General features: G+C 70.1%; 338 protein-coding genes, 9 tRNA genes, 1 other RNA gene, 3 pseudogenes and 3 riboswitches (1 of these 354 cut by a window edge). Of the genes and pseudogenes, 161 read left to right on the forward strand and 190 right to left on the reverse strand.

Annotation, left to right across the window (positions count from 1 at the left end; all coding sequences use genetic code 11):
- Window positions 1-433 carry the 5' portion of a flagellin N-terminal helical domain-containing protein gene (locus ACX80N_RS06890; RefSeq protein ID WP_459338806.1) on the reverse strand. It extends 398 nt beyond the left edge of the window, so only the first 433 of its 831 coding nucleotides appear in the window; it begins with the start codon at window positions 431-433; its stop codon lies beyond the left edge, outside the window.
- A 310-nt stretch (window positions 434-743) separates the two neighbouring features.
- Here ACX80N_RS06890 and ACX80N_RS06895 point away from each other — a divergent pair, with 310 nt between their 5' ends.
- The 6 genes from ACX80N_RS06895 (at window position 744) to ACX80N_RS06920 (ending at window position 7519) form a co-directional block, all read left to right on the forward strand.
- Window positions 744-3014, forward strand: coding sequence for a putative bifunctional diguanylate cyclase/phosphodiesterase (locus ACX80N_RS06895; RefSeq protein ID WP_459338807.1), 2271 nt, complete (start codon window positions 744-746; stop codon window positions 3012-3014).
- A 178-nt stretch (window positions 3015-3192) separates the two neighbouring features.
- A complete protein-coding gene (locus ACX80N_RS06900; protein WP_105032588.1) occupies window positions 3193-4215 on the forward strand; it encodes a DUF808 domain-containing protein in 1023 nt (340 codons plus the stop codon).
- 171 nt (window positions 4216-4386) lie between these two features.
- Complete coding sequence (locus ACX80N_RS06905; RefSeq protein WP_105032587.1) at window positions 4387-4872, forward strand: flagellar protein FlgN; 486 nt, start codon at window positions 4387-4389, stop codon at window positions 4870-4872.
- Between the two features lie 7 nt (window positions 4873-4879).
- On the forward strand, window positions 4880-6265 hold the full coding sequence (gene flgK, locus ACX80N_RS06910) for a flagellar hook-associated protein FlgK (RefSeq protein ID WP_105032586.1): 1386 nt from the start codon (window positions 4880-4882) through the stop codon (window positions 6263-6265).
- 10 nt (window positions 6266-6275) lie between these two features.
- Window positions 6276-7151: a flagellar hook-associated protein FlgL gene (gene flgL / locus ACX80N_RS06915; RefSeq protein ID WP_459338808.1), complete on the forward strand. Its 876-nt coding sequence runs from the start codon at window positions 6276-6278 to the stop codon at window positions 7149-7151.
- Entirely contained in the window at window positions 7148-7519 is a 372-nt protein-coding gene (locus tag ACX80N_RS06920) for a flagellar assembly protein FliW (RefSeq protein ID WP_459338809.1), read from the forward strand. The genes flgL and ACX80N_RS06920 overlap by 4 nt, the downstream gene beginning before the upstream one ends.
- A gap of 117 nt (window positions 7520-7636) precedes the next feature.
- Here ACX80N_RS06920 and ACX80N_RS06925 read toward each other — a convergent pair whose 3' ends face one another.
- A complete protein-coding gene (locus tag ACX80N_RS06925) occupies window positions 7637-8476 on the reverse strand; it encodes an aldo/keto reductase (RefSeq protein WP_459338810.1) in 840 nt (279 codons plus the stop codon).
- A gap of 129 nt (window positions 8477-8605) precedes the next feature.
- On the opposite strand from ACX80N_RS06925, the gene ACX80N_RS06930 reads away from it, so the two are divergent.
- Entirely contained in the window at window positions 8606-10222 is a 1617-nt protein-coding gene (locus tag ACX80N_RS06930) for a hypothetical protein (RefSeq protein WP_459338811.1), read from the forward strand.
- On the opposite strand, the gene ACX80N_RS06935 is transcribed toward ACX80N_RS06930, so the two are convergent.
- The 4 genes from ACX80N_RS06935 to ACX80N_RS06950 are packed head-to-tail and all read right to left on the reverse strand — an operon-like array spanning window position 10216 to window position 13262.
- The gene (locus tag ACX80N_RS06935) at window positions 10216-10683 is read right to left on the reverse strand and encodes a hypothetical protein (protein WP_105032581.1); all 468 of its coding nucleotides are present in this window, start codon (window positions 10681-10683) and stop codon (window positions 10216-10218) included. The genes ACX80N_RS06930 and ACX80N_RS06935 overlap by 7 nt on opposite strands.
- 8 nt (window positions 10684-10691) lie before the next feature.
- Window positions 10692-11288 carry a bacterial proteasome activator family protein gene (locus ACX80N_RS06940; protein ID WP_459338812.1) on the reverse strand — a complete coding sequence of 199 codons (597 nt, stop codon included), beginning with the start codon at window positions 11286-11288 and terminating at the stop codon, window positions 10692-10694.
- Between the two features lie 37 nt (window positions 11289-11325).
- Entirely contained in the window at window positions 11326-11928 is a 603-nt protein-coding gene (locus ACX80N_RS06945) for a response regulator transcription factor (RefSeq protein ID WP_459338813.1), read from the reverse strand.
- Window positions 11925-13262 carry a sensor histidine kinase gene (locus tag ACX80N_RS06950; protein ID WP_459338814.1) on the reverse strand — a complete coding sequence of 446 codons (1338 nt, stop codon included), beginning with the start codon at window positions 13260-13262 and terminating at the stop codon, window positions 11925-11927. The genes ACX80N_RS06945 and ACX80N_RS06950 overlap by 4 nt, the downstream gene beginning before the upstream one ends.
- A 113-nt stretch (window positions 13263-13375) precedes the next feature.
- Here ACX80N_RS06950 and ACX80N_RS06955 point away from each other — a divergent pair, with 113 nt between their 5' ends.
- A complete protein-coding gene (locus ACX80N_RS06955; RefSeq protein ID WP_459338815.1) occupies window positions 13376-14368 on the forward strand; it encodes an ABC transporter ATP-binding protein in 993 nt (330 codons plus the stop codon).
- Between the two features lie 34 nt (window positions 14369-14402).
- The gene (locus ACX80N_RS06960; protein ID WP_459338816.1) at window positions 14403-15179 is read left to right on the forward strand and encodes a hypothetical protein; all 777 of its coding nucleotides are present in this window, start codon (window positions 14403-14405) and stop codon (window positions 15177-15179) included.
- 94 nt (window positions 15180-15273) lie between these two features.
- Here the strand turns inward: ACX80N_RS06960 and ACX80N_RS06965 are convergent, their stop codons facing one another.
- The 3 genes from ACX80N_RS06965 to ACX80N_RS06975 form a co-directional block, all read right to left on the reverse strand.
- Window positions 15274-15483 carry a YbdD/YjiX family protein gene (locus ACX80N_RS06965; protein WP_105032701.1) on the reverse strand — a complete coding sequence of 70 codons (210 nt, stop codon included), beginning with the start codon at window positions 15481-15483 and terminating at the stop codon, window positions 15274-15276.
- Window positions 15483-17759 carry a carbon starvation CstA family protein gene (locus ACX80N_RS06970; protein WP_459338817.1) on the reverse strand — a complete coding sequence of 759 codons (2277 nt, stop codon included), beginning with the start codon at window positions 17757-17759 and terminating at the stop codon, window positions 15483-15485. Before ACX80N_RS06970 ends, ACX80N_RS06965 begins: the two co-directional genes overlap by 1 nt.
- 244 nt (window positions 17760-18003) lie before the next feature.
- On the reverse strand, window positions 18004-18249 hold the full coding sequence (locus tag ACX80N_RS06975; RefSeq protein WP_105032574.1) for a hypothetical protein: 246 nt from the start codon (window positions 18247-18249) through the stop codon (window positions 18004-18006).
- Between the two features lie 208 nt (window positions 18250-18457).
- Here ACX80N_RS06975 and ACX80N_RS06980 point away from each other — a divergent pair, with 208 nt between their 5' ends.
- Window positions 18458-19459 (forward strand): FUSC family protein, encoded by a 1002-nt coding sequence (locus tag ACX80N_RS06980; RefSeq protein WP_459338818.1) that lies wholly within the window; start codon window positions 18458-18460, stop codon window positions 19457-19459.
- Here ACX80N_RS06980 and ACX80N_RS06985 read toward each other — a convergent pair.
- Window positions 19456-20430 (reverse strand): NAD(P)H-quinone oxidoreductase, encoded by a 975-nt coding sequence (locus ACX80N_RS06985; RefSeq protein WP_459338819.1) that lies wholly within the window; start codon window positions 20428-20430, stop codon window positions 19456-19458. The two genes, ACX80N_RS06980 and ACX80N_RS06985, sit on opposite strands and share 4 nt — an antisense overlap.
- Window positions 20431-20488: 58 nt before the next feature.
- Between ACX80N_RS06985 and ACX80N_RS06990 the strand changes: the two genes are divergently transcribed.
- The 3 genes from ACX80N_RS06990 (at window position 20489) to ACX80N_RS07000 (ending at window position 26020) form a co-directional block, all read left to right on the forward strand.
- Window positions 20489-20576, forward strand: a tRNA-Ser gene (locus tag ACX80N_RS06990).
- Window positions 20577-20757: 181 nt separating this feature from the next.
- Window positions 20758-21231 (forward strand): septum formation family protein, encoded by a 474-nt coding sequence (locus tag ACX80N_RS06995; protein WP_459338820.1) that lies wholly within the window; start codon window positions 20758-20760, stop codon window positions 21229-21231.
- 220 nt (window positions 21232-21451) lie between these two features.
- Window positions 21452-26020: an ExeM/NucH family extracellular endonuclease gene (locus ACX80N_RS07000; protein ID WP_459339043.1), complete on the forward strand. Its 4569-nt coding sequence runs from the start codon at window positions 21452-21454 to the stop codon at window positions 26018-26020.
- Between the two features lie 237 nt (window positions 26021-26257).
- On the opposite strand, the gene ACX80N_RS07005 is transcribed toward ACX80N_RS07000, so the two are convergent.
- Entirely contained in the window at window positions 26258-28210 is a 1953-nt protein-coding gene (locus ACX80N_RS07005) for an FAD/NAD(P)-binding protein (RefSeq protein WP_459338821.1), read from the reverse strand.
- 92 nt (window positions 28211-28302) lie between these two features.
- Between ACX80N_RS07005 and ACX80N_RS07010 the strand changes: the two genes are divergently transcribed.
- Together ACX80N_RS07010 and ACX80N_RS07015 are read left to right on the forward strand one after the other, a co-directional pair.
- Window positions 28303-30390, forward strand: a complete 2088-nt coding sequence (locus ACX80N_RS07010; RefSeq protein ID WP_459338822.1) for a prolyl oligopeptidase family serine peptidase — start codon at window positions 28303-28305, stop codon at window positions 30388-30390.
- A gap of 107 nt (window positions 30391-30497) precedes the next feature.
- Window positions 30498-30585: transfer RNA gene (locus tag ACX80N_RS07015), tRNA-Ser, on the forward strand.
- A gap of 126 nt (window positions 30586-30711) precedes the next feature.
- Here the strand turns inward: ACX80N_RS07015 and ACX80N_RS07020 are convergent.
- Window positions 30712-32826 (reverse strand): RecQ family ATP-dependent DNA helicase, encoded by a 2115-nt coding sequence (locus tag ACX80N_RS07020; RefSeq protein ID WP_459338823.1) that lies wholly within the window; start codon window positions 32824-32826, stop codon window positions 30712-30714.
- A gap of 93 nt (window positions 32827-32919) precedes the next feature.
- Here ACX80N_RS07020 and ACX80N_RS07025 point away from each other — a divergent pair, with 93 nt between their 5' ends.
- The gene (locus tag ACX80N_RS07025) at window positions 32920-34326 is read left to right on the forward strand and encodes a phosphomannomutase/phosphoglucomutase (RefSeq protein ID WP_459338824.1); all 1407 of its coding nucleotides are present in this window, start codon (window positions 32920-32922) and stop codon (window positions 34324-34326) included.
- A gap of 64 nt (window positions 34327-34390) precedes the next feature.
- Here the strand turns inward: ACX80N_RS07025 and ACX80N_RS07030 are convergent, their stop codons facing one another.
- Complete coding sequence (locus ACX80N_RS07030) at window positions 34391-36271, reverse strand: phosphoenolpyruvate carboxykinase (GTP) (protein WP_459338825.1); 1881 nt, start codon at window positions 36269-36271, stop codon at window positions 34391-34393.
- A 290-nt stretch (window positions 36272-36561) separates the two neighbouring features.
- Here ACX80N_RS07030 and ACX80N_RS07035 point away from each other — a divergent pair.
- The 3 genes from ACX80N_RS07035 to ACX80N_RS07045 all read left to right on the forward strand — a co-directional run bounded on the left by ACX80N_RS07035 (window position 36562) and on the right by ACX80N_RS07045 (window position 39026).
- Window positions 36562-36637: transfer RNA gene (locus ACX80N_RS07035), tRNA-Arg, on the forward strand.
- A 91-nt stretch (window positions 36638-36728) separates the two neighbouring features.
- The gene (locus ACX80N_RS07040; protein WP_105032565.1) at window positions 36729-38147 is read left to right on the forward strand and encodes a dihydrolipoyl dehydrogenase family protein; all 1419 of its coding nucleotides are present in this window, start codon (window positions 36729-36731) and stop codon (window positions 38145-38147) included.
- Between the two features lie 48 nt (window positions 38148-38195).
- Complete coding sequence (locus tag ACX80N_RS07045) at window positions 38196-39026, forward strand: MBL fold metallo-hydrolase (RefSeq protein WP_459338826.1); 831 nt, start codon at window positions 38196-38198, stop codon at window positions 39024-39026.
- A gap of 39 nt (window positions 39027-39065) precedes the next feature.
- Here the strand turns inward: ACX80N_RS07045 and ACX80N_RS07050 are convergent, their stop codons facing one another.
- The 4 genes from ACX80N_RS07050 to upp all read right to left on the reverse strand — a co-directional run bounded on the left by ACX80N_RS07050 (window position 39066) and on the right by upp (window position 42823).
- Window positions 39066-39602: a SixA phosphatase family protein gene (locus tag ACX80N_RS07050; protein ID WP_105032563.1), complete on the reverse strand. Its 537-nt coding sequence runs from the start codon at window positions 39600-39602 to the stop codon at window positions 39066-39068.
- Between the two features lie 38 nt (window positions 39603-39640).
- Complete coding sequence (locus tag ACX80N_RS07055; RefSeq protein ID WP_459338827.1) at window positions 39641-40450, reverse strand: winged helix-turn-helix domain-containing protein; 810 nt, start codon at window positions 40448-40450, stop codon at window positions 39641-39643.
- Window positions 40451-40763: 313 nt separating this feature from the next.
- The gene (locus ACX80N_RS07060; protein ID WP_105032562.1) at window positions 40764-42101 is read right to left on the reverse strand and encodes an APC family permease; all 1338 of its coding nucleotides are present in this window, start codon (window positions 42099-42101) and stop codon (window positions 40764-40766) included.
- Between the two features lie 86 nt (window positions 42102-42187).
- Window positions 42188-42823, reverse strand: a complete 636-nt coding sequence (upp, locus tag ACX80N_RS07065; RefSeq protein ID WP_104048935.1) for a uracil phosphoribosyltransferase — start codon at window positions 42821-42823, stop codon at window positions 42188-42190.
- A gap of 23 nt (window positions 42824-42846) precedes the next feature.
- Between upp and tadA the strand changes: the two genes are divergently transcribed.
- From tadA to ACX80N_RS07090, 5 genes are all read left to right on the forward strand, one after another.
- Window positions 42847-43341, forward strand: coding sequence for a tRNA adenosine(34) deaminase TadA (gene tadA / locus ACX80N_RS07070; protein WP_459338828.1), 495 nt, complete (start codon window positions 42847-42849; stop codon window positions 43339-43341).
- 49 nt (window positions 43342-43390) lie between these two features.
- Window positions 43391-43879 carry a pyridoxamine 5'-phosphate oxidase family protein gene (locus ACX80N_RS07075; RefSeq protein ID WP_105032560.1) on the forward strand — a complete coding sequence of 163 codons (489 nt, stop codon included), beginning with the start codon at window positions 43391-43393 and terminating at the stop codon, window positions 43877-43879.
- 57 nt (window positions 43880-43936) lie between these two features.
- Window positions 43937-44026 (forward strand) — tRNA-Ser (locus ACX80N_RS07080).
- Between the two features lie 617 nt (window positions 44027-44643).
- A complete protein-coding gene (locus ACX80N_RS07085; protein ID WP_105032559.1) occupies window positions 44644-45165 on the forward strand; it encodes a small multidrug efflux protein in 522 nt (173 codons plus the stop codon).
- A gap of 124 nt (window positions 45166-45289) precedes the next feature.
- Window positions 45290-46045, forward strand: a complete 756-nt coding sequence (locus ACX80N_RS07090) for a MerR family transcriptional regulator (RefSeq protein WP_459338829.1) — start codon at window positions 45290-45292, stop codon at window positions 46043-46045.
- A 140-nt stretch (window positions 46046-46185) separates the two neighbouring features.
- Here the strand turns inward: ACX80N_RS07090 and ACX80N_RS07095 are convergent, their stop codons facing one another.
- From ACX80N_RS07095 to ACX80N_RS07130, 8 genes are all read right to left on the reverse strand, one after another.
- Window positions 46186-46953: a type 1 glutamine amidotransferase domain-containing protein gene (locus ACX80N_RS07095; RefSeq protein ID WP_459338830.1), complete on the reverse strand. Its 768-nt coding sequence runs from the start codon at window positions 46951-46953 to the stop codon at window positions 46186-46188.
- 74 nt (window positions 46954-47027) lie between these two features.
- Entirely contained in the window at window positions 47028-47321 is a 294-nt protein-coding gene (locus tag ACX80N_RS07100; protein ID WP_459338831.1) for a hypothetical protein, read from the reverse strand.
- Window positions 47322-47344: 23 nt separating this feature from the next.
- Window positions 47345-48256 carry a phosphodiesterase gene (locus ACX80N_RS07105; RefSeq protein WP_459338832.1) on the reverse strand — a complete coding sequence of 304 codons (912 nt, stop codon included), beginning with the start codon at window positions 48254-48256 and terminating at the stop codon, window positions 47345-47347.
- A gap of 5 nt (window positions 48257-48261) precedes the next feature.
- Window positions 48262-49398, reverse strand: coding sequence for a glycosyltransferase (locus tag ACX80N_RS07110; RefSeq protein WP_459338833.1), 1137 nt, complete (start codon window positions 49396-49398; stop codon window positions 48262-48264).
- A complete protein-coding gene (locus tag ACX80N_RS07115; RefSeq protein WP_459338834.1) occupies window positions 49388-50725 on the reverse strand; it encodes a family 1 glycosylhydrolase in 1338 nt (445 codons plus the stop codon). The genes ACX80N_RS07110 and ACX80N_RS07115 overlap by 11 nt, the downstream gene beginning before the upstream one ends.
- Entirely contained in the window at window positions 50722-51003 is a 282-nt protein-coding gene (locus ACX80N_RS07120; protein WP_459338835.1) for a DUF6752 domain-containing protein, read from the reverse strand. Before ACX80N_RS07120 ends, ACX80N_RS07115 begins: the two co-directional genes overlap by 4 nt.
- Entirely contained in the window at window positions 51000-52493 is a 1494-nt protein-coding gene (locus ACX80N_RS07125; RefSeq protein WP_459338836.1) for a class I SAM-dependent methyltransferase, read from the reverse strand. The genes ACX80N_RS07120 and ACX80N_RS07125 overlap by 4 nt, the downstream gene beginning before the upstream one ends.
- A 35-nt stretch (window positions 52494-52528) precedes the next feature.
- Entirely contained in the window at window positions 52529-53992 is a 1464-nt protein-coding gene (locus ACX80N_RS07130) for an SDR family NAD(P)-dependent oxidoreductase (protein WP_459338837.1), read from the reverse strand.
- 232 nt (window positions 53993-54224) lie between these two features.
- Here ACX80N_RS07130 and ACX80N_RS07135 point away from each other — a divergent pair, with 232 nt between their 5' ends.
- Window positions 54225-54680, forward strand: coding sequence for a 23S rRNA (pseudouridine(1915)-N(3))-methyltransferase RlmH (locus tag ACX80N_RS07135; RefSeq protein WP_205753630.1), 456 nt, complete (start codon window positions 54225-54227; stop codon window positions 54678-54680).
- Between the two features lie 163 nt (window positions 54681-54843).
- Entirely contained in the window at window positions 54844-55596 is a 753-nt protein-coding gene (locus ACX80N_RS07140) for a DUF4232 domain-containing protein (RefSeq protein WP_459338838.1), read from the forward strand.
- Window positions 55597-55689: 93 nt separating this feature from the next.
- On the opposite strand, the gene ACX80N_RS07145 is transcribed toward ACX80N_RS07140, so the two are convergent.
- The 3 genes from ACX80N_RS07145 to ACX80N_RS07155 all read right to left on the reverse strand — a co-directional run bounded on the left by ACX80N_RS07145 (window position 55690) and on the right by ACX80N_RS07155 (window position 58214).
- Window positions 55690-56619, reverse strand: coding sequence for an SDR family oxidoreductase (locus ACX80N_RS07145; protein ID WP_459338839.1), 930 nt, complete (start codon window positions 56617-56619; stop codon window positions 55690-55692).
- A gap of 123 nt (window positions 56620-56742) precedes the next feature.
- Window positions 56743-57582: a helix-turn-helix transcriptional regulator gene (locus ACX80N_RS07150; RefSeq protein WP_459338840.1), complete on the reverse strand. Its 840-nt coding sequence runs from the start codon at window positions 57580-57582 to the stop codon at window positions 56743-56745.
- Window positions 57579-58214: a hypothetical protein gene (locus ACX80N_RS07155; RefSeq protein WP_459338841.1), complete on the reverse strand. Its 636-nt coding sequence runs from the start codon at window positions 58212-58214 to the stop codon at window positions 57579-57581. Before ACX80N_RS07155 ends, ACX80N_RS07150 begins: the two co-directional genes overlap by 4 nt.
- Between ACX80N_RS07155 and ACX80N_RS07160 the strand changes: the two genes are divergently transcribed.
- The 5 genes from ACX80N_RS07160 to ACX80N_RS07180 all read left to right on the forward strand — a co-directional run bounded on the left by ACX80N_RS07160 (window position 58213) and on the right by ACX80N_RS07180 (window position 67051).
- On the forward strand, window positions 58213-63363 hold the full coding sequence (locus tag ACX80N_RS07160) for an Lhr family ATP-dependent helicase (protein WP_459338842.1): 5151 nt from the start codon (window positions 58213-58215) through the stop codon (window positions 63361-63363). The genes ACX80N_RS07155 and ACX80N_RS07160 overlap by 2 nt on opposite strands.
- Complete coding sequence (locus ACX80N_RS07165) at window positions 63356-64174, forward strand: Fpg/Nei family DNA glycosylase (protein WP_459338843.1); 819 nt, start codon at window positions 63356-63358, stop codon at window positions 64172-64174. Before ACX80N_RS07160 ends, ACX80N_RS07165 begins: the two co-directional genes overlap by 8 nt.
- 39 nt (window positions 64175-64213) lie before the next feature.
- Complete coding sequence (locus ACX80N_RS07170) at window positions 64214-65122, forward strand: RluA family pseudouridine synthase (protein ID WP_459338844.1); 909 nt, start codon at window positions 64214-64216, stop codon at window positions 65120-65122.
- Between the two features lie 62 nt (window positions 65123-65184).
- Window positions 65185-65820, forward strand: a complete 636-nt coding sequence (locus ACX80N_RS07175) for a DedA family protein (RefSeq protein WP_459338845.1) — start codon at window positions 65185-65187, stop codon at window positions 65818-65820.
- Window positions 65783-67051 carry a TspO/MBR family protein gene (locus ACX80N_RS07180; protein WP_459338846.1) on the forward strand — a complete coding sequence of 423 codons (1269 nt, stop codon included), beginning with the start codon at window positions 65783-65785 and terminating at the stop codon, window positions 67049-67051. Before ACX80N_RS07175 ends, ACX80N_RS07180 begins: the two co-directional genes overlap by 38 nt.
- A gap of 145 nt (window positions 67052-67196) precedes the next feature.
- Here the strand turns inward: ACX80N_RS07180 and ACX80N_RS07185 are convergent.
- The 8 genes and pseudogenes from ACX80N_RS07185 to ACX80N_RS07220 form a co-directional block, all read right to left on the reverse strand.
- Window positions 67197-68128, reverse strand: a pseudogene (locus ACX80N_RS07185) (NADP-dependent oxidoreductase).
- Window positions 68129-68283: 155 nt separating this feature from the next.
- Window positions 68284-69498 carry a low temperature requirement protein A gene (locus ACX80N_RS07190; protein ID WP_459338847.1) on the reverse strand — a complete coding sequence of 405 codons (1215 nt, stop codon included), beginning with the start codon at window positions 69496-69498 and terminating at the stop codon, window positions 68284-68286.
- Between the two features lie 142 nt (window positions 69499-69640).
- Window positions 69641-70351 carry an ANTAR domain-containing protein gene (locus ACX80N_RS07195; protein WP_459338848.1) on the reverse strand — a complete coding sequence of 237 codons (711 nt, stop codon included), beginning with the start codon at window positions 70349-70351 and terminating at the stop codon, window positions 69641-69643.
- A 64-nt stretch (window positions 70352-70415) separates the two neighbouring features.
- Window positions 70416-71114: a GAF domain-containing protein gene (locus tag ACX80N_RS07200; protein ID WP_459338849.1), complete on the reverse strand. Its 699-nt coding sequence runs from the start codon at window positions 71112-71114 to the stop codon at window positions 70416-70418.
- A 413-nt stretch (window positions 71115-71527) separates the two neighbouring features.
- Entirely contained in the window at window positions 71528-71800 is a 273-nt protein-coding gene (locus ACX80N_RS07205) for a hypothetical protein (RefSeq protein ID WP_459338850.1), read from the reverse strand.
- Window positions 71801-72141: 341 nt separating this feature from the next.
- Complete coding sequence (ppc, locus tag ACX80N_RS07210; protein WP_459339044.1) at window positions 72142-74976, reverse strand: phosphoenolpyruvate carboxylase; 2835 nt, start codon at window positions 74974-74976, stop codon at window positions 72142-72144.
- Between the two features lie 146 nt (window positions 74977-75122).
- On the reverse strand, window positions 75123-76286 hold the full coding sequence (locus ACX80N_RS07215; protein ID WP_459338851.1) for an acyl-CoA dehydrogenase family protein: 1164 nt from the start codon (window positions 76284-76286) through the stop codon (window positions 75123-75125).
- A gap of 68 nt (window positions 76287-76354) precedes the next feature.
- Window positions 76355-77140 carry an SDR family NAD(P)-dependent oxidoreductase gene (locus ACX80N_RS07220; RefSeq protein ID WP_459338852.1) on the reverse strand — a complete coding sequence of 262 codons (786 nt, stop codon included), beginning with the start codon at window positions 77138-77140 and terminating at the stop codon, window positions 76355-76357.
- 143 nt (window positions 77141-77283) lie between these two features.
- Here ACX80N_RS07220 and ACX80N_RS07225 point away from each other — a divergent pair, with 143 nt between their 5' ends.
- Entirely contained in the window at window positions 77284-78375 is a 1092-nt protein-coding gene (locus ACX80N_RS07225) for a glycoside hydrolase family 76 protein (protein ID WP_459338853.1), read from the forward strand.
- Window positions 78376-78434: 59 nt separating this feature from the next.
- Here the strand turns inward: ACX80N_RS07225 and ACX80N_RS07230 are convergent, their stop codons facing one another.
- From ACX80N_RS07230 to ACX80N_RS07245, 4 genes are all read right to left on the reverse strand, one after another.
- Window positions 78435-79337, reverse strand: a complete 903-nt coding sequence (locus ACX80N_RS07230) for a class C sortase (protein ID WP_459338854.1) — start codon at window positions 79335-79337, stop codon at window positions 78435-78437.
- Between the two features lie 147 nt (window positions 79338-79484).
- Window positions 79485-80978, reverse strand: a complete 1494-nt coding sequence (locus tag ACX80N_RS07235; RefSeq protein ID WP_105032537.1) for a SpaH/EbpB family LPXTG-anchored major pilin — start codon at window positions 80976-80978, stop codon at window positions 79485-79487.
- A 92-nt stretch (window positions 80979-81070) separates the two neighbouring features.
- Window positions 81071-84694 carry a DUF7933 domain-containing protein gene (locus tag ACX80N_RS07240; protein WP_459338855.1) on the reverse strand — a complete coding sequence of 1208 codons (3624 nt, stop codon included), beginning with the start codon at window positions 84692-84694 and terminating at the stop codon, window positions 81071-81073.
- A gap of 1051 nt (window positions 84695-85745) precedes the next feature.
- On the reverse strand, window positions 85746-86351 hold the full coding sequence (locus tag ACX80N_RS07245) for a YdeI/OmpD-associated family protein (RefSeq protein ID WP_459338856.1): 606 nt from the start codon (window positions 86349-86351) through the stop codon (window positions 85746-85748).
- A gap of 48 nt (window positions 86352-86399) precedes the next feature.
- Here ACX80N_RS07245 and ACX80N_RS07250 point away from each other — a divergent pair, with 48 nt between their 5' ends.
- The 6 genes from ACX80N_RS07250 (at window position 86400) to ACX80N_RS07275 (ending at window position 91755) form a co-directional block, all read left to right on the forward strand.
- A complete protein-coding gene (locus ACX80N_RS07250) occupies window positions 86400-87293 on the forward strand; it encodes a VOC family protein (RefSeq protein WP_459338857.1) in 894 nt (297 codons plus the stop codon).
- A gap of 8 nt (window positions 87294-87301) precedes the next feature.
- On the forward strand, window positions 87302-87841 hold the full coding sequence (locus ACX80N_RS07255) for an NUDIX hydrolase family protein (protein ID WP_105032533.1): 540 nt from the start codon (window positions 87302-87304) through the stop codon (window positions 87839-87841).
- 112 nt (window positions 87842-87953) lie between these two features.
- Entirely contained in the window at window positions 87954-88820 is an 867-nt protein-coding gene (locus ACX80N_RS07260) for a DUF6707 family protein (RefSeq protein WP_459338858.1), read from the forward strand.
- Window positions 88821-88887: 67 nt separating this feature from the next.
- Window positions 88888-90165, forward strand: a complete 1278-nt coding sequence (gene tgt / locus ACX80N_RS07265; RefSeq protein ID WP_459338859.1) for a tRNA guanosine(34) transglycosylase Tgt — start codon at window positions 88888-88890, stop codon at window positions 90163-90165.
- A 123-nt stretch (window positions 90166-90288) separates the two neighbouring features.
- Entirely contained in the window at window positions 90289-91110 is an 822-nt protein-coding gene (gene thiD, locus ACX80N_RS07270) for a bifunctional hydroxymethylpyrimidine kinase/phosphomethylpyrimidine kinase (protein ID WP_459338860.1), read from the forward strand.
- Window positions 91111-91125: 15 nt separating this feature from the next.
- Complete coding sequence (locus tag ACX80N_RS07275) at window positions 91126-91755, forward strand: DUF6328 family protein (protein WP_459338861.1); 630 nt, start codon at window positions 91126-91128, stop codon at window positions 91753-91755.
- Window positions 91756-91869: 114 nt separating this feature from the next.
- On the opposite strand, the gene ACX80N_RS07280 is transcribed toward ACX80N_RS07275, so the two are convergent.
- From ACX80N_RS07280 to ACX80N_RS07290, 3 genes are all read right to left on the reverse strand, one after another.
- Window positions 91870-92598, reverse strand: a complete 729-nt coding sequence (locus tag ACX80N_RS07280) for a LytR C-terminal domain-containing protein (protein WP_459338862.1) — start codon at window positions 92596-92598, stop codon at window positions 91870-91872.
- Window positions 92591-92890, reverse strand: a complete 300-nt coding sequence (locus tag ACX80N_RS07285; RefSeq protein WP_105032531.1) for a type II toxin-antitoxin system VapB family antitoxin — start codon at window positions 92888-92890, stop codon at window positions 92591-92593. Before ACX80N_RS07285 ends, ACX80N_RS07280 begins: the two co-directional genes overlap by 8 nt.
- A 73-nt stretch (window positions 92891-92963) precedes the next feature.
- Window positions 92964-93881 carry a ribokinase gene (locus ACX80N_RS07290; RefSeq protein ID WP_459338863.1) on the reverse strand — a complete coding sequence of 306 codons (918 nt, stop codon included), beginning with the start codon at window positions 93879-93881 and terminating at the stop codon, window positions 92964-92966.
- 75 nt (window positions 93882-93956) lie between these two features.
- Between ACX80N_RS07290 and ACX80N_RS07295 the strand changes: the two genes are divergently transcribed.
- The gene (locus ACX80N_RS07295; protein ID WP_459338864.1) at window positions 93957-94877 is read left to right on the forward strand and encodes a Cof-type HAD-IIB family hydrolase; all 921 of its coding nucleotides are present in this window, start codon (window positions 93957-93959) and stop codon (window positions 94875-94877) included.
- 19 nt (window positions 94878-94896) lie between these two features.
- Here ACX80N_RS07295 and ACX80N_RS07300 read toward each other — a convergent pair whose 3' ends face one another.
- Window positions 94897-95400 carry a glutathione peroxidase gene (locus ACX80N_RS07300; protein ID WP_459338865.1) on the reverse strand — a complete coding sequence of 168 codons (504 nt, stop codon included), beginning with the start codon at window positions 95398-95400 and terminating at the stop codon, window positions 94897-94899.
- 182 nt (window positions 95401-95582) lie between these two features.
- On the opposite strand from ACX80N_RS07300, the gene ACX80N_RS07305 reads away from it, so the two are divergent.
- A complete protein-coding gene (locus tag ACX80N_RS07305; RefSeq protein WP_459338866.1) occupies window positions 95583-96485 on the forward strand; it encodes an oxygenase MpaB family protein in 903 nt (300 codons plus the stop codon).
- 44 nt (window positions 96486-96529) lie between these two features.
- Here ACX80N_RS07305 and ACX80N_RS07310 read toward each other — a convergent pair.
- Window positions 96530-96614: transfer RNA gene (locus tag ACX80N_RS07310), tRNA-Ser, on the reverse strand.
- Between the two features lie 124 nt (window positions 96615-96738).
- Between ACX80N_RS07310 and ffs the strand changes: the two genes are divergently transcribed.
- From ffs to recR, 4 genes are all read left to right on the forward strand, one after another.
- Window positions 96739-96834, forward strand: an RNA gene (gene ffs / locus ACX80N_RS07315) — signal recognition particle sRNA small type.
- 26 nt (window positions 96835-96860) lie between these two features.
- Window positions 96861-97814, forward strand: a complete 954-nt coding sequence (gluQRS, locus tag ACX80N_RS07320) for a tRNA glutamyl-Q(34) synthetase GluQRS (protein WP_105032527.1) — start codon at window positions 96861-96863, stop codon at window positions 97812-97814.
- A complete protein-coding gene (locus ACX80N_RS07325) occupies window positions 97811-101713 on the forward strand; it encodes a DNA polymerase III subunit gamma and tau (RefSeq protein ID WP_459338867.1) in 3903 nt (1300 codons plus the stop codon). The genes gluQRS and ACX80N_RS07325 overlap by 4 nt, the downstream gene beginning before the upstream one ends.
- A 185-nt stretch (window positions 101714-101898) precedes the next feature.
- Window positions 101899-102495 carry a recombination mediator RecR gene (recR, locus tag ACX80N_RS07330; RefSeq protein ID WP_459338868.1) on the forward strand — a complete coding sequence of 199 codons (597 nt, stop codon included), beginning with the start codon at window positions 101899-101901 and terminating at the stop codon, window positions 102493-102495.
- 63 nt (window positions 102496-102558) lie between these two features.
- Here the strand turns inward: recR and ACX80N_RS07335 are convergent, their stop codons facing one another.
- The gene (locus tag ACX80N_RS07335; RefSeq protein ID WP_459338869.1) at window positions 102559-103692 is read right to left on the reverse strand and encodes an ABC transporter permease; all 1134 of its coding nucleotides are present in this window, start codon (window positions 103690-103692) and stop codon (window positions 102559-102561) included.
- On the reverse strand, window positions 103689-104621 hold the full coding sequence (locus tag ACX80N_RS07340; RefSeq protein WP_105032686.1) for an ABC transporter ATP-binding protein: 933 nt from the start codon (window positions 104619-104621) through the stop codon (window positions 103689-103691). The genes ACX80N_RS07335 and ACX80N_RS07340 overlap by 4 nt, the downstream gene beginning before the upstream one ends.
- Window positions 104622-104850: 229 nt before the next feature.
- On the opposite strand from ACX80N_RS07340, the gene ACX80N_RS07345 reads away from it, so the two are divergent.
- Window positions 104851-106137, forward strand: coding sequence for an aspartate kinase (locus ACX80N_RS07345; RefSeq protein ID WP_105032524.1), 1287 nt, complete (start codon window positions 104851-104853; stop codon window positions 106135-106137).
- A gap of 209 nt (window positions 106138-106346) precedes the next feature.
- Here ACX80N_RS07345 and ACX80N_RS07350 read toward each other — a convergent pair whose 3' ends face one another.
- On the reverse strand, window positions 106347-109520 hold the full coding sequence (locus ACX80N_RS07350; RefSeq protein ID WP_459338870.1) for a S8 family serine peptidase: 3174 nt from the start codon (window positions 109518-109520) through the stop codon (window positions 106347-106349).
- Between the two features lie 217 nt (window positions 109521-109737).
- Here ACX80N_RS07350 and ACX80N_RS07355 point away from each other — a divergent pair, with 217 nt between their 5' ends.
- The 5 genes from ACX80N_RS07355 (at window position 109738) to purL (ending at window position 114820) form a co-directional block, all read left to right on the forward strand.
- Window positions 109738-110619, forward strand: coding sequence for a 3-methyladenine DNA glycosylase (locus ACX80N_RS07355; RefSeq protein WP_105032522.1), 882 nt, complete (start codon window positions 109738-109740; stop codon window positions 110617-110619).
- 94 nt (window positions 110620-110713) lie between these two features.
- Window positions 110714-111301 carry an SSI family serine proteinase inhibitor gene (locus ACX80N_RS07360; RefSeq protein ID WP_459338871.1) on the forward strand — a complete coding sequence of 196 codons (588 nt, stop codon included), beginning with the start codon at window positions 110714-110716 and terminating at the stop codon, window positions 111299-111301.
- Window positions 111302-111461: 160 nt separating this feature from the next.
- On the forward strand, window positions 111462-111722 hold the full coding sequence (gene purS, locus ACX80N_RS07365; RefSeq protein ID WP_105032520.1) for a phosphoribosylformylglycinamidine synthase subunit PurS: 261 nt from the start codon (window positions 111462-111464) through the stop codon (window positions 111720-111722).
- Window positions 111719-112516 carry a phosphoribosylformylglycinamidine synthase subunit PurQ gene (gene purQ / locus ACX80N_RS07370; protein ID WP_459338872.1) on the forward strand — a complete coding sequence of 266 codons (798 nt, stop codon included), beginning with the start codon at window positions 111719-111721 and terminating at the stop codon, window positions 112514-112516. Before purS ends, purQ begins: the two co-directional genes overlap by 4 nt.
- On the forward strand, window positions 112517-114820 hold the full coding sequence (purL, locus tag ACX80N_RS07375; protein ID WP_459338873.1) for a phosphoribosylformylglycinamidine synthase subunit PurL: 2304 nt from the start codon (window positions 112517-112519) through the stop codon (window positions 114818-114820).
- Between the two features lie 98 nt (window positions 114821-114918).
- Here the strand turns inward: purL and ACX80N_RS07380 are convergent, their stop codons facing one another.
- The 6 genes from ACX80N_RS07380 to kdpF are packed head-to-tail and all read right to left on the reverse strand — an operon-like array spanning window position 114919 to window position 122828.
- Entirely contained in the window at window positions 114919-115599 is a 681-nt protein-coding gene (locus ACX80N_RS07380; RefSeq protein WP_105032518.1) for a response regulator, read from the reverse strand.
- Window positions 115596-118256, reverse strand: a complete 2661-nt coding sequence (locus ACX80N_RS07385) for a DUF4118 domain-containing protein (protein ID WP_459338874.1) — start codon at window positions 118254-118256, stop codon at window positions 115596-115598. The genes ACX80N_RS07380 and ACX80N_RS07385 overlap by 4 nt, the downstream gene beginning before the upstream one ends.
- A gap of 3 nt (window positions 118257-118259) precedes the next feature.
- A complete protein-coding gene (gene kdpC, locus ACX80N_RS07390; RefSeq protein ID WP_459338875.1) occupies window positions 118260-118868 on the reverse strand; it encodes a potassium-transporting ATPase subunit KdpC in 609 nt (202 codons plus the stop codon).
- Window positions 118869-118902: 34 nt separating this feature from the next.
- Window positions 118903-121062: a potassium-transporting ATPase subunit KdpB gene (gene kdpB / locus ACX80N_RS07395; protein ID WP_459338876.1), complete on the reverse strand. Its 2160-nt coding sequence runs from the start codon at window positions 121060-121062 to the stop codon at window positions 118903-118905.
- Between the two features lie 3 nt (window positions 121063-121065).
- On the reverse strand, window positions 121066-122739 hold the full coding sequence (gene kdpA / locus ACX80N_RS07400) for a potassium-transporting ATPase subunit KdpA (RefSeq protein ID WP_459338877.1): 1674 nt from the start codon (window positions 122737-122739) through the stop codon (window positions 121066-121068).
- The gene (gene kdpF, locus ACX80N_RS07405; protein ID WP_055770995.1) at window positions 122739-122828 is read right to left on the reverse strand and encodes a K(+)-transporting ATPase subunit F; all 90 of its coding nucleotides are present in this window, start codon (window positions 122826-122828) and stop codon (window positions 122739-122741) included. The genes kdpA and kdpF overlap by 1 nt, the downstream gene beginning before the upstream one ends.
- A gap of 317 nt (window positions 122829-123145) precedes the next feature.
- Between kdpF and ACX80N_RS07410 the strand changes: the two genes are divergently transcribed.
- A complete protein-coding gene (locus ACX80N_RS07410; protein ID WP_459338878.1) occupies window positions 123146-123328 on the forward strand; it encodes a hypothetical protein in 183 nt (60 codons plus the stop codon).
- Here ACX80N_RS07410 and ACX80N_RS07415 read toward each other — a convergent pair.
- A complete protein-coding gene (locus ACX80N_RS07415; RefSeq protein ID WP_459338879.1) occupies window positions 123292-123855 on the reverse strand; it encodes a DUF1990 family protein in 564 nt (187 codons plus the stop codon). The genes ACX80N_RS07410 and ACX80N_RS07415 overlap by 37 nt on opposite strands.
- Window positions 123856-123980: 125 nt before the next feature.
- Between ACX80N_RS07415 and ACX80N_RS07420 the strand changes: the two genes are divergently transcribed.
- Window positions 123981-124844 carry a DUF1206 domain-containing protein gene (locus ACX80N_RS07420; RefSeq protein ID WP_105032684.1) on the forward strand — a complete coding sequence of 288 codons (864 nt, stop codon included), beginning with the start codon at window positions 123981-123983 and terminating at the stop codon, window positions 124842-124844.
- 3 nt (window positions 124845-124847) lie between these two features.
- Here the strand turns inward: ACX80N_RS07420 and ACX80N_RS07425 are convergent, their stop codons facing one another.
- Window positions 124848-125264, reverse strand: coding sequence for a CoA-binding protein (locus ACX80N_RS07425; RefSeq protein WP_105032512.1), 417 nt, complete (start codon window positions 125262-125264; stop codon window positions 124848-124850).
- 272 nt (window positions 125265-125536) lie between these two features.
- On the opposite strand from ACX80N_RS07425, the gene ACX80N_RS07430 reads away from it, so the two are divergent.
- The 4 genes from ACX80N_RS07430 to acs all read left to right on the forward strand — a co-directional run bounded on the left by ACX80N_RS07430 (window position 125537) and on the right by acs (window position 130283).
- On the forward strand, window positions 125537-126346 hold the full coding sequence (locus ACX80N_RS07430) for an ABC transporter ATP-binding protein (protein WP_105032511.1): 810 nt from the start codon (window positions 125537-125539) through the stop codon (window positions 126344-126346).
- Window positions 126347-126433: 87 nt separating this feature from the next.
- Complete coding sequence (locus ACX80N_RS07435) at window positions 126434-127477, forward strand: aliphatic sulfonate ABC transporter substrate-binding protein (protein WP_105032510.1); 1044 nt, start codon at window positions 126434-126436, stop codon at window positions 127475-127477.
- Window positions 127474-128343 carry an ABC transporter permease gene (locus ACX80N_RS07440; RefSeq protein WP_459338880.1) on the forward strand — a complete coding sequence of 290 codons (870 nt, stop codon included), beginning with the start codon at window positions 127474-127476 and terminating at the stop codon, window positions 128341-128343. The genes ACX80N_RS07435 and ACX80N_RS07440 overlap by 4 nt, the downstream gene beginning before the upstream one ends.
- On the forward strand, window positions 128334-130283 hold the full coding sequence (gene acs / locus ACX80N_RS07445; RefSeq protein WP_459338881.1) for an acetate--CoA ligase: 1950 nt from the start codon (window positions 128334-128336) through the stop codon (window positions 130281-130283). The genes ACX80N_RS07440 and acs overlap by 10 nt, the downstream gene beginning before the upstream one ends.
- A 78-nt stretch (window positions 130284-130361) precedes the next feature.
- Here the strand turns inward: acs and ACX80N_RS07450 are convergent, their stop codons facing one another.
- The 3 genes from ACX80N_RS07450 to ACX80N_RS07460 form a co-directional block, all read right to left on the reverse strand.
- Window positions 130362-131309, reverse strand: coding sequence for a LysM peptidoglycan-binding domain-containing protein (locus ACX80N_RS07450; RefSeq protein ID WP_459338882.1), 948 nt, complete (start codon window positions 131307-131309; stop codon window positions 130362-130364).
- 5 nt (window positions 131310-131314) lie between these two features.
- Window positions 131315-131495: riboswitch (cyclic di-AMP (ydaO/yuaA leader) on the reverse strand.
- Between the two features lie 108 nt (window positions 131496-131603).
- Window positions 131604-131840 (reverse strand): hypothetical protein, encoded by a 237-nt coding sequence (locus ACX80N_RS07455; RefSeq protein ID WP_105032506.1) that lies wholly within the window; start codon window positions 131838-131840, stop codon window positions 131604-131606.
- 62 nt (window positions 131841-131902) lie between these two features.
- Window positions 131903-133189: a glycoside hydrolase family 6 protein gene (locus ACX80N_RS07460; RefSeq protein ID WP_459338883.1), complete on the reverse strand. Its 1287-nt coding sequence runs from the start codon at window positions 133187-133189 to the stop codon at window positions 131903-131905.
- 192 nt (window positions 133190-133381) lie between these two features.
- Window positions 133382-133486: riboswitch (SAM riboswitch) on the forward strand.
- A 5-nt stretch (window positions 133487-133491) separates the two neighbouring features.
- On the opposite strand from ACX80N_RS07460, the gene ACX80N_RS07465 reads away from it, so the two are divergent.
- From ACX80N_RS07465 to ACX80N_RS07475, 3 genes are read left to right on the forward strand one after another with little or no spacing between them, the layout of a single operon-like run.
- The gene (locus tag ACX80N_RS07465; protein ID WP_459338884.1) at window positions 133492-133614 is read left to right on the forward strand and encodes a hypothetical protein; all 123 of its coding nucleotides are present in this window, start codon (window positions 133492-133494) and stop codon (window positions 133612-133614) included.
- The gene (locus ACX80N_RS07470) at window positions 133614-134993 is read left to right on the forward strand and encodes an O-acetylhomoserine aminocarboxypropyltransferase/cysteine synthase family protein (RefSeq protein WP_105032504.1); all 1380 of its coding nucleotides are present in this window, start codon (window positions 133614-133616) and stop codon (window positions 134991-134993) included. Before ACX80N_RS07465 ends, ACX80N_RS07470 begins: the two co-directional genes overlap by 1 nt.
- Window positions 134990-135493 carry a CoA-binding protein gene (locus ACX80N_RS07475; protein WP_105032503.1) on the forward strand — a complete coding sequence of 168 codons (504 nt, stop codon included), beginning with the start codon at window positions 134990-134992 and terminating at the stop codon, window positions 135491-135493. Before ACX80N_RS07470 ends, ACX80N_RS07475 begins: the two co-directional genes overlap by 4 nt.
- 65 nt (window positions 135494-135558) lie before the next feature.
- On the opposite strand, the gene ACX80N_RS07480 is transcribed toward ACX80N_RS07475, so the two are convergent.
- The 10 genes from ACX80N_RS07480 to ACX80N_RS07525 all read right to left on the reverse strand — a co-directional run bounded on the left by ACX80N_RS07480 (window position 135559) and on the right by ACX80N_RS07525 (window position 147796).
- Complete coding sequence (locus ACX80N_RS07480; protein ID WP_459338885.1) at window positions 135559-137019, reverse strand: hypothetical protein; 1461 nt, start codon at window positions 137017-137019, stop codon at window positions 135559-135561.
- Window positions 137016-137570 carry an RNA polymerase sigma factor gene (locus tag ACX80N_RS07485; protein WP_240615187.1) on the reverse strand — a complete coding sequence of 185 codons (555 nt, stop codon included), beginning with the start codon at window positions 137568-137570 and terminating at the stop codon, window positions 137016-137018. The genes ACX80N_RS07480 and ACX80N_RS07485 overlap by 4 nt, the downstream gene beginning before the upstream one ends.
- 201 nt (window positions 137571-137771) lie before the next feature.
- Complete coding sequence (mmsB, locus tag ACX80N_RS07490) at window positions 137772-139007, reverse strand: multiple monosaccharide ABC transporter permease (protein ID WP_105032500.1); 1236 nt, start codon at window positions 139005-139007, stop codon at window positions 137772-137774.
- A gap of 4 nt (window positions 139008-139011) precedes the next feature.
- Window positions 139012-140541, reverse strand: coding sequence for a multiple monosaccharide ABC transporter ATP-binding protein (gene mmsA, locus ACX80N_RS07495; RefSeq protein WP_105032683.1), 1530 nt, complete (start codon window positions 140539-140541; stop codon window positions 139012-139014).
- Window positions 140542-140653: 112 nt separating this feature from the next.
- On the reverse strand, window positions 140654-141769 hold the full coding sequence (gene chvE / locus ACX80N_RS07500) for a multiple monosaccharide ABC transporter substrate-binding protein (protein WP_459338886.1): 1116 nt from the start codon (window positions 141767-141769) through the stop codon (window positions 140654-140656).
- Window positions 141770-141827: 58 nt separating this feature from the next.
- Window positions 141828-143342, reverse strand: coding sequence for an L-arabinose isomerase (araA, locus tag ACX80N_RS07505; RefSeq protein ID WP_459338887.1), 1515 nt, complete (start codon window positions 143340-143342; stop codon window positions 141828-141830).
- Complete coding sequence (locus tag ACX80N_RS07510) at window positions 143339-144052, reverse strand: L-ribulose-5-phosphate 4-epimerase (protein ID WP_105032497.1); 714 nt, start codon at window positions 144050-144052, stop codon at window positions 143339-143341. Before ACX80N_RS07510 ends, araA begins: the two co-directional genes overlap by 4 nt.
- Window positions 144049-145776, reverse strand: coding sequence for a ribulokinase (gene araB, locus ACX80N_RS07515; protein WP_459338888.1), 1728 nt, complete (start codon window positions 145774-145776; stop codon window positions 144049-144051). The genes ACX80N_RS07510 and araB overlap by 4 nt, the downstream gene beginning before the upstream one ends.
- 150 nt (window positions 145777-145926) lie before the next feature.
- A complete protein-coding gene (locus tag ACX80N_RS07520; protein ID WP_240615205.1) occupies window positions 145927-146919 on the reverse strand; it encodes a LacI family DNA-binding transcriptional regulator in 993 nt (330 codons plus the stop codon).
- Between the two features lie 70 nt (window positions 146920-146989).
- A complete protein-coding gene (locus ACX80N_RS07525; protein ID WP_459338889.1) occupies window positions 146990-147796 on the reverse strand; it encodes a carbon-nitrogen hydrolase family protein in 807 nt (268 codons plus the stop codon).
- An 81-nt stretch (window positions 147797-147877) separates the two neighbouring features.
- Here ACX80N_RS07525 and ACX80N_RS07530 point away from each other — a divergent pair, with 81 nt between their 5' ends.
- Window positions 147878-148384, forward strand: a complete 507-nt coding sequence (locus ACX80N_RS07530; protein WP_459338890.1) for a DUF427 domain-containing protein — start codon at window positions 147878-147880, stop codon at window positions 148382-148384.
- Window positions 148385-148419: 35 nt separating this feature from the next.
- Here ACX80N_RS07530 and ACX80N_RS07535 read toward each other — a convergent pair whose 3' ends face one another.
- A complete protein-coding gene (locus ACX80N_RS07535; RefSeq protein WP_105032682.1) occupies window positions 148420-149709 on the reverse strand; it encodes an adenylosuccinate synthase in 1290 nt (429 codons plus the stop codon).
- A 223-nt stretch (window positions 149710-149932) separates the two neighbouring features.
- Here ACX80N_RS07535 and ACX80N_RS07540 point away from each other — a divergent pair, with 223 nt between their 5' ends.
- Window positions 149933-150535: a hypothetical protein gene (locus tag ACX80N_RS07540; RefSeq protein WP_459338891.1), complete on the forward strand. Its 603-nt coding sequence runs from the start codon at window positions 149933-149935 to the stop codon at window positions 150533-150535.
- A gap of 152 nt (window positions 150536-150687) precedes the next feature.
- On the opposite strand, the gene ACX80N_RS07545 is transcribed toward ACX80N_RS07540, so the two are convergent.
- The 7 genes and pseudogenes from ACX80N_RS07545 to ACX80N_RS07575 all read right to left on the reverse strand — a co-directional run bounded on the left by ACX80N_RS07545 (window position 150688) and on the right by ACX80N_RS07575 (window position 155271).
- Window positions 150688-151557 (reverse strand): oxygenase MpaB family protein, encoded by an 870-nt coding sequence (locus ACX80N_RS07545; protein ID WP_459338892.1) that lies wholly within the window; start codon window positions 151555-151557, stop codon window positions 150688-150690.
- Between the two features lie 131 nt (window positions 151558-151688).
- A pseudogene (locus tag ACX80N_RS07550) lies at window positions 151689-151907 on the reverse strand (helix-turn-helix domain-containing protein); the annotation flags it as partial.
- Entirely contained in the window at window positions 151907-152404 is a 498-nt protein-coding gene (locus ACX80N_RS07555) for a DUF2975 domain-containing protein (protein ID WP_459338893.1), read from the reverse strand. The gene ACX80N_RS07555 and the pseudogene ACX80N_RS07550, both read right to left, overlap by 1 nt.
- 168 nt (window positions 152405-152572) lie before the next feature.
- Window positions 152573-152776: a helix-turn-helix domain-containing protein gene (locus tag ACX80N_RS07560; RefSeq protein WP_105032489.1), complete on the reverse strand. Its 204-nt coding sequence runs from the start codon at window positions 152774-152776 to the stop codon at window positions 152573-152575.
- Window positions 152777-153020: 244 nt separating this feature from the next.
- The gene (locus tag ACX80N_RS07565; RefSeq protein WP_104048786.1) at window positions 153021-153440 is read right to left on the reverse strand and encodes a DUF3151 domain-containing protein; all 420 of its coding nucleotides are present in this window, start codon (window positions 153438-153440) and stop codon (window positions 153021-153023) included.
- A 4-nt stretch (window positions 153441-153444) separates the two neighbouring features.
- Window positions 153445-154464 (reverse strand): class II fructose-bisphosphate aldolase, encoded by a 1020-nt coding sequence (fbaA, locus tag ACX80N_RS07570; protein ID WP_105032488.1) that lies wholly within the window; start codon window positions 154462-154464, stop codon window positions 153445-153447.
- A gap of 132 nt (window positions 154465-154596) precedes the next feature.
- Window positions 154597-155271, reverse strand: a complete 675-nt coding sequence (locus ACX80N_RS07575; RefSeq protein WP_459338894.1) for a TrmH family RNA methyltransferase — start codon at window positions 155269-155271, stop codon at window positions 154597-154599.
- Between the two features lie 70 nt (window positions 155272-155341).
- Between ACX80N_RS07575 and ACX80N_RS07580 the strand changes: the two genes are divergently transcribed.
- Window positions 155342-156121, forward strand: a complete 780-nt coding sequence (locus ACX80N_RS07580; protein ID WP_459338895.1) for an HAD-IIA family hydrolase — start codon at window positions 155342-155344, stop codon at window positions 156119-156121.
- Between the two features lie 34 nt (window positions 156122-156155).
- Here the strand turns inward: ACX80N_RS07580 and ACX80N_RS07585 are convergent, their stop codons facing one another.
- The 3 genes from ACX80N_RS07585 to ACX80N_RS07595 all read right to left on the reverse strand — a co-directional run bounded on the left by ACX80N_RS07585 (window position 156156) and on the right by ACX80N_RS07595 (window position 159189).
- The gene (locus tag ACX80N_RS07585) at window positions 156156-157196 is read right to left on the reverse strand and encodes an alpha/beta fold hydrolase (protein ID WP_459338896.1); all 1041 of its coding nucleotides are present in this window, start codon (window positions 157194-157196) and stop codon (window positions 156156-156158) included.
- A 31-nt stretch (window positions 157197-157227) separates the two neighbouring features.
- Window positions 157228-157803: an orotate phosphoribosyltransferase gene (gene pyrE, locus ACX80N_RS07590; protein ID WP_105032484.1), complete on the reverse strand. Its 576-nt coding sequence runs from the start codon at window positions 157801-157803 to the stop codon at window positions 157228-157230.
- A gap of 147 nt (window positions 157804-157950) precedes the next feature.
- A complete protein-coding gene (locus ACX80N_RS07595; protein ID WP_420808241.1) occupies window positions 157951-159189 on the reverse strand; it encodes an ROK family transcriptional regulator in 1239 nt (412 codons plus the stop codon).
- Between the two features lie 114 nt (window positions 159190-159303).
- On the opposite strand from ACX80N_RS07595, the gene ACX80N_RS07600 reads away from it, so the two are divergent.
- From ACX80N_RS07600 to ACX80N_RS07670, 15 genes are all read left to right on the forward strand, one after another.
- On the forward strand, window positions 159304-160821 hold the full coding sequence (locus ACX80N_RS07600; RefSeq protein WP_459338897.1) for a sugar ABC transporter ATP-binding protein: 1518 nt from the start codon (window positions 159304-159306) through the stop codon (window positions 160819-160821).
- A complete protein-coding gene (locus ACX80N_RS07605; RefSeq protein ID WP_459338898.1) occupies window positions 160818-161891 on the forward strand; it encodes an ABC transporter permease in 1074 nt (357 codons plus the stop codon). The genes ACX80N_RS07600 and ACX80N_RS07605 overlap by 4 nt, the downstream gene beginning before the upstream one ends.
- A complete protein-coding gene (locus tag ACX80N_RS07610; protein WP_459338899.1) occupies window positions 161888-162982 on the forward strand; it encodes an ABC transporter permease in 1095 nt (364 codons plus the stop codon). Before ACX80N_RS07605 ends, ACX80N_RS07610 begins: the two co-directional genes overlap by 4 nt.
- Window positions 162979-164229 carry a substrate-binding domain-containing protein gene (locus tag ACX80N_RS07615; protein WP_459338900.1) on the forward strand — a complete coding sequence of 417 codons (1251 nt, stop codon included), beginning with the start codon at window positions 162979-162981 and terminating at the stop codon, window positions 164227-164229. Before ACX80N_RS07610 ends, ACX80N_RS07615 begins: the two co-directional genes overlap by 4 nt.
- Before the next feature lie 53 nt (window positions 164230-164282).
- Window positions 164283-165257, forward strand: a complete 975-nt coding sequence (locus tag ACX80N_RS07620; RefSeq protein WP_459338901.1) for a sugar phosphate isomerase/epimerase family protein — start codon at window positions 164283-164285, stop codon at window positions 165255-165257.
- Window positions 165258-165438: 181 nt separating this feature from the next.
- A complete protein-coding gene (locus ACX80N_RS07625) occupies window positions 165439-166656 on the forward strand; it encodes a Gfo/Idh/MocA family protein (RefSeq protein ID WP_105032477.1) in 1218 nt (405 codons plus the stop codon).
- Window positions 166653-167651, forward strand: a complete 999-nt coding sequence (locus tag ACX80N_RS07630; protein ID WP_459338902.1) for a sugar phosphate isomerase/epimerase family protein — start codon at window positions 166653-166655, stop codon at window positions 167649-167651. The genes ACX80N_RS07625 and ACX80N_RS07630 overlap by 4 nt, the downstream gene beginning before the upstream one ends.
- Window positions 167652-167853: 202 nt before the next feature.
- Window positions 167854-169176 carry an ABC transporter substrate-binding protein gene (locus ACX80N_RS07635; protein WP_459338903.1) on the forward strand — a complete coding sequence of 441 codons (1323 nt, stop codon included), beginning with the start codon at window positions 167854-167856 and terminating at the stop codon, window positions 169174-169176.
- A gap of 59 nt (window positions 169177-169235) precedes the next feature.
- Window positions 169236-170351 carry a carbohydrate ABC transporter permease gene (locus ACX80N_RS07640; RefSeq protein ID WP_459338904.1) on the forward strand — a complete coding sequence of 372 codons (1116 nt, stop codon included), beginning with the start codon at window positions 169236-169238 and terminating at the stop codon, window positions 170349-170351.
- Entirely contained in the window at window positions 170348-171247 is a 900-nt protein-coding gene (locus ACX80N_RS07645; RefSeq protein WP_459338905.1) for a carbohydrate ABC transporter permease, read from the forward strand. The genes ACX80N_RS07640 and ACX80N_RS07645 overlap by 4 nt, the downstream gene beginning before the upstream one ends.
- Entirely contained in the window at window positions 171247-172701 is a 1455-nt protein-coding gene (locus ACX80N_RS07650) for a GH1 family beta-glucosidase (protein WP_459338906.1), read from the forward strand. The genes ACX80N_RS07645 and ACX80N_RS07650 overlap by 1 nt, the downstream gene beginning before the upstream one ends.
- A 40-nt stretch (window positions 172702-172741) precedes the next feature.
- Window positions 172742-173767 (forward strand): LacI family DNA-binding transcriptional regulator, encoded by a 1026-nt coding sequence (locus ACX80N_RS07655; protein WP_105032681.1) that lies wholly within the window; start codon window positions 172742-172744, stop codon window positions 173765-173767.
- 64 nt (window positions 173768-173831) lie between these two features.
- Window positions 173832-174656, forward strand: coding sequence for an ammonia-dependent NAD(+) synthetase (gene nadE, locus ACX80N_RS07660; RefSeq protein ID WP_459338907.1), 825 nt, complete (start codon window positions 173832-173834; stop codon window positions 174654-174656).
- A gap of 26 nt (window positions 174657-174682) precedes the next feature.
- A complete protein-coding gene (locus tag ACX80N_RS07665) occupies window positions 174683-175492 on the forward strand; it encodes an exodeoxyribonuclease III (RefSeq protein WP_105032470.1) in 810 nt (269 codons plus the stop codon).
- Between the two features lie 5 nt (window positions 175493-175497).
- Window positions 175498-176340, forward strand: a complete 843-nt coding sequence (locus tag ACX80N_RS07670) for a hypothetical protein (protein ID WP_105032469.1) — start codon at window positions 175498-175500, stop codon at window positions 176338-176340.
- Between the two features lie 73 nt (window positions 176341-176413).
- On the opposite strand, the gene ACX80N_RS07675 is transcribed toward ACX80N_RS07670, so the two are convergent.
- The 13 genes from ACX80N_RS07675 to ACX80N_RS07735 all read right to left on the reverse strand — a co-directional run bounded on the left by ACX80N_RS07675 (window position 176414) and on the right by ACX80N_RS07735 (window position 184692).
- A complete protein-coding gene (locus tag ACX80N_RS07675) occupies window positions 176414-177424 on the reverse strand; it encodes a LacI family DNA-binding transcriptional regulator (protein WP_459338908.1) in 1011 nt (336 codons plus the stop codon).
- Between the two features lie 3 nt (window positions 177425-177427).
- The gene (locus ACX80N_RS07680; protein ID WP_105032467.1) at window positions 177428-178393 is read right to left on the reverse strand and encodes a carbohydrate ABC transporter permease; all 966 of its coding nucleotides are present in this window, start codon (window positions 178391-178393) and stop codon (window positions 177428-177430) included.
- Window positions 178390-179355 carry a carbohydrate ABC transporter permease gene (locus tag ACX80N_RS07685; RefSeq protein WP_459338909.1) on the reverse strand — a complete coding sequence of 322 codons (966 nt, stop codon included), beginning with the start codon at window positions 179353-179355 and terminating at the stop codon, window positions 178390-178392. The genes ACX80N_RS07680 and ACX80N_RS07685 overlap by 4 nt, the downstream gene beginning before the upstream one ends.
- A 140-nt stretch (window positions 179356-179495) precedes the next feature.
- The gene (locus ACX80N_RS07690) at window positions 179496-180842 is read right to left on the reverse strand and encodes an ABC transporter substrate-binding protein (RefSeq protein ID WP_459338910.1); all 1347 of its coding nucleotides are present in this window, start codon (window positions 180840-180842) and stop codon (window positions 179496-179498) included.
- Between the two features lie 183 nt (window positions 180843-181025).
- Window positions 181026-181682 carry a hypothetical protein gene (locus ACX80N_RS07695; RefSeq protein ID WP_459338911.1) on the reverse strand — a complete coding sequence of 219 codons (657 nt, stop codon included), beginning with the start codon at window positions 181680-181682 and terminating at the stop codon, window positions 181026-181028.
- Entirely contained in the window at window positions 181679-182281 is a 603-nt protein-coding gene (locus tag ACX80N_RS07700) for a DUF6286 domain-containing protein (protein WP_459338912.1), read from the reverse strand. Before ACX80N_RS07700 ends, ACX80N_RS07695 begins: the two co-directional genes overlap by 4 nt.
- Window positions 182278-182652, reverse strand: a complete 375-nt coding sequence (locus tag ACX80N_RS07705; RefSeq protein ID WP_105032679.1) for a hypothetical protein — start codon at window positions 182650-182652, stop codon at window positions 182278-182280. The genes ACX80N_RS07700 and ACX80N_RS07705 overlap by 4 nt, the downstream gene beginning before the upstream one ends.
- A gap of 63 nt (window positions 182653-182715) precedes the next feature.
- Window positions 182716-182907 carry a DUF2273 domain-containing protein gene (locus ACX80N_RS07710; protein WP_105032463.1) on the reverse strand — a complete coding sequence of 64 codons (192 nt, stop codon included), beginning with the start codon at window positions 182905-182907 and terminating at the stop codon, window positions 182716-182718.
- A gap of 7 nt (window positions 182908-182914) precedes the next feature.
- Window positions 182915-183382, reverse strand: coding sequence for an Asp23/Gls24 family envelope stress response protein (locus ACX80N_RS07715; protein ID WP_105032462.1), 468 nt, complete (start codon window positions 183380-183382; stop codon window positions 182915-182917).
- Between the two features lie 99 nt (window positions 183383-183481).
- Complete coding sequence (locus ACX80N_RS07720; RefSeq protein ID WP_459338913.1) at window positions 183482-183886, reverse strand: hypothetical protein; 405 nt, start codon at window positions 183884-183886, stop codon at window positions 183482-183484.
- Between the two features lie 429 nt (window positions 183887-184315).
- Window positions 184316-184388: transfer RNA gene (locus ACX80N_RS07725), tRNA-Phe, on the reverse strand.
- A 70-nt stretch (window positions 184389-184458) separates the two neighbouring features.
- Window positions 184459-184532 (reverse strand) — tRNA-Asp (locus ACX80N_RS07730).
- A gap of 87 nt (window positions 184533-184619) precedes the next feature.
- Window positions 184620-184692: transfer RNA gene (locus tag ACX80N_RS07735), tRNA-Glu, on the reverse strand.
- Window positions 184693-184851: 159 nt separating this feature from the next.
- Between ACX80N_RS07735 and ACX80N_RS07740 the strand changes: the two genes are divergently transcribed.
- A complete protein-coding gene (locus ACX80N_RS07740) occupies window positions 184852-185256 on the forward strand; it encodes a metallopeptidase family protein (RefSeq protein ID WP_105032460.1) in 405 nt (134 codons plus the stop codon).
- Window positions 185257-185443: 187 nt separating this feature from the next.
- Here the strand turns inward: ACX80N_RS07740 and ACX80N_RS07745 are convergent, their stop codons facing one another.
- On the reverse strand, window positions 185444-186463 hold the full coding sequence (locus ACX80N_RS07745) for a universal stress protein (protein ID WP_459338914.1): 1020 nt from the start codon (window positions 186461-186463) through the stop codon (window positions 185444-185446).
- Window positions 186464-186793: 330 nt separating this feature from the next.
- Between ACX80N_RS07745 and ACX80N_RS07750 the strand changes: the two genes are divergently transcribed.
- Window positions 186794-187375, forward strand: a complete 582-nt coding sequence (locus ACX80N_RS07750) for an FAD-dependent monooxygenase (RefSeq protein ID WP_459338915.1) — start codon at window positions 186794-186796, stop codon at window positions 187373-187375.
- A gap of 95 nt (window positions 187376-187470) precedes the next feature.
- Here ACX80N_RS07750 and ACX80N_RS07755 read toward each other — a convergent pair whose 3' ends face one another.
- Window positions 187471-188079, reverse strand: a complete 609-nt coding sequence (locus tag ACX80N_RS07755; protein WP_105032457.1) for a copper resistance CopC family protein — start codon at window positions 188077-188079, stop codon at window positions 187471-187473.
- Between the two features lie 122 nt (window positions 188080-188201).
- On the opposite strand from ACX80N_RS07755, the gene ACX80N_RS07760 reads away from it, so the two are divergent.
- Window positions 188202-189653 carry an NCS2 family permease gene (locus ACX80N_RS07760; RefSeq protein ID WP_459338916.1) on the forward strand — a complete coding sequence of 484 codons (1452 nt, stop codon included), beginning with the start codon at window positions 188202-188204 and terminating at the stop codon, window positions 189651-189653.
- A 99-nt stretch (window positions 189654-189752) separates the two neighbouring features.
- Here the strand turns inward: ACX80N_RS07760 and ACX80N_RS07765 are convergent, their stop codons facing one another.
- Window positions 189753-190538, reverse strand: coding sequence for a 3-hydroxybutyrate dehydrogenase (locus ACX80N_RS07765; RefSeq protein ID WP_459338917.1), 786 nt, complete (start codon window positions 190536-190538; stop codon window positions 189753-189755).
- Window positions 190539-190668: 130 nt separating this feature from the next.
- On the opposite strand from ACX80N_RS07765, the gene ACX80N_RS07770 reads away from it, so the two are divergent.
- The gene (locus ACX80N_RS07770) at window positions 190669-191562 is read left to right on the forward strand and encodes a LysR family transcriptional regulator (RefSeq protein ID WP_459338918.1); all 894 of its coding nucleotides are present in this window, start codon (window positions 190669-190671) and stop codon (window positions 191560-191562) included.
- Window positions 191563-191698: 136 nt separating this feature from the next.
- On the opposite strand, the gene ACX80N_RS07775 is transcribed toward ACX80N_RS07770, so the two are convergent.
- The 5 genes from ACX80N_RS07775 to ACX80N_RS07795 all read right to left on the reverse strand — a co-directional run bounded on the left by ACX80N_RS07775 (window position 191699) and on the right by ACX80N_RS07795 (window position 200571).
- Window positions 191699-193426, reverse strand: coding sequence for a cation:proton antiporter (locus ACX80N_RS07775; protein ID WP_459338919.1), 1728 nt, complete (start codon window positions 193424-193426; stop codon window positions 191699-191701).
- 102 nt (window positions 193427-193528) lie between these two features.
- Window positions 193529-194341 (reverse strand): spermidine synthase, encoded by an 813-nt coding sequence (locus ACX80N_RS07780; RefSeq protein ID WP_105032452.1) that lies wholly within the window; start codon window positions 194339-194341, stop codon window positions 193529-193531.
- Between the two features lie 82 nt (window positions 194342-194423).
- On the reverse strand, window positions 194424-194960 hold the full coding sequence (locus tag ACX80N_RS07785; RefSeq protein WP_240615183.1) for a GNAT family N-acetyltransferase: 537 nt from the start codon (window positions 194958-194960) through the stop codon (window positions 194424-194426).
- Between the two features lie 46 nt (window positions 194961-195006).
- A complete protein-coding gene (locus tag ACX80N_RS07790) occupies window positions 195007-195348 on the reverse strand; it encodes a thiamine-binding protein (protein WP_105032451.1) in 342 nt (113 codons plus the stop codon).
- Window positions 195349-195549: 201 nt separating this feature from the next.
- Complete coding sequence (locus tag ACX80N_RS07795; RefSeq protein ID WP_459338920.1) at window positions 195550-200571, reverse strand: rhamnogalacturonan lyase family protein; 5022 nt, start codon at window positions 200569-200571, stop codon at window positions 195550-195552.
- 240 nt (window positions 200572-200811) lie between these two features.
- Between ACX80N_RS07795 and ACX80N_RS07800 the strand changes: the two genes are divergently transcribed.
- The 4 genes from ACX80N_RS07800 (at window position 200812) to ACX80N_RS07815 (ending at window position 206279) form a co-directional block, all read left to right on the forward strand.
- Complete coding sequence (locus ACX80N_RS07800) at window positions 200812-201732, forward strand: AEC family transporter (RefSeq protein ID WP_459338921.1); 921 nt, start codon at window positions 200812-200814, stop codon at window positions 201730-201732.
- 286 nt (window positions 201733-202018) lie between these two features.
- The gene (locus ACX80N_RS07805; RefSeq protein WP_459338922.1) at window positions 202019-203221 is read left to right on the forward strand and encodes an MFS transporter; all 1203 of its coding nucleotides are present in this window, start codon (window positions 202019-202021) and stop codon (window positions 203219-203221) included.
- A gap of 335 nt (window positions 203222-203556) precedes the next feature.
- On the forward strand, window positions 203557-205182 hold the full coding sequence (locus ACX80N_RS07810; RefSeq protein ID WP_459338923.1) for a BCCT family transporter: 1626 nt from the start codon (window positions 203557-203559) through the stop codon (window positions 205180-205182).
- 53 nt (window positions 205183-205235) lie between these two features.
- Window positions 205236-206279: an alcohol dehydrogenase catalytic domain-containing protein gene (locus tag ACX80N_RS07815; protein WP_459338924.1), complete on the forward strand. Its 1044-nt coding sequence runs from the start codon at window positions 205236-205238 to the stop codon at window positions 206277-206279.
- A 1-nt stretch (window position 206280) separates the two neighbouring features.
- Here ACX80N_RS07815 and ACX80N_RS07820 read toward each other — a convergent pair whose 3' ends face one another.
- Window positions 206281-207315, reverse strand: coding sequence for an NAD(P)-dependent alcohol dehydrogenase (locus tag ACX80N_RS07820; protein WP_459338925.1), 1035 nt, complete (start codon window positions 207313-207315; stop codon window positions 206281-206283).
- Window positions 207316-207409: 94 nt separating this feature from the next.
- Between ACX80N_RS07820 and ACX80N_RS07825 the strand changes: the two genes are divergently transcribed.
- Complete coding sequence (locus tag ACX80N_RS07825; protein WP_459338926.1) at window positions 207410-207985, forward strand: TetR family transcriptional regulator; 576 nt, start codon at window positions 207410-207412, stop codon at window positions 207983-207985.
- Window positions 207986-208026: 41 nt separating this feature from the next.
- Entirely contained in the window at window positions 208027-208998 is a 972-nt protein-coding gene (locus ACX80N_RS07830) for an acyl-CoA thioesterase (protein WP_459338927.1), read from the forward strand.
- A gap of 18 nt (window positions 208999-209016) precedes the next feature.
- On the opposite strand, the gene ACX80N_RS07835 is transcribed toward ACX80N_RS07830, so the two are convergent.
- From ACX80N_RS07835 to ACX80N_RS07855, 5 genes are all read right to left on the reverse strand, one after another.
- Window positions 209017-210471, reverse strand: coding sequence for a hypothetical protein (locus tag ACX80N_RS07835; RefSeq protein WP_459338928.1), 1455 nt, complete (start codon window positions 210469-210471; stop codon window positions 209017-209019).
- 115 nt (window positions 210472-210586) lie between these two features.
- Window positions 210587-211660 carry a putative glycoside hydrolase gene (locus ACX80N_RS07840; RefSeq protein WP_459338929.1) on the reverse strand — a complete coding sequence of 358 codons (1074 nt, stop codon included), beginning with the start codon at window positions 211658-211660 and terminating at the stop codon, window positions 210587-210589.
- Complete coding sequence (pelF, locus tag ACX80N_RS07845; protein WP_105032441.1) at window positions 211657-213351, reverse strand: GT4 family glycosyltransferase PelF; 1695 nt, start codon at window positions 213349-213351, stop codon at window positions 211657-211659. The genes ACX80N_RS07840 and pelF overlap by 4 nt, the downstream gene beginning before the upstream one ends.
- 49 nt (window positions 213352-213400) lie before the next feature.
- A complete protein-coding gene (locus ACX80N_RS07850) occupies window positions 213401-214861 on the reverse strand; it encodes a hypothetical protein (protein WP_459338930.1) in 1461 nt (486 codons plus the stop codon).
- Between the two features lie 414 nt (window positions 214862-215275).
- Complete coding sequence (locus ACX80N_RS07855; protein WP_105032440.1) at window positions 215276-215590, reverse strand: MmcQ/YjbR family DNA-binding protein; 315 nt, start codon at window positions 215588-215590, stop codon at window positions 215276-215278.
- Between the two features lie 214 nt (window positions 215591-215804).
- Here ACX80N_RS07855 and ACX80N_RS07860 point away from each other — a divergent pair, with 214 nt between their 5' ends.
- Window positions 215805-216551: a hypothetical protein gene (locus ACX80N_RS07860; RefSeq protein WP_459338931.1), complete on the forward strand. Its 747-nt coding sequence runs from the start codon at window positions 215805-215807 to the stop codon at window positions 216549-216551.
- Window positions 216552-216620: 69 nt separating this feature from the next.
- On the opposite strand, the gene ACX80N_RS07865 is transcribed toward ACX80N_RS07860, so the two are convergent.
- Entirely contained in the window at window positions 216621-217271 is a 651-nt protein-coding gene (locus tag ACX80N_RS07865) for an SGNH/GDSL hydrolase family protein (RefSeq protein WP_459338932.1), read from the reverse strand.
- Window positions 217272-217451: 180 nt separating this feature from the next.
- On the opposite strand from ACX80N_RS07865, the gene ACX80N_RS07870 reads away from it, so the two are divergent.
- A complete protein-coding gene (locus tag ACX80N_RS07870) occupies window positions 217452-218096 on the forward strand; it encodes a nucleoside/nucleotide kinase family protein (protein WP_459338933.1) in 645 nt (214 codons plus the stop codon).
- Window positions 218097-218284: 188 nt separating this feature from the next.
- Here the strand turns inward: ACX80N_RS07870 and ACX80N_RS07875 are convergent, their stop codons facing one another.
- Together ACX80N_RS07875 and ACX80N_RS07880 are read right to left on the reverse strand one after the other, a co-directional pair.
- On the reverse strand, window positions 218285-219067 hold the full coding sequence (locus ACX80N_RS07875) for a ThuA domain-containing protein (RefSeq protein WP_459338934.1): 783 nt from the start codon (window positions 219065-219067) through the stop codon (window positions 218285-218287).
- Complete coding sequence (locus ACX80N_RS07880) at window positions 219067-220158, reverse strand: Gfo/Idh/MocA family protein (RefSeq protein ID WP_459338935.1); 1092 nt, start codon at window positions 220156-220158, stop codon at window positions 219067-219069. Before ACX80N_RS07880 ends, ACX80N_RS07875 begins: the two co-directional genes overlap by 1 nt.
- Window positions 220159-220310: 152 nt before the next feature.
- On the opposite strand from ACX80N_RS07880, the gene ACX80N_RS07885 reads away from it, so the two are divergent.
- From ACX80N_RS07885 to ACX80N_RS07895, 3 genes are all read left to right on the forward strand, one after another.
- On the forward strand, window positions 220311-221168 hold the full coding sequence (locus ACX80N_RS07885; RefSeq protein WP_459338936.1) for an SDR family oxidoreductase: 858 nt from the start codon (window positions 220311-220313) through the stop codon (window positions 221166-221168).
- A gap of 115 nt (window positions 221169-221283) precedes the next feature.
- The gene (soxR, locus tag ACX80N_RS07890; protein WP_459338937.1) at window positions 221284-221724 is read left to right on the forward strand and encodes a redox-sensitive transcriptional activator SoxR; all 441 of its coding nucleotides are present in this window, start codon (window positions 221284-221286) and stop codon (window positions 221722-221724) included.
- A gap of 62 nt (window positions 221725-221786) precedes the next feature.
- Complete coding sequence (locus ACX80N_RS07895) at window positions 221787-222305, forward strand: flavin reductase family protein (protein WP_459338938.1); 519 nt, start codon at window positions 221787-221789, stop codon at window positions 222303-222305.
- A 42-nt stretch (window positions 222306-222347) separates the two neighbouring features.
- Here ACX80N_RS07895 and ACX80N_RS07900 read toward each other — a convergent pair whose 3' ends face one another.
- Window positions 222348-223361 carry a zinc-binding dehydrogenase gene (locus ACX80N_RS07900; RefSeq protein ID WP_459338939.1) on the reverse strand — a complete coding sequence of 338 codons (1014 nt, stop codon included), beginning with the start codon at window positions 223359-223361 and terminating at the stop codon, window positions 222348-222350.
- Between the two features lie 157 nt (window positions 223362-223518).
- On the opposite strand from ACX80N_RS07900, the gene ACX80N_RS07905 reads away from it, so the two are divergent.
- Together ACX80N_RS07905 and ACX80N_RS07910 are read left to right on the forward strand one after the other, a co-directional pair.
- Window positions 223519-223938 (forward strand): GtrA family protein, encoded by a 420-nt coding sequence (locus tag ACX80N_RS07905; RefSeq protein ID WP_459338940.1) that lies wholly within the window; start codon window positions 223519-223521, stop codon window positions 223936-223938.
- A 181-nt stretch (window positions 223939-224119) separates the two neighbouring features.
- Window positions 224120-224905, forward strand: a complete 786-nt coding sequence (locus ACX80N_RS07910; protein WP_459338941.1) for a hypothetical protein — start codon at window positions 224120-224122, stop codon at window positions 224903-224905.
- A gap of 212 nt (window positions 224906-225117) precedes the next feature.
- On the opposite strand, the gene ACX80N_RS07915 is transcribed toward ACX80N_RS07910, so the two are convergent.
- From ACX80N_RS07915 to ACX80N_RS07935, 5 genes are all read right to left on the reverse strand, one after another.
- On the reverse strand, window positions 225118-226947 hold the full coding sequence (locus ACX80N_RS07915) for an immune inhibitor A domain-containing protein (protein ID WP_459338942.1): 1830 nt from the start codon (window positions 226945-226947) through the stop codon (window positions 225118-225120).
- A gap of 183 nt (window positions 226948-227130) precedes the next feature.
- Complete coding sequence (locus ACX80N_RS07920; protein ID WP_459338943.1) at window positions 227131-228270, reverse strand: aminotransferase class V-fold PLP-dependent enzyme; 1140 nt, start codon at window positions 228268-228270, stop codon at window positions 227131-227133.
- Window positions 228267-229244, reverse strand: a complete 978-nt coding sequence (locus tag ACX80N_RS07925) for a D-cysteine desulfhydrase family protein (RefSeq protein WP_459338944.1) — start codon at window positions 229242-229244, stop codon at window positions 228267-228269. The genes ACX80N_RS07920 and ACX80N_RS07925 overlap by 4 nt, the downstream gene beginning before the upstream one ends.
- 133 nt (window positions 229245-229377) lie before the next feature.
- Complete coding sequence (locus tag ACX80N_RS07930; protein WP_459338945.1) at window positions 229378-230607, reverse strand: DUF2382 domain-containing protein; 1230 nt, start codon at window positions 230605-230607, stop codon at window positions 229378-229380.
- A gap of 129 nt (window positions 230608-230736) precedes the next feature.
- Complete coding sequence (locus tag ACX80N_RS07935) at window positions 230737-231714, reverse strand: MsnO8 family LLM class oxidoreductase (protein ID WP_459338946.1); 978 nt, start codon at window positions 231712-231714, stop codon at window positions 230737-230739.
- A 148-nt stretch (window positions 231715-231862) separates the two neighbouring features.
- Between ACX80N_RS07935 and ACX80N_RS07940 the strand changes: the two genes are divergently transcribed.
- On the forward strand, window positions 231863-232708 hold the full coding sequence (locus ACX80N_RS07940) for a metal-dependent hydrolase (protein ID WP_459338947.1): 846 nt from the start codon (window positions 231863-231865) through the stop codon (window positions 232706-232708).
- A 76-nt stretch (window positions 232709-232784) separates the two neighbouring features.
- On the forward strand, window positions 232785-233009 hold the full coding sequence (locus ACX80N_RS07945) for a hypothetical protein (protein WP_459338948.1): 225 nt from the start codon (window positions 232785-232787) through the stop codon (window positions 233007-233009).
- A 44-nt stretch (window positions 233010-233053) separates the two neighbouring features.
- Here ACX80N_RS07945 and ACX80N_RS07950 read toward each other — a convergent pair whose 3' ends face one another.
- Together ACX80N_RS07950 and ACX80N_RS07955 are read right to left on the reverse strand one after the other, a co-directional pair.
- The gene (locus ACX80N_RS07950) at window positions 233054-233749 is read right to left on the reverse strand and encodes a DsbA family oxidoreductase (RefSeq protein WP_459338949.1); all 696 of its coding nucleotides are present in this window, start codon (window positions 233747-233749) and stop codon (window positions 233054-233056) included.
- Window positions 233750-233813: 64 nt separating this feature from the next.
- On the reverse strand, window positions 233814-233978 hold the full coding sequence (locus ACX80N_RS07955) for a hypothetical protein (RefSeq protein ID WP_157940264.1): 165 nt from the start codon (window positions 233976-233978) through the stop codon (window positions 233814-233816).
- Between the two features lie 132 nt (window positions 233979-234110).
- Here ACX80N_RS07955 and ACX80N_RS07960 point away from each other — a divergent pair, with 132 nt between their 5' ends.
- On the forward strand, window positions 234111-235574 hold the full coding sequence (locus ACX80N_RS07960) for a protein adenylyltransferase SelO (protein WP_459338950.1): 1464 nt from the start codon (window positions 234111-234113) through the stop codon (window positions 235572-235574).
- 148 nt (window positions 235575-235722) lie between these two features.
- Window positions 235723-238056 carry a coiled-coil domain-containing protein gene (locus tag ACX80N_RS07965; RefSeq protein ID WP_459338951.1) on the forward strand — a complete coding sequence of 778 codons (2334 nt, stop codon included), beginning with the start codon at window positions 235723-235725 and terminating at the stop codon, window positions 238054-238056.
- Window positions 238057-238138: 82 nt separating this feature from the next.
- Here the strand turns inward: ACX80N_RS07965 and ACX80N_RS07970 are convergent, their stop codons facing one another.
- Together ACX80N_RS07970 and ACX80N_RS07975 are read right to left on the reverse strand one after the other, a co-directional pair.
- Entirely contained in the window at window positions 238139-238657 is a 519-nt protein-coding gene (locus ACX80N_RS07970) for a gamma carbonic anhydrase family protein (RefSeq protein WP_105032422.1), read from the reverse strand.
- Window positions 238658-238755: 98 nt separating this feature from the next.
- Window positions 238756-241203 carry a glycosyltransferase family 2 protein gene (locus tag ACX80N_RS07975; protein WP_459338952.1) on the reverse strand — a complete coding sequence of 816 codons (2448 nt, stop codon included), beginning with the start codon at window positions 241201-241203 and terminating at the stop codon, window positions 238756-238758.
- Between the two features lie 201 nt (window positions 241204-241404).
- Between ACX80N_RS07975 and ACX80N_RS07980 the strand changes: the two genes are divergently transcribed.
- Window positions 241405-242967 (forward strand): chitinase, encoded by a 1563-nt coding sequence (locus ACX80N_RS07980; protein ID WP_459338953.1) that lies wholly within the window; start codon window positions 241405-241407, stop codon window positions 242965-242967.
- Between the two features lie 121 nt (window positions 242968-243088).
- Here ACX80N_RS07980 and ACX80N_RS07985 read toward each other — a convergent pair whose 3' ends face one another.
- The 6 genes from ACX80N_RS07985 to ACX80N_RS08010 all read right to left on the reverse strand — a co-directional run bounded on the left by ACX80N_RS07985 (window position 243089) and on the right by ACX80N_RS08010 (window position 247601).
- Window positions 243089-243799, reverse strand: a complete 711-nt coding sequence (locus ACX80N_RS07985) for a hypothetical protein (RefSeq protein ID WP_459338954.1) — start codon at window positions 243797-243799, stop codon at window positions 243089-243091.
- A gap of 429 nt (window positions 243800-244228) precedes the next feature.
- Window positions 244229-244804, reverse strand: coding sequence for a DUF7010 family protein (locus ACX80N_RS07990; protein WP_459338955.1), 576 nt, complete (start codon window positions 244802-244804; stop codon window positions 244229-244231).
- Window positions 244805-244973: 169 nt separating this feature from the next.
- Window positions 244974-245858 (reverse strand): NAD-dependent epimerase/dehydratase family protein, encoded by an 885-nt coding sequence (locus ACX80N_RS07995; RefSeq protein WP_105032418.1) that lies wholly within the window; start codon window positions 245856-245858, stop codon window positions 244974-244976.
- Complete coding sequence (locus tag ACX80N_RS08000; protein WP_459338956.1) at window positions 245855-246706, reverse strand: oxidoreductase; 852 nt, start codon at window positions 246704-246706, stop codon at window positions 245855-245857. Before ACX80N_RS08000 ends, ACX80N_RS07995 begins: the two co-directional genes overlap by 4 nt.
- Before the next feature lie 93 nt (window positions 246707-246799).
- Entirely contained in the window at window positions 246800-247030 is a 231-nt protein-coding gene (locus ACX80N_RS08005; RefSeq protein WP_105032416.1) for a hypothetical protein, read from the reverse strand.
- Window positions 247031-247139: 109 nt separating this feature from the next.
- Window positions 247140-247601, reverse strand: coding sequence for a Fur family transcriptional regulator (locus ACX80N_RS08010; RefSeq protein WP_459338957.1), 462 nt, complete (start codon window positions 247599-247601; stop codon window positions 247140-247142).
- Window positions 247602-247675: 74 nt separating this feature from the next.
- Here ACX80N_RS08010 and ACX80N_RS08015 point away from each other — a divergent pair, with 74 nt between their 5' ends.
- The 5 genes from ACX80N_RS08015 to ACX80N_RS08035 all read left to right on the forward strand — a co-directional run bounded on the left by ACX80N_RS08015 (window position 247676) and on the right by ACX80N_RS08035 (window position 253501).
- Window positions 247676-249337: a catalase gene (locus ACX80N_RS08015; protein ID WP_459338958.1), complete on the forward strand. Its 1662-nt coding sequence runs from the start codon at window positions 247676-247678 to the stop codon at window positions 249335-249337.
- A gap of 100 nt (window positions 249338-249437) precedes the next feature.
- A complete protein-coding gene (locus ACX80N_RS08020) occupies window positions 249438-250544 on the forward strand; it encodes a spore photoproduct lyase family protein (protein WP_459338959.1) in 1107 nt (368 codons plus the stop codon).
- Window positions 250545-250643: 99 nt separating this feature from the next.
- Complete coding sequence (locus ACX80N_RS08025; RefSeq protein ID WP_459338960.1) at window positions 250644-251345, forward strand: TetR/AcrR family transcriptional regulator; 702 nt, start codon at window positions 250644-250646, stop codon at window positions 251343-251345.
- A 163-nt stretch (window positions 251346-251508) separates the two neighbouring features.
- The gene (locus tag ACX80N_RS08030; RefSeq protein WP_459338961.1) at window positions 251509-251976 is read left to right on the forward strand and encodes a carboxymuconolactone decarboxylase family protein; all 468 of its coding nucleotides are present in this window, start codon (window positions 251509-251511) and stop codon (window positions 251974-251976) included.
- 121 nt (window positions 251977-252097) lie between these two features.
- Window positions 252098-253501 (forward strand): NAD(P)/FAD-dependent oxidoreductase, encoded by a 1404-nt coding sequence (locus ACX80N_RS08035; protein WP_459338962.1) that lies wholly within the window; start codon window positions 252098-252100, stop codon window positions 253499-253501.
- 53 nt (window positions 253502-253554) lie between these two features.
- Here the strand turns inward: ACX80N_RS08035 and ACX80N_RS08040 are convergent, their stop codons facing one another.
- Window positions 253555-254637, reverse strand: coding sequence for a TerC family protein (locus ACX80N_RS08040; RefSeq protein WP_459338963.1), 1083 nt, complete (start codon window positions 254635-254637; stop codon window positions 253555-253557).
- Window positions 254638-254842: 205 nt separating this feature from the next.
- Here ACX80N_RS08040 and ACX80N_RS08045 point away from each other — a divergent pair, with 205 nt between their 5' ends.
- From ACX80N_RS08045 to ACX80N_RS08080, 8 genes are all read left to right on the forward strand, one after another.
- Window positions 254843-255544 carry a histidine phosphatase family protein gene (locus ACX80N_RS08045; RefSeq protein WP_459338964.1) on the forward strand — a complete coding sequence of 234 codons (702 nt, stop codon included), beginning with the start codon at window positions 254843-254845 and terminating at the stop codon, window positions 255542-255544.
- A 15-nt stretch (window positions 255545-255559) separates the two neighbouring features.
- Complete coding sequence (locus ACX80N_RS08050) at window positions 255560-256114, forward strand: DUF3090 domain-containing protein (RefSeq protein ID WP_459338965.1); 555 nt, start codon at window positions 255560-255562, stop codon at window positions 256112-256114.
- Entirely contained in the window at window positions 256114-256881 is a 768-nt protein-coding gene (locus ACX80N_RS08055; RefSeq protein ID WP_459338966.1) for an SCO1664 family protein, read from the forward strand. The genes ACX80N_RS08050 and ACX80N_RS08055 overlap by 1 nt, the downstream gene beginning before the upstream one ends.
- A 215-nt stretch (window positions 256882-257096) precedes the next feature.
- Window positions 257097-257267: a DUF5808 domain-containing protein gene (locus ACX80N_RS08060; RefSeq protein WP_459339045.1), complete on the forward strand. Its 171-nt coding sequence runs from the start codon at window positions 257097-257099 to the stop codon at window positions 257265-257267.
- A gap of 345 nt (window positions 257268-257612) precedes the next feature.
- Entirely contained in the window at window positions 257613-258053 is a 441-nt protein-coding gene (locus tag ACX80N_RS08065) for a hypothetical protein (protein ID WP_459338967.1), read from the forward strand.
- A 96-nt stretch (window positions 258054-258149) separates the two neighbouring features.
- Window positions 258150-258707: a hypothetical protein gene (locus tag ACX80N_RS08070; protein WP_459338968.1), complete on the forward strand. Its 558-nt coding sequence runs from the start codon at window positions 258150-258152 to the stop codon at window positions 258705-258707.
- Window positions 258708-258936: 229 nt separating this feature from the next.
- The gene (locus ACX80N_RS08075) at window positions 258937-259179 is read left to right on the forward strand and encodes a hypothetical protein (RefSeq protein WP_459338969.1); all 243 of its coding nucleotides are present in this window, start codon (window positions 258937-258939) and stop codon (window positions 259177-259179) included.
- Window positions 259180-259817: 638 nt separating this feature from the next.
- The gene (locus ACX80N_RS08080) at window positions 259818-260039 is read left to right on the forward strand and encodes a hypothetical protein (RefSeq protein ID WP_459338970.1); all 222 of its coding nucleotides are present in this window, start codon (window positions 259818-259820) and stop codon (window positions 260037-260039) included.
- Between the two features lie 1259 nt (window positions 260040-261298).
- Here the strand turns inward: ACX80N_RS08080 and ACX80N_RS08085 are convergent.
- A pseudogene (locus ACX80N_RS08085) lies at window positions 261299-262039 on the reverse strand (SOS response-associated peptidase).
- A 567-nt stretch (window positions 262040-262606) separates the two neighbouring features.
- Here ACX80N_RS08085 and ACX80N_RS08090 point away from each other — a divergent pair.
- The gene (locus ACX80N_RS08090) at window positions 262607-263362 is read left to right on the forward strand and encodes a hypothetical protein (RefSeq protein WP_459338971.1); all 756 of its coding nucleotides are present in this window, start codon (window positions 262607-262609) and stop codon (window positions 263360-263362) included.
- 423 nt (window positions 263363-263785) lie between these two features.
- On the opposite strand, the gene ribH is transcribed toward ACX80N_RS08090, so the two are convergent.
- The 4 genes from ribH to ribD are packed head-to-tail and all read right to left on the reverse strand — an operon-like array spanning window position 263786 to window position 266698.
- Window positions 263786-264268, reverse strand: a complete 483-nt coding sequence (ribH, locus tag ACX80N_RS08095) for a 6,7-dimethyl-8-ribityllumazine synthase (protein WP_105032379.1) — start codon at window positions 264266-264268, stop codon at window positions 263786-263788.
- A gap of 51 nt (window positions 264269-264319) precedes the next feature.
- Window positions 264320-264946 carry a 3,4-dihydroxy-2-butanone-4-phosphate synthase gene (ribB, locus tag ACX80N_RS08100; RefSeq protein ID WP_459339046.1) on the reverse strand — a complete coding sequence of 209 codons (627 nt, stop codon included), beginning with the start codon at window positions 264944-264946 and terminating at the stop codon, window positions 264320-264322.
- Window positions 264946-265605 (reverse strand): riboflavin synthase, encoded by a 660-nt coding sequence (locus ACX80N_RS08105; RefSeq protein WP_459338972.1) that lies wholly within the window; start codon window positions 265603-265605, stop codon window positions 264946-264948. Before ACX80N_RS08105 ends, ribB begins: the two co-directional genes overlap by 1 nt.
- Window positions 265606-265657: 52 nt before the next feature.
- Window positions 265658-266698: a bifunctional diaminohydroxyphosphoribosylaminopyrimidine deaminase/5-amino-6-(5-phosphoribosylamino)uracil reductase RibD gene (gene ribD / locus ACX80N_RS08110; RefSeq protein WP_459338973.1), complete on the reverse strand. Its 1041-nt coding sequence runs from the start codon at window positions 266696-266698 to the stop codon at window positions 265658-265660.
- Window positions 266699-266891: 193 nt separating this feature from the next.
- A riboswitch (FMN riboswitch) is annotated at window positions 266892-267033 on the reverse strand.
- Between the two features lie 143 nt (window positions 267034-267176).
- Here ribD and ribA point away from each other — a divergent pair.
- The 14 genes from ribA (at window position 267177) to ACX80N_RS08180 (ending at window position 281996) form a co-directional block, all read left to right on the forward strand.
- Complete coding sequence (ribA, locus tag ACX80N_RS08115) at window positions 267177-267815, forward strand: GTP cyclohydrolase II (RefSeq protein ID WP_205753624.1); 639 nt, start codon at window positions 267177-267179, stop codon at window positions 267813-267815.
- 118 nt (window positions 267816-267933) lie between these two features.
- On the forward strand, window positions 267934-268623 hold the full coding sequence (locus ACX80N_RS08120; protein ID WP_459338974.1) for a GntR family transcriptional regulator: 690 nt from the start codon (window positions 267934-267936) through the stop codon (window positions 268621-268623).
- 178 nt (window positions 268624-268801) lie between these two features.
- A complete protein-coding gene (locus ACX80N_RS08125; protein ID WP_459338975.1) occupies window positions 268802-269506 on the forward strand; it encodes an SDR family NAD(P)-dependent oxidoreductase in 705 nt (234 codons plus the stop codon).
- A complete protein-coding gene (locus tag ACX80N_RS08130; RefSeq protein ID WP_459338976.1) occupies window positions 269499-270104 on the forward strand; it encodes a carboxymuconolactone decarboxylase family protein in 606 nt (201 codons plus the stop codon). The genes ACX80N_RS08125 and ACX80N_RS08130 overlap by 8 nt, the downstream gene beginning before the upstream one ends.
- Before the next feature lie 65 nt (window positions 270105-270169).
- Window positions 270170-271177 (forward strand): TAXI family TRAP transporter solute-binding subunit, encoded by a 1008-nt coding sequence (locus ACX80N_RS08135; RefSeq protein ID WP_459338977.1) that lies wholly within the window; start codon window positions 270170-270172, stop codon window positions 271175-271177.
- A gap of 3 nt (window positions 271178-271180) precedes the next feature.
- Window positions 271181-271684: a hypothetical protein gene (locus ACX80N_RS08140; protein WP_459338978.1), complete on the forward strand. Its 504-nt coding sequence runs from the start codon at window positions 271181-271183 to the stop codon at window positions 271682-271684.
- Window positions 271681-273912 carry a TRAP transporter permease gene (locus tag ACX80N_RS08145; RefSeq protein ID WP_459338979.1) on the forward strand — a complete coding sequence of 744 codons (2232 nt, stop codon included), beginning with the start codon at window positions 271681-271683 and terminating at the stop codon, window positions 273910-273912. Before ACX80N_RS08140 ends, ACX80N_RS08145 begins: the two co-directional genes overlap by 4 nt.
- On the forward strand, window positions 273909-275195 hold the full coding sequence (locus ACX80N_RS08150) for an MFS transporter (RefSeq protein ID WP_459338980.1): 1287 nt from the start codon (window positions 273909-273911) through the stop codon (window positions 275193-275195). The genes ACX80N_RS08145 and ACX80N_RS08150 overlap by 4 nt, the downstream gene beginning before the upstream one ends.
- Window positions 275192-276097 carry a dihydrodipicolinate synthase family protein gene (locus tag ACX80N_RS08155; RefSeq protein ID WP_459338981.1) on the forward strand — a complete coding sequence of 302 codons (906 nt, stop codon included), beginning with the start codon at window positions 275192-275194 and terminating at the stop codon, window positions 276095-276097. The genes ACX80N_RS08150 and ACX80N_RS08155 overlap by 4 nt, the downstream gene beginning before the upstream one ends.
- Complete coding sequence (locus ACX80N_RS08160) at window positions 276097-276870, forward strand: SDR family oxidoreductase (RefSeq protein ID WP_459338982.1); 774 nt, start codon at window positions 276097-276099, stop codon at window positions 276868-276870. Before ACX80N_RS08155 ends, ACX80N_RS08160 begins: the two co-directional genes overlap by 1 nt.
- A 32-nt stretch (window positions 276871-276902) precedes the next feature.
- Window positions 276903-277814: a fumarylacetoacetate hydrolase family protein gene (locus ACX80N_RS08165; protein WP_459338983.1), complete on the forward strand. Its 912-nt coding sequence runs from the start codon at window positions 276903-276905 to the stop codon at window positions 277812-277814.
- Window positions 277815-277839: 25 nt separating this feature from the next.
- Complete coding sequence (locus ACX80N_RS08170) at window positions 277840-279057, forward strand: CaiB/BaiF CoA transferase family protein (RefSeq protein ID WP_459338984.1); 1218 nt, start codon at window positions 277840-277842, stop codon at window positions 279055-279057.
- Window positions 279058-279061: 4 nt separating this feature from the next.
- A complete protein-coding gene (locus tag ACX80N_RS08175) occupies window positions 279062-280222 on the forward strand; it encodes an acyl-CoA dehydrogenase family protein (protein WP_459338985.1) in 1161 nt (386 codons plus the stop codon).
- A gap of 7 nt (window positions 280223-280229) precedes the next feature.
- Entirely contained in the window at window positions 280230-281996 is a 1767-nt protein-coding gene (locus tag ACX80N_RS08180; RefSeq protein WP_459338986.1) for an IlvD/Edd family dehydratase, read from the forward strand.
- Window positions 281997-282027: 31 nt separating this feature from the next.
- Here the strand turns inward: ACX80N_RS08180 and ACX80N_RS08185 are convergent, their stop codons facing one another.
- A complete protein-coding gene (locus ACX80N_RS08185; protein ID WP_459338987.1) occupies window positions 282028-284907 on the reverse strand; it encodes an FAD-binding and (Fe-S)-binding domain-containing protein in 2880 nt (959 codons plus the stop codon).
- A 68-nt stretch (window positions 284908-284975) separates the two neighbouring features.
- Between ACX80N_RS08185 and ACX80N_RS08190 the strand changes: the two genes are divergently transcribed.
- Complete coding sequence (locus ACX80N_RS08190) at window positions 284976-285680, forward strand: fumarylacetoacetate hydrolase family protein (protein WP_459338988.1); 705 nt, start codon at window positions 284976-284978, stop codon at window positions 285678-285680.
- Window positions 285677-286366, forward strand: a complete 690-nt coding sequence (locus ACX80N_RS08195) for a GntR family transcriptional regulator (protein ID WP_459338989.1) — start codon at window positions 285677-285679, stop codon at window positions 286364-286366. Before ACX80N_RS08190 ends, ACX80N_RS08195 begins: the two co-directional genes overlap by 4 nt.
- Window positions 286367-286399: 33 nt before the next feature.
- Here the strand turns inward: ACX80N_RS08195 and ACX80N_RS08200 are convergent, their stop codons facing one another.
- The gene (locus ACX80N_RS08200; RefSeq protein WP_459338990.1) at window positions 286400-287476 is read right to left on the reverse strand and encodes an Ldh family oxidoreductase; all 1077 of its coding nucleotides are present in this window, start codon (window positions 287474-287476) and stop codon (window positions 286400-286402) included.
- The gene (gene lhgO, locus ACX80N_RS08205; protein ID WP_459338991.1) at window positions 287473-288663 is read right to left on the reverse strand and encodes an L-2-hydroxyglutarate oxidase; all 1191 of its coding nucleotides are present in this window, start codon (window positions 288661-288663) and stop codon (window positions 287473-287475) included. Before lhgO ends, ACX80N_RS08200 begins: the two co-directional genes overlap by 4 nt.
- A gap of 150 nt (window positions 288664-288813) precedes the next feature.
- Between lhgO and ACX80N_RS08210 the strand changes: the two genes are divergently transcribed.
- A complete protein-coding gene (locus tag ACX80N_RS08210) occupies window positions 288814-289527 on the forward strand; it encodes a substrate-binding domain-containing protein (RefSeq protein ID WP_459338992.1) in 714 nt (237 codons plus the stop codon).
- A gap of 204 nt (window positions 289528-289731) precedes the next feature.
- Here ACX80N_RS08210 and ACX80N_RS08215 read toward each other — a convergent pair whose 3' ends face one another.
- From ACX80N_RS08215 to ACX80N_RS08225, 3 genes are all read right to left on the reverse strand, one after another.
- On the reverse strand, window positions 289732-290553 hold the full coding sequence (locus ACX80N_RS08215; protein ID WP_459338993.1) for an SRPBCC family protein: 822 nt from the start codon (window positions 290551-290553) through the stop codon (window positions 289732-289734).
- A 140-nt stretch (window positions 290554-290693) separates the two neighbouring features.
- The gene (locus ACX80N_RS08220; RefSeq protein ID WP_459338994.1) at window positions 290694-291134 is read right to left on the reverse strand and encodes an iron chaperone; all 441 of its coding nucleotides are present in this window, start codon (window positions 291132-291134) and stop codon (window positions 290694-290696) included.
- Window positions 291135-291189: 55 nt separating this feature from the next.
- A complete protein-coding gene (locus ACX80N_RS08225; RefSeq protein ID WP_459338995.1) occupies window positions 291190-291426 on the reverse strand; it encodes a hypothetical protein in 237 nt (78 codons plus the stop codon).
- 212 nt (window positions 291427-291638) lie between these two features.
- On the opposite strand from ACX80N_RS08225, the gene ACX80N_RS08230 reads away from it, so the two are divergent.
- From ACX80N_RS08230 to ACX80N_RS08250, 5 genes are all read left to right on the forward strand, one after another.
- Entirely contained in the window at window positions 291639-292097 is a 459-nt protein-coding gene (locus tag ACX80N_RS08230) for a DUF4383 domain-containing protein (RefSeq protein WP_459338996.1), read from the forward strand.
- A gap of 183 nt (window positions 292098-292280) precedes the next feature.
- Complete coding sequence (locus tag ACX80N_RS08235; RefSeq protein ID WP_459338997.1) at window positions 292281-293111, forward strand: ABC transporter ATP-binding protein; 831 nt, start codon at window positions 292281-292283, stop codon at window positions 293109-293111.
- Window positions 293112-293151: 40 nt separating this feature from the next.
- Window positions 293152-294150, forward strand: coding sequence for an ABC transporter substrate-binding protein (locus tag ACX80N_RS08240; RefSeq protein WP_459338998.1), 999 nt, complete (start codon window positions 293152-293154; stop codon window positions 294148-294150).
- A gap of 4 nt (window positions 294151-294154) precedes the next feature.
- Window positions 294155-296248, forward strand: a complete 2094-nt coding sequence (locus tag ACX80N_RS08245; RefSeq protein ID WP_459338999.1) for an iron ABC transporter permease — start codon at window positions 294155-294157, stop codon at window positions 296246-296248.
- Window positions 296249-296330: 82 nt separating this feature from the next.
- Window positions 296331-296729: a VOC family protein gene (locus ACX80N_RS08250; RefSeq protein WP_459339000.1), complete on the forward strand. Its 399-nt coding sequence runs from the start codon at window positions 296331-296333 to the stop codon at window positions 296727-296729.
- Window positions 296730-296843: 114 nt separating this feature from the next.
- Here ACX80N_RS08250 and ACX80N_RS08255 read toward each other — a convergent pair whose 3' ends face one another.
- The gene (locus tag ACX80N_RS08255) at window positions 296844-297686 is read right to left on the reverse strand and encodes a YsnF/AvaK domain-containing protein (RefSeq protein WP_459339001.1); all 843 of its coding nucleotides are present in this window, start codon (window positions 297684-297686) and stop codon (window positions 296844-296846) included.
- A gap of 211 nt (window positions 297687-297897) precedes the next feature.
- Window positions 297898-298065 (reverse strand): hypothetical protein, encoded by a 168-nt coding sequence (locus tag ACX80N_RS08260; RefSeq protein WP_157940250.1) that lies wholly within the window; start codon window positions 298063-298065, stop codon window positions 297898-297900.
- Window positions 298066-298146: 81 nt separating this feature from the next.
- Here ACX80N_RS08260 and ACX80N_RS08265 point away from each other — a divergent pair, with 81 nt between their 5' ends.
- Window positions 298147-299166 (forward strand): helix-turn-helix domain-containing protein, encoded by a 1020-nt coding sequence (locus tag ACX80N_RS08265; RefSeq protein WP_459339002.1) that lies wholly within the window; start codon window positions 298147-298149, stop codon window positions 299164-299166.
- Here the strand turns inward: ACX80N_RS08265 and ACX80N_RS08270 are convergent.
- From ACX80N_RS08270 to ACX80N_RS08280, 3 genes are all read right to left on the reverse strand, one after another.
- Window positions 299156-300082 carry an AEC family transporter gene (locus ACX80N_RS08270; RefSeq protein ID WP_459339003.1) on the reverse strand — a complete coding sequence of 309 codons (927 nt, stop codon included), beginning with the start codon at window positions 300080-300082 and terminating at the stop codon, window positions 299156-299158. The genes ACX80N_RS08265 and ACX80N_RS08270 overlap by 11 nt on opposite strands.
- Before the next feature lie 31 nt (window positions 300083-300113).
- The gene (locus ACX80N_RS08275; RefSeq protein WP_459339004.1) at window positions 300114-300755 is read right to left on the reverse strand and encodes an alpha/beta hydrolase; all 642 of its coding nucleotides are present in this window, start codon (window positions 300753-300755) and stop codon (window positions 300114-300116) included.
- 177 nt (window positions 300756-300932) lie between these two features.
- Window positions 300933-301238 carry a DUF4193 domain-containing protein gene (locus tag ACX80N_RS08280; RefSeq protein WP_104048589.1) on the reverse strand — a complete coding sequence of 102 codons (306 nt, stop codon included), beginning with the start codon at window positions 301236-301238 and terminating at the stop codon, window positions 300933-300935.
- Window positions 301239-301491: 253 nt separating this feature from the next.
- Here ACX80N_RS08280 and ACX80N_RS08285 point away from each other — a divergent pair, with 253 nt between their 5' ends.
- Both ACX80N_RS08285 and ACX80N_RS08290 read left to right on the forward strand, forming a co-directional pair.
- Entirely contained in the window at window positions 301492-302286 is a 795-nt protein-coding gene (locus tag ACX80N_RS08285; protein ID WP_105032666.1) for an SDR family NAD(P)-dependent oxidoreductase, read from the forward strand.
- Window positions 302283-303158, forward strand: a complete 876-nt coding sequence (locus tag ACX80N_RS08290; protein ID WP_459339005.1) for a DNA-3-methyladenine glycosylase family protein — start codon at window positions 302283-302285, stop codon at window positions 303156-303158. The genes ACX80N_RS08285 and ACX80N_RS08290 overlap by 4 nt, the downstream gene beginning before the upstream one ends.
- Window positions 303159-303168: 10 nt before the next feature.
- On the opposite strand, the gene ACX80N_RS08295 is transcribed toward ACX80N_RS08290, so the two are convergent.
- The gene (locus ACX80N_RS08295) at window positions 303169-304371 is read right to left on the reverse strand and encodes a PucR family transcriptional regulator (RefSeq protein ID WP_459339006.1); all 1203 of its coding nucleotides are present in this window, start codon (window positions 304369-304371) and stop codon (window positions 303169-303171) included.
- 98 nt (window positions 304372-304469) lie between these two features.
- On the opposite strand from ACX80N_RS08295, the gene ACX80N_RS08300 reads away from it, so the two are divergent.
- Both ACX80N_RS08300 and ACX80N_RS08305 read left to right on the forward strand, forming a co-directional pair.
- Window positions 304470-305582: a ferredoxin reductase gene (locus ACX80N_RS08300; RefSeq protein ID WP_105032344.1), complete on the forward strand. Its 1113-nt coding sequence runs from the start codon at window positions 304470-304472 to the stop codon at window positions 305580-305582.
- Between the two features lie 23 nt (window positions 305583-305605).
- Entirely contained in the window at window positions 305606-306751 is a 1146-nt protein-coding gene (locus ACX80N_RS08305; protein ID WP_105032343.1) for a fatty acid desaturase family protein, read from the forward strand.
- A 144-nt stretch (window positions 306752-306895) separates the two neighbouring features.
- Here the strand turns inward: ACX80N_RS08305 and ACX80N_RS08310 are convergent, their stop codons facing one another.
- Window positions 306896-307396 (reverse strand): SRPBCC family protein, encoded by a 501-nt coding sequence (locus tag ACX80N_RS08310; RefSeq protein WP_459339007.1) that lies wholly within the window; start codon window positions 307394-307396, stop codon window positions 306896-306898.
- A 12-nt stretch (window positions 307397-307408) separates the two neighbouring features.
- A complete protein-coding gene (locus ACX80N_RS08315; protein WP_105032341.1) occupies window positions 307409-307753 on the reverse strand; it encodes an ArsR/SmtB family transcription factor in 345 nt (114 codons plus the stop codon).
- A gap of 199 nt (window positions 307754-307952) precedes the next feature.
- Here ACX80N_RS08315 and pta point away from each other — a divergent pair, with 199 nt between their 5' ends.
- Together pta and ACX80N_RS08325 are read left to right on the forward strand one after the other, a co-directional pair.
- A complete protein-coding gene (pta, locus tag ACX80N_RS08320; RefSeq protein WP_459339008.1) occupies window positions 307953-310031 on the forward strand; it encodes a phosphate acetyltransferase in 2079 nt (692 codons plus the stop codon).
- 31 nt (window positions 310032-310062) lie between these two features.
- The gene (locus ACX80N_RS08325) at window positions 310063-311178 is read left to right on the forward strand and encodes an acetate/propionate family kinase (protein ID WP_105032339.1); all 1116 of its coding nucleotides are present in this window, start codon (window positions 310063-310065) and stop codon (window positions 311176-311178) included.
- A 79-nt stretch (window positions 311179-311257) separates the two neighbouring features.
- On the opposite strand, the gene ACX80N_RS08330 is transcribed toward ACX80N_RS08325, so the two are convergent.
- Window positions 311258-312091 carry a polysaccharide deacetylase family protein gene (locus ACX80N_RS08330; RefSeq protein ID WP_459339009.1) on the reverse strand — a complete coding sequence of 278 codons (834 nt, stop codon included), beginning with the start codon at window positions 312089-312091 and terminating at the stop codon, window positions 311258-311260.
- Between the two features lie 31 nt (window positions 312092-312122).
- Window positions 312123-313682, reverse strand: a complete 1560-nt coding sequence (locus ACX80N_RS08335; RefSeq protein ID WP_459339010.1) for a YcaO-like family protein — start codon at window positions 313680-313682, stop codon at window positions 312123-312125.
- Between the two features lie 107 nt (window positions 313683-313789).
- Between ACX80N_RS08335 and ACX80N_RS08340 the strand changes: the two genes are divergently transcribed.
- A complete protein-coding gene (locus ACX80N_RS08340) occupies window positions 313790-314128 on the forward strand; it encodes a YnfA family protein (protein ID WP_105032336.1) in 339 nt (112 codons plus the stop codon).
- An 11-nt stretch (window positions 314129-314139) separates the two neighbouring features.
- Here the strand turns inward: ACX80N_RS08340 and ACX80N_RS08345 are convergent, their stop codons facing one another.
- Entirely contained in the window at window positions 314140-314451 is a 312-nt protein-coding gene (locus ACX80N_RS08345) for an AzlD domain-containing protein (RefSeq protein ID WP_459339011.1), read from the reverse strand.
- On the reverse strand, window positions 314448-315185 hold the full coding sequence (locus tag ACX80N_RS08350) for an AzlC family ABC transporter permease (protein ID WP_459339012.1): 738 nt from the start codon (window positions 315183-315185) through the stop codon (window positions 314448-314450). Before ACX80N_RS08350 ends, ACX80N_RS08345 begins: the two co-directional genes overlap by 4 nt.
- A gap of 97 nt (window positions 315186-315282) precedes the next feature.
- Here ACX80N_RS08350 and ACX80N_RS08355 point away from each other — a divergent pair, with 97 nt between their 5' ends.
- A complete protein-coding gene (locus ACX80N_RS08355) occupies window positions 315283-316473 on the forward strand; it encodes a zinc-dependent alcohol dehydrogenase (protein ID WP_459339013.1) in 1191 nt (396 codons plus the stop codon).
- Between the two features lie 64 nt (window positions 316474-316537).
- Here the strand turns inward: ACX80N_RS08355 and ACX80N_RS08360 are convergent, their stop codons facing one another.
- A complete protein-coding gene (locus ACX80N_RS08360; RefSeq protein WP_276308031.1) occupies window positions 316538-318349 on the reverse strand; it encodes a glycoside hydrolase family 15 protein in 1812 nt (603 codons plus the stop codon).
- Between the two features lie 21 nt (window positions 318350-318370).
- A complete protein-coding gene (locus tag ACX80N_RS08365) occupies window positions 318371-319234 on the reverse strand; it encodes a glycerophosphodiester phosphodiesterase (protein WP_459339014.1) in 864 nt (287 codons plus the stop codon).
- A 130-nt stretch (window positions 319235-319364) separates the two neighbouring features.
- Between ACX80N_RS08365 and ACX80N_RS08370 the strand changes: the two genes are divergently transcribed.
- Window positions 319365-320612, forward strand: a complete 1248-nt coding sequence (locus ACX80N_RS08370; protein ID WP_105032331.1) for a DUF445 domain-containing protein — start codon at window positions 319365-319367, stop codon at window positions 320610-320612.
- Here the strand turns inward: ACX80N_RS08370 and ACX80N_RS08375 are convergent.
- Complete coding sequence (locus tag ACX80N_RS08375; protein ID WP_459339015.1) at window positions 320609-321364, reverse strand: hypothetical protein; 756 nt, start codon at window positions 321362-321364, stop codon at window positions 320609-320611. The two genes, ACX80N_RS08370 and ACX80N_RS08375, sit on opposite strands and share 4 nt — an antisense overlap.
- Window positions 321365-321580: 216 nt before the next feature.
- A complete protein-coding gene (locus ACX80N_RS08380; RefSeq protein ID WP_459339016.1) occupies window positions 321581-321850 on the reverse strand; it encodes a GlsB/YeaQ/YmgE family stress response membrane protein in 270 nt (89 codons plus the stop codon).
- Between the two features lie 346 nt (window positions 321851-322196).
- On the opposite strand from ACX80N_RS08380, the gene ACX80N_RS08385 reads away from it, so the two are divergent.
- The 5 genes from ACX80N_RS08385 (at window position 322197) to ACX80N_RS08405 (ending at window position 326869) form a co-directional block, all read left to right on the forward strand.
- Entirely contained in the window at window positions 322197-322454 is a 258-nt protein-coding gene (locus ACX80N_RS08385) for a DUF6458 family protein (RefSeq protein WP_105032328.1), read from the forward strand.
- Window positions 322455-322633: 179 nt separating this feature from the next.
- Window positions 322634-323401, forward strand: a complete 768-nt coding sequence (locus tag ACX80N_RS08390) for a DeoR/GlpR family DNA-binding transcription regulator (RefSeq protein WP_459339017.1) — start codon at window positions 322634-322636, stop codon at window positions 323399-323401.
- Window positions 323398-324420, forward strand: coding sequence for a 1-phosphofructokinase family hexose kinase (locus tag ACX80N_RS08395; protein ID WP_459339018.1), 1023 nt, complete (start codon window positions 323398-323400; stop codon window positions 324418-324420). Before ACX80N_RS08390 ends, ACX80N_RS08395 begins: the two co-directional genes overlap by 4 nt.
- Window positions 324420-326537: a PTS fructose transporter subunit IIABC gene (locus ACX80N_RS08400; RefSeq protein WP_459339019.1), complete on the forward strand. Its 2118-nt coding sequence runs from the start codon at window positions 324420-324422 to the stop codon at window positions 326535-326537. The genes ACX80N_RS08395 and ACX80N_RS08400 overlap by 1 nt, the downstream gene beginning before the upstream one ends.
- Before the next feature lie 53 nt (window positions 326538-326590).
- Window positions 326591-326869 (forward strand): HPr family phosphocarrier protein, encoded by a 279-nt coding sequence (locus ACX80N_RS08405; protein WP_105032324.1) that lies wholly within the window; start codon window positions 326591-326593, stop codon window positions 326867-326869.
- A gap of 295 nt (window positions 326870-327164) precedes the next feature.
- Here the strand turns inward: ACX80N_RS08405 and ACX80N_RS08410 are convergent, their stop codons facing one another.
- The 5 genes from ACX80N_RS08410 to ACX80N_RS08430 form a co-directional block, all read right to left on the reverse strand.
- The gene (locus ACX80N_RS08410; RefSeq protein WP_459339020.1) at window positions 327165-327887 is read right to left on the reverse strand and encodes a hypothetical protein; all 723 of its coding nucleotides are present in this window, start codon (window positions 327885-327887) and stop codon (window positions 327165-327167) included.
- Window positions 327884-328618: a hypothetical protein gene (locus ACX80N_RS08415; protein WP_105032662.1), complete on the reverse strand. Its 735-nt coding sequence runs from the start codon at window positions 328616-328618 to the stop codon at window positions 327884-327886. Before ACX80N_RS08415 ends, ACX80N_RS08410 begins: the two co-directional genes overlap by 4 nt.
- 185 nt (window positions 328619-328803) lie before the next feature.
- A complete protein-coding gene (locus ACX80N_RS08420) occupies window positions 328804-329040 on the reverse strand; it encodes a hypothetical protein (RefSeq protein ID WP_105032322.1) in 237 nt (78 codons plus the stop codon).
- A gap of 259 nt (window positions 329041-329299) precedes the next feature.
- Window positions 329300-330571 (reverse strand): endonuclease/exonuclease/phosphatase family protein, encoded by a 1272-nt coding sequence (locus ACX80N_RS08425; protein WP_459339021.1) that lies wholly within the window; start codon window positions 330569-330571, stop codon window positions 329300-329302.
- 125 nt (window positions 330572-330696) lie between these two features.
- On the reverse strand, window positions 330697-331302 hold the full coding sequence (locus tag ACX80N_RS08430; protein ID WP_459339022.1) for a hypothetical protein: 606 nt from the start codon (window positions 331300-331302) through the stop codon (window positions 330697-330699).
- 234 nt (window positions 331303-331536) lie between these two features.
- Between ACX80N_RS08430 and ACX80N_RS08435 the strand changes: the two genes are divergently transcribed.
- Window positions 331537-332292 carry a ZIP family metal transporter gene (locus ACX80N_RS08435; RefSeq protein ID WP_105032320.1) on the forward strand — a complete coding sequence of 252 codons (756 nt, stop codon included), beginning with the start codon at window positions 331537-331539 and terminating at the stop codon, window positions 332290-332292.
- A 58-nt stretch (window positions 332293-332350) separates the two neighbouring features.
- On the opposite strand, the gene ACX80N_RS08440 is transcribed toward ACX80N_RS08435, so the two are convergent.
- Window positions 332351-332424 (reverse strand) — tRNA-Lys (locus ACX80N_RS08440).
- 114 nt (window positions 332425-332538) lie between these two features.
- On the opposite strand from ACX80N_RS08440, the gene ACX80N_RS08445 reads away from it, so the two are divergent.
- The 3 genes from ACX80N_RS08445 (at window position 332539) to ACX80N_RS08455 (ending at window position 335010) form a co-directional block, all read left to right on the forward strand.
- Window positions 332539-333186, forward strand: coding sequence for a hypothetical protein (locus ACX80N_RS08445; RefSeq protein WP_105032319.1), 648 nt, complete (start codon window positions 332539-332541; stop codon window positions 333184-333186).
- Between the two features lie 195 nt (window positions 333187-333381).
- Entirely contained in the window at window positions 333382-333999 is a 618-nt protein-coding gene (locus tag ACX80N_RS08450; RefSeq protein ID WP_105032318.1) for a DUF47 domain-containing protein, read from the forward strand.
- Entirely contained in the window at window positions 334000-335010 is a 1011-nt protein-coding gene (locus ACX80N_RS08455; protein WP_105032317.1) for an inorganic phosphate transporter, read from the forward strand.
- A gap of 100 nt (window positions 335011-335110) precedes the next feature.
- Here ACX80N_RS08455 and pstB read toward each other — a convergent pair whose 3' ends face one another.
- From pstB to ACX80N_RS08475, 4 genes are all read right to left on the reverse strand, one after another.
- Window positions 335111-335890 (reverse strand): phosphate ABC transporter ATP-binding protein PstB, encoded by a 780-nt coding sequence (pstB, locus tag ACX80N_RS08460; RefSeq protein ID WP_459339023.1) that lies wholly within the window; start codon window positions 335888-335890, stop codon window positions 335111-335113.
- 30 nt (window positions 335891-335920) lie between these two features.
- Complete coding sequence (gene pstA / locus ACX80N_RS08465; protein ID WP_105032315.1) at window positions 335921-337027, reverse strand: phosphate ABC transporter permease PstA; 1107 nt, start codon at window positions 337025-337027, stop codon at window positions 335921-335923.
- Entirely contained in the window at window positions 337027-337959 is a 933-nt protein-coding gene (gene pstC / locus ACX80N_RS08470; protein WP_105032314.1) for a phosphate ABC transporter permease subunit PstC, read from the reverse strand. Before pstC ends, pstA begins: the two co-directional genes overlap by 1 nt.
- A 144-nt stretch (window positions 337960-338103) precedes the next feature.
- Window positions 338104-339225, reverse strand: coding sequence for a phosphate ABC transporter substrate-binding protein PstS (locus ACX80N_RS08475; protein ID WP_105032313.1), 1122 nt, complete (start codon window positions 339223-339225; stop codon window positions 338104-338106).
- Between the two features lie 222 nt (window positions 339226-339447).
- Between ACX80N_RS08475 and ACX80N_RS08480 the strand changes: the two genes are divergently transcribed.
- The 3 genes from ACX80N_RS08480 to disA all read left to right on the forward strand — a co-directional run bounded on the left by ACX80N_RS08480 (window position 339448) and on the right by disA (window position 343326).
- Complete coding sequence (locus ACX80N_RS08480) at window positions 339448-340575, forward strand: FUSC family protein (RefSeq protein WP_105032312.1); 1128 nt, start codon at window positions 339448-339450, stop codon at window positions 340573-340575.
- A 61-nt stretch (window positions 340576-340636) separates the two neighbouring features.
- A complete protein-coding gene (radA, locus tag ACX80N_RS08485; protein WP_459339024.1) occupies window positions 340637-342022 on the forward strand; it encodes a DNA repair protein RadA in 1386 nt (461 codons plus the stop codon).
- Between the two features lie 227 nt (window positions 342023-342249).
- Window positions 342250-343326, forward strand: a complete 1077-nt coding sequence (gene disA / locus ACX80N_RS08490; RefSeq protein WP_459339025.1) for a DNA integrity scanning diadenylate cyclase DisA — start codon at window positions 342250-342252, stop codon at window positions 343324-343326.
- Between the two features lie 12 nt (window positions 343327-343338).
- Here disA and ACX80N_RS08495 read toward each other — a convergent pair whose 3' ends face one another.
- Complete coding sequence (locus ACX80N_RS08495; protein ID WP_459339026.1) at window positions 343339-344094, reverse strand: hypothetical protein; 756 nt, start codon at window positions 344092-344094, stop codon at window positions 343339-343341.
- Window positions 344095-344180: 86 nt separating this feature from the next.
- Here ACX80N_RS08495 and ACX80N_RS08500 point away from each other — a divergent pair, with 86 nt between their 5' ends.
- Entirely contained in the window at window positions 344181-345221 is a 1041-nt protein-coding gene (locus ACX80N_RS08500; RefSeq protein ID WP_459339027.1) for an HhH-GPD family protein, read from the forward strand.
- Window positions 345222-345259: 38 nt separating this feature from the next.
- Here the strand turns inward: ACX80N_RS08500 and dhaM are convergent, their stop codons facing one another.
- The 23 genes from dhaM to dacB all read right to left on the reverse strand — a co-directional run bounded on the left by dhaM (window position 345260) and on the right by dacB (window position 367516).
- Window positions 345260-346021: a dihydroxyacetone kinase phosphoryl donor subunit DhaM gene (gene dhaM, locus ACX80N_RS08505; protein ID WP_459339028.1), complete on the reverse strand. Its 762-nt coding sequence runs from the start codon at window positions 346019-346021 to the stop codon at window positions 345260-345262.
- Window positions 346018-346674 carry a dihydroxyacetone kinase subunit DhaL gene (dhaL, locus tag ACX80N_RS08510; protein ID WP_459339029.1) on the reverse strand — a complete coding sequence of 219 codons (657 nt, stop codon included), beginning with the start codon at window positions 346672-346674 and terminating at the stop codon, window positions 346018-346020. Before dhaL ends, dhaM begins: the two co-directional genes overlap by 4 nt.
- Window positions 346671-347672, reverse strand: coding sequence for a dihydroxyacetone kinase subunit DhaK (gene dhaK / locus ACX80N_RS08515; RefSeq protein ID WP_105032305.1), 1002 nt, complete (start codon window positions 347670-347672; stop codon window positions 346671-346673). The genes dhaL and dhaK overlap by 4 nt, the downstream gene beginning before the upstream one ends.
- Window positions 347673-347881: 209 nt before the next feature.
- The gene (locus ACX80N_RS08520) at window positions 347882-348058 is read right to left on the reverse strand and encodes a CsbD family protein (RefSeq protein ID WP_105032660.1); all 177 of its coding nucleotides are present in this window, start codon (window positions 348056-348058) and stop codon (window positions 347882-347884) included.
- Window positions 348059-348181: 123 nt separating this feature from the next.
- Window positions 348182-348688, reverse strand: coding sequence for an amino-acid N-acetyltransferase (locus tag ACX80N_RS08525; RefSeq protein ID WP_105032304.1), 507 nt, complete (start codon window positions 348686-348688; stop codon window positions 348182-348184).
- 145 nt (window positions 348689-348833) lie between these two features.
- A complete protein-coding gene (locus tag ACX80N_RS08530) occupies window positions 348834-351341 on the reverse strand; it encodes an ATP-dependent Clp protease ATP-binding subunit (protein WP_459339030.1) in 2508 nt (835 codons plus the stop codon).
- A 123-nt stretch (window positions 351342-351464) separates the two neighbouring features.
- Window positions 351465-351800, reverse strand: a complete 336-nt coding sequence (locus tag ACX80N_RS08535; protein WP_459339031.1) for a histone-like nucleoid-structuring protein Lsr2 — start codon at window positions 351798-351800, stop codon at window positions 351465-351467.
- A gap of 82 nt (window positions 351801-351882) precedes the next feature.
- Entirely contained in the window at window positions 351883-352080 is a 198-nt protein-coding gene (locus ACX80N_RS08540; protein WP_105032301.1) for a hypothetical protein, read from the reverse strand.
- 2 nt (window positions 352081-352082) lie between these two features.
- On the reverse strand, window positions 352083-353540 hold the full coding sequence (gene lysS, locus ACX80N_RS08545; RefSeq protein ID WP_459339047.1) for a lysine--tRNA ligase: 1458 nt from the start codon (window positions 353538-353540) through the stop codon (window positions 352083-352085).
- A 98-nt stretch (window positions 353541-353638) separates the two neighbouring features.
- Complete coding sequence (gene panC / locus ACX80N_RS08550) at window positions 353639-354580, reverse strand: pantoate--beta-alanine ligase (RefSeq protein ID WP_459339032.1); 942 nt, start codon at window positions 354578-354580, stop codon at window positions 353639-353641.
- A 68-nt stretch (window positions 354581-354648) separates the two neighbouring features.
- Complete coding sequence (locus tag ACX80N_RS08555) at window positions 354649-355599, reverse strand: Rossmann-like and DUF2520 domain-containing protein (RefSeq protein ID WP_459339033.1); 951 nt, start codon at window positions 355597-355599, stop codon at window positions 354649-354651.
- On the reverse strand, window positions 355586-357262 hold the full coding sequence (locus ACX80N_RS08560) for a PH domain-containing protein (RefSeq protein ID WP_459339048.1): 1677 nt from the start codon (window positions 357260-357262) through the stop codon (window positions 355586-355588). The genes ACX80N_RS08555 and ACX80N_RS08560 overlap by 14 nt, the downstream gene beginning before the upstream one ends.
- 5 nt (window positions 357263-357267) lie before the next feature.
- Complete coding sequence (locus ACX80N_RS08565) at window positions 357268-357783, reverse strand: PH domain-containing protein (RefSeq protein WP_105032298.1); 516 nt, start codon at window positions 357781-357783, stop codon at window positions 357268-357270.
- Window positions 357776-358261, reverse strand: coding sequence for a DUF3180 domain-containing protein (locus tag ACX80N_RS08570; protein WP_105032297.1), 486 nt, complete (start codon window positions 358259-358261; stop codon window positions 357776-357778). The genes ACX80N_RS08565 and ACX80N_RS08570 overlap by 8 nt, the downstream gene beginning before the upstream one ends.
- Window positions 358262-358267: 6 nt before the next feature.
- Complete coding sequence (gene folK / locus ACX80N_RS08575) at window positions 358268-358762, reverse strand: 2-amino-4-hydroxy-6-hydroxymethyldihydropteridine diphosphokinase (protein ID WP_459339034.1); 495 nt, start codon at window positions 358760-358762, stop codon at window positions 358268-358270.
- Complete coding sequence (folB, locus tag ACX80N_RS08580) at window positions 358759-359166, reverse strand: dihydroneopterin aldolase (RefSeq protein WP_105032295.1); 408 nt, start codon at window positions 359164-359166, stop codon at window positions 358759-358761. The genes folK and folB overlap by 4 nt, the downstream gene beginning before the upstream one ends.
- Window positions 359163-360074, reverse strand: a complete 912-nt coding sequence (gene folP / locus ACX80N_RS08585) for a dihydropteroate synthase (RefSeq protein ID WP_459339035.1) — start codon at window positions 360072-360074, stop codon at window positions 359163-359165. Before folP ends, folB begins: the two co-directional genes overlap by 4 nt.
- Before the next feature lie 10 nt (window positions 360075-360084).
- On the reverse strand, window positions 360085-360702 hold the full coding sequence (gene folE / locus ACX80N_RS08590; protein ID WP_205753620.1) for a GTP cyclohydrolase I FolE: 618 nt from the start codon (window positions 360700-360702) through the stop codon (window positions 360085-360087).
- Window positions 360703-360766: 64 nt separating this feature from the next.
- Window positions 360767-362821: an ATP-dependent zinc metalloprotease FtsH gene (gene ftsH, locus ACX80N_RS08595; protein ID WP_105032292.1), complete on the reverse strand. Its 2055-nt coding sequence runs from the start codon at window positions 362819-362821 to the stop codon at window positions 360767-360769.
- 176 nt (window positions 362822-362997) lie between these two features.
- Window positions 362998-363549, reverse strand: coding sequence for a hypoxanthine phosphoribosyltransferase (gene hpt, locus ACX80N_RS08600; protein WP_105032291.1), 552 nt, complete (start codon window positions 363547-363549; stop codon window positions 362998-363000).
- Window positions 363550-363552: 3 nt separating this feature from the next.
- A complete protein-coding gene (gene tilS / locus ACX80N_RS08605) occupies window positions 363553-364773 on the reverse strand; it encodes a tRNA lysidine(34) synthetase TilS (RefSeq protein ID WP_459339036.1) in 1221 nt (406 codons plus the stop codon).
- On the reverse strand, window positions 364766-365905 hold the full coding sequence (locus ACX80N_RS08610) for a zinc-dependent metalloprotease (protein ID WP_459339037.1): 1140 nt from the start codon (window positions 365903-365905) through the stop codon (window positions 364766-364768). The genes tilS and ACX80N_RS08610 overlap by 8 nt, the downstream gene beginning before the upstream one ends.
- A 174-nt stretch (window positions 365906-366079) precedes the next feature.
- On the reverse strand, window positions 366080-367516 hold the full coding sequence (dacB, locus tag ACX80N_RS08615; protein ID WP_459339038.1) for a D-alanyl-D-alanine carboxypeptidase/D-alanyl-D-alanine endopeptidase: 1437 nt from the start codon (window positions 367514-367516) through the stop codon (window positions 366080-366082).
- Between the two features lie 176 nt (window positions 367517-367692).
- On the opposite strand from dacB, the gene ACX80N_RS08620 reads away from it, so the two are divergent.
- Both ACX80N_RS08620 and ACX80N_RS08625 read left to right on the forward strand, forming a co-directional pair.
- The gene (locus ACX80N_RS08620) at window positions 367693-368259 is read left to right on the forward strand and encodes an inorganic diphosphatase (RefSeq protein ID WP_459339039.1); all 567 of its coding nucleotides are present in this window, start codon (window positions 367693-367695) and stop codon (window positions 368257-368259) included.
- Between the two features lie 173 nt (window positions 368260-368432).
- The gene (locus tag ACX80N_RS08625; protein ID WP_459339040.1) at window positions 368433-369062 is read left to right on the forward strand and encodes a hypothetical protein; all 630 of its coding nucleotides are present in this window, start codon (window positions 368433-368435) and stop codon (window positions 369060-369062) included.
- A 54-nt stretch (window positions 369063-369116) separates the two neighbouring features.
- Here ACX80N_RS08625 and ACX80N_RS08630 read toward each other — a convergent pair whose 3' ends face one another.
- A complete protein-coding gene (locus tag ACX80N_RS08630) occupies window positions 369117-369953 on the reverse strand; it encodes an HAD family hydrolase (RefSeq protein WP_105032286.1) in 837 nt (278 codons plus the stop codon).
- Between the two features lie 32 nt (window positions 369954-369985).
- Complete coding sequence (serS, locus tag ACX80N_RS08635) at window positions 369986-371275, reverse strand: serine--tRNA ligase (protein ID WP_459339041.1); 1290 nt, start codon at window positions 371273-371275, stop codon at window positions 369986-369988.
- 68 nt (window positions 371276-371343) lie between these two features.
- On the opposite strand from serS, the gene ACX80N_RS08640 reads away from it, so the two are divergent.
- Window positions 371344-372563, forward strand: a 1220-nt coding sequence (locus ACX80N_RS08640; protein ID WP_459339042.1) for a diacylglycerol/lipid kinase family protein, incomplete at its 3' end; no start/stop codon positions are given.

The following is a 372563-nucleotide window of genomic DNA, read 5'->3' on the forward strand; positions in this document are numbered from 1 at the left end:
TGAGGTCAGCGCTACCGTCGAGAAGCTTGGTGCCGTTGAAGTTCGTCGAGTTGCCGATTCGCGTCAGCTCTTCGGACAGCGCGGTGACCTCGGCCTTGATCGCGTCGCGTGCATCTGCGTTGTTCGAGTCGTTGCCCGACTGCACCGCCAGGTCACGGACACGCTGCAGGATGCTGTGGACCTCGGTCAGCGCACCTTCAGCGGTCTGGACCACGCTGATGCCGTCCTGGGCGTTGCGGGCTGCAACTCCCAGACCACCGATCTGCGAGCGCAGGCCCTCGGAGATCGCCAGGCCGGCGGCGTCGTCGGCTGCGCGGTTGATGCGGAGACCGCTGGACAGCTTCTCGAGCGACTTGGACATATCGCCCTGGGTGCTGGAGAGGTTGCGGTATGCGGTGTTGGCTGCGGTGTTGGTGTTGATCTGGAAACCCATGATGTATTCCTCCGTGAAAGGGCTGCTACCGCAGGCCCATCCATGGGCCTGCAACCGTAGCTATCGGAGGTCCTGCAGCCGATGTTAGGACTCGAAGCAACTTTCTTTCCCGGCCTGCCCGAAAAGCTGCGAACACACGCAAGGTAGCCCAAGGTTTCGTCGTGGGTTGGGGTGCAGCAGGGCGGATCGGGGATGGGGCCCGTGCAGCCGCCCTAGGCTTTTTCCCTGGTCAGGGTCCTGATCTTTCGAGGGAAGGAAGTGCAGGGTGCCTGCTGTTACCCGTAGTGCCAGTGGTGATGGCTCAGCTCCCGTGCGAGCGCGGGTCGATGCCTCCCGCGTCCTCGTCGTCGGAACGGTCGTCGCCTTGCTGGCCTACCTCGTCGCCGTCCTGTTCGGCGACCTGTTCGGTGTCCTGTTCGGCGACCGGGTCCGGTCCGACCTGCTCGGCGCGTGGCTGGGCATCGTCGTGGAACTCGCTGCCGTGGCCGTGTGCGTCGGCGCGGTGTACAGGACGCGACGCCGGTGGCAGATCCTGCTCGGCACGGCGGCCGTCGTCGTCTACACCGCAGGGGATCTCATCTACCTCGCGTCGCTGGACGGACAGCAGGCCCTCGCCGTGGTGTCGGTCGCGGATGTGGCGTATCTCGCCTTCTACCCCTTGATGCTCGGGACGCTCGCGATGACGGTGCGCAAACTGAAGGGCGTGGCCTGGCCGTTGCTGCTGGACAGCGTGGTGGGTGCATTCGCCGCCGCCGCCGTCATGGCTCTGGTCCTCGCGCCGCTCCTGCGTTCCGGGGCAGGGGGCGGCACGACGTTCGAAGTAGTCGTCGCTGTGGTCTACCCGCTCCTGGATCTCCTGCTGATCACGGCCGTCGGTGGCCTGCTGGCCTCCCGCGGGCTCGATCTCGGGCCGCGTTGGCCACTGCTGATCATCGGCCTGATCCTCTTCTCCGCCGCGGACGTCGCCTTCGCCCTGGGGATGCCGGACTACGCTGTCGGGTCGGTCGTCGACGCCGGCTGGATCATCGGGGTCGTCGGCATCGCCCTCTGGATCGACGGCGTCGCACGAGCCGGCACGGACTCCCGCCAGCGTGACCGCGGGCTGCCCACCCACACCATCCTGATGGTGTCCACCCTGTCGGCGCTCGCAGTCCTGATCATCGGGTGCCAGGTACCCATCCCGCTCCTCGCCCAGATCCTCGCCGCTCTCACCCTGCTCCTGGCAGCGGTACCTCTCGTCTTCCGGAACCGCGTGCTGGGGATCCTCGCCACCACGGACGACCTCACAGGGCTCCCGAACCGCCGGGGGCTGGTCGCCGACCTTCCTGGACGGGTGGGCGGGGACCGCTTCGGTGCCCTGCTCTTCCTGGACCTCGACCGCTTCAAGGACGTCAACGATGCGCTGGGACACGACGTCGGGGACGCCCTCCTCGTCCTGGTCGGCGAACGCTTCGCCCGGCAGGTGCGACCCGGCGACCTCTTCGCCCGCCTGGGCGGGGACGAGTTCGCGGTGTTCCTCGACAGCGTGTCCCGGGAGGAAGCCCTCGCCGTGGCCCGCCGACTTGAAGCGGAGCTCGACCAGCCGATCCAGGTCGGCACGGCCTCGCTGAAGGTCAGCGTCAGTATCGGTATCGCGCTCACCCCGGACAACGGCACCGATATCACCCTGCTGATGCGCAAGGCGGACATCGCCATGTTCCGGGCCAAGTCGGACCGCAGCGGGCACCACCTCTACAGCTCCGTGGACGACGACGGCGGCGCACGGAAGCTGAGGACCCTGCAGGAACTGCGACTGGGACTCGCCGAGGGCCAGTTCGAGTTGCACTACCAGCCCAAGGTGCACCTGGCGGACGACTCCGTGACCAGCGTCGAGGCCCTGATCCGGTGGAACCATCCCCTCCTCGGGCAACTTCCGCCGACGTCGTTCCTGCCCCTCGCGGAAGAAGCGGGCCTGATGCCCGCGATCTCCGCGCTCGTGCTCGAGGAGGCGGTGGCGCAGGTGGCCCGGTGGCGTGCCGACGGGATGGCGATCAGCGTTGCCGTGAACCTGTCCGGATCCTGCATCCAGGAAGGGCTGCCCCGGCAGATCCGCATCCTCCTCGAACAGCACGGCCTCCCACCGGAGTGCCTCGTGCTGGAGATCACGGAGGACATGCTCATGCGGAACCCGACCGATGCGGCGAAGATCTTCGCGCGGCTCCGCGCGAAGGGCATCCAGATCTCGATCGACGACTTCGGCACCGGATACAGCTCCCTGGCGTACCTGCGCGAGCTCCCTGCCGACGAACTCAAACTGGACCGATCCTTCATCACCGCCATGCGCTCGGATCGTCGCGCCCATGGCCTCGTGGGCTCGATCATCGACCTGGCACACAGCCTGGACCTCCGGGTGGTCGCCGAAGGAGTGGACAACGGGGAGACTCAGGTGGAATTGCGGGCCCTGGGATGTGATGTCGCCCAGGGCTTCCACTTCTCCAGACCACTGCCGGCGGCTGCGGTGATGCCGTGGATCATCGCTTACCCCGCGGCCACGAGCAAGGAACAGGGGCCCGCCGGCCAGGTACTGCAGCTGCCGGTCTGACCCGCACGGTCGGGTCGGCTGCTGCAGCGCCCGAATGCAAGGGCCGCCGCACCCGGGCAGATCCCGGGTCTCCCCGTCGGCGGAATGTCCCGCCGTATACTTCGACCATGCCGAATCCGCGCCCCGACCGTTGGGTCCACGCTCTGAAGTCCGCTCCCGCACAGCTCGGAGGCGAGCTGTGAGCGGCGGCCTCGTCGCCCTGCTCGACGACGTCGCAGCCATCGCCCGTATAGCTGCCGCCTCGGCGGACGACGTCGCTGCCGGGGCCGCGAGGGCGGGGGTCAAGGCCGCCGGTGTGGTGATCGACGACGCCGCCGTCACCCCGCAGTACGTCTCCGGGGCGGATCCGTCCCGCGAACTGCCGATGATCAAGCGGATCTTCTGGGGCTCGCTGCGCAACAAGCTGCTGATCATCCTGCCGGCGCTGCTGCTCATCAGCGCCTTCGTCCCGGGCATCATCCCGTTCATCCTCATGCTGGGCGGTACCTACCTGTGCTACGAGGGTGCCGAGAAGGTGTGGCACAAGCTCCGCGGCCACCACGCGGCCGAGAAGGCCCCGGCGGTCGAACGCGGACCGGAGGCCGAGGCGAAGGTCACCAAGGGTGCCATCACCACAGACTTCATCCTCTCCTGCGAGATCATGGTCATCTCGATGAACGAGGTGGCCGACGAGTCCCTGTGGGCCAAGGCCCTCATCCTGGTCGTCGTCGCACTGGCGATCACGGTGCTCGTGTACGGCGCCGTCGGACTGATCGTCAAGATGGACGACATCGGTCTGCACCTGACCACCAAGGACTCCGCCGGCGCGCAGCGCCTCGGCGGGCTGCTCGTGCGGGGAATGCCTTCCGTGCTGACCGTGATCACCGTCGTCGGCACGGTCGCCATGCTGTGGGTCGGTGGCCACATCATGCTGCAGGGCGTCTACGACCTCGGGTGGCATGCGCCGTACGACCTCGTCCATGTCCTCGAGCACCCCTTCGCAGGCGTCGCGGTGGTGGGCGGCTTCCTGGCCTGGCTCGTGAACACCCTGTGCTCCGCGATCCTCGGCTTCGCCTGGGGCTCCGTCGTCATGGCCGTGGTGCACCCGCTGCTGAAGGCGCTCCCGTTCGGGAAGAAGGGAGAGCACGAGGGAGGCGATATCCGCGCTGCGGTCGCCGGACACCGGCCGGGGAAGGACCACGCGGACCCGGCTTCCCACTGATCCGCGCGCAGGTTCTCCTGCGACGCCTCCTGGTCGACGCGCGGCCCGCATCCGGGCTTCGGTGCGAGCGATCGAGCCGACGCGCTCAGGGACATCGCTAACGCCACAGCGGCCGATGCCGATAGTTCTTCCTGTTCCACAAGTCTGTGACACCGGGAAGGAGGTGGGACGGTGAGTCCCCAGGATCTGTCCGCCCTGCTGTGGCAGGAACGTGAACTGCTCGAACTCCTCGTCTTCAAGCTCGAGGAGGAGCAGCTGCTGCTCACTTCCGGCAAGACCCGCTGGCTGCAGCACGCCACCCGCGAGGTGGAGCAGGTGCTCGAGCGCCTGCGCGACATCGGGCTGGCCCGGGCGGTGCACGCCTCCGGCGTCGCCGCCGCGTGGGGCCTCGATGACGGCGCGACGCTCCGCGAACTGGCCGCGGTGGCCCCCGAGGGACCCTGGCAGGAACTGCTCTCCGCGCACCTGCAGGCCATGACCGTCCTGGTCGCCCAGATCGGCGCGCTGCGCGACACCAACCAGCAGTTCCTGAGGGCGGCCAGCCGGTCCACCCAGGAGACCCTCGCCGGGATCGGCACCGGGACGGGCACGTACGCCGCCGACGGCGCCGCCCTGCAGGGAGCCGGACAACCCACCCTCCTCGACAAGGATCTGTGACGGGACGATGAGCACATTCAGCGGACTGACCACGGCCTACTCCGGGCTCGCCGCCGCCCGCGCCGGCCTCGACGTCACCGGGCAGAACATCGCCAACGCGACCACGCAGGGGTACACGCGCCAGCGCCTCGAGACCTCCGCCGCCGCGCCGGTGCGTCCGACACTCTTCAGCACCGGCACGCGCTCGGGCGAGGGCGTGCTCGTCCAGGGCATCGCCCGCCTCGGTGATGCGCACCTCGAAGCACGTGTCCGCATCACCGCCGGGGCCGCCGGTTACACGAGCGTGCGCGCCCAGGCCTACTCCGCGCTCGAGGACGGCCTGAAGGAGCCCGGCACCACCGGTGTGTCAGACTCCCTGCAGAAGTTCTGGGCGGGCTGGCAGGGCGTCTCCAACCAGCCCGAGAAGGACGCCCCGGCGTCGGCGCTCCTCGCGGCGGCAGGGCAGCTCACCTCCCGGATCGCCGCGGGCTACCGCGAGGTCGAGCAGCAATGGGCGACGGTCCGCTCCTCGGCGACCGGCCTCGTCGCGGAGGTCAACGACGCCGCTGCCCAGGTCGCCGACCTGAACCGGCAGATCCGCTCCAGCGTCGCCGCCGGCGCCCCGGCCAACGAGCTCGTGGACCGCCGCACCACCCTGACGGCGACGCTCGCCGGACTGACCGGGGCCACGGTCCGTGACAATCCCGACGGCACAGCCGACGTCCTGCTGGCCGGCAACCCGCTCGTCGCGGGCACCACCGCGCGCGCCCTGCAGGTCACCGGGCCCATCCAGCTCGGCGGTGCCGGCGCCGTCCAGGTGGAATGGACCCACCGGCCCGGCGCCCCGGCCGGCGTGGAGAGCGGCGAACTCGCGGCCACGCTCTCGCTCCTCGCCCCCGCCGAGGCGGGCGGCGCCCTCGCCCAGGCGGCCGACGGGTACGACGCCTTCGCGGCGACACTCGCCGACCAGGTGAACGCCCTCCACAGCGGCACGGGCAAGGGCCCGTTCTTCGCCCACCAGCCGGGCCGCCCCGCGGCCTCGCTCACCGTCCTGCCGACCCGCCGCGAGGACCTCGCCGCGGGCGCTCCCGGATCGGGCGCCCATGACGGCTCGGTGGCCGACGCGATCTCGGGGATCGGCACCGGGGCGGGATCGCCCGACGCCGTCTGGTCCGCCTTCGTCACGGGTCTCGGCGCCGCCGCGCGCGCCGAACTGCAGGGAAACGCCCTCGCCGAGGTGTCCGCGACCACCGCACTGCAGCAGCAGCTCGGCGCCACATCGGTCAGCATGGACGAGGAGCAGGTCAACCTGCTGCAGTACCAGCACGCATACCAGGGCGCAGCACGCGTGATGACGGCCGTCGACGAGATGCTCGACGTCCTCATCAACCGCATGGGAATCGTAGGACGGTAGAAGAGCCATCATGATCACACGTGTCACCAACCAGACCATGCTCCACGGGGCGCAGCGTTCCCTGCAGGCGAACCTCGCGCGTCTTGCGGACCTGCAGGAGAAGGCGTCCAGCCAGAAGGCCATCGCCCGCCCGTCGGATGATCCTGCCGCGGCCGCCGAGGCCCTGCGCGTCCGCGCCGAGATGAGCGCCACCACCCAGTACGGCCGCAACATCTCCAACGGCGAAGGCTGGCTGACCCAACTCGAGAATGCCATGACGACGTCGAAGCGGGCGCTGGACCGCGTGAACGACCTCACGCTGCAGGGCTCCAACTCCTCCCTGCCACCCGCCGCGCGCGAGGCCCTCGCCCTCGAGGTCGAGTCGCTGCGCTCCGAGCTCACCACGCAGGCCAACGCGACCTACGCGGGCCGTTTCCTCTTCGCGGGGAACGCCGACACGGCCGCCGCCCTCGCGCCGGACCTCACGTTCGCGGCCGGAGGGACGGTCGAGCGCAGGGTAGGACCCCATGAGACCGTCCGCGTCGACGCGGACGGGGCGGCCGTCTTCGGGAGCGGCAGCGCCTCGGCCTTCGCCCTGCTGGACGGCATCGTCGCGGACCTGCGCGCCGGCAAGGACGTGTCGGCCCACCTCGCGCCACTGCAGCAGCGCATCCAGGACCTCACAGCCCACCACAGCGAGATCGGCACACGGCACGCGCGCCTGCTCGAAGCGAAGGATGCCGTCGCCGACGCATCGCTGGCACTCGAAGGAGAACGCGCCGCCGTGGAAGACGTAGACCTCGCGTCCATCATCCTGGACCTCAGGCTGCAGGAGACCGCCTACCAGGGTGCGCTCGCCGTCTCGGCCCGCGTGCTGCAGCCCTCCCTCATGGACTTCCTGCGATGAGGGCCGCGTTCGTCACGCCCCCACCGGGCCTCGCACCGCTCACGGACTTCCACCTCGAGGAGGTCACGGGCGCCCAAGGACTCTTCACCCTCACCGCCGCCGAGGAGCCTGCCGTGCGTCTGTTCCTCCTCGACGCCGCGACGTACGTGCCCCACTACAGCCCGCGCCTGTCCGAGGCTCAGCGCGAGGTCCTAGGACCCGACGTGCCCGAGGCCCATCTGTTCGTCGTCGCCAATCCCGGTCCGGGCGGCACCAGCGTGAACCTGGCTGCGCCGATCGTCGTCGACCTCGGGACGGGACGCTGCGCCCAGCTGATCCTCGAGGGGACCGACTACCCCCTCCGGGCTGCGCTGGCCCAGGCCGCCTGAGGCCCGGCACCACCACGAGAAGAGCCGCCCGGCAGTGCCGGGCGGCTCTTCTGGTCGATGACGCGTATCCACGCACCCGCCGCAAGCACCCAGGGGGCGCGAGCGGGCCGGGAATGGTTAGGCGAAGTCCGACGTGGCGGGATCGGCACCGATACGGCCGGCAGCACCCTTGTCCAGGCCGTTGATCGCCTCGACGTCCTCGTCCTCAAGCTTCACGTCGAGCGATTCCCAGTTCTCGATGATGCGCGACTCCGTGACGGACTTGGGGATGACCACGTTGCCGAGCGCGAGGTGCCAGGCGAGGACCACCTGGGCGGGGGTGGCGTTGCGCTTGCCGGCGATGTCCTGCAGCACGGCGTCGTCGAGCAGTCCCTTACCGGACCCGAGGGGCGACCACGACTCGTGCAGGATGCCCTTCTCCGCCTCGAAGGCGCGCAGTTCGGCCTGGTTCAGGTAGGGGTGGGTCTCCACCTGGTTGATGACCGGGACCACGCCGGTCTCGTCGATGATCTCCTTGAGCGCTTCGGTGGTGAAGTTCGAGACGCCGATGCTCTTCACGCGCCCCTGCTTCTGCAGCTCGATGAACGCCTTCCACGTGTCCACGTACTTGCCCTGCTTGGGCTGGAGCCAGTGGATGAGGTAGAGGTCGAGCGTCTCCAGTCCGAGCCGCTCCATGGACTCGTCGAACGCCTTGAGCGTGCTCTCGTAGCCCTGGTCAGCGTTCCACAGCTTGGTGGTGATGAACATCTCGTCACGGCTCAGGCCCGACGACGCGATCGCGCGTCCCACGCCCGCTTCGTTCCCGTAGATCTTGGCGGTGTCGATGTGGCGGTAGCCGGCCTTGAAGGCCTTGCCCACGACGTCCTCGGCGACATTGTCCTCAACCTGCCACACGCCGTACCCGAGCTGGGGGATCGTGAGGCCGTCAGTGAACGTAAGGTTTGGTGATGTAGTCATATAGGCGGGAACTAACGGGGAGACCTGTTTATTTCTGTTTCCGCCGACAACTATCAGCCCGCGAGGTATCCGCTCCGGGAGCGGACCCCACGGACCAGCCTGCGATGACGGAGGTGTGGGATGGGCGCGATGGACGAACCGGTGCGGGTCGCCCTGCACGACGACGCCTACCTCTACGCCTTCCGGCGCTCGAGGTCCGTACGGCTCGCCGTGGACGTGGCGGTCGACGCGGTCGAAGCCGTCGAAGCAGTCGCCCCTCGGGCCACCCCTGCTGCCGTGCGCATCCTCCTCGTCACCGAGGCCCGGGCGTCCCTGCAACGATTCCTGCCGCCGTCGCTCCCTCCCCGCGTCGAGGGCAACAGGGACCTGCAGGCCGCCCTCGCCGCCCTCTCGCCCGGGGAGAGGGAGTTCCTCCTGCTGCGTCACTGGGACGGCCTCGACACCGAGGCCGCGGCGAGGGCGTCGGGGCAGGATCCCGGCCGCCTCACCGCGGTCGAGGCCACGTGCGGGCACCTGTCGGCAGGACCGGGACAGGCCACCCTCGCCGCCGTCCTGACCGCCGCCGATCCCGCCCGCTCCGTCACCGAGGACGACCTCGGACGCAGCCGCCGTGCACTGCGCGCCCTGCCGGATGCTCCTGCAGCGTCGGGCGCCGATCCCCCGGACGGGACCTTCGATCACATCTTCGAGGGTCCGCCTCCCAACGCCCCGCCGAACGCCCGGGCACCATCCGGTGCCGATCCTCCGGACAGCCCCTTCACTCCGGCACCCGTCCCGGCGCGGATGATCACCGGGACCCCGCCCGACGACGTCGGTGCCGCTCCGAACCGGAGGGTCCGGACGGTCATCGGCTCCACCTGCCTCCTGCTGATCGCGGCGGTCGTCGCAGCCTTCCTCGCACGCCAGGCGACCGGTCCCGCGAGCGGGACCGCCCACCTGTTCGAGTCGGCCGACGTCGTCGCCGTCGTGGCCGCCGCGGAGGTCCAGGCATCGGTGATCGACGGCGAGGTGCGGATCCTGCGGAACGCCTCCGTGGTGCAGACACTGAAGGGCGAATCGGCGGAGCGGGTCCTCACCGTCGATGTCACGGGCCGGAGCACCCTCGAGCGCCCGTACAGCAGGACCTTCCATCCGCCCAACCAGCTCATGTTCCTCGTCCACGGCGAGCACGGCGTCCTCACGCCGATCGAGGGCGAGGGCTCCGTGCTCACTCTCGTGAACCGGCGGGCACCGGAGGCGGCCACGCCCGCCGGCGAGCCAGTGCCCCTGCCGGAGGATCTGCGCAACACCATCCGGGCCATGCCGCCGGGTGAACTCGTGCTCGACACGAGCGGGGAACCTCCCGGGGCGCTGGACCCCGCGGTCGTCGTCGGCGTGCGCCCCGACCGGGACCGCGACCCATCGGATCAGCCGGAGAACCTCCAGGGGACGTTCCGCATGGGCGTCAAGGGCACGAGGGCCTGCGTGATGTTCACGTACGACGGCCGCCTGGTCCTCCTGCGCTGGCCGGAGGGCTTCTCCGCCTACGAACGCGAGCAGGTGGGCACCTCCACGGACGGCGATCCGCCCGTCCGTCACCGCATCCTGACCGTCCTCAACGAACGCGGCTACCCCTATGTGGACGACGACCGGTCCACGCCGTTCATCCGGGGGGTGCCGACCGGTGGACGCGGTGAGTGCGGCGGGCAGGAACTCGAGGTCTGGGACATCGCCGTGGACCCGGGGAGCACCCTGCTGTTCTACTGAGTCCGCTCCCCGGCGCCCGGCATGGACCGTTCGGCTTCCTCGATGTCCTCCGCCACCAGCTGGGCGCGGCGCCGCACGTTGTCGAGCCCGGAGGACGCGATGCCCCACCGCTCGCCGTCGAGCCGGGTCATCGCGGCCGCCTCGGCCGTCGTCGCCAGCGTGTTGCCTGCACGGGACAGCGCACGGTGCACCTGCAGGAGCGCCCCGGGGATGTCGAGGCCCGTGCTCGGTGACGAGGCCTGGGCACGGACGCAGATCGCGCGGACCCGCGGGAGCATGGCGCCCAGGTCGTCGGCGACCTGCACGAGTTCGTTGTAGACGTCGTCGTCCTCGATGCCTTCGAGGATCTGGTGATAGCGGTCGAGTCCGCGGCGGAAGCGGTCGTGCGCACGCCGCCACACCCCGGTGCCCAGCTCGGCGTCATCCTTCCGCCCCTGCCGCGCCGCAGCGAAGAATGCCACCTACGCTCTCAGAGGTACTGGCCGGGTCCGTGGCTGTCCGCGGGGGACGCCTGGGACTGCCGCACGGGCGGGGTGCGCCGGGGTTCGCCGTCCTCGCCGATGACGACGCCGGGCGCGATCACCGTGCCGGGCGGCAGCTCACGGAGTTGAAGCCGGGCCGCGAGCTGCTGGTTGGCCATCTGCTGCGCGGCGAGCGCGGCCTGGATGCCGTGGAAGAGGCCCTCGAGCCAGCCCACGAGCTGGGCCTGGGCCACACGCAGCTCCGCGTCGGTGGGCACCGTGTCGTCGTCGAAGGGCAGGTTGATGCGGTGCAGTTCCTCGACGAGCTCGGGGGCGAGGCCGTCCTCGAGCTCCTGGACGGAGCGCTCGTGGATGGAGGCGAGGCGCGTGCGGCCGGCGTCGTCGAGCGGCGCGGACCGGACCTCCTCCAGCAGTTGCTTGAGCATGGTCCCGATCCGCATGACCTTCGCGGGCTCGTCCACGAGCTCCGCGAGCGTCGCGGTACGGTTGTCCGCCTGCCCGGGGACGGCGGGTGCGCCGCCCTGCGGGGTCTCGGGGGTGCCGGGAGCGGGGACCACGGGACCGGCAGGCTGCTGTTCAGTCATGACGCAATGCTCCCACACCCCCTGAGGGCCGGGCACGTCAGATCCAGCCTTGTTCCCACGCCCTCGCGGCGGCGTCGTGGCGTGACGGTGCGCCGAGCTTCGCCATCGCCGAGGACACGTAGTTCCGGACCGTCCCCGGCGCCAGGTGCAGTTCACGGGCGATCGCCTGGACGCTGGCGCCCTGCCGGCCATGGCGCAGGACATCCAGTTCCCGGGCCGTCAGGGGGCAGGACTCGCCGGTCAGCGCGCTCGCGGCGATGTCCGGGTCCACGTACCGGCGCCCGGCGGCGACGTCCCGGATGACGTTCGCGAGCTGGTCGGCGGGGGTCAACTTGGGCACGAATCCGGCGACCCTGCTTGCCAGCGCGCGGCGGAGCACGCCCGGCCGGGCGTGCCGCGTGACGATCACCACGCGCGTCGCGACGCTCCGGAGGATCTCCTCCGCGGCATAGATGCCGTCCGTGGGGGGCATCTCGAGATCCAGGACGCAGACATCCGGTACGTGCTCCTTCGCGAGGCGCACGGCGTCCGTCCCGTTGTCGGTGCTGGCCACGATCTCGAGGTCGGGTTCGAGCCCCAGCAGGGCTTCGAGGGCTCCTCGGATCAGGTGTTCGTCGTCGGCGAGGACCAGGCGGATCATGACCGTCCTCCCCGCGGGTGCGCCGCATCCACCCACGAGCGGCCAGCGGTGGCAGGAGGAGATCCCGGGGCCGCCCGCCCGTGGTCGATGCCCGTCGAAGGATCAGGGGTCCCGGGGGCGGAGGCCGTGAGGACGAACCGGCCGTCGGCGATGCCGGCCCCGACAGCTCCTCCGACGGCCTCGAACCTCTGGCGCAGGCCGTCGATGCCCGATCCTCCGCTTTCCGGCGCGGTGCCGCCGACGCCGTCGTTCGAGACCGCCAGGATCCAACCCGGGCCGGAGCGTGCCAGCTGGAAGGTCACGGTGGTGGCGTCGCTGTGGCGGAGGATGTTGGTGGTGGCCTCCCGGATGACGAGACCGAACAGGGTCCTCTCCTCCGGTGGCAGCCCCTCCGCTTCCATCTCCACGGAGGTATCGATACCGGCGGCCCGCAGGACCTCCGCCGCGTTGGCGGCCTCGGCGGTGAGGGAGACCGTGCGGTAGCCGTGCACCAGGGCTCGCGTCTCCTCCAGCGCCGTGCGTGCCAGTTGCTGGGCCTCGCCGATCTGGATCCGTGCGGCTTCCGGATCGGCGTCGAGCAGGCGCCCCGCAAGTTCGGTCTTGAGTGCGATGACCTGCAGGTGGTGGCCCTGGATGTCGTGGAGGTCCGCGGCGAAGCGCAGCCGCTCCTGCGCCACGGCGAGTTCGCCGGAGGTGCGGCGGCTGTCGTCGAGGCGCACCACGATCTCCCACCACCAGATACTGGCCACGAAGAGCAGGGGTGTCATGACCGCCCACAGGCCCATGGCGAAGAAGCTCCCGTCGTCCGCGAAGCCGCCCACGCCGGTGCCGAGCAGGGCCCCGAGCAGCCCGTGCAGGACGAGGGCGGCGAGCGCTGCGGCCAGGACGTACCAGCGGGCGCGGCGGCCCACGACGACGGCGAGGGCGTTCGCCGCGAACCACAGCGGCATGCCGGCGACCCAGAGGGTGTGGGGCTGGGCGAGTCCCAGGAACCAGAGCCCGGCCGGTGGAAGCAGGAGCCACAGCGTGTATTTCCGCTCCGGCAGGCCACCACCGAGTCCGCCGCGGAAGAACCAGCAGTACCGGGTCAGGGCGGTAACCGAGGCGACGGCGAGCGCGATGATGACGATGTCCAGGGCCTGCAGGCCGTAGTCGCCCCCGCCGAGCATGAAGAGCGTGCCCATGATGCTGATGAAGATGCTGTAGAAGACGATCGACCCGACGGTGTACCGCCAGGTCGCGCGGACGCCGCGGCCGGTCTCGGCACCCGGTGCCGCGTCGGCCGCCGTCGCCGCCCTCTCCCGGGACAGGGCAGGAGCCTTGAAGAACGCCATGGCTCCCATCGTAGGACCATGACACATGTCATGGTCCCGGCGTGGGAACGGACACGGGAAGAGGTGACGCCCCGCCACTGATGCGCCCCGGTGATCCTCGGGAGGATGGAGCCATGACCAGCTCACCCAGCACCCCGACCACCCTGCACCCCGCCGGCCGCTCCGACGAGCCCGCGGACACCATCGCCGTCGCCGCACGGGACCTGCGGTGCTCGTACGGCTCCTACGAGGCCGTGCGCGGCATCGACCTGACCATCCGCAACGGAGAGTTCTTCGCCCTGCTCGGCACCAACGGGGCAGGCAAGACCACCACGATGGAGACCCTCGAGGGTCACCGGGCAGCGACGTCGGGCACGGTGTCCGTGCTCGGCGGCAACCCCTACCGGGACAAGTCCTCGATCCGCCCCCGCCTCGGCATCATGCTGCAGGAGGCCGGGTTCGCCGACGACCTCACGGTCGCGGAGACCTGCCGTCTCTGGCTCCGGCTCTCCTCGCCGGACCCGCGGTCCAGGTCCCGCGAGGACGTCATCGGGACGGGGCTGGAGACGCTGGACCTCGCCGGGAAGGCATCGACCCGCGTCAAGATGCTCTCCGGCGGGCAGCGCCGCCGCCTCGATCTCCTCCTCGCTACCGCCAACGAACCGGACCTCCTCTTCCTCGACGAACCGACCACGGGCCTCGACCCCGAATCGCGCGAGCGCACCTGGGACCTGGTGCGTGGACTGAACGACGCCGGCACCACGGTGGTCCTCACCACCCACTACCTCGAGGAGGCGGAGGCCTACGCGGACCGGCTCGCGATCATGCACGACGGCGTCATCGCCGTCGAAGGCACCCTCCCGGACGTCCTGGGGCGTGAACCGTCGGCCATCTCCTTCGAGGTGGACGCCGCCGTCGACGTCCTGCAGCTCACGCGCCTCGGCCTCTCCCCGGACTTCACTCCGACGCCGGCCAGCACGCGGGTGGCCGTGCCGTCCCTGGACCTGCAGCAGGACCTGTGGACGGTGCTGTCCTGGGCCGACGAGCACCGGATCCGACTCGACCGGCTGTCCGCGTCCGAGGCCTCCCTCGCCGCCGTGTTCCGCCGGGTCAGCCTCGCCGCCTAGTCCCCGACCTCGCACCCCTGAACCGGAGAGAACCATGACAACCCTGACCAAGACCCCCTCGGACGCCCTGCACGGCCCCTCGTCCGCGAGCCGCATCCTCGCCATCGCGCTCATGGAACTGCGCATCATCTTCCGCAACAAGACGGTGCTCACCGGCGCCGTGCTCATGCCCGTCGCCATGGCCGTCTACATGTACTACGTCGGCGCGGACCAGATGACCGGCCCCTCCGGCGTGGCCGTCCTGGTGGGCCTGACCCTCATGGTGGTGGCCCTGCTCGGCGTCTACCTCACCGCCACGACCACCCTCGCGACACGGCGGCAGGAGCTGTTCCTCAAGCGGCTCCGCAGCGGGGAGTCATCGGACACCGTGATCTGGCTCGGGATGCTCACACCCATCGTGGCGCTCGTCGCCGCGCAGCTGGCCCTCGTGGGCGTCGGCTTCGCGGTCGCGGGTGTGGAGGCCCCCACCCGGCCGCTGGTGGTGCTCGGCGCGGTACTCGGCTTCCTCGCCCTGTGCGCGACCGCCGGCATGCTGACCAGTGTCTTCACCCCCTCAGCCGCTGCGGCCCAGATCACCACGCTCCCGTTCTTCTTCGTGGTCATCGGCACCTTCTTCTGGACCGCGTTCGACGACGGCTTCGAGATGCTCTCCCGCCTGACCCCGGGTGGGGCACTGCAGAACCTCCTCATGGCGGGCTGGGGCGCCGGGGCCCTCGACGCCTCCGTGGCCGGGGCCGCCGTCGTGATCCTGGCCTGGATCGTGCTGCCCTACCTGGTCGCCGCCAGGCGCTTCCGGTGGGAGAAGCGCTGACGGTACGGAACGGATCCGCCCGAGCGGGCGCAGCTCGAACACGAGGAAGCCGGGCACTCCGTACGGAGTGCCCGGCTTCCTCGCTGGGAGCCCGCTAGCAGCAGCGGCCCTCGGGGTTCGCGTCCTGGCGGTCGGTCTTGTCCCGCCAGAACTCGCGTTCCGTCATCGGGAGCTCGCCCGCGTGGGTGCGCTCGTGGTGGTCCAGGTACGCCTGGTACGCGTTCTCCCCCATGACCCCCTTGAAGAGCCACGCGAGTTCACGCGCGGTGTCGCGTGCGCGGGAGAGGACCTGCGGCACGGTCATCAGTGCCCCGTCCTCGCGGGCCGCCTGCCCGGCTCCAGAGCCGCCCACTGCGTCTCCAGTTCCTTCTCGGCCGGTGACGCGATGAGGCCGGCTGGTGCGAAGATGCGTGAGGCCACCGGGGCGTCCTCGGTCTCCTCGCCGCCGCCGTGCCGGTAGGCCCGGATGGTGGCGAGGATCGCCGTCAGGATGACGATGATGGAGAGCACCACGAAGATGATCGACAGCGTGCCCTGGATGAAGGTGTTACGCACCACCGCCTCCATGGCGGCGACCGTCTTGGCCGTGCCGAAGCTCTCCTCACCGGCGTCCAGGGCGTTCCTGAACGCCGTGTGCTGCGCCCAGTAACCGATGGCCGGGACGGGCGAGAAGATCTTCAGGAACGACGCCGTGATGGTCACCACCGCGGCGAAGGCGAGCGGCAGGGCCGGGATCCACAGGAAGCGGAACAGGCCCCGCTTGGCGCAGATCGCCATGCACACCGCGAGCGCGATGGCCGCCAGCAGCTGATTGGCGATACCGAACAGCGGGAACAGCGTGTTGATACCGCCGAGGGGGTCGGTGACGCCCATGATGAGAATCGCTCCCCAGCCGGCCACCATGATCGCGGTGCAGATCCACGCCCCGGCACGCCAGGAGGTGTCGCGGAAGCGGGGCACGAAGTTGCCGATGCTGTCCTGCAGCATGAACCGGGCAACCCGGGTTCCGGCGTCGACCGCGGTGAGGATGAACAGCGCCTCGAACATGATGGCGAAGTGGTACCAGAAAGCCATCATGCCCGCGCCGCCGAACACACCCTGCATGATCTGCGCGATACCGACGGCAAGGGTAGGAGCGCCACCCGTACGGGAGACGATCGATTCCTCGCCCACGTTCGAGGCCATCGTGCTCAGAGCCTCCTGGGTGAGGTTCACGCCGGTGAGGCCGAGGCCGTTGACGAAGGTCACCGCGCCCTCGATGGTGCCGCCGGTCGCCGCCGCGGAGGAGTTCATCGCGAAGTAGATCCCGCGGTCGATCGAGAGGGCTGCGACGAGCGCCATGATGGCCACGAAGGACTCCATGAGCATCCCGCCGTAGCCGATGAAGCGGGTCTGGCGTTCCTTCTCGATCATCTTCGGCGTGGTGCCCGAGGAGATCAGGGCGTGGAACCCGGAGAGCGCACCGCAGGCGATGGTCACGAAGAGGAACGGGAACAGTGTGCCTGCGACGACGGGGCCGGTCCCCGAGGTCGCGAAGGGCGTGATGGCGGGGACGCTGATCTCCGGGCGCGTGATGACGATCGCGACCGCGAGCATGATGATCGTGCCGATCTTCATGAACGTGGACAGGTAGTCGCGGGGTGCCAGCAGGAGCCAGACGGGCAGCACGGCGGCGATGAAGCCGTAGATGATGATGCCCCACGCGATCGTGATGCGGTCGAGGGTGAAGATCTCGACGCCCCAGGCCGTCTCGGAGATCCAGCCGCCACCGACGATGGCGAGCAGCAGCAGCGCGAAGCCGATGAGGGACACCTCGGTGACCTTGCCGGGTCGGAGGTAGCGCAGGTAGACGCCCATGAAGAGTGCGATGGGGATGGTCATGGAGACGGAGAAGACGCCCCAGGGGCTCTCTCCGAGCGCGTTCACGACCACGAGCGCGAGGATGGCCACGATGATGATCATGATGGTCAGGGTGGCGATGAGGGCCGCGGTACCGCCGATGACCCCGAGCTCCTCGCGCGCCATCTGGCCGAGGGAACGGCCGCCGCGGCGCATCGAGAAGAACATGACGAGGTAGTCCTGGACAGCACCCGCGAAGATGACGCCGATGATGATCCAGAGCGTGCCGGGAAGGTAGCCCATCTGTGCTGCGAGGACCGGACCCACCAGCGGGCCGGCTCCGGCGATGGCGGCGAAGTGGTGGCCGTAGAGGACCCTGCGGTCGGTGGCGGCGTAGTCCTTGCCGTCCGCCTTGTACTCCGCGGGGGTGGCGCGCCGGTCGTCGGGCTTGAGCAGGTTGCGCTCGATGAACTTCGAGTAGAACCGGTAGGCGATGAGGTAGGTGCAGACGGCCGCGAAGACGAACCAGATGGCATTGACGGTCTCACCGCGGACGATGGCGAGCATCGTCCACGCGATACCGCCGAGGAGTGCGATGCCCACCCAGAGGGCGATCTTCGCCGGCGTCCACCGGCGGTCTTCTGCTTCGGCCTGCTGCGGGTCGACGGCGACCGGCGGCAGGTCCGGATCCGTCACCAGCACGTCGGCGTGCCGGTGGGATCCGTTCTGCTTCTTACTCATGATGCTCCTCGAGTGCGAGAGTGTGGTGCACACGAAGGTAGCAACCTAGTGAGGTCTGCGTCACAGGACAAGCAGGGCAACCTGAGCATTGCGCCGAACACACCTCCCGGTGCGGCGAGCGACCGCCCTCCTGCCGGCGGCGGACCGCCCGCGCCGGCAGCCCTGTCCCCGCGGACCGTGCCCGGCCGGCGGCGTCGGGACGAGCTCGGCGCGAGCGGCGTCAGGAGGAGCCGCGTGGGGCCCGTCAGGACGAGCCGCGCGAGCCCCCGTCGGGTCCGTCATCGAGCACGGCGGGCGGCTCGTCGTCGTCGTTCGCGTTCATGCCCTCGCTGATGCTCGAGTGCGTCCTGGTGCGGTCGTCCGCGGCGCCGTCCGCGCGATCCTCCGGTCCGTTGTCCGCGCCATCGGGTACCTGGTCACCGAGGTTCTCGGCGAAGCTGTCGGCTGCCTGCGAGAGGCCGCCCTCGTCGTCGTGATGCGTGCTGCCCACGGTGGTGCTCCTTCCGGTTGCTGTCCTGCCAGCCTCGCACAGCCTCCGGACATCCGAAAGCATGCTGACGGTCCCGGAACGGCGGTGCGCGGCACGGTGACGGGAGTAGTGTTGATCGGTGGCATTCCGCCACCCGATGCCAGCGGCGCCGTCGATCCCTCCGACCGGAAGCCAGCAGTCCGTGCCCCTCCTCCGTGACCTCGTACACATGGCACCGCCCTCCTCCGACCACCATCCCGCCCTCCGGTGCGCCATCGGTGTGGGCGTCCCCCTGTTCGCGCTCCTGCTGCTCGGCCGGCTCGATCTGGCCGTGTTCGCGACCTTCGGGGCCTTCGCGGGTATCTACGGCCGCAACGAACCCCACCGTCCGCGCCTCGCCACCCAGCTGCGTGGCGGCGGCCTTATGCTCGCGGTGATCCTCGCGGCGGCGCTGACCGCACGCGCCGACGTCGGCGCGTGGGGCCTGATCCTGCTCACCAGTGCGGTCGCCGGGCTCGGGACCTTCTGCGCGGGCCTGTTCCGACTCCGTCCGGGGGGATCGCTGTTCCACATCTTCGCGTTCGCGGCCATCGCGTCCGTGCCGGCACAGCCGCCGCTGGAGCAGGGGCTCGCCACGGCTGCGGCCACCGTCGCCTTCGCCGTACTCCTGGGGCTGGCGGGCACCCTCTGGCCCAGCCACCGCACGCCCTGGCGCCGGGCACCGGCGGACCGGCCGACGGCGCGCCATCTGGCGGGCCTCGCGCGGGAGTCGGTCCTGTACGTGGTGGCGGCGCTGCTGGCGGGCGGCGCGGCGACGCTGCTCGGGATCGGCCACACCTACTGGGCCATGGTCGCGGCGACCGTCCCGCTGGTCGGTCAGACCGCTCGGGCCCGCGTGACCCGCGGCCTCCAGCGGGTCCTCGGCACGGTCGCCGGGCTCGCCCTGACCGCGCTCATCCTGCTGCCGGGGCTGCCGGCGTGGCAGCTCGTCCTCGTGATCGCCGTCGCCCAGTTCGCCGCGGAGATGTTCATCCTGCGCCAGTACGCCCTCGCGCAGGCCTTCGTCACGCCCCTCGCCCTGGTCTCGACCCGACTGGCACACCCCGCCGACCCGTCGGGGCTGCTCGTGGACCGGGCCGTCGAGACGGCCATCGGGGCGTTCGTCGGGATCGCCCTGGTGCTGGCGCTGCACCTGCGTCGGCGCATGCGGACTCCTGCCCGGACGGCCTAGTCCATGACCAGCAGGATCTTGCCGGTGTGCTCCCCGGCGTCGAAGAAGGTGTGGGCCTCGGCCACCTGTGCGAGCGGGTAGGTCCGGCCGACGAACGGCTTCACGGCCCCCGAGGCGACGAGCGGCCAGACCTGGTCGCGGACCGCCGCCATGATGGCCGTCTTCTCCCCGACGGGCCGGGCCCGCAGCGTGGTCCCGGCGACGCTCGCCCGCTTGCCCATGAGCATCCCGAGGTCGAGTTCCGCCGTCGCACCACCCTGCAGGCCGATGACCACGAGCCGTCCGCCGGGAGCGAGGGATTCGACGTTCCGCGCAAGGTACTTCGCGCCGACGACGTCGAGGATGACGTCCATGCCCCGGCCACCCGTGGCAGACCTGAGTTCCTCGACGAAGTCCTGCTCGCGATAGTTGATGAGGGTCCGCACCCCGAGGGACCGGGCGATCCCCAGCTTCGCCGCCGATCCCGCGGTCACGTGGGGTACCGCGCCGAGGGCGAGGCTCACCTGCACGGCCATCACGCCGATGCCGCCGGACGCCCCGTGGATCAGGACGTCCTCGCCCGCTGCCAGACCGGCCTGCAGCACGAGGTTCGACCACACGGTCGCCGCCGTCTCGGGAAGACCCGCGGCCTCCACGAGATCCACGCCGTCGGGCGCACGGACCACCTGCCCGGCCGGCACGGCGACCTTCTCGGCGTACCCGCCGCCGGCCAGGAGGGCGACGACGGCGTCCCCCACCGCGAACGCGGAGTCGCCGGCGTCCGCGATCCGGCCGGACACCTCCAGTCCCGGCAGGGACGACGCACCCTCGGGCGGCGGGTAGAGACCGCGACGCTGCTGCACGTCGGCCCGGTTCAGCCCGGCGGCGACCACGTCGATGAGCACCTCGCCCGGTCGCACCACGGGTTCGGGGACGTCCCGCACCGCGAGGACGTCCGGCCCGCCGGCACCCTCGATCACCACTGCACGCATGCCTGCCTCCACTCCCGGGTATTTGGGCGCCGCCCGCCCTTCGTGAAACACTAGCGGCGGAAGGTTGTCCGAGCGGCCGAAGGAGCTGGTCTTGAAAACCAGTGGGCGGTCACCCCGTCTCAAGGGTTCGAATCCCTTACCTTCCGCTTCCAGGGAGGCCCCGCACCGCGGGGCCTCCCTTCCTGCTTCCGGCTGACCCGCTCCCCCGCCCGTGGTGCCCCGCGCCGTCCGTGCGGTACTGTCCCGAGGAGCAACAGCCGCGCCACGCTCACCGTGGCCGACGACAGGGTCTCGATGCGCACTGGGCACCACAGCAGGATCCGGCGGGTGATCTCCGCCGCGGCGGCGACGGGCGCACTCGCCCTGGTGGCGGGCTGCACCGCCTTCCCGCCCACCGGCCCCGACCGGGACGCCGACGGTGCCGTGACCGCCGAGGGCCGCACGGACGCCTTCTCCATCGAGGTGGGCGACTGCATCGACGACCCCGGTACGGAGAAGACCTCCGACATCACGGTGCTGCCGTGCGGCGAGCCGCACGTCTTCGAGGCGTTCGCCCGTACCGAGATGCCCGGCGGGGACTACCCAGGGGTGCCTGCCGCCAGCACCGCCGCCGGCGATTTCTGCGCGGAGGAGTTCGCCGCGTACGTCGGACTCGAGTACGACGCCTCGGTCCTGGAACTGCTCTACTTCTATCCCGTCGAGGAGAGCTGGAACGCGGCGGACGACCGCGAGATCCTCTGCTTCGTCGGGGACCAGGGCGAGGAATCCGTGACCGGAACGCTCCGAAACGCCCGTCGATAATGCGGGTCGTCCACGAATAACGGTCAGGACTCCCGGATCTTCCGGAACCACTGGTGTTTTGGTTACCCAATGTTAATGATGATCTGGTTGGCTTCTCCCCGGGGATGGAATGTCACCTGCGTCACATACGGTGCTCATGCCAACGCGCCCACCCATCGACGGGTCGGCGGGCTTCACTCACGGCCGCTCGACGGCCATCGTCAAGGAGAAGAAAGAACGAATGATCAATTCGTCATGGAAGGGAGCGCTCGGTGCGGCGCTGTCGGTAGGGCTGCTCGCCTCGCCGATGATCGCACTACCGGCCGCCGCGGTGGAGACACCACCGGCGACGGCGTCCGTCACAGGAGACGGCGTCATCATCAACGAGGCTTTCATCTCGGGCGGTTCCGCAGGGACCCCCTTCACCAACAAGTACGTGGAGCTCTACAACCCCACCGATGCGCCGGTCAGCCTGGACGGTTGGTCGCTGCAGTACCGGGCGCCGGGTTCGACGTCCGCGCCGACCCCGACCGCGCTCCGCGGGACCATCCCGGCCAAGGGCTACTTCCTGATCCAGGGCGGTAGCAACGGCACCGCCGGATCCGCGCTGCCCACCCCGGACCTCGCCACGGGCTTCAACCCGGGTGCCGGGGGCGGCGTGATCGTGCTGTCCAGCCAGTCCGCCAGCGTCGGCGCGCTGCCCGTCGGCAGCATCGTCGGCACGCCCGCCGTCGTGGACGCCCTGGGCTATGGCACCGCCAACGCGTTCGAGGGCACTGTGGCCACCACCCCCGGCGCCGGAAGCACGAAGTCCGCCAACCGCACGGACTTCGCCGACACCGATGACAACGGTGCGGACTTCAGCCTGCAGGACACGACGCCGACGAACGCCACGGCGACGCCCGGCGGGCCCACGCCGACCCCCACACCGACGCCGACCCCGCCGGCTCCGACGCCGGGGGTGGTCGTCCCCATCCGCGACATCCAGGGAACGGGCGCGGCGACACCGCTGTCCGGCCAGACGGTCACCACGCGGGGCAAGGTCACGGCGGCCTACCCCACGGGTGGCTTCGCGGGCTTCTACCTCCAGACCCCGGGGAGCTCGGCGGCAGCCGACCAGACCGCCTCGGACGCCATCTTCGTCTACTCCCCCGACACGGTCGCATCCGTGGCCGTGGGCGACTACGTGGAGGTCACCGGTACCGCCGGTGAGTTCTTCAACCTGACGCAGCTCACCGTCGCCGCCGGTGGCACCACGAAGCTCACCGAGGCAGCCGAGGAGCCCAAGGCCTCCGCGATCGCACTGCCCGCCACGGAGGCCGCCCGTGAAGCGACCGAGGGCATGCTCTTCCAGCCCTCCGGCGCCTTCACCGTCGCCGACAACTACGCCCTGAACCAGTACGGCGAGGTCACCCTGGCCGCCGGGACCGGGCGTCTCCGCCAGCCGACCGACGTCGCCCGCCCCGGCACCGCCGAGAACGCCGCGGTCATCGCCGACAACGCGGCCCGCACCATCCGCCTGGACGACGGCGCGTCGACCAATTTCGCCTCGCAGCCCAACCGCGGCAAGGTCCTCCCGTACCTCACGCCGTCCCAGCCCGTCCGGGTCGGTTACAGCGCGGCGTTCACCTCCCCGGTGGTCCTCGACTACCGCAACAGCACCTGGAAGTTCCAGCCGCTCGCCGAGCTCAACGGCGCGAACCCGGCGGGCGTGCAGCCCGTGCAGTTCGCCGGCGAGCGTCCCGCAGCCCCCGAGGAGGTCGGCGGAAACCTCAAGATCGCGTCCTTCAACGTGCTGAACTACTTCCCCACCACCGGTGAGGACCTCGTCGGCTGCAGGTACTTCACGGACCGCGCGGGCAACCCGATCACCGTCGACGGTGGCTGCGACTCCCGCGGTGCCGCGAACAAGGAGAACTTCGAGCGCCAGGAAGCAAAGATCGTGGCCGCGATCAACGGCCTCGACGCCGACGTCGTCACCCTCATGGAGGTCGAGAACTCCGTCCGCTTCGGCAAGGACCGCGACGCCGCACTCGCCACGCTCGTCGAGGCGCTGAACGAGAAGGCTCCCGGCACCTGGGACTACGTCCGCTCCCCCGCGGCCGTCCCGGCTCCCGCCGATGAGGACTTCATCCGCACCGCCCTGATCTACAAGAAGGCCGTGGCCGAGCCCGTGGGCGAGTCCGTGATCCTCAACGACAAGGTGGCGTTCTCCAACGCCCGCAAGCCCCTCGCACAGGCGTTCAAGCCGGTGGGCGGCACGGAGTCGGAGACCTTCCTCGCGATCGTCAACCACTTCAAGTCCAAGGGTTCCGGTCCCAGCTCGGGCGGCAACGCCGATACGGGTGACGGCCAGGGCGCCTGGAATGCCGCGCGCGTCACGCAGGCCCAGGCCCTCGTGGCCTTCGCCGATTCCCTGAAGGCGACGGCGAAGACCGACAAGGTCTTCCTGACCGGCGACTTCAACTCGTACACGCACGAGGACCCCATGGAGGTCATGTACGAGGCCGGGTACGTCAACCAGGGCGAGAAGGACGGCGACTACTCGTACGTCTTCTCCGGCCTGAGCGGCTCGCTCGACCACATCCTGGCCTCGCCTGCGGCGGACGCCACCGTGACCGGCGTGGACACGTGGAACATCAACTCCGTCGAGTCGGTGGCCTTCGAGTACAGCCGTTTCAACAACAACATCACCGACTACTACGCGGCGGACCAGTACCGCGCCAGCGACCACGACCCCGTGATCGTGGGCCTCGACCTGACGCCCGCCGACACGACCGCGGAACTCAACCTGCTGAACATCAACGACTTCCACGGCCGGATCGACGCCAACACGGTGCGTTTCGCCGGGACCGTCGAGAAGCTGCGAGCCGAGTTCGGCGAGGACAAGACAGCGTTCCTGTCCGCCGGCGACAACATCGGCGCGTCCCTCTTCGCGTCCTCGCTGCAGGACGACAAGCCGACCCTGGACGTCCTCGACGCCCTGGGCCTCGAGGCCTCCGCCGTGGGCAACCACGAGTTCGACAAGGGCCTCGCGGACCTGACCGGTCGCGTCGCGGACGAGGCGGACTTCCCGTACCTCGGTGCAAACGTCTACACCAAGGGCACCACGGAGCCCGCGCTCGAGGAGTACTCCATCATCGAGGTCGACGGCGTCGACGTCGCCGTGATCGGCGTCGTCACCGAGGAGACGGCGACGCTCGTCAGCCCCGGTGGCATCGCGAACGTCGACTTCGGCGATCCCGTCGAGGCCGTCAACCGCGTCGCAAAGGAGATCGAGGACCAGGACCTCGCCGACGTCATCGTCGCCGAGTACCACGAGGGCGCCGGCGACGGCGTCGTCGAGAAGTCCACGATCGAGCAGGAGGTCGCCGCGGGCGGCACGTTCGCGCGCATCGTCACCGAGACCACGCCCCTCGTGGACGCGATCTTCACCGGCCACACGCACAAGCAGTACGCGTGGGACGCCCCCGTCCCGGGTGCCGCAGGCAAGACCCGGCCGATCCTCCAGACCGGGTCCTACGGCGAGTTCGTCGGCCAGATCACACTGACCGTCGACACCGCCACCGGCGACGTCGCGTCCTACACCGCACGCAACGTCGCCCGCACCACCGACGCCGACGCCACCCTGGTCAGCACCTTCCCGCGGGTCGCCCAGGTCAAGACCATCGTCGACGCGGCGCTCGCGCAGGCGGCGGTCATCGGCAACCAGCCGGTCGGGTCGGTCACGCAGGACATCACCACGGCCTTCGTCGGCACTGCGCGTGATGACCGCGCCTCGGAGTCGACGCTGGGCAACCTCGTGGCCGACTCCCTGCGCACCAGCCTCTCCTCCGCGGAGCGCGGCGGAGCCCAGATCGGCGTCGTCAACCCGGGCGGGCTCCGCAACGAGCTCTACTACGGTCCCGACGGCGTCATCACCTTCGCCGAGGCCAACGCGGTGCTGCCCTTCGTGAACGACCTCTGGACCACCACCCTGACCGGTGCGCAGTTCAAGGCCGTCCTTGAGCAGCAGTGGCAGCCCGAGGGCAGCTCACGGTCCTTCCTGGCCCTCGGCCTCTCGGACAACGTGAGCGTCACCTACGATCCCGCCCTCGCGCGGGGTTCGAGGATCACCTCCGTCATGATCGACGGCGCACCGCTGGACCCGGCGAAGAACTACCGGATCGGCACGTTCAGCTTCCTGGCTCAGGGTGGCGACAACTTCACGGCGTTCCGTGAGGGCACCGACACCCGCGAGTCGGGTCTCGTGGACCGCGACGCGTGGATCGACTACATCCGGGCCAACAGCCCGCTGTCGCCGTCGTTCGACCGCCGCAGCGTCCAGGTGCAGGGTGCTCCGACCGCGGTGAAGGCCGGCGCAGCCGTCTCCTTCACGGTGTCGAAGCTGGACCTCACCTCGCTCGGCAGCCCGGCGAACACCTCGCTGGCCGTGAGCTTCGTGGCCGCGGACGGCACCGCCACGCAGCTCGGGTCCGTCCCGGTCTCGGGCGGCAGCGCGACGGTGGACCTCACCGTCCCGGCAACCGCGAGCGGACAGGGGCGGATCGTCCTGACGGCCGCTCCGAGCGGGACGACGGTGACCCTGCCGGTCACCGTGGAAGCGGCACCGGTACCGGAGACGCCCGTCGAGCCGGAGAAGCCGGTCAAGCCCGTCAAGCCCGAGAAGCCGGTCAAGCCCGTCAAGCCGGTCAAGCCGGGTAAGCCGGGCTGCACCGAGCCGACTCCTCCGGCCGAGGGCGCGAACAACGGCAGCTGGGTGAGCTACCGTGCTCACCTCGCGAACTACGAGCGCTGCATCAGCCGCTAGGTAGCCGGTTCCGGGAGCGCCTGGGCGCTCCCGGAACCAACGACAGGAGGGACCCCCACCGACCGGTGGGGGTCCCTCCTGTCGTTGGCGCACCCGGCCTCCGACGCCATCGCATCCGCTCCATCCCGGCTGCGGCCGTGCGTCCCGGTGCGTCGGTGCGTCCCGGTGCGTCCGGTGCGTCCTGGTAAGTCCTGGTGCGTCCGGCCCTGTCCTGCCGGGCGACGCCGGCCCGTCGGGTCAGGAGCCGGACGGGCGCGCCGCGTGCTCGAGGATCGCGCCGGCGATGGCATCGGCGTCGAGCAGTGTCCTGCTGCCGGCATCCAGGGGCGCGCCGGCCTCGGCGGCGATGGCCGTCCCCCACTGCACCGACGCGAGCTGGAGGCCGATCACGAACAGGGTGTCGTGTGCCTTGCCCGTCCGGTCGACGGCGCGGTAGGGCGGCGCCGTGACGTCCAGCCCTGCGGACGTCACGGGCACGCCGTCCTCGCCCATGAGGGTCCGGGGCCTGACGGTGCCGTCCTCCAGGAGGGTGCGCATCAGAGGGGACAGGTTCGTGGTCACCCGGTTCGCGGGAGTCATGGCCTCCACGAGGTAGCGCGCGGTGAAGGTCTCGCCCTGCACCCACGGCGAGGTGGCCCGGAAGATCTCCTCGTCCGGGTCGAAGCCGAAGCTCGGATTCGGTCCCACGAACCGGACGATCCCCGCCCGCACGAGCGCCGCGAGCTGTGCGATCCGCACCGGCGGCGGACCGCTGGCGAGGCCTTCGACGAGCGGCTCGAACCAGCCGCGGAGCTCGGTGTTCCAGGACGAGTCTGAGATCCCGCCGTCGGCCACGGCCTGCTTGATGACGGACCTCCCGGCGTTCATGGCGCCGATCGCCATCTTCAGCGGGTCGTCCTCACCCTCCGCGGAACCGGCGGCGTCGGCATCGAGATAGGCGAGGACAGCCGCTGCGAATTCCCCACCGTCGGCGAAACGTCGCCGGGCGAAAGGCTGGCCGAGGGCTTCGACGTCCAGCCGGAGGTCGGCGGGGATCGCACGTGCGACGGCGTCCCCCGCCGCGGCTTCCCAGGCGGGCCCCTCCGTCCCCAGCGCGGCGTCCAGTTCGGCGAGGAAGTCCGCAGGCGACGCAGCGAGGGCGTGGCTCGTGGTGCGGCAAAGGGTCGCGTAGTAGGCCCAGAGCACGTCACGGTGCAGCAGCGGCCAGAGGTCGTGGTCGAAGCCGGGCTGGACACCGGTCTGCCGGAAGGCGAGGACCCGGGCCGACGTGCAGAAGCGCAGGGTGACGCCGCGTGGGATGTACGCGTCGAGGGACGCCTTAGCGCGGTAGGGCACACCCCGCCGGGAGGCCGCGACGAGCCGGGGCTCCCGGCCGGAGGGCTCGTACGCGAGCCGCCCGTCCTCGGCCGGGAGGAACCGCCCGCCGCGGCCCTCGGTCAGCTGGATCATGGCGTCGAAGAAGTTGAGGCCGAGCCCGCGGACCAGGACGGTCTTGCGCGCAGGCAGGCGGTCCCAGGCGACGTCGGCGGGGACGGAGGGCGGCCAGTACTGCAGGCCGTGGCGTGCCGCAGCGTCCTGCAGCCTCCCCTGCTCGGGGGTGAGGGTCGCCGCGAGATGTCCCAGTGCCAGGACGACGTCGTCGGCCGGGAGCTCCGTGCCGTCGTCGAGGAGGATGCTCCACCGGCGGTCGGGGTCGTCGACCCGTTCGAGCCCTACCGCCTCCTTGCGGTGGTGGATGACGGCGACGCCGGGCGGCGCCTGCCGCACGACCTCCGCGAAGATCCAGGCGAGGTACCGGCCGTAGAGCGGCCGGCTCGGGAAGTCCCGTGAGGTGAGCCGCGCGCATTCGGCGACGTCGTCGTGGCCCAGCCCGCTGATCCGCCCGTCGTTCACGCGCGTCCGCCAGGCGTCGAAGGAGAGGCCCGCGGGCGAGGCTGCGACGCCCGCGGCGGTCCCCCCGACGGGGACGACCGTGGGGTAGAGGCAGGGCGTGTTCATGAGGAAGAGCCGCGACTGGCCCGTCTGCCAGACGTGGCCCGGGCCCGGTTCGAAGGGCTCGATCACGTGGATGGACAGGCACGGCGCCCCGGCACCGAGGGTCCGGTAGCGGGCGATCAGCCGCTCGACCACGGAGGTGCCGCGGGGTCCGCCTCCGATGACGGCCACGCGCCTCGCCTCCTGGTTCTCCACGCGTCAAGCCTATCCAACCAGGCTCCTGGTCCCTGCCGCCGTCGGGCATCCCGTGATGGCTGTGCCTTCGGCGCCCTGCATAGGATGGGCGGATGACGCACCCCACGGAGACCACCGCGACCGCGGACGACCCCTTCCTCTGGCTCGAGGACATCTACGCGGAGAAGGGCCTCGAGTGGGTTCGCGCCGAGAACGCGCTGACCGAGGACGCCCTCCTGACGCCGGGTTTCGAAGCACGGGAGCGCGGCATCCTCGAGGTGCTCGACTCCACGGACCGCATCCCCATGGTGGGCAAGCACGGCGACTTCTACTACAACTTCTGGCGTGACGCCGAGCACCGCCAGGGCATCTGGCGCCGCACGACCTGGGACAGCTACGCCTCCGACGCCCCGGACTGGGAACTGCTGCTCGACGTCGACGCGCTGAGCGCCGCCGAAGGCACGGAGTGGGTCTGGGGCGGGACCCTCTTCCTCCGCCCGGCCGAGGGCGCACCGCACGAGCGGGTCCTCGTGGTCCTCTCCCCGGACGGCGGCGACGCGGCGCGCTACCGCGAGTTCAGCCTTGCCACCCTCGACTTCGTGGACGGCGGCTTCGACATACCGACGGCGAAGAGCCGCATCGGCTGGGCCGGCCCCGATGCCCTCCACGTCGGCACCGACTTCGGTCCCGGCTCGATGACGTCGAGCTCCTACCCACGCACCGTGCGGACCCTGCGGCGCGGGGGAGATCTCGCGTCCGCCGAGCAGTACTTCGAGGTGGACGCGGACCACATGATGGCGCTCGTGGCGCACGACTCCACGCCGGGGTTCGAGCGCGACATCGCCGTCGACACCATCGACTTCTACACGCGTCGCACCTACCTCCGACAGGACGGCGGGTGGCACCTGATCGAGGTGCCCGAGGACGCCAGTATCTCGCTGCACCGGGAGTGGCTGATCGTCCGGCCGCGCACGGACTGGACCACGGAGGGGACCACGTACCCGGCGGGATCCCTGCTGGTCATCGGCCTCGAATCCTTCCTCGCCGGCGGGCGCTCCTTTACCACCGTCTTCTCCCCCGATCCGTCGACGTCCCTCCAGTCCTGGAGCTGGACCCGCGACTACCTGCTGCTGAACCTGCTGCGCGACGTGTCCTCCGAGATCCGCATCCTCGATCCGGGCAAGGGCTGGAGTGCGGAACTGCTCGACGCCTGCCCGCCGCTCCACTCCGTGGACGCCTACGCGGTCGACGACGAGGACGACGCCGCCGGCAACGACTACTGGCTCATCGCCACCGGTTTCCTGACGCCGTCGACGCTCCACCGCGGCACGATCGGTGGCGAGCACACGTCCGTCAAGTCCTCGCCGTCCTACTTCGACGAGGACCGTTTCACCGTGGAGCAGCACTTCGCGGTCTCGGACGACGGCACGCGCGTGCCCTACTTCCAGCTCGCACCGAAGGACCTGGTGCTCGACGGCGGCAACCCCACCCTGCTCTCCGGGTACGGCGGGTTCGAGCACTCCATGACGCCCGCCTACAGCGGCGTGATCGGGCGCGGATGGCTCGAGCGGACCACGGAGGACGGCCGGCAGGGGGTCTACGTGCTGGCCAACATCCGAGGCGGCGGCGAGTACGGGCCTCAGTGGCACCACGCGGCCCTCCACGCCAACCGCCACCGCGCCTACGAGGACTTCGCGGCCATCGCCGAGGACCTGGTGCAGCGCGGCGTCACATCGCCGGCGTTCCTGGGCTGCACGGGCCGGAGCAACGGCGGCCTGCTCGTGGGCAACATGCTGACCACGTACCCGCACCTGTTCGGCGCCATCTCGTGCGGGGTGCCCCTGCTCGACATGCGCAGGTACACGAAGCTCTCGGCCGGGTACTCGTGGATCGCCGAGTACGGCGACCCGGACAAGCCCGAGGAATGGGAGTACGTGCAGACCTTCTCGCCGTACCACCTGCTCCGGGACGACGTCGCCTACCCGAAGACGCTTCTCTGGACGGCGACCAGCGATGACCGGGTGGGCCCGGTGCAGGCCCGCAAGATGGCCGCGAAGATGAAGGACCTCGGCATCGGTGACGTCTGGTTCCACGAGGCGCTCGAGGGCGGGCATGCCGGTGCGGCGGACAACCGGCAGGCCGCCAGGATGCACGCGATGAGCTTCGAGTTCCTCTGGCGGGCGCTCACCGGGTCGCTCTGACCCCACGGCCTGTGAGCGGCCGCACGGCAGCGCGGGAAGGCGGGCCGGTGTGGTTTTGCTCTTGCCGTCCCCTTCTGGGTAACCTTGGGAGGCTAGAGATAGCCGATGGAGACGTGCCAGAGCGGCCGAATGGGCTTCACTGCTAATGAAGTGTGGGCCTAAAGCCTACCGGGGGTTCAAATCCCCCCGTCTCCGCGCGAAGGCCCCCGTGAAAACGGGGGCCTTTCTGTTGGCCTTTCCAAGCGCCGGCGGGACTTTCCCATCCGCCCGGCAGCCGCTCAGGGGCCACGCTGTCCAGGTCGGCCGAAGAACCGGCCGCCGCTACGCCTTCAGCGCCAGCGCGAACGGCAGGACGCCCGAGGCGCCGGCCAGACGCAGCGCCCGCCCTGCCTCCGTGATGGTCCAGCGGCTGTCCGCGAAGTCGTCGACGAGCAGCACCGGCCCGGGGTTCGCCGCGAACCAGGCGGCCCCTCCCTCGGGGACGGCGAAGTGGTCCCACACGGATGCCAGCCGGAACGCACTGTTGCCTCCCGGCTGGCCCTGCGGGAAGCCGTGCGGGGTGGCCAGCTGCCCGAGATACGGGATGCGCCCCACCTGGGCGAGCGCCTGGGCGAGGGACCCGATGAGCTCCGGGCGCCGCCGGGAGGGGACGCTCACCACGGCGACCGGGCGCTCGTCCCAGCCCCACTGCGCCAGCACGCGGACCACGGCCTCGACGACGGCCGGATCCAGCGGGGCGTCCGGGGTCGAGTCCGCCATGAGCTCGCGCAGCCTGTTGCCCCACCCGAGGTCGGTGAGGCGTGCGAGCGCCCGGCCCGGAAGGCTGACCTCGCCCGGCTTCAGCTTCCCCTTCAGAGGCACGCCCAGCTTGTCCATGCCGGAGGGCCACTGGCCCCGCGGCTCGAGCTCCACCCCGACCCGGCTCAGGGCCTGGCTGGCGGAGTCGGACGCCTCGTGCGCCACCTCGTCCGAGTACCAGGGGGCGGCGCAGTTGTCGCAGCGTCCGCAGGGAGTGGCCGCAGGGTCATCGAGGGACTTCGAGAGGAACTCCATGCGGCAGCCGGCGGTGTTCTCGTAGTCGAGCATGGCCTTCTGCTCCACCACGCGGGCCTCGCTGATGCGCCGGTACCGCTCGGCGTCGTAGGTCCACGGTGTCCCCGTGCTCTCCCAGCCACCGGTCACCTTGCGGACGGCGCCGTCCACGTCGAGCACCTTCAGGAGCAGTTCCAGGGGTGAGCGCTTCAGGTTGACCCGTGTCTCGAGGGCCGGCGTGGACAGGACGACGCCGGGCTCCAGGGCGTCGAGCACACGGAGGGCGGCGTCCTGCGAGGGCATGGACGCCGTGGCGAAGTACTCCCAGATGTCGCGGTCCTCGGCGCCGGGCAGCAGCAGGACGTCGGCGTTCGGCGTCCCGCGACCGGCGCGCCCCACCTGCTGGTAGTACGCGACGGGCGAGGACGGAGCCCCGAGGTGCACCACGAAGCCGAGGTCGGGCTTGTCGAAGCCCATCCCGAGAGCACTCGTGGCGACGAGCGCCTTGACCTCGTTGTTCTTCAGGGCGGCCTCCGCGGCCTCACGGTCGGCCGGATCGGTGCGGCCCGTGTAGGCGCGGACGGCGTGCCCGTTCTCCCGCAGGAGGCGGGCGGTGTCCTCCGCCGCGGACACGGTCAGGGCGTAGATGATGCCGCTGCCCGGGAGGTCGGACAGGTGCGTGAGGAGCCAGGCGAGGCGCGAGCGGGGACTCGGCAGGCGCAGTACCCCGAGCCGCAGGGACTTCCGCGCCAGCTCGCCGCGCAGGGTGAAGACGTCGGTACCTCCTGCGCCGAGCTGCTCCTCGACGTCCTTCACCACGCGGGAGTTCGCCGTGGCCGTGGTGGCCAGCACGGGTACGCCCTGCGGGAGGCCCAGGATCAGTTCGCGCAGGCGCCGGTAGTCGGGCCGGAAGTCGTGGCCCCAGTCGGAGATGCAGTGGGCCTCGTCGATCACGAGCAGACCGGTCCTCCGCATGAGCTCCGGCAGGTACAGCTCCCGGAAGGACGGGTTGTTCAGGCGTTCGGGCGAGACGAGGAGGACGTCCACCTCGTTGGCCTTCAGCTTCGCCTCGATGTCCTGCCACTCGGTCTGGTTCGCCGAGTTGATGGCCTCGGCCCGCACGCCGGCGCGGGCGGCAGCGGCCACCTGGTCCCGCATGAGCGCGAGCAGGGGCGAGACGATCAGCGTGGGCCCGGCCCCGCGGGCGCGCAGGAGCAGGCTCGCCACGAAGTAGACGGCGGACTTCCCCCACCCGGTCCTCTGGACCACGAGCGCGCGCCGGCCGCCCTCGACGAGGGCCTCGATGGCCTCGAACTGCCCCTCGTGGAACTGCGCATCCTGTGACCCGACGAGGGTGTGCAGGATCTCGGTTGCTTGGTCGTTCAGCGTGGCGGTCGGCGACATCTTCCCAGTATCCCAGCCGCCTCCCCCAGTCGGAGCGGGAGGATCCGCCATGTGCGCAACCGGCACCGGGGTCCCACCGATACACTTCCAAGCGTGAATAGAACCTTCGATCTCTCAGCATCCTTCAAGGCCTACGACGTCCGCGGCATCGTCGGCGAGACGATCACGGTGGACTCGGTCCGCGCGGTAGGGGCGGCCTTCGTGGACTCCCTGGACCTCGCGGGCGAGACCATCCTCGTCGGCGGTGACATGCGTCCGTCGTCCCCCGAGTTCTCGAAGGCGTTCTCCGAGGGTGCCACGCTGCGTGGTGCGAACGTGACGTTCCTCGACCTCATCTCCACCGACGAGCTGTACTACGCGAGCGGCACCCTGGACGCGGCCGGCGTGACCTTCACCGCCAGCCACAACCCCGCCCAGTACAACGGCATGAAGATGACGCGTCCGGGAGCCGTCCCCGTGTCCTCCGAGACCGGCCTCAAGGACGTCCAGGAGCGGGCCGAGCGCTACCTCGCGGATGGCACCATCCCCGCAGCCGACGTCCAGGGCACCACCGGTGTCCGCGACATCCTCGACGAGTACTCGCGGTTCCTCCGCTCGCAGGTTGACCTCTCGTCGTCGCGCCCGCTGAAGATCGTCGTCGATGCCGGCAACGGCATGGCAGGCCTGACCACCCCCGCCGTCCTCGGCGACCGGATCCTCCCCGCCCTGCCGTTCGACATCGTGCCCCTCTACTTCGAGCTCGACGGCTCGTTCCCCAATCACCCGGCCAACCCGCTGGAGCCGGAGAACCTACTCGACCTGCAGGCCGCCGTCGTCCAGCACGGCGCGGACATCGGGATCGCGTTCGACGGCGACGCCGACCGCTGCTTCATCATCGACGAGAAAGGCGAGCCCGTCTCGCCCAGCGCCATCACCGCGATGGTCGCCCGCCGCGAGATCGCCCGCGCCCAGGCCGCCGGTGAGGCCGAGCCGGTCATCATCCACAACCTCATCACCTCCCGCGCGGTACCCGAACTGATCCGTCACGACGGCGGCCGCCCGGTCCGCACCCGGGTGGGCCACTCCTTCATCAAGGCCGTCATGGCCGAGGAGGGTGCGGTGTTCGGCGGCGAGCACTCGGCGCACTACTACTTCCGCGACTTCTGGAACGCCGATACCGGCATGCTCGCGGCCATGCACGTCCTCGCCGCACTCGGTGAGCAGGACGGTCCGCTGTCGGACCTCGGGCGCGAGTACGAGCCCTACTTCTCCTCCGGTGAGGTCAACTCGAAGGTGGCGGACGTCGACGCGTCGATCGCCCGGGCACGCTCCGAGTTCGAGCAGGAGGGTGTCGTGGTCGACGACCTGGACGGCCTCACGTTCACCCCGGAGCACGGCAACTGGTGGTTCAACCTCCGCCCCTCGAACACCGAGCCGTACCTGCGGCTCAACGCCGAGGCCGTGGACCCGCAGACGCTCGAGGACCTCGTGCAGCGCGTCCTCGCCGTCATCCGCGACTGACGCGGAGCACTGCGAGCACGACAGAGGCCCCTTCCCTGCCGGAAGGGGCCTCTGTCATGTCCGGTCAGGCGAGGCTGAAGCGCTGCTTCAGTTCGTCGAGCTGTCCCTTGAGTTCCTCGGGCAGCGACTCCCCGAAGCGGCCGTACCACTGCTCGATGCCCTCGAGCTCCTCCGCCCACTCCACGGCGTCGACGTGCACCGCTGCCTCGACCTCCGCGGGAGTCATGTCCAGTCCGGTCAGGTCCAGGGCGTCACCGGTGGGCACGAACCCGATGGGCGTCTCGACGGCATCGGCCGTGCCCTCGAGCCGCTCGACGACCCATTTGAGGACACGCGAGTTGTCACCGAAGCCCGGCCAGGCGAAGCTGCCCGAGGCCGTGCGGCGGAACCAGTTCACGAGGAAGATCTTCGGCAGCCGTGACTGGTCCGCCCCGGCGCTGAGGGTGAGCCAGTGGCGGAGGTAGTCGCCGGCGTCGTAGCCGATGAACGGCAGCATCGCCATCGGGTCGCGGCGCACCCGGCCCACCTGGCCGGCGGCGGCGGCCGTCGTCTCGGAGGAGAGCGTGGAGCCCATGAAGATGCCGTTGGCCCAGTTGCGGGACTGCGTGACGAGCGGGACGGTCGTCTTGCGGCGCCCCCCGAAGAGGATCGCTGAGAGTTCCACGCCGTCGGGCCGGTTGTACTCCTCGGCCAGCATGTCGATCTGGTCGATGGGCGTGCAGAACCGGGCATTGGGGTGCGCGGCCGGGTGGTCCATGTCCGGCGTCCAGTCCCGGCCCTGCCAATCGGTGAGGTGCGCGGGCGCCTCGTCGGTCATGCCCTCCCACCACACGCCGCCGTCGTCGGTGAGCGCGACATTGGTGAAGACCGAGTTGCCCTTGGCGATCGCGCGCATGGCGTTCGGGTTGGTCCCCCAACCCGTGCCGGGAGCCACCCCGAACAGGCCCGCTTCGGGATTGACGGCGCGGAGCTCGCCTTTCGTGCCGAAGCGCATCCACGTGATGTCATCGCCCAGGGTCTCCACCTTCCAGCCCTCGATCGTGGGATCGAGCAGGGCGAGGTTCGTCTTCCCGCACGCCGACGGGAACGCTGCGGACAGGTAGTAGGTCTTGTCCTGGGGGGAGGTGAGCTTCAGGATCAGCATGTGCTCGGCCAGCCAGCCCTCGTCGCGGGCCATGACCGAGGCGATCCTCAGGGCGTAGCACTTCTTGCCGAGCAGGGCGTTGCCGCCGTACCCGGAGCCGTAGGACCAGATGGAGCGCTCCTCCGGGAAGTGCACGATCCACTTGTCGTCGTTGCACGGCCACGGGACGTCGGCCTGTCCCTCTGCCAGGGGAGCTCCGAGGGAGTGGAGCGCGGGCACGAACGGGGCGCCGAGCTCGGTCATCCGGTCCAGCACGGCCGAGCCGATGGTCGCCATGATGCGCATGGACGTCACCACATAGGCGCTGTCCGTGATCTCGACGCCGAACTTCGGGTCCTCCGCGTCGAGATGGCCCATGACGAACGGGATGACGTACATGGTGCGCCCGCGCATGGCGCCGGTGAACAGACCCGTGAGCTTCGCCTTCATCTCGTCGGGGTCCATCCAGTTGTTGGTGAAACCGGCCTCGCGCTCGTCCTTCGAGCAGATGAAGGTCTGCTCCTCCACCCGGGCCACGTCCTTGGGGTCCGAGAACGCCGCGAAGGAGTTGGGGAAGGTGTCGGGGTTCAGTCGGACGAAGGTCCCGCTGTCCACGAGCAGCTCGGTGAGGCGCGTGTTCTCCGCCTCCGAGCCGTCGATCCAGACGACGTCGGCCGGCTGCGTGAGCTCCTGCACGCTCCTGACCCAGTCGAGGAGCGCCGGGTGGGTGGTCGGCGCAGCGCCGGAGGCATCCGGCAGCGTACTGCCGGGATCTGTGGGGGTGGTGCCGGCCTCGTCCAGCTGATGCGCAGTATCGCCCATTACTCTTCCCTTCGGTTGGGTGCTCGGTGTATCGATGCTAGGGGCGGGATATTTCGCGCAAGGGTCCCGACCGCGGGACACGTCCAGGCATCCTCCGGTGATCCGCGTCATAACAGCGATGTCATGCGCTTACATGAGGCCAAGCTGTGACGAAGGTCACGTAGACCGGTCTAGTCACAGAGGGAGGGAGCGCCTGATTAGGCGCCCCGCTGATTTCACGCTAAAGTTGTCTACGGCCAAACGGCCCGCTTGTAGGACGGATTCGCACTGCGGATCGACGGACTACGGATGCGTGCGTAGCTCAACGGATAGAGCATCTGACTACGGATCAGAAGGTTGGGGGTTCGAATCCCTTCGCGCGCACCACGGTTCTCCGGAACCATTGAAAGGCCCCGGCTTCGGCCGGGGCCTTTTGCGTGGGGTTGCCCCCGTGCAGCGTCGGTGGAAGGCTCAGCCCATGAGTGAACCCCGGAGCATCGACGTCATCGTGATCGGAGCCGGCGCAGTCGGCGAGAATGTCGCAGGGCGGGTGGTCCAGAAGGGCCTCTCGGCCGTCCTCGTCGAATCCGATCTCGTGGGCGGTGAATGCTCCTACTGGGCGTGCATGCCCTCCAAGGCTCTCCTCCGTCCCGGAACCGTCCTCAACGCGGCACGGGGCGTGGCCGGTGTCCGCGAAGCGGTCACCGGGTCGCTCGACACCCGGCAGGTGCTGGAGCGCCGCACGTCCTTCACCTCCGACTGGGACGACTCCTCGCAGGAGGAATGGGTGGCCTCGGCGGGGATCACCCTCGAACGCGGGTGGGCGACGCTGACCGGTGAGCGGGAGGTGTCCATCAGCCACGATGACGGATCCGAGTCGCACTACCGGGCCAGCCACGCCGTCGTCCTCGCCACGGGCTCGACGCCGACCGTGCCGCCCATCGACGGCCTCCAGGACCTCGACTACTGGACCACCCGCGAAGCCACCTCGGCCAGGGAGGTCCCGGCGAGCCTCGCGGTCCTCGGTGGCGGGGTGGCCGGCGTCGAACTGGCGCAGGCCTATGCGCGGCTCGGCGCGGAGGTCACCGTCGTCGCGCGCAGCGGTATCCTCGGCAACTACCCGAAGGAGGCGTCCGACCTCGTGCTCGAGGCGCTACGGGGAGAGGGAATCACGATCCTGACGGACACGGCCACGAACGCGATCCGCAAGGAGGACGGCCTGTTCGTGCTCGACGTCGGCGACGGCCGGCGCGTCACCGCGGAACGGCTGCTCCTTTCCACCGGCCGCCATCCGCACACCACCGGACTCGGCCTCGAGGACCTGGGACTCGACCCGAAGAACATCCACCCGGACGACACCGGGCGCGTGCCCGACGCCGGAGGCTGGCTGTACGCGGTCGGCGACGCCGGTGGCAGGGTGCAGCTCACGCACCAGGGGAAGTACGAGGCGCGCATGACCGGCGACGCCATCGCCGCCCGCGCCGCGGGCACTCTCGGGGACTCCGCGGTGGACTGGAGCCCCTACACGGCCACCGCGGACCGCGGGGCCGTACCCCAGGTGGTCTTCACCGACCCGGAGATCGCGATGGTGGGGCGCAGCCTCGACCAGGCTCGGGAGGACGGCATCAACGCGTCCGAGACATCGCTGCCGATCGCCGTGGCCGGCTCGTCGCTCCACTCGGACGACTACAAGGGCTGGGCGCAGATGGTGGTGGACGAGGACCGCAAGGTGCTCGTCGGCGTGACGTTCGCCGGACCGGAGGTGTCCGAGCTGCTGCACGCCGCCACCATCGCCGTCGTCGGGGAGGTGCCCCTGGACCGCCTGTGGCATGCGGTGCCCGCCTACCCCACCGTCAGCGAGGTCTGGCTGCGGCTGCTCGAGCAGTACGGGCTGTAGCGGGCGAGCGCCCATGTCTCCGGGGATGCCACGGACGCGAGGAATCACATGCTGACGCAGGTCGCGGAGGGCGTGCTCGTCCACCAGAGCGAACTGATCCGGAACAACGCCGTCGTCATCGACGGCTCCACCGGCGTGCTGCTCGTCGATCCCGGGATCCGGGACGCAGAGATGGCGTGCCTTGCGGGCGACCTCCGCGCCTCGGGTCGGAGCGTTGCGGCCGGCTTCTCGACGCACCCCGACTGGGACCACGTGCTCTGGCACACCGGACTCGGCACGGCTCCACGGTACGGTACGGCCCGCTGCGCGGAGTTCATGCAAGACCTGCTGTCCGACGCTGACTGGAAGGCCCGCGTGGCGGAGGGGCTACCACCGGAGATCGCAGACGAGATCCCGCTGGACCTTTTCGGCCTCATCACCGGCCTGCCCGCCGGGACCGCGCGGATCCCCTGGGACGGCCCGGCAGTCCGGATCATCGAGCATCCCGCGCACGCACAGGGACACGCGGCACTGCTGGTCGAGGAGCCTGGCGTCCTCGTGGCCGGCGACATGCTCTCCGACATCCTGATGCCGTTCCCCGACCTGGACACCGCCCGTCCGCTCGAGGACTACCTCGAAGGTCTGCGGCTGCTCGAGGCCGTGGCGGGCGACGTCGCCGTCGTCATCCCGGGACATGGATCCGTCGGCGGAGCCGGTGAGGCACGCCGACGGATCGACCTGGACCGCACGTACGTCGAGGCCCTGCGCGACGGCCGCGCCCCTGCCGACCCGCGCATCGGCCCGTCGGCGACCTACGGCAGGGAGTGGTTGCCCGGCGTGTACGAATGGCAACGCCGGCAGCTCGCCGGACGACGGAAGCCCGGCGGAACACCGTTCTAGCGGTCGGCGGCGTCCCCGGGATGGCACACCGGCCCGGGGTCAGCGGAGGGTGGACGCCCGGCGCACCACGAAGTCGGTGACCTCGGCGTCGCGCCCGTCGAGCTCGGCCCAGTCGCCGTCGAAGGTCAGGACCGTGAGTCCCGCCGTCGGATAGTCGGTGGCGAGGTCCATGACGGCTCTCTCGTCCGACCGCACGGAGGCCAGGCGCATGGCCAGTTCCTGGACCCCGGGGTTGTGCGCGATCACGAGGAGGCTGGTCACGGTGGGCGGCACGCGGTTGATGAGCGAGAGCATCTCCGTGGGCCGTGCCGCGTAGAGGTCGTCCTCGAGCTTGGGGGTGGGCGCCTTGTCCCCGAGCTCCTTGCACACCCACGTGCACGTCTGCCGGGTGCGCAGGGCCGTGGAGACGAGGATGAAATCGGGGACGGCGTCGTGCTCCACCATCCACCGGCCCACGAGCGGGGCGTCCGCGTGACCCCGCGAACTGAGCGAGCGCTCGTGGTCGGAGACGCCCTCCTGGAACTCGGCCTTCGCATGCCGCAGCAGCATGAGCTTCTTCAGATGGTCGGAGGACATGCTCCGCAGTCTATGGCGTCCCGGCAATGGGCAGGAGCCTAGATGGAGTACTCCGGAGCGGCCCAGACCACCACTTCGGGGTGGTCGTAGAAGCGGTAGCCCTGGCCGCGCACGGTGCGCACCGTGTTGGCCAGCCGCCCGAGCTTCGACCGGAGGCGCCGGATGTGGACGTCGATGGTGCGCTCGTTCGGCACCTCGTCCGCGTTGCGCCAGAGTCCCCCGAGGAGCTCCTCGCGACCCACCGTGCGGGTCGCATTCTCCACGAGGTAGTTCAGCAGCTCGAACTCCTTGAACGTCAGATTCAGCGTCTCACCGTCGAGGTGCACCTCACGCCGCGACAGGTCGATGAGCACGCCGGTCGGGCGCACAGACTGGGCCTGCGACGGGGCCGGCGCTGCGGCCGGCCGCGGACGCCGGGCCACCGTGGGATCGCCGAGGGCCGCACGGACGACGTCGATATCGGATCCCGGGGCGTCGGCCGGTGCCAGCGCCACGGCCGCGTGGCTCTCGGCCGTCGGCACGAGCGAACGCACGTAGGATCGGACGTCCTGCGCGAGCTTCGACAGGGTGGTTCCGGCCGCGGCGGCGGTCGCCTCGTCGAGCGCGACGTACAGCACGAAGCCGCGTGCCGTGGTGTCGCCCGTGACGGCCTGCGGACCGGGCACGCCGTTGGGCGTGACGACGGGGACCGGGGCGCTCAGGTGCTGGGTGTCGCTCCCGGGGATCGCCTGGAGACGCGAGTGCGGGCGGGGCACCTGCTGCGTATGGGCGGGTAAAGAGGGCGCGAACGACGCGCGGTTCTGCGGGGAGCGCTGGGAGATATGGACGTAGCCCGGATTGACTGACATGGAAACCACCTCGGAGAAATGTGCCGTCATCACGGCTCGAATGCGGGACGCGCCCGGTCGGGATGTTGAGAAATGCCCGCCGTTGGGCTCGGAGTGCGTAAGAAGAGGTTGGGTGTAACCGTTACGCGTGCATTCGAAGACAGCTGGAAGCCGCCACGGACACGGTGTCCGGGGAGGAAGCTGCGGATGCGGGTGAGTTGGTGATCACGCTGGAAATTATTGCACGTAACATTCGCCTACGCGCAAGTAACAAAGGAACTTGTCCGCGATGCGGACGGCGGGCGCCGATGGCCGGGCCCCGGTTGGGACGGCATTACTGCGGGACACGCGCCTCGCGCCTGCGCCCGGCGCGGGCGATGAGGAACAGCACCGACCCGACCACCATGTAGGCGAGGGCCCCGAGCCAGACGACGCCGGACTGCTGCGCCAGCAGCACGATGCTGGCGATGATGGCGAGGATGGGCACGATCCGCGGGGCCGAGAAGTGGGAGTGTTCCACCCTGTCCTTCTTGAGCGCGAGGACGCTGATGTTGGCCGAGATGAACACCAGCAGGAGCAGGAGCACGGTGGTCTCGGCGAGGGTGGCGAGGTCCCCGAAGAGGGTCAGGACGATGGTCAGCCCGGCGACGACGATGATGGAGACCCACGGCGTGCGCCGCCTGGGCAGCACGCGGGCGAACGCGCTCGGCAGGAGCTCGGCTTCCGCGAGCCCGTAGCCCACGCGGCTGGCCATCACCATGAACAGCAGCGCGCCGTTGGCGATCGCGATCAGCGCGATGATGCTGAACAGCCAGGGCGGGATCCCCGCACCGCTGGCATTCACGACGTCGAGCAGGGGGCCGGTGGACTGCGCGAGTTCCGTCGGGGGGAGGACGATGACCGCGCCGACGGCGATGAGGAGGTAGACGACCGCGGCGGTGCCGATCGCGCCGAAGAGGGCCTTGGGGTAGGCCCTCGAGGGATCCCGGACCTCCTCTGCCATGTTCGCGGCCGCCTCGAACCCGAGGAACGAGAAGAACGCGACGACGGAGGCCGCGAAGGCTCCCTCCAGCGGGGGCACGTCGGGGGCGAACTCGAGGAGCCGCGCAGGCTCGCCGTTGCCGCTGCCGAGCACGAGGGCGGCGAGCACGATGACGAGCACGAGGCCGGTGACCTCGATGACGGACGCGACGAGGTTCGCGGTCAGGGATTCGCGGACGCCCCGGAGGTTGATCAGCGTCAGCAGGATGATGAAGACCACCGCGGCAGGGGCGGCGGGCACGTCGATGAGGGCGGACAGATAGTCACCCGCGAACGCGTTCGCGAGGGCGGCCGCCGTGGTGATGCCGGACGCCATCATCAGGAACCCGACGAGGAAGGACAGGTACGGGATGCCGAAGGCCCGGTCCACGTACCGTGCAGCGCCGCCGGCGTGCGGGTACTTGGTGATGAGCTCCGCGTAGGTGCCCGCGGTGAGGAGCGCCACCACCAGCGCGATGAGCAGCGGTAACCAGATGACGCCCCCGACGTCGTCGGCCATGGTACCGACGAGCGTGTAGATCCCGGCGCCGAGGGTGTCTCCGACGATGAACGCGAAGAGTAGCGGCGCACCGATCGCGCGCTTCAGTCCGCCATGCGTGCTCGCTTCGGTGGTGCCGCTGTCCGTCGCCATCGCACTATTGCAGTCCTTCGCACGCGCCGACGCAACCCCCACCGAGCGGCAGGGTGCTGCCCGGTTCCCGGAGGGAAGTGTCCGACCTAGCCGACGACGCCGTAGAGGCGGTCTCCCGCGTCCCCGAGACCGGGGACGATGTACGACTTCTCGTTCAGCTTCTCGTCGATCGAGGCGAGGACGATCGTGACGTTACGGCCCTCGAGCTCCTCCTGCAGGGTGGCAAGTCCCTCGGGTGCTGCGAGGAGGCAGATGCAGGTGATGTCGGCGGCGCCGCGGGCGAAGAGGAACTTGATGGCCTCACGGAGGGTCCCGCCCGTGGCGAGCATGGGATCGAGCACGAAGACCTGCCGGCCCGTGAGGTCGTCCGGCAGCCGCTCGGCGTAGGTGATGGCCTCGAGCGTCTCCTCGTTGCGGGCCATGCCGAGGAAACCGACCTCCGCTGTCGGCACGAGGCGCGTCATGCCCTCGAGCATGCCGAGGCCTGCGCGGAGGATGGGGACCACGAGGGGGGTGGGCTTCACGAGCCCGGTGCCCTGGGTGGCGGTGACGGGTGTCTCGATGGACACGGTCTCCACGCGGACGTCGCGCGTGGCCTCGTAGGCCAGCAGGGTGACGAGCTCCTCGGTCAGGAGCCGGAACACCGGCGACGACGTGTCCTTGTCCCGGAGAACCGTGAGTTTGTGGGCTACCAGGGGGTGGTCGACTACCAGTACGCGCATGCCTCAAAAGTACCATTGAGCCCATGAGACCCGCCCTGCAGCCCGTGGATCCCGAGCACCGGGCGTGGATGGGGCGGGCCCTGGACGCCGCCGAACGGACCCGCGCGAGTGCCGACGTGCCGATCGGTGCGGTCGTCGTCGGCCCTGCGGGTGAGGTGCTCGGGACGGGCTGGAACCAGCGCGAGGAGCTCGGGGATCCGACCGCGCACGCCGAGGTGCAGGCCATCCGTGCTGCCGCTCTCCGGTTGGGCGCGTGGCGGCTCGAGGGATGCACGCTCGTGGTGACGCTGGAGCCGTGCGCCATGTGTGCGGGGGCGTCGGTCCTGGCGCGCATCCCCCGCGTGGTGTTCGGGGCGTGGGACGAGAAGGCCGGGGCCTCCGGCTCGGTGTTCGACGTGTTGCGCGAGCGGCGGCTGAACCACTGGACCGAGGTGGTGGCCGGGGTCCGGGAGGACGAGTGCGCCGCGCTGCTCCGGGAGTTCTTCGCAGCCCAGCGGTCCGGTTCCGGCGCTCCCTGATACTGCGTAGGCTGATGAAATACGCAGCACCCTTCGACAAGGAGTAGACGTGGCAGACCAGCAGGACGGTTTGAAGGAAGTACAGGACATCCTCGGCAAGGCCGACATCGCGATCCTCACCACGGTGAGCCTCGACGGGCAGCTCGTGAGCCGGCCGCTCGCCCTGCAGGCGAAGGACTTCGACGGCGACCTCTGGTTCTTCACCGAGGACCCCTCCCCCAAGGCCGACGAGATCCGGGCGAACCCGCAGGTGAACGTCTCGGCGAGCACGGGCAAGGGCTACGTCTCGATCGCCGGGACCGCGACGCTCACGAAGGACCAGGCGAAGATCGACGAACTGTGGGGCCCTTCGGTGTCCGCGTGGTTCGAGGACGGGCGCGACGATCCCGCCGTCGCCCTCATCCACGTCGACGCCGACACGGCCGAGTACTGGTCCATGGACGCGCCGCGCGTGGTCTCGGCCGTGAAGATGGTCAAGGGCCTCGTGACGGGCACCAAGCCGGACTCCGGCAAGAACGAGGTCATCGACCTGCCGTAGGTCCACACCGGACCCGTTTTGGGTTCGGGGCGGTGGAACCGGTAACGTAGTGGCGTTGGTGACGTGTCCGAGCGGCCGAAGGTGCAACACTCGAAATGTTGTTTGGTGTAAAAGCCAACGTGGGTTCAAATCCCACCGTCACCGCCACGGAGAAGGCCCCGCAGCCCTTGTGAACACAGGGATGCGGGGCCTTTCGCTTTGCCTGGTGGACGGGGGCGTCGGGCGACCGGGTCCGCTGGTGCCTCTTCGCCGCGGAGCCCCGGCGGCTCACCTCAGGACAGCAGTGGCTTCGATCTCGACGGGAAGAGCGGGAACCCACAGCGCCTGGACTCCGATGACGGTAATGGGCGGCAGGGGCGACCGGCGCGTAGTCGGTCTGCTGCAGCAGACCGTGGGGATGGCTGAGGTGCACGGTCACCGGGTGTCCTTCGCTGAGGGTTCGGTGGATGTGCCGGCGGGAGGCTGCAACGCCGGGCTCCCACGCCGCCGTGCCGGTGCATCACAGGAAACACCCTGTTCCCACCACAGGGTCAACACGGGTGGATGCCCCTGTCTGGGCGACGGTGAGATCGGATCGCGGCTCAGCCGGGTATGTGTCCAACGTCTCGCTTCCTCGCCTTGACCCTGTGGCTGGAACAGGCCTTTCACTGGTTGACGTACACCCCACCACGCCACGACAGAGCGCAACCAGCGCCGTCGCGGAAGCGTGGTGGACGACGGCGGCGCGACCCGTGCCCGCCGTCGAGACCACGGAGGAAAACGCAATGTCCAACCCCTACGAAGGCATCCAGGAATGGGTGCAACAACTACCCGAATTCGTCCAGCCCATCGGTGTCGCCGTCGCCGGCATGATCCCCTACGTCGAGGGCGAGGGGGCGTCCGGCATCGGGATCATCCTCGGGATCAATCCGTTCGTGGCGGCGATCGCAGCCATGGTGGGCAACTTCCTGAGCGTGCTCGCCGTCGTCGTCGTCAGTTCCCGCGTCCGCGAGAGAGTCGTCGCCCACCGAGGAGGCGGTGCTGAGGCGGCAGATCCTGCGCCCGCCCCCTCGGCCAGGCGGGCGAAGGGGCAGCGGCGCCTGCAGGGCTGGCTCTCGCGGTTCGGGGTGCCGGGCGCGAGCCTGCTCGCCCCTCTCGCTCTTCCCACGCAGCTCACTGCCGCATTCTTCGCGGCGTCCGGCGTCGACAGGAAGCGGGTTCTGCTCTGGCAGGGGGTCGCGATCGCGCTGTGGACCGTCGTCGTCTCCCTCGTCGCGACCTGGCTCGTCGGCGTCCTGGGCTGGTGACGGACACCCTGTGACCCCTTGACCCTTCGGTGGGACCATGAGGTTCTCTTCCGGAAGGCCGATCGACCGACAGCAGGTACGTGACGAGCGGACCGGTGGAGCAGAACGAGGAAGGACTGCGGACATGGCGTGGAGCACCCAGGGAATCGCCGAGCTGGCCGGGACGACGGTGAACACCGTCCGTCATTATCATCGGGTCGGGCTCCTCGAGCAGCCGGACAGGATGCCCAACGGCTACAAGCAGTACCAGGTCAGGCACCTCGTCCGTCTCCTGAAGATACGGCGCCTGCGGGATCTCGGCGTCCCGCTCGATCAGATCGACGAGGTGGCCCTCGAGGGCGATTCGTCGTTCGAGGCGTTGAGAGCCATCGACGCGGACCTCGCGGTGAGCATCGAGAGGTTGCAGCGCGCCAGGGCGGAGATCCAGGCGATCCTCCAGGGAGCCTCGGTGACCGGCGTCCCGGCAGGGTTCGAGGACGTGGCACCCCAGTTGTCCAAGCCGGATCAGTCGCTGATGCTGATCTACTCCCAGCTGTACGACGACGACGCGATGCAGGATCTGCGGGACATGGTCCGGGCGGATCCCGAGTCGGCGAGCAAGGAGTTCGACGCGCTGCCCCCTGACGCCGACGAGACAGCACGCGCCGAACTCGCGGAACGCTATGCGCCGGTCATTGCACGCGCCATCAGGGACTACCCGTGGGTCATGGATCCGGGGAAGCACCTGTCGAAGAGCCTCGAGACGACGCAGAACACGGTCGTCGAATCGATCATGGCCCTCTACAACCCGGCGCAGCGTGACGTCCTTGCACGCGCGAGCGTCATTGCCGGCGGCATCATCCGGGAGGAACAGACGACGGAGGACGACCCCGAGCCCTGAGGCCGAACCTCCGGCGGCCCTGGTGGTGGCCAAGAAGCGGGACGTCTGACCACCCCTCCGGCCCGGCCGGAGCCTGAACCCTCGTCGGGGGAGGCGCGGAGCGGACGCCGCGCCTCCCCCGACGAGTCCATCAGTCCCTGTTACTCCTCGCCGCCGGCCGCAGCGGCCTTGAGAGCGTCCTTCTCGGCACGCAGCGCTTCCGTCTCCTGCTGCTCGTCGGCCTTCTCCTGGTGGATGACCACCGCGAAGAGCTTCTCCATCTCCTTGGCCACCCCGGCCGCCGACGCCGGGTTCTGACCGGTCACCAGCCGGTCGTCGACCACTACCTGTTCCTCGAAGACATCGGCAGGGACGTGGGTGGCGCCCTGCTCCTCGAGCCGATCCGCCAGGAAGAACGGGATGACCCCGTCCTTCCCCGCCGCGACCTCCTCGTCGTTGGTGAAGGCGGCCACCCTCCGGCCCTCCACGAGGCGGAACCCGTTCTCCAGTTCCACGTTCAGCAGCCCGGCCGGTCCGTGGCAGACCGCGCCCACCAGGCCGCCGGCATCGTAGACGCTCGCCACGAGTCTCTGCAGGCCCTCGCTGTCCGGGAAGTCCCACATGGTGCCGTGACCGCCCACGAGGTAGACGGCGTCGTACTGGGCGGCATCGACGACATCCACCCGGGCCGTGTTGTAGAGCCCGGCACGCGTGGTCTCGTCCTCGGTGAAGGCGACCTGGACAGGGTCCGTGGTGTCCACCTCGTCGCGCGGGGGCTGTCCTCCCTGGATGGAGGCGAAGTCGACGAAGTGCCCGGAGTCCTTGAACACCTTCCAGGGGTGCGCGGCCTCGGCCACGTTGTAGCCGGTCCTCTCCCCTGTATCGCCGATCTCTGAAACGCTGGTCAGAACCATGAGGATCTTCTTCATGGAGTGCTCCTTTCGTCCGGCTTCCACCCTACGCTCGGCCCGGATCGCCGAGTGCGATCACGAAGGCTCCGGAGCTACGTGAGCTCGATGAGGAAGCGGTTGTGATCGGCGGGATTGAATCTCGCGGTGATCATGCTGGAAGTGTTCGCGTGTTCCACCCGAATCTGCATGATCACCTGTTCGGTGACGGTGAATCCCTTTCCCGCGGGAGGCGCCGTCGTCTCGTTCTCCGTCATGGTGGAGACGTTGTTGAAGGTGCTGACGTACTCATTGTCGAGATCGTCCACGTCCTTCCAGTCCTCGTTCACCATCGAGAACCGGGCACCTCCCTCCGCGGGCTCGGTGCCTTCGTAGGTCCAGGTGGCCATCAACGTCACCCACGTCTTGCCGCTCAGCGCCGCACCGGGCCCACCGCCCCGTGCACCGCCGCCAGGCGCCGTCGTACCTCCTCCGGGGGAATGTACTCCCCCACGGTCGGGTAGGACCCGATCGTGACCACCGACGAGACGATCGTATGCGGATAGACGTGCACGAGGTTGAAGCCCTGCGCACCGTCCCTGCCCCGCACGCCGCCCACGGCCACGGTGAGGTCCTGCGTGTAGCAGGTGGACGACGCCACCGACACCGGGATCCCCGCGAACATCGCGGACGACGGGAAGTGCGCGTGGCCGGCGATGATCAGGCGGACGTCCGACCCCGCCACGACCTCCGCGAGCCGGTCCTGCCGGCGCAGCTCGGTGAGCACGGCGAGGTCCTGCACCGTCGGGATGGGCGGATGGTGCAGGGCGAGGATGCTGCCCTCGGGCGCGGGCCGGGCCAGCTCCGCCCCGAGCCAGGCCAGCTGCGCGTCGTCGAGCTCCCCGTGGTGGTAGCCGGGCACCGAGGTGTCGGGCGCGATGACGCGCAGCCCGCCCAATCGGTAGCTGCGGTACAGCGGCGTGTCCTCCGGCGGCTCCCCGAGTAGCGCCGCGCGCAGGGCGGGCCGCTTGTCGTGGTTGCCCATGAGCCAGATCACCGGAGTGCCCAACTCCTCGGCGACGGGCTCCACGACCTCCCGGAGGGACGCATAGGCGTCGGGTGCGCCCTTGTCCGTGAGGTCGCCCGTGAAGACGAGCGCATCGGGACGGACGCCTGAGCGCCCCACCTCCTCCAGCAGCTGGGCGAGCCGTTCGCGGGCGTCGACCCCGCCGTACAGCGGGCCGTCGGCCACGAAGTGGGTGTCGCTGAAGTGGAGGAGGAGATGGTCGGCGGGAGGGTGCTCCCCCGAGAGGGCTGCACCCTCGGGTCTACTGGGAGTCGGCATGGGCGCTAGGCGGTGGCCTCGGCCGTGGCGCGCTCCGGCGCCGACCGCTCCTGGTCGAACACCAGTTTGTCCATCAGCTCCGCGATCCTGTCCCAGTCGTGGCGCCTCAGCAGCTTGCGCAGCTCGGCGGACGGCGGTTCACCGGCCCGACCCCGCAGGGCTTCGCAGGCCGCGGCGAAGCCCTCGGCGTCGTCCTGCAGCTCGACGACGCCCGGGAAGTCCGCGACGACGTCGGGCACCCGGGTGGAGACCACCGGCAGCCGGGACGCCAGGTACTCCAGCGTCTTGGTGGGGCTGATGGACTTCGTGGCCTCATTGAGGGCGAACGGCATCAGGGCGACGTCGAAGTCGGCCATGTGCCCCGGCAGGTCCTTGTAGTCCTGCTGTCCGTAGTAGGTGATGTTCGGCGCCTGCGGCAGGTCCGATTCCTCGATCTTGCAGATGGGACCGATCATCCGGATCTCCCACTCGGGCAGGCGCTCGGCAAGGCCCGCGACGAGGCCGAGGTCGAGCCGTTCGTCGAGCACGCCGACGTAGCCGGCCACCGGCTTGCTGCGGTCCGGGTCCGCCGCCCGCGCGGCGGCCGCGTAGTGCGCCACGGAGACACCACTCGGTACCAGGTGCGCGTCCTCCCTGCCCTGCTTGACCACCGACCGGTGCAGCGAGCGCCCGCCCGCGAACACGACGTCGGCCCGCTTCAGCGCCTGGCGTTGCCGCACGAGCAGCTCGGGAGCCGCGTTCCGGAAGGCCGCGAGGTCGTCCATGACGTCGAACACGAGCGTGGTCGGCTCCAGGGCGAGGGCGGCTTCCAGCACCAGGGGCGTGTAGATCCAAACGACGCGCTCGCCCGTGGGCGGGCCGAGGAGCTGGGGCAGCTGCGCGACGTAGTCGGGCATGACCTCGTCGAAGAAGCCCACGTGCCGGCCCTGCTCCGGGATCTCCAGGTAGACGCGCGTCAGGCCGTCGATGTCCGTGGTGCCCAGCCGGTTCTCCGTCAGCTCGACGTCGGGCGGCGTGAGGGGTTCCTCGACGAAGTAGGTCGTGCGCCCCGGGACACGGTTCAGGCGCGACACGAGCTGCTGAGGCCGCTGCCAGACCCATTCCCACCGCAGGTGGGACAAGACAATGAGTTCACTTTGCATCGACGATCCTCAATTCCATTCGAGTGGTTGTACGGGGAAGGCGGGAACCGAGATCGGTCCCGGGAGGCTGCTGCCAGTCCCAGTGGGCCATCTGCTGTCGGTAGCCCTGCAGCCAGGTGGCCACGGGTTCACCGAGCACGTAGGCGGGGAGGTCCGCGGCGCGCGCTCCTCCGGCCGCGAGCGCGTACGACGTCGACATCACGGACGTCCGCCGCTCGAGGTCCTCATCGAGCCAGTAGGCCCCCACGGGGTCCACGTGGCCCTCGCAGCGGAAGAGCAGGGAGTTCCAGTCGGTGGAGTCGACGACGGGGAACCAGCAGACACCCTCCAGTGCCACGCCGCGCGCCTGGGCGTCCTCGCATTGCTCGAGCACGTACTTGAGCCAGGTGGCGCGGTCCGAGGTGCGGCCGCGGACATTGGTCTCGGTGAGCATGCACGGCACCGCGTACCGCTCCCAGTACTGCTGGATCTGGTCGGCCAGTGGCAGCGGGGTGGGCGTGGGCGCCGTGCCGCCCTGCTCGGAGAAGTTCCACTGGCAGTGCGCGTAGTAGTCCAGGCCGAGCACGTCGATGGTCCCCGTGGGGAGGCCGAGCAGGCGCTCGCCACCCACGGGGGCGAGATCGCGGCCGAGCTGGCTGTCGACGTCGTACCCGCGGCCCAGGAAGGCGTCGAGGGCGAGGAAACGGCGGTCGTTGGCCATGTCTGCGTACCGCTGCCCGGATTCGTCGGAGCCGGTGTGGAACTCGCAGGTGTCCACCCAGACGTGCCGGGCGGCCGGCAGCAGCTCCCGGTACAGGGTGCTCGCCTCCGCGACCGCCGGGAGCACGTTGACCAGGAGGTCCACGAATCCCTGCAACCCCGAGTGGTAGGGCGGCCAGATGGCCTCGTGTCCGCACAGGAACAGGGTGGAGAAGGGCTCGTTGAAGAGGGTGTACTCCTCCACCCACGGGTAGCGGCGGGCGAAGGCCTCCGCGTAGCGCAGGTAGGCCGGGCCGAACCGCGTGTCGGCGAAGCCCTCGGCGAGCCATGCCGGGTAGCTCGTGTGGTGCACGAGGTCCACGATGGGCCGGAAGCCGTGCTCGTGCAGGTAGCCCAGCACCTCGTCCGTGGAGGACCAGTCGAAGACGCCCTCGACCTCCTCGATGCGGTGCCAGCGGACGGGGTAGCGCAGCCGGGTGATGCCCGACTTCGAGAGCAGGGCGAGGTCCTCGCGCCAGCGGATGTCGTGCTCCGTGGTCTCGACGATGTCGCGGTCGTGCGCGGGCATGAAGGTGCTCTCGAAACCACCGATGATCTCCAGCGGAGGTCCGACCTCCCGGGGGCTCACGGTGCCTCCTCCGATGGGGTGCGGCGCGTGCCGAGTTCCTCGTAGACGACGTCGAGCAGTTCGGCGGCCCGCAGGTTGAGCCGGCGCGACTCGTCGAGGTCGGCGTCGAGCCGGACAACCTCGGCGCGCAGCTGCTCCACCTCGCCGCGGAGTGCCAGCAATTCCTGCATCTCCCCCTGGAGCGCCAAAACCTGCTCCGCGAGGTCCTCCGGTCCGGTGAACTGCAGCTTCATGTCCTGGGTCGTCGCCCGGGGTGTGGCCTGGGTCGTGTCGGTCATGCCCTCTCCCTCCTCACGAGCACGCGGCGGCTTGTCGCCTCGCCTGCTCCGTCGTCGTCCTGCTCCTCGGCACTCAGCGAGTACCGGTGCAACTGCTCCTGGAATCTCGTCCAGTCCACGGGCTGGTACTCCATCCAGCTCGCCGACCCTTCCGCGCCGGCCACCCCCACCTCGAGGAACGCGGTGCTCCCCGGCGCCGCCAGCAGGTGCTTGACGAGCATCAGCGTGGTGTCCCACCCCAGCGGGTTGAGCGCGTTGAAGAGGTGGTTCGCGTGGACGTGCACGGTGGTGTCGAGCTCGGCGCACCGCTTCCGCAGGTGCAGCGCGTGGCGGGCCATGGTCAGGTTCGCGCGTTCAAAGCGGACGCCGTCGTCGTGCGCGAGGTGCTCCTTCGCCCACGCGAGCGCGGGCCGGCTGTAGTCGACCGCCAGGACGCGGTGGCCGCGGTCGGCCAGGTACCGGGCGTCGGCTCCGAGGCCGCACCCGAGGTCCAGGACGGTCGACGACGGCGGCAGCTGCTGCGCGGCGGAGACGGCGAGGTCCGAGGGCGTGCTGCCCGGGCCGGCCTCGATCTCGGCGCGATGGTGGTCCTCCCAGTTCTCACGGTCCACGTCGAAGTGGTTGAGCCACCAGTAGTAGCGGCGGAACGCGGCGGGCGGCGTGGCGAACGTGAACGTGGGGTCCGGCACCGCCCAGGACGGCCCGTAGATGGCGGTGAGGAGCTGCGCGGGTTCGGCGGGGCCCGGCAGCATCCTGCCGTTCACGGACAGCGGCTTCAGCGGGTGGAGGGTGACCGTGTCCGCGCGCTCGCGGGCATGGAAGGTTCCGTAGAACCAGCCGTCGCACTCGAAGTAGGTGAAGATGTCGAGGTAGAAGCTGTCCGTCACCGTGCCGCCGGGGAACAGCAGCTGCAGGTGCCCGCTCGAGTGCCGGACCGTCTCGTACCCCTGCTCCGCGAGCGTCCGCTCGATGCGGAAGCTCTCGAGGGCGATGTCGGACGGGTTGGTGTGCCCGCTGAGGTAGGCGAGGTCGGCGTCGTCGTCGTGGGCCAGGATCCGGCCGTCCCGGACCGGGCCGAGGAGCGTGCCGCCCGTGACGAACAGCTCGATCCCGAGCGTACGGTGCAGCACCTCGATGAGGCGCTCGGCCTCGTCGAGGACCTGCTCGAGGAGGGAGGCGTCACGGCCCTCGAAGGACCGGGCGATGCGCCCCCACTTGTTGACGACCAGCGGGATCCCCGTGCCCGGCTCGTTCAGGCCGAAGTCGGTCGGGTGGTCGTCGAACGCCACGGTGGCTGCTGCCACCTCTCGGCCCGCGTGCTCGACGGCGAGCCGTGCCCGGCCCGTGAGCCGCTCGGCCAGCGAGGCCGGCCAGGGCAGGGTGAGGGCACCGTCGTCGTCCGCCCCCGGGGCGCGGACCGTCCAGATGCGGCGCCCGCCGAGCAGGACGGACAGGGCGTCACCGGCGGGGATGCGGGCGTCGGGAATCACCAGCCGCTGTGCGTCGGCTGTGAGGGACCCCGCCCTCACCGGACACTCTCCAGCTGGGTCGGCAGTGGATCGACCTGCGCCAGGCGGACGTCGAAGACCTGTCCCGTGGTGTCCGAGGCGAGGACCTGCGCACACACCCGGGCGACGTCGGCGGCCTGCACGAGCGTGGCCTCGTCCTCGTGGCCGAACGCCTTCTCCCGCATGGGCGTGGCGGTGCGGCTCGGGCTGATGCAGTTGACCCGGATCGAGTCGCAGCTCCACTCGTCCGCGAGCGCCTGCGTGAGGTTCACGAGCGCCGCCTTCGTGGCCGAGTACACCGTGTACTTGGCGCGGCCGCGCGTGTAGGAGCTCGAGGAGAACAGCAGCAGGGACCCGCGGGAGGCCGCCAGGTAGGAGTGGGACTCCTGCGCGACGACGAACGCGGCCATGAGGTTCACGCCGACGTCGTGCTGGAGCTGCTCGTCGGAGAGACCCACGAGGTCGCCGATCGTCAGGACCCCGGCGGTGAGCACCACGTGGTCGATCCGCCCGAACCGGTCGGCGGCGTCGGCCAGGGCGCGCGCGACGGAGGCGCGGTCCTCCACGAAGGTGCCGCTGCCGGTCCTGCTGTGGCACAGCACGTGTGCGCCCTCGTCCGAGAGCTGCCGGCCGAGCTCGCTGCCGATGCCCGAGCTGCCACCGAACACGACGACGACGGCGCCACGGAGCGAGGCGGCCCGGAACGGCAGGGCGGGGGCGTTCTGGTGCTTGAGCTGGAACAGCTTGTCGGCCAGGTGGATGTCGATGGGGTGCGTGATCTTGATGTTGGCCTCGTGGCCCGGCACCACGATGATCGGGACGTCCGGGCAGTACTTCAGCACCACCGAGCAGTCGTCCGTGGCGGCGAAGTCCGGGTCCTGGTGCGCGGAACCGTAGGCCTCCATCAGCGTGTCCCACCGGAAGGCCTGGGGCGTCTGCCCGCGGCGGAGGGATGCCCGCGGCGGCACCGCGCGGATGATGTCGTGCTCGTCCACCTCGATGATGGTGTCGGCCGAGGGGATGCCGGTGTCGACGGCGTCGTAGGTGTCCAGCGCATCGACGCACGCGCGGATGATCGCGGGGTCCAGGAGCGGACGGACGGCGTCGTGGAAGACCACCTTGGAGCCCGGCGTCGCGATCTCCCGCAGCGCCAGGTAGGAGGTCTCGTTGCGGTCGCGGCCGCCGGGCAGCAGCCCGGCCAGCTTCGGGAAGCGCTCCCGCGTCACGAGCTTCTCCGCGCGGTCCATGGAGCCCGGATCCATCATCACGATGATCTCGTCGATGACGGGGCACTGCTGGAAGATCTCGACGGTGTGCTCGAGGCTCGTGCGGCCCGCCACGGGTACCAGCTGCTTGGGGATCTCGAGGCCCATCCGCGTGCCGATGCCACCGGCGAGGATCACGCCGACCGTTCGTCGTCGGGAGCGCGCCTCATCGTCCGCTGCGCGTGGTGCGTCCATTCCATCGGTGATGGTCGACATTGCCGCCTCCTTCGTACGATTCGTTCCCTGCCCGGGATTCCGTCAGCGTACTGACGGTCCACGGGATCGGACAGGAGAAGTTCGGCCGGTGAAGCCCTTGTGCGGACGCCTGTTCTTTGCCTCGTGTTCGCCGGGCGTTCACTTCCGGGGGTCCTCCGGGGGCAGTTCCCGTGCCTCCCGGGACCCCTCCGGCGCCACGCGGGCCCCTGGTCCGGGGCGATAACCTGAGGCCATGGCAATCCGGGTGCTCGCAGTGGGCCGCAAGCACGAGAGCTGGGTCTCCGAGGGCATCGAGCGCTACGCGAAGCGCCTGAAGAAGCCGTTCGACCTGTCCTGGCAGCTCATCAACCACTCCGCCCGCGAGCACGACGCAGCCCGCAGGGAGGAGTCCGAGCGGCTCCTCGCCCGGCTCGGTACCGACTACGTGGTGCTCCTGGACGAGCGCGGCAAGGCCATCGACTCGCCGACGCTCTCCCGCACCCTCCTGCGGCCGCTCGAGGCGTCCCGCAGCGTCACGGTGATCATCGGCGGCGCCTACGGCGTGGACCCGCAGGTGCACCAGCGCGCCGACTTCGTGTGGTCCCTCTCCCCGCTGGTCTTCCCTCACCAGCTCGTGCGCCTCATCCTCGCCGAGCAGGTCTACCGCGCGCAGGAGATCGCCGGAGGGCGCTCCTACCACCACGAATAGGCGCCACCCGGCTCCGGCCGGCATCCTGCAGCACGGCGCGAACCCGGCGTGAGCCCTGCGCGGGTCTGCGCGGGCAGGGGCCCGGATGGTGGCGCAGATAACGATCACGGCACGGCGTTCTCCGCCTACTGGCGCTCCGGGATCCCGCACGTAGGGTGAGGACATGACTAGTCTGCTGGGGAGCAAGCGTTGGATCATGGCCGCTGCGGCCGCCGGAACCCTGATGGTGGCGAGCGGTTGCGCGTCGTCCGGGACGGACGGCGGCGGGGCGGCGGCACCGTCGTCGTCGTCGGCGTCGCCGTCGGTATCGTCGTCGGCTTCGCCATCGTCGTCGGCATCGTCGTCGGCATCGGGCTCGGCCACCGGCACCACGGAGCCGTCGGCATCGCCGTCGTCGGGCCCGTCCGGGCCCGCCGAGCCGTCTGCCTCGGCTTCTACCTCCGCCTCCGCTTCCGCGGATCCGACGCCGAGCGCGGCGCCGACGCCCGCGGCGGGTGGGACCTGCACGGCGGCGCAGCTGACCGGGAGCGTCGAGGACCAGCTCGGCGGCGCCGGGGCGGGCAGCGTGTCCCGCACCATCGTGCTGACCAACGCCTCGGACCAGGAATGCACCGTGGACGGCTTCCCGGGGGTGTCCTTCGTGGACGCATCGGGTGCCCAGATCGGCGCTCCCGCGGACCGCGACGGGTCGGCGTCGGTCCCGGTCACCCTCGCGCCGGGGGCGTCGTCCACCACCACGGTGCGGCAGACGAACGCCCAGAACTACGGTGCCGACTGCGGGCTCACCCCCGCCGTCGGGCTCCGCGTGTACCCGCCCGGCGCCACCGACTCGCTCGTGCTGCCGCAGCAGCTGCCCGCGTGCTCCGCGACCTCCGTGGTGCTGATGACGGTCGGGACGCTGCAGCCCGCCTCCTAGCCGGCTCGGGCCGTCGGGTGATCCTCGATCGGTGTGGATACCCTTCCGGACGGTGCTGCTGCGTCCGGCGTCGCGATCGAGGGACCGTTCGCATCACCTCACGAAGCGTGCCCCTACGAGGCGTTCGGAGTGCTCCCAGATCCTGTCGGCGTCGTCCGTGCTCGTGAGCGGCGCCCAGAGGTCCCGTCGGGCGGGTGGGCCACCGAGCACGCGTCGGGGGCCGTAGAACTCATCGCCTCGTGCCGTCGGGTCGGTCGCCGCCATCAGTGCAGGGCCCGCTGCGCTGTCGACCGTTCCCGTGATTCCCACGCGGGACAGGAGGCGGATCAATCGGCGGCTGCCGGTCTCCTTCGGGCGGCCCATGGCCGGCTGCGCGGCGAGCAGATTGGTGGGCGAGATCCCGGGGTGTGACAGATTGCTGGTCAGTCCCCAGCCCTCGGCTCGGCTTCGGGCGTCGAGGGCGCGGGCGAAGAGTCCTACGGCGATCTTCGACTGGGAGTACGCCTTCATGCCGTCGTAGTCCTTCTCCCAGTTCAGGTCGTCCCAGTTGATTCCGCCCTGTCGAGCGGCGACACTCGTCTGGTGGGTCACACGGGCGCCGCCGTCCCGGAGCAGCGGGAGGAGGCCGAGCGTGAGTGCGAAGTGCCCGAGGTGGTTGGTACCGAACTGCAGCTCGAACCCGTCCTTCGTGGTCAGGCGGTTCGGTGGGGTCATGACACCGGCGTTGTTGATCAGGATGTCGATGGGGCGACCCTCGGCGGTGAGTGTCCCTACCAGTGACGCCACCGAATCCAGGGAGGAGAGGTCCAGCGCCCGCGTGGTGACGTCGGCCCCCGGCACCCGGGTGCGGATCCGTTCGGCCGCCGCCTGCCCCTTGGCCGCGTTCCGTACGGGCAGGACGACGTCGGCACCCGCCCGTGCAAGGCGAGTTGCGATGACGTAGCCGATGCCGTCGCTGGCTCCGGTCACGAGGGCGTACGTGCCGTGGAGGTCGGGGACCTGGAAGTCGGAAGTGCGAGTCATGAGCGTGACACCTTCGGGTGGGGGATGATCTTTTCTGCTACCAGCTCATGGTCACGGTCCGCTACGGGCACATCCAGTGCGCGTCCATCCACTGATCGGGAATCCACCCCTGGAACGGGAGGATCACGGAGGAGTGGATGCACCGATCGCCGCAAGGACCTGCAGCTTGTCGTAGCTGTCACTTCCGGGGGCGGCCGTGTAGACCAGGAGGCGATGGGACTGCTCCGGATCGAGCAGTGTCTGGCATGCCAGTTCGAGCGGCCCGACTCCCGGATGGTGGAAGCGCTTCACCTCCGGGGGCCGTACGCCCACCTCCTGGGCGGCCCAGACGTCGTGGAAGGTCCCGCTCTGCTCGAGAAGCAGGGTGGCGAGCTGCGCAGCCCGCGACCGGGGGCCGCGCAGCGCGGTCAGTTCCCGCAGCCCGGCGGCATACACGCGGGACAACACCTCCTGCTCCTCGGGCGGGTAGTGCGCCCGGACCGACGGATCGGTGAACCACCGGTAACCGATACACCGGTCCACGCCCCTGCGATGAGACGCATCGCCCATGATCGCCGCCGCCGGCGGGGTCTGGCGAAGAGTCTCACCGAGTTCGGTGACGATCTCCGCAGGAGTGTCCTGCAGGCGATCGAAGACACGGAGCAGACCAGGGCTGATGTGCTCGCTCGAGGTCCCGCGAGGAGGTGGCTGGTGCCCGGCGAGACGGAAGACATGGTCACGCTCGTCCAGCGACAGACGGAAGCCCTGCGTGATGGCACCGACCATCTGCTCCGACGGTGCCGGTCCCGTGGCGCGCTCCAACCGGGCGTAGTAGTCGGTGGACATGCTGCACAGCGCTGCCACTTCCTCCCGGCGCAGGCCCTCCGTCCGCCGGCGGGAACCCCGGACCAGTCCGACGTCCTCCGGCTGCAGCGCCTCGCGCCGGTGGCGCAGGAACGCAGCCAGTCCCTCCCGATCGATCATCGCCGTCGTCCTCCCGTCCCGTACCACCATCGAGCCTCTGATTCACTCCCTGCATCCCCGACGGCACGTCCAACGCCCGGGACGCCGGGCAACCCGGGTGCCCCGGCCGTCTGCAGCCCGAGCAGCCGCAGCCGCCAGGCCGCGAACACGAGCAGCGCGGCGGTGGCCAGTGCGAGCACCAGGGTCAGCCAGGGCAGCGCCGCGACGATGGCGACGACGCCCAGGAGCGCGGCGCCCACTCCGGCCGTGACCATCACGCGGCCCCGCTCCAGGTGCCCGTACACCGCGAGGCCGATCCCGAGCACCACCCACGCACCGAGTCCGCGGAACGCCTCCACGGCCCCGCCGAGGAGTGCACCGAGTTCCACGACGACGGCGAGGACCAGGTAGGCACCGGGGCCGGCGCGCATCGCGGGCGGGTGGCGGACGAGCCACGGCGCGGTCAGGAGGATGAGCACCAGCGTGCCGACCACGAAGTAGACGGCCGTGCGGCCCGTGTCGCCGTCGAAGACCAGCGCCGCCACGGCCCCGCCGACGAAGAGGGACCCGATCCCCGCCACCGGCAGCCAGTTGTGGGACACGTGCCCGCGGGGGACGCGAGGCTGAGCGGCCCCTGCTTCTCGTGCCGCCATGACCGCTCCTCCCCCGGCCGCGCGGCGCGGCTCTCCCCTGAAACCTACTCCCCCCGCCCCTGTGGCGGGAGTAGGACGGAGGTGCGCCGCACCTCCGTCGAGTGTCGGTGCGCTGGGGCATGATGAAGTGGTGACGACGCAGGTACTGACGAGGTTCACCCCGGCCACGCACGAGTGGTTCGCCGGGGCCTTCTCCGAGCCCACGCCCGCCCAGGAGGGCGCGTGGTCCGCCATCTCGGCCGGGTCCAACGCCCTCGTCGTCGCACCCACCGGCTCCGGCAAGACCCTCGCTGCGTTCCTCTGGGCGCTGGACCGCCTGATCGCCTCGGGCGAGGGGAACGGCGATCTCGAACCGGAGGCCCCTGCTCCGGCGAAGGGCCGGAAGACTCCCCCGAAACCGAAGCGCAGCACCCGCGTGCTCTACATCTCGCCGCTGAAGGCGCTCGGTGTGGACGTGGAGCGGAACCTGCGCGCACCGCTGATCGGGATCACCCAGACGGCCAAGCGCCTGGGACTGCCGGCGCCCGGCATCACGGTGGGCGTCCGCTCCGGTGACACCCCGCAGGCCGAGCGGCGTGCCATGCTCACGCGGCCGCCGGACATCCTCATCACCACGCCCGAGTCGCTGTTCCTCATGCTCACCTCCAAGGCGCGGGAGACCCTCATGGAGGTGGACACCGTCATCATCGACGAGGTCCACGCCGTCGCGGGCACCAAGCGCGGGGCGCACCTCGCGGTGTCCCTGGCCCGCCTCGACGCCCTGCTCGACAAGCCCGTGCAGCGCATCGGCCTCTCGGCCACGGTGGAGCCCAAGGAGACCGTCGCCCGCTTCCTCGCGGGCAACGCCCCGGTGGAGATCGTCGCCCCGCCGTCCGAGAAGAAGTGGGACCTGACCGTCACCGTGCCCGTGGAGGACATGACGGAACTCGGAGGGGCCGCGGCGAACACCGACGACGACGGCGACGCCGTGCCGCAGGCGAGCATCTGGCCGCATGTCGAGGAGAAGATCGTCGACCTGATCGAGCAGAACCGGTCGACGATCGTGTTCGCGAACTCCCGCCGGCTCGCCGAACGCCTGACCGCACGCCTCAACGAGATCCACGCCGAGCGCCTCGAGCGCGACGCCGTGTGGGCCGCGGGCGGCAACCCTGCCGCCGTCGAGCCCGCGGCGCCGTCCTTCGCGCACACCACGGCCACGCCGGCCGAGATGATGGCCCAGGCGGGGCAGAGCAACGGCGCCGAGCCGCTGCTGGCCCGCGCACACCACGGCTCGGTGTCCAAGGACCAGCGCGCGCTCATCGAGGACGACCTCAAGTCCGGGCGGCTGCGCTGCGTCGTCGCCACCAGCTCCCTCGAGCTGGGCATCGACATGGGCGCGGTGGACCTCGTGGTGCAGGTGGAGTCCCCCCACTCGGTGGCCAGCGGGCTGCAGCGCGTGGGCCGCGCCGGCCACCAGGTGGGAGAGGTCTCCCAGGGCGTCCTGTTCCCCAAGCACCGCGGGGATCTCGTCAACACCACGGTCACCGTGGAGCGCATGCTCGCCGGGCAGATCGAACCCCTCTACATCCCCACCAACCCGCTGGACATCCTGGCGCAGCAGACCGTCGCCGCCGCGGCGCTTGGCACCATCGACGTCGAGGAGTGGTTCGACGTCGTCCGTGCCTCCGCGCCGTTCGCCACCCTGCCGCGGTCCGCGTTCGACGCGACCCTCGACCTCCTCGCCGGCCTGTACCCGTCCGACGAGTTCGCCGAACTGCGCCCGCGCATCATCTGGGACCGCGTGGAGGGCACCATCACGGGCCGGCCCGGGGCCCAGCGCCTCGCCGTCACCTCCGGCGGCACCATCCCCGACCGCGGCTTGTTCGGGGTGTTCCTCGTCGGATCCGAGGGCGAGGGGCCCCGTGCGGGAGGCCGCCGCGTGGGGGAGCTCGACGAGGAGATGGTGTACGAGTCACGCGTGGGCGACGTCTTCGCGCTCGGCGCCACCAGCTGGCGCATCGAGGAGATCACGCACGACCGCGTGCTGGTCTCCCCCGCCTTCGGGCAGCCCGGCAAGCTCCCCTTCTGGAAGGGCGACTCCCTCGGCCGGCCCGTGGAGCTCGGCCGCGCCCTGGGCGCCTTCAACCGGGAGATGTCCGGATCCACGCCGGACAAGGCCCAGGAGCGGTGCGCAAGGATCGGCCTCGACGCGTGGGCGTCAGGGAACCTCATCACCTACCTGACGGAGCAGCGCGAGGCCACCGAGGTGGTTCCCAGCGACCGGACGCTCGTCGTCGAGCGGTTCCACGACGAGCTCGGCGACTGGCGCGTGGTGCTCCACAGCCCCTTCGGGATGCCCGTCCACGCGCCCTGGGCGCTCGCCGTCGGCGCGCGACTGGAACAGCGGTACGGCATGGACGGTGCGGCGATGGCATCCGACGACGGCATCGTGCTGCGCGTGCCGCTCATGGACGACGAACCGCCCGGTGCCGACCTCTTCCTGTTCGATGCCGAGGAGCTCGACGGCATCGTCACCGCCGAGGTGGGCGGTTCCGCGCTCTTCGCCTCCCGGTTCCGGGAGTGCGCCGCCCGCGCCCTGCTGCTGCCGCGGCAGAACCCCAGCAAGCGCACGCCCCTGTGGCAGCAGCGGCAGCGCTCGGCGCAGCTGCTCGACGTCGCCAAGAAGTACCCCACCTTCCCGATCGTCCTCGAGACGGTGCGCGAATGCCTGCAGGACGTCTACGACCTGCCCGCCCTCAAGGACCTCGCCGCATCGATCGAGCGCCGGGAGCTGCGCATCGTCGAGGTCACCACGCAGCAGCCCTCGCCCTTCGCGCGGTCCATGCTGTTCGGCTACGTGGCGTCCTTCCTCTACGAGGGTGACTCGCCCCTGGCCGAACGCCGGGCCGCTGCGCTCTCCCTCGATCCCACGCTCCTCAACGAGCTGCTCGGGCGGGCGGAGCTGCGGGAACTGCTCGACGCGCGGGTCATCGCCGAGACGGAACTCGAGCTGCAGCGTCTCCGGCCGGACCGCCTGGCGCGCGGACTCGAGGGCGTCGCGGACCTGCTGCGCCTGCTGGGGCCGCTCACCGTCGGGGAGATCGCCGAGCGGCTCGAGGCTCCGGCGGATGCGCAGCCCGCCCTCCCTGCCGCCGGGTCGGGTAGCGCCCAGGCGCCCGGCGTCCTCCACGGGATCGACCTTCGGGCCGGGGACGAGGACCCGGACGAGGACCTGTCGGACGAGGACCTGTCGGACGAGGACCTGTCGGACGAGGCGCTCGCCGCTGCCGCAGCCTCCCCTGCCCCGACGCCCGGCCGTGCCTCACCCGACCTGGTCCGGGAGCACGTCGCGGCCCTGGTGAAGGCCAACCGGGCGCTGACCGTGCACATCGCCGGCGTCGAGCGCATCGCGGCCGTGGAGGACGCGGCCCGGCTGCGTGATGCCATCGGCGTGCCGCTGCCCATGGGCATCCCGCTGGCGTTCATCGAGCCCGTCGCCGATCCGCTCGGGGACCTCATCGGGCGCTACGCGCGCACACACGGTCCGTTCACCGCCGCCGAGGCCGCCGCCCGCCTGGGGCTCGGCGTCGCCGTGGTCACGGGATCCCTCCAGCGCCTCGCCGGCGCCGGCCGGGTGGTGGAGGGTGAGTTCCGGCCCGCCGAGTCGGTGCCCGTCCTCGACATCTCGGCGGCCTCGGGCGCTGCTCCGGGCACCATCACCGTGCACACCCCGGCCGCCAGCGAGTGGTGCGACGCCGAGGTGCTCCGCCGCCTGCGCCGCCGCTCGCTGGCCGCGCTGCGCCAGGAGGTCGAGCCGGTGGACCCGGCGGCCTACGCCCGGTTCCTGCCGGCATGGCAGCACGTGGGCTCCAGCCTGCGCGGGCTCGACGGCGTGGTGACCGTGATCGACCAGCTCTCCGGCGTGCCCATCCCGGCGTCCGCCTGGGAGCCGCTCATCCTGGCGCAGCGCGTCGCCAACTACGCGCCGGCCATGCTCGACGAGCTGACCGCCACCGGCGAGGTGCTATGGTCCGGTGCGGGATCCCTCGCCGGCAACGACGGCTGGATCGCCCTGCACCTGGCCGAGAACGCCCCCCTGACGCTCCGCCCCGACCCCGCCTTCGAGCCCTCCTCGCTGCACACCGCACTGCTGGACCTGCTGGCCGGCGGCGGCGGCTTCTTCCTGCGGCAGCTCACCAATCTGCTCGACGTGCAGGAGGCGACGACGGACACCGCCGTCGTCACGGCCCTGTGGGACCTGGTGTGGGCGGGCCGGATCAGCAACGACACGTTCACGCCGGTACGCGCGCTCCTCGCCCACGGCAAGACGGCACACAAGCAGAAGCCCGTCCCGGCCCGGGCACGGACCTCCCGGGCGGGACGCCTCGGCCGGGCGCCGGGCAAGTCCCTCACCGGCGCTTCCATGCGCCTGACCGCGGGAGCGGACGACGGCGGCGCCTACCAGCGGCCCACACCGCCCCTTGCCGGCGGGCGGTGGAACCTGCTGCCCGGGGTGGAGGCGGAGACGACGCTGCACGCCCACGCCACGGCGGAGCTGCTGCTGGACCGGTACGGCGTGGTCACCCGGGGAGCCGTGGGCAACGAGGGCATCCCGGGCGGGTTCGGCCTCATGTACAAGGTGCTGGCGCGTCTGGAGGAGATGGGCCGGTGCCGGCGCGGCTACTTCATCGAACACCTCGGTGCCGCCCAGTTCGCTGTGCCCGCCACGGTGGACCGTCTGCGCTCCTTCAGCGCGGACAACCAGCTGCCCACCGCGCAGGACGTGCTCGGCGGGGAAGCGGCCCCCCTGAAGGCCGTCGCGCTCGCCGCGACCGATCCCGCCAACCCCTACGGCGCGGCGCTGAGCTGGCCGCAGGCCGACGGCGGACACCGTGCCGGACGGAAGGCGGGCGCCCTCGTGGTCCTCGTGGACGGAGCGCTCGCCCTCTACGTGGAGCGCGGCGGGAAGACCCTGCTGACCTTCACCGAGGACCCGGACGTGCTGCGCGCGGCCGCCCTGTCGCTGGTCACCATCATCCGCCGCGGCGCCGCGGACAAGATGGCCCTCGAGAAGGTGAACGGCGGCGAGATCCTGGACACGGACATCGGCCGCGCCCTGGCCGACGCCGGCTTCCACTCCACGCCGAAGGGGCTGAGGATCCGTGCCTGAGGGCGATACCGTCTGGCGGGCCGCCCGCGAGCTGCATCGCGCCCTCGCGGGGAAGGTGCTCACACGCTGCGACATCCGCGTGCCCCGCTTCGCCACCGTGGACTTCACCGGGGACACCGTGCAGGAGGCCGTGGCCCGCGGCAAGCACCTGCTGATCCGCGGCGGGGGCGAGGACGGCTGGGACATCCACTCCCACCTCAAGATGGAAGGCCTCTGGCACGTCTACGCCCGCGGGGAGAAGTGGCGCCGGCCCGCCTTCAAGGCCCGGTGCATCCTGGAGACGGACGACGCCGTCGTCGTCGGGTTCGAACTCGGATTCCTCCGCGTGATCGCGCGCGCCGAGGAGGAGGAGGCGGTGGGGTACCTGGGACCGGACCTGCTGGGGCCGGACTGGGATCCGGACGAGGCGCTCCGCCGCCTGCTCGAGCAGCCCGGACGTCCCATCGGCCTGGCCCTGCTCGACCAGCGCAACCTCGCCGGGATCGGCAACGTGTACCGGTGCGAGCTCTGTTTCCTCGCCGGCGTCCACCCGCTCACGCCGACCGGCGAGGTGCCCAACCTGCCGCGCATGGTGGAGCTGTCGAAGAAGCTCCTCGAGGCGAACAAGGCGCGCAGCACCCGGGCCACCACCGGGCAGCTGCGCGGCAACACGCTCTGGGTCTACGGGCGGTCGCGGCGGGGGTGCCTGCGCTGCGGGACGCCCGTGGCGCTCGAGCAGCTCGGGGACAAGGAGACCGAGCTGCGCGAGCTCTACTACTGCCCGCACTGCCAGCCGCGATTGGAAGCCGCAGCAGGAACGGCACTACCCTGACGGGATGGACGGCGACGTGCGGGTGATGCGGTGATGGCGATGCGTTCCCCCCTGCCCGTACGCAACGGCGTGAACGCGACCCGGCTCCGGCTGCCCGCCGAGGGGCCCTGGGAGACGGCGCTGGAGTACATCCTCGACCGCTTCGACCACGTCGACCCCGACGGCATCGGCCGGCGATTCGACCGCGGGGAGGTGGTGGCGCTGGGCGGCGAGGTCCTCACGCGGACCACGCCGCTGGGCGAGCACACCTTCGTCTGGTACTACCGGGAGCTGCCGGTCGAGGAGCGGCTGCCGGTGGAGCTGTCGGTGCTGCACCGCGACGAGCACCTGCTCGTCGTCGACAAGCCGCACTTCCTGCCCACCACCCCGGGCGGGATGTACGTGGCGGAGTCGGCCCTGGTCCGGCTGCGTGTGGAGCTCGACCTCCCCGACCTCATCCCGATGCACCGACTGGACCGCATGACCGCGGGCATCCTGATGTTCTCCGTCGACCCGCAGACCCGCGGCGCGTACCAGCTGCTCTTCGAGAACCGGCGCATCAGCAAGGAGTACCGCGCGGTCGCGCCGGTGCGGCACGAGCTGCACCTGGACACCGAGCCGCGGGACGTCAGGAGCCGGATCGTGAAGTCGCGGACGTACCTGCTCGCCCAGGAGGTCGAGGGACCGCCGAACACGCACACCACGGTCAGCCTGCTCGAGCAGCGCGGGGACCGGGGCCTGTACCGGCTGCAGCCGCACACCGGCAAGACGCACCAGCTCAGGCTGCACATGGCGTCGCTGGGACTCGGGATCGTCAACGACCCGTTCTACCCGGTGCTGCACCCCCAGGCACCCGACGACTACGCCCGGCCACTGCAGCTCCTGGCCCACAGCATCGCCTTCACGGATCCCGTGAACGGCGAGGAGCGTCGGTTCGAGTCCGGCCTCGTGCTGGGCGAGTCCGCCTGAGGCGTCGGAGATCCGGTGACGACCGTGGACCCCTGCCGCCCGGCGGACGGTAGATTTGCAGGGTGGACCTGCCCGGCACGGACATCCCAGCACCGCTCTACCTCCTCGTCATGCTCGCCGTCGTGGTCGTGGACGTCGTCCTTCCCGTGGTGCCCTCCGAGCTCCTCGTGATCGGTGCCGGCACCATGTCGGCACACAGCACGCTGCTGCTCCCTTTCGCGATCGTCACGGCCTTCGCCGGCAGCTGGCTCGGCGACGTCGCGCTCTTCCTGCTGTTCCGGCGCCGCCTCACGCATTTCCTGGACCGCTTCCGGTGGGGACGCTCCATCCACCGCGGACTGCGCAACGCGATCGACAAGGCGGGCACCTCGCCCACCTACGCCGCCGTCGTCGCCGTCCGCTTCCTTCCCGGCGGCCGGACCGCGAGCGTGGCCGCCGCGGGTATCGCCGAACTCCCGCTGCGCCCGTTCATGCTCGCGGCCGCGGGCGGTGGCGTGCTGTGGACCGCCTGGCTGCTGGGCCTCGGTTTCGTGGCGGGGGCGTCCACGGGCCTCCCCGCCGGCGTCAGCGCCCTGCTCGGAATGGCGGTCGGTACGCTGGTGGGAGCCATCACGGCGGCAGTCCTCGCCGTGAGGAAACACCGGAAGGCTACGAACGCGCATGAGCACCCCGAAGACCCCGGGACCCAGGCTTCCTGACAAGCCCGTCCGGCCGCCGACGATCGCGCCGTCGACGCCCGCGGCCGAGCCGCCCTCCGACACGGCGAGCGTCCTCGAACGCCTGCGGGCCGCGCAGCCACGCGCGGTGTCCACGCACGACGACGACCAGGACCGCCGGACGGACCAGTCGCAGGGCACCGGGACCCTGCCGAGCGCCACCGCGTCAGCCGGCGCGCAGGGACCCGGCGGCGGATCCGGCACCTCGGACCGGCACCGCACCGCCTCGGGGAAGGCGAGGATCGCCTTTGACCGGGCGAGGGTCGCGGCCGGGAGGACGAGGGTCGCTGCGGACGCGACGTACAGGGCCGCCCGTCGGGGCAGCACTGCTGCAGTCCGCACCATGGGTTCCTGGGATCGGGACCTCGTGCGGCAGACCGCCGTCACCGTGTGCGCCATCGCGTGCATCCTCGGTTCGGCCGCGGGAGTCGGCGCCTTCGGCGGTCCGTCGATCAGGGACGCCGCCGGCGGACTGTTCGCTCCTGACGCGACCCTGCTCGCGCCGTCGTCGTCGGCGTTCGCCATCTGGAGTGTCATCTATGCGGGTCTCGTCGCGTACACGGTGTTCCAGTGGCTGCCGTCGCAGCGCCGGTCGGAGCGCCAGCGGCACCTGGGCTGGACCGTCGCGGCCTCGATGCTCCTGAACCTCGCCTGGATCCTGAGCGCGCAGGCGGACCTGCTGGTGCTGAGCCTCGTGGTGATCATGCTGCTCTTCTTCACGCTGCTCGCGGCCGTCCGGGCCATGAACGACCATCCCAGCGAGACCCGGCTCGAGGGGGCGCTCGTCGGCACGCCGATCGGCCTGTACCTCGGGTGGGTGCTGGTCGCTGCTGCGGCGAATGCGGCGGCGCTCCTCACCGCAGGGGGCGTGGACCTGTTCGGCTGGGGCGGCGCCCTGTGGGCGGGTATCGGCGTCATCGCCGTCATGATGACCGCCGCCGTGATCTGCTCCACCGACCGCGGACGCCTCGCCGTCGCGGCCGCCACCTCGTGGGGCCTGCTGTGGATCGCCGTCGAGCGCGTGCTGGGGCAGCCGGTCGCCTTGAGCGTCGCGTTCGTCGCGGCCCTCGCCATCTTCCTGCTGCTCATCACGGCCGGATCGCGCCGTCACCGCGTGGACCACGCCTACCGCCGCTGGCTCCGCGCGCAGGAGGACGCGCAGCGCGAGCCGCTCGATCTCCTCGGCGACGACTACGAGGACTCGCGCTCCTGAGCATCCCGGCCTAGGTGGGTCGGGAGCCCACCCGCGGCTGCATCCCGGTTCTCAGGACGGTGAAGTGCGAAGGGGTGAACATTCCCGCTTCACCGCTTCGAGAGCCGGCACCGAGTGGGTGGACGCATCGTGGCTGGTGCCAGGATCAGTCCTGCTCGCCCACCGTGACGGCGATCTTGCCCCACACGTGGCCCTCGATGCTGCTGCGGAAGGCGTCGGCGGCGCGCTCCAGCGGGAAGGTCTCCGCGAGGACCGGCTTCACGCGCCCCGCCTCGACGAGTTCCGTGAGCGCGAGCAGGTCTGCGGGCTCGGCCCGCACGAAGATGTAACGCCCGCCCGTGTCCTTCGCCACGACGTCGGCCACCGATGCCGCGCGCTTCTGGTCCTTGAGGTGCTCGAGGGATGCGACCCTGTCATCGCCGCCCACGAAGTCGACGACGGCGTCGAGCCCGTCGGGTGCCGCCTCGCGGAGGCGCTCCGCCAGGCCCTCCCCGTAGGTCAGCGGTTCGGCGCCGAGCGAGCGCAGGAGCCCATGGTTCTTCTCCGACGCGGTGGCCAGCACACGGGCTCCCCAGGCCTTCGCGATCTGGATGGCATAGGTACCCACGCCGCCCGCGCCGTTGTGCACGAGGACGGTGTCGCCCTCCCCCGCGCCGACCGCCTGCAGGGACTGGTACGCGGTGAGCCCCGCCAGCGGCATCGTGGCCGCTTCGGCCCAGGACACGTTCCGTGGCTTCCGGGCGAGCGTCCGGACGGGGGCGGCCACCTGCTCGGCGAACGTCCCGAGCCCCACGGTGTCCATGCGGACATAGCCGATGACCTCGTCGCCGGCCTCGAACTCCGTCACGGAGGGGCCGGGCTGCACGACGACGCCGGCGACGTCCCATCCCGGGATCACCGGGAAGTAGGTGGGCAGCGCGCCGTCGAGGTAGCCCGCGGTGATCTTCCAGCCCACGGGATTGACCGACGCTGCGCGCACGTCGACCAGCACGGAGTCCGGTCCCACCTTCGGGTCGGCCGCTGCCCGTACTGCAGGACGTCAGGGCTGCCGTACTGCTCGTAGAACACTGCCTTCACGCGGTTCTCCTCCTGGGATGCCGGTGCGGCAGCTGCCGTTCTGCTGCCGGAGGCGGCAACCGGCGCCGCCCTGCACGTATTCCGGTCGGACGGACCGCCGCCTTCCGGCCAGGACGACAGCCCGACACCGGCCCGATGTCCCTGCGCCCTCCTGGTCAGCCCTTCGTGAGTTCGTCATGGTGGGAGCGCACCGCCCGACGATCAGCACGATCCACCAGACTCTCGATGGCGACGAGGGCGGCTGCTGCCGCCGCTATCAGGGCCAGCGCGCCCAGCGGTGCGAGGTGGGCGGCAACGGGCATGAGCAGCAGCAGGACGGCGCTGCCTCCGAGCCGCCACTTCTTCCAGCCTCCACCCATCCGGCGCCAGAACGCTGCGCTCCCCAGCAGATACAGTGCCGTCCCGCCGAAGAGGGCGAATGCACCGAGGGTTCCGAGGGCCTTGGTCTCGTCGACGTGTGCCAGGACGTCCTCGACGCCCAGGGCCGAGAGGACGATGCCCGCGACGAGCGGGAGGTGGAGGTAGGTGTAGGCGTCGACCGCGGCGGCGGCGCGCACCCTACCGCGCAGGGCAGCGAAGAGGTGTTCGGCGGCGAGGGCGGTGACGTCGAAGTGCAGCCACCACATGCAGACGGACAGCATGACCCCGAATGCGGCGCCGAGCAGGATCGGGACGCTGACCGGCTCCTGGGACGCGCCGACGCCGATCGCGACGATCGACTCGCCGAGCGCGAGGATGACCACGAGACCGTACCGCTCGGTCCAGTGGGCGGCAGAATGCACTCGCCAGTTGCCACGTGTGGAGGTGAGGTAGGTGATACCCGCGTCCACGCCCACTCCGGCGAGCCAGAACCAGAGCTGTGCTGTTCCTCCCACCACGGCGCCGGTGACGATGAGCGCCGACCCGAGGATCATCCCGCCGGCGGTCTTGGCGACCTGGCGGCGGAGCGGTGAGTCGTCGCCTGCGGCGTAGGCGTAGAGGGTCACGTGCAGCAGGCGGACGATGACGTAGGACAGGGCGAGGACGAGCGGACCGCTGAGGCCGCCCTCGAGGTCGTGGAACGCCTCGGGGATGGCGAGGGACGCTATGAACATGGCGACCATGACCGCGGACAGCCCGAAGCGCATGATGCCCTCGTCGACGTGCGTCTGGTTGGAGAGCCAGGAGAAGGACACCCATGACCACCAGAGCAGGGTGAGGATGATCAACCCCTGCAGGACCCCGACGAACGAGTGCTCATGAGCCATGAGTCCGGTCACTTGGGTGAAAGCGAACACGAACACCAGGTCGAAGAACAGCTCGAACGTGGTGACGCGGTGCGATTCGTCCGAGACGCGCGCAGCAGGAAGTCTTCTTCGCAGTTGTGGCATGGTCTCAAGGATAGGAGCGACGACCGCCGTCGACCCCGATCACCAGGGCCGGGTAGCCGGTGGCGTGGCGGCAGGGGCCACGCCACCGGCATCCCGGGTCCGCCGTGTTCGGCCGGAGGAGTCCGAGGTGGTGGACGCGCCCCTAGAGGATCAGCGTGCGGTCGATGACGTGCTGCGCGGTGTCGTTGAGGGTCCGGTGCGTCGATCGGGCATGACCCCTCAAGCGGTTGAAGGCTTCATCCATGGTGACCGTGGAGGTCTGCGCGATGACACCCTTGGCTTGCTCGATCATGATCCTGCTGTTCAGCGCCCGCTGGAGCTGGTCGTTGACGACCTGCTTCTCCCGGATGGTGCGCTCCTGGAGGAGACTGATCGTGGCTACGGAGGCCAGAGCCTGGGCGATGACCGCATCCTCATGGGCGAGCTCCCCGGCCGTCGACCCGAAGAGGCCCATGGCTCCGATGATCCGGTCGTGAATGCGCAGAGGCACGACATGCACGGAGACGAAACCCTGCTGCAGGCAGGCGCGCTGGAAGCCCTCCCACCTGTCGAGCGCGGTGATGTCGGCGATGGTGACCACCTCACCCGAGTGGTAACACTCGATGCACGGGCCCTCGCCGGCCTGCAGCTGCAGGATCTCGACGAGCTCGGCTTCTTCGCTGCTCGACGCCACGACCTGCAGATCACCGCGGGGGCTGGCGAGTAGCAGCCCCACCTGATCTATCTGCAGGAGGTCGACACATTCCTCGACCAGCGTGTGCAGCAGATCCAGGACGTCGTAGTCGACGACCAGTGTGTCGGCGAGTTTGACGAACGCGGCGCTGACTTTCTCGGGTCGTGATCGGGTCACCATTTCTCTGCCCTCCGGCACCGCTTCGTATCAGCGCCCTGGTGGCGGGGATCAAGAAGTACTTCCACTAGTGTTCCCCACCCGTCTGCTCCGACACCACATCAGGGTCGGGAGCAGGGTCGGGGGCGAAACTGAGCTTCCGGCCGATGACCGCTTCTGCTGCCTCCTGCAGGGACTGGCCATGGGCGAAGGCGCGGGCGCGTAGCAGGAGGAGGGCATCGGCGGCGGACACGTCCGCCTGGACGAGGATCATGCCGGTCGCCTGATGGATTTCTCTCCGGTCGAGGGGATCGGGTCCAGGCGCATCCTCGTCCGGGGCGTGACGGTGCTGCTCGAGGATCATGCGCATCAACGTCCACGACGTCCTGCCGGCCAGGAGTTGTGCCTGAACGAGCATCAGCTCGTTCAGCTCCCCGGGGACCGTCCGGTGCAGCTCGACGACGCCGACGTCGACGGCCCCGACGGTCAGCGGCAGAGCGAAGAGGGCTGCTGCTCCCGTATCCGCCAGGGACATGCCCAGGGCCGGCCACTTCAGATGCGTGGCGCGGGTGTCGGGAACGAGGACCGGCCTCCGGGTGCGCACGGCGTCCCACCGCGGCCCTTCCCCGACGGAGAACTGGGCTTCATCCAGTGCGACAGCGCGAGCGTCCGTCGCACTGATCCGGGTCTCGTTACCTGTCCCCACGAAGATCGAGATCGCAGCCCCGCTGATGGGCAGGTGTGTCAGATACTCGCTGCACAGGTCGTCGTTCCCGCCGGCACTCATGACGCGCACTCGCAGCGGGGGGAGGACGCCGGGCCCGGTGGACGTGCGGGACGCCGCGAGCAGGCGGTGCCGTGGAGCGAGCGGGGGTGGCGGGATAGCGGGGTGACGCTCATCGTCGGTCTCGGATCGCTGGCTGTGGCCCTACGGCCGCAGGCGCTGATACTCGAACAGTCCCTCAGGAACCCGCCGACGGTTCCTGGATATCACATGGTCCTTGTCCCCACCATAGTCCCGCCCCCCGCCTCGAAGGGCGATACGGGCATGTTCACCACCGTGTCCGGTGATGAGTGCGCCGTGCGGGCCTGCTGGTCCGACCGCAGGGCTGCCGTGGTCGTGCACAAGGCCCGGTGGAGGCCGACCGGCGCCCGCGGACGGATCGGCGACTGCCGGCCCGGGTGGCGTCCGCGGCCCTCTCAGGGGCGCGTCGGTCCATCCGGCCACGGGGCGTGGACGAACTCCGCCTTCGGTCCCGGGCGCGGAAGATCGTCGATGAGCTCGTTGAGGGCCAGTGCCACCGTGTTCCGCTCAGCCTGCGCGAGCGGGTACAGGCCATGAAGGTATGCATCGAGCTGCAGGATGTCCAGGGTCCCGCCGACGCTGTAGTAGTAGGACCAGGAGTTCTCGGCCGTCAGGCCGGCGCTGCGGGCCGCGCACCGCGCGCTTCGCTGTTGGGACTCACGGCTCATGCGACATGCCGGCTCGGCCCCGGACCGGGGCAGGTGCACGCGACCGTCGACCCGATGGGACGGGGATCAACCCTTGGTCGACGTCCCCGGGAAGGGGTGCCACGTGCAACCACCGACGCTGGAGGGCGGTGAAACGGAACTGTCGTGTGCTGCACTGATGGACCCCCTGCACGGCGCGGCTGCATGAACTCTTCACCGGGGTCTGGGGCTGTCCTCCCAGCTTGATCGGGTGCCACCGGGGTGTCAGAACACGGCAGGTCGTTGTGCCGTCGAGCCGGAACGGGTAGAGGAATCCGGCACACGGAGGAGGCCGGCGGCCACGCCCTCGGTACCGACCTCGATCAGCCCGTGTTGCGCATGCCCGCGGCGACGCCGTTGACGGTGATGAGCATGGCGCGCTGGAGCTGTCCGTCGGGCTGCCCGCCGTCGGCCTCCGCGCGCACACGGCGCAGCAGCTCGACCTGCAGGTAGGAGATCGGGTCGAGGTACTGGTCGCGGACCGCCAGCGAGCGCTTGAGGACGGGCTGGTTGTCGAGCAGTTCGTGCTCGCCGGTGAGGTGCCGGATCTCGGCCAGGGTCAGCTCGTACTCCTCGCGGATCACGGCGAAGAGGTGCTGCAGCTCGCCCGGCACCAGGGCGTCGACGTAGTGCGCAGCGATTTCGAGGTCGGTCTTGGCGAGCGTCATCTCGACGTTGGAGACGACGGAGCGGAAGAAGTGCCAGCGGTCGAGCATCTCGGCGAGCATCCCCTCGTGCCCCGCCTCGCGGGCGGCCCGCAGTCCGGAGCCGACACCGAACCAGCCGGGGACGATCTGCCGTGACTGCGTCCAGCCGAAGACCCACGGGATGGCCCGGAGCCCGCCGAGTCCGCTGCCGGAGTCGGGACGCTTGGACGGGCGCGAACCGATGTTGAGCGAACCGAGCTGCTCCACCGGCGTCGAGGCGAGGAAGTACGCCGGCAGGTCCTCGTGATCGATCAGTGAGCGGTACCGGGCGAAGGCGGCGTCGGACACGGTCTCCATGACCTCGGCCCAGCGTCCGCGGTCGTCGTCGGACGTACGGGGTGTGCGGTGCAGTGCCGACCCCTGCATGACGGCGGCGAGGGAGAGTTCCAGGTTCTCGCGGGCCAGTGCCGGCAGGGAGTACTTGTCGCTGATGACCTCGCCCTGCTCGGTGAACTTGATCTCGCCCTCGAGCACGCCGTTGGGCTGGGCGAGGATGGCGTCGTACGTCGGGCCGCCGCCGCGGCCCACCGAACCGCCGCGTCCGTGGAACAGGCGGAGCCGGACTCCGTGCTTGGCGGCGACGTCGCGCAGGCGGCGCTGGGTCTTGTGGATCTCCCACAGGCTCGTCAGCACGCCCGACTCCTTGTTCGAGTCCGAGTACCCGAGCATGACCTCCTGCAGGTCACCGCGCAGGCGCACCACCTCGCGGTAGGTCGGGTCCGAGAGCAGGGTGTCCACGATCTCGGCGGAGACGCGGAGCTCGTCGACCGTCTCGAGGAGGGGCGCGAAGCCGATCTTCGCGAAGGCCCCCGAGTCCGGGCCGCCGGAGCCGTCACCGACGACGTCGACGAGTCCCGCCTCACGCGCCAGGACCACGGGCGCGAGGACGTCGTCCGCCCCTCGGGTCATGGACACGATGTAGGTCTCGATGACATCGGGGCCGTAGGTTCCCAGCGCCGAGGCGATCTCACGGAAGACGTCGAAGGTGCGCCGTGCGCCGTCGTCGAGCGGTGGGTTGACCGCGGCGAGCGGGCGCCGGGACGCGAGCTCGCGGGACAGCGCCCGGAGGCGGTCCTCGCGGGCCAGCTCGAGGTAGGGCACGTCCAACTCCCCGAGGCGGTCGGTGAGCTGGGCGACGACATCGTGGTGCATGTCGGCGTGCTCGCGGACGTCGAGGGTGGCCAGGTGCAGGCCGAAGGACGAGATGACGCGCGACGCCGTGGCGAGGGCGCCGTCGGCGGCGAGGCCCGCCTCGTGCTGCCGGAGCGAGTCGCCGACGAGCTGGAGGTCCGCGAGCACCTGCGCGGTGGTGTTGTAGTCGCGGCCGGGCTCGTGCGCGGTCTGGTTCTGCACGCGGGCCGCGGTGTTGAGCAGCTTCGCCTTCACACACGTGAGCTTGAGCCGGTAGGGTTCCTGGGCGTTGAGCTCGAGGACGCGCCGGTCGAGGCGGGGCAGGTTCGCGAGGTCCCGCTCGATGGACGCGGTCAGTTCCTCCGACACCCCGACGATCGCCGTCGACGACGACAGGGAGGAGATCAGCCGGTCGAGGAAGTGGATGGCGATCCGGACGGCCTGCTGGTTCTGGATCTGCAGGATCTCGCGCGTCACCGCCGCGGTGACATTCGGGTTGCCGTCGCGGTCGCCGCCGATCCAGGACCCGAACTTCAGCGGGGCTCCTGTGGCCGGCAGGGCCGTGCCGTGCTCGGCCAGGAGGTCCGAGAGGTCCTCGAGCAGCTCGGGCAGGGTGGTGGTGAGGATGTCACCGAGGTAGTAGATGGCGTTCCGGGCCTCGTCGATCGGCGTGGGCCGCACCTGCCGCAGCTCGTCGGTCTGCCAGATCAGGTCGATCACCTCGGCCAGCCGCCGGTCCTGCCGCCGTCGCTGCTGCGAGCCTTCCGCCGTCGTCTCGGCGAGGATGTCGGAGAGCCGGCGGAGCTTGTCCAGGACGGAGCGGCGTGAGGCCTCCGTGGGGTGCGCGGTGAACACCGGGCGGACGTCGAGCGCCCGCACGACGTCGGCGAGCGCCTCGGGACCGGCGTCTGCTGCGATCCGGGTGACGGTCTGGGCGAGCCAGCCGTCCTCCTCGGAGCGGGTCCTCAGCCCGCGCACCCGGTGCACCTGCTCCGCGGCGTTCGCGAGGTGGAAGTAGGCCGCGAAGGCGCGCACGAGCTCGGTGGCCCGGTCGATGGGCAGGGCGGCGAGCAGTTCGCGCACCTGCTCCGCGAGGGCGGCCCGCTCGGCGTCCGTGCCGCTGCCGGACTCCTTGGACTGCTTGGTGAGCAGACGGACGCGCTCCACGAGGTCGAGCAGCCCCGGGCCGTGCTGCCGTACGAGCGATTCACCGAGCAGCGTGCTCACGCGCCGCACGTCGGCGCGGAGGTCGGAGCTGATGTCGTCGGGAGCACTGGCGAACGGGTCGGCGGCCTGCAGAGGAGACACTTCGAGGGGCACTGTCACAACGGCCTGCTTTCAGGGCATGGAAAACGGGGCGTATGCGGCACTGGATACGACGGATTGCTGTTGGGATACTACCCAGTAATGTGGCGGGCGCCTCACGCCGTCCGTCATGTGACCGGGCGCCCGCCCCGACCGGCCGATCAGGCGAAGGCCGAGATGCCTGTCAGCGCCCTGCCGACGATGAGGCTGTTGATCTCGTAGGAGCCCTCGTAGGTGTAGACCGCCTCGGCGTCCGCGAAGATCTTCGCCATCCCGAAGTCCGTCACGATCCCGTTCCCGCCGAGGATGGAGCGGCCGAGGGCGACGGTCTCCCGCATCCGCGCGGTGGTGAAGGACTTCGCGAAAGCGGCCTGTGGCATGTCGGACGCGCCCTGTCCCTGGAGCTGGGCCACCCGCACCATGACGCCCAGGCTCGCCGTCGTGTTGCCCATCATCGTGACGAGCTGGTCCTGGACGAGCTGGAAGCCTGCGATCGGCCGCCCGAACTGGTGGCGTTCCACGGCGTACTGCCGGGCGACGTCGAACGCGGCCAGCTGCTGTCCGACGGCCTGCCAGCCGACCAGGATGCGGGAGCCGAGCAGGAGTTGCCGGGTGTCGTCGAAGGACTCGATGCCGGCGAAGCGGTCGGCTTCCGGTATCCGGACGTCGGTCAGGGTGATGTCGGCGTTCTGGACCGTGCGGAGCGCCGTCTTGTTCCCGATGACGGTGCGGGTCACGCCGGGCAGGGTGGCGTCGAGGATGAAGCCGCGCATGCCTCCCGTGCCGGTGTCCCGTGCCCATAGGAGCATGTAGTCGCAGAAGGTCCCGTTGCCGATCCACCGCTTGGTGCCGTTGATGATCCAGGTGTCGCCGTCGCGCGTGGCGGTGGTGGCCATGCCGCCGGCGACATCGGACCCGTGCAGCGGCTCCGTGAGCGCGAAGGCACCGGTGATCCTCAGGTCCATGGCGTCCTGCAGGAGACGGGCCTTCTGGTCCTCGCTGCCGAAGGTGTGGAGGGCTTCGACGAAGAGGTCGTGGTGGACCATGAAGAACGTGGCGATCGAGGTGTCGGCACGGGTCAGCTCGGCGATCACGAGCCCGCTGAACAGGTGGCTGTAGCCCTGCTGCACGGGCGTGCTGAGGTTCAACCCGGCGAGCTTGGGAAGGATCTCGTGGGGGAACTCGGCGCGGTTCCACCATTCGACGGCGCGCGGTGAGACCTCCTTGGCGAGGAAGTCGCGCACGTCCTGCAGTTTCTCCCGCTCATGGGCGGCGAGGAGCGATTCGAAGCCGAGGAAGTCGGCGCTTGGCAAGTGGCTCTCCATCGAGCCGTCCTTTCGATCGAGCTGAGACCGGGCGGTGAGACCGGGCGGTGAAGCCGGAGTGGCGCGTCCTACTTCGGTGCCATGCGGATGGCGCCGTCGAGGCGGATCGTCTCGCCGTTGAGCATCTGGTTCTCGACGATGTGGGCGACGAGCGCCGCGTACTCGACGGGTCTGCCGAGGCGGGACGGGTGCGGCACCTGGGCGCCGAGGGAGTCCTGGGCCTCCTGCGGCAGTCCCGCCATCATGGGCGTCTCGAAGATGCCCGGGGCGATCGTGACGACGCGGATCAGGGATCGTGCGAGCTCACGGGCGATGGGAAGCGTCATGGCCGCGACGCCGCCCTTCGACGCCGAGTACGCGGGTTGCCCGATCTGGCCGTCGAAGGCCGCGACGGATGCCGTGGTGATGATGACGCCGCGCTCGTCAGAGCCGCCGAGGCCGGTCACGGTGGGGGTGGCGGCCATGGCCTCTGCGGCGAGGCGGATGACGTTGAACGTGCCTACCAGGTTGACGTTGATGACACGGGCGAACTGCTCGAGCGGCAGGACACCCTCGCGCCCGAGGACCTTGCCAGGCGTGGCGATACCGGCGCAGTTGACCACGATGCGCAGCGGTCCGAGCTCGGAGGCAGCGGCGACCGCCGCCTGCACCTGCACGGGATCGGCGACGTCGGCTGCGACGAACCGCACGCGGGTACCGGACGGGTCGAGCTCCGTCGCGGCCCCGGTGCCGGCGGACTGCGGGAGATCGACGAGCACCACCGAGGCGCCGTCGTCGACCAGTCTGCGGGCAGTGGCGAATCCGAGTCCGGACGCACCTCCGGTGACGAGCGCCACCGATCCCCTGATGTCCATGCTGATCCTTCCGCGCCGGGAGGACCGCCGTTGGTCCGTCCCCACGCCCAGCGTACTGTGACGTGGCCCACTGCGCACCCGGACGGGGTTCGACTGCGCATCGTGCCCAATCTCCGGTCGGGCCGCGTGGTTAGGGTGGTCATATGCCCATCCCCGACGACGCCGCCGCCATGGCGGCGAGCACTGTCCGCCGCCTCTTCGCACGGCGCAGCCTGCGCCTCCCGGGAACGAGGCTGGGCGCCGTCGCCTATCCGTCACCGACCAGTCCCCGCAGCCACTGGCACTACTGGTGGCAGGCGCACTACCTCGACTGCCTCCTGGACGAGCACCTGCGGAATCCCGACGGTGATGCGCTGGCGGACGCCCGCAGGCTCGCCCGCGGGATCTGGGTGCGCAACGGCGGCCGCTGGCGCAACGCCTACTACGACGACATGGCCTGGCTGGCACTCGCCCTGCAGCGCCTCGACGGCGTGGAGGGACGACGGCGGCCGCGACGCCGGGTGCGGGTCCTCGGGCTCGCCCTGGAGTCCGCGCAGACACCGGACCTCGGCGGCGGCGTCTACTGGAACACCACACGGGACTACAAGAACACCCCGAGCACGGCGCCCGCAGCGCTCTTCTTCGCGCGCGCCGGGGACACCGTCCGCGCCCAGGAGCTCCTCGACTGGCTCCGGGCCCGCCTGTTCGACACGGAGACCGGGCTGTACCTCGACGGGGTGAAGGCCGGCGGACAGGTGGAGCGCACCATCCACACCTACAACCAGGGCACCGTGCTCGGGGCGCTCGTCGCGACCGGCGGGAAGGAGAACCTGGCGCGGGCGGACGCACTGATCCGTGCCGTCGCGGACCACGTGGCCGACGACGACGGCGCACTGCCGCTGTCCGCGGAGGGCGACGGCGGTCTCTTCACCGGGATCCTGGGGCGTTATCTGGCGCTCGCCGCGGTGACCCCGGGCATCGACGCAGACGCTGCGGTGACCGCCCGGACGCTCCTGGATGCCACGGCGGGGCGGCTCTGGGCCGGCCGCACGGAGGTTGGCGTCCCCGGTGCCATCGGTGCCCGCGTGGACCGCCCCGGCCCGGCCGGTACGCGCGCCGCCCGTGCCGGGTCGGACACGACGGCTTTCCTGTTCCCCCCACGGCAGGACGGACCCGTGAGCCTGTCCTCGCAGCTCCAGGCGTGGACGGTCCTGGAAGCGGCACGGGCGTGCCGGCACCGGTTGCCCCGGTACTGACACGCCCTCCGTCGATCAGCGGACAGGTCGTCCGCCGCACCGGAGCGAGAGATGACCTCTCACTGCGCTCGTTCCATCAGCTGATCCAGCGTGAGCGCCTGGCGCTCCCGGGCGAGCTCCCGCCGGACAGCCCGCGGCGGCCGTCCCGAAAGCCACACGTACGTGCCGGCGCCCGCGATCACGCCGCCGGCGATGACCATCCACCACGGGTAGCCAGGCACGTCGGGGGCATCACCGGCTGCGTCGATGTCGGCCTGGGGGGTGGGGATCACGCGCTCGCCCGTGACGAGGATGCGGTGACTGTTGATGCCGAGGGGCGTGCAGGTGACGAGGGTGATGAGATCCTTGCCGGGTTGGATGAGCAGGGTCTCGGTGTCCTCGGGCTCGACGACGAGCGTCTCGGTGACACGGTAGGCGAGAGTCTCACCGAAGACCTCGATGGTGAAGGCGTCCCCGACCGTGACCTTGTCGAGTTTGGTGAAGAGCTCGGACGTCGCGAGGCCTCGATGGCCGGTGACCACGGAGTGGGTCGACGGCCCGCCGACGGGGAGCGCTGTGCCCTCGAGATGGCCGATGCCGCGTTCGAGGACCGCTTCGCTCGTGCCGTGGTAGATCGGCAGGTCGAGTCCGATCGAGGCGATCCTGATCCGCGCCATCAGGCCCTCGGAATCACCCCGGAGCATCGAGAGGTACTGCTGCTCGTCATCGGAGCCGGGTTCGTCCGCGAGGGGAAGCCGTTCGTTGGCCGCGACGGCCGCTCCACCGCCGCTCAAGGACTGGTTGTACTCGCGCGCCTCCCCCAGCTTCTCGCGTAAGGTCTCGGCGCCGAGGTCGTTGATGCCCTCGGTGAGTTTGTCGATCTCGCGCGACTGCTCCACCGAGCTGAACCACGCGGCCGCGGCCGGGTAGAGCAGGAGTGCTGCCCCGGTGACCACTGCGAACGCGACCAGCAGTGGCAGCACCGGGAGCCGCCATCGAAGGTGTCGGTCCCGCCCGCGCCGGGCCGACTCCGAGGGCGGAGCGGCGGCGGATGATCCGGGCGTTTCCCCCGGGACGCGCGAAGGCGGGGCGCCTTCCTGACGCCCCGCCTCCGCATTCACAGTGCTACGTTACGCGTCGGCGAGCGCCGACGTGGCACGACGACGCGCCGCGACGACCCCGGTCCCGAGGGCGATCGCGATGAGCCCGGTACCACCGACGGTGAACCACAGGGCCCCGTCACCACCGGTGAGGGGGAGCGCGAAGGCGGGAACCTGGTCATGCAGGAACTCGACGTAGTTCTGCACCGGCGCGACGGTCGAGCTAGCTCCGGGCACAACCCGGACCTGCGCCTGGCTCGGCCGCGGCAGCTGGAATCCGGCTGGAGGGGTGATCTCGCGCACGTAGTAGGTGCCCGGCGTGATGATCGGGATCGCGACGCGGCCATCCGCGCCGGTCGTCCAGTTCTGGACGCCGTCGATGAAGACGGCGTTCTGGCCGAGGTTGGCGTCGTTCTCGTTGAGGAACACCTGGTACACGGCGCCGGCGAGGGGGTTCCGTCCGCCGTTCTGGAAGGCGGCTACGGTGAGCTGGCCGATCGGGGTCCTGCCTTCGACCGTCGTGGTGCTGCCGTTGACGACGCCCGTCGCCGTGTTGGTGATGAAGCCATTGGCGGGGATCGTCAGTGCACGACTCAGCACGGTGAGCGTCACCTTGCCTCCGGGCAGGGCTGACAGTCGGGTGAGACCAGCAGGGGTGAAGGTGGCGGTGAGGTTACTCGTGGCGGCGGCGTACACGAGGGTGTAGTCCGTACCTTCGACGAAGTTCTGGGTGACGCCGGCCGCGTTCGTGACCCGCACACTCGTCGGGGCGACGCCGTCCGGGCCGTTCGCGAGGTACTCGAGCTCCGCGGGCAGCGAGTCGGTGAGCGCGAACGTGTCGAGGGTGGTGCCACCGGCGAGCGTCGGCACGCTCTGGGTGATCGCCCAGCGGATCAGGTCGGGATTGCGGGCCTCGACCGAGTTGGCCGGCGCCGGGACGCGGGTCTTCGTCAGATCGGTGACCGCGTTCTTGGGGTAGGCATGCACGTCGTAGATCCACTGGTTGGACGGGGCACCGTCCGAACCCGTCGGGAACGGCAGCGTGACGAGGAACGGCGCGGCCGGGTTGGTCGCCCCGGCCGGCAGTGCGGTCTCGGTCACGAGATACAGACCGAGCGGGAGGGTGTCACCGGCATTGAACCGTGCCACACCGTCGGTGCCGGTGGTCGCCGTGTAGGTGTCGGCCGCAGTGACACGCGATGCCGCCGTCGCAGGAGTCAGGGTGGAGACCGCGGTCCAGCCTGCCGGCGTGGTGAGGTCGACACCCTGGACCAGGGCGGCGGTGAAGGTCGCGCCTGCCAGCGGCGTGCCGGGGACGTTGACTTCCTGGCCGGTACCGACCTGTTGACCGTTCTCGGGGCCCAGCGCGAACTTGTGGATGGTCAGGGTGCGGGGGATCGACGGGTCGATGTTGCCCGGTTGGGTGACGGCTGTCGCCGGTGCGACGGCGACGAACGTCGCCGCTGCGCTCAGCGCCAGCACGCCGGCAGCGGCGGACAGCCGCCGGAGGATGGAGGTGGACACGTGTTATCTCCTAGTGAGTGAGAGTTGCAAGGGTGAGACCGAAGGGAACGAGTGGAAAGAGCAGGAACGTGGGACGGAAGGGTGGATACACCTCACCGGAAGGCGCCTCGCCCTCGTTGACGCCCGTGCCACACGGAGAAGGCGAGCGCCAGAACGAGCAGCGATCCCCCTCCGATGTAGTACGCGTCGGCGCTCGTGCCGCCGGTGAGCGGCAGTGTGGTGGGCTCCACGGGGGCGTTGACGAAGCGGTAGACCGCCGTCTGACCCGCCGCCGGAGCGGAGATGGTTCGTGACGACACAGGGGTCCACGTCGACCCGGTCAGCTGTTCGAGACGAAGTTCCTGGTACGCGAGGGGGCGTGCAGGATCGGTGGCCGCTTCCGACAGCGTGTAGCTGTGGCCCGGTCTCACGAAGAAGGTGTTCGCCGGGTTGCCCGAGGCGACGTACTCGGCACCGAGCCGGCTCTCCGTCGGCAGGACCCCGCCTGCGATCGCTGCCGGTGTCGCGGTGACCCGCCAGTCCGGGGCCTGGAAGCCCGTCCGGGGGTTCAGCACCTGCTTGAGCAGCGTGATGGACGCTGTCGAGTTCGTCACCGTGCAGGTGATCCGGGCGCCGGCGGTCGGGGTGACATCTCCCGCGGCAGTGACGGCGACAGGCTCGTCGGTTGCCGTGCGGCACTGCCATGCGCCGGTCTGCACGTAGGTGAGCGGACCGCCGGCTTCCGCCAGGCGGTAGGCGACGCCGGGGGTGACGGGAACGCCCGAAGCCGCTGCCGAACCCGAACGGCCGGAGGGCCCGGGCAGGGCCCCGCTGGGGCCGGTGGCGCTCAGGGTCCAGTCTGTGGGCAGTGCAGACCCGGAGGTCACTTCCTTCACGAGTGTGAGGGATGCCGTAGGCCGGTTGATCAGAGTGCAGTCGATGGCGGAAGCGGGGGGTATGTCCGTCAGACTGGCACTGATGATCGCCCCGGCCTGCGTGAAGGTGACCGGACGCGCCGCGCCGTTCGCCGTGCACGAGCCGCTGACGAACTCGAACCCTGCCTGCTGGACCTCCGAGACGACGACCGTTGCCCGCGACGCCCCCGAACCGAACAGCACCTGCCAGCTGGCCTGGCCCACCGCATCGGTCTGCTGCCTGGGAGCCTCGCTCGGCAGGGCCGTCGCGGTTCCCGTGGTCGCCGTCGCCGTCACCCCCACGGTCCAGTCGACGCCGGGGCGAGTGAGACCCGAGGCCTCTCGGATGGTCTTCGTGATCCGCACGCTCGAATCAGCAACAGGGCCCGGGGAGTTGACGAACGTGCAGTTCACATTGACACCGAGACCATTGGGCATGGTGACGGTACCTGTTGTGGTGTTACCCGCACTCAATCGCACTCCGTTTGCCCAGCAGTCGTAGGAGGTCCTGTAGCTACTGAGTGCGGAGGCGGAGCTGGCGGCCATGGTCTCCGAGATGGTGATCGTGCTGCCTGCCGCGGCGGGGAAGGGACCCAACTGCTCAGCCTGGCGCCCGGTAGCAGCTCCGGAGGTCGTTGCCGTGGCGATTGTTGCCGGTGGCGATCCTGTCGCTGCCGTCAGGGTGAACTGGTCGCTCGGGGCCTGCCGTGCCACCACGTTCTTCTGCACGGTGATGGTCGAGGGCGTCGTGCAACTCGCGAGGTCGGTGGAGTTGACGGACACGCGGGGCGTACCCGGCACACGGCGCCCGGTGTTGGCATCGAACTCGTAGGCGCTTCCCACATTGCCGAGGTAGAGGGTACCGCGTGGCGAGAACGCGACGCCGTTCGGATTGGCGAAGGCAGCATCGGTGCCGGTCAACGGCTTCGCCGTGGACGTGCTCACCGCCAACGAGCCGCCGTTCGCTGCGGTGAGCGTCGCCCTGGCGATCGTGTAGATCGTGATGGTGCTCGTGGTGCTCGTGGAGTCGCCCGAAGGCGCACCGACCACATACAGGTTCCCGTTGGCGTCGAGTGCCATGTCCCCGTTCGCGGATACGGTGCCTGCGGCGAACGAACCCACGTAAGCGAACCGCGACGCGAGTGGGTTCGTCTCGGTGAAGCTCCAGATGTGGAACTGCCCACCGTTGAACTTGCCGAAGAGATAGCGACCGTTCGACAGGTCCACGGCGCCGGCAACGATGGTGCCCGCGACCTCGACACCGTTATTGGTCGTGGTCGTGTAGGCCGAGCTGGGCAGCTTCACGAAACCGCCGCCCGGGGTCCACTTGAGAATCGACAGCACGTCGCTTCCGTCGCTCGACCGGTCGAGCGCGTACGCGACGTTCCCGCCCGATCCGATGCCGAGGGCGTTCGCTGATGACACGCTCGTCCAGCTTCCGACTGCAGCGGGAAGGCCTCCCGCGACGATGTCCGCCTGCTCCAGCGCACCGGTGGCCTGGATCGAGTAGAAGTGGTTGGTGTCGCAGAACAGGCGCGGCGTCTGCGCGGTGTTCGTGAAGGTGCAGGTGATCTCCGCCCCCGCCTCGTCGGGGATGGTGATGGTGCCCGACGCTCCAGATCCGGAGGCGATCACCGTGCCGGCCCGGGCACACTCGTAGCCGTTCGAGTAACCGAGACCGGCGTTGTTCGTCGGTGCCTCGGAGATCGTGTAGGTGGCGCCTGGTCGCACCGTGGAGCCGGTGATCTGCGCGGCCTGGATGCCGGTGGCGGTGCCGGAGGTCGTGGCCGACGCCAGCACGGTGGTGCCCTCGCGTAGCGAAAGGGTGAACTGGTCGGCCGATGCCGTGCGCGTGGGGAGGTTCTTGCGCACCGTGATCGTGGTCCGGGGGTCGACCGTGAGGTCGATCGGCGCCGATGCGATGAGTCCGTTGGCGGTCACGGTGCCGCTGGAGTACGTTCCTGCCTGTGCTGCCACCACGTTGACCGAGATCGTGCACGAGGCTGCGCCCGCAGGGAGGTCTCCACCGGTGACCGAGATGCTACCCGTACCCGCCGCGGCGGTGACGGCGAAGGCGGCGCCGACGGAGTTCACGCAGGTGCCGCCGAGGGTGGGGTTCGGCGCCACGGTGAGCCCCTGCGGAAGCGTGTTCGTGAACCCCCAGTCGGCCTTTGCAGAGAGCTCCGAGGTGTTGGTGATCGTGTAGGTCAAGGTCGTGGGCACGGTAGCCGTGGCCGGTGCAGGATCGAAGGCGGCGTCCAGAGCGGGCGTGACGTCGAGTACCCGGATCTGGTCCACGCCGAACCCGCCACCCGCGCCCGCCTGAGCGTTCGTGATCTGCACCCGGGCAGCGGAGATCTGCGCGGGTGTGAGGAGGGCGGTGTTCGTACCGTTGAAGGTCTCCGCCCGCACGGAGGTCGGGAACGCCGGTTCGGTGAGGCCGGGGACGGTGCTGAGAGCGGGGGACGTGTAGTAGACGTTGCCCGTTCGCGTACAGGGAACGATCGGGGCCGCGAATCCCGTCAGGAGGGTTACCGGAGTGGTGGCACCCGTGACCAGGTTCAGCGAGAGCGCCGCGTTGTTCGTGCCGCACCGCGCGCCCACGGCGTCCATCGCGAGTGCGTAGTACCGCGGGTTCGGGGCGCTGATTCCGATCCCTGCAGCGGACTGAAGGACCGTGGTGCTGCCCGCCGGGAGTGCGGCGTAGGGAAGCGAGACGAGCGCGTGATTGCTCCGAGTCGTGGCGTTGGAACCGTTGGCCGGCGCGTTGGCGGCCGTACCGCCGACCACGGGCACCTGGACCTGGCCGAGTACGTCCGCCATGCGTCGGGCCTCGCGCGCAGCGGACGATCCTCCTGAGGCCTGCGAGGGACAGAACGCAGTGTTCGGGTACGGGGCAACGTAGTTCAGAAGGACGCCCGTGCAGTTCGCTCCTGTCGCCCAGCCCGGCGACGCCGTGTACCGGTTCGTGGCGTAGGTGGGAAGTCCGCTGGCGGTGTTCGTCAGTCCCTGCTCGAAGGACTCGCCCCACACCTGGCGGGGCCCCTCGGGAGCACCTATGGCAGCGGAACCGACCTGGGCGAACGTTCTGAATTCGTCCGCGCTATCGGCCTCCGCAGGTGGCGAACGACCGCTTTCGGCCGCAGGGTCATCACCAGGCACCACGAGGTCCGGGGTTGCAGCGGGCGCGGGAGAGGGAACGGGCTTCGGGGTGGGGGGCAGAACGGAGATGTGAGGCTCAGGCTCGTCCGGGCTCGGCTCCTGAGTAGGTGCTGCAACTGACGGGGCAGGCCCGGGATTCTCAGGGTTCAACTCCTGAGGAGGGGCCGGTTGGGTGGACACCTCGACAGGAGTAGGCGTCGACGTCGCGATGGAAGGGGAGGGCTCGGTTTTCTTGTCGGGAACGTTCGCGACGCTCGGAGCCGCGACAGCGCCCGGGCCAGTGGAGACGGACAGCGCGACGACCGAACCCGCGCCGAGGACGACCGCGAGGCACATCGCCATGACGCGGTGCAGAAGAGACCAAGAGACCGTGCGCCGGTGAGACCGCCGGCCCCCACGAAGTGGAGACAAAAAATACCCCTGTACAGGATCGCCGCGACCGGTCGGGCCGTGCGATGAGTGCGAATGACGTTGTGCCGGCTCAGCCTCTGCTCCCCAGCAGTACTGACAGCTGAGCCGGATGGTGCTGCGGTCGAGGGCGCGGACGCCGGTCGACCAGTGATGCGGTCCTGGTTCGTAGCAGTCAGCGCTCCGGATGGGAGCTTCCACGGACTTTCTTCTAACCAGGTGCCCTTCCGACCATAGCGAATGAAACCGTGTCAGAACTACCCGTCAGTCCTTAAGCTCTGGTAAAGAAACGGCGAAGGGCGTACTATCCCGCGGCCCCGCCCCGCGCCTTGCCCTGGGGGTGGACCGTCTCGCCGCGGGCGAGCATCGCGACGAAGTTCGTGATGTTGCGCTGCTTCGCCGCCTCGGTCTTCAACTGGGAGAGTCGGAAGATCATCGCGTACCGGTTCTGGGAGGAGAGGGTGCGGAAGGTGGCCAGGGCGGCCTCGTCGGCCTCGATCGCCGCCATGAGTTCGGGCTGCACCTGGGCCGTCGCCGGACCGGCATAGGCCCGCTCCCACCGGCCGTCGGCCTGCGCCGCCGCGACCGCCCGCTCCCCCGCCTCGCGCATCCGTCCCTCGGCGCGCAGCCGGTCCACATGGGTGCGGTTGCGGACCGACCAGATGCTCCGCGGACCGCGCGGCGTGAAGCGCTGCAGGTAGCTGCCTTGGTCGCGGGACTTCGCCTGGCCGTCGATCCAGCCGAAGCACAGCGCCTCGTCGAGCGCCTGCGCGTAGGTCAGCGCCGTCGTCGTCCCGCCCTTCTTGTGCTCGATGAGCCAGACGCCCGGCGAGGACGCGTGATTCTCCCCGAGCCAGTGGCGCCAGGCCGGCGCATCGGGCAGCAGGAGTTCGGGGAGTTCGGCCTTCATGCCAACACCCTAGGACTCCCGTGGCCATTCGTGAACCGGAATACTGGCATGCTGGCCATGGCCGGTGAACTGGAGGTGCAGCTCACCGTGTACCTGCCCCCGCACCTCGTGCGCGAGGTCAAGCACCGCAGTGTCGACGAGACACTCAGCCTGTCCGCGGTCGTGGACCAGGCCCTCCGCGCCTACCAGGGAGAACCGATGCTCCGCGTCCGCCCCATCGTCAACACGCCGGATCTTCCGGGCGCGTCCCGCTTCCTGCAGGCGCTCGGGCTCCGCCCGGCCGCGGACCCCGCACCCAGCGGCTCCTACGCCGTGTTCGACGCAGGCAGCGGTCGTGTGGCACTCCATGCCTGTGAGCCGGGCAGCCCGGAGGACGGCACCACCTCGCTCGCGTTCGACGTCTCCGATGTGCGCGAGTTCGCCCGCCGGACCGCCGAGGGCGGTGCCCGCTTGACCGTCGAGCTCTCCCGTGAAGGCCACGGACTCGCGGCCCGCGTCACCGCACCGGACGGGATGTCCTTCCTCGCGGACGCAGGGCCGCGCGAGACGGGCGCTCCGCCGTCGCCCCTGGCGGTGCTGGTCCTCTGGTACACCCCCGACGTCGGCCCTGCCATCGGGGTCCTGCAGGACATCGGGGCGAGGCCGAGGATCAGTTCGGATGCCGGCACGTGGCACGACTTCCGCGCGAAGAACGGCGGCCTCGTGGCGGCGCACACGGGACACCGGACGGCGGCGGAACTGGCGTTCGAGTACGACGGTGATGTGCAGGACCTGCTCGGCGGCCTCACCGGTGCCGGGTTCGAGCCCGCCGTCGTCGACGGGAGCTACGGGCGGTCGCTGCGCGTACGCGCTCCCTGGGGCGCCGAGGTCCGGATCAACGAGTGCCGGCGGGAGTTCCTCGGGCGGTCCACTGACAGGATTCAGGGGCGGGTGTCTGCTTAACTGGGGGTATGAACGTACGCACCCCTGATCCCAACCCGGGCTGGCTCTCCGAAGATGACCTGTACGAGGCCCGCCGCCGCCTCCCGATGGTGTACGTGGAGGCGATCCCCGTGCGGTGCGACGCCCTCGGGTACGTCAACGAGGTGGGGCTGCTCCTGCAGGCCAACGAGCAGGGCGAGATGCTGCGGACCTTCGTGTCCGGCCGCGTGATGTACCGCGAGACCATCCGCGCGGCGCTGCTGCGCCACCTCGAGAAGGACCTCGGGCCGCTCGCCCTGCCGCAGCTGGCGCCGTCGCCCCTGCCCTTCACGATCGCGGAATACTTCCCGTCCCCCTCGGAGACCGGCCTGACCGACGACCGCCAGCACGCGGTCGCCCTCGCGTACATCATCCCCGTGACCGGGGAATGCGCTCCCCGCCAGGACGCGCTCGAACTGTCCTGGCTCACCCCCTCCGAGGCCCTGAGCCCCACCATCCAGGCCGAGCTCTCCGGCGGTCGCGGGGATCTGCTGCGCCAGGCGCTCGCGCATGCCGGGTGGGGCCGCTAGCCGTAGGACGCAGCACTCGTCGGCAGCCGCGTTACCGTATCGTGAAACGGGCGCGCTGGGGCGCCGCAGAACATCCAGGGGGCTACTGGCAGAGGTTGGCACGACGTACATGATGGTGAACAGAGCAGACAGGACAGGACTGCGCGCGGTCCCGGCGGAGGCGCTGGTGACGGGCAACGTCCTGGCACTGCCCGACGGCGGTGCCCCGGCGGAGGTCTCCGCCGTCGCGGTCGAGAACGACGATTTCGGAGTCCCCGCGCTCGTCGTCGCGACGGTTGCCGGTGGGCGCCGGGTCACGATCGCGACGGGCTCGATGGTCTACGTGGAGCCCGCCGACGCCGAGATCGGCGTCTCCGCCGTCGCCGCGGACCACGGCTCCCCCGAGGCGCTCGTGGCGCAGATCGCGCAGGGACATCCGGACAGCACCGCCGTCCAGGAGGTGGCAGGGCGGCTGGCGCGGGGCATCAACCTCAAGTCCGGCAGCAACCTGCAGGACCTCCACCAGCTCGCGCTCGCACTGCTGATCGACGAGGCCGACACGGCGTCCGCCCTGATGGTCGCCGACCTGCTCGCGGAGCTGCCCTTCGACGGGAACTTCGGGCGGTGGAAGTGGATCGAGGGCGGCCTGGCGATCGCCGCCTACCTCACCCGGCACGACGACGCCCGCTCGGCCCGGTACTCCGAGGCCATCCGCGCGGCCGACGACGCCGAGACGGACCCGCTGCGCGCCAAGACCGCCGCGATGTACCGTCAGCGCCAGCTCAACGAACCGAACGTCTACGACCCGGAGATCCTGCGCGCCTCCTCGGCGGGGAAGACCGACGTGGAGCGTGACTGGCGCGTGCTGCGCATCGGCGTGCTGCTGTACCTGCGGGCACACGGCGGTTCCGAGACGCTGAGCCGCGACGTGCTGGAGCGGCGGATCGCCGCCGAGCTCGCCGCGGTCGGGGCGCTCGACGAGCAGCTCGCCGCGGAGTAGCCGGCCCACCGGGCCCGCCCGGTCCGGCACGGCCGGCGGGGCGCCCGGGGGCTGGCAAAATAGGGTGGTGCATCCACAGTCCCAGCAGTCCTCGTTCGCCTTCTCCGTCTCCCACCGGCTGGAGGACACGACGCCGGGGGCCGGGGACGATGGGCGCCGGCACGGCCGGACCGGCACGATCACCACCCCCCACGGTGAGATCCGGACGCCCGCGTTCATCCCCGTGGGCACCAAGGCGACGGTGAAGGCGGTCCTGCCCGGCGCGATGGCGGACCTCGGGGCACAGGCGCTCCTGGCGAACGCGTACCACCTGTACCTGCAGCCCGGCGCGGACATCCTCGACGAGGCCGGCGGGCTCGGCGCCTTCATGAACTGGCCGGGTCCCACGTTCACGGACTCGGGCGGATTCCAGGTGATGAGCCTCGGCTCGGGCTTCAAGAAGGTCATCACCATGGACGTCCCCGTGGACGCGGACAAGGCCGGTGCGGATGACCGCGTGGCCGTCGGCAAGGAGCGCCTCGCGCACATCGACGACGACGGCGTCTGGTTCAAGAGCCACCTCAACGGCGACCGGCACCGCTTCACGCCCGAGATCTCGATGCAGGTGCAGCACCAGCTCGGCGCCGACGTCATGTTCGCGTTCGACGAGCTCACCACGCTCATGAACTCGCGCGGCTACCAGGAGGAGTCCCTCGAACGCACGCGCCTCTGGGCCCTGCGCTGCATCGCGGAGCACGAGCGGCTCACCGCCGAGCGCAGCCACCGCCCGTACCAGGCCCTCTTCGGCGTCATCCAGGGCGCGCAGTACGAGGACCTGCGGCGGAAGGCGTCGTCCGACCTGGGCGGCATGGACTTCGACGGCTTCGGCATCGGCGGCGCACTCGAGAAGGAGAACCTCGGGACGATCCTCGGCTGGTGCAGCGACGAGCTGCCCGAGGACAAGCCCCGCCACCTGCTCGGCATCTCCGAACCGGACGACCTCTTCACGGGCATCGAGAACGGAGCCGACACCTTCGACTGCGTCTCCCCCACGCGGGTGGCACGGAACTCCGCGTTCTACACGCCGGACGGGCGGTGGAACCTCTCGAACGCCCGGTTCCGGCGGGACTTCACCCCGCTGGTCGAGGGCTGCGACTGCTACACGTGCACCCACTACACCCGCGCCTACATCCACCACCTGTTCAAGGCCAAGGAGATGGTGTCCGCGACGCTGATATCCATCCACAACGAGCGCTTCGTGGTCCGTATGGTCGACGACGCGAGGGCGGCGATTGAGGACGGCTCGTTCTACGAGCTGAAGGCGGAGGTGCTGGGGAGGTACTACACGAGGACATCGTCCAGCTGATCCGGGCGACGCGCGCGTGGGAGCCGCAGGCTTCGCCCTACCCTCCACTCGCCCCTGCGCTCGACGAGATCCCGGTGGAGGGCCGGGTGGCCGCCCCGGAGCCGGTTCGGGCAGACTAGGGAGATGTCCGAGACCCAGACTTCCGCAACCCCCGCCGTCACCCTGACCATCGCCGGCTCCGAGGCGACGGGCGGCGCCGGCGCCCAGGCCGACCTCAAGACGTTCCAGGAACTCGACGTCTACGGCATCGTGGCGCTGACCTGCATCGTCTCCTTCGACCCGAAGAACGACTGGCAGCACCGCTTCGTACCCGTGGACCAGCAGGTGATCGCCGACCAGCTGGAGGCCATCCAGTCCTGCTACCCGCTCCGTACGGTCAAGCTCGGGATGCTCGGCACCCCCGACACCATCGACACCGTGGCCACGGCGCTGAAGAGCCAGGAGTGGGACAACGTGGTCCTCGATCCGGTCCTGATCTGCAAGGGACAGGAACCCGGTGCCGCGCTCGACACCGACCAGGCCCTGAAGGCGAACATCCTGCCGCTGGCCACCTTCGTCACCCCGAACCACTTCGAGGCGGAGTCCCTCTCCGGGATCACCATCGGGACGCTCGACGACCTGAAGGAAGCCGCCCGCATCATCCACCGGCAGAGCGGTGCCGTGGTCCTCGCCAAGGGCGGGGTGCGCATCGATGGACCCGACGCCGTGGACGTCTACTTCGACGGGGAGACCCTCGAGGTGCTGTCCGCACCGAAGGTCGGCGAGGTCGCCGTGAGTGGCGCGGGCTGCACCCTGGCAGCGGCCGTCGCCGCCGAACTCGCCAAGGGCGCGGCACCGCTCGACGCCGCCCGCACCGCCAAGGCCTTCGTCACCGAGGGCATCCGCAACCGCGTGGCGTCGAACGCCCCCTTCGACGCCGTATGGCAGGGTGGCGCGCGCGCGTAACGGGAGGGAGTCCAGGTGAGCACCGCGGCGGATCCGGCCGGAGAGAGCGGCGCAGCCATGTCCCGTCCGGGTCCTGGGCATTCGACGCCGTCGGACCGGGACGGCGCCCCGTCCGGCGCCACGGGCGCCGTCGTCCAGGCGTCCGGCACCGACCTGTCCCCGGACGACGACGGGCGGGGCGAGAGCAGCAACCAGCGCCTCGACCGCAACTGGCAGGAGATGCTGCAGGAGCTGCGGGTGATGCAGACGGGCATCCAGATCCTCACCGGATTCCTGCTGACCCTGCCGTTCCAGAGCCGGTTCACCGAGCTCGACGACGTGCAGGTGATCGTCTACCTGTGCCTCGTCTGCCTGTCGGCGCTGATCACCGCCCTGGTGCTGTCCTCGGTGAACCTGCACCGCGTGCTGTTCGGCCTGCGCGTGAAGGCGACGCTCGTGCGGCACACCGCGGTCATCATCCGGACCACGATCGCCCTCGTGGGACTCGTGCTCGCGGGCACCGCATGGCTGATCTTCGACCTCGTAGTGGGCCGGGCCGCGGGCCTCGTCGTGGCCGGATCGATCCTGCTCGTGGTGCTGCTGCTGTGGGTCGTCTATCCGCTGGCGCTCCGGCGTCGTGCCGTGGCGGGCCGATCGGCCTCCTGACCGCCGACACCGAACGCACCGCGCCGACGTCGAGCCCCCGGACATGACCACGAGACCGGTCTCCGGTCATCCGCGCCCTCCCCGCATCCGGGACCGACGGACGTCCGCAGGCGCCTAGGGTGCGACGGGGGTGGGCGTCGCTCCCGGCTCGGGTGCGCAGCTGAGCCCCGCCGGCGTGATGTCCACCCCCTCGGGCGGCACCAGGCCGGCGAAGGAGGACCCGACGATGACGTCGACCGACCTGTCCTCGCGCTCGTCGGCCCTGTAGACCGATCCGGGCAGGGTGCGCTGCAGGGTGAAGGCGTTGGCGCGTCCGCCCTCCCCCGAGACGATGACCGCCGTCACGGCCGCGGCGTCGACCTGGCGATTGCCGATGTCCCGTACCGCGAAGGCGCGGCCCCGGAGCTGGTCCGCCGCGGCGCCGGCAAGACCGTCGATGCTCGTGCTGTTGTAGACGTTGACGGTGATGGCGCTCGGGTCCTGGTAGTCGAAGGGCCCCGCCGGGCAGGTCGACGTGGGCGTCGGGGTCGGCTCGGAGGCCCCGATGCTGATGTCGCCGCGTGCGAGGCCGACGGCCAGGAAGACGCCGGCTGCCAGCAGTCCCACGAGCAGCACCAGCACGACGCCGTGGCGGATGCGGCGCCGCGACAGACGGCGACGCCGCTCGGCGTCGTCCTCCTCGAAGACGGCGCCGAGGTCGGTCTCGGTGACGATCCGGTGGCCGTGCCACTCGGTGGGATCACGTTTCGCCTGGGCCCGCAGCTGGCGCGGCGACTCCTGTGTCCGCTGGTGGCGCATCGCGCCCTGCGCCCCGTGCCGTGCTGTCGACTCCCGGTCAGTCATCGAGCACGAGGACTCTCGCGTGCAGGATGGTCCGCTGGTGGAGGGCGGTCCGGACGGCGCGGTGCAGGCCGTCCTCGAGGTACAGCACGTCCTTCCACTGCACCACGTGCGGGAAGAGGTCCCCGAAGAAGGTGGAGTCCTCGGCGAGCAACGCCTCGAGGTCGAGGGTGGTCTTGGTGGTCACGAGGTCGTCGAGCCGTACCTGCCGGGGAGGTACCTCCGCCCAGTCCTTGGGGGTCACGTGTCCGTGGTCCGGGTAGGGCCGTCCGTCACGTACTGCTTTGAAGATCACTGCTACAGCCTAGGTAATTGCTTCAGTGAATGGAACGCGGAGGGCTCGGCACCGTCATCTCGTGGCTCAATGGTTACACCCCGTGTCCGGCGGGGAGCTCGTCGGCCTGCGTCGGGTAGGAGGGCTGCGCACCCGGGCGTTGGACGGCGTAGGAGCCCACCCGGACGGCGACCCGGACGGCGTCGTCGAGCGATCCGCCCGCGGCGAGGCGGACGGCGAGCGCTCCCACGAAGGCGTCACCTGCGCCGGTCGTGTCCACGGCGTGCACCTGCGGGGCGGGTACTGCCCGGACCGCCCCGCCGTCGGACAGCAGCGCGCCGGCGGCACCGAGGGTCATGACCACCGACGTGAAGCCGCAGGCGAGGAGGCCGGCGACGACGACGGCGTGGTCCCCGGCCTCGGCGCCGCCCAGCTGCGTGAGGAGCAGGGCGCCCTCGTGCTCGTTGACGATCAGCGGGTCGGCCCGCAGGAGTACCTCGCGGTCGACGGCGATGACGGGGGCCAGGTTGATGATCGCCCGTCCGGACGCGAGGCGGACGGCCTCCGCGGTGGCGTCGGCCGGCAGCTCGCCCTGCACGACGACGACGGCGGCGGCCCTGATGGCTGCCTCCGACGCCGCGACCAGGGCGGGTGTCACGGCGGCGTTCGCGCCCGGCAGCACGACGATGGTGTTCTCGCCGTCGTCGGACACCTCCACGATCGCTACGCCCGTGCCGCCGTCGATCCGCTGCACCGCCTGCAGATCGACGCCGGCGGAGTCCAGCGCCGAGAGGGCGGTCACCGCATGGGAGTCGGTGCCCACCGCGCCGATCATCATGACGTCCGCGCCGAGCAGCGCCGCGGCCACGGCCTGGTTGGCACCCTTGCCGCCGGGCAGCACCGTCATGGTGCGGCCCAGCACGGTCTCGCCCGGCTGCGGGTGGCGCTCGAGGGTGACCAGGAGGTCCGCGTTGATCGATCCGACGACTGCGATGCCCCGCATGCTGTCCATGCCCAGCAGTCTCCCACGCAGCCGTCGACCGGGTGCGAATGGAAGGCGGGAGCGGCTCGGGAACATAATGGGGTCATGCCTACGGACGCCCCGATCGACCTGCTCCCCGATGCCCCCACCGCTCCCGCGTCTGCCGACGGCCGGCCCGTCCAGGGGCTGCTGCTCGACGTCGACGGCCCGGTGGCGAGCCCCGTCACGCGCACCGTGCCGGCCGGGATCATCGACGATCTGCTGACGCTCGCCTCCGCGGGGTGGCCGGTCGTCTTCAACACGGGTCGCTCGGATGCCTTCATCAGGGAGCAGGTCATGGAGCCCATGCTCGCGCGGGGCATACCGGCCGGGGTCACCTTCCACGCCGTCTGCGAGAAGGGCAGCACGTGGTTCTCGTTCACGGCCGACGGCGCGGGCCAGGTGTTCGTCGACCGCGCGCTCGCGCTGCCGAGCAGCTTCGCCGACGATGTCCGGGACCTCGTGGAGGAGAAGTACGCCGACCTGATGTTCTTCGACGAGACGAAACTCGCCATGGTGTCCGTGGAGCAGTCCCTCGAGGCGACGAACGCCGACTATCTCGCGGCTCAGGGCTCCTTCGACAGCGATGCCCTGGACATCATGCACAGCCACGACATGGGTGCGTGCCGGCTGGAGCGCGAGGAACCGAACAGCAACGGGGACATCGAGTACCGGGTGGACCCGACCATCATCTCCACCGACATCGAGTCGGTGCGCGTGGGCAAGGATGTCGGCGCTGAACGCGCCCTCACGCTCATCGCCCCGTTCATGGAGATCCCGCGGACCTGGCGGACGGTCGGGGATTCCCGCACCGACTACGCCATGGCCGACTACCTGCACGAGCAGGGGTTCGACGTCGCGCACGTGGATGTGCGGCCCGCGGACGGGATCCCCGCGAAGCCCTACGAGATCCTCACCGAGGGCTCGCTGATCCACGAGGAGGCCGGAGCGGCCTTCCTCACGCGGTGCGTCGCCTCACTGGGCTGACGCTCGAGCCCCGGGGCGCTCAGGCGGCGGGCCGTGCCAGGACGTCCTCGATCGCCGCGACGAGCTCGGGTGCGTCGGGTTCCACCGTGGGCGCGAACCGCGCGACGACCGACCCCTCGCGGTTGACGAGGAACTTCTCGAAGTTCCACTTCACGAGCCCCGGCAGCACGCCGTTCCGGAACTTCGTCAGCTCCCCGTACAGCGGGTGCTGGTCCTTGCCGCGGACATCGCCCTTCGACATCAGCGGGAACGTCACGCCGAACGTCGTGGAGCAGAACTCGGCGATCTCGTCGTCGTTCCCCGGCTCCTGGCCCATGAACTGGTTGCAGGGCATGCCGAGAACCACCAGGCCCTCCTCGGCGTACGTCCCGTACAGCTTCTCGAGGCCCGCGTACTGCGGCGTGAAGCCGCACTTGGAGGCCACGTTCACCACCAGGACGGGATGCCCGCGGAAGTCGCCGAAGGACTTCCGGGTACCGTCGTTCATGGTGAGGTCGATCCCGTACAGCTCTGACGAGGACATTGAGGCTCCCTGGTAGTGGTGTTGCTCGTGCTTCGTCCCGCCCCGACCCCCGGATGGTCCGCGGACCGGCGAACCGGCCGGAGCAAACGGGTGCGGAGATACGTTGGAGGAGACGGCGGCCGGGACGGTCGCGCACGCCGACCCCCGAGAGGTGGCCGGTCACCCTCAACGATAGGTCTTGCATGGGAATCATCGACACCTGGAAGACGCAGCTCAGGACCACCTTCACGGACGGCGATCCCACCATCCCCCAGTGGCAGTTCGAGTTCGAGAAGGGCGACGACGCCGGCTACTTCCCCGTCGGTTCGGCCGTCTGGACGGTGCACAGCTCCATGACGCCCACCGTGGCAGGCATCCGCGCGCTGCTGCTGCAGACCCTGCATCCCGGTGCCATGGCGGGCGTCCACGCCCACTCGAGTTTCCGCGAGGAGCCGCTCGGGCGCCTCGCCAACACGATCCGCTGGATCTTCACCGTGACGTACGGTTCGAAGGTCGCCGCCCAGGAGGGGTCCGCGTTCGTGCAGCGGCTGCACACCCGCGTGCACGGTACGTACACCGACAGTCGGGGCGCGGAGCAGCCCTACTCCGCAGCCGATCCCGATCTCACACGCTGGGTGCACCTGGCGTTCACCGACGCCTTCGTGTCCGCCCATGCCGCCTACGGCGGGCCGATCCCGGGCGGCGCGGACCGCTACGTGGAGGAGTGGGCCCAGGCGGGGCGGCTGATGGGGCTCGAGGACCCGCCCCGGTCGGAGGAGGAGCTCCGCTCCCAGCTCGCGGCGTTCGACGGTGACCTCACGAACAGCGAGCAGGTTCAGGAGGCTCTGACCTACATCCGCCGTCCTCCGCTGCCGCGCTCGCAGCGCCTCGGGTACCGGATTCTTTTCGCCGGGGCGGTGGCCACCCTCGATCCCCGACACCGCGAGATGCTGGGCCTGCGGGTGCCGTCGCTCGGACAGGTTCCGCTGCCCGTCCGCACCGGGGTCCGCCTGGTGCTCGGCGTGATCCGTCTCGGACTCGGCCCGGAGGGCCCTGCGGAGGCAGCGGCGAAAACCCGCATCCGCCGTGTGACAGGGTCCGCTTAAGCAGCTGGACCCCGGCCGTGTGGCCGGGGTTCAGCTGCTTCGAGCGGAGGATGGGGGATTTGAACCCCCGAGGGCGTTAACCCAACACGCGTTCCAGGCGTGCGCCATAGGCCGCTAGGCGAATCCTCCTCATTTGGAGCAGATACCAGAATACCCATACAAGCCGATCCTGCCGAATCGTGCGCGGCAGGCGCCATCCGGCGGCCCTGCCCGGCCGATTCGGAAGCCGTCCATCCTCATGTGTAGACTATTTCCCGGCCCCTCATGTGGTGTCATCCTGTGAACTCCCCCAGGACCGGAAGGTAGCAAGGGTAAGCGGGCTCTGGCAGGTGCATGGGGGGTCTCTACTTTAAGCAAGCAGCGGGAGGTCGGACGGTGGCAGAGCAGGGCGCCGGCCGGTTCGCTCCCAGCCCCTCCGGACAGCTGCACATCGGCAACCTCCGCACCGCCGTCCTCGCCTGGCTCTTCGCCCGTTCGACCGGCAGGAGGTTCCTGGTCCGCGTCGAGGACCTCGACCGCGTCCGCGCGGGAGCCGAGACCGAGCAGCTGGCCGAACTGGCCGCGCTGGGGCTCGTCCCCGACGCACCCGTCATCCGCCAGAGCGAGCAGACAGGACGCTACGAGCGCGCACTGGACCGGCTGATGGTCCAGGGACGGGTCTACGAGTGCTTCTGCACGCGCCGGGACATCGCCGAGGCCGCGAGCGCGCCGCACGGTCGGCCCGGCTTCTACCCGGGGACCTGCCGCGGGCTCAGCGAGGACGAGCGGGGACGACGGCGGACGCAGCGGCGTCCTGCGCTCCGGCTCGCCTCCGCGGCGGGGACATGGAGCATCGACGACCTGATGGCCGGCCGCGTCACGGCACCGGTGGATGATTTCGTGCTCCGCAGGAACGACGGCGTGATCGCCTACAACCTCGCGGTCGTCGTCGACGACGCCGCCCAGGGCATCGACCAGGTGGTGCGTGGGGACGACCTGCTCGATTCCGCTCCCCGGCAGGCCTACCTGGCCTCGCTGCTCGGGCTGCCGGTCCCGGTCTACGCCCATGTGCCCCTCGCCGTCTCGCCGGAGGGCCGCCGCTTGGCAAAACGGGACGGCGCTGTGACACTGGAGGACCTTGCCCGGCGAGGCTGGCCGGCGCGTGCGGTGCTGGGCGTCATCCTGGCTTCGCTGGACCTTCCCGACGGGTCGCCCGAGGCCGCCCTCGCGGTGTTCGACCCCCCTCGGCTGCCGCGCGATCCCTGGGTCGTGGATCCCGCGCAGCTGTTCCCCGCGTCCACCGGCCCGGCATGCAAACCGTCAGCACCAACCGATAAGGTTCATCCGTGAGTACAGCCCTCTACCGCCGCTACCGTCCCGAGACCTTCGCGGACGTCATCGGCCAGGAGCATGTCACCGAACCCCTGATGGCGGCCATCGACAAGAACCGCATCAATCACGCCTACCTGTTCTCGGGCCCACGCGGCTGCGGCAAGACCACCTCCGCCCGCATCCTGGCCCGCTGCCTCAACTGCGCCCAGGGGCCCACCTCCACACCGTGCGGCACGTGTGACAGCTGCGTCGAACTGGCGCGTAACGGCTCCGGCAGCCTCGACGTCATCGAGATCGACGCCGCCAGTCACGGTGGCGTCGACGATGCCCGCGACCTCCGCGAGCGTGCCACCTTCGCGCCCGTCCGCGACCGCTTCAAGATCTTCATCATCGACGAGGCCCACATGGTCACGTCGGCGGGCTTCAACGCCCTGCTGAAGATCGTCGAGGAGCCGCCGGAGCACATCCTCTTCATCTTCGCCACCACGGAGCCCGACAAGGTCATCGGCACCATCCGGTCCCGCACCCACCACTACCCGTTCCGGCTCGTTCCGCCGGAGCCCCTCATGGCGTACCTCGAGCTTCTCTGCCGCCAGGAGAACGTGCCCGTGGCGCCCGGGGTGCTTTCGCTGGTGATCCGCGCAGGCGGGGGTTCCGTCCGCGATTCCCTCTCCGTCCTCGACCAGCTGATGGCCGGTGCCGGTGAGAACGGCCTCGACTACGAACTCGCCGTCTCGCTCCTCGGGTACACCCATGCGACGCTCCTCGACGACGTCGTCGAATCCGTGGCGGCCGGTGACGCCGGCACCGTCTTCGATGCCGTGGACCGCGTCATCCAGACCGGGCACGATCCGCGCCGCTTCGTCGAGGACCTGCTCGAGCGCTTCCGCGACCTGATCGTCATCAACGCCGTGCCCGAGGGAGCGGCGTCGATCCTCCGCGGGGTCCCCGACGACCAGCTCAACCGAATGCGCTCCCAGGCCAACCAGCTCGGGGCCGGCGAGCTGTCCCGCTCGGCGGACGTCACCAACACCGCGCTGACCGAGATGACGGGCGCCACCTCGCCCCGCCTGCACCTCGAGCTCCTGTGCGCCCGGCTGCTGCTTCCCGCGGCCGACGCCACGGTCCGGGGCACGCTCGCCCGCGTGGACCGCATCGAGCGTCGCCTGGAGTACGCCGGCGGTACGCCTGCTCCGGAAGCCGAGGAAACGCCGAAGGCGCCCGCCCGCCCCCGCCTCGATGTCCCCAGGACCGCCGAGGAGGCTGCGGCCCGCTGGTCGCTGCCCGCAGCCGATCCGGCAGCTCCCGCCGTCGCGGTCGCCGATCCCGGCACCGCTCCGGGCGCCGCTCCGGATCCCTCCTCCCCCGCCGTCCCCGTCGCAGCCCGCGTGCCCGGTCCGGGTGGCGGACCCGTACCCGCCGACTCGTCCCCCGACTGGGGTGGCAGCTGGGGTGTGTCCACCGACTCCGCCTTCGCGGGTCCCGGGGCCACGAAGGGTGGGGCGCCGCAGGAGCCGGCCGCAGGCGGTCCCCCGCGTGCCTCGAACCAGTCCGACGCGGTACCTGCGGTCCCGTCGGCTGCCGCGCCCGCCGCACCCGCCTTCTCCGCCCCGACGGGTCAGCCCGGTCGGGCGGCGGACACGGAGGACGACGCCGACGCCGACACTGCCGCACCGGGGGTGCCGGACGCTGCTGCCGACCGCCGGAAACAGCCGTCAGCGCCGGCTCCGCTCGGTGGGCCTGAGCACGACGGCGGGCGTGCGCCGGCAGCCGATGCCGCCCGCGACCGGCAGCCTTCGGGTGCTGGGCAGGCGGCTCCCGACCGTACCCGGCGCCCGGGTGCCACGGGCGGACCGGCGGGCGACGCCCCGGTTCGCGGCAGCCAGGACGCGCCGTCCTGGGGTGCGCCCTCCCGCCCCCAGGGAACGCCGCAGCAGACACCGCAGCAGGGCCGGCCGCAGCAGGCACCGCAGGACGTTCCCCAGACCGGTCGGCCGCAGGTGGACCCGGCGCAGACCGGCGAGGGGCGGCCCCAGCAGGAGGCCCGCCGCGCGGACCAGGGGCAGGGTCAGCCCCCGGCTCCCGGTGCTTCCGGCGGCAACGTCGAGATGATCCGCCGCGCCTGGCCCGAGATCATGGACGAGGTCGCCCGGATCAAGCGGGCCACCTGGCTGATCGTCAACGTCTCCGCGAAGCCGCGCTCGTTCGAGGGCAACCAGCTCGTCCTGGCCTTCGCGAACCAGGGGACCGCCATCGGCTTCCAGCGCGGCCCCCACGTGGACAACGTGAAGCAGGCCATCCACAAGGTGCTCGGTCTCACCTGTTCCATCGAGGCGGTCCACGACGCCGGCGGGGCGGGTGAGTCGGGCCCAAAAGTACCGGCCAGTCAGGCGGCCCCGGGCAGTAACCCGGGCCTCGCTCCTGCTGTGCCCCCACCCGGGCGCGGAGGTCCTGACGGGAGGCCGAACAGTTCATCACAGTCCCCCGCGCCCCCGGCTGTCGGCCTGCCCGCCCACCGATCAGCGGTCGTCGCCGACGAGGACGCTCCGTCCCCCGGTACCCGGACCTCGTTGAGCCGGGACGATGCTCAGGCTGCCGCCCCGTCAGCAGTCGGCAGATCGGGACATGGGACGAGTCCAGCCGCCTCCGCGCCCGCTCCCACGGACGGGCCTGCGGCGTCCGGGCCCGTGCCCGGGCAGGCTGCGCCCCCAGCTGCGCCGTCATCCAGCAGTCCTGGCACCGCCGGAGGGCGGGCGCCGTCGACCACGGGAGCACCGTCCCGCTCGGGCAGCCACCCCGCCGCGCGGTCCGACGCCCTGCGGTCCGATGTGCGGTCCTATGTGCGGTCAGATGCAGCGCCGACGCCTGACGCCGAGCAGGGAACGCGCCCCGATGCCGCCGTGCGCCGTGACGACGCGCGACCTACCGGCACCCGCACCACGGGCGGTACCGGCCGGCCCGCTGCTTCCACCGGTCCGGCAGTGCCGGAGGCCGTCGGCGCCTGGGATCCTTCGATGTCGGACGACTCGTGGGCGCTCGTCGAACCCCCGGAAGACGCCTTCGATCCCGGATCCGACGTCGGCTCGGTGCCTGAGGACCCCTACGACCACCGGCCGCGGCAACAGCGGGGGGCCGCGGGTGCCCACCCCGCAGGCACCCCGTCCGTAGCACGGGGGAACGGGCCGGGCACGGTAGCGCCGGCATCCGCGGGCGGTTCGGCGTCCGCTCCGCAGCGCGCCCGCTCCACCGTACCCGGGGCACATGCCGCAGGCAATGCACAAGCCGGCAATGCACAGGCCGGCGAGGTACAGGCCGGCGCGGCACCCGCTGCGGGCCCGGCACATGCCGGCGCGCCGCACGCCGGTGCGGCAGGGGCCACGGCACCCGCCGGGGGCCCGGCGCAGGCCGACGCGGCACGGCCGGCCGAGCCGCAGCGATCCCGATCCGTGGTGTGGAGCCCGCCGGTGGCCGAAGCGCCTCCTGCCTCTCCCGGGACACCCTTGTCGCCGGCCCCTGCGCAGCCGCGCGGCCTGACCGGCTCCGCCGGGATGCCCGATCAGGCATCATCACGCGGAACGGCCGGCTCCATCACGGACGGGTCCGTGGCGACCACCGGCCCCATCGTGCCCGCCGCACCCGCCCGGGGCGGTAGCAGTCCCGCCCCGGATCCCTCGGCATCCGCCGGGAACGTGCGTCAGAAGCCGATCAGCCGCTACCAGCAGCTCCTCGATGAAGCCGAGCGGAAACGGGCCGAGGAGGCTGCGGCGGCCAGGGGTGCCGTCGACCTCCGCTTCGTGGAGGACGAGCCGAGCGCGGACGACGAGACGATCGAGGAATCGGGCCTCGTGGGCCGCACGGCGATCGAGCGCATCCTCAACGGCCGTCTGGTCGAGGAACGCAGCATCGACGGCCAGTGACGCCCTTCCCGGCGTCCATCGACGTGAAGCGCAGGCCGACGGCGTAATCGCCCCGCGTCGCCGCCCTGCATCGCGGCGCAGGGCGGACAATGGAGGGGCACCCCCGTGCCGTCGGCAGGGGAGATGAAGAGCATGCCGCCCGACGCAACCGGGCCGGCGGACCACACAGCAGAAGAGGGACCATCGTGTACGAAGGCGCAGTGCAAGAGCTGATCGATGAGCTCGGACGCCTGCCCGGGGTAGGGCCGAAGTCGGCCCAGCGCCTCGCGTTCCACATCCTCGAGGCCGACGGTGAGGACATGAAGCGCCTCGTCACGGCGATCACCACGGTCAAGGAACGCGTGAAGTTCTGCACCATCTGCGGCAACGTGGCGGAGCAGGAGCAGTGCGCCATCTGCCGCGATCCGCGCCGCGACCCGTCCATGATCTGCGTGGTCGAGGAGTCCAAGGACGTCATCGCCGTCGAACGCACACGGTCCTTCCGCGGCAGGTACCACGTCCTCGGCGGCGCGATCAACCCGATCGCCGGGGTGGGACCGGACCAGCTGCGCATCCGCGAACTGCTGGCGCGCCTCTCGGACGAGAAGGTCCAGGAGATCATCATCGCCACCGACCCCAACCTGGAGGGCGAGGCGACGGCCACCTACCTGGTGCGCATGCTCAAGACGATCGGGATCCCGGTGACCCGCCTGGCCTCCGGCCTGCCCGTCGGCGGGGACCTCGAGTACGCGGACGAGGTGACCCTCGGCCGCGCCTTCGAGGGCCGCCGCGCCATGTCCTGACGGTCGGCCCCCGAGGGTCGACGGCGAGCCGGGTCCGCGCCTGCCCGGGCTCGCCTACACCGATCAGGCGATGCGCGTCCCCTGCGCGAGACGCCTGGCGGGCATGGTCAGCTTCCGGCGGCCGATGAGCAGGAGCGCGCCGGCCAGCAGGAGCTGGAGGCCGAGGCCGAGGGGCCAGATCGGCACGCCCTGCGGGAGCGGCCGGCGCCCACTCATCGACTCCTCGCACGTGACCTCGAGGTCCGGCCCCGCCTGGGCCGAGCGCACCCCCTGGCTGACCGTCTCCATGACACCCGGCGCGTAGTAGCCGCCCGGGACCATCCCACCCGGCGCCGGGTCGGCCTCCATGTCCGGGAGGCTGTAGGGCACGGCGTCGGCGACCACCACGAACGGGTTCGCCGCGAGCAGCCACGCGATGTACTGCGTGTCGGGGAGGTCCGCGGTGTAGGTCTGGGACTGGCACACCGCCTCGGCGCCCTCCTCCGGCACGCCCATGCTGTCGAGGCTGCTCTCGGGATAGGTGTAGTAGGAGGACCGCACGGTCCTCTCCTCCATGACGAGCGTGGTGCTCAACCCGAAGACGATCACCGTGCCGATCGCCAGCAGGGCCACCAGCATGTACGTGCTGACGATCGAGAACAGGGGCCGGTTGGCCAGTGCCGAGACACCGACGCCGATGGCGCAGACGACGCCGAGTTCCACCGCGAGCATGACGAGCGAGACCAGCGCTTCCGCGGCGTTCACCCCTCCCAGCGCCAGGGCCCAGAAGATGAAGGGGCTGCTGAGGACGAGGAAGGCGAGCGACGCGACCCAGGAGGCCAGCCATTTGCCCGCGAGAAGCTGTCCCGGCGTCAGCAGGGTCACCTGGAGGATCGCGAGGGTGCCACCCGCCCGGTCGCCGTTGACGGCGTTCGCGGACAGCCCGGGTGCCACGAGCAGGCCGAACAGCAGGATGAAGCCCACCACCAGGTCGAAGAGGACCCCGCCCTCGTTGTCGGTGGCGCCGAGGAACGCCGTCCCGAGCACGAAGATGAGGGCGATCACGGTGAACCAGATGCCGAGCATCCAGTACCAGCCCCTGCCACGCAGCCGCTGCCTCATCTCGAGCGAGAAGACGGTGCGGACGGCGGACCGGAGCGGCAGCCGCGTAGCCTGCCCGAGGGGCTGCCTGGTCGGGTGTTCGGTTCCTGCGCTCATAGTCGGTCCGTATCCAGGCTCATGTAGGTCTCTTCGAGGGCGCCGCCGGCGGGCGCGAAGGCGGTGACGACGACGTCGGCCATCACCAGGGTGCGCAGCAGCCAGGAGGCCTCCGCCGTGCTGCCGAGCTGGATCTGGAACTCCTCGCGTCGGGAGTCGGCGCGCATCTCGTAGCGGACCCCGTGGCTCCGCAGGGCATCGGCGAGCGCCTGCATCGGCTCGGCCTGGACGTAGTAGCGGCGTGCCTGGCTGCCGGCCTCGTGGAGCGTCTGGCTCTTGACCGACTGTCCGCGGCTCACGAAGACCGCGCGATCGGCGATCTCGTCGAGTTCGGACAGGACATGGCTCGATACGACGACGGTCTTGCCCGCGGCGGCCAGGGAGCGCAGGAGGGACCTCAGATCCACCCGGGAGCCGGGATCGAGCCCTGATGCGGGTTCGTCCAGGAGCAGGACCTGCGGATCGTGGATCAGCGCCCGGGCGAGGCTCAGCCGCTGCTGCTGTCCGCGGGAGAGCACGCGGGCCGGGGCACGGCCGAACTCGGTGAGCTTCACGGCGACGAGCAGTTCGTCGGCACGCCGTGCGCTGTCCGCGACGCTCATGCCGTAGAGCGTGCCGAGGGTCCTCAGCACCTCGAAGGCGGTGAGCGACTCCCACACCCCGAGGGTGTCGGGCATCCAGCCCACACGGCTCCTCACCTCCGCGGGCTGTGTCACGGGGTCGAAGCCCGCCACACGCACGGTGCCATGATCGGGAGCCAGCAGGCTCGCCATCATGAGCATCAAGGTGGTCTTGCCGGAGCCGTTGGGACCGATCAGAGCGGTCACTTCCCCGGGCGGAGCCTCGAAATCGATGTCGCGGATCGCCTGTACCGGGCCGAAGCTCCTGGCAACCCCCTCGACAACGATTCCCCCACATTCGTCGGTCATGGTACGAGAGTAGGCCACGCCCCGGTGCCAGGACCGCAGGATCGGCGCGGGGAGCACGTTCCGGCGGCTGTTCTTAAACGGACGCGGACTTTGGGCCGGGGATCAGCCCGTCGCTAGACTGGCACGGGCGCAGGGTTTCGAACTGCCGCCCCGAGGCGCCGGTGCTGCCGCCCCTGAAGTCCCAGCCAGCACGGCGAGGTCCACCGCCGTCGTCCCAGTGAGCGAGTGCATGAGCCTCATAGTCCAGAAATTCGGCGGGTCCTCGGTCGCCGACGCCGAGGGCATCAAGCGGGTCGCCCGGCGCGTCGTCGACACGCAGGCCGCGGGCCACCAGGTGGTGGTGGTCGTGTCCGCCATGGGCGACAGCACGGACGAGCTGCTCGACCTCGCCGCCCAGGTGAGCGCGACGTCGGACGCCCGCGAGATGGACATGCTGCTCAGCGCGGGCGAGCGCATCTCGATGGCCCTGCTGGCCATGGCGATCCACGGAATCGGTGCCTCCGCGCAGTCCTTCACCGGCAGCCAGGCCGGCATGATCACGGACGCGATCCACGGCAAGGCACGGATCATCGACGTCTCCCCTCACCGCATCCTGACCGCCATCGAGAAGGGCGACGTCGCGATCGTGGCCGGCTTCCAGGGCATGAGCCGGGAGAGCAACGACATCACGACCCTCGGCCGCGGCGGGTCGGACACCACCGCCGTCGCCCTCGCGGCAGCGCTCGGGGCCGACGTCTGCGAGATCTACACCGACGTCGACGGCGTCTACACCGCCGACCCCCGCGTGGTCCCGTCCGCGCAGAAGATCGACACGATCTCGAGCGAGGAGATGCTCGAGATGGCAGCCTCGGGCGCCAAGATCCTGCATCTGCGCTGCGTCGAGTACGCGCGGCGTTTCGGGGTCCCCCTGCACGTCCGCTCCTCCTTCAGCCACAACGAGGGCACCTGGGTGCTGCCCAGCCCCGACGACCAGATCAAGATTCAGGAGGGAGAACCCTTGGAACAGCCCATCATCTCCGGAGTGGCCCACGACCGGTCCGAAGCGAAGGTCACCGTGGTCGGGGTTCCCGACATCCCCGGCAAGGCGGCGGAGATCTTCGGGATCGTCGCGGGTGCCAACACGAACATCGACATGATCGTCCAGAACGTCTCGACGCACGGCTCGGGCCGCACGGACATCTCGTTCACCCTGCCGATCGTCGACGGCGTCGAGGCGCTCGCCGCCCTCGGCGAGGCGCAGGACCGCGTGGGCTTCGAGACGGTGGAGTACAACGAGAAGATCGGCAAGCTCTCACTGATCGGTGCGGGCATGCGCTCCAACCCGGGCGTCTCCTACCGCTTCTTCCGTGCCCTGTCCGACGCCGGCGTGAACATCGACATGATCTCGACGTCGGAGATCCGCATCTCCGTGGTCACGGGAGCGGACCTGCTCGACGACGCCGTCCGCGCCGTCCACGCTGCGTTCGAGCTCGACGGCGACGCCACGGCCACCGTCTACGCCGGCTCGGGGCGCTAGGACCTCCGCTCCGCCCGTCGCCTGCGCGACGGCCGGTCCCGCCGTCGTTCCCGGTTCCTGATGCCCGCGGGTACGAGGAGCGGCGCGCTGGGGCACATCGGGCCCGGGATGCCGCGGGAAGCAGGAACGACGAACGGCACCGACAGCATGAGAAAGGCCGGTGGATCGATGATCCACCGGCCTTTCTCATGTCCCCGTGGGGTGTGCTGCTACTTGTCGCCGGTCGGGGTGGTCGACTCGCGAGGACCGGTCATGAGCTTGTCCGCCGGGTTGACGGTGGGGAGCTCCGCCGTCGGCTGCGCCGCGACATTGCCCGCTCCGCCGACGACGACCGTCACGTAGGTCACGGCCGAGGACCCCTCGTAGGTCACGCGTCCCACGTGTGAGCCGGCAGCGAGGCCGGTCCAGTTGAGGGTCACGGCGCCCTTGCTGCCGTTCGCCAGGGCGAGCGGGTTGGGCGTCAGTGTCGCGTTCTTCTCCGTGCCGGTCAGCACTGCCGCATCGATCGTGCCGGCGGTCGGCGCGTTGTCGGTGCTGGCGTACAGGTTGGCGATGATCCGGTAGGTGCCGGGCGCCGGCTTCTCGAGCGTGATGGTCTCGCTCGCGTCCGACGTCGCCACCTGGGTGACGGTGCCGGCCGGCGTGACGAGGAACATGTCGAAGTCGGCGGCAGGGTCGCTGGACAGGACGGAGAACTTCGCGACCGGGGCGCCGGCGGGGACGGTGACGTCCTTGACGGCGTTGGAGGCGTTGTTGCCGTTGGTCAGGCCACCGGGCACCAGGTTGATCGCCGAGGAGTCAGCCTTGGCGAGGCCCAGGAGCGTCATCTTGATGGGGGTGTTCGTCCCCGAGGTGACGTCGAAGGTGCCGCTGCCGTTGGAACCGGCCGAGGTGAGGGTCACGTCGGCCGGCGCGTTGACGGCCTGCGGGCGGACGGCCACCGGTGAGGTGACCTTCTTGCCCTGGCCCTCCCAGGTGAGCGAGCCGCCGGCGAACTTGCCGAACGGAGCGCTCTGGTTCTCGAAGGAGACCTTGAACGTGCGGGTCTCCCCCGCGGCGCTGAAGTTGAGGATCGACGGCGTGATTGTGACCTTCACGCCGGGGACGTTGGCGGTGGCACGGTAGATGCCCGGGGTGAGGGCGGTGACCGTGCGGGTCACCTCCGTGCGACCCGTCAGGTTGCCGAGCGCGAAGGACGGGACGTTGGTGTCCTTGGCCGCGACGGGCTCGATGTCCCCGATCCCGAGGTCGAAGCCGGTCCCCGCGATGAAGCGGAGATAGTCGTCCTCGTTCTGGTCGTAGACCAGGCCGGGGCTGAGGACGGTGGCCGGGTTGATGTGGCCCGCACCCACGGCGAGGACGTCGGTCTCGACGCCGCCGGTGGCGGTCTTCAGGGGGGTGGCCGTGGTCATCATGGCCGACTTCACCGTGGCGGGTGACCAGCCGGGGTTCTTGCTGAGTACCAGTGCGCCCAGGCCTGCCACGTGGGGCGAGGCCATGGAGGTCCCGGAGAGGAAGCCGAACTGCGCGCCGTTGGATCCGACGGTGGAGACGCCCGCGAGGACGGCCACACCGGGAGCCGTGATGTCCGGCTTCAGGAGATCGGAATCGGTGGCGAGCAGCGGGCCGCGCGAGGAGAACCCGGCGATCTGCGGTGCGGGCGGCAGGGGCTTGCCCGTGGTGTCCGTGGGCTGCAGGGCGACCTTGATGGCGGGGTTGGCCGCGACCTTCGCCTTGAGCTCGAGGGCCTCGGGGGCGTTGACGTGCACCGTGGGGATCACGTGCTGGTCGGTGTCCGTCGAGGAGTCGACGAGGTTCACGAGGATCATGCCCACACCGCCACCGCGCTTGACCTCGGCGCTCTTGGCGGTGCGGTCGACGACGCCGCGGTCGCAGACCACGATCTTGCCGGCCACCTTCGCAGGGTCGAGGGTGTTGGGACCGCAGAGGTTCGGGGTGACGGCACCGGCTGCCGCGGCATCGGCCGCGAGGACCACCGGGCTGGCGGGGACGCCCGTGCGCATGATCGATGCGCCCCGGTACTTGGTGCCGTCGGAGAACTCGGCGGTGCCCTGCAGTTCGTAGTTGAAGGTGCTGGCGGCGACCGTCGTCATCCAGGGCCCGCCGTGGTTCACGGTGCTGGCGGTGGGGCCGGAGTTGCCGGCCGAGGCGGCCACGAAGATGCCCGCGGACGTGGCGGAGAGGAAGGCCAGGGACACGGGGTCCGTCGTCGTCGTCGTGCTGCCCGAGATCGAGTAGTTGAGGACGTCGACGCCGTCGAGGATGGCCTGGTTGATGGCCGCGATCGCCGCGGAGGAGTAGCAGCCACCGGTGGCGGGGTCGTTGTCCTCCCAGCAGGTCTTGTAGACGGAGACCTTGGCGGCCGGGGCCACACCCGAGGAGACGCCGAAGTTGCGGCCGTCCACGGTCTGCGTCACACCGGCGTTGCCGGCGGCCGTGCTGGCCGTGTGCGTTCCGTGGTTGTCGATGTCCACGGGGGAGAGGACTTCCTGGGGCGCGCGGTCGGCCTCGGGCACGCTGGCCACGAAGGTGTCCGCGAAGTACTGGGCCGAGAGGACCTTCGAGTTGCAGAGGCTTCCGTCGAAGTCCTCGCCGACCTGGCATTCACCCACGAAGGTGCTGCCGTCGGACTTCAGCATGGCGATGTTGCCGCTCGCGTCGCGGTAGGGCTCGCCCACCTTGGGCTTGGCGTTGCCCTTGAGCGGCTTGACGGGGCTGCCCGCGAAGAAGGGGTTGTCCGGCGCGTAGCCGGTGTCGATGACACCGACGACCGTGCCGGCGCCGGCGTTCTTCTCGCCGCCGAACTGGCTCTTCCACGTCCCCTTGTTGCCGTTCAGGCCGAGGAAGTCGATGCTCGAGTAGTCCGGCGCGTTCTCGACGTCCGGTGCCACGAGCAGGACGTCGTCGCTCTTGGCGAGCTCCACGGCCTGATCGGTGCTGAGGTCCGCGGCGAAGCCGTTCAGCGCTGCCGTGTAGGTGCGCTTGATGTCGACGTTCTTCTCGCCGGCGACCTCCTGCTGCTTGGTCTCGAGGAACTGCGAGTACTGCTGCACGTTCTCCGCGGCGGCGTCGAGCTTCTCGCCCTTCTGCGGCTTGGTCGGTGCGATGCCGTCCACGCCACCCTCGTAGGTGGCGACCGGCTTGTCGGCGAGCACGACGATGTACCTGCCATCCGGGTACTGCGCGGGGTCCAGCTCCTTGGTCGGAGCCTTCTGGGGCGTGATCGAAGTGCCCTGCGCGGGCGCTGCGAAAGCAGCGGGCGCGACGGCCGTCGACGTCACCAGCAGTGGCAGACCCAGGACGATCGCCGTGGCAGCGCGCAGTGTGCTGCGCCCCTGTCCGGCTGTTCTCCGTTGTGTCATTGGAAGGTAGTGCCTCTCGTGGAAGTGCGGGCCGGCCGGAACCGTTCCCCCTGCGCCGTGACTCCTGGAGAGGACCCCCACCCTGTGATGACGATCACAAGCGCCACAGCAGTCACAACTTACCTGAGGCAACTCAAGGTGACCAGCGCGCCACGGCCCGAATTCCCTCTCTTTTCACAGAGGATTTACCTCTGGGGGTCGGGGTGATAATGGAACAATGCCCGCCGTTGTCCCCACCCGCCTCCCCGAGGCCGACTGGCAGGACCGCGAACGGCGGCACCGGGACCGCGTGACCCGCTTCAGCGAGCCGTACCTGGAGCGGCGGTCACGGGGGGCCAAGCACCCGGTGGAGGACTTCCTCTTCACCTACTACAACCAGAAGCCGGGGCAGCTCCTGCGCTGGCACCCCGGGGCGGCAGTCGTGCTGACCGGCCCCGCCGCCGCGGAGCGCGCCGGCTGGAAGTACTACGCCGCCGGTGACGGCGTGCGCGTGGACGTCGGCCGGTTCGTCGAGGAACGGCGTGACGCCATCGACTTCGCACGCCTGATCCTCGGCCGCACCGCGGCCCGCCCGGCGCAGTTCGGCTGCTTCGGGCTCCATGAATGGGCCATGGCCTACCGCTCGGCGGTCAACGGCGTGCGCCACGAGTACCTCGACCTGCGCCTGGGCGCGGACGGGACGGACGACGTCGTCGACTCCTCCCGCATCCGCTGCACGCACTTCGACGCCTTCCGTTTCTACACCCCGGAAGCCGTGCCCCTCAACGAACACGCGCCCACCCGCGCGACGCAGCGGGACCTCGAACAGCCCGGGTGCCTCCACGCGAACATGGACCTGTACAAGTGGGCCTACAAGCTCACGCCCCTGCTCCCGAGTGAGCTCGTCATGGACTGCTTCGAGCTGTCCTGGCGCATCCGCGTCATGGACATGCGGGCCTCCCCGTACGATCTCGCAGCCTGGGGCTACACGCCGATCGCCATCGAGACGGCCGAGGGCAAGGCGGAGTACGTCCGCCTGCAACGCGGCTTCGCCGAGGAGTCGCAGGCCCTCCGGGTGCGGCTCCTCGAGGACCTCGAACGGGCCCTCGCCGCGGACTGACGACGACGGCGGCACCGGCACGCGACCGGGCGCCGCGGTGCTTCGCTGTGCCCCCACCAGCCGTTACGCTGGGAAACCACTCGAAGGGGACCCCGTGACCAGTACCGACCCGATGCCGAGACGCCGACCGCGCGGCACCGTCCTGCGCCTCGCCCTGCCCCTCGCCACCCTGTGCCTCACCCTCGCCGCCTGCGCCCCGGGTGGGCCGGCGGCCGAACCGACCGATCAGGAGACCGCCGTGCAGTCCGCCACCCCCCGACCGTCCGCGAGCGATTCCCCGACGGCATCCCCCACGGCGTCCACCCCGCCTACCCCGACGTCTGCTGCTCCTCCCGCCGGCGCGACCAACGCCCTCCTGACCATCTCGGTCAGCCAGGACGCCGCGGCCGAACCCGTGCAGTACGTCCTCGAGTGCGTCGACGGCGCGCCCGGACCCGCCTCCACCCTCCCCGGGGCCGAGGCCGCGTGCGCCGCGCTCGGCCGGCTCGGCACGGAGTTCTTCACGGCCCGGCCGAACAAGGACGTGATCTGCACGCAGCAGTACGGCGGGCCGCAGACCGCGAGCATCACCGGCGACCTCGACGGCACGTCCGTGCTGGCCTCCTTCTCCCTCACGGACGGCTGCGAGATCTCGCGCTGGGACAAGGTCAGGGACCTCCTGGGGACGCCCGGAGGGCAGTAGAGGGGCCCGCGCGGGCGGTGCAGGTACGGGACGGGTGCGCGGCGAAACCCCGGTAGACTGGACCCGCAAGCTCGCGGAGCGCCGGTATCGACCCTGATGCGGCGTGAGACGGCACTCCCGGGCGGCCGCATACCCACTGCTCACCCACAGGAGTTGCCGGATGCCCCGGATCGTTGTCGACGTCATGCCCAAGCCCGAGATCCTCGACCCGCAGGGTAAGGCGATCGCAGGCGCACTCCCCCGGATCGGCCTCACCGGTTTCACCGCTGTCCGCCAGGGCAAGCGGTTCGAGCTGACCGTGGACGGTGACGTCACGGACGAGGTCCTCGAGCAGGCCCGCCATGCCGCCACCACGCTGCTGTCCAACCCCGTCATCGAGGATGTCACGCGCGTGGAGGTTCTCGAGGAGGACGCCCAGTGACCTCCTCCCCTGTCGAGACCCCCCTCATCGGCGGCCCGCAGCCCCTCGCACCGGCCGACGCGGTCAGTCCGCTCGACGGCGTAAGCGTGGGTGTCGTGACCTTTCCCGGCACCCTGGACGACCGCGACGCCGCCCGCGCCGTGCGGCTCGCCGGGGGCAGCGCCGTCCAGCTCTGGCACGGTGACCACGACCTGCAGGGCGTGGACGCCGTGATCATCCCCGGCGGCTTCTCCTACGGCGACTACCTGCGCGCCGGCGCCATCTCCCGCTTCGCCCCGCTCATGGAGCAGATCACAGCGGCCGCCTCGGGTGGCGCCGACGCGCTCCCCGTGCTCGGCATCTGCAACGGCTTCCAGGTCCTGACCGAGGCGCACCTGCTGCCCGGGTCCATGATCAAGAACGAGTCCCTGCACTTCCTCTGCCGCGACCAGCGCCTGCGCGTGGAGAACGCCGGGACCTTCTGGACCTCGGAGTACGCGGAGGGCGAGGAACTCGTCATCCCGCTCAAGAACCAGGACGGGCAGTTCGTGGCCGACAACCGGACCCTCGACGAGCTCGAGGGCGAGGGCCGCGTGGTCTTCCGCTACGTCGGCGGCAACCCCAACGGATCGCGCCGCGACATCGCCGGCATCTCCAACGCGGCGGGCAACGTCGTCGGGCTCATGCCGCACCCCGAACACGCCGTCGAGGCGGGCTTCGGCCCCGACTCCTCCGCGCGCGGCGCCGTGGACCTCCGCGGCGGCACCGACGGACTCGGCATCTTCACCTCGGTACTCAAGAAACTGGTGGGCTAAGTGACTGCAGAGACGACGTCCCGGAAGTTCAACATCGACACCGTCGCCCACGCCGAGGCCACCCCGGATCAGGCGCTCCCCTGGGCCGAGCTCGGCCTCAGGGAGAACGAGTACCGGCGTGTCGAGGAGATCCTCGGCCGCCGGCCCACCGGCGCCGAACTCGCCATGTACTCGGTGATGTGGAGTGAGCACTGCTCCTACAAGTCCTCCAAGGTGCACCTGCGCCAGTTCGGCGAGAAAGTCACCGACTCCATGAAGGAGCACCTGCTCGTCGGCATCGGCGAGAACGCCGGCGTGGTGGACATCGGTGACGGCTGGGCCGTGACGTTCAAGGTGGAGAGCCACAACCACCCCTCCTTCGTGGAGCCCTACCAGGGCGCGGCCACCGGCGTCGGCGGGATCGTCCGTGACATCATCTCGATGGGCGCCCGCCCCGTGGCCGTCATGGATCCGCTGCGCTTCGGGGCTATCGACCACCCCGACACCGCGCGCCTGGTGCACGGGATCGTCGCGGGCATCGGCGGCTACGGCAACTCCCTCGGCCTGCCGAACATCGGCGGCGAAGTGGTGTTCGACTCCGTGTACCAGGGCAACCCGCTGGTCAACGCCCTCGCTGTCGGCGTGCTGCGGCACGAGGACATCCGCCTCGCCAACGCCTCCGGCGCGGGCAACAGGGTGGTCCTCTTCGGTGCCCGCACCGGCGGCGACGGCATCGGCGGCGCCTCGGTGCTCGCCTCGGAGTCCTTCGACTCCACGAAGCCCTCCAAGCGCCCGGCCGTGCAGGTGGGCGACCCCTTCGCCGAGAAGGTGCTCATCGAGTGCTGCCTCGAGCTGTTCAAGGCCTCCGTGGTGGAGGGCATCCAGGACCTCGGCGCCGCGGGCATCTCCTGCGCCACGTCCGAGCTGGCCTCCAACGGCGACGGCGGCATGCATGTGGAACTCACCAACGTGCTGCTGCGCGACCCGTCCCTCACCCCGGGTGAGATCCTCATGTCCGAGTCGCAGGAACGCATGATGGCCGTGGTGACACCCGAGAACGTCGCGGCATTCGAGGCGATCATGAACAAGTGGGCCGTGGAGTACTCGTGGCTCGGCGAGGTCACCGACACCGGGCGCCTCATCATCGAATGGGCCGGCGAGAAGATCGTCGACGTCGATCCCCGCACCGTGGCGCACGAGGGCCCCGTCTACGAGCGCCCCTACCACCGCCCTGCCTGGCTGGACGGCGTCCAGGCGGATGCCTTCACCACCTCCTCGGCGGGCGACGAGCGGCCGGCGGACCTGCGCGAGGCCGTCCTGGAACTGATGGCCTCGCCCAACATGTGCGCGAAGGACTGGGTGACCGACCAGTACGACCGCTACGTCCAGGGCAACACGGCCCTCGCCATGCCCGACGACGCCGGAGTGGTCCGCGTGGACGAGGAGACCGGCCTCGGCGTCGCGATCTCCACGGACGCCAACGGCCGGTACTCCTACCTCGACCCGTACGAGGGCGCACGCCTGGCCCTCGCCGAGGCCTACCGCAACGTGGCGACGTCGGGCGCCGCGCCCCTCGCCGTCACCGACTGCCTGAACTTCGGCTCCCCCGAGGACCCCGAGGTCATGTGGCAGTTCGCCGAGACCGTCCGGGGCCTCGCGGACGCCTGCCAGGAGCTCGGCGTGCCCGTGACCGGCGGCAACGTCTCGCTGTACAACCAGACCGGCGGCGTGGCCATCCACCCCACCCCGGTGGTCGGTGTCCTGGGCGTGTTCGACGACGTCGCCCGCCGCACGCCCTCGGGCTGGCGGGAGGACGGCCAGGCCGTCTACCTGCTGGGCACGACGGCGGACGAGCTGGACGGCTCCGAGTGGGCCAATCTGCGCGGTCACCTCGGCGGACGGCCCCCGGCCCTGGACCTCGCCGCCGAGAAGACGCTCGCCGCGATCCTCGTCAACTGCTCGCGCGACGGCATGATCGACGCGGCGCACGACCTCTCCGAGGGCGGGCTCGCCGCCGGCCTGAGCGAGATGGCGCTGCGCTTCGACGTCGGCGCGCGGATCGGCCTCGACGAGCTGTGCGAGCGGGACGGCATCGACGCCTTCACCGCCCTGTTCAGCGAGAGCCAGGCACGCGCCGTCGTGAGCGTCCCCCGCTCGGAGGAGGTGCGCTTCAACGACATGTGCACGGCGCGGAACTTCCCCACCATGCGCATCGGCGTGGTGGACACCGAGAACCGGGCGCTCGACGTGCAGGGCTACTTCACCCTGCCGCTGGACGTCCTGCGCGAGGCCCACGAGGGGACGCTGCCGAAGCACTTCGGCTGACGCCGGGCCTGCCGGCACCGCCGCGGCGGGTGTCCTGCCCCCGGAGCCGAGGTCCCCGGACGCGGGGGCCTCGGCTCCCGGGGACGGCGGCGCACCCGTCATCCTGGTACGAACCGGTAGCCCATCCCCGCCTCGGTCAGCAGGTGCCGGGGCGAGCCGGGGTCCCGCTCGAGCTTCTTGCGCAGCTGCCGGATGTACAGGCGGAGGTAGCCGGAGTCGTTGACGTGCTGCGGCCCCCACACCTCCGTCAGCAGGATCTCCTGCGGTACGAGCCGCCCGGGATTGAGCATGAGTGTCTCGAGCAGCCGCCATTCGGTCCGGGTCAGGTGGATGTCCGCGCCGTCGGTCGTCCGGACCACGGACCTCGCCACGAGATCCACCCGCACGTCCCCGAAGGCCGCCCCGGCCTCCTCACGGACCGGGAGCCGGCGCCGGGTGAGGGCTCGCACGCGGGCGAGCAGCTCGTCGGTGAGGAACGGCTTCGTGACGTAGTCGTCAGCGCCGGCATCGAGAGCCTGGACCTTGTCGATCGAGTCCATCCGCCCCGAGATCACGAGGATCGGAACCGTACTCCAGCCGCGCAGCCCGTGGATGACGTCGATGCCGCCGAGGTGGGGCATACCGAGATCCAGCACCACGATGTCCGGATGGTGCTCCGCGGCCCGGCGGAGGGCGGCCCCGCCGTCGCCCGCCGTGACCACGTCGTAGTCGGACGCCGTGAACGTGATGCTGAGCGCGCGCAGGATCTGCGGATCGTCGTCGGCGATGAGGACCTTCATGCGGCACCCACGCTGTCCCCGCTGAGCAGCGCGGTCCCGGACCGCGGCGCATGCGGCAGGGACACCACCGACGTGAGCCCGCCGCCCGGTGTGTCCTCGAGGGTCAGGCTCCCGCCCATGCCCTCCACGAACCCGCTGGCCAGTGCCATCCCGAGGCCGAGTCCGGCGTCGTTGTCCGTGTCCCCGAGCCGCTGGAAGGGCAGGAGCACCTGGCCCTTCCGGTCGTCGGGGATGCCCGGACCGCGGTCGATGATGCGAAGCTCCGCCCGCCCGCCGAAATCGCTCACGGACAGCACCGGCGGCTCCGCACCGCCCGCATGGCGGGCCGCGTTGGAGAGCAGGTTCACGAGGACGCGCTGCAGCAGCACGGCGTCGGCCAGGAGCAGCGGCGATTCGGCGGGCAGTTCCAGTTCGACGTCACCCGGGCCCAGGTCCAGCTCCTCCAGCGCGGGCAGGATGACGTCCTCCGGCCGCAGTGGTTCCAGCACGACACCCAGCACCCCGGCCTGGATGCGGCTTGCATCGAGCAGGTCGGTGACGAGGGTCGAGAGGGTGCCGAGGCTCTGCTCGGCGGTCTCCAGCAGGGCTGCCTGCTCCTCCGCTGAGAACGTGATCTCTGCGGACCTCAGGCTCGTGACGGCGGTCGTCGCGGCGGTGAGCGGCCGGCGGAGGTCGTGCCCGACGGCCGCGAGCAGCGCCGTGCGGACGCGGTCCGCCTCGGCGAGCGGTCCCACCTCGCTCGCTGTGCGCGAGAGGTCGCGGTACTCGAGGGCGGCGTCGATCTGGGCCGTGATCACCGCGAGCAGGCGGCGATCGGCGGCCTCGAGGGTGCGGCCCTCGAGCTGGAGCACCGCCCGCTCCCCCACGGGGATGGTGACCGGAACCGGTCCGGCGCCGTCCCCGTTCCTGCCGTCCCCGTCGCTGCTATCCCCGTCATTGCCGTCCCCTCCGGACGTCGCCGACGGCACGCCCGGCCCCGGCGGAGACGTCCCGGACAGGACCGATGTCGGGCCCCGGCGCCCGGCCCGTGACACCGCGGGTACGTCTTCGCACAGCAGTGAGCCGTCGGGGGCGCGCAGCCGCGCGGCGTCCAGCCCGAAGGCCTCCCGCGTGCGCGCCACGAGCGCCTGCAGCGTGTCCTGGCCGCGGAGCACCCCGCCCGCGACGGTCGCGAGCAGCTCGGATTCGGCCGCAGACCGTGACGCCGCGCGCGTCCGCCGGGCGGCCTGGTCCACCACGTAGCTGACCAGCACGGCGTTGACGATGTAGAGGCCCAGCGCCGTGAGGTGAGCGGGTTCGCCGATGGTGAGGGTGCGGATCGGGTCGATGAAGAAGAAGTCGAGCGTCAGCCCGGACAGGACGGCGGCGAACAGCGCCGGCCAGATGCCGCCGATCAGCGCGGCCACGATCACGAGCAGCTGGTAGCTGAGGACGTCCCCGGTGATGGACTCCTCGGAGCGCAGCGCCATGAGCAGCAGCGTCAGCAGCGGCCCGCCGATCAGGGCTACGAGGGCCCCGAGCAGGCGTCGGCGCCAGGACAGTGCTCCGCCGGCGTGCGGCAGCGCGAACCTGCGACCGGCCGAGGCGTGGTTGACGATGTGCACGTCGATCTCGCCGGACTCGCGGATCACGGTGGCACCGATGCCCGGGCCGGTGAGGAGGGCGGCGAGCCGCGAGCGGCGGCTCACACCGATGACGAGCTGGCTGGCGTTGGCCCCCTTGGCGAAGTCGACGAGGGCCCTGGACGTCTGGTCGCCCACCACCTCGTGGTAGGTGCCGCCCAGCTTCTGCAGGAGGGACCGCTGAGCCGCGAGCTCGGCGGGGTCGGCGTCGCGCAGGCCGTCCTGGTTGGTGACGTGCACGGCCAGCAGCTGCCCTCCCGCGGAGCGCGAGGCGATCCGGGCACCACGGCGGAGCAGGGTGCGGCCCTCGGGCCCGCCGGTCAGCGCGACGACGACACGCTCGCGCGCCTCCCACTTGTCGTCGATCCCCTGTTCAGCGCGATACCGCTGGAGGGCGCTGTCGACCTCGTCGGCGAGCCAGAGGAGCGTGAGCTCGCGCAGCGCGGTGAGGTTGCCCACCCGGAAGTAGTTGGACATCGCTGCGTCGATACGACCCGAGGGGTAGATGCACCCCTCGGCGAGTCGGACGCGCAGCGCCTCGGGGGCGAGGTCCACCACCTCCACCTGATCTGCCCGGCGCAGCACCTCGTCAGGCACGGTCTCGTGGTGCGGCACCCCGGTGATGCGTTCCACGACGTCGTTCAGGGACTCGATGTGCTGCACGTTGACGGTGGACATGACGTCGATCCCGGCGTCGAGCAGCGCCTCGACGTCCTGCCACCGCTTCTCGTGCCCGGTGCCCGGCGCGTTGGTGTGAGCCAGTTCGTCCACCAGCGCCACCCCGGGCCCCCGGGTCAGGACGGCCTCGAGATCGAGGTCCGTGAGGCGGACTCCCCGGTGGTCCTGGCTGCGCCTCGGCAGCACCTCGAGGCCCTCGGTCATGGCCTCGGTGGCGGTGCGGCCGTGCGTCTCGACGAGGGCGACGACGACGTCGCGCCCCTCGGAGCGGAGCCGACGGCCCTCCTCGAGCATCGCGTAGGTCTTCCCCACACCCGGGGCCGCTCCCAGGAACACCCTCAACCGGCCTCGCGTCATGGCCTAAGTCTCCAGCGCGGCGAGGGCGATGTTCAACTGCAGCACGTCGACCCGCTGTTCCCCGAGGTAGCCGAGGTCGGGACCCTGCGTGTTCTCCTCCACGAGGGCTTCGACGTCGGTCTCGTCCAGACCGCGTTCGGCTGCGACGCGTGGCACCTGCAGCAGCGCGTACTCGGGGCTGATGTGGGGGTCGAGACCGGAGGCCGACGCTGTCAGCGCGTCCGCGGGTACCGCGGAAAGGTTCGCCCCCTCGAGCTCCGCGATGGTAGCGCGCCGTTCCTCGATGGCCGCGACCAGGTCGGGGTTCTCGGGGCCGAGATTGCTGCCGCCGGAGGCGCCGCCGTCGTACCCGTTCCCGGCCGCGAACGGACGGGACTGGAACCATTGCGGGAGCGCCGCGCCCTCGGCGTCGGTGAAGCCCTGACCGATGATCGCGGAGCCGACGGTCTCGCCGTCGAGCGTGACGGGCTGCCCGTCGGCCCGGTCTCCGAACGCCGCCTGCCCCAGGGCGGTGATGACGAGCGGGTAGCCGACGCCGAGGACGAGGGTGAGGACGACGAGGGCTCGGACGGCGGTGCCGAGCTGTCGGACGGTGCTGCGGGAGGAGCTCATGGGATGCCTTTTCGTGGACGTCGGCGGACGGGGATCAGAAACCGGGGATGAGGGAGAGCACGAGGTCGATGGCCTTGATGCCGATGAACGGCGCGATGATCCCACCGAGCCCATAGACGAGCAGGTTCCGGTCGAGGGTGCTCGATGCCGATGCGGCGCGGTACTTCACGCCGCGCAGCGAGAGCGGGATCAGGGCGATGATGATCAGCGCGTTGAAGATGACGGCGGCGAGGATCGCCGAGGACGGCGAGTTCAGCTGCATCACATTCAGGGCGGCGAGGCCCGGGAAGGCGCCGATGAACATGGCGGGGATGATCGCGAAGTACTTGGCGACGTCGTTCGCGATGGAGAAGGTGGTCAGTGCACCGCGCGTGATGAGCAGCTGTTTGCCGATCCGCACGATCTCGATGAGCTTGGTCGGATCGGAGTCCAGGTCCACCATGTTCCCGGCCTCCTTCGCCGCCGAGGTGCCGGTGTTCATCGCGACGCCGACGTCCGCGAGCGCGAGGGCCGGGGCGTCGTTGGTGCCGTCGCCGGTCATGGCCACGAGCGCGCCTCCCTCCTGCTCCCTGCGGATGAGGCGCATCTTGTCCTCGGGCGTCGCTTCGGCCAGGTAGTCGTCCACGCCGGCCTCCGCGGCGATGGCCTTGGCCGTCAGTGGGTTGTCCCCCGTGATCATGACGGTGCGGATGCCCATGGTGCGTAGTTCGGCGAACCGTTCGGGCAGCCCGTCCTTCACGACGTCCTTGAGGTGGACCACCCCGAGCACCCGGGCACGGCCGGAGGCGCCCCGGACGGCGACCACGAGCGGGGTACCGCCGAGCTGGGAGATGCGTGTGACGGCGTCGTCGAGCTCCGCCGTGACGATGCCGGAGGCGGCGGCGACCCATTCGCGGACCGCGCTGCCGGCACCCTTCCGGACGGCCGAGCCGTCGGGGAAGTCCACACCGCTCATGCGGGTCAGGGCCGAGAACGGGACCACCGTTCCCTCGACCGCGGAGCGGATGAATCCCTCGGTGACGGCGAGTTCCACGACGGACGTGCCCTCGGGCGTCGGGTCGCTCAGGGACGACTGCGCGGCGGCGGTCACGAGTTCACGCCGGTCCGCGCCGCCCACGGTGACGAACTCGCTGGCCCGCCGGTTGCCGTAGGTGATGGTGCCGGTCTTGTCGAGCAGCAGGGTGGTCACGTCACCGGCGGCCTCCACCGCGCGGCCGGACATGGCGAGGACGTTGCGCTGCACGAGCCGGTCCATACCGGCGATACCGATCGCGGAGAGCAGGGCACCGATGGTGGTGGGGATCAGGCAGACGAGCAGCGCGACGAGGACGGGCACGCTGACGGAGACGCCGGAGGAGCTCGCGATCGGGTTGATGGTCAGCACCACCACGGTGAAGACGATGGAGAGCGTGGCCAGCAGGATGTCGAGGGCCACCTCGTTGGGCGTCTTCTGCCGTTCGGCGCCTTCCACGAGGCGGATCATGCGGTCCACGAAGGTGTCGCCGGGCCGGCTGGTGATGCGGACGACGATGCGGTCGGACAGCACGCGCGTACCGCCCGTCACGGCGGACCGGTCTCCGCCGGATTCCCGGACCACGGGGGCGGATTCGCCGGTGATGGCCGACTCGTCCACCGAAGCGATGCCCCAGACGATCTCACCGTCACCCGGGATCAGTCCGTTGGCCTCGATCACCACGATGTCGCCGAGGGTCAGGTCCGACGACGGCACCTCCGCGATCGACGCCCGGAGAGCGCCCGGGTCGGTGTCCGCCGCGTAGTCGCGGATCACGCGCGCCGTCGTGCCGGTCCTCGCCTGCCGCAGACTGGATGCCTGTGCCTTGCCGCGGCCCTCGGCCACCGACTCCGCAAGGTTCGCGAAGAGCACCGTGAGCCAGAGCCAGACGGCGATGAGCCACGCGAACGACGCCGGGACCTCGCTGCCGCCCGAGGCCTCGGGACCGCCGAGGAAGGGTTCGGCGATGGCGATGGCGGTGATCAGGACCGCGCCCACCTCGACGATGAACATGACGGGTGTGTGGAACATCTGCCGCGGGTCGAGCTTGCGGAAGGCGCCGGGCAGGGCCTCGGCGAGCTGGGCGGCGGAGAAAGCTCCACCGGGTGTCCTCGCGGGCCGGTTCCCCTCCGGTGCCGGGCTGTTACTGCTGTCGGCTGCCGGTTCTGTGATGGTGGACATGATCTAGAGCAATCCTTCCGCAAGCGGACCCAGTGCGAGCACGGGGAAGAAGGTGAGGGCGGTGACGATGACGGTGACGCCGACGAGCAGCGTGGCGGACTGCACGCGGTCCGTGGGCAGGGTCCCGGCGGTCGCGGGCACCCTGTCCTGGGCGGCGAAGGCGCCCGCGAGGGCGAGGACGAAGACGATGGGCAGGAAGCGCCCCAGCAGCATCACCACGCCGAGCGCCGTGTTGAGCCAGGGAGTGTTGGCGGTGAGACCCGCGAAGGCGGAGCCGTTGTTGTTGGCGGCCGAGGTGAACGCGTACAGCACCTCGGACATGCCGTGGAGACCGGGGTTGAGGATCGAGGTCCCGTCGATGTCGGCGCGGAGGACGGGAACAGCGAAGCTCAGGGCCGTCCCGGCGAGCACGAGGGCGGGCATGGTGAGGATGTAGAGGCTGGCGAGCTTGATCTCGCGGGCGCCGATCCTCTTGCCCAGGTATTCGGGAGTGCGGCCGACGAGGAGTCCGGAGACGAAGACGGTGACGACGGCGAGGACGAGCATGCCGTACAGCCCCGAGCCCACACCGCCGGGTGCCACCTCGCCGAGCATCATGTTGATCAGGGGGAGCATGCCGCCTATCGCCGTGTAGCTGTCATGCATCGAGTTCACGGCGCCCGTGGAGGTGAGCGTACTGACCGAGCCGAACAGGACGGACCCGACGATGCCGAAGCGCTGCTCCTTGCCCTCGGAGGCGGAGCCCGCGGCCTGGGCTGCGGCGCCGTGGGCGGACAGCTCCGCGAGGGTGGCGGCCGTGAACGAGACCAGGGAGATCACGGCCATGGCGCCCAGGATCGCGTAGCCCTGCCGGCGCTGCCCGATCATGGTGCCGAAGGTGCGCGGCAGACTGAACGGGATCGCGAGCATGAGGAGAACCTGGAACACGCTGGTCCACGGCGAGGGGTTCTCGAAGGGGTGCGCCGAGTTGGCGTTGAAGAAGCCTCCGCCGTTGGTGCCGAGCATCTTGATGGCCTCCTGCGAGGCGACGGGGCCTCCGGGGATGACCTGTTCGCCGCCGGTGAGGGTGGCGACGGTCGTGAACCCGTTGAAGTTCTGGATCACACCGCCGGAGAGGAGGATCAGGGCCGCGATGACAGCGCCGGGGAGCAGGATGCGCAGCACCGCGCGGGTGAGGTCCACCCAGAAGTTGCCGAGCGTCGCGCTGCGGCGTGCCACGAAGGCACGCACGAACGCGACGGCGACGGCCAGGCCGACGGCGGCGGAGACGAAGTTCTGCACGGCCAGGCCCACCATCTGCACGGTGTAGCCCAGGGTCACCTCAGGTGAGTAGGACTGCCAGTTGGTGTTGGTCACGAACGAGACGGCTGTGTTGAACCCCAGGCCCTCGGGGACGGCCGGCAGTCCGAGGGAGTAGGGCAGGAGGGCCTGCGTGCGCTGCAACAGGTAGACGAGGAGCACGCTCACGGCGGAGAAGGCGAGCACCCCGGTGAGGTAGGAGCGCCACGACTGGGAGGACGCCGGGTCGACGCCGAGCACACGGTAGAACCCCCGCTCCACGCGGAGATCGTTCGTGCCGGTGAAGGTCCGCGCCATGTGGTCGCCGAGCGGACGGTGGATCAGGGCGAGCACGACGACGACGGTCAGCAGCGGCAGGACGGCCGCGGCGAGGGTCATCAGAAACGCTCCGGACGTACGAGGGCGTACACGAGGTAGCCCAGGGCGGCGATGCCGAGGACCAGCGCGATCAGGTTGAAGACGATCACAGCTTCTCCACCGCCCGGGCGATCAGGGCGACCAGGGCGAACAGGGCCACGACACCCACGAGATACACGACGTCAAGCACGAGGAACTCCATCGGACTGCGGTCCGCCGGGCTTCCTGCCGGGCGGGTGCCCGCACGGGGCACGGGCTCGATTACACACCCCGTGCCGGATCGAAAAGCCGATCCTCACGATTTCCTCATGGCCCTCGATGAAACCCCTACGCGTTCTTGATGGCGGGGTACGTCGGGATGGTCCGGGGACGGTCCGCCGTACCGGATGCCGGGCTTCGAACGGCCGACGGGTGCTCAGGCGGCGCGGTGGACACCGAGAACCGGGCCCTCGACGTGCAGGGCTACTTCACCCTGCCGCTGGACGTGCTGCGCGAAGCCCCCGAGGGGACGCTGCCGAAGCACTTCGGCCAGAGGGCCGGCGCAGCCCGCCGCCCGAGGACGGGCGACGCGGGCTATACTCCCGCCAGCTCCCGCGCCGCCTTCACGTAGCGCGACAGCACGTACCTCTGGGTCAGCCGGGTGACGGGCGAGGCGAGCCGGAACAGGAGGGTGGCCGGCACGCTGTACGCGGAGCAGATGAACAGCAGCCGGTCGTCCGCCGTCAGCTCGGCGTAGAACCCCTCCTCCCCCTTCACGGGGTGGCCGGGCAGCGTCCCGTAGCCGAATCCGCCGCGCTGCCCCGGTGCCGCCCGTCCGGCCCCGTCGAGCTGCGGCTCGCGGGACCAGATGACGCGGCAGGGCGCCTTGATCCGGGCGGGCCCGATGCCGAAGCCGGCCACCACGCGGACACCGGGATGGGCCCGGGCGGCGTCGGACTGCATGGTCAGCCCGGCCCGCCGGTGCAGGTCCCAGCCCAGGATCCCCTCCGTGAGGCTGATGAAGGCTGCGGAGGGGTCTTCGGTCGCGATCTCGTGGGACTCCACCATCACGGTGTATCCGGGGGGCCAGCCGTCGTCGAGGGCCTCCGGGTAGGGCCTGTCCGTGGCGCCTTGCTCCTCGTACGTGAACCGGTCCATGCCTGCCTCTTCCCCTCCCGGTGGAGCCGATGTCCTCGCTCCAACCTAGCGGACCCGGAACCGCCCGAAGCAGGGGGAGCAGTGGCAGGATGGAGGTCCGGACCGGCGACGAAGGCGGGACTCCCATGGCATCAGGAACGGCCTCGAACAGGCACAACGGACACGGCGGACCCAGAGACACGGCGGACAGGGCGTCCGACGCCGCCGAGGAGGCCGTCAACTCCCGGGGGTTCGAACTCGCCGCCCGCGCGGGCTACGTGGCCGCGGGCATCCTGCACCTGCTGATCGGAGTCATCGCGTTCGGCCTCGCACGCGGCGGCTCGGGCAGCGCCGACCAGAGCGGGGCGATCGGGCGACTCGCAGGCAGCCCCGGCGGGACCCTGCTCCTGTGGTTCTGCTTCATCGGCTGCCTCGCCCTCGCCCTCTTCCAGCTCGCCACCACGGTCTTCGGCACGAAGACCCTCCGCGACCGGGAGAAGCTCAAGGCCCGCCTGAAGAGCGGCGGGCAGGCCGCGGTCTACGCCGCCATCGGCGTGACCTTCGGGCGGTACGCGCTGGGCGGTTCGAGCAACAGCAGCAGCAGTACCCGCTCCCTCAGCGCCACCCTGATGTCGAACCCGGCCGGCTCGGCCCTCCTCCTCGCGGTCGGTACGGGCATCCTGATGGTGGGCGGCTACTTCGTCTACAGCGGGGCCACCCGCAGGTTCCGCCGGAATCTCTCGGGTCTGCCCGCGGGCAGACCCGGCACGGCCGTGGTGGTGCTCGGGACCGTGGGGTACATCGCCAAGGGCTTCGCGCTCGGCGTCCTCGGCGTGCTCGTGGTCGTCGCCACCGTGACGAACAACCCGGAACAGTCCACCGGCCTCGACGGCGCCCTGAAGACCCTGCGCGACCAGCCCTTCGGTGCCTGGCTGCTCGGTGCCGTCGCGGTGGGCCTCATGGCCTACGGCGTCTTCATGATCATCCGTTCGAGATACCAGCGCATGTAGCCGCTACTGACGGAGCGCCGGTGCCTCCATCACGGGACACGTGTCCATCACGACGTCGAGCCCTGCCTCGGTCGCCCTGCGGGCGGCGTCCTCGTCGATCACGCCCAGCTGCAGCCATACGGCCCGGGCGCCGACCGCGATCGCCTGGTCCACCACGGCTCCCACGCGGGACGAGTTCACGAAACAGTCCACGACGTCGATGCTCCCGGGGATGTCCGCGAGCCGGGTGTAGCCCTTCTGCCCGTGGACGTCGTCGCCCTTGAGGCTCACCGGGATGATCTCCATGCCGAGGTTCTCCTGCAGGAAGCGCGAGACACCCACAGCCGCCCGGCGCGGATTGTCCGACAGCCCCACCACGGCCCAGCGTCCGCGCTCGGTCAGGAGCCTCCTGATGACCTGCGGATCGTTCTCGTGCGCCACGGCGCCTCCTGCTCCTCGTGCCGGGTGTCCCGACGGATTTGTTACAGCATTTGTTACACGCCCTATTTTGCTCCCGACACGGCGCGGGCGTTTCATGGGAGTGACCATCCCGAGCGGCCGAGAGACCTGGATCAGTGAAGCCGCAGCAACCCTGGTTGTCCGACGTCCCCCTGACGTCGGGCGATAACGAGGTCCGAGCCACGGGCACCACCGCACGACGGTGGCGAAGGCTCTGTCCGTAGGGTGCTACCGCCAGGACCGATGGAGACACCATGACCGTTGTTCTGGCACCCGGCAGCACCCAGCCCTCCACCAAGCAGGCCCTCGGCGTCCACTTCGCCGGGCTCGGCCGCAGCTTCGGCTCGCCCACGGACCGGCGCACCGTCCTGCGCGACGTCACCGTGGAGGTGAAGCCGGGAGAGATCCTGGCCATCCTCGGCACGAGCGGCTGCGGCAAGTCCACGCTCCTGCGCGCGGCCGCCGGCCTCGACATCCCCGACAGCGGCGAGGTCCTGATCGACGGGACGCCCGTCACCGGCATCGACGAACGTTGCGCCGTCGCGTTCCAGGAGCCCCGGCTGCTGCCGTGGCACACGCTGCAGGCCAATGTGGCGATCGGGCTGCCGAAGTCCTCCAGCGCCAGTGCCGGCAAGGCCAGGGTCCTCGAACTCCTGAAGCTCGTGGGGCTCGACACGTTCGCCAAGCACCGGCCTCGCGAGGTCTCCGGCGGCATGGCGCAGCGCACGTCGCTGGCCCGCGCGCTGGCCCGCAACCCGGGTGTGCTCCTGCTCGACGAGCCCTTCGGCGCCCTCGACGCCCTGACGCGCATCAAGATGCAGGACCTCCTGCTCGACATCCACCGCGCGCAGCCCACCACGGTGCTGCTCGTCACGCACGACGTCGACGAGGCCCTCCAGCTCGCGGACCGGGTCCTCGTCCTCGGACGGGGCGAGGGCGGAGACGGCTCGACCGTCGCGGAGCTCGTCACCGTCCCCGGATCCCGGCCACGGGATCGCAACGCCTCGGACCTTGGAGCGCTCCGGAGCTCCCTGCTCTCCCTGCTCGGTGTGACCGGGCACTAGCCCGGGCATTCCCACCCCGTTCCGCCGTCGTCGTACGGCCGGAGCCCCCTGCCTTCCTCTTCCCGCTCCATCCAGCAAAGGACCACCATGAACCGCCGCGCCCTCCTGCCGACCCTCGCCCTCGCCACCGCCCTCCCGCTGAGCCTCAGCGGCTGCCTGGCCGGCGAGAACGCCGCCGACACGCAGGCAGTGGCCGACGGCGCCGCCGCCACGGAAGGCGGCGCCCTGAACATCGACTTCGCCACCTACAACCCCCTGAGCCTGATCATCAAGGACCAGGGCTGGCTGGAGGAGGAGCTCGCCGCCCAGGACATCACCGTCAACTGGGTGCAGTCCGCCGGGTCGAACAAGGCCAACGAGGCGCTCCGCGCCGGTGCCATCGACGTCGGCTCGACGGCGGGTTCGGCCGCGCTGCTCGCCCGCTCCAACGGCTCGCCCATCAAGGCCATCGACATCTACTCGCAGCCCGAGTGGGCGGCGCTCGTGACCCTGCCGGACTCGGGCATCACGAGCGTGGAGGACCTGCGCGGCAGGTCGGTCGCGGCGACCCGCGGCACCGACCCCTACTTCTTCCTGCTGCAGGCCCTCGAGGCCGCCGGCGTGGACCAGTCCGAGGTCACCATCGAGAACCTGCAGCACGCCGACGGCCGCGCGGCCCTCGCCAGCGGCGCCGTCGACGCGTGGTCCGGCCTCGATCCGATCATGGCCGCCGCCGAGCAGGACGGCGCCCAGCTGTTCTTCCGCGACATCGACTACAACACCTACGGCTTCCTCAATGCCACGGAGGACTTCCTCGCGGAGAAGCCCGACGTCGCGCAGACCGTGGTCGACGCCTACGAGAAGGCCCGCGAGTGGGCCAAGGAGAACCCCGAGGAGACCGCCGCCATCCTCGCCGAGGTCGCCGCGATCGACCCGGCCGTCGCCACCGCGGTGATCATCGACCGGACCAACCTCGAGGTCGATCCGGCGCCGGGTGACGCGCAGCGCAGCGTGCTCGAGAAGATCGGCCCCGTGTTCGTGGAGACCGGCGACGTGCAGACCCAGCAGCAGATCGACGACGCCCTCGGGTCCCTGTTCGACGCCTCGCTCGTCGAGAAGGCCGACCCGGCGTCCATCGGCTCCGATTCATGAGTGCCGAGCACCTCACGGGCAGCAGCGCGACACCCATCAGCGAAGAGGGCCACGGGGCCGTCGGCTCCCCGGTGGCCGGGCCTGCGGCCAGGGGCGGGCGGACGCGCGTACCGGGTCGGCACATCGGCGTCGTCCTGCTCGGACTCGTCGTCCCGGTGCTGATCCTGCTCGCCTGGCACCTCAGCACGGCCTCGGGATTCTTCCGGCCCTCGCAGCTGCCGTCGCCGGCGTCGGTCCTCGCCGCCGCCGTCGATCTGGCCGAGCGCGGCCAGCTCGCCACGCACATTCTCATCTCCACCCAGCGCGTGCTCCTCGGATTCCTCATCGGCTCCGCGCTCGGCGTGCTGGCCGGTGCGCTGCTGGGACTCTCCCGCATCGCCGACGTCCTGCTCACCCCCACCGTCGGAGCCCTCCGGGCGGTCCCGTCACTGGCATGGGTCCCGCTGCTGGTCCTGTGGATCGGCATCAACGAGGACTCCAAGGTCACGCTGATCAGCATCGGCGCGTTCTTCCCCGTGTTCACCACGCTGTACCTCGGGCTGCGGCACGTGGACCGCAACCTCGTCGAGGCGGCGCGGGCCTTCGGACTGAACGGCGTCCGCCTGCTGACCACGGTGCAGCTCCCCGCCGTCGTCCCCGCCCTGTTCTCCGGCCTCCGGCTGGCCCTCGCGCAGTCCTGGCTGTTCCTCGTGGCGGCCGAACTGATCGCGTCGTCGATGGGACTCGGCTTCCTGCTCACCGACTCGCAGTACTCGGGCCGCGTGGACCGCATCATCCTGGCGATCATCCTGCTGGCGGTCCTGGGCAAGACGACGGACGCGCTCCTCGGCATCGCCGAGCGCTGGGCGGTGCGCCGGTGGGCGTAGGTACGGCGCCGGCAGGCACGACGGCGGACGACCCGGCGGCCCTGCAGGACGAGGCCGGACGGCTCGCGTTCTGGGCCGAACAGGCCGGCCGGCTCGACTGGGACACGCCGTGGGACACGGTCCACACGTTCCGGAAGGCCGCTCCGCAGGAGGACGGGACGCTCAGCGTCCCCGTCATCGAGTGGTTCGCCGGCGGCACGCTCAACGTCGCCGCGAACTGCGTGGACCGGCACGTGCGCGCCGGGAACGGTGACCGCGTGGCCCTCCACTTCGAGGGTGAGCCGGGCGACCGCCGGACCATCACCTACGCCCGGCTGCAGGACGAGGTGTCCCGCGCCGCGAACGCCCTGCTGGGCCTGGGCATCGGCCCGGGCGACCGCGTGGTCGTCTATCTTCCCGTACTCGTGGAGACGGTGGTCGTCACCCTCGCCTGCGCCCGGATCGGGGCCGTGCACTCCCTCGTGTTCGGCGGGTTCTCGGCCGAGGCGCTGCGCTTCCGCGTCGAGGACACCGGGGCGAAGCTGCTCGTCACCACCGACGGACAGTACCGCCGCGGTACGGCCGTGGCCGTGAAGGATAACGCCGATGCCGCCGTCGCGGGCGTGGGAAGCGTCGAGCACGTCCTGGTGGTCCGGCGGACGGGGTCCGCGGTCAGCTGGACCGAGGGCCGCGACGTGTGGTGGCACGACGTCGTCGACACCGCCTCACCGCGCCACGACCCGGAGGCGTTCGACGCCGAGACTCCGCTGTTCATCATGTACACCTCGGGGACCACCGGTAAGCCGAAGGGCCTCGTGCACACCTCCGGCGGCTACCTGACCCAGGCGTCCTGGAGCTTCAAGCATCTCTTCGGCCATCCTGATCCGTCGCAGCGCGACCGCGACGTGCACTGGTGCACCGCCGACCTCGCATGGGTCACCGCGCACACCTACGAGCTGTACGGGCCGCTGTCCAGCGGCGCCACGCAGGTCCTCTTCGAGGGCACTCCCGACACGCCGCACCCGGGCCGCCACTTCGAGATCATCGAACGCTACGGCGTCACGAGCTACTACACCGCGCCCACCCTGGTCCGCTCGCTCATGGGCTGGTTCCCCGACGGCGTCCCGGCCTCCTACGATCTCTCGAGCATCCGCGTGCTCGGCACCGTGGGCGAGGCCGTGAACCCCGAGGCGTGGCGCTGGTTCCGCAGGAACCTGGGCCGCGACGAGGTGCCCGTCGTCGACACCTGGTGGCAGTCCGAGACCGGGGCCACCGTGCTCTCCCCCAGCCCCACCGACGCCGATTTCAAGCCCGGCTGCGCGGCACGTGCCCTGCCCGGGGTCGGCACGCGCATCGTCGACGAGGACGGCCGGACCGTTCCGCCGGGCGTGCAGGGGCTGATCGTCGTCGACCGCCACGGCCCGGCCATGGCCCGGACGGTGTGGGGGAACCCCCAGCGCTACCTCGACTCCTACTGGCGGAAGTTCGCAGTCCACGGCTGGTTCCTCGCCGGCGACGGCGCGCGGTACGACGACGACGGCGACATCTGGATCCTGGGGCGTGTGGACGACGTCATCAACGTCTCCGGCCACCGCCTGTCGACGATCGAGATCGAGTCGGCGCTCGTGGCCCACCCGCTCGTCACGGAGGCCGGCGTATGTCCGATCTCCGACCCGCTGACGGGTCATGCCATCGCCGCGTTCGTGGTGCTCGGCGCGGGATCCGGCCCGGGCGGGGACGTCACGGCCACGCTGCGCGCCCACGTGGCCGAGGTGATCGGGCCGATCGCTCGACCGTCGGCCGTCGTCGTGGTGCCCGATGTGCCCAAGACGCGCTCGGGGAAGATCATGCGGCGCCTGCTCACGCAGCTCTACGAGGGGGCCCCGCTCGGGGACACCACCTCCCTCCAGAACGAGGCCTGCATCCCGGGGATCCAGGGCGTCCTGGCAGCACGCCGCTGAGGACCACCCGTTAAAGAAGGAAGCGGCAGGCGCCCCGTCCAAGCACCTGCCGCTTCCCGTGTGTGGTCCGTTCAGGTACTAGACCCGGACGAAGGATGCTCCCGCGAGATCCGAGAGGGGGTGCTGCATGGTGAGGTTCGACCCGTTCATGCCGCTGCTGATGACTTGGCCACCGCCGGCGTAGATGGCCACGTGGCCACCGGTGATGACGATGTCGCCGGGGGCGGGAGTGGACACGCGCGTTCCGAACTGGAAGAACTGCGAGGGGCCGAGATCGCCCACGGAGATGCCGGCCGCACGCAGTGCGTTCTCGACCAGGACGGTGCAGTCCTGCACCGCTCCGGCTGCGAGCTGCGCCTGGGCGGAGGCCAGGAGGGTTCCGCCGACGCCGCTGGGGGTCGCGGCCGGGGTGATCTCCGCCGAGGCGAGGTAGACGCTCGAGCCCGGCGCTGCGGACACGGCCGGTGCGGGTGCGACGGCTGCCGCCTGGTGCACGACCGGCGCCGGGGCGACGGCTGCTGCCTGCTGCATGGGGGCTGCGGGAGCGACGGCGACAGGTACGGACACCGTCTGCGCGGGTGCCTGGACGGCTCCACCCGTGGGGATCACGATGGAGTCGCCCGGGAAGATGATCGAGGCGAGGGACAGCCCGTTCACTGCGAGGACCGCGTTGAGGTCAGCGCCGTGGCGGGCGGAGATGGCACCGAGGGTGTCGCCGGCGACGACGGTGTGGGTCGCTGCGGTCGGAGCAGCAGCGACGGCGGGGGCTGCAGCCGGAGCGGCTACAGGTGCTGCGGCCACGGGCGCTGCGACGGCCGCCGGGGCGGTCGTCGTGCCCTGCTCGGTGTACGAGCTGGCGTTGGCGGTGCCGACGGCGCTGAGCGCGAGGCCCGACGTGACGGCCACGACGGCAACGGGACGGCCGACGGTGGTTGCGTGGGCCTTCGCGGCGCGGGACAGGCCCTGCAGTGCGAGGTTGCCGTCGATGTCGGCACGGTGGCGCGCCGGTGAAGTCTTAACTGACATGGTTGTATACCTCTCCCATGCCTGCGGGGTGAGCTGTCGGGTTCGGATGGGAGTCACCCGGGCGCGGGCATCGGCCGGTAGGGCGATGCGATGCGACTTAACCCCAAGGACGATGGCAGCTGGTGCTGCACGTCCGCTGGAACTGTGGTTCCCCCGTCCCCGCCGTGATGTTTGCGAACGTGTCCAGGACGACGGCAGGGCTCGGCATTCCGTCCGGGAGAGCCTCACTGAGACGGAGGCACTCGACGACGATAGCCACTGCTCGAACGGTTTGTCACATTCGCATAACGCCGGTTACCCTGCCCTTCCGGCACTGGCGAAGCGGCGGAACGCGAGCGCCGTTCCTGCGGCGCCGAGCGTGAGCAGGACGGACTGCTGGAGGTAGAACCACCCTCCTGGGATCGGTGTCGGGCTGACCGCCGCCCCCACGATGCTGCTCGCGACGGCCACCGTCAGGGCCACGCCGACGCAGCACAGCGTGCCCCAGAGCCTGCGTTCCGGGGCACGCTGTGCCGACCGCCAATCCTCCATGGGTCCAGCCTAGGCGGCCGGGGTGTGCGCGGGCTGTGGTACCGCGCACACTCCGGACTGCGCTACGGCCGGACGGGCGCGCTGGCGTTCTTGATCAGGTCGAGTGCCTGCTCGGGGAACCATGCACCGGCCGAGGGGTCCACCCGGCCCCACGCGGAATCCACCCCGCCGTTGTTCGTCAGGCCGCGGCTGCACTCGCCGTCGGACTCGCCGGGTACCTTGATCCAGAGGAAGGCGTCCGCCAGCTCGTGGCCCGTGTCCGAGGTGGGCAGGTAGCCGAGCCCGCGAGCGGGAGGATTGCACCACACCTGGGGGTCCGGGTAGGTGGTGGCGGGGACCCAGGGCCCGCGGCCGTTGCGGCTGGTGTCGATCACGAAGTGTGCGAGATCGTCCGAGGTCGGGGCGTTGCGCGCACCGGCGACGTTCTGGGCGTACCAGGCGTCCGTCAGGCCCCAGGTCGAGAAGTCCGTGGGCGAGGCGGGGTAGAACTGGCCGGCGCAGGAACCGTAGGCGCCCGGCTCGATCTCCGTGGCGTAGTAGATGCACTGCGACACCCAGGAGCCGTACTTCAGTTGCCGCTCGGTCAGCTCGTAGTTGGAGACGTTGAGGAAGAATCCGTCCGCCTTCTGCACGCCGGCCTTCACGAGGCGGTTGGCGATCTCCCCCGTACCCAGCCAGGCACTGTGCGTCCCGTCGAGGTAGACCTTCGTGTTCGGCAGCGCCTTCAGCTCGTCCACCGCGTAGGTGAGCATCTCGTAGCGCTCCGCGGCCGCGGTCGCGCTCTTCGCCTCCGCGGGCTGGCACCATTCGAGGTTGCCGTCGATCGTGCGGTGCCAGGGGATGATGCCGAGTCCGTCCGGCTCCAGCACGATCATCGCGGCCCGATCCTGGATACCTGCCGCGAGGGCGTCGATCCAGGCCTTGTATCCCGCGACATCGGTGGCGCCACCGGCCGAGTACTGTGCGCAATCCCTGAACGGGAGGTTGTAGGCGGCGAGCACGGGCATCTGGCCCTTGCCGGCTGCACGGTGGGTGGTATTGCGCACTTCTTGCGTCACCGTTGCGGGATCATCGCCCGTGACCCACACGGCCTGCGGCGTGGAGACCATGGCGCTGAGTTTCTCGGCGGTCGCTTTGTCACCCGAGGACCTGAGGTCCGCGATCTGGCGCTGGGCCTCGTGGTAGTGGTTCTTCATCGGGACGTAGAACTCGGTGGGCGATGATCCGGCCCCCTGCAGGGGCCCGCCCTTGGGCCCCTGGGCCGCAGCCGGAAGGGCCGCGAAGGCGGTGGAAGCGAGGACCCCTGCGAGCGCAAGAGTCATGGCACATCTACTGGCGATGCTGAGCATCATTGCTCCTCATGGTGCTGGTCGTTTGGCGTGAGAGCCCGAGCAGGACGCGCTCCGTATCCCCGTGGAAGCGCTCCCATGGCAAAGTCTTTGGTGCAGATGTGAATATTGTCAAGACGCCGGAATCGGTCGTCCGCCTCATCCGATGACACATGGTTTGGTTCCGCCGCGGGGCGGTGTCACACTCGTTTCTGACCATCCCGAGCGGCTGAGAGATCTGGCTCCCTGACGCCGCAGCAACCCTGGCCTCCGCCGTCCGGCGGCGACAGAAGGGTGCTACTGCCAGACCGATGGAGGACACGATGAGCGCCACCGACCCCGCAGACTTCCCGCAGCCCTCCGGAGGCGCACACTCCCCGCGCGACAGGGACCCGGGGCCCTCCGGGTACGGCGCGACCAACGGACCCACCAAGGCAGGTATCTGATGGCAGAACGTTCCTTCGGCTTCCGCACGCGCGCACTCCACGCCGGCGGCACCCCCGACGCCACGCACGGCGCGCGCGCTGTGCCGATCTACCAGACGACGTCGTTCGTGTTCAAGGACACCAACGACGCCGCCAACCTCTTCGCGCTGCAGAAGTACGGCAACATCTACTCACGCATCGGCAATCCCACCGTCGCCGCGTTCGAGGAGCGCATCGCCTCCCTCGAGGGCGGCATCGGCGCGGTGGCGACGGCGTCGGGCATGAGCGCGGAGTTCATCACGTTCGCGGCGCTGTGCCAGGCGGGCGACCACATCGTCGCCGCGTCCCAGCTGTACGGCGGGACGGTCACGCAGCTGGACGTCACGCTGCGCCGCTTCGGCATCGAGACCACCTTCGTGCCCGGCACCGACCCCGCCGACTACGCGGCCGCCATCCGGGAGAACACCAAGGCCGTTTACGCCGAGGTCATCGCCAACCCCTCGGGGGAGATCGCGGACCTCGCGGGACTGGCGAAGGTGGCGCACGACGCCGGCGTGCCGTTCATCGTCGACTCCACCCTGAGCACGCCCTATCTCGTGCGGCCCATTGAGCACGGCGCGGACATCGTGATCCACTCGGCCACCAAGTTCATCGGCGGCCACGGCACCACCCTGGGCGGTGTGGTCGTGGAGAGCGGCCGGTTCGACTGGGGCAACGGCAAGTTCCCCACCATGACCGAGCCCGTGCCCTCGTACGGCAACATCCAGTGGTGGGCCAATTTCGGGGAGTACGGCTTCCTGACCAAGCTGCGGACCGAGCAGCTCCGCGACATCGGTCCGTCGCTCTCGCCGTCGTCGGCCTTCCAGCTCCTGCAGGGCGTGGAGACGCTCGCCCAGCGCCTCGACGAGCACCTCGAGAACGCCCAGGCCGTGGCCGAGTGGCTGCAGGCCGATCCCCGGGTCGAGTACGTCAACTACGCGGGACTCCCCACGCACGTGCACCACGAGCGCGCCAGGACGTACCTGCCGCAGGGCCCCGGATCGGTGTTCAGCTTCGGGATCAGGGGCGGACGCAAGGCGGGCCAGAAGTTCATCGAATCGCTGCAGCTCGCCTCGCACCTGGCGAACGTGGGCGACGCGCGCACACTCGTGATTCATCCCGGCTCGACGACGCACCAGCAGCTCTCGGCCGAGCAGCTCGTGGCGGCGGGCGTGCCCGAGGACCTGGTCCGCATCTCGGTGGGGCTCGAGGACCTGGACGACATCCTGTGGGATCTCGACCAGGCGCTCGAGACCGCGACCGGCTCGTCGGACGAGGCATTCGACGACCTCCCGCAGGAAGCGGCCGGGGAGAACGACGACGACGCCTCGGCAACGCGGGCAGTGGGAGTGGGAGCATGAGCGGCACGACAGCACCGGAGCGCACGTGGGAAGGGCCATCGGCGCCCGAACGCCTGGCCCTGCTGAGGAATGCGCGGTCTGTGGCGATCGTCGGGGCCTCGGACAAGCCCTCCCGGGCGTCCTACTTCGTGGCCACGTACCTGCAGTCCTCCTCCCCCTACCGCCTGTACTTCGTGAACCCGGTGGCGAAGGAGATCCTGGGGCAGCCCGCGTACGGCTCGCTGAAGGACCTGCCCGAGGTGCCCGACGTGGTCGACGTGTTCCGCAGGCACGACGACCTGCCCTCGGTGCTGCAGGAGACCCTCGACGTCGGAGCCAGGACGCTGTGGCTGCAGCTGGGCTCGTGGCACGAGGACGTCGCGCGGGACGCGGAGGCTGCGGGCCTGGACGTCGTCATGGACCGGTGCATCAAGATCGAGCACGCGCGCTTCCACGGTGGGCTCAACCTCGCCGGGTTCAACACCGGAGTCATCTCCTCGAAGCGCCAGATCACCTCGTAGCGCTTCGGCCCCGGGCCGCCACCACGCAGCGTCGATCGCCGCACCGGTGGACGCGATCGGCGCGATCAGCGGCCTGCGGGCAGGCCGTTCCCCGCTTCGATGACGCCGGCGGCCGGGGCGCCCGGCACCGCAGGATCAGGCACGTCACCCGGTGACGGCAGGACGTCCGCAGCAGGCGCGTCCGGCACCTCCGGCACCGCCCCAGGAGCAGGTTCGCCCGGCACCTCCGGGACGATGCCGCCCGCGGGCGCGTCCGATACCTCCGGCACGACGCCGGCAGCCGACGTATCCGGCACTTCGGGTACGGCGGGTCCCTCGGGGACGACATCTCCGGCCCAGGGATCCGGCACCGGGTACTCCTCCGGTGGTACGGCCGCCGGGTCGACGAACGTCTCCGCCAGGAACAGCTCCATCGAGTCGGCTTCCCGTGCCACGGGAGCGTCGCCGTGGAAGGTCACGGGGTTCGACGGTGCGGCAGGTGTACGGAGCCACGAGATACCCGGACGCTGCGGCGCCGGCAGTGACTGGACCTCATCCGCTGCGGGACCGACGTCGAGGCGCTTCATCCCGATCTTCCGGTCATGGCCCGTCTCGTCCCGATTCTTCCCGGCAGGACCCGTCGTGTCCTGACCAGCCTTCACCGGTCCCACTGTGTCCTGACCAGCCCTGCCCGGACCCGTCGTGTCCTGACCAGCCCTCACCGGACCGACCTTGCGCTGCTCCACCCTGTCCGGGCCCGGCTCGGCGATATCAGTATCAGTGCCCTTCTTCGGGACAGGGACCGCCACGGGTGCGGGTGGACCAGCAGGAGCCGTGGTGATGCGGGTGTCACGGGCAGGCGGCAGCGGCGGGGCAGGAGCAGGTGGGACAGGTCCGGCAGGTTCCTGGGCGCTCGGTGCGACAAGGGGCACGGCCGGGGATACGGCGAAGACACCGCTCACGGCGGAGGACGAGTGCGCCCCGGACGCCGGGAGGACATCCGGACCGACGGAGGTCCCGGTCCCCGGGGCTGCGGGATCCGACGTCGATGGAGCCGAACCGGACGCCGCGGGAGCTCCGGGAGGCTTGTCGCCGGGAGGGCCGGCAGTTCGGTGCTCGTCGGCAGCGCCTGCAGCCCCACGGCCGGAGGGTGCACGGACCTCCGATGCGCCGGTCTGCGGGTGTGCAGGGCGCTCCGTGCGACCGGCGCCATCGCGGGCCGTGAAGTGGACGATCGAGTCGACGGCGTCGCCCAGACCGGAGGGCAGGTGGAGTGTTCCTGCCGCGACCCCTGACATCCCGGCGCCCATCGACACCGCGAGCGCACCACCGATAAAGGTGATGCGGCGTCTGTTCCGACGGCTCCTCGGTGCCCGGCCGCCGTCGGCCATCAGTTGTCCGAGCTCGGCGGAAGCGTCGGGTGCCGGTCCTTCGCCGAGCGCACCGATGTGCCGGACGGCGTCGAGGAGCAGTGGCTCCTCGGGCAGGCCGCTCTCCCCGAGGAGACGCAGCACGGGCTCCGGCGACGGGGTGTCACGTGCAGTCATGGCGCGTCCGATCCATTGGGTTGTACCAGTTCCCTCAGCTTGAGCAGCCCCCGCCGCTGCAGTTGTTTGACCGACCCTGCGGACTTCCCGAGGATCTCTGCGACCTGCTCGATCGGCAGCTCCGCCACGATCCGCAGCAGGAGCACGTCGCGCTGCTCGGCATTGAGCTGCGCCAGCATCCCACCCGTCCCCGCGGAGTCGAGATTGCCCAGCGCCACCGTCTCCGCCGACTCGGTGACCCGCGTGTCGCCCTCGGCCTCGTAGCCCACGAGGACCGGCGCACGCACCCTCTTCCGCACCTCGTCCACGTGCCGTGCGTGGGCCACCGAGAAGGTGAACGTGCGCAGGCCCTGCACCCCGCCGGAGACGGAGTCCAGTTTCGAGAAGACCGTGAGGAAGACGTCCTGCGTCAGCGCCTCGGGATCCTCCGAGCCGCGTCCCCGGAAATAGCCCAGCACGCGCGGACCGAGGGTCTCGTAGATCTCGGTGAACGCCGCGGGGTCGCCCGCCTGTGCGCGGACCAGCGCATCATCAGGCAGCGGTGTGACCACGGTCTCTTCCTTGTCCGGGGGGAGGGCGACACCCATCGTAACCGCTGGCCCCTCCCCCGAAGCGCCCGGCCGCGCGGGCCGGATCAATGAAAAGGCCGCACCGAGGTCTGTTGGGGGAAAGACCTCGGTGCGGCTTACATACCGGTAATCGACGCGGAGGACGTGAAAGTTACGCCCGCCCGGAAACTTTTCTCGTCGGCCCTATTTCAGCGCGTTCGAGGCGCGCCGCTTGTTGAAGACGTCGAACCCGACCGCGAGCAGGAGCACCATGCCCTTGATGAACTGCTGGTAGTCGATGCCGACGCCGAGCAGCGACATCCCGTTGTTGAGCACGCCCATGATGAGCCCTCCGGTGATGGCGCCGATCACGGTTCCCACACCGCCCGTCACCGCCGCACCTCCGATGAACGCCGCCGCGATGGCGTCGAGCTCGAACAGGTTGCCGGCACCCGGCCCCGCGGAGTTGAGGCGGCCCGTGAAGATGAGGCCGGCCAGCGCTGCGAGGACGCCCATGTTGACGAAGAGCATGAAGTCGATGCGCTTGGTGTTGATGCCCGACAGCTGTGCCGCCTGCAGGTTGCCGCCGACGGCGTAGATGTGGCGGCCGAAGACGCTGTTGCTCATCACCGCGCTGTAGCCGACGATCAGCACGCCGAGGACCACGAGCACGATCGGCGTCCCGCTGCGCGAGCTGGCGAGCAGGTAGGTCAGGCCGAGGATGATGGCCGCGATGAACCCGAGCTTCGTGAAGAACCACGACGCCGGCTCGTCCTCGAGCTTCAGGCGGGCGCGGGTCGCCCGGCCGCGCAGCTGCGTGGCCACCAGCAGGGCGACGGCGATGACGCCGAGGCCCACGGTGGTCCAGTCGAGGAGGTTGGTCTCCGCCGGGAAGAGTCCCGGGAACAGGAAGCCGCCGCCGAGCTGGCGGTACTCCTCGGGGAAGCCGGTGATGCGCTGGTTCTCGAGCACGATCTGCGTCAGGCCGCGGAACACGAGCATGCCGGCCAGCGTGACGATGAAGGCCGGGATGCCCACGTAGGCCACCCAGAAACCCTGCCAGGCGCCCACGAGTCCGCCGATGACCAGCGATGCGAGGAAGGCCGCCCACCAGGGGAAGCTCCAGTCCTGCACCATGATGCCGGACATCGCGCCGACGAAGGCCGCCACCGACCCGACCGACAGGTCGATGTGCCCGGCGACGATGATCATGACCATGCCGATGGCCAGCAGGAGGATGTAGCTGTTCTGCACGATGATGTTCGAGACGTTGTCCGGCTGCAGCAGCGCTCCGCCGGTCAGTACCTGGAACAGGGTCACGATCGCGATGAGGGCTACGAAGATGCCGATCTGCCGCAGCCTGCTGGTCAGGAAGGAGAACCCGTTCTTCACGGGAGGCGGCGTCGTCGCGACGTGGGGGTCCTTGACGGTGGTTGCCATGGAGTCAGTCCTTTTCCTTGGTCATGTACTGCATGAGGAGTTCGGGGGTCGCCTGCCCGATGGGCACTTCCGCGGTGATGCGGCCTTCGGCGAGGGTGTAGATGCGGTCGCAGATGCCGAGGAGCTCGGGGAGCTCGGAGGAGATGACGATCACGGCCTTCCCCTCGGCCGCGAGCCGGTTGATGATCGTGTAGATCTCGTACTTGGCGCCGACGTCGATCCCCCGCGTGGGTTCGTCGAGGATCAGGACGTCGGGGTCCGAGAACATCCACTTGGAGAGCACGACCTTCTGCTGGTTCCCGCCGGAGAGCTTGCCCGTGATGGAGGTGACGGAGGGCGCCTTGATGTTCATGGACCTGCGGTAGTCACCGGCGACGACGGCCTCCCGGCCGCTGTCCACCCAGCCGCGCTTCGCGAGCTTGCCGAGGGCGGCGCCGGAGACGTTGCGCTTGATGTCGTCGATCAGGTTGAGCCCGTAGCGCTTGCGGTCCTCGGTGGCGTACGCGATGCCGTGCCCGATGGCCTCACTGACGGTGCGCGGCGCGATCGCGGTCCCGTTCTTGTACAGGGTCCCGGTGATGCGGGAGCCGTAGCTCCGCCCGAACACGCTCATGGCGAGCTCGGTGCGCCCGGCTCCCATGAGGCCTGCGATCCCCACCACCTCGCCCGCGCGGACGGAGAGGTTCGCCGAGTCCACGACCACCCGGGAGGTCTCCTGGGGGTGGTGCACGGTCCAGTCCTCCACCCGGAGGACCTCCTCGCCGATGACGGGCGTGCGCTCGGGGTAGCGGCTCTCCATGTCGCGCCCCACCATGCCCCGGATGATGCGTTCCTCGGTGACGGAGCCGTCATGCAGGCTGAGCGTCTCGATGGTGCGCCCGTCCCGGAGGATGGTCACCGAGTCGGCGATCTCCCGGATCTCGTTGAGCTTGTGGCTGATGATGATGCACGTGATGCCCTCGGAGCGGAGTCCCTTGACGAGCCCCAGGAGGTGCGCGGAGTCCTCGTCGTTCAGCGCCGCGGTGGGTTCGTCGAGGATGAGCAGCCGGACGTTCTTGGACAGCGCCTTGGCGATCTCGACGAGTTGCTGCTTGCCCACGCCGATGTCACCGGCCCGTACCACCGGGTTAAGGTCGAGACCCACGCGGCGCAGGAGCTTCCCCGCCTCCACATTGGTCTCGTTCCAGTCGATGAAGCCGCGCTTCTCGCGTTCGTTCCCGAGGAAGATGTTCTCGGCCACGGACAGGAACGGCGAGAGGGCGAGCTCCTGGTGGATGATGACGATCCCGTCGCGCTCGCTGTCGCGGATGTCCTTGAACTCCACGACGGAGCCGTCGAACTCGATGTCGCCGTCGTACGTGCCGTGCGGGTACACGCCCGACAGCACCTTCATGAGGGTCGATTTCCCGGCCCCGTTCTCCCCGCAGATCGCGTGGACTTCTCCACGCTCGACGTCGAGGGTGACGTCCTGCAGTGCCTTCACGCCTGGGAAGGTCTTGGTGATGCGGCGCATCCGAAGGATGTTCTCCGCCATGGTCATGCCTCGCTTACTCGAGTGGAAGTCCCGGCAGCCGCCGGGCGAGGGCGCCTGTGGCTCCGGACCAGGAACGGTCCGGAGCCACAGGCATCATGGAACTACGGGAGGGCTACTTGAGCTCGTCCTCGGTGTAGTAACCGGTCTCCACGAGGGATTCCTCGTAGTTGTCGACCGTGACGATCTCGGACTCGAGCAGGTAGGACGGGACCACCTTCACGCCGTTGTCGTACGTCTCGGTGTCGTTGACCTCGGGCTCCTCGCCCTTCATGAGCGCGTCCACCATGGTGACGGCCTGCTTGCCGAGTTCCCGGACGTCCTTGAAGATCGTCGAGTACTGCTCGCCGGCGATGATCGACTTCACCGATCCCACCTCGGCGTCCTGGCCCGTGACCACGGGCAGCTCGTCGGCGGAGTAGCCGCCCGAGGTCAGGGCCGAGATGATGCCGATCGACAGTCCGTCGTACGGGGAGAGGACGCCCTCGAGGCGCTCTCCGCCGCCGACGGTGAGCAGGTCCTCCATGCGGTCCTGCGCGGTGTCGGGCAGCCAGCGGAGGATCGCCGCCTGCTCGAAGTCGGTCTGGCCGCTGGGGACGCGGAGCACCCCGCTGTCCAGGTAGGGCTTCAGCGTCTTCATGGCGCCGTCCCAGAAGAACGTGGCGTTGTTGTCGTCCGGGCTGCCGGCGAAGAGCTCGACGTCGAAGGGACCCGCCGCGCCGGTCTCCTTGCCCTCGGCGTCGAGGATCCCGAGGCCCGTGAGCAGCGAGGTGGCCTGCTGGACGCCGACCTCCTCGTTGTCGAAGGTGGTGTAGTAGTCCACGGTGTCCGAGCCGTTGATGAGGCGGTCGTAGGCGATGACCGGGATGTCCTGCGATTCGGCCTGGTCGAGCACGCTCGTGAGGGTGGTGCCGTCGATCGACGCGACGACGAGGGCCTTCACGCCACCGTTGATCATGTTCTCGATCTGCGAGACCTGCGTGGGGATGTCGTCGTTGGCGTACTGGAGGTCCACCTCGTAGCCGAGGTCCTCGAGCTGGCTCTTGACGTTCTCGCCGTCGGCGATCCAGCGCTCGGACTGCTGCGTGGGCATGGCCACACCGATCTTGGCGCCCTCGTTGGACCCGCCCTCGGCGGCGGCGTCGCCGCCGCCCCTGCTGCCACCGCAGGCGGTGAGGCTGAGGGTCAGGATGCTGGCGGCCGCGATGCCGGCCAGATAGTTCCGATTCATGGTGGGACTTTCTTGTGAGTGGTTTCCGGCAGCGGTGCCGGCTTTCTGGAGAAAGTTCTTAGAGTTTCTGCGCGAGCCGGTAGTAGGCCGCGTTCCAGCGCAGTTCGCGCTGGAAGTCCCGCAGCTTCGTGTCGGCGTCGATCCGCAGCAGTTCGACCTCGGCGATGTCCGCAAAGTCCTCGAAGACCTCGAGGCCCACGGCGGTGGTGAGGACGGTGTGGTGCGCCGCCCCGGCACTGAGCCAGGCGGCAGCGGACGTCTCGAGGTTCGGCTCCGGCTTCCACACTGCGCGCGCGACCGGCAGGTTGGGGAGCGGGGCGTCGGGCGGGACGATCTCGACGGCGTTGGCCGTGAGGCGGAAGCGGTCGCGCATGTCGGACATCGCCACGACGACGCCAGCGCCGGCGTCCGTGTCGAACACCAGCCGCACCGGGTCCTCCTTGCCGCCGATCCCCAGCGGGTGCACCTCCAGGGAGGGCTTCGACGTGGTCAGGGTGGGGCAGATCTCGAGCATGTGCGCCCCGAGGATCTTCTCCTCCCCGGGCACCAGGTGGTACGTGTAGTCCTCCATGAGGGAGGCGCCACCGGGCAGCCCCGCACCCATCACCTTCGCGGCGCGCACCAGGACGGCGGTCTTCCAGTCGCCCTCGGCGCCGAAGCCGTAGCCGCGGGCCATGAGCCGCTGGACGGCGAGGCCGGGCAGTTGCCGGAGCGCGCCGAGGTCCTCGAAGTTGGTGGTGAAGGCGCCGAACCCGCCGTCCTCGAGGAAGGACAGCAGCCCGAGCTCCTGCCGGGCACCGTACCGCAGGGACTCGTGGCGCTCCCCGCCGCGGCGCAGCTCGGGGGCGACGTCGTAGGTCTCCTCGTACTCGGTCACGAGGGCGTCCACAGCGGCGTCGGACTGGGCCTCGACGGCGGCGACGAGGTCGTTGACGCCCCAGGTGTTGATCGAGACACCGAAGCGCAGCTCGGCCTCCGTCTTGTCACCCTCGGTGACGGCGACGTTGCGCATGTTGTCGCCGAAGCGGGCGACCTTCAGCTCGTGCACGGCGGCCCAGCCCGCGGCGGCGCGCTGCCAGGTGGCGACCTTGGCGCAGACCTCGGGGCTGGAGACGTGTCCCACGACGGTCTTCCGCGGCACGCCGAGGCGCGACTGGATGTACCCGAACTCGCGGTCGCCGTGGGCGGCCTGGTTGAGGTTCATGAAGTCGAAGTCGATCTCGCCCCAGGGCAGGGCCACGTTGATCTGGGTGTGCAGGTGCAGCAGCGGCTTGCGCAGGGCGTCGAGTCCGGCGATCCACATCTTGGCCGGGCTGAAGGTGTGCATCCAGGCGATCACGCCGATCGCGGCGTCGTCGGCGTTGACCTCGAGCGCCATGCGCCGGATGGAGGCGGAGTCCTTGAGCGTCGGCTTCCAGACCACCTTCACGGGCAGGCCGGCATCGCCGAGCATGCGCACGATCTCCTGGGACTGCTCCGCGACCTGCTGCAGCGTCTCCTCGCCGTAGAGGTCCTGGCTGCCGGTGACGAACCAGACTTCGTAGGGGTCGAGGGTGGTGCTGAGGGGGCTCATGCGTGGGCTCCTGGGGTCGAGGGCTGACCGTACACGTTCTGGTACCGGTCGAAGAGGGAGTCGATGTGCTCGGACCCGATGGGCGCGGGGTCACCGAGCTGGCGGGAGATGTGGACGGTGCGGGCCACGTCCTCGAGCATGACGGCGGCCTTCACGGCGTCCCTGGCATCCCGGCCGATGGTGAAGGGCCCGTGGTTCTTCATGAGCACGCCGCGCGAGCGGTGGCCGGTCAGGGTCTCCACGATGCCGCGGCCGATCGAGTCGTCGCCGATGATGGCGAAGGGACCGACGGGGATCTCGCCGCCGAACTCGTCCGCCATGGCGGTGATCACGCAGGGGATCGGCTCGCCGCGCGCGGCCCAGGCCACCGCGTAGGTGGAGTGGGTGTGCACCACGCCGCCGACGTCGGGCATGTGCCGGTACACATAGGCGTGCGCCGCGGTGTCGCTCGACGGCGACCGCTCGGATCCGGGGGTACCCGCGATGACGTTGCCGTCGAGGTCGCACAGGATCTGGTTCTCCGGCGTCAGCTCGTCATAGCCGACACCGGAGGGCTTGATGACGAAGAGGTCCGCGCCGGGCACCCGGCCGGAGACGTTCCCGCCGGTCCACACCACCAGGCCGTAGCGCACGAGTTCGGCGTGGAGGGCGGCGACGTCCTGGCGCACGGCGTCGATGGCGGCCTCGACCCCAGGGGTGAACCGGCTCATGCGGACACCGCCTGCTGCATCGGGGCCTGCTGGGTGCGGGCCGAGCGGCGGAGGGCCTTGAGCCGGTGCATGACGTCGTTGGTGCCGCGGCCGAAGTAGTCGTGCAGTTCGGTGTACTCGCGGTACAGGGCGTCGTAGGCGGCGGCGCGGTCCGCGTCGGGGGTGTACGCGGCGCGGTTCAGGCGGCCCATCGCGGCGGCGGCCGCGTGGATGTCCTCGTAGGCACCGGCGGCGACGGCGGCATGGATGGCGGAGCCGAGGGCCGGCCCCTGGGAACTGCCGATGACGGAGATGGGCATATTCAGCACGTCGGCGTAGACCTGCATGAGGAACGGGTTGCGGATGAGGCCGCCTGCGGCGACGAACTCGGTGACGGGCACGCCGGCGGCGTTGAAGGTCTCGACGATCTTGCGTGTCCCGAAGGCCGTCGATTCCAGGAGTGCGCGGTAGACCTCGTGGGGCTTGGTGGCGAGCGTCAGGCCCACGATGGTGCCCGACAGCTCGTGGTCCACGAGGACGGAGCGGTTGCCGGAGTGCCAGTCGAGGGCGACGAGTCCGTGCGCACCCACGGGTTCGTCCTGCGCCTGCTCCGTCAGGTACTCGTGCACGCTCTGGCCCTGCGCGGTGGCCGCGTCCCGGATCTCGCCGGGCACCTGGTTCGCGACGAACCAGGCGAAGATGTCACCGACGCCGGACTGACCGGCCTCGTAGCCGTAGAACCCCTCGACGATCCCGCCGTCGACGACGCCGCACATGCCCGGCACCTCGCTCAGGCGGTCCGAGTTCATGACGTGGCACGTCGAGGTGCCCATGATGGCCACCATCTGGCCGGGGTCCGTGGCCTGCGCGGCAGGAGCCGTGACGTGGGCGTCCACGTTCCCGACCGCGACGGCGATGCCCGCCGGCAGGCCGGTCCACCCCGAGGCCTGCTCCGAGAGGGTGCCGGCCTTCGACGCGAGCGCACCGATGGTGTGTTCCACCTTCTCGCGGGCGAACCCTGCGAAGTCGGGGTTGAGCGCGGCGAGGAACTCCTCGGACGGGTAGGCGCCGTCCTGGTAGATGCCCTTGTAGCCGGCGGTGCAGGCGTTGCGGACGTACTGCCCGGTGAGCTGCCAGACGATCCAGTCGGCGGCCTCGACCCAGTGGTCCATGCGGTCGTACAGCTCGCGGTCCTCCTCGAGCAGCTGGAGGCCCTTCGCGAACTCCCATTCGCTGGAGATCAGTCCGCCGTAGCGCGGCAGCCACGCCTCGCCGCGCTCGGCGGCGAGTGCGTTGATGCGGTTGGCCTGGCCCTGGGCGGCGTGGTGCTTCCACAGCTTCACGTAGGCGTGCGGGCGGCCCTCGTAGCCCGGCACCTCGTTGAGCGGTGTCCCGTCGGCGAGGGTGGGGACCATGGTGCAGGCCGTGAAGTCGGTGGCGACGCCGACGACGTCCTGCGGGTCGATCCCCGCCTCCCGGACGGCGGCGGGAACGGCCGTGCGGAGCACGTCGACGTAGTCGGAGGGCACCTGCAGGGCCCACTCGGGCGGGAGCTGCTCCCCCGTGGCCGCGAGCGTGGCATCCATGACGGCGTGCGGGTACTCGAGCGTCGAGGCGCCGAGTTCGGCGCCGTCGGAGACACGGACGACGACGGCACGCCCGGACAGGGTCCCGTAGTCGACGCCGATGACGTAGGTGGGGCGGCCGCTCTGCTCGGCCGGGGCGCCAGGGGTGGAGTCACTCAAGGGAAGGACCTCTTTGTTCTTCTCGAGACCGCGAAGCAGTGCTCTGGTGGATCGGAGTGCGGATGCGCGGTCTATGTGACCGTTCACATTCGCGGACACCAGTGTAGGCGTGCGGCGGTGTGATGTGTCAATGCGCAGGGCGGGCCGGCATCAGGTCCGAGCGACCGTGGAGGCCCGGACCACGAGTTCCGGGACGACGTCGGGCGCGGCGATCGAGAGGTTACCGGCCCCCTCCTCGCCGATCAGGCCGAGCAGCCTCGCCACACAGCGCCGGCCCAGTTCCGGGAAGTCCTGCCGGACGGTGGTCAGCGGCGGCCAGTAGTGCGCGGCCTCCGGGACGTCGTCGAACCCCACCACGCTGACGTCCTCCGGCACCCGGCGCCCCTGCTCGCGGAACGCATGGAGCATCCCGAGCGCCATCTGGTCGTTCGAGGAGAACACCGCGGTGACGCCCGGATCGGCCGCCAGGGCGAGCCCCGCGCGGTACCCCGACTCCGCCGTCCAGTCGCCGGACAGCAGGGCCTGCGGTTCCTGCCCCCAGGCCTCGAGCTCGCCGCGGTACCCCCGTATGCGTGCCTCCGTCTCGAACCAGCCCTCGGGTCCGGCGATGTGCGCGATCCTCCGGTGGCCGAGCTGCAGCAGGTGGCGGGTCGCGAGCGCGGCCCCGCCCGACTGGTCCACGGACAGTCGGTGGTCGTCGTGGGCCCGCGCCGAGTGGACCGTCACGAACGGCAGGGAGATGGAGAGGCGCTCGATCTCCGCGAAGGTCTGCGTCTGCGGGGCCAGGATGATCAGGCCGTCCACGTTGTGGGCCAGGAGACGGTCCAGGGCTGCGCGGATCGACCCGCCCTCGGCGTCGTCGAGGTGCGCGACGTCGACGGCATAGCCCGCCTCGCGCGTGGCGCTGTCGATGGCCTGCAGGCTGGCGGCGGGCCCGTACTCGAAGCCCTTGCTCACGAGGACGCCGATGGTGGTGGACCGGCTGGTCACGAGGGCTCGGGCGGCGCGGTTGGGACGGAAGCTGAGCTCGTCCATGGCCGCCAGCACGCGGTCGCGCGTCTCGGGCCGGAGGCTCGGATGACCGTTGATCACGCGGGAGACGGTCTGGTGGGAGACGCCCGCCCGGCGTGCCACGTCCCGGATATTGGCGGCGCGCGCGGTCTCGGCGGGCCGGTCACGCCTCCCGGCGGTACCGACGACCGGACCCGCGGCCTCAGTGGGCGTCGACAATGGTGTCATTCCGGGTGAAGCGCCGGTTCCGCAGCACCGGCAGGAACTCCCGGACGTCGTCGACCCTGCGGCGGGAGACCTGCGTGGTCACGACGCCGCGCTCCTCCTCCTCGAGGTGCACCTGCGGGATCCCCATCGGGTCGAAGATGGCCGAATGGCCGATCGTGTGGTCGCTGGAGGTCCCGGCGGCAGCCACCCACAGGGTGTTCTCGATGGCCCGGGCCTTCAGCAGCGTCTCCCAGTGCTCGATCTTGTGATCGCCCTTGAACCAGGACGCCGGCACGCAGAGGAGGTCCGCCCCGGCGTCCGCGAGCGCGCGTGCCTGCTCCGGGAACCGGATGTCGTAGCACGTCATGAGTCCCACCCGCACGTCGCCGATCTCGGCGACCGTGATCCCGCCGTCGCCCGGCTTGATGCGGGTGGACTCCTGGTAGCTGAAGGCGTCGTAGAGGTGGAGTTTGCGGTACGTGTCGACGATCCGGCCGGTCGCGTCGATGAGGACGAGGGTGTTGAAGGGTCGCTGCTCACCGCTGGGCTCGTACCCGCCCGCGACGATCCCGAGGGAGTACTCGGCGGCGATGAAGGACAGCTGCTGGACGAAGGAGGTCCAGGTGGCCTCCACGGCCTGCTGCAGCGAACCCTCGACCTCGCCGATCGCGAGCATCGACTCCTCGGGGAAGACGATCAGCTCCGATCCCTCGGAGCGGGCGGTGGCGGCGAGCTCCCGCATGACCGCCAGGTTGGCCGGGGTGTCCCCACCCGGCCGGAACTGACCAACGCTGACCAACATGTTCCCGCCCTCACGTGTGTGCCGTGCCTTGCGTCCAGCGTACAGACTCCCCGTCGGGCACGCCCGGGTAGCCTTTCTCCCATGAGGAACCCGATGCAGAGCAGGCGGACGCCGCCCGGGCCGGGCCAGGAGTCCGTGTGGGACTACCCGAGGCCACCGCGGGTGGAGCGGATTACGATGGTGATCGAGGTGCGGTTCGGCGGGCAGGTGATCGTCTCCACGGACAGCGCGGTGCGGGTGCTCGAGACGAGCCACCCGCCGGTCTACTACCTGCCGCTCGCCGACTTCGCGCCGGGCGTCCTGGTCCCGGTCGAGGGCACCACGCACTGCGAGTTCAAGGGCGCCGCGAGCTATTTCGACGTCGTCGCCGGCAGTGCCCGGAGTCCGCGCGGCGCATGGACCTACCCCTCCCCGGTGCGGGGGTACGAGGACCTGGCCTCGCGCGCCGCGATCTATCCCTCGCGGATGGAGCGCTGCACGGTCGACGGCGAGACGGTGCAGGCGCAGGAGGGCGACTTCTACGGAGGGTGGGTCACCGGGGCGATCGTCGGGCCGTTCAAGGGCGGCGCGGGAACCTGGGGCTGGTAGCCCCAGGACCCCCGCACAGCCGACGACAGGCGGTGTCAGCCGCCGATCAGGTCGTTGACCACGATGGTCTGGTCGCGGTCCGGGCCCACGCCGATGGCGGAGAACCGCGTGCCGGACAGCTTCTCGAGCGCCCGCACGTAGGTCTGCGCGTTGTCCGGCAGGTCCTCGATGGTCCTGGCCCCGGTGATGTCCTCGGTCCAGCCGTCGAAGTACTCGAAGATCGGCTTGGCGTGGTGGAAGTCGGTCTGCGTCATGGGCATCTCGTCGTACCGCACGCCGTCGACGTCGTACGCCACGCACACCGGGATGCTCTCGATCCCCGTGAGGACGTCGAGCTTGGTGACGAAGTAGTCGGTGAAGCCGTTGACGCGTGAGGCGTGGCGCGCCAGGACGGCGTCGTACCAGCCGCAGCGGCGCGGGCGGCCGGTGTTGACGCCGTACTCGCCGCCGGTCTTCTGCAGGTACAGGCCCATGTCGTCGAACAGTTCCGTGGGGAACGGTCCGGCGCCCACGCGCGTGGTGTACGCCTTGATGATGCCGATCGAGCGGGAGATGCGGGTGGGGCCGATGCCCGAGCCCACGGACGCGCCGCCCGCGGTGGGGTTCGACGACGTCACGAACGGGTAGGTGCCGTGGTCCACGTCGAGGAACGTGGCCTGGCCGCCCTCCATGAGGACCACCTTGCCGGCGTCGAGCGCCTCGTTGAGCACGAAGGTGGAGTCGATGACGAGGGGCTTGAGGCGTTCGGCGAAGGACAGGAAGTACTCCACCACCTCCTCGACCTGGACGTCGCGCCGGTTGTAGACCTTCACGAGCAGTTCGTTCTTCTGCTTGAGGGAGCCCTCGACCTTCTGGCGGAGGATGGACTCGTCGAACACGTCCTGCACGCGCAGGCCGAGACGGGCCACCTTGTCCATGTACGCGGGACCGATGCCGCGGCCCGTGGTGCCGATGGCGCGCTTGCCGAGGAAGCGCTCGGTGACCTTGTCCAGCACCTGGTGGTAGGGCGCCACGAGGTGGGCGTTCGCGGACACGCGCAGCTTGGAGGTGTCGGCTCCGCGCGCCTCGAGTCCGTCGATCTCCTCGAAGAGCGCCTCGAGGTTGATGACGCAGCCGTTGCCGATGATCGGGACGGCGTTGGGGCTGAGGATGCCGGCGGGGAGGAGCTTCAGCTCGTACTTCTCGCCGTTGACGACGACGGTGTGCCCGGCGTTGTTGCCGCCGTTGGGCTTCACGACGTAGTCGACCCGGCCGCCCAGCAGGTCGGTGGCCTTGCCCTTACCCTCGTCGCCCCATTGGGCTCCGACGATGACGATTGCTGGCATGGGATCCTCCCCCATTCGGTACGGGTCCTCGCCGCGCAACCGCGGCAGGCACGCCGTGCATCAGAACGCCCCAACCGGCCGCACGGGAAGTGCGCCCACTGGGGCTCTTACCGTCCGAGTTTAGCCGAGCCGCCCTGCCGGCGCCGAAAAACGCCGGGCGTGACCGGCACGGGGGCCGGCACCGACCCCCACGGCGCCCGCTCGGCCCGTGCAGAATGGGGTCATGGACCGCTTCGAAGGACACATCGCCGGGATCGGGACCACGTCGGGGACGCGGCTGGTGATCGGCCGCTGGGACACCTCGCCGTTCGGGTCCTTCACCGACGTGATGCTGGAGGACGCCGCGGGCCGGCGGATGCTGCTCGCCCCCGGCCAGGAGATCGCCGACTACGTCCGGGCCACCTACACGTTCGACGACGTGGTGCTCACCCCGGTCACGTCCACCCTCACGAGCGACCGGCTCGTGGTGGAGGCCGGGGAGCTGCACGTACGGGCCGGGATCGGCGGTGTCACCCTCCTCGGGCGGTTGCTGGGCCTGGTCCCCACCGGCCTGGCCACGCATCCCCGCTGGCTGGCGCTCGTCAATCCGGTGGCGTCACGGCTCGTGAAGGGCGTGGCGACGGCCGGCTCGGCCGGGCACGGGCGCACCGAGTACTACGGCGCCACCTCCGCCCGCGCCATCAGCGGTGCGACGGCGACCTGGCGCGGGGTGGACCTCGGCACCCTGGCGCCGGTGAGCCCGCCGGTCCGGTTCGGCTTCAGCTCGGCCCCGCCACGTCCGCAGCTGGTCGCGGTGACCACGACGATCCGCCGTCCGGAGCAGTAGGCGGGCGCCTCCGGCCGACCGACGCCGTGCCCGAGGCTTCGTGCACGCGCTCCCGCCCCGACACCGTGTGCCAGGGGGCGACACGCCTCTCCCCGACGACCGGTGCTTCAGAAGGCGTGCACGACGCCGCACCGGTCTCGCCCGGCGGGCCGTCAGGATTCGGCGCGCATCCGGTCCCGCGCCACGAGGTAGTGCGGCCAGTAGCGGATGCGGGCGGGCAGCAGGGGCACGGCGAGGCGCGCGGCCCGGCGGACGACGGCGAACACCGCGCGCTCGCGCCGCCTCCACGGCAGTCCGTAGGCGTCGCGCAGGACGGGTGGCAGGACGCCCGCCGCCAGGACGGCGGGAACGGACCGGAGCGGCCGGGGTACGAGCGGCGGCTCCGGGGCGAGGACCTGCCGGGCGATCTGCTTCGCGGCGGCACCGACGTCGAGCGTGGTGCGGACCTGGCGGGCCACGTACCTGTCGAGCGCTGCGTAGTCCTCCGGCAGGACCTCGTCCGGGACGGCGAAGAGGCGGGCGAGCCGCCTCATGTCCCGGTAGTAGGCATCCCGTTCCTCGGCGGGCGCCGGCCGGTGGAAGGCGTCCGTGACCTCCAGCGCCGTCCAGACGAGCGTCGAGAACACCCACAGCGTCAGGTCCGGGTCGGTCGCGCTGTAGGGCGTGCCCGCAGGGATCCCGCCGCCCTCGACGGGGAGGGTTCCCCGGACGGGACGGTGCCTGCGCTCCACGTACCCGGCGGCCGCCTGCACCTGCGTGCGGTCGCCGAAGGTGACGGTCAGGACGGCGTCGAGGGTGCCGCGCAGGCGGCGCAGGGGGTCGTCGGCGAATCCGCTGTGGGCACGCACCCCCTCGGCCACGAGCGGGTGCGCCACCTGCAGCAGGAGCGCCGCCGGCCCCCCGGCCACGATCAACCGTTCGCGGGCGATGCGCCAGGCGGTCGAGTGCGGGCCGAAGAGACCCGCGTCCCCGGCGGTACCGGGTGCCGGGGACGCGGGAAAGAACCGGGCGAGGCCCTTCACCTGCCGCCCCCGGAGCGCCGGGCAGCACCACCGCCGACCGACGCCCCGTCGACCGGCGCTGGAGCACCCGGTCCGGCCCCAGGACCGGCGACCTCTGCAGCACCGGTCTGCACGGCGTCGTCACCGTCGTCGTCGTCGTCGTCGTCGTCGTCGGTCCATTCCAGCAGGTCACCGGGCTGGCAGCGGAGGACCCTGCACATGGCCTCGAGAGTGCTGAAGCGGACGGCCTTGGCGCGGCCGTTCTTGAGGACCGCCACATTGGCGGGCGTCAGCCCCACCCGCTCCGCGAACTCCCCCACGCTCATCTTCCGCTTCGCCAGTTCGACGTCGATCCGCACCACGATCGGCATCAGATCACCTCGTCCAGCTCGGTGCGCAGCTGACGGGCCTCGGCGTCCCGGTCCACCGCCTGCACCAGCAGCGCCCTGAGCACCAGCACGATCAGCGCCACGGCCGCGATGCACACGGCCATGCCGCCGATCAGCAGCACCACTCCCGGCGCCACGGCCTCGCCCGGAGCCAGCGCGACGCCCAGCCCGAAGGTCAGCAGGCTGGCTGCGGTGAACGCCCCGATCACGATGTTCACCAGCCGGAAGGCCGCACCCGAGAAGACCGTCCCCTGCCGCACCATGGTCAGCAGTCCCCAGACGCAGACCATCGCGACCTGCAGGGCGAGGATCGTCAGCACGGTGAGCACCACCAGCGGCGTGCGGATGAGCGCCACGTCGGGGTCGGCCTGCTCCAGGTCGACCCCCAGAAGTGGCACCATGACCACCTGGATGAAGACGGAGCCCGCGAACATCATGCACAGCACGATCCGCAGGGCGAGGACGGTAGATTTTCCCATGACAGCTCCTTCTGCTGATTCTCAGCACAAAGCTATCGTTAATCAACACATGCTTCAAGGAAAACGGTATCGACCCGCCCTGAATGGGCGTGCGGCATCGCCTTCGTTCGGAGGTGCCGGCCATCCCTGCAGCGGGCCCCGCGGACGTCCGGGGCCCGCGTGCAGCGATCAGATCGAGTAGTCCGATCCGCGGTTGGCCGCCTCGAGGTAGTCCCGCACTGCGCTCTGTGGCACGCGGTAGGATCGCCCGAACCGGATGCTCTGGATGGTGCCCGACTGCACCATCCGGTAGACGGTCATCTTCGAGACCCTCATCATGGCCGCAACTTCCGCCACCGTGTACAACTGCCCCGCATTGATGTTCGTGGACATTCCAGCCCCACTTCCGTTCGCCTCACCACCGTCTGTGGAGCTTTTAACTCTGGTCGCGTTGGTCACATCGGCACAAGAATGGGGACTACTCGTTTATGGCAGCGCAGCCGAGTACCGGACCCCGTAGTCGAGTAGTGGGACGCCGGGCGCAGAGAGCAGAGATGACGGGCCCACCGGAGCGGATCCCGTCATCTCTGCTCTCCCTCCGCCGGAGCGGCGCACGCCGCGGCGGCCAGGGAGTGGGTCAGCCCGCGAGCTGCGCACTCGCCTCGGGGTCCGACTCCCTGAGGAACACGGCGATCCGCTCCGCTTCCTCGATCTCGCCGATCGACGCGGCGGCGCGGCCGAGTGCGTAGAGCGCGCGGAGGAAGCCGCGGTTGGGCTCGTGCGAGTACGGGATGGGACCGGCGCCGCGCCACCCGCTGCGACGGAGCGCATCGAGGCCGCGGTGGTAGCCGGTGCGGGCGTAGGCGTAGGACTCGATGGTCCGGCCCTCGGCGTACGCCTCGTCCGCCAGGATCGCCCAGACGAGCGACGACGTCGGGTGTTTCGCCGCGAGGTCCACGGCCTCGTCACCGGCCGCGAGGCGGTCGACGACGTCGGGCTCCTCGGGCAGGAGGGTGGGCTCGGGGCCCAGCAGGTTCTTCCGGAACTCGTCGGACATCGGGCTAGAGCTTCTTTCCGGCGGACCCGAGGGACGCGGCGGCCTCGACGACGCGGGCGGCGAGGCCGGCTTCGGCCGAGGCGCCCCACACGCGGGGGTCGTAGGTCTTCTTGTTGCCCACCTCGCCGTCGACCTTCAGGACGCCGTCGTAGTTGCGCAGCATGTGGTCGGCGACGGGGCGCGTGAACGCGTACTGGGTGTCCGTGTCGATGTTCATCTTGATGACGCCGTAGGAGACGGCGTCGGCGATCTCCTGCTCGGAGGAGCCGGAACCGCCGTGGAACACGAGGTCGAAGGGCTTGTCCTTGCCGATCTTCTGGCCCACCTGGTCCTGGATGTCCTTGAGGATCTCGGGGCGGAGCTTCACACCCCCGGGCTTGTACACGCCGTGGACGTTGCCGAAGGTGAGCGCGGTGATGTAGCGGCCGTGCTCGCCGGCGCCGAGGGCGTCGATGGTCGCGAGGGCATCCTCGACCGTGGTGTAGAGCTTGTCGTTGATGGCGTTCTCCACGCCGTCCTCCTCGCCGCCCACGGTGCCGATCTCGACCTCGAGGATGATCTTGGCGGCTGCGGCGCGGGGCAGGATCTCACGGGCGATCCGCAGGTTCTCCTCGAGGGTCTCGGCGGAGCCGTCCCACATGTGCGAGTTGAAGACGGGGTCACGGCCGTTCTTCACGGCGTCCTCGGACGCGGCGAGCAGCGGCAGCACGAAGTCGTCGAGCTTGTCCTTGGGGCAGTGGTCGGTGTGCAGCGCGATGTTGACGTCGTACTTCTTCGCGACCTCCTTCGCGAACGCGGCGAAGCCCAGCGAACCGGCAACCATGTCCTTGACGCTCGCGCCCGACCAGTAGGCTGCGCCGCCCGTGGAGACCTGCACGATCCCGTCGGAACCGGCCTCGGCGAAACCGCGCATCGCCGCGTTGAGGGTCTGGGAGGAAGTCACGTTCACGGCCGGGAATGCGAAGCCGCCCGCCTTCGCGCGGTCGATCATCTCGGCGTAAACATCAGGGGTTGCAATAGGCATGCTGAGGACTCCTTAGTGGTGGGAAGTGCTTGCATCATCCTAGCGAGCAGGCCTGCCGGGCGCAGGAGGGACGGCGGCCGGACGCCGGGCAGGGCCACGGTGGAACGGCGGGTGCGACCACGCCGGGACCCGTCAGACGTGCTGGCCGAACACGTGCTGGCCGAACACGTGCTGGCGGATCCAGCCGTGCATGGCGATCGCGGCCGCCGCGGAGGCGTTGATGGAGCGCGTGGACCCGAACTGCGCGATCGAGAGCGTGGCCTCGGCGGCCTCGTGCACCTCGGGGGAAAGACCGGGCCCCTCCTGCCCGAACACGAGCACGCACTTCTCGGGCAGGTCGTATGTCTCCAGCGGCACCGAGTCGGGGAAGTTGTCGATCCCGATCACCGCCAGCCCCTCGGCGTCCGCCCAGGCCGTGAAGTCGGCGACCGTGGGGTGGTGGCGGACGTGCTGGTAGCGGTCCGTGACCATGGCGCCGCGCCGGTTCCACCGCCGTCGTCCGATGATGTGGACCTCCTTGGCGAGGAACGCGTTGGCCGTGCGCACCACGGACCCGATGTTGAGGTCGTGCTGCCAGTTCTCGATGGCGACGTGGAAGCCGTGCCGCCGCTCGTCGAGGTCCGCCACGATCGCCTCGTGCGTCCAGTACCGGTAGCCGTCGGTGACGTTCCGGGTGTCACCGGCCGCCAGCAGCTCGCGGTCCCAGTGGTCGCCGTCGGGCCACTCGCCCTCCCAGGGTCCGACGCCGACAGGCGGCCCCTCGGGGACGGGCAGGGGGGAGCCGGAGTTCGGGAGGGATTGGTTCACCGTTCAAGCGTAGACGGCACAGGAGGTGGGAGACTGGCGGCGGACGGTCAACTCCCCTGGAAGGACACCCATGCGCGAGAACGAACACATCGAGTGCTGGCTCACCGACATGGACGGCGTACTGGTGCACGAGAACCACGCCATCCCCGGCGCCGCCGAGCTGATCGAGCGGTGGGTCACCACCTCCAAGCGGTTCCTGGTCCTGACCAACAACTCCATCTACACGCCACGCGATCTTGCCGCGCGCCTGAAGGCCTCGGGACTGGAGATCCCCGAGGAGAACCTCTGGACCTCCGCGCTGGCCACGGCGCAGTTCCTGAGCGACCAGTTGCCGGGCGGCAGGGCCTACGTGATCGGTGAGGCTGGACTCACGACGGCGCTGCACGAGGCGGGGTTCGTCCTCACGGACACGAACCCCGACTACGTGGTGCTCGGCGAGACCCGCACGTACTCGTTCGAGGCGATCACGAAAGCCGTCCGCCTGATCCTGGAGGGCGCCCGGTTCATCGCTACGAACCCCGACGTGACCGGTCCGTCGAAGGAGGGGCCGCTGCCGGCGACGGGCGCGATCGCGGCCATGATCACGGCGGCGACCAGCCGGGTTCCGTACATCGTGGGCAAGCCGAATCCCATGATGTTCCGCTCGGCCATGAACCGGATCGACGCGCACTCCGAGACGACGGCGATGATCGGCGACCGCATGGACACGGACATCATCGCGGGCATGGAAGCCGGGCTGCACACGGTCCTCGTGCTCAGCGGTATCACGCAGCCCGAGGACATCGACGCCTATCCGTTCCGGCCGGCGCAGACGTGCAACTCCGTGGCGGACCTGATCGACCAGGTCTGACCGGTCGGCCTCGGGCCGGTCGGATTCGGGCCGGTCAGACCTGGGCCGGCCCGCCGTCGGGCGCACCGCCGGCCACGACGGCGCGCTGCACGCCGCCGCCGCGCGGGAAGGGGACGTACCTGCGCTGGACGGCGGCGACGATGTCCTGGTAGACACCCGGGTTCCACTGCGGGCTGGCGTGCGCGGGCAACGCACCCTCCGTCACGTGATCCACCGACACCACGTTGAGGGGCAGCTCCCGCGCCCAGCCGGCGCGGGCCGTCGCGTAGTCCACGACGCGGTCGTGCGGGTTCCCCACGAAGACCACCTTCGTGTCGCCGAGGGACCCCCGGAACGGGAGGACGTCGAAATGGTAGATGTACGAGGACTGCGACTGGATGAGTCTGCTGCTGGGCGCCAGCGGGGAGACCTGCTCGAGCGTCTGGTCCACGATCTGGCTCCAGGTCCGCTCGTTCTTGTGGGCGATCCGCTCGCCCAGTTCGTAGGTCCCACGCAGGCTGATGGGCACCCCCACCCCCGCCTCGTAGAGGCGCACCACCCCCTCGAACATGCGCTTGTCCCGGACGTCGAACCTGCTGGACGGTGAGGAGTCGAGCAGGATCAGCTCCACGGGGATCCCCCGGGTACGCAGCCGGGCGGCGACCTCCACGGCCACCATCCCGCCGAAACTGTGCCCGTAGAAGTAGAGCTTGCGGAGGCGGAAGTTCTCCACGTACCGGTACATCGTGGCCACGACGTTGTCGATGTCCAGGCCCCGGTTGGAGTAGCCCATGACGGCCGACTGAGCCCGCCTGGACAGCACGGGTTGCAGGGAACCGAAGATCCAGAGCCCCTCCTCCCAGCTGGTCTTGTACCCGGGGAAGAGGATCCAGCGGTCGTCGGGGAACCGGGCGCGCGCGGACTCGTCGTCGAGCGGCAGGATCCGCGTGCGGTTCCGCTGGGACTGGATGAACCGCGTGCATGCCAGATCCGTGGTCACCAGCGCGGCCGCCGCCGAGCCGATCAGGAAGGACCGCCGCGAGGACTTCCGGAAGTCCCACGCCCGCTGCACCGCCGCGGCGTCCTCGTTCGTCACGTACCGATCCTCGCGCCGACCCGCCCCGCGATCAGGCGAGGCCGAGTTCGTCCTTGCCGAACGCGAAGAGATACGGCACTCCGGCTTCGGTCTCGATGCGCTCCTTCGATCCCGTGCTGCGGTCCACGATCACCGCGACTGCCCGCACGTCGCCCCCTGCCCGGCGCACGCCCTCGACGGCGGTGAGCGCGGAGCCGCCCGTGGTCGAGGTGTCCTCGAGCACGACGACGGGGCGCCCGGAGACCTCGGGCCCCTCGACCTGACGACCCATGCCGTGCGTCTTCTGGGTCTTGCGCACCACGAACGCGTCGATCGGACGGCCGGCCTGCGCGGCGGCGTGCATCACGGCGGTCCCCACCGGGTCTGCGCCCATCGTGAGGCCGCCGGCCGCCTCGAAGGCGATCCCGGCGTCGTCGAGCAGCTGCAGCATGACGCGGCCCACGAGGACCGAGGCCTCGTGGTGGAGCGTGATGCGGCGGAGGTCGATGTAGTAGTCGGCCTCGACGCCGCTGGAGAGGGTGACGCGCTCGTGCACCACGGCGAGTTCCTTGATGAGCTCCAGGAGCCGGGAGCGGTCGGTGGTCTGCGCGGAGGTCTCGGCGGTCATGCGGCCAGTCTATCGACGGGCCCGACGGCGTCGGACACGGCCCGACGGCGTCGGACACGGCCCGGGCCGGTCCGGCCGCACCCGCTCCCGTCGTCGTAGGACCCGGACCCAGGGACCCAGGGACGCCGGGCGCAGGGCGCCGGGCGGTCAACCGACCAGGCGCGCGCTCGCGGCGTCGATCGCCTCGGGCGAGAGCACGTGCGAGATGGCGAGCACGGCTGCCCCGGCCACACCGGCGTTCTGCCCCGTGACCGAGGGGACGATGCGCAGGTGCTCGGTGGCCAGGGGCAGCGAGCGCGTGTACACGACCTCGCGGACGCCCGCGAGGAGGTGCTCCCCCGCCTGCGCCAGCGCCCCGCCGACCACGATCACCGACGGATTGACGAGGTTGACGCAGGTCGCGAGGACGTCGCCGATGTCCCGGCCGGCCTGCCGCACCGCCTGGAGTGCCAGGACGTCGCCGGAGCGCACGAGCTCGACGACGTCCTGGCTGCCGGACAGGGCCCTCCCGCCGGGCCCGCTCAGCGCCGCGGCCAGGGCGGGACCGCCGGCGATCGCCTCCAGGCACCCCACGTTCCCGCAGCGGCAGACGGTCTCCCCGCCCCGGGGCACTCGCACATGGCCGAGGTCGCCGGCTGTGCCCTGCGCTCCGCGCTGCAGGACTCCGCCCAGGATGATCCCCGCTCCGATCCCCGTGGCGACCTTGATGAACATGAGGTCCTCCACCCCGGGCCAGCTCGCGTTCAGCTCGCCCAGCGCCATGATGTTCACGTCGTTGTCCACGAGGACGGGGACGGGGAAGTCGCGCTGGATCAGGCCAGGGACGTCGAACCGGTCCCAGCCGGGCATGATCGGCGGGTTGATCGGGCGCCCCGTGTCGTGTTCGACAGGTCCCGGCAGGCCGATGCCGACGGCGGCGAGCTCGCCCGCCGTGCGGCCGTCCCGCTCGAGGAGCCCCGTGATGGCCGTCGCCAGCCAGCCCAGGACGGCCTCGGGGCCGTCGCCGATGCTCATCTGCTGCTGTTCGCGTCCCAGCTCCTTCCCGGAGAGGTCCGCGAGGATCACGATCGCGTGCGTGGCACCGAGGTCCGCACCGATCACCACCCGGGCCCCCGGATTCAGGGCGAACAACGACGGCGGACGCCCGCCCGTGGATGCCGCGCCGCCGAAGGGCGCCACGAACCCCAACGACATGAGCGCGTCGATCCGCACCGCGACGGTGGACCGGGCGAGGCCGGTGAGCTCCGCCAGTTCCGCCCGGGTGCGGGGCCTCCCGTCCCGGAGCACCTGGAAGATCTCACTCGCGCCTGACCCGGCGACGGCGGAGGGCCGCCGGGGAGGTCCAGCGTCGCTGGTGGAAGCCCGTATCGACGAGGGAGTGAGCACCCTTTCAGTAAAGCACTCGGCAGTTCCGATGGCTCCCCCCTCCATCGATAACGTTCGGGAAGCATCTTTTGACAGTCCCTCGACAAAAGTGGGAGGTCGTGTCACAGTGGCCGCGTGGACGATGAAGTCAACACCAGCGGGGCCGTAGCCCCCATCCTGCGCGTCACCGGGCTCTCGAAGAGCTTCTTCGGAGTGCCCGTCCTCCAGGACGCCGCCCTGGAGCTGTTCCCGGGCGAGGTCCACGGCCTCGTGGGCGAGAACGGCGCCGGCAAGTCGACGCTGATGAAGCTTCTCGCCGGCGTCTACGTGCGCGACGCGGGGCGCATCGAGCTCGACGGCGAACCGGTGGATTTCACGCACCCCGTGCAGGCGCACCAGGCCGGCCTGTCCACGGTCTTCCAGGAGTTCAACCTGCTGCCCGAGCGCACGGTCGCCCAGAACATCTATCTCGGCCGGGAACCCCGGAAGGGCCTGCTCGTCGACCGCAGGGCCATGAACCAGGCCACCGCGGACCTGCTGGAGGAGCTCGGCATCACGAGCATCCGGCCCACGGCGTCGGTCAGCTCCCTCTCGGTGGCCCAGCAGCAGATCGTCGAGATCGCCAAGGCCGTGAGCTACGACGCCAGGATCATCTCCATGGACGAGCCCACCGCGGCGCTGGCGGGACCGGAGGTCGAGCTGCTCTACGGCATCATCGACCGCCTCAGGAGGCGCGGGACCGCCATCCTCTACGTGTCCCACCGGCTGAAGGAGATCTTCGACCTGTGCGACACCATCACGGTGCTCAAGGACGGGCGGATCGTCACCTCGTCCCCCGCGGCCGGGCTCGACGACGCCTCGCTGGTCCGCGCCATGGTGGGGCGGCCCATCTCGGCCTACTTCCCGGACGCCCTCCCCGGCACAGCCACCGGGGGGCCCCTGCTGCAGATCAGCGGCGGCGGCAATAGCCAGCTCGACGACGTCGACCTGACCCTCCACGCCGGCGAGATCGTCGGGGTCGCCGGACTCCAGGGCTCGGGGCGGACGGAGCTGGTCGAGGCGATCTTCGGAGCGGCCGGCTTCACGCGCGGCACCATGACGCTCGAGGGCCGGCCGTACCGGCCGCACTCCCCCCGCGACGCCATCCGGCACCGGATCGCGCTCATCACCGAGGACCGCAAGGCGCAGGGCCTCAGCCTGAACCAGTCCATCCTCGACAACGCACTGGCCGTGGTGCGCTCGGTGACCCCCCGGCGCACCGCCGTCGCCCGCCGTCAGGCACCGGGCGTCTTCTCGTCCCTGGAGGTCGTGGCACGCGACCTCGACCAGGAGGTGCAGTTCCTCTCGGGCGGGAACCAGCAGAAGGTGGTCCTCGCGAAATGGCTGGCGATCGACCCGCAGGTGGTCCTGCTCGACGAGCCCACCCGTGGCATCGACGTCGGCGCGAAGGTCGCCGTCTACTCGCTGATGCGCCAGCTGGCGCAGGAAGGCAAGGCCATCCTCATGGTCTCGAGTGAATTGCCCGAGGTCCTCGGGATGTCCGACCGCGTGATCGTGATGCGGGACGGGCGGATCGCCGGGGAGATGCCGCCGTCGGCATCGGAGGAGCAGGTGCTGCAGCTGGCCACGGGCGCCCGGGGGGTGCTGCCGTGAACCGCCTGAGCTCGACGCACATCGTCTACCTCGTGGCCCTCGCGACCATCATCGCGGGCACGGTCCTCGTGGGCTCCGCGGGCCGCAACTTCTTCAGCCCCGGCAACGTCTCCGACATCCTGACCGGCACGAGCATCCTCGGGTTCATCGCCATCGGCCAGACACTCGTGATCCTCGTCGGGAGCCTCGATCTCTCCGTCCCCTACGTGATCAGCCTCTCGAGCCTCATCGGCGCCGGGATCATGGCGAACCAGCCCGGGAACATCCTGCCGGCCGTGCTCGCGGCACTCCTCGTCTCCGCCCTGATCGGCCTGGCCAACGGCGCCGTCGTGGCGGGACTGCAGGTGCACGGCTTCATCGCGACCCTCGGCATGGGGCTGATCGTGAGCGGCTACCTCGGATCCAACTACCAGGGCAGCGCGGGGCAGGCGCCGCTCGCGTTCCGCCTCATCGGGGCCACGGGGATCGGACCCGTCCCCGTCTCGACCCTGATCATGCTCGCGTGCGCCGCCGTCGTGCTCCTCATGCTGAACACCACACGTCTGGGTCACGCGATGTACGCCGTGGGGGGCGACGCCTCGGTGGCGAGGATGTCCGGCGTCCGGACGCGGGCCCCGGTCATCGCGGCGCACGTGATCTGCTCCACCATGGCGGGGCTCGCCGGCCTGCTGCTGGCGGCCCGCCTGGGCGTCGGCAGCCCGACCATCGGTTCCCAGGGCGGGTACGACCTCCTGTCGATCGCCGCCGTCGTCCTCGGCGGGACGCTCCTCGCGGGTGGCAAGGGCTCGCTCATCGGCACGCTCGGCGGCGTCCTCATCTTCGCGATGCTGGACAACATCATGAGCGTCCTGCAGGTCAACCCCTTCCTCAAGGACGTCGTCCGGGGCATCGTGATCGTGGTCGCCGTGGCCGTGTACGCACGGCGCAAGGTGGTGCACAGGCCCGCACGCTTCGGCCGGGGGCCGGCCCATGATGGCGACGACGCCCCACCGCCGGCACCCGGCACCTCCCGGCAAGGGGGACCGTCGCGCGGCGACGGCACCGGCGCACGGGACGAGGTGTCGGCATGAGCGTGGCCACCGACCGAGCGGTCCTGCAGCAGAACCGCTCTCCCCGCGGCGAACGCGTCCTCCGTGCACTGCGCACCCCGAGCGGTGCGATCTTCGTCCTCGTCGCCCTCCTCTTCCTCGCCGTCCTCGCCGCGAACCCCTCCTTCGGGGAGCCCGGCTCCCTGATCCGCTTCATCGGGCGCACGGCGCCGATCGCGATCGCCGCGATCGGGCAGTACTTCGTCATCGTCTCGGGCGAGTTCGACCTCTCGATGGGATCGGTGGTGACCGCGCAGGTCATCATCGCCGGGAACCTGATCGGCCAGGACGAGTCCCGGACCATCCCGGTCCTGGCCCTGATGATCGTGTTCGGCGCCTTCGTGGGCCTCGTGAACGGCCTCGTGACGACACTCCTGAAGGTGCCGAGCTTCATCGTGACCCTCGGGACCATGCTGGCGCTGCTCGGCCTCGTGCTGTTCTGGACGGGCGGCGCGGCCACCGGCAACCCGGCGGACAGCTTCCGGCAGATCGGCCGCGGCGGCATCCAGGACGTCCCCGTCCTCGAGGTGCTGCCCTACCCCGTGATCATCCTCGTCGCCACCGCGGCCGCGGCCTTCTGGCTGATGCGCAGGCCCTACGGCCGCACGCTCGTGGCCGTGGGGGACAACTCCCGGGCCGCGGCCCTGACCGGCGCCTCCGTCTGGTGGGTGCGGACGCGGGCGTTCATGCTGTCCTCCCTCGCAGCGACCGCGGCCGGCGTGATCCTCGTGGGATACGCCGGGGTCCACCCGTCCGTGGGCCAGGGCTACGAGTTCACGGCGATCACCGCCGTCGTCCTCGGCGGTGTGGTGATCGGGGGTGGACGTGGCTGGGTCCTCTCCGCCGCGGCGGGCGCCTTCGCCCTCGAACTGCTGTTCACCCTCCTCAATTTCCTCGGCGTCGAATCCACCTGGCGTGACAGCGTCCAGGGCGCGATCATCATCGTCGCCGTGGCCGCAGCGTCCCGGAACTGGCAGCGCAAACGGCGCGGCGCCAGCTCCCGGGCCCATGACGAACACCGTCCTATAGCAGCACCCACGCCCGCACCGGGCACCAATGAGGGAGGAACATGATGCGTGGAAGCATCCTGGGCAAGGTCACGGTGATCGCAGCGACGTCGCTGCTCGCCCTGACGGCCTGCACCACCGATTCGTCCATCGAGGACCCGCCTGCCGCCGAAGGCACCGCGAGTTCCGAGACCACCGAGACCACAGGGGCCGCGCAGCCCAGCGAGGACAGCACGGAGTGGTTCGACCAGGCCGTCTACGACGAGCAGGACGCGCAGCGTTCGGCCACCTTCGAGGGTGACCCCGAGCAGCCGTACCTGCAGTACATCGACGGCGAGATGAAGGACACCTCGGCCTTCGCCTCCACGGGACCGAAGAAGGCGTGCTTCTCCAACGCCTCGATCTCCAACCCGTGGCGCCAGACGGGCTGGATCACCATGAACCAGCAGCTCCAGGTGCTGCAGGAGGCCGGCGTCATCTCCGAGATGGAGACACGTGACGCGCAGGACGACGACAACACGCAGATCGCCGACATCGACTACTTCATCGCCGAGGGCAACTGCGACGCCTTCATCATCTCCCCGAACTCCACGGCGGCCATGACGCCTGCCGTCGAACGCGCCTGCGAGACCGGCAAGCCCGTGGTCGTCTTCGACCGCGGCGTCCAGACCGACTGCGCCGTCACGTTCATCCACCCGATCGGCGGCTTCGCCTGGGGCATCGACACCGCCGAGTTCCTCAGCGAGCGGCTGAACGAGGGCGACAAGGTGGTGGCGCTGCGCATCCTCCCCGGCGTCGACGTGCTGGAGCAGCGCTGGGCCGCGGCCGAGCGCATCTTCGAGGAGAACGGCATCGAGGCCGTGGACTACTTCACCGGCGCCGACCCCGTGGAGATCAAGTCCATCATCTCCGACGAGCTCGCCACCGGCGACGTGCAGGGCGTGTGGATGGACGCGGGCGACGGCGCCGTCGCCGCCATCGAGGCGTTCGAGGACGCCGGAGCCGACCTGCCCGTCATGACGGGTGAGGACGAGATGAGCTTCCTGCGCAAGTGGGAGGAGACGGGCATCGACGGCCTGGCACCGGTGTACTCGAACTTCCAGTGGCGCACCCCGCTGCTCGCGCTGCAGAAGATCTTCGCGGGTGAGGAGGTCCCGGCCGAGTGGGTCCTCCCCCAGTCCCCGATCACCGAGGAGGAGCGCGGCGAGTTCCTGACCGCGAACGAGGGCATGCCGGACGGGCACTACGCCAAGTTCGGTGGCGAGGACCTGCCCGGGTACCCGACGGTGTGGCAGGAGCGGCAGATCCCCTGACGCGTCGTCCTGATGCGTCGTCCTGATGCACGGACGAGGAAGGAGGCAGGACCATGACCGACGGCACAGCCCGCCCGATCGGCATCAACACATGGGTGTGGACATCACCCCTGACCGATGCGGACCTGCCTCCCCTCCTCCGCAGGATCGCCGGGCTGGGCTTCGACGGCGTGGAACTCCCCCTCGAGAACGCAGGGGACCTCACGCCGAGCGTCGTGCGGGACGCCCTCGCCGAGACCGGGCTGGCACCCACCGTCGTCGGGGCGATGGCTCCGGGCAGGGACCTGGTGGGCGCCTCCGACGGCGCGGTCCGCGAGACCCGGCGCTACCTGCTCGCGTGCATCGACCTGGCGGCGGCGATCGGCGCCACGAGCGTGTGCGGCCCCTTCTACACCGCCACCGGGCGGGTGTGGAGGATGGACGACGACGAGCGCACCGCGGCCTACGCGGAGCTGCGGGAGAACCTCGCGCCCGTCGCCGAGCACGCGCTCGCGGCAGGCGTGGTCCTCGGTATCGAGCCCCTGAACCGCTACGAGACATCCCTCATCAACACCGTCGGACAGGCCCTCGAGGCGCTGGGGCCGCTGCTCGGCGGGGGCGTGGGTCTGGCGTTGGACACCTACCACCTGAACATCGAGGAACGCTCGTCCGCCGAGGCGATCAGGGCGGCCGGCGACCATCTGGTCCACCTCCAGGTCTGTGGCAACGACCGCGGGGCGCCGGGCGGCGACCAGACGGACTGGCCAGGGATCTTCGCGGCTCTCGACGACGTGCAGTACCGCGGGCCGCTGACCATCGAGAGCTTCACGGCGCACAACGCCAGCATCGCCGTCGCGGCGTCGATCTGGCGCCCCCTAGCCACGAGCCAGGACCGCTTGGCCGGCGACGGACTGGCGTTCCTCACCCGGGCCGATCCGAGCCGGACCGGCCCGAACCAGACGGACCCGAGCCGGACCGGCCCGAACCGGAGCGATCCGGGCCCCGTCGACTCCTCCGGGGGCGGAGGCCCGGTCGTCCGGGCGCCCTAGCGTTCCCGGCCCGGCACGGGCCCGCCCATGGCTGCTTATGCCATCCGGCGGGAAGGAATCTACAGATCGTCTCCCTGCTTTTGACTGATGATCGGCAAAAGTCGGAGATACTGATGTGAAGCAGCGCACACCGACCAGCCGCTCAGTGGCAGTCCTCCCTCCCATTCACCTGGAGAAGCCCATGACATCCCCTCTTTCCGGCCAGGTACCGGACGATTCCGCCGCCGGGCCCCTCGGCGTCGCCATGATCGGCTACGCGTTCATGGGCAAGGCGCACTCGGCGGCCTGGCGCACGGTCGGCAGCCACTTCGACGTCCCCGCGGTCGCCAGGCGCGTCGTCGTCGGGCGGAACGCCGAGCGGACCGCCGAGGCTGCAGCGCGCTACGGCTGGGAGGATTCCTCCACGGACTGGCGCGAGGCGATCCACCGCGACGACGTCGACATCGTGGACATCTGCACGCCGGGCTACCTGCATGCGGAGATCGCCATCGAGGCGCTGAAGGCGGGCAAGCACGTCCTCGTGGAGAAACCGCTCGCCAACAGCATCGCCGAGAGCACCGAGATGGTCTCCGCGGCGGTGGAGGCGCGGGAGCGCGGCGTCCAGTCGATGGTGGGGTTCAACTACCGGCGCGTCCCCGCCCTCGCCCACGCACGGAACCTCATCGCGGACGGCCGGCTCGGCGCCATCCGCCAGCTGCGCGTCGCCTACCTGCAGGACTGGCTGGTCGACGCCGAATCGCCCATGACCTGGCGGCTGCGCCGGGAGACCGCCGGCTCGGGAGCCCTCGGGGACATCGCCTCGCACGCCCTGGACCAGGTGCAGTTCCTCACCGGGCAGACCGTCACCGAGGTCTCGGGCCGCCTGCACACCTTCGTCGACGAGCGTCCCGGCCCCGAGGGACGGGAGCCCGTCACCGTCGACGACGCGGCGTGGATCACCGCCGGGCTCACCGGCGGGGCCGTGGCCACGGTCGAGGTCTCGCGCATGGCGACCGGCGTGAAGAACGGACTGCGTATCGAGGTGTTCGGCGAGCGCGGGGCGCTCCGCTTCGACCTCGAGAACCTCAACGAACTGTGGCTGATGGAGGCGACCGGTCCGGCGACCGAGCAGGGCTTCCGCCGCATCCTCGTGACCGAGCCGGAACACCCCTACCTCGATGCCTGGTGGCCCCAGGGGCACATCATCGGGTGGGAGCACACGTTCACGCACCAGGTGCGCGACTTCCTCACCTCGATCCGGGACGGCCGGCCCACCCAGCCCTCCTTCGAGGCCGGCCTGCAGATCCAGCGCGTCCTCGCCGCGGTCGAGGAGAGCGCGGCGGCCAGGAGCGCCGTCGTCCAGGTGGCTCCCGCCACTGCCGCACAGCATCAGCCCATCCGATCCGAGGAGACTGCATGACCCGCAACTTCACCCTGTTCACCGGCCAGTGGGCCGACCTCCCCTTCGAGAAGGTCGCCGAGCTCGCCGGCCAGTGGGGCTACGACGGACTGGAGATCGCCGTATCGGGCGACCACCTGGACGCCTGGCGCTGGGACGACGACGCCTACATCCAGGACCGGCTGGACATCCTCGAGCGCAACGGCCTGAAGGTCTGGGCCATCTCGAACCATCTGAAGGGCCAGGCCGTCTGCGACGACCCGATCGACTTCCGCCATCAGGCGATCGTGGGGCCCAGGGTCTGGGGCGACGGCGACCCGGAAGGTGTGCGCCGGCGTGCCGCGGAGGAGATGAAGCTGACTGCACGGCTCGCGAAGAAGCTCGGCGTGGACACCGTCGTCGGCTTCACCGGGTCCTCGATCTGGCAGTACGTGGCGATGTTCCCGCCCGTGCCCGCGAGCATGATCGATGCCGGCTACCAGGACTTCGCGGACCGCTGGAACCCGATCCTCGACGTCTTCGACGAGTGCGGGGTCCGCTTCGCCCACGAGGTCCACCCTTCCGAGATCGCCTACGACTACTGGTCCACGCAGCGCACCCTCGAGGCGATCGGCCACCGGCCCGCCTTCGGCCTCAACTGGGACCCGAGCCACTTCCTGTGGCAGCAGATCGATCCGGTGGCGTTCATCTCCGATTTCAAGGACCGCATCTACCACGTGGACTGCAAGGACACGAAGATGCGCATGGGCGGAGGCCGCAACGGCATCCTCTCCTCACACCTGCCCTGGGGCGACCCCCGGCGTGGCTGGGACTTCGTCTCCACAGGCCGCGGGGACGTGCCCTGGGAGGACAGCTTCCGGGCGCTGACGGCCATCGGCTACACGGGGCCCATCTCGGTGGAGTGGGAGGACGCCGGCATGGATCGCCTGCAGGGCGCGCCCGAGGCCCTCGCCTTCCTCAAGGGCTTCGACTTCGCGCCCTCGGAGACCTCGTTCGACGCCGCGTTCAGCCAGTAGGCGCCTCCCGCGTCACCCCGACCCGGCTCTGCCCACCCTGAAGCATTCCAGGGTGGGCAGAGCCGTTTCACCAGCCTTTCTCGCATCTGAGAGAGCGCTCTCTTGACCTCTGTGACGTGCAACACATACAGTGTTCCCACAACCCAGAGAGCGCTCTCTCGCCGTCGGCGTCCGTCGCTCACACAGACACAAAGGAGTGATCGTGGAATTCTCGCGACTCAGGAAAATCACCGCCCTCGCCGGCGTCGCATCCCTGGCCATCGTGGCGTCGGGCTGCAGCGGCGGAGGGGGGAACGACGAGCCGGCCAGCGCCGACAATCCGGTCAATCTGACCGTCACCACCTTCGGACAGTTCGGCTACGACGATCTGTACGCCGAGTACGAGCAGCAGAACCCGGGTGTGACCATCGAGGCCAACAACATCGACGGCAGCGCGAACGCCCGCACTGACGCCTTCACGAAGCTCGCAGCCGGTTCCGGCCTGAGCGACGTCGTGGCGGTCGAGGAGGGCTGGCTCGGCTCCATCATGGAGGTGTCCGACCAGTTCGTGGACCTCAACGAGTACGGTGCCGGGGACGTCAAGGACAACTGGGTGGACTGGAAGTTCGAGCAGGGCACCGACCCGGACGGCCGGGTGATCGGCCTCGGTACGGACATCGGCCCGCAGGCCCTGTGCTTCAACCGCGAGCTGTTCGAGGCAGCAGGCCTCCCCACGGACCGCGAGGAGGTCGCCGAGCTCTTCGGCGGCGACGACGCGACGTGGGAGACCTATTTCGATCTCGGCCGCCAGTACAAGGAAGCAACCGGCAAGGCCTGGTACGACCAGTCGGCGTTCGTCTGGAACTCCATGGTCAACCAGATGGACGAGGGCTACTACACCGCTGACGGCGAGCTGAACGTCGAAGGCAACGAGGCGATGCGCGCCCAGTTCGACCTCCTCGCGGCCGGCACCGCCGACGGACTGTCCGCCAACCAGAAGCAGTTCGACTGGGGCAAGGGCAAGGCCTTCGTCGACGGATCCTTCGCCGTCCACGTATGCCCCGCCTGGATGCTCGGCACCATCAAGGAGCAGCTCGAGTCCGCAGGCGGCGGAACGGAGACGGGCTGGGACGTCGCGGACGTCTTCCCGGGCGGTGCGTCCAACTGGGGTGGCGCCTTCCTCTCCGTCCCCGAGAGCTCCGAGCATCCCGCTGAAGCCGCGAAGCTGGCCACCTGGTTGACGGCTCCCGAGCAGCAGGTGAAGCAGTCCGCTGCCGCCAACAACTTCCCGAGCACGCTCGAGGCCCAGCAGAAGATCGTCGAGGACGCCGTTCCCAACAAACTCTTCAACGACGCGCCCTACGGCGAGATCTTCGCATCGCGCGCCGAGGGTGTCGTGGCCCAGTTCAAGGGTCCGCAGGACTCGGAGATCCAGGAGGACGTCTTCGCGCCCGCGCTGAAGATCCTGGACAACGGCACAGGGACGGCCGATGAGGCCTGGGAGGAAGCGATCTCGCTTCTCAACGACCGCGTCGTGAACAACTAGCAGCACCGGCCACGGGGCCTCCGGCACCGCCGGAGGCCCCCATGGAGTCTGGAACCCACATGACCACGACACTGAACCGCCCGGCAGCCAGTAGTCCTGCCCCCACGAAACCCGCCCTCACCTTCCGTCAGCGACTGAACGTCCTCGACATGAAGGCCTCGCCGTACCTGTACATCGCCCCGTTCTTCGTCCTCTTCGCCCTGGTGGGCCTGTTCCCCCTCGGCTACACCTTCTTCGTCTCGCTCTTCGACTGGCACCTGCTCAAGGGGCAGGGCGACTTCGTTGGCCTGCGGAATTTCCAGGAGGTACTCCAGGACCGCTTCTTCTGGAACTCGCTGTTCAACACGCTGAGTATCTTCCTGCTCTCGACCATCCCGCAGCTGATCGTCGCCACCGCCATAGCGGCACTGCTGGACCAGAACCTCCGCGCCAGGACGTTCTGGCGCATGAGCATCCTGCTCCCCTACATCGTGACCCCGGTCGCCGTCGCCCTGATCTTCGCGAACCTGTTCGGCGAGCAGTACGGGCTGATCAACAACATCCTCGAGAGCTTCGGGATCGACCGGATCCTCTGGACGAACGAGACGCTGCCGAGCCACATAGCGATCGCCACCATGGTGAACTGGCGCTGGACGGGATACAACGCCCTGATCCTGCTGGCGGCCATGCAGTCGGTGCCCCGCGACATCTATGAATCCGCGGCGATCGACGGTGCCGGGACCTTCCGCCGCTTCTTCAGCATCACGCTGCCGAGCATCCGGCCCACCATGATCTTCGTGGTGATCACCGCCACCATCGGCGGACTGCAGATCTTCACCGAGCCCCGCCTCTTCGACCCGAGGACGTCCGGGGGAACCGCGGCGCAGTTCCAGACGACCGTCCTCTACCTCTGGGAGATGGCCTTCGACCGGTCGAACTTCGGCAAGGCAGCCACCATCGCATGGCTTCTGTTCCTCATCATCGTCCTGTTCGGCCTCGTGAACTACCTGATCTCACAGCGGATCGCCACGACCGGCGAGGGCCGCGCCCCGGGCAGGGGAGCCGGCCGTCGTCGCCGGAAGCGCTCCACCGCCCCCGCCGTCGTGCTCCCCGCCGCCGGTCCCCAGCCGCCGGCCCCCGGGTCTGCGGAACCGGCAGCCACCCCAGCAGGCACCACCCCGAGGAGCACGCGATGACCGCCATCGAGACACGGCCACGGCCCACCCCCACCCGGGACGCCCGGGGACGTGCCCTGCGGCGCAGCCTGCTCGGCAACGGCCGACGGCCGGGATTCCTGACCTACGGACTGCTGATGGCCTTCTTCCTGGCCTCCGCCTATCCCCTCTGGTGGTCGGTGATCATCGGCAGCCGGTCCAACGAGGCCCTCGGGCAGACCTGGCCGCCCCTGTTCCCCGGAGGCAACTTCTGGGCGAACGTCGGCGAGGTGTTCGACACCATCCCGTTCTGGCTCGCGCTCGGCAACAGTGTGCTGATCTCGGGGATCATCACGGTGTCGGTCGTCATCTTCTCGACCCTCGCCGGATACTCGTTCGCGAAACTCCGCTTCCGCGGCCGCAACGGGCTCATGGTCGCCGTGATCGCGACCATGGCGATCCCCACGCAGCTCGGCATCATCCCTCTGTTCATGATGATGCGCACGCTGGGCTGGACCGGTGAGATCGGTGCCGTCATCATCCCCACGCTCGTCACGGCGTTCGGCGTGTTCTTCATGCGCCAGTACCTCGTGGACGTGATCCCCGACGAGCTCATCGAGTCCGCCCGTATGGACGGCGCCTCCATGATCTCCACCTTCTGGCACGTCGCCCTCCCGGCGGCCCGCCCGGCGATGGCGATCCTGGGCCTGTTCACGTTCATGACCGCGTGGACCGACTTCCTCTGGCCCCTGCTGGTGCTCGGTCCCGGCAACCCCACCCTGCAGACGGCGCTCAGTCAACTGCAGTCGGCACGGTACGTGGACTACTCGATCGTCCTCGCCGGCGCCGTCCTGGCAACCCTCCCGCTGCTGGTGCTGTTCGTTCTCGCGGGACGCCAACTCATTTCCGGAATCATGCAAGGAGCAGTGAAGGGCTGATGACATCTGACATGACACGCCACCTCGACACCACCAACGCCAGGACCTGGCCCGCCGGCTTCCTCTGGGGCTCCGCGACGGCCGCCGCCCAGGTCGAGGGAGCCGGCCACGAGGGAGGCAAGGAGGACTCGGTCTGGGACGCGTTCGCCCGCGTACCCGGGGCCATCGCGGCGGGCGACACCCCCGAGGACGCCGTGCAGCACTACCGCCGCATGCCCGAGGACGTCGCGATCATGAAGGAGCTCGGCCTCGGCTCCTACCGTTTCTCGACGAGCTGGGCACGGGTGCGGCCCGGGGACCGCGGACCCAACGCGGAGGGCCTCGACTTCTACTCGCGCCTCGTGGACGAACTCCTCGAAGCCGGCATCCTCCCCTGGCTCACCCTGTACCACTGGGACCTGCCGCAGGCCCTCGAGGAGCAGGGCGGCTGGGCCAACCGGGACACCGCCTATCGCTTCGTGGACTACGCCAACGACGTCCATGACGCACTCGGCGACCGCGTGGAGCACTGGACCACGTTCAACGAACCGTTCTGCTCGTCGCTCCTCGGCTACGCCGCCGGGGTGCACGCCCCGGGCCGCCAGGATCCGACGGCGGCCGTCGCGGCGATCCATCACCAGCACCTCGCGCACGGACTGGCGGTCCGCGAACTGCGGGCCCGGGGCGCGCAGCAGCTCGGCATCACGCTCAACCTGAGCAACTCCATCCCCCGGGATCCGAGCGACCCGGTGGATCTGGACGCGGCGCGCCGGTTCGACTCGCTGCAGAACCGTATCTTCCTCGATCCCGTCCTGCGGGGCGCGTACCCCGAGGACACCCTCGCGGACCTGGAGCGGTTCGGCATCCGGGACGTCATCCGCCCCGGCGACCTCGACGTCATCGGGACCCCGATCGACTTCCTCGGCGTGAACCACTACCACGACGACCTCATCAGCGGCCACCCCGACACCGACGGGGGCGACGGCCACTCCGGCGGCGCCAGCCGCCCGACGTCCTCGTGCTGGATCGGCTCGGAGGACCTCGCGTTCCCGAGCCGCGGCCTGCCGCGCACCGCGATGGGCTGGGAGGTCAACCCGGACGGGCTGCGCAGGCTCCTCGTGCGGCTCGGACAGGAGTACCCCGGCCTGCCGCCGCTGTACGTCACCGAGAACGGCGCGGCGTACGACGACGTCGTCAGCGACGACGGCGCGGTGCACGACGTGGAGCGCACGCGGTTCATCCTCGATCACATCGCGGCGGTCGGCGACGCCATCGACGAGGGTGCCGATGTGCGCGGGTACTTCGTGTGGTCGCTGCTCGACAACTTCGAATGGTCCTGGGGGTACGGGAAGCGGTTCGGGATCGTCAGGGTGGACTACACCTCGTTCGAGCGGACGGTGAAGGACAGCGCACTGGCCTACCAGGCCGTCATCTCCGCCACGGGCGCCGCGCGCCTCGCGAGGTCGAGTGCCTGACGTAGGCTTCAGCCATACGTGAGGAACCTCGGAGAAGATGATGACGACGACGCAGGACGCAGGCGCCCCCCGGCCGGTGGCCACGCTGGAGATGGTGGCGGCCCTGGCCGGGGTGTCGCGGGCCACCGTGTCCCGCGTGGTCAACGATTCGCCGAGCGTGGATCCCGAACTCGCACTGTCGGTGAAGAAGGCCATCCTCGCGCTCGACTACACGCCCAACCGCGCGGCGCGGTCGCTCGCCAAGCGCCGGGCGCAGGCCGTCACTCTGATCGTCCCCGAGTCCACGTCGAAGGTCTTCGCCGATCCGTTCTTCGCCTCGGTGGTGCAGGGCATCGCGCTGTTCCTCACGGACACCGAGTACACGCTCAACATGGTGATCTCCTCGGAGTCCAAGCCGGAGAAGACGCGCAGCTTCCTGCTCGGCGGCAACGTGGACGGCGTGCTGGTGGTGTCCCACCACAGCAGCGACCACTCCTGGACGCACCTCTCCGGATCGCTGCCCATGGTGTTCGCCGGCCGCCCCCTCGTGGGCAGCAGGGAGAGCTACTACGTCGAGGTCGACAACGAGCGGGCGGCCTACAGCGTCACCCGGCAGCTGACCGACAGCGGGCGGAGGCATGTGGCGACCATCGCCGGCCCGCAGGACATGCCGCCGGGCATCGACCGGCTGGCGGGGTGGCGCACGGCCGTGGTGGAGGCGGGACTGTCGGACGGGCTCGTGGAGGTGGGGGACTTCACCCTCGCCTCCGGCGCCCGTGCCATGCATCGCCTCCTGGACCGCGGCACGCCCCTCGACGCCGTCTTCGCGGGCAACGACCAGATGGCGGCCGGTGCGTACACCGCCATCCAGGGCCGCGGCCTGCGCATCCCGGAGGACATCGCCGTCGTCGGGTTCGACGACGACTCCTTCGCCACCTCGGTGACCCCGGCCCTGACCACGGTGCACCATCCGATCATCGAGCTCGGGAAGAAGATGGCCGAGATCCTGGTGGACCTGATCGAGGGGAGACCCGCACAGCGGGCCACGATGCTCCCCACCTCGCTCGTGATCCGCGATTCCGCCTGATCCGGCCGGAGTTCCCCCCGATTTCGTAACGTCGTAGAAATCGAAGCGGGGTAGCGTTGGGGTCATGCGTGAACTACAGGCACAGATCATCGAGGAGATGGGCGTCCGGCCCGTCATCGACCCGGCTGCGGAGGTCCGGAGCCGCGTCGGCTTCCTCAAGGACTACCTCAGGTCCACAGGCACCCGCGGGTTCGTCCTCGGCATCAGCGGCGGTCTGGACTCGACCCTCGCCGGCAAGCTCGCCCAGCTGGCCGTGGACGACCTGCGGTCCGAGGGCGTCGACGCCGACTTCATCGCGATGCGCCTCCCCTACAACGTCCAGAAGGACGAGGAGGACGCCCAGGCGGCGCTCGCCTTCATCCAGCCCCGCACCTCGACGGTGTTCAACGTGGCCCCCGCCGTCGACGGCTTCCAGCAGGAGTACGCGGAGACGACCGGCGAGCGCATCTCCGACTTCACCAAGGGCAACACGAAGGCCCGGGCCCGCATGGTGGCGCAGTACGCGGTCGCCGGCCAGCACAACCTCCTCGTGATCGGCACGGACCACGGCGCCGAGTCCGTGACGGGCTTCTTCACGAAGTTCGGCGACGGCGGCGCGGACATCCTGCCGCTGTTCGGGCTGAACAAGCGCCAGAACCGCGCCCTGCTCAAGGAGCTCGGGGCACCGGCCGCGCTCTACGACAAGATCCCCACGGCGGACCTCCTGGACGAGCTCCCGGGCCGGGCCGACGAGAACGAGCTCGGGCTGACCTACGAGCAGATCGACGACTACCTCGAGGGACGCGAGGTGGACACCGACGCCGCGACGGCGATCGAGCACCGCTACTGGATCACACGGCACAAGCGCACGGTGCCCGTGAGCATCTTCGATTCGTGGTGGCGGGAGTAAACACCGCCGTTGGTAACGTAGGGTCCGTGAAGATCGCCACCTGGAACGTCAACTCCCTCCGTGCCCGCGCCGACCGCGTCGAAGCCTGGCTGAACCGGTCCGACGTCGATGTCCTCGCCATCCAGGAGACCAAGTGTAAGGACGACAACTTCCCCTGGGAGCTGTTCGAGAACAGCGGCTTCGAGGTGGCGCACTTCGGCCTGAGCCAGTGGAACGGCGTCGCCATCGCCTCCCGGGTGGGGCTCGACGACGTCGAGCGGACCTTCCCCGGCCAGCCCGCCTTCGGCAAGCCCGGGACCGAGCCCGTCCAGGAGGCACGCGCCATCGCCGCGACCTGCGGCGGTGTGCGCGTGTGGAGCCTGTACGTGCCGAACGGCCGCGCGCTCGATGACCCGCACATGCCGTACAAGATCGAGTGGCTCGACGTCCTCCGGGGCCATGCCCAGCGCTGGATCGAGGAGGACCCCGCGGCGCAGATCGCCCTGATGGGCGACTGGAACATCGCGCCGCAGGACGAGGACGTGTGGGACATCGACCTCTTCGTCAATGGCGGCTACACGCACGTCAGCCCGCCCGAGCGTGCCGCGTTCCAGGCGTTCCTGGACTCCGGGTTCGCCGACGTCGCGCGCCCGTTCACGCCGGGTCCCGGGCTCTACACCTACTGGGACTACACGCAGCTGAGGTTCCCGAAGAAGGAGGGCATGCGCATCGACTTCGTCCTCGGCTCGCCCGCCCTGGCCGGACGGGCCACCAACGCGTTCGTGGACCGCGAGGAGCGCAAGGGCAAGGGCGCCTCCGACCACGCTCCCGTCGTCGTGGAACTCAGCGGACCGTGAGCGCGATGGGTGCGCGCATCCTGCAGCCGTTCCCCTACGTCTCGTACCTCCGCGTCTACGAGCCCCTCGACGCGTTCTCCGACGCCCAGCAACTCGCCATGCTCGAGCAGCGCGTCCGCGAGCGCACGCTGACCGAGGCCATCGAGCACGAGCAGTCGCTGCGGCGCATCCTGCGCAGCGTCTCGGATCCCTTCCCGCACCACGAGCCGGACCTCGTACGGGTCACGCACTTCCCCGGTGCGAGCGGGACGACGGCGCCCTACTACTGCCCCAACCAGCTGGCCGTCCGCACCACCCTCGCCGCCGAGTCGCTGGACCAGAGCCTGCGCGGCCCGTTGATCGACGTCCTGGTGCCCGAGGCCGCCCGGGAGGCGCACCAGGCGAGGCTCGACCCCGACACCTTCGCGGACACCGTCGCCCGGCTGCACACGCGGTCGGCGACGTGGGGCGTGCCGTTCGCCTGGTTCGCCCTGATCCACGAGGACGACCTCACGGAGGTGGTCGAGGACGACGGGCGCGTGTCCACGGTCCGGATCCTCGCGCGGATCGGCGACTGCATCGACCGCGGGAGGCGCTCCGTCGCCCAGCTCGCCATCGGCGCCCCGGAGATGGACCTGCTCGACGAGCTCACCGAGATCGTCGAGTGGCTCGAGATCTTCCGGCGTGACGCCGTGGTCGAGGTGGACTACGGCTCGGTGGCAGACCGTGTGTTCCCCGACGACTCCCCCATGGACGTGCGCCTCGGCATCGAGAGCCTGGCCGAGGCGGACATGATGGGCGCCGCCGCCTCCTACCGGCGCCTCGCCTCGCGGTGGATCCCGATCCGCCAGCTCGCCCGCGCCTCCTGAGCCGGTCGTCGGGGCGTAGGTCCGCCGGGCCGTCGCCGTCGCGGATCGGTGCGCGCGACGGCCGGGCCGGCGCTCAGGCCGGGGCGGGCCCCGTCGATGCCCGCTCGACGAGCAGGTGCGGGCGCGCCGGGGGGTACTCGGCCGGCTCGTTGCGCAGCAGTTCCCCGAGCAGGATGTCCGCGGCGTAGGCGCCCTGGTCCCCGGGGTCCTGGCGGATGGTCGTCAGCCCCATGGGCTCGGCGAACTCGTGGTCGTCGATCCCGATCACGGACAGCTCGCTCGGCACGTCGATGCCCAGTTCGGCCGCCGCCTTCAGCACGCCGAACGCCATCTCGTCCGAGGAACAGAACACCGCGGTCGGGCGGTTGGCCGGATCGTCGAGCAGCGCGAGGGCGGAGACCCGCGAGGTGGAGAACGTGAAGTCGCCGAAGGCGGACCACTCCTCGCGCAGGGGCAGCCCGCGCTCGGTCATGACCTGCTTGAAGGCCTCCTCGCGGATGCGCGGCACCTCGAAGTCGATGTCGAAGGACCTGCCGCCCCGCATGTGCGCGATCCTCGTGTGTCCGAGGCCGATCAGGTGCTCCACGGCGTCGCGTGCCGCCCGGGTGTCGTCGATCCCCACGTGGCGGACGCCCTCGATGGCTCCTCCCACGACGATGTGCGGGTACTCGAGCTGCTGGACCGCCTGCCGTTCCTCCGCCGTGAGGCGCATGCACATGACCAGGAGGGCGTCGATGCGCTTGCGCAGGATGGAGCGGTGGAACACGCGGTCGCGGTTCACGCCGTCGCCGCCGAGGCTGAACACGATGAGGTCGTAGCCGGCGGCGCGCAGCTGCCGGTCGACGCCCTCGAGGACCGCGGAGAAGTACCAGCGGTCGATCGCCGGGACGAGCACGCCCATCGCCATGGTGCGCCCCGATGCCAGGCCGGAGGCGGACGAGGACGGCACGTATCCGAGCCGGTCGGCGGTCGAGGTGACCCGGGCACGCGTCTCCTCGGCGACCCCCGGCAGCCCGCGCAGTGCGCGGGACACCGTGGCGGTCGACACACCGAGGGCTGCTGCGACGTCGTCGATGCTCGTCATGACTCAGCCCTTCAGGCCGCCTGCGAGCAGTCCCCGGACGAAGTACCGCTGGAGCCCGAAGAACACGGCGAGGGGGATGATGATCGAGACGAAGGCCCCCGCGGTGAGCCGTTGCCATTCGCCGCCCCTGGAGCCCTGGAGCTCGGCGAGGCGCTGCGTGATCGGCGCGACGTCGGCCCCTCCGCCCGAGAAGACCAGGGCCACCAGCAGATCGTTCCACAGCCACAGGAACTGGAAGATGCCGAACGAGGCCAGGGCGGGGGTGGCCAGCGGGATGATGATGCGCCAGAAGATGGTGCTGTGGCCGGCGCCGTCGACCCGCGCGGCCTCGATGACCTCGCCGGGGATCTCCGAGATGAAGTTGTGCAGGAGGAAGATCGCCAGCGGCAGGCCGAAGATGGTGTGAGCCACCCAGAGCTGCGCATACGTACCGCTCGGCAGCAGCTGGAAGTCCCCGACCTTCAGGACCTGCGTGAACAGCTGCAGGAGCGGGATCAGCGCCATCTGCAGGGGCACGATCTGCAGGGCGAAGACGACGATGAAGAGGTTGTCCCTGCCCTTGAACCGGCCCCAGGCGAACATGTAGGCCGCCATGGCGCCGAGGACCAGCGTGAAGATGGTGCCCGGGATGACGATGGCCAGCGAGTTGACGAAGTACGAGAGCAGGTTCGGCGACTGGCTTCCACCGGGGCTGAGGACGTCGACGTAGTTCTCGATGGTGAACTGGCGGTCGGTGAGGACGTTCCACCAGCCGTTGCCCTTGATGTTGTCCTCGGGCCGGAAGGACGAGACGAGCAGGCCGAAGGTCGGGATGGTCCAGATCACGGCGATGACGACGGCGGCCGCCGTCGCGGTCCGTGAGGTCAGGCGCTGCCGGACCCGCTTCTGCAGGGCGGGACGTCCCGGCGGAGTGCTCGCGCCGGCGCTCGGCAGGAGGCTCTTCTCGTTCTCCAGGGGCACAGTGCTCATCGGATTTCCTTCTGCTTGCGGAGCAGCCGGGCGTTGTACAGGACCACGGGCAGCACCATCAGGAACAGGATCAGGGCCAGCGCGGCCCCCCGTCCAGGCTCCCCCGCCCGGAAGGCCTGGGTGTACATCTCGTTGGCCACGACGGAGGTCTCGTACTGGCCCGCCGTCATCGTCCGGACGATGTCGAACACCTTCAGGGTGCCGATCGTGATGGTGGTGACGACCACGATCAGTGAGCCGCGGATGGTCGGGATGGTGACGTTGAGGAACTGCTGCCACGGGCTGGCGCCGTCCAGCCGGGCCGCCTCCACGATCTCCGTCGGGATGCCCTTGATGGCGGCCGAGAGGACCACCATGGCGAAGCCGGTCTGGATCCAGATCATGACCGCGATCAGGAACAGGGTGTTCTCGGGGGCATCGAGCAGGAACTGCTTCGGTTCCCGGCCGAACCAGACCAGGATCTGGTTGAGCAGCCCGATCTGGTCCTGCTCGGGCCCCTTGTAGGCGTAGACGAAGCGCCAGATCACGCCGGCGCCCACGAAGGAGATCGCCATGGGCATGAAGACGAGGGCCTTGAGCGCCTTCTCGCCCCACGCGCGGTCGATGAACACCGCGTAGGCGAGGCCGATCGACGTAGCCAGCAGCGGGACGAGGACCACCCAGATGACCGTGTTCCGCAGGGTCACCAGTGCCTCGGGCTGCGTGAACATCCAGACGAAGTTGTCGAGTCCGACGAACTCGCCGTTGCGGTCGGTCAGGGAGAGGTACGAGGTCTGCAGTGCGGGGAACACGAGGCCGACGGCGAGCAGCACGAGGGCCGGAGCCAGGAACCCTGCGATCTGGACCTTCTCCCGGCCGCTCTTCGGGGCCCGATCGACGAGCACCATGATGAGGCCGATGACGGCGGCGAAGACGGCGAGCCCCACCACCACCTGTAGCCCTTTTTCTGCAATGTCTTCCACAGCACGGCCTCCTGGGTGCACCTGAGCGAAGTAGGGATGGTCGACGGAGGCAGGATGCGCCGCGTGGAGCGGCGCGTCCTGCCCCGTCGAGGGCGGCTGGTGCCTCGCCCGGCGACAGGCGGGCTACCAGCCGCGGTGCATCAGGAAGCAGGCCAGCTGTCCTCGACGGACGTGGTGACTTCCTCGGTGGAGGAGCCGTTCAGCCAGTTCACGATGCCGCTCCAGAAGGAGTTGGCACCCACGGCGCCGGGCATCAGGTCCGAGCCGTCGAACCGGAACACGGTGTTCGGGTCCTGCAGGAGCTCGATCGACTGACGGTCGAGGTCCGACTGCGCCACCTCGGGATCAAGTCCCTTGTTGGCGCTGATGGCGCCGCCCTGGGACACGCGGGCGTTGGCGAACTCGGCACTGGCGAGGTACGTCTGCAGGGCCTGGACCTCGGGGCGGTCGGCGTACGCGCCGATCAGCTCACCACCACCGGTGATGGCGGTGCCCTGCGAGGCGTCGATCGGCGGCGTCATGAAGGCCCAGACGTCGCCGTCCTCGGCGACGGTGGTCCCCTCGGGCCAGTTGGCGGCCTGGAAGGATGCCTGATGGTGCATGGCGCACTCGCCGTCGAGCACGGGCTGGCCCGCCTCGGAGAACGGCGTCGAGAGGATGGAGCGGACATCACCGAAGCCGCCGTTGACGTTCTCGTCGTTCTTCAGGATCTCCCCGACGCGGTCGAAGGACGCGACGATCCTGGGGTCGTCGAACGGGATCTCGTGGGTGACCCACTGGTCGTAGACCTCGGGACCGTGCTCGCGCAGGACGGCGTCCTCGACCCAGTCCGTACCCGGCCAGCCGGTGGCCTCGCCCGACTCGAAGCCTGCGCACCAGGGCTTCATCTCCCCTTCCCCGGCGATCTTCTCCGTCAGCGCGGTCATCTCGTCCCAGGTCGTGGGGACGTCCCAGCCCTTCTCCTCGAAGGTGGCGGGGTCGTACCAGACGTAGCCCTTGACGTTCGCGAGCATGGGCGCCGCATAGAAGGTGCCGTCCACCGTGCCGTACTTCTTCCAGTCCGCGGACCAGCCCTCGTCGACGAGGTCGGAGACGGCCTGCGGCGCGGGCTTGAGGTTCGGAGCCTGGTCGGCCAGCAGGCCGGGCTGCGGGAAGATGGCCAGGTCGGGAGCCGTGCCGCCCTGCGCGCGGACGCCGATCTGGGTCTCGAACTCCTTGGACCCCTCGTACGCCACCTCGATGCCGGTGCAGTCCGCGAAGTCGGCCCATGAGTTCTCGAGCAGTTCCGCCTCGACGTCGACGATGGTCGAGTAGACGCTCACCTCGGCGTCCTCGAAGGTCCCGTAGGACTCGTAGGCCGAGCAGTCGGCGTCGCGGGGACCGCCGGCGCTGTCGGATCCTTCGGACCCGCAGCCGGACAGGGCGAGAAGGGAAACACTGAGTGCTGCAGTGGGCAGCAGGAACTTCCGTGAGCGAGTGGTCGCCATTGAAACAGACTCCTTTGTCCTGGGATACGTTCTGCGCTGGTCACGAGGTCGAGGCCTGGTACCGGCGCCGGCCCGCCTCCCTGAATGATGAACCGAGCGTAAGCGCTTACAAAAGTTCCGGCCAACCCGACGCCGGTCCACGGCGGGTTCGATACAGAATTGTTACCTGAGTTACGCGTGGTTCTAGGCGACGCGGTCCGCCCGGGTGAAACGGGCCCTCGCGCCCGAGCTGACGCTGATGAGCACCGGCGTCCTGGAACCGGTCACCGCGTCGAGGGCCTCCACGAGGCGCGAGACCTCGACCGCTATGTCGTAGGGAGGCACGCCCTTCCGGGGAAGGACGCGGACCCGGATCCCCGGCACGCCCCGGATCCGCCAGGTGCTCACGGATGCGCCCACGAGATCGGGCCGCTCCAGCAGCGCTGCCTTCAACGCCTGCTCGGCCGCCGCTGCCGTGATCGTCACGGATCCCGCCGTACCGCCACCGCTGGAATCGCCTCTGCCTGTCGCCCCGCCACCACCCCTGCCGGTCACCGTGCCGGTGGCGAACAGTCCCGTGCGGCCCCTCCCCTGGGCGGCGATCCAGACGATGAGCATCACGATCAGGAACACCAGGACCAGCGCGAGCGCGATCCACAGCCAGGTGTCCGCCTGGCCCTCGAGCGTGGTCCGGCTCCGGAGGTCCTCCACGGCCTGCCCGGCCCGCGGCGCCGCCGACCGCCACCAGCCGGCCGCGGCGGGCAGCGTCAGGAGGGCGAGGCCACCGGCCCCGAGGGCGAGCGCGATCAACCCGACGACGGCGAGGACGAACCGGTTCAGCAGCCGCGGCGTGGTGTTCACTGTCCGATCACCCCGGACTCGGCCACGACGACGGCGATCCTCGGCTCGGGTTCGATGCTGGAGCGGCGGAGGTCGTCCGCGACGGCAGCGCGGACGGCGTCGGCGTCGACGGGGGTGCCGGAGGTCGGCCTGATCTGGACCGTGACGGAACCCCGGCCCACCGTGACGAGGACCTGCTCGGGTGCCACGCCCGCGGCGACGCGCGCCCTGCGGGCGAGCGACGACGCCACCACCTCGGCGTCCACGACGACGGCGGCGCGCTCGTTCGGGATGGTGTAGCGGGCCCGCCGTCCGGGAAGGAGCGCGAGCAGGAGCAGCAGCGCCCCGAGGACCACCAGCAGCACCGACCCCGCGCCGAGCAGCGAAGCGGGGACGCCACCCGGGAGCGTGCCGAGCCGGGCCGCCACCGCCTCGACGTCGAGCAGGAACGGCCTGTCGCCCACCGCCTTGAGCACCGCTTCGAACAGGAGGACCAGGCATCCCACGATCAGGACGGCGGCGGTGACCACGGAGGGGAGAGCCCGCGAGGAGTAGAGCTCCCGGCGCACCAGACGGGCGGTGGACGCCGACGTCGCCCGGTCCAGCGGATCGGCCTTCACTGGACCCTCGCCCCCTTGGTGACGGTGCTGCCGATGATGCGGATATCCACCCGGCTCAACCGGGCCCCGCTGAGCTCCTCGATCCGCCGGAGGATCGGGGTCCTGGCCGCTTCCGCGCGGACGAGGATCGGGCCGCCGAACGTGTCGACGATCCCGGGGTCGTCGAGCACGCGGGCCAGGGGCGGCACGGGAAGGGGCAGCGCGAGGAGGAGCGCGAGGAGACCGCGTTCGTCGGAGAACGTGGCCCTGATCTGGCCCGGCTCGACGTCGAGTTCGGCGGCGGCCGCCGCGCAGGCGAGGCTCGTGAGCGCCTGCGTGGTGATGCGGTTGTGCCCGGCGAGGGACGCCCGGTCCGGGCGCGCCAGGACCAGGGTCGGCGGGCGGGTGGGGGCAGCGGGAACGGTATCGGGCGTCACGGGCTGATCACGCAGGGGTCACGAGGACGAGCGCCGGCCGGACAGGGCGTCGAAGACGCCGCGGAGGTCGAGCTTGCCCTCGGCGATCCGGCCGAGGACGGCGCCGCACAGGACGAGCACCAGGGTGAGGAGGAAGCCCCAGAACCCGAAGATCAGCGCGGCGAAGGCGAGGACGGCTCCGGCCGCCATGCCGATGGTGGTGGGTGTCATGGTGTCCTCATTCGACCGGGGGCTTGACCTGCGTGGCGCCCGTCGGGCTCGTGGCGCGGACCCGCTCCACGGCTTTGGAGTCGGCCGGCTGCGGCACGTGGACGTCGAGGACCTCCACGTTGACCTCGATGACCTCGAGGCCCACCAGGTCGGTGAGGGCGTCGTAGACGGCAGCACGCACCGCGTCGGCGAGCGCGTTGAGCGCGTAGCCGTACTCCGCGACGAGGCTGACGTCCACGGCCAGCTGGGTCTGCCCCACCTCGACCTTCACGCCGTGCGAGGCATCGTTGGCTCCGACGGCGTCGCGGATGGCTCCGAGCGCACGCCCGGCGCCGGGGCCGAGCGCATGCACCCCGGGCACGGTGCGCGCGGCGATGGCCGCGATCTTCACTGCGGCGGGGTCGCCGATGACGGTCCGGCCGGCCGGTGCGGCCTGCAGGACGGGCAGCGGTCGTCCCGTGGGTTGTTCGATCATCGACTGGGGCCCCTTTCGCTTGTGCCCAGCCTAAGCCACGCCGTCACGGGCGGCAGGGGCGGCTCCGCCGTCGTCCTGGACGGTGTGTCGGCCCGGGCATCAGGAGTCGGCGCAGTGCCGTCCGAGCCAGTCCTGCACCGGCACCATGGCACGCCGGAACGCCTTCTCGTCGAAGGTGCCCGAGCCCTCGGGGGGCGCCTCGACCGAGTGGGCAAGGGCAGTGAAGTCGTCGTGCAGCTCCGGAGGCACCCTGTCCCGCAGGGCGAGGATCTGCTGCTCGAGGGCATGCAGCTCGTCCGGGTCGGACTGCGAGCGCAGGCTCAGCGGTGCCAGCATCGCCGTGGTGACCCCGCCCGCCACCATCACGCAGTGGTCGGAGGGACCGGCCGTCGACCCGGGGGCCGTGCTGCCACCGGCATCCGGCTCGGCGGGCGTGGCCCGGCCCGGCTGGTCGGACGGCGACCCGGGCAGCGGACCAGGACTCGCGGACGGGCTGGCCGGCATCGTGAGTGCCGTTTCCTCGGGGACACCACCCCCCTGGCTGCACCCTGCAAGGGCCACTGCGAGAGCGCAGAGCGCGGCAGCGGAATGCAGGAGTCTCACGGGTACCCTCTCGTCTCGGTGCGGTGCCGGGGGTTCAACGCTCGGAAGCCCCACTACTATCCCAGGTAGTTCTCCTGAGCAACCGGACGGGCGGCAGGCCCGGCGGGAGGCGTCCGCTGGAATGCTACGGCGCGAACCACGGCATTGTCTGGGAGGACGGCGGGGCCCCTGGTACGTGCTGAAGGAGCAGTCGCGGTCGCACCGGGACCGTCCGGATCCACCGGGACCCTCCACGGACGCCGACCCCGCCATGCGCCCCGGGGGCGGCCTGCCCGCACCCGGGCACGAAAAAACCCCGCGTTCCAGGGGGGGAACTGCGGGGTTCTGCGGTGGCTCCGACCGGCGTCGATCCGGTGACCTTTCGATTTTCAGTCGAACGCTCTACCAACTGAGCTACAGAGCCTTGCAACCATCTGACGATGATCACCGTATCCAGCCCGACCGGGCTCCCCGAAGGGATCCGGCCGCCTGAGCGACCCTGACGGGACTTGAACCCGCGACCTCCGCCGTGACAGGGCGGCGCGCTAACCAACTGCGCTACAGGGCCTTGCTAACTTCACTTGCTCGTTTGCAAGAGTTCCAGCCTACCAGCACTTTTCGTCCTGGTTGACCGCCCGCGAGGGCAGCTCCTGCGTACCCCCAACGGGATTCGAACCCGTGTCGCCGCCGTGAAAGGGCGGTGTCCTAGGCCACTAGACGATGGGGGCCAGAACCACAGTTCGGGCTCCTGCGACCTTCCGGAAGGGCAAGCATTTCCGGCGGATCATTCCCTGTCGTGGACCTATAAAACTATAGGGGCAGTTTCCCGATTCCACAAAATCACCCGGGACGGACCGCCCTGCCGATTGCGGAAGCCGTCCGGGCCGATGCACCGCGGGGGATCTCTGTACGATCGGGGCGTGCCGTTCGAGATCACGCGTGAAGAGTTCGAGGAAGCCGTCGACGATGCGATCGACCTGATCCCCGACGACCTCGCCCGCGCCATGGACAACGTGGCCATCCTCGTCGTCGAGGAGTACGAGCCCGGGCCCGGCGAGCCCGCCGATGCCGAACTGCTCGGACTCTACGAGGGGACACCCCTGACGGAGCGGGACGGGTGGTGGGACGCCGGATCCCTGCCGGATCGCATCAGCATCTTCCGGGGACCCCTCATGCGCCTGTGCGGATCCCGCGAGGAACTCGTCGAGGAGATCCTCGTGACGGTGGTCCACGAGGTCGCCCACCACTTCGGGATCGACGACGAGCGGCTCCACGAACTCGGCTGGGGGTGACGCGACACACGACCGCGCGCCCTCGTGTCCCGGGGCAGCGGCGCGGACATCCGGCACGTGGCGATCTCCATCGGCGGCAACCGGGTGGTCGACGCCCTCGACCCGGAGCAGGGCATCCCCGTCACGGATCCCGCCTCCATGGGCGGCATGGGACCGCTCGATCCCTCGGCGGGACGCGTCCAGGTCCCTAGCGGACCGGAGCGATCATCGGCCCGAACGAGCTCCGGTCCTCGAGGCGCGGATCGGCCTTGTCCGGCACGATCAGCACGGGCCCACGGGCGTGGTGCAGCACGCCCTGGCTCGTGGACCCCATCAGCATGCCCGTGAAGCCGCCACGGCCGCGCGTGCCGACGACGAGCAGCTCCGAGCTGGCCGAGGCCTCGATGAGCACTTCGGCCGGCGGCCCGTCGACGAGGTCCACGCGGATGTCGACGTCGGGGAAGTGGCTCTTGAGCCAGTCGCGCCCGGCGGCGAGCTGGACGGCGAGGTCCGCATGCAGTGCCTCCCGGTCCACGGGTGCCGGCACCCAGGCGAGTGATCCGTTGAAGGGTGCGACCGAGCAGATGACGCGCAGCGCCAGCCCCCGCGACCGGGCCTCCTCGGCGGCGGCGAGCGAGGCCATGCGGGCCTGCTCCGAACCGTCGACGCCGACCACCACCACCGGCTGCACCTCGGGGGCCGGCCGGTCCTTGTCCCTGCGCGGCTTCCTGTCGAGTTCCGGGTGCCCGAGGCGCGCGCCAGTGCATACGGGGATGACCGCCGTCGGGCACTTGGCGTGGGCCGGCAGGGCGCTGCTGACGGAACCGAGGAGCCGTCCCACGAACCCGCCGCGGCCCCGGGAGCCCACCACCATGAGCTCGGCCTCCTCGGAGAGATCCAGGAGCACACCGGCGGCGTCGCCGGTCTCGATCCTGGGATGCACGTCCACGGCGATGCCCTCGAGGTGGGTCAGGGAGTCGTTGAGGACGGCCTGCGCGCTCTCGCGGATGACGTCGTCGTCCACCGTCGCGTAGCCGGCGTCCATGCTCGACGCCGCGAAGACGGGCACGGTGTAGGCCGTCACCACGTACAGCGGGGATGCGCGCCGTTCCGCCTCGCGTGCGGCCCAGAGCAGGGCACACGTGCTCTGGTCGGAGCCGTCGACACCCACGACGATGCCGTGCTGCGCCGGCCCCTGCGACAAGCCTTCTGCGTGCTCGCTGACCATGGCAATCCTCCTCCGTCGCGGGTCCCCACCGCCGGTGGCAACCCGGTCCACCATTTGTAACCCACACGCCCGGCCCCGGTCTATTCAGCGTCTGAAAAGTTATATAGGCTGCGGGAGACCCGTTGCGGGGGCTGGGCCCGTGGGCCGGACGCCCCTGCGCGTACCGCTCCTGGCTGACCCGTTCGCAGCCAGGAGTCCGTACGGTCCGGAAGAGGCGCCGGACCGTACGGGACCCCTACGTCGTGTGGAGGTAACCCGGTGGATTCCTTGCCGCTTGACCCGGTCCGCTCTGCGTCCGTGCCGCCGGTACGCGCGGAGCATACGAGCACCGTGGTCATCGGCTCAGGACTGTCGGGACTCGCCGTCGCCAGTGAGCTCAGCCGACGCGGCATCAGCTCGATCGTCGTCGAGAGCGTCGAATGCTTCGATTCCGGGGCCATGCGCACCATCATGACGGACTCCGTGTCCCTGTCGGAGCGCACCGAACTGATGCGGCTCCTGCGGGCCTACGCCGCGTCCCACCGGCTCGACGTCCGCCAGAGCACCGTGGCCGAGCAACTCAGCGTCATCGGGCACCCGAAGCTCCTCAGGGCTCCCGTGGGACGCAAGAAATGGGCCGTCCAGACGGCCGACGGCGTCCTCCTCGCAGATCACGTGGTCCTGACCAAGTACCCGCAGAACGAGCTGAGGAGGTTCCTGCGGTCCATGGGCATCGCGATCGGCCGGGACTTCAAGGACGCCCTGCGCGCGATCGGCCTGCACCTCGTCGGCGTCGGCGAGTTGCTCACGCCGACCACGCGCGAGATCGTGCGGCAGGCGAAGCTCGTGAGCGACGCCATCGGGGCCCAGGGGCCCGCCGCGCTCAGCCGGATCGTCCCGCCGCGTGCAGCCCTCTCACCGCTGGGCGCCTGACGCCTACCGCCACCTTCCGCCGCCGGCGAGCTACGGCCGGGTCCTCCCTGCGGGCGCCCGGTGCCGGCGCGCCCCGAAGGGTGTCCTGACCGCCCCTACTTCCCGGCGCCGAGCCGCTTGCGCGCGGTCACGGCGAGCGCGACGGCGATGGCCACGAGGGCCGCGATCATCAGCACGATGCTCCACGGGAAGTCGCTCACACCGGCCGTCTGCGTCTCGTTGGCCGGGGCATCCTGCGCGTCCACGGGACCGGCGGTGGTCGCGGCGTCCGGCACCGTCGTCGAACCCTGCTGTGTCCGGAAGGCGAACGTGCCCTCGATCGGGTGCGAGTCCGAGCTCACCACGCGCCAGTTGACGGTGTACCCGCCGGCAGGGGCGCCCGGGCGCAACGGCTGGGTGGCCGTCCGGTCCACGATCTCGACCGGCCCGTCGGCCCAGTCCGTGCCGGATTCGTCGAGCACCTGCACCTGCGCGCCGATGCCGGACGGGACGTTGGAGAAGTTCAGCTCCAGGGCCGGTGGGAGCACCTCCACGGTGGCGCCCTCGGCCGGGTTCGTGCCGGTGAGTTCGTCGTGGGCGGTCGCGGCGCCGGCGGGACCGAACAGCATCGCGAGGGCGAGCAGGACGGCGGGGATCACCGCGGCGGCCACGCGGGGACGACGCCGGGGGGTCACGGGAGGGTGGACAGGCAGGAGGGCTGACATGCCCCAACCCTACGCGGCGTCCCTGACCGGGTGCTGGGTCCGGCCGTCACGAACGAGGCCGCTGCGGGGGCGCGGGATAGACTTCCTCCCGAGTCCCCGCCCCTGCCGCCCTAGGATCCCCCATGCTCAAAACTGGTTCCGTGCTGGACCGCTACTTCGACATCACGCAGCGGGGGTCCACGTTCTCCCGCGAGATCCGCGGCGGTCTCGCCACCTTCTTCGCCATGAGCTACATCGTGGTGCTCAACCCCCTCATCCTCGCCGGCGCCGACTCCTCGGGCGGTGAGCTCGGCTTCGAGCGCGTCGCCGCCGTGACGGCACTCGTGGCGGGCGTCCTGACGATCGTCATGGGCGCCTGGGCCAAGTACCCCTTCGCCCTGGCCACGGGCCTCGGCGTCAACGCCTTCGTAGCCATCACCGTGGCCACCAACGCGGGCCTGACCTGGCCGGACATCATGGGACTGGTCATGCTCGCGGGCCTCATGATGCTCGTGCTGGTCCTGACGGGCTTCCGGACAGCGGTCTTCAACGCGGTGCCGGAGAGCCTGAAGACGGCGATCGTGGTGGGTATCGGCCTGTTCATCGCCCTGATCGGACTCGTCAACGCGGGCTTCGTGCGCCGCGTCCCCGACGTCGCCAACACCACCGTGCCCGTGGGCCTCGGTTTCGGCGGCGTCCTGATCGGTTGGCCCACCCTGGTCTTCGTCTTCGGCCTGATCCTGACCATCGCGCTCGTGGTCCGCAAGGTGCGCGGCGCCATCCTGATCGGCGTGCTGGCCGCGACGGCCCTCGCCGTGATGCTCGAGGCCGTCGTCGACGTGGGCCCCAGCGTCAGCCCCGATCAGGATCCGAACCCCGCGGGCTGGTCCCTCGTGGTCCCCGAACTCCCCAGCGGCTCGTGGGTGGGCGTGCCCGACCTCAGCCTGGTGGGCAACGTCAGCCTGTTCGGCGCCTTCGGCCACCTCGGTGCCACCGCGGCGATCCTGCTGACCTTCACGATCCTGCTCAGCATCTTCTTCGACGCGATGGGCACCATGGTGGGGCTGGCGAACGAGGCGAAGCTCGTCGACGCCAGGGGCAACATCCCCGGCGTGAACCGGGTACTGGTGATCGACGCGCTCGGCGCGGTGGCCGGCGGCGCCGGGTCCGTGTCGTCCAACCAGATCTACGTGGAGTCCGGTGCCGGCATCGGCGAAGGTGCACGCACCGGCCTCGCGAACGTGGTGACGGGCCTGCTGTTCCTCCTCGCGATGTTCTTCACGCCGCTCATCAGCCTCGTGCCGTTCGAGGCCGTGGCGCCGGCCCTCGTGGTCGTGGGCTTCATGATGGTGTCCCAGGTGGGCCGCATCGACTTCGACGACTGGGGCGTGGCCCTTCCCGCCTTCCTCACCTTCACCCTCATGCCGTTCACCTACTCGATCGCCAACGGCCTGGGCGCCGGGTTCATCGCGTTCGTGCTGATCCGCGCCATCCAGGGCCGCGGACGCGAGGTGCACCCGCTGATGTGGGCCGTGGCCGCCGCGTTCGTCGTGTTCTTCGGGATCGGACCCATCGAGGAACTGCTCGGCATCTGATCCCGGGGCGGCATCCAGGGACGGCGCCCCAGCAGCCGGCAAGCGACGACGGCGGGTGGGGGACCGCCGTCGTCGCCGGTCTGTGGGGGACGTCCCGCTTCAGCGGGCGGACCAGCCGCCGTCCATGACGTAGGAGGACCCCGTCACCATGCCGGCGTCCCCGCCGGCCAGCCAGGCCACGAGCGAGGCGACCTCCTCGGGCTCCACGAGTCGCTTGATCGCGGACTCGGTGAGCATGATCTGCTCGAGGACCTCCTCCTCGCTGATGCCGTGCACGCGGGCCTGGTCCGTCAGCTGGTTCTCCACGAGGGGCGTGCGGACATAGCCCGGGTTGACGCAGTTGCTGGTGACGCCGTGGGCGCCGCCCTCGAGAGCCGTCACCTTGGAGAGTCCCTCCAGGCCGTGCTTGGCGGTGACGTACGCGGCCTTGAACGGCGAGGCCCGCAGCCCGTGCACGGAGGAGATGTTGATGATCCGGCCGAAGCCCCGCGCGTACATCCCGGGGAGGGCGGCGCGGATCAGCAGGAACGGCACCTCGACCATGAGCCGCTGGATGCGGCGGAAGTCCTCGGGATCGAACTCCTCGAGCGGGCTGACCCGCTGGATCCCCGCGTTGTTGACGAGGATGTCCGCCTCGAGGGTCAGCGTCTCGAGTGCCGCGGTGTCCAGCAGGTCCACCGCCCACGCCTCACCGCCGAGCTCGGAGGCAAGGGATCCGGCGCCCGCTTCATCCCGGTCCGCGACCACCACGTGGGCTCCCCGCGCGGCCAGCGCCCGCGCGCACGCGGCACCGATCCCGCTCGCGCCACCGGTGACCAGTGCCCGCCGTCCGGCCAGGGACCCGGGGTTCAGGGCCGCCGCGGGCTGGGACGCCGTCGTGCTCATGGATCTCCTTCGTCGACGCTGACACGGATGCCGGCCCCTGCAGGGTCCCGGGTGATGCCTACGAGTATCGCTGCAGGATCCGGCCCAGCCAATGACCAGAACGGCAGGAATGCTCTGCAATACTGCAGATATGAGCGTGCCCAACGCGCAGGATCTCGTGGTCCTGCTCGCCGTCGCCCAGAGCGGGCGCTTCACCACGGCCGGTGATGTGCTGGGGCTGAATCACACGACCGTGTCCCGGCGGATCGCGGCCCTCGAGAAGGCGCTCGGCGGGCGTGTGGTCTCGCGCGGCAGCGGCGGCTGGGAGCTGACCGAACTGGGCCGGCGGGCAGCGGACGCGGCGGCCGTCGTCACGGACGCGATCGCGCAGTTGGGGGGCGACGACGGCGGCGGCCTCTCCGGCGTGGTGCGGATGAGTGCCACGGACGGCTTCAGCGCCTTCGTCGCCGCACCCGCTTTCGCCCGGCTCCGCGCCGGCAACCCCCGGCTGAGGATCGAGATCATCACGGCCACGCGCCGGGCCTCACAGACCCGGACGGGCCTCGACTTCGAGGTGGTGGTCGGGGAGCCCCAGCTGCACCGCGCGGAGGCGGAGCGGCTGGGCACCTACGTCCTGGGGCTCTACGCGTCCAAGGGCTACCTCGCCGGCCACGGCGCGCCCGCCACGCTCCAGGAGGCCATGCGGCACCAGCTCGTGTACTTCATCGATTCGATGCTGCAGGTGGACAGCCTCGATGCGCCCCGGCGGCTCCTGCCGGCCATGCGCGACGCCCTGAGCTCGACCAACGTCTTCGTCCACGTCGAGGCCACCCGGGCGGGCGCCGGCCTCGGCCTCCTGCCGTGCTTCATGGCCGACCGGCATCCCGATCTCGTGCGACTCCTCCCCACCGACGTCGCCGAGGAGCTCGACTACTGGCTCGTGGTGCGGGCGGACGCGCTGCGCCAGCCGGCCGTGGCGGCCGTCGTCGACGCCCTGCGGCGGGCGACCGCGGCCCTGGAGCCGCAACTGCTGGGCCGCGGCTGACGCCCCCGCCCCTAGGATCCGGCCCAACTCCGGCCCGACTCCGGCCGGGCCCCGGTGCCTGCGGCGCGGTGCCGTCCATGGGGCGCGGGCGATCGGCCCCACTCGTCGTGCACGTCCGGAGGGAGCCGACGTCGGCTCAGGAACCGCTCCGCGGGCGCAGGCGCGTCTCCTCGACGTCGAGCACGCGCTGGGCCCGGGCCAGCACGCGCGACGAGTACGTCCCGCGGGCCCTGGCCGCGAGCAGCGCCTCCCGCTCCGCCGCGAGCACCGCCAGCCGCAGGTCGCGGTACTGGCGGTGCGGCGAGCGCACCAGTTTCTGCTCGGGCAGCCGCGCCCTCTCCCACTCGAACTCGGACCGCCTCCCGGTGTCCGTGCGGACGCGGTCCAGCACCTCCTCATCCACCCGGACGTCCTCGCCCATGATGGCCTGCGGGTCGTCGAGCACGCGCAGGCCCTCGGTGCGCAGCTCGTCGAAGAGGGTGGCGGACTCCTCACGGTCGGACCCGATGTCGATGCCCTCGATCCTCAGCACCCGGATGAGCGCCGGCAGGGTGCCGCCCTGCACCAGCAGGGTGGTGACCGCGACGGTGAAGGCGATCAGCACGAGCTGCTCCCGGTAGGCGAAGGACTCCGGCAGGGACTGCGCCGCAGCCAGCGTCACCACCCCGCGCATGCCGGACCAGCCCAGCACCGTGGCACCCTTCCAGCCGGGCCCCTCGCGCCGCTCCAGGTCCAGGTCCGCCTTGCGGCGCTGGTACAGCCTCGTCAGGACCCGCTTGCGCCGCTTCTGCCTCGCGTCGAGCGTGGGCTGCTGCTTGAGCCGGCCGAGTCCGCGCCGCAGCTGCAGCGTCCGGCGTTCCGCGCGGCTCGGCAGCCGTCGCATGAGCAGGACGAGGGGGAACACCCAGAGGAAGCGCAGCACGATCAGGGTGAGGGTCGCGAGGAGACCGATCAGCACGGTCTGCCCCACGGTCAGCAGTGACTGGTCGATGTCCTGCAGCAGGCCCCGGACCTCCAGGCCGATCAGCAGGAAGACACCGTTCTCCAGGAGGAACTGGACGGTGCGCCAGTTCACGTTGTCGCTGATGCGTGCGCGGGCATCGAGCCGGCTGGCACTGTGGTGCCCGGTGTAGATCCCGGCGATCACGACGGCCAGCACCCCGGAGGCGTGCAGCTCCTCGGCCGGGATGAAGGCGATGAAGGGCACGGCGAGGGACAGCGCGGTGTCCAGCACGGGGTCGTCGAGCCGGGAGCGGACGAACACGGTCACCGCCCCGACCGCGTAGCCCACGATCAGTGCCACGACGACGGCGAAGGCGAAATCGGCAACGGCCGCGCCGACACCGGCCAGGGCTCCCGCGGACGCGGCGATGGCGCTGCGCAGGAGCACCAGCGCCGTCGCGTCGTTGACCAGCCCCTCGCCCTCGAGCACCGTGAGCAGCCGCGGAGGCAGGCCGAGGCGCCGGCCGATCGAGGTGGCGGCGACGGCGTCAGGCGGGCTGATGACGGCGCCGAGCGCGACCGCCGCGGCGAGCCCGAGCCCGGGCAGCAGGGCGTGGAGGAGCAGCCCGGTGACGAAGGCCGAGACGACAACGAGGGCCACGGACAGGCTCGCGATGGGGGTGAGGTTCCGGCGGAAGTCGGTCACGGGCGTCTTGATCGCCGCCGCGTACAGCAGGGGCGGCAGGATGCCGGTCAGGATCCACTCGTCGGGGATGGTGAAGCGCGGCACGCCGGGCACGAAGGAGAACCCGATCCCCACGACCACGAGGAGGAGCGGCGCCGCGACCCCCACGCGCTTCGAGAGCACGGCCACCCCTACCAGGACGGCGATTCCGATGATGCCCAGCAGTCCCAGTTCCACGCGGTAAGCCTAGTGGGGGGCGCAGGCCCGGTGCCTCGGAGGGACTGTGCGTGCTGCGCTTGACGATCCCCTCAGGAGCCCTCGACGGGCTCGGCGGCGTCGTCAGTCGGTGAGGATCTGCGCCCCGGCGGCGAAGGTCCTCACGCGGGCGTCCTGCCACAGGTGGGCCGGCACTCCCCCACCGAGCAGTTCGCGGGCCAGGCCAGGATCCTCACCGAACGGTGCGTCGCTCCCGGCGATGATCACGTTGCCGTAGCGCCGGCCCTTGAGCATCGCGGGGTCGGCGATGATCGCGGTGTGGGCGAACTCGGCACCGATCGTCGCGGCCTCCCGTTTCGCCGTGCCGAGGTCGGGGCCGTCGCCGCAGTTGACCACGTAGAGGCCGTCGGGTGCGAGCACGCGCTTGGCGGCCCGCGTGAACTCCCGCGTGGTGAGGGGGAGCGGCGTCAGGGCCCCGGCGAAGACGTCCCGGATCACGAGGTCGCGGCTGCCCTCGCTCAGGGATTCCGTGACGGTCCGCGCCTCGCCGACGCGGATGCGGACGAGGGGTGCGCGGGGCAGGTCGAACCACGCGCGCACCAGCTCGGCCAGGCGTCCGTCGAGTTCGACGACGACCTGGCGTGCCTGCGCATGGGAGGCCGCGAAGCGCCGGGCGAGCGAGCACGCACCCCCGCCGAGGTGCAGGGCTCGGAGCCTGTCCGACGGCGCCCAGCGGGAGTCGACGAGGGAGGCGATCCAGCGCATGTACTCGAAGTCGAGCTGCAGCGGGTCCGCGAGGTCGATGTGCGAGCTCGGCACGCCGTTGATGCGCAGCACCCACCCGTTCGAGTTGTACGGATCGGGTTCGAGCTCGCAGGTCCCGGTGTCGATGGGGAACTCGCCGATCTCCGGGCGCGGCCCCGTGGGTTTCGCCATCAGGGCGGTCTCCTCTGGTCAGGTTCGAGCGGGTGCAGTGCTGGTCGGGCTCGGTGCTGGTCGGGCTCGGTGCTGGTCGGGCTCAGTGCTGGTCGGGGCGGTGCATGCGGAACATCGGCCTGTAGTGCCAGGTCGGGCCGCAGAGCATGGACGTGCCGTCGGGCGTGAAGCCGTTGCGGACGTAGAAGCGCTCGGCGCGCGGGTTGTCGTTCAGGATCCACAGGTAGGCGGCCCGTGTGCCGATCGCGGTGTCCAGCAGGCGCTGGCCGAGGCCCGAACCGTGGGTGGAGCGCAGCGTGTAGATGTGGTGCAGCTCGAAGTCGGGCCGGTCCTCGTCGCGTCCCGGTCCCGACGTCGCGATGGCGACGGGTGCGCCGTCGTCGTCGAACGCCAGCCAGCTGCGCGCACTGCCCGGTGCGCGCTCGGCGTCCTCGAACGCCGCCCGCCGGCGCTCGATGATCGCGGGCAGCTCGGCGTCGTAGTACTCGTGGTACTCCGGCGGCATGATGTGCTCGTAGGTCTCGTGCAGCCCCGCGACGTGGGTGCGCGCGTACGTCTCGGCGTCGTCGACCGTGGCCGGCCGGATCACGTAGGGCAGCGTCAGCAGGGGCGGTGTCACGGTGCCAGCTTAGTGGCCTGAAGCCACCGGTTGGGGTCGGGCGGGGTCAGGAGTGGCCCTCGAACTGCTCCTGCTCGGCGAGCGCCGCTTCCAGTCGTTCCACCTTGCCGGTCAGCTCGCCCGTGCGTCCGGGGCGGATGTCCGCCTTCAGGACGAGCGACACGCGGCTGCCGTAGCGGCCCACCGCCTCCGTGGCGTTCTTGACCACGGCCATCACCTCGTCCCACTCCCCCTCGATGGTGGTGAACATGGAGTCGGTGGAGTTCGGGAGCCCCGATTCACGCACGACGGCGACCGCAGCGGCGACGGCGTCGTGCACGGACCCGTCGGGGTTCTCGCGGGAGAGGTCGGAGGAACCGGACGGGGCGACGCTGAAGGCTACGAGCATGGTCCCAGTCTGGCACGCGGGGACGCGCGGCGGGCGGTCGGCCTCCCATGACCGCCGCGACCGGTTCGCCGACGCCGAGCACCGGAACACGATCGCCAGCCACCTCTTCCGCTCCTGCTGCGCGAGCCCCGCCGATGGGCGGACAGGCGGAAGGCCCGGACGGCCGGGCCGTCCGGGCCGTCCGGGCCTTCCGTCGGCCGCTCAGGGACCGGTGACCCGCAGGGCCTCCCAGCCGTGAAGCGTCCCCTCACGGTCGAACACCACGATCTTGTTGTTGCCCGGACGGGTGTCCTTCGGCGTGGTCACCGTGACCTCGCCGTCGTCGTCCGCCTGGCGCCAGCCGAGACCGGTCGCGTCGAGGTAGACGTAGTACCACTGGCGCGGCTCGAGGTTCTCGAGCGTCACGTCACTGGCGCCGCGCCCGAACTTCTCACCCGCGAGGCCGAGGTCCACGCGCGTGGACTCCTTGAGGTCCTTCGCCCCGGCGGGACCCGGCACGAACGACGGCTCCGGGTCGACCAGCTCGCCCGGCCCCGCATCCTCACCCGTGTAGGTGATGCTCGGCGCCGCAGGTGCCTGCATGTCCTGACCCAGGAAGTACGAGGTGTGCGGGGGCTGGTTGTACGCGGTGTTCTGCCAGGCGACCCCGAGCCGGTACACCGGATCGGACTGCAGGGTGCGGAGCCGGTGGTCGGTGACGTCGACCGTCGTGGAGATCCTGAGCGCCGAGGAGTCCTCCGTACGGGTGACGATCTCCTCACGCCAGTCACCGAACAGGTCCGCCTGCAACGCAGGATTCGCCTTGGTCGTGTTGTTGCTCAGCGTCCCCTCCGCCCGGTAGATCTCGTCGGCTTCCTGCGTCGCGGGGTTCCACTTGGAGACGGTCGGGACCCCGGCCGCCGCTGCGGCGTCGTAGTCGTTGTCCGTGATCTCGCGGAGCAGGTCCCCGTCCCACCAGGTGAGGAAGTTGGCCGCCGGGATCTTCTCCGAGATCAGCTCGCCCGCGGACGAGCGGAGCTGTCCGACCGGCGAGTTGTAGGCCGCGTCCCCACCGATCGCCCAGCCCTCCGCGCCGGGGTGGCTCGGATCGATGTCGGCCATGGCGGCGCGGCCGGTGTCACGGGCCGCAGGGATGGACCAGAGGATCTCGCCCGTCGCGGCGTCGCGGAAGGTGGCGCCCCGGTTCCCGGAGGACGCCATGTCCTCGTGCGCCGCGAAGACCTCGAGCCCTTCGTTGGTCGGGTCGAAATCCGAGACGTGCAGCGCGTCGCCGTGGCCGAGACCCGTGGTGTACAGGGCCTCGCCGTCGTCGTCGATGGTCATGGAGCCGAAGACGATCTCGTCCTTCTGATCGCCGTCCACGTCCGCCACGGAGAACCCGTGGTTGCCCTGGCCGCGGTACTGGCTGCCGGAGCGGTCGGAGTCGAAGGTCCAGCGGGAGGTGAGTTCGCTGCCGTCGAAGTCGAAGGCTGCGACGACCGCGCGGGTGTAGTACCCGCGGCTGAAGACCACGCTCGGCTTCTCGCCGTCGAGGTAGGCCACGCCCGCGAGGAAGCGGTCCACCCGGTTGCCGTAGGCGTCACCCCAGGCACCGACGTCACCGCGGGCCGGGAGGTAGTCGATCGTGTCGATCGCCGCTCCCGTCGCGCCGTCGAACACCGTGAGGTACTCGGGTCCGCTCAGGACGTACCCGGTGGAGTTCCGATGATCGGCGGCGGCGTCACCGATCACGGTGCCCGCGCCGTCCACGGTGCCGTCCGCGGTCTTCATGGTCACCTCGGCCCTGCCGTCCCCGTCGAGGTCGAAGACCTGGAACTGCGTGTAGTGCGCACCGGCACGGATGTTCCTCCCGAGGTCGATCCGCCACAGGCGCGTCCCGTCGAGCTTGTACGCGTCCACGTAGACGGTGCCCGTGTAGCCGGCCTGCGAGTTGTCCCGGCTGTTGGTGGGATCCCACTTCAGGATGATCTCGTACTCGCCGTCGCCGTCGACGTCGCCTACGGAGGCGTCGCCGGCCTTGTAGGAGTAGGGCTGGCCGTCCTTGGTGACGGCGTCGGCCGGCTTCTCGATCGGTACGTCGAGGTACTGCTGGCCCCAGACGGTGAAGTCCTCGGTGGCCCAGCGCTCCACGCCGTCGACGACCGAGCTCACGCGGTACACCGATGCCGCCGAGCCGCCGGCATCGAGCAGGTTGGTGCTCGCCGTGACGGGCGCGTCGGTCACCCGCTCGCCGTCGCGGTAGACGTGGAAGGCGATGCCGTCGTCATCGAGGCCCAGCATGCGCCAGCCGACGTAGACGCCGCTGCCGCCCTGCACCGCGACCGGCGCGCGGTCGAGTCGCTCGGCCTGCCGCTGCAGGGTGGTGGCCGCCGGGGAGGTGATGGTCGAGGACCGCTCCGACGCCCCGCCGGCGTTCACCGCGGTGACGGCGTAGGTGTACTCGATCGTCGTCAGGACACCGTCGTCCGTGTAGGTCGCGCCGTCGGCGCGTCCCACCAGCTCGAACTCGCCGAGCGAACCGTCGGCCTTCGGCTCGGCGCGATACACCTGGTAGAACAGGGCGCCCTCCGACGGCGTCCAGCTGATGGTGACATCGTTCTTGTTGACCGCCCCGAGGACCAGGCCCGCAGGTACCGGCGCCTTCGGGACGTCGGGATCCACGGTGGTGAGGACGAGCGCGTTCGAGGCGATGGACTCACTGCCGCCGGCATCGAGCGCGACGACGGTGTAGGTGTATTCGAGACCGACGTCGGCCGAGGTATCCGTGAAGGCCGCTCCCGTCACATCGCCGACGGCGACGCGCCCGGTGGAGCCCGTCGCGGTGCGGTACACCCGGTAACCCGTGGCACCCTCGGCCGGCTGCCAGGCGAGGGACACGGCCACGCCGGATCCGTCGATGGTGAGGTCCCGCAGCTCGAGCCCGGAGGGCGCGAGTTGCAGCGGCGTGATCTCGATGCCGTTCAGGCGCGACGACGTCCCCGTCATCACGAGGTTCAGCTGGCCGTCGGTCACGGTGACGGGTTCGCTGGTCTTCCGGGCCACGGCCCCGGCTCCGGCGTTGGCCGACCCGAAGTCCTTGCCCTCGAGCTGGACGTTGGAGCGGCTGGTGCCGATCCAGTCGCCGTTGTAGGTGCGGACCGAATAGGCGCCGTTGGGAACGTCGACGGCGAAGGCGTGTGCGGGTGTCGGCAACAGGAAGTCACGTTCGAGATCCGTGGGGCGCGGCGTGAAGGCGACACCCCGGTCCCGCCCGCCGAGCCCCGTGGTGTTCAGGAACCCCCAGCCGCGCTCCGCGGAGTACGCGCTCGTCTGGTTCACCTCCGTGTAGCCGGGCATGACGGGCGATCCGGCGAGTTGCACGTCGAACCGGTAGAGCGGCGACCTGGTGGCTACCCGGACCGCGGCGGACGGTGCGGAGTCGCCCCGGCCGTTGACCGCGACGACACGCACGTCGTACTCCCTGCCCTCGGCGAGGCCGGGCACCGCGGCCTGGGGCAGCGTCGAGGTGGTGACCAGCGCGTAGGCGGCATCGTCAGCACCGGCGTCCTTCCGGAACACGCGGTAGATGTCCGCGCCCTCGACGGCGCGCCAGGTGAGCTGGGCACTCGCGTTCGAGACACTGGTGACGACGACCCCGGACGGGGCGGCGGGTACGGCCGCCGGGGGCTCCGCCTCCTCCACCTCCGCCGCGAGCGGGATGTCGAGGGCGGCCACGCCTCCGGCGACGAGCCGTGCCATCTGGATGGCGCCGTACTCCTGGAAGTGGGTGTCGTCGACGGTGCCGGTGGGCCTGCTCGGGTAGACCCCGGCCGGCACGTGGAGGAAGACGGACTTCGCCGTCTCGGCTCCGATCTCGTCGAGGTACTCGCGGCTGGACGCGGCGAGGTCCACGAGTGGCGTGCCCGTCTCCGCCGCGAGCTTCCGCACCGCTTCGACGTAGGCCGGGAAGGACACCACCGCCTTGCCGTCCGCCCCGAACGCACGGCGGGAGACGGGGGTGACGAGGACCGGGGTGGCACCACGCTGCCTCGCCCCGTCCACGTAGGTGCGGAGGTATTCGTAGTAGTCGGCGGGGGCTGCGAAGCGGTCGTCGACGCCGTAGCTGTTGTCGTTGTGCCCGAACTGGACGAAGAGGTAGTCCCCGGGCTTGATGCCGCGCAGAACCTCGTCGAGGCGTCCCTGGCTGATGAAGTTCTTGGAGCTGCGTCCGCCGATCGCCCTGTTGTCCACGGTGACGTCGTCGTCGAGGAAGCGGTCGATCATCTGGCCCCAGCCGGCCTGCGGCGCCACATCCGAGCGGTAGGTCTGCACCGTCGAGTCGCCCGTGAGCCAGACGGTGGGCGAGGGGGCCTGTGCACGGTCGGGCAGTCGGGTGATGGTCAGGGCATTGAGATTCGCGGCCGTGCCTGCGAGGTCGAGGTTGAGCTGCCCGTCCACGACCGCGATGTCGAAGGACATCTCGAGGTACTGACCGGCCACCTGGGTGGTCGGTTGCACCTTCGTCATCTGTTCGGCGACCAGTGCGATGTCGGTGGGTCCGGCCGCGTCACCCGCGATGAGGGTGACCGTGTAGTCCCCGTTCGGCAGATCCACCACCAGTTCGGTGTCCCCGACCCTCACGAAGTCGGACCGGAGGGCGTCGGGTGTCCCGCGGTCGCTCGCCGTGACCTTCGAGGGATCGACGAAACCCGCGCGGGTGCCGGGACCGTAGGCGGTGGTGGCGCTGATCGCCGTCGCACCGGGAGCCACGGCGCCCGACCCGAGGTCGAAGCTGAATTCGCCGCCCTCGGGCAGTGCCGGCGGATTGTTGTAGAAGCTGGACGCCGTGGCCGCTGACGGCGCGGTGACTCCGTCAGCACCGCGTGCCCGGACCCGGTAGAAGCGGGGCGCCGAGGTGTCGGCGGTGGTGTCCGTCGCGAAGACGTCGCCCGTCGTCTCCGCCACGCGCACATAGTCCCCGTCGATCGTGTCCGCGCGGAGCACGATGTATCCGGTTGCACCCGGCACCTCGTTCCAGCGGAGCATCACGCTCGAGTCCGTCAGGCGTGCGAGCCGGACGTTGGTGGGCACGGGAAGCGACGACGACGGCTCCTCCGCGGCGGCGGGTGGGGGCGGAGGGTCGACGGCGAGAGCGGGTACCCCCGAGAGTGAGACGCCGAGGACGGTCACTCCTGCCAGGAGCGGTGACCGGAAAAGGGCGCGTTTGAGACCGGATGATGACATGAGGAGGTACCTTCTCGCTTCGTCATTGAAAACGGGGTGGGGATCCACCGCAGTACCGGGACGCCGGATGGGCGGCGTCGAGGTGGAGACCGGCGGTGACGTGCAGTCAGCCTAACGGCGGTCCATTCCGCGATCAAGGGATTTGGGAAAACGCTTCCCAGTAAAAGTTCGGCGGTCGACGCGGAACGCACTAGGTTCGTGGAGGGTGGCCGGACCGCCCGTGGCGTGGAGGGAGGACCGATGCTGGGAGTGCTGGGCGGATTCGCCGTCGTGGGAGCCGTGATCCTCGTCGGCTATCTCGCCGGGCGGCTCGCGATCGGCGGGCCCCAGGCCGGGTTCACCCTCAACCAGGTGGCCTTCTTCGTGACCAACCCGGCCCTCCTGTTCACCGTGCTGGCCGATGCCGACCTCGGGGCGGTGTTCTCCGAGTACGTGCCGATCGCGCTCCTGTCCTCCCTCGCCGTCGCGGCGCTCTACGTGGCGCTGAGCCGGGTCCTGTTCCGCCGACCCGCGGCGGAGACCGCGATCGGCGCCATGGCCAGCTCCTTCGTCAACGCGAACAACATCGGCATCCCCATCACCGTGTACGCGCTCGGAGACCCGACGCTGATCGCCCCGGTGCTGCTCGTCCAGCTCCTGCTGCTGGCGCCGCTCTACCTGACGATCCTGGACCTGACCTCCAGCCGGAAGCCGTCCGTGGGGGCCGTCCTGACCCAGCCGTTCCGCAATCCCATGATCATCGCGTCACTGCTCGGCGTCGCCGTGTCGGGGACCGGGTTCCGCCCGCCCGCGCCCCTGTGGGACTCCCTGGCGCTGCTCGGCGGCGCCGCCGTGCCCATGGTGCTTCTCTCGTTCGGCATGTCCCTGCCGGGAAGCCGCCCGCTCCGGCCCGGGCCGGACCGGCTGCAGGTGCTCACCGCCACCGCGCTCAAGACCGCCTGCATGCCGATTGCGGCATATCTGATCGCCCATCATCTTTTCGGGCTCGACGGCGAGAGGCTGCTCGGCGCCGTGGTCGTGTCGGCCCTGCCCACCGCGCAGAACGTCTTCATGTTCGCGAGCCGCTACGGCCGGGGCATCCCCCCCGCCCGCGACACCGTCCTGCTGTCCTCGGCGCTCGCCATCCCGGCGCTCGTCGTCGTCGCGGCCATCCTTGCGTGAGCGCCACCGGCGCCCCGACCCGCAACCGGGCCGGAGACCCCGCCGCACCCCCGCGGCGCCGTCGCGGATCCGCGGGTGCGCACCGGCACCTCCGGCCGTTCGACGCGGTGGCCTGTCCGCGGAGGTACGGCAGGAATGTCCCGGGACCTTCCGGTGTTGCCACCAGAGAAGTCAAGGCTCTCCGTGGTGTTGGCTCGAGTACGCCCCACGGTTCCCAACGGCGCAACCGAGGCAACGACCGCCGGCAGTTCCCACGATTGGTACCCCCTTGTCTGTCTCCTCCCCGGTGAAAACCACCGCGTCGTTCCCCTATATCGGCCTGCTGTCGCTCGCGGGCGCGATCTTCGTCTCCGTCACCAGCGAGTTCCTGCCCACCGGGCTCCTGCCCGCCATGGCCCGCGACCTCGACGTCGGGATCTCGACGGCCGGCTACCTCGTGACCGTCTTCGCGGGCACCGTCGTCGTGGCCACCACGCCGCTGGCCGCCGTCACCCAGCGGTTCTCGCGGAAGTCGCTGGTCGTCACGGTGCTGCTCGTGATCGCCGTGGCGAACGTCCTCGCGGCCATCGCCCCCACCTACGGCGTCCTGGTTGCCGCGCGCATCCTCGGCGGACTGGCACACGGACTCTTCTGGGCCGTGGTGGCCGCCTACGCCGCGCACCTCGTCCCGGCTCAGCAGCTCGGCAAGGCCGTGGCCATCACAGCCGGCGGCGGCACGGCCGCCTTCGTGCTCGGCGTCCCGGTGGGCACCGCGATCGGCAACGCGCTCGGCTGGCGCGCGGCCTTCACCATCATCGGTGTGGTCGTGGCGATCCTGGCCCTCGTGATCGTGAAGTTCCTCCCACCCGTGAACCATCGGCAGGAGCGCGCCGCCGGCGAGGAGCCCGTCCCGCTGCGCCGCGACCCGAGCTTCCGCGGCGTGCTCCTCCTGTGCACCGTCATCCTGATCCTGATCACCGGCCAGAACGTGTTCTACACGTACATCGCCCCCTGGCTGACGGACGTCTCGTCCTTCGAGCCGGAATCCGTGGCCCTGGTCCTGTTCCTCTACGGCGGGGCCGGCATCATCGGTCTCGTCGGGGCCGGATACGCGGCCGACCGCTTCCCGCGCAAGGCCTTCGCCGGCGTCGTCCTGGTGGTCATGGCCGCCGTCCTCACCCTCGCCCTCGCGACCACCAACACGGTGGTGGTGCTGATCGCCGTGATCGTCTGGGGTGCCGCGTTCGGTGGCATCCCCGCGATGCTGCAGACCCGCATGCTGCGCACCGCCTCCTTCCGCACGCGCGACCTCTCGGCCGCCCTGCAGACGACGGCGTTCAACATCGGCATCGGTGGGGGTGCACTGCTCGGCGGGCTCCTGCTCGACGGGATCGGCCTCGATGTCCTGCCCTTCGTCATGATCCTGCTCGTCGCCGTGGGTCTCGGGCTGAGCCTGACCACCGACACCGCCACGACCCGCCGGGAGCGTCGCCGCCTCCGGGCTGGCTGACCCGGGCGAGGGTCTCCTGCAGGCCGGTGCCGCGAGAGCCCTCGGAATGGGTGCTTCGTCACACTCGAAGCGCCTGCCAGGTCGCTCCTGCCGGCGTCGGCGCAGCCCCTCCGGGAGTGACGCACGGTGACGGAGGACGAGGGAGGGCATGGCGGCAGGAACAGTCCGCGATCCCCGCGCACCCAAGGAAGCAGGCCCGGTGGGCCGGCGCCGGGGTCGGCGCCCGAGGGGCGACTCCGGCTGCGCCTGACGCACCAGGAGGGGGTTCCGGCAAGGGTTTTCGGGGCTCCGATCCGCCCGGACCCGGTGCCGGCCGCCCACGTACCCTAAGCCCTATGTCTAATTCCACCGAGCACATCCAAGGATCACCGCCCAGCGAGGACACGCCTTTCGAGGCCCCTCCGGGAGAGGCTCCTGCCAAGGCTCGGCTGGATCGGCCCGTCCTGTTCGTCTCGCTCACGATCGTCATCCTGCTGATGCTCACGGCGGTCGTCTTCCCCACCGGCTTCTCGGATTTCACCACCTCCGTACTCAACGGACTGGTGGCGAACTTCGGGTGGGCGTTCGTGCTCACGGCCACCGGCTTCGTGGTGTTCGCCCTCTTCCTCGCCTTCAGCAAGTACGGCCGGATCCCGCTCGGGAAGGACGGCGAGAAGCCCGAGCACTCGCGGGCGTCCTGGATCGCGATGATGTTCAGCGCCGGCATGGGCATCGGCCTCATGTTCTACGGCGTCACCGAGCCCATCTCCCACTACCTCGCCCCGCCGGTCGAGGGCATCGCGCCCGGCAGCTCCGAGGCGGCCCAGCAGGCCATGAGCTACACGCTCTTCCACTGGGCCATCCACCCCTGGTCCATCTACGCCGTCGTCGGCCTGGCCCTCGCCTACTCCGCCTTCCGCAAGGGACGCGGCGCAGGTTTCAGCGGTGCCTTCACGGCCCTGTTCCGCGGACGTCCTACTCCCGCCGGGATGCGGGCCATCGACGTGTTCGCGATCTTCGCGACCCTCTTCGGCTCGGCCACGTCCCTCGGGCTCGGTGTCCTGCAGATCAACGGCGGGCTCACGAAGGTCTTCGGCATGGGCAGCAGTCTCGCCCTCCAGATCACGCTGATCGCGATCCTGACGGTCTGCTTCGTCGTCTCCGCGGTGTCCGGCGTGAGCCGCGGCATCAAGTGGCTGTCGAACGGCAACATGATCCTGGCGCTGGCCCTGCTGTTCTTCCTGTTCGTCGTGGGGCCCACGGTCTTCATCCTCGAACTCATCCCGGCCTCGGCGGGCAACTACCTCATCGGCCTCCCCCAGATGTCCTCCCGCACGGGCGCGTTCGGCGGGCACGAATGGCTCGCGGCGTGGACCATCTTCTACTGGGCCTGGTGGGTCTCGTGGACGCCCTTCGTGGGCTCCTTCCTCGCCAAGATCTCGCGCGGCCGCACCATCCGCGAGTTCGTCATCGGCGTCGTGGCCGTACCCAGCATCATCAGCGTGATCTGGTTCGGCGTGTGGGGCGGTTCGGCCCTCAGCCTGCAGAACACCGGCGTGGACATCGCGGCGGCGAACGCCGAGAGCCAGGAGTCGGCGATGTTCGCGCTGCTCGCCGAATACCCGCTGGCCTCCGTCACCTCGATCCTCGTGGTGATCCTCGTGGCCGTCTTCTTCATCTCGGGTGCTGACGCCTCCTCGATCGTGCTGGGGTCGCTCTCCTCCTTCGGTGCCGCCGTGCCCCGCAAGTGGCTGACCATCCTCTGGGGCGTCCTGACCGGTGGCGTCGCCGCCGTCCTGCTCTCCGTCGGCAGCCTCGAAGCCCTGCAGACGCTGACCATCATCGCCGCCGCCCCGTTCCTGCTCGTGATGATCGGCCTGTGCGTGGCGCTCATGATGGACCTGGCGAAGGATCCGCTGATCACCGGGGGGCGCCGCACGGGGTCGCGTGCAGCGCGCAGGACCGTGCAGCCCAGGGTCTGACGGCAGCGGCGGGCGATGCACCGGGCGGAGACTCCCCGGGGCAGAATGGTGCGATGCGCGCTGTCTGCTTCGACGGGTTCTCCGCCCGCCCCGTCCTCCGGGACGTCCCCGCCCCCACCCCCTCGCCGCGCGGCGTCGTGGTCCGCGTCGAGGCCACGGGCCTGTGCCGCAGCGACGTGCACGGCTGGCTCGGGCACGACGACGGCATCACCCTCCCGCACGTCCCCGGCCACGAACTGGTGGGCACCATCGAGGCCGTCGGCGACGACGTACGGCTCTTCTCCGTGGGGGACCGCGTGACGACACCGTTCGTCTGCGCCTGCGGGCACTGCCCGGAGTGCGCGTCCGGCAACGGCCAGGTGTGCCGCAACCAGACCCAGCCGGGCTTCACGCACTGGGGCTCGTTCGCGGACCTCGTGGCCCTGCACGACGCCGACACGAACCTCATCGCCGTCCCCGCCTCCCTCGATGCCGGCGCGGCGGCGCTCCTCGGCTGCCGTTTCGCGACGTCGTACCGCGGCCTCGTGCACCAGGCCCGCCTCGGGGCCGGGGAGTCGCTCGTGGTGGTCGGGTGCGGCGGCGTGGGCCTGAGCGCCGTGATGATCGGCGTGGCCCTGGGCGCACGGGTGGTGGCGGTGGACATCGATGCCGCCGCACTGGAGCGCGCCGCGCGCTTCGGCGCCGACCGTACTATCGACTCCTCCGGCCTGTCCCGCGCCGAGGTGCTGGCCGGGCTCGCCGAAGCGGCGCCGCAGGGCTTCGACGTCGCGGTGGACGCCCTCGGCCGGGAGGAGACCGCCGCCGTGGGGATCCTCGCGCTGCGCCCACGCGGCCGGCACGTGCAGATCGGCCTCTTCCCCTCCGATCCCGTGATCCCCATGGGCGCCGTGATCGGCCGGGAGCTGTCCGTCCTCGGCAGCCATGGCATGCCCGCGCGCGACTACCCCGGGCTGCTGGACCTCGTGGCCGCGGACCGGCTGCGCCCGCAGGACCTCATCGAACGTCGCATCCCACTCGAGGACGTCCCGGACGCCCTGGTGGCGATGGCCGGCGACCGGTCCGCGGGCGGTGTGACCGTCATCGACGTCGGCGCCTGAACTACGCGGTCAGGTCGAGGACGAAGCGGTAGCGGACGTCGTTGCGCCGAAGCCGGTCCAGCGCCTGGTCGACCTCGCCCACGGGCAGCACCTCGACGTCGGCCGTGATGCCGTGCTCGCCGCAGAAGTCCAGCAACTCCTGCGTGGCCCTGGTGCCGCCGCTGCCGGCCGACGCGAGGCTCTTGCGGCCGATCAGCAGGGCCATCGGGTCGAAGTCAAGGCGCTCGGTGATGCCCAGGGTGCACAGCGTGCCGTCCAGGGCCAGCGCCCGTAGGTAGGGGGTCATGTCGTGGGCGGCAGATGCCGTGTCCAGGATCAGATGGTGCGTGTCGAACTGTGCGGCCATGGCGGCGTCGTCGCTGGAGAGCACGACGTCGTCCGCGCCGAGCAGGTACGCCGCATCGGCCTTGGCGGGTGACGTGGTGAAGACGGTGACGCGTGCGCCGAGCGCCTTGGCGAGCTTGACGGCGAGGTGCCCGAGGCCACCGAGCCCGACGACGCCCACGGAACTGCCCGGTCCCACCTGCCAGCGCCGCAGCGGCTCCCACACCGTGACCCCCGCGCACATCAGGGGCGCGACGGCAGCGGGGTCCAGCTGCGGAGGGATGCGGTAGGCGAAGTCCTCACGGACCACGTACTCGTCGGAGTAGCCGCCCTGCGTGGTCAGGCCGTCCTGGCGGTCCACGCCTCCGTAGGTGAGGGTCGGGAAGGCATGGCAGTAGTTCTCCTGGCGGGCCAGGCAGGCCGGGCACGTGCCGCAGGAATCGACGATGTTGCCCACGGCGACGGCGTCCCCGACGGCGAACCGCGTGACGTCCGCGCCGACCTCCGTGACCGTCCCGGTGAACTCGTGGCCGGGTACCAGCCGGGCCGATCCCCGGGCGGCCGACGCGAGGGCATCGAGGTCGCTGTGGCAGACGCCGCAATAGCCGATGCCGACGGCGATGTCATCGGGGCGGAGGTCCCGCCGCTCGAAGGTCCAGGGCGTCACGCCGGTGCCGCCCGGGATCGATGCGAATCCATTGGTGTATCTCATCTGCACTCCTTAGAAACCAACTGTTTGGTTATACGGGGAGACTGTACCTGCCGCTGAGCCGGAAATAAACCAAACGGTTGGATAGACTGATCGGATGGGAAACAGCGATGCCACCAAGCAGCGGATCCTCGAGGCGGCCACCGAGGAGTTCGCCGAGCGCGGGATCGCCGGGGCGCGCATCGACCGCATCGCCCGCGCCGCGGAGGCCAACAAGGCCCAGTTGTACGCCTACTTCGGCAACAAGGAGCAGCTCTTCAGCGCGGTGCTCGCCGAGCGCCTCCGCGCGATCGTCGACGCCGTGCCGATCGACGGCCGGGACCTGCCCGGCTACGCGGTGCGGCTGTACGACGACTACCTCGCGCACCCCCTCGTGGTGAAGCTCGCGGTCTGGACGCGGCTCGAGCGCGCACCCTTCGGCGGACTCGGTCCGGAGATCGGCACCCTCGACCAGCCCAAGTTCGCAGCCATCGCGGCCGCCCAGGCCGAGGGGCTCGTGGACCCGAGCATCCCGCCGTCGGACCTCTTCTCGATGGTCATCGCGCTCTCCCTGACCTGGTCGCCCGTGAGCACCACGATCGCCGCGTCGCCCGACGACGACGACGCGGAGCACGAGCACCGTCGCCGCCTGATCCGCACGGCCGTGCGCCGCCTGGTCACCCCCGACGCGTAGCGCTGCTTCCGGATGCGTCCGGAACGTGGTGATACTGGGTCATGAACCCCTCGAACTCCATCACCCTGAGGTTCCTCGCCTCCCCCACCGACCTCGGCCACAGCGGGTCCGTGGACGCCGGCACGGTGCTCGAGTGGGTGGACAAGGCGGCCTACGCGGCCGCCGTCGGCTGGGCGAAGACGTACTGCGTGACCGCGTACGTGGGGAACATCCAGTTCGCGGATCCGGTGGTGGTCGGTGACCTCGTGGAGGTCGAGGCCACGATCGTGCACACCGGCACCTCGTCGATGCACATCCGCACCATCGTCTCCTCCGGATCCGTCTCGGGGGGCGACGGCGGCAGGCGCAGCGAGTGCCTCGTGATCTTCGTGGCCGTGGGCCCCGACGGCCGGCCCGTCGCCGTCCCGCCCTTCGAACCGCGCTCGGATGCCGAGCGCCTCGAGAGCGAGCACGCGGTGGCCCGGATCGGGGTCCGCAAGGAGATCACCGCGGAGATGCGCCGCCAGGCGTACACGGACGCCGGCACCGCGGAGCGGACCGTCCTTCGGTTCCTCGCCGCGCCCACCGACGTCAACTGGGGCGGGAAGGTGCACGGCGGCACGGTCATGGACTGGATCGACGAGGCCGCCTACGTCTGCTCCACGCGCTACTGCGGACTGGACACCGTCGCCGTCTTCTCGGGCGGCGTCCGGTTCCTCAAGCCGCTGCACATCGGGGACGTCGTCGAGGTGGAGGCACGCCTCGTCTACACCGGGCGCAAGGGCATGCACGTCGCGGTCCATGTGCGCTCCGGCAGCCCGACGTCGCGGGAACTGGACCTGACCACCGAGTGCCTCACCGTCATGGTGGCGCGCGACGCCGAGGGCACGGCCGTCCCGGTGCCGCCGTGGGTGCCGCGCTCCGAGGAGGACCGGCGTCTGCACGAGCACGCCCGCGACCTCGCGCTCATCCGCAGCCGCGCCCCGGGCAGCGTCCTGCCCACCCACCTGCGGGCCGTCGTCGACCGAGCGTAGGTGCGGGCCCGCGGTGGGTCAGCCGATGGTCGCGGACCGTCCGGGGACGGTGAGCGTCTTCCCGTAGGCGGACACCGAGCGCGTCAGGTTGGTGGTGTTGACCGCGACGACGCTCCCGTTCGAGAGTTTCACCACGTTCACGCCGCTGAGTGTCACGGGGCCGACGGTCGCGTACGCTCCGCCGGTCACGGCCTTCGTGAGCGCCGTGACCTGCGGGTCCGAGGCGGCGACGGACACCGTGGTGACGGTCTCGAAGTTCGCGTCGTCGTCCCACGCGTTGTCCTGGCAGGTGGGCTCCGCCTGGGAGAGCGTGGCGGTCATCTGCCGGGCCGAGGCCGTGCGGGTCTGCAGCAGGTGCCCGAGCGTCATCCGGTGGTCCAGCACGCGGCGCGTCTTGCCCGCGGCCACCACGGAAGCCCTCGCGCCGAAGCCGTCGCGCAGGCACGGGGCCGAGGAGCCGATGTCGCCGCCCTGGCGGTAGGCCGTCGCCGGGAGTTCACGCAGGGGCACGGAGTAGTCGTGTTCCACCACCGGCATCCCGGCGGCCGTGATGGCCCTGTAGGCGGCGGTGGCCTGCTCCAGGTCCACGAGCGGCGCTGGGCGCCCCGTACCGTTGGAGACGACGTGCTCGCGGAGGGCGAAGTCCACGCTGCCCGTGGCCGCCAGTTCTGTAGCGAGGTCCACCTGATTGCTCCAGGCCGGGTAGACGCCGAGGTTGACGGCGACGGGGACGTCCCGGCCCAGGGTGCGGGTGAGCGTCGCGTCGAAGCGCTGCACCGCGGCGATGAGGGCCTCCCCGTAGGCGTCGTCGCTCGCCCAGGGGCCCCACTGCCCCACGTCGACCATGTCCTGGCCGTGTGAGGGCGACATCGAGGCGTCGTCGAGGAAGATGCCGTCGAACCGGGCGGCAGGAGCGTTCGTCGTGCCCCGCTGCGCGTCCGTGGTGAGGATGGTGCGCGCCGTCGCGGCGCAGGCATCGGCGTAGGCCGGGGACAGGTCGGCGACGGTCAGGTAGGAGTAGCCCGGGTAGGAGGCGAAGCCGTCCTCGTTCACGGCCACCTTCGGGTTCGGCGTGGTGACGGCGAACTGCTTCCCCTCCGACGTCGCCGTGTCCGCGCAGGAGTTCCGGAAGACGCCGTTCCACGGTTCGGCATCCCGCATGGCACCGATGTTCAGGTACGCGAGGAACGTGGTGCCGGGATTGGCGGCCTTCATGTCGGAGAGCGTGCAGTCACCCGGTGCGTCCGTGGTGGCCGTCATGGGGTCGACGATCGCCACCGAGACCTTGCCCGTGAGCGCTGCTCCCGGGCAGAGCAGCTGGCCCTGCCGGTACCCCTGCAGGTAGGCCGGCAGCTGCTGGCCGCTCCCCTTGGGCGCACTGCCGGCGCTCGCAGGCGTGACGAGGGTACCGACGGCGAAGGCGAGGGCCAGCGCGGTGGAAACAGCCGTGACCCCGGCGGCTTTGAGTCTCATACGCACATCATGGATGTGCCCGTTCCGTCAGGACAGGTGAAGAGCCCGACCGTCGGTAATCCTGAGCAGAACCTGCGCAAGGACCTGCCCGCCCGTCAGCGGGGGGAGGCGGTGGTCAGGAGGGGCGGCGGAACAGGACGCCGCGCTGCGGCTGCAGGACCACGGACGACGGCGCGGAGCGCCCCTCCGCGTCCACGAGGCCGGCCGGCACCCGCACCCTGCGGCGGCGGCGGCCGTCCCGGTTGAAGTTCACGGCGGCGAACCCGTCCTCGAACTCCCGCCACCAGGCATGCCTCCCACCCTGCGGTGCGGTCCGTGGGGCCCCGAGCTGCCAGTCGAGTTCGGGTGCGTGGTGGAGGCGGCTGTAGTCGTCGTGAGCCGTGGCACTGTATGCACCGCGGCCCTCGCCGAAGATCCAGAACGCCGCGAGCCCGTAGACGAAGTTGGGGTGGCGGTCGTCGCCGTCGGTGGGGACGCGGAGGATGGAGAGTCCGGGCCCGGCGGCCTGGGACAACTGTGCCTCGGCCGTCACCGGATCGAACAGGTCCACGGGGCTGTAGCCGAGCCAGACCTCCTCGAAGCCCCCGCCGTAGGCGGCGTGTGCGGCCCACCGCCCCGGTTCGCGGCGCGACTCGGCGATGTTCGGCACGAGGATCTTGCCGGCGGCGTTGAGCGCCGTCCCGGCCGCCTGTACGAGGTCGCCGAGGGCCGTCCGCAGTGCCGCCATCTCCGTGGCGCCCTCGATGGGCAGCCGGAGGCCGTAGTAGTCGTCGAACACGTCGTTGTCCGCCATGACGCCGTCGAACGGCGAATCCCGCAGTTCCTCGACGACGTTGCCCACCCAGCGGCGCTGGTAGTCGGGATCCCACACCCGCATCTGCCAGTGCCCCGGATAGCGCTCCCACTCGATGCGGGAGCCGTCCAGGCGCGTGGCGAACCAGGCGCCGTCCGCGTCCGCCTCCCCGTAGGAGACGCCGGAGGTGAAGACCGGTCCGGGCTCGTAGCTCCGCACGGACGACAGGCACTTGTAGCAGAGCACCGTCATGTCCGGGCGGAGCCGCTTGAGCTCCTCGGCGGCGTCGACCTCCCACGGCTGGAGGATCGCCGCACGGTAGTGCTCGGCCGCGAACTCGAGCTGGCCCGGCAGGAGGGGATCGCCGTACCGGATCCAGGCACCGACGCCGGTCACAGGCCGGACCGCGTGAGGTCCCCGAGGCCCGTCGTCGTGAGCTCACCGAGATCCGTGATGTCACCGACCGTCCGGTAGATCTCGTTGTAGGAGGACATGATCTCGTGCATCTGGAAGAACTCCTGGACGCGGGTGCGCGCGTTCGCCGCGTAGGTCCGGTAGAGCTCCGCGTTGCCGATGACCGCGCGAATGTTCTCCGCCATCTCCTCCACGTCGCCCGCGATCACGAGTTCACCGCACGGCCCGACCGTGCGGCCGTCCCTGGCGTGGAGCTCGTCGCCGATCAGCTGGCGCATGCCGCCCACGTCGGTGCCGACGGTGGGGATGCCGGCGGCCATGGCCTCGAGCACCACGATGGGCTGGCCCTCGTTGTAGCTCGGGAGCACGAGGAGGTCGAACTGGTCGAGCATGTCCCTCACGTTGACCGTGCCGTGGACGGTGACGTGGTCGTGCAGCCCGAGGCTCTCGATCTTCGCGAGGCACGCCTCGTAGTACTCGGGCACGTGCTCGGTGGGCCCGAGGACGTCGAGGTGGAGGTTCGGGAAACCGTGGCGGCGCAGGATGTCCATGCTCGACAGCAGGTCCAGCAGTCCCTTGATGGGAACCACCCGGGCGATGTAGACGAGCTTCCAGACGTGGTCGTCGCCCCGCTGCGCCAGCAACTCCTGCGCGGCGCGCCGGGCCCGGTACTTGTCGTCGAACTCCTCGATCACCATCGCGTTGGGCACGACGACGGACTTGTCGATGTCCGTGCCGAGACGTGCCGCCTCAGTGATGGCACTGGGGTACAGATAGGTGATGAGGGTGGCGCTGGGGTAGCAGAAGTGACCCATCTCGGTCCACCACGCCATCCACGCCCGCTGCTCCGGTGTGACGTCGAACGTCCGGTAGTCCTCCGAGGTGATGGACAGCGCCATGTTGCGGTCCAGCAGCGTGTTCACCGTGTCGCGCACGTACAGGTTGTGTTCCGTGAGCAGGAATGACGTGCCGTGGTCCCGCGCGGCTGCGGCCCCCAGCAGGGAGGCGTAGCCGGTGGTGTGGGCGTGGTAGACCCGCGCCCTCGGCATGGTCTCCCCGAGGACGGCGAAGGCGAGCGAGAAGAAGTTCCGCAGCGTCCAGAAGGAGTCCGCCAGGGACAGGTCGAGCTGGGGCATCCGCTCGGAAAGTGCCTCCATGAACTCCTTCGATCCCAGGAGGGCCCAGAGCGGGAAGGTGCGGGTGCGCTCGTTCAGCCCCTCGTCGATCAGCTGCCACAGCGGCTCCACCTCGCCCCGTTCGGACAGCGCGTACAGCGCGTCGAACACCCGGTGCGCGAGCGCGGAGCGCTCCACCGGGGTCATCCCGAGATCCCTGGAGGACACCGCCATGAAGTCGTGCCGGTGCTCCTGCAGGCTCAGGTAGACGGGGCGCACCCAGGCCACGTTCGCCGGCATCCCGTACAGGTCCTCCTGGGGTGACGCGGAGTCCCAGGTGATGTGGATGATGCCGTAGGTGAGGTCGGGGTTGTGTGTGACGATATCGTGCACCACCGCCGAGACCCCGCCCTTGAGGTACGGGTAGGTGGATTCCATGACGATGGCGACGTCGACGTCCGCGTAGTGGACCTGTGCTGCCGCCTCGGCGGGGAGGAGGGCGGCCGGGGACTGCTCGAGCGCGGCGTGACGGGCTTTCGGGTTCTTGAAGACGTACATGGTTCTTCCTTGTCGCTGGGAGCGGGTCGGGTCGGTCGGTCGGTCGGGGCTACCAGGACGTGGCGTGACGCCAGAACAGGGTGTACTCGGGCTGTGTCCAGTGCCGCTTGTAGAGCACCCAGGCGACGGCGACGAGCACGAGGTCCGCCACCACGAGCAGGCTGTACGCCAGCAGGGCTCCGGCAGAACCCTGCACGGCGCCCACCAGCAGGAAGGCTGCCGCGCACAGCGCGAGGTGGGTGCCACCCAGGATCTGCGGCAGGACCTTCTCGCCGATGTAGTCCAGTTCGTAGCTGAGGAGCGTCAGGATCATGAAGGCCCAGGACGCCACGCCCACCGCGACGGCCAGCAGTGCGCTCACGGGCTGGATGCCCTCGAGCAGCAGCACGACGACGAGGGTGAGGATCATGCCGACCGCGCCCGTGCTGAGGATCGCGCGGTCCACCGTGCGGCTCAGTGCCCGGGATCTCGTGGCGAGCAGCGTGAGTGGTTCCTCGGCGATGGTGCGGTGCAGTTCGGTCACAGCCCGGTCCACCCGCGGAGCGAGATTCACGAAGTAGTAGTTGTAGGCGACGACGGCGGGCAGCATCGCGAGGAACACGATCACCACCTGGAAGTCGCCGTCCGTGACGAGGAACAGGACGAACTTGTCGGCCCAGAGCACCGCGCCGAGCAGGAGTCCGCGCACGAGGTCGGCCGAGAAGTGGCGGGCGTCGAGTCGGCGGGCGAACCGGGCTGCTGCCAGACCGCGTCCCATGGCTGCGACCTGTGTGAGGGTTCCGAGCAGCGGCGGGAGCCACCAGAGGGTGGGGGCCGCGAACAGTGCCACGGCATACGCCGCCCAGGCGAGAGCCCAGAGCCCGCGGCGTTCCCCCACGTTCGTGAGGATGAGGGACTGGACGAAGAGCAGGTGGAGGGCGCAGAGGGCGGCGTAGGTAGCGAGGGCCGGGAGGGACCAATGCGTGGCGAGCCACAGCGGCACGGCGAAGACGACGACGAGCGGCAGCGACTGGACGAACATCGCGGGCCAGGTGGTGCAGAAACGACGGGTGATCGCGGCCATGTCGCGCTCGGCCATGAGATCGCCGATGGCGCGGTAGGCGGGAAGGCAGGCAGCCTGCGCGAGCCACGGGACGGTGATGGAGGAGGCGAGCACCACGAGGGTGAGCTGCACGCCGCCGACGTCGACCGCGGCCATGGCGGGGCTGACGAGCGGATAGACGAGGTTCAGCAGGATCACCGGCGACAGGTACAGCAGGAGCCCCGCGCCGCGGCGGTTGCCCCCGTCGGACTCCGCCGCCCCGAGGGCGTCGGAGGAGCCGGGGCGTACGAGCAGCAGCAGCGTGACCATGAGCAGGAGGATCCCCGCGGCCAGGAGGACGGAGGACCAGCCGGCCGGCAGGACGGAGTCCGCGAGCGGCACGAGGGCCGTCAGGATCAGCGCGACGATGATGGCCACCGTGCGGCGTCGGGTGAAGGAGTCCTGGACGAGGGACTGCAGAGAGGTCATGATTTCCCCTGGGCCGCTCGTCGCCGGACGGCGTCGGACGGCCTCGTGTGAGACGGATGTGGGACAGGAGCACTTCCAGCTGCACACCGGTGGAAGCCGGCCCGGCAGCTGTGTGCACGGGTCAGGTCCAGCCCGTTCGCCCACCCCGGAGGGAATAGGTGCGTCGTCGCCGGCTCTGCCAGCGAGCACCGGTCTCAAAGTATCGAGTGGGCGGTGGTCGCTTCACGAGTAGGGATCCCGTGGCCTCACGAGGTCACTTGCTCCCCCTCCGCCCCATCTCTACCTGCTGGTGGGTACCGCCCTACTCGCGAACGGCCCCGGGGACTACCTACAGCCCAGCGATGGTGCGGGACCTGTTCCGGCCCCCGGATCACCGCTGCGTGACCAACACCACAGCCGTTCCCCGATCGTGGTTCAGCGCCGTGAGGGCGTCTCGTCGGCGATGCGGTAGGACTCCCCGATCAACTCCACCAGCTGGTCGTGCTCGACCCGGCCGAGACGCACGAGCACGAGCGATTCGTACTTCTCGTGGTGCGGGTGGAGCAGGAAGACGCCGGGCTGCATCGCGAGGAGCGCAGCACGCTCGGTGGTCTTGACCGTCAGGACGGTGTCGTCCCACATGCGCGCGAAGAGCGTCCGGGCGAACCATGCCGGCCGGTTCCAGCTCAACCGCTCCGACGTCCCGGGCAGGGCGAGGCATGCAGAGCGGACGTCGTCTTCGCTGACCATGGACCAACCATGGCACCGGGCGCGGAGCGGGTCCAGTGGTTTACCGGGCACCGCCGGTTCCTGCGGTATCACCGCGGTATCACTGCGGTGTCACGGGAGGGGCACGGAACGGCAACAATGCCACGATCTTGATTCCAGTTCGATCGCACTCCTTTCCCAGGGCGCAGGCGGGTCGCACCATGGAACGGTCCACCCACGATACGAAGGAGTAGCCATGGGTCGCCAGAACAAGCGGTCATCGATCTGCTGCGGGGCGTTGGGCCTCGCATTCCTCCTCTCCTCCTGCGGTTCCGGTTCGGGCGCCGCGACGCAGCAACCGCCGCCCGCCGCGGAATCGACAGCGACACCGGTCGCGACTCCGGTCGCGACACCGGCCAGAACACCGGTCGCTGAACCCACGACCGATACCACGGAACCGGCGCCCGGCACGTGGGTCACCTACACGACGTCGGACGGCAGTCTGTCCTTCGACCACCCCACCGGGTGGACCGTCGCCGATGCCCCGGAGCCCCCGCCCGCGGGCGTGTCCATCGCCATCGGGGACGCCACGGGTCGGCAGCTCGCGACCCTGCAGACGAGTCTCGTCACAGGGGCCGTCTGCCCGGCGGAACTCCCTCACGCGCAGCTGGACACGGAGCCGCTCCCGGCGCTCTCGCAGGGGACGGCCACACCGAGGTTCGTGTTCGAGGGACGCACCGACCCCACCATCGCCGATCCGGTGGCCGCCACCACGCTCGCGTACGGGATCACGTCGGCACCCGAGCCCACGGGCCCGGGAGCGTGCCCCATCGCCCACTTCTTCTCCTGGCCGCCGTCCGGGGCCGCCTTCGGCGGCATCTACGACCCGTACCTGATCTACCCGGGGAAGCCGCAGCACATCGACACACCCCAGGCCTACATGGAGACCCAGGAATACCAGGACATCAGGGCGATGATCACCTCGCTCCGCCCCGCCGGGTGAGCGGTGCGAGTCGGTCGGGCGGGGGCTGCAGCCTGCCGCAGGGACAGCCCTGCCCCGGCCCGACCGAGGTCACCGCACAAGAACGGTGGACGAAGGACGGTCCGGGTCGGGCAGGAGGAACGCGGAGATGGCGGCCGCGATCTTGGCTCCGCCCTGCACGGAGGGTTCGATGGGGTTCGCGTAGTCGCCGTCGTCGTCGCACACCAGCCGGAGGTCGACGACGGACACGCCCCGCGCGAAGGCGGCCCGCGTGATGATGTCGTTGAAGAACGCCAGGGCCGTGCGGATCACCGTGGAGCCCGGCTCCGAGGCGGGTGTGTCGTAGATGGTGCAGACGGCGGTGGGCAGCCCCACCGCGAGGACGCCGTCGAGCATCGCCCCGTAGTCCTGCGCGAACGCCCTCCGGGGGGCGTCGAAGGCGAGCAGCGCCTCCACCACCCCGCCCACCGGGAGCTGCAGCAGGTGCCGGTACCCGAGGGCGTCGTTGCCGCCGGCGCTGACCACGAGGTGCGTGGCGCCGGGCGGCAGGGCGCGCAGCTGACGCGCGACGCCGGAGGTGACGTCGCCGTCGACGGCCAGCAGCGTGGCGTCCCAGGTCGCGGGCAGGGCGTCCCGCACCTGCGCGACGACGTCGGGGCCCCCGTCGACGTACCGTCCGTTGTCGAGGATCGAGTCCCCGAGCAGCACCACGTGTCCCATCTGGCCTCCTGATCCGGTCACCCTTCCATCGTGGCCTGCCAGGGAGCGCGTCCACCAGTGCGTACCCGTTCCACCGCGGGGCGTCGATCGCGGTACACGCGCTGAGCCGGGCAACCTCCCGCGCTGCCGGTGCATGGGCGGCAAGGCATGATGGATGGAGGATCGGCGCAGCCCGGTCCCCGACCCCCGGAGGACACTGCCGTGAATGCCGTGACCGTCCGCAACGCCGCGGAGCTGCGCGGGCTCCTTCCCGGACCCGCCGACGGTCAACGGGCCATGCTCGGGATCGTCGGTCCGCCGGGCGCGGGCAAGTCCACGATCGCGGCGGCGGTCGTCGGGCTCGACCCGGACCGGCATGCCCTGGTGCCCATGGACGGGTTCCACCTCGCCGACCAGGCGCTGGACGGCCTCGGGCTCCTCGACCGGAAGGGAGCGCCGGAGACCTTCGACGCCCACGGCTACGCCGCCCTGCTGGCGCGCCTGCGGAGCAGCCCCGATCACACCGTCTACGCGCCTGCCTTCGAGCGCGACCTCGAACAGCCGCTCGCCAACGCCCTGCCGGTGCAACCGTCGTCGTCACTGCTCGTGACGGAGGGCAACTACCTGCTGCTCGAGGAGCCCGGCTGGCAGGACGCGCGGGAGCTCCTCGACGAGGTGTGGTTCATCGACGTGGACCCCGAGGTGCGCCGACGCCGTCTCGTGGCCCGGCATGTCCTGTTCGGGAAGACGCCCGCAGCCGCCGAGGAGTGGGTGCGTCGCGTGGACGAACCGAACGGGGCGCTCGTCGCTGCCACCCGGACCCGCGCAGACCGCCTCCTGGACGTCTCCGAGTGGCAACTCACCTGATTCGCCACCGTCATCGGGACGATCGCCGTACCGACGATCCGGACCGTGTCGATAACCAGTACCGACGGGCGTCCGCTGCATCGACCCCGTGACCGGTGTGGCGGACCCCGATCACCCGACCCCGCGCCGCAGCGCTCGTGGCCGGGCGGACCGGCCTGCCTTCTACGCAGCGGGGGCGGCCGGTCCGATCAGGTCAGGAACCAGTCCCGCGCCGGGTTCTCGACGCCCGGGGCCTCCCGCCGCGTCCGGTCCGCGCCGGGCTGCGCCACCCAGTCGACGGCGTTCGCGAGCACGCGCTGCACCTGCGGATGGTGGTAGACCGGGTACTCCTGGTCGCCGGGGCTGAAGTAGAAGATCCGGCCCTTGCCGCGCGAGAAGGTGACGCCCGAGCGGAAGACCTCGCCGCCCTCGAAGGAGCTGATGAAGATGAGGTCGTCGGGTTCGGGGATGTCGAACAGCTCCCCGTACATCTCCTGCTCGGGGATGACGATCGGGCTCTCGATACCCGCCGCGATGGGGTGCGACGGCTTGACCGTCCAGACCAGCTCGCGTTCGCCGTCGTTCCGCCATTTCAGGGAGCACGTGGTGCCGAGGAGCCGCGTGAGGATCTTCGAGAAGTGGCCCGAGTGCAGCACCACGAGGCCCATGCCGCCGAGGACGTGCCGGTGCACACGGTCGACGACGTCGTTGGACACCTCACCGTGGGCGATGTGGCCCCACCACAGCAGCACGTCCGTGCCGGCGAGGCGCTCCTCGGTGAGTCCGTGCTCGGGATCGACGAGGGTCGCGGTCGTGATGTCCGAGCCGGGGAAGTAGCCGGCGAGCGACTCCGCGATGGCCCCGTGGATGCCCCGCGGGTACATCTCACCGATCGTCGCGGGCTCGTTGCGGGCCTCGTGGACGCCCTCGTTCCAGACGACGACCGTGGGCTTGCCGTCGAAGGTGATGCTGGTTCCCGTGCTGTCCGCCATCAGAGCTCGACCTCCCTGTGCCGGGCCGCGGATGCGTAGCAGGCGTCGATGATGCGGGCCCGGCCCAGCGCGAGCGAGCCGTCGTGCCGCCCCCACTCGGCCTCGCCCGCGCGGATGGCGGCGAGGAAGTCGTCGACCACGCCCTGGTGGCCCAGCGACGGGCCGACCTCCGGCTCGTAGTCGCCCTTCTCGGTGTAGACGTGCAGGCTCTCTACGGCGCTGTCCGGCGCACCGGCCCTGGTCAGCTGGGCACCGCCGTCGGTCCCGTAGATGCGGAAGTCGAGGAGATCGTCGGTGTCGCGGTAGGCGGCCCAGCCGGCCTCGACCAGCAGCGTGGCGCCGCCTTCGAGGCGCATGAACGCCGAGGCGAAGTCCTCCACCTCGAACGCGGAGCCTACGGCCTGCGCGCTGTACTCGCCGCCACCGCCCCGTCCCTGCGGTCCGAGCTCGGAGTAGGTCGACGCCGAGACCGAGAGGACCTCGGGCTCACCGAGCAGGTGCAGCGCGTAGTCGATCACGTGGACGCCGATGTCCGCGAGCGGTCCGCCCCCGGCCATCTCCCGGTTGGTGAACCAGCTGCCCAGCGAGGGGATGCCGGCGCGGCGGAGCCAGGAGGCCTTCGCGTAGTAGGGGCGGCCGAGCTCGCCGTCATCGAGCACGCGCTTGAGGGCCGTGATGTCACCGCGGCGGCGGTGGTTGAACGCGACGTCGAGGACGCGCCCCGCCTTCCGCGCGGCGTCGACCATGAGCTGCCCCTCGTCCCCGTTGCGCGCGATCGGCTTCTCGCTGAGCACGTGGAGGCCCCGCTCCAGTGCGGCGACGGTGATGGGAGCATGGAGGAAGGTCGGGACGGCGACACTGATGGCGTCGAGCCCGTCGAGTGCGATCAGGTCCTCCCACCGCTCGACAGCGTGGGGGATGCCGTACTCGTCGCGGAGCTCGGCGAGGAGGTCCGGTTCCATGCCGGCCAGCCCCACGATCTCGACGTCGGCGCTGTTCGCGTAGGCCTCGAGGTGCTGGCGACCGGCCCAGCCGATCCCCACCACCCCGACCCTCAGGCGGCGCTCCTGATCGGATGGGCTCTGGTGCACGGCGAGGTCCTTGTCTGTGGGGGGCTGGTCTCCTTCCAGTCCTATCGTGCCGCTGCGGCCACTGTCCACGCGGAGTGGCGGGAAGTCTTTTCAGCCGTGTTCCGTTGGCGCTGGTAGACGCACCACCCGGGTGCACGAACTGGAGGACAGCCATGACCATCGCCATCACCGGAGCCACCGGCCATCTCGGCCGCCTCGTGATCGAGCAGCTGCTCGCACGCGGCGTGGACCCCTCGACCATCGTGGCCGGCGGGCGCAACGAGGAGGTCCTCGGCCGGCTGGCTGCGCAGGGCGTCCGGACGGCGCGCATGGACTACGCCGACGCCTCCACGCTCGACGACGCCTTCGCCGGTGCCGAGAAGATCCTGCTCATCTCCGGCAACGAGGCGGGGCAGCGCACCGTGCAGCACAAGGCCGTGATCGACGCGGCTCGGCGCGTGGATGCAACCCTGGTCTACACGAGCGCACCGAAGGCCTCGACGACCTCGCTCGTCCTCGCGCCCGAGCACAAGGCCACCGAGGGTCTGCTCGAGGGCTCGGGCCTCACCTACACGGTGCTGCGCAACAACTGGTACACCGAGAACTATGACGACACCATCCATCAGGCGGTGTCCACGGGCAGCATCCTGACCGGGGCAGGGGACGGAAGGGTCGCGAGCGCGCCGCGCCGGGACTACGCCGAGGCCGCCGCCGTCGTCCTGCTGTCCGACGATCACGCGGGCGAGATCCTCGAGCTCGGCGGCGACGAGCCCTGGACCTTCGACGAGCTGGCTGCCACGGTCGCCGAGGTGGCAGGGACGCCCGTCGCCGTGGACAAGCTGTCCGTGGACGAGCACGTCGCCGCGCTCACGGGTTCCGGGCTGGACGAGGGCACGGCCCGCTTCGTCGCCGCCCTGGACGCCAATATCGCCGACGGCGCCCTCGCCGGCAGCGACGGCACCCTGTCCCGCCTCATCGGCCGCCCGACGACGCCCCTGAAGCAGTACGTCGGGGAGCTGCTCGGCCGCTAGTGCGCCTCCGCCGGCCGGCTCCGGGCATGTGCCCATCGGGAGCCGGGCGGCGCGGGTACGGTCCGCCGCAGGACCCGGCGCTACGCTGGCACGACGACGTAGCCCAGGAGGAACCATGCCGACCGACCGGGACCTCTCCGTGGGGCAGGTGGCCGCGCGCAGCGGCATGAGCGTCTCCGCCCTGCACTTCTACGAACGCCAGGGGCTGATCCGCAGTCGCCGTACGAGCGGCAACCAGCGCCGGTACGATCGCTCCGTCCTGCGCCGCGTCGCCGTCATCCGGGCCGCTCAGCGCGCCGGCATCCCGCTCGCCACCGTCGCGAAGGCCTTCGCCGAGCTCCCCATGGACGGCGTCCCGGACCAGGAGGACTGGCAGCGGCTGTCGGCGGCCTGGCAGCAGGAGATCGAGCAGCGCATCGCCCAGCTCGAACATCTGCGGGACCGGCTGGACGGCTGCATCGGCTGCGGCTGCCTGTCCCTTGCGACGTGCGGCTTCGTCAACCCGAACGACGACGCCGGCCGGCGCGGCATCCCGTCCACGCTGCTCGACCCCTGAACGGCCGCACGCCGGCAGCCCGATTTGACCTCAACCTTTGTTCAGGTTCTAGCGTTGAGAGCATGACAGTATCTGCCGGCCACGCCCCCACCGCCGACCTCTTCAAGGACGCCTTCCGGGCACACCCCGCCGGGATCGCTGTCCTCACGGCCCAGGGACCCGACGGGCCGGTCGGCCTGACGGCGTCGTCGGTCTCCTCGGTCTCGGCCGAGCCGCCCGTCCTCACGTTCTCCGTGTCCACGGCGTCCTCGTCGGCAGCAGCCCTCGTCCGGGCTGACACACTCCTGGTCCACCTGCTGGGTGCGGACCAGCTCCGGATCGCCCGGCTGTTCGCGACCCGAGGAGCCGATCGCTTTGGCGGAGCCGTCGCGTGGCAGTCGCTACCCTCGGGCGAACCGCTCCTGACCGATGCGCCCTGGGCCCTGCGCTGCCGCATCTTGCACCGACTGCCGGTCGGCGGATCGATGATCCTCGCCGCGGAGGTCGTGTCCATCGAGCAGCGCGGACACGACGACGCGGCGCCGCTGGTCTACCACAACCGCTCCTACCACCGGCTGGACGACCGGTCGATGATGGGCTGACGCCCTCCCTGCCGATCGCGCAGGCTCCGCGGACACCGGCCGTCAGGGCACCAGCACCAACCGGATGGGGTTGCCCTCCTTGCGCTCGAGGCGCGCAACAGCGACCGCGGCGTCGCGCAGCGGAAGGGTATCGCTGATGGAGCGGGCGAAGTCGAGGCGCCCGAGTTCCGCGAGCGCCACCAGTTCCGGCACGTGGTGGGCCTCGGACCCGTAGTGTCCGCGGACCTGCTTGCGCGTGTAGGAGAAGGCCGTGCTGTCGGAGATGCTGATCGGGTTCCCGCTCAGGCCCACCAGGACGAGCCGGCCCTGCAGCCCCAGGCACGAGAGCGCCTGCGCCCGCACGACGTCCACTCCCGCGAAGTCGAAGGCGACGTCGAGCCCGCGCCCACCGGTCGCCGCGGCCATGGCGGCGGCGAAGTCGTCGGCACGCGGATCGAGGGCCACGTCGGCGCCGAAGGCGAGGGCCCGCTCCCGGGCCTCGGGCAGGATGTCCACGGCGACGATGGGCGCGGCGCCGACCATGCGCAGCAGCTGCACGCCGTGGGCTCCGAGCCCGCCGACGCCCCAGACGCCCACCGCCTCGGCCGGCCGCACCTGCCCGGTGGACACGATCGAGGCCCAGGGGGTCGAGACGGCGTCGGGGATGATGGCGGCCTGCTCGTAGGAGAAGTCCGGACTCAACGGCACCAGCACCCCGGCGGGCACCACCACGTACTCGGCCCAGCCGCCGTCGTAGTCCACACCCATGGTGAGCGTGACGCCCCGGTATTCGTAGCCGGCCTGCAGGACCACGCGGTCGCCCGCGGACCAGCCCTCCACGCCGTCACCGGCGAGATCCACGCTGCCCGAGACCTCGTGCCCGAGGGTCACCTCGTCACCGCGGAGGTGCAGGGGCTTCAGGATCCCTTCGATCAGGTGGACGTCGGAGAGGCACACGCCGGCAGCCCGGACCTTCACGCGGACGAAGCCCGGGCCCGGCACGGGCACCGGCACCTCCTTGACCTCGAAGGATCCGGTGCTGACGTCGAGCCGTCCGGCGAGCATGGTTTCGTTCATGGGGTCCTCCGTGGGTAGGTCCTCATGCTAGCCACGGTGGGGCGCCCGGCGCGGTCGGGGGCCGGCCTTGACCAGGCAGGCCGCCGCGTGGCCTTCAATTGGTTACTTAGGCAACCTAAGGAGTAGAATCCGACGTCGTCGACGGAGGAGGAAGAGCATGGGTGGCGCGCTGCAACGCCTCGGATCCTTCGCGGCCGTGGGGACGCTCGCCTTCCTCGTCGACATCTCCGTCTACAACATCCTCGCCGCCGGATGCGGCGTCGGACCGATCACGTCGAAGGTGTCCTCCGTGGCCCTGGCCACCGGCGTCTCCTGGCTTGGCAGCCACTACGTGACATTCCGTCAGTTCGCCGGCCGGCCGAAGCGCGAGGAGGCGCTCCTCTTCGGCCTGACGAATCTCGTGGGGCTGGGTATCGCAGCCGCGTGCCTGTTCGTGTCGCACTACGTACTGGGCCTCACGGGTCCACTGGCCGACAACATCTCGGGAAACGTCATCGGCGTCCTCCTCGGCAACGTGTTCCGTTACGTCGCCTACCGCTTCTTCGTCTTCCGCCCGGCGGTCCCTGCGCACGTGTGAGTCCGCTGGGGCGGGGACGGCCTGTACGACGTCGGCACCATCTGGCAAGCACGACGGCAGCGGTCCGATCAGTGGGCGTGGAACCGGAGGCTCCGTACGATGGGAAGTGACCGTCAGCCAGCTGGGGACACGTGGCCCTCGTGCCCGCAGCGGCTCGCCACCCCTCGGAGAAGACTTCCCCATGCGCGCGCCCATATCCCTTGCCCTCCTGGCCCTGAGCGCCGGCCTCCTGTCCACCGGTGCCGAAGCGGCCTGGGGCGTGGGCACCACTGCCCAGGCCGGCACCGGAGTGACCCGGCAGATCACCCCGGCGGTAGATCCAGCGCCGCGACCCACCGGTGAAGTCGTCATTCCGTCGGTCGTTCCCCAGCTCGTCGCGCCGACGGCTCCTGTCGTGCCGCCCGTCGACCCGCCTACCGACGAGCCGGTGGTTCCTCCCGTCAATCCGTCGGAACCGCCCGCAACACTCCCGGGGGAACTACCCATGGATCCGCCGGTCGAACCACCGGTCGACCCGGGTACGGCACCTCCGGTCGAGCCACCCACGGAGAAGGCCCCCGATCCGTCGGAGTCACCCACCGAGGAGCAACCCGACGTCGCGCCGCCGACGAACCCGGCGACGGACGACCCCGCGTCGCCCCCGCCCAGTCAGGGCGCGCCGGCCACGTCCGGGCCGGCCCGAGCGTCCGCGGCAACCGGGAACGGCACGTCCGGGGTGGAGGTCTTCCGGGCACCGGTTCCGCGCTCCCCCGCCCCCTACCCCGACCCGTCCTCCAGAGCGCCCACCACTCCGGGGACGGCCACGCCCCAGGCGGTGGACGTGCTGGCCGAGGAGGACGTGGAGCAGGCCCGTCTCGGCCCGTCAGGGCGCTACGTCGCCGCGGGAGTCCTCAGCCTCGTGGCGCTGGCGCTGGCCGTCGCGGTCGCCGTCGTCGCCAGTCCGAGACGCCGGAGGGGTACGCACTAGTCCGGGCCGGGCCGAACGGCTCTCCGTCGTTCCACGTTGTCCGGCCGGAAGGACCCCGATTCGCCGCGTTCCGGTCCCTTCACGCCCAAGAACCAGGAACGACGGCGGCGCATCCTGCCGCAGGAACCAGGAACAGCGGCCCTGACAGGGACACCTCAGACGCTGAAGGAGCCGGGAATTACCTCCCGGCTCCTTCGTCGTGCTGATGCGGACTAGCGGACCTGGAGGGTCAGCATGCCCGTCGAGTTGGACTGGATCACTTCGATCTTCGTCCCGGTGCCGGCGACGACGACCGAGCCCTGCGGGTTCGCGGCGTCGTAGTAGGCGGTTGGGTTGGTGTCGTCGAAGACGGCGACGCCGCGCTGCGACGGCGCGGTGAGCGTCGTCATGCCTGCCGCCGTCTCACGGTGCAGGCTCAACGGATCGGTGGCCTCCTTGCCGAAGGTGGCGTCGAAGCTCTGGATGCGGTTGCGGACCATGGTGCCGTCGGACCAGGTGAGGGCCTTCGGGTGTGCGTCCACGGGCAGGGCCAGACCGGCGCCGGGGTGCTGGCGCGTGTTGTTGTTGGACTGCGCGGTGTTCCAGTACGTGATGCTCAGGCCGTCCTGGTACTTGTAGTGCTCCACGGTGTCGGGCGAGGTGAGGCCCCAGCCGAAGTTGTACGGACCGGTGGCGAGCGTGGCGTCGTAGCCCGCGTACACCCGGTTCTCGGCGATGTAGAAGCGGTTCTTGCCCGCGGCGTCCTTGGGCAGGTTCACGACGACGGCCTGCGGGGCCTTCGTGGCGTGGAACGAGGGGCCGATCTTGTGGGTCGACTTCTCGCCCGCGGTCGCGACCTCGTAGTCGAGCCAGCCGAGCTGCAGCTTCTCCCAGGCACCCATGTGGTTCGGGGTGGTGCCGATGGAGCCGTCGCCGTGGCCGAGCCACGAACCGGAGCTCATGAGCGTCCAGAAGCCGGTGCCGTTCTCGCCGCCGCTCGTGTCGTACAGGTCCGGCAGGCCGAGGTCGTGGCCGTACTCGTGCGCGAAGACGCCGAGGCCGCCGTTCTCGGGCTCCGTGGTGTAGTCGCGGATCCAGACGTTGGACTGGCCGATCTTGATGCCGCCGTAGGGGTTGGCTGCGGGGCCGGCGGTGCCGCGTCCCGCCTGGCCGACCGCCCAGCGGTGGGACCAGATGGCCGACGACGCCGCGCCGGCCTCCTCGCCCTCACCGGCGTGGATGGCCTGGAAGTGGTCGATGTAGCCGTCGGCCTCGTCGAAGTCGCCGTCCTTGTCGAAGTCGTAGCGATCCCACTGGTCGAAGGTCGCGAGGTACGCGTCGATCTCGGCAGCGGTCTTGCCTGCAGCGACCTGGGAGTCGTACCAGGCGTTCGCGGTGTCCTGTACGAAGCGGGTCATGTCCGCCTGGCTCTCGGTCTCGCCGTAGCTGGCCGAGTTGTAGGGGACGGTCACCCAGTCGCTGACGTCGCCGTCGACCGTGTACCGGCCGCTGGACATCTCCTCGTAGACGCCCTTCAGCGACTCGCCCTCCGTGCCGAAGAACATGTCGAGGTAGTGCTCGCGGTCGAAGGTGTCGGACCAGTAGGTGGAGTTGTCCACCGCACGGTTCGGCTCCTTGATCGCGCCATTCGTGGGGCCCGGCGTGGAGGTCGGGAAGCGCGGATCCACCTTGTCGCCGAAGTCGACGAGGAAGGACAGGATCTGGTCGCTGTCCTGCAGGCCGTACTGCGCCCACTGGCCGGGAGCGACCTTGACGGCCTTGGAGCCGTTGCGGTCCTCGACCTTCGCCTCGCCGGAGATGACTTTCTCCACGCCCTGCTGGTTGAGTGCGCGGCGTTCGTCGGCCGCAGGGTCGGAGCGGTCGTCGGCCTTCGCCGCTGCGCCGTCGGCGCTCGGCGAGGACGTGAAGGACGACGTCGCGGTCGGTGAGTCCGCCGCGGTGCCGGTGGTGGCCTGTGCGCTCACGGGAGCGAGCACGACGGCGCTGGTCACGGCGAGCGCCATCGCGCACCGCAGCCCCCGGGTACGAGTGGTGAGATTCAAGGGTTCTCCTAAATGAAATATCCCAGCTGATGCAGAGCAAGCTCAGGGTAGGTGCCTGAGATGACGAACATGTTGCCTAGGTCACATGTTCTGGGTGGGACGCTAGCACCAGCCGCGGACACTTTCAGGGTTTGGTTGCGTTCTGTGAACCATGTCGTGCCTCGTCCGCCAGGAGGCGGTCCGTCAGGTGAACGGAGCCAGGACCTTCGCAGCCTCGCCGAACACCTCGGAGCGGGTGGTGGCGTGCACGGAGAAGCGGATGCGGTCCTCCCCGTGCAGCGTCGCCGTGATGTCGGCGGCCGCGAGGGCAGCATGTGCCTCGGCCGCCCGCCCGGGGACTTCCGCCACGACGATCCCGGCACTCTCCGAGCGGTCCCTTGGCGAGAGGACTTCCACTCCGGCGGCGTCGAGCTGCTCCACGAGCCCCTGGGCGTGGGTGGCCACGATGCCGTCGATCGCCGGCACCCCCACGGTCTCGATCAGTGCGAGAGCCTCCGCGAAGGCGCCGGTCGCGTAGGGCGAGAGGTTCGAGATGGAGAAGCGCTGCGCCCCGGGCAGCGGCGGGTGCTCCTCGCCGTCGTACCGGCGCGGATCCGTGACGCCCGTCCAGCCGGTCAGCAGTGGCTCGATCCGCTCCATGCCCTGCGACGACAGGGCGAGGGCGGCCACGCCCCACCCGGCGCGGACCCACTTCTGCGCGCCCGCGATGAGCACGTCGGCCAGCGTCCATTCGACGTCCGCCACGCCGAAGGCCTGGATGCCGTCGACCACCAGCAACCGGTCGGGTCCGATCAACTCGCGGATGCCCGCCAGGTCCGCGCGGTAGCCGGTGCGGAAGTCGACGGCGCTCACACTCACCGCGACGGTGTCATCGGTCAGTCCGCCGGCGACGACGTCGGGCGTCATGCGCGTGCCCGGCCCACCGGTCAGGTGGACGCGGGCCCGTCCCACCGCGCTGGTGCGCAGCCAGGGGTAGGTGTTGGAGGGGAACTCGCCGGCGTTGACGAGCACCGATCCGCCGGGCAGGCCGAAGGCCACCTGGAACAGCCCGAGCGAGGTACTGCCGGTCAGCCCCACGTTCTCGAGGGGGAAGCCGCTGAGCCGCGCGAAGGCCTCCCGTGCGCGCAGGTCCTCGTGGTGCAGCACGTCGCTCGCATCGGCGTCGGCATTGCCTGCGAGCTCCAGGAGGTGTGCCACCCGCTCGCGGACCGCACGCGACGGTGGCCCGTAACTGGCGAAGTTCAGGTACCCGGGAGCCTCGGTGAAGGCGTCCGAGTAGGACGCGAAAGCGGCGGCGTCGTCGTGCCCTGCAGACGTGTTCATCCGGCCATGATCCTCTCGAGCGCCGTCGTGTGCCCCAGCAGTCCGGGCAGCCCTCCGGTGTGCCAGTAGACGATGCGCTGCCCCGCCGCCAGCTCACCCCGGCGGACCGCGGCGACGAGTCCGGCCATGGCGCGCGCCGTGTAGGTGGGGTCGAGGACGAGGCCCTCGGTACGGGCGGCCAGGCGCATCGCGTCGAGGACGTCGTCGCTGACGGAACCGTAGCCCGAGCCGAGCAGGGTCCTGTCGATCCGCAGGGCGGGCTCGTCCTCGGGTTGCCCGGTGAGCTCCGCCACCATCCGGGCGACGGCGGCGGACGGCTCCGACAGTGCACCGGTATCGACGCCGAGGACGCGCTCGGCGCCGAGCGCGGCCACGAGTCCGGCCATCGTCCCGCCGGAACCGACCGCCACGACCACCTGCTGCACCGACGGGTCCTGGTGCAGGAGTTCGTCGCCGGCCACCCGGTAGCCGCTGGCGCCGAGGGCGTTCGACCCGCCGAAGGGGATGACGCCGGGTCGCCGGCCCTGCGCGGCGAGCTCGTCGGCCATTTCGTCCACGCGGGCGGCGAGCTCCTCGTCCGAGGCGTCGCCGCACCAGTGGAGGGAGGCCCCGAGCAGTGCGTCGAGGGCGATGTTGCCGGTGGGCGCGGCCTGCCCTGCCAGCACGAGGACCACGTCCACCCCGAGCCGGGCGCCCGCGGCAGCGGTCAGGCGGGCGTGGTTGCTCTGCGCCGCTCCACTCGTGATCAGCACGTCGGCACCCTGTGCGAGCGCCGTCCCGGCGGTCCACTCGAGCTTGCGCACCTTGTTCCCGCCGCCGCCGAGCCCGATGAGGTCGTCGTGCTTGATCCAGAGGTCGTCCGGATCGAGGCCGAGGGCAGCGGCCAGCCGGGGCGCGGGCTCGAGCGGCGTGGGCCAGGACGCGAGGCCCGCCCGGACAGGGGTTCCTACGGATTCCTCGGTCGGACTCGTCATGTGTGCCTCCGGTGGTGGGCGGGGTGCGGCTCCCGCCGCTCCGTCCGAAAGCTATCAGGTGGAGGCCGGTTCGGGGCAGCACGTACTGCCCGGAGGGGGTACTGCCGCCTCCCCCGGCGCGGCAGCCGTACTGTCAGCGCTTCTTGTTCTTGCCCTTGATGAGGGGGTTCGGGTTGTTCGTCACGATCCTCCCCGCCTGATCGTCGGATGTCGCGACCCGGCCCCGGCCGGTGCTGCCGGTAGCGCGGCGCGTGCGGCCCCCGGACCGGCGGGTGCCGGTATCGGCGCCGGTCTCCCCCTCCCCGTCGACGGAGCTGGCGATGCGTTCCTTGCGCACCTGCTCCCTCACCGTCGCCCTGCCCGTGACCTTGGTCCTGCCGAGCCGGACACGCTCGACGGCGACGGTCTCCTTGCCCATCACCACGGCGTGTTCCTCGCGCCCCACGAACTCGACGGCCTCCTCCTGGAACAGCGAACCGGTGTAGTCGCTGTCGAGGGTCGCCGACGTGATCGGCTCGCGTTCGATCAGCAGTTCCTCCCGCTCGACCGGCACGGACTGCGACACCTCCTCGGTGACGACGTACTTCCGCAGCCGGACGCGCGCCGCCTCGTACTCCTCCGTGTCGACCCGCAGCCGTTCCTCGGAGCGGACCACCCAGGGCGTGCCGCCGTCGTCGTGCGTCTCCGTCGGCGCCGGCGAGAACGAGGGCGTGTGGGCCGGAACAGCCGGCTCGTGCGTCCCGACAGGAGCAACCGACGCGTGGGCCTCGGCCGGCGTGTCCGTCTCCGCCTGCGCGTAGGTTGCCGTCGATGCCTCGGAAGGTGCGTAGGACACGGGAGGAGCGGTCGCCGCGGCGGTCGCGGACGTCGTGCGTGCCGGAGCCTGCGCCACCTCCGCCACGGGAACAGCGGCTGTCGCCGCCGTGGCCGGAGCCACAGCCGTAGCCGCCGTAGCGGGAGCAGCGGCCGTCACCGCCGCAGCGGCCGTTGCCGGAGCAACCGCCGTCGCAGCAGCAGCCGGGGCCTCGCCCTGCCTCGCCGTCGGGTGGATCAGGCCGTAGTGCCGGTACAGAGCCCTCTCGTCCTCGGGGCCCAGGTGACCGTCACGCTCGGTGGACGGTGCATGCTTGATCAGGTCCCGCGGGTAGCGGACCACGAGGTGGTCGCCCTCCACCGAAGCTCCCGCGAGCGGCACGAAGGACTCCTTGGTGCCGAACAGTCCGGTGTGGACGGTGACCCAGGTCGGCTCCTCGGTGGCGTCGTCCAGGTACACCACTCCGATCGAGCCCACCTTGTCCCCCTGGTCCGTGACGACCGCGCGATGGTACCGGATGAGGGGGTTGAGGTCGTTGAGCGTGAGCATGGCGTTCCTGTCGTCGGTGAAGCCCGCCTGATTCGGCGCATGAACGAAACACTAGAGCCACCCGGCGCCATGTAACAAGCATGCTTACCATTCGTGGTCCGACTGGCGATCGGGCCGGGCGGGGAGGCGTCAGGGCCGGGTCAGTATCGCCAGCCGTTCGTCCGACGCCTCCTGCGCTCCGAGGTCGTAGGCTCCACCGCTGACCAGCAGTTCGTCCGCACCCGTGCGCGCCTGCACCTCGGCCAGCTGCCGCTCCACCTCGGGTGCCGTCCCATAGATGGCCGTGGCGAGTGATTCCTCGATGAGGCTTTCCTCCCGGGCGGTGGGTGGCTCCGACGGGACCGCCTCGAGCGGCGGGAAGTACCCCCTGGTCCTCGAGACGGCGAGCGCCCGCGCTTCCGGCAGGAGCAGGCGGCGCGCGTCCTCCGTCGTCTCCGCCACCGCCACGTTCAGCGACGCGGTCACGTGCGGCCTGTCCCACCATGCGGAAGGGCGGAAGGAGGCGCGGTAGCGCTCGAGTGCCGGCTGGCCGTCCCGGAACAGGGCGGGTCCGCCGAGGACGACGGCGAGGCCGGCCTTCGCGGCGATGTCCACGCCCTGCCCGGTGGCGAGGACGAAGACGGGTGTCCGGCCGGCGTCCTGCGGGCGGGCCGTGACCGGCGCGGTGCCGTCGAGGAAGGCCAGCAGTTCGGCGATGTCCTGCCCGAACCGGTCCGCCTCCTCCCTGCCGGTCCGCAGCGCGGCGCGCACAGCGGAGGTGAAACCGAGCGATCGGCCGATGCCCAAATCGAAGCGGCCTCCGGACAGGGCAGCCAGCGTCGTGGCCTGCTCCGCGACCACGAGGGGCTGGTGGTTCGGCAGCATGATGCCGCCCGTCCCGACGCGGATCGTCGTCGTGGCGGAGAGGACGGCGGCGGCGAGCACGGCCGGCGCCGACCCCGCGATCCCCGGCACGCCGTGGTGCTCCGCGACCCAGAACCGGGTGAACCCGAGCCGCTCGGCCTGCCGGGCGCGCCCGATGACGCGCTGCAGTGTCTCCGCCTCGGAGGACCCGGTCCGCGACTGGGCGCGGTCGAGGATGGACACACCGGCGAAGGGAAGGGGCATGTCTACAGGAACCGCGCCGGGGTCGGAGCCATTCCGGCGTGCCCGGGAGCCCCTGCTTCGGATAATGACGGTGGCGCGCGACAGGATGGGATCTCGCCGCCGGTTGGAATCCTGCAGCCGGCGCGGTCTCACCGAAAGGACTCCCGCCATGATGGGCGCCCACCATGCTGCCTGCGGCGCCGCCGCCTGGGTTGCCGCCACCACCCGGATCGAGGTGCATCCCGGCCACCTGGTGCCCCTGCTGCCGGACGCCGTCACCCTCGGCTTCGGGCTGCTCGACGTCAGTCCGGTCGGCGTCGTCACCGGTGCCCTCGTGACCGCCGGCGCGGCGCTCCTGCCGGACGCCGACCACCACAGTGCCACGATCGCCCACTCCCTGCCGCCGTTGTCCAACCTGCTGTGCGCCGGGATCGGAGCGATCTCGGGCGGTCACCGGCGGGGCACGCACTCGCTGCTCGGCGTCGCCGCGTTCGTCGCCGTCGCCTTCGTCGCAGGGCTCTGGACCGTCGAGACGGCCGACTTCGGTACCATCTACCCGGGCGCCGGCCTGCTCACGGTGCTGCTCGTCTCCTTCGCGGCGAAGGCCCTGAAGATCATCCCGGACAGCATGCGCAGGTCGCCGTGGGCGGTCGGCCTGACGGCCGGGGCGTTCGTCACGGCGTTCGCCCCCGAGGAGCAGTTCTGGTTCCCGCTCGCGGTGGGGATCGGTGTGATCGCGCACATCCTCGGTGACATGCTCACCACCGGCGGCTGCAACCCCCTGTATCCGTTCCGGCTCCGGCGGCCGCGCGGCCTGGCGAAGGTGCCGGTCATCGCGCAGGTCTGGCGGCCCAACGGGAACATCGCGATCCCCGTGCTCGGCAACGCCGGTTCGTTTCGGGAGTGGTGCCTGCTGGTGCCCATCTCGCTGTATGCCGTGTGCGGCATCGGGTGGGCCATCGCCCGGATCGACGACGGCGGTATGGTGGTCGCGCGCGCGGCGGGCTTCGCCTGAACAGGCTTGGTGCACGAAAACAGCCGGAAACACGGGACGGCTAGTGTCGGAGCAGATACCGCCACAAGGAGGGCTGATGGGCCGCGACGCATTGTTCTTCGATCCCCTGCACGGAACGGACGCTCCGGAGGAACCGGTCCCCGCGTCCGGGGAGGGCTCGGCACCGGACCAGGGGTCCGTCAGCGAGCCTCCACGCAACGGGACGCCCGACCCGGAGGAACTCCAGGCCCGGCGTCGGCGTGAACTCGAACGCGTTCAGGACGAACTGCGGAAGATGGCGAGGGGCGCGGCGCGCCGCTGACGACGGAACAGGGGCGCCGCCGTCCGCGGGCGCTCAGCGGGACTTCAGCAGCCGTCCGGGCCGCAGGCGGGTCCGTCGGGCGACGGCGTGAGGGAGACCAGGGGGTGGGACTCCCGCCATGCCTGGTCGAGGGCCTGCCGGAACGTCTCCACGGGCTGGGCGCCGGAGATCCCGTACCTGCGGTCGACGACGAAGAACGGGACACCCTGCACGCCGAGCGTGCGGGCTTCCTCGATGTCATGGCGGACGTCGTCGGCGAAGCGGTCGCCGGAGACGGTGTCGCGGATCTCGTCCTCGTTCAGGCCGACGCCCGTGCCGAGGGAGACGAGGACCTCGACGTCGGAGGTGTCGAGTCCCTGCTCGAAGTGGGCGGACATGACGGCTTCCTTCGCGGCGTCGCCCAGACCGTGTGACTTGGCGAGGTGCAGGAAGCGGTGCGCGGTGAAGCTGTTGCCCACCACCACGCTGTCGAAGTCGAAGGAGAGGCCCTCGCCCTCAGCCTGCCCGGAGAGGTGCTGCCACATCTGGCGGACCTGCTCGGGCGCGATGCCCTTGCGTTCGGCGAGGTACTGCTGCTCGGTGCCCTCGTAGTGGTCGGGAAGGGACGGGTCGAGCTGGTAGCTCTTCCAGGTCACCTCGACGCTGTCGCGGTGGGGGAACCCGGCGAGGGCTTTCTCGAAGCGGCGCTTGCCGACGAAGCACCACGGGCATTTCACGTCGGACCAGATCTCTATCTGCATACCTGGCGCAACGGCGGGACGCTCAGGCCCTATTCCCGGAGGGACGAGGGCCTGAGCGCTGCTGCTACTTCCGGTTGAGCAGGTTGCGGAGGATCCCGCCGGCCTTGCCCGTGGGCACGGGCGTGCCCCGTCGTCCGGCAGCCCCGCCGGCGGTCCTGCCCGTGGTCGCGGTGCCCGACCTGCTGAGGTAGCGGTTGGCCGCGGTCCTGATCCTGTTGCTGATGCCCATGGTGATCTCCTTCGATCGTGCGCCTCGTCACCCGAGAACGTCAGGTGGCTTACTAGTTTACGATCCGGAGGCCACTTGGGCCAGCATCTCCACAGGCGCCGGCATCGCAGTGGGCGGGCGTACGGTGGAGGGATGAGCGTGCCCACACACTCCAGGATCATCTTCGATGGCCGCTTCGCGCGGGAACTGCCCGAGATGGCGGTCGCCTGGCAGGCCGACGACGCCCCCTCCCCGAGACTCCTGGCCCTCAACGAGCCGGTGGCCGCGGAGCTCGGATTCGAGCCCGGGTTCCTCCGCTCCCCCGAAGGCCTGGCCCTGCTGCTCGGCACCTCCGTGCCCGACGGCGCGACGCCGGTGGCCCAGGCCTACTCCGGTCACCAGTTCGGCAGCTTCAACCCCCGCCTGGGAGATGGCCGGGCGCTGCTGCTCGGCGAGGTGACCGACGTCGGGGGCCGCCTCCGCGACGTCCACCTCAAGGGCTCCGGCCGCACACCCTTCGCGCGCGGCGGGGACGGTCTCGCCGTCGTCGGTCCCATGCTGCGCGAGTACATCGTCAGCGAGGCCATGCAGGCCCTCGGCGTCCCGACCACGCGCTCCCTCGCCGTCGTCGCCACCGGGCGCGATGTACGCCGCGAGACCATGCTGCCGGGCGCCGTCCTGACGCGCGTCGCGAGCAGCCATCTGCGCGTCGGAAGCTTCCAGTACGCAGCGGCCACCGGCGAGCAGGATCTGCTGAAGCGCCTCGCCGACCATGCGATCAGCCGCCACTATCCCGAGGCCGCGACTGCCGAGCGTCCCTATCTCGCCCTGTTCGAGTCGGTGCTGTCCGCGCAGGCCGCGCTCGTGGCGCAGTGGATGCTCGTGGGATTCCTCCACGGCGTGATGAACACGGACAACATGACTATCTCGGGCGAGACCATCGACTACGGGCCCTGCGCGTTCATGGACGTCTTCGACTACTCCACGGTCTACAGCTCCATCGACCGCGGCGGCCGGTACGCCTACGCCAACCAGCCGCTGATCGCCGAGTGGAACCTCGCCCGCCTCGCCGAGACGCTCCTGCCGCTCATCGACGAGGAGCAGGAGCAGGCCATCGCCCTCGCCGTCGGTGTCCTCGAGTCCTTTCGCCCCCGCTACAGCGGCGCCTGGCTCGAGGGCATGAAGGCAAAACTGGGGCTGCCCGATGACGTCGAAGACGAGGTCGCGTCAGCGTTGGCCAATGACGTCCTCACCCTCCTGCAGGAGAACCACGTGGACTACACGTCCTTCTTCCGGGGACTGAGTTCGGTGGTCCGCGGCGACGCCCGGCCGGCGCGGGACAAGGTGCTCGACGTCGCCGCCTTCGACGCCTGGGCCGAGCGGTGGCTCACTCACGGGCCCGACGCCGACGCCATGGACCGCGTGAACCCCGTGTACATCCCGCGGAACCATCTCGTCGAGGAGGCACTGGAGGCCGCGACCGCGGGCGACCTCGGCCCCCTGGACCGGCTCGTCGAGGTCGTCGCCCGCCCGTTCGAGGAGCGCCCGGGGCTGGAGCGCTACGCCGCGGGCGCCCCGGACGACTTCGGCAAGTACACGACGTACTGCGGGACCTGACGCGCAGGACAAGGCCCGCAGGTAGTCGGCAGCGTGCGTCCAAGTAGTTGCCTTCGATACTCACGTAGACAGCACTGTTTCCTGTGTGAACTATCGCCCCTACCTTTGGGGAGGCGATGACGCCTCCCCAAAGCCTTCAGGAGCTTACGTGCGCACCAGCAACACCACATCCACCCTCACCCGCCGACTCGCGACCGCAGTCCTCCTGCCGGGCATCCTCGGTGGAGCCCTGGTCTTCGCCCCGCAGGCATCCGCGCAATCAGGGCCGACGTCGGGGGTGTGCAACGGCGTGGTGAACCAGGCGGCGCATCGGGGCACGGTGCAGGAGAACCTCCTCAGGAATGCGGCGCGCAAGAATGCGGATGTCATCACCAAGCTGCAGGCCGAGCGGTCGGTACTGCAGGCGAATGCCGCCGCCCTCACGACGCAGATCGACGACGCCACCAAGGCAATCGCCGCTCTCGAGACCCAGAGCGCCCAGCTGGATGCCGCCGAGAAGAACGCCCAGACTGAGCTCGCTGCCGTCACCGAGCAGCAGGCGAGCACCGCGAAGGCCATCGAGACGGCCACCTCGGACCTCGCGAACCTGCAGGCGCAGCAGAAGGACGTCGCAGCTGTGCTCGCACCGCTCCAGGCGGAGCTGACCGCGGCTGAGGCCGACGGGGACGAGCTGCGGAAGCAGGCGCTCGCCGCTGCCGCCGACGTCGATGCCGCACAGGAGGCGCTCCGCCTCGCAACGGGCGAGCTGGCCGGCCTCGAAGCCGACGCAACGCGGACAGCGGCCGACCTGACACTGCAGAAGGACGCCATCGCACAGGCACAGCGCGAGCTGGCGGCCCTCACGACGACGGCGGAGGAAGCAGAGACCGCTGTCGGCGCAGCACAGCAGGCAGTGACCGACGCCGAGGCCACCCTGAAGCAACTCGTCGCTGCCGGCACCACGGCGCAGTCCGCTCTCGATGCCCAGCAGGAGGAGATCGAAGCTGCCGGACGCTCGCTCACCGCGCTTCAGACCGAGGCGGCCACGGCCGGAGACGCCGTTGCGGCCCAGCAGGCTGCCATCACGGCAGCCCAGACCGATCTCCTCGCACTCGAGGGAGCCGCAACGCAGGCCGCCGATGCCCTCACGGCGCGGCGGGCGGCCATCACCGGCGCCGAGGGTGAACTCAAGATCCTGAGCGCAGACGCTGCCAAGGCTGCGGACGCCGTCGCCGGCAACAGCAGCCGCCAGGCCGAGGTCACTGCCGAGATCTCAAAGGCGCAGAACAATATCACCGCCAAGAACGCGGAGATCACGGCCAAGCAGGGCGCCATCAGCACTGCTGAGGGCGAGCTGGCCACTATGGCGAAGCAGAAGACGACCCTCGAGGGTGAGATCGCCTCACTCTCGACGCGGATCAACGCAATCAACGGCAACTCCAAAACCAAGCGGGACCTCGAAGACGAGCGCGTAGCGAAGGAGGCCCAGCTCGCCACGGTCAACACGCAGATCAAGGACAAGAACACGCAGATCTCCGGCCTGCAGGGCAATCTCAGCACGCTCCAGGGCCAGGTAAGCACGCTCAATACGGAACTGCTGGCGAAGCAGACCGAGAGCAGCAACCTCCAGAAGGAAGCAGCACCCCTGCAGGTGGCGTTGACCGCGGCGAACGCCTCCGTGCTGACCAAGGAGTCGGAGGTCAGGACGCTGCAGGGACAGCTGCCCGCGCTGCAGACTGCCCTGACCGAGGCGAACACCGCGGTTGCCGCCCAGCAGGACACCGTCACGGCCCTCCAGGCGCGACTGCCGACTCTTACAACAGCAGCAACTGCAGCCCGTGACGCCGTGACGGCACAGGACAAAGTTGTCGCAGATCTGGAGTCCGAGCTGCCACGCCTGACCGGGGACGTCGCTGCGGCCGAGGCAGCCATCGCCGCCCAGAAGGACGTGCTCGGCGGCCTGAGGACCGACCTGAGCGATGCCGAGGCGCAGCTCGCCTCGGCCACCGCAGCCGTTGCGACCAAGACAGCCGACCTGACCGGACTGCAGGATCGCCTGCCCACGCTTCAGGCCGCCGCGGACAGCGCAGCCCGGGCCGTGGTGACCAAGCAGGGGGAGATCAGCACGCTGAATGCCGAGATGGACAAGCAGGCCGCGGCGCTTGCAGGACTCAACACCCGGATCACCGCCAAGGAGTCCGAGGTGCTCGCCCTGAGGGACCGGGTGACTCCGCTCCTCGCCCAGCTGAACAGCCTCAACGGTGAGATCAGTGCCACCGAGGCCCAGCTCAAGAGCCTGCAGGGACAGCTGACCACCCTCGACAAGCAGGTCACCGATGCCCAGACGGTCCTTCGCGATGTCCAGGCACAGAAGAAAGCGAACAAAGCTGCCATCACGGCACAAGAAGCCAAGGTAAAGGCCCTCCAGGGCCAGCTCAGCGATGTTCAGAAGCAGATCAAGGCCATCGACGGGCAGATAGCGCTCGGCGGCTGCGTGGCCTGACAGCCCGACGCATCGCACCACACGGGAGCCCCGGGCCCGGAAGGTCACCGGGGCTCCTGTGTGATGCAGGGCCACTGCCCGGTCAGGTCGTCGACGCCGCCCGGTGCTCCTGCGCCAGGCTCCTGTACTGCTCGGCGTTCGCCTTCACGCCCTCCACCTCGTCATCGGTGAGCTCCCGGCGGACCTTGGCGGGGACGCCGGCAACGAGCGACCGCGGCGGGACCACTGTGCCCTCGAGGACCACCGCTCCCGCTGCGACCAGCGATCCCGTCCCGATGACCGCGCCGTTCATGACCGTGGCGCTCATCCCGATGAGGCAGTCGTCCTCGATGGTGCAGCCGTGCACCACGGCGCCGTGTCCCACGCTGACCCGGTCGCCGATGACCGCCGGATACCCGGGGTCGGCGTGGACCACGACGTTGTCCTGCAGGTTGGTGCCTTCCCCCACCCGGATGGGTGTGGTGTCCGCGCGGACCGTGGCGCCGTAGAAGACGCTCGAGTGTCCGCCCAGAACCACGTCGCCGATCAGCGTCGCCGTCGCAGCGACGAACACCGTCTCGTCCACGCGGGGTGTGTTCCCGCGGAAGGGGATGAGGCTCATGCCGGCACCAGCTTTCGGTCGATCATCCGGCGGCCCCGACCGGGACGCCTCGCGAGCAACCAGTCAACCAGCCACTCGCAGATCAGTCATCCTCCTGCCTACCGCACACCGGCCCGACGGCGCCGGTCATTGCCCGAGCGCAGGTCCCGGTTCAGGCGCCGGTCGCCGTGGTACAGGATCGACTCCCAGTCCGCCTCCGCGGCGGTCTTCGGGACGACCTTCGACTCCTCGACCTTCTTCACCCGCGGCGCCACGTACAGCCAGTTCAGGACGCCGAGCCACATGTCCACGAGCGAGTTCTTGATCCCGATGTAGGCGCGGATGGCACCGGCGGCCAGGACGGCGTTCAGGGCGGCGAAGACGGCGTTGCCCCAGTTCCTCTCCATCACGTCCCGGGCGAGCGTGAGCAGCGAGAACGCCACGATGGCGTACGGGATCACCACGTAGAGACCCGGCGCCGCGGTGCGGTCCTTGACCTTCGGCGTGCGCACGAAGGGGATTTTCTCCCCCGTGAACGCCTGCTGGATGGACTTCAGCACCCCGGCGAGATTGACCGGCAGCAGCACCAGATTGAAGCCGTAGATCCGGAAGATGTCCGAGAAGCGGTGCCCGCAGTCCCGCAGGTCGCTGCCCATCGCCAGGAAGTACGGGGCTGCGGCGAGGAACACGACGGGGCTCAGCAGCCGGCTGTCGTACGGATACGCCAGCAGGAACAGCAGCCCGAAGCTCGCCCACGCGATCGACGCCATGTAGTTCACGCGCAGCAGCACCTCGCGGGCGAGCACCTGCTCGCGGAGGTGACGGCGTCGTCGTAGCTGGTTCCACAGCTTCGGCAGGATCAGCAGCCCGCCGTTCGCCCAGCGCCGGCGCTGGACCACGAGGGACCCGAAGTCCGGCGGGGTGGCGCTGTAGCTGAGGCGCTCGGGGTAGTTCATGAGAGTCCACCCGTGGGTGCCGAGGTCCACGCTGGACTCGGTGTCCTCGATGACCGTGCGGTCCTGGATGTAGGTCTTGATCTCGAAGCCGCCCACGTTCTCGACCTCCACGATGTCCTCCACCGCCCGCTTCCGGATGACGGCGTTGGCGCCCACCCAGAAGGTGGCCCCGTAGTAGGACTTGCCCTGATGCAGGATGTGCTGGATGTCCGTCGTCGCGCCCGCCACCCGCTCGATGCGCGTGGGCGCACCCCGGAAGGACGAGTACGGGGTCTGCGTGACGGCGATCCGCTCGTTGCCGGGCGATTCCAGCAGGTACACCAGCCGCACGCAGTAGTCGCGCAGCAGCAGGGAGTCGGCGTCGAGCGTGAGCAGATAGGTGGAGTCGGGCACGTCCAGGACGTCGTCGCCCTCCGGCTCCTCCCCGTCCGCGAGCGGACGCAGCACCATGCCGGTGGCCACCTCCTCCTTCCGCCACCGCTGGCCCATGAGCGAGATGTAGGCGTTGAGGTTCATGGCCTTGTTCGCCTCGTGCGAGAGGGACGCGTAGGCCTTCCGCTCGAACGTCTCGAGCCGCGTGTTGAAGATCCGCACGAGCCGCAGGTACTGCTCGCGGATACGATCGGGCCGCGGGCACTGCTCCTGCACCAGTGCGGCGTCGAGCGCGTACATGGTCAGGCGGAGCTCGCGCGCGAGTCCCATGATCACGAGGTCCACGAAGAACTCGTCCACGTGGTCCTCAACCGTCTCGGCGTCGGCCATGTCCTCGAGCCACAGGGCGGCGGACTCGTACGCCGCGATGAGCGGAGGCAGGTCGTCGCACGACGGCGGGGCGTCGGCGCCACGTGCGGCGAGGTCCGCCTCGAATGCGGCCAGCGCAGCGGTGGCCCGCGTGGACGGTTCGAGGAGGGCCGACTCGATCTCGAAGGACAGCGCCCGCGTGGCGTCGAGCCGCTGCCGGATCACGGGATCCGTGGGGTGTGGCGGATCGTCGAGGAGGAGCACCACGCGGATGTTCGGGAACTCCTGCAGCGCCGCGGACCAGAGCGTGGCACGCACGACGGCGGGCTCCTCGGCGTAGGAGGGCACCAGCACGGTGATGCCCTCCTCGTGGTGCGCGAAGTGGCGGTCCAGCTCGCCGCGCGGCACGCGCCGGTGGTCCCGGAACCGGTACAGCGCACCCTGCCGCGCCAGCAGGTACATCAGCGCGGAGAACGTCAAAAAGGTGACGACGATCAGGTACGACGCCGCCTCGATCTGGAACCGGAACCCTGCGTCCGGGTTGTTGGCGAACTGCCGCAGGATCGTCGTGACGATGTACGTGAGCCAGGCCAGCACCGTCACCGCGATACCGATCCGGCCAAGGGCGATCTTCCGCGACGACGGCGTGGGGTGCACGATCGACAGCGGCTCGGAGCGCCGCTCGGCACCCCACTGCCGCCGCCGGGCCGGCGCGGTGACCGTGGCAGCCACGGCCACCTGCTCGCGGACCGTTTCGGCAGCATCCGACGACGGCGCAGCAGTCGCCCGGGTGCCCGCGGCTGAGCCGCTCCGGGCACGTGCCCATCGGCGGGGCGTGGCGGACGCGGTGGCATCGCTGTGTCTGGACATGGCTACCTCTGCACTCAGCGGACGGGTGGACACACGGCGTCGCCCCCGCGACATGCAGCGCCACTGTCTACCGTCGGATCGCTCGCCGTCGGCGTTAGGCGAAAGAATGACGTGGGCCATAATTTCCCTTACGCTTCAAGCGTCTCGCGCACCTGGGGTGCGCTCTTTCGCCTCGTTCGAGGCTGTTCTCCTGGGGTCCATGTGTCTGCACGCTTTCCCGGCCGGAAGCTCTCCGTCCTCCGCCTCTCACTCCTGTCCGTCGTCGTCGGTGGTCTCGCCGTCGGCGGGCTGACCGGCTTCGACCGCTGGGAGGATGCCCGCGCCGCGGAGAGCACGGGCGCGTTCTTCGCGGGGTACGTGGACGTCACCGCTACGCCGTCCTACGAGTTCGAGGACCCGGCGGCCGGGATCGGCGGCAGCGCGGTGCTGTCCTTCGTCGTGGCGTCCAAGACCGAGCCGTGCACGCCGTCCTGGGGCACCTTCTACGGGCTCGACGAGGCCGAGGCCGCGCTGGACCTGGACCGTCGCGTCGCACGGCTCGCGCAGGACGGCGGCGAGGTCATCGTGTCCTTCGGCGGACTCCTCAACGACGAGCTGGCCACCGCCTGCACGGATCCGGAGGACCTGGAGGACGCGTACGCACAGGTCATCGACCGGTACAAGCTCTCGACCGTGGACCTCGACATCGAGGGCGAGAACCTGAAGGACACCGCCGCGGGCAAGCGCCGCGCCGAAGCCCTCGCCGCCCTGCAGGCCGAACGCGCCGGTGGCGACACGCCGCTCAACGTCTGGCTGACCCTGCCGGTCGCGCCCTCCGGGCTGACCACGGACGGAACCGCCGCCGTCGCGCAGTTCCTCGAGGCAGGCGTGGACCTAGCCGGGGTGAACGTCATGACGATGGACTACGGCGGAAGCCGCCCCGAGGGCACGAGCATGCTGACGGCGTCCCAGAACGCCGCCGACGCCACCCACCGCCAGCTGCAGGTGCTGTACAAGCGGGCGGGTATCGACATCGGGCCGCAGGCGGCCTGGCGGAAGATCGGGTTGACGCCGATGATCGGGCAGAACGACGTCAAGGGCGAGGTCTTCACGCTCGACGACGCCAAGGCCTTCAACACCTTCGCCATCGAGCGCGGGGCGGGCCGGATGTCCATGTGGTCGCTGAACCGCGATGCCACGTGCAGCGAGAACTACGCGGACACCACCGTGGTCTCGGACTCGTGCAGCGGGATCGACCAGGAGGGCCTGTCCTTCGCCGCGCTCCTCGGCGCCGACTTCGAGGGCCGGGCCTCGACCCTCGCCGAGGAACCCGTGGTCGAGGAGTCACCCGCCGCCCTGGTCGAGGACGATCCCGAGACGAGCCCCTACCCCATCTGGTCCGATGTCGGCACGTACCGCGAGGACGACCGCGTGGTGTGGCACGGCAACGTGTACACGGCGAAGTACTGGACGCAGGGCGACCTGCCGGACGATCCCGTGCTGCAGGCGGAGGAGACCCCGTGGACGCTGCTGGGTCCGGTGCTCCCGAACGAGCGCCCCGTCCCGGCGGTCACCGCACCGGCCGGCCTGTTCCCCGCGTGGGATCCGAAGGCGGTGTACGAGAGGGGCGACAGGATCCTGGTGGACGGCCGCGTCTTCGAGGCGAAGTGGTGGAGCCAGAGCGACAGCCCGGAGGCGGCGGAGCAGGGCTCGGACGCCTCGCCGTGGCAGAAGCTCGACGACGCGGCGGTGCTGAGGATCGTCGAGCAGAAGTCGGGCTCCTGACCGGTCAGTCTCTTGCCGCAAGGATTCGGATCCGGCAGGGGGAACGCGAGTGCCTGGTGACCGACCATGATCTACAAGCTGGCGTGAGCGGAGATGGCACCATGCACGCAGATCAGCAGAATCACCTCCCGGCCCCTTCTGTAGGGGTGGGAGGTGGAACAGTCGAGGAGTGGGCTGGTGCAGTCAGACGATCGGGGTCACCAGATGCGCCCGGAGCCGTCACAGGGTTCCAGAACCGGTCGATCGCGAAGTTGGCTTCGGGACGATAGTCGTTCCTCGCGTAGGAGTCGAAGTAAGCTGCGTGCTCCTTCGAATCGAAGAGATAGCCGGCTTCGTTCCACACTCGGAGTATGAAATGAGTAGCATCCGCCGGGTTGTATTCGATGGACCACTGCTGTCCGTCGAGCAGGACTCCCTCCTGACGGAGTTGGTCGTCCGTGGGCCCATTACCCCCTGAGGGGGAGGAATGGACCCGAATAAGTACCTCCCAGAGGGCCTCCGCTGTGGCTGTGTCGACCGCTGTTTCAGGGTTCTCGCGAAACGGTACCAACGTTGAGGTCGGGGTCGAAGGACCTTTCCGGCTGGTGAAGGCCGTAATTTCGGTCTGATACGTCCATGCTTGAGGGTGCCAAACGGCCACGACGTAGGTTCCTTCTACCATCGTCTCGTACGACACCTCGAACCCGGCGGGCACCGTGAATCCCTCCATATAGGCGAAGGCATCCTCGAGACTGGAGAAGCGACCCCCTCCTGGGCCAGAGTCCGTGTAGAGGCTAGCCGCCATACCGTCAAAAGCCCTCGCGATGCTCTTGACCCACTCGTCCAGGTACAAGCTCTCCCGAACCGCGTCGGCATTGCTATGGTGCTGATCCGTACCTGCCGTAGAAGTACTGCTTGGGGAAGCAGCCGAAGTAGACGCGGTAGGTGTGGTTGACGCAGTAGCAGATCCGGAGGCGGCACTGACAGAGGGGTCGGGGGCTCCGGTAGCTGTCGTTGCTGACGAGGCAGTGGAGGGAGGCGTTTCCCCATCGCCGGAGACGAACGAGCAAGCCGAGAGGCAGGCTGCGAAAGATAATGCGATGACTACTTGTCTCCCTCGAGCGCGCATGAGAGTCCCGTCTAACGTGAAACCGTCTTTTCGAGCGCACCCAGGTGCGCCAATCATGCCACCTCACGAGTGCATTGGGCAGGTCCGATGTGGTGAGGTTTATTGCCCGACTGGGCCACGTCCAGTGATAGGTTGCCGCCGACTCCTGACCGGTCAGGCTCGCGTTCGTGGCGCGAAGGCCCCGAGGCTGTAGGCGAGGACGAGGCATGCCATCGCCACCCCGGAGGCGACGGCGGCCACCAGTGCACTCGTCGACGTCCCGATGAGCAGGCCCGCACCGCCGAGGAGCATCAGGGTCCCGCCCAGCGTGTAGAACATGCGTTCCTTGAAGGCCCACGCGAAGGGCAGGAAGTGCACCCCGACCACGAGGGCGATCAGCGCCGGCCGGAGTTCCGCGACTCCTGCAGCCTCGAGCAGTCCGGAACCGGCCGCGATGACGGCGAACTCGGCGATCACGCACAGGACATAGACGCCGATCTGCCATCCCCGGGCGGGGACGAACGGACCCAGGGGACGCGGAGCCACGAACAGGAACCAAAGCGTGGCCGCCACCACGGCGAGAACCAGGACGCGGGCGCCCATAGCCACCGGTCCGGTGGAATCCGAGGTGTAGGAGAAGACGAACACGCAGGCGCCCACCAGCCCGATCAGTGCCCCGAATCGTCGCGGGTCGGCGAAGCGCGGAGGAGTGCCTTCGGAACGGGGGCGCCGGGCTGTATCGACGATCATGGCCCCAGCCTCCCAGAGAGGGAGGCGGAACAACACCCTCGGCGCAGAACCCGGGCGGTCAGCTCCGCATGGGGACGAGCCCCACCGGCTACCGCACCGCCCTCGGATCAGCTCGAGGAGACAGCTCGTGATCGGCGCGACGTGCTGCTGGGCGCCTCGTGCTCGCGGTCTACCTGGTGAGGGTCTTCCCCTCCGCGTCGAGGTAGTCGCGCCAGGACCGCTTGGGTTCCCAGCCGAGCATCCTCTGCGCCTTCTTGCTGGAGATACCCGAGGCGTCCGTCCGGTCCAGCTCGCGCAGTTCGATCCGGTCGCCGTAGTACTTCGCGAGGATCTCGGCGAAGTCGTAGCCGCCCACGTTGTCGGGGGAGGCGATGTAGAAGACCTCGTGGCCCGGCAGGTCCGATTCCGTGGCGAGCACGATGGCGTCCGCCAGGTCGTAGACGTCGATGTAGCTCCACAGGTTGGGGCTCAGCACCGAGGCGTCCCGGATCTGCGGGCCCAGGTTGTGCTCGTAGTTGCCCTCGAACTGCACCCAGCAGGGCCGGATGGAGATGCACCGGATGTCCGCCCGACGGGTCGCGGCGTCCATGAGCTGCTCGCCGAAGTGCTTGGACAGGGCGTAGGGGTCCTGCGGGCGGATGGGGTGCTCCTCGTCCACCGGCGCGTAGTCGGGCAGGAAGTCGCGCTCGGGGAAGAAGAACCCGGGGACGGTCTCACTCGAGATGTAGACGAAGCGCTTCACACCGAAGCGGATGGCCGCTTCGAGGACGTTGAAGGTGGCCATCATGTTGGTCTGGAACACCACATGGGGCGGGTTGCCCGTCGGTTCGGGGATCGCGGCGATATGCACGACGGCGTCAGCGCCGTGGACCACGGCGTAGGCCTCCCCCGCGTCGGTGAGGTCAGCCATCGTGTACCGGGGCGCATCGCCGGTCTTCCGTTCGAAGCCCGGTCGGGTGAGATCAGTGGCGTGCACCTCGTGGCCCGCGTCGATCATCGCCTGGGTCGTGGCGCGACCGACCTTCCCGTGGGCGCCGGTGATCAGGACCTTCATGGTGTCTCCTCGGATTGATGTGTGTCGACCCCGGTGCTCTCGCTGATCTCCCGCCATTCCTCGAGCGAGGCGAGCTGAGCCCGCAGGACGTCGGTGTGGGCGGAGGTCGCGTCCGCCCCGAGCACGAGCACCTCGGGGGTGTCGTCGGATTCCACCGCGGTGATGATGGCTGCCGCTGCCTTGGCGGGGTCGCCGGGCTGCGTGCCGTGGCTGGTGTCGTTCTCCTTGCGGCGCTTGCCGGCGGTCTCGGCGTAATCGTCGATGGCTTCCGGGGACTGCTGGAGGGACCGGCCGGAGAAGTCCGTCCTGAACCCGCCGGGTTCCACCACCATCGCCGTGATACCCAGGGGTTCGAGTTCCTTGCGCAGCGATCCGGTGAGCCCCTCGACCGCGGACTTCACGGCCGCGTAGTACCCCGAACCGGCGGGGGTGATCCTCGCGCCGATGGAGGACAGGTTGACGATGGTGCCCGAGCGGCGGGACCGCATCTGGGGCAGGACGGCCTTGATCGCATCCACGGTGCCGAAGAAGTGCGTGTCGAACAGGGTGCGCACGTCGCCGTCGTCGCCCTCCTCCACGGCGGCGCGGTACCCGTACCCGGCGTTGTTCACCAGCACGTCGATCCCGCCGAACGCCTGGGTCCCCCGTGCGATCGCCGCGCGCACCTGGTCGGGGTCGGTGACATCGAGGGACAGGGCCAGCGCCGCATCAGGGTACGGGGCTGCGAGGTCCTCCACCGTCGCGGCATCGCGGGCCGTGACCACCACGTTGTTCCCGCGCTGCAGGGCGGCCTCGGCGAGCGCGCGTCCGAGTCCCGTCGAGCAGCCGGTGATCAGCCACGTGGCCATGATGCCTCCTCCGAAGCGCCGGCGCCCTGCCGGCTACGGGTCCAGTCAACGTCATGGGCAGGGTTTGTGCACCACTTGCGACGGAATGGGCTGCTAGCCCATGTAGGTGTAGGAGCCGCCGGATACCGGGCGGGGTGCCGCGGTGGTGACGTAGCCGCTGCAGGCGGCGGAGGTGGGCCTGCGCGAGGTGTAGGTGCCCGTCGTCGCCTCGTTCCGCGGCGTCCTGCGCGCCGTCGTGACGTAGCTCCCTGCGGAGGGGACGGGCACCATGCTGCTGCCGGAGGTAGGGCGGATGTCGGTGCGGGTGGAATCGATGAGGGTCATGATGTCTTCCTTGTCGGTAGATCCGGGCATGACGGCATGAGGACGCGAGAATGTATGCCCGGAAGGGAGGCGCCGGACCCTGATGGGTCGACGCCTGGGTGGTATGGATTTAGTCGTCGTCGGTGGACGCGGCCGTGCGGCATTGCTCGCACAGGCCGTTGAACGTCACTTCGGCGGCGAAGATGGTGAAGCCGGAATCGTCCGATGGTTCCAGGCAGGGTGCCTGCCCGATCACGCAGTCGACGTCCCGGACGGTCGCGCACCGAATGCAGACAAGATGGTGGTGGTTGTCCCCCACCCTGCACTCGAACAGGGCCGGTGACCCCGGAGGGTCGAACCGGCGGACCAGCCCGGCGCCCGTGAACGCCGCGAGGATTCCGTAGACGGCCTGTGGGGACGTGCTCGAGAGCTCGTCCTTCACGCCGTCGAACACGCGCTCGGCGCTCGAGTGCGGAAGCTGCTGCAGGGCGCGCAGCACAGCGACCCGGGGCGCTGTCACCTTCAGCCCCGATGCACGGATCATCTGCCGGAGCAGATCCGTGTCGGAGAGGGAAGAAGGTGCGGTGGGCATGGATAACACTGTACCGTTTGTTTTGAACTACTCAAAACAAACCGTTGTTGAGAGTCCGTTGTGAGGAGCACCGAATGACCGATGTCGCCAGCCAGCCGCCCGCCGAAGGGGACGACCGTCCCGTCCTGACCAACCGCCAGGGCCACCAGGTCTACGACAATCAGAACTCCCGTACGGTCGGGGCCCGCGGCCCGGCGACCCTCGAGAACTACCAGTTCCTCGAGAAGATCACCCACTTCGACCGCGAGCGCATCCCGGAGCGCGTCGTCCACGCCCGCGGATTCGTGGCCTACGGCGATTTCGAGGCCACGGGCATGGTCGGCGACGAGCCGATCGCCACCTACACCCGGGCCAAGCTGTTCTCCGAGCCCGGCAAGAAGACCGACGTCGCCATCCGCTTCTCCTCCGTCATCGGCGGCCGTGACTCGTCCGAGGCCGCCAGGGATCCCCGCGGCTTCGCCGTCAAGTTCTACACGGAGGACGGCAACTGGGACCTGGTGGGCAACAACCTCGCCGTGTTCTTCATCCGCGACGCCATCAAGTTCCCCGACGTCATCCACTCCCTGAAGCCGGACCCCATCACGTTCCGGCAGGAGCCCGCGCGCATCTTCGACTTCATGTCGCAGACCCCCGAGTCGATGCACATGCTCGTCAACCTCTTCAGCCCGCGCGGCATCCCGGCGGACTACCGCCACATGCAGGGCTTCGGCGTCAACACCTACAAGTGGGTCAACGCCGACGGCGACACCAAGCTCGTGAAGTACACGTGGCAGCCGCAGCAGGGCGTCAAGAGCCTGACCGAGGAGGACGCCGCCAACATCCAGGCGACCGACCTCGGCCACGCCTCGAAGGACCTCTTCGAAGCGATCGAGCGCGGCGACTACCCCAAGTGGGACCTGTACGTGCAGCTCATGGAGGACGGCGACCACCCGGAGCTCGACTTCGACCCGCTCGACGACACGAAGACCTGGCCCGAGCAGGACTTCGAGCCCAAGCTCGTGGGCACCATGACCCTGAACCGCAACGTCTCGGACCACCACAACGAGAACGAGCAGATCTCCTTCGGCACGGGCGTGCTCGTGGACGGACTGGACTTCTCGGACGACAAGATGCTCGTGGGCCGGACCTTCAGCTACAGCGACGCCCAGCGCTACCGCGTCGGCCCGAACTACTTGCAGCTGCCCGTGAACTCGGCGAAGAACGCGTCCGTCCACACCAACCAGAGCGGCGGGCAGATGTCCTACGCGAGGGACCTCGCTCCCGGGCAGAACCCCCACGTCAACTACGAGCCCTCCATCACCGGCGGCCTCCGCGAGGGCGAGTACCCCACGCACGACGACCAGGGTCCCGAGATCCAGGGGCGGCTGACGCGCAAGCGCATCCCCCTCACCAACGACTACCTGCAGGCGGGTCAGCGCTACCAGCTGCTCGAGCAGTGGGAGAAGGACGACCTCGTGGGCAACTTCGTCACGCTCATCGGGCAGGCGGCACGCGCGGTGCAGGAGCGCATGGTCTGGCACTTCTACTTCGTGGACGACGAGCTCGGAGCCCGCGTGGGCGAGGGCCTGGGTATCGGTCTCGACGAGGTCAAGGACCTGCCGCCGCTGGCCAGCCAGACCCTGTCCGACGACGAGCTGGCCCGCCTGAAGAACCTGGGCAACAACGGTCCGCGGAACGTCGAGGGCCTCACCATGACGCACTGCGTGCCCAACGAGCACGTCGTCGTCACCCGCTAGACAGCCGCTCTAACAGCAGCTCGAACAGCCGCTGGAACAGGGACGGCGGGTCGGTTCCCACGGAACAGACCCGCCGTCCTCGGTGTTGTACAGGGTAATGATGACAGCCCAGGAACTGGACCTGACCACCCTCTCTCCTACCCGCCTGTGGATCCCTAAACACGTGATGATCACGCAGGCTGCAGCCGAACTCCCGCACACCGCCGAGATCGTCCGTCGGTGCGAGCGCGCCGGGGTCGACGACATCCGGTTCCTGTCCGGGAACGCCCTGACGGGCCTCCGCGGCGCCACCGAGCGCGAGACGTACGCGTCCGCGAAGAACACGCTCGCGGTGGTCGTCGCTCCGCCCAGTGCCCTCAAGCCGCAGCCGATCCCGCCGAGCGCCGACTGGCGGATCGACCTCGCCAAGGGGTGCCCTGCCCACTGCCAGTACTGCTATCTCGCCGGATCCCTGCAGGGCCCGCCGGTGACCCGCGCGTACGCCAACCTCGACGACGTCCTGGACGGCATCCGCACGCACGCCGGCAGGGGGTCCGTCACCCGCGGGACCATCGAGCGAGGGGACGAGGGGACGACGTTCGAGCTGTCCTGCTACACCGATCCCCTCGGCATCGAGAGCGTCACCGGCTCCCTCGCCGCTGCGATCTCCCGCGTCGGCGCGGGTGAGTTCGGGAACGACGTCCAGCTGCGCTTCACCACCAAGTTCGACGACGTCGGTGAACTCGTGACCCTCGACCACGGGCGCCGTACCCGCATCCGCTTCTCCGTCAACGCCGCCGAGGTGGCCAACCGCTTCGAGGGCGGCACGGCGCGCATGCCCGCGCGCCTCGCCGCTCTCCGCGCGATGGCGACCGCCGGCTACCGGGTGGGCCTGACCATCGCCCCGATCATGCCCATTCCCGGCTGGCGGGAGCAGTACGGGGCACTGCTCGACGACGTCGCCGCGGCCGTCGCCGGCATCGAGGACCTCGATCTCACGGCGGAGATCATCACGCACCGCTTCACCCCCGCCAGCAAGGAGGTGCTGCTCGGGTGGTACCCGAGGACCAAGCTCGAGATGGACGAGGACCTGCGCAGCCAGAAGCGCTCGAAGTTCGGCGGCGTGAAGTACGTGTACCCGAAGCAGACCATGACCGAGATGCGCGGGTGGTTCACGGAGGAGCTGGAGCGGCGCCTGCCGGCCGCCAAGCTCCTCTACTGGACCTGACCCACACCGCGATGAGCGCCGATCATGCGTTCTCCCGGTTCACGTACAGGGTGTAATCTCGCCACTGCGAGGACCCGCGGGCGAGGATCGGGAGTTGCCATGACAGCGATCGACGGAGCATCCGGTGGACTGATGCCTGCAGCCCCCGGACGGCGGAGCATTCGGTCCGCACCCCGCAGCGGCGCCGATCCGGCGCACCCCCTGATCGCCTCACACGAGGCCGAGGTGAGGTCGCGGGTACTGAAGGCGGCCAGCACCCTGGTGGACCGCCTGACCTACGACGCCGTGACGATCGACGCCGTCGCCCGCTCCTCAGGCGTCAGCAAATCGACCCTCTACCGCTACTGGCCGAGCCGGCAGCTGCTGGTGCTGGAGGCCTTCACCTACAAGACCAACCTCCTCACCGACGTCGAGGACACCGGGGACGCCGAGCGCGACCTCCATGCCTACCTGGTGGCGCTCACATACTGCCTGAAGGTGGGCGGCGCGGCATCCACCGTCGCGAATCTGCTCGCCGAGGCGATCCACAGCGAGGACTTCGCCGCGCAGTTCCGGGAGACGCTGATCCGCGAACGCCGACAGGGATTCCTCGCGATCCTCCGGCGCGGTCAGCACCGGGGCCAGATCCGTCACGACGTCGACCTCGTGACCGTCGTCGACGCCGTCTACGGATCCATCCACCACCGGCTCATCGCAACGGGCCGGGACATCGACGGCGCCTTCCTCCGGAGCCTGACCCGCTTCGCGATCGACGGCACGGCCTCGGCCGCGTATGCGGCTGCTGTCCGCGCGAGGACCTGAGCACGCGCTGAGGGCTCTCAGCACCCGACCGGGGCGCACGAGGCCGCCCGGTGGAACGATCCATGCCACTTCGTCCCATTCCTTCGTCCGTCGCCGGTCTCCGGCGTGATGGTGGTTCCACCAGCAACCGCTGCTGGGACCACCACCCGAAGGACTGGACGTCATGACCACGAGAACCGCCGTCGCCCGCACCGATCTCGGTAGCCGACACCCCCAGCTGTACCGCGCACTGGCGCCGCTCGCGAGGCTCGCCGACAGGACCGCCATCGAGGAGGGCCTGTCACCAGTGCTCGTCGAACTCGTGAAGCTACGGGCCTCACAGGTCAACGGCTGCGCGTTCTGCCTCCGCCTCCACGCCACTGACGCCCTCGCCAAGGGCGAGACACCCATCCGCCTGAGCGTGCTCTCGGCCTGGCGCGAGAGCGAATACTTCACCGAGCAGGAACGCTCCGCGCTCGCCCTGACCGAGTACCTCACCCGGATCCAGGACGCACACCGCAACTCGGGGCTGTACGCCTCGGCAGCCGCGCACCTCACCTCGGGACAGATGTCCGCGGTGGCGTGGATCGTCATGGCCATCAACGCGTACAACCGGATCGCCATCAGCAGTGGCTACCGCGTCATCCCCTGACCCGGCCCCTCGACCGCCCCCCCTGCCCGAACACGCACATCCGCCGACATCGGCATCGGTGACGCAGCAACCGGACGGCGCACCAGGCGCCGGCACATCAGACAGAAATCGGAGGCGCATCATGCGCAGGATCCTCATCATCGGCGGCGGTTACGCCGGCTTCTACACCGCATGGAGGCTCGAGAAGTACCTGAACCCCGGCGAAGCACAGGTCACCCTCGTGGACCCGCTGCCCTACATGACCTACCAGCCGTTCCTTCCCGAAGTGCTCGCCGGCTCCATCGAGGCCCGCCACAGCGTCATCGTCCATCGTCGACACCTGAAGAAGACACGCATGGTCACCGCGAGGGTGGACTACCTCGACCACGCCCACCGGACGGCCACACTGCACTTCTCCGACGGACACAGCCGCCAGGAATCCTACGATGTCGTCGTCGTCACCGCCGGTGCCGTCACTCGCACCTTCCCCATCCCCGACATCGCCGATCAGGCGATCGGGGTGAAGAACATCGAGGAGGCGGTCCTCATCCGGGACACCCTGCTGCGTAACATCGACGCAGCGGCCGCCCTGCCGCCCGGTCCCGGACGGGAGAGACTCCTCACCGTGGTGTTCGTGGGAGGCGGGTATGCGGGCATCGAGGCCTTCGGCGAACTCCGGGCCCTCGCGACCGCCGCCCTGAAGAAGTACCCGGAGTTGACCCTCGCCGAGACGCACTTCCACCTCATCGAGGCCACCAGCCGGATCCTGCCGGAAGTCTCCGAGAAGACCAGCCGCTGGGTCCTGCGGCACCTCGCCGACCGCCAGGCCTTCATCCACCTCTCGACACAGGTCACCTCCGCGACCGACCGGCGGATCACGCTGTCCACCGGTGAGACCCTCGACGCCGGACTGCTCGTCTGGACCGCAGGTGTCATCGCCAACCCCCGGATCACCAGGAACACCGACCTGCCGGTCGACGAGCGGGGCCGCATCATCGCTCGCGCCGACCTGCGCATCGGCTTCCCGGACGAGCCGATTGCTGACGCATGGACAGCCGGCGACAACGCAGCCATCCCGGATCTGACCGGGGGCGGTGTGGGCGGCTACACCGTCCCCAACGCCCAGCACGCCATCCGACAGGCCAAGCTCCTGGCCCGGAACATCCGCGACACGCTGCACGGCGGTGAGGCGCATGAGTACTTCCACCGCAACCTCGGAGCGGTCGCCACCCTGGGCCTCGGATCGGGCGTCTTCCAATCCGGACCGATCGTCGTCAAGGGCTTCCCGGCGTGGGTCATGCACCGCGGCTACCACGTTCTCGCCATCCCCACGTGGGAGAGGAAGTGGCGGGTGCTGTGGGGATGGTGGAACAACGTCTGGCTCGGGCGCGACACCGCCGGCCTACGCGGCCTGGAGACGCCGCGGGCGTCGTTCGAGGAAGCAGCCTCCTACAGCCGGCCGAACGCACCTCGGGCGGCCGGGCAGGACGGTCCTCTCAGCCGCCTGGTCTCGCTTCCAGGTCGTCACGAGGCACCGGCACCCTGACCACGGCGGACGCTCCCGGCAGCCAAAGCTGCCGGGAGCGTCCGATCGTTCAGCTACTTGCGTGCGGCCGCGCCGGTGCTCGCGTCGTCGTCGGCCTGGGGGTCCGCATCTTCGCCGTCAGGACCCGCGGCGGTCACCTGCTCGCCCTGCACCTGGTCGCGCTGGTTCCTGCCGCCGTCGCCCCGGGTCTTCAGCAGGCTCGCCACGGTGGCGACGGTGATGGTGGCGGCGATGAACAGCAGCGAGAACCAGATGGGGATCTCGGGCACCCAGAGCAGCGGTTCCCCGCCGTTGATGAAGGGCAGCTCGTTGACGTGCAGCGCGTGGAAGACGAGCTTCACGCCGATGAACCCGAGGATGACGGCGAGGCCCTGGGCCAGGTAGACCAGGCGCTCGAGCAGTCCGCCGATGAGGAAGAACAGCTGCCGCAGGCCCATGAGCGCGAAGGCGTTGGCCGTGAAGACGATGTACGCCTCGTTCGTCAGGCCGTAGATCGCGGGGATGGAGTCGACGGCGAAGATGAGGTCCACGAAGCCGATCGCGATGATGGTCAGCAGCATCGGGGTGGCGTAGCGCGTGCCGTCCTTCTTCACCGTGAGTTTGGCCTCGTGGTACTCGTCGGTGACGGGCAGCACGCGGCGGACGAGCTGCATGAACTTGCCGTTGGCGGGGTTGGACTCGTGGCTGCTGAAGGCCTGGCGGTAGGCGAGGACGAGCAGCAGGGCGCCGAAGATGTAGAAGATCCAGGAAAAGTTCTCGATCAGGCTCGCCCCGATGGCGATGAACCCGCCGCGGAGGATCAGGGCGATGATGATGCCGATCATCAGCACCTTCTGCTGGTACTTCTTCGGCACCGCGAAGCCGGTCATCACGATGAGGAACACGAAGAGGTTGTCGATCGACAGGGCCTTCTCGGTCAGGTAGCCGGCGAAGTACTCGCCGCCGAAGTCCCAGCCCGACACCACTCCTATGCCCACGCCGAACAGCAGGGCGAGACCGATGTAGAAGGCGGACCAGCGGGCGGATTCGCCGATGGTCGGTTCATGGGGTTTGCGCACGTGCACGAAGAACTCGTAGACGAAGAAGAGGACCGTCACGGCAAGGGTGATGAACCAGATCAGGGGTGTGACCTGCATGAGGGGGCTCCCAGGGGTAGGCGTCGGACATAGGCGCCAAGGTCTCCTCCGTCCGGCCGGAACCGGGACCGATGGCCCGGGATGCATCGCTGCATCCGTAGTGACGGGTCCATCGCAATCGGGAGTACTCCCCTTGATACGTCCATGCTAACGCATGGGATATCCTCCGTCATTCCCCGGTGTCGCGGATGGCTAGGCTGGGTGGATGGCCATAGTCATCCTCGTGCGGCACGGCCGCACCACAGCGAACGCCTCCGGACTCCTGGCCGGCCGGACCCCCGGCGTCAGCCTCGACGAGATCGGCCGCGACCAGGCGGCCGTGACCGGCGGCCGGCTCGCGGCCGTGCCCCTCGTCGGCGTGGTGTCGAGCCCTCTCGAGCGGTGCCAGCAGACCGCCCGGTTCATCCTCGACCGCCAGACCGGCGCCCCGCACGCGCCGCTCGACGCCGACCTCACCGAGTGCGACTACGGCCAGTGGCAGGGCCGCCTGCTCAAGGATCTCGCAGCCGAACCCCTGTGGTCGGTGGTGCAGTCGCAACCGTCCGCCGTCGTCTTCCCCGGCGGTGAGTCCATGGCCGCGATGCAGGCCCGGTCCGTGGCAGCCATCCGACGCCGTGATGTGGCCTTCGAAGCGGAGCACGGGCCCGGGGCCGTGTGGGCGGCGGTGAGCCACGGGGACATCATCAAGTCGATCCTCGCCGACGCGCTCGGTATGCACCTGGACCTGTTCCAGCGCATCGACGTCGGCCCCGCCTCCGTGTCGATCGTGCGCTACGGTGCCGGCCGGCCGACCGTCCACGCGACCAACACCGACGCCGGGGACCTGTCGTGGCTGGCGGCCAGCGCCCCCGTCGGCGATGCGCCGGTGGGCGGTGGCGCAGGGCACACGGCGCCGCCAACCCCGTGACCCTAAAATAGACCTATGCCTACAACTGTTCACGAGTTCGCCTGGCCTGACCGCGTCGTCATCGGCACCATCGGCGTTCCGGGGGAGCGCACGTTCTACCTGCAGGTACGGGCAGGGAAGCAGATCGTGAGTATCGCCCTGGAGAAGCAGCAGTCGGCCCAGCTCGCCGAGAAGATCGACGAGATCCTGGACCAGCTCGTCACCCTCGAGGGCAACCCCTTCAGCGTTCCCACGAGCACGCCCATCGAACTCGTCGACAACGACCAGCTCGAGTCGGTCGAGGAGCAGTTCCGCACCGGCGTCATGAGCCTGGGGTGGGACCCGACGACGGCGCAGATCGTCGTCGAGGCCTACCCGATCGCCGAGGTCGAGGCCGACGACGACGGCTTCCTCGCCGACGATGACGACGACGACGCCTCCGAGGTGCTGCGGGTGCGGATGCCGGTCGGTACCGCGCGAGCCTTCGCCAAGCGCACCCGGGAGGTCGTGGGTGCCGGGCGTCCGATCTGCGTCATCTGCGGGCACCCCATAGACGCCGACGGGCACACCTGCACCTTTCCCGAGGTCTGATGCCGGTGCCTGACCTGGTGACCGCCGAGCTGACGCTCACCGGGCGTATCACGACGGCGTCGAACGCCACGTTCCTGGGCAGCATCGGCGACACGGCGGTCGTGTACAAGCCGATCAAGGGTGAGAAGCCGCTGTGGGATTTTCCCGACGGCTTCCTGGCCCACCGGGAGGTGGCCGCTTATCTGGTGTCGGAGGCCTTCGGTTGGAACATCGTGCCGCGCACCTGGCTGCGCGATGGTCCGTTCGGTGAGGGAATGGTGCAGCTCTGGCAGGAGACGGACCCCGACCAGGACGCCGCGGACCTGGTCGCGGCGGACGACGTCCCGGAGACCGGCTGGAAGCAGGTCCTCGAAGGGCAGGACGAGAACGGGCGGATCGTCGCCCTCATCCACGAGGACACGCCGGCGCTGAGGCGCATGGCGGTGTTCGACGTGGTCGTCAACAATGCCGACCGCAAGGGCGACCACATCCTCGAGATGGCGGACGGGCACCGCTTCGGCGTAGACCACGGGCTCACCTTCCACAGCGATCACAAGCTGCGCACGGTGCTGTGGGGGTGGCTGGGTGAGGCGCTGACCGCCGAGGAGCTCGACGGCATCGACCGTGTTCGCGAAGGGCTGCGGGGTGAGCTGGGCCGGTACCTGGCGGAGTTGCTCACTGCCGGGGAGATCTCCTCACTCGCCGCGCGCTGTGCCGCCCTGCGCGCGACCGCGCGGTTCCCGGGCCCTCGAGGTGAGATGCCCGCGGTGCCCTGGCCGCTGTTCTAGGCCCACTGCGGTCAGGGGCCTCGCTCCCGCAGCTCAGATGCACCCAGTAGAGGCGTTTTTTGTGTGGCCGGTCCTGGTGAGCATTCTCGCAGCGGTCGTGATCGCGATGGTGATGTCCGGATGGTTTCGTCCGACATGAAACGACGAGCCGCTGCTGCCAATGTCGGCCAAGCAACGCAGAAGAGCAGGAGGACAGTCGGTGGCTCCCGGGCGGGATCCTCAACGACCCCGATGATCCGCAGATCATGGTGCCCAAACGCGAAGGCACCGGGTACGGGCTGACGATCAACATCGGCCACTGGAAGGGCAGAGCGAACATCGGCGGGTTTCTTGTCGTGTCCCTCGGACTGCCGTCACTCCTCATCCTCATCGCGCCCCCATCCTGAATCGCCGCCCGCCCTTGGGCCCTTCTGGTTGTGAGCCGTTCAGGGTGGAAGGCCTAGATGCGTGTATGTGTCTCGTCGAAGCTGCTTCCTAGGGCAGCCTTGAGAAGCGGCTGGAATTGGGTGCTGGCATGGACCGATGAAGAGGCGGGTTTGGTGGCCAGCCAGCTTCCCCTCCCCCGTTGTTTTGGCTGCTGGCGGAGCTTGCTGAGCTGTGGCCGACGGAGGTATGTCTACCCGCAGGGCAAGGAGCGGGAAATTCCTGGGGAAGATAAGCGACGCAGGACCGCTCAGGGGCTGGTAACGCTGGGTAGGCTCAGGAGGTGACTGGGGATCAGGGGACAGCAGATGTTTAGGACTCCCGTGCTGAGGGACCGCGCGAAGTACTTCATCTACCTGGGTATCTTCGTACCCACTGTCACGGTCAGGATGACCGAGGAAATCATGGGTGGCGGCGGCGCGCACGAGTACCTGATGGTGGTCTTCGGAGGCCTGCTGCTCTCGTGCCTGCTCGGCGTCATTCCGGGTCTCATCATGGAATGGCTGACCGAGTCCAAGAGCACCGCGATCATCGCCTGGGCAACCGGCCTATCGGCCGCCGCCTGCGTGAGTGCCAGCTACGGTGCGTTGAGCCTCGTCTGGGACAACGCCATCCACTACCCCGTATGGGTTCAGATCCTCTGTCTGGGAGCTGTGACCCTGTGCGTGTCCGCCGGCGTGGGCTACGCCCTGCGCGGCACCACCGTCCAAACCAGGCCCGCGCCGATCAAGAGCCGCCCGGCTGGGTAATCCGGTGAAAGAGGATCGGAGCTTCGGGGTCGATTCCCGTGATCGCCCAGCCGACGACGCCGCTGCCGCCGCCGCCGCCGATGGAAGGATGGGCACATGAGCCGCCAGCCGCCGAGTCTTTCCCCGGAACCTTTTCTTCCGGGAGGCCTGCCACTGCACGGACGATTCGCCCGATTCCAGGGCGTGCTCTTCGCCTGCAGGATCGGCGCATTCCAGAGCAACGGTCGACTGGACGATGACGTGACCCTGATCGCCCGGGACACCGACAACCCCGGGCCGGAATGGTCTAACGCACCCCACCCATTCAACCCGGTCTTCTCAGAATGGACCCGGGTCGTCAAACAGTGCGACACCGACGAAACCTTCTCCTGCGTCGCAACCGCACGATGGCGCGGACTCGAACTGGGAGGCCTCGACTACACCCCCTCCACCCGACTCATCGGGGGCTACCTCAGCCATGGTCCCGCCGGGACCACATCTGCCCTTGAATCCTTGCGCGACCTGGCGCGTCTCGACGCCACGACGTGGCACGGCCGAATACCTTTCGACGAGATGGAGCGCCTGGAGATCCGCAGGACCCCAATTCCTCCCATTCCTTCACGGCCCGAGCCTGCGGCGCCATGGTGGATGCCCTCAAGACGGCGCCGAAACTGAATCCACTCCCCGGCCCCTCTTCCCAGGGATGTAACCTAACTGTCCGTCCGATTTGACGACTATAAGAGCATGGCCAGGGTCGGGTGCGACGAAGGAGCGTCCGGACCTCACCAGGCCGGAGCGAGGCGAGAGGACCATTCCCCTGGGTGGAGCGTCATCGGAAACCAGGGAAGCACGACGGGTGAGACACCGCGGCCGCCGGCCGCAACACCTCCGTAGAGTTGTGACCATGACTATGGGGACGAACGAACAAGCACAGACACCACCACTGGGTATGACTGTCTTGAGTCGCTACCTATTCGGGGCCTCGCTCGTTTTCGGGATCGGCGTGACGATTGTCGCCGAGCGGTTGCCTGCAGGGTGGGGGCCCGCGTCGATCCTCGCCATGGTTTTGGCTGCGTCTGCGTTCCTAATCCGTTCCGTCATCGACTATCGCTGTAAGCGTGCGGTGATCGACACTATGGAGGAGTAGCTGGCCGACCGGCTCGTCGCGTGAGCACTATGGCATGAAAAAGGGCGGCACAACCGGTGGCTGTACCGCCTCAATGGGCTTGATGTTCCTCGGGGCGTATCTACCCGAAGAGATCCTTGTCCGCTGCCGGCGTCCAGGTGAGGTTCACGCGCACTGGGTGGGAGAACGTGACGGGCTCAGCCTTCAGACGGTCTTCAAGCAGGTCCTCGGCGGTGGGGTTGCGAGCTTAGGTGCGTGAAGGCTCAGGCTCTCGCTGAACGGCTTCGTCATAGTGATGCTCGAGGCCGGTTGCGCGATGTAAGCCATGGGTCCCATAGGTGCCTCTTCCTGGTTGGTGGCTTGGATGTCACTGTACGGGCCGGCCCTGTCAGTTGCGGGTGCGGCCTACTGGCTGGTGCTGGCTCCCCAGTACGCTCATTGCATCGACTATTTGTTCTAGGTACGGGGGAAGCAATGGGCAACAATCCACTCGATCCGGGGTTCTATCCGATCTTTGTGCTCCTGATCTTCGCGGTGCTGTGGGGACTAGTGGCTTTGGTCCTGTACGGGATCATCCGGTTTGGGGTGAAGCACGGGATGCGGTCCTACTACGCCAGCGTCTCGCCGTCCTCTGGTACTGATCCGCGGTCCGACTCGCAATGACCGACTACTCAGGGCCGGTCACGACGTACTCCGACTCGGTCAGCACTGTTGCCGGCCCGGAGGGCGGCGTCTTCTGGTTCGCGTTGGCGCTGATCAACGCTGGTCTGGCGGAGCAGAAGAATCGGTCCCGGCTAGCGTGGTTCTTCCTCTCGCTGGTGTTAGGGCCGTTTGCCACGCTGTTGATCGTCGTCTGGCCGGCCCCACCGCCCCGACGGTAGCTGCGGCGCACTTGTCGAGGATGCCTGGTGGTACTGCGCCGTAGGTGCAGCTCGTGGCTGGTTGCGGTGATCGCGCCAGCGTGTATGGCGGCGGCCGGGGAGATGTTCCTATAGACAAGTCCCGCACTAGATTGTGACGAGCACACACATCTACGGGTCAGAGGAAATGCGTGATAGAGCCTACGGACGACCGAGCAAAAACGATACGCCTATCGAAATCGAACGTGGGCAGAGCTACTTCCATGACAGACGCGGTTCTATGTGTAGATCATCCTGACAGCCGTTCTCGTGGCCCCGCTGACTCGCATCCTCCTACAGATCCTCGGTTTGTCCGGTTCAGCGTCTTCAATTGCCGGCCTCATCCTGTCCCTCATCATTCTGGTTCCCCTGAGGTTAGCGGCCTGGCATGAGGCAAAGGAGCGAAAGAAGGGTGGGCTGGAGTCACATGTGATCCCGGTGACTTCCCGTGCACTAATTACCTGGATCGTCACTGCGATACTGCTCTGGGTCCTCTACGCACTCCTGGTTGCGTCCCAGGGGTTCGCAGTTTCAGTCCTTCCAGCCTTCGTCTCATTCTTTGCAGTCCACAGATGGACGCAGTGGCGCTCACAAGCGTCAACAGCCCGTCCGTAGCCTTTCCCCTGCTTCCACGAGATCAAGAGAATCGTTCCGACCGATGAGATTCAGACTCCTTAAGCTCCTCGTCATAGCGCTCATAGTCGCGGGCATGACGTTTTTCGTGCAGTTACTGGGTGGAGCAGAACCCGCAGGATTCGCTTTCATGATGATGTGCATCGGGCTGGGGTCCACTACGGCACAGAGTGGGGTCAGAAGCGGGCCGCTAAAACAGAGGAGTACCGTCAGGAGCTCATTGCAAGGAAGGCTCCCCAAACGACCTACTACTACGACGACAACAGCGACGATGAACCGCAGACAGAGACAAAAGGCACCTAATGCTTGAACCGTCTGAGCACGAGCGACCCGACGAACGTAGCTCTGCGGACAAGCGTTGGAGGACGCCCTGGTCCATGTGGATCAGTCTGATATTTCTCATTGCGCTGTCGAGTACGGCATTTCCTTATGTGGACAGCAGTCCCAAAGCTGTGCTCGCCGTCACTGGTCCGTTGAGCGTTCTCCTAGTCGCGGTTGCCCTTATTCGGTTCTATTGGAACCGCCACAAAGCGTTAGCCACACCCCCGCCTGACACTGGATCGAAGCCCCGCTGATTACTCCCCCACTACTACGATCAGTAGGCGACCTCAGCTCGCCCAGTCTTCCTGGACGGGCGCAATCAGCTCGGGCCCGTTGTTACGCACCGATCCGACCTCTTTACCGACGATTCGCGGGACAAGGTTCGGTTCGGGGATGGAGTCGATGAAGTGCTGCACCTGGTCCCGCTCGGTCATGGTCGGGTCCAACCACTGATCCTGCAGGTCCGCAGGGATGATGACCGGCGTCCGGTCATGGATGTGCCCGAGCGCATCGTGCGCCGCACGAGTGAGGATCGTCGCGGTCACCAACCACTTATCCTCGGCATCCTCGGGCTTGGTGGGGCCGGGCCAGAACTCGTACAGGCCGGCGAAGCCCAGCAGCTGGTCCTCGTTCTCGGCGTGGAGGTAGTGCGGGGTCTTCGTCCCGTCCTCGTTCTTCTGCCATTCGCAGTACCCGTTCGCCGGTCTATCCGGTATCAGTGCGCGGCGCTTGGCGGCCGCGGTGCGGAACGACGGCTTTTCCGTGACGGTTTCGCTGCGGGCGTTGATCATCCTCGCTCCGGCCTTGGGGTCTTTACTTCAGACAGGCACCAGTCCCCAGCGGGCTATCTCGAGTCGGCGCACCAGCTCACCCTCGCGCCGCTGCTCGGACACGAACGAGAGCCCCTGCATCGGCGCCACATTCCATGACGGCCGCAGCTCGTCCTGGTACATCTCTTCGACGTTGAACGCGTCCCGAATGGCGGCCTTGTTCCCGGCGATTACGAAGCGTCCACGCGTGCACGCGATTCTGCCTCAGTGGCAGGATGTAGCTCATGGATGTCAGCCGGGCGCCGCTACGAGAACGTCAGCGTAGCTCCATGCTGGACGCTATACGGCAGCTCGGCACACTTCCTCAGGCTCTTAATGTGGACGGAGGACCTTGATACACCCGCATCCCCACCGCCTCAACCTGGTGGAGCAACACCCATCAAACTGAAGCCAGACGAATAAGCAGGCACCGTAGGAACAATTGCACTGGGGTAAGAACAGCAGGTCTCAGCAGATCGTCAAGGAGACAAGGTGACACGAGACCGCACACTGACCCTTACAGCCATCGCAGCTCTATGCCTCCTCACTGGCTGCAACCTCATGCCAGGGGGCAACGAAGCCGAGCCTCAGCCCACCGCAACGGTTGCCAAAGCATCACCCACTCCAACGGTTGCCGGCGCTCCCACTACCGAGGCAGCTCAATCCCCCACGGCAAGTCCTGAGACCACGGCTCCCCTGCCCACTCCGACACAGGGCACCACTGCCACGAGTAACCCGTTCCCCTCATCGCCTTGTGCCTCCCCACCCGTCATCTCAGAACAAGAATTGGCACGAACACGAGAAGCCCTCTATCTCGATGACTGGGCTCGAAGCATAAGTGTTGAGTTCGAAGTCAACGCTCTTTCGATACGAGGCACAGGCGAACCCGTTGAGCCAGGATTGCTACAGGAGACCATTGAGAAGGACATGCGAGGGCAGACACCCTTCGGCTTCGAGACTTTCGTTGAAACGGACATCATCCACAACTTCGTCATCGGAGTATGGCATCCCCGTGGCTACCTATATACGACACGAGAGACGGCATACCTTGCTCGCTCAGACCAGATTACCGCAACTGACCGACCCATTGACCCCCAGCAGATGTCACTAGCACCATTGGATTGCTACGATTATGTTTCTGCTGAGACTGTATTCAAGGTCGCAATAGAGGCGGGAACCTACCAAAGTCAAAACGAGAATGAGTTCCCAACAGAGGACTACATCAGGGAGATGGGCTTAATCGGCATAGGATACGAATTGTCCATGGCTCATAGCTCCGCGTATCCGAATATGTGGCTTATAAGGGTGTGGAATCCAAAGGGTCAATTATTCAACTCAGAGAAGAATGCCGCCTACCGAGACACCTTTCTCAAGGATCAACTGAGACCTGCTTCCAACTTCAACTTTAGTGGTTTCCACCCTTCAGTTCGACAGGATTTGCCGAAGGAGTTTGAAGGCTCCCCCACTCCCACGCCAAGCTCCACTGGGGGTGCAGCTTCGACCTCCACCCCAAACCCCCTCCCCATCCCCACTCAGGGGTAGATGCGTCCTCACTCGACACCCCTTCCACTACCCCCTCGAAGCAGGGGAACGCTAACCCCAGGAACCACGAGGAGTTCGTGGGGGGAGTTCTGCTGGTCGTGTTCACGCGGAGGATAAACCGCTGGGCATGTTCGCTCTCGTGTCCTCGACCCCGTGGGATACAAGCCGTGCCGGCGTGCTACCGCTCATCCCGCAGCTTCATTGCTCCCTCATACTGAAGAGCTCGCTGTACCGCCAAGAACTGTCATATGCGCTGTTATCGGCAATCGAGCCTCGTGCGGCCCACCAGCACCATCACGACTCAGTGCTGGCGAAAGCGAACGCACGTAGATGGCCGCGAGTGCTAGCTTCACCGAGTAGCACTGACGTTGAAACACGAACGGGGCCTGCGCAGCAAGGGACCCCTCGCCGCCGTCGCCAGTCCTACCGCCAGCGGCGGAGGACTGCTGCGGTAGCCAGTGCCGCCGAGACGGCCTCGTGCCCCTTGTCCTCCGACGAGCCGGGCAGCCCCGCGCGGTCGAGTCCCTGCTGCTCCGTGTCGCAGGTCAGCACCCCGAACCCCACCGGCACGCCCGTACGGACGCTCACCTCGGTGAGGCCCGACGTCGCCGCCTGGCACACGTACTCGAAGTGCGGGGTACCGCCGCGGATGACGACGCCGAGAGCGGCGACGGCGTCAAAGGACGGCGCCACGCGCGCGGCGGCCACGGGCAGCTCGAAGCTGCCGGGCACGCGGATCTCGGTCACCTCCGCTCCGGCCTCGGCAGCCGCACGACGGGCGCCGTCGAGCAGACCGTCCATGATCTGGGTGTGCCAGCTCGCCGCGATGATCGCGAGGCGCAGGGGTGCGCCGTCCTGGGTGGGCAGTGCGCTGATGTCGATGCTCGGTGCTCCGTGGCCGCTCATGGTTCTCCTTCTGGTGGGTGCTGGAAATGGGGTGGTGCAGGTGGATGTCCGTCAGGCGCCGTCGCGGGCGTGCAGGGATGCGACGAGGTCCTCGATCGAGACGAGCGGGAGCCCGTGGTCGTCGGCAAACCGGCGCAGCGCAGGAAGTCGCATCATCGAACCGTCGTCGTGCACGAGTTCGGCGATGACGGCTGCGGGCCGTTTGCCCGCGAGGACGCTGAGGTCCACGCCGGCCTCGGTGTGGCCCGGGCGCACCCGTACTCCGCCGGGAGCCGCGCGGAGCGGGAAGACGTGACCCGGTCGGGTCAGATCCCCGGGCAGCGCCGCCGGATCGGCGAGGATCGTCGCGGTGCGCGCGCGGTCCGCGGCGCTGATGCCGGTGCTGACGCCCGTCGCCGCATCGCAGGACACCGTGTACGCCGTGCCCTTCGAGTCCTCGTTCACCGCCGTCATGGGCGGCAGGAGGAGCCGATCGGCGTCCTCCGCCCGCAGGGGCACGCACAGCACGCCCGAGGTCCAGCGCACTGTCCACCCGACGAGTTCGGGTGTCGCGTCCTGGGCGGCGAAGACGATGTCGCCCTCGTTCTCGCGGTCCTCGTCGTCGACCACGACGACGGCGCGCCCTGCGGCGATGGCCGCGACGGCGTCGTCGATGGTGTCGAGGCGGATCTCGCCCATCACGGGGCTTCCGGGGCGTGCGGCCCGCCCTGCGCATCCACCGCGGCGAAGCCCAGGAGCCGCTCGGCGTACTTGGCGAGCACGTCCATCTCGAGGTTGACGGTGTCGCCGATGGACTTCGCGCCGAGGCCGGTCTCGCGCAGGGTGGTGGGGATGAGCCCCACCTCGAACCACTGCTCCGCCTCGGAGGGCGCGCTGACGGCAGTAACGGTGAGCGAGACGCCGTCGATCGCCACCGATCCCTTCTCCGCGGCGTAGCGTCCCAGCTTCTGCGGGAGTCCGAACCGCAGCCGGTGCCAGGCGCCGAGGTCCTCACGCTCGAGCAGCACGCCGAGGCCGTCCACGTGTCCCTGGACGACGTGCCCGTCGAGCCGCCCACCGGCCGGGACGCACCGCTCGAGGTTCACGGAGGCACCCGGCTCCAGCTCGCCGGTGGTGGTGCGGCGAAGGGTCTCCCCCATGACGTCCACGCCCACGCGCCCGCTGGCGCCGTCGAGGGTGACGGCCGTCAGGCAGACCCCGTTGACCGCGATCGACGCGCCGGGCTCGAGATCCCTGCCGGTCTCGGGGGCCTCGAAGACGAGCAGGGCGCTCTCGCCGTCGGGGGTGACATCGAGCGAGACCACGCGGCCCTGCTCGGAGACTATTCCTGTGAACATCGGTTCTTCCTTCGGGTGGAGCGGTCGGAGTGGTGAGCGGGGTGAGCCGGGGTCACCCGGGGTGGAGGTGCAGTCGTACGTCGGCGCCGAATCGCTGCATGCCCGGGCCGCCGGCGTCGTCGAGCCTCCAGGGGCTCGCGTCGGCCAGTGTCTGCACGCCGAGGTCCGGGAAGGCCGGTGTCCCCTCGCCGAGGATCACCGGTGCGATGTAGGAGAAGAGCTCGTCGACCACCCCTGCCTGCAGGAAGGCGGAGGCGATCCGCGGACCTCCTTCGACCAGGAGATGGCGGACGCCCCGGCGGTACAGCTCGTCCAGTGCCTCGGGGACGTCGTGGGTGGTCAGCTGGAGGAAACCGAGACCCCGCACGGCGGCGTCGTCCGGCACGGGTGTCCGGCCCATGACGACCCGCAGACCGACGGCACCGGAACCAGCAGGAGTGGCGGTGCGTGCCGTCAGCCGGGGATCGTCCGCGAGGACGGTGCCGGTCCCCACGAGGACGGCGTCGGCCAGGGCCCGGATCCGGTGTCCGTCGGCGCGTGCCTCCGGGCCGGTGATCCACTGGCTCGTGCCGTCCTGCGCCGCCACCCGCCCGTCCAGGGACTGCGCCGATTTCAGGGTGACGAAGGGGCGGTGCGTGGCCGTGGCCGAGCTCCAGCGCGCGTTGAGCTGCTCCGAGGGGGCAGCCTCGAGGCCGCCGATGCACTCGACGCCGGCGGTGCGCAGCTGCTGCGCGCCGCCTGCGGCAGCGCCATTGCGGTCGTCGGCCGCGTAGACCACGCGGGCCACCCCGGCGTCGATGAGCGCCCTGCTGCACGGTCCGGTGCGGCCGGTGTGGTTGCAGGGCTCGAGGGTCACCACGGCGGTGGCGCCACGGGGGTCGTTCCCCCGGGCGCGGGCGTCGGCGAGGGCGGCGGGTTCGGCGTGCGGTGTCCGTGCTCCCCGGTGATGACCCTCCCCGAGGATCGTGCCCTCGGGTGAGAGGAGAACGGCGCCCACCAGCGGATTGGCGCCCCTGACCCCCTGGGCGGCGAGCGCGAGGGCGCGCTGCATGGCGTCCGCTTCCGCGCGGGTGGTGCCCGACGTCGTACTCATCGGGGTGTCCGGGCAGGGGAGATGAAGGCGGTTGCTGCGGGGCTGCTGGCTTCGACGAGCCGCTGCGGACGATCCATGCCGATCCTTCACCGATACGACGGCTCCGGGCAATGGCTGCAGCAGGGGACACGTCGCGGCACGAGTGACGACGACGGACGCCACCCGTACGACGGGCAGCGCTCAGATCCTGCTGTTCGTGCTTCTCCCATCCAGACTTTGACTGTCGGTCCCGGAATTCCACCGGCTCAACCGCCCCTGCTCCGCGGGTGCGGAACATCGGGCGGGTCGCGGACTATCACCGCCGGTTCGGACTTACACCGACCCCGGAGCACGTACTGCGTCCATTGTTTCACAGGGGCGCGACCCACCCCCACCCGAGCTGCGGGATGCGCGCCACGCAATAATCGGCGTCGTTCATGCGTTGATCAGGATGACGCCGGCTTCCGCGGCGTCCTCGTCCGCTCCTAAGGTTGATGTCATGTCCACGCATCTCGTGTCCCCGTCCCTGCCTGTGGCGGTCACGCGGGTCGTCGAAACGGTCCTCCCCACGCAGCACGGCGTCTTCCGCATGATCGGCTACCGCGACGACACCGCCGCCGAGCACATCGCCCTCGTGCGCGGGAACGACGACGACCTCGACGGTGCTCCGCTCGTCCGGGTACACAGCGAGTGCCTCACCGGTGATGCCTTCGGGTCGTGGCGGTGCGACTGCGGGGACCAGCTCGACGCCGCGCTCGCGGCCATCGACGAGGAAGGCGCCGGCGTCGTGGTGTACCTCAGGGGCCAGGAGGGACGTGGCATCGGCCTGCTCGCCAAACTCGAGGCCTACGCCCTGCAGGACCTCGGAGCCGATACCGTGGACGCGAATCTCGCCCTGGGACTGCCGGTGGACGGCCGCCGTTATGACCAGGCAGCCGGCATCCTCCTGGACCTGGGAATCGATACCGTCCGGCTCCTGTCGGGGAATCCCGCGAAGGAGGAGGCGCTCGAGGCCCTCGGTGTCACCGTGAAGGAACGCCGCGGCCTCGCGGTGACCGAGCGGAGCGAGAACCGGGGCTATCTCGCCACCAAGCGCCTGCGCATGAACCACGACGCCGTGCCACCGACCCACAGCTGATCGGCCGGATCCCACCGCCGACGGGGCGGAGCGTCAGGACCGTTCGACGGCGATCACCGGATCGTTCCGCCCGGACTAGAATTCGGACGATGAGCGCCGAACGAAGTGGACTGGTTTCATGACGAGCAACGCCACGGAGGGCTCCAGACGCCCGCCGACGGCCCAGGCCTTCGTGCTTGCCGAACTCCGGCGGGCGATCATCGCCGGTGAATTCCTGCCCGGACAGCCACTGCGCCAGGACGCACTGGCTGAACGGTTCGGCGTCAGCCGTGTCCCTCTCCGCGAAGCGCTGAAGACCCTCGAGTCCGAGGGGCAGGTCCACTACGAACCCCATCGTGGCCACAGGGTGGCCACCCTCTCCCTCACGGACCTGCTGGAGGTGTACCGGATCCGGCAGCTGCTGGAGGGGGAGGCTGCACGGGTCGCGATGACGAGGACGCTCAGCAGCACCGTCCTGGAGGATCTCAGGAATGCTGCCCGGGACGTCGAGACGGCGAGCGGTGCAGGGGACCTGCTGGGGATGACCGAGGCGAACCGGCGGTTCCACTTCATCCTCGTGGAGGCAGCCGGGATGCCGCGTCTGGAACGGATGATCCAGATCCTGTGGGACGCGACCGACGCCTACAGGTTCGTCTACTACGGATCGGAGTCCAACCGTTCACGCGTGGAGGACGAACACGTCCTGATCATCGAGGCGTTCGCGGAACGGGACACCGAGAAGCTCATCCTCCTGCTGGACGAGCACCGCGAGCACGCGGTGAAAGCCCTGAGGACCTTCCTGGAGGCCGGTTCCGCTCGAGAAAACTGACCGTTCGGACTCCGACCGGAGTAGTTTTGTGATGCGGGTTACATTCTGTCCGCAAATTGTATACAGTCTCCAATGAGGTGCACCGACGGACCTCGGCGCCCCTCGGGTGCCCACGCTTTCTGCCCAGAGAACCGGAGATGCTTCCTTGGCTGATTGGCTTGGTATGAAGGATCAGCGCGTGCTGGTGGCCGGTGCCGGCGGCATCGGCGCGGCCTGCGCGGAAGCCTTCCTCCAGGCGGGAGCACGGTTGCTCGTGGCTGACCAGAACGCGGAACGCCTGTCCGGTTTCGCCGAGACGGCGAGCACCATCACCGCTGATCTGACGACCACCGACGGCTGCGAGCAGGCAGTACGCGCCGCGCAGACGGAGCTCGGGGGCCTGGACATCCTCGTGCACGCGGTCGGCATCAACAACCGCGTGCCCATCCTCGACACTCTGGACGAGGACTGGGACAGGATCCTCGACGTCAACCTGTCCAGCGCCTTCCGCCTCGGCCGTGCCGCCGGCCGCATCATGGTCGACGCCGGGTACGGCCGGCAGATCTACTGCTCCTCGGTCTCGAGCCTGCTCGCCCATCCCGACCACGGGCCCTACGCCGCGAGCAAGGGCGGACTGAACCAGCTCGTCCGGGTGATGGCGCGGGAATGGGCGGCCAGCGGGGTGACGGTCAACGCGATCGCGCCGGGCTACGTGGAAACGGCCCTGACCAGCGCCTACCTCGACCGCCCGGGCGTGCGCGGGCTCTACACGGGCCTGGTCCCGGCCGGCCGGCTCGGCACCGTCGACGACCTCACCGGCCCCGTGCTCTATCTCGCATCCCGGCAGGCGGCCTTCGTCACCGGCCACATCCTCTACGTGGACGGGGGGCGGACCCTTGTCTGACACCACCGACACCACGAGGCCGCAGGACACCGGACGGTTTCCGCTGCTGACGCCGGCCGAGCTCTCCGCCGAACAGCGCGTGGTCTACGACGCCATCGCAGGGCCCCCGCGGGGCAACGGGACGTTCACGGTGGTCTACGACGACGGCGCGCTCGCCGGCCCCTTCAACGCGATGCTCCTCGCCCCCGCCCTCGGCAATGCCGTCCAGGCGCTCGGCGCCGTCCTCCGCTTCGAGGGCGCGCTCGACGGACGACTGCGCGAACTCGTGATCTGCGCGATCTCCGCGGACCTCGACTCGGCCTACGAGTGGTACGCCCACAGCCGGGTGGCAGCGACCGTGGGAATCGTCGAGGACGAACTGGAGCACCTCAGGAAGGGCGGCATCCCGCCCACCCTCTCCCCCGCCGAACGTGCCGCGCTCGACCTCACGAGACTGCTCCTGCGGGGCGCCACCGTCGACGACGACACCCATGCCCGCGTGCTGTCGCATTTCGGGCACGCCGGAGTCGCAGAGCTGTCCCTGCTGGTGGGCTACTACCGGATGCTCGCGGGCCTACTCGCCGTCGGGGACATCCCGGCACCCGGCCCAGGACCCTGACCACCAGCACCGCCTCTCCCCCTTCCACCAAGAACCAGAAATCACCGACAGCAAAGGAAAATTCCATGACCACGAAACAGCGAAGCCGGAAGCGTCTCTGCACAGCAGCACTGATCGCCCCCGCGCTCTTCCTTTCCGCCTGCGGTAGCCCCGAACCCACCACGAGCGGCGGCGGAGGCGGGGCCGAGGAAGGCGGCGGCGGCTCGCTCTCCATCGCGACGGGCGGCACCGGCGGCGTCTACTACCCCCTCGGTGGCGGGTTCGCCACCGTGATCCGCGACAACATCGAGGGCTACGACGCCACCGTCCAGGAGACCAACGCCTCCGTGGACAACATGCGCCTCATCGAGAACGGTTCCGCACAGCTCGCCTTCTCCGTGGGTGACGTGGTGTCCGACGCCGTCGAGGGCGCCGGCGAGTTCGAGGGCAGCCCCGTGGAGATCTGCTCGCTCGGCAACATCTACAACAACTTCATGCAGGCCGTCAGCGTCGACGGAACCGGCATCCAGTCCGTCGAGGACATGGCCGGCAAGGTCGTCTCCGTCGGGGCGCCGGGCTCCGCCACCGAGGTCGGAGCGCTGCGCATCCTCGAGGCCGCGGGGATCGACCCCGAGACCGGAGTGGAACGCCGCCAGCTCGGCGCCGCGGAAACCGTTGCCGCGCTGCGGGACGGCACCATCGACGCCGGATTCTGGTCCGGCGGCCTCCCCACGGGCGCGCTCATCGACCTCGCCAGTGACGGCGACATGGTGCTCGTGCCCATCGGCGAGTACGCCGAACCCCTCGCCTCCCAGTACGGCGACTACTACGTCGCCGAGGACATCCCCGCCAACACCTACGAGGGCCAGACCGAAGCCGTCCCCGCCATCGCCTCCCCGAACCTGCTGGTCGCGAGCCCCACCATGGACGAGCAGCTCCAGCAGGACATCACCCAGGCGATCTTCGACAACGAGGAGGCCCTCATCAAGGTCCACCCCGCCGCCGTCGAGCTCGATGCCGCCACCGCCGGCGACATCTCCTACATCGAGACCTGCCCGGGCGCCCAGGCCTACTTCGACGAGGCCGCGGGCTAGGGAATGCGGAAGCCGGCCGCCGTCGTCGTCGCCCTGGCATGCCTCGGCATGCTGGGGGGTATGGGGTTCGCGAGCGCGTCCGGTCAGCCGGACGTCTCCATCAGCATCACCAACGACGACGGCGAGCTGGCGAGCGTACCGCTCACCGGAACCGGCTTCTCCGTGAGCTACCGCAACTCGCTGTACGGCACCCGGGCCGAAGAACGCTACACCCTCGGCCCCGACGGCACCTTCGTGCTGGACCAGATCGCAGCCGACCAGCTCGCGGTGCTCGAGGAGTACTACGCCGTCCCCGGCGTCCCGTCGGCTGCCGCGGAATCCGATCGCCGGGAATGGGTCGTGGAACCGGACCCGGCGCGGCCCGCCGTGTTCGAGGAGCTCTCGATCGCGGCGACCGACCTCGGACAGCGCACCCTGCACGTGGACGGCGCTCCACCCCTCGAACTGTGGGGCCTCGTCGACGACAACAACCCGTTCGTTGAGTTACATCTCAAGGAGACACCATGACCGAGCGACCAGACGGCAACGGCGCCGTGAAGGCGCACACCTCCGCCCCAGCCCCCAGGCACAAGGCGTCCATCCCGGACGAGCAGGCGGACCGTGCGAGGCTGAAGGAGGACGAGCCGGTCAGCCCCCTCGAGCGGGAAGACATCATCGACGAGGAAGCACTGATCGCCGAGTTCGAGGCGGAGAAGCCCGCGCGGCACCTGAGCGGACTCCCGGGCCTGCTGATCAAGATCGCCGGTGCAGGACTCTCGCTCCTGGCCCTCTACTGGGTCTTCAATCCCATGCCCACCCAGTTCTACCTCCCGCTGTTCCTCGGGATCGGCCTGTCCCTGACGTTCCTCGTCTACCGGGGCTGGGGACGCTCGGAAGCCTCGAAGGCGAAGAGGTCGGGGGACAACCCGGGGATCGCCGACTGGGCTCTCGCGATCGTGGCGCTCGTGCCCTTCCTCTACATCGTCTCCGACTGGGATGGCTTCTTCCGGCGCGCGATCACTCCCACCTACCTCGACCTGGCCATGGGCGTGATCGCCATCCTCGTGACCCTGGAGGCATCACGCAGGACCGTCGGGATCCTCGTGCCGCTGGTGGTCGTGGGCTTCTTCGCCTACGCCTCCTTCGGCTCCCTCGTCCCCGCTCCGTTCAACACCTCGTCCTTCAACTGGATCCGCCTCGTCGGCCACAACGTCATGGGCACGCAGGGGCTCTTCGGTGTCCCCACCGACGTGGCAGCGACCTACATCATCCTGTTCACCATCTACGGGGCGGTCCTCGGGGCGTCCGGGGCCACCAAGTTCTTCATCGACCTCTCCTTCTCGGCCTTCGGCCAGTCCAAATCCGGGCCCGGCCGCACGGTGACCCTCGCGGGATTCCTCCTCGGCACGGTCTCGGGCTCGGGAGTCGCGACGACCGTCACCCTCGGTGGTATCTCCTGGCCGCTGCTCCGCAAGGCCGGCTACCCGAAGGAACACGGCGGTGCCATCCTCGCTGCCGCCGGCATCGGTGCCATCATGTCCCCTCCCACCCTGGGAGCGGCCGCCTTCATCATCGCCGCGCTCCTCGGCGTCTCGTACCTCCAGGTCCTCATCTGGGCCACCATCCCCACCGTGCTCTACTACTTCGGCATCATCCTGGCCATCGAGATGGATGCACGCCGCTTCAAGACCAGGGCCGTGGACTTCGACGTCAAGCCGGTGGGCAAGCTGCTCCTGCGCTTCGGCTACCACTTCAGCTCCCTCGCCGCCATCGTCGTGTTCATGGCCATGGGCATGACCCCGTTCCGCGCCGTCGTGTACGCCACGATCCTCGCGTTCGTGCTCAGCTTCCTCGACCGCGCCTCCTGGATGACCCCCCGACGCATCTTCGACGCGCTGGCCACCGGTGCCACCGGGGCGCTGTCGGTCATCCCCGTCATGGCGGCAGCAGGACTGATCGTCGGCGTCATGACCCTGACCGGCCTGGGCCTGAAGCTCGCCAACATCATCGTGGACTTCGCCGGCGGCAGCCTGCTCCTGACGGCCATCTTCTCGGCGATCTCGGTGATCCTGCTGGGACTGGCGGTCCCCGTGACGGCGAGCTTCATCATCTCGTGGGTCATCATCGGTCCCGCCCTGCAGGACGTGGGCGTCCCCGCGTTCGCCGCAGCGATGTTCATCTTCTACTACTCCGTGCTCAGTGAGGTCTCACCTCCCACGGCGCTCTCCCCCTTCGCCGCATCCGCCATCACCGGCGGCAAACCGATCCAGACCATGTGGCTCACCTGGCGCTACACCCTCTCGGCCTTCCTCGTACCGTTCATCTTCGTGCTCTCCGGTCCGGGCGTGGGACTGCTGCTGCAGGGCGGCATCGGCACCGTCGCGCTGGCCTTCGCCGTCTCGCTCCTGGCCGTCGGCGCCCTCGCCGTCGCCACCGGAGCCTGGCTGTTCGGCCCGGCCCGCTGGCCCGAGCGGATCCTGCTGGGGCTGGGGTCGCTGCCGATGCTCGTCATGGAGCCCATGTACATCGGCATCGGCGCGGCCATCATCGCCGTCGGGGTCGTCGTCCACCTCCTCGGCCTCAAGATGCGGGGGCACCACCCGGACGAGGGTGCTGAAGCACCCGCCGAGCTCGCCACGTCGGGCGCCTCCGGCGCGTCCGGCGCGGGAGGCGCCACGGCCGTCGGCCAGGCCTCCGGCACCGGGACGGACGGTACTGCCGACGGAACTCGCCGCACAGGAGCCGAATCGTCGTGACCCCCGCCAAGCCGCCGGGCGCGGGCGGCACACTGCTCCAGGCCGTCACCGTGACCACCCTGGGCGTGCTGCCCGCCTTTCTGGTCGGCGCCCTCGCCGTGCAGATCCGGGACGACCTCGGCATCGGTCCCGCCGAGATGGGCATCGCCGCGGCGACCCTCTTCGCGGTCTCGGGGGTCGCCGCGCGGCGGCTCGGCCGGCTCGTGCAGCGGATCGGGGCGGCCAGGGGAATAGTGGCCTCGGCAGTCCTGGCCGCCGTCGCCCTCGGCGGGGCCGGCCTGGCACCGACCTTCGGGGTGCTGATCGCCGCCCTCGTGGTGGGCGGACTGTCCAACGGCCTGGCCCAGCCCGCTGCGAACCTCGGAATCTCGCGGGCGGTGGTCCCGGGCAGGCTCGGACTGGCGTTCGGCATCAAGCAGTGCTCCATTCCCGCCGCCGGCCTGATCGGGGGCCTCGCCGTTCCGGGCATCGCCCTGACCCTGGGCTGGCGCTACGCCTTCGCGCTGGGCGTCGTCCTGGCGGTGGCGCTGGCCCTGTGGGCCGGCCTCACCGCGCAGGGACCGGAGCGCCCGACGACGGGACCCGCAGCAGCCGCCGACCGCGGCACCCCGCGGCGCGGACTCGTGCTGCTGGCCATCGGCGCCGGCCTCGCCGCAGCTGCCGCCACCTCCCTGGGGGTGTTCCTCGTGGATTCGGCGGTGGAGTCCGGGATGTCGCCCAGTGCGGCAGGATTCCTCTTCGCCGGCGCCGCGCTCCTGGGGCTCTCGATCCGCATCGTGCTCGGCGCCGCCATGGACCGGTATCCGCAGCGTAGCCCCTACATCCTGGTGGCCAATCTGCTGGTGATCGGCGTGGGCGGCTACCTCCTCCTCGCCTTCGGCTCCTCCGCGGCGTTCGTCTGCGGAGCGCTGCTGACCTACGCAGCCGGCTGGAGCTGGCACGGGCTCGTCCACTTCGCCGTAGTGCGCGACAACCGGCAGGGCGCCGCCTCGGCCACGGGGGTCCTGCAGACCGGGCTCTCCCTCGGCGCCGCCGTCGGTCCCCTGCTCTTCGGTTTCCTCGTGGCCGCGACCTCCTACCGGGTCGGCTGGCTGACCGCCGCCGTCGTCGCCCTGCTGGCCGCCGCGACGTTCCGGCTCGGCCGGCGGAGCATCCGTGCGGCGCGGGCGGCAGCAGCGCCCCTGCCCCCGGAGGACCCGGGGCCCGGCGCGGTTGCGCCGGACACGACTCCCCGTCCAGCCACCACCGCTGGAGGACCACCCATGAAAGGAACGTCCCCATGACCGACCCGATCCCGCACCTGTCCCCCGGACTCTGGGGGGTGCTGGCAACACCGTTCAGCGGAGCGGAGCTCGCCGTCGACACCGACTCGCTCCGCCGTGAGGTCCAGCTGTACACGGGGCTGTCGGCCACCGGGATGGTGGTCCTCGGCGTCTTCGGGGAGGGTGCGTCACTGACCGCTGCCGAACAGTCCCTCATCGTCCGCACGGTCGCCGACGAGGCGGGGAGCACTCCGCTCGTCGTCGGCCTGTCCGCCCGCACCACCGCCGTCGCCATCGAGCAGGCCTCCACCGCCGTCGAGGCCGCCGGCAGCAACCTCGCCGCGCTCATGGTGCAGGCGAACACCGGCGACCCCGAGGTGCTGTCCGCCCACCTGACGGCCGTCCACCGCGCCACGGGAGCGGGCATCGTGCTGCAGGACTACCCGGTGGCCTCCGGCGTGAAGATCAGCGCCGAACAGATCCTGCGCGTCGTGGAGCAGTGCAGCTTCATCGTCGCCGTGAAATCGGAGGCGCCCCCCACCGCGTCCGCGATCGCGAAGCTCACCCGCTCCACGGACGTCCCCGTCTACGGCGGGCTGGGCGGCGTGGGGCTCCTGGACGAGCTCGCAGCGGGTGCGGCCGGCGCCATGACGGGCTTCTCCCACCCCGAGGGCCTGCAGATCGCGCTGACGGCCTTCGCCGACGGTGGTTTCGCCGGCGCCCGCAGTGCCTTCGCGCCGTGGCTGCCCCTGGCGAACTTCGAGGGCCAGCCCGGGGTGGGCCTCGCCCTGCGCAAGGAGATCCTGCGCCGCCGGGGCATCATCGCCGACGCATCGGTCCGGCCGCCCGCACCCTCCCTTCCGCCTGAACTCGCGGACCTGATCGACGCGCACCTCGACGCCGTACGAATGGAGATCGCCTGATGGATACCGGACTGACAGGGAAGAACGTACTGGTGCCCGGGGCGAGCTCCGGGATCGGCCTCGCCATCGCGCAGTCCCTCGGCGCCGAGGGGGCGAACGTCGTGCTCGCCGCGCGCCGCGAGGACGTGGTGAAGGCCGAGGCGGCCCGCCTGCCCTCCGCTGTCGGGATCGCCCTGGACCTGAACGACGACGGCGCCCCGGCCGCGCTCGTGGAGGCCGCCGAGAGCGCGTTCGGGCCCATCGACGTCCTGGTCCTCAACAGCGGCGGACCTCCTCCCGGCGGCGCGGCCGACATCACCGACGTACAGGCCCTCGCAGCCGTCCACCAGCTGCTGCTCCAGCACGTGCGGCTCACCTCCCTGGTGCTCCCGGGCATGCGGCAGCGCGGCTGGGGGCGGATCGTGGCCGTCGGATCCAGCGGCGTGCAGCAGCCGCTGCCCAACCTCGCGCTGTCGAACCTCGGCCGCGCCGGGCTCGCGGGCTACCTCAAGACCCTGGCCGCGGAGGTCGCCGCCGACGGCGTGACCGTCAACATGGTGCTCCCCGGCCGCATCGACACCGAGCGCGTCGCGTCGCTGGACTCGGCCGCGGCCCAGCGGACGGGCGCCACCCCCGCCGAGGCGCGTGCCACGTCCGAGGCGGGCATCCCGGCACGCCGGTACGGCACCCCCGCCGAGTTCGCCGCCGTCGTCGCCTTCCTGGCCAGTGCACCGGCGTCGTACGTCACCGGAGAACAGATCCGGTGCGACGGCGGCATGGTCCGCGCCTACTAGCCCCCCGTCCTCCGACCCGAAAGGGCAGCTTCATGGCTCCCAGCATCCTGCACCTCTGTTCCATCACCTCCCCCACCTCCCCCACCTCCCCCGGGAGCGACCCGGGGGCTCCCGGACCCGAGACGGCGGCCGTCGTCCACCCGCGGCGCGGCCTCGCCCGGGTGCGCGACCTCCTGCCCGGTTTCTCCGGCGACATCCTCGAGGTCCTCACCGGCGGTCTCCTCGGGCAGCTCGACGCCGCCGCCGAGGCCGCCGACGACGCCGTCTTCAGCCATCCCGAGGACGCCGTGTACGGCGCCCCCTACCGCCACCCCCGCATGCTCTGGGGCATCGGGCTGAACTACGTGGAGCACGCCTCCGACCTCTCCGAGGGCGTGCCCGAGGAACCCGCCTCGTTCATCAAGGGCGACCACACCGTCATCGGACCGGGCGAGGCCATCCCCATCCCCGTGCAGAGCGAGCGCACCACCACCGAAGCCGAGGTGGCGGTGGTCATCGGCAGGTACTGCCGCAACGTGGAGCCCGAGGACGCGCTGGACTACCTGACCGGCGTCGTGCCCGTGCTGGACCAGACGGCCGAGGACATCCTGCAGCGCAACCCGCGGTTCCTCACCCGCTCCAAGAACTTCCCCGGTTTCTTCTCCTTCGGCCCCCGGATCGTGCCGCTGGCCGAGGCCGTGGGCGAGGGGACCCTCGCCGACATGGAGGTCTCCACGGTGGTCAACGGTGAGGTGAGGCGCAGCAACACGGTCTCCCGCATGCGCTACGACCCCGCCTACCTCATCAGTTTCCACAGCAAGGTGATGCCGCTGTATCCGGGGGACATCATCTCCACCGGGACACCCGGTGCCATCCACGTCACGCCGGGAGACACGGCCGAGTGCCGCGTCTCCGGCGTCGGCGTGCTCACCAACCCCGTCACCGCGGCCGGCCAGGGCTGCTGACATGTCTCCTGGAGGACGGATCCCGATGAGCACGACCACGGACACGCCGGCGTCCGGTACCGCGCCGGAGCAGAACCCGATGCCCGGGCCGCTGGAGGGGCTGAGGGTGGCCGATTTCTCGCGGGTGCTCGCCGGACCGTTCGCCTCCATGATGCTGGCCGATTTCGGGGCGGACGTCCTGAAGGTGGAGAGCCCGGCCGGGGACGACACGCGGTCCTGGGTTCCTCCGGTCGACGAGCACGGCGTGGGCACCTACTTCTCCAGCGTGAACCGGAACAAGCGCTCCGTGGTCTGCGACCTCCGCACCGAGGAGGGACTGGCGAGGGCCCTCGCCATCGCACTGGAAGCCGATGTCGTCATCGAGAACTTCCGCCCGGGGGTCATGCAGCGTTTCGGACTGGACTACGCGTCCCTCGTGGGACGCCGACCGGATCTGGTGTACTGCTCCATCACCGGCTTCGGCAGCACCGGCGGGGCACACCTGCCCGGCTACGACCTCCTCGTGCAGGCGGTGGGAGGGCTGATGAGCGTCACCGGTGCGCAGGACTCCGAGCCGAGCAAGGTGGGCGTGGCGCTGGTGGATGTGGTCACCGGCCAGAACGCCGTGGTGGGGATCCTCGCCGCACTGCGTTCCAGGGACGCGACCGGACGGGGCCAGTGCGTGGAGGTCAACCTGCTGTCGTCCCTGCTCTCCGGGCTGGTCAACCAGGCGTCGAGCACGCTGGCCACCGGCGAGGCGCCCCAACGGATGGGGAACGCCCACCCCAGCATCGCCCCGTACGAGACCCTGCTGACGTCCGACGGCCCGCTGGCGATCGCCGTCGGGACGGACAAGCAGTTCGAGGCACTGGTGCGCGTCCTCGGGGTGCCGGACCTCGCGGCCGACCCCCGTTTCCGGGACAACTCGCAGCGCGTGGCGCACCGCGACGCCCTGAAGGTCCTGCTCGAGGAGCAACTGGGCGCCAGGAGCGCCGCTGAATGGGCCCAGCTCCTCAGTGCGGCGGGCGTGCCCGCCGGCAAGGTCAATTCCGTGGCCGAGGCGCTCACCCTCGCCGAGGACCTGGGACTCGCCCCGGTCGTCGAGATCACCGACTCCGCCACCGGACGCACCAGTCAGCAGGTGGCCAACCCCATCCGGCTCTCCGAGACCCCCGCGAGCTACACGCGGGTGCCCCCGCTCCTCGGTGAACACGACGGGGCAACCTTCGCACCCCACCTCCAGCCCACCGCTACCGGAAAGTAGACCCATGACCAACCCTTCCGACCTTCTCGACATCGATGCACTCCTCACGGAGGACGAGCGCGCCCTGCGCGGCGGCGTCCGCGACTTCGTGGACACCGCCATCAAGCCGAACATCGCCGACTGGTACGACCGCGCGGAGTTCCCCCTGGAGATCGTGCCGCGTATGGCCGAACTCGGGCTCCTCGGCATGCACATCAAGGGCTATGGCTGCCCCGGCCGGAGCTCCGTCGACTACGGGCTCGCGGCCCTGGAACTCGAAGCCGGAGACTCCGGGCTGCGCACCTTCGTCAGCGTCCAGGGCTCCCTCGCCATGAGTGCCATCGCGAAGCACGGTTCGGAGGAGCAGAAGAACGAATGGCTGCCGAGGATGGCCGCCGGATCGGTGATCGGCTGCTTCGGCCTCACCGAGCCGACCGGGGGCTCCGACCCCGGCAGCATGCTCACCTTCGCCCGGCGGGACGGCGACGACTGGATCCTCAACGGCAGCAAGCGCTGGATCGGGCTCGCCTCGGTGGCCCAGGTGGCCATCATCTGGGCACAGACCGACGACGGCGTCCGCGGGTTCGTGGTGCCGACCGACAGCCCGGGGTTCAAGGCCACCCCGATCGTGCAGAAACTCTCCATGCGCGCCTCGATCCAGTGCGACATCGAGCTCGAGGACATCCGGCTGCCCGGCACCGCCCTGCTCCCGAAGGCGAAGGGACTCCGCGGCCCCTTCGAATGCCTCAACGAGGCCCGCTACGGCATCATCTGGGGCGCCATGGGAGCCGCACGCGACAGCTACTACGCCGCCCTCGACTACTCGAAGGAGCGCCTGCAGTTCGGCAGGCCGCTCGCCGGCTACCAGATCACCCAGCTCAAGCTCGTCAACATGGCGCTGGAGATCAACAAGGGGATACTGCTGGCCCTGCAGGTGGGACGACTCAAGGATGCCGGCACCCTGCAACCCCACCAGATCTCGGTCGGGAAGCTGAACAACTGCCGCGAGGCCATCGAGATCTGCCGTGAGGCCCGCGCCATGCTCGGCGGCAACGGTGTCACCCTTGACTACTCCCCGCTCCGCCACGCGAACAACCTGGAGAGCGTGCGCACCTACGAAGGGACCGACGAGGTGCACACGCTGATCCTCGGCAACCACATCACGGGCATCCCGGCGTTCCGGTAGCCGCACGATGACCGAATCTGTTCCTCCTGCCGGCCGGGCCGCCGGGATCCGGCGCGGTCTGACCAGCTACGGCGACGCGGGGTTCTCCCTGTTCCTGCGCAAGGCGTTCATCAAGGGCGCCGGGTACTCGGACGACGCACTGGACAAGCCTGTCATCGGGATCATCAACACGGGCAGCGGCTTCAACCCGTGCCACGGCAACATGCCCGCGCTGCTCGACGCCGTGAAACGGGGAGTGCTGATGGCCGGCGGCCTGCCGGTCGATTTCCCGACCATCTCGCTCCACGAGAGCTTCTCGCAGCCCACCAGCATGTTCCTGCGCAACCTCATGTCGATGGACACCGAGGAGATGATCCGTGCCCAGCCCATGGACGCCGTCGTGCTCATCGGGGGCTGCGACAAGACGGTACCCGCGCAGCTGATGGGCGCGGCGTCGGCGGGCGTCCCGGCGATCACGCTGGTCACCGGGTCGATGCTGACGGGCGGGCACCGCGGGCAGCGCGTCGGTGCGTGCACCGACTGCCGGGCCTTCTGGGGGAAGTTCCGCAGCGGGGAGATCGGTCAGGAGGAGATCGACGACGTGAACTCGCGTCTCGTGGGAAGCGTCGGCACGTGCTCCGTCATGGGCACCGCCAGCACCATGGCGTGCCTGACCGAGGCCATGGGCATCGCCCTCCCCGGGAGCGCGAGCCCGCCCGCCGTGACGGCCGACCGCGTGCGCATCGCCGAACGGACCGGGACCCAGGCGGTGGCCCTCGCCGCTCGCGGCACGGACATGGGCACCATCCTCACGCAGGAGGCCTTCGAGAACGGGCTCCGGGTCCTGCTGGCCATCGGCGGATCGACCAACGCGATCATCCACCTGACCGCCGTCGCCGGCCGCCTCGGAATCCGACTCGACCTGGAGGACCTCGACCGGATGAGTGCCGAGACGCCCGTCCTGGTGGACCTGAAACCGACGGGCGCCTACTACATGGAGGACTTCCACCGGGCCGGCGGCGTGCCCGCCGTGCTGCGCGAGCTCGGGGACCTCATCCACCGCGATGTCCCCACCGTCACGGGCCGCACCCTGGGGGAGGAACTCGACGCGGCGGGGCCCGGCTTCCCCTCCGACATCGTGCGGCCGCTCACCGATCCGGTGTACCCGAAGGGCAGCCTCGCCTTCCTGCGCGGCAACCTCGCGCCGGGTGGCGCCATCATCAAGCAGGCGGCGGTGTCCCCGCATCTGCTGGAGCACACGGGCCGTGCCGTGGTCTTCGAGGACACGGCGGACCTCGCGGCGCGGATCGACGACGACGCACTGGACGTCACCGCCGGGGACGTCCTCGTGCTGCGGAACATCGGCCCCGTCGGAGCACCCGGCATGCCCGAGGCCGGCTACCTCCCCATCCCGAGGAAGCTCGCGGCGCAGGGGGTGAAGGACATGGTGCGCATCTCGGACGGGCGCATGTCGGGCACCGCTGCCGGCGCCGTCGTCCTCCACGTCACACCCGAGTCCGCGGTCGGCGGGCCGCTGCGGCTCGTGCGGACCGGCGACACCATCACCCTGAGCGTTCGCCGCCGGTTGATCCAGCTCGAGGTCTCCCCCGCAGAGCTGGAGCGACGCGAGGAGGTGCTGGGCCCGCCCTCCGCGCCGGCTGCCACGCGCGGGTACCGGAGGCTGTACGTGTCGGAGGTGACCCAGGCGGACGAGGGGTGCGACTTCCGGTTCCTCCAGAGCACGGGACTCCCGGACCGGGAGGCCCCGCGGAGCCTGCTGCAGGAGCAGGGCTGACGGCGTCAGACCCCGGACCCCGCGCGTCCGCTCAGGGCTCCGCGCTGGGCCGTTGCGCCGCCGGGTCGAGCAGCTGCGCCAGGTGGATGCCGCGGCGGTCGCTCAGGTCCTCGATCTGGGTGCGGCACGAGTACCCGTCCGCGAGCACCACGGCGTCCTCCGTGGCTGACCGGATGGCCGGCAGCAGCTGCTGTTCGGCGATCTGGACGGAGACCTCGTAGTGCCCCCGTTCCACGCCGAAGTTGCCCGCGAGGCCACAGCATCCGCCCAGCTTCTGGACGGTGGCACCGGCCCGCTCCAGCAGTGCCGCGTCGGGACTCCAGCCCATGACGGCGTGGTGGTGGCAGTGGGGTTGCGCCACCACCACGGTTCCGGCCAGGGAGGGCGGCTCGTAGCCGGGCACGGTCCGGAGGAACTCCGCGAGGGTGTGCGTGGACCGGGCCACCGCACCCGCGGCCTCGGTCCCCAGCAGTTCCACGGCCTCCGATCGGAGCACGCCCGTGCAGGAAGGCTCGAGGCCGACGATCGGGATGCCCTCGGCCACGGACCGGTTCAGCACCTCGACGGTGGAGCGCAGCGTCCTCCGTGCGGAGTCGAGCTGCCCCGTGGAGATCCAGGTCAGTCCGCAGCACAGGGGCTTCTCGGGAAGGCGCACCTCGTAGCCCGCCGCCTCGAGGACGCGCACGGCGGCCTGTCCTACCTCCGGCGAGAAGTTGTCGGTGAACGAATCGGCCCACAGCATCACGGGCCGGGCGGCAGGGGTAGCGGGGGGCTGACGGTTCCGGAACCAGGAGTGGAAGGTCCGGGGAGCGAACGCGGGGATGTTCCGGCGCTGGTCCACCCCTGCCATCCGCAGGCTGACCTGGCGGATGCCGGGCAGACCCGTGAGGAAGTTCAGCACCCGTGGTGCCCGCGCCGCGAGTCCGGCCCAGCGGGGCAGCCAGCCCAGTGAGTAGTGCGAGGCCGGGCGGAGCCGGCCCTTGTAGCTCTGGTAGAGGACCTCGGCCTTGTACGCGGCCATGTCGGTTCCCGTGGGGCAGTCCGATGAGCAGCCCTTGCAGGAGAGGCACAGATCGAGTGCGTCATGCACCTCGGCCGCCCGCCAGTTGGGTTTGCCCGCGCCGGCGGCACCCCTGGTGGCACTCCCGGTGACGCTCCCGTTGATCATCTCCTGGAGCGCCCTGGCGCGGCCGCGGGTCGAGTCCTTCTCCTCGAGGGTGGCGATGTAGGACGGGCACATCACGGCGCTGTTGTCCGAGTGCGCCGCGCGGCACAGACCGACTCCCGTGCAGCGGTGGACCGCCTGGCTGAAGTCCCCGGCATCGTGGAGGTAGCCGAACCCGAGACCGGTCCGCAACGGTCCCGCCTCCGCCAGGCGTACGTTGGCATCCAGTGGTTCGGGGTCCACGAGGATGCCCGGGTTCAGGAGGTTGTCCGGGTCGAGGATCCCCTTCACCTTGCCGAAGAGGCCGATCGCTGCCGGTGAGTACATGAAGGGGAGGAGTTCGCTGCGGGCCCGGCCGTCCCCGTGTTCGCCCGAGAGGGACCCTCCGTAGCGGGCGACCAGTTCCGCCGCGTCGGTCAGGAACGCGCGGAACGCCGCCGCACCGTCATCGCGCTGGAACGGGAAATCGAGGCGGATATGGACGCAGCCGTCCCCGAAATGCCCGAAGGGGAAGCCGGTGAGGGAGTGCGCCAGGAGCAGCTCGTCGAACTCGCGGAGATAGTCCCCGAGGGTCTCCGGTGGCACCGCGGCATCCTCCCAGCCGGCATGCGCAGGGGCGCCGGCGGGTGATCGCCCGGCAAGCCCTCCCCCGTCCTCGCGGATGCGCCACAGGGCCGCGGCCTGCCGTGGATCGGTGATGATCCTCGAGTGCCGTGCGGCACCGATCCCGGCGACGCGCCCGGCGCGGTCTGCCACCTCGAGAGGGTCGTCACCGGACACCTCGACGAACAGCCATGCGGCACCGCCCGGCAGTTCGGGAACGGCCTGCGGTCCCTTGCGGGCCCGCACCACCTGCACGATCCGGGAGTCCAGCCCTTCACAGGCGGTGGGCGCGAACGGCAGCACCGCGGGGACGGCGTCGCCCGCGGCACCGATGTCGGGGAACCCCAGGACCACCATGGTCTTGTGCGGCGCATCGGCCACCAGCCGCACGCCGGCCTCCAGTACGACGGCGAGTGTCCCCTCGCTGCCGACGAGCGCCCGCCGCAGGTCGAAGCCGCGCTCCGGGAGCAGATGCTCCAGTGAATACCCGGAGACCTGGCGGCCGAACCGGCCCAGTTCGGTGCGGATGGTGCCCAGCTCCGCGCCGACGAGGGAGCGCAGCGCGTCGGTCTCCGACGACGACGGCGTGCCGTCCGCGCCCAGGTGGAGCCGCGTGCCGGACCCGGTGACGACGTCGAGGTGCGTGACATTGTCGGCGGTGCGGCCGTAGGCGAGAGCGCGTGAACCGCACGCATTGTTGCCGATCATCCCGCCCACGGTGCAGCGTGTGTGGGTGGAGGGATCGGGTCCGAACCGCAGGCCCTGAGCCAGTGCCACCTTCTGCAGCGTGGCATGGACGGCCCCGGGTTCGACGACGGCGGTGCGCGCTTCTGCATCGAGCCCGAGGACCCGGTTCAGGTGTCGGCTGAAATCGACGACGACGCCGCGGCCGATCGCGTTGCCGGCCAGGGAGGTGCCGGCGCCCCGGGACGTGAAGGGGACACCGCGCTCCCGGCAGAGCTCGAGGGTGGTGAGCACCTCGTCGAGGTGCCGGGGGAAGACGACGGCTGCCGGCTGCACCCGGTACAGCGACGCATCGCTCGAGTAGACAGCCCGTGACGTCGCATCATCACGCGCATCCCTCACCCCACGGGCCCGGAGCTCGGAGGCGAGGGACCGGGGTGCCGAAAGCATCATTGCCATAAGTAACATGTTAAGCACCCGTAGCGCGTTTCACCCCGGTTCCGGCCGGCACCCCTGCAAGGAGCTCCATGACCTACGTCGTCCCGGTTCCGACGCCTCCCAGCCTCCCGACCAGCGGTGGCGCGCTCTTTCCCGTGCGGCGCGTGTTCTGCGTCGGACGCAACTACGGGGATCATGCGCGCGAGATGGGCGCCGACCCGAACCGGGAGCCCCCGTTCTTCTTCACGAAACCCGCTGACGCCGTTTTCGCGCCGCAGCCGGTGTCGGGGGATGCCGGTCCGGCAGTCCCCTACCCGCCACAGACGGCGGACCTCCACCACGAGGTCGAACTCGTCGTGGCGCTGAGTCGGGGCGGCACCGCCGTCGATCCTGCCGATGCCCTCGATATGGTGTGGGGCTACGGCGTGGGCGTGGACCTGACCCGTCGTGACCTGCAGTCCGAGGCGAAGAACCTCCGGCGTCCGTGGGATCTCGCGAAAGGCTTCGATCTCTCGGGGCCGTGTTCGCCCCTCCGACCCGCCAGTGAGGTGGAGCATCCCGACCGGGGCCGGATCTGGCTGGGCGTGGACGGTGTGATCCGCCAGGAGGGAGATCTCGGCGACCAGATCTGGACGGTGCCCGAGATCATCGCGCACCTCTCCCGGTCCGTCGCCCTGTCTGCCGGCGACCTCGTCTTCACCGGGACACCGGCGGGCGTGGGGGCGTTGACACGCGGAAACACGGTCACGGCGGGCATCGACGGAGTCGCCGAGCTCTCCTTCACCATCGAGTGAGCCGGACACCCCCGCGTCAGACCACCCGGCAGCCCCTCGCCGACCAGGTCCACAGCGCACTGCTCGGGCAGCTCGTCGACGGCCGGCGGAAACCGGACGAAGTACTCAATCTCGTGTATCTCGCCCGCGAATTCGGGGTCAGCCAGACCCCGGTCCGGGAAGCCCTGGCCAGGCTCGAATCCACAGGACTGGTGATCCGGGAAGCCCACAAGGGGTACCGGGTGGCGCCGCTGTTCAGCATGGACGATCTCCGGAAGTTCATGGACGCCCGTCTGGTCCTCGAGCCGGCCCTCGCCTACGAGGCAGCTCTGCGGGTCACCCCGGAGTTCCTCGACCGCCTCTCCGAGACCATCGAGCACCTCGAAGCCGGCGCCCACCTCCCCGGCAGCCCCCCGGTCACGAGCTTCCTCCGGGCGGACGAGCAGTTCCACGCGGCGATCGCCCATCAGGCCGACAATCCGTTCCTCGAGGACGCGTGGGGATCCTTCGGTGGCCAGGCGCAGCGGTTCCGGTTGTATGCCAGAACCAGTTCGACGGCACCGACCACCGCGGCCGAACACCGGGCGATCCTCGACGCCCTGACCAGGCGCGATGCGGAAGGTGCCTCCTCTGCCATCCGGGTTCATATCGAGAACGCCAGGATCCGTGCCCTGAAGGACCGCCAGGCGGTCGCCGCGGAGGACTGAGGGGGATGCACGGACACCGTGCGAGCCGCCCTCCTACCCGAGCGGCGTGAGAAACATGGCGGTTCCGGCCCTGCCGCAGATTCCGCGAAGATGCTCGAGAAGGCCCTCCGGGATCGGGATGCCGTTGTGGCTGCGGTCGGCGCGCGCAAGGGCTTCGGGTTCGCCGGGCAGGACGACGTCGGGCTCGTCCCGCGTCATGAGGCGGACGAGGTCGTCGACGTAGCGCGCGGTGTCCCCACCCTCCGCCACACGTCTCGGATCGACCACCAGGACGAAGTGCCCGAGGTTGTCACTGTCGCCGTCGGCGAGCGGGAGTGCGGCCCTCGAGAACGCCGCGCTGAGCACCTGGACCATCAGGCTGAGCCCGAATCCCTTGTGTCCGCCGGTCTCGGCGGTGGAGCCGCCGAGCGGGCTGAGCGTCCCCTCCTGCGTGGTCAGCAGGGAGTAGGCGAGGGCGGCATCGGTCACAGGATTGCCGAGCCGGTCGTTGACCCAGCCGGGAGGCAGGTCCCGTCCACTCAGTGCGTAGGCCTTCACCTTGTTCATCGCGACGACGCTCGTGGACATGTCCACCACGAGTTCCCCTCCGCCTGCCCGGGGCGCGGCGAAGGCGATCGGGTTCGTCCCCAGGATCGGCGTCGTGCCTCCGAGCGCCGCCACCACGGGTGTCCGCGTGGTCGTCGCCATGAGGGCTACCAGGCCGCGCTGCGCGGCGCTGCGGACGTAGTAGCCGAGAGCTCCCAGGTGGTGCGAATTACCCACGGCCACCGCCCCGATCCCGGACTCCGCGGCCTTCCCGATGGCCAGTTCCACTGCATGAAGACCTGCCGGATGTCCCAGGCCGGCACCGGCGTCGACGACGGCGAATGCGGGGGCATCGCGCACCACGCGGGGAACGGCGTCGAGCTTCAGGCGGTTCTCCGACCGGAGCTTCTCGTACAGCATCAGCATCGAGACGCCGTGGGAATCGACACCGGCGAGATCGGTCTCCACCATCACCGTCGCCGTAGCGGCGGCGGACCCGTCCGGCATGCCCCAGGCACGAAGAACTGCGACGATCTGCTCGTGCACCCGGACGGCGTCGAAGCGCCGCGCCTCCTCCCCGTTCACCGGTTCCGCTCCTCCATCTCGTCGGCGATGCGCCGGCCGATCTCCAGCGCGGCTGTCGCTGCCGGCGACGGCGCGTTGAGCACGTGGATCTGGCGGGGCGCCCTGTCGAAGTAGAAGTCATCGACGAGGTCGCCGTTCCGGCGCATCGCCTGCGCGCGGACTCCCGCGTGGGTCGGCACGAGGCTGTCGTCGCGGAGATCCGGGACGAGCTCCCGGAGGCTTGCCAGGAACTTCTTCCGGGACAGGGAGCGTGCCACCTCGGAGAGCCCTACTTTCCAGAATCGGGCGCCGAGCTTCCAGAGCCCTGGCCAGGCGGCACTTTCGAGGACGTCCCGTGGGTTGATCGAGAGCCAGGTGTAGCCCTCACGGGCCAGGGCGAAAACGGCATTGGGCCCCGCGTGCACCCCGCCGCCGATCATCCTGGTCAGGTGGACGCCGAGGAAGGGGAAACTCGGGTCCGGTACCGGGTAGATCAGGCCGCGGACGAGGTGGGACTGGTCCGGGGTGAGTTCGAAGTACTCGCCCCGGAACGGGATGATCCGCACCTCGGGGGTGAGGCCGGCCAACCGGGCGATGCGGTCGCTGTGCAGGCCGGCGCAGTTGATGAGCTCGTCGGCGGAGATCTCCCCGGTGGTGGTGGAGACGGTCACGGATCCGCCATCGGTTGAGATACCTACGACCTCGGTCCCCAGGCGGACCTCACCCCCGGCCTCGCCGATGAGCCGTGCCAGCACGTCGCAGATTCCCCGGTAATCGACGATTCCCGTGGATTCGACCCGGAGGGCTGCCACGCAGGCGACATGGGGCTCGTAGTCACGGGCCTCCTCGGGAGAGATCATCCGGCAGGGAACTCCGTTCGCGATGCCGCGGCGGTGGAGCTCCTCGAGCGCCGGGACCTGGTCCTGACGGGTGGCGACCACCAGCTTCCCGCAGATGTCCACCGCCACCCCGTGGTCCTCGGCGAAGCGGCGCATCGACTGCGCACCCGCGGTTCCGAGGGTCGCCTTCAGGCTCCCCGGCGCGTAGTACAGCCCGGAGTGGATGACGCCCGAGTTGTTCCCGGTCTGGTGGTCCGCGAGCCGGGGCTCCTTGTCGACGACGGTCACCCGGTAGCCGCGCAGCCCCAGCTCGTATGCGGTGGCCAACCCGACGATCCCGGCACCCACGACTACTACGGAGCTCTTCATCTGCGTGTTCCTCGTCTGACATCGTCGTCGTATAGGACTGCGAACCTCCCGTAACTCTATATCTTCATCATCAACAATATAGAGTTACAGCCGGACGCGGTCTGCTCGGCAGAAAACCTGCTCCGCAGAACCCGCCGGAAGGACGTGCCCGTGTCATCTCCCCCGAACGGCCCTGACCTCTACCTGCTGAGCTCCCTCGTCGTCCGCAAGGCCCTGGACGACGCCGTCCTCCCTGCTTTCGAGGTGGCTTCCGGCCTGTCGGTCCGGACCGAGTACCTCCCGACGAGCATCCTCCTCGAGAAGATCGATGCCGGCGCCCAACCGGACGTGCTGATCGGGACCCGGGAAGCGATGCTCGACCTCGAGGCATCGGGCGTTCTCGCCGGCGGGAGTGCGATGCCGCTGGTGACGTCGGCGCTCGGGCTCGGCGTGGCCCAGGGCTCCAAACCGCCGTCGATGGCGACCGGGAGCGACCTCGTCGCTGCCCTGCTCGGCGCCCGGTCGGTTGCCTTCTCCCGGGCCGGGCAGAGCGGGATCTTCTTCCAGGAGTTGCTCCTCCGGCTCGGCATCGCGGACCAGGTGCTCGAACGTGCCACGGTCCTCGACTCGGGGTTCACGGGTACGGCCCTGACGGACGGCCGCTCCGATCTCGCCCTGCAGCAGGTCAGCGAACTGCTGTTCGTGGAAGGCATCGGGACTGTCGTCCCCCTGCCGGAGGAATTCCAGCAGCACACCGACTTCTTTCTCGCCCCCGGCCCCGGCGCGGCAGGCAATGCTGCCGCGCGACGCCTCGTGGACCACCTGACGGACGGCCTGGCACGGAACGCCTACCTGGCAACAGGTCTGCAGAACATCGGCGCATGACTGAACGGGATTCTGGCGGATCAGCCCACCTGCCGCTGCAGCCTCCGGCCGGGTAGGGGCGGAATGAACGGGGGGCTGATCCCCCGAAAAGGCGACAGCCACCCACTCCCGATGGAGTGGGTGGCTGCCCGCAGTAACCCCGTCCTGCCGTGCAGGGCAGGTGTTACTCGCTGTGTCGGTGCTGTCGGAACAGGCCGACGGAGGTCAGAGCGCTCCGCCGGTGGTGCGGTTCTTGTCCAGCAGCGGATCATCCAGGGTGTCGGCGGAGCCGGTCTGCCGTGTGAGGGTCGTGTCGTCGTCCTCCGTCGGCAGGAGGGCGTCCCTGGTGCTGGGAGACAGCTCGCTCTCCCCGCTCGTGTACACCACCGGTGCCGCGTCATCGACCGGCGTGATCGTCACGTCGGCTTCCGTCGTCGTGTCGTCGTTGTCCTTCTTGCTGGCGGCTACCCCGACGGCCGCAGCGGCGGCAGCGAGCCCGATGCCCGCGGCGACCTTGCCCGAGATCCCCGCCTTCCCGCTGTCCCCACGGGACGCGGCAGCAGCTTCGACGCCGGGCTCTCCGGTATCGATGCCGGATCCGACCGTTCCGCGCCAGGCTCCCGTGGCGTATCCCTCGTCCTCGATGAACGCCTTGAAGCGGTTGAGGTCCCCCTCGGCCTGGTTCTCGATGACGTTGAGCTTGTCACCGATCTTCTCGACCAGGCCCTCGGGCTCGTACTCGAGGACGAGGTGAACTTGCGTCTGTCCGCCTCCGACGTCCTCGAAGGACACCGAACCGGCGTTCGTTGCACCTTCGGTCGCAGCCCACGACACCTTTGTGTCCGGCACCTGCTCCAGGATGGTCGCCTCCCACTGCCGGCGGACGCCGCCGATCTCCACGACCCAGTTCAGGCGCTCGTCATCGAGCTGCGTGACGGACTTGACGCCACCCATGAAGTGGGGGAATTCTTCGAACTGGGTCCACTGGTTGTAGGCGATGCTGACCGGGACGTTGACGAGAATGCTCTTTTCGACCTTCGTGCTCATAGCGTCTCCTTCGGGTTGGGACGAACTGCGACTGGCGGGATGAACAGCAAGCGATGCGATTCATCAGCCTGCTTAGTATATCGCGGATTGCGCATTTTGCACTCGAGCAACGGTGATGAGCCGCAACAGGAGGCTGATGTTCAGCTGACCGCCTTCGCCACCAGCCGGCGCAACTCCTCCTCCACCTCGCCGTTCCATGCGGTGATCGAGAAGGCATTGGGCCAGAACACGCCGTCGTCGAGGTTCGCGGCGTCGTTGAAGCCGATCGTCGAGTAGCGCGACTCGAACTTCGCCGCCGCCTGGAAGAACGTCACCACCTTCCCGTCGCGAGCGTAGGCCGGCATGCCGTACCAGGTCTTGGGCTCGAGGTCGGGTGCGACGGCGGACACCAGCGCGTGGTACTGCTCGGCGATCCCGCGGTCCGGCTCCGGCATCTCGGCGATCTTGTCCTGGATCGCTTTCTCGCCGGCGGCGCGGTTCTTGCCGCGCTTCGCCTCCGCGCGCATCTCCGCGGCCCGCTCCTTCATGGCCGCGCGCTCCTGCTCGGTGAAGCCCTCGGTCGTGCCGGTCCGACGTGCCATTGGCCTGCTCCCCTCGGTGGAATGTGCGGGCTGTCCGCCCGATGATGCACCCACCCTAGGACGGCGATGCCTGCGGCTCCAGACCCGGACGCCCATCGTCCGCCCGGACTCCGGCGGGGTCGCGCCAGGTCCGCGATCCGCACCCGACGACGGTGGGATGTGCCGAAGCACGGTGGAACCCGGAGTCATGACGAGGAGCGCACCAGCGGTAGTCGGGGCGCCCGCTGGCCAGATGTCCGCCGAGGAAGCCGCCGATCACCAGGAACCCGCCTCCCGCGCGGGCGAGGGCCATTCCCGATGCGAATTCTTGACCTCTTTGCTGAAACACGAGCCCCACCAGCCCCAGATAACCAGTAGGCTTACGAAGCTGGGCCTGACGAGCGGGCGGCCATCAGGAAATGCTGCCCCGTCGTCCCGGCAGGTCTCATCGTCTTTTCAGCACTTCCTGTGCCGCCGGCAGCAATCGGCGGCACAGGTCCTCGCACACTCATTTGGGAGAATTACATGACCACCGCAAATACGCCCCACGCGGGCGCACGTACCAATGTCCAGAAGGCAGCCCTCGCCGTCGGCGCGGTCTTCCTGCTCGTCGGCCTGCTCGGCTTCATCCCCGGCATCACCTCGGACTACGACACCATGCAGTTCGCGGGCCACGAGTCGGAGGCGAAGCTCCTGGGCATCTTCCAGGTCTCCGTCCTGCACAACATCGTCCACCTGCTCTTCGGTGCTGCCGGCATCGCCATGGCCCGCACCATCAGCGGCGCACGCTCCTACCTGCTGTACGGCGGCATCGTCTACCTCGTCCTGTGGATCTACGGCCTGGTCATCGACCAGAACTCCGCCGGCAACTTCGTGCCCCTCAACGGTGCGGACAACTGGCTGCACTTCTTCCTGGGCGTCGGCATGATCGCCCTGGCACTGCTGCTGACCCGCGACCACACCCGCAAGACCGCACGCGCATAGCCCTTCCGCCGGTCCTCCGGCAGAAGCCCGCCGCACGTCGGCGGGACGCACCACCAGCAAGGCCCCGGGACCTCGTTCCCGGGGCCTTGCTCGCGCCCGGCGGTGAGCAGAGCCGAGGAATTAGGACACGCAGGCGTGACGTTATTTCTTGCAGTACTGGTTAGGAGAACCTAACCTGAGACCGTGCCCCTGACAGAACCCGCCGCCACGCCCGCCCTCGACGTCGTCGACCTCGGCGTCTCGTACGGCAGCCGGCAGGTCATCGGGTCCGTCTCCTTCGGCCTGAAGCCGGGCACCGTCACGGCCCTCATCGGCCCCAACGGCAGTGGCAAGTCCACGCTGCTCCGAACCATCGCCCGCCTTCATGCACCCGACGCCGGAACGGTCACGCTCGACGACGGCGCCGACGTCCTCGCGCTCTCGCCCCGGGAATTCGCCCGCACCATCACCCTGCTGGCCCAGAGCCGTCCCGTGCCCGGCGGACTCACCGTGCGCGAGGTGGTCGGTTTCGGCCGCCACCCGCACCGCAGCCGCTGGACCGGCCAGGACCCGCACGGCACCGCCGCCGTCGGACGCGCCCTCGAGCTCACCCGCACCACGGAGCTCGCCGACCGGCCCGTCACCGCTCTCTCCGGCGGCCAGGTGCAACGCGTCTGGCTCGCGAGCTGCCTCGCCCAGGACACCGGCGTGCTGCTGCTCGACGAACCCACCACCTACCTCGACCTGCGCTACCAGGTGGAGATCCTCGACGTCGTCCGCGACCTCGCCACCGAGCACGGCGTGAGCGTCGGCGTCGTCCTCCATGATCTCGACCAGGCCGCTGCCATCGCGGACCACGTGGTGCTGCTCGAGAACGGCGCCGTTCTGGCGCAGGGTACACCGGCGGACGTGCTCACCTCCGAGAACCTCTCCCGCGCCTACGGCGTGCGCGTCGACGTCACCGTCTCGGGAGGCGCCATCTCCACCCGCGCCGTCGGACGCCACAACACAGCCCCGGCGCCCGTCGCCTCCTGATCCCCCCGCGCACTCCGCGCTCCGAAGAGAAATGAAACCGATGACACAACCCAAGATCCTCGCTGCCCTCGCAGCGGTGGCCCTGCTCTCCCTGACCGCGTGCGGCACCACGGAGGAGGCCACCGGCAGCACACCCACCGAGGAGGAGGCGGCCGGCGAGAGCATCACCGTCACCGACGCCCGCGGCAAGGAGGTCACGCTCGACGGACCGGCCGACCGCGTGGTGGCCACCGAGTGGAACGCCGTCGAGAACCTCGTATCCCTCGGCGTCATGCCGGTCGGTGCCGCCGACATCGAGGGCTACGCCCAGTGGGTCAGCGCCGAACCGCTCGACGCCTCCGTGGCCGATGTCGGCGTCCGCGGCGAGCCGAGCATCGACACCCTCGTGTCCCTCACGCCCGACGTCGTCATCGTCACGGACCAGCTCGTCGAGGGCGCGATCGAGCAGATCGAGAAGACCGTGCCCGTCGTCGTCGTGGCCGGCGGCGACGCCACCGACAACATCGGCCAGATGTTCGAGACCCTCGACCTCATCGCGACCGTCACCGGCACCGAGGACCGGGCCGCCGAGCTGAAGTCCGGGTTCGAGACGACGATCGCCGACGGCAAGGCCGCCATCGAGGAAGCAGGCGGTGCGGGCACCCCGGTCGCCTTCTCCGACGCGTACGTCGACGCCGGCAGTGTCTCGATCCGCCCGTTCACCGAGGGCTCGCTCGTGGGCAGCGTGTTCGCGCAGCTCGGCCTCACCGACGCCTGGACCGTCGAGGGCGATCCCGCCTACGGGCTCGGACGGACCGACGTGGAGGGACTGACCGCCCTGCCGGAGGACACCGCCTTCTGGTACATCGCCAACGACGCCTTCGGCGACCCCTACCAGGAGCAGCTCAAGGACAACGCCGTATGGACGTCCCTGCCGTTCGTCGAGGCCGGCAGGGTGACACGCTTGCCCGACGCCCTCTGGACGTTCGGCGGCCCGAGCTCCATGGAGCAGTTCGTGGACGCGGCGGTCGACGCCGCGACCGCCCGGGCAGCGAAGTAGTCCGGTGCCGCCGGCGATCCTGACCAGGCCCGCTCCGCGTCAGGCCCGGGCCGAGGGCCCGCGCGCCGGCGTGCGCCTGGTCGTTGCCGGCGGCCTCCTCGCCGCCGCCACGCTGATCCTCGCCCTCGTGCACATCACGCAGGGCACCTCGAGCGTCGGTGCAGGGGACATCCTCGGCCTGCTGCTCGGGAACGACGACGGCGCCACCGGCGCGGTGGTCGCCGCGAGCCGCGTCCCCCGGCTGGCGGCGGGGCTGCTCGTCGGTGCGGCGCTCGGGGCGGCAGGCGCCGTCATGCAGTCCGTCTCGCGCAACGCCCTCGCCTCCCCCGACACGCTCGCCGTCAACGCGGGCGCGCACCTCGCCGTCGTCGCCGTCGCCGCCCTCGGCCTGCAGGTGCCGCTGCTCGGATCGGTGGGCGTGGCCTTCCTCGGCGGTCTCGGTGCCGCGGCTCTCGTCCTCGCGCTCTCGGGCGCCGGGCAGTCCTCCAGCGTGCGCCTGGTCCTCGCCGGTTCGGCGATCGCGCTCGCGTTCCACGCCCTGACCAGCACCCTCTTGCTGCTGTTCTCGCAGGAGACACGCGGCCTCTTCGCCTGGGGCTCGGGATCCCTGGGTCAGAGCGGACTGGAGAAGTTCGTGCTGCTCGCACCGCTGACCGGATTCGCCCTGCTCGTGCTGCTCGTGAGATCGCGCTCCCTGGACCTGCTGACCCTCGGCGACGACCAGGCCCGCGTGCTCGGGATCAATGTCCGCGGCACGCAGGTCCTCGCGGTCGTGCTCGCCGTCCTGCTGTCCGCTGCGGCCGTGACGATCGCCGGACCCATCGGCTTCGTGGGCCTCGCAGCCCCCGCCGTCGTGCGCCTCGCGGCCCCCCGGATTCCGGGCCTGCACCGGCACATCGCCCTGATCCCGGCGTCGGCCCTGATGGGCGTCTTCCTCGTGCTCGGCGCGGACGTCCTCCTGCGCGCGGCCATCGGCGCGGAGAGCGCCGTCGAGGTGCCCACCGGTGTGGTGACAACGGTCTTCGGCGCCATCTTCCTCGTGGCCCTCGCGCACCGCATGCGCTCCGACGGCCCCACCCGTGAGGCGCGCGGGGTGTCGCTGCGTACCGCCGGCACGGCGCGCAGCACGGCGGTCCTCGTGGTCCTCGCGGCGCTGCTCGTGATCGTCACGATCGCCGGATTCCTGCTGGGTGACGCGAAGCTCCTCCTCGGCGACATCGTCAACTGGATCTCCGGGCAGGCCGGTCCGGTGGTGTCCAGCGTGATGGACTCGCGCGCGCCACGCGTGGGGGCGGCACTCCTCGCAGGAGCCTCCCTGGCCCTGGCCGGGACGGCGATCCAGGCCGTGACGCGGAACCCGCTCGCCGAGCCGGCGATCATCGGCGTCTCGGGCGGGGCCGGCGTCGGCGCGGTCCTCGTGATCACCGTCGTCCCGCTGGCCGGCTTCTGGACCATCAGTGCGGCTGCCGGCGTCGGTGCCGCGGTGGTCGCCCTGATCGTGTTCGGGCTGTCCTTCCGCGGTGGCATGCAGACCGACCGGCTGGTCCTCGTCGGGATCGGCGTCTCGGCGGCGGCGACGGCCGTCATCACGCTGCTGATCGTCCTCACCGATCCGTGGAACGAGTCGAAGGCGCTCACGTGGCTGTCGGGTTCCACCTACGGCCGGTCGCTGCAGCACCTCGTGCCCATGACCGTGGCGCTCGTGGTCGCGCTACCCGTCATCGCGTCCCTCGCCCGCGCCCAGGACCTGCTGGCGCTCGACGAGGACACCCCGCGCCTGCTCGGCCTGCGGGTGCCGCGGACGCGGGTGGTGCTCCTGGCCGCCGCGGTGCTGCTGACGGCGTCGTCGGTGGCAGGGATCGGGGTGATCGGCTTCGTGGGCCTGGTGGCGCCGCATGCAGCGCGCGCCCTCGTAGGGGGGTCGCACCGGCTCATTCTCCCGACGGCGGTGCTGCTCGGCGCGATCCTCGTGTGCCTGGGCGACCTCATCGGCCGGACGGCGCTCGCCCCGGCGCAGCTGCCCGCGGGGCTCCTGACGGCGCTGCTCGGTGCGCCCTACTTCATCCACCTGCTGTTCCGGAGCCGCCTCGGCCGCTGACGGAAGGAGCATGGACGGGATGCGGACGGAACCTGTCCGGCACCCGGGTGCCGGTAGTCCACCGTGGGGGCACAATCGGCGCATGACTCTTCGCTGGTACTCCACCGTCATCGAATCCACCGACCATCAGGCCCTTGCGCGCTGGTGGTCCGACGCCCTGGGCTGGGAGGTGATGTTCGAGGACGACGAGGAGGCGGTACTCGTGCCGCCGTGGGCCCGCGAGCTGGGGCCGAAGCTCTCCTTCGAGCAGGTGCCGCCCGGTCTCGTGTTCGTGCGCGTGGACCACGAGAAGAGAGGCAAGAACCGCCTGCACCTCGACTTCGCACCGCACACCAGCGAGGACCGTGAGGCCGAGATCGAGCGCCTCATCGCCCTCGGAGCCCGGCGCACGGACATCGGGCAGGGACCCGATGTCAGCTGGGAGGTCCTGGCGGACCCGGACGGCAACGAGTTCTGCGTGCTGTCCTCGAGGGACCAGTAGGACCGGACGGGGACCGGTAGGACGCACAGAGGACAGGAACCACCGGAAGCCTTCCGGCGCGGTGACTCCTGTCCTCTCGACCGGCAGGCACCCGGGCGAGGTGCCGGATGCCGTCTACAGGTCGACGCGATCCGTCTCGATGACTTCCTTGCGCACCTGGCCGCTGACCACTTCGTCATGGACGCGGGCCTCGCGGCGCACGCGGACGCGCTCGATCGGCACGACCTCCATCTCGACGCGGGGCCGCTCCTCGTACAGGACCACTTCGGTGGTGTCGCCGTTGAAGGCCGTCTCCACGGCGGAGTACAGGCGCCCGCGCTCGGCCTCGGTGAAGGTTCCTTCGCCGTCGTCGTAGAAGGGCTTGCCGTCCTTGACGGGCACGCGCTCGACGACGAGCTCCTCACGGCGGATCTGCACCGTCATGGTGACGTCCTCCGTGACCACGCGCTTGACGAGGCGGACACGCTCGGTCTCGCGGATCTCCGTGCCGACGCGCAGCTGCTCCTCGGAGCGCGTCATGGAGTAGTCGCCCTCGGGGCGGGAGGACTGCGAGCGCGTACGGCCCGTGCCGGCGGCGTTCGTGTCGGCGACGTGCGTGTCGGCAACTCCGGCCCGGTCCGTCACGACGTCGTCCTTCCCTGCCATCAGACCGTAGTAGCGCAGCAGGTGCTGCTCCTCCTCGGGGCTGAGGTGTCCGTCCTGGGACATCTTCGGGGAGTCGTAGACCTTGGCGTGCGAGTAGGGCAGGCGGATGTCCCGGCCCGAGAGCACGGCACCCTGCAGCGGCGCGAACGACTCCGGGTTGCCCATGGTGTGCGTGGCCACCGTGACCCAGCTGGGCTCTCCGGTGGCGTCGTCGACGTAGAGCTGGCCCATGGAGCCGAGGACGGCGCCGTCCTCGCTCAGCACGTTGGCCCCGGCGTTCATCGAATCCTTCATCTGTTCGAGCGTGATCATGATGTCCCTTTCGAGGAGGTTGGCTCTCCTTCACCGTAGGTCTCCCCAGAGGCGATAGCAAGCAGGCTTACTACCCGGATCCCGAATTCTTTCCCGGTGACCCTCGGTGATGCATGGAGAGCCTGCTCCCCTCGGAGGCCAGGACGTCGATCCGCGAGGGTCACCTCGACGGCCTGCACGTCGACGGCCCGCACTGAACCGGCGATCGCCCCTAGGCGTCGTGCCGCAGGGCGTAGGCGGAACTGGGCAGGGAGTCGATGTTCCAGTCGGCGTGCGACGCCGGGTGGTCCGACGGCGCGTCCGTGCGGATGATCCGCAGGAGGTACCGCAGCAGCAGGGTCGTGAGGACGATGGCCAGGAGGATCAGAAGGAGGTTCATGCATCGATCCTCATCCTCTCCGCCCGCGAAAAAGAGTGGCAGAAACGACCCATAACGCTCAAAAACTGCCATACTGCTGGCATGCTCACCAAGGTCGCCGTGATCGTGCTCGCGGACCTCTCCATCTTCGAGTTCGGGGTGGTCTGCGAGGTGTTCGGCGTGGACCGCTCGTCGCTCGGCGTGGGCCTCCCCGCCTTCGACTTCCGCGTCTGCACGCCCGCTCCGGGCATGGTGCGGACCTCGTCGGGCGTCTCCCTGCAGGTGGACGGCGACCTCACGGGCGTCGATGACGCCGACCTCGTCATCATGGCTCCCTACTCGGCGGACACCGTGATTCCCACGGCCGTCCTGGAGGCCCTCCAGGCCGCCGACCGGCGGGGTGCGCAGATCTTCTCGGTGTGTTCGGGCGCCTTCGCCCTCGCGGAGGCCGGGCTGCTGGACGGACGCTCCGCGACGACCCACTGGCGGTACACCAGGAGCCTTGCCGACGCCTATCCCGGCACCAGCGTGGACGAGAACGTGCTCTACGTGGAGGACGGCAACATCCTCACGAGCGCCGGTACGGCCTCGGGCATCGATGCGAGCCTGCACCTCGTGCGGCGGGAGTTCGGCCCACGGGCCGCGACGGCGATCGCCCGTGGGATGGTGGTACCCCCGCACCGTGACGGCGGGCAGGCCCAGTTCATCGAGCGGCCCGTCCCCACCGGCTGCGGGGCGTCGATGGAGGAGCTGCTGGTGTGGCTCGCCGACCACCTGGACCAGGACATCTCCGTGTCGACGCTCGCCCAGCGCCTGCACATGAGCGAGCGGACCTTCGCCCGCCGGTTCCGCGCCGAGACGGGCACCACGCCGGCCGCCTGGCTCACCGGGCAGCGCCTCCTGCGGGCCCAGTCGCTGCTCGAGGAGACGCGGCTGACCGTCGACGCCGTCGCCCGGGCCTCCGGCTTCGGCCAGGCGGTGCTGCTCCGCCACCACTTCCAGAAGGCCCTCGGCGTGAGCCCCGCCGCGTACCGCCGCACCTTCCGCGGATCCGACAAGGGCTGCGACCTCGACCTGCACGACCTCGAGGAGCAGTTCGGCGGGCACTCCCTCAGCCGGTGAGCGCCCGGATGGCGAGGAACACCACCGGCAGGTAGAGCACCCCCGCCACGGTCTGCAGCGTGATCATCGAGGCCATGAGCCGCGCGTCCCCGCCGAGTGCCCGCGCCATCACATAGGCCGACGACGCCGTGGGCAGGGACAGGAACAGGATCACGGTCGCCGCGGGCTCCCCCGTGAGGCCGAGCAGCAGGCATCCCGCGATCCCGAGACCCGGCAGCACCGTGAACTTCACCGCCGTCGCCAGCAGGACCGCGCCCACGTTGCGGCCCATGCTCCGCAGGTCCAGCGCCGCGCCCACACACAGGAGTCCGAGCGGCAGCGACGCCGTTCCGAGGGCCCGCACGAACTCGGCGGCGCCCGGCGGCAGCCCGATCCCCGTGATGTTCAGCAGGATCCCGATCACGCAGCCGAGGATCAGCGGGTTGGTGGCGATGCTCCGGACGGTACCGGTCATCGTCAGCGGTTCCGCCCCGTAGCGCGCGAAGGCGAGGGTGCAGAGGACGTTGACGAGCGGCACGAGGATGGTGTTCGCGATCGCGGCGAGGGCCACGCCGTCCGCCCCGAAGAGGGCGAGGGCGATCGAGAGGCCGAGGTAGTTGTTGAAGCGGATGCTGCCCTGCACCACCGAGGTGAAGGCGGGTCCGTCGAGATCCAGCCATCGCTGCGCGACCGCGAGCCCGAGCGCCGTCAGGACGACCGGTCCGGCGAGGACCGGCGCCATCAGGGCGATCGGCAGACCCGCGAGATCCGCCGTCGCGGTGCCGCTGATGAACAGCGCCGGCAGGAGGAGGAAGTAGCAGAGCCGCTCGGCCGGGGGCCAGAAGGCCGGCGCCAGGAAGCTGCGCGCACGGAGGGCATGGCCGAGGGCGATCAGGCCGATCACCGGACCGAGCGCCACGAAGGTCTGCAGGATCACCGGGTCACGCCCGAGGGCTGGGCCGGACCGGTCACCAGCCCTGTGCCGTGAGCCAGTCGGCGGCCAGGCGGCTCCACTGCTCGGCGGCGCCGGCCCCGGTCGCCAGCCCTAGTCCGTGCTCGCCCTCGGCGAAGACGTGCAGGGCGTGCGGGACGGCGTGCGCTGCGAGCGCCTGGCCGAGCAGGTAGGCGTGCTCCACAGGGACGGCCTCGTCCTCGGCGGTGTGCCAGACGAAGAACGGCGGGGCATCGCCGGTCACCAGGCGGTCCAGCGATGTCTCCGCACGGAGGCGGCCACCGGCGTCGGGCCCGATCAGCTCGTCCTGCGAGCCCCGGTGGGTCGCGAGTTCCATCGAGACCACGGGATAGCAGAGGACGGCGGCGTCCACGCGCTCGCCGCCCTCGGCGGAGGCCGTGAGGGCCGCGTGTCCGGCGAGGTGCCCGCCGGCCGAGAACCCGAGGAGCGCGAGGCGCTCCACGCCGGCGGCGCGGGCGCGGCGGATCTCCTCGCGGACGGCGTCCAGCGGGCCGGGATGCCGGGTCTGGACGGGATAGTGGAAGACGCTCGCCGAGAAGCCCAGCGAGCGCAGCCGTTCGGCGATGACCTCGCTCTCGGTGTCGGACAGCATGCCGTAGCCGCCTCCGGGCAGGACGATGACGTGGGAAGACTCCATGCCCCCACCGTACTGGTCAGCACGCGGCGCCACTCCCGCCGACGGGCGTTGACGCCGCCCCTGCGGTCGGCGTCGGCATCCGGGAGCCACCGGCGGCATCCTCATGCACGAAGGGGCACGAACGATGAAAGCCCCTGGCCGGAGGGCCAGGGGCTTTCGGTACGTCCGGAGGTGCTGTCAGCCCTCGCACTCGGTGCAGTACTTGTCGCCGTTCTTCTCGCGCGCAAGCTGGCTGCGGTGGTGAACCAGGAAGCAGGACATGCAGGTGAACTCGTCCTCCTGCTGCGGGATGACCTGGATCAGAAGTTCCTCGTGGGAGAGGTCGGCCCCGGGAAGGTCGATGCCTTCGGCGGTTTCACCGTCCTCGACATCGATCAGCGCGGTCTGCGTGGTCGCGCTGCGCTGAGCCTGGATGGCCTCGAGGGACTCGTTGGCTGGCTGGTCTTCCGGACGGACGCGTGGTTCGTCGTAGTCGGTTGCCATGGGGGTAGATCTCCTTCTGTGGGCGGGAATACGCCCAGATGCCACTCTCAACCTCGGAAGAGGCGGAAGTATTCCATATACCGGGTGCACATTACCCGGTGCGGCTGGGACTTTTCTCCATGGATCGCGCTTCGAGATCCACGCCACATCAAGTGACGCCACAGCCTCGGCGTGATACACACATCCCGGACGTGCCGTCGTCGTAGGGTTGGACGCGACCCCCTCCCCTCCCGTCCCAGGAGCTTCCATGGCCATGGCACTCGATCTCAGCGGCAAGACGGCATTCGTCACCGGATCCACGCAGGGTATCGGCCTCGCGATCGCGGTGGGCCTCGCCCGCGCCGGCGCCCGCGTGGGGGTGAACGGGCGGAGCACCCGCAGCGTCGCGCGCGCCATCGAGACCATCCGCCGGGACGTGCCGGAGGCCGACCTCGTCGCGGTCGCCGCCGATGTCACCACCGATGACGGCGTCGCCGGGGCACTCGGCGTCCTGCCCGCCGTGGACATCCTCGTCAACAACCTCGGGATCTTCGGCGCGCAGCCGGCCCTCGAGATCGACGACGCCGAATGGCGCCGCTACTTCGAGGTCAACGTGCTCACCGCCATCCGCCTCACGCGTTCCTACCTGCCGGGCATGATCCGGGCCGGCTGGGGCCGCATCCAGTACATCGCGAGCGATTCCGCCGTCGCCATCCCCGCGGAGATGATCCACTACGGCGTCTCCAAGACGGCACTGCTCGGCGTCTCGCGCGGCTTCGCGAAGGAGGCCAAGGGCACCGGCGTCACCGTCAACTCGGTCATCGCGGGCCCCACCCACACGGGCGGCGTGGAGGACTTCGTGTACCAGCTCGTCGACAAGGACCTCGAGTGGGAGGACGCGCAGCGGCAGTTCATGAAGGACCACCGCCCGCAGTCGCTGCTGGAGCGCCTGATCGAGCCGCAGGAGATCGCCAACATGGTCACATACCTCGCCTCCCCGCTCGCCTCGGCGACCACGGGCGCGGCGGTACGCGTGGACGGCGGGTACGTGGACGCCATCCTCCCGTGACCCGCACCCGGACCCGAGCCCTCACCCCGAACGGTCCGCTCGAGGCGGGCCCGATGGCCGCGATCCTCGCGAACCATGCCATCCCGGGCTGCGAGGTCTCCGGCACGGGCTCGTCAGGCCGCTCGCACACGCGGATGCTGGCGACGCCGGGCGGTCCGCGCCGCATCACGGTCACCATCGGGCCCGACGACGTCGAACTCACGGCGGACACGGACGACGACGCCGCGTTCGCGCACCTTGTGCGCACCACGCGCGCCTGGCTGGACCTCGACACGGACGTGACCGCCGTCGCCCGCGCATTCGACGGCGACCCGCTCCTCGGCCCCCTCGTCCGCCGGCGCCCGGGCCTTCGCGCCGTCGGGTATCCGGACGCCTTCGAGGCCGCGATCATGACGGTCCTCGGACAGCAGGTGTCCGTGGCCGCGGGGGCCACCTTCGGCGGACGGCTCGCGGCGGCCTACGGCACGCCGTCGGACACCGGACTCACACTGTTCCCCACGCCGCAGGCCATTGCCGACGCTCCGCACGAGGAACTGCGGGCCGCCGTCGGCGTGACCCGCACACGTGCCGCGACGGTGCAGAACGTCGCGCGCGCCGTCGTCGACGGCCTGTCCCTCGACCCCGCCGGCGACCACGCCGCGGTGCGGAGGGACCTGCTCGCCCTCCCGGGGATCGGCCCGTGGTCCGCCGACTACCTCGCCGTCCGCGTGCTGCGCGACCCCGACGCCTTCACACCCGGCGACCTCGTGGCGCGGCGCGCGATGGGCAACCCGAGCATCCGGGACGCCGGTCGCCGTTCGGAGGCGTGGCGCCCCTACCGCGCGTACGCCCTGTTCCACCTCTGGACCGCGGCCACCTACACGGGGGCCTAGACCGGAGGGGTCAGGCCGGGATCTTCCGGTCGCTGCGCAGCGCGATCTCCAGTTCGAAGCGCACCTTCGGGTCCTTCAGGTCCTCGCCGAACAGCTCGCGCAGCTGCAGGACCCGGTAGCCGACCGTCTGCGCGTGGATGCCGAGCTCCTCGGCGATCGGGGCACGCTGGCCCCAGTGCCGCAGCCAGGCCAGCAGCGTCTCCTCGAGCTTCTCGCGCTGGCTGTCGGGCAGGTCTGCCAGCGGCGCGAGCCTCCGACGGGCCAGTTCCCCGACGGCCGAGGGTTCGGCCGCGAGGACCACCTCGGTCATGTGATCGTCCGCCCAGACCGGAGGGTCTCCCGCGCCCTCGCGCGGTGGCAGCATGGAGGCGGCCAGCACCGCGAGGCGCAGCGACTGGGCCACGTGTTCGATCCCGCCTGCCGGTCCGATGGCCGCGCCCCTGCCCGTGAGCACGCGGTCGAGGTCGGCCCGCTGCCGCGGCCCCCGCCCGGGCACGAGGGCGACGGCGTCGGTCTCGCGCTCGATGACGATCGCTCCCGGTCCGAGCTGCAGCCGGAGCCCCTGTGCGCGATCCAGCGGCAGGGTCACCACGGCCACCCGCGCGGGCACAGCCCAGTCCGCGAGCGACGCCGCCTGCCGCAGCGCCGTCTCGTCCGCCCGGCCGAGCAGCAGCAGCTCCAGCAATTCGGCGCGGCGCCGGTCCACGGCCCCGGCGCGTTCGGACTGCTCGAACGCGTACGCCTCGGCGCTCACGGCGGAGAGTTCGTCGATGTAGGCCATGATCGACTCCCCGAGGTCCACCACGACGGCGGGGCCGAGGCCCTCCTCCATGGAGCGGCGCGACATCTCCCGGAACGTGACCCGTGCGCCCATCCGGTAGGCGCCGAGCAGTGCATCCATGCTGCGTCCCTGCCGGACCTCGCCGCGGCCGAGACCCGCGACCAGCTGGCGGCTCTGCTCCGACAGCGCGGGCAGGCTGGTGCCCGGCAGTTCGAGGAACCGCTCGAGCGCGGCAGCCACTCCCCGGCGCAGGCCGCGCCCGAAGTTCCCCTCGATGGGCCGGGCGTACGCAGGGACCAGCTGCGGCACCGCCTCGATGATGGCTTCGACGAGGTCCGCGGTGAGGGGCCTCAGGCGGTCGCTGACCTCCGGGGGGAGTGCGAGCCACGGCGGTTCCGGCGGCGGCGCCGCCGGCATCTCGTCGGAACTCACGAAACCAACCCCAATCTATTTCGTCAAGATAATTCTTCTCCGTCAACTCTACGCCCCGAGCGCACTGTTTTATCAGGGGAGGCTATATCGTTGGTTCAATGATCCGGTTCTCGAAGTTGGCGCGCGTGACCGCGGCGCTGACCACCCCGCTGACGGCGGAAGACTTCATGGCGCTCTTCAATCCCGTCTATTCCTCGCGCCAGCTGCGCGGCGTCGTGACGCGCGTGGTGCACGAGACCGAGGATTCCGCCACCATCTATTTCCGCCCCGGGAACGGCTGGCACGCGCATCAGGCCGGCCAGTGGGCGCGGATCGGCGTCGAGCTCGACGGCGTCCGGCAGTGGCGCTCCTACTCCCTGAGCAACGCCGCAGGGCACGACCCCGCCATCACCGTCAAGGACGCAGGAGCCGTGTCCCACGTGCTGGTCCGCGACACGAAGCCCGGCGACGTCCTGTTCCTCGCCCCGCCCCAGGGTGACTTCGTGCTCCCCGAGCACCCGCGCTCCCTGCTCATGCTCACGGCCGGCAGCGGCATCACGCCGGTCATGTCCATGATCCGCACGCTCATCCCGCGCAGGCCGGACGCCGACGTGGTGCTCATCAACTCCAACAGCACGCCGGAGAAGAGCGTGTTCCGCGAGGAGCTGGACGAACTCGCCGACCAGTTCCCCAACCTCACCGTCCGCCACTGGTTCACGAGCACCCGCGGCCGGCTGGAATTCAAGGCCAAGGCCATCGCGGAACTCTGCCCCGACTGGCGCTCGCGGGCCGCCTACGCCTGCGGGCCCGAAGGGTTCCTCAACGACGCCGAGGACCTGTGGGAGCGCGAGGCCGCCCTCGAGCGCTCGCGCACCGTGCCGGACGTCACCGCAGGAGCCGGGGCTGAGGCCTCCCGCACGGGCACGCTCACGATCGAGCGGTTCAGCACCGACCTGACGGCAGGAGCCGGGCACGACGGCGGCCTCGTCACCTTCGAGCAGTCCGACCGCGAGGTGCAGGCCGACGGCGACACCCCGCTGCTGGACATCGGCGAGGACGCCGGCGTCCTCATGCCGAGCGGGTGCCGCATGGGCATCTGCCACAGCTGCCTCGTCCCGCTCCGTGCCGGCCAGGTCCGGGACCTTCGCAGCGGCGAACTGCACAACACCCCCGGACAGCTCATCCAGACCTGCGTCTCGGCGGCCGCCGGGCCCGTGAACCTCGACCTGTAGACCCCCCACAGAAGGAGCACCCTATGACCACCACGCTCACCCGCCCGGGCGCCCTTGCGGCGTCGGGCCACCCCCTGGTCCGCCCCGACGCCGCCAAGCACCTCACGGACGAGCAGGTCGAGGAACTCGGCCGCGAGCTCGACGCCGTCCGCGACGAGATCCTCGCCAAGCGAGGAGCCACGGACGCCGCCTACATCCGCCGTGTCATCAAGCTGCAGCGCTCCCTCGAGTTCGCCGGCCGCGGCACCCTGCTGTTCAGCAAGTACAAGCCCGCCTGGTTCGCCGGCACCGCCATGCTGAGCGTCGCGAAGATCCTCGAGAACATGGAGATCGGGCACAACGTGCTGCACGGCCAGTGGGACTGGATGCGCGACCCGGACATCCACTCCACCACCTGGGAGTGGGACTTCGTCACCCCGGCGCGCTCCTGGCAGCACACCCACAACGACCTGCACCACCGCTGGACCAACGTCATCGGCAAGGACCGGGACATCGGATACAACCTGCTCCGCATGGACCCCGACCAGCCGTGGAAGCCGTTCAACCTCGGCAACCCGCTGTACAACGCGATCCTGGCGCCGGTCTTCGAGTGGGGCATCGCGCTGTACGACCTCGAGATCCCCGAGTTCAAGGAGGGTCTGAAGTCCAAGGCGGACATGAGCCGCGACCTCAAGGCCGTGGGTGTCAAGGTGGTCAAGCAGTTCTCGAAGGACTACGCCGCAACCCCCGCCGTCGCCATGCTGACCGGTTCCGGAAAGCAGGCCCTCTACGGCACGCTCGCCGCCAACGCCATCCGCAACTTCTGGGCCCACGCCGTCATCTTCTGCGGCCACTTCCCCGACGGCACGGACACGTTCACGGAGGAGGAGGTGGACGGCGAGACCCGCGGGGACTGGTACGTCCGCCAGATGATCGGCTCGGCGAACATCTCGGGCTCGAAGCTCATGCACTTCATGACGGGCAACCTGTCCCACCAGATCGAGCACCACTGCTTCCCCGACCTGCCGTCCAACCGGTACGCCGAGGTGGCGGTCAAGGTCCGCGAGATCTGCACCCGCTACGGGCTGCCCTACACCACGGGCCCCCTGCCCAAGCAGGTCGGGTCCACCTGGGCGAAGATCTTCAAGCTCGCGCTGCCCAACCGCAAGCCGAAGGCAGCCACCGCGTAAGGCTCACCACGCACGAAGGCGCCGTCGTCCCTTTCGGGGCGGCGGCGCCTTCGCATTCCTCGGCCGGGAGGACAGGAACGACCGGTCGGACTTCTTGCGGCAGCAATCCCTGTCCTCTCGACCCGATGACGGGCGCAGGCCCGGTCAGACGGCGGCGTCCTGCTCCGCGAGGATGGCGTCCACCTGCCCGAGGGCGCCCTTCAGCCCCTCCTCCATACCCATCTCCACCATCTGGTTGAGCTGTTCGAGCGACTCGAACCCGGTGACCAGCGTCATGCGGGTCCGGCCACCGAGGTCCTCGAGCGTGACGACGGCGTGCGTCTCGCCGAGCTCGTCCATGGGTTCGCGGTCCTCGTTCGCGAAGCCGTCGTCGAACGTGAGGCGCGTGGGCGCGTCGATGTCGGTGATGCGCCACCAGCCGTGCGCCTTCTCGCCGTCGGGCCCCGTCATGTAGTACTCCGCACGTCCGCCGGCCACGAAGTCGTAGGTGTCGAACGTCGCGGGCCACGTGGGCGGGCCCCACCACCGCTCGAGCTGCCGCGGGTCCTCCCAGATCCGCCAGACGCGCTTCACATCGGCGTCGAACTCGGCGACGAGCCGGAAATTCAGCTCCTGAGTATTCTTCTGCGCACTGATGACCGCCATGATGCTGCCTTCCTAGTTGCGATCCTCGTCTTCGGCGAGGATGTCCTCGATCCGGGCGACCCGTTGCCGCCAGATCCTCTCGTAATCGTCGAGCAGGCGGCGCGCCCTCTGCACGCCCTCCACCTCTCCCCGCACGATCTGCTCCCGTCCGCGCTTCTCCTTCGTGACGAGCGAGGCCCGCTCGAGCACGGCGACATGCTTCTGCACGGCGGCGAAGCTCATGTCGTACTGCTCGGCGAGGCCGGATACCGAGTACTCGGCGACGAGGACCCGCGCCACGATGTCCCTCCGTGTCGCGTCGGCGAGCGCCTGGAAAAGGCGGTCCACCTCGTCCTCCTGCAGCTGATCTACAACCATGTGGTTGTACGTTACGCCCGGTACCGGGGTCCGTCAAGACCACGGACGAGGAGTGTCGGACGCCCGCGTCGCACGGGCAGGAACGACCACGGACAGCATGCGCGGGCGGTCCCCCTGCGCGCTCGACACCGCAGGACAGCAGGACGGCGGCGTGACACCCGATATGGCGGGTGCTCCGGGACCCTGCAAGACTGGGCGCATGACCCGCGGAATCTATGTGAGCGCCATGACCAACGGCTCCGGCAAGGCCCTAATCTCCCTGGGGCTGGCCGACATGCTGCACCGGCACGCCGACCGCGTGGGCTTCTTCCGGCCCATCGTCGAGGGCAGCGACCCCGCCGCCGATCCGATGGTGGGCCTCATGCGGCGCTCCTTCAACCTCCCCGAGAGCCGCGCCCGTGGGGGCCTCACCCGCGCCGAGGCCCGCGCGCTCCTCGTCACCGGCGACCGCGCCGAGATCGACGCCCGCTGCGTCGCCATCTACAGCGAGATCGCCGCGGAGTGCGACGTCGTGATCGTGGAGGGCACGGACCTCTCGGGCAACGACGCCGCCGTCGAGTTCGACCTCAACGCACGCCTCGCCAACAACCTCGGCGCCATGGTCCTCGCCGTCGTCAGCGCCAAGGGCATGTCCGTGGACGAGGCGGCGGACGCCGTGGACGTCGCCCGCCGCGAGCTCGACGCCGCCAAGGTGTCCCTCCTCGCCATGATGGTCAACCGGGCGGCCGACGACGCCGTCACCGCCATCAGCGAGCACGTGCGCCCCGGAAAGTCGGGCCGACCCGTGTATGTGATTCCCGAGCTCGCCGAGGTCTCCCAGCCCACCGTCTCGGAGGTGTCCGCTGAGCTCGGCGCACGGCAGATCGCCGGCAACTCCAACCTCGAGCGCGACGTCACGAGCATCCGGGTGGCCGCCATGAACGTGGGCAACTTCCTGCACCTGCTCACGGACGGCGCCCTCGTGATCGTGCCCGGCGACCGCGCCGACGTGCATGTGGCCACCCTCGCGTCGTCGTTCTCCCCCGAGTTCCCGGTGCCATCGGCCATGTTCCTCACCGGCGGGCTCGCCCCCGAACCGAGCATCCTCGCCCTCCTGGCACAGGCGCCGTTCCCCGTCTTCGCGCTCGACGACGACACCTACACCGCAGCCCGGCGCGTCAGCGAGGTGCGGGGTGAGATCGCGAGCGGGCTGCGCCGCAAGGCCGCCTCCGCCCTCGGCGCCTGGTCGCGGCGGGTGGACGAGAACGAGCTCCTGGAACGCCTCGAACTCCCGCGACCGGTCAGCATGACCCCGCTGCGCTTCCTGCACGAGCTGATCCAGCGCGCGCGGGCCGAGCGCCGGCACATCGTGCTCCCGGAGGGCGAGGACGTCCGGGTGCTGAAGGCCGCCGAGATCCTGCACCGCCGCGACGTCTGCGACCTGACGATCCTCGGGCCCGAGGCCCGGGTGCGTGAGCTCGCGTCGGGGCAGGGCATCGACCTCACGGGCATCACGCTGATCGACCCGGCCACCTCCGAGCTGCGCGACGAGTTCGCGGCCGAGTACGCCCGGCTCCGCGCGCACAAGAACGTCTCGCTCGATCAGGCCCGCGAGCGCATGCTCGAAGGGGCATACTTCGGGACGATGATGGTGCAGCTCGGGAGGGTGGACGGCATGGTCTCGGGCGCGGCGCACACCACCGCGAACACCATTCGGCCGGCGCTCGAATTCGTGAAGACGAAGGACGGCGCGAAGATCGTCTCCTCGGTGTTCCTCATGCTCCTGCAGGACCGCGTGCTGGTGTACGGGGACTGCGCGGTGAACCCGGACCCCGACGACGAGCAGCTCGCGGACATCGCCGTGGCCTCGGCGGAGACGGCCGCGCAGTTCGGGGTGGAACCACGCATCGCGATGCTGTCCTACTCCACGGGCGAGTCGGGCTCCGGTGGCGCAGTGGACGAGGTGCGCCGGGCCACGGAACTCGTGCGCAGGCAGCGACCGGACCTCGCGGTCGAGGGGCCCATCCAGTACGACGCCGCCGTCGACGCCTCGGTCGCCGCCTCCAAGCTCCCCGGCTCCACGGTGGCCGGTCAGGCGACGGTGTTCATCTTCCCGGACCTCAATACCGGCAACAACACCTACAAGGCGGTCCAGCAGTCCGCCGGGGCCGTCGCCGTCGGCCCCGTCCTCCAGGGGCTGCGCAAGCCCGTGAACGACCTCTCGCGCGGCTGCACCGTGGAGGACATCGTCAACACGGTGGCCATCACCGCGGTCCAGGCCCAGCAGCCCGCCTCCTGACCCAACCTCCCGCCCTACACGACAGGACCCCATGATCATCCTCGTCATCAATTCCGGCTCATCCTCGCTCAAGTACCAGGTCCGCGAGGGCGACGACGTCCTGGCCGAGGGGCTCGTGGAGCGCATCGGCGAGGCCGAGGTGCCCGACCACGCGGCCGCCCTCGACCGCGTGGACGGCGAGGTGGCCGCGGCGCTCGGCGACCGCGGGATCGACGCCGTCGGGCACCGCGTGGTGCACGGCGGCGAGCGGTTCAGCGAGCCCGTGCTGATCGACAACGAGATCACGCGGGCCATCGAGCGCCTGAACCCGCTCGCCCCCCTCCACAATCCCGCCGCCGTGACGGGCATCCGCGCCATCACGCACAAGTGGCCGGACCTGCCGCAGGTGGCCGTCTTCGACACCGCCTTCCACCGCACCCTGCCCGAGCACGCCTGGCGGTACGCCGTCCCCGACGAGCTCTACCGGAAGTTCGGGATCCGCCGCTACGGCTTCCACGGCACCTCGCACGCCTACGTGGCCCGTGGCGCCGCGGAACTCCTCGGCGCGGACACGTTCACGGGAGTGATCGCGCACCTCGGCAACGGCGCCTCGGTCACGGCCGTGCGCGACGGCGAGAGCGTCGACACGTCCATGGGCTTCACGCCCCTCGAGGGCCTGGTCATGGGGACGCGGTCGGGCGACATCGATCCGAGCATCCTGCTGTTCCTGCTGCGCGAGGGGTACACGGAGGAGGACCTCGACACGCTGCTGAACCGCAACAGCGGGCTGAAGGGCCTTACCGGCACGAACGACATGCGTTCCGTCGAGGAGGCCGCGGACGGCGGTGACCACCGGGCCGCACTCGCCCTCGACGTGGCCTCCTACCGGCTGGCGAAGTACGTGGGCGGCTACCACGTGGCCGTCGGCGGGGCGCAGGCCCTCGTCTTCACCGCGGGTATCGGCGAGAACGCCGCGGCCTTCCGCAGCGCCGTCGTCACCAGGCTCGGCGCCCTGGGCCTGGCGCTCGACGACGAGAAGAACGCGCAGCGCAGCAAGGAGGCCCGCGTCATCAGCACCGAGGCGTCCGCCTTCCCCGTCCTCGTGATACCGACCGACGAGGAGGCGGCGATCGCCGAGGCGACGGCCGCCGTCGTCGCCGGGTCCTAGCCGTGCCGGGAGACGCCCGCCTCGCCGGCATGCCTGCGTCCGGTGTCGTACCGTCGGGCGCACCGGCCGGTCACACCCGCTAGGAGAGATGTGCGGGAGGCTGGCCCTGGATCGTCTCCCAGGACCAGTTCGAGACGAGACCGGTCACCCCGAGCTCGCGCAGCCGCCGGTTCCCGAGCAGGCTGTCGTCGAAGCGCGCGCCGCCGCACCACGCACCCACGCGGGGCGGGCGACCCGCGAGGCGGGTGAGCCGATGCACGACGTCGGTCACTTCGGAGGTCACCGTGGCGGGCGTGATGTCCTCCGCCATGCGGTGGGTCAGCGTATGGAAACCCAGCGGGTGCTTCCGTGCCAGCCGGATCAGCTCGTCGTCGCTCAGGGTGCCGGCGCGGTCGTCCTCGACCTCGACGGCGATGGGCAGGATCACGACGCGGAGACCGAGCCGTTCGCAGATCGGCACGATCATCTCCGCCGCGTCCCTGTACCCGTCGAACAGGAGGACGACGACCCGCGGGGGGAGCTCCTCGTCCCGGTCGGGTTCGAGGAGCCCCCGAAGCCTCGCCAGCTTGTTCAGCCGTCCGTCCACGGCCTCGAGGTGGTCCGGTGCGACGTCGTGGAAGTTCAGGGTCACCAGCGGGATCGCCCGGAGCTCGTCCTGCGACCATCCGGCGCCCTCACTCTCGAGCAGGAGTTCCCCGAGGACGCTCTGCAGGACGTACGCCTCGTACGTGAACGGTGCGGGTCGCCGGAGCGCCTCCGGAAGCCCCTCGAGGATGCCCGGGATCAGTGCGGACGGGTCCGCTCCGGCCGCGACGGCGGCGTCGTCGAGCAGCACCACCGGCGCTCCCCCGGGTTGCTCACCCTGATCGAGGATGTAGCTCTCGAGCTCGTCGGCGCTCTGGTCCGTGGTCATCGCATCGTCGCAGTCGTCGCGGTCGTCGCGGTCACGGACACTCGCCGAGGACGAGCCGGGCGGTATGGCGGCCGGGCTCGCGGTACAGCGGCAGCAGCCCGGCAGCGACGGCGTCGACGGCGTCGCGGTCCAGCCACGCCGGCCCGCCGAGCCGCTCGACGGCGTCGGCCGTCAGGACCACTTCCCGCCACCCGTCCCCCTCGGGCCGCCGGCCTACACGGGCCAGATCGTCCCGGCCGCCGCCGGTCAGTCTCCCCACCCCCGCCTCGCCGATCCGGCCATAGGCCACCGTCTCCACCTCGGTCCCGGGCACCACGACCTTGACCGCCCGCGCCCCGCCCTCGCCGCCCTCGATCGATCCGGGGGGAGTCAGGTCGGCGACGAGCACCTCGAGACCGTGCTCGGCCATGATCGCCGACGGATCGGCCGTGGGGCTGGTCGGCAGATCGCCGAAACGGACGGTGGACCGGCGGGAGAACACCGTCGCGTCCAGGCGGGTCCATACCGCCGCCTGCTGCTCCGTACCGGCGGTCAGCCAGCCGACGGTCGCGTCGAGGACGCGCGCCTCCTCGGCGGCCGGGTCCACGACCGCCAGCGCGTCGTCCAGGTAGTCCTGCGGTGCGATGCCGCGGACGGCGGCCAGGGGGCCGTGCATGAACGCCTTGCGGGCCCGCGCCGACGCGAACTCGAGCACGGCCTTGCGCAGCGCCACGTCCCGGTCCGGGTGCGCGGCCTCGCCGCAGGCCGTGGCGACCACGAGATCGTCGCCGGGTGCGTGGCCGACGACGTACAGGTCGGGTACGCCGCGGTCGATCGACGCGATCTTGACCATCACGTCCACCCCGGCAGCGCGGAGGGCTCCGAGCGCCCGGCGGGTCTCGGCGTCCCCGTCGTCGGGGCCGAGTTCGACGACGGCACCGCGGTCGAGCGCCCGAAAGGTCAGACCGTTGCCGTCGCGCTGGAGGATCTCGAGGACACCGTGGACGACGGCCTGCCGCAGGCTCGTCCCCGCGCCCATCCCGTTGGCCACCGGCATCAGCAGTCGCTCACCCGTATCGCGCTCACCCAGCTCCGAGGGGCTGCTCGCGACGAGATCGACCGGCACGAGCACGGCCTGCCCGTCGAGCTCGAGGGTCGGCGCGCCGCGGGGGTCGCGGTCGTCCGTGCCACGGGTGGCGAGGGCGCGCCGCATCGGCACCCAGGTCAGCACCATGTCCTCCGAATAGGGGGAACCCGCCGGCAGTCCGAGTGTCCGCGGGTCGGCGACTCCCGCCGCACCGTGGCGACGCCGGAGCTCACTGTAGGACGCCGTCGTCCGCTCCAGCCGTCTGAACGCCAGGAGGGAGAAGGCACTCTCGACCGTCTCACCCAGAGCACCGACGCGCGCCTGTGCCGCCGACGGGCCGTACCCGACGCCGCCCAGAGCCGCCCCCGGACCCCGCCACCAGGTGGCCCACGTCGGGACGCCGGTCCGGTCGAGGCCGTCGATGGCGAACTGGGCGCGCAGCCCCGGCAGCGCTGCCTCATAGGCTTCCGCGGCTGCCGTCAGCGCTTCCCCCGCCGACGGCGACGTGCTGCTCCTGTGCATCATGCCCCCAGTAGAGCACACCACCGGCAGGCGCCCTCCGGGCAGGTGACATCATCCACCGCTGCCCTGCGTGGCCCCGCCGCAGGGCAGCGCTCGGGCAGACTGGGGCCATGACGACCCTGCGCATCACCCTCCTGTTCGTGCTGGCCGCCGGAGCGGAGATCGGCGGGGCGTGGCTGATCTGGCAGGCCGTCCGCGAGGGAAGGCCGTGGTGGTGGGCAGGGCTCGGCGTCATGGCGCTCGGTGCCTACGGTTTCGTGGCGACGCTGCAGCCGGATGCGAACTTCGGGCGGATCCTCGCCGCGTACGGCGGGGTCTTCGTGGCGGGATCGCTGGCGTGGGGGATGCTCGTGGACGGCTTCCGGCCCGACCGCTGGGACGTCATCGGCTCATCGGTCTGTCTGGTCGGTGTTGCGCTGATCATGTTCGTGCCGCGCCCGGCGGCGTAGCCGGCAGCGGCCTACGCCGCCCCCAGCAGCCGCGCGACCCCCGCCGCGAGCGCGCCGACCGCGACGACGACGAGGAACGGCGCCCGCAGCCACAGCGCGATCGCCGCGGCGGCCAGGGCGACGACGCGGGCATCGACGACGAGGGCCTGCCCCGTGGCGAACGTGTTGACGGCCGTCAGCGCGGCGAGCAGGCCGATGGTCAGCGACCCGGCGACGCGGAGCATCCTGGGGTTGTCGAGCAGCTTCGCGGGCACGAGGAAACCTGCGAACTTCGTGGCGACCGACACCGCGCACGCCAGCAGGATCCAGCCCCAGAGGCTCATGCGTCGCCCCGTACCGGGCCGGGGACCCCGGAGGGGTAGGGGTCGACGTCGGGCTCCAGGCCCTCGGTGGCCGGACCGAGGCCCGCGAGGCCCAGGGTCGCGGCCACCACCGCCGCGATGAGGATCGGGACGCCCGGCGGTACGAGCGGGACGGCGACGAGCGTCACGACGGCGCACACGACGGCGATCGCGGCGGGCTCCTTCGTCCGGATCCGCGGCCAGAGCAGCCCGAGGAAGGCGGCGACGGCGGCGCCGTCGAGCCCCCAGCGGGCCGGATCGCCCATGGCGTTGCCCGCGAGCGCGCCGACGAGCGTGAAGAGGTTCCAGAGCACGAACACGCCGAGCCCGGCGGCCCAGAACCCGCGGCGCTGCTCGTCCGGGTCGGTCTGGCCCGTCGCGGTCGCCACGGACTCGTCGATGGTGAGGTGCGCGGCCGGCAGCTTCCGCCAGCCGGACGGGCGCAGCAGCACGTTGATCTGCATCCCGTAGACGCCGTTGCGGATGCCGAGCAGGGCGGCTGCGGACATCGCGGAGATGCCGCTACCTCCTCCGGCGATCACACCGATGAACGCGAACTGGGATCCCCCGCTGAACAGCAGGAGGCTGAGGGCCATGGTCTGGAGGAGATCGAGCCCCGCGGTGACGGACAGGGCGCCGAAGGACAGCCCGTACAGTCCTGTGGCGATCGCGACGGAGAGGGCGATGCGCACCGCCGGAGACTGAAGAAGCGCCACATGTCAAGGGTAGGCGAGGCGGGCGCAGCTTCCCATCTGTGACGAACCGGTGAATAGTAGGAAAGGAAAGCCTACTTACTACCCGGAGGAGAACACCATGAAGGCAGTGACATGGCAGGGCAAGCGCAACGTCAGCGTGGAGAACGTCCCGGATCCCACGATCCAGGACCCCACGGACGCGATCGTCCGCATTACCTCGACCGCCATCTGCGGTTCGGACCTGCACCTGTACGAGGTCCTCGGCCCGTACATGCACAAGGGCGACATCCTCGGGCACGAGCCGATGGGCATCGTCGAGGAGGTCGGCGCCGGAGTGACCAACCTGAAGGTCGGTGACCGCGTCGTCATCCCCTTCAACATCTCCTGCGGTTTCTGCTTCATGTGCACCCGCGGCCTGCAGTCGCAGTGCGAGACCACGCAGGTCCACGCGAAGGGATCGGGAGCTTCGCTGTTCGGTTTCTCGGAGCTGTACGGGTCCGTCCCGGGTGGCCAGGCCGAGTACCTCCGCGTGCCGTACGCCGACTACGGTCCCGTGAAGGTGGGTCACGAACTTCCCGATGAGCGCTACCTCTACCTCTCGGACATCCTGCCCACGGCCTGGCAGGGCGTGGATTACGCGGACGTCCCCGAGGGCGGCGTCCTCGCGGTCTACGGCCTCGGACCGGTGGGCCAGTTCGCCGCGCGGATCGGCAAGTACCTCGGCCACCGCGTCATCGCCGTCGAACCCGTGCCGGAACGCCGTGACATGGCCAAGCGCCACGGCATCGAGACCATCGACTTCACGAAGGACACGGCCGAGGAACTCCGCAGCATGACGAACGGCCGCGGTCCGGACTCGATCGTCGACGCCGTCGGCATGGAGGCGCACGGCTCACCCGTCGGCGCCTTCGCGCAGAACGCCCTCGGCATCCTGCCGGACAAGGTCGCGCAGAAGGTCATGGAGACCGGCGGCAGCGACCGCGTGGCGGTCCTCCACTCGGCGATGGACGCCGTCCGTCGCGGCGGCACGGTCTCCCTCAGCGGCGTCTACGGGGGATCCGCAACGCCCATGCCGCTGATGAGCATGTTCGACAAGCAGGTCCAGTTCCGCATGGGCCAGTGCAATGTGCGCCGCTGGACCGACGAACTGCTGCCGATCGTCGAGGAGCCCTCGGACCCGCTGGGCGTCACGGACCTCATGACGCACGAGGTCTCGATCGACGAGGCTCCGGCCGCCTACAGGAACTTCCAGAAGAAGACGGACGGCACCATCAAGGTGGTACTGAAGCCGCAGGGCGTCACGGCCTAGCCGGCACCCCGGCTCCGACGACCGACCTCACCGGTGACCCGGGTTGCTCCCGGGTCACCGGTGATCAGGCGCCGTCCTCGCCTCGGGCCGACCGCAGCGCATCGGCGGAACGCACGAGCGCCAGGTGCGAGAAGGCCTGCGGGAAGTTGCCCGCCATCCGTCCGTTGGCGGCGTCGTACTCCTCGGACAGCAGCCCGAGCTCGTTGGCGTACCCCACCAGCTGGTCCATGAGCCGGATCGCCTCGTCCTGCCTGCCGCTGTGCGCGTACTGCTCCACGAGCCAGAAGGAGCACGCGAGGAACGGGTGCTCGCCGGGCTCGAGTCCGTCGTCGGAGTTGTCCGTGCGGTAGCGCAGCAGCAGTCCCTGCCCGTTCAGGAGGTCCCGCTCGATCTGCGCGACGGTGCCGAGCATCATGGGGTCGTCGTAGTCGAGGAACCCCACCTGCGGGAGCTGCAGCAGGGAGGCATCCACCTCGGTGCCGCCGTAGACCTGCGTGAACGCGTTCAACCCGTGATTGAAGCCGCGCTCCAGGATCTCCTCCCGGAGTCCGTCCCGCAGCGCCGTCCAGTGCTCCTCGGGCCCGCTGAGCCCGTGGTCCCGCACCGCCCGCACGGCGCAGTCGAAGGCCGCCCACATCATCACCCGGGAGTGCGTGAAGTACTGCGGCGTGCCGCGCATCTCCCAGATGCCGTTGTCGCGGTCCATGAGGTGGTTCTCCGCGAAGCCGAGCAGGGCCCTCTGCAGGGGCCAGGAGAAGCTGTCCTCCGTCACGCCGTGGCCTCGCATCTTCTCCAGGGCCACCATGACCTCCCCGACGACGTCGGCCTGGTACTGGTCCACCGCGCCGTTGCCGATGCGGACCGGCAGGGAATCGGCGTAGCCCGGCAGGTGATCCAGTTCCCGCTCGGGGAGGTGCCGCTCGCCGGCGACGCCGTACATGATCTGCAGGTCCTCGGGATCACCGGCGACCGCCCGCAGCAGCCAGTTGCGCCACCCCAGCGCCTCCTCGGCGAACCCGTGGGTCATCATGGCCTCGAGCGTCAGCGCCGCGTCGCGCAGCCAGCAGAACCGGTAGTCCCAGTTGCGGGCGCCGCCGAACTGCTCGGGCAGTGACGTCGTGGGGGCCGCGACGATGCCGTCCGTGTCCTCGTGGGTCAGCGCCCGCAGCACGAGCAGCGAGCGCTGCACGGCGCCTGAGTACTCGCCGTCCCCGACGATGCTGGAACCCCACGCCCGCCAGTAGCTGATCGTGGTGTCCAGTGCCTCGTCGATGTGCAGCGCGGGCGGCGTGTCGCGGTGCGAGGGGTACCAGACGAGCTCCAGGTCGACGACGGCGCCCTCCGCGACCTCGAAGGTGCCCTCGTGGCGGTGGTCGGTGGCCCGCAGCCGGGGTCCGCGCAGCAGCAGCGCATCCGGTCCCGCGATGGCGAGGAGCATCGGGACGCCGTCGTCGGCCCCCTGGGTGACCCACGGGACGACGTCGCCGTAGCCGAAGCGGATCTCGAGCTCCTGGTGGAGGGTGACCGTGCCGCGCAGGCCCTGGATGCGGCGCACCACGTTGGCCCTGCGGTCCGTGAGCGGCATGAAGTCGGTGACCAGCACCTCGCCGTCAGGCGTCCTCCAGTGGGTCTGAAGGACGAAGGTCGAGTCGATGTAGCTGCGGCTCACCACCTCGGCCGCCGGATCCTGGGGGGCTACCAGCCAGCGGCCGTGCTCCGGTGTGCCGAGCATGGCCGCGAAGACCGAGTCGGAGTCGAACCGCGGGAAGCAGAGCCAGTCCACGCTGCCGGTCCGGGAGACCAGGGCACCGGTGTGGAGGTCGGACAGGAGCGCGTAATCCTCGATCGGCGATTGCATCCCCCCACTCAACCACAGCGGGCCGATGGCGTTGTGCGGTTACTGACCGTTGCCCAGCGCCAGCAGGATCCGTGCCGGGTAGTCCGAGGTCATCTCCTGCACTCCGAGTCCCGCGAGGAACAGGGCATCCTCCACGGTGTTGACCGTCCAGACCCGCACCCGCATCCCCTCGCTGATCCATCGGCGCACCCGCTCAGGATGCTCCCTGACGTACTCCACGCCCGGCCCCGCGATACCGACCTCGTGCCGGTCGATCAGCTCCTCGCCCTCCTTCAGCGCCCTCTGCAGGATGGTGATGAGGGCACCCTCGGCGATCGACCCGAACCGCAGGGCGTCGCGGACGTCCTGGGGTTCCACGTCGGCGACCAGCTGGCACAGCATGTGGTGCGGTGCCGACTCCGCGAGCTGCCGCATGGAGTCCGGGTTGAAGCTCATGAAACTGATCTCGAGGTTGCCCAGCCTCGAGGACTCCGGGTCCCATCCCTCGTCCATGAGGAAGGCGATCAGCGCCTCCTCCAGGCGCAGTCCGAAGGGGCTCGGGTGCTTCAGCTCGATGGCGAGCCGGAGAGGTCGGCCGGACCGGCGCAGCAGGACCAGGAGGTCGGCGAGCGTGAGGAACTGGTCCTCGACAGTGCCGTAGTCCGACGGGATGCTCACACCCTTCCAGGCGGACACGTCGAGCGTGCGCAGCTCGGCCAGCGTGCGGTCGGCCACGTCCCCGGAGCCGCTGGTGGTGCGGTCGAGTGTCGTGTCGTGGATGCAGACCAGCTGTCCGTCACGGCTCAGGTGGACGTCGCACTCCAGACCGTCGACCCCGTCCGCGAGCGCCTGCAGGTAGGCGGCACGCGTGTGCTCGGCGTAGGTGCCGCTGCTGCCGCGGTGGGCGAAGATCACAGGGGGCACGGACAAGCCCTTTCGGTCGTCGGTGGTGTCGGTATCACGGTACGTGACGGCGCCGGAGGTGCACCATCGGGCCGCCGTCGCCCTCTTCCCCGTAGGACGGCCTCGATAGACTCGGGAGGTGAATGCTCAGATGACCGGTACCGATGCCGAGCGGGCCGAGGCCCTCCGCCGGATGAAACTGCTGGCAACAGGTCTGCTCGCGGTGATGGCCGCCATCTTCCTGGTGGCCTTCGCCCTGCAGGACACCTACCCCTGGCTCGAGTACGTCCGGGCCGCGGCCGAGGGCGGCATGGTGGGCGCCCTCGCCGACTGGTTCGCCGTCACGGCCCTCTTCAAGCACCCGATGGGGCTGAAGATCCCGCACACCGCGATCATCCCGCGCAAGAAGGACCAGATCGGCGAATCGCTCGGGCAGTTCGTCGAGGAGAACTTCCTGTCCGAGGACGTGGTGCGGGCCAAGCTCGACTCCGCGCGGATCGCCCAGAAGGCCGGTGCCTGGCTGGCGAAGCCGGAGAGCGCCGACCGCGTGGCTGCGGAGGGCGCCGCCCTGATCCGCGGCATGTTCAGGGTGCTGGACGACGACGCCGTGCAGGGCGTGATCGAGTCGATGGCCCGCAAGCACCTGCTCGATCCGCCCTGGGGTCCGCCGGTGGGCAGCATCGCCGAGCGTATCTTCGCGGAGGGCCACCACCACCGGCTCGTGGACCTGCTGGTGGACCGTGCCGGCGACTGGGTGGACGCGAACTACGCCGTGGTCACGCGCGTCGTCGCCCAGCGCTCCCCCACCTGGGTACCGCGCCTGGTCGACGGCGTGGTCGGCGACCGCGTGCACGCCGAGCTGTCGAAGTTCATCCGCGCCGTGCAGGACGACCCGCAGCACGACGTCCGCCTCTCCATCGACAAGTACCTTCGGGACCTCGCGCAGGACCTGCAGCACAAGCCCGAGACCATCGCGAAGGCGGAGGAGATCAAGGGACAGCTCCTGGACGACCCCCGCGTGCGTGATCTGACAGCCCGCACGTGGGCCACCATCAAGAAGGCCCTGCTCGAGGCCGTGAACGACCCGGAGAGCGAGCTGACATCGAAGTTCAAGGCCGCCGTGCGGGACTTCGGCTCCCGCCTGACGAGCGACCCCGAGCTGGCGGGGAAGGTCAACCGCTGGATCGCCGACGGCGCCTCCTACGCGGTGCGCACCTACCGCAGCGAGATCGCCGGCGTCATCTCCGAGACCGTGGGGCGCTGGGACGCCGAGGAGACCTCCCGCAAGATCGAGCTTCAGGTGGGCAAGGATCTGCAGTTCATCCGGATCAACGGCACGGTGGTGGGCGCGCTGGCCGGGCTGTTGATCTTCACCCTCGCGAACGCGATCTTCGGTTAGGCCCGCTTCTGCTTCGACCCCGGGTCGGGAAGCTGCAGCACGTCGGCCAGCTCGCCGGGGATGGTCTGCGGCAGCGGGCCGAACGCCTGCCGGGTGGTCTGGATGACGGCCTTGCCCATGAGGTGGTTGCCTGTCCCGCCGATCACGGCACCGACCCCGAACGGCATGGCGCGTCCGAGCATGAAGCCTCCCTGCTTGGCCAGGAACTTCTTCAGGAACCGCCGCTGGATGGTTCCCGTGAGGGTCTTCACGAGCGACGGGGGCGCCGACTTGTTGACCAGCTGGCCCCAGTACTGCGGGGCGCCCTGCCCCGCGGAGGCCCCGAGGATAGAGCGGATCAGGGCGGTGCCCTCCTCGCCCATGAGGATCGCCATCACCATGGTCCGCGAGCGTTCGGGATCCTGCGTACTCACGCCGTGCAGTTCGGCGATCGACTCGGCGTACAGGGCCGTGGCCTCGAGGAACCCGACCGTCGCGGCGGCGGAGAGTCCGAGGGACGCTATCGTGCCGACCGCGGGCACCGCGGCGGTGGCGCCGACGGCGGCCCCGGCGGCCGTCGTCGCCCGCAGGTAATCCCGCTCGAGCAGGCGCGCCAGTTCCGCGGGGGAGGCCTCCGGATGACGGCGCCGCAGACGGCTGAGATTGGAGAGGATCAACGGCCGCTGCACGTCCAGGGCCCGCTCGATCCCCCGGAGGATCCCGGGCTTCGGGTTGCCGTCCTTGTCGAACAGCGTCCCGTTGGCAGCCTTCACGGCTGGGTTCTCCTTGTTCCTGCCAAACATCGTGGTCCTTCCGCGGGTGGATCGGCGTGCTCGAGTCGAGTCTAGGTGGGGGTGACAGGGTCTTGGTCGGGGTTCCGCCGGTGGCGCAGGGTCCTGCTATCGGGCTCCTGCAACCGCAAAGGGCGCCACCGGTGTCCGGTAGCGCCCTTTCGTCAGCCGTCCCCCCGGGACAGCTGGTACCCGGAGCTAGACGCGCGAGCCGCGACGCTTGGTGATGGCGCCGTAGACGAGGAGCACGATCAGCGCGCCGATGACGGCGAAGAGGATGGACATCAGCGAGAAGGTGCCGCCGAGGTCGACACCCAGGATGCTGCCGCCGATGAAGCCGCCGAGGAAGGCGCCGACAACGCCGAGCAGCATGGTCATGAGGATTCCGCCGCCCTGCTTACCCGGGAGGATGAGCTTGGCCAGTGCGCCTGCAATGAGGCCGAGGATGAGAAAACCGATGAAACTCATAAGATGCTCCTTCGAGTGATTTTCAGCGGGCCCCACGAGGAGGCCCACTGCCTGATAGTCCGATGCACCGGAGTGCAACTCCGCCCTACTGTACTTCATCAGCCTGCTTAGGATGCAATGGTAGCACCACGCTAATCCGGCTTATCAAGACGCCCGCCCCGATTTTGTCCGAACCGTTGCACGGACGCCGACGCCGGGCAGCGGACGCCCCAATCCCCGCTATGACGCGCACCACGCCCTATGCTGTCCTCCAGCGGGGCCGCGGCGGGAGGAAGCGGCGCAGGACGTTAACCGCTGGGGAATTCTCCCGAAACACTCGACACCGCTATCCGAAGGAGTTCTTGTAATGAGAATCGGTTCATCTATTTTCCTTATTGCACTGGGTGCAATTCTGGCTTTCGCCATTCAGGCGGATGTCATCAGCATCGTGGACATCAACCTCGTGGGCTGGATCCTCATGGGGGTGGGCGTGATCGGTCTCATCGCGTCCCTGGTCCTGGCGGCGCCGCGCCGGCAGAACCGCATCTCGGAGTCGCGTTCACTGGTGGATCCGGCCACCGGCGAGACGATCACCCGCCGCGAGACCCGCGACACCGGTCTCTGACACCACCCTGAAGGACCGACGGGCCGGAGCTCTGCTCCGGCCCGTTTTTATCTGTGTTTGTCTTCGAAACCGCGAATAACGTGCTTGACGTCACATCATAACCGGGGGTAGAGTCACTCAAACAAAGATAAAGCCACATGCCGCGAGGGTCGAAGCTCGCGGAAGACGACGGGGTCCCCATGTTCGCGGAAGAGCGCTACCGGCAGATCAGCAGCCTCGTCTCGGCCGACGGCCGCGTCACGGTCGCAGGCCTCTCCTCCCGTTTCGGGATCACCAAGGAGACCGTGCGCCGGGACCTCGCGCTGCTCGAGAGCGACGGCGTCCTGCGCCGCGTACACGGCGGAGCCATCGCCGGCAGCGGTGCAACGACCAACGAGCCCAGCCTCGTCAGCCGCTCCGAACAGCACTCCCCCGAGAAGAAGCGCATCGCCCAGGCCGCGCTCGCCCTCACCCCCGAGACCGGTGCGGTGGTGCTCGATGCAGGCAGCACCACCGAAGGCCTCGCCGAACTGCTCGTGGACGAGGCCCGCGCCGGACTGTCGGTCATCACGCACTCGGTCCCCATCGCGGCGCTCGTCTCCGGCGCCGGGCTGAGCGTCGAACTCGTGGGCGGCCGGGTACGGGCCCTGACCAGCGCGGCGGTGGGCAGCAGCACCGTGACCCATTTCGCCCGCCTCCGCGCCGATATCGCCTTCATCGGCACCAACGGCATCGGTGCGGACTTCGGCCTCAGCACCCCCGACGTCGACGAGGCGGCCGTGAAGACCGCCATCGTCGCCTCCGCCCGGCGCGTGGTGCTCCTGGCGGACTCGTCGAAGTTCGACGAGGAGACCCTGATCAGCTTCGCCACCCTGGAGGAAATCGATGCACTCATCACCGACCGCGCCCCCCGCGGCCCCCTCGCCGATGCTCTCGCAGACACCGATGTGGAGGTGATCGTGGCGTGATCCTGACCCTCACCGCGAACCCCAGCATCGACCGCACCGTCGCCATCGGCGCGCCCCTCGCACGCGGCGCCGTCCAGCGCGCCACCCACGTGGTGCAGGAGGCGGGCGGGAAGGGCGTGAACGTCAGCCGGGCCCTGACCATGTCCGGCACCCGGACGCTCGCCGTCCTGCCCGGCGACGACGACGACCCCGTGCTCGCGGGTCTGCGCTCGGTCTCCGTGCCCTTCCGCAACGTCGCCATCGGCGCAGCCCTCCGCACCAATACGGCCATCACCGAACCCGACGGCACGACGACGAAGATCAACGAACCCGGCCCCGAACTCTCCGTCGCGCAGCTCGAGGACCTCCTCGCTGTCGTCGTCGCCGAGAGCGACGGAGCGGACTGGCTGGTCCTCGCCGGATCCCTCCCTCCGGGCGTCCCGCCCACCTTCTACACGCGCGTCACCGCAGCGGTCCGCGAGACCTACGGGGCCTCAGCCCCCCGCGTGGCGATCGACTCCTCGGGCGAGCCGCTCATCGAGGCTGCCGCCGGTGTGCCCGCACCGGACCTGCTCAAGCCCAACGCCGAGGAACTCAGCGAGCTCACGGGTATCGGCACCGGCGACGAGCTGGAGCTGGACCATGACCTGGCCGCCAAGGCCTGCGCGGTGCTCATCACCGCGGGGGTAGGGGCGGTCCTGGCGACCCTGGGATCCAGGGGCGCCCTGCTCGTGACGGACGCGGGGGCCTGGCACGCCGTGCACCCGCCCGTCACGGCACGATCCACGGTCGGTGCGGGAGACTCCGCACTGGCCGGCTACCTGCTGGCGCACAGCGCAGGCGAACTCCCGGAGAACTGCCTGCGCCAGGCCGTTGCCCACGGATCGGCGGCCGCCTCCCTACCGGGCTCCACCGTTCCCTCCCTCGACCAGACGACACCCGGCGTCGTCGTGGTCACGCCCCTCACGGTCACGCTGCCCGTGATCGAACCAAGCGCTACCGGGCCCACCGCTGGGTCCGCCGCACAGGAGGAAAACTGATGCCCGATCTCATCACTCCGGAGCTTGTCACTCTGGACACGGACCTGGGGACCGAGCGGTCCTCGGTGATCCGCTACCTCGCGGAGCAGGTCGCCGCGCAGGGCCGCTCCACGGAGGTCGACGGCCTGTACGCCGACGCCCTCGCCCGCGAGGAGAAGACCTCCACCGGTGTCCCCGGTGGAATCGCCATCCCGCACTGCCGGTCGAAGGCGGTCTCGGACGCCACGCTCGCCATGGCACGCCTGTCCCCCGCCGTGGACTTCGGCGCCAAGGACGGCCCCGCTGACCTCGTCTTCTTCATCGCGGCACCCGACGGCGCGGACCAGGAGCACCTGAAGCTGCTGTCCAAGCTCGCCCGGTCCCTGATCAAGAAGGACTTCACGGCCTCCCTGCGCGCCGCACGGACACCCGCCGACGTCGTCGCGCTCGTCAACGGCGCCCTCGGCCTCGGTGAGGTTCCAACGACGGCGCCGGCAGCGGGGGCGGGTGCCCACGCCGCCGGTACCGGCACCGCAGCCCAGCCCGGCGCCGCGCAGGCCCGTGAGGCCGCTGCGACGCTCGGCACATCGCCGGGCGGGACCGACACCACGGGACCCGCCGTCGAGCAGGGCCGGTCCACGGACACGGAGGTGCGGCGCCTCGTCGCCGTCACCGCCTGCCCCACCGGCATCGCCCACACGTACATGGCGGCCGATTCCCTGGTCGCCGCGGCGAAGGAGCGCGGAATCGACCTCCAGGTCGAGACGCAGGGCTCCTCCGGCGCCACGCCGCTGGACCCCGCGGTGATCGCCGCGGCCGACGCCGTGATCTTCGCGGTCGACGTCGACGTGCGCGACAAGCAGCGTTTCGCCGGCCTCCCGGTGATCAGCGCCCCTGTCAAACGCGGCATCGACGAGCCGGGCGAGATGGTCGAGGAGGCCGTCGCGGCCGCCCGGAACCCGAACGCCCGCAGGGTCGCCGGCACCGCCGGCGGCGAGCAGACGGACGACGACGGCGGCAGCCGCGACGGCATCGGAAGCACCCTGAAGCGCGCCCTGCTCACCGGCGTCAGCTACATGATCCCGTTCGTCGCCGGTGGCGGTCTCCTGATCGCCCTCGGCTTCCTGCTCGGCGGGTACCTCATCACCGAGACCGCCGACGCCGTGGTTCTCGAGAACAGCCTCACGAACCTCCCGGCCGGCGGACTCGGCGAGTACCTCGGGGCGGTTGCCTTCAAGATCGGCCAGCTGTCGCTCGGATTCCTGGTCCCCGCCCTCGCCGGCTACATCGCCTACGCGCTGGCCGACCGGCCGGGCATCGCCCCCGGCTTCGTCGCCGGTGCCGTCGCCGTCTTCATGAATGCGGGATTCCTCGGCGGTATCGTCGGCGGCCTGCTCGCCGGATACGTGGCCCTGATGATCGGCCGCCTCTCGGTGCCGCGCTGGCTGCGGAGCCTGATGCCCGTGGTCATCATCCCGCTCGTGGCATCCATCGTCGCCTCGGGCCTGATGTTCCTGGTGCTCGGCGGACCGATCGCCGCCCTGACGGCGGGCCTGAATAATTGGCTGTCCGGCCTGACCGGTACAGCGGCCCTGGGACTCGGCGTCATCCTCGGCCTCATGATGGCCATCGACCTCGGCGGGCCCGTGAACAAGGTCGCCTACTCCTTCGCCGTCGCCGGCCTCGGAGCCGGGTCGCTCGACAACCCCGCACCCCTGCAGATCATGGCTGCCGTGATGGCCGCGGGCATGGTGCCGCCGCTCGCCATGGCCCTGGCCACCCTGATCGACCGCAACCGCTTCACGGAGCCCGAGCGCGAGAACGGCAAGGCCGCCTGGCTGCTGGGGGCCGCCTTCATCTCCGAAGGCGCCATCCCGTTCGCGGCAGCGGATCCCCTGCGCGTCATCCCGGCATCCCTCGTGGGTTCGGCGGTCACCGGCGCGATCATCATGGGGACCGGCGTCACCTCGCAGGCCCCCCACGGCGGGCTCTTCGTGTTCTTCGCGATCGGTAACTTCGCGATGTTCCTCATCGCGGTCCTGGTGGGCACGGTGATCTCCGCACTGGCCGTGATCGCCCTGAAGCGTTATGCCAGGAGCAAGAAGAACACGCCCATCGCCGAGCCGGTTGCAGCCTGACCTCACGTCCGGTTGGCTGTACTGGAACACGCATTCATACGAAGGAGCACAACATGGCAGAACGCAAGGCAACCGTGGCCAGTCGCGTAGGACTCCACGCCCGTCCGGCCTCCATCTTCGCGGAGGCCGCCGGCGAACTCCCCCTCGAGGTGACCATCGCGATGGACGGTGAGCCCGCCGAGGAGGCGATGGACGCCTCGAGCATCCTGTCCCTCATGAGCCTCGGCGCCTCGCACGGCGACGTCGTGGTCCTGCGCGCCGAGGGCGACGGCGCGGAGGGGGCACTGGAGGGTCTCGCACGCATCATCGAGACGGACCACGACGCCGAGTAGGACGCGGGTCGGGCCGGCGTAGCAGGCCGCACCAGGAAGGGCACCATCTGCCGTGGATACGTGGCGGATGGTGCCCTTCGGCGTCCCCAGCGCTTAAGGACAAATAGGTGGGTCCACCCGTTCTAATGGACACACCTACCTGCCGGGTAACGATCCGCTGGCCCCCCACGGAAAGCGGCAGTTACATAATCATTATTCTCACACGCCATGATGAAACGGTGAATACCGGCAGGACACAATTGCGTCACTTTTATTGCAGCGGGCAAGCACCCCGACGCCGCGCCGACCGACGGTCCTAATCGAGCCTCTTCGCCCTGGCGTTGCGCCGCCGGGCCAGGGTGTGACTCACCCAGATCAGGCCCAGGCCCAGCACGGTCAGCAGGATGGCCGAGAACGGCAGCAGGATGTCCCACGCCATCAGCTCGATCGCCGTCAGCCGCAGCAGGACGAAGACCACCACCAGCGAGAAGGAGAGGGCCAACAGGGCGCATGCCACCCGGTGGATGGTGCGCGAGTGCCGGTCGGCCGCCGAGGCCACCGCGGGGACCACCAGGCACGCAGCCACGTACCCGGGGTAGAGACGTCCCACGGCGGCATACTGCTGCACGGTGTGCTGGTCCCCGAAGGCACGCAGGGCGGTGGAGCTGCCGGGCAGTTCGCTCGCCACGAAGAAGTACAGCGTCGCAGCGACGGTCACGCCGAGGGCTGCCAGACCGAAGGGGCCCACGATGAGTCGGCGGGCCGAGGACGACCCGAAGGCCGCGGCCATGCGGACCCCGAGCAGCACGAACACCGTGTACACGAGCAGCCGCAGGAGCAGGTTCGCGATGTTGACCTCCCCCAGGAGGGCGTCCACGGTCTCGTAGATCGGCGCGATGGAGAGCCCCACGGCGATCGTCAGGAGCACGAGGGCCACGAAGACCGTCCGCCCGCGCCCCTTCCGCACGCCCGGTATGCGGACCGCGGCCCCTGCGGCACACAGTCCCAGCGCCGCCCACTGGATGGTCGTGGGGGTCATCCGAGGTTCTCCCACATCGCGCGGTCCTTGCCGTCGTCGAGCTCCGCCCGGCGGAGCTGCTTGCCGAGCACGTCGAGCCGGTCGCGGGCGAGGAAGACCAGATCCAGGTCGCTCAGGGCACACAGCGCCCGGGCCCGGCCGTCCTCGGGCCACCCGCCCTCCGCGGGGGTGAGCAGCCCTGTCACCACGAGGCCGCTGGTCAGCGACACCCCGGCGATACGTGCGGCCTGCACCGCGATCTCGGGCGCGAGCCGCCCAGCGGTGAGCTGGGCGGAGAGGTTCTGCCGGGCCACGCCGGTGCTCGCGGCGAGCTGCTGGCGGATGTCCCCGGGATCGATCGCCTCGATCCAGGCACGCACGGAGTTGCGGTGCGGGAACGGCGCGAGGTGCAGCTGCACGTCCGTGCAGGTGCTGTCCCTGTCCTCGCTGCGGGCTACGAGCAGGCGGAGGATGTCGATGTGCGAGACCTGGCTGACGAGTTCGGCGTCGGTCGGCGGTGCGATCCCGGCCTCGAGGTCCTCGTACCCCTCGAAGACGGAAAGTGCCTCCACGGGAGCGATCCCGTAGCCGCGGGCGATCGCGACGAGGGTGGGCGCGGACACCCTGCCCCGTACGAGCTGCTGGGCGAGCGTCGAACGCTTGACGCCGGCCTTGCGGCACGCGTCCGTGACCGTGTCCTGCGGGGCAATGCGGGAACGCCACAGCTGGAATGCCTTGGCTGTGACGGCCATCATCACCTTTCGATTGGACTTTTCGGGCTCGCGTAGAAGTATACTGAGATTGCTGGCTCCGATTTCTGCGATTCCCCCATACGCAGAACTCGGAGCCAGCTCCAATTAAGGCGACTTCCACACGGCGTCCGCTCCGGCTTCCACCCGGGCTCTCACCGCCCGGTGAATGTCCGGCGCGGCCGCGCCTACCAGCGGACCTTCTTCTCCGCCTTCCCCTGCTTGCTGCTCTCGTGCGCAGCCTTGACATGTGCCGCACCGGAGGCCGCGGTCGGATTTGCGCCGTGATTCTTCTTCGCGAGCGCGAGTTGCGCACGCGGATCGTCCTGCAGTCTGCGCGAACCGCCGTTCTTCGCCGCCGTCTCGTTCTCCGGACTCGACTGCCGGTCGGTATCGGGCTGCTCGTTCTGGGGCGTGCTGGTCATGGTGTTCCTTTCTGGTGCGTGCGCCCACGGAACGCCTCGGACCGGACGGCACGGCGCACGGAGAGACCTGCGCGACGGGTGCTGGAGGATCCGACAGATTCAGTGGGCGCCCTCGGAGGGGTGTCATCGACAAGTGGCGCTAGGGGTGGCTGGAGCCGGCCCCGCTACTGAAAAAGAATCGTCCTCATGCATCCGACCGTACACCCGGTCGTCCCGGGGCGACAAGGGTCTACTCCACCCTGGTGTGCAGGGACGCCGCTCAGCGCTGCCGGCCGCCGTGCACGGTCACGTCGGCGTAGACCAGCCGGTGATCGCTCGTGCGGAACGGGAAGATGCCGGTCAGTTCCGACCCCGGCGTGCCTGCCTGCGGCCAGAAGACACCCGATCCCGACACCCGCAGGGTGCGTGACGGGAGGACGTAGTCCACGCGGACGTTCCCTGCGGACCTGTCCTCGAAGTCGGCCGTGTCGTAGCGGGGGTCGCTGCGGTGCTCGGCATTCGCGCCGCCCTGCAGCGCCGAGGCCTCCGTTGCACCCTTCGAGACCGGCATCGGGTCCTGGACGAGCTTGTTCCCGAGCAGCCGGCCGATCGAGCCCGGGAGGGAGTCGCCGTCGAGTGGGTCGCTGTTCTGATCGCCCATGACCACGAAGCGTTCACCGCGCTTGAGCCCACCCGTCACACCGGCGTCGTCGTAAATGTACGAGGCATCGGCCCCGCCCGTCACGTAGTCCGACCAGAGACGGATCTCGTCGCTGTTCCGCCTGCCGTTGCGGTCCTCCTCCCCGTCGAAGACGGGAGGGGTGGGATGGCTTGCGAGCACGTGGACCGTCCTGCCCGCGATGCTGACGGGAACGTCCCAGTGCGACTTGCTGGACAGCGGCAGGACCGCCAGTTCGTTGGTGGAGTACCAGTCACCCTGCGCACCGGTCGCCGGATTGTCGGGCAGGAGCGCGCCCGGCATGTCCTTCCACAGGAAGTGCTGGAACGTCCGCACCGACTCCGTCTCGATGGGGTACTTCGAGTAGATCACCATGCCGTACTGGCCCTCGAACGCACCGAAGCCGAGGGCGTCGTCGGGCCCGCCCACACTGCCGTCGTTGTTCAGGTCGAAGCCGCTCGGCACGCCCGTGTTGGACGGGGCCGTGTAGACGTACGGGTAGTCGAGCGGTGTCCTGCCGTTCTGGCCGACGCGGAGGTAGTTCTGGTTGAACAGGTCGGCGGCCCGGTTGCCGGGGACGTAGTCGAACTCGTTGAGGAGCACGACGTCGGGTCGGTTGATCTGCACCACTTCGGCGATCGCCTGCGCCTGGCTGTTGCCCCCGGTCCCGAGGTCGCGGAGCAGGTCGCCCGGCGCCGTCCGGTTCAGGCTCGCGTTGTACGTCGCGAAGCGGACGTCCTGCCGGTCCCTGGATCCGGTGGCGGAGTCCACGCTGAGGGTGTCGTCCGGCGGGGTCGCGGGCGCGGCGGGCGCGGTTGCGATGAGCAGGGATGCAGCCAGCACGGCGGCCGTGCAGTGCGCCATGACGCGCATGATCCCTCCCCCCATTCCCGACCCGTCGCGACTGGACGGGTAGCACCCAAACTCGTTCGCTCCGGTAACTTGAATCCTAGTCGGGCAAGGCGCTCCGGAGCCGTCGTGCAGGTAACGATTCAGGGTCATAAGGGAAGAGCGCGATGCCGCGCCGCGCGTCCTGTCCCAGAGGCTGCGAGACGGGATTCGGCGGTCTCGAACGCCTGCTCCAGGCGGTCCACCGCCGCCGCATACCGCTCCACGTCGGGTGCGTCATCGCCGCCGTGCGCGGCATCGGCCGCCCTCAGGGCGCGGATCACGGGCTGCCCCACGGGGTGGCGGGGATCGTGCATGCCCGGGTGGTGGATCGCCTTCGCGGGGTCGAGATCGTAGTCCGCCCACCGGCGGAGCACCTCACCGTGACGCGCACGCAGCTCCGCCCACGCGGCCGTGCGCTCTGCCCTCACGGACGCCCTGTTCCGCCGATCATGGCGTCGCACCGACCAGACCACCATGGCCGTTGTCGCCGCCACTCCGACCACCCCCACCAGCACCGCGCCCGGGCCTCCGGCCGATCCTCCGGCGACGCCCACTCCCGTGATCACGACGACGCCACCGAAGCCCACCCAGAAGTAGTCGTCGGACCCTCCGCCGCGCTGCGAGACGGCATCGAGCCGCCATCCCGTGAGAGCCGCGACACCGGCCATCACGACGCAGGCAATCAGACTCCCGATCAGGGCAACCACGTCCACGGCCACTCCTCTGCTCGACACCGCTCGATCCCGCCCGGCCCGGCACCGCGTCGGCGCCCGCCGACACTGTGCTCCTCCTACCAGTGCAAACGAGCGGGAGCAGCGAGTCAATCCCCGGATCGGTGGCGATCCCGCCTGCTGCCATCCATCGATCCGTGACAGGCTGGGCCAGGTTTTTCGTCGTCGCGCCGTGCGACGCGGCCGCGATCCCGGTGCGGGAGAAGGAGGCACCCGGTGCCACTGGAGGTGCAGGCCTTCGCCTGGGGCGCGATCGCCGGAGCCGCGCTGCTCATCGGGGCGGCCATCGCCTGGAAGTGGAAGGTGCCCCCGCGCACCGTGTCCTTCGTGATGGCGTTCGGCGCCGGAGTGCTCATCTCCGCCCTCGCGTTCGAACTGGTCGCCGAGGCGCAGGAGGCCGGGGGGCTCGTCCCCACGGGGCTCGGCTTCCTCGTAGGAGCGGTGGCCTACGTGGGTGCCAATGCCGTCCTCGCACGGAAGGGCGCCCAGCACCGCAAGCGCTCGGGCGGCCAGCAGCCCAGGGAGACCGAGGACGCGGGCAGCGGTAACGCGATCGCGCTCGGTGCGCTGCTGGACGGCATCCCGGAATCGGTGGTCCTCGGGCTCGGGCTCGTGGCGAGCGGTACCGTGAATCCCGCCGTCCTCGTCGCGATCTTCATCTCGAACGTCCCCGAGGGTCTCTCGAGCAGCGCGGGGATGCGGAACGCCGGACGCGGCCCGCGCTACGTCTTCGGTCTCTGGGGCGGGATCGCCCTGGTCTCCGGGCTCTCCGCGCTCGCGGGCTACTCGCTGCTGGCCGGCGCCTCGGGCGTCACGATCGCGTTCATCACGGCGATCGCCGCCGGCGCGATCCTGGCGATGGTGGCCGACACCATGATCCCCGAGGCCTTCGAGAAGCAGCACATGCTGACCGGGCTCATCGCGGCCCTCGGTTTCCTCACGGCCTTCGTGGTCCACGAGGTGTCCGGATAGGCCGCTTGCACGAAGGAAGGGCCCCGGGAGACCCGGGACCCTTCCTCCGTACGACAGGTAGGCCCTGTGGGGCTCGAACCCACGACCCACGGATTAAAAGTCCGTTGCTCTAGCCAACTGAGCTAAGGGCCCGCCACACCGCCGCAACCGGCGGTGACCCGCTAACTTTATCGCAATCACTCCTGGTCCGAGGACTGCACCGCACCCGCCTTCCGGCGCGAAATTCCGCAGGAGTATCCTCGTTCCATGGACGGCGAATACACGAACAACAGCCCACGGCCGCACAAGCCGAAGCCCTTCGCTCCGGCTGACTTCGAGGTCTTCGCGGGCGGCGTGGATCCCTCGAGGGTCTCGGAGGCGGCCCATATGGCCGCCCATGCGCTCGTGCACCACGGCCGCGACGCCGAGGACCCGGACGTGACACGCCGCCTCGTCGAACTCGCCGACCAACAGGGCCTCGAGGCCATCGCGGAGATGTGGGCCGAGAGCCCGGCGCGGTCCCTGCCCGGTGCCCTGTGGCGCCTGTATGCCCTGCGTGCCGCCACGCAGCAGAACCCCGAGCGCATCGCCGCCTACTTCGCCTCGGGCAAGGAGGTGGCCCAGGTGTCCAAGGTCGTGGCCGGCGTCGCCGAGCCGCCCGGCGCCACCGAGATGACCACCATGGCCAACACCATCCTCTCCGGGGCGTTCGAGGGCGACTTCGATGTAGCACTCGAACGCTTCGCCGCGTTCTGTCGCGTCGTCGCACTCGGCCAGGCCAACCACGCCGACGATGCCGAGGTCGCCAACGGACCCCACGCCGCGAGGCTGACCCGCAATTCGCACCAGCTGATCAAGACCGCCGAGGACCTCGAGCATGCCGCGGCATCCTGGCGGCGCGGGGAACTGGACTGACCCGCCCCGCGGCCCCGTGTTGACAGCGGCTCCGGGGACGGCAAGACTTAAAGCGGCGTCGGACCGTGGAACCCCCGGGCTTCAACACTCAGCCGCTTCGAGCGGCCTTCCGCCGAGAGGCGCTCCCGGTTCGGCGCCACTACTCTGCCACCGGGCCTGCCTGGTGAAACGTCCATATCCTGCGAGGAAGACTCCGTGAAACTACGCCTCTTCCCGCAGGAGAACGCTGGGCTGGAACTGCTCTCCCGGATGGCCCAGCAGCTGGTCCTCGGTGTGCGGACCATGTCCGCCATCCTGGGCGCGTCCACACAGGAGTACGACCGCCTCTCCGAGGAACTGCACCAGCACGAATCTGCGTCCACGGACCTGCACTTCGCCCTGCTGACGTCCATGCGCACCTCCTTCATCAACCCGCTGCCGCGCGAGGACCTCTACGTGCTGTCGAGGCTGCTCAACGAGGCGATCGAGAAGCTCGACGGCGCGGGCGAGCTCATCGCGCTGTACAAGCTGAACAAGCTGAGCCAGCGGGCCGCCGACCAGCTCGAGGTCATCAACCGGCAGGCCGAGCTGACCGCCGCCGCCATGCAGCGGCTGAACTCGATGGAGGACCTCGAGGAGTACTGGATCGAGATCCTGCGCCTGGCCCGGCGGGCGGAACGGACCCACCGCAGCTGGTGCGCCGAACTCCTGAACGACCACAAGCCCCTCGTGTACGCACGGCACCGTGACGTCGCGAACCAGCTGGTCGACGTCACGAAGGACATCCGGCGGGTCGCCACCCAGGTGGGCAGCATCCTCGTCAAGGAATCGTAGGTGGAGCCTCTCCTCCTCGGGACGGTGGTCCTCGCCGCGGGCGGCTTCGCCTTCCTCAACGGCTTCCACGACGTCTCGAACTCCGTGGCCACCGCGGTACGGACCCGGGCGCTCACACCGACCATCGCCGTCCTGCTCGCGGCCTTCTTCAATCTCGTCGGCGCGCTGCTCAGCACCTCGCTGGCACTCTTCTTCACCGACGCCGGACTCGGGCTGCCCTCCGGGACCACCGGGCTCGGAATACTTTTGGCGGCGCTCCTGGCGGCCGGCATCTGGGGGGTCCTGACCTGGTATCGCGGCAAGCCGTCGTCGTCGACCCACGCGCTGCTTGGCGGCATCATCGGCGCGGGCGGGGCGTCGCAGCTCACCGACGGTCCGTCCATGGACGGCGCCGGGGAGGCGCTGCTGCTGCAGATCGCGCTGCCCCTCGTGCTATCCCCGGTCGTCGCCTACCTCCTGGCCTATGCGGCGGTGTTCCCCGCGACGTGGCTGCTGCGCCACGGGTCGCCCGGGAGCGTGAACCGGGGCAACAGGATGGCGCAGTCGGTCCTGGCCGGGGCCTTCGCCCTCGGGCACGGGCTGCAGGACGGCCAGCGGACCATGGCGGTCATCCTGCTGGCCCTGGTGGGTTCGGGCTTCGCGACGGGGTCCGACATGCCCCTCTGGGTGCAGGTGTTCGCCGCCGTGCTGCTGGCCAGCGGGTCGGTCTTCGGTGGGTGGCGCATCACGCACACCCTCGGCGATCGCCTGGTCCACATCGATCCGCTGCGGGGGATGACGGCGCAGGGGGTGAGTTCGGCGATGCTGTTCATCGGCGCCATCTCGCTGCACTTCCCGCTCTCGAGCACCCACACGATGGCCTCCGCGATCGTCGGGGCCGGCGCCAACCAGCGCTTCGCGTCCGTCCAGCGGCCGCGGGTGGTGCGCATCCTGCTGGTGTGGCTCGCGACGGCCCCGGTCACCGCACTGCTGGGCGCGGTCTTCTTCCTCGCGCTGAGCCCGCTGCTGTAGGACATCCGCTCCCCGAGCGGGGCCGCGCTACGCCGGCAAGGACGCGGGAACGACGACGGCGGCCCCCTCGGGAGCCGCCGTCGTCATGCTGTCGATGTGCCTATCCGAAACGACCGGAGACGTAGTCCTCCGTCGCCTTGATCGAGGGCTTGTTGAAGATGGTCGTGGTGTCGTCGTACTCGATGAGCCTGCCCGGCTTGCCGGTGCCGGCGATGTTGAAGAACGCCGTCTTGTCCGACACGCGCGCGGCCTGCTGCATGTTGTGGGTCACGATCACCACTGTGTACTCGGCCTTGAGCTCGTTGATGAGGTCCTCGATGGCCAGCGTGGAGATGGGGTCCAGGGCGGAGCAGGGCTCGTCCATCAGGATCACCTGGGGTGATACCGCGATGGCGCGGGCGATGCACAGGCGCTGCTGCTGGCCGCCGGACAGGCCGGACCCCGGGCGGGCGAGGCGGTCCTTGACCTCGTTCCACAGGTTCGCGCCGCTCAGCGACTTCTCCACGAGGTCGTCGGCGTCCGACTTGCTCATGCGCTTGTTGTTGAGCTTCACGCCGGCCAGCACGTTGTCGCGGATGGACATGGTGGGGAACGGGTTGGGCCGCTGGAAGACCATGCCGATCTGGCCGCGCACGGTCACGGGGTCCACGGCGGTGTCGTACAGGTTGTCGCCGTCGAGCAGCACCTCGCCCTCGACGCGCGCGCCGGGGATGACCTCGTGCATGCGGTTGAGGGTGCGGAGGAACGTGGACTTGCCGCAGCCCGAGGGGCCGATGAACGCCGTCACCGAACGGGCTTCGATGTTGATGTTGACGTCCTCCACGGCAAGGAACTTGCTGTAGTAGACGTTGAGGTCCTTGACGTCGATTCGCTTGGACATTGCTTCCTTATCGGTAATTGCAGCGAGCGGTCAGCGGCTGGTCTTGGGGGCGAACATGCGGGCGATGAACCGGGCGACCAGGTTCAGCAGCATCACCATGAGGATCAGCAGGAGCGCCGCGGCCCATGCGCGCTGTGTACTCGGATCGGGCGCCGTGGGAGAGGTCGGCGTGAGGATCTGGTAGTAGATGAAGGTGGGGAGCGTACTCATCCAGCCGCTGAAGACGTTCCAGTTGATGGAGCTCGCGAACCCTGCCGTCACAAGGATAGGCGCGGTCTCGCCGATGACGCGGGCGATCGAGAGGGTTACGCCAGAGGCGATACCGGAGATCGCCGTGGGGATGACCACGTTGGTGATCGTGCGCCATTTGCGCACTCCCAGGGCGTAGGAGGCCTCGCGGAGTTCGTTGGGCACGATCTTCAGCATCTCCTCGGTGGAGCGGACCACCACGGGGATCATGAGGACGGAGAGGGCGACGGCGGCCACGAACCCCGTCCGGGTGCCCGGACCGAACAGGAGCGCGAACAGGGCTGCTGCGAACAGGCCCGCCACGATCGAGGGGATGCCGGTCATGACGTCCACGAAGAAGGTGATCGCCTTGGTGAGGTTCTTGCCCGCCCCGTACTCGACGAGGTAGACGGCGGTGAGCAGGCCGATCGGCACCGAGATCAGGGTGGCCCAGAGGGTGATCTGCAGGGTGCCGAGCACGGCGTGGTAGGCGCCGCCCAGCACGGGTGTGCCGTTCTCCAGCGCCTGGTTATCCGTCGCGCCGGTCACTCCGTTCATCGAGGTGAACAGGAAGTTGTAGCTGAGCCCCGGCACGCCCCGCTGCAGCACGGTCCACAGGACCGAGACGAGGGGCAGCAGCGCGATCAGGAAGGCGCCGTACACGAGGTAGGTGACGAGCCGGTCCTTGGCCTTGCGCTCACCCTCGGCCACCGCGGTGACGAGGGTGGCTGCGATCACGAAGACGACGGCGGAGATGACCGCCCAGCCGACCACGCTGAACCCGATGAGTGAGGCGAGCGCCGCCCCGAGGATGACGGAGGCGCCGAGCACCACCCATACGGCGTACGAGGGGAGGTGGCCGCGCGTGAGCTGGGACTGGCGACGCTGGAGTGTCTGGTTCGCTGCCATTAGTTAGCTCCCGAGAATTCTTTGTGCCGCGTGATGATGAAGCGGGCGATCATGTTGACGATCAGCGTGATGACGAACAGCACGAGGCCCGCCGCGATCAGTTCGTTGAGCCGCAGGCCGAATGCCTCCGGGAAGTTCAGCGCGATCTCCGCCGCGATGGTCTGATTGCCCGTCCTGATGAGGCTGGCCCCGAGCGCGCCCGGCGAGAGGACCAGGGCCACGGCCATGGTCTCGCCCAGTGCGCGGCCGAGACCGAGCATGGTCGCGCTGATGATGCCGGGGCGTGCGAAGGGGAGCACCGCCATGCGGACCATCTCCCAGCGCGTGGCGCCCATCGCGAGCGCGGCCTCCTCGTGCAGGGTGGGGGTCTGCAGGAAGATCTCCCTGCTGAGCGAGGTGATGATCGGGATGACCATGACCGCGAGGACGATCCCGGCGGTGAGCATGGTCTTGCCGGTCTGGCTCGCGGGCCCGGTGAAGAAGGGGATCCAGCCGAGGTTCTCGGCGAGCCAGGTGTAGCCCTTGGCCAGCTGCGGTGCGAGGACGATGTAGCCCCAGGCGCCGTAAATCACCGAGGGGATGGCCGCGAGCAGGTCGATCACGTACCCGAAGGCCCGTGCCAGGCGGCGCGGGGCGTAGTGCGAGATGAACAGGGCGACGGCGATACCGATGGGCGTGGCGATCACGAGCGCGATGATCGCGGCGATGACGGTGCCGATGACGATCGGCAGGATGTAGGAGGTGAAGCCGTTCCCGCCGGTGATCTCCGTGGGGTCGGCGGTGAAGGTCGGTGCGGCCTGCACGAGCAGGAACACGGCGACGCTGAAGAGCACTGCCAGGATCAGGATGCCGGCGGTGAGGGAGATTCCGGAGAAGATCTTGTCGCCTGCGCGGCCTCGATCTGTCGACGCTTTCAGCGTATGGGTTGACACGTCTCTGCCTTCCAGGCGGTCGATTTCGGATGCAGTGACGGCCCGGTGGCGGGCCGAGGAGGGAAGGTCACTGCTGATTCCAGCCGTGAACGGCGGACGGTCCCGCCCGGTCATCATTAGACCAGACGGGACCGGATGCCTTCGCTAGGAAGCGACCTTGATGGAGTCGATGGCCGTCTTGGCCTTCTCGCTGAGGGTCGCGGACAGCGGGGCGTTGCCCGCGGAGGCCTCGGCCTCGGCCTGGCCCTCCTCGCTGATGACGTAGGTGCCGAACGCCTTCACGAGGTCGACCGTCTCCTGGGAGTCGTAGGAGGTGCAGTACACGTGGTAGCTGACGAGGACGACGGGGTAGGCGCCGGACTCGGTGGTGTCGCGCTCGAGCTCGAGGGACATGTCGGTCGCGGGGCGGCCCTCGACCGGCGTGGCGACCTCGACGGCCTTCGCGGCGGCGTCCGAGCTGAGCTCGGTGTACTCCTCGCCCACCTTGACCTTGGCCTTGCCGAGGTCACCGACGGCGGAGGCGTCGGCGTAGGTGATGGCGCCGTCGGTCGAGGTGACCGTCTGCACCACGCCCGAGGTGCCCTTGGCGTTCTCGGACTGCAGTTCCGCCGGCCAGGCACCGCTGACCTCGTAGGTCCAGTCCTGGGGCGCCGCGGCGGCGAGGTAGTCGACGAAGTTCTCGGTGGTGCCGGACTCGTCGGAGCGGTGCACCACGGTGATGGGGGTGTCGGGGAGCTCGACGCCCTCGTTCTGGGCGGCGATCGCGGGGTCGTTCCAGGTGCTGATCTTCTTGCCGAAGATCTGCGCGATGGTCGGGGCGTCGAGGTTCAGCTCGGTGACACCTTCGAGGTTGAAGGCGATCGCGATCGGGGAGATGTACGCGGGGATGTTGATCGCACCGTCGGGGCCGCAGACCTCGGTGGCCTGGGTCATCTCTTCGTCCTTGAGGTAGGCGTCCGAGCCGGCGAACTGCGCGCCACCGCTCAGGAAGGCCTTGCGCCCGGCACCCGATCCGTCCGGCGAGTACTGCACCATGGCGCCCTCGTTGGCGGACTCGAAGCCGGTCTTCCAGGCCTCCATCGCAGAGTTCTGCGAGGAGGCGCCGATGCCGGTCAGGGTTCCTGACACTGCAGTGCCTGCGGCGGCGGAGGAGGCTCCACCCTCCGCGGCGGGCTCGCCGGTGGCGTTGTCGGAACCACAAGCGGTCAGCGCCAGCGCGGCTACGGAGATAACTGCCGCAGCGCGGCCAAAGCGAAGAGCCTTCACTAGATATTGCCCCTTCCAGGGAGGTATTCATCGGTGCACGAATGGCACTCGGTAGAGATGTACGCGTTCTTGTACATCCTCAAGCTAGGCAGTGCAGGTAAAGAGACTGACCAAGGGACGTTAACGGAAGGTGAACAGCACGGGGCCATTGCCCCGCCCAGCCGGTTCGCAGTGGCGGATGAGACGAAGGTCTCGTCCCGGTGCACCTCCTAGACTGGGAGCATGCCGCCGCGCCAGGGACTCTCCGCAACCCTCGCCTTTCTGCGGAAGCGCTCGCGGATAGGGTTCAGGCGCAGTTCCAACTCCGTCATCCCGGCACTCCAGATGACCGTCTGCGCGGTGGGCGCCTACGCCTTCGCGGAGCAGATCCTGGGGCACAACGGGCCGCTGTTCGCGGCGACGTCGTCGATGATCTCCCTGGGCTTCTCCCGGGATCCCCGTCTACGGCGCGTCCTCGAGGTGGCGATCGGCTGCACCCTCGGCATCTCCGTGGGGGATCTGCTGCTCACCTTCTTCGGCACCGGCCTGTGGCAGGCCGCCGCCGTGCTGTTCATCTCGATCCTCCTGGCCCGGTTCCTGGACAGCGGGACCATCTTCACCACGCAGCTCGGGCTGCAGTCCCTGCTGGTGGTGCTGCTCCCGGCCCCGGAGGGCGGGCCGTTCACGCGGAGCGTCGACGCGATCGTGGGCGGCCTGTTCGCGCTCGTGATCACCGTCCTCCTGCCCCGCGACCCGCGCCGCGAGCCGAGGACGAACGTGCGCGGCCTCCTGGGTGAGTTGTCGGGTGTGATCCGCGACAGCGCCTCGGCGCTCCGGCAGAGCGATTCGACGCTGGCCTGGCACGCGCTGGTCCGGGCGCGGAACTGCCAGTCCCAGCTCGACACCCTGACGGGCAGCATGAAGGCCGCGCGGGAGGTCGCCCGCATCTCCCCCGCGTACCGGCGCCACCGCGACGAGATCGGATCCCTGGGGAGCGCCATCGAGTCGATCGACCTCGCCATCCGCAACAGCCGCGTGTTCTCCCGCCGCCTGACCTCGGCCATCAACCACGCCGCCCTGACCGACGAGGCGATAGAGAGCCTCAGCCAGTCGCTCGAGGACACGGCCGACGCCGTCGACGCACTGAGCCGCGGCCTGTCGGCGCGGGATCCCGCCGAGAGGCGCCTCAACCTGCGCCGGGCACGCGAGGAACTGGCGGCCGTCGCCACCGATCTCCATCCGGACAGCCTGAACATCAGCCGGCTCGAGGGCGAGGGGCTCGTGCTCCTCCTCCGCCCGCTCGTGGTGGACCTGCTCGAGGCCACGGGCCTCACCCACGAGGACGCCGCGGACTACCTGCCCCGGCTCTGAGGCAGCACCAACGGCAGGCGGTCACGGCGACTCTGTCGGTGCGCGCCGGTAGCCTGAAAGCATGCCCACGAAGACCTCCCCCGCCGCACGCGCGAGCCGCAGCAACGCGCCGAACTACCGCTGCGCCGAGTGCGGATGGACCACGGCGAAATGGGTGGGGCGCTGCGGCGAATGCCAGGCCTGGGGCACGGTCGAGGAGACGGGCCAGGTGGTCGCCCGCACCACGGCCGCGGCCGCGGTCACGACGCCCGCCCGGCGCATCGCCGACGTCGACGCCACACTGTCAGGGTTCCAGCCGACGAAGATCGACGAGCTCGACCGCGTGCTCGGCGGCGGACTGGTGCCGGGGGCCGTCATCCTGCTCGCCGGCGAGCCCGGCGTGGGCAAGTCCACGCTCCTGCTCGACGTCGCCGCGCGGGTGGCACGGCTGGGCAAGGACGTCCTCTACGTCACCGGCGAGGAGTCGGCGGCCCAGGTGAAGCTGCGGGCGGACCGCATCGACGCGGTGGCCGACTCGCTCTACCTGAGCGCTGAGACCGACCTCGGCCAGGCGCTCGGGCAGGTGGAGAAGATCGACCCGGCGCTGCTCATCGTGGACTCCGTGCAGACCCTCAGCAGTGCGGCCGTGGACGGCAGCGCCGGCGGCGTCACGCAGGTCCGCGAGGTGGCCGCGTCCCTCATCGGCGCGGCCAAGGCCCGCGGCATGACCACCCTGCTCGTGGGGCACGTCACGAAGGACGGGTCGATCGCCGGGCCCCGGCTCCTCGAGCACCTCGTCGACGTGGTCTGCCAGTTCGAGGGCGAACGCCATTCGCGCCTGCGCCTGCTGCGCGCGGTGAAGAACCGGTACGGCCCCACGGACGAGGTGGGGTGCTTCGACCTGACCGACGGCGGCATCGAGGGACTGGCCGATCCCAGCGGCCTCTTCGTCTCCCGTACCAAGGACCCCGTCTCGGGGACGTGCATCACGGTGACGCTCGAGGGGCGGCGGCCCCTGCTCGCCGAGGTGCAGGCGCTGCTGGCCGAATCGCCGAACTCCCAGCCGCGCCGGGCGACGAGCGGGCTCGACAGCTCGCGTGTCGCCATGCTGCTGGCGGTGCTGCAGAGCCGCGCGTCCGTCAGCCTGCACAAGGACGACAGCTACGTGGCGACGGTGGGCGGGGTCCGCCTGACCGAACCGGCCACCGATCTCGCCGTCGCCCTGGCCATCGCGTCCGCCAAGACCGACCACCCCCTGCCCGCGCGGCTCATCGCGTTCGGCGAGGTGGGTCTGGCCGGCGAGGTGCGTCCTGTGCCCGGGATCGGCCGGCGCATCCAGGAGGCGGAGCGCCTCGGGTTCACCCACGCGATCGTCCCGGCCTCCCCCGGCGGTACCGGCCCCGTCCCCCAGGGCTTCTCCGTACGGGAGGTCTCGACCCTCGCGGAAGCGCTCGCCCTCCTGTTCTAGGACGGTGGCGGGCCTGCCCGTGAGGATGCGGCACCCGCCCCGAGGGCTCCGCGCCCGGAGTGTTACAGCGCTGCCACCAGGGCCGGTACTGAGGATTTCCTGAGCGCCAGTAGTATTATGTTCGGCTGCGCGGGTACTCCCGTGGCCTCTGCCTGCCGTCCGAGGTTCGATGGCGGCTGCCCGACTGCGCCGGGCCTTCGACAGCGCGGGCGGTGAAAGGATAGGCCATGGTTCGTAGTCCGGAGGACTCGCTGAAAGCCACCCTCGCCAGAGTAGCCCCGGGAACGCACCTGCGCGACGGTCTTGAGCGAATCCTGAGGGGCCGCACGGGTGCGCTGATCGTGCTGGGCTTCGACCGCACGGTGGACTCGATCTGTTCGGGCGGCTTCGACATCGGTATCGAGTTCTCGCCCACACGCCTGCGCGAACTGGCGAAGATGGACGGCGCCATCGTGTGCGACAAGGACGCGAGCCGGATCCTGCGCGCCGCGGTGCAGCTCGTCCCCGACCACACCATCGAGACGCAGGAATCCGGGACGCGGCACCGCACCGCTGAGCGCGTGGCGAAGCAGACCAACCTCCCGGTGATCAGCGTCAGCCAGTCGATGCAGATCATCGCCCTCTACATCGACGGTCTCCGCCACGTCCTCGAGGGGTCCGAGCCCGTGCTGGCACGCGCCAATCAGGCCCTGGCCACGCTGGAGCGGTACCGCGCCCGGCTCGACCAGGTCACCAACTCCCTGTCCGCCCTGGAGATCGAGGCGATGGTCACCGTACGGGATGTCGCCGTCACACTGCAGCGGCAGGAGATGGTGCGCAGGATCTCCGAGGAGATCTCCCAGTACGTCCTCGAACTGGGCGTGGACGGCCGCCTGCTGTCGCTGCAGGTCGAGGAACTGACCACCGGGCTCGGCCCCGGTCCCGAGATGGTGCTGCGCGACTACATGGACCTCGGCAACAGCACGGTGCCGCTCGACGAGCGCGTCGCGACGCTGCAGGGCCTCAGTTCCACGGACCTCATCGACCTCGGGACCATCGCGAGCGTCCTAGGCTTCAACCCGTCGGTCGACTCGCTGGAGGCCGTCATCCAGCCGAAGGGCTTCCGCCTGCTCTCCGGGATCAAGGCGGTGCCACCCGCCGTCGCGAACCGCCTCGTGGAGCACTTCGACGGGCTGCAGAACCTCATGGCAGCGAACATCGACAATCTCATGGCCGTGGACGGCATCGGCGAGCAGCGGGCGCGGACGGTCCGCGAGGGCCTGTCCAGGATCGCCGAGACGAGCCTCCTCGACCGCTTCATGTAGCGCTCGCCCGCGCTACCGCAGCGTGAACTCCACGGGGCTGCTGTCGCGGACCCCGAGCTTGGTGGTGAGCGTGTACCCGCCTGCCCCGGGCGTCTCGTCCGCCGGGGTGCAGCCCGGCATGCTGCGGTTGCGCGACCACTCGAACCGCGCCCGCTCGTCGGCGCCCGCTTCGATGGTGTGCTCGAGGTCCTGCGAGGCCTGCTGGCAGTCGATGGAGGAGAACACGCGCTCGTCGCCGCTGGTCACCAGGAACTCCATCTGCGACGTGCCGACGTTCACGCTGCAGGCCGTGTCCCCCGTGTTGCGGACCACGAGGGTCAGGACCACCGTGTCATCCGGCCCGTACTCCTGCCGGTCGGTCTCGGCCTCGACCACCACCGTGCCGGGGTCGCATGCGTCGGCGGCGGACGACGACGTGGCCGAGGCGCTGGGTGACGGCGTCGCACCGGGTGTCGGGGTCCTGCCGGGTGTCGGTGTCGCCGTCAGTCCGGCCGGAGCCGTCGTCGCCGATGCGGTGGGGCCGGCCGACGGAGTCGGATCCGCGGAGGGGGTTCCGACCGGCGCCGGAGGGTCGCCCGCAGCTGTGTCCTGGCCACGGCCGAGCGCTCCGGCGAGCGCCGCGCCACCGACGGCGAGGGCCGCGACGACGAGGAGCGCGAGGAGGATCACGACCAGGCGCCGTCGGCGATAGATCGCTGGGCTCGGCCTCCGACTGCTGCCGGTCCGTCCGCCCCTGCCGTGGTCGCCGCCGTGCCCCGTTGATGCCATCCATCAAGGCTAGGGAGGGTCCCGCGCATTCTTCAGGCCACCACGCCGGTGGATAGAGTATTGACCGAAATGACCCAGGAGCACCCATGACCCCCGGCAGCGCGACGAGTCCCGGTCCGGCGCGCCCGGCCGGTCGCACTTCCTCGCTCCCGCAGGATCGTCTCGCGCGGGACCTCCAGGTACGGGACCTCCATCTGCGGGTGACCGACTGGTTCGCGGAAGCCGCCCGGGATCTGCCGTGGCGGGACCCGGGGTGCTCCCCGTGGGGCATCCTCGTCAGCGAGGTCATGCTGCAGCAGACCCCCGTGGTCCGGGTCCTCCCGGTGTGGCGCGAGTGGCTGGACCGCTGGCCGAGCCCGGCGTCCCTCGCGGCCGAGCCCTCAGGAGCCGCGGTGCGCCACTGGGGCCGGCTCGGCTATCCCCGCCGCGCCCTCCGCCTGCACGCCGCGGCTGCGGCCATCGTGGCGCAGCACGGGGGCGCGGTGCCGTCCACCTACGACGAGCTGCTCTCCCTTCCCGGGATCGGCACCTACACGGCCGCCGCGGTGGCATCCTTCGCGTTCGGCCGCCGGGAGACCGTCGTGGACACCAACATCCGGCGCGTCCACGCCCGGCTCTTCGGTGGTGCAGCCCTTCCCGCCCCGGCGCTGACGGCCGCCGAGACGAAGCGGGCCGTCGAGCTGCTGCCCGACGACACCGCCCTCTCGGTGCGCTGGAACGCGGGCGTGATGGAGCTGGGCGCCGTCGTCTGCACGGCCAGGAACCCTCTGTGCGATGCCTGCCCGGTCCGGGACGCATGCGCCTGGGTGGCGGCGGGACGGCCGGCACCCGAGTACGTACCGAAGGGCCAGGCCTGGGCCGGGACGGACCGGCAGGTGCGTGGCGCCATCGTCGCCGTCCTGCGGGACACCGACGCCCCCGTTCCGCGGTCGATGCTCCTGGAGGCTCCGGTGGATCTCGCCATGGGCGCCGACGTCTCCCTGCAGCCTCCCGACCGCGGGCCGGGCGCGTTCGCCGCACTGCACGGGCTGCGCGCGCCCGCGGAGCAGCTCGAGCGCGCGCTCACCGGCCTCCTGGCCGATGGTCTCGCAGAGGAGGTCGACGGCGGGGTCCGCCTGCCGGCCTGAGGCGGACCCGCCGCACGGGAAGCAGGGCCCGGCGCCGCTCAGGCGGGTTCGCCGAAGCCGGACTCGACAGCCTGCCCGATGAAATCGACGGCCGCCTGCGCGTCCGGACCCCTGGCCTCCACCGTCACCGTCTTCCCCTGACCGAGTCCGAGGCTCATCAGCAGCATCACCGACTTGCCGTCCACCCCGTTGACCGTCACCTCCGCATCGAGGTCCGCGAGGCCCGTGGCGAGCGTGGCAGCGGGCCGGGCGTGCAGACCCATCTGGTTCGGCAGGGTCCACGAGCCGCCGGCCGTCGGTCCTGCGGACGCCTCCGCTGCAGCCGACGACGCGCCGTCGGAAGCCCCGCCCTGCCCCGGGGACGCCGCGGCGTGACTGACGAAGGGCTCGAACTCCTCGGGGCGGACGGACACCACGGCACCCTCCGCCGCCCTGACCACCTCGTCGAGGGAAGCCCCGCCCTGGGCGTGCACGGCAGCCGCGATCGCTCCCTCCACCAGGGCCGCCTGGGCGAGCCGGACCGACTCCCGCGCCTCGGGCTCGAGGAACTCGAGCACCATCTCCGCCGTCATCACCGCGGAGCCGAGGTCGGTCAGGACCACCACGCCGTCGCCGCCCGAGGCCTGCTCGATCCCGGCCTGCACCCGCTCGAAGCTCGTGCCGATACGGGCGGGGCCCGATCCGTCCTCCGCTCCTCCGGCGGCGACCAGGACGACGTCGGGCGCCATCTGCGCGGCCAGCTCGACGACGCCCTCGGCGATCTTCTCGCTGTGCGAGACGATGACGAGTGCGACGCTCACGCGACCTCGCCCCCGGCCACCGCTGCGGCCGCCGTCAGGATCAGGGCCGACGACACCGCGCCCGGGTCCTGGTGCCCGGCACTGCGCTCACCGAGGTAGCTCGCCCTGCCCTTGCGTGCGATCAGGGGTTCGGTGGCCACCGCTCCCGCATGGGCGGCGTTGGCGGCGGCCGCGAGCACCTCCGGGGCGGTCGCTCCGGCCTGGGCGGCGGTCTCGGCGGACTCGGTGGCGGGTGTCCAGGCGTCGACCATGGTCTTGTCCCCCACCTCGGCCTTCCCACGGGCCACGATGCCGTCCCGCGCCGCCCTGATCATGCCGGCGGCCGCGTCCGCATCGATCTCCCCCGCCTCCCCGAGGGACGTGGCGGCGCGGAGGAAGGCCGTCCCGTACAGCGGTCCCGCGGCTCCGCCGACGGTGGACATGAGCGTCATGGCGACCAGCTTGAGGACCGCCGCCGGCGTGGCGGGCGGCTCACCGGCGTCGAGTTTGGCGATGACGGCGCTGAACCCCCGGTCCAGGTTCTCCCCGTGGTCCGCGTCGCCGATCACCCTGTCGAGGTCGATCAGCAGGGCGCGGTTCTCCGCGACCACGCGCGCGGTCTCCTGGATCCACCGCACGGCCCACCGGGTGTCGAGGGATTCGGCCATCCTCATGCCCCCCAGCGCAGCGCGGCGGTGTGCACCGGGGTGTCCCAGAGCTCGAGCATCTCGTCGTCGGCCCGGAGGATGGTCAGGGATGCTCCCTGCATCTCGAGCGCGGTGATGTAGTTGCCGACGAGGGACCGCTCGATGCTGACACCGAGGTCCCCGAGAAGCTGTGCGACCTTCCGGTACATGATGTACAGCTCGCTCGCGGGCGTGCCGCCCATCCCGTTGACCATCACGATCGTGCGGTCTCCGGAGGTCAGTTTGAGGTCGGCCACGATCGGGTCGAGGAGCCGCTGCGTGATGCCGTCGACCTCCTCCATGGCGATCCGGTGCCGGCCCGGTTCCCCGTGGATGCCGATCCCGATCTCGATCTCGTCCTCGGCGAGCTCGAAGCTGGGCACGCCCGCGTGCGGGACGGTGCACGCCGCGAGCGCGACCCCCATGGAGCGGACGCCGTCCACGACGCGCTGGGCCACGGCGGTGACACCGTCGAGGTCGTCGCCGCGCTCGGCGGCCGCACCGGCGATGCGCTCCACGAGGACGGTCCCTCCGACGCCGCGGCGGCCCGCCGTGTACAGCGAGTCCTCGACGGCCACGTCGTCGTTCACGAGGACGGAGCGCACCGACACGCCGTCGGCCTCGGCCATCTCGGCGGCCGTCTCGAAGTTGAGGACATCGCCCGTGTAGTTCTTGACGATGTGGAGGACGCCCGCGCCGCCGTCGACGGCCGCGGTGGCGGGGATGATCTGGTCGGGTGTGGGGGACGTGAAGACCGCGCCCGGGACCGCGGCGTCGAGCATCCCTCGTCCCACGAAGCCCGCATGAAGTGGTTCGTGGCCGCTTCCGCCTCCGGACACGAGACCCACCTTGCCCTGCACGGGGGCGTCCCTACGGGTGATGAAGAGCGGTTCCGGATGGACGGTCACGAGGTCGGCATGCGCGATGCCGAATCCTTCGACCGATTCGTCGACCACGGCTCTGGGGTCGTTGATGAGCTTCTTCACGACGGCTGCTCCTTGACTGCGAAGGGACGTTCTGACGGCCCTGCAGCCCGCCTTCCATGGACCACCCCGGCCACTGGTGACATTACCGTCCGTTCCTGCCCCTGCCTATAGCCCCGCCGTGGGGCGGAGAACGCCTGAGGGAGGGACCCGCAACGGGTTCCCTCCCTCAGGAGACCGAGCCGCTCGCTCAGGCGTGCGGCCGGGATGGATCAGTGGCCCTTGAAGGCGTCCTTGATGTTCTCTCCGGCGTCCTTGAGCTTGGAGGTCGCCTGGTCCTTGTGGCCCTCGGCCTCCAGGTTCTCGTCGCCGCTGGCCTTGCCGAGGCCTTCCTTGACCTTGCCGCCCAGGCCTTCGCTCTTGTTCCCGATCTTGTCATCCAGTCCCATGATTCGGACCTCCTTCAGCTCGGTGTACGGCCACCGGTTCCGGTGGCCTGCCCGCATCCCGTTCAGGAATGCTAAGCACTCTTACCTTATCCTCCGGGATCCGGGGAAAGCCAGCCGCCCCGCTCAGAGTTCCCTGATCATCCGCGTGTTCCCGAGTGTGTTGGGCTTGACGCGGGCCAGGTCGAGGAACTCCGCGACACCCTCGTCATGGGAACGCAGGAGCTCGGAGTAGATGCGCGGATCGATGGCGGACTGGTCCGCCATGACCTCGAAACCGTGGCGGCGGAAGAACCCCACCTCGAAGGTCAGGCAGAAGACGCGGCTCACCCCGAACCCGCGGGCCTCGTCCAGTAGCTCCTCGACGAGCGCGTGGCCCACACCGCGTCCCCTGGCCGCCGGGGCCGTGGCGAGGGTGCGCACCTCGGCGAGATCCTCCCACATGATGTGCAGTGCCCCGCAGCCGAGCACCTCGCCGTCGTCGGACTCGGCGATGCGGAACTCGGGCAGGCCCTCGTAATACGCCACCGTCTCCTTGGCCATCAGGACGCGGTCCTGGGCGAGCGGCTCGACGAGCGCCTTGATGGCAGGGACGTCCGAGGTGCGCGCGCGGCGGATGGTGAAGGGGGTCACCCGCTCCACTCTACCGAGCCCACCCCGCCACGCCGGGGCTGCGATGCGCCTCCGCCTCCCTGCAGGACGGCGTCCCTGCAGGAACAGCGGAACCCGCCCTGGTGACCAGGGCGGGTTCCGCTGTTGCCGTTCCGAACGGGCAGTGCTACTCGGGGACGGTCGCCTCCAGGGCGGCCGGTGCATCCTCGAGCTCCTTGGGAGCTCCGTGGCCCACGAAGGTGAAGTGCGCATCGACGCCCTCGCCCTCGACGTCCACGTCGACGCGCTCCCCCGACTTCAGGTCCCCGAAGAGGATCTTCTCGGAGAGCTGGTCCTCGATCTCGCGCTGGATGGTGCGGCGCAGGGGCCGTGCACCCATCGCGGGGTCGTAGCCGCGGGTGGCAAGGAGGACCTTGGCCGCGGGGGTGAGCTCGATCGTCATGCCCTTGTCCGCCATGCGGCGGCTCAGGCGCTCGAGGAACAGGTCCACGATCTGGACGATCTCGTCCTGGGTGAGCTGCGGGAACACCACGGTGTCATCGACGCGGTTCAGGAACTCGGGGCGGAAGTGCTGCTTGAGCTCCTCCGTGACCTTGGCCTTCATCCGGTTGTAGCTCGTGGTGGTGTCGGACCCGGACTGGAAGCCCGTCATGACACCCTTCGAGATGTCGCGCGTCCCGAGGTTGGTGGTCATGATGATCACGGTGTTCTTGAAGTCCACCATGCGCCCCTGGCTGTCCGTCAGGCGGCCGTCCTCGAGGATCTGCAGGAGCGAGTTGAAGAGATCGGCGTGCGCCTTCTCCACCTCGTCGAAGAGCACCACGGAGAACGGCTTGCGGCGGACCTTCTCGGTCAGCTGGCCGCCCTCCTCGTAGCCCACGTAGCCCGGAGGGGCACCGAAGAGCCGCGAGACGGTGTGCTTCTCGGAGTACTCGGACATGTCCAGCGTGATGAGGGCGTCCTCCTCGCCGAACAGGAACTCCGCAAGAGCCTTGGCGAGCTCGGTCTTGCCGACGCCGGTAGGGCCGGCGAAGATGAACGAGCCACCCGGGCGCTTCGGATCCTTGAGGCCGGCACGCGTACGGCGGATGGCCTGCGAGATGGCCTTGATGGCCTCGTTCTGCCCGATGACCCGCTTGTGCAGCTCGGCCTCCATGTTGAGCAGTCGCGAGGACTCGGCCTCGGTCAGCTTGAACACGGGGATGCCCGTGGAGTTCGCCAGCACCTCAGCGATGAGTTCCTCGTCCACCTCGGCGATGTCGTCGAGTCCGCCGGACTTCCAGCGGCGCTCCTTGTCGCTGCGCTCGTCGTGGAGCTTCTGCTCCTTGTCACGCAGCGACGCGGCACCCTCGAAGTCCTGGGAGTCGATGGCCGACTCCTTCTCGCGCTTGACGTCGGCGATGCGCTCGTCGATCTCCTTAAGCTCCGGCGGGGCCGTCATCCGGCGGATGCGCAGGCGCGCCCCCGCCTCGTCGATGAGGTCGATCGCCTTGTCCGGCAGGAAGCGGTCCGAGATGTAGCGCTCGGCCAGCGTCGCAGCGCTGGACAGGGCGCCGTCGGTGATGGAGACGCGGTGGTGCGCCTCGTAGCGGTCGCGCAGGCCCTTGAGGATCTCGATCGCGTGCGCCACGGAGGGCTCGGCGACCTGGATGGGCTGGAAGCGGCGCTCAAGGGCGGCGTCCTTCTCGATGTGCTTGCGGTACTCGTCCAGCGTGGTGGCGCCGATGGTCTGGAGCTCACCGCGTGCGAGCATGGGCTTCAGGATCGACGCGGCGTCGATGGCACCCTCGGCGGCACCCGCACCCACGAGGGTGTGGATCTCGTCGATGAACAGGATGATGTCGCCACGGGTGCGGATCTCCTTGAGGACCTTCTTGAGCCGCTCCTCGAAATCACCGCGGTAGCGTGAGCCGGCCACGAGGGACCCGAGGTCCAGCGTGTACAGCTGCTTGTCCTTGATGGTCTCCGGGACGTCGCCGCGCACGATCGCCTGGGCGAGGCCCTCGACGACGGCGGTCTTGCCGACGCCCGGCTCACCGATCAGCACGGGGTTGTTCTTGGTACGGCGGGAGAGGACCTGCATGACGCGTTCCATCTCCTGCTCGCGCCCGATGACGGGGTCGAGCTTGGACTCGCGCGCGGCCTGCGTGAGGTTGCGCCCGAACTGGTCCAGCACCACCGAACCGGCCGGGGTCCCCTCCTGCTGGGGGCCGCCGGCCGCTGCCGGCTCCTTGCCCTGGTAGCCGGACAGCAGCTGGATGACCTGCTGGCGGACCCGGTTGAGGTCGGCCCCGAGCTTCACGAGGACCTGCGCGGCGACGCCCTCACCCTCGCGGATGAGACCGAGCAGGATGTGCTCGGTACCGATGTAGTTATGGCCGAGCTGAAGAGCCTCCCGCAGGGAGAGCTCCAGCACCTTCTTGGCCCGGGGGGTGAAGGGGATGTGACCGGACGGGGCCTGCTGGCCCTGACCGATGATCTCCTGAACCTGCTCCCGTACGGCGCCCAGCGAGATGCTGAGCGACTCCAGGGCCTTGGCGGCTACACCCTCGCCCTCGTGGATGAGGCCAAGCAGGATGTGCTCGGTGCCGATGTAATTGTGGTTGAGCATGCGGGCCTCTTCCTGGGCCAGCACAACAACTCGACGGGCACGATCTGTAAATCTCTCGAACATCAGACACACACTCCTAGCTAACGCGTAATTCGATGCTACGGGCACGGGGTGTGCTTTGGGCGCGTGTTCGCCACAGGCGAGATACCGCCGGAGGGCTTCCCCTCCGGCGCCCGGAGGGGGTGGTCAGCGCTGGGCGGCGCGGTACGCCTCCACGATCTCGCTGTTGACGCGTCCGCGGGAAGAGACGTCGTAGCCGTTCTCGCGGGCCCACTCGCGGATCTGGGCGGCCTCCTGGTTGCGGGCCGGGGCCGGCGCGGCCGGGGTGTTGGACCGCTGCTTCGAGGAGTTGCTGCGGCGGGCGGCGGCCACGTAGTCGCCGAGGGCTGCGCGGAGCTCCGAGGCGTGTGCCTCCGAGAGGTCGATCTCGTACTGCACGCCGTCCAGGCCGAAGCGCACGGTCTCGTCGGCCTCGCCGCCGTCGATGTCATCGATGAGAATGATCTTTACCTTCTGCGCCACAATGCTCTCCTGATTTTCCTCGAAATGAAATGACCCCTGGATGATTATGGGCCACTATTCAATCGAGGTCAAAGAAGGGCATTCACCTGGGATCTATTTCCGGATTGTCTTTCTTCTCGTCCGCCGCCGCACGGCCACGCGCGTCCTCGGCGTCCTGCAATTCCTCGGCCTTCGCCATGGCCTCGCGTTCCGCGCGGTCCGCGTTGAATATGGCCTTGATCACGAAGTAGAAAAGGACGGCCAGGCACACGGACGGCAGCAGGACGGCGACATATTCCATGATTACTGTCCCGCCTCGGGCTTGAGAATGGGGAAGAGGATCGACTCGCGAATTCCGGCGTTCGTGAAAAGCATCACGAGCCGGTCGATTCCGAGGCCTATGCCGCCCATCGGGGGGGCGCCGTATTCGAGGGCGCGCAGGAAGTCCTCGTCCAGCTGCATCGCCTCGTCGTCACCGGCGGCGGCCTGGCGCGACTGCTCGGTCAGGCGGTCGCGCTGGATGACGGGGTCGATGAGCTCGGAGAACGCCGTGCCGCGTTCCATGCCGCCGATGATGAGGTCCCACGCCTCGATGAGGCGCGGGTCCTCCCGGTGCGGCCGTGCCAGGGGCTGCGCCGAGGGCGGGTAGTCGTAGACGAACGTCGGCTGGATGAGGGTGGGCTCGACGATCTCGGAGAACAGTTCGAGGACCATCTTCTCGGCACCCCAGGCCGGGTCCAGCGGGACCTCGTGCCGTTCCGCGACGGCCAGCAGCTCCTCCGCCGCCGTGTCCGGCGTGATCTCCTGGCCCACGGCCGAGGACAGGCCCGGGTACACACCGAGCCAGGACCACTCGCCGTCGAGGTCGATCGTGCCCTTCGCCGTCTCGATGGTGCGCGATCCCAGCAGGTCGGCGCAGGCGAGGATCATCTCCTTCATCCGCTCGGCCATCACGAACTGGTCCGCGTACGCCTCGTAGCACTCGAGCATCGTGAATTCGGGGCTGTGCGTCGAGTCGACGCCCTCGTTGCGGAAGATCCGGCCGATCTCGTACACGCGGTCGATCCCCCCGACCACGGCGCGCTTGAGGTACAGCTCCAGCGCGATTCGGAGCGTCATCTTCTGGTCGAACGCATTCAGGTGCGTCTCGAAGGGGCGGGCCGTGGCGCCGCCGTGGACGAGCTGCAGGACGGGCGTCTCCACCTCGATGTAGTCGCGGCTGTTGAGCGTCTCGCGCAGGGTCCGGGTGATGGCCGCGCGGGTGCGCACCATCTGGCGGGCCTCCTCGCGCACCATGAGGTCCACGTAGCGCTGGCGGACCCGCGTCTCCTCGTTCACCCCGGCGTGCAGGGTGGGCAGCGGCCGCAGGGCCTTGGAGGCCATGGTCCAGGAACCCGCCATGACGGAGAGCTCGCCGCGCCGCGAACTGATGACCTCACCCGAGACCTGGACGTGGTCGCCGAGGTCCACGAGCGCCTTCCACTGCGCCAGGCTGTCCGCACCGATCTCGGCGAGGCTGAGCATGGCCTGCAGCCGCGTGCCGTCGCCCTCCTGCAGCGTGGCGAAGCACAGCTTGCCGGAGTTGCGGATGAACACCACGCGCCCGACGACGGCGACCTGCCGGCCGCTGGACTCCCCCGTCCCGAGCTCGGCGAACTGCTCGCGGACCTCGGCGAGGGAATACGTACGCTCGGGCCGGACCGGGTACGGCTCCAGGCCGGCATCGAGCAGGGCCGCCCGCTTCTGCAGCCGGAAGCGCATCTGCTCGTTGAGGTCGTCCGGGGTCAGGGTTTCGTCAAGGGTCACGGAACACAAGTTTACGGCTCCCTGCGGGAGGTGCGGCGGGGAGGGGGTGTGCGTCAGCCCACAGCCGGCAGGACGGCGTTGTCGATGAGCCGCACGGCGCCCACCCTCGCGGCGACCACCGCGAGTGCGGGGCCCACCGCGGCGTCGTCCCCCGGTGCAGGGTGCGCGCGCGGGGTGAAGGTGGACGCGTCGACGACCTCGAGGTAGTCGAGGTCCACGCCCTCACGGGCGTCGATCTCCGCGCGGGCGCCCGCGAGGTCGAGGGGCTCGCCCCGCTCGGCGCGGGCACGGAGGGATCCCAGCACACGGGAGAGGACGAGGGCGGCGCTGCGCTCCTCGGAGTCCAGGAAGCGGTTGCGGCTGGAGAGGGCCAGGCCGTCGGTGTCGCGCACGATCGGCACGCCCTCGATCCGGACGGGGACGTCGAGGTCGAGCACCATGCGGCGGATGAGCGCGAGCTGCTGGGCGTCCTTCTCGCCGAAGTACGCGCTGTAGTCCGCATCGGTCCCCGGCAGCCCGAGGTTGAGCAGCTTCGCGACGACCGTGAGCATGCCGTCGAAGTGGCCGGGCCGCGACGCCCCCTCGAGCACCTCCCCCGCACGGCCGGCGCTCACGCGGACCAGCGGCTCGCCGCCCGGGTACATGTCCTCGACGGAGGGGGCGAAGACGACGTCCACGCCGCAGGCGCCGAGGAGCCCCAGGTCGGCGTCGAGGGTGCGCGGGTAGCGGTCGAGGTCCGCCTGGTCGCCGAACTGCAGGGGGTTCACGAAGATGGACACCACGACGACGTCGCTGGCGTGGCGCGCGGTCCGCGCCAGGGTGGCGTGGCCCTCGTGCAGGCCGCCCATAGTGGGGACGAGTCCGAGCGTCGGCCGGCCGGCAGCGCCGCGGCGCGACCGTGCGCCGTCGAGCAGGGCGGTGGTCGCCGCGCGCAGGTCGGCGGGAGTGGAGACGAGGAGCGGGATGGCCGGGCGCGGGGTGCCGGTCGGTGTCACGGAGGGTCCTTCCAGGACGGGGTCGGGGTGCCGGTGGCCGGCGGGGATCGGGGACGCGCGGCGGGACGTCACGGACGCGGACCGGGAGCGCCGCCCGGCGTCGCGCCCGGTGACCCGTCCGCGGGGGTGTCGGCGAGCGCCGCGAGGATGGCCTCGCCCTGCGCGGGCGAGAGGACCCCGCGTTCGAGGGCCCGCAGGGCCGTCGCGCGTGCCATGCCGAGGTAGGCCTGCCGGGTGTCGGGGGCGTCGTGCTGCTCGAGGGCGGCGCGGTGGATGCGGACCGTCCCGGCGTCGCCGCGGGCCACGGGGCCGGTCAGGGCGCCCTCACCGGCGGACAGTGCGTTCTCGAGCGAGGCCTTCATCAGCGGGCCGAGCATGCGGTCGGGGTGCTGCACCCCGAGGTCGGCGAGGAGCTGCGCCGACTGGGCCGCGATCGTGACGAGGTGGTTCGAGGCGTGGGCGAGGGCCGCGTGGTACAGCGCGCGGGACTCCTCCTCGATGACCACGGGCTCGGCTCCCATCTCGACCACGAGCGCCTGAGCAATCGGCAGCACCGCGGCGGGGGCCGTGATGCCGAACATGCTGTCCGGCAGCCGCCCGAGGTCCAGGCTCAGCCCGGTGAACGTCATGGCCGGGTGGATGGCCAGCGGGATGGCGCCGGCCGCACGTGCGGGCCCGAGCACGGAGGTGCCGTACCGCCCGGAGGTGTGCACCACGAGTTGGCCGGCCTGCCAGGCCCCGAGCCGGGCGAGGCCCTCGACGAGGGTGGGCAGGGTGTCGTCGGGTACGGCGAGCAGGACCAGCTCGGCGCGTTCGACCACGTCCCTGACCTCCAGCACGGGCACCCCGGGCAGCAGGTTCTCCGCGCGCTCGCGGCTGGCTTCGGACACCGCGGAGACGCCGACGACGGCGTGGCCCGCCGAGCGCAGGGCCGCACCCAGGACGGAACCGACCCTGCCGGCTCCGACCACGCCGACGCCGAGCCGGCCGGGGCGCCTCGAGGCGTCAGCGCCGGCCATCGGCGTCCACCCCGCTCCCGCTCGGTGCCGGGACGTAGCGCGGCACGTCCGGCATGACCTCGAGCACGGCCTGGGGCTCGATGGTGCCGGTCCCGCCGTCACCAGGTGCCGCGCCGCCCGGGGCATCCTCGGGATGATCGCCCGGAGCATCGTCGGGACCGGCGGCGGGGCCCGCTGCCGGAGGTGCGCCTACCGGGACGGGTTTCATCCACTGCTCCGGCCCGCTGCGGCGGCGTGCTTCAGCGGCCCGCGCCGCCTGCCCGTGGAAGAGGTCCCACGCCGTGCCGGAGTCGGCCAGCGCAACGCGTGCGCTGACCGGACCCGGCGTGGTCTGCAGCTGGAGGTCGGACACCCCGAAGCGCCTGGCCAGGGGCCCCTGGTGGAGGGAGAGCGACTGCGTGCGCTCGTGCGGCACGACGACGAGCCGGCGCCACAGCACACCGGAGCGCAGCAGCAGGGCCGTCCCCGTGGCCGCGAACCCGTTGCGGCGCCACGCGAAGGGGGCGAGCCAGCGGGCGCGGCGGGGCGTGGTGGCGAACCCCTCGTCGTCGTCGCGGCCCACCAGTCCGGCGGTGAAGACCTCGACGGGGCGCGGCGTCCCGGGCTCGGGGAGCACCAGCGCCAGGGTCTGCAGCACCTCGCCCCAGGTCCCGACGGGCAGCAGCGTGGCACGCGCCTGGCCCTCGGTGGAGGCCGAGAGGCCGTACCCGGCCACGTTCACGGTGACGCGGTACCACCCCTTGGGGCGCCACAGCGGCGGCTGCACGATGCTGAGCGCCTGGACCCGGCCGGGCGGGACGGTCTGCGACCTCGTGTCGAGCAGGCCGTAGCGCATCCGGATGCCGTCCGGCGATGTGGCGGCACGGAAGTTGTAGCCCGTGTTCAGGGCGGACCAGTAGGCGCCGGCCACGCCGATGAGGATGGGGATGAAGGACGTCGCGATGATCGGGGTGTCCAGGGTGATGCCGAGGGTGATGATCACGGCGGCTGCCAGTACCAGGGCCACGGTGGTTCCCGACAGGGCGACCGCGCCGATCACCCGACCCGGCGGGATCGCCACCACCTCGCGCTCGGGCGCCTCGACGATCGTCCCGGGGTGCTCCGGATCCTCGGTCACGCCCGCAGCCCGCGCGAGGATCGTGGCGCGCAGCCTCCTGGCGTCGTCGAGCTTCAGAAAGGCGAGCCGGACGGCGGATTCCCCGGCGTCGGCCACCTCGAACTTCAGTTCGGCCAGGCCGAAGATCCGGGCGAGGAACGGTTGGACGATGTCGATCGCCTGCACGCGGTCCAGCCTCGCCTGCCGCTGCTGCCGGAAGACGACCCCGGAGTGCACGCGCACGTGCTCGGCCGTCACCTGGTAGCGCGTGAAGTACCAGGAGACGAGGAAGACGGCGGCGACCACCAGGACGACGGCGAGCAGAACCCCGGCGGCGAGCAGGACGCCGACGCCCTCGGGCAGGGGTCCACGGCCCCTCGTCCCGCCCGAGAACATGCCCTCGAACCAGTCCCTGCCGACGAAGTAGAGGATGGCCACCAGGACGATCCAGCCGCGCACCAGCGGCGAGATGACGTGGACGCGGTGCCAGGCGTCACCGCCCTGACCGCCCGCGTCCGGTTCCTCGGGCCCTGCGGGCGCCGGCAGCGCGTCGGAGGGGTTGTTCATGGAGGTCACAGCCCGGCCAGCCTGGCTTCTCCCCGCGCGGACAGCTGCTCGCGCAGGCGTGCACCCTCCTCGGCCGGGAGTCCCGGGATCAGGGCGTTGGTGGCGGGGGACGCGGTGTGCAGCTTCAGCGTGCAGATCCCGTAGGCGCGCTCTAGGGGTCCGACGGCGACGTCGACGTACTGCATGCGGCCGTAGGGCACCACCAGGGTCCGCTGGAAGAAGACGCCCTGGCGGACGAGGAGGTCGTCGTCGCGCTCCGCGTAGCCGATGGCCGCCACCTGCCGCGGGAGCAGGAGGCCGCGCCAGACGGCGATGACCAGCACGAGGGCCGGGAGCCCCCAGGCCATCCAGTCGGGCGGGAAGGAGTCCCAGACGCCGGTGAGCCGCAGCACCAGCGGGACCGCGGCGAGGACGAGCCAGACCAGGGACCCGATGAGCCACCCGATCAGCCTGACGCGCAGGTACTTCGGCGACACCCTGGACCACTCGAGTCCCGACGGATCGATCGGTTCCCTACGCATATTCCCCCTCGCTGGAGCCCGGAGCGCCCGTGCCGCCGTCGTCGGGCGGGAGCCGGCAGAAGTCCTCGACCACCAGTCCCACCATGATCATGATGATCCCACCCGCCATCAGCGCAGCCGATCCCCAGAGGGGCCCGGTGGTCGAGCGCACCGAGAGCAGTGCCACCTGGTCCACGAAGATCCCCGCGTGCCAGCCCAGGCTCAGCGCACCCGCGTAGGCGCAGGCCTGCGCGAGGACGAGGGTGCGGGTCGCCAGGATGGGATCGAGCGGGCGGTCGTGGTCGCCGTTGCGCCAGCGCAGTACACGCCGGCCGAACACGAGCGTGATCCCGATGATGACCGCCGTCGTCACGAGCGACGTCAGGGGCAGGGTCGGCGTGCCGTAGCCGTTGCGGGTGGCGAGCCAGTTGACCAGCCACCCGACGACTCCGGCCACCACGCCCACCACGGCCAGCCATCGGAACCGAAGGGTGCTCACAGCGTCCTAGACTCCCTCGAAGGGCACCAGGCCCGCAAGGTCCTCGGCGTCGGCCGCGAGCTCCGCGACGGACCGGCCGTCCAGGCGTGCCCCCGCGTCCATCCACGCCCAGGGCTGCAGGACGAAGGCACGGGACGCCGCGCGGGGGTGCGGGATGGTGAGCTTCTCGTCGTCGGACGTCCAGGCACCGTAGGTGATGATGTCGACGTCGAGCGTCCGGGGGCCCCAGCGGACGGTGCGCCTGCGGAGGTGGCTGTCCTCGACGGCCTGGCAGTGCGCGAGGAGCTCGTACGGACCGAGGTCCGTCTCCACCTCGATCACCATGTTGAGGTAGTCGGGCTGCTCCGGGCCGCCCACCGGCTTGGTCCGCACCACGGGTGAGACCGCGTGCAGGCGCACGTGGTCGGACTCCACGAGGTCGGCGACGGCCAGCGCCAGGGTGTCGTTGCTGGCGCCGAGGTTGCTGCCGAGGGCGAGCACCGACCGGACGGTGCTGCTCATGCCCGGCTCCGGCGCAGGGTCACGGCCACGTCGCCGAACAGCACCTCGATCGGCGCCTGCGGCTTGTGGACGGTGACGTCCACGGCCGCCACCGGGAAGGACGCGAGGACCGACGCCGCGATGGTCTCGGCGAGGGCCTCGATGAGGCTGAACGGCTCGCCCTCGATGATCCGGTGCACCATGAGGGCGAGCTCGCCGTAGTGGGCGGTCCGGGTGAGGTCGTCGCTGGTACCGGCCGGCCGCAGGTCGAGGTGGAGGACGACGTCGACGACGAACGGCTGCCCGTCGCGGCGCTCGTGGTCGAAGACACCGTGGTACCCGGTGGCGGTGATGCCTTTCAGCACCACGGCGTCGAGGTCCCCCGACGGGGAGCCGGGGCGGACGGGGGCGGCCTGGACGGTCACGGCCGAGGACCGGCGGCCGCGGCGACCTTGACGGCGTCGAGGGTAGCGGCGGGGTCGTGGACGCGCACGCCCCAGGCGCCGGCGGCGGCGGCCAGGGTCGCGACGGCGAGCGACGCGTAACCGCGCTCGCCGGGCGCGGCGACCTTCCCGGCGGAGGTCAGCAGGGTTCCCAGGAACCTCTTCCGCGAGGCGCCGACGAGCACGCGGTGGCCCATCCCCGTGAAGGCGTCGAGGTTGCGGAGGAGCTCCCAGTTGTGCTCGTCGGTCTTCGCGAAGCCCAGTCCCGGATCGAGGATGATCCGGTCCGCCGCGACGCCGGCCTCGACGAAGCGGTCCCGCAGGGCGGCGAGCTCGGCCGCCACCTCGGCGACGACGTCGTCGTAGTCGGCCAGCGCGTCCATGGTGGCCGCGGTCCCGCGGCGGTGGGTGAGGATGTACGGGACGCCGCGTTCGGCGACGAGGGCCGGCATGGCGGGGTCGAACTCGGCGCCCGAGATGTCGTTGACGATCGCGGCCCCGGCGTCGAGTGCCTGCCGCGCCGTCTCGGCGTGCATCGTGTCGATGCTCACAAGGGCACCGGCCTTCACGAGCGCCGCGACCACGGGGAGCACGCGGGTGAGCTCCTCCTCCACGGGGACCTGCCGGGCGTTGGGACGGGTGGACTCGCCGCCGACGTCGATGACGTCGGCGCCGCCGTAGTGCATCCGCAGGCCGTGGCCGATGGCGTCGTCGGTGGTCGCGTATCTGCCGCCGTCACTGAAGGAATCGGGCGTGACGTTCAGGATGCCCAGGACGACGGCGCGGTCCGCGGGAAGGTCATGGACGGTCCTGGGTGTACGGACGGGCCGGATGACGGGGAGTGGCGAGGTTGCCGGCCCTGTCCCGGGCGCTGCTGCGAGAGAATCCATCAGGGTGGTCCTACCTTCCGAGTATGAGGCTCATGGCCTCGGCGCGCGTAGCCGTCTCGCGGATCTGTCCGCGCACGGCGGACGTGACGGTCTTCGCGCCGGGCTTCCGCACCCCGCGCATCGACATGCACATGTGCTCGCACTCGATGACGACGATCGCGCCCTTGGGCTTCAGGTGTTCCATCATCGCATCGACGATCTGCGTCGTCAGCCGCTCCTGGACCTGGGGGCGGCGGGCGTACACCTCCACGAGCCGTGCCAGCTTGCTCAGGCCCGTCACGCGACCGTCCACCGAGGGGATGTACCCGACATGGGCGGCTCCGTGGAACGGGACCAGGTGGTGCTCGCAGGTGGAGTAGAACGGGATGTCCTTGACCAGGACCAGTTCCTGGTGGTCCAGGTCGAAGGAGGTGGAGAGCACCTCCCCGGCGTCCTGGTGGAGACCGGCGAACATCTCCGCGTACGCCTTCGCGACCCGCTTCGGGGTCTCCAGCAGGCCGTCACGGTCGGGATCCTCACCGATCGCCGCGAGGATCTCCCGGACCGCCCGCCGGATGCGGGGCTGGTCCACGGGGGATCCTGTGGCGACCAGGGCGGCATCCACCACTTCGTCGTCGAAATCTGTCACGGGTCGTCTCCCCCTTCATCGGCACTGGCCGCCAGCCCTCTGGCCGGCGGTGGACACTGCGGGACTAGCTGTCCCCGGCCTCCCGGTGGCCTTCGCCCGATGCGGGTGAGGGGAGCTCCGAGCCGTGCACGTCGAAGTCACCGGGCAGGTTCGCGTCCGCGATCTGGTCCTGCGGGGCCACGGACTCGGGCGCGGGCCTGCCGCTCTCGAGCGCCTCGGCGCGTTCCTTCGGTGACGTGACCGGAGGCAGCGAGTGCACGGGGCGGGTCTGCTTGGACAGCCACACCTCGCGCAGCTCGCGCTGCCGGATCGCCGAGAAGACCTCGGCGATCTCGGCCTGGTTGAGCGTCTCGCGCTCCAGCAGTTCCAGGGCGATGCGGTCGAGCACGTCGCGGTTCTCCGTGAGGATCTGGTAGGCCTCGTCGTGCGCGTTGTCGATGAGGCGGCGCACCTCCTCATCGACCACGAGGGCGATCTGGTCGGAGTAGTCGCGGTCGCTGCCCATGTCACGTCCGAGGAACGGCTCGCCGGCGCCCTGTCCGAGCTTCACGGCGCCGATGCGCTCGCTCATGCCGTACTGCGTGACCATCTTGCGCGCGGTCCCGGTGGCCTTCTCGATGTCGTTCGAGGCGCCGGTGGACGGGTCGTGGAAGACGATCTCCTCGGCCACCCGTCCTCCCATGGCGTAGGCCAGCTGGTCGAGCAGCTCGTTCCTCGTCACCGAGTACTTGTCGTCGCTCGGCATGACCATGGTGTAGCCCAGGGCGCGTCCGCGCGGAAGGATCGTGATCTTCGTGACGGGGTCCGTGTTGCGCAGCGCCGCCGCCACCAGGGCGTGGCCGCCCTCGTGGTACGCCGTGATCTTCCGCTCGAGTTCCTTCATCACGCGGCTGCGCTTCTGCGGGCCCGCGATGACGCGGTCGATGGCCTCGTCCAGTGCGCGGTCGTCGATCAGCTGAGCATTGGAGCGGGCGGTGAGGAGTGCGGCCTCGTTGAGGACGTTCGCGAGGTCGGCGCCCGTGAAGCCGGGGGTCTTCTTCGCCACGGCCTTGAGGTCCACGCCGGACGCCATGGGCTTGCCCTTGGAGTGCACGGAGAGGATGTGTTCGCGCCCCTTCATGTCCGGGGCCTCGACGCCGATCTGGCGGTCGAAACGGCCAGGGCGCAGGAGGGCGGGATCGAGGACGTCGGGGCGGTTGGTCGCCGCGATGAGGATCACGTTGGTGGTGGCGTCGAAGCCGTCCATCTCGACCAGGAGCTGGTTGAGGGTCTGCTCGCGCTCGTCGTTGCCGCCGCCCACGCCGGCACCGCGGTGGCGTCCGACGGCGTCGATCTCGTCGACGAAGATGATGGCGGGAGAGTTGTTCTTGGCCTGCTCGAAGAGGTCACGGACGCGGGACGCACCGACGCCGACGAACATCTCCACGAAGTCGGAGCCCGAGATGGAGTAGAAGGGGACCCCGGCCTCACCGGCGACCGCGCGGGCGAGGAGGGTCTTGCCGGTCCCGGGAGGGCCGTAGAGGAGGACGCCCTTGGGGATCTTGGCGCCAAGCGCCTGGAACTTCGCGGGTTCCTGCAGGAACTCCTTTATCTCGAGCAGTTCCTCGACGGCCTCGTCCGCACCGGCGACGTCGTTGAAGGTCACCTGCGGCATGTCCTTGGAGATCAGCTTGGCCTTGGACTTGCCGAACTGCATGACCTTGGACCCGCCGCCCTGCATGCGGCTGAGGAGGAACCAGAAGATGACGCCGAGGATCAGGATCGGGAAGATGAGGCCGGCGAGGCTGAGCAGCCAGTTGCTCTCGGCGGGCTGGTCGGTGAAGCCGTCGACGTCCGACGCGTTGATGGCGTCGACGATGCCCTCGGCGCGCGCGGTGCTGTAGTAGAACTGGACGCTGCGGCCCTTGTCCTCGTAGTCCTCGCTCAGGGTGAGGTCGACACGCTGCTCGCCATCGTAGATCTTCGCCTGCTCGACCCTGTCCTCCTGCAGGAGCCTCAGACCCTCGTCGGTGTCGATCCGGGTGCTGGTGCCGAAGAGACTCGGGAGGACCAGGAGGAGTGCCACGACCGCCAGCACGATCCAGAAGACGGGACCCTTGAAGATGTTCTTGAATGTCATTCGTCTCAGGGCGGCAAGCCCTGTCCCTCCTGCTGATGCAAGTAAAAGTATGCGGGCGCACTGCCACGCGGGTGCCCCGGGGGCACCTCAACATATACACCGTCCGAGATGGAGCACGCGCGGATCGGACCGATAGTTCCCTCTAGGCGTACTGCCCGGCCGTCGCCGGGTGCGTCCTATTCGTAGACGTGCGGTGCGAGCGTGCCGATGAAATCGAGGTTGCGGTACTTCTCCGCGAAGTCGAGGCCGTAACCCACGACGAACTCGTTGGGGATGTCGTAACCCACGTACTTAACGTCGATCTCCACCTTTGCGGCGTCCGGCTTCCGCAGGAGCGTGCAGATCTCGACGGAGGCAGGGCCCCGGGACAGGAGGTTCGCCTTGAGCCACGACAGGGTCAGGCCGGAGTCGATGATGTCCTCGGCGATCAGCACGTGCTTGCCCATGAGGTCCGTCTCGAGGTCCTTGAGGATCCGCACGACACCCGAGGACTGCGTGCCCGAGCCGTAGGAGGAGACGGCCATCCAGTCCATCGTGATGTGCGAGTGCAGGGCGCGGGCGAGGTCCGCCATGACCATCACGGCGCCCTTCAGGACACCCACCAGGAGGATGTCGCGGCCCTGGTAGTCGGCGTCGATCTGCTGTGCCAGCTCGTTGATCCGCTGCTGGATCTCCTCCTTGGTGTAGAGGACGTGCTTGAGGTCTGACCGGACGTCGTTGGAATCCACCGATTACTCCTGGGTAGGTCGGCGTGAGCGCGTCACACCGGGGCCATCGTTGCTGCCATTGTTACTAAGGACAAGATTGCCATAGCTTGCTTCCCCCCGGAGAACCGCGCGGCCCCGCACCTGGCGGTGGACGCTGACCTTCCCGCCCAGCTGCACCGGGCCGGCGGATCCCCTGCGCTGCAGCAGCGACTCCGCGGCTCGGAGCCGCTCGGAACTCGGCTGGAACGCCCCGAGCTCGAGGGCGGCGAGGGCGAGGACGCGCTGCCTCAGGGCCGCGGGCAGTCCCCGCAGTCCGTCCTCCGGGAGGAGCACCGCGCCGTCCTCGCCCGGGATCCGCAGCGAGGCGTACGCCTCGGCGCTCAGCTCCTCCAGGAGGTCCGCGTCCTGCCCGAGGATGCGGGCCGTCCGCGCCAGGGCCTGGGCGATCCCCGGGCCCAGCCGGTCCTCGAGGAAGGGCAGCACCTCGCCCCGCACGCGGGAGCGGGCGAAGGCGGGATCGAGGTTGGACGGGTCGTGCCAGGGGTCGAGGTGGTAGAAGTCGCAGATGGCCTCGGTGTCCGCGCGGCGCAGCTCCAGGAACGGCCGGAGGTAGAGGCCGCGGCGCGCCGGCATCCCCGCGAGGGAACGCGTACCGGATCCGCGGGCGAGGCCCAGCAGCACCTGTTCCGCCTGGTCGTCGAGCGTGTGGCCGAGCAACACCGCCGCCGCCCCGAGGCGCCCGGCGGCGGCGTCGAGTGCGGCGTAGCGGGCGCTCCGGGCGGCCGCCTCCGGGCCCATCCCGTCGCCGTCCACGACGACGCGGTGCACCTCGACGGGGTCGAGGCCGAGGCCGCGGGCGGCATCCGCGGCCCGCTCCGCCGTCGCGGCACTGCCGGGCTGGAGCCCGTGGTCGACGACGACGGCGCCGACACGGCAGCGCCCGGTCTGTGCGAGGTGCGCGGCCACGGCTGCGAGCGCGAGCGAGTCCGGGCCGCCGCTGCAGGCCACCAGCACGAGAGGAAGCCCCTTGGACGGGAGGGTGGCCTCGGAGGGCGCGGCGCCCGCCGCATCACGGGCCGGTCCTTCCGGGGCGACCGACGTGGCGGTGTCGCCGGATGGTGCGTCCGGCCCGCCGGAGCCGCGTCCGTTCCGGGGCGCGGGTTCGGCGAGGATCCCCTCGAGGCTCGCCACCAGGAGGTTCCGTGCGGTGCCGACGGCGGGAAGCAGCCGCGGGCGCCTACCCATGGCGGTGCAGGCTCATCCTGTCGATCCATTCGTCGGGAGCGTGGATCTCGCGCTCGGTGGGCAGGTGCGATGCCGACTCCCACACCGCGTTGAAGCCGTCCATGCCGGTCTGGCTGACGACCCTCCGCACGAACTTCGAGCCGTCGCTGTACTGGCGCATCTTCGCGTCCAGGCCCATGAGCTGCCGGATGACCTTCTCGAGCGGACCGCGGGACTTGCCGCGGGCGTTGAAGCGGCGGCGGATGGTTTTGACGGACGGGACGATGCTCCCGTCCACGCCGTCCATCACGACGTTCGCGTGGCCCTCGAGCAGGCTCATGACGGCGGTGAGGTGGGACAGGCGGGCCTTGTCGTCCGGGTCCTGGAGGATCGACAGGACGCCCAGGTTCTGGGGCGGGGCGCCCTCCACCGTCGTGCCCTCGCCGCGTGCACGGGCCTTGCCCGCGGTGATGTTCCTGACGACGGCGCCGAGCCGGTCGGAGAGCGTGTCGGCCTTGTCGATCAGCCCGGATGTCAGCTGTCCGATATGCCCGGTCATGTGGTCCTTCAACCACGGCGCGGCCGCGAACTGCACGCGGTGCGTCTGCTCGTGCAGGCAGACCCAGAGCCGGAAGTCGGAGGGGTCGACGTTCAGTTCGCGCTCCACCGAGATGATGTTCGGTGCCACGAGCATGAGCCGCCCGCCCTGCCCGTTGCGCGAGGGCACGAACGGGTCGTACTGTCCGAGCACCTTGCTGGAGAGGAATGCGAGGATGGCGCCGAGCTGGGCGCCCGTGACGGTGCCGCCGAGGACCAGCGACGCGGACTGCAGGACCTCGGGGCGCGAGGCCGCGAGCTGGTCCAGTGCGGGGTCCATGAGGGTCCGGAAGCTCTGCGAGTTCGCCTTCGCCCAGGAGGCGCGGTCGACGACCAGCAGCTCGGAATCGCGGAGGTCGCGGGCGGCGTCGAGGCGGGAGATGGCATGGACGTGCCCCACCGACGCATCGGCGAGCTCGCGCATGTTCTGGACGGCACGGGCGATCTCCGCCGGTTTCATGGTGGGACCGGCGGGAGTCAGGGACGCGGCGGTGGAGGCCGCGATGTCCCAGTTGACCAGCTGCGGGCGGGGTACTGCGGACTCGTTCCTGGACATGGGCCTATTCGATCACATCCCGCTGACGAGGGCTCCCAGGGATGGGCAGGGCGGCGACGGCGGAGGATGTGCCCCGTGCGGTCCGCCACCGGGGCTCGCCGGACGGGAGCGACCGGCACGGGTCCGGAGGGCCGTGCCGGGCGCAGGGAGCACGGAGGCGCAGCGCCGGGACGGCTACCGGCAGCCGCAGCCCGCGAGCACGGCGGCTGCAGCGTCCGCGGCAGCTCGCGCCTCGGCGGTGTTGCCCTCCAGCCCGAGGGCGAGGAAGGAGAACACGAGGAGGCGTCCGTCGGCCGTGACCACGTGCCCCGAGAGCCCGGTGACGGCGTTGAGCGTCCCGGTCTTCGCCCGCACGAGTCCCGCGCCGGCCCCGGCCGGTCCGGCGTCGGGCGTGAAGCGTGCGGCCAGCGTGCCGGTCAGACCGGCGATCGGCAGGGACCGGGCGACGGCGGCGAGCCCCTCCTCCCCCGAGGTGGTGGTCCCGCGGACCAGCGTGGCGAGCTGGTCCGGCGAGACGGCGTTCCGGACGGACAATCCCGCCGCATCCCCGACGAGAAGCCCCTCCTGAGGGACGCCGAGGCGGGCGGCCGCGGCGGTGAGTGCCTCGGTGGCCCCTCCGAAGGACGCCGGGCGCCCGCTGTCGAGGGCGGCGATCCGCGCCAGTGCCTCGGCCAGGTAGTTGTCGGAGATCTCCAGCATGCGGCGCACCTGATCCTCCAGCGGTGCCGACTCGACGGCAGCCAGCGCCTCGGCGTCGTCGGGCGCCGTCGAGCGCTGCACCTCGGGCAGCACGGTGATGCCTCGCTCCGCCGCGGCGGGGACGAGGGCCGCCGTGAAGAGACGCGCCGCGTCGAGGGCTGCATCCTGGGAGCGTGGCCCGGCGGTGCGTCCCTCCTCGACCCAGGCGGAATTGACCGCGAGCGGATGCAGCGGGGCGATCTCCCCGGCCTCGATGTCCCCCTGCGCCCAGGTGGGGTTCAGGGTCGCGCCGGCGAACAGGGTGTCGTCCAGGTACACGGAGTACGGCCCGGAACCGTCGGCGAGGGCTGCAGCGGCGTCGGCCGCGAGCGTCCCCAGCCCCGCCCGCCCGACGACGGCGGCAGGATCGGAGGTGCCCGAGCCGAGGAGGACGTCGCCGCCCCCGCGCAGGTAGAGATCTCCCGCCTCGGCCTCGGACGCCAGGACCGACGTCGTCAGCGTGTCCCCGGGCTGCCCGAAGGTCAGGGCGGCGACGGCGGTGAACAGCTTGATGTTCGACGCCGGGGGCTGCACGCGCCCGGCGTCCCGCGTGTACAGGACGCTGCCGTCCGAGGAGTCGACGACGGTGCCCGCGAAGCTGCCCGGACCCGCCAGCTGCAGGGCCGCGTCGAGCTCCGCACCGAGGACCGCCGGGGCGGGTGCGGGGGCCGACGGTGAGAGCGCGGGGACGACGTCGGGCACGGCCACGGCCGTGGGCGGGACCTGCAGCGCCGGGGTGACGGGCGGTTCCACCGGAGGCGGCGGGTTCACGGCCGCCAGGACGTGCGGCATGACGTGGGTGGTGACGGGCACTGCGACGGCCGCCATGACCAGGACCAGGAGGAGACCGGTCAGCAGGCGGAGCGGGCGCACGGGAGGTCCTTTCTCGAGGTTTCGCGGGGCAGCACCGAAACCGGGCGGAAATGCCCGGGTACCGGCGGCCGACCGATATGTTAGGGCTGACGATTAAACAGTAGACCGGCGCGGCTCCCCTCCCCGGAGGGCGCGGCCGCAGCCGGTCCCCCATAGACCCACCCCCAGGAGTTGCCATGAAGATCGACGTCACCATCGAGATCCCGAAGGGCTCGCGCGTCAAGTACGAGATCGACCACGACACCCACCGGCTGCGCCTCGACCGTGTCCTGTTCACGTCCATGCAGTACCCCACGCACTACGGCTACTTCGAGAACACGCTGGGCGAGGACGGCGACCCGCTGGACGCGCTCGTGCTGCTCCAGGACTTCGACCTGATCCCGGGCGTCCTGGTCGAGTCCCGGCCCATCGGCGTCTTCAACATGACCGACGACGGCGGCGGAGACGCGAAGGTCCTCTGCGTGCCCGTCGACGCCCGCTTCGAGCACATCAAGGACCTGTCGGACGTCTCCGACTTCCTGCTCGATGAGATCAAGCACTTCTTCACGAAGTACAAGGACCTGGAGCCGGGCAAGTGGGTGGAAGCCGCCGAGTGGGCCGGCCGTGAGGAGGCCGAGGCCGAGGTCGAGGCGTCGCTCAAGCGCTTCAAGGAGGTCGGCGAGGGCAGCGCACAGGACGAGCCGCAGGGCCGTTCCGTGGACGTCGAGGCGAAGAACGCCACCGAGACGCCCGAGGGCCGCTAGTACCCGAGGCGCTGCAAGCAGCTCAGCACCGGGCTCCCGCACATCACGGATGGGCGGGAGCCCCCGTGCATCCGGGGGCAGACGGCGCTCCGGGTCAGGGAACGGACAGCCGGGCGCGCGGAATATCAACGCAAATGAGTTGAGAAGCAGTGCGCGGCGTCCATACTGATGCCATGCACTACGTCCTGACCATCAACCAGCGCGACTCGCGCGAGGTGGGCGACCTCGTGGAGGACCTGCTCAAGGCACTGCGCCACCTGCCCACCGTGATCCCGTTCCAGCGCTCGGTGGGCGACGAGGTGCAGGCCGTGGTCGGCTCGGCGACCACGGCCGTCGACGCCGCGCTGCGCGCCGTCCGCTACCGGCGCTGGCACGTGGGGATCGGCGTCGGCGGGCTCACGCCCCCGGTGCCCCAGCGGATCGTCGACGCCCAGGGTTACGGGCTGGTCTACGCGCGCAGGGCGGTGGACCGGGCACGCAAGACCGGTGAGCGGATCCCGCTGGCGGTCGAGGGGCCTGACGGCGGGATCGCCGCGGAGGCGGAGGCGGTCCTCCGGCTGCTCGGGCAGATCGTCTCCACACGCACCGACGCGGAGTGGGCCGTGCTCGACCTCATGACGCCGGGCGCGCGGGGGCAGCAGAAGTACGTGGCCCAGGAACTCGGCATCACCACGCAGGCCGTGAGCCGCGCCGTCGTCCGGTCGCACTGGATGGAGGAGTGGGCCACGCGGCCCGCCGCCGCCCGCCTGCTGGATCTGGCCTACGGACCGGCGTCGCTCCCCGAGGCGAGCCTCGCGTACTGAACCACCACCCCTGCCGGCGGCCGGCGGCCGGCCGCGGCCTGGAAGGGCCGGATGTCAGACCAGCGAGCGCAGCACCTTCGCCGCGCCGTCGTCGAGCACGCTGCCCGTGACCTCGGAGGCGATGGAACGGACCTCCTCCGGAGCCTGCCCCATCGCGACCCCGCGGCCGGCCCACTGGAGCATCTCGACGTCGTTGCGGCCGTCGCCGACCGCCACGGTGAGGCCGGGATCCGTCCCGAGGCTCCGGCGGAGGGACTCCAGGGCCGTGGCCTTCGTGACGCCTGCGGCCGCGATGTCGAGCCAGGCGGTCCAGCCCACCGAGTAGGTCACCCCGTGCAGCCCGATGGCCGCGACGGCGTGGCCGAACTCCTCGGCCGAGGAGTCGGTGCTGAAGACGACCACGCGCACGGCGCGGCTCTCGAGCATCTCCTCGAAGTCCACGTTCTGCGCCTCGGAGCCGAAGCTCGCGTCCTGGAAGCTCTCGGTGGACAGGAACCTGCCGCGGTCGTCCTCGAGGGCGTACTTGGCGGAGGGGAGCCGTTCGCGCAGCGCGGTCAGGGCGGGCCTCGGGTCGAAGGTGACGCGCTCGAGGACCTCGAAGCCTCCGGGCAGGTCCGCATCGATCCTGAGCGTCACCCCGCCGTTGGAGCACACCGCGTGCCCCCGGGTGATGCCGAGGAGTCCGATGACGGGCAGCGTGGCCCCGAGGGACCGCCCGGTGGCGATGATGACGTCGTGGCCGGCCTCGATGACCGCCCGCACGGAATCACGGACCTCCTCCGTCATGGACCCCTCGTGGTCCACGAGGGTGCCGTCGACGTCGAGGGCGATGAGGTGGTGCTTGCGGTTCTCCGGCCGGTCGTCGGTGCCGACGTTGCTCAAGGTACTCATACCTCAGTGAACCAGACGCCGCCGACGCCCTGCTAGCGCGGCACCGATACCGGGAAGGTTTCCATCCCGTTGAGATAAGGACGCAGCGCCGCCGGCACCGTGACCGAGCCGTCGGCGTTCTGGTGGTGCTCGAGGATCGCCACGATCCAGCGCGTGGTCGCGAGCGTGCCGTTGAGGGTGGCGACGGCGCGTGTCCCCTTCTGCCCCTCGCCCTCCTGGCGCTCGCGGATGTTCAGGCGCCGTGCCTGGAAGGTGGTGCAGTTGGAGGTCGAGGTCAGCTCGCGGTAGTCGCCCTGCGTGGGGACCCAGGCCTCGCAGTCGAACTTGCGGGCCGCGGACATCCCGAGGTCGCCCGCCGCCGTGTCGATCACGCGGTAGGGCAGTTCGACCTTCGCGAGCATCTCCTCCTCCCAGGCGAGGAGGCGCTCGTGCTCGGCGGCGGCGTCCTCGACGGTGGTGTACGTGAACATCTCCACCTTGTTGAACTGGTGCACGCGGATGATGCCGCGGGTGTCCTTGCCGTGCGAGCCCGCTTCCCGGCGGTAGCAGGAGGACCAGCCCGCGTAGCGGACAGGGCCGGCGGTGAGGTCGATGATCTCGTCGGAGTGGTATCCGGCGAGGGCCACCTCGGAGGTACCCACGAGGTAGAGGTCGTCCGCCTCGAGCCGGTAGATCTCGGCGTCGTGGGCGATGTCGAAGCCGGTGCCCTGCATGGTCTCGGGACGCACGAGCGTGGGGGTGATCATGGGGGTGAAGCCGGCCGTGACCGCCTGGTCCATGGCCATCTGCAGCAGCGCGATCTCGAGCCGGGCACCGACGCCCTTGAGGAAGTAGAAGCGGGATCCTGAGACCTTCGCGCCGCGCTCCATGTCGATGGCGCCGATCAGCTCGCCGATCTCGAGGTGGTCGCGGGGCTCGAAGCCCTCGGCGGCGAAGTCCCGTGGGGTGCCGACGGTCTTGACGACCACGTAGTCGTCCTCGCCGCCCTCGGGCGCGCCGTCCTGCACGAGGTTCGGCAGCTTGCGCAGCAGCGCCTCCTGCTCGGCCTTGGCCTCCTCGGACCCGGCGGAGGCGGCCTTGACGGCCGCGGCGAGCTCCTTCACCTCGGCCAGGAGGGCCTGCTTCTCCTCGCCCCGGGCCTGCGCCACCCTCTTGCCGAAGGCGTTCTGCTCGGCGCGGAGCGTCTCGTAGGAGGTGACCGACTCGCGGCGCCGGGTGTCCGCCGCGAGGACGGCGTCCACGAGGGACTCGTCCGCCCTGCGGGCGCGCTGCGATGCTCGGAACTGCTCGGGATTCAGGCGGAGGTCGTTTACGTCGATCACACGCCCAAGACTACCCAAGCCCGCGGGCCCGCCTGCCCGGCCGGGCGGTCCCGCTATTGTGGATGACCATGCGCCGCAAACTGCTCGCCGGTACCGCCGCGGCGTCCGCCGCCGCCGCGTCCCTCCAGAGCTACTGGTCGGTCCGGCGGCTCCAGCAGACCCGCACCCCCACCGCCTCAGTCCACGAGCCGACGCCGGTGCCCGAGGGCCCGCAGCGGGTCGCCTTGGTGCTGAATCCCTCGAAGCTGCAGGCCGCCGCCACGCGGGCGCTCGTGGAACAGGCCTGCTCGGACGCAGGCTGGGATCCTCCCCTGGTCCTGGAGACCACCATCGAGGACCCGGGGACGGGCCAGGCCGCCCGGGCGCTCGAGGCCGGGGCCGACGTCGTCCTCGCGGCGGGCGGCGACGGCACGGTGCGCGCCGTGGCGCAGGTCCTCGCGCACAGCCCGACGGCGCTGGGGCTGCTGCCCCTCGGCACCGGGAACCTGCTGGTGCGCAACCTCGGCCTGCCCTACAACGATGTGGCCGGCTGCCTCCGCCTCGCGCTGCATGGCCACGAACGCCGGATCGACATGGCGCGGATCAGCCTGCGCAACGACCGCACGCAGGTCACCGCCGAGCACCCGTTCCTGGTGATGGGCGGCGTGGGCTTCGACGCCAGCGTGATGACCGACGCGAAACAGGACCTCAAGGAGAAGTTCGGGTGGCTCGCCTACAGCGAGGCGGGCGTCCGGCACCTGCCCGGCCGCCGGCGCCGGATCTCCATCAGCCTGGACGGCCAGCCGCCCCAGAGCCGCAAGGTCCGCAGCCTGCTCGTGGCGAACTGCGGGAAACTGCCGGCGGGCGTGGACTTCGTGCCGGATGCGGTGATCGACGACGGCTACCTCGACGTCGTGGTGCTCAGCCCGCGCAGTCTCCTCGGCTGGACGTGGATGGCCGCGAAGATCCTCCTGCGGCACCGCGGGGGTATCCCCGTCATCAGCTACTACCGTGCCCGGGAGGTCACCATGTGGTCCGGTGACCCGATCGCCACGCAGCTCGACGGGGACCCCTCGGGGTCCGTCACCACGATGACGGCCCGCGTGGACCCCCACGCGCTGACGGTGCGGGTGCCGGCGGCGGCGCCGGGACCGTCCGCGTCTCCTTCGGAGGCGGCAGTGCCCCGCCTGCAGGCACTCCGGACCTGGCAGCGGGGGGGGGGGGGGGGGGGGGGGGGGGGGGGGGGGGGGGGGGGGGGGGGGGGGGGGGGGGGGGGGGGGGGGGGGGGGGGGGGGGGGGGGGGGGGGGG

The organism is Arthrobacter sp. MDT2-16 (genome assembly GCF_054510925.1).

Excerpts from the sequence above, each read along its gene's own strand:
- ACX80N_RS07480 (WP_459338885.1), bottom strand. The coding sequence starts at position 137,019 with ATGACTGCACGTGACACCCCGTCGCCGGAGCCCGTGCTGCGTCTCCTC.
- lysS (WP_459339047.1), bottom strand. The coding sequence starts at position 353,540 with ATGCGCTTCCGGCTGCAGAAGCGGGCGGCCCTGCTCGATGCCGGCCTG.
- ACX80N_RS08330 (WP_459339009.1), bottom strand. The coding sequence starts at position 312,091 with ATGACCACGGACCAGAGCGCCGACGAGCTCGAGAGCTACATCCTCGAT.
- ACX80N_RS08380 (WP_459339016.1), bottom strand. The coding sequence starts at position 321,850 with ATGAGTTTCATCGGTTTTCTCATCCTCGGCCTCATTGCAGGCGCACTG.
- ACX80N_RS07885 (WP_459338936.1), top strand. The coding sequence starts at position 220,311 with ATGACCATCGCCATCACCGGAGCCACCGGCCATCTCGGCCGCCTCGTG.
- ACX80N_RS07295 (WP_459338864.1), top strand. The coding sequence starts at position 93,957 with ATGCCTACGGACGCCCCGATCGACCTGCTCCCCGATGCCCCCACCGCT.
- ACX80N_RS07755 (WP_105032457.1), bottom strand. The coding sequence starts at position 188,079 with ATGTCAGCCCTCCTGCCTGTCCACCCTCCCGTGACCCCCCGGCGTCGT.
- ACX80N_RS08630 (WP_105032286.1), bottom strand. The coding sequence starts at position 369,953 with ATGAGTACCTTGAGCAACGTCGGCACCGACGACCGGCCGGAGAACCGC.
- ACX80N_RS07740 (WP_105032460.1), top strand. The coding sequence starts at position 184,852 with ATGCACCGCGGGGGATCTCTGTACGATCGGGGCGTGCCGTTCGAGATC.
- ACX80N_RS08390 (WP_459339017.1), top strand. The coding sequence starts at position 322,634 with ATGTTCGCGGAAGAGCGCTACCGGCAGATCAGCAGCCTCGTCTCGGCC.
- ACX80N_RS07440 (WP_459338880.1), top strand. The coding sequence starts at position 127,474 with ATGAGTGCCGAGCACCTCACGGGCAGCAGCGCGACACCCATCAGCGAA.
- ACX80N_RS06925 (WP_459338810.1), bottom strand. The coding sequence starts at position 8,476 with ATGACTACATCACCAAACCTTACGTTCACTGACGGCCTCACGATCCCC.
- ACX80N_RS07215 (WP_459338851.1), bottom strand. The coding sequence starts at position 76,286 with ATGGAGAGCCACTTGCCAAGCGCCGACTTCCTCGGCTTCGAATCGCTC.
- ACX80N_RS08540 (WP_105032301.1), bottom strand. The coding sequence starts at position 352,080 with ATGGAATATGTCGCCGTCCTGCTGCCGTCCGTGTGCCTGGCCGTCCTT.
- ACX80N_RS07000 (WP_459339043.1), top strand. The coding sequence starts at position 21,452 with ATGATCAATTCGTCATGGAAGGGAGCGCTCGGTGCGGCGCTGTCGGTA.
- ACX80N_RS07810 (WP_459338923.1), top strand. The coding sequence starts at position 203,557 with ATGTCTAATTCCACCGAGCACATCCAAGGATCACCGCCCAGCGAGGAC.
- ACX80N_RS07455 (WP_105032506.1), bottom strand. The coding sequence starts at position 131,840 with ATGGAGGATTGGCGGTCGGCACAGCGTGCCCCGGAACGCAGGCTCTGG.
- ACX80N_RS07565 (WP_104048786.1), bottom strand. The coding sequence starts at position 153,440 with ATGTCCGACGAGTTCCGGAAGAACCTGCTGGGCCCCGAGCCCACCCTC.
- ACX80N_RS08410 (WP_459339020.1), bottom strand. The coding sequence starts at position 327,887 with ATGACCCCCACGACCATCCAGTGGGCGGCGCTGGGACTGTGTGCCGCA.
- ACX80N_RS07900 (WP_459338939.1), bottom strand. The coding sequence starts at position 223,361 with ATGAACGAAACCATGCTCGCCGGACGGCTCGACGTCAGCACCGGATCC.
- ACX80N_RS08020 (WP_459338959.1), top strand. The coding sequence starts at position 249,438 with ATGACAGCCCAGGAACTGGACCTGACCACCCTCTCTCCTACCCGCCTG.
- ACX80N_RS08625 (WP_459339040.1), top strand. The coding sequence starts at position 368,433 with ATGCACTACGTCCTGACCATCAACCAGCGCGACTCGCGCGAGGTGGGC.
- ACX80N_RS08385 (WP_105032328.1), top strand. The coding sequence starts at position 322,197 with ATGAGAATCGGTTCATCTATTTTCCTTATTGCACTGGGTGCAATTCTG.
- ACX80N_RS08420 (WP_105032322.1), bottom strand. The coding sequence starts at position 329,040 with ATGACCAGCACGCCCCAGAACGAGCAGCCCGATACCGACCGGCAGTCG.
- ACX80N_RS07935 (WP_459338946.1), bottom strand. The coding sequence starts at position 231,714 with ATGCCCCTTCCCTTCGCCGGTGTGTCCATCCTCGACCGCGCCCAGTCG.
- ACX80N_RS06940 (WP_459338812.1), bottom strand. The coding sequence starts at position 11,288 with ATGACTGAACAGCAGCCTGCCGGTCCCGTGGTCCCCGCTCCCGGCACC.
- ACX80N_RS07290 (WP_459338863.1), bottom strand. The coding sequence starts at position 93,881 with ATGGACAGCATGCGGGGCATCGCAGTCGTCGGATCGATCAACGCGGAC.
- ACX80N_RS07420 (WP_105032684.1), top strand. The coding sequence starts at position 123,981 with ATGGCATCAGGAACGGCCTCGAACAGGCACAACGGACACGGCGGACCC.
- ACX80N_RS08400 (WP_459339019.1), top strand. The coding sequence starts at position 324,420 with ATGCCCGATCTCATCACTCCGGAGCTTGTCACTCTGGACACGGACCTG.
- ACX80N_RS07055 (WP_459338827.1), bottom strand. The coding sequence starts at position 40,450 with ATGTCAGTCAATCCGGGCTACGTCCATATCTCCCAGCGCTCCCCGCAG.
- ACX80N_RS08165 (WP_459338983.1), top strand. The coding sequence starts at position 276,903 with ATGGCTCCCAGCATCCTGCACCTCTGTTCCATCACCTCCCCCACCTCC.
- ACX80N_RS07580 (WP_459338895.1), top strand. The coding sequence starts at position 155,342 with ATGCGCGAGAACGAACACATCGAGTGCTGGCTCACCGACATGGACGGC.
- ACX80N_RS07415 (WP_459338879.1), bottom strand. The coding sequence starts at position 123,855 with ATGGACCGGTTCACGTACGAGGAGCAAGGCGCCACGGACAGGCCCTAC.
- ACX80N_RS08425 (WP_459339021.1), bottom strand. The coding sequence starts at position 330,571 with ATGCGCGTCATGGCGCACTGCACGGCCGCCGTGCTGGCTGCATCCCTG.
- ACX80N_RS07970 (WP_105032422.1), bottom strand. The coding sequence starts at position 238,657 with ATGAGCCTCATCCCCTTCCGCGGGAACACACCCCGCGTGGACGAGACG.
- ACX80N_RS07710 (WP_105032463.1), bottom strand. The coding sequence starts at position 182,907 with ATGACACCCACCACCATCGGCATGGCGGCCGGAGCCGTCCTCGCCTTC.
- ACX80N_RS07530 (WP_459338890.1), top strand. The coding sequence starts at position 147,878 with ATGAGGAACCCGATGCAGAGCAGGCGGACGCCGCCCGGGCCGGGCCAG.
- ACX80N_RS07450 (WP_459338882.1), bottom strand. The coding sequence starts at position 131,309 with ATGTCAGTTAAGACTTCACCGGCGCGCCACCGTGCCGACATCGACGGC.
- ACX80N_RS08445 (WP_105032319.1), top strand. The coding sequence starts at position 332,539 with ATGGACGGCGAATACACGAACAACAGCCCACGGCCGCACAAGCCGAAG.
- flgK (WP_105032586.1), top strand. The coding sequence starts at position 4,880 with ATGAGCACATTCAGCGGACTGACCACGGCCTACTCCGGGCTCGCCGCC.
- ACX80N_RS06920 (WP_459338809.1), top strand. The coding sequence starts at position 7,148 with ATGAGGGCCGCGTTCGTCACGCCCCCACCGGGCCTCGCACCGCTCACG.
- ACX80N_RS08300 (WP_105032344.1), top strand. The coding sequence starts at position 304,470 with ATGATCCGGTTCTCGAAGTTGGCGCGCGTGACCGCGGCGCTGACCACC.
- ACX80N_RS08325 (WP_105032339.1), top strand. The coding sequence starts at position 310,063 with ATGATCATCCTCGTCATCAATTCCGGCTCATCCTCGCTCAAGTACCAG.
- ACX80N_RS07670 (WP_105032469.1), top strand. The coding sequence starts at position 175,498 with ATGGGTGCGCGCATCCTGCAGCCGTTCCCCTACGTCTCGTACCTCCGC.
- ACX80N_RS08215 (WP_459338993.1), bottom strand. The coding sequence starts at position 290,553 with ATGAGCACGAAGGTCGAAAAGAGCATTCTCGTCAACGTCCCGGTCAGC.
- ACX80N_RS07240 (WP_459338855.1), bottom strand. The coding sequence starts at position 84,694 with ATGGCGGACGTACTCGGCCAGGTCCAGGTGCCCGTGGTCGGCGGTACG.
- ACX80N_RS07940 (WP_459338947.1), top strand. The coding sequence starts at position 231,863 with ATGATGGGCGCCCACCATGCTGCCTGCGGCGCCGCCGCCTGGGTTGCC.
- ACX80N_RS06955 (WP_459338815.1), top strand. The coding sequence starts at position 13,376 with ATGACCAGCTCACCCAGCACCCCGACCACCCTGCACCCCGCCGGCCGC.
- pstA (WP_105032315.1), bottom strand. The coding sequence starts at position 337,027 with ATGGCAGCGAACCAGACACTCCAGCGTCGCCAGTCCCAGCTCACGCGC.
- ACX80N_RS07430 (WP_105032511.1), top strand. The coding sequence starts at position 125,537 with ATGACCGTTGTTCTGGCACCCGGCAGCACCCAGCCCTCCACCAAGCAG.
- ACX80N_RS07975 (WP_459338952.1), bottom strand. The coding sequence starts at position 241,203 with ATGTCCAGACACAGCGATGCCACCGCGTCCGCCACGCCCCGCCGATGG.
- ACX80N_RS07720 (WP_459338913.1), bottom strand. The coding sequence starts at position 183,886 with ATGCCGGCCAGCCCGTCCGCGAGTCCTGGTCCGCTGCCCGGGTCGCCG.
- ACX80N_RS07345 (WP_105032524.1), top strand. The coding sequence starts at position 104,851 with ATGAGCCTCATAGTCCAGAAATTCGGCGGGTCCTCGGTCGCCGACGCC.
- ACX80N_RS08255 (WP_459339001.1), bottom strand. The coding sequence starts at position 297,686 with ATGATCACGCTCGAACAGATGAAGGATTCGATGAACGCCGGGGCCAAC.
- mmsB (WP_105032500.1), bottom strand. The coding sequence starts at position 139,007 with ATGGCAACCACCGTCAAGGACCCCCACGTCGCGACGACGCCGCCTCCC.
- ACX80N_RS07815 (WP_459338924.1), top strand. The coding sequence starts at position 205,236 with ATGCGCGCTGTCTGCTTCGACGGGTTCTCCGCCCGCCCCGTCCTCCGG.
- ACX80N_RS07380 (WP_105032518.1), bottom strand. The coding sequence starts at position 115,599 with ATGAAGGTCCTCATCGCCGACGACGATCCGCAGATCCTGCGCGCGCTC.
- ACX80N_RS08265 (WP_459339002.1), top strand. The coding sequence starts at position 298,147 with ATGCTCACCAAGGTCGCCGTGATCGTGCTCGCGGACCTCTCCATCTTC.
- ACX80N_RS07060 (WP_105032562.1), bottom strand. The coding sequence starts at position 42,101 with ATGGCGACGGACAGCGGCACCACCGAAGCGAGCACGCATGGCGGACTG.
- soxR (WP_459338937.1), top strand. The coding sequence starts at position 221,284 with ATGCCGACCGACCGGGACCTCTCCGTGGGGCAGGTGGCCGCGCGCAGC.
- ACX80N_RS06950 (WP_459338814.1), bottom strand. The coding sequence starts at position 13,262 with ATGGCGTTCTTCAAGGCTCCTGCCCTGTCCCGGGAGAGGGCGGCGACG.
- ACX80N_RS08045 (WP_459338964.1), top strand. The coding sequence starts at position 254,843 with ATGGCCATAGTCATCCTCGTGCGGCACGGCCGCACCACAGCGAACGCC.
- ACX80N_RS06945 (WP_459338813.1), bottom strand. The coding sequence starts at position 11,928 with ATGATCCGCCTGGTCCTCGCCGACGACGAACACCTGATCCGAGGAGCC.
- ACX80N_RS08370 (WP_105032331.1), top strand. The coding sequence starts at position 319,365 with ATGACCGGTACCGATGCCGAGCGGGCCGAGGCCCTCCGCCGGATGAAA.
- kdpA (WP_459338877.1), bottom strand. The coding sequence starts at position 122,739 with ATGACCCTCGCCGCGGCCGTCCTGCCGCTGCTGACCGTCGTCGTCGTG.
- ACX80N_RS07110 (WP_459338833.1), bottom strand. The coding sequence starts at position 49,398 with ATGCAAAGTGAACTCATTGTCTTGTCCCACCTGCGGTGGGAATGGGTC.
- ACX80N_RS08415 (WP_105032662.1), bottom strand. The coding sequence starts at position 328,618 with ATGGCCGTCACAGCCAAGGCATTCCAGCTGTGGCGTTCCCGCATTGCC.
- ACX80N_RS07795 (WP_459338920.1), bottom strand. The coding sequence starts at position 200,571 with ATGTCATCATCCGGTCTCAAACGCGCCCTTTTCCGGTCACCGCTCCTG.
- ACX80N_RS07145 (WP_459338839.1), bottom strand. The coding sequence starts at position 56,619 with ATGACTCGCACTTCCGACTTCCAGGTCCCCGACCTCCACGGCACGTAC.
- ACX80N_RS08035 (WP_459338962.1), top strand. The coding sequence starts at position 252,098 with ATGCGCAGGATCCTCATCATCGGCGGCGGTTACGCCGGCTTCTACACC.
- ACX80N_RS07150 (WP_459338840.1), bottom strand. The coding sequence starts at position 57,582 with ATGATCGATCGGGAGGGACTGGCTGCGTTCCTGCGCCACCGGCGCGAG.
- ACX80N_RS07170 (WP_459338844.1), top strand. The coding sequence starts at position 64,214 with ATGCGTTCCCCCCTGCCCGTACGCAACGGCGTGAACGCGACCCGGCTC.
- ACX80N_RS07135 (WP_205753630.1), top strand. The coding sequence starts at position 54,225 with ATGGCAATCCGGGTGCTCGCAGTGGGCCGCAAGCACGAGAGCTGGGTC.
- ACX80N_RS07835 (WP_459338928.1), bottom strand. The coding sequence starts at position 210,471 with ATGAGACTCAAAGCCGCCGGGGTCACGGCTGTTTCCACCGCGCTGGCC.
- ACX80N_RS06980 (WP_459338818.1), top strand. The coding sequence starts at position 18,458 with ATGGCACCGCCCTCCTCCGACCACCATCCCGCCCTCCGGTGCGCCATC.
- flgL (WP_459338808.1), top strand. The coding sequence starts at position 6,276 with ATGATCACACGTGTCACCAACCAGACCATGCTCCACGGGGCGCAGCGT.
- tilS (WP_459339036.1), bottom strand. The coding sequence starts at position 364,773 with ATGGGTAGGCGCCCGCGGCTGCTTCCCGCCGTCGGCACCGCACGGAAC.
- ACX80N_RS07510 (WP_105032497.1), bottom strand. The coding sequence starts at position 144,052 with ATGAGCCGGTTCACCCCTGGGGTCGAGGCCGCCATCGACGCCGTGCGC.
- ACX80N_RS08120 (WP_459338974.1), top strand. The coding sequence starts at position 267,934 with ATGACGAGCAACGCCACGGAGGGCTCCAGACGCCCGCCGACGGCCCAG.
- ACX80N_RS08340 (WP_105032336.1), top strand. The coding sequence starts at position 313,790 with ATGACGACCCTGCGCATCACCCTCCTGTTCGTGCTGGCCGCCGGAGCG.
- ACX80N_RS07860 (WP_459338931.1), top strand. The coding sequence starts at position 215,805 with ATGGGTCGCCAGAACAAGCGGTCATCGATCTGCTGCGGGGCGTTGGGC.
- ACX80N_RS08180 (WP_459338986.1), top strand. The coding sequence starts at position 280,230 with ATGACCGAATCTGTTCCTCCTGCCGGCCGGGCCGCCGGGATCCGGCGC.
- ACX80N_RS07800 (WP_459338921.1), top strand. The coding sequence starts at position 200,812 with ATGCTGGGAGTGCTGGGCGGATTCGCCGTCGTGGGAGCCGTGATCCTC.
- ACX80N_RS07875 (WP_459338934.1), bottom strand. The coding sequence starts at position 219,067 with ATGGCGGACAGCACGGGAACCAGCATCACCTTCGACGGCAAGCCCACG.
- ACX80N_RS07180 (WP_459338846.1), top strand. The coding sequence starts at position 65,783 with ATGAGCACCCCGAAGACCCCGGGACCCAGGCTTCCTGACAAGCCCGTC.
- ACX80N_RS08170 (WP_459338984.1), top strand. The coding sequence starts at position 277,840 with ATGAGCACGACCACGGACACGCCGGCGTCCGGTACCGCGCCGGAGCAG.
- ACX80N_RS07855 (WP_105032440.1), bottom strand. The coding sequence starts at position 215,590 with ATGGTCAGCGAAGACGACGTCCGCTCTGCATGCCTCGCCCTGCCCGGG.
- ACX80N_RS08480 (WP_105032312.1), top strand. The coding sequence starts at position 339,448 with ATGCCGCCGCGCCAGGGACTCTCCGCAACCCTCGCCTTTCTGCGGAAG.
- ACX80N_RS08305 (WP_105032343.1), top strand. The coding sequence starts at position 305,606 with ATGACCACCACGCTCACCCGCCCGGGCGCCCTTGCGGCGTCGGGCCAC.
- pelF (WP_105032441.1), bottom strand. The coding sequence starts at position 213,351 with ATGTACGTCTTCAAGAACCCGAAAGCCCGTCACGCCGCGCTCGAGCAG.
- ACX80N_RS07920 (WP_459338943.1), bottom strand. The coding sequence starts at position 228,270 with ATGAACACGTCTGCAGGGCACGACGACGCCGCCGCTTTCGCGTCCTAC.
- ACX80N_RS08610 (WP_459339037.1), bottom strand. The coding sequence starts at position 365,905 with ATGTCCAGGAACGAGTCCGCAGTACCCCGCCCGCAGCTGGTCAACTGG.
- ACX80N_RS07555 (WP_459338893.1), bottom strand. The coding sequence starts at position 152,404 with ATGGGAAAATCTACCGTCCTCGCCCTGCGGATCGTGCTGTGCATGATG.
- ACX80N_RS08005 (WP_105032416.1), bottom strand. The coding sequence starts at position 247,030 with ATGACCCTCATCGATTCCACCCGCACCGACATCCGCCCTACCTCCGGC.
- ACX80N_RS07335 (WP_459338869.1), bottom strand. The coding sequence starts at position 103,692 with ATGAGCGCAGGAACCGAACACCCGACCAGGCAGCCCCTCGGGCAGGCT.
- thiD (WP_459338860.1), top strand. The coding sequence starts at position 90,289 with ATGTCCGAGACCCAGACTTCCGCAACCCCCGCCGTCACCCTGACCATC.
- ACX80N_RS08065 (WP_459338967.1), top strand. The coding sequence starts at position 257,613 with ATGTTTAGGACTCCCGTGCTGAGGGACCGCGCGAAGTACTTCATCTAC.
- ACX80N_RS07160 (WP_459338842.1), top strand. The coding sequence starts at position 58,213 with ATGACCGCTCCTCCCCCGGCCGCGCGGCGCGGCTCTCCCCTGAAACCT.
- ACX80N_RS07190 (WP_459338847.1), bottom strand. The coding sequence starts at position 69,498 with ATGCCACAACTGCGAAGAAGACTTCCTGCTGCGCGCGTCTCGGACGAA.
- ribD (WP_459338973.1), bottom strand. The coding sequence starts at position 266,698 with ATGAGTACGACGTCGGGCACCACCCGCGCGGAAGCGGACGCCATGCAG.
- ACX80N_RS08075 (WP_459338969.1), top strand. The coding sequence starts at position 258,937 with ATGACTATGGGGACGAACGAACAAGCACAGACACCACCACTGGGTATG.
- ACX80N_RS07465 (WP_459338884.1), top strand. The coding sequence starts at position 133,492 with ATGAGCGCCACCGACCCCGCAGACTTCCCGCAGCCCTCCGGAGGCGCA.
- ACX80N_RS07195 (WP_459338848.1), bottom strand. The coding sequence starts at position 70,351 with ATGGTGACCCGATCACGACCCGAGAAAGTCAGCGCCGCGTTCGTCAAA.
- ACX80N_RS07475 (WP_105032503.1), top strand. The coding sequence starts at position 134,990 with ATGAGCGGCACGACAGCACCGGAGCGCACGTGGGAAGGGCCATCGGCG.
- ACX80N_RS07990 (WP_459338955.1), bottom strand. The coding sequence starts at position 244,804 with ATGATCGTCGATACAGCCCGGCGCCCCCGTTCCGAAGGCACTCCTCCG.
- ACX80N_RS08015 (WP_459338958.1), top strand. The coding sequence starts at position 247,676 with ATGACCGATGTCGCCAGCCAGCCGCCCGCCGAAGGGGACGACCGTCCC.
- ACX80N_RS07120 (WP_459338835.1), bottom strand. The coding sequence starts at position 51,003 with ATGACCGACACGACCCAGGCCACACCCCGGGCGACGACCCAGGACATG.
- ACX80N_RS07300 (WP_459338865.1), bottom strand. The coding sequence starts at position 95,400 with ATGTCCTCGTCAGAGCTGTACGGGATCGACCTCACCATGAACGACGGT.
- purS (WP_105032520.1), top strand. The coding sequence starts at position 111,462 with ATGCCCCGGATCGTTGTCGACGTCATGCCCAAGCCCGAGATCCTCGAC.
- ACX80N_RS08275 (WP_459339004.1), bottom strand. The coding sequence starts at position 300,755 with ATGGAGTCTTCCCACGTCATCGTCCTGCCCGGAGGCGGCTACGGCATG.
- nadE (WP_459338907.1), top strand. The coding sequence starts at position 173,832 with ATGCGTGAACTACAGGCACAGATCATCGAGGAGATGGGCGTCCGGCCC.
- ACX80N_RS07655 (WP_105032681.1), top strand. The coding sequence starts at position 172,742 with ATGACGACGACGCAGGACGCAGGCGCCCCCCGGCCGGTGGCCACGCTG.
- radA (WP_459339024.1), top strand. The coding sequence starts at position 340,637 with ATGCCCACGAAGACCTCCCCCGCCGCACGCGCGAGCCGCAGCAACGCG.
- ACX80N_RS07050 (WP_105032563.1), bottom strand. The coding sequence starts at position 39,602 with ATGTCCTCCGACCATCTGAAGAAGCTCATGCTGCTGCGGCATGCGAAG.
- pyrE (WP_105032484.1), bottom strand. The coding sequence starts at position 157,803 with ATGACCGCCGAGACCTCCGCGCAGACCACCGACCGCTCCCGGCTCCTG.
- ACX80N_RS07925 (WP_459338944.1), bottom strand. The coding sequence starts at position 229,244 with ATGACGAGTCCGACCGAGGAATCCGTAGGAACCCCTGTCCGGGCGGGC.
- ribB (WP_459339046.1), bottom strand. The coding sequence starts at position 264,946 with ATGGGCGAGATCCGCCTCGACACCATCGACGACGCCGTCGCGGCCATC.
- ACX80N_RS07625 (WP_105032477.1), top strand. The coding sequence starts at position 165,439 with ATGACATCCCCTCTTTCCGGCCAGGTACCGGACGATTCCGCCGCCGGG.
- ACX80N_RS07130 (WP_459338837.1), bottom strand. The coding sequence starts at position 53,992 with ATGTCGACCATCACCGATGGAATGGACGCACCACGCGCAGCGGACGAT.
- ACX80N_RS07620 (WP_459338901.1), top strand. The coding sequence starts at position 164,283 with ATGACCGACGGCACAGCCCGCCCGATCGGCATCAACACATGGGTGTGG.
- ACX80N_RS07615 (WP_459338900.1), top strand. The coding sequence starts at position 162,979 with ATGATGCGTGGAAGCATCCTGGGCAAGGTCACGGTGATCGCAGCGACG.
- ACX80N_RS08230 (WP_459338996.1), top strand. The coding sequence starts at position 291,639 with ATGACCACCGCAAATACGCCCCACGCGGGCGCACGTACCAATGTCCAG.
- ACX80N_RS07205 (WP_459338850.1), bottom strand. The coding sequence starts at position 71,800 with ATGAGCCGTGAGTCCCAACAGCGAAGCGCGCGGTGCGCGGCCCGCAGC.
- ACX80N_RS07680 (WP_105032467.1), bottom strand. The coding sequence starts at position 178,393 with ATGAGCACTGTGCCCCTGGAGAACGAGAAGAGCCTCCTGCCGAGCGCC.
- ACX80N_RS07955 (WP_157940264.1), bottom strand. The coding sequence starts at position 233,978 with ATGGGCATCAGCAACAGGATCAGGACCGCGGCCAACCGCTACCTCAGC.
- ACX80N_RS07910 (WP_459338941.1), top strand. The coding sequence starts at position 224,120 with ATGCGCGCGCCCATATCCCTTGCCCTCCTGGCCCTGAGCGCCGGCCTC.
- ACX80N_RS07650 (WP_459338906.1), top strand. The coding sequence starts at position 171,247 with ATGACATCTGACATGACACGCCACCTCGACACCACCAACGCCAGGACC.
- ACX80N_RS08220 (WP_459338994.1), bottom strand. The coding sequence starts at position 291,134 with ATGGCACGTCGGACCGGCACGACCGAGGGCTTCACCGAGCAGGAGCGC.
- ACX80N_RS07095 (WP_459338830.1), bottom strand. The coding sequence starts at position 46,953 with ATGAAGAAGATCCTCATGGTTCTGACCAGCGTTTCAGAGATCGGCGAT.
- ACX80N_RS07250 (WP_459338857.1), top strand. The coding sequence starts at position 86,400 with ATGCTGGCCATGGCCGGTGAACTGGAGGTGCAGCTCACCGTGTACCTG.
- ACX80N_RS07945 (WP_459338948.1), top strand. The coding sequence starts at position 232,785 with ATGGGCCGCGACGCATTGTTCTTCGATCCCCTGCACGGAACGGACGCT.
- ACX80N_RS07525 (WP_459338889.1), bottom strand. The coding sequence starts at position 147,796 with ATGTTGGTCAGCGTTGGTCAGTTCCGGCCGGGTGGGGACACCCCGGCC.
- ACX80N_RS07825 (WP_459338926.1), top strand. The coding sequence starts at position 207,410 with ATGGGAAACAGCGATGCCACCAAGCAGCGGATCCTCGAGGCGGCCACC.
- ACX80N_RS07280 (WP_459338862.1), bottom strand. The coding sequence starts at position 92,598 with ATGACTGACCGGGAGTCGACAGCACGGCACGGGGCGCAGGGCGCGATG.
- ACX80N_RS06985 (WP_459338819.1), bottom strand. The coding sequence starts at position 20,430 with ATGCGTGCAGTGGTGATCGAGGGTGCCGGCGGGCCGGACGTCCTCGCG.
- kdpB (WP_459338876.1), bottom strand. The coding sequence starts at position 121,062 with ATGTCCACCATCACAGAACCGGCAGCCGACAGCAGTAACAGCCCGGCA.
- ACX80N_RS08530 (WP_459339030.1), bottom strand. The coding sequence starts at position 351,341 with ATGTTCGAGAGATTTACAGATCGTGCCCGTCGAGTTGTTGTGCTGGCC.
- ACX80N_RS07745 (WP_459338914.1), bottom strand. The coding sequence starts at position 186,463 with ATGGTCAGCGAGCACGCAGAAGGCTTGTCGCAGGGGCCGGCGCAGCAC.
- tadA (WP_459338828.1), top strand. The coding sequence starts at position 42,847 with ATGAGACCCGCCCTGCAGCCCGTGGATCCCGAGCACCGGGCGTGGATG.
- ACX80N_RS08310 (WP_459339007.1), bottom strand. The coding sequence starts at position 307,396 with ATGGCGGTCATCAGTGCGCAGAAGAATACTCAGGAGCTGAATTTCCGG.
- ACX80N_RS08160 (WP_459338982.1), top strand. The coding sequence starts at position 276,097 with ATGGATACCGGACTGACAGGGAAGAACGTACTGGTGCCCGGGGCGAGC.
- ACX80N_RS07460 (WP_459338883.1), bottom strand. The coding sequence starts at position 133,189 with ATGCTCAGCATCGCCAGTAGATGTGCCATGACTCTTGCGCTCGCAGGG.
- ACX80N_RS08500 (WP_459339027.1), top strand. The coding sequence starts at position 344,181 with ATGACCCCCGGCAGCGCGACGAGTCCCGGTCCGGCGCGCCCGGCCGGT.
- ACX80N_RS08495 (WP_459339026.1), bottom strand. The coding sequence starts at position 344,094 with ATGGCATCAACGGGGCACGGCGGCGACCACGGCAGGGGCGGACGGACC.
- ACX80N_RS07260 (WP_459338858.1), top strand. The coding sequence starts at position 87,954 with ATGGTGAACAGAGCAGACAGGACAGGACTGCGCGCGGTCCCGGCGGAG.
- ACX80N_RS07690 (WP_459338910.1), bottom strand. The coding sequence starts at position 180,842 with ATGGCGACCACTCGCTCACGGAAGTTCCTGCTGCCCACTGCAGCACTC.
- ACX80N_RS07995 (WP_105032418.1), bottom strand. The coding sequence starts at position 245,858 with ATGAAGGTCCTGATCACCGGCGCCCACGGGAAGGTCGGTCGCGCCACG.
- ACX80N_RS08240 (WP_459338998.1), top strand. The coding sequence starts at position 293,152 with ATGACACAACCCAAGATCCTCGCTGCCCTCGCAGCGGTGGCCCTGCTC.
- ACX80N_RS07245 (WP_459338856.1), bottom strand. The coding sequence starts at position 86,351 with ATGAAGGCCGAACTCCCCGAACTCCTGCTGCCCGATGCGCCGGCCTGG.
- ACX80N_RS07355 (WP_105032522.1), top strand. The coding sequence starts at position 109,738 with ATGCCCGCCGTTGTCCCCACCCGCCTCCCCGAGGCCGACTGGCAGGAC.
- ACX80N_RS07930 (WP_459338945.1), bottom strand. The coding sequence starts at position 230,607 with ATGCTCACGCTCAACGACCTCAACCCCCTCATCCGGTACCATCGCGCG.
- ACX80N_RS06960 (WP_459338816.1), top strand. The coding sequence starts at position 14,403 with ATGACAACCCTGACCAAGACCCCCTCGGACGCCCTGCACGGCCCCTCG.
- ACX80N_RS07630 (WP_459338902.1), top strand. The coding sequence starts at position 166,653 with ATGACCCGCAACTTCACCCTGTTCACCGGCCAGTGGGCCGACCTCCCC.
- ACX80N_RS07305 (WP_459338866.1), top strand. The coding sequence starts at position 95,583 with ATGGGAATCATCGACACCTGGAAGACGCAGCTCAGGACCACCTTCACG.
- ACX80N_RS07350 (WP_459338870.1), bottom strand. The coding sequence starts at position 109,520 with ATGACACAACGGAGAACAGCCGGACAGGGGCGCAGCACACTGCGCGCT.
- disA (WP_459339025.1), top strand. The coding sequence starts at position 342,250 with ATGGTTCGTAGTCCGGAGGACTCGCTGAAAGCCACCCTCGCCAGAGTA.
- ACX80N_RS07435 (WP_105032510.1), top strand. The coding sequence starts at position 126,434 with ATGAACCGCCGCGCCCTCCTGCCGACCCTCGCCCTCGCCACCGCCCTC.
- ACX80N_RS07100 (WP_459338831.1), bottom strand. The coding sequence starts at position 47,321 with ATGGCCACCTGGACCTACGAAGGCACCGAGCCCGCGGAGGGAGGTGCC.
- ACX80N_RS07010 (WP_459338822.1), top strand. The coding sequence starts at position 28,303 with ATGACGCACCCCACGGAGACCACCGCGACCGCGGACGACCCCTTCCTC.
- ACX80N_RS07780 (WP_105032452.1), bottom strand. The coding sequence starts at position 194,341 with ATGGCGAAACCCACGGGGCCGCGCCCGGAGATCGGCGAGTTCCCCATC.
- mmsA (WP_105032683.1), bottom strand. The coding sequence starts at position 140,541 with ATGGCGGAGAACATCCTTCGGATGCGCCGCATCACCAAGACCTTCCCA.
- ACX80N_RS08405 (WP_105032324.1), top strand. The coding sequence starts at position 326,591 with ATGGCAGAACGCAAGGCAACCGTGGCCAGTCGCGTAGGACTCCACGCC.
- ACX80N_RS08335 (WP_459339010.1), bottom strand. The coding sequence starts at position 313,682 with ATGATGCACAGGAGCAGCACGTCGCCGTCGGCGGGGGAAGCGCTGACG.
- kdpC (WP_459338875.1), bottom strand. The coding sequence starts at position 118,868 with ATGAGCTCCTCCCGCAGCACCGTCCGACAGCTCGGCACCGCCGTCCGA.
- ACX80N_RS07950 (WP_459338949.1), bottom strand. The coding sequence starts at position 233,749 with ATGCAGATAGAGATCTGGTCCGACGTGAAATGCCCGTGGTGCTTCGTC.
- ACX80N_RS07470 (WP_105032504.1), top strand. The coding sequence starts at position 133,614 with ATGGCAGAACGTTCCTTCGGCTTCCGCACGCGCGCACTCCACGCCGGC.
- ACX80N_RS08030 (WP_459338961.1), top strand. The coding sequence starts at position 251,509 with ATGACCACGAGAACCGCCGTCGCCCGCACCGATCTCGGTAGCCGACAC.
- ACX80N_RS07610 (WP_459338899.1), top strand. The coding sequence starts at position 161,888 with ATGAGCGTGGCCACCGACCGAGCGGTCCTGCAGCAGAACCGCTCTCCC.
- ACX80N_RS07820 (WP_459338925.1), bottom strand. The coding sequence starts at position 207,315 with ATGAGATACACCAATGGATTCGCATCGATCCCGGGCGGCACCGGCGTG.
- ACX80N_RS08000 (WP_459338956.1), bottom strand. The coding sequence starts at position 246,706 with ATGGCCACGTGGCTGATCACCGGCTGCTCGACGGGACTCGGACGCGCG.
- ACX80N_RS07155 (WP_459338841.1), bottom strand. The coding sequence starts at position 58,214 with ATGGCGGCACGAGAAGCAGGGGCCGCTCAGCCTCGCGTCCCCCGCGGG.
- ribH (WP_105032379.1), bottom strand. The coding sequence starts at position 264,268 with ATGAGCGGCCACGGAGCACCGAGCATCGACATCAGCGCACTGCCCACC.
- ACX80N_RS07225 (WP_459338853.1), top strand. The coding sequence starts at position 77,284 with ATGCCCATCCCCGACGACGCCGCCGCCATGGCGGCGAGCACTGTCCGC.
- ACX80N_RS08250 (WP_459339000.1), top strand. The coding sequence starts at position 296,331 with ATGACTCTTCGCTGGTACTCCACCGTCATCGAATCCACCGACCATCAG.
- ACX80N_RS08555 (WP_459339033.1), bottom strand. The coding sequence starts at position 355,599 with ATGGCCGGCGCTGACGCCTCGAGGCGCCCCGGCCGGCTCGGCGTCGGC.
- ACX80N_RS07090 (WP_459338829.1), top strand. The coding sequence starts at position 45,290 with ATGGCGTGGAGCACCCAGGGAATCGCCGAGCTGGCCGGGACGACGGTG.
- ACX80N_RS08105 (WP_459338972.1), bottom strand. The coding sequence starts at position 265,605 with ATGTTCACAGGAATAGTCTCCGAGCAGGGCCGCGTGGTCTCGCTCGAT.
- araA (WP_459338887.1), bottom strand. The coding sequence starts at position 143,342 with ATGAGCCCCCTCAGCACCACCCTCGACCCCTACGAAGTCTGGTTCGTC.
- ACX80N_RS08355 (WP_459339013.1), top strand. The coding sequence starts at position 315,283 with ATGAAGGCAGTGACATGGCAGGGCAAGCGCAACGTCAGCGTGGAGAAC.
- ACX80N_RS08140 (WP_459338978.1), top strand. The coding sequence starts at position 271,181 with ATGCGGAAGCCGGCCGCCGTCGTCGTCGCCCTGGCATGCCTCGGCATG.
- ACX80N_RS07030 (WP_459338825.1), bottom strand. The coding sequence starts at position 36,271 with ATGGGCGATACTGCGCATCAGCTGGACGAGGCCGGCACCACCCCCACA.
- ACX80N_RS07830 (WP_459338927.1), top strand. The coding sequence starts at position 208,027 with ATGAACCCCTCGAACTCCATCACCCTGAGGTTCCTCGCCTCCCCCACC.
- folP (WP_459339035.1), bottom strand. The coding sequence starts at position 360,074 with ATGGATTCTCTCGCAGCAGCGCCCGGGACAGGGCCGGCAACCTCGCCA.
- pta (WP_459339008.1), top strand. The coding sequence starts at position 307,953 with ATGACCCGCGGAATCTATGTGAGCGCCATGACCAACGGCTCCGGCAAG.
- ACX80N_RS07960 (WP_459338950.1), top strand. The coding sequence starts at position 234,111 with ATGAGCGTGCCCACACACTCCAGGATCATCTTCGATGGCCGCTTCGCG.
- ACX80N_RS08190 (WP_459338988.1), top strand. The coding sequence starts at position 284,976 with ATGACCTACGTCGTCCCGGTTCCGACGCCTCCCAGCCTCCCGACCAGC.
- ACX80N_RS07020 (WP_459338823.1), bottom strand. The coding sequence starts at position 32,826 with ATGTCGCCGACCGCCACGCTGAACGACCAAGCAACCGAGATCCTGCAC.
- ACX80N_RS08135 (WP_459338977.1), top strand. The coding sequence starts at position 270,170 with ATGACCACGAAACAGCGAAGCCGGAAGCGTCTCTGCACAGCAGCACTG.
- chvE (WP_459338886.1), bottom strand. The coding sequence starts at position 141,769 with ATGAATCGGAACTATCTGGCCGGCATCGCGGCCGCCAGCATCCTGACC.
- ACX80N_RS07895 (WP_459338938.1), top strand. The coding sequence starts at position 221,787 with ATGACAGTATCTGCCGGCCACGCCCCCACCGCCGACCTCTTCAAGGAC.
- ACX80N_RS06965 (WP_105032701.1), bottom strand. The coding sequence starts at position 15,483 with ATGACCGTGCCGCAGGTCCTCTCCCGCGCACGCGACACCGCGCGTGAA.
- ftsH (WP_105032292.1), bottom strand. The coding sequence starts at position 362,821 with ATGACATTCAAGAACATCTTCAAGGGTCCCGTCTTCTGGATCGTGCTG.
- ACX80N_RS06930 (WP_459338811.1), top strand. The coding sequence starts at position 8,606 with ATGGACGAACCGGTGCGGGTCGCCCTGCACGACGACGCCTACCTCTAC.
- dhaL (WP_459339029.1), bottom strand. The coding sequence starts at position 346,674 with ATGAGGATGGCCGAATCCCTCGACACCCGGTGGGCCGTGCGGTGGATC.
- ribA (WP_205753624.1), top strand. The coding sequence starts at position 267,177 with ATGTCCACGCATCTCGTGTCCCCGTCCCTGCCTGTGGCGGTCACGCGG.
- ACX80N_RS07765 (WP_459338917.1), bottom strand. The coding sequence starts at position 190,538 with ATGAGCACGACGGCGTCCCAGCCCGCGGCGGCCCTGAACCCCGGGTCC.
- ACX80N_RS08145 (WP_459338979.1), top strand. The coding sequence starts at position 271,681 with ATGACCGAGCGACCAGACGGCAACGGCGCCGTGAAGGCGCACACCTCC.
- ACX80N_RS07790 (WP_105032451.1), bottom strand. The coding sequence starts at position 195,348 with ATGCTCGTAGCCTTCAGCGTCGCCCCGTCCGGTTCCTCCGACCTCTCC.
- ACX80N_RS08315 (WP_105032341.1), bottom strand. The coding sequence starts at position 307,753 with ATGGTTGTAGATCAGCTGCAGGAGGACGAGGTGGACCGCCTTTTCCAG.
- ACX80N_RS06970 (WP_459338817.1), bottom strand. The coding sequence starts at position 17,759 with ATGAGTAAGAAGCAGAACGGATCCCACCGGCACGCCGACGTGCTGGTG.
- ACX80N_RS08070 (WP_459338968.1), top strand. The coding sequence starts at position 258,150 with ATGAGCCGCCAGCCGCCGAGTCTTTCCCCGGAACCTTTTCTTCCGGGA.
- ACX80N_RS07200 (WP_459338849.1), bottom strand. The coding sequence starts at position 71,114 with ATGAGTGCCGGCGGGAACGACGACCTGTGCAGCGAGTATCTGACACAC.
- ACX80N_RS08010 (WP_459338957.1), bottom strand. The coding sequence starts at position 247,601 with ATGCCCACCGCACCTTCTTCCCTCTCCGACACGGATCTGCTCCGGCAG.
- ACX80N_RS07560 (WP_105032489.1), bottom strand. The coding sequence starts at position 152,776 with ATGTCCACGAACATCAATGCGGGGCAGTTGTACACGGTGGCGGAAGTT.
- ACX80N_RS07640 (WP_459338904.1), top strand. The coding sequence starts at position 169,236 with ATGACCACGACACTGAACCGCCCGGCAGCCAGTAGTCCTGCCCCCACG.
- ACX80N_RS08155 (WP_459338981.1), top strand. The coding sequence starts at position 275,192 with ATGACCGACCCGATCCCGCACCTGTCCCCCGGACTCTGGGGGGTGCTG.
- ACX80N_RS07105 (WP_459338832.1), bottom strand. The coding sequence starts at position 48,256 with ATGCCGACTCCCAGTAGACCCGAGGGTGCAGCCCTCTCGGGGGAGCAC.
- ACX80N_RS07715 (WP_105032462.1), bottom strand. The coding sequence starts at position 183,382 with ATGATCGAACAACCCACGGGACGACCGCTGCCCGTCCTGCAGGCCGCA.
- ACX80N_RS08345 (WP_459339011.1), bottom strand. The coding sequence starts at position 314,451 with ATGAGCCTCTGGGGCTGGATCCTGCTGGCGTGCGCGGTGTCGGTCGCC.
- ACX80N_RS08040 (WP_459338963.1), bottom strand. The coding sequence starts at position 254,637 with ATGCAGGTCACACCCCTGATCTGGTTCATCACCCTTGCCGTGACGGTC.
- ACX80N_RS08185 (WP_459338987.1), bottom strand. The coding sequence starts at position 284,907 with ATGGCAATGATGCTTTCGGCACCCCGGTCCCTCGCCTCCGAGCTCCGG.
- folK (WP_459339034.1), bottom strand. The coding sequence starts at position 358,762 with ATGAGCAGCACCGTCCGGTCGGTGCTCGCCCTCGGCAGCAACCTCGGC.
- ACX80N_RS07340 (WP_105032686.1), bottom strand. The coding sequence starts at position 104,621 with ATGACCGACGAATGTGGGGGAATCGTTGTCGAGGGGGTTGCCAGGAGC.
- ACX80N_RS08050 (WP_459338965.1), top strand. The coding sequence starts at position 255,560 with ATGCCTACAACTGTTCACGAGTTCGCCTGGCCTGACCGCGTCGTCATC.
- upp (WP_104048935.1), bottom strand. The coding sequence starts at position 42,823 with ATGCGCGTACTGGTAGTCGACCACCCCCTGGTAGCCCACAAACTCACG.
- lhgO (WP_459338991.1), bottom strand. The coding sequence starts at position 288,663 with ATGAAGAGCTCCGTAGTAGTCGTGGGTGCCGGGATCGTCGGGTTGGCC.
- ACX80N_RS08175 (WP_459338985.1), top strand. The coding sequence starts at position 279,062 with ATGACCAACCCTTCCGACCTTCTCGACATCGATGCACTCCTCACGGAG.
- ACX80N_RS07220 (WP_459338852.1), bottom strand. The coding sequence starts at position 77,140 with ATGGACATCAGGGGATCGGTGGCGCTCGTCACCGGAGGTGCGTCCGGA.
- ACX80N_RS08565 (WP_105032298.1), bottom strand. The coding sequence starts at position 357,783 with ATGCGTAGGGAACCGATCGATCCGTCGGGACTCGAGTGGTCCAGGGTG.
- ACX80N_RS07535 (WP_105032682.1), bottom strand. The coding sequence starts at position 149,709 with ATGCCAGCAATCGTCATCGTCGGAGCCCAATGGGGCGACGAGGGTAAG.
- ACX80N_RS07675 (WP_459338908.1), bottom strand. The coding sequence starts at position 177,424 with ATGACGAGCATCGACGACGTCGCAGCAGCCCTCGGTGTGTCGACCGCC.
- ACX80N_RS07770 (WP_459338918.1), top strand. The coding sequence starts at position 190,669 with ATGAGCGTGCCCAACGCGCAGGATCTCGTGGTCCTGCTCGCCGTCGCC.
- ACX80N_RS08025 (WP_459338960.1), top strand. The coding sequence starts at position 250,644 with ATGACAGCGATCGACGGAGCATCCGGTGGACTGATGCCTGCAGCCCCC.
- ACX80N_RS08520 (WP_105032660.1), bottom strand. The coding sequence starts at position 348,058 with ATGGGACTGGATGACAAGATCGGGAACAAGAGCGAAGGCCTGGGCGGC.
- ACX80N_RS08260 (WP_157940250.1), bottom strand. The coding sequence starts at position 298,065 with ATGAACCTCCTTCTGATCCTCCTGGCCATCGTCCTCACGACCCTGCTG.
- ACX80N_RS07085 (WP_105032559.1), top strand. The coding sequence starts at position 44,644 with ATGTCCAACCCCTACGAAGGCATCCAGGAATGGGTGCAACAACTACCC.
- pstB (WP_459339023.1), bottom strand. The coding sequence starts at position 335,890 with ATGTCCAAGCGAATCGACGTCAAGGACCTCAACGTCTACTACAGCAAG.
- ACX80N_RS07645 (WP_459338905.1), top strand. The coding sequence starts at position 170,348 with ATGACCGCCATCGAGACACGGCCACGGCCCACCCCCACCCGGGACGCC.
- ACX80N_RS08080 (WP_459338970.1), top strand. The coding sequence starts at position 259,818 with ATGACCGACTACTCAGGGCCGGTCACGACGTACTCCGACTCGGTCAGC.
- ACX80N_RS07850 (WP_459338930.1), bottom strand. The coding sequence starts at position 214,861 with ATGACCTCTCTGCAGTCCCTCGTCCAGGACTCCTTCACCCGACGCCGC.
- ACX80N_RS07760 (WP_459338916.1), top strand. The coding sequence starts at position 188,202 with ATGCTCAAAACTGGTTCCGTGCTGGACCGCTACTTCGACATCACGCAG.
- ACX80N_RS07045 (WP_459338826.1), top strand. The coding sequence starts at position 38,196 with ATGCTGACGCAGGTCGCGGAGGGCGTGCTCGTCCACCAGAGCGAACTG.
- ACX80N_RS08620 (WP_459339039.1), top strand. The coding sequence starts at position 367,693 with ATGAAGATCGACGTCACCATCGAGATCCCGAAGGGCTCGCGCGTCAAG.
- ACX80N_RS08560 (WP_459339048.1), bottom strand. The coding sequence starts at position 357,262 with ATGAACAACCCCTCCGACGCGCTGCCGGCGCCCGCAGGGCCCGAGGAA.
- fbaA (WP_105032488.1), bottom strand. The coding sequence starts at position 154,464 with ATGCCTATTGCAACCCCTGATGTTTACGCCGAGATGATCGACCGCGCG.
- ACX80N_RS08280 (WP_104048589.1), bottom strand. The coding sequence starts at position 301,238 with ATGGCAACCGACTACGACGAACCACGCGTCCGTCCGGAAGACCAGCCA.
- ACX80N_RS07905 (WP_459338940.1), top strand. The coding sequence starts at position 223,519 with ATGGGTGGCGCGCTGCAACGCCTCGGATCCTTCGCGGCCGTGGGGACG.
- ACX80N_RS08055 (WP_459338966.1), top strand. The coding sequence starts at position 256,114 with ATGCCGGTGCCTGACCTGGTGACCGCCGAGCTGACGCTCACCGGGCGT.
- ACX80N_RS07540 (WP_459338891.1), top strand. The coding sequence starts at position 149,933 with ATGGACCGCTTCGAAGGACACATCGCCGGGATCGGGACCACGTCGGGG.
- ACX80N_RS08285 (WP_105032666.1), top strand. The coding sequence starts at position 301,492 with ATGGCACTCGATCTCAGCGGCAAGACGGCATTCGTCACCGGATCCACG.
- ACX80N_RS07255 (WP_105032533.1), top strand. The coding sequence starts at position 87,302 with ATGAACGTACGCACCCCTGATCCCAACCCGGGCTGGCTCTCCGAAGAT.
- ACX80N_RS07040 (WP_105032565.1), top strand. The coding sequence starts at position 36,729 with ATGAGTGAACCCCGGAGCATCGACGTCATCGTGATCGGAGCCGGCGCA.
- ACX80N_RS07140 (WP_459338838.1), top strand. The coding sequence starts at position 54,844 with ATGACTAGTCTGCTGGGGAGCAAGCGTTGGATCATGGCCGCTGCGGCC.
- ACX80N_RS08225 (WP_459338995.1), bottom strand. The coding sequence starts at position 291,426 with ATGGCCCTCGCCCGCGCGGGAGGCGGGTTCCTGGTGATCGGCGGCTTC.
- ACX80N_RS07385 (WP_459338874.1), bottom strand. The coding sequence starts at position 118,256 with ATGACGCGAGGCCGGTTGAGGGTGTTCCTGGGAGCGGCCCCGGGTGTG.